This window comes from Herbaspirillum sp. GW821-FHT09A12 (assembly GCF_059418325.1).
Window position 1 is genome coordinate 741,748 of sequence record NZ_JBWKPR010000001.1, and the last position, 396,690, is coordinate 1,138,437.

A 396,690-nucleotide genomic window follows, 5' to 3' on the forward strand; every position below is an offset into this window, starting at 1 on the left:
CGCTGCGGGCCTCGTTGGACATCTGCTCGATCGAGCGTTGCTCGACCATGCGCGAGGCCGAGTAGGTGATGAGCATGAGCGCGATGATGAAGACGGCGCCGACCAGGGCCACGGTCAATGCGGTAAGTTTGGTACCGACGGATCGGTTCAATATGGAGCGGCGGTGCGCCGGAGCGGAGGTGTCGATGGGCATGGTGTTTTTGTTGTCGGATCAAGAGGAAAAAGACGCCGTGTTAAACGCCGACTGCAATGCCTTGCATCTCGCATTCGGTAACCTGCGGGCGCCTCTATCGGGCGCCGGTGCAGCGCGTTGGAAACTTGCCGGGCCGGCTTCGCGCCAGGCCGGGGGCAAGACCGGATGCGGCCAGGCTGTGGATCCTGGCGATTACGTTGACATCATCTCTGGATTTGCTGGGGAAGGCAGAAGTATATCGACAGCTTTTTGCGCTGTTCCAAATACTTTCGATGTTTGCGCTCACATTTTTCTGGCTTGTTGTTTTTCCAGCGAGGAGATTATTTTTTGATATCTCATCTGGTTATCGATGTTGAGAAATCGATCAATTTTTTCCTCAAAAGATATCGGATTGAATATCGAATCCAATCGTTTTCTTATCGCGGCCGATTACGATTTCGCGTTGCGGTAGCTGCTTTTTCCCGCCATGAAATCGCGGATCCAGTTTTCCAGGCCATCGGCCGACAAGGGCCGCGAAAAATAATAGCCCTGGGCCACATCACAGCCTTGCCGGATCAACAACTCATACTGGTCGACGTCTTCCACCCCTTCGGCCACCACGGTCAGCTTGAGGCTTTCGCCGATGCGGATGACGGCATTGGTGAGCGCGCTCACGGCGGCATCCTTGGCCATGTCGCGCACGAAGCTCTGGTCCAGCTTCAGTTCGGAGACCGGCAGCTTGCGCAGGTAGCCCAGGCTGGAGTAGCCGGTGCCGAAGTCGTCCATGGCCAGCGGCACGCCCAGCGCGTCCACGGCGGCGATGGTCTGGTTGGTGCTGGGGTTGGTGTCCATCAGCACGGTTTCGGTGATCTCGATGGTGAGGTCGGACGGCGACAGCGCATAGCGCTGCAAGAGCTCGGTCAGGAATTGCGGCAATTCCAGGTCATGGAAGTTGGTGGCGGAGAGGTTGACCGAGACCGATGGCACCTTGATGCCGCGCCGGCGCCAGTCGGAGAGCTGGAAGCAGGCTTCCTCCAGCGCCCATTTGCCCAGTTCGCCGATCAGGCCGCATTCCTCGGCAATCGGAATGAAGCGGCCCGGCGAGACGTTGCCCAACTGCGGATGCTGCCAGCGCGCCAGCGCTTCCACCCCGTGCAGGTGGTTGTCCTGCAGATGGATCTGCGGCTGGTAATGCAGCTCGAAGTCGCCGCCGCGCAAGGCGTCGCGCAAGGCGCTTTCCAGCGCCAGGCGCTCTTGCGCCAGGCTGTTCATCTCGTCGCTGAAAAAGCTGTGGCGGCCGCGATTGACGGATTTGGCCTGGTACATCGCGATGTCGGCGCGGTGCAGCAGGGTCTCGATGTCGTTGCCGTTGGCGGGGAACATCGCCACCCCGATGCTGGCCGACGGATTGAGCAGCGTGCCGTTGATGTGGCAGGGTTGGGACAATTTGTCCTGGACGCGCTTGACGACTTCGGCCAGGTGGTTGGCGTCGTATTGCGTGAGCACCACCACGAACTCGTCGCCGGACAGCCGGCCGACGATGTCGGAACGCCGCGCCTGCGACTGCAGCCGGGTGGCGACCGTGCGCAACAGCTCGTCGCCGGCCTGGTGGCCGAGCGAATCGTTGACCTGCTTGAAGCGGTCGAGGTCGATGAACATTATCGCCACCGTACTGTGGTTGCGTTCGGCGGCGGCGATCGCCTGCCCGGCCTGGACCAGCAGCAGGCTGCGGTTGGGCAGGCCGGTCAGCGAATCGTAGAAGGCCAGTTGGTGGATGCGCGCGCGCGAGGCTTCGCGCTCGATGGCCAGCGCGCACAGGTGCAGGCTGGCATCGACCAGCAATTGATGGAAGGCGCTGGGCGTATGGCGGGGTTCGCGGTAATAGAAGGCGAAGGTGCCGATGACCTTGCCGTCGGACGATTTGACCGGCGTCGACCAGCAGGCGCGCAGCCCGTTCGGCAGGGCCAGGTGCTTATAGTCGGCCCAGCGCGGGTCGGTCTCGATATCGGCGCACATGACCTGCTCGCCGAGGAACGCGGCGGTGCCGCAGGCGCCGACGCTGGGGCCGGCCTGGATGCCGTCCAGCGCGCGGTTATAAAACTCGGGCAGGCTGGGGCCGGCCAGGGTATGCAGCTTGCCCTGCTCGTCGACCCGCAGGATGGAGGCGATCACTTCCGGCGCCACCCGCTCGACTTCTTCGCACAGCAGGTTCATCTGCTCGGCCAGCGAAGAGTCGCGCGCCATGGCGTTGAGGACGCGGTACTGCAGCACTTCGTGCACCTTGGTGTTGGTGATGTCGGTCATCACGCATACCGCGTTGATCAGTTTCCCCGAGGCGTCGAGGATCGGGTTGACCACCGCCGACATCCACAGCGGCTGGTCGTGCATGTCGTGGATCAGTTCTTCGGTATGGAAGCTGTGTCCTTGCAGCAGCTCGTCGTGGCAGCGTTCGATCGAGCGCACGAAGCTGGGGTGGTCGGCGAACAGTTCGTGCGGGCGCTCCCCGATCACCTGCCGCGTCTGGAAACCGAGCATGCGGGTGAAGCCGATGTTGTGGAAGACGATGCGGTTTTTGTCGTCGGTGATGATGACCGCGTTATCGGTCTCGTTGATGCCCAGCGAGAGCAGGTGCAGGTGCTCGCGGTCGCCGACTTCGCGTGTGACCCGGTAGGTGGCGTCGGTGCCGATGCAGATGACCTTCTCGGGTTGGCCGCGGGCGTCCAGCACCGGCGTGTAGGTGGCTTCCCACCACACCGCGCGGCCATTGCGCGCACGGCGCAGGAAGCGGCCGGAGAAGAAGCGGCCGTTGCAGACGTCGCGCCAGAAGGCGGCGTATTCCGGGCTGTTGGCGTAGTCGTCGTAGCACAGGGCGCTGTGCGGCTTGCCGATCAGTTCGTCGGCCAGGTATTCCATGGTCTTGAGGTAATTGCTGTTGGCATTGAGGATGATGCCCTCGGCCGACAGTTCGACCACGCCCAGCGACCGGTTCAGGGCATTAAGCACGCTGTGGGTCTGGCGCGAGTCATCGATATGGGCGGTGATGTCGGCCGCCACCGAGATCACCTTCTGCAACTGGCCGCTGTCGTCCAGGATGGGGCTGCAGATGGCCTCCAGCCAAAGCGTGGCGCCGTCGGCGCGGATGCGCTGCAGCGTGCCGGAAATGATTTCCCCGGAACGCAGGTGTTGCCAGAATTGCTGGTAGTGCCCGGTGGTGATGTAGGTGGCGTCGCACAGTATGCTGTGGTGCCGGCCGACCAGTTCATCCCGCCGGTAGCCCAGCAGGCGCAGGAAGTTGTCGTTGACGTCGAGCAGGGTGCCGTCGGCGGCGAATTCGAGCATCGCCATCGAACGCGAAAGAGCGGCCAACAGCGCATCCCGCTCGTCCCCCGACAAATGCCTGCGGTTCAATTCCCTGATGAACGGCTCATGGTTATGCATCCTCTTTATCCCCCTTTGGTATGGCGGAAACGACACAGTCCCCGGTTGTGCGCCGTTGTGCTTGATCATATGCCGTTTTTTCTGGCCTGTCCTGCCGGGACTGCGCCGGCACGCGCAGCGGTGCTTGGGCAGGACGCTCAGGCGCCGGGCCCGATGTTCCCTTGACCCTCCGGGTTGCATGCCGTGGCGGTCGGCTCCCAAGCCTGAATGCCATGCTTGTTATCGGTCGACATATGACTGTTCTGAAGAGTCCGGGCCAATTTGTGAGTATTGCGCCACATGTGCCATATGCGTCGCCGCCGCCGGCCGGCTCCGATTCAATGTAGTCCAAAAACAGGGGAAACGATGGTGTATGATGGCCCGTCGTGATGAGGCCATTACTCGCCATCGGGCAGTGTTGTCATCAAGGAAATGCGGGCGGCCTGTGCGGGGGAGCCCCCAGGTCGTGCGGCACGGGACGCCGACTGGCGATGTAATCGGGACGATTGGGCTTATGGATTATCTGCAGTTGCTGGACGTGCTGGTCCACGTCGATAAATACCTTGGTGTTCTGATTGAGCAGTACGGCACCCTGATTTATGCGGTGCTTTTTCTGATCGTCTTCTGTGAGACCGGCCTGGTGGTGCTGCCATTCCTGCCAGGCGATTCGCTGCTGTTCATCGCCGGCACGTTCTGCGCCACCGGCGCCATGAATATCTGGGTCCTGATGGTCTTGCTGGTGGTGGCGGCCGTTTCCGGCAACACCCTCAATTACTGGATCGGTTCGCTGGTGGGCCACCGGGTCTATACCCACAATTACCGCTGGCTCAATCCCGAGGCGCTCAGAAAGACCCACTCCTTCTACGAGAAACACGGCGGCAAGACCATCGTGATCGCCCGTTTTACCCCTATCGTCCGTACTTTCGCCCCTTTCATCGCCGGCGTGTCGGCCATGACCTTCGCCAAATTCCAGCTGTTCAACATCCTGGGCGCGTTCTTGTGGGTGGTCAGCCTGGTCGTGCTGGGTTATTTGTTTGGCAATATCCCGCTGGTGCAGCAAAACCTGAATTGCCTGGTTCTCGTCGGCATCGTCGGCGCCATCATCCCCATCGTGCTGGGCGCCCTGTGGCAGGTCTGGCGCAAGCTGCGCGGCAAGCGCAAGGTCAGCAACGCCTGACGGCGTCCTTGTTTCCCGGCATACGAAAAACCCCGGTACTGCGATGCAGGCCGGGGTTTTTGATTGATGGGAGCCGGAATCAGGTCAGCTTGTTCTTGGCCAGCGGCGGGTTCTTGGCGAAATACTTGCGGATGCCGGTCAGGATGGCGTCGGCCATCTGCTCCTGGTAACGCTCGTCGGTCAGCTTGGCTTCTTCTTCCGGGTTGGAGATGAAGGCCGTCTCGATCAGGATGCTGGGGATGTCCGGCGCCTTGAGCACGGCGAAGCCGGCCTGTTCCACCGCGCCTTTATGCAGGCGGTTGATGCCGCCGATCTCCTTCAACACCGCACTGCCCACGCGCAGGCTGTCGTTGATCTGGGCCGTGGTGGACAAGTCCAGCAGCACGCTGGCCAGTTGGCGGTCATGGGTCTTGATGTTGACGCCGCCGATCAGGTCGGCCGAGTTTTCCTTGTTGGCCAGCCAGCGCGCCGCGGTGGAGCTGGCGCCTTTTTCGGACAGCGCGAACACCGAGGAGCCGCGCGCGGTGGGCTGCACGAAGGCGTCGGCGTGGATCGAGACGAACAGGTCGGCCTGCACCTTGCGCGCCTTGATCACGCGCTGGCCCAGCGGCACGAAGAAGTCGGCGTCGCGGGTGAGCATCACGCGCATGTTGGGGTATTGCTCGATCTTGCGCTTGAGGCGCTTGGCGATGGACAGCACCACGTCCTTCTCGCGGTTGCCGCGCGCGCCGGTGGCGCCGGGATCCTCGCCGCCGTGGCCGGGGTCGAGCGCGATGGTGATCATGCGCGTGAGCTGCATGCGCGGCTCGTCTGGCGCCGGCTTGGGATTCTTTTCGGGCTTTTCCTCCGGCGGCGGCTTGGCTTGCGCCAACGGCGCCGGATCGGGTGGCGCCGGTATCTGGGCCTGCGCGGGGTCGCGCGGGGCGTCCTTGAACCAGTCGCCCTTCTGGATCAACGCCGCGATCGGGTCCGGCGGGTTGGCCGGATAGAGGTCGATCACGAAGCGGTATTTGTATTCGCCCACCGGCGCCAGCGTGAACACCTGCGGCTTGATTTCATCCTTCAGGTCGAACACCAGGCGCACCACGCTCGGACGGTTCTGGCCCACGCGCACCTGCTTGATGTACGGGTCGTTGGGCTGGATCTTGGCCACCAGGTCCTTGAGGGTGCCGTTCAGGTCGATGCCTTCGATATCGACCACCAGGCGTTCCGGATCCTTCACCACGAAGTGGGTGACCTTGAGGTCGCTATCATTCTCCAGCGTCACGCGGGTGTAATCCTCGGACGGCCACACGCGCACGGCCAGGATCTGCGAAGCGCAGGCGGGCAGCGGGGTGATGACGGAGACGAAGAGGACGCCGCCTGCTTTGAGGATGGTGCGGCGGCTTTTGGACTTTACAGGTTCGGAGCGAATTTCAGTCGAGCGAGGCATTGATGACCCTTGTCAGACAACGCACGTAATTCTACATCACGCCCGTGCTGTGCGATCACCAGGCTGATGTGAATGTCCGGCGGCGGCAACACTGTTTCCCCCTTTTCGGGCCATTCGACGATACAGACGGTATTTTCGTTGAAATGTTCACGGAATCCCGCATCCAGAAATTCTTCTGGGCTGGCCATCCGGTAGAGATCGAAGTGGATGACTGTTACCATGCGCTCTGCGATCTTGACCTCATAGGGCTCGGCCAGCGTGTAGGTGGGACTCTTGACCCGCCCCTGGTGGCCCGCCGCATGCAGCAGCGCGCGCGTGAGCGCGGTCTTGCCCACGCCCAGGTCGCCATGCAGGTACAGCGTCAGGCCGGGCGCCAGCACGCGGGCCAGGTCGGCGCCCAGCCTGGCGGTGGCGGCTTCGTCGGGCAGGTGAAGGTGAAGATGCTGCATGCTCTTATTCCGATTGATTGTTTTTCTGGCTCATGACCGACTTAGCCGCACTTGCCATTGCCATCAAAGCCTGGGGCCGCGAACTCGGGTTTGCCGAGGTGCGCATCGCCGATGTCGATCTCTCGCATCGCGAGGCCGGCTTCCAGGCCTGGCTGGACAAGGGCTACCACGGCGAGATGGATTATATGGCAAGCCACGGCATGAAGCGGGTGCGTCCGGCCGAACTGGTGCCGGGCACGGTGCGGGTGGTCAGCGTGCGCATGCCTTACCTGCCGGCGCCAGGGCAAGACGAAGGCGACCGCGACGGCGAAGACTGGCGCGCCCGGGAAGAGGCCCGCGGCGCCGATCCGGCGGCGGCCCAGGTCTCCCTCTATGCCCGCGGCCGCGACTACCACAAGGTCTTGCGTGCGCGCCTGCAGCAGCTGGCGACCCGCATCGAAGGCGAGATCGGCCCCTTCGGCTATCGCGTATTCACCGATTCGGCGCCGGTCATGGAGGTGGCGCTGGCCGAAAAGGCCGGGCTTGGATGGCGCGGCAAGCATACGCTGCTGCTGCACCGGGAGGCCGGTTCCATGTTCTTCCTCGGCGAGATGCTGACCGATTTGCCGTTGCCGGTGGACGCGCCGGTCACGCCGCATTGCGGCCAGTGCAGCGCCTGCATCGACGTCTGCCCGACCCAGGCCATCGTCGCGCCGTATGAGCTGGATGCGCGGCGCTGCATCTCTTACCTCACCATCGAACTCAAGGGCAGCATCCCGCTGGAGTTGCGTCCGCTGATCGGCAACCGCATCTACGGTTGCGACGACTGCCAGCTCTACTGCCCCTGGAACAAGTTCGCCCAGCGCGCCAGCCTGCCCGATTTCGACCCGCGTCACGGCCTCGACCGGGCCACCCTGGTGGAGCTGTTCGCCTGGAGCGAGGAAGAATTCCTGAAAAACACCGAAGGCAGCGCGATCCGTCGCATCGGTCATGAGCGCTGGCTGCGCAACCTTGCCGTCGGCTTGGGCAATGCCGCCGCCTCATCCGTCGCCAAAGGAGACGCCGGCATCGTGGCCGCGTTGCAGGCACGCCAGGCGCATCCGTCGGCATTGGTGCGCGAGCATGTGGCATGGGCGCTGCAAAGGCATGGCCTGGAAAGCGTAGCGGACTGACGACTCAGGACACCAGCGTCAGCCAGAACGGGATGGTGGCCGCCGACACCAGCGTGCCGAAGGAAATCAGGAAGGCGGTAGCCGGCCCGTTGCCGCCCATGCGGGTGGCCAGGATATAGGCGCTGGAGGCGGTCGGCAGCGCACAGAACAGCACCACGATCTGCCATTGCAGCACCGGCAACTGCAACTGGCGTCCGATGAAGAACGCCGCCGCCGGCACCGCCAGCAGTTTGACGGCGAGCAACCACGCCACCATCAATTTGCTCTCCTTCAGGCCCGATAGCCTGAGTCCGGCGCCCACCATCAACAGCCCCAGCGCGATCGACGCGCCGCCCAGGCGCGACAGCACCACGCCGGCCACTTCGGGCAGATGCAGCCCGGCGGCGGAAAACAGCAGTCCGGCGGCGGTGGCGATCAGCAACGGATTCTTCGCCAGTTCGCGCAGCAGGTTGCCGCTCTTGTGCGCCAGTGCATGCACCGCCGCCGCATTGCACAGCGGCACGCCGAAACCCAGCAGCATGGCCATCAGCCCGGCGCCTTCTTCACCGGCCATGCGGGTGGCCAGGGCCAGGGCGATATAGGAATTGAAACGGTAGGCGGTCTGCATGCCGGACTCGTAGGTCATCGGCGTGGCCTTGATGAAGGGTTTGCCCAGCCAGGCCAGCGCGATGCCCAGCAGCAGCGCCAGCATGCCGGTCTGCAACAGGCCGCCGGTGGCCGACAGGTCCAGTTGCAGGCGCGCGGTGGAATAAAACAGCAGGGCGGGGAACAGCAGGAAGTAGACCAGCTTTTCCAGCCCGGCCCAGAAGCTGTCGCCCCAGTCGGTGATGCGGTAGACCAGCACCCCCAGCGCGATCAGGCTGAAGTCCGGCAGCAGGAGGTTGAGGATATCCATCGACTCGGGACGCCGGCGCGGCTACTTCAGCAGGCGCGCCAGCTCGACCGCGGTCTTGACGTTCATCTTGTCGAAAATGTGCGCGCGGTGCACTTCCACCGTGCGCATGCTGATGCCCAGTTCATCGGCGATGACCTTGTTCATCTTGCCGGCCAGGATCAGGTTCAGGACTTCGCGTTCGCGCACCGACAGGCCGGCCAGGCGGGCTTGTACCGCATCTTCCTCGCCGGCCGCGCACGAGCTTTGCAGCGCTTGCAGCACGCGGTCCATCAACTGGTTGTCGTTGAAGGGCTTTTCGAAGAAGTCGAAGGCGCCGTTCTTGAGCATGTCGACCGCCATCGGCACATCGCCGTGGCCGGTCAGGAAGATCACCGGTCGCCGCCGCGCCAGGCCTTTGGCGGCCAGTTCATTGAACAGCGCCACGCCGCTCATGTCGGGCATGCGCACGTCGAGCAGGATGCATTCGCCCGCGGGATCGAAGCCGGCGGCGCCTTCCAGCGCCGACAGCAGCGCTTGCGCGCTCTCGTAGCTGGCGGCGGCGATATTGCGCGAACGCGCCAGCCAGGTCAGCGAGTCGCGGATGATTTCTTCGTCGTCGACTATATGCAGCATCGGATTGGAACGGGCCGCGGCCATGCCAGGCGTGCGGCTTGCGTCAGTCTCTTCCCGGTTGTCTTTTAATAGGTCCCGCTTTGCGCGGGCAGCGAAAACCGGAAGATTGTACCGCCTGCCGGGTTGTTGGTGTACGTCAGCGTGCCGCCGTGGAATTCGATGGTGGTGCGGCAGATGTTAAGGCCCATGCCCATGCCTTCGGCCTTGGTCGAGAAAAACGGCGAAAACAGGCGCGCCGCCACGTCTTCCGGGATGCCGTGGCCCTGGTCGATCACCGACACCACCACCGATTCCGCGCTGGCCGGGCTGCGGTCGATTTCAGCCACGATGCGCAGGATGCGGCGTTCCGGCGGCGCTCCGGCCATGGCCTGGATGCCGTTGCGGGTCAGGTTCAGGATCACTTGTTCCAGCAGCACCTGGTCGCCCGATACCGCGGGCAGGTTGGGCGGCACATGGGTTTGCAGCACCACGAAAAATTGCTGCGCCTGCAATTCCACCAGCGGCGCGACGTTGTCGATCAACTGCCCGATCCGCAACCGCTGGCGTGCCGGCTCCCGTTTCTTGACGAACTGGTGCACGCTGCGGATCACATGGCCGGCGCGCTGCGCCTGCGCGTGGATCTTTTCCAGCGCCGGCTGCAGCGCCCCGGGGTCGGCATTGCCTTGCTGCATCATGTTGAGCGCGCCGGTGGTGAAGCTGGAAATGGCCGCCAGCGGCTGGTTCAATTCGTGCGCCAGGGTGGAGGCGATCTCGCCCATGCTGGCCAGGCGCGCGCTGGCTTGCAGCTTTTCTTCCTGGGTGCGGTTCAGGTCCTCGGCGCGCTTGCGTTCGGAGATATCGAGGATGGAGCCCATCCAGCCGGTCTGCTTGCCGTTCTGGTCCACCAGCGGCGATTCGAAGATCAGCACCGGAAAGCGTTCGCCGTCGTTGCGCTGGAAGATGGTTTCGAACTGCGGCGTGATGCGTCCGGCCAGCACGTTGGAGAAGCGCTCCTGGTATTCGTCCATCGCCTCCGGCGCCCAGTAGGGCATGGGCGGGATCTTGCCCACCAGCTCTTCGGCCGGGATGCCGACCATCTTGCAGAAGGCGGGATTGACGTAGGTGATGCGGCCCTGCAGGTCGCGCGCGCGCATGCCGGTGACCAGCGAATTTTCCATCGCGGCGCGGAAGGTCGCCTCATTGAGCAGCGCGCCCTCGGCCTTGGTGCGGCGGTTGACGTCGCGCCACAGCGCCCACAGGCTCCACAGCAATCCCAGCGAGAGCACGATCACCGAACCCACCAGCAGGTTGGGCAAGAGTTTGGGCGCGCTCTTGGTGCTGTTGGTGTGCAGCACCAGCGTCAGGCCGGGCAGCTCCAGTTCGCGCCGGTGGGTATAGACGTTCAGGCCCGGGCCGCCGGCGGTGCGGCGCGCCACCACGTTGTCGTCGGTGTCGGTGAGCGAGATTTCATTGTCCTGGGCGAACCACCACGGCACCATTTCGTTGAGGATGCGCGCCACCGCGTAACTGGCGACCAGGCTGCCGATATAGTGGTTGTCGCGGAACATCGGCACGTGGTAGTCCATCAGCGCCGGTTCGGCGATGCCGGGCGGCACCGCCGGCGGGCTGTAGAGCGGACGGCGGATCTGGCGCGCGCGTTCGCCGGTCATGCGCGAGGGATCGGAAAGGTCGTCGCGGGTAATGGGGAAGTCGTCGGTGGACGCCACCGGCTTGCCGTCCGCGCCAAACCAGGTGACGCGGTAGAACTCGCGGTTATTGCGCAGCAGGGCGTTGAGGCGGCTGCGGAAATGGTCCTGGCGCAGGTGGCTGTTGATGATCTCGCGCGCGATGATGCGCATGCTTTCATCATCTCGGCTCAACTGGAAGCGGATCGCCTGTTCCACCCACAGCGAGTCGGCGATCAGTTGTTCCAGCCGTTCGCTGGCCTCCATCTGCTGCGCCTGGCGCGGCAGCCAGATCAGCGTGGTCAGGAACAGGAACACCAGCAAGATCGGGATCAGCCAGCGCATGGTGGCCTTGCGGCTGGGCTCGAGCAGCAGCGAAGCGGGCGTGGGCTGGGTGGAGGTGGGCGGCGGTGGTTTCATGACGCCGCCAGTGTAGCCGCCGGCGCCGCCAGGCGCCAGCACTGTGCGGCGCAGCATGGAGGCGGCTTGGGCGGGGATTGTGGTTTTCCACAGTTGCCCTGTTTTGGGGAGCTATGCAAAATCCGCAGGCCACTTGGGCTACGCGCTACAAGTGCATAACAAAAATTCTTAAATTCCTAAATCAGGGGAGACGCAATGAAACTCAAGTCCTTGCTGTTCGCGTTGTCGGCAGCCGCCATTGTCAGCAGCAGCGCCTTCGCGCAGCAGCCCATCATCATCAAGTTCAGCCACGTGGTGGCCAACGATACGCCCAAGGGCAAGGGCGCCGAGCGTTTCAAGGAACTGGCCGAGAAGGCCACCAAGGGTCGCGTGAAGGTCGAGGTCTATCCGAACAGCACACTGTACAAGGACAAGGAAGAGCTGGAAGCGCTGCAACTGGGCGCGGTGCAGATGCTGGCGCCGTCGCTGGCCAAGTTCGGTCCGCTGGGCGTGAAGGAGTTCGAGGTGTTCGACTTGCCCTACATCTTCCCCAGCAAGGAAGTGCTGTACCGGGTGACCGAAGGCCCGATCGGCAAGGAGCTGTTCAAGAAGCTGGAGCCCAAGGGCATTACCGGCCTGGCTTACTGGGACAATGGCTTCAAGGTGATGTCGGCCAACCGGCCGCTGCATAACCCGTCCGATTTCCGCGGCTTGAAGATGCGTATCCAGTCTTCCAAGGTGCTGGACGCGCAGATGCGCGCGCTGGGCGCCAATCCGCAGGTGCTGGCCTTCTCCGAGGTCTATCAGGCGCTGCAGACGGGCGTGGTGGACGGCACCGAGAACCCGCCTTCGAACCTCTATACCCAGAAGATGCATGAAGTGCAGAAGCACGTCACCGTGTCGGACCACGGCTACCTGGGTTACGCGGTGATCGTCAACAAGAAGTTCTGGGATGGCTTGCCGTCCGACATCCGCACCCAGCTGGAAGGCGCGATGAAGGATGCCACCAAGTATGCCAACGCCATTGCCCAACAAGAAAACGATGCCGCCTTGGCCGCTGTCGAAAAGACCGGCAAGACCACCGTCTACCGCCTGACCGACAAGGAAAAGGCGGAATGGCGCAAGGTCTTGGTGCCGGTGCAAAAGCAAATGGAAATCCGTATCGACAAGGACCTGATCGCGGCCGTCAACAAGGAAGCGGCGGCATTGGGCCAGAAGTAATTCCCGCCACCGGCAACCGGGCGCCCGCCGTTGACGCGGGCGCTCGCTGACTGGCTTACCTACAAGAAGAAATCCAACCCACGCTCGATGGCAGGCGCCCCACGGTGCGCCGGCGACATCGAAGCAGGAGACACCATGAAGTTTCTCGACCATCTCGAGGAATGGCTGATCGCCTTCCTGATGGCGGCCGCGACCGTCATCATCTTCGTGGCTGTGGTGCATCGCTATGCATCCGGCCTCGACATTCCCTGGCTGCAGGATGAACTGATCCAGATCAACATGAGCTGGGCCCAGGAGCTGTGCATCTACATGTTCGTGTGGATGGCCAAGTTCGGCGCCGCCTATGGCGTGCGCACCGGCATCCACGTCGGCGTCGACGTGCTGATCAATCGCCTGAACGCGCCGTGGCGCCACAAGTTCGTGATCTTCGGCCTGCTGGCCGGCGCGCTGTTTACCGGCATCGTCGGCACCTTCGGCGCCGAGTTCGTCTATAACATCGCCCAGCATGACAGTACCTCTGAAGTGATGGAGGTGCCGATGTGGCTGGTCTATCTGGCGGTGCCGCTGGGCTCTTACCTGATGTGTTTCCGTTTCTTGCAGGTGGCATGGAATTTCTCCAAGACGGGCGAACTGCCCAAGCATGACCACGCCTATGTCGAAGGCCTGGATGAAGAAGTCAAAGGAGAAAAAGCATGAACGCCCTCATCATCTTCGTCCTGCTGTTCGGCCTGATGCTGACCGGCATGCCGATCTCGATTTCGCTCGGCCTGACCGTCCTGACGTTCCTGTTCGCCATGACCGACGTGCCGATCCAGTCGGTCGCGCTGAAACTGTTCACCGGTATCGAGAAGTTCGAGATCATGGCGATTCCGTTCTTCATCCTGGCCGGCAATTTCCTCACGCACGGCGGCGTGGCCCGGCGCATGATCAACTTCGCCACGTCGATGGTCGGGCACTGGCATGGCGGCCTGGCGCTGGCCGGCGTGATGGCGTGCGCGCTGTTCGCGGCGGTGTCGGGTTCGTCGCCGGCCACCGTGGTGGCGATCGGTTCCATCATTTTGCCGGCGATGGTCAAACAGGGCTTCCCGAACCGGTTCGGCGCCGGCGTGATCACGACGTCGGGCGCGCTGGGCATCCTGATCCCGCCCTCCATCGTGATGGTGATGTATTCGGTCTCGACCAATACCTCGGTGGGCAAGCTGTTCATGGCCGGCGTGGTGCCGGGTCTGTTGCTGGCCTTCCTGCTGGGTTTGACGACCTGGTTCCTGGCGCGCAAGAACAATTACCCGCGCCTGCCCAAGGCCAGCTGGAAAGAGCGCCTCGCCGCATTCCGCAAGAGCGGCTGGGGGCTGTTCCTGATCGTGATCGTGATGGGCGGCATTTATACCGGCGTGTTCACGCCGACCGAAGCGGCGGCGATGGCCGCGGTGTATGCCTTCATCATCGCCGTGTTCGTCTACAAGGACATGAGCCTCAAGCAAGTGCCCAAGGTGCTGCTGGACTCGGCCTCGATGTCGGCCATGCTGCTCTACATCATCACCAATGCGGTGCTGTTCTCTTTCCTGGTCACCAGCGAGAACATCCCGCAAGCGATGGCGGCCTGGATCACCGACTCCGGCCTGGGGCCGATCACCTTCCTGCTGGTGGTGAATATCCTGCTGCTGCTGGCCGGTAACGTGATGGAGCCTTCCTCGATCGTGCTGATCATGGCGCCGATCCTGTTCCCGGTGGCGATGAAGCTGGGCATCGATCCGGTGCACTTCGGCATCCTGATCGTGGTCAACATGGAAGTCGGCATGTGCCACCCGCCGGTGGGCCTGAACTTGTATGTGGCCTCGGGCATCACCAAGATGGGCATTACCGAGCTGACCATCGCGGTCATGCCATGGCTGTTGACCATGCTGGGATTCCTGGCGTTGGTGACGTACTGGCCGGCACTGTCGCTGTGGCTGCCCAATCTGGTATTTAACTGATGCCAGTATGACGAGAGGGGGTGCCGCTGGCAGGCGGTTCCCCCTTCATCGGATGTCTGTCAAGTTGCCAAAAAGCATGTGTGAGATTCTCTCAAAAAGTGCTTTGAAAAGCGCCTTGAGTACTGTTAAAGTGCGTGCTTTGCTGGATCGGCAGGCAGCACTTGCCGGCGCGGCAAACGAATTTTCCAGTCTTTGTTGATGTTTTTTGTTGTGATGTACAACGCCTCGCGGGGCCAGCTTTTCCGACGCATCGGAAAGCGGCGCCGGGGCTGACCGAATGTAAGCGGGTGGTGCATAACAAACGGTATAGATACCGAGGAAACTGAGGAGACGTGCATTCGATTGAGCTGTCTTAACAGCCGGGAATGCATCAGGAGTTTTTGAAGGCGCATCGTTGATGCGCCTTTTTCTTTTTGTGCCCCTGTTTGTTTGCGCTCCTGCTGGCTAGTCCAGCACGCGCATCCCGTGGGGCGTCATGATGGCGGCGGACAATGTCGCCGTCTGGGCCTCATGCAGGGCAATCCTTTGGTCGTCCAGCCCGATGGCGTGCAGCGAGGCCGCCAAGGCGCCTGCCTGCGGGTGGCGCGCTTCCAGCGTCGCCAGCCGGCAACCGCGGTCGGGCAAGGCGGCGGCCGGATGCGGCTGGCTTTGCCACTGGATCAGGGAGGGCAGCAGGCCGTCGCATTGCAGGCGGCCGTCGGCGGCGATCGTGATCAGCCAGTGCAGCGCGCCCCGGCTCATTTCTTCGACGATGCCGGGTTTGAGCGGCGAGGCTTGCAATGCCGCATGGATGTCGCCGGTGCGCGCCACCCAGTGCGCCAGGCGTGGCGCGGCATCGCCTGCCAGCGTGTCGAGGCCGAACCAGCGAGGGCGCGCCGGCGCCGGCGCCAACGGGTCGATGGCGATCACTTCGAGATAGACCCCGGGCCCCAGCGACAGCAGCGCATTATGCGTGCCCAGGCGCACATGTTCGCCGCCGATGCGCGGCGCCATGCCCAGCCCCAGCTTTTGCTCTACCCAGGCCATGCCCTGCGCCAGCGAGGCGGCAGTCACTACCAGGTGGTCGGGTTCGCTGCGCAGGGCGCTTGTCGTCATCGTGGGGCTCCGTTGGGGTGTTGTTGGATCGGCAGAAACGGCGATGGTATCAAGCGCCGCCGGAAATGGCTTGGAATGCATCCATGCCCATTGGTGAAATGAGTTCTAAAATAGCGCAGCATCGTTGCCGACCGACTTCCATCATGAAGACATCTACTCCCGCCACCCAGCTCGCCGACCTGTTCGCCGCCGTCGTCCACACGCCGTTCGGCGGCATGGGCATTCGCACCGAAGCGGGCGTGGTGCGCGAGATGGTGTATTTGCCGCGCCATTTCGCCGAGAAGGAAGCCACCGATGCGCTGGCGGCCAAGGCCGCCAAGCAGATCGCGCGTTACCTGAAGGATCCCGAATTCCGCTTCAAGCTGCCGCTGGCCGACGCCGGAAGCCCATTCCAGAAGCGCGTCTGGAACGCCATCGCGGAAATCCCCAGCGGGCAGGTGCTGACCTATGGCGATATCGCGCGCCGCATCAAGTCGGCGCCGCGCGCCGTCGGGCAGGCTTGCGGCGCCAACTGGTATCCGCTGGTCGTGCCTTGCCACCGCGTGACGGCGGCGGGCGGGCTGGGCGGCTTTTCGCATCACGACGATGTCGACGGCTTTTATCTCAACGTCAAGCGCTGGCTGCTCAGGCACGAAGGCGTCACAGGATACTGAGGACCCGAACACGATGGGACGCATGGCCCCCAAGATCGAGGCGCCGCCCGAGAGCCGCGAAGCGATCGATGAATTTTGCGACAGCCTGTGGCTGGAGGACGGCTTGTCGAAGAACACGCTGGAGGCCTACCGGCGCGATATGACCCTGTACGCGCACTGGCTGGGCCAGGAGCGCGCCAAGTCGCTGTATGCCACCCAGCCGGACGACCTCAACGCCTATTTCGCCGCGCGCCACGCCGAGACCAAGGCCAGTTCTTCCAACCGCAGGCTGGCGGTGCTCAAGCGCTTCTTCCAGCTGGCGCTGCGGCAGAACCGCATCAGCGCCGATCCCTGCCTCAAGCTGCGCTCGGCCAAGCAGCCGCAGCGCTTTCCCAAGACCCTGTCGGAAGGCCAGGTGGAGGCGCTGTTGGCCGCGCCTGACGTGTCGACGCCATTGGGGTTGCGCGACCGCACCATGATCGAATTGATGTATGCCAGCGGCCTGCGGGTTTCCGAACTGGTGCTGTTGAAGAGTATCGAAGTCGGCATGAACGAAGGGGTGCTGCGCGTGACCGGCAAGGGCAGCAAGACGCGCCTGGTGCCGTTCGGCGAGGAAGCCGGCGCCTGGATCGCGCGTTACCTGGCCGAGGGCCGGCCGCAGATCATGAGCGGCCAGGTCGACGATGCGCTGTTCGTCACCGCGCGCGGCGGCCCGATGACGCGCCAGATGTTTTGGACCCTGATCAAGAAATATTCGCTGCAGGCCGGCATTGTCGCGCGCCTGTCGCCGCACACGCTGCGCCACGCCTTCGCCACCCATTTGCTCAACCACGGCGCCGACCTGCGGGTGGTGCAGCTGCTGCTGGGCCATGCCGATATTTCCACCACCCAGATCTATACCCATGTGGCGCGCGAGCGGCTCAAGCAGTTGCATGCGCAGCATCATCCGCGCGGATGACGGCGGGGCAACGCGCCGGGGCCGGACTTTGTTGCACGCGGACGGGCCCGATCGCAAGATCGGGGGCGCGCAATAGGCCGTTCTTGCGGCATAATGTGCGCCCATGGCGGCGTTGCCGGACGATGTATGGAATCCCATGAGCTCCAGAAAAGAACATATTTCCGAAACCCCGGCCACGCAGTTCCTGCGCAAGAGCGGCGTGGCCTTCAGCGAGCATCCTTACGACTATGAAGAGCATGGCGGCACCGCAGTGTCGTCGCGCGCGCTGGGCGTGGAAGAGCACGCGGTGGTCAAGACGCTGGTGATGCAGGACGAGGCCGCCAAGCCGCTGCTGGTGCTGATGCATGGCGACTGCAAGGTGTCCACCAAGAACCTGGCGCGCCAGATCGGCTGCAAGTCGGTCGAGCCCTGCAAGCCGGAGGTGGCCAACCGCCATTCGGGCTTCCTGATCGGCGGCACCTCGCCCTTCGGCACCCGCAAGGCGATGCCGGTGTATGTCGAGTCGACCATCCTCGCACTCGGCAAGATCTACATCAACGGCGGACGGCGCGGTTTCCTGGTCGGCATCGACCCGGCCGCGATCCTCAAGGTGTTGCCCGCCAAGCCGGTGCAGTGCGCGTTGCCGGACTAGCGCATCCATACGCGACAAGCGATAACGACAAGAGCTATCTGAAAGACTTTTCATCCATGTACAACATCCTTTTTGCCATTGCCGCCTACCTGATCGGTTCGCTTTCCTTCGCGGTGGTCGTCTCCAGGCTGTTCGGCCTGGCCGACCCGCGCACTTACGGTTCCAAGAACCCCGGCGCCACCAACGTGCTGCGCAGCGGCAACAAGAAGGCGGCGGCGCTGACATTGATTGGCGATGGTTTCAAGGGCTGGCTGGCGGTATGGCTGGCGCAAAAGTTCGGCCCGCAATTCGGCGTCGACGACACCGGCCTGGCGCTGGTGACGCTGGCCGTGTTCCTGGGCCACCTGTGGCCGGTGTTTTTCCGTTTCGTCGGCGGCAAGGGGGTGGCGACCGCGCTGGGCATCCTGCTGGCCTTGAACATCTGGCTGGGTCTGGCCACGCTGGCGACCTGGCTGGTGATCGCCTATGCGTTCCGCTATTCCTCGCTGGCGGCGCTGGTGGCGGCGCTGTTCGCGCCGCTCTACTACGGCCTGCTGTTCGGCAGCGCCGACGGCATCCTGCTGGCGGTGGTGGCGATGAGCGCATTGCTGATCTATCGCCATCGCAAGAACATCAGCAACCTGCTGGCGGGCAAGGAAAGCCGGATCGGCGACAAGAAGAAAGCGTCCAAATAAGACGTTGCCGATACCAATGAAAAAAGGGCCGTTCTCACGGCCCTTTTTTCATGCTGCCTGCGGCGCGCGCAGTTCATCCAGCGGCCAGCGCGGGCGCACGCTGAAACCGTATTCGCGCTTGGCCGCATCCGGCTGCACCCGCAGGCGCATGGCGCCGGCGAAGGCGATCATGGCGCCGTTGTCGGTGCAGAACTGCAGCTCGGGATAGAACACCTCGTAGCGGCGCTTGGCGGCCGCGGCGTCGAGCGCTTCGCGCAGTTGCCGGTTGGCGCCGACGCCGCCGGCGATCACCAGGCGCTTGAGCCCGGTTTGCTTCAGCGCCGACATGCACTTGGCCACCAGCACCTCGACGATGGCATCGACGAAGGCGCGCGCGATGTTGGCTTTGTCTTGTTCGCAGATATTGGCGTCATGCCGTTTGACCACGGTCAGCACCGCCGTCTTCAGGCCGGAAAAGCTGAAGTCCAGGTTCTTGGCGTGCAGCATCGGGCGCGGCAACTGGTAGGCCGCCGGATCGCCGAATTCAGCCATGCGCGAGATCGCCGGGCCGCCGGGGTAACCCAGGCCGAGCAGCTTGGCCGATTTGTCGAAGGCTTCGCCGGCCGCATCGTCCAGCGTCTCGCCCAGCAATTCATATTGGCCTACGCCATCGACCCGCATGAGTTGGGTATGGCCGCCCGAGACCAGCAGGGCGACGAATGGAAACTGTGGCGGCTTGCTGGCCAGCAACGGCGACAGCAGGTGGCCTTCCAGGTGGTGGATGCCCAGCACCGGCTTGTCCAGCGCCAACCCCAGGCCACAGGCGACCGAGGCCCCGACCAGCAGCGCGCCGGCCAGTCCCGGTCCCTGGGTGTAGGCGATGGCGTCGATGTCGTGCGCCGAGACGGCGGCATCGGCCAGCGTTTGCCTGAGCAAGGGGATGGCGCGGCGGATGTGGTCGCGCGATGCAAGTTCCGGCACCACGCCGCCATACTCCTGGTGCATGGCGATCTGCGAGTGCAGGGCGTGCGCCAGCAGGCCGCGCTCGGTGTCGTACAGAGCGAGGCCGGTTTCGTCACAAGAGGATTCGACGCCGAGAACAATCATGGATGGAATATGGAGGTGCTGCCCGCATCCGCAAGGGCGCGGAGGAAAGGCGATATTGTAATGGAAAGCCCGTGCGCATGCGCTTTGGCGCTGCAGCGGCTGCGGCCGGGCGGGGTTTTGGTGTACCCTTCGGCCATGCAAAACGAACAGATTTCCACTGCCGCCGGCGCTGCCGGCGGGCAATCCCTGCCGCCGTTGGCCGCGGCCCGTTTCATCAAGGAAATCGGGCGCGGCAAGGATGGCGCGCGCAGCTTGTCGCGCGACGATGCGCGCCTGATGTATGAAGCCATGCTCGACGGGCGCGTCTCCGATCTGGAGTTGGGCGCGATCCTGTTGGCCATGCGCGTCAAGGGCGAGGCGGTGGACGAGATCGGCGGTTTCCTCGACGCGGCCGAAGCGTCGTTCCCGCCGCTTGCCGCGCCATCGTCCGACTATGCGCCGGTGGTGCTGCCCAGTTATAACGGCTCGCGCAAGATGGCCAACCTGACGCCGCTGTTGTGCATGCTGCTGGTGCGGCGCGGGGTGCCGGTGCTGATGCATGGCGTCACGCACGACCCGCAGCGGGTGACCAGCGCCGAGATCCTTAGCGCCCTGGGTATCGCCCATGCGGCGTCGGCGGCAGAGGCGCAGGCCTTGATGGCGGCCGGCCAGCCGGCGTTCATTCCGATCCAGGCGCTGGCGCCGAAGATTTCCCGCCTGCTGGACATGCGCCGCATCCTCGGCGTGCGCAATTCGACGCATACGCTGGTGAAGATCATGCAGCCGTTTGCGGCGCCTGTACTACGTCTGACGTCCTACACTCACCCCGAGTACCTGGACATGTTGTCCGACTACTTCGGCCATGCAGCGCCGCACGAACGCGGCGATGCCTTTCTGATGCGCGGCACCGAGGGCGAGACCGTTGCCAATGCGCGTCGCGCGCAGCGCATCGACTGGTTCAGTCGCGGCGTGAAGACAGTGCTGGTGGAAAAGCAGAGCGTGGCGGAAGAGTTACCCGATTTGCCTGAAGGGCGGGATGCCGAGACCACCGCCGCCTGGATCGCTGCGGTGCTGGATGGGCAGCGTCCGGTGCCTGAATCGATTGCGGAGCAAGTGGATCATTGCGTGCAAGTCGCAGCCGAGATCCGGCGGCGCGGATGACTTGTCGCACGATCTCTCATGCGGCAGGAATGAGGGGTGAGGAGATCGCTGTGCAAGCCGAAATCCGATGCTGGGCGGGAGAATGGGACGAATGAGGGAATGGGCGAATGGGGAGGGATATCGCCGGGAGGCGGGTTCGGTCAGCTTTGGGTGCGACGCCGGGTTGCCGCTTTCAGCGGCGCCACTCCTTTGTCCGGAGCGTTATTGGCCACCGTCTGGGCAAACGCGAAGATCACCTCCTTGACGATCTTGCGCTGCGGCGCGGGAAGGTTGATGAAGGCCTCGAAGGCTTCACGCTCGCGGTAGCCGATGGCTTCTTCCCAGCGGGCGCGGCGTTTGTCGATGCGCTTGCCTATTTCTTCGCCGAAGCGCAAATGCTGGGGCGTGACGATCAGCCATTCGGCCAGCGTCTCCAGCTTGTCCTGCTTGGGCATCGATTCGCCGAGCAGCCAGCGCCGCACGCCATGCAGCGTCATCGGTTTGCCCCAGTAACGCAGATTGAATTCCCTTTCCAGGACGGCGGGCTTGGGTTCGTATCCAGCTTGTTCCATCGAAGCGCGCAGGCGCTTGGCGAATTTTTGATTGGCGGTTTCCATGATTCGAAGTTACTTTGACGCGGCGTTTTCCGGGGTACGTTTGCGTTTCGAATGAGTTACGCAGCAAACGTGATTTGCAATCACTGCCCTGATTTGGGCGTGTTCCGGTATCGTCGTCGGCAAGCCGCGGTGCTTTCCGGGCCGTAGCGGGAGGTGTTATCAGGAGGCAGGAAGAGCGCCATGTGTTTGTCTCCGAAGAGGATCGCCGATGATGCTTGCGGCGGTCCCTTGCAAGTGGCATGCGTTGCACATGTCAGGTCATCAGTCTACTTGGCGTACTAAAGTACGTTGTCGGCAATAACGACCGAACACGGCGCGAGCCACCACCATGACAGAGAAATTTTCGATCGCAAATTGTTCATACAGTTATAGTCCAGTTTTAGAAAATTATCAGATTATTATTAATGTTTATTTAATTTTTTGTGTCGGGTGCGAGACATTCCCGATGGATTCTCACATCTCGTCCGGCAGCAGTAATTTTTGTGCAGAGCGGCTAGAATAAAGGCCGTCAGGGGGAGCGCCGCAATCGCGGCGCAGCATCATCAAGGCTTCATTCTTCCCAACGGAGGAGCTTTCCGAAGCCGGTTCATGGACGGGGTTGGCGGACTCTCCTGCTGCAAGGCCCAGGCTGGATGAAACAAATCGAATAATCAAAGTAATCGGCAGCACCTTCGCAGTATCGTTTTAGTTACGTAACTTTTTTGAATTTCCGACACTTCTCGTCCGCCGTCCCGGACGCATGCGTTTGCGCATGCGGTTCTTGCCGGATGGCATTGGGCGAGGTTCGGAATGGAACGCGGCGACCCGTTGGCATGCAGCGGAAGATCGACTGACGCCTTCCGCTTCCGGCTGCCGCGCCTGCGTGCGGCAAGACGCGTGAAGTGCGGCACGGCCGCGATATTGAGCAAGCGCCGTTTCACATGGGCTTCCAGCGATTGCCCGTGGCGAGGCTGCCAAGGAACGCGGGTCCAAACCTATGCCTGGTTCGTACAATTTCCTGCTGTTGGCGTTCGCGCTGCTGGTTGCCAGCTTGTCGGCATATGCGGCGCTGGAAGTATCGGAGCGCATTTCCACCCAGGAGGCGCAGTACCGCAGGTTGTGGCTGATCTTGGGCGCCGGCGTGTTCGGCCTTGGCCTTTGGGCCGCGCTGTTCTTGTGCGTTGCGGCGTTGCGGTTGCCGATGGCGGTCGGTTTCGAGGCGCGGCTGGCGGTATTGTCGCTGCTGCTGGCGCTGGGCAGCGCGTTTTACCTGATGCACCTGTCCGGATTGCGGCGGCCGCATGCGGCGCGCTTGCTGGTCGGCGGCGTGGCCATTGGCGCCGCGCTCAATGCCGTGTTCCATATGGCGCTCAAGGCCATGATGCTGACGCCGGAATTGAAGTACCAGAAATCCCTGCTGCTGCTGGCGGTGCTGGCCACTGAACTGACGGCGGTGTTCGCCGTCGCGTTGTTTTCCTCAACCAATACGCGCAAGGCCGGCGCCAATTCGGTGGGCTCGCTCAATTCGCAGCAGACCCGGCGCGTGCTGGCCGCGGTGCTGGTGGGCGCGGGGTTGGTGGCGAGCGCCTGCGCCGGCTTGCGCGCCGTGGCCATCATGCCCGATGCGCAAAGCCATGCGCTGCGCAGCATCACGCGCGAGCATCTGGTCAATGGCATCGTATTCGGCGCTTTCTTCGCCATGACGCTGGCGCTGGTCGTCAGCGGCGCGCAGCGCAACCGGGTGCTCAAGAAGATCGTCGGCCGCACCAACGACAAGCTGCTGCATTTTGCGACGCATGACGTGCTGACCGGGCTGCCGAACCGGGCGTTGCTTTCCGACCGCATCCAGCACGCGATCCAGGTCGCGCGCCGTAACGGCAAGCCCTTTGCGGTGCTGTTCATGGACCTGGACGGGTTCAAAGGGATCAACGATTCGCTGGGCCATGCGGTGGGCGACGGCTTGCTGGTGTCGGTGTCGCAGCGCATTCGCGGCTGCATCCGCGGCGAGGATATGGTGGCGCGCATCGGCGGCGACGAGTTCGTGGTGGTGATGAGCAATCTCTCGTCGCCGGAAGTGGTGGAACATCTGAGCGAAAACATCTTGTCGGCGCTGCGCCAGGATTTCCAGATCGAGGAAGCCACCCTGCGCGTGACCTCAAGCATCGGCATTGCCGTCTATCCGAACAGCGGCGATTCGGTCGACATATTGATGAGGAATGCCGACGCCGCGATGTACGAGGCCAAGCAGAGCGGCCGTAACACGTACCGCTTTTTCGAACCGGCCATGCACGCCAGCGCGATGCGCCACCTGACGGTGCGCCAGGCGCTGCAGCAAGCCATCGAGCAAGAGCAGTTCTCGCTGCATTTCCAGCCCAAGTACCGCGGCGGCAGCCACCAGCTGACCGGCGTCGAAGCCTTGCTGCGCTGGACCCATCCCGAACTGGGCGAGATGTCGCCGTCCGAATTCATTCCCATTGCCGAACGTTCGGGCCAGATCATCCCGATCGGCGATTGGGTGCTGCGCGCGGTGTGCCGCCAGATCAAGCAGTGGGACATGGCCGGCGTCAAACCGGTCAAGGTGGCGTTGAACCTGTCGCCGATGCAGATGCGCACGGACCTGGTCGATTGCATCACCGGCATCGTCGGCGAGGCGGGCATCGCGCCGCAGCGGCTGATGTTCGAGATTACCGAAACGGCGGCGATGAAGGATGTCGAACGCAGCACCCGCGTCATCAACGACCTGCAAGCGCTGGGTTTCGATATTGCGATCGACGATTTCGGTACCGGCTATTCCAGCCTGGCCTACCTGGCCCAATTCCATTGCCGCCAGATCAAGATCGACCGTTTCTTCACCTCGCGCCTGGATGCCGGCGACCATTCGGGGCGGGCCATCGTGTCGGCCATCATCGCGCTGGCGCATGCGTTGCAGATGGAAGTGGTGGCCGAAGGCGTGGAGACGGAAGCGCAGTTGCGCGAGCTGCAGGCGCTGCATTGCGATCAGGTGCAGGGTTTCCTGCTGGGACGGCCGGCCGAGGCCGCCAAGACCCAGGGCTTGCTGGAGGCCAGCAACGATGACTTGTTCGGCGCCATGCTCCGTAACGTCCCGGGCCCGGCCGTTTGAGGCGAGGCCTACGCGTCAGGCCCTGAACATTGAGGAACCGGCGGCGCCGGCACGGCGCTGGACCTTGCGCAGATAGGCCAGCAAACCGGCGCCCACCAGCCCCAGGCTGAGGCTGTTGGCCAGCCAGAAGCCGGGCGCGCCCTGCAGGCTGGCCGGCGTGACGCCCAGCGTGTCGAAGCCGAGCAGATAACCGCCGCCCAATCCCACGCCCCACAAGGTCACCGCATAGATCACGGTCGGCACCACCGCCACCTTGTAGGCGCGCAGCACGAAGGCCGTGGTGACCTGCAGCGAGTCGAACAACTGGTAGAAGGCGATGAACAGGAACAGCGGCAGCGCCGCGCCGATAATGGTGGGATCGGGAGTATAGGCGCGGATGATGTGCGCGCGCGTGAACCAGACCGCGATGCCGATCAGCACCGACAGCGTCATCGACAGGCGGATGCCGGCATAGCCGATCTTCTTGGCGCTCTGCCATTGGTTGGCGCCGATGGCTTGCGCCACCAGTGTGCTGGTGGCGCTGGCAATCGACAGCGGCAGCATGTACAGCACCGTGCCGACATTGGCGGTGATCTGATGCCCGGCCACCGGCACCGCGCCCAGGCGGGCGATGAACACCGCCATCAGGGTGAAGGCGGTGACTTCGATGAAATAGGACAAGCCGATCGGAATGCCCAGGCGCAGCAGCGTGCGCAGGATTTTCCACGAGGGCGCCACGAAGCCGCTGCCGAACAATTTCAGCGGACGGTAATCAGGCAGCTTCGCCACCAGCAGCCAGGCCACGATGACCATCAGCCAGGCGATCAGCGTGGTGGCGATCGCGCAGCCGGGGCCGCCAAAGGCCGGCAGGCCCAGGCCGCCGAAGATCAGCAGCGCGTTGAGCGGCAACTTCAGCAGCAGGCCGCAGACCTGGATCGCCATCACCATCTTGGGCCGGGACATGGCGGTGTTGAGCGCGGCATAGACGCGGAACGCCAGCGTGGCCGGCAGGGCCAGCGCTTCGATGCGCAGGTAGAGCGTGGCTTTGTCGACCAGCTCCGGCGAGGCCTTGGCGAAGGACAGGAAAAACGGCGAGAAGGCCAGCACCAGGCAACCGAAGATGCTCAGCAACAGCGCCAGCCACAGCCCCTGCTTGACTTCATTGCCGATGTCGCCGTGGCGGCCGGCGCCGAACAACTGGCCGATGGTCGGCTGCAAGGCTTGCAGCACGCCGGACAAGCCGACGAACACGCTCACGTAGATCGACACGCCCAGCGCCAGCGCGGCCAGGTCGAGCGCCGAGAAGCGCGCCACCATCACGGTATCGATCACGCCGTTGGCGATCAGCGCCAGCTGGCCGACCAGCAGCGGCCATGCCAGGCGCGCGATGCGCCCGACGTGGATGCGGGAGGAAACGGCTGGCGTGTCGGAATTCAATCTGCAGCAGTAGGAAAAGGCGCGGCCGGCGTCACTCGCCGGCGCGCCGGTAGAGGCGGAAGCGTTCGTCGCGGTCGGACGGGCGGCGGCCTTCCCACACCATTTGCCAGGAACCCGGATACTGGCGCAGCATCGGCGAGGCATCCTGGTTGCTGATGTCGTCTTGCAGCAGCAGGTAGTCGCAGCGCTGGTCGCGTCCGTCGGCAAAGCGCACGCTGCCGAAATAGGCGAAGGACGCGCGCTGGGCGGTCCCCACATTGCTTTGCACGCATTGCTTGACCGAGGTCAGCCGGGATTCGATCTGCTGGGCCACGCCGGCATAGCTCTTGCCGTAGTTGACCCAGGGCAGCCACAGCGTCATCAGCAGCACCCAGCACAGGATCACGCCGCCGGACGACAAGACCACCGCGCGCCACAACACCGAAGGGCGGCGCGAGATGCGCCAGTGCACCACCATGATCCAGGCGACCGACGCGGCAATCGCGATGGCCAGCGAAATCCATTCGAAACCGGGCTTGAAGCCGGGCGCCAGCTTGTAGGCATTGCGCGCGATCTGCGCCGGCCAGCCGGTTTCCTTGGCGATCCAGCCGATCCAGATGAACGCGGCCGAGGTGGTCAGCGTCATCACCGAGAACCAGTCCACCGCATTGATGGCGCCGCGCTTCATGGTCGGCAGGCCGAACGCGGCCAGGATCGCCAGCGCCGGCAGCAGCGGCAGCAGCATGCCTTCTTCGCTATGGACGTTGACCAGCACCAGCAGGGCCAGGGGAATGAAGAAGGCCAGCGGCAGGGCGATGTGCAGCGAGCCCAACTGGCGGCGCCAGGCATAGACGGCCCAACCGGCAAAAGGCCAGGCCGGCCAGGCGAACCACACGCCGTATTTGAGGAAGAAAGCCAGCGCGGCCCATGTCGGGCCGTTGAGTTGGTAGATGTTCCAGCTCATCCAGATATCGAACTGGCCGGCGGCCTCTGCCGGCAGCAGGCTGCGGATGGCGAACACCCACAGCGCGCAGATCAGTGCGGCGACCGGCAGCGACACGCCCAGCACCAGCCGGGCGGCCGGCGCATCCTTGCGCACCGCGGCCAATACCAGCAAGCCGATCAGCACGCCGGCCGGCAACAGCCAGCCATAGGTCAGGACCAGCATGCCCAGCGCGGCGCCCAGCCAGAGCGCATGGCGCCGCTGGTGCAAATCGAATACGCGGGCGGCGCCGTACATGGCGTAGGCGACCAGAGCGATCTGCAGGGTCTTGGGGCTGGTTTCGTGGCTGTGCAGCAGCAGGCCGAGGAAGCCGAGATAGATCAGGAAGGCGCCGTCGGCCAGCGTGCGGCCGAAGTCCTTGGGTTCAGGCTGGCCGCCGAAAGCCAGTTTCAGCGGCTGCGCCTCGGGGCGGCGGCCCAGCAGATAGGTGGTGTACCAGATCGACAGCGAGCCGACCAGAAAGCAGCCGATGGTCGACACGCGCGAGGCCAGCGGATCGCCCAGCAGCCAGCCGAACAGCTTGATGCAGATGGCGCCGAACCAGTAGGCCAGCGGGCTTTCGGCTGGCAAGGCGAGGCCGGCGACGTTGGGCGTGAGCCAGTCGGCCAGCGTGCCGTGCGCCATGGTCCACATGATGCCGAAGCTGGTGGCGTCTTCGTTTTTCCAGGGGTCGCGGCCGATCAGGCCGGGCAGGATGTACAAAAGGGCGAGTGCGAGCAGCACCATGCGCGGAAGCGCGTTGGTGGCTGCTGCTGGAAGACGGACTGGCTTCATCAAGATGTTATTGCTCTTGTCTTGTCGTGCTGATCGGTTAGGACCCGGCGCCGGTGTGGCGCGGGCAACATTGCGGCCGGTGCGGTGCACTTCATGTCGCACCCGGGCCATTATTTTCTGCGGCCGTGCACCGGCATTTGCATCGGCATCCCGAATGCTTGAACAACGTTGGCCGGGACAATTTTACGCAGCCGTTATTGTGCAGCAATTCCCCGTAAATAGTTGTTTCTGACTGCTACACGGCGGCTCGCCGGCCGGGCATTTTGGTTTGCTGTTGCGGTGCGCAGACAATGGCGCGCCGGGAACCGGCTCCCCGTCTCATTCGGGCGCGCAAACAAAAAAGGCAGCCGGAGCTGCCTTTTTCGGATAAAGCGCGGATTACTCCGACTTCGAGACTGCAGTCTTCGAGCCAACCGAACCGAACTTCTGGCGGAACTTCTCGACGCGGCCAGCGGTGTCGACGATCTTGTGCTTGCCGGTGTAGAACGGGTGCGATTCCGACGAAACTTCGATCTTCACCAGCGGGTATTGCTTGCCTTCGAATTCGGCGGTTTCGCGGGTGCCGATGGTCGAACGGGTGATGAACTTGAAGTCGTTCGACACGTCGTGGAACAGGACTTCGCGGTAATCGGGGTGAATGCCTTCTTTCATTTTCTGCCTCAGGATAGTTTGGTAGCCAATCGCCACTTCGTCGGTCGCACTGCTTCTTGACCCGATTGCCGATCACTTGCCGGTTTGGAAAAGTCCGAAATTATACAATCAAATCAGGGGCTTGGGTCAAGCCGCGGCTGGGATGGGAAGCCGCCGCCGTGGCTTTTTCCCGCATTGCCCTGGGATTTGTTGCATTTAATGCAGTTTTTTGCCTGTCATGGGCGAAAAAAAAACGGCATGCGTCAGGCATGCCGTCCTTTGGCGCCGTGCGGCGGGATCAGTTGCCCCGACGCATCATGTCGAAGAACTCGGCGTTGTTCTTGGTGGATTTCATCTTGTCCAGGATGAATTCCATCGCCTCGATCTCGTCCATGTCGTACATCAGCTTGCGCAGCACCCAGATCTTTTGCAACTGGTCCGGCTTGATCAGCAGCTCTTCGCGGCGGGTGCCGGACTTGGACAGGTTGATCGCCGGGTAGACGCGCTTCTCGGCCAGGCGGCGTTCCAGGTGCACTTCCATGTTGCCGGTGCCCTTGAATTCTTCGTAGATCACGTCGTCCATGCGCGAGCCGGTTTCGATCAGCGCGGTGGCGATGATGGTCAGCGAGCCGCCTTCCTCGACGTTGCGCGCGGCGCCGAAGAAGCGCTTCGGGCGTTGCAGGGCGTTGGCGTCGACACCGCCGGTCAGCACCTTGCCGGAGGCCGGGATCACGGTGTTGTAGGCGCGCGCCAGGCGGGTGATGGAGTCCAGCAGGATCACCACGTCCTTCTTCATTTCGACCAGGCGCTTGGCCTTTTCCAGCACCATTTCGGCGACCTGAACGTGGCGCGTGGCCGGCTCGTCGAAGGTCGATGCCACCACTTCGCCGCGCACCGAGCGCTGCATTTCGGTCACTTCTTCCGGACGTTCGTCGATCAGCAGGACGATCATCACGGCGTCGGGATGGTTGGTGGTGATGGCGTGCGCGATGTGCTGCAGCATCACCGACTTGCCGGACTTGGGCGAAGCCACCAGCAGGCCGCGCTGGCCGCGGCCGACCGGGGCGATCAGGTCGATGATGCGGCCGGTGATGTTTTCCTCGCCGCGCATGTCGCGCTCGAGCTGCAGCAGCTTGTTGGGGTGCAGCGGCGTGAGGTTTTCAAACAGGATGCGGTGCTTGGAGGCTTCCGGCGGTTCGCCGTTGACCTTGTCGACCTTGACCAGCGCGAAATAGCGCTCGCCATCCTTGGGGGTGCGCACTTCGCCTTCGATGGAGTCGCCGGTGTGCAGGTTGAAGCGGCGGATCTGCGAGGGCGAAATGTAAATGTCGTCGGTGGACGCCATGTAGCTGGCGTCGGGCGAGCGCAGGAAGCCGAAGCCGTCAGGCAACACTTCGAGGGCGCCATCGCCGAAAATCTGTTCTCCTGATTTCGCGCGTTTCTTCAGGATCGCGAACATCAGTTCCTGCTTGCGCAGACGCGCAGCGTTCTCGATGTCCAGGCTGATTGCCATTTCCAGCAACGCAGAGACGTGCATCGCTTTTAATTCTGATAAGTGCATATGATGTCCCGGGACGGGAAAAATAAAGGTGGGGGAGGGAGTTGCGTGGTGTGAGTCAACGAATGTGCCTGGTGCGGGAACCTGCATCAGGCGAACGGTGGCGCGGGCGCGCCACCGTCTGGAACATGATCAGATGTTGCTGTCGATGAACGAAGTCAGCTGGCCCTTGGCCAGCGCGCCGACCTTCTGGGCAGCGGCCGCGCCGTTCTTGAACAGGATCAGCGTCGGAATGCCGCGGATGCCGAACTTGGCGGGAATGGCCTGGTTGGAATCGACATCCAGCTTGGCGATCTGCAGCTTGCCGTCATATTCCTTGGCGACTTCTTCCAGGATCGGGGCGATCGCCTTGCAGGGGCCGCACCATTCGGCCCAGAAATCGACCAGGACGGGTTTGTCGGACTTCAGCACATCGGCTTCGAAAGAGGCGTCAGAGATATGTTTGATGTTTTCGCTCATGGCATGTCCTCGGTATGAGGGAGTATAAGTAGTCAAATAGCGCCGTGGATAAATACCATTTTGCCTGGCGTCAGCCATCAACGCTTCCGGAATTGCAGAGTCTACGTGGAGTCGTTGCGCGCCAATTCAAGTTGTTTTTGAAGCGCGGCAGGGGTATTCGGCGGGGTACGGAAACAATCATAACCGATTTTTTGCAAAAGTGTGGGCGGCGCCATCGGCGTTGTTGTCAGCCGCCATCAGCGGGGCGGGTCGGCCCGGCTCCCCGCCCGCAGCGCATTGGCGGGCGGATTGGCCGAAAAAGGCCTGAAACGCCGGCACCGCTGGCATACAATGCGCAGCAGATTGAGAGCGTGTCTGCGCCCTGTGATTGATAAAAACTGTCGGGCCGAGAGAAAAATACAATCGCCCGCCCCCCTTTGCCGACCACGCATGCCTTTAGCGACAATACCGATCCCGCCTTCCGCCGATTTCTGGCAACAGGCCGTGCGCCTGCTGCTCATGGCCGGCCAGCCGCTGGGCGACGCCTTGCAGTCGCAAGCCGGGGGCGCGCTCGACTTTTCCTCCTGCCAATTGCTGGTGCCGGCTTTTTCGCATGCGCAGAATTTCAAAAACGCGCTGGCGCGCGAACTGGGGCGGCCTTATCTGGCGCCGCGCATCAATACCCTGTCCGGCTGGTTGGCGATGCTGCCGCCCGACGCGCAGGCGGCGCCGCCGGAAAGCGAGCGCCTCATGCAGCTCTATGCGCAACTGCGCGAGCACGGTTGGCTGAAGAAAATGTTTTCCGCGCGGCGCAACGCCGATCTGCTGCCGCTGGCGCATACGCTGCTGTCGCTCTCGGACGAATTGACGCTGGCGCTCTTGCCCGAGATCCGTGCCCATGCCGGCGCCGCCGATGCCGCGGACAACCGTTGGCGGCAGGCGCTGGCGCAGTTGCTGGAACCGCTGGCGCCCTTGGCGCACGGCATGCTGTCCGACGAGGCGCAACTGGTGTGGCAGGTCTGGAAGGGGCAACTCGATGCCAGCGACCGCATTGCCCAACGCTTTTCGGCGATGCTGGCGCTGGCCGGACGCGCCTCCATGCCGCTGGTCTGGATCGGCCCGACCGCGCCTGAACCCCTGGATGCAGCCTTCCTGGACGCCTATGCCGAACGCGAAACGGTGCGCGTGGTGACGCTGGACTGGCGCCGGCAAGCTATCGCGCCGCGCCATCCCTTATATATGGACGCCTGGCCCGAACTGGCGGAAGACGAGCAGAGCGCCGCCCCGCCAGCCGATGCCGGCGACCTGGCGCCGCCTGCGCCGCCTCCTGTGTTGCCCGCCTTGTGCCCTGCCGGCGACCTGGAAAACGCCGCCGTGCAAAGCGCGCAGATTGTGCTGCGCTGGCTGGCGCAAGGCAAGCAGGAGATTGCCGTGGTGGCGCAAGACCGCGTGACCGCGCGTCGCCTGCGCGCCTTGCTCGAACGCGCGCAAGTGGCGGTGGCCGACGAGACCGGCTGGAAGCTGTCCACCACCCGCGCCGCCGCCGCGCTGGCGGCCTGGAACGATGTGGTTGCCGCGCGCGGCGAAACCGGCGCCTTGCTGGACTTGCTGAAATCCCCCTTCGTCTTTCCCGATGACGCGGCCAAGGCCGACCGCGTCATGCGCATCGAGGCCCGCCTGCGGCGCTACAACATCGCCGGCGAATGGCAAGCGGTGCAGGGCGCTCTGGCCAATGTCGCCGATGTCGCCGATGGCGCCGATCTGGCATGCGTGGCGACGCTGGCGCGCCAGGCGGCGCAATTCACCGGCCGCAAGACATTGGCCGCGTGGTGCCGCGCCGAGCGCGCGATGATCGATGCGCTTGGCATGGCTGCCGCGCTGCGCCAGGACGTGGCCGGCGAGCAATGCCTGCTGCTGCTCGACGAAATCGCCGCCGAACAATATGGCTTGGACGGCTCGGCGCTGCCGGACGAGTTTTCTTTCGCCGAATGGCGCGCCCTGCTCAACCTGCGGCTGGATGCGACTTCCTATATGCCGCCCATCGCCGACCGCCGTGTCGTGATGCTGCCGTTGAACGGCGCGCGCCTGCGTCGCTTCGACGCGGTGCTGGTGATCGGCGCCGATGCCGCCCACCTGCCGTCGCCGCCGCAGGAGACGCTGTTCTTTTCCAACGCGGTGCGGCGCGAGCTGGGGCTGGCCACGCGCGCTTCCCGCCAGCGCCAGCAATTGCGCGACCTGGCCGAACTGCTGTGCGTGAACGACGAGGTGGTGCTGTGCTGGCAGACGCAACAGGATGGCGAGCCGAACCCGGTCAGCCCCTGGCTGCAGCGGCTGGCATTGAAGCTGGCGCAGGCAGGCTTGCCCGCGCTGGCAGAAATCCGGTTGCCGCCGCTGCAAAAGACCTTGCCGGCGCAAGCGTCGGCCATGCCCGCGCCGGCCGCGCCGGAATTGCTGCCGCCGAAATTGTCGGCCAGCGCCTATGGCAGCTTCCTGGCCTGCCCCTACCAGTTCTTCGCTTCGCGCATGCTGCGTGTGGCGGTGATGGATGAACTGTCCGACATGCCCGAGAAACGCGACTACGGCAGCTGGCTGCACGAGATCCTGACGCGCTACCACGAGACCGTGCGCGACGAACAGACCCCGGCGCCGGCGCGCGCGCCCTTGCTGGAAGCCATCTCAGCCGAGGTCTTCAACCGCGCGCTGAACCAGCATCCGGCCGCGCTGGCGTATTACGCGCGCTGGCAGAAGGTGATGCCGGCCTACCTGCTGTGGGCCGGCGAGCGCGAAGCGCAGGGCTGGCATTTCGTCATGGGCGAGGAAGCCTTGTCGTACACGCTGGCCTGGGAGGACGGCGCCATCGAACTCTACGGACGGCTCGACCGGGTCGACGAGAACGGGCAGGGCGAACGCGCGCTGCTGGACTACAAGACGCGGCCGCTGGCCAGCCTGCGGCAAAAGGTCAGGGATGAAGACGACCACCAGTTGGCCTTCTACGGCCTGCTGGCCGACAGCCGCATCGACGCCGCACATTACGTCGCGCTGGAGCTGGGCGCGGACAAGAAGATCGGCGATGCCGCCGCCCCGGATTTTCCGCAAAGGCAGCAGATGCTCAAGCAACAAATCGGCGCCACCATGCAAGCGGTGGCGCATGGCGCCGCCTTGCCGGCCAACGGCATCGAATCCGTCTGCCAGTATTGCGACATGCGCGGCTTGTGCCGCAAGGGAGTGTGGCTGTGAGCAGGGACGAAAAACCGGCCGCCTATGAAGTCGACGGCGTCGCGGTCGACGCCGCCGCCTTCACGCGCGCGGCGTGCGACCCGCGGCACTCGGTGGTGGTCGAGGCTTGCGCCGGCAGCGGCAAGACCTGGCTGCTGGTGGCGCGTATGCTGCGCCTGTTGCTGGCCGGCGCCCAGGCGTCCGAACTGCTGGCCATCACCTTCACGCGCAAGGCTGCGCAGGAAATGCGCGAGCGCCTGATGGAGCTGTTGCACCAACTGGCGCTGGCCGATGACGATGAAGCAGCCGGCCTGCTGCGTGAGCGCGGCGTGGCCGAAGCCGACCTTGCGCGCCTGCTGCCGGCGGCGCGCGGCCTTTACGAGCGGATCCTGTCGAGCGAGCAAAGTCTGTCGATCGACACCTTCCATAGCTGGTTCGCGCGCCTGCTGCAGATCGCGCCGCTGGCGGCCGGCGTGCCGCATGGCTACACGCTGACCGAGAAGAACGGCGAGTTGCTGGACGAGGCTTATCGCCGCTTCATGCAAAGCCTGCGCTCGTCCAAGGGCGCAGCGGTCAAGGCCGCCTTGCTGGAACTGTACGAGCTGGCGGGCGACTTCAATGCCCGCAATTTGCTCGACGCTTTCCTCGACAAGCGCGCCGAATGGTGGGCTTCGACCCAGCAGGACGATGAGGAGGACGAGGGCGAACCGACGCCGCTGGCCTGGCTGGAGCAACTGTGCGGCAGCGACGCGCTTTTCGACGCGCGCCTGAGCTTGTGGGACGACAGCGGCTTGCGCGAACGCATCGGTCAACTGGCGCTCTTGCTCGGACAGGGATCGGCCGCCAACAAGACGCGTGCGACGGCGATCGAAACGGCGCTGACCGAAGGCGCATCGCTGGATAATTTCGACGCCTTGTTCAGCCAGTTCTACGACGACAAGGAAAAACCCCGCAAGAACGGCAAGGTGAAAGCCTTCCTCGCGGCGCTGGCCAGGCATTACGGCGCCGATGAAGAGGCCGCGCTGGAAGCCTTCGAAAAGGATTTCAACGCCGCCGGCGAGGCGCTGGTGGCGCTGCAGCAGCGCAGCAAGGAAAAGACCGTGCTGCAATTGAACCGGGCATTGTTCAGCGCCGGGCGCGCTTATCTCGATTTCTACCAGGAAGTGAAATCCGAGCAGCGCGTGTTCGACTTCGCCGACCTCGAATGGCAGGCCTACCGCCTGCTCAACGACGAGGCCAGCGCCGCCTACCTGCAGACGCGCCTGGATGCGCGCTACAAGCACATCCTGCTGGACGAGTTCCAGGACACCAATCCGCTGCAATGGAGCATCGTGCGCTCCTGGCTGCGCGCCTATGGCGGCGATGTAGAGCAACCCAGCGTGTTCGTGGTGGGCGACCCCAAGCAATCGATCTACCGCTTCCGCCGCGCCGAGCCGCGCGTGTTCGTGGCCGCGCGCGAGCTGCTGCGCGCGCAGGGCGCGGCCATCCTGCGCGCCAACCAGACGCGGCGCAACGCCAGCGCGGTGGTGGCGCTGCTGAACCAGTCGTTCATGCGCGGCGGCAATCCGTTGTTCGCGCAACAGACCACCTTGGGCATCGATGGCGGCGAGGTATGGCGTTTGCCGCTGGCCAAGCCGGTTGACGCGGACGCAGAGCAAGCGGAGCAAGAGGACGTTGTCGCCTGGCGCAATCCGCTGACCACGCCGCGTGAAGAGGAAGAAGATGCGCGCCGCCGCCTGGAAGGCGAAGCGCTGGCGCAGGCGCTGCTCAAGGCTTGCCGGGAAGTGCCGGTGACCGATGGCAAGTCGGAGCGGCCGATGCGCTGGGGCGACATCATGCTGCTGGTGCGCAAACGCACCCACCTCGCCGCTTATGAAAGCGCGCTGCGTGCGGCCGGCATCCCGTTCGTGTCCGACCGGCGCGGCGGCCTGCTGGAGTCGCTGGAGATCGCCGACCTGATCGCCTTGCTGACGTTCCTGATCACGCCCAACGACACGCGCGCGCTGGCGCATGTGCTCAAGAGCCCGATCATCGGCGCGGACGACCGCGACCTGATCCAGATCGCGATTCGTGGAAAATCGGGCGGCGACGCCGACGGCGGCCACTGGTGGCAGCGCATGCAAGCCATGCAGCGCGACGGCAGCGCCTCGGCCGAGATCGTGCGCGCGGTCAACCTGCTGGAACGCTGGTTGCAAGCCGCGCCCCATTTGCCGGTGCATGACTTGCTGGACAAGATCCTGCACCAGGGGCAACTGGTGGCGCGCTATGCACAGAACGCCGCGCCGCTCACGCGCAGCCAGACCTTGGGCAACATCGCGGCCTTCGTCGAATTGTCGCTGAATATGGATGCCGGGCGTTATCCCAGCCTGCCCAAATTCATCGACGCCTTGCGCGTGCTGCAACGCAGTGCCGGCGGCGATGCGCCTGACGAGGCCAGCGTCGACGCCGCCGCCGATGCCGTGCGCATCCTCACCGTGCACAGCGCCAAGGGGTTGGAGGCGCCGGTGGTGGCGCTGCTGGACGCCAACCACAGCGACTCGGTGGATGACAATGTCGGCATCCTGTGCGACTGGCCGCAAGACCAGGACGCGCCCACCCATTTTTCCGCCTTCGGCCGCCGCAGCGAGCGCGGCCGCGCGCGCGCGCACCTGTTCGCCGCCGAGGAATCTTTCCGCCTGCAGGAAGACTGGAACCTGCTGTACGTCGCCATCACGCGCGCCAAGCAATTGCTGCTGGTGTCCGGCGTGGCCGGCACCCGTGGCGCAAGCGAAGGGGGGCAGCAGGAAGGCAGCTGGTACCAGCGCTTGTTCGCCGCCGAAGCGCCGGTGCGCGATATCGCCGTTGAGGCGGTGGCCGGCGCCGAGGCGGCCGATGCGGCGCCGGATGTCGAGGTCGCGCTGTTCGATCCGCATCCGATGCCGCCTTCGCTGTTCGGCATGCCGGCCGATGAAGAAGATAGCGTGCCGCCGGCCATCGGTGAAGACGGCGCATTGGCCGGCAATGCCGCCATCGACGAAGGCGTCGCGCTGCATGCCTTGCTGGAGCGCCTGACGTATTCGACGCATTGGCCGCCGCAGGTGCCGCCGGCGCCCGTGCTGGTGCGCTGGCTGGGCATTTCGGCGGAGATGGCGCAAGTGGTGCATGCGCAGGCGCGGCATGTGTTCGCGCAGCCGGAGCTGGAACGTTTCTTCAATCCGGCGCTGCACCGCGCGGCGCGCAACGAGATGGAAATCGTCACGCCAGGCGGCGTGCTGCGCTGCGACCGCGTGGTCATGTTCGACGACGAAGTCTGGGTGCTCGATTACAAGCGGCGCTTGCTGGACAGCGAACGCGCCGATTACGCGGCGCAGCTGGCGCGCTATCGCAGCGCACTGATGTCGGTGTTTTCTGACAAACGAATCAGGTCCGCGCTGATTACCGCCGACGGACGGTTTTGGGAACAATGAGGCATCCCGAAATGATTGTTTCCGGGCTCAATATGCTGCGGATAATTCAGACGAATATCCAGACGAATAATATCAAACGCAGAAAATCAATTATTCCGTTGTAATATAAAAAAGACCATCGCGACGAGCGGCATCATCGGTCGGCCCCTATAATCGGCATCGCCATCATCGGGCAAGCGTCCATCGACATGTCGAACGGCTTGCCGACGCTCACGCGATCTGCACGATGCATGTCGTGCATCGGCGGTTTCAATAATCCGAATCATTTTAAGGAGGAGATATGGAGTGGGCTCTTCCGTCTTTCACCCTCGCACAGACGCTGCAATGGAATGCCTTGCTGGTATTCGGCGGTCTGCTGCTGTTTGGGCTGATCGCGGGCTACGTAGTTTCCAAGTCGCCCTGGGTGCCGCGCATCACCGGTTACCTGCTGGTCGGCTTCGTGCTCGGCGCCGGCGGTCTCAACCTGTTGTCGGGAGAGGTGCTCAAGGTCACCAACGTGTTCGCCGATATCGCCGTGGCGCTGGTGATCTACCAGCTTGGGCGCTATGTCGACATCGGCTGGCTGCGTCGCGAGAAATGGCTGCTGATCACCGTCGGGACCTCCGCGGTGCTGTGCTTCGTCTTCGTCAGCGTCGCGCTGACCTGGTTCGGCTCCGATCCGGTGATGGCGCTGTTGGGCGGGGTGATGGCGATCGCCACCGCGCCGGCCGTGGTGCTGGTGGTGCTGCGCGACCTCAAGGCCGAAGGCCAGGTCACGCGCCGCCTGGCGGCGATGACCGCGTTGAACAATTTCGTGGCGGTGTTGGCCGCTTACGCCTTGTTGCCGGTGATTGCGCATGAGGCCGGCACCCCGGTCTCCACGCTGATCCAGCACACGCTGTATTCGCTGTTCGGCTCGGCGCTGCTGGCCTATCTGACTTATTGGCTGATGATGCCGCTGGCGCGCCTGCTGGGCCGCGAAGGCAGTTCGCAGTTCGTGCTGGTGATCTCGGTGATCGCGCTGGCCATCGGCGTGGCGCATGCGCTGCACCTGCCGGTGATGCTGACCATGCTGATCTTCGCCATCCTGTCGAAGAACCTGGACCGCCAGTTCGACCTGATGGAACTTGAGTTCGGCGTTGCCAACGAACTGTTCGTGGTGATGCTGTTCGTCACCGTGGGCGCATCGATGCGCCTGTCGGACCTGACCGTGGTCGGCTTTTCCGTGCTGATCCTGATTGCCGCGCGTTTCCTGGCGATGGGCTGCGGCATCTTCCTGTTCGCGCGTTTCGCGCGCATGAACTGGCGCCAGGCCGGACTGCTGACGTTAGGAACCTTGCCCATGACCGAGGTCGGGGTGGGGCTGATGCAAACCGTGTCGTCGCTGTACCCGCACACGACCGCCAATGCGCTGCCGCTGCTGGCGGGCTCATTGATCGCGCTGGAGTTCCTGGGGCCGGTCGCGACGCAGTTTGCGCTGATCAAATCTGGTGAAAGTGGACGCGAATGAATACCGAGACACTGACCCGAAACGCGCCCGGCTTCGATGCCGGCGCACCAACCGAACATGCCGCCGGGCACCCGCAAGGCAGCGCCGGCATTTTGCCGTTCAGTGCGTCGACGCCATTCACGATGGGCATCGAACTGGAACTGCAACTGGTCAACCGCCGCAACTACAACCTGGCCAGCGACGCGGTCGACCTGCTGAACTGGATCGCCCCGCGCGAACTGCAAAAGCAGATCAAGCTGGAAATGACGCAAGGGATGATCGAGCTCAATTCGGACATCCATACCCGCGTCGATGAGCTGATCGAGGAGTTGAAGGGCTTGCGCGCCGCGCTCAACAATGGCGCGCGCTATCTCAACATCGACGTCTCCGGCGGCGGCGCGCACCCGTTCCAGCATTGGAACGAGCAGCGCATCACGCCCAGCGAGCGCTTCCATCACCTGCACGAGAAGTACGGCTACCTGGCCAAGACCTTCACCGTGTTCGGCCAGCATATCCACATCGGCGTGCCTGACGGCGATGACGCGCTTTACCTGACGCACGCATTCTCGCGCTATGTGCCGCACTTCATCGCGCTGTCGGCCGCCTCGCCGTTCTACCAGGGCGCCGATACCCGGTTCGATTCCTCGCGCAGCAACGTGGTGCGCGCCTTCCCGCTGTCGGGGACGGCGCCGGTGCATACCAAGTGGGCCGAGTTCGAGACGTATTACGACGAGCTCATGCAGATGGGCATCATCGCCAGCATGAAGGATTTCTACTGGGACATCCGTCCCAAGCCCGAATACGGCACCGTCGAAATCCGGGTCTGCGATACGCCGTTGACCATCGAGCACGCCGCCCACCTGGGCGCGTATGCGCAATTGCTGGCGCGCTGGGTGCTGACCGAGCGGCCGTTCACGATCACCGACGACTTCTACCTGCTGTACCAGTACAACCGTTTCGAAGCCAGCCGCTTTGGCCTGAACGGCATGCTGGCGCTGCATGGCGCCACGCCGTCGGCGTCGCGCAAGCTGCCCATCTTCGAACACCTGCTGCAGCAATTGCAGCTGCTCGAACCTTATGTGCAGAATGATGCCGAGCGGCAGACGCTGCAGCGCCTGCGCCGCATGGCGCATGACCGCCTGTCCGACGCCGGCTGGCTGCGCCAGATGTTCACACAGCGCGGTTCGCTCAACGACATGATGCGCTTGTCGTCCGAACTGTGGATGGGCGAGTCGCCGCCGCCTTACTTCCAGTAAATCGGTCTGCGGCAATGGCCGGGGCGGGTATCGAAAGATGCCCGCCCCTTGTCTTTGTATGTCCGGATCGCGGACAATCACGGTTTTGAACCAAGCTCGGGCAGCATCCGAGATGTGTGCCGGAGATGAGATGAGTTCCCAACAGTTTGATGTCGCCGTGATCGGCGCCGGCGCCGCCGGCATGATGTGCGCGGCCGTCGCGGGGCAGCGCGGGCGCAGCGTGGTGCTGATCGACCATGCGAGCCGCCTGGCGGAGAAGATCCGCATCTCCGGCGGCGGCCGCTGCAACTTCACCAACGCTGGCGCCGGCCCGCAACACTATCTTTCCCAGAATCCGCATTTCTGCCGCAGCGCCTTGTCGCGTTATACGCCGCAGGATTTCATCGAGCTGGTCAAGCGCCATCGCATCGGTTTCCACGAGAAGCACAAGGGGCAACTGTTCTGCGACGATTCGTCCGACGACATCATCGCCATGCTCAAGGCCGAATGCGATGCCGGCAACGTCGCCTGGCGCATGCCATGCAGCGTGGCGCAGGTGGGCAAGAGCGGCGAGCTGTTCCGCATCGACACCAGCGCCGGCGAGATCCTCTCCTCCAGCGTGGTGATCGCCACCGGCGGCTTGTCCATTCCCAAGATCGGCGCTACCGATTTCGCCTACCGCATCGCCCGGCAGTTCGGCCTCAAGCTGGTGGAGACGCGCCCCGGCCTGGTGCCGCTGACGTTCGATGGCCGCGGCTGGGAGCCTTTTGTCGACCTGGCCGGCATCGCCTTGCAGGTGGAAGTGGAGACCGGCGCCAAGAAAGAGCGCGGCTACTTCCTGGAGGATTTGCTGTTCACGCATCGGGGATTATCGGGCCCGGCGATCCTGCAGATTTCCAGTTTCTGGCAACTCAGCACGCCGCTGACGCTGAACCTGCTGCCTGGGATCGACGTGGCCGAGGCGCTGATCGCGGGCAAGGGAACGCTCAAGAAGAGCCTCGGCAATCTCCTGGCGCAGTGGTTGCCAGGCAGGCTGGCCGAGGGATGGCTCAAGGTCAATGGCTTCGATAGCGGCGCCCGGATCGCGGATATGCCGGACAAGGCGTTGCGCCAGCTTGGCGATTCGCTCAACCGCTGGGTGATCCTGCCCAGCGGTTCGGAAGGCTATCGCAAGGCGGAAGTGACGCTGGGCGGCATCGATACCCGCGAACTGTCGCAGCAGAGCATGATGGCGGCCAAGGTGCCGGGGCTGCATTTCATCGGTGAGGCCGTCGATGTCACCGGCTGGCTGGGCGGCTACAACTTCCAGTGGGCCTGGGCCTCGGGCGTGGCGGCGGGGTCGGCGGTCTGATGCGGGATTCTTGTTGGGCCGACAAGCGGGGTGCAGTTCATGCGCAGTCTCAGCTTGCCTGGAATAAGTAATTGATTTTTATCCGATTTTTACGTTCCGGGTGGAAAAAATGCCACGTCCGGCCTTCCAATCGGGGTTGCAGTCTGCTAGAATCGCTTTCTTTGCTAATCCAACCTAACCTTTTTGGTTTGAATTTACATGACCACTATTCGTGTTAAAGAAAACGAGCCGTTCGAAGTCGCGATGCGCCGCTTCAAGCGCACCATTGAAAAGACCGGTCTGCTGACCGAGCTGCGCGCGCGCGAGTTTTACGAAAAGCCGACTGCAGAGCGCAAGCGCAAGCTGGCCGCTGCTGTGAAGCGCCACTACAAGCGCATCCGCAGCCAGCAACTGCCGAAGAAGCTGTACTAAGAATTTCTCGCCGCGTGCTCGCGCGGCTGATGTGCAAACCCGCTCCGGTGTTGGTCCGCAGCGGGTTTTCGCATTTTTCGCCAGATTGCGTTTGCTGGCTCCCGGGGCGGCAGCGGGTTTATTTTTATCCCTGCGGCCGCATATGGGTGCCAGGCGCGATGTTTTATTCTGGCGATAAACCCATCTATGTTCTACGATCTTAAGGATCGGCAACACGGGCATGCCAGTTGCGTCGTTGCCTGCGCCGGCGGCCAGTTTGCCGCCACGGCAAGAACAACCAATCATCTACCTCATCTTCGGAGCACCTAATGGGTTTGAAAGAGCAGATCACGGAAGACATGAAGGCCGCCATGCGCGCCAAGGATACGGGCAAGCTCGGCACCATCCGCTTGCTGACGGCCGCGATGAAGCAAAAGGAAGTGGATGAGCGCGTCGAACTGACCGATGCGCATGTGCTGGCCATCATCGAAAAGATGATCAAGCAGCGCAAGGATTCGATCTCCCAATTCGAAGCCGGCGGCCGCCAGGATCTGGCCGATATCGAAAAGGCCGAACTGGTCGTGCTGGCCGCCTACATGCCGGCCGGCTTGTCCGAAGACGAGATCAAGGCCGAGGTGCAAGCCGCCGTGGCCGCCACCGGCGCCGCCGGTGCCCAGGACATGGGCAAGGTGATGGGCGTGCTCAAGCCCAAGCTGGCCGGCCGCGCCGACATGACCGCGGTGTCGGCGCTGGTCAAGGCCGCGCTGTCGTCCTGATGGCCGTTTCTGATTTCTCGTCCGCCGCCCCCATCAAGTGATTCCACAGTCGTTCATCCAGGATCTCTTGACCCGCGTCGACATCGTCGACGTGGTGGGCCGGTATGTGCAGTTGAAGAAGGGCGGCGCCAATTTCATGGGCCTGTGCCCCTTCCACAACGAGAAATCCCCCAGCTTTACCGTTAGCCCGACCAAGCAGTTCTACCATTGCTTCGGTTGCGGCGCGCATGGCACCGCGATCAGCTTCCTGATCGAGTATTCGGGCATGGGCTTCGTCGAGGCGGTCAAGGACCTGGCCCAGAACGTGGGGATGGTGCTGCCGGAAAACGAAGACCGCATTCCCCCCGCGCAACGCGCCGAAAACCAGGCCAAGAGCATGGCCTTGTCCGACGTCATGGCGCGCGCCAACGATTTTTACCGCCAGCAATTGCGGACCGCGCAGCCGGCCATCGATTATTTGAAGCGGCGCGGCCTCACCGGCGAGGTTGCGGCGCGCTTCGGGCTGGGTTATTCGCCCGACGAATGGGACAGCCTGCGCCAGGTTTTCACCGAGTACGAGAACGAAGCCCTGGTCGAGTCCGGACTGGTGATCGACAAGAGCGAAGAAGGCGGCGGCCACCGCAAGCGCTATGACCGCTTCCGCGGCCGCGTCATGTTCCCCATCCGCAATACCAAGGGCCAGGTCATCGGCTTCGGCGGGCGCGTGATGGATGGCGGCGAACCGAAGTACCTGAACTCGCCGGAAACGCCGTTGTTCCAGAAGGGCAGCGAACTGTACGGGCTGTTCGAGGCGCGCCAGGCGATCCGCGAGGCCGGTTACGCGCTGGTGACCGAAGGCTATATGGATGTGGTGGCGCTGGCGCAGTTGGGCTTCCCGCAAGCGGTGGCCACGCTGGGAACGGCTTGCACGCCGATCCATGTGCAAAAGCTGTTGCGCCAGACCGACCAGGTGATCTTCAGCTTCGACGGCGACGCCGCCGGCCGCCGCGCCGCACGCCGCGCGCTGGAAGCCTGCTTGCCGCACGCATCGGACAACAAGACCATCAAGTTCCTGTTCTTGCCGACCGAGCACGACCCGGACAGCTATGTGCGTGAAATGGGCGCCGCCGCCTTTGAGGAGCAGATCCGGGAGGCGTTGCCGTTGTCGCAGTTCCTGTTGCGCGAGATCATCGGCGACAACGACCTGCGCACGCCGGAAGGCCGCGCGCATGCCCAGTTTGCCGCCAAGCCCATGCTGCAGGCCCTGCCGGCCTCGGCCTTGCGTTTGCAGATCGTGCGCAGCGTGGCGCAGGCGACGCAGTCGACCCCGTCCGAGATCGAGGCTTTGTTCGAACTGGAAAAGCCGGTGGCGCGCGTGAGAGTGGCGCCGCCGCGGGGCAAGCGCACCGCTCCCGTCGGATTGGAGCGCCAGATCATGCGCCTGCTGGTGGCGCATCCGCAACTGGCCGCCGACCTCGATGCCGAAGCCTTGCAGGCGGTCGGCAACATCGCCCCCGACCGCGCGCAGATGCTGGAGCATCTGGTCGGCGTGGCGCAGGGCATGGGGGAGCAGGCCAGCTTCGCCAGTCTGGTGGAGCATCTGCGCGAAGCCGGGCCCGAGTTCGATTCGATGATCGCCGAGATCGCCTCCGAGTCGGAGTCCGAATTCGACGTCGTCCGCGCCGAAATGGCCGGTGCCATACGGCTGAGCAAGATTCGCGCGATCGAAGAGGAAATGCAGGTGCTGGCGACCGCCAACCTGCGTACCGAAGCCGAGCGCAATCGCTACCGCGAGCTGATGCAGTACAAGGAAGCGCTCAAGCGCCAGCCCGGCCCGGCCGTGGCGAACTGAACATGGCATCGCCTGCGCGGCCCGGGGAGACCGGGGCCGGCAGGGGAAACGGGCCGATTGTCGCCGGGCCGTGCAAGAAAGCGTCAAAAAAGGGTAAAGCGGCGCAAATTACCGTCATTTGCCCTCTCGATGGTTGGTTTTCACGGCTTGATCGGAAGGAAAAGAGCCCCATATCTGCTATACTATAGGGCTTTAGTTCCGCCGGATGGCTCTTGCTTCTTACCCTGGCGGCCCTGTACGGCACTCCCGGGAAGCAACCGGCGGTGTACTTGCAGGAGCGGTAAACGCGACTCCCGGAATGACGAAACTGCCTGTTTTCCGGAATCGCAGGGTAGAGAGGAAAAGGAACGTTGCGCGTGCAGCCGGAGTCTACCGGGTTGTCCAGGCCGGTACCGAAGTTGCATCATTAGCATGACTTGATTGGCGCAATGAGTAAATCTCAATTGGCAGTTGATTCTATGGCAAATGCAATGAAGAAACCCGCAAAAACCCCAGCAGCAGCGTCCGTAAAGAGCACGAAAGCGGCAGCGACGGTAAAATCCGCCGCTATTGCGAAGACCCCCAGGGCGATGGCTGCCAAGCCGGCAGCCAAGGCGACTGCAGCCGTGACCAAAGCAGTGAAATCGACGGCCAAGACTGCGACAGCAGCAACGCCGAAAAAAGCGGTAGCCAAGGCAGCTCCCGTCAAGCCGGTACGTGCAGCAGCGCCCAAAGCGACTGCGGCGCCAGCCAAAAAGTTACCTCAAGCCGCCGAAAAAGCGGTTTCCGTGAAATCGAAGACTTCCGTGACCACCAAGAAACCCGAAACCAAGACCGTTAAGACGACCAAGACAGCACAGGTCGAAGCCAAAGACGCAAAAGATGTCAATGCAGCAGCGAGCGCGTCGTCCAGCGTAAGCCAAACCACTGATGCCGCTGCGCTGGCAGCCATCGACACTTCCGGCTATATCTTGCCGAGCGTCAAGGTACCGGGCCGCCGTGGCCGCAAACCGAAGGAATTCCAGCCCGAGAGCGACGAAATCGCCGCGCTCAACGCCGTCGAACGCGCCGAACTGAAGGCCGTCGACAAGGCCAAGGCCAAGGACCGCAAGGCCAAGGAAAAGGCCTTGCTGAAGGACGCCTTCTCGTCCGATACCGAGGCCAGCGAAGAAGAACTCGAACGCCGCCGTCAGAAGCTCAAGACCCTGATCAAGCTGGGCAAGGAGCGCGGCTTCCTGACGTACTCCGAAATCAACGACCACCTGCCGGAAAACATCGTCGATCCGGAAGCGATCGAGGGCATCATCGGCACCTTCGCCGACATGGGCATCTCGCTCTATGAGCATGCTCCTGACGCTGAAACCCTGCTGCTGTCGGACAACGTGGCCAACGTGGCCAGCGACGACGACGCCGAAGCCGCAGCCGAAGCCGCGCTGTCGACCGTGGATTCCGACTTCGGTCGCACCACCGATCCGGTGCGCATGTACATGCGTGAAATGGGTTCGGTCGAGCTGCTGACCCGCGAAGGCGAAATCGAGATCGCCAAGCGCATCGAAGACGGCCTCAAGGACATGATCCAGGCCATTTCCGCCTGCCCGACCACGATCGCCGAGATCCTGGTCGCGGCCGACCGCATCTCCAAGGATGAGATCAAGGTCGACGAAATCGTCGACGGCCTGGTCGACCTGACCGAATCCGTGCAGCAAGTCGAGGCATCCTCTTCCGACGAAGAAGACGCGGACGAAGAAGACGAGGACGAGGACGAAGAAGAAGATGAAGGCGAGAGCAATAGCTCCGCCGCCGGCGCCGCCGGCTTCTCGGCCGAGCAACTGGAACAGCTCAAGCGCGACGCGCTGGGCAAGTTCGGCGTCATCGCCCAACAGTTCGAGAACATGCGCAAGGCCTTCGAGAAGGAAGGCTACAACTCCAAGCCCTACGTCAAGGCGCAGGAAATCATTTCCAACGAACTGCTGGGCATCCGCTTCACCGCCAAGGTCGTCGAGAAGCTGTGCGACACCCTGCGCGCGCAGGTCGAAGAAGTGCGCCAGGTCGAGCGCCAGATCCTGGATGTGGCCGTCAACAAGTGCAACATGCCGCGCACCCACTTCATCAAGGTGTTCCCGGGCAATGAAGTGAACCTGGACTGGGTCGACGGCGAAGTCGCCGCCAACCATGACTACAGCACGGTGCTGGGCCGCAATGTGCCCGCCATCAAGGAACTGCAGCAAAAGCTGATCGACCTGCAGGCGCGCGTCGTGCTGCCGCTGCCGGACCTGCGGGGCATCAACAAGAAGATGGGCGCCGGCGAGAAGAAGGCGCGCATGGCCAAGCGTGAAATGACCGAGGCCAACCTGCGCCTGGTGATCTCGATCGCCAAGAAGTACACCAACCGCGGCCTGCAATTCCTCGACCTGATCCAGGAAGGCAACATCGGCCTGATGAAAGCGGTGGACAAGTTCGAATACCGCCGCGGCTACAAGTTCTCGACGTATGCGACATGGTGGATCCGCCAGGCGATCACCCGCTCCATCGCCGACCAGGCGCGCACCATCCGTATCCCGGTGCACATGATCGAAACCATCAACAAGATGAACCGCATCTCGCGCCAGATCCTGCAGGAAACCGGCGCCGAGCCGGATCCGGCAACGCTGGCCATCAAGATGGAAATGCCGGAAGACAAGATCCGCAAGATCATGAAGATCGCCAAGGAGCCGATCTCGATGGAAACGCCGATCGGCGACGACGACGATTCGCATCTGGGCGACTTCATCGAAGACAACAACACGCTGGCCCCGGCCGACGCGGCGTTGCACGCTTCGATGCGCGGCGTGGTCAAGGACATCCTCGACTCGCTGACCCCGCGTGAAGCCAAGGTCCTGCGCATGCGCTTCGGCATCGAAATGTCGACCGACCATACGCTGGAAGAAGTCGGCAAGCAGTTCGACGTGACGCGCGAACGTATCCGCCAGATAGAAGCCAAGGCGCTGCGCAAGCTGCGCCACCCGTCGCGCTCCGACAAGCTCAAGTCCTTCCTCGAAGGGAATTGATCTGAGGGGTGTCAGGGAAAGCCGGCGAGGATGCTAAAATCGCCGGCTATCTTTTTGGCCCTCTAGCTCATGCTTGGTTAGAGCAGCGGACTCATAATCCGTTGGTGCCGTGTTCGACTCACGGGGGGGCCACCAGTATTGAAAAGGGCTGCAAGCCGATTTGGCTTGCAGCCCTTTTTCTTTATGTAATCCATATGTACCCGATGGAATCAACGTAGAGGAATGGGGATGGAATCGGAGACTGGATCGGTGCTTACGCCGGCTGCTCCAGAGCACCGCCCGAGACGTGGCGCTGGTGGTGTGAGATCACAGCAGGAGATGACTAAGTAGAAATGGCGCCGGCAGTATCACCAGCCGCAGCAGCGTGAAGTGCCTGCATGATCTCGGCCGAGGTCCCGGTTTCGGCAATGATGGGAAACACCAGCTGTACCGCTCGTCTGAGTGCGTCTGGTTGTAGGTCCGTGATGGCGTCGATGGCAATGCTTATATTGAATCCGAGATCGTAGGCATGTCGCGCGGTCGATTCGACACCCAGACTGGCTGCGGTCCCGCATATCACGAGCTGCTCGATCTTGCGCTGCACTAGAATGTCCGACAGACCGGTGCCATGAAAGGCACTCCAGCCCGATTTAGTGACGACGAGGTCAGAGGCCTGCTGTCCCAACTCTGGGACCAGGGCCATATCGGCGGTGGAAAACATATGGTTTCCACCCTGAGGCATGTAATCGCTGCATCCGGTCTGTCCACCGGCCATGCAAACTAGTGCCACCAGCTTTTCCTGTACGCGAAAAGCGCTTGCCAGGGATGCGGCGGCTCGATAGGCGTCAGGCCCCGCTGCGCCGGTGTATTTGCGCGTCCCCTCCTGGAAGTCGATCACAAGCAAGGCCGTATTGGGTCGCACAGTCCGGATAGGCATAATGTTCCTTTCAGTGATTCTATGGAAAAAGGTGGCAACGCGGCCTGTCCGGCACTACATCTCGGATCGGCGCATAGTTGGCCGCCGGTTTCAGGCATTCATGGTCGTCATGCGTGTGGCGCAGAGTCCACGGCGCCTTGCCGCCGAACCGCACCTGGTCGATGCCCGCCAGCAGCGTCCCGGTCACCAGTTCCTTGCTCATTGGCGGCGTGAAGTTGCGCGCATGACGCAACTCGTCCTTCAGCCTTCAGCCACGATTGATCGAAGGTAGCCGGGTAGGCGGCCAATTCGTCGCCCTGGTGGTTTTCATTGAGGGCGCTTTATTATGCTTTTCTCTGAGCCAGCCTTTGATAGAGGCTGGGATTAAACTGTTTTGAGTGATCCGCGATGGATGTGAAGTTAACACATTTGCAGTCTTCTTGGACTGTTTTTAAAAATATTTAAAAGCCGGATAGACGGTTTAAATTTTAAAAGACCGGCGCCATGCGTGGGCGACTTCCTGGGGAAGTGGGGGAATTTTTGATGAAAATCAACAGCAGATGCTTTAAGCAAGTCTACAAATCAGGGTAAAGAAGATTTATCGTGTCGCGCTGCTCTCAAGATGTTCAACTAGGGCAAGAGCGGCTGCAGGAAGAGTTGCCCGGTCACGATACATGACACAGATAAGAGGATGCGCCCATGCATCTGAAAGTGGGATGAATTTGAGATTGTAGGCCGCAGCGTATGTCTTGGAAAGGAAAGACGGCACAACTCCGATTCCCATGCCTAAACCGACCATGTGACATACCGCGTCGAAACCCCGGACACGAATTCTCGTCTTCTTGATCATCGAGGCTTGCTTCACCGCGTAGTCTAAAAGTTGGGATAAAGCGGTCGTTTGGGGCTGCTCGACATGATCATATAAAAGTGTCTCTTCGTATTTTAATGACTGGCGATCTGCAAGCGCATGTGTATCGGGGATCGCTACAGCAAGGTCATAGCGGCTATAAGGTGACATTTGTAGCGCTTCATTGACAAAAATATTTGGCCCCAGCCCGATGTCAGCTCTGCCCTCAATAACGTCACGCACAATGACCGGTGTTTCTTGCTCTTCAAGTTCAAGCTTGATATCCGAATGCTTCTCGAGGAAGGTCTGAATTTGCGCAGGAATTCCAGCCGCAAGAGCCGAGGCGCTGACGCGCACCCGAACGTGCCCGCGTACACCGTTGACATAGTCAGTCATCTCCGCCTGTAGGTTCTCTAGGGCCAAGACCACAATCCGTGCATGATGTGCCATTGCCTCCCCAGCGCGGGTCAATTGAATCCCCTTCTGACTGCGTTGCACAAGTGGCACTCCAACAGATGCTTCCAGTTCTTGTAATCGCTTGCTTACGGCGGATGGCACCATATTTTCTCTAATGGCCGCTTTTGCGATGCTGCCTTCCTGGGCAATCGTCAAGAAAATTTGCGCGGATCGGGTATCTAGGTGTCGCATAAGCAGGTGTCATCACTATTCGAGAGGGGGAGGCACTCGAACGATCGCTTTTTTCGATGGTTAAGAACGTTCATGATAGCTCCGAAATGTACCGCAGCATATCGGCGGGTTACCTATGGCCCTGCTTTTGCGGGGGCGAAAAGTCGGAGACAAGTCAATGCAAACTCAAGGAAGCCCCAATTCCGCTGTCAAATCAAGCAAACCATTTATTGCTGTAACGGAGGTCGGAACGCGCGATGGCCTGCAGATCGAGAGCAAGTTTATCCCGACGCAGCAAAAGATCGAGCTAATCAACGACATGTTGGCGGCGGGTGTCAAGAATATCGAAGTAACCTCGTTCGTATCGCCGAAAGCGGTTCCGCAACTTGCTGATGCTGAAGATGTGCTGGCAGGTATTGATCGCCGTTCCGATACAAGGCTGTCGGCACTCGTCCCAAATCTTCGCGCGGCCGAACGTGCCGTAAAGACCGGGCTTGATGCAGCGGTCCTCTTGTGCTCGGCATCAAATACCCATAACAGGAAGAATCTCAATCGGAGTGTCGATGAGTCGCTTGCAGGCTTGGGCGAGGTTGCCCAGGTGCTGTTGGCGACAACTGGTTCTCGGCAGCCAAAACAACTGATCGGAGCAGTGGCAACTGCGTTTGGCTGCCCGTTTGAGGGGGATATTCCAATCGCACAAGTCGAGAAAATTGTGCGTCGCTACGTAGAAGTGGGCGTGACCGAGGTAACTTTGTCCGATACGACGGGGATGGCTACACCTGAGAATATCCGTAAGCTAGTGCGTGCTGTTCGCGCTGCGGTGCCGTCAACCGTTGAATTGGCGCTGCACCTTCACAACACACGCGGAATTGGTTTGGCGAACGTCCTTGTTGGATTGGAAGAGGGGATTGCCCGATACGATTCTTCGGTTGGTGGCCTTGGTGGATGTCCGTTTGCAGCCGGAGCAACTGGCAACATTTGCACGGAAGATCTGCTCTTCCTGCTGGAGGAGTCAGGATATACGACAGGTGTCGATCTGGAAAAAGCCATTCTGGTTGCCAAGAAAATGGAATCGTTCTTGGAGCGAGGTCTCGTCGGGCAGGTAATGAAGGCAGGTCCTCGGCTGCGACTGCATGCTACCGATGCTGTCGCAACCGCTGCGGGGTAAGTCATGACACTGCCGCTTGCTGGTATTAAGGTCGTTGACCTTACTCGAATCTTGTCGGGGCCGTTTTGCACAATGTTGCTCGGCGATATGGGGGCTGATGTTGTGAAAATCGAGCCGCCAGGTACAGGGGATCCTATCCGAGGCCAGGGAACGATCGTAAACGGAATCTCTACCTATTTTGCCTCATTCAATCGGAACAAGCGTTCTATTACGCTGGACCTTCGGACAGAAAGTGGAAAGGCAACACTCCACTCGTTGATCGAACGGGCGGATGTACTTGTAGAGAATTTTCGTCCAGGAGTTCTGGATGAAATGGGTTTGACCGAGAAGCTGCTCGCTAAGCTCAATCCCGGACTGGTAACTGCATCGATCAACGGCTACGGGGCAACCGGGCCGTATGCGCAGCGGCCGGCTTTCGATTTCATCGCTCAGGCGATGAGCGGATTCATGAGTCTGAACGGGAACGCAAACGATGACCCAATTCGCAGTGGCATTCCCATCAGTGACCTTGTTGCGGGTCTCTATGCTGCGTTTGGCATTGTGAATGCAATCCGCGTACGGGATCTGACCGGTGAAGGGCAACGAGTAGAGGCCGCAATGGTCGATTCGCTGATGAGTCTGTTTGCATGGTACGCATCTGACCACTTGGCCACTGGCGAGCCAGCCCAGCGCAGCGGTAACGATCATCCGATCACGGCGCCGTATGGCATGTTCACAGCTGCCGACGGAGACATCGCCGTCGCACCGAGTACGGAAGCTGTGCTGGATCGCTTCCTTGGCCAATTGGGAATGACTGATCTACGTGCCGACCCTAGGTTTGCTACAAATGTTTTACGCATGAAAAATCGAGAGGCGCTCAATCAACTCATCAATCAGCGTATCGCGACCGATACGCAGGCTAATTGGGTTGGGAAACTCAATGCCGCGGGTGTTCCTTGCGGCGTAGTCCAAAGTCTGTCAGCCGCTCTCAACGACCCGCAGACTCGGCATCGCAAGATGGTCATGTCCGTGGAACATCCAGGACATGGACCAATTAATACATTGGGCTTTCCAGTCAAGCTCTCGAAGACTCCTTGTGTAGTGCGCCATCCGGCGCCCGAAAAAGGAGCGCATTTGGCTCAGATCATTCGTGAATGGGATGTGGCCCATGCGGATGAAAAGCAGCATGGTAATTGCACGATAGAGTGAAAAAATGCTTAATTTTTCTGCAAATCTCTCTACGTTGTTTCAAGATTTACCATTGGCTTCACGTTTTCAAGCCGCCGCTCGCTTTAATTTCAAGGCAGTGGAAGTATGGTTTCCATATGAAATCACGAGTAGAGAAGTGGCTCATCTCCTTGAAGAAAATGGGCTTCTGTGTGTGGGCATTAATTCACCCGCCGGCAACGTAGCTGAGGGAGATTGGGGTCTGGCCGTGGATCCCGAAAAATTTGAAGACTTCAAAAAGAGTGCTGAACAAGCAGTTTCCTACGCTCATGAAATCGGCTGTCCAAACGTTCACGTAATGGCGGGTTTGGTGGCGCCAGAAATGAAGATGGAAGCGGCGTGGGACAACTATCTTCGATGCCTCAACTTTGCATGTTCACTTGCTGCGCAAGCGGACATCACAGTGATGATCGAGCCTCTCAATAGTGTCGACCGGCCGCGCTACCTGCTAAATACGCAGGCTCAAGCTATTTTTGCGATCGAAACTCTCGCAAAAGATAACTTGCGGATCATGCTCGACCTATATCATCTTCAGCGCGGAGAGGGGAACCTGATCGAGCGGATGATGGGCTCGCTGCCTCATGCCGCGCACATCCAGATTGCGGATAATCCAGGGCGTCATGAACCTGGAACCGGGGAAATCAACTTCGAGGCGGTTTTTCGACGGTTGCAAGCGGAAAACTACCGTGGCTACATCGGCTGTGAATACTTTCCGTCAAACGCGATTGAGGACTCGTTCGATTGGATAAATCGAACAAGATAAATGTCCAGAGGCTAAGTATTTTGATGGAGACAGCAATGAACTACCCACTATCCCGAGATTTCCGAGTAGATTTTGATGACCTTGAAATTGTGGCCCGAGGTCTCAAGCGTCCTGAGTGTGTGTTGGCTTTATCCGGCGGGGATCTGATTGTTGCCAACGGAAACGGCGGCTACTCCGTAATTAGCGCTACTGGCGATACGCAGCATGTACTCGCGCGTAGCCAGGGATCCAGAAAATTTCTTCCCAATGGGATCGCGTTATCGTCAAACGAAGAAATATTGTTTGCCGACCTGGGGGCAGAGTTGGGCGGGATATTTTCTATTGATCCCTTTGGAAACGTCCATCCCCTGATAGAAAACCTGGGGAGGGAGCCACTTCCTCCGAGCAATTATGTGGTGAATGATCGTGAGGGGCGACTTTGGTTTACGGTGAGCACCCGTAAGAAACCCCGGACGGTTGCATGGAACCATGCAGTTGCCGATGGGTACATCGCGGTAGCTGATGAGTCAGGCGTCCGGATCGTGGCAGATGGCATCGGATATACCAATGAAATCGCTTTCTCGGCTGATGGAAAATGGCTCTATGTCAATGAAACCTACAATCAGCGAACCAGCCGTTTCCCACTACGACCGGATGCGACCGTTGGGGGGAAAGAAGTTCTCGTCACTTATGGTAACGGCGACTTTCCAGATGGGTTGACCTTCGATGTATTCGGAGGTGCCTGGATCACATGTATCGGCAGTAATACCCTTTACGTTCTCCGACCAGACGGCGAACTGCAGACCGTATTGAAGGATACGGACGAAGAATACGCGCGGGAGCTGCAATCGAAGCTTCTCGCGGAGACCCTGACGCAGAAGGACATGAGCACCGCTGGGCGTTCACGATTAGGAAATATCTCAAGCTTGGCCTTTGGCGGCCCTGCTCTGAAGACTGCATATCTGGGTTGCTTGTTGGACGATTGTGTTCGTTCCTTTGAGAGCCCTGTCCCCGGTCTACCCCCCATTCATTGGAATCGGAGCATCAAGAAGAACGTCATCGTGAGATGACGCAGTACGTCGAACAAGTAGAACCATTCAAGAACGGAAAGCTGGAGACAAAATGAAAAGTCAAAATTTGAATGCGGGACAGCCAATCGGCAGGTCTCGATGGACGCGTATCGGCGTAATTATCTTTATCAGCTATCTTGTAGCATTCGCCGACCGCTCAAACATCGGTGTCGCTGCGCCGCTAATCGCACGAGATCTTGCCCTCGATATGAAAGTGATTGGTACGCTCCTATCCGCTTTCTTTTGGGGCTATGTGCTAACGCAGATTCCAGGGGGAGCAATTGCTCAGCGCGTCGGGCCCAAGCTCGTAGTGGGTATTGCCCTTATCGTCACCGGTATTGCGGCTTGTTTGACAGGTCTGATTTCTGACTTGCGCGCTCTTTTCTTGGTGCGAGTGCTGTTAGGACTTGCCGAAGGAGTTATCTGGCCGTCGTTCGCCATCTTGTTCATCCAATGGTTTCCCGCAGAAGAGCGAGGCCGTGCGGTGAGCGTTGCCCAATACGCTATGCCAATCTCGACGGTCGTAATGGCGCCATTAGCCGGTTGGATGATCGATGTTTTTGAATGGCAGACGATGTTTGTTTTGCAGGGCTTGCCCGCTATCCTGATGGGGTTCATCTTTCTCCGCTTTGTCGGGGATGATCCTGCGACCGATAAACGAATCAGTAAGGCCGAGAGGGACTATATCCTGAGCCGGAGATACCAGGGAACAACCGATAACGCTGGATTTTCGAATGTACTCGCTCGTCCGGTTGTATGGTTGCTCGGTCTGGCATCATTCTTCTGGATTATGGTCATCTTCAGTTTTGGATTATGGATGCCCAGCCTCATTAAAGGATTTCTGCAACACGGATATTCGCTGACGGGAGTTCTTACCGCCATTCCGTTTGTGTTTGGCGCGCTTTCGATGAACCTCAATGCAAGGTTCTCGGATCGGGCCACCGTATCAAAAGGCTGGTTCGTGGCGCTTCCAATCAGCGTCGCGGGCGCGGCGCTACTGGCGCAGCATTATGGGCCGCAGAATATCGCGTGGAGCATTGTTATGTTCAGCATTGCCGGCGCAGGACTTTATTCCGGCGCGGGTACCTGGTGGGGGTGGGCGATTAGCTTGTTTCCGCGAAATCAAGCCGGTGCCGCGGTCGGCCTGATGAATATCTTTGCCAGCTGCGGCGGCATTGTTGGCCCCATGGCGGTCGGATATTTCGCTCAAGGTGCAAATGCCGCAAGCAGTTTCTATATCTTGGGATTTGCTCTGTTCATCGGCGCCGCAATCATGCTTCTCCTCATTGCTGTCACCAGCCGCCATGCGATGTCGCGCGAACCGGATATGGTGCTGCACTGATTCAGCTTAAACCGGCTAATTCAGTGCAGAAGTAGCGGTCGAGATCGGCCGCTACTGCCTGCGAAAGTCAAAGTCTCTGTCTGGAATTGAATGGAAATCCGCATGGCTGTACGTCAGATACGTTACAACGCTCAATAGCTTTAGCTTGAGAATTATCGATTGCGTAAAGCGGAATCGAGTCGTCTTCCAGCGGTCGTCATGTGAATATTTCGTCATATCCACAGCTTTTATTTGGTCAATTCATGAGGATCAGCGATGCAACCCATTTTCCGTAAGATCGTCAAAGGTTCGGCAATCGCAGCAATCAATTTTCTTCTTTTTATTAATATTCCGGCACTTGCAGAAGATATGAAATCGAAAGACGCAGGATCCAAAGCGGCGCGCGACGTCACCACTAAAGTCGAGGTGCTGCCTAGTAGTACAACGACCACGCTAAAAAATCCGGGTAAGGATTCTGTTCAATTGCTTTGGTATAAGAACTCCCCAGACGCAAAGATGACAATTACTCGCGTGACGATGCAACCTAAGGCCGTTTCTGAGCGGCATAGTCATCCCATTTCCGAGCAAGACTGGATCGTAGAGAGTGGGGAGGGAACTCTGCTACTTGGCAACGATGAGACAAGACCGGTGCGTGGCGGGGACGTCGTGAGAACACCAGCCGGAGCTATTCACGGTATTGTGAATTCTGGCACTGAGCCTCTGGTGTACATTAGTGTCACAACGCCGCCAGAAGACTTTACCAAGTTTTACTCAAGCGCCGGAAACGAAAAATAAGATTTAACAGAACCTGGAGCGCCAGTAACGCAGTCAATAGAGAAAAATCAGATCGTACTTATCCTTAAATCAGGAATTTTGGGGGAAAACCTTGGAGATACTGGATGCAAAGTAATCGTTAATGGTGAGCGGGCGTCGGCATGCGTCGACATCTGAAACGCTTTAAGTGAGTTCTAGATAAAGCCGAATAGCGTTGCTGATGTCTCGCCTGTGATGATGCGCTGCGCATCGTCGTTGCGAACCAGATTAGTGAACTGTTGCCATGAATCCGAGTAATTGGCCAGATGCTCATGTTGGGTATGTGGCCAGTCGCTGCCCCAAAGAAGACGTGACGTGCCGAAGTGCTCGCGTAAAAGAGGCCATGCATCGTTCGCAAACGATGAGGTTCTTGCATCGTCGGTGTTGCGATAGGCGGCAGACAGTTTCACCCATACTCGCTGCGACCTTCCAACGGAAAGAAGATAGCGGAATCCCGGGTCGTCGATACCCTGTCGTGGGTCGACGCGCCCGAAATGATCCACGACGATATTGAGCCCCATATCGAGCAATGGATCCAGCAATTGTTGCAGGCCACTTGCCTCTCGGTGAATTTCGACTTGCCATCCAAGCTCGGCAATACGCGCCAGTTTTGGCCGCCAAATTCCATTAAGGTCAGGCAACTCGGCACCGCCCACGAGATTGAACCGGATACCGACAACGCCGGCCTCCTTCAAGGCCAGCATTTCTTCGTCGCTGATATGTGCATCCACCATCGCTATGCCCCGCAAGCGTTCTGGATGTTTTGCAAGTGCGGCTAGCATGTAGCTATTGTCGGTCCCAAGAAAGCTGGGCTGGACGAGGACGCCGTGCGTCATGCCGGCGGCGTCCAGGACTGCGACGTATTCCTCGACGGTGACGTTATAACCGGGCGTGTAGCGGCGTCCATTTTCCATCGGCAAGTCACGCGTGAACACATGCGCATGCGTATCGATGCGGATAGGGCGGGCGACGGTTTTTAAGGCCAATGTCATTGCGAAGTTTCCATTTGGCGACCTTTCGTTTCGGGCAGCATGAGTACGGCCAACACCACTAACGAGTACGCAATTCCGGCATCAATGCCGATAGCCTTTCCCAGTGGCATGGAATCGCTCATGTGACCAACCAGCACAGGGAAACCCGCCGAGGCAACGCGGCCGAAGTTGTAGCAAAAACCCACACCGGTGCCGCGGATGCCGCTTGGGTACAGTTCATTGAACAGGGCGCCAAGGCTAGCGGGGATGCCTGCGGCGAAGAAGCCGAGCGGGAAGCCGCAAATTAGCATCTGTGTATCGGACAGGGGAAGGAAGATGTAGCAAATGACGGTGAGGACACAGCACACGGCAAAGGAGGCGACCGTGCGGCGACGGCCAATACGGTCCAGTAATTGGGCGCTGGCGATGCAGCCGAACCAGAAAGCGATGATGATCACTGCAAGGTAGCCGCCTGTGCTCAGTACGGAAAGGTGCTTTTCCGTTTTCAGGTAGGTCGGAAGCCAGGTCATCAGTGCGTAGTACCCGCCGTGAGCACCTACGCCCAGCAAGCTGCCAATGATGGTAAAACGCAGAACGTCGGGGCGGAAGATGCCCAGCAGTGGATTGTTTGGAGCCTTTCCTGCAGCCGCAGCTTTCTTGGTTGCCAGGAAGGCGTCAGTCTCCGGCACTGAGCGGCGAACATATACCACCAGCAAGGCCGGCAGTAGGCCGATGACGAACATGGCACGCCATGCAGTGTCCTGCGGCAGGACTGAGAACAATACCGAGAACAGCAGAACGGCCGCGCCCCAGCCTACAGCCCAAGCGCTTTGTACCGTACCCATGGCCTTGCCGCGGTGCTCCGCGCGAATGGTCTCCGCCATCAGGACTGCACCGGCCGCCCATTCCCCGCCGAAACCAAAGCCTTGCAAGGCCTTCAACACCAGCAATTGCGGATAGTTTTGCGCGAAAGCACTGAAGAAGGTGAATAAAGAGAACCATAGGATGGTGATTTGCAGGGTTTTGACACGGCCATATCGATCCGACATCGCACCAGCAACCCAGCCGCCGATAGCCGACGCCACCAATGTGGCGCCGCTAATAAGCCCCGCATCTGCCTTGCTCAGACTGAATGCGGCGATGAGCGCAGGGATGGCCAAGCTGAACATTTGCACGTCCAGAGCATCCAGGGCCCAGCCGCTGAAGCATGCCCAGAAGGTCTTTCGTTCTTTGGCAGTGACCTGCCGATACCATGAAAACATTGTCTCGTCCTCTAGCGAAGGCGCGTCGGGTGAAACCCTGATTGCGCTATTTTGATTGGTTATCTCGATGATTACTCATATAGACATATATATGAGTTGTTGAAAGATAACACAGGTGCCGGGTGCGAACAATCTTTGTGGTTTCTGGCCGCATTGCCAATGCGATGAGCATTCCAAGATCATTGTGCGGTGCGTGGCAGGCTGCAGTGCTGATGGCGTTGTGAGCAAGGCACGTGAAAGGTAGACTTATGACTTTCCATCAATGCAACGGTATATCCCCTCATGCACGATCAATCTGGCGTAGATTCTCGGCTGCCGCTCTACCTTCAATTGCGCGACCAGCTTGCCGCACAAATTCGTGCCCAGGTATGGCAGCCTGGCCAGCCGATTCCGTCAGAGGTGGAATTGCGGAATACCTATCAGGTTGCGATCGGCACAGTGCGTCGGGCAGTTGAAACGTTAATAGCAGAAGGCTTGGTCGAGCGTGCGCACGGGAGGGGGACCTTCGTGCGTAAGGCGCGGTTCAACAACTCGCTATTCAGATTCTTCAGATTTGAATCATCCGATGGGCAGCCGTTATCTCCAGAAAGTGTCATCGTCAGCCGTAAAACCATCATTGCGCCTCAGCAGGTCGCGGATGCGCTGGGTCTGAAGCAACAGACTAAGGTCATCGAATTACTCCGCTTGCGTACCGTGGATGGTCAGCCTGTGCTGGCTGAAAATATTTATGTTTGTGAACAGAGATTCAAGGCGCTCGCAGGCATGGATACGGCCCAATTTGGCGACCTGCTATACCCGCTTTATGAGCGGGAATGCGGCCAAATTGTGGCATCCGCGCGCGAGACTCTGACTGTGGAGACAGTGACCACAGCGCAAGCGAAACTACTTGGGCTGAAAGAAAACACGCCGGTAGTTGTCATTGAGCGGGTTGCATTTGACGCTGGCGGCCAGCCGTTGGAGTGGCGCCAGTCGCGTGGCGCCGCGAGTAAGTTCAGATATAGCGCAGAAATTCGCTAAGGTCGTGTTCACGTAACAGAAAACGCATAAACCGAATAGAAAGAACCGCTGCGATGAACTTTCGTTTGGTCGGTAGATGAAATGGTATTTTGCATACCGTTTAGGAAAACGTATGCACAACGCTCTGAAGTGACTTTGTTGATTTTCGTCGAAAACTGCCCCGCACGTTCTCACTGGCTTGCCGCATTCACCGGACTCTGCTGATACATGACCGTACGCGGCTCATATGGCCGTCCATTGATGCGCCGCAGGCCATTGACGAAATCCTGGCTGTGAAAATTCTCGCTGAGGATATCCCGCGAGGCTTCGTAGTAAATGGAGCGCACGCCGAGAAGGCCCAGCACGGTGTGCTCGAAATGGTCGGTCTGGTAAGCGCGATGTTCGAGCATGGCTTTCTCTTCCGGCTTTTTTTCGGCAAAAGACTTGGTCCACAAAAGCATTGGGATTTCGTAGCCCGTGACGTCTGAAATGGACTGGCCGGCATGGTTTCTCGTGTGGCCGACTTCCTGGCCGTGGTCTGAGCTAAAGACCAGGCTGGCGTTATCCTGGTGCGTCATCTTCATCGTCAACTGGAGCATGCTGCCGACAACATAGTCGTTGTATGCGATGGCGTTGTCGTATTCATTGCGCAGCTGGCGAATCCACACCGGGCGCTCGGCCTTGGTGAGTTGTTCTGAAATGTGGTCGAGGGCGCCATCGAACTTCGCATATTCCCTGGGGTAGCGCATGTAGTACGTTGGGTGGGCGCCCAAAAGGTGGACCACGATCAGCTTTTTCGGGGCGGGATTCTTTAATGCGGCCTCCAAGCCCGGCAGCAGGTTCCCATCGAAATTATTTTCGCCGCGCCCGGCGCCCTTGTTGATGAAGAGCTTTTCGTTGGCGCGGTTCGACACCAATCCCAGCCAACCATCGTTGGGGACCTGGTTGGAAATCCAAAACGTCTTGAAGCCGGCCTCCTGGGCCAGCATCAGCACGTCGGGTTTACGATTCCACTCGTCTGGGTCATCGATATCGGCCGGCGTGAACATCTTCATCAGCGAAGCCATGGTCGCCGGCTCTGACGACACGACATCCTTGAAAACGATCAGATCCTTGCGCATCGAATTCAGCAGCGGTGTCGTGTTGCGCGGATAACCGTACAAGGACATATTGGTGCGGTTGATGCTTTCTCCAATCACCCACACCACGGTGTTGTGCTGCGGGCCCGCGTACTGAACCTGCCAGTCGGATTTCTTGGCCATGTTGCGCTCGATGTCCCTCGACATGTTCTCGGCCCGGGCTACCTGCTCGCGATAATCCATGTAGCGAAGCGGCCAGAAAAGGAGCGGATTTTCCTTGGCCATCGTGGGATTGAAGTGCAGCGCAAGGAACACCGTGAGAAGCGCCCCAATTCCGACGAGGCTGCGCCGTTTCAGCGGCGTGGCGCTGGTATCGGGCTCGATGCCGGCAAGCTTTCGTTGGGCCAGGAATGCCAGGAAGCAGGAGGCCAGAAAGACGAGCGTGGCTTGCGCCACGTCGCGCCAGTTGTGCTGAAAGAATTCCCCTGTTTCACTCGGGTTCGAGTTGAAGATGGCCTGTAAGACCAGGATCGGATTGGGGCGCAGTCCAAAGTAATCGCGCAAAAATCCTTTCAGCGTAGCGTCGAGGAAAAAAAGCAGGAAAATCAGGAACGTGCTCGCCGACAGCCAATGGGGGCGCCGACGGAAATAGGGGATGGCGATGAAAATTCCGGTAATGCCGGGCAGGGCGCTTGCCATCAGGATGCTGCTTTTGGCCAGCTCATTCGTGCTCACCATGCCCAGCATCCAGAAAATGCCCAGGCCGACCAGACCGATGCAAAGCCGATTGCGTAATTGTTTCAATTTTGCTCTTCCTGCCGCCCTCGTCGGCAAATCCTTGCGTCATGCGCCTTGGGCGCATCCCTTCGAACCCTGGTTTCTGTTGTGCGGCCTCGTTCTGGAAAGCGATTTATTGTCGGGAAATTGTTCAGTGAACGCAGGCTGCGCGGTATGACACGCTAACCGCCAATTTGTTTCGTTGAAACCGCAAGTCTTGGGATGGGTGATAGGACGGATCACTTGCCCGACGCAACACGTTGCCCCTGCGCATCGATGACGGCTTCACCGTCTTCTTTCGTGAAGGCTCCCTGTTGCGGATGCGGCAGGATCTCCAGCACCACTTCGGATGGCCGGCACAGGCGGGTTCCCTTGGAGGTCACCACAAACGGCCGGTTGATCAGGATCGGGTGGGCCAGCATGGCATCGAGCAACTGCTCGTCGGTCAGCGCCGGGTTGTCCAGGCCCAGCTCGGCATAGGACGTTTCCTTTTGGCGTATCGCTTCCCGCACGCCCAGGCCGGCATCCTGGATCAGTTTGACCAGGGTTTCGCGCGAAGGGGGATGCTGGAGATAGTCGATGACAATCGGTTCTTCGCCGCTGTTGCGGATCATCGCCAGGGTGTTGCGGGAGGTTCCGCAGGCAGGGTTGTGGTAGATCGTGGTCATGGTGTCATCCTTGTGTGAAATCGGCTTGGCGCCCGTCGGCCGGGGAGCGTCGCGCAATGGGAAAGCGGCCGGGGCCGTCTCAACCGCCCAATCGGAGCGCCAGGGCGCATAGCGTCGCCAGCAGCACCGGCAGCGTCAGCATGGCGCCCACCCGGAAATAATAACCCCAGGAGATGTGGATATTTTTCTTGTCGAGGACGTGCAGCCAGAGCAGCGTGGCCAGGCTGCCGATCGGCGTGATCTTGGGGCCGAGGTCGCTGCCGATGACGTTGGCGTACACCATGGCTTCCTTCACGACGCCCTGGGCGCTGGCGGCATCGATCGACAGGGCGCCGACCAGCACGGTGGGCATGTTGTTCATGACCGAGGACAGGAACGCGGTCAGCAAGCCGGTGCCGATGGCGGCGCCCCAGACGCCATGCTGGGCGAAGCCATTCAATACGCCCGTGAGATAGCCTGTCAGGCCGGCATTGCGCAATCCGTACACCACCAGGTACATCCCCAGCGAGAAGAAGACGATCTGCCAGGGCGCGCCTTTGACGACTTCTCGGGTGGAGATGATGTGGCCGCGGCCGGCCACGGCCAGCAGGATCAGCGCCCCCACGGCGGCCACCGCGCTGATCGGCACGCCCAGGCCTTCCAGCCAGAAGAAGCCGGCCAGCAGCAGGGCCAGCACCCACCAGCCGGCAATGAAGGTGGCGCGGTCGCGGATGGCGGCGGCCGGCGACTGGAGTTGCGCCAGCTCATAGCTCACCGGAATGTCGCGCCGGAAGCAGACGAAAAGCGCCAGGAGCGTGGCCAGCACCGAGACGATATTGACCGGGACCATGATGGACGCGTACTCGGCGAAGCCGATCTTGAAGAAGTCGGCCGAGACGATGTTGACCAGGTTCGATACCACCAGCGGCAAGCTGGCCGTATCGGCGATGAAGCCGGCCGCCATCACGAAGGCCAGGGTGGCCCGGGGCGGGAAGCGCAATGCCAGCAGAATGGCGATGACGATGGGCGTCAGGATCAGGGCCGCGCCATCGTTGGCGAACAGCGCGGAGACGGCGGCGCCCAGCAAGATCAGCAAGCCGAACAGGACCCGGCCCCGGCCGCCGCCCCAGCGGGCCACGTGCAGGGCCGCCCATTCGAAGAAGCCGGCCTTGTCCAGCAGCAGGCTGCTGATGATGATGGCGATGAAGGTGCCGGTGGCATTCCAGACGATATGCCACACCGCCGGGATATCCGACCAATGGACCACGCCGCAGAGCAGCGCCACGGTGGCGCCGGCACATGCGCTCCAGCCGATGCCCAGCCCCCTGGGCTGCCAGATCACGCATATCAGGGTAAGCAGGAAAATGAGAAATGCCGCAAGCACGTCGGGTCCTTGATGATGAGTGGGAAGTCGGCGCGCCTGAACGCGGCCGTTGTAAGGTCAGTTCGATGAAGTCGCAGGCTGGCAGCGCACGCCCGCGGGCGCGCAGGCATTGCCGCCGCAGCAGTTGTCGGTGAGGAAGCCGAGTACCTGGTTCATGGCGGTGTAGTTGGCGGTGTAGATCACAAACCGGCCTTCCTGTCGCGCAGTCACCAATGAAGCGTGCGCCAGTTCTTTCAAATGGAACGAGAGCGATGATGGCGCAATGTCGAGATGCTCGCCGATCTTGCTGGCGGCACTGCCTTCAGGCCCGAGCTGTACCAGATGACGGAAGATGGCCAGGCGCGACTCTTGGGCCAGCGCGGCCAGGGCGGTGATGACGGCTTTGGTTTCCATGGCGGTATTAAATAATTCAATATTTCAATTATTATTGAAATATGCGGCCGGCGCAACTGTATCTCCCTGCCATCTGCCGATGCTATTTCCTGCGGCCGCTCTTCAGTTCGCTGCCGGCCTCAAGCACGCTTTTGATCAGGGGGCGGTTCTTGCGCACCGCAAGCGCGCACACGTAATAGTCGATCGTCACCGTCGCGTCTCGCAACCGGATCGCCTTGGTCCCCGGTATCGCCATATAGTCAATCTCGGATACGAAGCCTATGCCCAGGCCTTCTGCAATGGCATGCATGATGGCTTCCCGGCTATTGAGCTCCATCACGCAAGTGATCGGAATGCCTTGCTTGCTGCAGGCCTGCTCCAGCAATTCACGGGTCTTGGAGCCCGGCTCCCGCATGATGACGGCTTCATGCTGTATCTGTTTCAAGGGGATGGATGCCTTGTTCGCCCAGGCATGGTCGTCCCTGACCACCGCGACGATGGGATAGGTGCGATAAGGCGCAACATGCAGGCGTTTATCGGGAGCGGCGTCTGCCAGGATGGCGATGTCGATCGTAAAGTCATAGAGCCGGGAAAGGGTTTCCTTTTCCGAATTGATCGAGATCGCGAATTCGATGCCTGGATGTTTGCGCATCAGGTCGTACGTCAGGTTCATCACCACCGGAGGCGAAACGGCGCCGATGCGCAACAGGCCGGTTTTCTGGGAGTGCAGGCTTTGCAACAACTGAACGGCCTCGTCTTCCTGGCCGAAAATCCCTTCGGTGATTTCATACAGGCGCCGTCCGGCGTCGGTCAATTCGATATGGCGGCCGCTGCGATACAACAACTCCACGGCAAAGCGGTCTTCCAGCGCCTTGACTTGTTCGCTGATGGTCGGCTGGCCGATTTGCAGGTAGGCCGCGGCGGCGGTAAAGCTGTGCGTTTTAGCGACGGCGTGGAATGACCGTATCCACTTATGGTACTGGTACATAGATATTCCTCATGAGCGCCTGCCGGCCGATGCCGGCCAGGCCGCCGATAGCCTGCCGGCGAATGGTTTGATTCCCCGCTTTCCTGTCAGCCTCAGGGCGACGCGAATGCGCCGGATGAGGCCGGCGCGATTACCTTACTTCACCGCAGAGACCAGGGCAACAGCAATAAATGGCGTCCCGCGTCGTATCGGTTGTGCCGATAGAAACAGCATAATAATCGATTTGTCCATTATCGCCGGCGCATCGACAATCGCTCAAAAATAAAACCGATAACGATAAAAGGAGACACGCATGACGCAGCGATTCTTTAATCCCGTCGCAACGTATTTCGGTTCGGGAAGCCTGGCCGAACTGCCGCGCATCAGCGATGGCGCCAAGGTGGTGGTGGTGGCTTTTCCCGAAGCGCGCGGACTGGGTCTGATCCGGCGCCTGGAGGAGCTGTTGGGCGACCGCTTGGCTTACGTCATCGAGGATGTCAGCCCGAATCCGGATGTCGCGCAGCTGGCCGGCATGTATCGCCGCTTCTGGCAGGACGAACAGGCATGCGATACCGTCGTGGCGCTGGGCGGCGGCAGCGCGATCGACACGGCCAAGGCCTTGATCGTCGGCACCGAAAGCGGACGCTTCGAGGAACTGCTGGCCTTGCTGGCGGACGGCAAGCCGTTTGTTCCAAACCGGGTAAAGCAGCTCATCGCCATCCCGACGACCGCCGGCACCGGCAGCGAAGTCACGCCCTGGGCCACGATCTGGGATGCGGCCAGGCATAAGAAATATTCGTTGCATCTGGATTGCACCTGGCCCCAGGCGGCCATTGTCGATCCCGACCTGATGATGACGCTACCCCGCAATATCACCATTTCCACCGGCCTGGATGCCTTGTCGCATGCGCTGGAATCGATCTGGAACGTCAATGCCAACCCGGTCTCCGATGCGTTTGCCGTGTCGGCGATCAACGACATCATGACGTGCCTGCCTTTGCTGGCCGGGGATCTCGGCAACCAGGCCCTGCGATCCGCCATGGCGCTGGCCGCGATGAAGGCCGGCCTGGCATTCTCCAATACCAAAACCGCCTTGGCGCATTCCATCTCTTACGAGATGACCCTGCGTTACGGGGTGCCGCATGGCATCGCCTGCTCATTCACGCTGCCGCTGGTGTTGACGATGGCCTGGGGGGAGATGCCTGAGCGAGATGCGGTATTGCAGAAAGTCTTCAACACCGACTGCAAGGCCGCAGTCGCACGCCTGCGCAATTTCTTGCACCAACTGGAGGTGGGGACCGAGTTTTCCGACTACGGCGTTTCTTCATCGGAAGCGCTGGAAATGGTGCAGGGCGCAATGCAAGGCGCCCGCGGGAAAAACTTCATCAGCGCCAAAGCGATTGCTGCATTGCCCTGAGCAGCAAGAACGCCGGCCGCCAGCCGCCGGCGGTCGTTCCGGAGTACATCAATAAAAAATTACCTTTTCCAACAAGGCAGGAGGAGGGGGCCGAGGGTTGCAACTCGGTTATCCTCCCAACAGGAGACATGCAATGAGTTATGTACATACGTCGTCCACTACATTCGTGGCAGGCAGTACCGGCTTTCGTCGTGCGCAATGGCGCATGCTGCTTGCGGCGATGCTTTGCTATCTGTTCTTCTACACCGGAAGGCAGACTTTCGGTTTCGCGATTCCGGGTATCCAGAAGGAGTTCGGGCTCTCCAAGGAAATGCTGGGCTGGGTCTCCAGCGCCATGTTGTGGTCGTATGCCATTGGCCAGGCCATCAACGGCAATCTGGCGGATAAATACGGCGGCCGGCGGATCATGAGCCTGGGCGCAATCCTTTCCTGTTGCGCCAATTGGGTGGTCAGCTTTTCCAGCGGCTTTGCAAGCCTGGTCTTTCCATGGGCGGTGAACGGCTACTTCCAGGCCCTGGGGTGGGCGCCGGGCAGCCGCCTGCTGTCGAACTGGTGGGGGATCGGCGAACGCGGAAAAGTCTATGGTTTCTACGTCTTTGCCGCAGGCTGCGCCTCGATACTGTCTTATGTGACCTCCATTGCCGTACTCGATATCTTTCACCTCGACTGGCGCTGGATATTCCGGATCCCGGTCCTGCTGATGCTGGCCGGCGGCATATTCTTTTACCTGATCGCCCGCGAACGGCCGGAAGACATGGGCTTCAAGCCCCTCGATACCGGCGTCGCCAATGAAAATGACAAGGCGCACACCATCCATGAGGACGCCACGGAATCATCCTGGACCCGGTATAAGGCGGTGTTGAAAAACTGGCGCCTGATCGTTGCGGCCCTTTCGCTGGGCTTCCAGAATGCGGCGCGATACGGCCTGATCGTCTGGGTGCCGGTCCACTTTTTCGGATCCAACTGGGCCAAGTCGCCGGACGCATTCCTTAACCCCAAATGGATCAGTATCGCGCTTCCCGTCGGGATGGCCATCGGCGCGTTAAGCAACGGCTGGATTTCGGATAAGTTATTCGGCTCGAAGCGCTACAAGGCGATCATGCTCTATATGGTATTGGGCGCCCTGACCAGCATGTGGATGTTCACGATCCCGGGCAATTCGGTCATCGGCGTCGTGGCCCTGTTCCTCTGCGGCTTCTTCGTGTACGGCCCGGCGTCATCGTTCTGGGCCCTGTGTCCGGACCTGGTCGGCTCGCGCCGCGCCGGCACGGCGACCGGCATCATGAATTTCTCATCGTATCTGTTCGCCGGCCTCGGCGAGCCGCTCATCGGGCGGATTCTGGATACGTCGGGAGAGACGGTGCTGGTCTTTCCGATCGTGGCCATCAGCTGTGCCGTCAGCGCGCTGGTCGCCTTGTTCATCAAACGCTGACCCGGCAAGCCGGCCAAGCTATTTCCAAGAGGATCGGCCCAGCGCCCGCTGCATGCCCATGCAGCCGGGGCCGATCCTCGCCCGATTACCTCCAGAACCGAAAGGATCATGTATGTCGACCCCTCAAAGCCTGCAAGTCAACGGACGCAGCTATCCATGGATGAAGAAACCGGTCGTCGTGGTGTGCGTCGACGGCTGTGAGCAGGAATATATCAATCAGGCCATCCAGGCCGGCGTCACGCCGTTCCTGAAAAAAATGGCGGCGCAGGGAACGGTGTTGACCGGCGATTGCGTGGTGCCCAGCTTCACCAATCCGAACAACCTGTCGATCGTCACCGGCGTCCCGCCTTCGGTGCATGGCATCTGCGGCAATTATTTCCTGGATCGCGAAGCCAACCAGGAAGTCATGATGAACGACGCCAAGTATCTGCGCGCGGGCACCATCCTTGCGGCATTCTCCGACGCCGGCGCCAAAGTGGCGGTGATCACGGCCAAAGACAAGTTGCGCAGCCTGCTCGGCAACAAAATGCGCGGAATCTGCTTTTCGGCAGAAAAGGCCGATCAGGCGACGCTGGAAAATAATGGCGTCGACAATCTGCTGGCGCTGGTGGGCATGCCCCTGCCGTCGGTCTACAGCGCGGAATTGTCGGAGTTCGTGTTTGCCGCCGGCGTCAAGCTGCTGGCGACCCAGCGCCCCGACATCATGTATCTCTCCACGACCGATTACATCCAGCATAAATTCGCGCCGGGCACGCCGGGCGCCAATGCCTTTTACGCGATGATGGACCACTACCTGACGCAACTCGATGCGCTCGGCGCGGTTATCGGCCTGACCGCCGATCACGGCATGAACGCCAAGACCGACAGCGCCGGCACACCGAATGTCATCTACCTGCAGGATGTATTGGACGCCAAACTGGGGGCCGGGAAAGCGCGCGTGATCTTGCCGATTACCGATCCGTATGTCGTCCATCACGGCGCCCTGGGCTCATACGCCACCGTGTATCTGGAGGACGGCGCCGACCTGCCTGGCGTGGCGCGCAAGATCGGGGCGATCGCCGGCGTCGAGTTGGTGCTGACGCGCGCCGAAGCGGCGGCGCGCTTCGAATTGCCGGAAGACCGGATCGGTGACCTGGTGGTTGTCAGCGAACGCCTGACGGTGATCGGCACGGCCACCACCCGCCACGATTTGTCCGAGCTGCACCTGCCATTGCGCTCGCATGGCGGCATTTCCGAGCAGCGTGTGCCGCTGATGTTCAATCGCAAGCTGGGCGCGATCCCGTCGGATCACCGTTTGCGCAATTTTGACGTGTTCCATCTGGCAATGCAGGCGGCAGCCTGATAGCGGCCGGTGAACCATCAATCAGGAGACGATATGTCGATGTTATCCGAGCTGGGAAAATTAAAGGACGGCGTGCCTTTGCACCAAAAGATGCGTATAGGCGGAAAGCTGGTCGGCAACGATCGCGTGATCGAAGTGCGCAACCCCTATAACGGCAAGCTGGTCGGGACCATCCCGAAGGCGACCGTGGACGATATTCGCGGTGCTTTCCGCATGGCGCGCCAGTTCAAGTCGAGCCTGACGCGTTTCGACCGCTCCCGGATCATGTCGCGGGCGGCAGAACTGTTGCGCGCCAACGGCGATGCCATTTCCGACCTGATTACCGCCGAATCTGGACTGTGCAAAAAGGACACCCTGTATGAGGTGGGGCGCGCCTGCGATGTCTTCGTGTTTGCCGCCAACCAGGCGCTGGTGGACGATGGCCAGGTATTTTCCTGCGACCTGACGCCGCACGGGAAGCAACGCAAGGTCTATACGATGAAGGAACCGTTGCTGGGCGCGATCTCGGCCATCACGCCCTTCAACCATCCCTTGAACCAGGTCGCGCACAAAGTGGCGCCGTCCATCGCGACCAACAACCGGATGGTGCTCAAGCCGACCGAGAAGACGCCATTCTCCGCGCTGCTGCTGGCCGACATCCTGTACGAAGCCGGATTGCCGCCGGAAATGTTTTCGGTCGTGACCGGCGACCCCGCGGAAATCGCCGATGAAATGCTGACCAATATCGACGTCGATCTGATCACCTTCACCGGCGGCGTGCCGATCGGGAAATACATTGCCGGCAAGGCCGTCTACAAGCGCCAGGTGCTGGAGCTGGGAGGCAATGATCCCATCATCGTCATGGAAGACGCCGATATCGAAGAGGCCGCGACGCTGGCGGTTTCCGGTTCTTACAAGAATTCCGGCCAGCGCTGTACGGCAATCAAGCGCATGATCGTGCACCAGGCGGTCGCGGATGAATTTGTGGAAGCGCTGGTCGCCAAAACCCGGGCCATCAAATTTGGCGACCCCATGGATACGGGCAATGACATGGGCACGGTGATCGACGAACGTGCGGCAATCGAATTCGAGGCCAAGGTCAAGGACGCGGAGCGTTGCGGCGCCAGGCTGCTGTATGGCAACGTGCGCCAGGGCGCGCTGTATTCGCCGACGGTGCTGGACCATGTGCCGGCCGATTGCCGGCTGGTGGCGCAAGAGACCTTCGGGCCGGTGTCGCCGGTGATCCGTTGCACCGATATCGCCGATGCCATCCGGATTTCCAATTCCACCCCCTATGGCTTGTCGTCCTCGGTCTGCACCAACCGCATGGACTACATCACCCGTTTCGTCCGCGAGCTGGAGGTCGGCAGCGTCAATGTCAGGGAAGTGCCCGGCTATCGTCTGGAGCTCACGCCGTTCGGCGGCATCAAGGATTCGGGGCTGGGCTATAAGGAGGGCGTGCTGGAGGCAATGAAGAGTTTCAGCAATACCAAAACCTATTCATTGCCCTGGCTGTAATATTTATCCCTGTCCGTGATTTGCGGAGCAGACCTGCGGTGCATCAAGCCGGCGCAAGCCGGCTTTTTGTTGCCTGCGTCGATCCCAATTTGGCGCATCAATGGCGATACCGCACCACGAAGGACGGTCTTGCACGCGCCATGACCCGGATTTGGGGCATGGATGGCTGCCTAACCTGAATACAGATATGGCATGAAAGCTGCATACAGGTTGGGCATGACCACATCAACCGATATCAGCGCATGCATCCTGGAAGCCGTGCTTGCCAAGAAGCTGCTGCCCGGCCACAAGTTGAGCGAGCAGCAGCTGGCCAGCCTGTTCGGCTGCAGCCGCACCATTGTGCGCGAAGCATTGACCCAATTGGCGGTGCGCCGGCTGGTCACGTCCAGCGTCGGCAGCGGCTGGTATGTCGCGCAGCCCAGCCGGGAAGAAGCGTTCCAGACGTTCGAAGCGCGCCGCGTCATCGAAACCGGCTTGCTGCGCCTGCGCACGGAGGTGGATAAAGCCACGCTGCGCAAGTTGCGCCTGCATCTCAAACGGCAAAGGCTGGCGCTGCAAGGCGGCGATATTGCGCAGCGCAGTTTCCTGCTGGGGGATTTCCATGTCTGCCTGGCCGATTGCCTGGGCAATCCGGTGCTGGCGGAAACGCTGCGCGACCTCACCGCGCGCACCACGCTGATCGCGCTGCATCACCAATCCGACGAGGATGCGCTGCATTCATATACCGAGCACACGGCGATCGTCGCGGCCCTGGAAGCGGGCGACCTGGCCAGGGCGCAGGCGCTGCTGGACAGCCACCTGGATACCTGGGGCCGCAAGCTGCCCCTCGATGGCGAGCCCCATGCCGCCGGCGCCGATCCCGTAGAGCGGCTGCGCCGCATCCTGCAGCCCTTGCCGGCGGGCATCGGCTGGCAGGCTCCGCCAATTTTGCAGCACTGACCGGCACGCCTGCCGCGTTGGGCGGCGGGGTGTTTTCTATTGACGCAGCAAACAGGGAGAGTGAAATGAACGCTTGGAAAATCAAGGTATTGGCCAGCCTGCTGCTGGCCGCCACGGCTTGCGCGGCGACGGCGCAGAGCATGCTGGAGGATATTCAGAAGTCGCGCCAGATCCGGATCGCGGTGCCGACCGACTTCGCTCCCTATGGTTTCGTCGACGCCGACATGCAGCCGAAAGGCCTGGACATCGACATGGCCAACCTGGTGGCGGCCAAACTGGGCGCCAAGGCGGTCCTGGTGCCGGTCACCAGCACCAACCGCATTCCCTACCTGCAAACGCACAAGGTGGATATTGTCATCTCAACCCTGGGCAAGAACGCCGAGCGCGAGAAGGTGGTCGATTTCACCGCGGCGTACTCGCCCTTTTTCATCGGCGTGTTCGGGCCCAAGGCGATCGCGGTCAAAGGCGGCCCCGACCTGGCCGACAAGAGCATCGGCGTGACCCGCGGCTCGATGGATGACATGGAACTGAGCAAGGTCGCGCCGTCCAGCGCCACCTTGCGCCGTTTCGAAGACAACAACAGCACCATCGCCGCCTTCGCCGCGGGCCAGACCCAACTGGTGGCGACCAGCGTGCAGGTGGCCGACGTGTTGATGAAGAACAATCCCCAGCTCAACACCGAATTCAAGTTCGTGCTAAAGGTCTCGCCTAATTTCATCGGCCTTCCGAAAAACGAAGACAAGCTGCGGGCCCGCCTCAATGACATCCTGGTCGCAGCCAAGGCCAGCGGCGAACTCGACAAGCTGTCGCAAAAATGGCTGGGACGTCCGGCCGGCGAGCTGCCCGAGTAAATGGAACCTTCCGCGCAAATCGACGCCGCCGGCGATCTGTGCCGCCTGGGCGCGGCGGCGCTGGCCGACGGATACCGGCGCCGGGCGTTCACGCCGGTCGACGCCGCGCTGGCGTGCCTGGCGCGCATCGAGCAATGCCAGCCGACCATCAACGCCATGACCGCGGTGGCCGCCCATGGCGCGCTGGAGGCGGCGCATGCCAGCGCGCGCCGCTGGGCCGCCGGCGCAGCATGGGGAATGCTGGACGGGATACCGCTGACCGTGAAGGACAATCTTCACGTGCGCGGCATGCCGACCACCTGGGGAAGCCGGCTCTACGGAGCCGGCCCGGAGGCGGCCGATGAACTGCCGGTGGCGCGCCTGCGTGCGGCGGGCGCGGTCTTGCTCGGCAAGAGCAACCTTCCCGAGTTCGCCATGCAGGGCTATACCTCCAATCTGCGCTTCGGCGCCACCCGCAATCCCTGGAATGCGCGCCTGACGCCCGGCGGTTCCTCGGGCGGCGCCGCCGCGGCAGTGGCTTCCGGCTGCGGCCCGCTGGCGCTGGCAACCGACGGCGGCGGTTCGATCAGGCGACCTGCGGCACATTGCGGCCTGTTCGGTTTCAAGCCGTCGGCAGGCCTGGTGCCGCGGCAGGGCGGCCTGCCCGAGATTTTCCTGGAATACGAAAGCGTCGGCGGGCTGGGCCGGTCGATCCAGGATGTGCGGATCATGATGGAAGTCCTGGCCGCGCAGCCGTTGCGCTCGCCGCCCTCCGAGGTCGCAGCGGCGCGCCGCATTCTTTACTTGCCGCGGTTTGCCGGCGTCGAGGTCGATCCCGGCATTGCGGCCAATGCGCAGGCGGTTGCACGGTGCCTGTCCAGGCTCGGACATGTGGTGGTCGAGCAAGCCGCGTTCAATCTGGCCGATGCCGTCAACGAGTTGTGGCCATCCCTGTCGGCGGCCGGCCTGGCGTGGCTGGCGCAGGCGCAGCCCGGCGCACCGGATCGGGCCAACGCCTTTGAACAGCAGTGCGGCGCGGCGGCGCGCGCGACCTTGATGGCCGGCCGCGCATTGCCCGGCAGCGCGCTGTATGCGCTGCAGCGCGAAGTGATGCTGCTGCGGCGCGCGCTGGCGCAGCTGTGGCATGCGCATGATTTCATTCTCACGCCCGCCACGGCCGCCTTGCCCTGGGCCGCGGATGAGGCTTTCCCTGCGATCATCGGCGGCCGGCCCGCCGGGCCGCGCGACCACGCGGTCTTCACCGCGCTGGCCAACGCGGCCGGGCTGCCTGCCATCGCCATTCCCACCGGGCTGGTCGCCGGCCTGCCCACCGGGATGCAACTGATCGCGCCGCACGGCGCCGACGCCGCGCTATTGGCGTTCGCCGAACATATTGCAATGGAATTGCCCGCCCTGGGCATGCCCATGCCGCCATCTCTGGCGCCTGATTGAGGCAGAACCGATGCAAGCACACGACATCGCCCGACTATTGCGGCAGGCCCGGGAAAGCGGCATTCCCTTGGATTATCGGCAAGTGCCGGTCGACAGCAGGGAGCAGGCCTACGCGGTGCAGGATGCCTGCCTGGATTTCCTGGGGCCGGTCGGCGGCTGGAAGGTCGGGCACAAGGGGCCGGGGCATGAGCCGCACTGCGCGCCGCTGCCCGCGCTCGGCATCCTTGGCGACGGCGCCGCATTCATGTTGAGCCAGTGGCCGCTGTGCGGTGTGGAGGTCGAGCTGGCCCTGCGCCTGCGCGCCGATGTCGGGCCGGGCGAGCTGGCGGCATCGGGCATCGATATCGGTGAAATATTCGACGCCGCAATGCCGGCTTTCGAGATCGTCGAAACCAGGCTGGCGCCGTTTCCTTGTCCCAATCCCAACGCGGCATTGGCCGACCTGCAGAGCCATGGCGCCATCGTCCTCGGTCCGGAAATCCCGATCGAATCGATGGGCAGGATCGATTTTTCCGGGCTCGAGGCCAGCCTGGAGGTAGGCGGTTCATTGGTCGCCCAGGCCAAAGGCGGCAACCCCATGCGCGACCTGGAGATGGTCGTCGCCTGGCTGGCCAGGCATGCGCAGCGACGCGGCATGCCCTTGCAAAAAGGACAGGTCGTCATGACCGGCTCGTGCACTGGCATGCATTTCATGGAAAGTCCGGCCGCGGTGATCGGGAGGCTGGGACGATTGAATGCGGTGATGTGTACATTTGGCGTGTAACAACCTGGCCAAGGCATGCCGGGGACGCCGGGCATCAATGGCGTGGCGGCCCAACCTTTGGGCAGTGGAATGATGCGCGGATGCGACAGGAAAGTAGCGCAAATTGATTCGCTGAGCATTTTTTTGCGTAATGATATATGATGGTCGTCATGAAATCGAAAGCCATTGGGCAAAAAACCGCCAGCCGCAAGGAAATCACGCATGAGCGCATCGTTGAGGTCGCCGCGCGCGCGATTCGGCGCAGCGGTTATCACGGCACCGGAGTGGCCGACATCATGAAGGAGGCCGGGCTGACGCACGGCGGCTTCTACGCCCACTTCGCGTCGCGTGAAGCGTTGCTGGCGGAAGCGGCGGATCGTGCCGGTGCGGAAGCCGTCGGTCTGTCGGAACGCATCGCTGCCGCGGTTCCGCCCGGGCAGGCTTTGCCGGCAATGATCCGGGCCTACCTGTCGGCGGAGCATTTTGCCGGGATTGAAACCGGTTGTCCGATTTCCGCGCTGGGTTCGGAAATGCCGCGTCAGGCGCCAGAGGTGCGGCACGCCGCGACCCGCCGCATCAAAGAGATGATCGATGTGGTCGCGCGCGAGCTGCCCGGCTGGGGAACCCCGGCTGGACATGAAGAGGCGCTGATGATCGTCGCTTCAATTGTCGGCGCCATGATCATGGCGCGCGCCGTCGACGACCCCAGGTTGTCTGAAAGTTTTCTCGAGGCGGCGCGGAAAAAACTGGCTCCGTCCGATTCCTGACCGCAGGGGTACGGGCATGCGTGCCTGTTTTTTTGATTATAAATATGATGATCGTAATATTTTTGTGGAAAAACTGGTTTAAAGCCGCCGGAGGCTTGTTGATGAAAGTCGGGAGAACATGATGGACAGGAAAATCGCACTGGTGACCGGAGCCTCTTCGGGGATTGGCGAAGCAAGCGCGTTGCGGCTTGCACAAGCCGGGTATAAGGTTTACGGCACGAGTCGGCGCGGGGCCCAGGGCCAACAGCCGTTCGACATGCTATCGCTCGATGTGACCAGCGACGATTCGGTCGACGCTGCCGTTGATGCGGTGATGCGGCAAAGCGGCCGGATCGATCTGCTGGTGAACAATGCCGGTTTCGGCGTTGCTCCGGCTGCGGCGGAGGAGAGCTCGCTTGAGCAGGCCCGCTCGATCTTTGAAACCAACTTTTTCGGGCTGGTTCGAATGACGCGCGCCGTGGTTCCTCACATGCGCCGGCAGCGTGCCGGGCGTATCCTCAATATCGGTTCGGTGCTGGGTTTTCTGCCCATGCCCTACATGGCGCTTTACTCCGCGACCAAGCATGCCGTAGCGGGATATTCGGAATCGCTCGACCACGAATTGCGCACGATGGGCATTCGCGTCTCGGTTATCGAGCCTGGCTATATCAATACCCGGTTCGATGCGAATTCCATGGAGCCTGACAATGCGCTCGACCTGTACCGTGAAATTCGCGCGGCCCTGAACCAGCGCGTAAAAGAGGTGCTGATTGGCGCAGACGGCCCTGAGGTCGTGGCTGACACCGTGCTCAAAGCGGCAATTTCCCGTCGGCCCGTGCTTCGTTACTCCGCCGGCGGGTTGGCGAGGCGCCTGCGCTTTTTGCATAGATTCGCTCCGGCGGCCCTGGTCGATGCCGGTATCAGAAAAGACTTGCGGCTGGAATCATGAAGATACCGGTTCGCAGCCAAATCGGGCGGAGTGACGCAGAGAAGAAAAGCGGTCGATTGGAAAACGCCGCGGAACCGGAATGTCCTGCCGTCGCCGCTGCGACCCGGCATGCAGCAGCGAAAGCCATGCTCCCGGACGTCGAGGCCATGTCGATTTTCACTGGCGACGACATGCGCCTGCGCGCATATTTGGGCATCATGTGAGAGCGTTTTTATGGCGCCGGCATCGGGAAAATCCAGGCAGTCAATATTTTGCAGCGAGCAATGAGGCCACGGCCAACATGCAGGAACACCTAAACAGAATCGGGAAAGACATCATGAAGGCATTCATCATCAAACGCTATGGCCGCAATAACCGTCTGCATCCTGCCGACATGCCGGAGCCGGCTGTGCGTGACGATGATGTATTGGTCCAAGTCCACGCCGCAGGCGTCAATCTGCTTGATGCCAAAATCAGGAGCGGAGAATTCAAACTCGTCCTGCCCTATGGATTGCCTTTGATTTTAGGTAACGATGTGGCCGGCGTGGTGATCAAGACCGGGGCCAAGGTAAGCCGCTTCAAGCCGGGGGATGAGGTCTATGCCCGTCCTGACAAAGACAGGATCGGCACATTCGCTGAGTTCATCTCGATGAATGAAAAAGACGTTTCCTTGAAACCGGAATCGGTCTCGATGGAAGAAGCCGCCTCGCTGCCGCTGGTCGGTTTAACTGCGTGGCAGGCGTTGGTCGAAAAAGCGGGATTGAAGAAGGGGCAGAAGGTTTTCATCCAGGCCGGCTCCGGCGGGGTTGGGACATTTGCCATCCAGCTGGCGAAGCACCTGGGCGCAACGGTGGCGACCAGTGCCAGTGCCGCCAATGCAGATTGGGTGAGGCGCCTTGGCGCAGATATTGTGATCGACTACAAGAAGGATGACGTTGAAAAGATCTTGTCGGACTATGACGTTGTCTTGCATAGCCAGGACGGCAAGACGATGGAGAAATCCATGCGCATCCTGAAAAAGGGCGGGACATTGATCTCCATCTCCGGGCCGCCGGATTCGGATTTTGCAAAAGAGATCGGTGCTTCGTGGCTGGTCGCATCGATCATGCGGATTTTAAGCTTTGGCGCCAAAAGAAAGGCAAGGCAACTCAATGTCAATTTTTCATTTCTTTTCATGCGGGCCAATGGCGAACAATTGAAAAGAATCGCGTCGCTGGTTGACTCCGGCGTGATACGTCCGGTCCTGGATAAAGTCTTCGCGTTCGACGCGGCCAATGATGCGCTGGATTATGTCGAGGCCGGGCGTACCAAGGGAAAGGTGGTTATCAAGGTCAAATAGATGCGCCGCGGGGCGGCAGCCGCAAGAGGCCGTCAGCCCCGGATGGCGGCGCATTGTCTGCGGCCCCGGGCCCGCGCCTGCCCGTCATGGTGAGCGGCCTTGTCGGCTTGCCAAGAACGCGAGGCAGGAAATCGGCTTTCGCAGACAGGCGCATTTCCCGCCGCGCCAAATGATATCGATTAGGGCATTGAGCCCGCGATTTAATTCATTGGAAAGACATCCCCCGAATATTTAATATTCATCCCGGTCTCGCTTGGTCGAGTGGCCTCGGGGGAGGTTGCGCACGCGTCGCGCCAGGACGCATCTCGCTCCTGCTGATGAAATGGGGGCGGGTCGTCTCCACAGATTCCCCTTCTTTAACGCCGGCATCAAGCCTCCTCACGGCGTTTCCGGAGTTCCCGGCGGCGACGCGCAAGTTTGCGTGCGCGCGATCCGGCGCGCCGCCAACAATGGCCGTTCCTTCCCCCACAAAAAAAACGATACAAACCGGAATTTGAGGATGACATGAACTGGTTTTTGAATCTGAATATCGCAAGAAAACTCGCCTTTTCCTTCGGCCTGATGATCGCCTTGACGGTGATGGTCGGCTTGTTCTCCGTCAGCCGGCTCAAGGAAGTGAACAAGGCGTCGGCGGAAATCGTCAGCAAATGGATGCCCTCGATCGAGGCGGCCAGGGAGATACAACGTTCGCTGCCGCTCATGCGCATCGCCGAGCTGGAGTTGGTGACGGCGGTGCAACCCGCTGAGCGCGCTGCCGCCAACCAGACCATCCAGGCGCGCCTGGGCATGCTTGCCAGGCAGCGCGCCATTTACGAGCAGCGCATTTCGGAACCGGAAGAGAAAGCCCAATACGCGCAGTTCAGCAAGAGTTTCGCCGCTTATATCGAGATGGACAAGCAATTGTCCGAGATGGCGGCCAATCAGCAATACGACGAGACGCGGGCCTTGTTCAACGGCGAATCCGGCAAAGTGTTCCGCAGCATGGTGGCCAATCTTGAGGCGATCGTGAAAATCAACGGCGAAGGCAGCGCGCGCGCCGACCGGGCCGCGTATCGCGTCTATACCGTGGCCGAGATCTGGATCTTCGGCTTGCTGGGCGCCACCGTCTTGGTTGCATGCGTGCTGGCGCTTGTCGTGGGGCGCAATGTGTCCGGTCCGCTCAAGGCGGCGGTCGAGGTGGCGCAACGTGTGGCCAAGGGGGACCTGACGGTGCATATCCGGCCCAGGGGCCGCGACGAGACCGGCCGCTTGATGGAAGCGTTGCGCGCGATGAACGAGAGCCTGCGCAATATCGTCAGCGAAGTGCGCCAGCGCACCGACACCATCGGCACGGCCACGTCCGAGATTGCCAGCGGCAACCTCGACCTGTCCTCGCGCACCGAGCAGCAGGCCGGTTCGCTGGAAGAGACCGCCTCGGCCATGGAACAGCTGACCTCCACCGTCAGGCAAAACGCCGACAACGCGCGCCAGGCCAACCAACTGGCCGAATCGGCCTCCGACGTGGCGATCCGGGGCGGCGGCGTGGTCGGCCAGGTGGTGCAGACCATGGAAGGCATCACCGAAAGCTCGCGCAAGATCGCCGACATCATCGGCGTGATCGACGGCATCGCCTTCCAGACCAACATCCTGGCATTGAATGCGGCTGTGGAAGCGGCGCGCGCCGGCGAGCAGGGGCGCGGCTTCGCGGTGGTGGCGTCGGAGGTGCGCTCGCTGGCGCAGCGTTCGGCCGCGGCCGCCAAGGAAATCAAGGAACTGATCGACGACTCGGTGCAGAAGGTGGGCGCCGGCAGCCTGCTGGTGGAGCAGGCCGGCGCCACCATGAGCGAGGTAGTGGCCAGCGTCAGGCGCGTGACCGGCATCGTCGGCGAAATCACGGCCGCTACGCAAGAACAGAGCAGCGGGCTCAATGAGGTCAACCAGGCCATCGCCCAGATGGACCAGACCACCCAACAGAACGCGGCATTGGTCGAACAGGCCGCCGCCGCGGCCGATTCATTGAAAGGGCAAGCCGGCGAGCTGGCGTTGGTGGTCGGAACCTTCAAGCTCGGATGACGATGTTTGACCGGGCGCATGGCGGCCGTTTTTGGCAGCGCTGGATTGACCTGAATTAGGTCTAAGTTACGACTTGATAAGCCAAAGCCGACCACATAGTATTCCTGCAAGCGCCCGACATGAGGCGCCATGACCGGAGACAAATCTTGGCACGCTGGCACAACTGCGGCACGGAAGACCTCGACGTCTTGCAGACCATCTTCTGGTCGGCCGGCGCATCGCGCAACGCGCTGGCGCAGCGGCTAGCCTATTCCAAGAGCAAGGCCAACGCCATGGTGGCGGCCTTGCTGGACGAGGGTTTGCTCGACGAGGTGGGGCTGCAGGAATCTTCCGGTGGCCGCCGCGCCGAGACCTTGCGCCTGAGCCAGACGCTGGGCGTGGTGATCGGCGTCGACCTGGGCGCCACCAGCATGCAGGTGGCCATCATGCGGCCGGACATGGCCGTGCTGGCGCGCCACCGCGAACCCATCGACGTGCGCCAGGGGCCGGGCGTGATCCTGGCGCGGCTGCGCGGCCTGATGCGGGAGCTGCTCACGCGCTGCCGGCGGCCGGCGACACAGCTCATCGCCATCGGCGTGGGCGTGCCGGGGCCGGTGGATTTCGCCAGCGGCCAGCTGGTCAATCCGCCGCTGATGCCCGACTGGGACGGTTTTTCCATTCGCGATTACCTGCGCGAGGCGTTCGCCGCGCCGGTGTTCGTGGACAACGATGTCAACCTGATGGCGCTCGGCGAAATGTACCGGCTGCAGCGCAACCTGCCCAATTTCCTGGTCATCAAGGTCGGCACCGGCATCGGTTGCGGCATCGTGTGCCATGGCCAGGTCTACCGCGGCGCCAACGGCTCGGCCGGCGACGTCGGCCATATCTGCGTGGACCAGGCCGGCCCGCGTTGCCATTGCGGCAACCAGGGTTGCGTGGAAGCGATGGCGGCGGCGCCGGCGATGGCCCGCATGGCGGTGCAGGCCGCGCAGCGCGGCGAGAGCGCGCTGCTGGCCGAGCGCCTGCAGGCGACCGGCGTGCTGACGCTGGAAGACGTGGCCCAGGCCAGCCGGGCCGGCGATGTGGCGGCCAATGCCATCATCCAGCGCGCCGGCAACCTGGTGGGGCAGATGCTGGCTTCGGTGGTCAATTTCTTCAATCCTTCGCACGTATTCATCGCCGGGCGGGTCGCCGACATGGGGCCGCTGTTCCTGGCCTCGGTGCGCCAGAGCGTGTACCACCGCTCGCTGGCGCTCTCCACCCGCCACCTTGAGATTCAGTACGCGCCCCTGGCCGACGATGCCGGCGTGGTGGGCGCGGGTGTGCTGGCCATGCAGCAGAGCATGGCCAGCGCCGCAGGAGACGCATCATGAGTGTGGCCGTCGAATTCCGTAACGTGACCAAGGCGTTCGGTCCGGTGCGCGTGCTGCACGGCGTGGATTTCGCGCTGCAGCCGGGCCGCGTGTACGGTTTGCTGGGCGAGAACGGCGCCGGCAAGTCGACGCTGATGAAGATCCTGGCCGGCTACGAGAGCCCGAGCGGCGGCGCCGTGGCGATCGACGGCGCCGTGCGCGCGCCGGGCGGCGGTCCGCGCGCGGCCGAGGCGCAGGGCATCGTGCTGATCCACCAGGAATTCAATCTGGCGGACGATCTCACGATCATGCAGAACATCTTCCTCGGGCATGAGATCCGCAAGGGCCTGTTCCTCGACGACCGCGCGATGCGTGAGCAGACCCGTGCGGCGCTGGCCAAGGTCGGGCTGCCGCTGGATCCCGACACGCGCGTGCGCAAGCTGATCGTGGCCGAGAAGCAACTGGTGGAGATTGCCCGCGCGCTGGCCCGCCGCGCGCGCCTGCTCATCATGGACGAACCCACCGCCACGCTGACGCCGGGCGAAACCGAGCGCCTGTTCGCGCTGATGGCCGAACTTAAGGCCGCGGGCGTGACCATCATCTATATCTCCCACAAGCTGGACGAGGTGGAACGGACCACCGATGAGGTGATCGTGATGCGCGACGGCTTGCTGGTCGCGCGCGAACCTACGGCGTCGCTGACGCGGCGGCAGATGGCCAACCTGATGGTGGGGCGCGAGCTGGCCGACTTGTTCCCCGCCAAGCTGCCGGCGCCGGATGGCGCACCGGCGATCCGGGTGCGCGGCATGACGGTGCCGGGCTGGGCCGAGGATATCGATTTCGAGGTGCGGCGCGGCGAGATACTGGGCTTTGCCGGCCTGGTCGGCGCCGGGCGCACCGAACTGTTCGAGGGCCTGCTCGGCCTGCGCCCGCGCGCCGGCGGCGTGCTGGAGCTGGCGGGCAAGCCGGTGCAGATCAGGAACCCGCGCGATGCGGCGCGCCACGGCCTCACCTATCTCAGCGAAGACCGCAAGGGCAAGGGCTTGCATGTGCACTTGGGGCTGCGTCCCAATCTCACGTTGATGGCCCTGGAGCGCTACGCCAGGCCCTGGCTCGACCCGGCCGCCGAACAGGCCGCGCTGCGCGCCGCAGTGCAGGAGTTCGGCATTCGCACCGGCGCGCTGGAGGTGCGCGCATCTGCGCTGTCCGGCGGCAACCAGCAAAAGCTGGCGCTGGCCAAGGTGCTGCATCCGGGGCCGTCGGTGGTGGTGCTCGACGAGCCCACGCGCGGCGTGGATGTGGGCGCCAAGCGCGAGATCTACCACCTGGTGCAGCGCCTGGCGGCGCAGGGCCTGGCGGTGATCGTGATTTCGTCCGAACTGATGGAGCTGATTGGCCTGTGCCACCGCGTGGCGGTGATGCGCGCCGGCCGCCTGCAAACCACGCTGCAAGAGCCGCACCTGACCGAAGAGGAGTTGATCGTCCATGCCACAGGTACCCGCTGAAAACGCCGCCGCCGCGCGCCCCGGCGGCAGTCCCCGCACCGCGGCCATGTCCGCCTGGTGGAGCCGGCTGCACGGCTTTGGGCCGGTCATCGGCCTGGTGCTGTTGTGCATTGCCGGCACCCTGCTCAACAGCAATTTCGCCACCTACGACAACGTGATGAACGTGCTCACGCGCACCGCCTTCATCGGCATCATCGCGGTGGGCATGTGCTTCGTCATCATTTCGGGCGGCATCGACTTGTCGGTGGGCTCGATGGCGGCGTTGATCGCGGGCTCGGTGATCCTGTTCATGAACGCCATGGCGCCCGTGCTGGGTTCGCCCATCGCGGCCGTGGCCGCGGGCATGCTGCTGGCGGTGGCGCTGGGGGCGGTGTTCGGGCTGGTGCACGGCCTGCTCATTACCAAGGGGCGCATCGAGCCTTTCATCGTGACGCTGGGCACGCTGGGCATCTTCCGCGCCTACCTGACTTATTTTTCCAACGGCGGCGCCATCACGCTGGAGAACGACCTCTCCGACATCTACAGCCCGGTGTACTACGCCAATCTGCTGGGCGTGCCGGTGCCGGTGTGGGTGTTCCTGCTGGTGGCGCTGCTGGGCGGCGTGATCCTCAACCGTACCGCCTACGGCCGCTACGTGCAGGCGATCGGTTCCAATGAGCAGGTGGCGCAGTATGCCGCGGTGGATGTGCACCAGGTCAAGATCCTCACCTACATGCTGCTCGGCGTCTGCGTGGGCATCGCCACGCTGCTCTACGTGCCGCGCCTGGGATCGGCATCGCCGACCACCGGCCTGCTGTGGGAGCTGGAGGCGATCGCCGCGGTGATCGTGGGCGGCACGGTATTGAAGGGCGGCGCCGGCAGCATCGCCGGCACGGTGGTGGGCGCCATCCTGCTCTCGGTGATCAGCAACATCCTCAACCTGACCAGCATCATCAGCGTGTACCTGAACGCGGCGGTGCAGGGCTTCGTGATCATCGCGGTGGCCTTCATGCAGCGCGGCAGGAAGTGAAGCCGGGGCGTTCCATGAATGATTTCCGTGAATGGTTTCCGTGATCGGTTTCAGTTATCGGTTGCAGTTTGCAGTGTGTTCCCCAACCGGCCGGTTTGCCCGGCCTTTTCATAAGACAACAGGAGACAACGCATGAACAGCAAGCTTTCTTTGACCCGCCGCCTGGCCCTGTCAGCCATGGGCGCCGCAGCGGCGATGGCGCTGGCGGGGCCGGCCCTGGCGCAGGCCGACAAGGTGGTGGTCGGTGTCGCCATTCCGTCGGCCACGCACAGCTTCACGGCCGGTATCGTGTACTGGGCCAACCAGGCCAAGAAGGATCTGGAAAAGGCCCATCCGGGCCTGCAGGTCATCGTCAAGACCGCCGGCGGCGCGCCCGAGCAGGCCAACCAGTTGCAGGACCTGGTCACGGTCAACAAGATCACCACGCTGGTGGTCTTCCCCTTCGAATCGGCGGCGCTGACCAAGCCGGTGGCACAGGTCAAGGCCAAAGGCGTCTACGTGACGGTGGTCGACCGCGGCCTGACCGACGCCAGCGCGCAGGACGCCTATGTCGCCGGCGATAACACGGCCTTCGGCAAGATCCCGGCCGAGTACATCGCCAAGGCGCTCAACGGTCGTGGCAATGTGGTGGCCATGCGCGGCATCGCCACCACGCTCGACAACGAGCGCATGGATGCCTTCAACGCCGTGCTCAAGCAGCATCCCGACATCAAACTGCTGGATGCCAAGTATGCCAACTGGAACCGCGACGATGCCTTCAAGGTGATGCAGGACTACCTGACGCGCTTCCCGCAGATCGACGCCGTGTGGGCCGCCGACGATGACATGGCGGTGGGCGCGCTCAAGGCCATCGAGCAATCCAGGCGCAAGGACATCAAGCTGGTGTTCGGCGGCGCCGGCGCCAAGGGCATGATCAAGACGCTGATCGACGGCAGCAATCCGCTGATCCAGGCCAACGTGTCGTATAGCCCCAAGTTCATCTACGACGCCATCAAGCTCACTGCCGAGGCGCGCATCAAGGGCGACAAGCTGCCGGCCACGACCATCATTCCTTCGGTGCTGATCACCAGGGATAACGCGAAGAGCTTCTATTTCCCGGACTCGCCGTTCTGATGGCCGGACCGGTCCCGCCCCGATGCGGGGCGGGACGCTTTCCTTGCGCGGCGGCCGGGACCGGGCCGCGCGCTCAACGCATCGCGCAACACGCGCAACAGGAGTCCGGCATATGCCAAGACCCGTCACTCTTTTCACCGGCCAATGGGCCGACCTGCCCCTGGCGGAACTGGCGCCGCTGGCCCGGAAGATGGGCTACGACGGCCTGGAGCTGGCTTGCTGGGGCGACCACTTCAACGTGCAGCAGGCGCTGGCGTCCGAGCAGTACCTCAAGAACCTGCGCGCGCTGCTGGCCAGGCACGGGTTGCAATGCCTGGCCATCGGCAACCATCTCGTGGGGCAGGCGGTGTGCGACCGCATCGACGAGCGCCACCAGTCCATCCTGCCGCCCCATGTGTGGGGCGATGGCGACCCCGAAGGCGTGCGCCAGCGCGCCGCGCGCGAGCTGGCCGACACCGCGCTGGCCGCCGCCAGGTTCGGCGTGAAGACGGTCACCGGCTTTACCGGTTCCGCGATCTGGCATGCCATCTATGCGTTCCCGCCGACCACGCAAGCCTACTGGGACAAGGGCTTCGCCGATTTCGCGCAGCGCTTCGGCCCTATCCTCGAGGCATTCGAACGGCACGACATCAACTTCGCGCTGGAAGTGCACCCGACCGAAATCGCCTTCGACATCGCCTCGGCCGAACGCGCCATCGCCGCGGTGAACGGGCACCGGCGCTTCGGCTTCAATTTCGACCCCAGCCACCTGGCCTACCAGGGCGTGGACTATGTGAAGTTCATCCGCCAGTTCGCCGAGCGCATCTACAACGTCCACATGAAGGATGTCTGGTGGGGCAAGGGCGACGGCAGCGTGGGCGTGTTCGGCGGCCACACCAGCTTCGGCGACGCCCGCCGCTATTGGGATTTCCGCAGCGTGGGGCGGGGCATGGTCGATTTCGAATCGATCATCGTCGCCCTCAACGATATCGGCTACCAGGGACCGCTCTCGGTGGAGTGGGAGGACAGCCGCATGGATCGCGTGCATGGCGCCACCGAGAGCGCGGCCTTTTGCCGGCGGCTCGATTTCAAGCCCGCGGCCGGCGCGTTCGACGCCGTGTTTGCCAGGGACCGGCAGGCCTGATCCGGCCGGACCGCCACGATGACCAAAACCAATAAGGGCTCCAGGTATGTCCAATCAAAGAAAACTACGCTACGCCATGGTGGGCGGCGGCCACGGCGCCTTCATCGGCGCCGTGCATCGCAAGGCCATGGCGCTGGATGGCCAGTTCGAACTGGTGGCCGGCGCGCTCTCGTCCTCGCCTGAGCGCGCGCGCGAATCGGGCGCCGCGCTGGGCCTGGCCGACGGCCGCAACCACGGCAGCTGGCAGGCATTGCTGGCTGACGAGTTGCGCCGCAGCCCCGACGAGCGCATCGACCTGGTCAGCATCGTCACGCCCAACCATGTGCATCACCCGGTGGCGCTGGCCTTCGTGCAAGCGGGGTTCCATGTGGTGTGCGACAAGCCGCTGGTGCACACCGGGGCCCAGGCCGACGAGCTGGTGGCCGCGGTGCGCCAGGCCGGCACCGTGTTCGGCGTGACCTATAACTACACGGGCTATCCCATGGTGCGCGAAGCGCGCCACCTGGTGCGCAGCGGCGCGCTGGGCACGCTGCGCAAGATCGCCGTGGAATACAACCAGGGCTGGCTGGCCGCTGACGTGGAAGGCGGCGGCAACAAGCAGGCCGACTGGCGGCTGGACCCGCTGCGCAGCGGCAGCGCCGGCACCATGGCCGACATCGGTTCGCATGCCGAGAACCTGGCCGCCACCGTCACCGGCCTGCGGCCGGACGCGCTGTGCGCCGATCTCACCGTCTTCGGCGCCGGCCGCCGCCTGGACGACGATGCGCAATTGCTGCTGCGCTACGCCGCAGGCGCGCGCGGCATCATCGTGGCGTCGCAAGTGGCGGCGGGGCTGGAGAACGATCTGCGGCTGCAGGTCTCCGGCACGCTGGGCACGCTGGTATGGCGCCAGGAGGAGCCGAACCAGCTGGTCCATTCCCCGCTGGACGGGCCGCGCCGCATCCTGACGCGCGGCTCGCCATGGCTGAGCGAATCGGCCCGGCGCGCGGGCCGGATTCCGGCCGGCCATCCCGAGGCTTTCATCGAAGCCTTTGCGAATGTCTACCTGGGCGTGGCGGCCGACATCCGCGCGCGCGCGGATGGCCGCGTCGCCGACCCGTTGGAGGCCGACTATCCCCGCGTGGAAGACGGCAGGCAGGGCGTGCGCTTTATCGAGAAGGTGGTGGAGTCGGCGGCGAGCAGCCGGAAGTGGACGGCGCTGGAGTAGCGCTGGGGTAGCGCCGCGCGCGAGATGTTCGACGCCGTAGGCGTCGGCCGGCATCACTGATCACTAATTACTGATCACTGCGTCGCGTAGGCCGCCAGGAAGGTGTCGACGGCGCGGCCGACCATGCGCTTGATGCGCGGCCGGGAAATCGACGTTTCCAGGCCCAGCATCAGCGGCGTCAATGTCTCGCACTCCAGCAGCGCGCACAATTGCAGCGTCGCCAGCATGGGGTCGGCCTGCTTCAAGCGTCCGGCCTCCATCTGCTGCTGCATGAATGCGGCGATGCGCTGCATTCCCCTCTTGGGGCCTTCTTCATGGAAGCGCCGGCCGATGTCGCTGCGGCCGGATTCGGCCAGGATCACCCGACGCGTCTGTATGGCGCTGGTCTGGCACAGGAAAACAACGGCCTTCTCTCCCAACATACGTAAAGTTGTTTCAAGATTGTCGCCGTCCAGCGCATCCAGCGCCGGATCGAGCTGTTTCTTCGCCTCTTCGTGCATCACCGCCACGAACAGGTCTTCCTTCGAGTCGAAATAGGCGTACAGCGTGCCCTTGGAGCCGCCGATGCGCGCCGAGATCTCCGCCATCGACGCGCCTTCGAAGCCCGCTTCCCTGAACACTTCAGCCGCCGCGGCCAGGATGGCATCGCGCTTGGCGGCAGTCTTTACTCTCATTTGCATGTCCCCCGTGGTGGTCTTGGCTGTGACTCTTTTTCGTACACATGCGTTCAGTATTGCTTGACTGTCCGGGAAATGTCAAATAATAATACCGTACAGTTCGGTATAGTTATGTCCCTGCCTTCCCATTACGGAGAGTTCCATGCGCACTACCTTTATCCTCAGGCCCACCGCAGTATTGGCGATCGTCAGCGTGCTCAGCGCATGCGGCAAACCTCCGGGCGGGCCGCCGCCCGCCGCCGGCACGCCGGTGGTCGGCGTGATGACGCTGCGCGCGCAGCCGGTAGCGCTGCAGACGGAATTGCCGGGGCGCACCTCGCCTTACCTGATCGCCGATGTGCGGCCGCAAGTCAACGGCATCATCAAGGCGCGCAATTTCCGCGAGGGCAGCGACGTCAAGGCCGGGCAGGTGCTGTACCAGATCAATCCGGCCAGCTACAAGGCCGCGTACGACAGCAGCGTGGCGGCGCTGGCCAAGGCCGAGGCGAGCGTGAAGACGGCGCGCCTGAAGGCCAGCCGCTACAAGGAATTGGTCGCCATCAAGGCGGTCAGCCAGCAGGATTACGATGACGCCGTCGCCGCGCTGGGCGAGGCCGAGGCCGATGTCGGTTCGGCCCGGGCCAATGTGGAAACCAGCCGCATCAGCCTGGACTACGCCAAGGTCGATGCGCCGATCTCGGGGCGCATCGGCAAGTCCAGCGTCACGCCCGGCGCGCTGGTGACGGCCAGCCAAAGCACCGCGCTGGCGACTATCCAGCAACTCGATCCCATCTATGTCGATGTCACGCAATCGAGCACGACCCTGTTGAATCTGAAGGAGGCGCTGGCCAACGGCGACCTGCAGAAGTCCGGCAATGGCGCCAAGGTCAAGCTGATCCTGGAGAACGGCCGTACCTATGCGCAGGAAGGGACGCTGCAATTCTCGGACGTGACGGTCAACCAGGACACCGGCGCGATCACCTTGCGCGCGGTTTTCCCCAATCCCAGGGCCGACCTGCTGCCGGGCATGTATGTGCGCGCCGTGCTGCAGGAAGGCGTGCGCCAGCAAGGCCTGCTGGCGCCGCAACAAGCGGTCAGCCGCGACGGCGCGGGCAAGCCCCTGGCCTTCGTGGTCAATGCCGATGGCGTGCTGGAGCAGCGCTCGCTGGTGACCGATCGCGCCATCGGCGACCAGTGGCTGGTCAGCAGCGGCCTGAAGGAGGGCGACCAACTGGTGGTCGATGGCCAGCAGCGCGCCGCGGCCGGGGTCAAGGTCAAGACGGTGCCGTGGCAGTCCGGGCCGGCCGCGACTGCTGCTGCTACAGCTACGGCTACTGCTGCGACCACCGTCGCCGGCGTCAACTGAAAGGCGGGGACATATCATGGCTCGCTTCTTCATTGACCGCCCCATCTTCGCCTGGGTACTGGCCATCATCGTCATGCTGGCCGGGGTCGTCTCGGTGCTGACCTTGCCGATCGCGCAGTATCCCGCCATCGCCCCGCCGGCCATCGCCATCAGCGCCAACTATCCCGGCGCTTCGGCCAAGACGCTGGAAGACACCGTCACCCAGATCATCGAGCAAAAGATGAAGGGACTGGATCGCCTGAGCTACATGGCATCCACCAGCGAATCCTCGGGCACGGTGACCATCACGCTGACCTTCGAGAACGGCACCAATCCCGATACCGCCCAGGTGCAGGTGCAAAACAAGCTTTCGCTGGCCACTCCCTTGCTGCCGTCGGAAGTGCAGCAGCAGGGCATCACGGTGACCAAGTCCGCCACCAACTTCCTCAATGTGCTGGCCTTTACCTCGGAAGATGGCAGCATGAGCGGCTCGGACCTGTCCGACTACGTGGCGGCCAATATCCAGGACGCCATCAGCCGCGTGGAGGGCGTGGGCGACACGACGCTGTTCGGTTCGCAATACGCGATGCGGATCTGGCTCGATCCCGGCAAGCTCAACAGCTATAGCCTCACGCCGCTGGACGTCAAGAACGCCATCCAGGCGCAGAACGTGCAGGTGTCTTCCGGCCAACTGGGCGGCCTGCCGGCCGCCGACAACCAGCAGATCAACGCCACCATCACCGCCCAGACCCGCCTGCGCACGGCCGGGCAGTTCCAGGACATCGTGCTGCGCACGCTCACCGGCGGCGCGCAGGTCAAGCTGCGCGATGTGGCGCGCATCGAGCTGGGCAGCGAAAGCTATACCTCGGTGGGCCGCTATAACGGCAAGCCGGCAGCGGGCCTGGCCATCAAGCTGGCCACCGGCGCCAACGCACTCGATACCGTCCAGGCCATCGACAAGCGCGTGGCGCAGCTGGAGAAGTTCTTCCCGGCCGGCATGAAGGTGCAGAAACCCTATGACACCACGCCCTTCGTGCGCATCTCCATCGAGGAAGTGGTGCGCACGCTGATCGAGGCGGTGGTGCTGGTGTTCCTGGTGATGTACCTGTTCCTGCAGAACTTCCGGGCCACGCTGATCCCCACCATCGCCGTGCCGGTTGTGCTGCTGGGCACCTTCGGCGTGCTGGCCGTGTTCGGCTTCACCATCAATACCCTGACCATGTTCGCCATGGTGCTGGCCATCGGCTTGCTGGTCGATGACGCCATCGTGGTGGTGGAGAACGTCGAGCGCGTGATGTCGGAGGAGGGGTTGCCGCCCAAGGAGGCCACCCGCAAATCGATGGGCCAGATTAGCGGCGCGCTGGTGGGCGTGGCGCTGGTGCTGGCGGCGGTGTTCGTGCCGATGGCCTTCTTCAGCGGCTCGACCGGCGTGATCTATCGCCAGTTCTCCATCACCATCGTCTCGGCCATGACCTTGTCGGTGCTGGTGGCCATGGTGCTGACCCCGGCCCTGTGCGCGACCCTGCTCAAGCCTGCCGCCAAGGGCCACGCGCTGGCGAGCACCGGTTTCTTCGGCTGGTTCAACCGCCAGTTCGACCGCGGCAATCACCGCTATCAGGGCATCGTGCGCCACATGCTGGCGCGCGGCTGGCGCTACATGGCCGCCTATGCGGTGCTGCTGGCGCTGGTGGTGGCGGGCTTCATGAAGCTGCCGGTGGGCTTTCTGCCGGACGAGGACCAGGGCACCCTGTTTGCGATCATGCAATTGCCCTCGGGCGCGACCAAGCAGCGCACCGACGAGGTGATCCGCCAGGTCGAGCGGCATTTCCTGGTGGACCAGAAGGACGCGGTCTCGGGCGTGTTCGCCGTCTCCGGTTTCAGCTTTGCCGGCAGCGGCCAGAACATGGGCTTCGCCTTCATCAAGCTCAAGCCCTGGGACGAGCGCAAGGGGCCCGGCCTGAGCGTGACCGATGTGGCGGCCAAGGCCGGCGCCTATTTCGCCAACATCCGCGACGCCAGGGTGTTTGCCTTCGCGCCGCCGGCGGTCTCCGAACTGGGCAATGCCACCGGCTTCGACCTGATGCTCAAGGATGAAGCCAACCTTGGCCATGCCGCGCTGACACAGGCGCGCAACCAGTTGCTGGCCACCCTGGCGCAGGACAAGCGGCTGGTGGCGGTGCGCCCCAACGGCCTGGAAGACACGCCGGAATTCCGCCTGCAGGTCGATACCGACAAGGCCGGCGCGTTGGGGGTGGCAATGTCCGACATCAATGACACCATCGCCACCGCCTGGGGCAGCAGCTACGTCAATGACTTCATCGACAAGGGACGCGTCAAGAAAGTGATGCTGCAGGGCGAGGCCCGGTTCCGCATGCTGCCTTCCGACATCGACCTCTGGTATGTGCGCAACAGCGCCGGCACCATGGTTCCGTTCAACGCCTTCGCTAGCGCCTACTGGACATCCGGGTCGCCGCGCCTGGAGCGCTACAACGGCGTGCCGTCGATGGAAATCCTGGGCATGGCCTTGCCGGGCGCCGCCTCCAGCGGCGAGGCGATGGCCATCGTCGAGGCCGCGCTGGCCAAGATGCCGCCGGGAATAGGTTATGAATGGACCGGCCTGTCGCTGCAGGAGAAAGCCTCCAGCGGCAAGACCGGCATCCTCTATGGCATCTCCATCCTGATCGTGTTCCTGGCGCTGGCGGCCTTGTATGAAAGCTGGGCGGTGCCGTTCTCGGTGATCCTGGTGGTGCCGTTGGGCGTGCTGGGCGCGCTGATCGGGGCCATCCTGACCTGGAAGATGAACGACGTCTACTTCCAGGTGGGCCTGTTGACCACCATCGGCCTGGCCTGCAAGAACGCCATCCTGATCGTCGAATTCGCCAAGGACTTGTACCAAGAGGGCAAGAGCCTGGTGGAGGCCACCATGGAGGCGGTGCGCATGCGCCTGCGTCCCATCCTGATGACCTCGCTGGCCTTCATCCTGGGCGTGCTGCCGCTGGTGCTGGGCAGCGGCGCCGGCGCCGGCGCCCAGCATGCGCTGGGCACGGCGGTGATTGGCGGGATGTTGTCGGGCACGGTGCTGGCGATCTTCTTCGTGCCGCTGTTCTTCGTGATCATCATGAAGCTGTTTGGTCGCAAGCCGGCCGCCGCGCCCTTGGGCCAACCCGCGATTTCCACGGAGCATTGACATGAACCATTCCAAGATGACGCGCGCCATGCGCAAGCCGCGCGCCCTGTTGACGCCGCTGATGTTGGCCATGCTGCTGGGCGGCTGCACCCTGATGCCCGACTACCATCGGCCGGATGCCCCGGTAGCGGCGCGCTTTGCCGGCGACGCCGGCAAGGACGCCGCCGGCACCGCCGTGGCCGACATCGGCTGGCGCGATGTTTTCACCGATCCGGCGCTGCAAAAAGTGATCGAGATGAGCCTGGCCAACAACCGTGACCTGCGCGTCGCCGTGCTCAATATCGAGAAGGCCAGGGCGCAGTACGGCGTGGAACGCGCCGCGCTGTTCCCCACCGTCAACGCCGCCGCCAGCGAATCGGCCAGCCGCACGCCGGCCGACCTGTCCAGCACCGGCAGGGCCATGACCACGCGCAGCTACACCGCCACGCTCGGCTTCAGCGCCTACGAGCTGGACCTGTTCGGGCGCGTGCGCAGCCTCAAGGAGCAGGCGCTGCAATCCTTCCTCTCCACCGCCGAGGCGCGCCGCAGCACCCAGATCAGCCTGATCGCCGAAGTGGCCACGGCCTGGCTGACGCTGGCGTCCGACCAGGATCGCCTGCGCCTGGCCAGGGATACGCTGGCCAGCCAGAGCGACACCTACCAGTTGACCCGGCGCAGCCATGAGCTGGGCTCATCCTCGGCGCTGACCTTGCGCCAGGCGCAGACCAGCCTCGAGAGCGCGCGCGTCGATGTCGAGAGTTATACCGCCCAGGTCGACCAGGACCGCAATGCACTGGTGCTGCTGGTGGGCGCCGACCTGCCTGAGGCGTTGCTGCCGCCGGGCCTGCCCGATGCCAGCCTGGCCGCCGCCAGTCCGCTGGCCAGCGTACCGCCGGGCCTGCCGTCGGATCTGCTGCAGCGCCGGCCCGACATCCTCGAAGCCGAACGCGACCTGCGCGCGGCCAGCGCCAATATCGGCGCTGCGCGCGCGGCCTTCTACCCCAGCATCAGCCTGACCGCCGATGCCGGGACTTCCAGCGCCAGGCTGGCCGGGCTGTTCAAGGGCGGTTCCGGTTCCTGGAGCTTCGTGCCGCAAATCTCGCTGCCGATCTTCGATGGCGGGGCCAACCGCGCCAACCTGGATATCGCCACCATCAGCCGCGACATCTATGTGGCGCAGTACGAGAAGGCGATCCAGACGGCTTTCCGCGAAGTCTCCGATGCGCTGGCCCAGCGCAATACGCTGGGACGCCAGCTGGAAGCGCAGGAGGCGCTGGTCGACGCCAGCGCCGATGCGTTGCGGTTGTCGCAGGCGCGCTTCGACAGCGGCATCGATAGCTACCTGAACGTGCTGGACTCGCAGCGCACGCTGTACTCGGCGCAGAAGAACCTGATCGGCACCCGCCTGTCGCGCTGGACCAACCTGGCCACCTTCTACAAGACGCTGGGCGGCGGCTGGGTGGAGCGCACCGGCGCGCCGGTCGACAGCGACCTGGCAACCCGGGAGCCGTGATGTCGCGCGCCGAGAGGACCCGCGCCATCCTGCTCGACGCCGCGCTGGCCGCCTTCGCCCGGCGCGGCGTGCGGGCCACCACGCTGGAGCATGTGGCGGCCAGCGCCGACTTCACGCGGGGCGCGGTGTACTGGCATTTCCCCGACAAGACGACGCTGGTGCAGGCGGTCTTCGAGGACCTGGTCTGGCCCTTCGACATCGGCAGCGATATCGATGTCTATCGCCAGGCCGACGACCCGCTGGGCCTGCTGCGTGAAGTGCTGTGGTTGAAGATGCGCAATTGCCAGGCCGATATCCGGCAGCGGCGCATGATGGAGGTGGCGGTGCGCTACCGCGGCACGCCCGAGCTGCCGCAAGAGCTGGCCGGCAGGCTGGAGACCATGGTCTTGCAGGCGCTGGAGCGCCTGACCTGCGTCATCAATATCGCCTATGAACGCGGCCAATTGCGGCGTGGACTTACGCCCATCGATGTGGCGCGCTGCATCGTAGCCGCCTGCACCGGAGTCATCGCGGAAAACATGGATGACCCGCAGTCCTGTCCGGACCGTTCCTTCCGTCTGGCGCCGGATCTGGTGCTGCTGGGAGCCGGCGCGGAGGCCCCGGAAGAACCTTGAGTGATGACGCCCGTGTCTGGCCGCTGGCCACCAGCGCATATCGGATGCGCCGGTGGCCATGCGCATCAGAAGCGGTACTTGGCCGTCGCCGATGCTCCGGGCATGCATGCTTGCCCGCCGGATGAGGCGTTGTTCAGGCACTTTTTTCGAATGCCTGGCTCAGGTATTCAATGACGCGCTTGGCCTCAATATCATCCACGGTCAGAATCTTTATATGGAGGCGCAGCTTTCCTTTTCCTTCAAGGATCCGGTATTCATCCTGAAGATCGCAACCGCGGCTGAATTCAAGAGAGACATGTTCCCGATATGCGTACACACCGCAAACAGGAGCGTTTCTTGAAAACATCAGGCCGCCATATTTCACCTGTTCCGTAGCCGAGGGCGCGACGGCGATGATCACCGTTCGCATGGCCGCCACGATCTCATATATTCGATCGTTCGCCAGGCGCAGATCGTTGAGTAAGTCGGCAACTTTCATCGGAAGCATGCCTAAACAGCCACCGGCGAGCAGAGTTCGACCAGGGTTCCATCGGGGCAGCGCACGTAGGCGACAATCTGCCCCCAGGGTTTTGATGTGGGCGGCGCCAGTCCGAGGGCGCCGGCAGCTGAAGCCTGCCTGTAAGCGGCTGGCACATCTTCTGTCACGAAAGCGACTTCCATGCCCAGGGGAATTGGCGACGAATCCGCTTCCACATGTTTCAGCGAAAAGTTGATCGGGCCAAGTTCATGCGCCGCGAAAGCCAGTGTCGTTGCACCGGTCTCCAATTCGCCGTACGTCCCCGATTCATGCAGAAATCGGCGTGAAAAGCCAAACGCTGTCTCAAAGAACGCGAGAGACGCGGCGACATCGGGGACATAGATAATGGTGTAGCCGAATTTCATGGGTGGGCGATAGTTGTTGATGGGCGGGGAGCAGCGCCAAGGATGCCACAGTCCGGTTCCAATGCCAGAAAATTTGTGCCTGCAAATCGGGTTTCCCGACTGCGGCGGCGCGCCGCCGTGATGATGCGCGTCTGGCCGACGGCCACCAGCGCATATCGGATGCGCCGGTGGCCATGCGCATCAGAAGCGGTACTTGGCCGTTGCCGTCACTGCGCGTTCCGCGCCCAGATAACATTCGCCGTGGTAGCAAATGGTGTTGTAGTTCTTGTTGAGCAGGTTGATGGCGTTGAGCCTGAGCAGCCACGGTCCGGTCTCATACTTCAGCATCGCGCTGAAGATGGAATACCCGCCCTGCGCCGAGGTATTGGCCTCGTCGTTCTGGCGCGGGCCGACATAGTTGACGCCGCCGCCCAGGCCGAAGCCGCTGGCCATGGCGTAATCCAGCCAGAGCGAGGCCATCTGCTGCGGTTCGGTGGCCGGCACCTTCCCGACCTCGGTGCGGTCGGCGCTTTCCAGCACCTTCAGGTTCATTTTGGTCAGCGAGGCCGTCAGGTTCAGGCCGCGTTGCAGTTCGGCCTTGGCCTCCAGCTCGATGCCGCGCGAGCGCCGCTTGCCGATCTGGCGCGTGTCGCCGGTGAGGTCGTCGTAGGTGACGACGTTGGTCTTGCGCAGGTCGAACAGCGCCGCGCCGAAGAAGACGCGCGCATTCTCCGGCTGGAATTTCAGGCCGACTTCCTGTTGCCGGCCCCGGCTGGGCTTGAGCGGATCGTTGTTGGCGTCGATGCCGCTGTTGGGCAGGAAGGATTCGGTGTAGCCGGCATACGCGGCCCAGCCGCCGCCGAACAGATAGCTCAGGCCGACGCGGCTGCTGAAGGCGCTGTCGCTCTGGCGTGTGCGGATGCCGGTCAGGCGGTTGTCATTGACGGTGCGCACGTAGTCCTGGCGGCCGCCCAGGGTCAATACCCAGCGCTCGAACAGCTTGATCTGGTCCTGCGCGTAGAGGCCGGTCTGCTCGGTGGTCTGGAGGTAGTCGCTCTGCGGCGTGGATGGCGTGGCGATGGGCTGGTTGTAGACCGGGGCCAGCAGGTCGAGGTCGGGCGCCGGGCCGATGAAGCGTTGTTCGTCGCCCTTGATGCGGCTCCAGTCGATCCCGAACAGCAGGGTCTGGCTGATGTTGCCGTTGCGCAGCTTGCCCTGCAACTGGGTGTCGGTCACCGTGTGCTGGATAGAGTCGTGCCAGCTGCGGGCCACGCGCGAGTAGGTATGTTCATCCGCTTGCAGTTCATCCACCCAGATCGCCCGGCGGTTGAGCGAGATGTCGCTATGGCGGAGCTGTTGCCGGAAGGTCCAGTTGTCATTGAAGGCATGTTCGAAGCGGTAACCGAGCGACTTCTCCTCTTGCCTGATGCGGCTGAAGGACGGATCCCCCATCTTTACCCGCGTCAGGCTCTTGTCGGCGGCGATTGCGTAATAAGGATCTTCCCCGGACTCGTTGCGCAGGAATTCCGCCTGGATCGTCAGCGAGGTCGCCGCGTTCGGCGCCCAGCGCACCGAGGGCGCGAATGCATAGCGCTTGCGATTGATGCGCTGGCCGTTGGGGTAACGGTCCTGGTCGTCGCTGTCGAGCATCACTCCGACCAGGCGGTAGCTCAGGTCGCTGTCGGGCGCGAAGCGGTCGCCCAGGTCGATGCCGAGCTGCTTGCGGTTGAAGCTGCCGTACTGCAGTTCCACCTCGCGCACCGGGTCGCCGCCGGGCAGTTTGCTGATCCGGTTGATGACGCCGCCGGCATCGGCCCGGCCGAACATCACCGAGGACGGGCCGCGCAACACTTCGACCCGTTCCAGCAGGTAGGGATCGGACATGCGGTAGACGATGCCGAAGGGGGCCTGCGACAGGCCGTCACGGAAGTTGCCGCTGTTGCCGTTGAAGCCGCGCAGGGAGATGTATTCCCAGCCGCGGTTATCGGGTCCATAGGTGTTGACCGAAATGCCGGGCGTCTGCGCCACGATGGCCATCATGTCTTGCGCGCCGCGCGCCTCCATCTCGGTGCGGCCGATGACCGATACCGATTGCGGGATTTCCAGCAGCGGCGTGTCGGTCTTGGTGGCGGTGCCGCTGCGGCGGGCGACATAGCCGGTGACCGGGCCGTCGGCGCTTTCGCGCTCGGCCTGGATGGTGACCGCAGGCAAGCTTTGTCCCGCCGCCTGGCCGAGGGGAACGATCACGATGGCCGATCCGCTTCTTGCGGCCGCCAGGCCACTGCCGGCGAGGACGGCGTCGAGCGCCTGCTGCAGCGTCATCGCGCCCTGGATGGCCGGCGCGGACTTGCCTTCCACCAGCGCGGCGTTGACCGAGATGGTGGTGCCCGACTGGCGCGCCAGTTCGTTGATGGCCTGCCCCAGCGGCTGGGCGGGAACGGAGAATTGCCGCTCCACGGTGGCGGCGGCGGCGGCCGGCGCGCCGGCTTGCGCCAGGGCTTGCTGCGGCGCGCCCAGGGCGATACATACGGTCAGCTGGGCCGCCAGCAGCGCCGAACGCGGACCGGGCCGGATGGCGTTGCGGGGGAAGGGATGTACAGGCATGGCATTGTCCTCATGAGTGGTTTTTCCCACAGAAGACGAAGAACCCGCCCGATACCGGACAAGTATTTTCAAGCGCGCCACCGCAGCCGCCGCACGCCATCAGCGCGGCGCGACGAGGCTGCTTCCATCCGCTTGCCGCACCAGCCTGACCGGCAGGATTTTGGGCAGCGCCTGCAGGAAGGCCTCGGGCTCGCCCAGCCGGAAACTGCCGGTCAGCTTGAGCCTGGCCAGCGACTTGTCGCCGTCCATTGCCAGCGGCCGCGCCAGGTAGTCGTTCCATCGCAGCACCGCCTCCGGCAACGGCGTGCCGTCGAATACCATCCAGCCGTCCTTCCAGGCGCCGATGCCGGCAATCGCCACCTGGTACGCCTCGGCAGCGCCGGGGCCGCCGGGGCCGCCGGCGCTGATACGTACCGCGTCGCCGGGCCGCAGGTCGAAGTCGGGCGCCGCGCCGTTTCCTTCGGCGTTGCGCCAGACCGCCACGCGTCCTTCGGCCACCTCGACCGCCATTGCGTCGCCGCGCACGGCCACGGTGAATACGGTGCCCAGCACCTCGACCCTGCCCCAGCGCGTGCGCACGGTGAACGGACGTGAAATGTCGCGGCTGACCTGCAAGCGGAGCTCGCCCGACGTGAGCGTGACCTCGCGCCGGTTGCGGTAGTAAGCCACGCCGGCGCTGGTGCGCGCGGCCAGCTGCAGTTCGCTGCCGTCGCCCATGCGCTGGGCCAGCGTTTGCGCGCGGCCGGTTTCCAGCGTGGCCAGTTCGAGCGGCTGCCGCCACCACCACCTGGCCATGGCGCCGGTGAGCGCGGCCACGCCCAGCGTGCCCAGCGCCGCCACGATCTTGCGGCGCTTGACGGCGGGCGGTTGCGGCCGTGCCAGGCGCTCTTCCAGCCCGCCCGGATGCGAAGCATGCCAGGCCTCCAGCGCCAGGCGATAGATGGTCTCGTGTTCGCTGCCCTGTTCGCGCCACCGCGCCAGCTCGACCTCGGCCGCCAGGGCCGTGGCCGCGCTGCCGCCGTGGCGGCGGGCGATCAGCAACAGGGCATGTTCGAAGGATTGGCGGGGCGACATGGGCGCGGCGGGATCAGGCGGGGATCAAGAACGGGCATTGGAGAACAGCCGCGCCAGGTCGATGCAGTCGATGACGCCGCGCACGATGTGCTTCTCGATCGCGGCAACCGCGCATTCCATCTGCGCGGCGGCCTCGGCATGCGTCAAGCCATACAGGCGCACCAGCACGAAGGCCTCGCGGCGCTTGCGCGGCATCGCTTGCAAGCGCGACAACAAGCGCTCCAGCTGCTGGCGTGCGCATGCTTCGCGCTCGACCGAGGGGGCCTCGTCGGGCGCCACCAGGGCCAGTGTTTCCAGCATGCGGGTTTCGGCCAGCCTGCGGCGCGCGCCATCGGTAACGATATTCTTGCCGATGCGATAGAGCAGCGCGCGCGGATCGTTCAGGGCGGTGCGCGCCTCCATGGCCAGCAGCCGGGCATAGCATTCCTGAACGATGTCGGTCGCCGCCTGGCGGTCCGACACGGAACGCGTGAAAAAACCAACCAGTTCATTGTAGTGATGCAGGATCACGCTTGCCTCTTCCCGTGACGGCAACCGATCCGGCGGGCTCTTTCCCGGGCGTGCGCACGACTGGCTGGTTGGCGCGTGCGTAGCGGGGGAAAGGCCGGACGGGATGCTTATTATAAAATAGGAATTATTCTCATCTGATTATACGCGAACGCGGGTACAGGATCGCTCCTGGCCGGTTGCGGACATCGGTTGGCGTTTGGTACGCCGTTTCGTGCGAACAAGGACGATGGCAACTTCCCGCTGCGATTCCCCGTGGTGCCGGCGGTCACTTAAAAGCGTTCGCGCATTTCCTTGGGCGACATCCCGAACTGGCGCACAATGGCGTCGCGCATCGAATCTTCCGAGTCGAAACCCGCTTTGGCGGCAATCTGCTTCATCCGCATGTCGGTGGTATGCAGATACGTTCGCGCCAGCTCGGTGCGGATCTTTTCCAATGCCTTGGAAGGGGTCGTTCCTTGTTCTTCCTTGAATTGTCGATGAAAGGATCGCAGAGACTGCCCTGCGATCGATGCCATGTATTCAACCGTCCATGCGAATTCCGGCTTGTCGATCATCCGCTGCAGCAAGTCGGCATAGTGCGCCCCTGATGCCTCCTGCAGCGACAACGGTTCGCTGTATTGATTCTGGCCGCCCGGCCTGCGCAGATAGACCACCAGTCGCCGCGCGACCTTTGCGGCAAGACCGGCGTCATGATCCTCCTGGATCAGCGCCAGCGTCAGGTCGATTCCCGCCGTCACACCGGCCGAAGTCCAGACTTTTCCATCCTTCAAAAAAAGTGAGTCGGACTCAACTTGCACCTGGGGGAATTCACGCGACAGACGATCGCAAGAACGCCAATGCGTCACGACGCGGCGATCGGTGAGCATGCCTGTCTGCGCCAGCAAGAAGGCGCCGGTGCAGATGGAACATATCCGCCGGGAGCGTTCGCACAGTTGACGCAATGCATGCTTGAACGCAGGATTTTTCTGGACCGCATCGTGCACGCCCGGCCCACCGGGAATGATCAGGGTGTCGATATCGAGAGCGGGGTCAATCGGTTCCGCATTGATCGAAAACCCCGATGCAGTCTGAATCTTTTCTCCTGTGAATGCCCGCACGCTTACCATGTATTGAGGGGATGCCCCCTCCTCGTTGGCCGTGATCAATGCCTGCGCCGGACCGGAAAAATCAATAGGTTGAACACCGTCGAAAACAAGGATGACAACTTGTCGCGCTGGCATTTTTTGACTGCTATTTGGCATAAACCCCCCGGCTCCGTTGCGCATAATCGGTCTCAGGGTATACGACAAATTTCAGGGAGGTCAACATGGATCAAAAGCGCAGAAAACTCTTGCAGGCGAGCGGTGTGGCCAGTGTGTTGCTGGCATCGGTGACGGCCAGATCATTGGCCCAGGGTGTTTCAAAAGACAGATCCATGCACGTGAATATCATCACGGTTCCTGACATGGTCCAGCTCGACATTACCGGTCCCTACGAGGTGCTGGCGCGAACGCCGGGATGGACGGTCGACCTGGTCGCCGCCACGCCGGAGGCAGTGCGGACCGATCGCGGCTTGCGATTGCTGCCCGACGTCACGCGGGCGAGCGCCAAACCGTCGAACATTTTGGTCGTGCCTGGCGGGACCGGTATCGATGCCGCGATGCTGGATCCGGAATGGATAGCGTACGTGCGCCAGGAAAGCGCCAAATGCGACTACGTATTTGGCGTCTGTACCGGCTCCTTGCTGCTGGGCGCTGCGGGCATTTTGAAAGGAAAGCGCGCCGGCGGTCACTGGCAATCGCGCGACATGTTGACGCAGTTTGGCGCCACCGTCTCCAATGACCGGATGAGCCGGGACGGGAATATCTATACTTCCGGCGGCGTGACCTCCGGCATCGATATGGCTCTGCGTGTCGTGGCCGATATCAAGGGCCTGGAAACGGCGCAAAAAATCCAGTTGGCGATGGAATACGATCCGGCGCCGCCGTTTGCCGGCGGCAACCCTTATACGTCGCCGCCTGAGATTGTCGCGGCCGTCCTCAAGGATTCGGGCAAGCGCCGCGCACTGCGGGAATCGATGGTTGCCGAGGCTGCGCAGAGGCTCAATCGCTCAGGCGGATAACGGACGTGTTGCTGTCGCGAGCCGTACATCATTCTTGCAGCAGCGCTTGGGATTTTAAGATCCGCTCCTGGCCGAGGCTGTGCGAGGCTGTGTAAAAACGCCAGGGGCAATTTGCGCCCCTGCAATCGTCAGCCTTGCACCTCGCCCGCCAGGATGGCCCGGATTTGCTGTTCAAACACCTCCGGCGGTTGGCCTCCCGAGATCAGGTAGCGGTCGTTCACGACGACCGCCGGGACGCTGTTGATGCCGCGCTGGGCCCACAGCGCTTCTTCTTCCCGCACTTGCTGCCGGTAGCGTTCCGATGCCAGCATCGCACCCGCTTCCATGTCATCCAGGCCGGCCTGCCGGGCAATATCGGCCAGCACATCCCGGTCTGCGATGTTCTTCCCATCGGTGAAATAGGCGGTGAACAGGGCCGTTTTGAGCGCCGCCTGCGCGCCCTTTTCTTGTGCCCAGGCCAGCAGGCGATGGGCATCGAAGGTGTTGTAGACGAGGCTGGCATCGTCCCGGTTCATGGTGAAGCCGACCGCGGCCGCCCTGGCCCGGATCTGCTCGCGATTGGCGCGGGCCTGGTCGGCGCTGATGCCGTATTTTTCGGTGATGTGTTCGAGTTGGGACTGGCCTGCCGCGGGCAAGTTCGGGTTGAGTTCGAAGGGGTGGAAGGCGATCTCGGTTTGCGCCGCCGGGCCGATGCGTTCGAGCGCGGTGTTGAGACTGGCCAGGCCAATCGCGCACCAGGGGCAGACGATGTCGGAGACGAAGTCGATTTTCAGGGCGTTAGTCATATTAGTCATGGTTGATGAGCCTCATGCGGACACCTGTGGACCGGTCGGCAGGTGGTGTTGATGAATGAGGTTATTGTAAATCCGATGCGCGGATGCCATGCGGCGGCCCCGGCGGGGCATGTGCCGCTGGCGGCGGTTGCCCGCGCTGGCTCAACAGGTTGATAGCGCCGTTGTTGCGTCGTTTATGTTTTTGCGGCCGTTCATTTTCCATCTCCGTCCCGTCCCGCATGATATTGCTCATGCGAATAATTCCTGCGTGGAATTATGCCTATAATGACCGCCTCCGCCTGGCGGGTTTGGGCGGCGCTACAGCGGCATCATCGATCAATGAGCCATCAGGGAAAAGGGGCATCTCATGCGGGCATGGCCTGTTTCTGGATTCGTTTGCCATTTGTCATCCGTGGCGATGGCGGTAGCGGCGCTGGTCTGCGCCGCATCAAGCGCCCAGGCGCAGGACAACCGCTTCGCCGGCATCATGAAGGTGGTGCGCGGCGATGTGCAGGTGCAGCGGCAGGAGCAGAAGCTGCCGGCCCAGGTCGGGGACAAGTTGTATTCCGGCGACCGCATCGTCACCGCCGCCGACGCGGCTGCCGGCATCACCTTGCGCGACGACACGCTGATGTCGCTCGGCCCCAAGACCAGTTTTGTGCTGGAAGACTTCAAATTCAACGAGAGTTCCGGCGACGGCAACGTTGCCGTGCGGGTGGCCAAGGGCACCTTGCGCTATGTCTCGGGCCTGATCGGCAAGCATGCGCCGGAGCGCCAGCAGGTGGCCACGCCGACTGCCACCATCGGTATCCGCGGCACGGACTTCATCGTGGAGGTGGGCGATGAATAAGTTGCCGGCCTTGTACCTTGCCGTGCTGGCGCTGGCCGGTTGCGCCGGCCCCAAGGAGCGCTTCGTGCTGCTGCCGCAGCCGGATGGATCGGCCAGCAGCATCGTCGTCAAGACCGCGGCCGGCGAGGCGGCGCTGGCGACGCCTTATGCCGCGGTGGAGAGCGAGTCCGGCAAGATCGGCAAAGCCGCGACCCTGAGCGACGCCGAAGTGCAGGCGCGTTACGCGCCGGTGATGCAGAGCCTGCCATTGCGGCCGCGCACTTACGAGCTGCTGTTCGAATTGGGCAGCGACCGCTTGACGCCCGCCTCGCGCAAGTCGCTGGAAGAGGCCATCGAGGAGTTCCGCACCTTCCCGGCCGGCGAATTCATCCTGGTCGGACATGCCGACAATATCGGCAGCGATGCCATCAACGAGAGCCTGTCGGTACGGCGGGCGCAACTGGTGGAGCGCGAGCTGATCCGCGCCAGGATCGCGCCATTGAGCATCGAGGTGGTCGGCAAGGGCGCGCGCGAGCCGCGCATACCGCAAAAGAAGGGCGTGCCGGAGCCGCGCAACCGCTTCGTCGAGATCCGCATCCGCTAAGCGCGGCAGCGCGGCCGCGGCGCGTTGCCGCTCAGGACAGCGCCCGCGTGCTCAGCAACTGCATGGAGTCGAGATGGCTCAGGCGCGCCCACTCCTCGCCGCCGCGCGCGACGATGTTGTCGGCGTCCGGCGTGGCCAGCAGGTCGAGGATCTCGGTGTCGCTGATTCCCTTGTCATTGTTGTAGCTGAATACCTTGAGCACCGGGCGCGTCAGGTCCTTGTCGTTTTGCCGGATCACGAAGCCTGAACGCCCCGACTCCAGCTTGACGATGGAGCCCACCGGATAGATGCCCAGCGTCTTGACGAAGGCCAGGAACATGGCGCGGTCGAAATGGCCGGTCCAGGTTGCCATGGAAGAGATCGCCTCGGCCGGATCCCAGGCGTGCTTGTAGCGGCGCTCGGAGGTGAGCGCGTCGTACACGTCGCAGATCGCCGCCATGCGCGCGTAAAGCGAGATCGCGTTGCCGCGCAGGTTTTTCGGATAGCCGTTGCCGTCGATCTTTTCATGGTGGTGCAGGCAAACGTCGCGCGCGTAGTCGGGCACGTTGACATCCTGGTTCAGGTATTTGTGGCCCAGTTCCGGATGCTTGCGCACGATCGCGAATTCTTCCTCGGTCAGCTTGCCGGGCTTGTTCAGGATGTCATGCGGGATGAAGGCCTTGCCGATATCGTGCAGGAATCCGCCCAGGCCGGCTTCGCGGCAGGCAGTCTCGTCCATGCCCAGGGTGCGGCCCAGCGCCACCATCAGCGCGCACACCGCCACCGAGTGCAGGTAGGTATATTCGTCGGCCAGTTTCAGGCGCACCACGCTCACCAGCGCATTGGGGTTTTGCAGCACCGAATTGGCGATCTCCTCGACCACCGAGACGCAGCGCTCCATGTCCAGCACCTTGCCCATGCGTACCTCGGCGAACATGGCCTGGGTCGCCTTCTTGGCGGTTTCGCACAGTTTTTGCGCATCGACCAGCGCCGGGTCCAGCGCCGGCGTTGCCGGCTCCGGGGCTGCGGCCGCAGCTGCGGGTTGATCCGGCGCGTCATCGCCATCGGCCTGGAGGGGCGCTGCCACATCCTTGCCCCTGGCGGTGTCGATCCAGCAACATGCGATGCCGCTGGCGCGGGCCTGCTTCAGTTCGTTGGGATTCTTGATGAGGAACTTGTTCTTCCAGAACGGGTGGTTCATCCACGCGGCGTCGTCGAAGCCGGCGAAATACATCCCGAGGATCAGTTCCTCCACTTTGATTTTCTTCAGCATGTCTGCGCTTCTTTCCCCCGGCGCGCCGGGGGAAAAGGTATATCGGTTTTTATCGTGCCGGGAGCGGGAGCCGACGCGGACTATCCCGGGATTGCCGCCCGCCAATCATCTCATATGGCAGCCCGGAAGGGAACGGGCGGGGCCGTGTCCGACATCATGTAAAGATGGCGGGGCAGCCCCGGGCGATGGCGGCGGGCGGCGAGACTTGCCGCCATGCGCAAGCATGCGGGGAGGAGGGGGGAGTAAGGGGAGGAAGGACGGGGCCCGGGAACCGGGCCCGCAAGAATAGAGGGCGACCGAGATAGAGGGCGGCCGGCGCTGCCCGGCCGCGTGCTCTTATCGGCGCTGCTCCTTGAGGTCGGGCAGGAACACCGTCAGCAAGCCCGCCAGCGGCAGGAAGGCGCACAGGCCGTAGACCCAGGCGATGCCATACAGGTCGGCCAGGTGGCCCAGCAAGGCGGCGCCGATGCCGCCGAAACCGAACATCAGGCCGAAGAACACGCCGGCGATCATGCCCACCTTGCCCGGCACCAGTTCCTGCGCATATACCACAATGGCCGAGAAGGCCGAGGCGATCACCAGGCCGATCACCACCGACAGCACGCCGGTCCAGAACAGGTCGGCGTGCGGCAGCAGCAGGGCGAACGGAGCGGCGCCGAGGATCGAGATCCAGATCACCAGCTTGCGGCCGATCCTGTCGCCGATGGGGCCGCCGACAAAGGTGCCGACCGCCACCGCGCCGAGGAACAGGAACAGGTAGAGCTGCGAATTGGCCACCGACAGGTGGAAGCGGTCGATCAGGTAGAAGGTGAAATAGCTGGTGAAGCTGGCCATGTAGAAGTACTTGGAAAACACCAGCAGCGCCAGCACCAGCAAGGCGCGCCGCACGGTCGCGGCCGGCAGCGTCTGGACCGTGTGCGGCCTGGCGCGGCCCTTGGTGGCGGCAAGATGGCGGCGATACCAGCCCGACACGCGCGACAGCACCACGATGGCCAGCAGCGCCAGCAGCACGAACCAGGCCACGTTGCCCTGGCCGTAAGGCACCACGATGGCGGCCGCCAGCAGCGGGCCGAACGCCGAACCGGCATTGCCGCCGACCTGGAAGGTCGACTGCGCCAGGCCGAAGCGCCCGCCCGAGGCCATGCGCGCGATGCGCGAGGCTTCCGGGTGGAAGGTCGAGGAGCCGATGCCGATCAGCGCCGCCGCCAGCAGGAAGGCCGGGAAGCTGCCGACCATCGACAGCATCACGATGCCGACCAGCGTCGAGACCGCGCCGCTGGGCAGCAGCCAGGGTTGGGGATGCTTGTCGGTGTACATGCCGATCCACGGCTGCAGCAGCGAGGCGGTGACCTGGAAGGTCAGCGTGATCAGGCCGACCTGGGTGAAGCTGAGGTGGTAGTTGGCCTTGAGCATCGGGTAGATCGAGGGCAGCAGCGCCTGGATCATGTCGTTGATCAGGTGGGCGCCGCCGGCGGCCAGGATGATGCTCATCACCAGCGGCTGGGCCGCGCTGGCAGGGGGCGAGGATATCGCGCCGGTATTGGCCGGCGCCGCTGTCGTGGTATCGGTTGTCATGGCAGAAGCGTCTTCGGTTGTGGAGGAGGGATGCGCAAGCGTATCATTGGCATCTATTACTATTCATGACAACTATTGTCGATTAAATGCCATGGCGGCCAAATTACGTCCCGTCAGCCCCAGCAGCGAGGTCCATGGATTGCAATCGGTGCCTTGCCCGGTGGTGGCCTTTTCCCGCGAACTGGCGTACCGCGACTTGCTGACCGCCCACTCGCATCCGCGCGGGCAACTGCTGTATGCGGTCGATGGCGTCATGCAGGTGCGTACCCCGCACGGCGTATGGGTCGTGCCGCCGCAGCGCGCGCTGTGGGTGCCGCCGCATGTCGAGCATGAAATACGCATGCTCAGCCATGTCAGCATGCGCACGCTCTATATCGCATCCAGGCCGGCCGATGCCCTGGGCGAGCGCTGTCGGCTGCTGGAAGTGTCGGTGCTGCTGAGGGAACTGATCCTGGCGCAACTGGCCGAGCCGACCGATTACGCGGCCGGCAGCCGCGGCGGCCATGTGGCCGAACTGATCCTGTCCGAGCTGGCGCGCGCGCCGGCCATTCCCATCGAGATTCCCTGGCCGGGCGACCGGCGGCTGGTGGCGATTTGCGAGGCCATCCTGGCCGAGCCGGGCCGGCAGTTTTCATTGGCCGACTGGGCCGGCCTGGGCGGCGCCAGCGTGCGCACGGTAATCCGCCTGTTCCCGAAAGAGACCGGCTTGCAGTTCAGGCACTGGGTGCAGCAAGTGCATTTGAGCGAAGCGCTGGTGCGCCTGTCCAATGGCGAGGCGGTCGGCGTGGTGGCGCAGGCGCTCGGCTACAAGAGCCAGAGCGCCTTCGGCAACATGTTCCGCAAGGCGCTGCGGGCGTCGCCCGGCCAATACCTGCAAGGCCAGGAAAAGCGGCGCATGGCATCCGGCGCGGCGCGGGACTGAGCGCCGGATCCGAACCCGGATCCGGCAACATAATTCGAGAAGAAATTGCAACAAATGTTGCGGTGTGGGCGCCGATTCTTTGCTACCATCGACCGGGTTCCCATCCTGATACCCGGCCGACGTTCATGAGCAATACCGCTACCCCGCCGCACACCTTCCCCGAGCTGGAAGCGCTGATCCGCGAACGATTCACCGACATGCGGCCGCAGTTCCAGGCCGGGGCCGCCTACCTGCTGGACAATCCGGGCGAGGTCGCGGTCTCGACCATGCGCTCGCTGTCGCAGAAGGCGCAAGTGCAGCCCTCGACCTTCGTGCGGCTGGCGCAGTACCTGGGCTTTGCCGGCTGGGCGGAATTGCGCGCGCTGTTCGTCGAGCGCCTGGCGGGCGACCCCAAGGCCTATGCCTTCAAGGCCAAGAGCATCGTCCGCCGCAGCAACAGCGACAACCTGGTGGCCGAGCTGTTTGCCGCGCAGCGGGCCAACCTGGATGCCTCCGAACCCAAGAGCGCCGACCGCATGCTGGCCGCCGCGCGCGCCATGGCCAAGGCGCGCCATGTGCACATCGCCGGCTTCCGGGCGGCGTTCTCGATCTCCTTCCTGTTGCATTACCTGTACCGGCTGTTTCGCGCCTCGGTCTCGCTGGTGCGCGGCAGCGAAGGGTCGATCGACCTTGAACTGCGCGCCTTCGCGGCGCAGGACGCGGTGGTGGTCATCAGCTTCGCGCCCTATTCGGCCGAAGCGGTGCGCGTGGCCGAAGCCGCCAAGGAAGCCGGCGCCAAACTGATCGCGCTGACCGACAGCGCGGTGGCGCCGATCGCGCTCAAGGCCGACCACTGCATCCTGTTCTCGCACGAGAGCACCTCCTTCTTTCCCTCGATGGCAGCGGCCACCGCCGTGGCGGAAAGCCTGATCGAGCTGGTCATTTCCATCGACGACGAGCAGGCCGTCAAGCGCATCGAGCAGGCCGAAGAGGCATTGCACCGCACCGGCGCCTACGTGACCAGGTAAGCCGCCGGCCTCGGATCTTCCGTTCCTGTTCCTTTCTTCCCGTTCGTTCCGATCCGTGCTGCATGGCGAGGCCGGATGCGGCGGCAGCCGTGCGCCATTAGCGTGCCGATGCGCCTTCCATGCACCGGAAAAATGCTGCGATTGCACCAAAAAAATCAAATTAAAAATAATGTGCAACATATGTTGCGTTGATGATTTCATTCATTTATATTGCGTTTCAGATTGAATGTGCAACGAATGTTGCCGATGGCGATGCGCGACAGGTCGCACCATGGCAGCAACCAATGAATGGAAGGGCAGCAGGCATGACGCACGTTTTTCACCGTAATCCCCGCGGCAAGCTACCCGTCGCCGTCGCCGGCGAAGGCATGGTGCTGATCGACCATGAGGGCAAGCGCTACATCGACGCTTCCGGCGGCGCCGCGGTGTCTTGCCTGGGGCACGGCCACCCGCGCGTGGTCGATGCGATCCGCCGGCAGGTCGGCCAGCTGGCTTACGCCCACACCTCTTTCTTCACCACCGAGCCGGCGGAAGAGCTGGCGGCGATGCTGGCCGATGCCGCGCCCGGATCGCTCAACCACGTCTACTTCCTCTCGGGCGGCTCCGAGGCGGTGGAAGCCGCGCTCAAGCTGGCGCGCCAGTACCACGTCGAATCGGGCCAGCCGCAGCGCCGGTATTTCATCGCGCGCCGCCAGAGCTACCACGGCAACACGCTGGGCGCGCTGGCCATCGGCGGCAACGCCTGGCGCCGCGAGATGTTCATGCCGCTGCTGATCGAGGCGCATCACGTCTCGCCCTGTTACGCCTACCGCGAGCGCAAGGATGGCGAGAGCGATGCGCAATACGTGCAGCGCCTGGCCGACGAGCTGGAGCACAAGATCCTGTCGCTGGGCGCGGACCAGGTGGCCGCCTTCATCGCCGAGACCGTGGTCGGCGCCACCGCCGGCGCGGTGCCGCCGGTGGCCGATTACTTCCGCCGGATGCGCGCCGTGTGCGACAAGTACGGCGTGCTGCTGATCCTGGATGAAGTGATGTCCGGCATGGGCCGCACCGGTTACCTGTTCGCCTGCGAGGAAGACGGCGTGCAGCCCGATATCGTCGCCATCGCCAAGGGCCTGGGCGCGGGCTACCAGCCGATCGGCGCGATGATCTGCAGCGACCGCATCTATGAGGCCATCGTGCAGGGCTCCGGTTTCTTCCAGCACGGCCACACCTATATCGGCCACGCCACCGCCTGCGCCGCCGCCATCGCCGTACAACAGGCGATCCGCGAAGACCGCCTGCTGGACAACGTGCGCCAGCGCGGCGAACAACTGCGCGCCGCTCTGCGCGAGAGTTTCGCGCAACAGGCCCATGTGGGCGACATCCGCGGCCGCGGCCTGTTCGTCGGCGTCGAACTGGTGGCCGACCGCGCCAGCAAGGCGCCGCTCGATCCGTCGCTGCGCACCCATGCGCGGGTCAAGGCCGAAGCGATGCAGCGCGGCCTGCTGGTCTACCCGATGGGCGGCACCATCGACGGCCGCCATGGCGACCATATCCTGCTGGCGCCGCCGTTCATCGCCACCCGGCAAGACATCGAGGACATCGTCGGGCGTCTTGCCGAAGCGGTGGCGGCTGCAATCTGAGGGCTTAAGTGGACCGGCCATGCCGGGGTTGAATTTTCCAAGGAGGGGTAACGATGAAACGTCTCGCACCATTGGCCGCACCGGCCGTCGCCATGCTGTCTGTCCTGTTTTCCGTGCTGCCGCTGCCGGCGCATGCGGCCGATGCCGCGCTCGGCCCGACCTTGCAAAAGGTCAAGGACGCCAACCTGATTGCCATCGGCCACCGCACCGGCTCGATCCCGTTTTCCTATTACGACGAGAACCAGCAGGTGATCGGCTATTCGCAAGACCTGTGCAACAAGGTGATCGATGCGGTCAAGGCCAGGATTGGCGCCCCCAAGCTGGAGGTGCGCATGGTGCCGGTGACCTCGCAGAACCGCACGCCGCTGCTGCAGAACGGCACCATCGACCTGGAGTGCGGCGTCACCAGCAACCTGAAGAACCGCTGGCAGCAAGTGTCCTTCGCGACCAATTTCTTCGTCGCCAGCAGCCGCATCCTGACCAGGCGCGACAGCGGCATCAAGGACTTTCCGGATCTCGCCGGCAAGGCTGTCGTGACCAATGCCGGCACCACCTCCGAGCAGTTGCTGCGCAACCTCAACGAGCACCGCAAGATGAACATGCAGATCCAGAGCGCCAAGGACTACGGCGAAGCGTTCCTGATCCTGCAGTCCGGCCGCGTGGCGGCCTACGTGATGGATGACGTGCTGCTGGCCGGCGCGCGTACCACCGCGCAAAAGCCGGGCGACTGGGTGCTGACCGGCAATCCCTTCGGCGCCGAACCGTATGCCTTCATGGTGCGCCGCGACGACCCGCAGTTCAAGCAACTGGTCGACGCTACCTTGAGCGGCCTGATGAAGAGCGGCGAGATCAAAAAGATCTACGCCAAGTGGTTCACCTTCCCGATCCCGCCCAAGAACGTGAGCTTCAATTTCCCGATGTCCGAGTCCGTCTCGGCGCTGTATGCCGCGCCCAGCGACAAGCCGATGGATTGAGCGCAGACTGTTGCGCTCGACCACATCAGGAAAAGGAAATCCGCCATGACCCAGCCGCGTTTGCCCGCCATTCCGCGTTTGCCCGCGATTACCCGCGAACGGATGTCGCCCGAACAGACCGCCATGCTCGATGCCATCCTGGCCGGGCCGCGCAAGAACCTCAACGGTCCTTTCGTGGCCTGGATCCATAGCCCGCAACTGGGCGAGCTGGCGCAGCGGCTGGGCGCGTTCTGCCGCTACGATACCGGCCTGCCGCTGCGCTTGTCGGAGCTGGCGATCCTCGCCACGGCGGCCTGCTGGCAGTCGCAGGCGGAATGGCATATCCATTTGCCGATCGCCGTCGACGCGGGGCTGGCCCCGGCGTTGGCCGAGCAGATCCGGCGCGGCGAGGCGCCGCAATTCACGCTGCGCGACGAGCGCGTGGTGTGGCAATTCGCCAGCGAACTGTATCGCGACAAGCGCGTGTCCGACGCCACCTATGCCGAAGCCTGCGAACTGTTCGGCCTGCCGGTGGTGGTCAACCTGGTCGGCTTGCTGGGGTATTACGCGCTGGTGGCCATGACGTTGAACACCTTCGGCATGCGCGCCGAAGGACAGGGCGAGGGCGACCTGCCCTTCGCGGAACCGGCGCATGGAGCGCCGGGCGCCGGGCCATATTGAAAGAGCAAGGAAAACAGCGATGGCATACCAATGGCAATGGTCGGTGTTCCTGCAGCAGCCCAACGCCGGCCAGTCCTATCTCGACTGGCTGCTGTCCGGCCTGGGCGTGACGCTGGCGCTGGGGCTGTCGGCCTGGGTGCTGGCGCTGGCATTGGGCACCTTGCTGGGGATCATGCGCACCTTGCCCAGCCGCCTGCTGTCAGGCCTTGCCGCCTGTTATGTGGAGCTGTTCCGCAACGTGCCGCTGCTGGTGCAGATCTTCATCTGGTATTTCGCCATGCCGGAACTGCTGCCGTTCGGCGACACGATCAAGGCCATGCCGCCGATGGCGCAGCAATTCACCATGGCCATGCTGTGCCTGGGCATGTTCACCGCCGCCCGCGTGTGCGAACAGGTGCGCTCCGGCATCGAGTCGCTGCCGCGCGGCCAGAAGGGCGCCGGGCTGGCGCTGGGCCTGACGCTGGGGCAGACCTACCGCTTCGTGCTGTTGCCGATGTCGTTTCGCATCGTGCTGCCGCCGCTGACCTCGGAGTTCCTCAACATCTTCAAGAACTCGGCGGTGGCGTCCACCATCGGCTTGCTGGAGCTGGCCGCGCAGGGGCGCCAGCTGGTCGACTACACCGCGCAGCCGTATGAGGCGTTCATCGCCGTCACGCTGGCCTACATGCTGATCAATATCTGCGTCATGGCCTTGATGCGCCTGCTTGAACGCAAATCCAGCCTGCCCGGCATGGCCGTCGGCAAATAAGGGAGGAGACCGACCCATGGCCTACGAATTCGACTTCAGCGCCATTACGCCGGCTGCAATCAAGGTGTTGAGCGACGGCATGCTGGTATCGCTCAAGATCACGCTGGTGGCGATCGCCTTCGGCATGGTGTGGGGCACGCTGCTGGCGATGATGCGCCTGTCGCGCCACCGCGCGCTGCAATGGTTCGCGGCCGGCTACGTCAACCTGTTCCGTTCCATTCCGCTGGTGATGGTGCTGTTGTGGTTTTTCCTGATCGTGCCGCAGTTGCTGCAAAAGCTGTTCGGCCTGTCGCCGGCCAACGACTTGCGCATGACCTCGGCGCTGGTGGCTTTCTCGCTGTTCGAGGCGGCCTATTATTCCGAGATCATCCGCGCCGGCATCAACAGCGTGGCGCGCGGCCAGTTCGGCGCGGCCTACGCGCTGGGCCTGACCTATCCGCAGACGATGCGCCTGGTGGTGTTGCCGCAAGCCTTCCGCAACATGGTGCCGCTGCTGCTCACGCAAGGCATCGTGCTGTTCCAGGACACTTCCCTGGTGTACGTCAGCGCGCTGGCCGATTTCTTCGGGCGCGCCTACAGCATCGGCGAGCGCAACGGCCGCATCATCGAGCTGCTGTTCGTGGCCGGCGCGGTGTATTTCATCATCTGTTTTTCCATGTCGCTGATGGTCAGGCGCTACCGAAGGAAGACGGCCGCCTGACGCGGCGTTCCGATACGGGCGGTATCGATACGCGACGTATCGGACATGCATGGCGGCAACATCCAGCGAAAAAATTATTCCTATTTTTTCCGTCCGCTCGGTTCAACTGTAAAGATTGCTTGCCATCGTCCGTAACCAAGTCATGAGAATCCCGATCAGGGAAATGACATGGCCATCGAAACGGGTATAACCGTGGCGGCGCGCGAGGCGTTGTCGCGTTTCACATCGCAGGCCTCGCCCGGCAACGACGACGCCGACAATACGGCAAGCACCGGAAGCGCGCAGCCAGCGGCGCCGGAAGAGGGCGTGACGCTGACGCTGTCGGCGCAGGGCCGCCTGCTGGCGGCTTTCGCCAGCGTGCTGGACGCGGCGGCGGCCGCGCAGCCGGCATCGTCCGCATCGGCTACGGCATCCGCCGATCCGCTCCCCACTGATCCGCGCCCCATCACGCGCGCCACGCTGTATGCGATCGAGGCGCGCCTGGTGGCCGCGCGCCGCGGCGCCGATGCCATCGCGCAAGCCGACCGCGAACGCCCGGACTCCGCCGATCCGGTCCGCCTCAGGCAGGCCGAGCAAGCGACCGCGTCGCTGTACGGTCGCGCCGCCAATCCTTTTGCCGGGCGCAGCCGCGCCGAGCTTTCCGCCATCATCTACGACGAAAGCGGCGCCTATACCGTCAATGAGCGCTATGCCGCGGCCAACCAGCGCACCGAACTCGACCACCGCTTCTGGGCGCCGGTATTCCAGCGCGCCATGACGAGCGGCGACTGGCGCCCGGTGGTCGAAGCCGGGTTGGCGTTCTATGCCAGCCTGTCGCCGCTGGAGCGTACCGCGTATCCGCCCAACTACGTGCAATTGATGCAGCAATACTTGGCGCTGGACAGCCTCAGGCCCGGGTCGTCGTTGCCGCCGCAGCAGCAAGCCGACCTGGTGCGCATGCTGGAGTCGCTGGTGCTGCCGTCCGGCCCGCTGGCGCTGGCCGGGGGAGTGCTCCGGGGACTGGCGCTGGCGCGCATTACGCCATCGGCCATGGCGCTGATGGCCGCAGCGCCGAAGCTGGTGGATATCCTGCCGGTATCGGGCATCGCGCGCGCGGCGCAGGACGACGCTTATCAGACGTTATTGCAGCGCGTGTTCGGCGTGAGCCGGCGCGAGGATGAGCCGACGGTCGCCCGCTCCAGCGGCATGTCAATGCACAGCCGCGACTTTCTTGGCTTCGGCGACCGGCGTTATCTGGCGCAAGCCTATGCCTATGCTGCGGCCAATGGGCTGGCATTGGAAGAGGTGGATGCGCTGGCCGACGACCTGGCTGCCTATCGCTTTTCCCGCGCCAATGGCGGCGATGGGCCGGCGCAGCCGGCGGTATCCATCCGCGCCGCCGCCAGCCCGCAGTATTACCGCATGAGCGATGAAGACAAGATGCTGGCCCGGCGCATCCTGGGCAGCCGGGCGGCGCGGGATACCGGGCTGGACCATGCCTTCCTGGCCTGGCTGCTCAGTCCGCGCGGCGGCGGCTGGCGCTCGGAGGAAGGGCGCGGCCATGCGGTCGGCTTCTCCGCGCTGGAAAAGCTGCTCGCCGGCCTGGCAGGCGTAGGCATCGGGGAACAGGCCGGCGACGAAGCGTCGCTGGAACCGGACTACCGCTACACGCTGTACCGGATCGGCCTGCAGGATATGCAGGAGCCGCCGGAGCTGAAGGCCGCCATGCCATCGGCCGACAACGCCATCGGCGCGCGCGTGCTGGCATTGGCGGCGCAACTGGCCGCCCTGGCGCGCAGCGAGGCGGCCGATCTGGCGTTCATGGGCAATGCGCTGATGCTGCTGAGGATGTACCGCTTCTCGCTCAGGATGAGCAATGCCGAACAGCGCACGCTCTCCGAACTGGTCTATGCCAGGCTGCGCAAGCGCCGCATCCGCCCGCGCCGGCATAAGCTGTTTGTGGCATGGGGCGAGCGCAGCCCTTCGATGCCGCCCCTGTATCCCTGAAATTCCTGCGATCCCTGGGTTCAGGGCAAGAGCGCGCAGCATCTCATGGCAGGTTCTCGCGCAGGATCACGCTGATGCGCACCGCTTCCACGCCGGCCAGCGCGTCGCGCCGCTCGCGCAGGTTGCTGAAGATGCGCACGCAATTCATCACCATGTTTTGCGGATGCTGCGTGAGCACCGCATCCATGGTGCCGTCGATCAGCAGGCCGCGGGTGTCGGGCGTGAGGCCATGGCCGATGAACACCACCTTCTGGTCGCGCCCGCATTCCTTCAATGCGCGTCCCACGCCGTCGGAGGCGCCGCCGATGTTGTACATGCCGGCCAGGTCCGGATGCTGCTCCAGCAGGATGCGCGCCTGCTTGTAGTTGGCATCGGCGTCGTCGTGGCCTTCGCGCAGGCCCACTACCTGCACTTGCGGGCACATCTCTTCCAGTACATGCTGGAATCCCATTTCCCTTTCCTCGTGGCCGCGATAGCTGAGGCTGCCGGCGATCATGGCGATCTTGCCGGGTTTGCGCCCGCTGCCCGGATGGGCCAGGTCCCGGTTCAGGAAGCGCGCCAGCAGGTAGCCGGCGGTGCGGCCGGCGGCGCGGTTGTCCATGCCGACATAGGCGGCGCGGCGCGAGTTGGAAAGGTCGGAAATCAGCGTGACGACATGCACGCCTTCTCCCGCCAGGGTATTGACGGCTTCGCGCACCAGCGGATGTTCCAGCGCCATGAAGGCCACGCCATCGGCTTGTCGCCCGTAATGCAGCAGGCGTTGCGCCAGCACGCGCGGGTTGAAGCCTTCGATGTGGTGGCATTTGCAGCGCACGTTGAAGGGCGCCAGATGGTCTTCGGCGAAGCCGATGTAGTCGCCCAGCATCTGCATGTAGCGGTTGCTGCGCGGCGGCAGCAGGAACACCAGTTGCATGGGGCGCGGCCGCATGGCCTTGTAGAGGTCGGACTCGGGCAGGTAGTCGAGCGCGGCGGCGGCCTTCATCACCTTTTGCAGGGTCGCCGCGCGCACGCCGGGGCGCTGGTTCAGCACACGGTCGACCGTGGCGGTGGAGACGCCGGCGGCGGCCGCGATATCGGTGACGCGCGCGCGGGCCGGGCTCGATGGGGTGCTGCGGGGTTTGTCGGACATGGCTTGCCTGGGAGTTTACGGTTACATCAAAAACCATCAAAGAACCGCTTTGACCGTTTGGATTCGGCGGCGATATTCTTCGCCATGCCTTGATTCGAAAGGACTATTTCGCATCTGATGTGCAGGAAAGTCTAAATCAAATCGAATCAAAATACATCATCAAAAACAAGCGGCGCAAGGCCATGCGCCGGATACAACACCAAGGAGACGACGATGAGCAATCCCGGGCAGAATTTCCGTTCCAGCCGCCGCGATTTTCTGAAGCAGGCTTCGCTTGCCTCCGCGGCCATGGCTAGCGGCTTGTATGCGGCATCGGCGCATGCCGCCGAGTTCACGCTGAAGTACGGCAACAACCTGCCGATGACGCACCCGATGAATGTGCGCGCCAAGGAGATGGCCGAAAAGATCGCCGCCGAATCGAAGGGCCGGGTGGATTTGCAGGTCTACTCCAACGGTCAGCTCGGCACCGATACCGACATGCTGTCGCAGGTGCGCTCGGGCGCCATCGATTTCTTCACCATTTCGCCCGAGGTGCTGGGCACGCTGGTGTCGGCCGGGCAGATCAGCGGCGTCGGTTTCGCGTTCCGCGATTACAACCAGGTGTGGGCGGCGATGGACGGCGACCTGGGCGCGTATGTGCGACGCGAACTGGCGGCCAAGACCTCGCTGTTCGCCTTCGAGAAGTGCTGGGACAACGGTTACCGCCAGGTCACCACCAGCACCCGCCCGATCGCCAAACCGGAAGACTTCAAGGGCATGAAGCTGCGCGTGCCGCCCAGCCCGTTGGCCACCTCGCTGTTCTGCGGCTTCGACGCCTCGCCCACCAGCATCAACTTCGCCGAGGTGTATTCGGCACTGCAGACCAAGATCGTGGAGGGCCAGGAGAACCCGCTGGCGGTGATCTCCACCGTGAAGTTCTATGAGGTGCAGAAATTCTGCTCGATGACCAACCATGTCTGGAGCGGTTTCTGGTTCATGGGCAACAAGAAGTCGTTCGAGCGTATGCCCAAGGAGCTGAAGGAGATCGTCGCGCGCAACATCAATGAGGCCGGCCTGAAGCAGCGTATCGACGTCAAGGCGCTCAACGATTCGCTGGTGGCGGACATGAAAGCCAAGGGGCTGCAGTTCAACAACATCGACAACGACGCCTTCCGCGCCAAGCTGCGCAGCGCCGGGTTCTATGCCGAGTGGCACAAGAAATTCGGCGAAGAGGCCTGGGGCCTGCTGGAAAAGTACACCGGCAAGCTGGCCTGAGGCGTCGAACATCAACCAGAAGGAAAAGGAAGAACATGAGCCGCTTTCTCGGAGAGATCAAACAGCTTGGCTATGTGGTGGAAGACATCGACGCCGCCATGAAATACTGGACCGGGACGCTGGGCGTCGGGCCGTTCTATTACATGGAGCGCGTGCCGCTGAAGAACTACCGCTACCGGGGCCAGGCCTACGATATCCACAACTCGGTGGCGCTGGCCAACTCCGGCGGGGTGCAGGTGGAACTGATCCAGCAGCGCAGCGATACGCCCTCGATGTACCGCGATTTCATGCGCGGCGGGCGCACCGGCCTGCAACACCTGGCGTACTGGACCGAAGATTTCGACCGCGACCTGCAACGCCTGCTCGAGCGGGGATGGAAGGTCGGCATGAGCGGCGAGGTGGGCGAGCGCGGCCGTTTCGTCTACTTCGAGACCGAATACCATCCCGGCACCGTGATCGAACTGTCGGAAGTGGCCGGCCCCAAGGGCAAGGTATTCAGCATCATCCGCGAGGCGGCCGAGCATTGGGACGGCAGCGAACCGGTGCGCGCCTTCCCCGACCTGAGCAAGATGTGACGATGGGCCCCGCACACCTGGCGCTGCCGGCCGACGGCAGCCGTTTCATCGCCGACTACCTGATCGAGACGCCGCTGGATCCGGCCCAGGTGGCGGAGGTGATGGCCGGCGAGCAGTCCTGCGGCACCTTCGTCCGGGTCGAGGGCGAGACCGACCGCTTGCGCGAACGGGCGCGCGCCGTGGTGATGGGGATCGATGCGCTGGAGACGGTCGCCGAACCCAGCCTGCCCAATGCATGGCAGCAGCGCCAGAAGATGGCCGGCCCTTATCGCCGTGCGCGCGTGCGCATTTCCTTCCCGGTGGAAAACGTCGGCGCCAACCTGCCGACCCTGGCTGCCACCGTTGCCGGCAACCTGTTCGACCTGGGCGAGGTGACCGGCCTGCGCTTGCTGGAGGCGGCATTGCCCGCGGCCTATCGCCGTCAGTTCGATATGCCGCGCCACGGCATCGCCGGCACGCGCCGGCTGACTGGTGTGGACGGAGTAGATGATGCGCCGCTGCTGGGCACGATCATCAAGCCCAACGTCGGTCTCTCGGCGGAGGAAACGGCGGCATTGGTGGGGCGGCTGTGCGAGGCCGGCGTCGACTTCATCAAGGATGACGAGGTGTGCGCCAACCCTGGCCATGCGCCGCTGGAGCAGCGGGTGCGGGCGGTGATGCGGCGCGTGCGCGATTACCAGGACAAGAGCGGGCGCCGGGTGATGGTCGCCTTCAACATCACCGACGAGCTGGACGCCATGCGCCGCCACGCCGAGCTGGTCGAACGCGAGGGCGGCAGCTGCGTGATGGTGGGGTTGAACTGGTGCGGTTTCTCCGCCGTGCAAAGCCTGCGCCGCAGTACGCCGCTGGCGCTGCATGGGCATCGCAACGGTTTCGGCATGATGTCGCGCGAACCGCTCCTGGGCATGTCGTTTGCCGCCTATCAGGCGATGTGGCGCCTGGCCGGGGTCGACCACCTGCATGTGCATGGCTTGAACGGCAAGTTCTCCGAATCGAATGACGAGGTGGTGGAGTCGGCCCGCGCCTGCCTGGCGCCCATGGCCGGCGATGACGCCGTCATGCCGGTGTTCTCCAACGGGCAATGGGCCGGCACCGTGCGGCCGACCTTCGATGCCATCGGCAGCGGCGATGTGATCTTCCTGTCCGGCGGCGGCATCCTGGCGCACCCGGACGGCGCCGCCGCCGGCGTGGCCAGCCTGCGCCAGGCGTGGGAGGCGGCGCGCGCCGGCATCGCGTTGGAAGAGTACGCGCGGGAGGCGCCGGAGCTGCGGCGCGCCATCGCCTTCTACGGCGCCAAGCTGAAGTGACGTGATGTGAATACGCGCTTTCTCGACGGCCGGCCCAAGATCGCTTTCTACGGCGACGACTTCACCGGCGCCACCGACACGCTGGCCACGGCATCGCTGGCCGGCTTGCGCAGCCTGCTGTTCTTGCGCGTACCGGGAGCCGCACAGTTGCATGCGGCCGGGGAACTGGACTGCCTGGGCATCGCCGGCGCCGCGCGTTCCATGGATCCCGGCCAGATGCGCGCCGAACTGGAGCCGGTGGCCGCGTTCTTCAGCGGACTGCGGGTGCCGGTGACGCATTACAAGATCTGCTCCACCTTCGACAGCGCGCCGCACATCGGCAGCATCGGCGCCGCCCTGCGCATCTGGCGCCGGCGCATCCCCAACCGTTTCGTGCCCATCGTCGGCGGCCAGCCGAACCTGCGGCGCTTTTGCCTGTTCAGCCAGCTCTACGCCGCGGAGAAGGCCGGCGGCGAGGTGGTGCGCATCGACCGCCATCCGACCATGCGCCGCCATCCGGTCACGCCGATGCATGAGGCTGACATGCGCGCGCATCTCCGGCAGCAGGAGTTGGCGGTGGCGGGGCTGCATTATCCCTTGTACGCCGACCCGGCGCAGCTCGAGGCGCATGTCGATGCGGCGCTTGCAGGCGGCGTCGACGCCTTGCTGTTCGATGTGGCGGGCGAGAGCGACCTGGCCGTGATCGGCCGTGTGATCTGGCGCCGCGCCTTGCAACAGGAATTACTGGCCATCGGCGCCAGCAGCGTGGCGCAAAGCCTCGCCGCATGGTGGCGCAGCCAGGGATGGCTGCCGCCGGCGGCGCCGATCGATGCGGCCCGGATCGGGGCCGCGGCCGGGCCGGTCTTTGTGCTGGCCGGCAGCCTCTCGCCGGTGACCGCGCTGCAGGTCGGCGCGGCGCATTCCTACGACAAGCTGCTGCTCGATGCGCAGCGCCTGTTCGAAGGCGACACGCACTACCTGGAGACGACCGTCGCGCGTATCGCCGGCAGTTTGCGCGCAGGCCGCAACCTGCTGGCCTGCACCGCCGCGCATCAGGGCGAACGGCAACTGCTGGCCGATGCCGGCGCGTCGCAGCGCCTGGCGCAGGCTTGCGGCGAATTGCTGCGCCGCCTGTTGCAGGCGGTTTCACTGGCGCGGGTGGGCGTGGCGGGCGGGGATACGTCCAGCTATGCCTTGAAGGCGCTGGATATCTGGGGGCTGTCGTATCTCGGCAATGTGTCGGCCGGCGTGGCGCTGTGCCGCGCGCATGCCGACGCCGCCCATCTCGACGGCATCGAGCTGATGCTGAAAGGCGGGCAGATGGGGACGGCGGACCTGTTCGAATTGCTGGCCGGGGGAAACGGCTGAACGCCGCCTGCTATGGCAGTGGCCAGGCCCGCAGCAAGATGCCTTCCTGTGCCGCCACCGTCGATGCGCCCAGGGTGCCGTATACCCGGCCGCCATCGGCCTCGCTGCGGCCGGCAAGGAAAGCGTCGGCACTGGCCGCGGGCGCGTGCTGGAGCATCAGCATGCCTTGCAGCGCCAGCACCAGCTGCTGCACGAAGCGGCGCGCCAGGGCTTCGCGTTGCGCCGGCGGGGCCGAGAGCATCGCCTTCAGCGCATGCACGCGTTCTTGCAGCAGCGCATGCCCGATGGCGGCTTGTTCCAGGCTGTCCATCAGCAGCGAAAACCCCAGGGCTTCGCGCGCGACGGCGCGCAGCACGTCCAGGCACATTACGTTGCCCGAGCCTTCCCAGATCGAGTTGACCGGCGCTTCGCGGTACAGGCGCGCCATCGGGCCGGTTTCGACGTAGCCGTTGCCGCCCCAGACTTCCATGCATTCGCCGGTGAATTCGAGCGCGTGCTTGCAGATCCAGAATTTGGCGGCGGGCGTGACGATGCGTTTCCAGGCGCACGCCAGCGGATCGTCCGGCGCGTCGAAGGCGTGCGCCAGCTTGAGCATGAGCAGCGTGGCCGCTTCGCTTTCCAGCGCCAGGTCGGCCAGCACGTTGCGCATCAGCGGCTGCTCGGCCAAGTGACGGCCGAAGGCGCTGCGGTGGCGCGCGTGGTGCAGGGCTTGCACCAGCGCCTGGCGCATCAGCGCGGCGCTGCCGATGACGCAATCCAGGCGCGTATGGTTGGCCATCTCGATGATGGTGGGGATGCCGCGTCCTTCGTCGCCGACCATGATGCCCAGCGCCTCGCTGAACTCGACTTCGCCGCTGGAATTGGAGCGGTTGCCCAGCTTGTCTTTCAGGCGCTGGATCAGGACCGGGTTCTTGCCGCCGTCAGGCAGCCAGCGCGGCACGAAGAAGCAGGACAGGCCATTCTCGGTACGCGCCAGCATCATGTGGGCGTCGCACATGGGGGCCGAGAAGAACCACTTGTGGCCGGACAGCAGGTAAGACGCGCCGCGCCCTTGCGCCTGCATGTCCATCGGCATGGCGCTCGAGGCGTTGCTGCGCACGTCCGAGCCGCCCTGTTTCTCGGTCATGCCCATGCCGATCAGGATCGAGCGCTTGTGCCGGATGGGCAGGTCGCGCCCGTCATGCTCGCGCGCCAGGAGCTGCGGGCGCAATTGTTCGAACAGCACGGGTTCCTGTTGCAGCACCGGAATGGCGGCGAAGGTCATGGTGGTGGGGCAAAGCGATCCGGCCTCCACCTGCGCATGCATGAAGTAGCCGGCGGCGCGCGCCACATGGGCGCCATCGCCGGGCTGGATCCAGGGCAGGGCGTGCAGGCCGGTGCGGCGCAACAGTTCCAGCAGCGCATGCCAGGAAGGATGGAAGTTCACCACGTCGATGCGGCGGCCGATGCGGTCGTGGGTCTGCAGCTCGGGCGTATGGCGGTTGGCCAGCTCCGCCAGTTCCAGCACTTCGGCGCTGCCCAGTTCGGCGCCGTGGCTGGTGAGCGCGCAGGCGTGCCAGCCGGCGGCCTCGCGCCGGACGCCTTCGCTCAAGGCGGCGTCGCTGGTGTAGAGGTTGTAATCCGTCAGGTCGGGGACCTGGTTGACGATTTCGTGGGTGTGCATGTTGTCTCCGTGGCGCATCTCTAGTCGTTGGCCGAGGATCCCGTTTGCCGTTTTTTGTTTGCCGGGTATCCCTTTGCGCAGTGTAGGCCATGTAGGAGGCGGGCCGCGGGCTTAAATGAATTGGCTATATCTATATAAGCATCTTGTTGGGTTGGCTTGCCAGCACATGATAAAGAGTCATATTAAAATGAGCCTTTCGACCAAAGGCCGATCCGACCGGGATCGCATAAGGAAAGCCAAGCAGATGTCTTATCCGACCATCGAGTCCACCATCGGCAATACGCCGCTGATCCAGCTGCCGCGTATCGGCGGCGAGGAAGCCAGGCGCCGCAACAACATCATCCTCGGCAAGCTGGAAGGCAACAACCCGGCCGGTTCGGTCAAGGATCGCGCCGCTTATTCGATGATCACCCGCGCCGAGGCGCGCGGCCAGATCAAGCCGGGCGACACCCTGATCGAAGCTACCAGCGGCAACACCGGTATCGCGCTGGCGATGGTGGCGGCCATGCGCGGCTACAAGATGGTGCTGCTGATGCCGGAAAACCTCTCCGAGGAACGCCGCCAGAGCATGGCCGCCTACGGCGCCAAGATCGTGCTCACGCCCAAGAGCGGCGGTATGGAATACGCGCGCGACCTGGCGGAGCAGATGGAGAAAGAGGGCCAGGGCCTGATCCTCGACCAATTTGCCAACCCGGACAATCCGCTGGCGCATTATGAAACCACCGGCCCCGAAATCTGGCGTGACACCCAAGGCAAGATCACCCATTTCGTCAGCGCCATGGGCACCACAGGCACTATCATGGGGGTGTCGCAATACCTGAAGGAGCAGAATCCCGGCGTGCAAGTGGTTGGCGCGCAGCCGGCCGAAGGCTCGTCCATTCCCGGCATCCGCAAGTGGCCGGAAGCCTATCTGCCCAAGATCTTCGACAAGTCGCGCGTGGACCAGACCGAATCGGTCAGCCAGGCCGACGCCGAGAGCATGGCGCGCAGGCTGGCGGTGACTGAGGGACTGTTCTGCGGGATTTCGGCAGCCGGCGCTTGCGAAGTGGCGGTGCGCCTGTCGCACCAGGTGGAGAACGCCACCATTGTTTTCGTGGTGTGCGACCGCGGCGACCGTTATTTGTCGACCGGCGTGTTCCCGGCCTGATGACGACACAGCCGCGCGGCAGCGATGCCGGCGCGGCTGTATTGGTGTTAACGAAAAACGGAGCCTTGGGCTCCGTTTTCTTATTCAGCGCTGCCAGCAGTCGGCGCGCCTGCCGGGGCGCCTGGCTTCGGTTTGAATTGCTTGTCGCTGATGCGGAATTTCTCGCGGCGGTCGCCCATCAGTTCACGCAGTTCGCGGATCGACAGTTCGCTGACTTCGTGCATGCGGATCAGCAGCGAAGCGCCCACCGGCAGGCGGCGGTGACGGATCTTGCTGATGACCGGCGGCGCCACTTCCAGGGCGCGCGACAAGGCGGCATCGTTCTTCAGGTGCAGTTTTTCGATCAACGCATCGAGCAGATGGTTCGGGTCGTAATTGACGTTGTCGGAAACGGAATTGGTTTCAGCAGTATCGGTAGTTGTAGTCATGATCGGGACGTTCCATTATGCAGATGTTTGTGAAGGCTTGACCGCCTAAGCATTAATTGTTGGTAAAACTGCAAAACGCGACTAACTCTATCTGAGTCCAAGGCTTTGGACCTTTTTTCTGCAAGATAAAAGACTAGTCCTATCAAAGAACGACTTCAACACTGGGCATCGAGTTCTCTGACCGGTGCACTTGATTCCTGCGCGTCACATAGCTGATTCTATGTCTACGCAGAAATAATTGCACAAATTTCATGAGGTCAGAAAATACTATTCCACAATAGTTGCAGAAACTCATTTCGAATTTGTAACAGATATTAACAGGATTTTTTCGAGATTTGTTGGTGTTGTTTATCTGACACGACAAACGGTAAGGCATTCCAGCCAGATAGGCCCAGTTTCTGCAAGGTAGCCATGTTTTTCTCGAAAATCGCACTGGCATCGGGGTAGGCGGCGACGGCGCGGTCGATGCTGCTTTCTCGCAACAGATGCAGGATGGGAAAAGGCGAGCGGTTGCTGTAGTTCTCGATATCGTCCGGTTGCGCGTCGGCAAACTGGTAGGCCGGGTGGAAACTGGCGATCTGCAGTTCTCCATCCAGTTCCAGGCGCGCCAGGATGCGCTCTGCCCAATCCAGGAAGTCGTTGTATTCCAGAAAGTCGGCCAATGCGAGTGGGATGATCAGCAGCGTGGTGTCGACCTGCTCCGGATCGGCCTGGGCCAGCAAGGTCAGCTCCTGTTCCAGCTCCCGGGATAGCGCATCCCATTCGGTGGCGTGGCTGACCTGGTAGCGGATCTGTTGCTTGATATGCACGGCCTTGGCGAACGGGCACAGGTTCAGGCCGATCACGGCCTGTTCCAGCCAGGCCTGGGTGAGGGCGACGATGTCGGCGTCGCTGCGCGGGGAAGGTGGGGTGTCCATGCGACATTGTCGCATGGCCGCCGTGGCGCGAAGTGGCGTGCAGCGGCGTGAAACTCGCCGCCCATTCGCGGCGCGGATGGGCTATGCTTGCCAACCTTCGGCGGCGGCGATTGCGCCGCTGCACCATCCGTATCGTCTACCTCAAGATTTTCCCCATGGCGCTCAAATCCACCATCTTCAAAGCCGACCTGCAGATCTCCGACATGGATCGGCACTATTACGAAAACCATACGCTGACCATTGCCCGCCATCCGTCCGAAACCGATGAACGCATGATGATCCGGGTGCTGGCTTTCGCCCTCAACGCCAGCCAGGCGCTGGCCTTCGGCAAGGGTTTGTCCGATACCGACGAGCCCGACCTGTGGCAGAAGGACCTGACCGGCGCCATCGAGCTGTGGATCGAAGTCGGCCAGCCCGACGACCGCGCCATCCTCAAGGCTTGCGGCCGTTCCGGACGCGTACTGGTATACAGCTACAGCAGCGTTTCCAATATCTGGTGGAACCAGACCGGCAGCCGCGTCGAGCGCGCCAAGAACCTCAAGGTAGTGAATATCCCGGCCGAAGCCAGCCAGGCGCTGGCGGCGCTGGCGCAGCGCTCGATGCAATTGCAATGCACCATCCAGGATGGCCAGGTGTGGCTGGGCGCCAATGAAAACATGGTGCTGATCGAGCCGGAGACGATCAAGGATTTCGCCTGAGGCAACAATCCCTTGCCCTTGTTACCCCGTCGTCCTGGCGCAAGTCAGGGCTTGGCGCTTCACGCCTCCAGCGCATCGGCCCGTCGTTGCAGGTGATCCAGCAGCCGTTGCCCTTCCGGGGTATTGAACCAGGCGGCGTGACCCAGCAGATAAGTATCGTAGGCCAGCGCGGCGTTCTGCTGCGAATGCGTGACGCCGTGGAAGTAATCCAGCTCGGCCAGCGCGAACTCGGCATGCACCAGCGGCAACAGCGCCGCCAGCGCGCGCGTCTGGCGCGCCGTCAGCGGCAGCTGCGAAGCATAGCCGTCCAATAGCGCATCGAGCAGGTCGAGGTGGATCAACTGGTCGGGCCGGTGCGGGATCGCCAGCCATTCGACGATGTTGCGCTCGATCGCGGTGGCCACGTCGTGCAGTGCGCAGGTGCGGTCCGACAGGCCGAAGTCCAGCACCGTATGCGCCTGCGCCAGTGCACTGTCGTCGCTCCACAGCAGGTTCGATGCATGCCAGTCGTTGTGCGTCCACAGCGGCGTCATCTCATCCAGGTAGGGTTTCAGGCGGGCGTGGAACGGCAGCAGGTGCTGCGCCACTTCACCGCGCCAGGGGCGGTCGCGCAGGTAGTCGGCGATCGCCGGGCGCTGCTCGATGTAGGCTTGCAGCGGGCGCACCGGATCTTCCTGCGAGAAAATCGTGAAGCTGGAAATCAGCGGCCGCGCGGCGCGCGCCGGCGCATCGTAACCTTGCGAAGCCTGGTGCAGCCGCGCCAGCATGGCGCCGGCCGAATATGCATGGGTACGGCTGGAGAAGGGCGTCCATGACATGGCGTCGCGGTACAGGTCCACGCCCGGCGCCAGCCAGAACACTTCATACGTCCAATGCTCATCAGTCAGCGCGCTGGCGCCGTCCACCGTTTGCAGCGCGGTGCCGACCGGCAGGCCGTTGGCGTGCAGGTGCGCCACGAAGCGGTGCTCCTCGGCCAGCGCGGCAATGTCGCGCACGCGTACGTGATGGCGCTTGATAAAGATCTGGCCGGCATCGGTGTGCATCACGCAGGCCGCCGAGAACGGGCGCGGGCTGTGCCACTCCAGGCGCTGCGGCGTGCCGGCCTGCGGATAATGCCGCAACACGCGCGCCACCTCGGCCGAGGTCAGCGCGGGCCAGTCGGAAATCACCGTCTCGGCATTCATGCCGTGACTGATGACGCGCGTGAGGTGGTGGGAAGCCGCGTCCATGATGCTCAGAAATCGTATTGCAGCGACAGGCGCGCGGTGCGCGGCGCGCCCAGGTGCAGGTAGCTGTCGCCCAGGTATTGGCCAGCATCCTTCCAGTAGCGCTTGTCGAAGAGGTTGTCGACGTTCAGGCGCAGCGTGGTCTCATGTCCGGCCAGGCGCAGCTTGTAGCGCAGGCCGGCGTTGAACACGTGCACTGCCGGCAGGCTCACGCTGCCGTCGCGGGTGGCCGGCTTGCTGCCGCTGTAGAGCCAGCTGCCCATCACATTCAGGCCATCCGCGCCGGGCACCGCATAGTCGGCGTAGACCGCGCTGCGCAGGCGCGGCACGTTGACCACCTGCTGGCCGTCGTAGGCGGCGGTGCCGGTATCGCTGGCGCGCGCGCGGGTGACGGCCATGCTGGCGCCGACCTGCAGGCGCGGCGTGAGCTTGCCGCTGGCGCCGAGTTCGATGCCGGTGTTGGTTTGCTGGCCTTGCTGGACGTAGGTGAAGCTGGTGCCCGTGCTGTCCGGTTGCGGATATTCGTAGGCCTTGCGGATTCGGAACACGGCCGCGGTCAAGGACAAATCGGACGAGGCATCGTACTTCACTCCAGCTTCCAACTGGCGGGCCACCGATGGGGGAAGGGTGGTCGGGTAATTGGTGATGCTTGACCAGAACGGCGCCGAGGTACCCAGCGACAGCGTTTCGGCATAGCTGCCGTAGATCGACATGTCGCGCATCGGCTTGAAGATCAGCGCCAGTTGCGGCAGGAAGATGTTGCGGCCGGTATGGCGGGAGATGCTGCCGTCGCTGTTGAACGCATCTTCGTTGAGCCACACCTGGCGGCCGCCGGCGATGGCTTGCCAGCGTTCGGAGAACTGCAGGCGGTCGCTGAAGAACAAGGCCTTCTGGCGGCTGTCCAGGTTGCGGTAGGCCGGGGGCGGCGTATCGGTCGAGGCCGGCAGCGCGGGCGTGCCGGTGTAGATGTTGCCGCTGCCGACCCAACTGCTGATGCCGTCGGACTTGTCCACCACGCGGCGCGACATGGCCGCGCCCACGGTCAGTTCGTGGCGCAGGAAGCCGGTGGCGAATTTGCCGGTGACGGCGGCCTGCACTTCATCGTTGCGGCGTGTGTCGTCGGGGCTGCGATAGTCGTACACGTCGAAGTCGCCGTTGGCCGCGAAATACGGCGAGGCGCCGCTGCCGTAAGGGAACGCCAGGTAATCGTCGATCACCGCGCGGCTGCGGCCGGCCGTGATGTAGCCGCGCCAGTCGCTGTTGAATTCAGTGTCCAGGCGCAGGTTGTAGTTCAGCGAGGTATCGCGCACCGGCTGCGCCCAGGATTGCGGCGTGAGCATGGTCGAGGGCGACACGCCGGACGGGATCGCGGCGCCGCCCAGCAGCTGGTAGCCGGCCACCGAGCGCTGCGACTTCTGCTGGTATTCGGCGTTGAACTGCAGCAGCGTCTTGGCGCTGATGGTCCAGGAGGCCGCCAGCGAAGCGAAGTCGCGCCAGCCGTCGGCATGGTCGACATACGAATGGATGTCTTCATGCGCGGCGTTGATGCGCAAGCCGAACTGCTTCTGCTCGCCGAACAGGGCGCCGAGGTCGGTGGCGAGGTAGCGCGAACCGTTGGAGTCGGTGCCCAGCACCACCGAGCGTACGTCTGCCGGGCGCTTGGTGACATAGTTCACCAGCCCGCCGGCGGCGACCACGCCGGCCTGCAGGCCGGCCACGCCTTTCAGGAACTCCACGCGCTCCTTGTTCTCCAGCGCGATGGTCTGCTCGCCGGCCACGGTCAGGCCATCGATGCGATAGGCGCTGGCCGGATCGAGCGTAAAGCCGCGCACGCTGAAGTTTTCGTAATAACCCACCGGCGCATAGTTTTCGCCGATGGAGGCGTCGTTCTTGACGACGTCCGACAGCAGGCGCGACTGCTGGTCGCGCATCTGCTGGCCGGTGACCACCGATACCGAGGCCGGGGTGTCGAGCAGCGGCGCGTCGTCGAAGCCGGCGACGGCGGCCGAGCGGGCGCGCGTTTCCGATTTGCCGGCGCCGCTGGCGGTGACGTTCACTGTCGGCAGGCTGTCGCCGGATTCATCGCGGCCGTCCACGGCGCGGGCGGCGTTGGACAGGCCAAGGGAAGTGCCGGCCAGCGTCAGCATCAGCGTCGAGGCCAAAGGAGCAATACGTTTCATCTTTACTGAGGTTCGGATCAGCGGTTGCGCGCGGCGGCGACGGCGCGGCCCAGTTCGGCCACCGACATCGCGTAGAAGTAGCTGCGATTGTAATGCGTGATGGCGAAGAAGTTATTGGTCGCCAGCCAGTACTCGGTCGGGCCGGCGCCGTTTTGCAGGTCGACCAGGCCGAAGCGCATGCCGGCCGGCAGCGTGGGCGCGTTCACGCTCACGCCGGCGGCTTGCAACTGCTCCTCGCTGTATTTGGCTTCCAGGCCCTGGTTCAGCAGGCCTTCCCACTGGCGGTTGTCGGACGACACCGTGGCCGGGAACGCCACCGGCTCGCCGCGCTGCCAGCCATGCACGGAGAGGTAGTGCGCCACGCTGCCGATGGCGTCCACCGGCGAATTGCGCAGGTCGATCTTGCCGTCGCCGTCGAAATCGACCGCGTATTCGCGGATGCTGCCCGGCATGAACTGGGGCCAGCCGATGGCGCCGGCGTAGGAGCCGCGCAGCGAGAACGGGTCGATATGGGCGTCGCGCGCCAGCAGCAGGGTGTTTTCCAGCTCGCCGCGGAAGAAGGCCATGCGGGCATCGCGGTTGGGCGTGTTCGGATAGTCGAAGGCCAGCGTGGTGATCGCATCCATCACGCGGAAGTTGCCGGTGTTGCGACCGTAGACGGTTTCCACGCCGATGATGCCGACGATGATTTCCATCGGCACGCCATACTGCGCTTCGGCGCGCGCCAGGGCGACGCCATGGGTGTTCCAGAACTCGACGCCGGCGTTGATGCGCACCGGGTCGATGAAGCGCGCGCGGTAGGCCGCCCAGTTCTTGGGTTTGTTGCTGGGCGCCGGCTTGATCAGCTGGATCGCGGTGTCGAGGTAGCGCGTCTGCGCCAGCAGCTTGTTGAGTTCGGCGCGGTCGAAGCCGTTGCGCTCGACCATTTCATCGATGAAGCGCTTGACGTCCTTCCACTCATTGAAATTGACGAACTCGCCCTGTTCTTCAGGTACGGCCTTTTTTTTCACCGGGGCCTTCCTGGCCGTTTTGTGGTCGCCTTTCTTGTCGTGCTTCTTGTCCTTGGCCGGCTTGCTTTTGTTCTGGGGCTTGGCCGGTTGCGTCGCGGATTGGGCATGCAGGGCCGGCGGCAAGGCGCACAAGGCGGAGAACAGCAGGGCGGAGGTCAGGACGGGCAAGCGGCGAAGCGATGTGATCGGCATGAGGCGGCAGTCTGGAAGGAGGGGCGAAACAAGCCTGGAAGTATACCGCATCGGGCGTTGCGCCCCATGCCGGTGCATGGGCCTGCCTGCCGCAGCCGCCCGGCTGGATGTACACTAGCCGCACGAGACCCGCCGCATGAGACATGTTCAGGCCAGCCGCCATCCCGGGCCTGCCTGCCGGATACAAGAGCAACAATGACCACCGCCTTCTATACGCACGCCGATTGCCAGCGCCATGAAATGGGCGACTGGCACCCCGAGACGCCGGCCCGCCTGCAGGCCATCGAGGACCAACTGATCGCCAGCCGCATCGACCAGTTCCTCGACCGCCGCGACGCGCCATTGGCCGACCCGGCCGAACTCGAACGCATCCACAGCGCCGCCGCCGTCGACCGCATCCGCGAGCACAGCCATGCGCTGGCATTGTCGGGCGAGCCGTATTACTCCCTCGACGGCGACACGCTGCTCAACCGCCACAGCTGGCAGGCGGCATTGCGCGCGGCCGGCGCGGCGCTGGCCGCGACCGACGCGGTGCTGGCCGGCGAACTGGATAACGCCTTTTGCTCGGTGCGCCCGCCGGGCCACCATGCCACGCCCGACCAGGCCATGGGTTTTTGCCTGTTCAACAACGTGGCCATCGCCGCGCGCCATGCGCTGGACGTGCATGGACTGGAACGGGTGGCGGTGGTAGATTTCGACGTGCACCACGGCAACGGCACCGAAGACGCCTTCGCGCACGATGCCCGCGTGCTGATGGTGAGTTTCTTCCAGCATCCTTTCTACCCGTTCTCGGGAGGCGGTCCGGCCGAGCCGCATATCGTCAACGTGCCGGTGCCGGCTTATACCGACGGTAATGCAGTACGCCAGCTGGTGAGCGAAAAATGGCTGCCGGCGCTGCACGCGCATCGCCCGCAGATGATCTTCATCTCGGCCGGCTTCGATGCCCACCGCGAGGACGACATGGGCCAGATGGGGCTGGTGGAGGCGGATTACGCGTGGATGACGCGGCAGATCATGCAGGTCGCCAAGGAGCATGCGCAGGGCCGTATCGTCAGTTGCCTGGAAGGCGGCTACAACCTGTCGGCGCTGGGGCGCAGCGTGGTGGCCCACCTGAAGGTGCTGGCCGATCTGGACTGAGCCGGCTCAAGCCGCCTCGTAAGCCGCGATGATCGCATCGGCCACCGCCCGCACCCGTGCCGTGCGATTAAGGTCGCTGTGCAGCACCAGCCACATGTCATACGGCGCATTGCGCTCAGGCCAGATGCGCACCAGTCCGGGCATGGCATCGCCCAGATGCTCGGGCAATTCGCCCAATCCCATCCCGGCCGCGACACATTCGGCCAGCATCAGGCCGTTGCTCACTTCTATCGCAATGTTGGCATTGGCACTGGATTCGCCGCAGACCTGGTCGACCATGTGCGGCGCCAGCGCGCGCTGGTAGGCCACCACGTCGTGTCCCTTGAGTGCGGCGCCGGGTTCCGGCAGGCCACGCTTTTTGACATAGGCCTTGGCGGCATAGATGCCGGTGTGCAGGCGCTTCAAGTGGCGAGCGATCAGGTCGGGACTGTCGGGGCGGACGGTGCGTACCGCGATGTCGGCTTCGCGCTTGGTCAGGTTGGTGATCTGGGTCGAGGTGGAGAGCACCACGCGGATATTCGGATGCGCCTCGCGCAGCTTGTGCAGGGCCGGTATCAGGAAGTGGCGCGCGGCACTGTCGGTGGCAGCCAGGCGCACCACGCCGCACAAGCGCTCATCGATGCCTTGCATCTGGCGCAGCAACTGCTCGGCCCCTTGTTCCATGCGCTCGGCCGCGCCGGCCGCCAGTTCGCCGGCAGGCGTGGGAACATAGCCCGAGGGGGTGCGCAGGAACAGGCGCGCCGCCAGCGATTTTTCCATCGCCGCCAGGCGCCGGCCGACCGTGGCCTGGTCGATCTCCAGCTGTTCGGCTGCCGCGCGCAAGGTGCCCTTGCGGTAAAGCGCCAGGAATACCCGCGCATTGTCCCAATCCATCGCTGCCGTCATATTGCCCTTCCATTGGTTCGATCATGCAAATTTGCATCACACTGCCGATCTTATACCTATTTATTGCATCAAGACGGAAGCCTACAATCCGTTGATCGCGCGCATGTCGCGCTATCGCCGAAAGAATCCGATGTCATCCGTGCAATGTTCCAACCCGGCCGTCGCCGCCGCTCCGGTCGTTCCTGTCGTTCCCGCCGTTCCGGCACCCCGCGCCGGCATGCTGCCGCTGGTGGCGCTGGCCATCGGCTTCATCATGGCCATGCTGGATGTGACCGTGGTCAACGTCGGCCTGTCCAATATCTCGGACAGCCTGGCCGCGCCATTGTCCACGCTGGTGTGGATCGTCGACGGCTACACGCTCACCTTCGCCGCCATGCTGATGGTGGGCGGCGCGCTGGCCGACCGCTTCGGCGCCAAACGGCTCTACCTGACCGGCCTGTTCCTGTTCGTGGTGGCGTCGCTGCTGTGCGGCGCTGCGCCCAACGGCCCGTTCCTGGTGGCGGCGCGCCTGCTGCAGGGTTTGGGGGCGGCGTTTTTCATGCCCAGTTCGCTGAGCCTGTTGAGCCACGTCTACGAGGACGATCGGGTGCGCGCCCGCATGCTGGGCGTGTGGTCGGCCACCGTGGGCCTGTCGGCCGCGGTCGGCCCGCTCCTGGGCGGGGTGCTGATCCACTGGCTGGGCTGGCGCAGCGTGTTCCTGATCAATGTGCCGGTGGGCATCGTCGGCCTGCTCATGGCGCGTTCGCTGATCCCGCAGGCGCCGCGCCATGAGCGCGCGCTGAATCTCTACAGCCATGTGGTGGGCGTGGCGATGCTGGCCGGCGTGTCCTTCGTGCTGATCCAGGGGCCGGTGTACGGCTGGGGTTCGGCGCGCATCATCGCCGGCATGGCGCTCACGTTGCTGGCGGCCGTCGCGCTGGTGCGGCACGAGCGTCGCGGCATCGCGCCGCTGCTGCCCAAGGCCTTGTTCGCCACGCCGCAGTTCGCCGCCGCCAACGGCATCGGCTTCCTGATCAACTTCAGCGTCTACGGCAACCTGTTCTACCTGGCGCTGTTCCTGCAGCAGGGGCGCGGCGCCGATGCGTTGCAGACCGGTTTGCAACTGGTGCCGATGATGGCGGTGATCTTCATCGGCAACCTCAGTTCCGGCCGCATGTCGGCGCATTGGGGGCCGCGCGTGCCGCTGCTGCTGGGGCTGTCGGTGGGCGCCGTCTTTACCGCGCTGGCCATGGGGTTGACGCCGGCCACGCCGTACTGGTTGCTGGCGCTGGTTTGCGCCGCCGCCAACCTGGGCGTGAGCACCGCCATCCCCGCCATGACCGCGGTGGTGATGCAGGTGGCCGGCCGCGCGCACGCCAACAGCGCCGCCGCCGCGCTTAACGCTAACCGCCAGATCGGCGCGCTGGTCGGCGTGGCGGTGATGGGCGCGGTGCTGCATACCTTCGACGGCTGGGGTGTGCGCAATCCGCTGGCCTTCGGCATGATGGCGGCGGCTTATGCGCTGGCGCTGTGGCTGGTATGGCGCTTTGTCGGGGTTGTCAGAAAGGAATTGGCCGCACGCGGCGCCTGAACGCCGCGTTTGCCGGGAAACCCGCCCGCATCTGTTGCGCGGCGGGTTCTTTTTTTGGGGCAGGGTGCGCGCAAGCCGTAAAATAGCGGCTTATCACTCAAGTGCAAGAAAGAAGAATCCGCATGTCCATCCAATGGTTCCCTGGCCACATGAACGCCGCCCGCAAGAAGGCGGCCGAGGCAATGGAGAAGGTCGACCTGGTCATTGAAGTGGTCGACGCCCGCTTGCCCCAGGCCAGCTGCAACCCGATGATCGAGCAATTGCGCAACGCCCGCCAGCGGCCCTGCCTGAAGATCCTCAACAAGACCGACATGGCCGACCCGGCCGCGACCCAGGCCTGGATCAACCATTACAACAGCCAGAAGGGCGTCACCGCGGTGGCGCTGTCGTGCAAGAAGCCGTCCGACGTGGCGCGCGTGCCCAAGCTGGCGCTGCAGGTGGCGCCGCACCGCGGCACCGTGTTGAAGCCGCTGCGCATGATGATCATGGGCATCCCCAACGTCGGCAAGTCCACGCTGATGAATGCGCTGCTGAAAAAGCGCGTGGCTGCGGTGGGCGACGAGCCGGCCGTGACCAAGACCCAGCAGCGCCTCTACCTGGGCAATAACATGGTGCTGATCGATACCCCCGGCATGCTGTGGCCCAAGATCGAACACCCCAGCGACGGCCTGATGCTGGCCGCCAGCCATGCGGTGGGCAGCAACGCGCTGATCGAGGAAGAGGTGGCCACCTTCCTGGCCGACCTGCTGCTGCAGCGCTATGCGCAATTGCTGAAGGCGCGCTACGGCTTCCAGACCGAGGGCATGGACGGCGTGGCGGTGATCGAGGGAGTGGCGGCCAAGCGCGGTTTCCGCCTCAAGGGCGGCGACTACGATTTCGAAAAGGCCGCGCATACCTTCCTGCAGGACTACCGCAGCGGCGCGCTCGGCCGCATCTCGCTGGAAACGCCGGCCTCGCGCGCCGAACTGCTGGCCAGCTACCAGCCCACCGACAATCCCGATGCGCTGTCGGAAGACGACGAGGATGAAGAGGAAGAATACGACTGGCGCAACGCGCCGGATCCTCGCGGCAGCCGCGATTAGACTAGGCCTGACTGTCGCCCATGAAAAAAAGCCACCGAGGTGGCTTTTTTTCATGGGCGTCCGGCGGCGCCGGGCGCTTTAAGCGATTACCCGATTACCTGATGGCCGATTACCACGAGGTGATCACCGAACCCTTGTACTTTTCCAGCACGAACTTCTTCACTTCCGGGCTGTGGTAAGCCTTGACCAGCTTGGCGACCCAGGGCTTGTCCTTGTCGGCGGCGCGCACGGCCAGCACGTTGGCGTAGGGGCCGGTCGAGGCTTCCACGGCGATGGCGTCCTTGGTCGGCGACAGGCCGGCCGATTCGGCGAAGTTGCCGTTGATCACGGCGGCGTCGAAGTCATCCAGCGAACGCGGCAGCTGGGCGGCGTCCAGTTCGATGATCTTGACCTTCTTCGGGTTGTCGATGATGTCCAGCGGGGTTGCCTTCAGGCCGGCGTCGGCCTTGAGCTTGATCACGCCCTTGGCTTGCAGCACCAGCAGCGCGCGGCCGCCGTTGGTCGGGTCGTTGGGCACGCCGACGCGGGAGCCTTGCTTGAGTTCATCCAGCGACTTGATCTTCTTGGAGTACACGCCCATCGGGAAGGTGATGGTGGAGCCCACGCTCACGAACTTGTAGCCGCGGTCCTTGATCTGGGCGTCCAGGTAGGGCTGGTGCTGGTAGGAGTTAGCATCCAGGTCGCCGCCGGCCAGCGCCGCGTTGGGCTGGATGTAGTCGGTGAATTCGATGATTTGCAGCTTCAGGCCATCCTTCTCGGCCAGCTTCTTGACCTGTTCCATGATCTCGGCGTGCGGGCCGGCGGTCACGCCGATCTTGATCGGCTTGTCCTGCGCTTGCACGGGGGCGGAGATCAGGCTGGCAGCGACACCCAGGCCTGCGACGAATTGAATCAACTGACGACGGTTCATGACTTTCCTTTCAAGCTTTTTTAATGATCGCAGCGGGTAGCTGCGGTTTGTCTTCCATACTGCGCGCTGTGGTTTTCGCTGTTAGCGATGGCTCAGCTTGCGCACCAGCAGGTCTCCCAGGGATTGCACCAGCTGCACGAAAACGATCAGGATCAGCACCACCGCCAGCATCACTTCCGGCAGGAAGCGCTGGTAGCCGTAGCGGATGCCCAGGTCGCCCAGGCCGCCGCCGCCGATCGCGCCGGCCATGGCCGAATAGCCGACCAGGCTGACGAAGGTGATCGTGAGACCGGCGACGATACCAGCAAATGCCTCGGGCACCAATACCTTGTAAATGATTTGCCCGGTGGTCGCGCCCATGGCCTGGGCCGCTTCCACCAGGCCGCGGTCGACTTCGCGCAGGGCCGACTCGACCAGGCGCGCGATGAAGGGCGCGGCGGCAATCGTCAGCGGCACGATGGCGGCGGCGGTGCCGATCGAGGTGCCGACGAAAAAGCGCGTGAACGGGATCACCGCCACCAGCAAAATGATGAAGGGCGTCGAGCGCACCGCGTTGACCAGCAGGCCGGCGATGCGGTTGAAGGCCACGTTGGGCAGGATGCCGTTGCGGTCGGTCAGGTGCAGCGCGATGCCCAGCGGCACGCCCAGCACCGAACCCAGCACGCCCGAGATGCCGACCATCATCAGGGTTTCGCCGAAGGAGCTGATAAACAGATCGATCAATTCAGATGACATGGTTCAGTTCCTCCACGACGACGCCCTGCGAGCGCAGGTATTGCATTGCATTGTTGATGTTTTCCTGGGTGCCGTTGGCGAGGATCGCCAGCGAGCCGAAGGCCTGGCCCTGGATCTCGTCGATCTGGCCGTGCAGGATGTTGAAGTCCAGGCTGTAGCGGCGCACCGCTTCCGACAGGTGCGGCTGGTCCACGCCCGAGCCGGTGAAGGCGAAGCGGAACAGATGGTCGGTGCCCTTGGTGGCGTCATTTTCCGCTTCGGCCTTGGCCAGGCGCGCACGCAGGCGTTCCACCACGCCCTTGGGCAGTTCATGGGCGATCACGTCGCCGATCAGGGCGCGCGTGACTTCATGCTTGGGCTGGCGGAACACATCCAGCACCTCGCCCTGTTCGATCACCTGGCCGGCTTCCATCACCGCCACGCGGTCGCAGATGACCTTGATCACTTCCATCTGGTGGGTGATCAGCACGATGGTCAGGCCCAGTTCCTGGTTGATCTTGCGCAGCAGCTCCAGGATCGAACGGGTGGTTTCCGGGTCCAGCGCCGACGTGGCTTCGTCCGACAGCAAGACCTTGGGATCGTTGGCCAGGGCACGGGCGATGCCCACGCGCTGTTTCTGGCCGCCCGAGATCTGCGCCGGATAGCGGTTCTTCAGTGTCGACAGGCCGACCAGTTCCAGCAGCGGCTCGACCTTCTGTGCGATCTCGGCCTTGGACTTGCCGGCCAGCTCCAGCGGCAGCGCGATGTTGTCGTACACCGTGCGCGAAGAGAGCAGGTTGAAGTGCTGGAAGATCATGCCGATGCCGCGGCGCGCTTCGCGCAGTTGTTGCGCGGAGAGGGTGGTCAGGTCCTGGCCATCCAGCAGGATGCGGCCGGAAGTGGGGCGGTTGAGCAGGTTCAGGGTGCGCACCAGGGTGCTTTTGCCGGCGCCGCTGCGGCCGATGATGCCGAAGACTTCGCCCTTGCGGATCGACAGATCGACATTGCGCACCGCTTCGACACTGCCGAAGCGCTGGGTAACAGCTTGGATTTCGATCATGATGGGAATAGAAATGGCAGCGGGCCCGTGTTTCCGACCCGCCGCCATGGGCGCCTTCCCGGTTCAGAAAGACGTCGCAGGCGGGGACAAAACCACAAGTCTCCACTGCCATCGATATTTTTATAAGAAGCCGCTATTTTAAGGCGACGAGGTTATAAGGGGAAAATAAATTTTCGCTTATGCATATAACCTAAACATCTTACGGAGACGCCGAAGGCCAGGTTCCATATGGGTTTGCGCCGCATGGGGCAAAGCCGGCGAGAGGCGTTTTCCCATGTCGCGGTATTGCGTCTTGTAAAGGAAGGATGGCGGCGATTCTTCTCGCCGCACCGATCTTTCGAGACATCTTCCAGCTTCGCCCGCTGGATTTCCTCCTTTTCCTCCTTCTCCCATCTGCGGCAATTCCGGCAGTCCTCAAATACGAGCCAGGCGCGTCAATCCCTGATTGTTTCTTTTTCTGAAACTATCAATTCCAAGCAACGGCATTTTTCAATGTTTTCGTAAAGATTAAAGTTCATCTGCAGCCCGGGAGGCAGTCAAATCCTGCCGGCGCTACCGGCGCCTTATGCCGATTCATGCAAATGCAGCGAGGCGCGGAACAAGACCAAATTTGCATCAAGCCATATGTAAGAACCTATCCAACGTCTCGTCGAGAGTTGGACCGGTTCCAGGAAAGCACATCATGAATACCCGTCATCTCCTCCTCGCCCTCGCACTGGCCGCCACAAGCGGCGCCGTGCTGGCGCAAAACGTTTCGGTCCAAGACCAGAACGTGCAAGGCAAGACCCGCGCCCAGGTTATCGAAGAACTCAAGCAAGCGCGTGCCGATGGCACCCTCGCCGTGAGTGACTACGACTACCCCAAGCTGCCCGCTTTCGTGTCCACCAAGACCCGCGCGCAAGTGCTCGAAGAATTGAAGGTGGCCAATGCCCAGGGCCTGGTCACGGTCGGCGACGCCGACTACCCGAAATTGCCTGCATTCGTCTCCACCAAGAGCCGCGCGCAAGTGCAGGCCGAATTGGCCGAGTACCAGAAGAATCCCGATCCGCAGGGCCTCTACCGCGGCTATTGATGGATCGTTCCAGGCGGCGCGAGGCAGGCATTGCGCGCGCCGCTTGTCCGCTTGCCGTTCATTACAACAAGAGGAACCAATGTATTCCTTCAGCGCCAAGCAACTGGCCAGCCAGCTCCCTGAGCTCATCGAGCTGGCCGACATCGACGAAGTCGTCGTCACCCGCGACAGCGGCGAGAACCTGGTCATCGTCAAGGAGTCGGTCTGGCGGGCCATGCAGGATGCGGCCCACCTGTTCGCCACCGATATCAATTCAGACCGCCTGCTGCGCAGCCTGCAGCAGTTGCGCGCCGACTTCCTGTCCGAGCCGGAGGTTGAATGAAACTGCTGATGACCCCCTTGGCCCAGGAAGACTTCGCCTTCTGGCGCCGCCAGGACAGCGAGCTGGCGCGGCGTATCACGCGCTTGCTGCGCTGCCTGCGCGATGGCGCGAATCTGCCGGCGCAGCAGGTGTCGGTGTTGCCGTTGCGCTTGCAAGGGCTGAGCTCGGTGCGCCTGTCATCCGAGCATCGGCTGGTATTCGAACGCCTGCGCGACCGTATCGTCGTGCACCAGTGCAGGTTCCATTACTGAACCGCCGATACGGCTTCTTTGCGGCGGGCCTGGAGCGGCCGTTCGCAGTATCGACTGCGTGCACTGGCCGGGGCCGGGTGTTCATGTGAGAGAGGCCCATTCTCCAGGCTTGTCCTCCTGCGGGGCGGTTGGCGTTTTCCTTGCGCCAGCCGGGTGCCGCAGGTTTTTGCCGACCGCGTTCTGTGCGGGAACAAGAAATAATGTGTTGTTTATTTACATCATTTCTTGGTTTCATCCTGCCAAATGAATCGCGAGTCGGCATTTTTTCATTCCATTTTTACGTCTGCTTAAAGTTGTAATAAAGAGACATAAAATGTATAAAAATAAGAAAAGTAAAAAGTTAAATTGTTTGTAGAAATAAATTTTGATTAAATAAATTAAGTCTTCTTGATGTTTCTTTCTGGAAGCTTGGGTGTTTTCCCTGTCTGGACAGGTAGCGGAACCACCAATAATCAAATAGCAATTCAACAACTTTTGGAGTTCCTCATGAGAAAGTCCCTCTTGGCACTGGCAGTGCTGGGCGCCTTCGCCGGCGTCGCACATGCGCAAAGCTCGGTCACCATCTACGGCATCATCGACGCCAGCCTGTCGTACAACAGCAAGGTGGCAACCACCGGTACCGGCAACGGCAACCGCACCGGCGTCGACTCCGGTGCGATCAAGGGTTCGCGCATCGGCTTCAAGGGCAGCGAAGACCTGGGCGGCGGCTTGAAGGCGCTGTTCAACCTGGAAAACGGCTTCACGCTGGATAACGGCGCGGCGGCCCAAGGCAATACCCTGTTCGGCCGCACCGCCACCGTCGGCCTGTCGGGCAACTTCGGCGCCGTGCTGCTGGGCCGCCAGAAGGACTTCACCGACGACATCGCCGCCTTCACCTCGGTCAACGACTTCGGCGGCATGGTCAGCCAGGTCCACGCACGCGACCTCGACCGCACCAACGGCGAACGCGTCAACAACTCGATCCGCTATAACAGCCCCAACGTCAACGGCTTCTACGGCAGCCTGATCTACGGCTTCGGCGAGCAAGCCGGCGAGAACACCTCCGGCCAGTCCTTCGGCATCGGCGGCGCTTACTCCAACGGCCCGTTCAATGTCGGCGTGTCGTACTTCCAGTCCAAGAAGGCCGGCACCGTGGCTTCCAGCGACGTCAACTCCAGCAACGCCACCACATGCACCAACGGCGCCGGCTCCTCGGGCGACACTTGCCTGAAGACCTGGACCCTGGCCACTTCCTACCAGTTCGGCCCGGCCAAGGTGTACGGTTCGTGGTCGCGCGTGAAGCTGCCGCTGGCCACCGGCGGTTCGGCTTCCTCGTTCTCCGCGGCGTCGGCCGCCAGCTATTCGGCTGACGCCACCGGCCAATACCTGGTGGGCGGCGTGAACAACGAGAAGAACGACATCTTCGACGTTGGCGTCAACTACGGCCTGTCCCCTGCGCTGTCGCTGCTGGGCAGCGTGCAGTACACCCGCGCCGACTTCGTCAACGCGTCCAACGGCCGCCTGATCCAGCTGAACCTGGGCGCCAAGTACGCCCTCTCCAAGCGCACCAGCCTGTATGCGATCTACCGCAACCTGCGCGCTTCCGACACCTACAGCCCGGGCGTGACCAACGGCCAGGCTCCCGGTTCGGACAGCAGCCAGAACGCGTTCAACGCCGGCATCATCCACAACTTCTGATGATGCGCGCGTGAGCGCGATATGAGCCAGCCACGGCGCCGCATCCATCGCTGCAAGCGGATGCGGCGCCGTCGACGACTCCCCTGTAGTACTCGCAGTGCCCGCAGCGCCCCAAGCCTTTCCCGGCGGATGGCCTGCACGGCCCGCGTTCCTTTTGGGACGCGGGCTTTTTCCTTTTTGGGCCATGGCTTGCGCGGCTTCTTATAATGTCGGTCTGATCCAACTCCGGGGACTTCCCATGCATATCGACTGGGCGCATTTCACGCCGGCATTCTCGCTGGCCGGCGGCATCGTCATCGGCCTGGCAGCGGCGGCCCTGATCCTGTTCAACGGCCGCATCGCCGGCATCAGCGGCATTCTCGGCGGCTTGTTGCGGGCGGGGGCCGGCGAACGCGCCTGGCGCGCGGCCTTTATCGCCGGACTGGTGGTCGCGCCGCTGGTTGCAATGGCCTTGGGCTGGCGGCTGCCGCTGCATATCGATGCCGGCTGGCCGGCGGTGATCGTCGCCGGATTCATGGTCGGACTGGGGACGCGCTATGCCGGCGGTTGCACCAGCGGCCATGGCGTGTGCGGGATATCGCGCGGGGCGCTGCGCTCCATCGCGGCCACGGCGACCTTCATGGCGGCGGGATTCGTCACCGTGTTCGTGCTGCGGCATGTGCTGGGAGGCTGACATGCGTGCGCCTGCCATCATCGTTTCCTTCGCCAGCGGCGTGCTGTTCGGGCTCGGCCTGATGCTGTCCGGCATGGCCGATCCGGCCAAGGTGCTGGGCTTCCTCGATCTCGCCGGCCACTGGGATCCCTCGCTGGCTTTGGTCATGATCGGCGCCATCGGCGTGGGCGTGTTCGCCTTCGCCGCGGCGCGCCGGCGCAAGTCGTCCTGGCTGGGCTTGCCCATGCAACTGCCTGCCGCCGCCGGCATCACGCCGCGCCTGCTGGCGGGCAGCGCGCTGTTCGGCATCGGCTGGGGCGTGGCCGGTTTTTGTCCGGGGCCGGCATTGGTGGCGCTGGGCATGGGGGAGGGCAAGGCAATTGCCTTCGTGCTGGCGATGCTGGCCGGGATGGGCGTGTTCGAACTGATTGAGGCGCGCCGGAGCTAGTCCTTCAGCGAAACCGCTGGCACTCGAATCCGCCATCACGGCGGATTTTTTGTTTCCGCCCGAGCAAGCCATCGCTGCCGATTTGTAATGGAATATCTTGTGCGGCAGGTTTTGCAAACTTTCATTACGTATCGGGCCGCTGCCGACACATTGCCGCAGGGCCGGTCTCCTATAGTGGGCTCCTTCGAATGGGAATCATTCTGCATTGCGCAGGATTCCCCTTCCGCATCGACATGCAAGGGAGCATCGTGAAGTTCAGGCATCTGTTTTCCGGGTTGGCGCTGGCGTCGGCCTTGATATTGTGCGGCCACGCCTCGGCGCGGCTGGTGACCGACCTGGCCGGGCGCCAGGTCGAGGTGCCGGACCATCCGCAGCGCGTGCTGCTGGGGGAGGGCCGTTTCGTGTTCGCGATGGCCTTGCTGGACCGCGACGATCCGGTGCAACGCATCGTCGGCTGGCAGGGCGAGTTGAAGGCCCAGGATCCTTATGCCTGGGGCCAACTGCTCAAGCGTTTCCCGCAGGCGGGCAAGGTGCCGCTGATTGGCAAGACTTCCGAGGCCAGCGTGAGCCCGGAGAAGATCGTCTCGCTGCAGCCCGACCTCGCCATCTTCGGCCTGACCGGTCACGGCCCGACGCCGACCAATCCGATGCTGCGCGCCCTGCACGAGGCCGGCATCCCGGTCATCTTCATCGATTTTCGCGACAAGCCGCTGCTGCACACCGTGCCCAGCATGAAGTTGCTGGGCCTGGCGCTGGGACGCGAGAAAGAGGCGCAGGAGTACATCGATTTCTACCAGTCGCATCTTGAACGCGTGAAGCAGATCGTTGAGCCGGTGCCACAGGCGCAGCGCCCGCGTGTGTTCGTCGAGATGCTGGCCGGTGTGTGGCCGGCCTGCTGTCATACCACCGGCAACGGCAGCTATGGCGACATGGTGCAGGCCGCCGGCGGCGTCAACATCGTCGCCGGCCTGGTGCCGGGCGCGCTGGGCGACGTCAGCATGGAATACCTGCTATCGCACCAGCCGGACGTCTATGTCGCCACTGGCAGCCGTTCCGAGCCGGGACGCGACGGCCTTCTGATCGGCCCGGGCGCGGCGGCGCAGCAGTCCGCCTCCAGCCTGTCGGTATTGCTGGCGCGCGGCGGCATTCGCGAGTTGCAGGCGGTGAAGTCGCAACGCGCCTTCGGCATCTGGCACGCCTTCTACAATTCGCCCTACAACATCCTCGCCATCGAGGCCCTGGCCAAAATGTTTTATCCACGGCGCGCCGCCGCGCTCGATCCCGAGGCTTCGCAGGCCGAGCTGTACCGCCGCTTCCTGACGCTGGACGGACAGGGCACCTACTGGACCGCGCCGGCCCAATGACCTCCGCCTGCCTGAACGAAGAACCGGCTGGCGGTCCGCAACCGGCCACGGCCGACCCGGTGCGCGCCTATCGCCGCAGCATGCGCCGCCGCATGGCATTCACGCTGGCGCTGCTCGCGCTGATCGCAGCGTCGCTGCTGCTGGATATCGCCACCGGCCCCGCCGGCCTGTCCATACATGATCTCTTCTCCACGCTGCTGCATGCAGACACCGCAGCAGCCGGTATGCGCGTTGTGGTGTGGGAATTTCGCCTGCCCACCGCGCTGATGGCGCTGTTGGTAGGCATGTGCCTGGGCCTGGGCGGCGGCGAGATGCAGACCGTGCTCGACAATCCGCTGGCCAGCCCCTACACGCTGGGCATCTCGGCTGCCGCCGCGTTCGGCGCGGCGATGGCGATCACCTTCAACTGGCGTTTTCCCGCGCTGCCGGCCGGCATGACGGTGTCGGCTTGCGCCTGCGCCGCGGCATTGCTGTCGGTGTTGGTGCTGGAGCGGGTTGCGCGCTGGCGCGGCGGCTCGACGCTGGGCGTGATCCTGTTCGGCATCGCGCTGGTGTATTCCTTCCAGGCGCTGATCATGCTGCTGCAGTTCGTGGCCAGCGAAGAGGCCTTGCAAGGCATCGTGTTCTGGACCATGGGCAGCCTCGCGCGCGCAAACTGGAGCACGGTGGCGATCCTGTCGGCGGCCTTCATCCTGGTGGCGCCGTTCTCGCTGCGCGACGCCTGGAAGTTGACCGCAGTGCGCTTGGGCGAAGAGCGCGCGGCCAGCTTCGGCATCGACATGGCGCGCCTGCGCCTGGTGAGCCTGTTGCGCATCAGCGTGCTGGCGGCGCTGTCGGTGTCCTTCGTCGGCACCATCGGCTTCGTTGGCCTGGTGGCGCCGCACATCGCGCGCCTGCTGCTGGGCGAAGACCATCGCTACTACCTGCCCGGCAGCGCCATGGCCGGCGCGCTGATTGTCTCGCTGGCCTCGGTCGCCTCCAAGACCATCCTGCCCGGCGTGCTGATCCCGGCGGGCATCGTGACCTCGCTGGTCGGCATTCCATTGTTCCTGGGCATTGTGCTGCGCCGCTTGCGGCGCGAATGATTTCCTCCTCAAACTCTGTGCGCAATCATGAAGAAACTGCTGTTTCCACTCGCCATGCTGGCCGGCATGGCCGCCTCGCTGCCGGCGCATGCCGCGTCCGGCGACGCCTGCTCCACCACCATCGAAGGCCGTCCCGGCAAGAAGTTTTCGCTGGACCATATCGATGTTCCGGCATCCTGCGAACGCTTCACCGTCAACCTGATCCATACCGGCAAGAAGCCCAAGGAGCAGGCCGGCCACAACTGGGTGCTGGTTGCCGCCGCGCAGATCGACGGGGTGATTCGAGATGGCCTGCAAGCCGGCGCCGGCGCAGACTACCTGCCGCCACATGACAGCCGCATCGTGGCCGCCACGCCCATGCTGGGCGGCGGCGAGCATGCCAGCGTGAGCTTCCCGGTGGCGCGCCTGCGGGCCGGCGTGTCCTATACCTTCTTCTGCTCCTTCCCCAGCCATGCCATGCACATGCGCGGCACGCTGGCCTTGCGTTCCTCGCCGTGAATACCGACTCGCTGCAGGTCAGCCGACTGCAGGTAGCTTACGGCCGGCACAACGTGCTCAATGGCCTGGACTTGCCGCCGTTGAGCGCGGGCTCGGTGACCGCCTTGCTGGGCCCCAACGGCAGCGGCAAGTCGACGCTGTTGCGCACGCTGGGCGGCCTCACGCGCGCTTGCGGCGGCAGCGTGCGGCTGGGCCTGGTGGAGTTGGCGCAAGCCAATGCTGCCGCGCGGGCGCGGCATGTGGCCTACATGCCGCAAGCGCTGCCGCGGCCGGTGCATCTCTCGGTGTTCGAATCGGTGCTGGTGGCGGCCCAGGCGCAGCAGCGCGCGCGGCCGGATGTTCAGGAGCTGGAGCGCGTGCAAGGCCTGCTGCAACACCTGGGCATCGGCCATCTGGCGCAGCACCACCTCGACGAGCTGTCGGGCGGGCAGCGCCAACTGGCGGCATTGGCGCAGGCGCTGGTGCGTCGTCCGAGCGTGCTGCTGCTGGACGAACCGCTGTCGGCGCTGGATCTGAACTATCAATATTTGGTGATGGAATTGCTGCGCCGGGAAACTCGCCGCCACGGGCTGGTCACGCTGGTGGTGCTGCATGACCTGAACACCGCCTTGCGCCATGTGGATCGCGCCTTGCTGCTGCATCGCGGCCGCCTGCTGTGCGCGGGTTCGCCAAGGGAGGTGATTACGCCCGCTTCGTTAGCGCAGGCTTATGGCGTGACCGGGCGCATTGAGCCTTGCTCGCATGGCCACGGCCAGGTGCAGATCGACGGCCTGCTCAGCGTGGAATGACCACCGTCACCCGCAGGCCGCCGCCCTCGCGGTTGGTCAGCGTGATTTCGCCGCGATGCGCCTGCACCACGGTGGCCGCGATCGACAGGCCCAGGCCGAAGCCGCCGGTGGCGGCGTTGCGCGAGCGTTCCAGGCGGTAGAAGGGCTCCAGCACGCGCTCGAGCATGTCTTCGGGGATGCCGGGGCCGTCATCATCCACCGCGATCATCACGCGTTCGGCGCCGTCGTTGAACTGCACGCGCGCGCGTTGGCCGTAGCGCACCGCATTTTCCACCAGGTTCTGCAGGCAGCGCCGCAGGCTGCGCGGGTAGCCGTGCAGCGGCGCGGCGTGGCCCGTCACCGTCACTTCGCGGCCGACTTCGGCCTGGTCGCTGCGCAGGCTTTCCAGCAGGCTGTCGAGATCGATCAGCTGGCGGTGTTCCTGCACATCGATGTCTTGCACCACATTGAGCGTGGCGGAGATCATCGCATCCATCTCATCGAGATCCTTGCGGAATTTCTCCTTGCGTTCCTCGTCGGCCAGCATTTCGGTGCGCAGCTTCATGCGCGTGATCGGCGAGCGCAGGTCGTGCGACACCGAGGCCAGGAAGCGCGTGCGCTCGGCGATGTTGTCGATGATCCGGCGCTGCATCGCGTTGAAGGCCTGGGCCGCGGTGCGGACCTCGGTCGGGCCATCGGTGGCCAGCGGCATGCTGTGGATATTGCGGCCCAGCTTCTCGGCGGCGTTGGCCATCACCTGCAGCGGCTTCATCGCCAGCCGTACCGCCATCCAGGCGATCAGAACCACGGCGAAGATGCGCAGCGCATAGATGCGCAGGAAATAGTCGAAGGCGGCGCTTTGCGGCGCCATGTTCATGCCGGCCTGGCCCTCCCATATCTCCGCTTGCAGCCGCTGGCCGTCTGCGAGCGATACTTGCACCTGGTAATGGCCGTGCGGGAACTCGTCGTTGAGCAGGGTCAGCCAGGCCTCTTGGGGGCGTCCTCCGCGCTCGTCGAGGTCGATGTGCAGCATGCGCCAGTCGCGCATGCCGGCATGCTTGGCGAGTACCGCGCCGAACAGCGCCGCGATCGGGGCGACCGTGCGCGAGAGCGCTGGCTGCGGCGTGGGCATCTCATGGGCCGTCGGCGCCGGCAGCAGGGCTAGTCGGAAGTCTTCCCGGTTCAGCGCCGCGACCAGCCGCGGCTGGTCTGCCGCCGCCGCATCGTCGAGGATGGCGACTACGTCGGCCAAGCGTGCCGCAGCCAGGCGCGTGGGCATTTCCATGGTCTTGCCGTAGCGCATGTCGTACCAGATAGTGCCGGTCAGCATCTGCGCGGCCAGCATGCCGGCCACCAGGATCAGCGCCAGCCGCCCCGACAGCGATTGCGGCCACAGCCGCCAGCGCAGCAGCAGTTTCATACGTGGTAGCTGACGTCGGCCATCAGCATGTAGCCGGTATTGCGTACGGTGCGGATCAGCGCGGGCGAGCGCGGATTGTCGGCCAGCTGCTGGCGCAGGCGGCTGATGCAGACATCGATGGAACGGTCGAAGGGCATGGCTTCCTTGCCGTAGACCGTGTTGAGCAGGTAGTCGCGCGAGAGCGCGCGCCTGGGATAGTCGAGCAGGGTGCGCAGCACCTGGTAATCGGAACCGCCCAGCGTGATGGTGACGCCCTCGGGCGAGATCGCCTGGCGCGCCTGGGTGTCGAGCCGCCAGCCGGCGAAGCTGATGTGGGCCACGCGGTCGGCCTCGTTTTTCTCGGGAAAGCTGCGCGCGCGCTTGATGATCACCTTGATGCGCGCCAGCAGTTCACGCGGGTCGAAGGGCTTGGGCAGGTAATCGTCGGCGCCGACTTCAAGGCCGACGATGCGGTCGATCAGCGTGCCGCGCGCGGTCAGCATGATCAGCGGCGTGTTGCGCCGCTTGCGCAGTTCGCGGCACAGCTCCAGGCCGTCTTCGCCCGGCATCATCAGGTCGAGGATGATGATGTCGATCTGTTCGCTGCCGAGGATGCGCCACATGTCCTGCCCGCCGGCGGCGGTGAAGGGGAGGTAGTTCGCGGCCTGCAGGTATTCGGAAAGCAGTTGGCGGATTTCGGGATCGTCGTCCACGATCAGCACGTGATCTTGTTTGCCCATGAGCGTGAGTTCTTGCATGCATGCCATTTTCCCGATCCGTCTTCCTGGGCGGGCGTGGATTTGTAATGTCAGGAAATGTAAGGGCGGGTCATTACATTGCATTACATTTCGTCCGGTTTCCAACACATTGGCGATGTGTTGCCCGATATATATTCTTTTCACAAATGAGAATCATTATAACTTGAGGCGCCTGTCCGCCGCGTTGCATGGCCGCAGCGGGCGGCGCCTCGCCATATCGGGGAACCTGGAAACATGAAGCAAGGCAGCCAGAAAGGCGCACCTGCGCGCCATACCGCGCAGACTATTGAAACCCTGTTTGCCTCCTGCGGCAAATTGTCGGCCACGGTCGGTCTGGCGCTGGGCTCGCTGGGCGCGGCACATGCCCATGCCGAAGATATCGTGCCGGACCAGCCGCCGCAGGACAAGTCCGGCCTGAAGGAAGTGGTGGTTACCGCTCCGCGCGAGGCGCCTGAATACAAGCCCGAGAAAGTGGCCTCGCCCAAGTTTACCCAGCCGCTGCTGGATATCCCGCAAAGCATCACCGTCGTCCCCAAGGAAGTGCTGTCCCAGCAGAACGCGCAGAACCTGCAGGACATCCTGAGGAACGTGCCCGGCATCACTTTCACGTCCGGCGAGGGCAACCTCGGCTGGGGCGACATGTTCACCATCCGCGGTTTTTCTTCCGAGCAGAGCTTGACGGTGGATGGCGTGCGCGACGCCGGCATGTCCAGCCGCAGCGATACCTTCAACCTGGAGCAGGTGGAAGTGTTCAAGGGCACCGGCTCGATCGAGTCCGGCGTTTCGGCCGTGGGCGGTTCGGTCAATCTGGTCAGCAAGGAAGCCCTGCTCGATAACTTCTACAACACGTCGTTGGGCATCGGCAGCGCCGACTACACGCGCTTCACCGCCGACCTGAACCAGACGCTGGGCGAAAGCAGCGCGTTGCGCCTGAACCTGATGAAGCAGCAGAACCACGTCTCCGAGCGCGACGTGGTGAAGTACGACCGCCAGGGCATCGCCGCTTCGCTGGGCCTCGGCCTGGGTACCGGGACACGCATGTTCTTCGACGTCTTCCACCAGGAAGACGACAACATCCCCGATACCGGCCTGCCCATCCAGCGCGGCACCAATGGCAGCGTGATGCCCTATGTCTCGCGCAGCGCCTGGTACGGTTCGGACACCTACACCCAGCAGACCTCGACCGACGCGCTCACCGCGCGCATCGAGCACGATGTTGACAGCGACACCAAGATCCGCAACCAGACCCGCTGGGAACGCACCGACAATCTGTCGGTGCTGTCGCCGGCGCGCTTCAACGGCGCCACCGCAGGAGGGGCGACACTGGGCACCTCGCTGGGCTACGCCGGCGCTGGTGCGCTGACTTCGGCCTCGGGCGTGCTTTCGTATACCGATTTCACCAACACCGCGAACCGTTACGCGGTCCTGCGCGGCAACGACTTCGGCACCTCCAAGCGCTACACCATCCTCGACAACCAGACCGACCTCTCGCTCAAGTTCGACACCGGTCCGGTGCGCCATGAATTGTCTACCGGGCTGGACATCTACCGCGAGACTTACGGCGACCTCGAGCGCACCGTGCGCGCGCCGACCGGCACGCTGTGGTTCGATCTGGCCAATCCGTCGACTTCCTTTGCCGCGGCCGATACCGTCAAGGGCAGCGCCGGCGTCGAGTCGCGCGTGACCAATGCCGGCCTGTACGTGGCCGACACGATGAAGTTCTCGCCGCATTGGCAACTGCTGACCGCGCTGCGTTACGACCGCTGGAAGGCCGAGACCTCGACCAAGGGAGTGACTACCTCCAGCAGCAGCGCCGGCGCCCTGAGCGGGCGCATCGGCCTGACCTACAAGCCGGTCGGCAACGCCAGCGTGTATATCTCCTACGCGCGCGCCGCGCAGCCGTCGGCGCTGGGCGTGACCACCAACAACGCCATCTACGGCTCGGCTGCGACGTCGGCGTATTCGCCGGCGGTCGCCAAGACCAGGGAAGTGGGCGGCAAGTGGGATGTGTTCGACAAGCGCCTGGCGCTGACCGGCGCCATCTTCCGCACCGAGGTCAGCGACTCGTGGGAGTACGGCGACAGCGACACCTCGCCGGTGCGCGCGCTGCCGGCCAAGCGGGTCGACGGCGTCGAACTGGGCATGCAGGGCAACCTGACCGATGCGTGGTCGGTGTACGGCGGCCTGTCGCGCCTGAAGAGCAAGCAGACCAAGGGCGCCAACGAGGGCAGCGAAGCCAGGAATGTGCCGGACTGGACCCTGAACCTGTGGACTTCCTACGAGGCGCAGCCGGGACTGTTCTTCAGCTACGGCGCGCAATACGTGGGCAAGCGCCGCTACTCGGACAACAAGTACGTCGGCGGCCTTGCCAACAACAGCAGCACGGTCTCGGGCGCTTCCGGCAACCGCCCGGTCTATGTGGAAGATGACGAGAAGGCGCCGGCCTACTGGGTGCACAGCGTGGCCGCGCGCTGGCGCGTGAACCGCAAGCTGGCGCTGAACTTCAACGTCGACAACCTGTTCAACAAGTTCTACTGGTCGCGCATCGGCTCCTCGCTGGACGGTTTCCAGCTGTACGGCGTGCCGGGCGCGGGGCGCACCTACACGCTCAGCGCCGACCTGAGCTTCTGATGGCGCTTGGAATGAAGAAGGTCAGTGTGCGCGAGCTGGCCGCAGCGGATGCTGAAAGCCTCGCTGCCATCGTTGCCGATCATTCGCCCCGGGCCATCGCCTGGCTGCGGACGGCGGCGCAACAGGGCGTGCCGCGCGCTCAGGCCATCCTCGGGCAGCGCCTGCTGTTCGGCCAAGGTGTGGCGCGCGACGACGGCGAGGCGCTGCACTGGTTCACGCTGGCGGCGCAGGCCGACGACCTGGATGCCATCAACATGATGGGCCGCTGCTGCGAACACGGTTGGGGCCGTGCGCGCGATGCGCAGATGGCGGTGTACTGGTATCGCCTGGCGGCCGGTCGCGGGTTGGATTGGGGCATGTACAACCTGGCCAACCTCATGATGAGCGGGGCGGGCATCGCCTCCGATCGTGCCGGCGCGCTGGCCTTGTACCGGCGTGCCGGGGCAATGGGACACGCGAAATCGCTCAACGTGATCGGGCGCTTTTACGAAGAGGGGTGGGAGCTTGGCGCCGATGAGCAACAGGCTTTCGATCTGTATCGGCAAGCCGCATTGGGCGGCGACTTCCGCGGCCAGTTCAACTATGCGCGCCTGCTGCTGCAGCGCGGCCTGCCGGAGCAGGCGCTGGCGTGGCTGCGCCGTATTCCAGACGCCGCCACGCCGGCCTTCATGCACAACGTACGCGGCTGGCTGGCGCAGTCTGCGTATCCGGCGGTGCGTGCATTGGCCGCTGAAGAACCCTGGCCGCAGGCCGCGTCATGATGCTGCATCTCAAACGCGTGTTCGAGCCCGAAGAAGTGCGCCGCGCGCGCGATCTGCTGGAGTCGGGCGACTGGGTCGACGGCCGCATTACGTCCGGCAGCTTGCCCGGCCAGATCAAGCGCAACCGCCAACTGCCCGAGCAATCGCCGCATGCGGCGCCGTTGCAGGCGATGGTCATGGCGGCCCTGCGCCGCAACCAGATGTTTTTCTCCGCTGCCTTGCCGCGTCAGGTCGGCACGCCGATGTTCAACCGCTATGGCGCCGGTGGCGACTACCTGGGCGAGCACGTGGATGTGGCGGTGCGCTTCCAGCCGGATGGCAGCCGGGTGCGCACCGACCTGTCTTGCACCTTGTTCCTGAGCGAGCCGGATGAGTACGATGGCGGCGAGCTGGTCGTCGCCGACACCTGGGAAGACAAGCGCATCAAGCTGCCGGCCGGCGACATGCTGCTTTACCCGGCCAGCACCGTGCATCGCGTCGAGCCGGTGCGCGGCGGGGTGCGCTACGCCAGTTTCTTCTGGATCGAAAGCATGGTGCGGGAGGGCGAGCGCCGCCGCCTGCTGTTCGACATGGATTGCCAGCTGATGTCCTTGCGCGGGCGTTTGCCGGCAGACGATACGGTCGTGGTCGGGCTGGCGGCGACGTATCACAACCTGTTGCGCATGTGGGCACAGAGCTGAATTTAGAACCTGTTCACGATTGTCCGACTCCCGGCGAGATCGTGAACAGGTTCTTGGCGCGCTGAAAAGAAAGCGCCCAAGAAAAATCCCCGCAGCGTTGCCGCCGCGGGGATTTTTTCGGTCGTCGGCCGCCGCACGGGGCGACGGCCAGCGGGCCGACGGCGATTACATCATGCCGTCCATACCGCCCATGCCGCCCATGCCACCCATGCCGCCAGGCATGCCGGCCGGCTTGTCGTCAGCCACTTCTGCCACCAGTGCGTCGGTGGTCAGGATCAGGGCCGCCACGGAAGCAGCGTTTTGCAGGGCCGAACGGGTCACCTTGGCCGGATCCAGCACGCCCAGTTCAACCAGGTCGCCGTAGGTGCCGTTGGCAGCGTTGTAGCCGAAGTTGCCAGTGCCTTCCAGCACCTTGTTGATGACCACCGAAGGTTCGTCGCCGGCGTTGAACACGATCTGGCGCAGCGGTTCTTCGATAGCGCGCAGGACGATCTTGATGCCGGCTTCCTGGTCAGGGGTGTCGCCCTTCAGGTTCTTGACGTTGGCGCGAGCGCGCAGCAGGGCTACGCCGCCGCCAGGCACGACGCCTTCTTCAACGGCTGCGCGGGTTGCGTGCAGCGCATCTTCGACGCGGGCCTTCTTTTCCTTCATTTCGACTTCGGTGGCAGCGCCAACCTTGATCAGTGCAACACCGCCGGCCAGCTTGGCCACGCGCTCTTGCAGCTTTTCACGGTCGTAGTCGGAAGTGGCTTCTTCGATTTGCGCGCGAATTTGCTTGACGCGTGCTTCGATGCCGGTAGCTTCGCCGGCGCCGTCGATGATGGTGGTGTTTTCCTTGCCGATTTCAACGCGCTTGGCTTGGCCCAGTTCAGCCAGGGTAGCCTTTTCCAGGGTCAGGCCGACTTCTTCGGCGATCACTTGGCCGCCGGTCAGGATGGCGATGTCTTCCAGCATGGCCTTGCGGCGGTCGCCGAAGCCAGGCGCCTTGACAGCAGCGGTCTTCAGGATGCCGCGGATGTTGTTGACCACCAGGGTTGCCAGCGCTTCGCCTTCGACATCTTCAGCGATGATCAGCAGCGGACGGCCAGCCTTGGCGACTTGTTCCAGCACCGGCAGCAGGTCGCGGATGTTGGAGACCTTCTTGTCGAACAGCAGGATGAACGGGTTGTCCAGGGCGACAACTTGCTTTTCCTGGTTGTTGATGAAGTACGGCGACAGGTAGCCGCGGTCGAATTGCATGCCTTCGACGATTTCCAGTTCGTTTTCCAGCGACTTGCCGTCTTCAACGGTGATCACGCCTTCCTTGCCGACCTTGTCCATGGCCTTGGCGATGATGTCGCCGATGTCCTGGTCGGAGTTGGCCGAGATCGAACCGACCTGGGCGATTTCCTTGCTGGTGGTGGTGGGCTTGGCCAGGTTCTTGACTTCGCCGACGATGGCGGCGACAGCCTTGTCGATGCCGCGCTTCAGATCGGTCGGGTTGAAGCCGGCCGCAACGTACTTGAAGCCTTCGCGAACGATCGCCTGGGCCAGCACGGTGGCGGTGGTGGTGCCGTCACCGGCGTTGTCGGAGGTCTTGGAAGCGACTTCCTTGACCAGCTGGGCGCCCATGTTTTCCAGCTTGTCCTTCAGTTCGATTTCCTTGGCGACGGAAACGCCGTCCTTGGTCACGGTCGGGGCGCCGAAGCTGCGCTCCAGAACCACGTTACGGCCCTTGGGGCCCAGGGTCACCTTGACTGCGTTAGCCAGGATGTTGACGCCGTTGACGATCTTGGCGCGTGCTTCATCGCCGAAAATAACTTGCTTTGCTGCCATGTTGGATTCTCCAGAAATTCGGTTGAATTCATTTCACCGTGGTGGCCGCCGCTTGGACGGCCGGTGCATCTGCACTACCTGCGCGGCAGCCTGGCGGCTGCCCGGGCCGGGAATTACTTCTCGACGACGGCGAACAGGTCTTCTTCGCGCATGACCAGCAGTTCCTGGCCATCGATCTTCACAGCCTGGCCGGAATACTTGCCGAACAGGACGCGGTCGCCGACCTTCACGGCCAGTTGGCGGACCTTGCCGTCTTCCAGGATCTTGCCGTTGCCAACAGCCAGGATTTCACCCTGGTCAGGCTTTTCGGCCGCTGCATCAGGCAGAACGATACCGGAAGCGGTCTTGGTTTCCTGGTCGAGGCGCTTGACGATAACGCGATCGTGCAAAGGGCGAAGATTCATGAGAACTCCTTAAAATTCAATAAGTTGGTCTTGATTGCGGCAATGGCTGCAATGGTTTTTCTTCCAAATGCAGCAAACGTCACCGCATGAAAAAGGGGAATAAGCCAAGGAGGGTTGTTAGCACTCTCCCGTGACGAGTGCTAAGTATAGGGACGGAGGGGGGAATTTTCAAGGCGGGGTTGCCGACTTCGAGCCTCTTGCGTCGAAAAATGCTGAGTGCAGGGACGATGATGGAAGGTGAAGTTGCCTTAAATCAATGACTTAGCTGATTTGTGTGGAAGTGCGCCTGCTTTCAATCCGCTCCGGCCTGGCTTCGCCGCACACCCGGCGCACCACCTCACGCAACCACCGGTGCGCGGGATCGAGCTCCAGCCGTGGATGCCACATCTGCGAAATGGTGATCTGCCCGGTGGCCACCGGCAGTTCGAAGACGAAGGTGTTGACCAGGCGTTCGGCGGCCAGGTAGGAGGCCGGCACCAGCGCCACCAGGTCCGAGCCGCGCGCCACGGCCAGCGCGGCCGGAAAGCTCGGCACCATGGCCAGCACCTGGCGTTCCACGCCGGCCGCGGCCAGGGCTGCATCGACCGGCCCGTCGGCGCGGCCGTGCCGCGAGGCCGCGACATGGCCGAATTCGACGTAGCGCTGCAGGCTCATCTTGCCTTTCGCCAGCGGGTGGCCGCTGCGCACCACGCCCACGAAGCGGTCGCGATACAAGGCCTGGATGCGCACTTCCGGCCCCATGTCGCTGACCACGCCGATCTCCAGGTCGGCGGTTCCTTCCCTCAGATAGCTGGGGCTCTTGTCGACCTTGGGCGCGAAATACAGCCGCACCAGCGGCGCCTCGGCATTGACCGCGCCGATCAGGCGCGCGCCCAGGGCTTCGACGAAGCCTTCGTTGGCGCGGATGGTGAAGGTGCGCCGCAGCGTCGCCAGGTCCGGCTCCGGCGCGGCCGGGCGCAGTACCGAACGCGCTTCGTGCACCACGTTGCGCGCGCGCTCGCGCAAGGCTTCGGCGCAGGGGGTGAGCACCATGCGGCGTCCGGCCCGCACCAGCAAGGGGTCGTCCGCTTCCTCGCGTAGCCGGGCCAGCGTACGGCTCATGGCCGAGGCGCTCAGCCCCAGGCGGCGCGCGGCGCCGGCCACGCTTTCTTCGGTCAGCAAGGCATCCAGGGCGATGAGCAGGTTGAGGTCGGGTTCGGACATATGTTCCATCCTGAATACATAGTGTTTGGGGCTTGGCGGTGCGCACTACACTAACAGATATGGCGTTTGCTGCAGTTATCAGTTGCAATCCATGCGTCTTCCGCCATGCAGGCCGTCTCGCTATAGTCTGTGCATCATTCTTTGAGCGGAGCACGCGAACATGGGATTGTTTTCAGACCAGCCAGGCGATGAAGGGCTGCCGGGGGCCGAGCGCCGCCTGGCGATGATCGCCGTGATGATGGCCACCACGATGGCGGTGTTCGACGGCACCATCGTCAATGTGGCCTTGCCGCAGATTACCCGCGAGCTGGGGGCGTCGGTGGGCACCGCCATCTGGGTGACCAACGGTTACCTGCTGGCCACGGCGATGACGCTGGCCACCTTCGCCTCATTGTCCAGCCGGGTCGGCTTCCGGACCTTGTTCAGCGCCGGGCTGGCGGTGTTCACGCTGGCGTCGCTGGGCTGCGCCTTGTCGCCCACGGTGGAGGTGCTGATCGCCATGCGGGTGCTGCAGGGCTTGGGCGGCGCGGCCATGCTGAGCATCGCGCCGGCCATCCACCGCACGGTGTTTCCCAACCGCCTGCTGGGGCGCATCCTCGGTCTCAATGCCGTGCTCATCGCCACCAGTACGGCGGTGGGGCCGGCCCTGGGCGGAACCCTGCTGGCGGCCCTGAGCTGGCAATGGCTGTTCGCCATCAATGTGCCGCTGGGCCTGGCGGCGGTATGGCTGTCGCTGCGCGTGATACCGGACGCCCGGGTGCGCACCGGCGAACCCTTCGATATGGCTGGCGCAGTATTGTCTGCCATCGCCATGGGCGCCATGATCCTGGCGGCGGAGGCCTGTGCGCAACTGGCCCACGGCGCGCAGGCGGGGCAGGCCCTGCTGGGCGCCGCCGCGTTCGGCCTGGCCAGCGTGGTCGCGGCGGTAGCCTTCGTGCGGGTGCAGCGGCGCGCGCGGCAACCCTTGCTGCCGCTGGATATCTTTTCTTCGGTGCGGTTCTCGCTGGCGGCCCTGACCTCGCTGGCCTCCTTCGTGGGCCAGGGCATCGCCTTCGTCGCGCTGCCGTTCCTGTTCCAGAACGCGTATGGCTACAGCGCCTTCGAGTCGGCCTTGCTGTTTACCCCGTGGCCGATCGGCATCGTGCTGGTGGCGCCGCATGCCGGGCGTCTCGCCGACCGCCATTCGCCGGCCTTGCTGTCGACTGCCGGCCTGGCCTTGTTCACCGTCGGCCTGGCGCTGCTGGCCTTGCTGCCCGATCAGGCGCAGGCCTGGGATATCGGCTGGCGCGCGCTGGTCTGCGGAATGGGTTTCGGTTTTTTCCAGAGCCCCAACAACCGGGAAATGCTGGGCAATGTCTCGCGCGAGCGCAGCGGCAATGCCTCCGGCGTGCTGGCCATCATGCGCACCTTCGGCCAATGCATGGGCGCGGCCTTGCTGGGGATCGTGCTGTCGGTCTACACGGCCGCGGCGATGTCGCAAGGCCATGCGCAGATGAATGCGGCCGAAGACGCGGTGGCGATCCGGGTGGCCTTGTGGGTGGCCGTGGCGGCGACGGCGGTAGCGACCTTTGTCAGCGTCAGCCGGATTCGTGCCGCGCGGGGCGCGATGAGTAGCTGAACTGGTTGGCAGCCGGGCGTGGACGCGCATCCGCGCCTGAGGCCCTTCAGGTCGCCGGGCTCATTGTGGAGGGGGCAGCGCCAGCGCCGATCCGGAGGCGCCTTGCAGATGCGGCATCGATGCCGCGCCAGCCCCCAGCTTGAATACGCTGACCGCCTGCGACAGCCGGCCGGCCTGTTCCAATAAGGATTGCGCGGCGGCGGCGGCTTCTTCCACCAGGGCGGCGTTCTGCTGGGTCACGCTGTCCATCTGGGTGATGGCGCGGTTGATTTCTTCGATGCCGGAACGCTGCTCCTGGCTGGCCGCCGTGATCTCACCGACGATGTCGGTCACCCGGGCCACGCTGGTGACGACTTCTTCCATGGTGGCCCCGGCGCTGGCAACCAATTGGCTGCCTTCATCGACCTTGGCGACCGAATCGTCGATCAGGCCCTTGATTTCCTTGGCGGCGGCGGCCGAGCGTTGCGCCAGGCTGCGTACTTCCGAGGCCACCACCGCGAAGCCGCGGCCCTGCTCGCCGGCGCGCGCCGCTTCCACCGCGGCATTCAACGCCAGGATATTGGTCTGGAAAGCGATGCCGTCGATCACGCCGATGATGTCGACGATCTTCTTCGAGGAGGCATGGATGCCGTGCATCGTGCTGACCACGCGGCCGACCACTGCGCCGCCCTGGCGCGCCACGTTGGAAGCCGACACCGCCAGTTGGCGCGCCTGGCTGGCATTGTCGGCGTTGTGCTTGACGGTGGCGGTCATCTGCTCGATGGCCGACGCGGTCTCTTCCAGCGCGCCGGCCTGCTGTTCGGTGCGTGCCGAAAGATCGAGGTTGCCGGTGGCGATCTCGCCGCAGGCGGTGGTGATGGCGTCGGTGCCGCGGCGCACTTCGCCGACGATGTCCAGCAGCTTGCCGTCCATGTGCCGCAAGGCCGCCATCAACTGGCCGGTTTCGTCGCCCGAGCTGACTTCGATGGCATTGCCCAGTTCGCCGGCGGCCACATTGTTGGCCACGCGCACGGCCAACCCCAGGGGGCGCGATACCGAACGCGCCAGCGCATAGCCCAGCACCATCGCCACTGCCGCGGCCAGGGCCGAGAATGCCAGCACGACCATGATGGCCGTCTCGCCTTCCGCGAAGGCCTTGTTGCCGGCCATGCGCATCTGCTGTTCTTGCGCCTGGACGAAGCTATCGGCGTGTTCCTGGAAAGTCTTTTGCGGACCCAGCAACTGGTGCAGCACGGCGCCGGCCCCAGCGGCGGCGTCGCCGGCGCGCACCAGCGCCGCCACGTCATCGCGGGCGAGGTCGAAGTTGCGCGCGGCATCCTGCAAACCCTTGGCGCGCTGGCGTCCGACGGTGGTGAATTGGGCAGCGTCGATCTTGTCGATGGCGGCGTGGGTGTCCTTGGCCGCTTGCGCGAGCTGCGCGAAACGCGGCTGGTTTTGCTCGGGATGGGCGGTATCGATGACGATGCCGCGCAGGAGCCGGATCTGCTGGTCGAGTCCGTCGCGCACGTCGAAGGCCAGCCGCAGCTTGAGGTAGCGCTCGTTCATGATCTGGTCGACCGCGCCATTGATGCTCTTGATCTTCAACACGGCCGTGGCCGCGACCACGGCCAGCAGCACTACCACCACCCCAAAGGCCAGCCCCAGGCGCGCGGCCAGTTTCATGTTTTTGATGGATACCTGCATATGACGTCCCCCTCCAATTCCAATCCCTGATTCCAGAGGCCGGATATTCACTTAGGCGTTGTCGATGGGCAAGGGCGCCAGGATAGTTGGAAAGGCAACATGCAGCGGCGCCTGCCAGGCGCTGGGCCGGAGTGGGCGGGGCTTTCGGGGTGGCGCAGCCACCGGTGGGAATTAATCAGAATTAATGCTGCGCCCGCCATTACTTATGCCTGCCGGCGTCCAATGGCCGGTGCGGTTGCGATGGCGCAGCTGATTGTCTTCGATCCGGATGCTCCTCAAAAAAGCATTGCAATGGCCGCTTCCCGGACATATAGTTGCAATGTGCAACTAATTGGGAAGCAATGTGGCGAGCAATCCTCAAATTGTCGAAGGCATCCGGGCGGCCTCACGGGCCTTGGTGCGCGAACTGGGCTTCATGGGCGGCGACTTCGCCGGCACTTCCCTGTCGCCTTCCGCCGTGCACACCCTGATCGAACTGGATCGCACGCCCGGCATGAGCGCCGGCGAACTGGGCGCCATGCTGCGCCTGGAAAAATCCAGCGTCAGCCGGATGCTGCACAAGCTGATTGCGGCGGGCGACATTGTCGAGGCCATCGATGAGGCGGACGCCCGGGCCAAGAAACTCTACCTGACCGCAGCCGGACAAGCCCGGACGCGCGCAATCCATGCGTTCGGCCGACGCCAGGTGAATACGGCCCTGGCCCGCCTGGCGCCGGGCGAAGACCAGTTGGTGCTGGATGGCCTGCGCCTGTACGCCGGCGCCTTTGCCGACGATGCGGCGCCGCCGTCCGCGCCGCCATGCAAGATCGTGCGCGGCTACCAGCCCGGCGTCATCGCCAGGATCACGCAGATGCATGCCCTGTACTACGCGCGCACGTCCGGTTTTGGCCAGCATTTCGAGTCCGTGGTGGCCAAAGGGCTGGCCGAATTCTGCGACCGCCTGGCCAATCCCGCCAATGCCATCTGGGTTGCGATGCAAGGCGCCCGGATGGTCGGTTCCATTGCCATCGATGGCGAAGACCTGGGCGGCAATATCGCCCACTTGCGCTGGTTCATCCTGGACGACACCGCGCGCGGCGCCGGCCTCGGCCGCCAACTGCTCGCCGCGGCCCTGGCGCACGCCGACGAATGCCGGTTCGATGCAACGCATTTGTGGACGTTCTCCGGCCTGCTGGCCGCGCGCCATCTCTATGAAGCGAATGGTTTTGCATGTGTTGAAGAGACCCCCGGCAGCCAGTGGGGGCGGGAGGTCATGGAACAGCGCTTCGTCAGACAGCGTCCGCGGCGCCCATCGTGACATTCATCGTGACAGCCATCACCGGGACCTGATATGAATGCTTCCGCCAAGGCCGTGCTCGCAGCCTCGACAACCGGGGTGCTCGTCGGCGCGGCGATGGTGTCCACGCGGGCCGTATCGGGCGATGTCTCCGCCGCGACCCTGGCGTTTCTGCGCTATGCGATCGGTATCGCCGTCTTCATTGTGCCAATCGGGCTGTCGCAACGAGTCCGCTTTGCGCCAAAAGATGGGGCGGCCATAGCGCTTCTTGGCGTGTTCCAGTTCGCAGTCCTGATGTTGCTGCTCAATTACGCCCTGGCCAGCCTTTCGGCGACTACCTGCGCCCTGGTGTTTTCCACGATGCCCTTGTCCACGATGTGCCTGGCCATTGCCGCCAGGCGTGAAGCCTACAGCCTGAGCAAGCTGATCGGCGTCGTGTTGGCGGTGTCGGGCGTGGCTTACTTGCTTGGCGCGCCATCGGGGCCGGCGGGCTTCCATGCAAATGGCGCCTGGGGGCTGGCGGCCTTGCTCGGGGCGACGTTGACCGGCTCGGTGACCAGCATCCTTTATCGCCCGTATCTGCGGCGCTACCCGACATTGCCCACATGCGCCCTGGCGATGGGCGCCGCGGTGGTGTTCCTTGCGGCCGCCTGCCTGTTGACCGCACAGCCGCTGGCGCCCGCGCTCAACGCCATCCAGTGGGCCCATGTGGCGTTTATCGGCCTGTCCAGCGGGATTGGATATTTTTGCTGGCTGTGGGCCCTGTCCCGGATGGAGGCCAGCCGGGTGGCCGCATTCCAGGCGCTGGGGCCCATCACGGCCGCACTCATCGAGCTGTCCATCGCCCGGCGCTGGCCGTCTCCCGCGCTGCTCTGTGCGCTGGCCATGGTGTCGGCCGGCTTGTACCTTGCCATGCGGCAGAGGAGGGCGGCTGTCCGCAAGGCGCCCGGCCGCTGGAGAATCCTAAGCGGCGGTAACCGTTTGCCACGGTAGCTGCCTTTCACTTCCATCTTCAATCATCCGGCCAGGAGCCAAACATGGACGCCAATAGCATGCTTTCCCGCATCGGTTTCGTTGGAGCCGGCCGCGTGGCCCAGACCCTGGCCGGCGCATTCTCCGGCGCGGGTTACCAGGTGGTTGCGGTGAGCAGCCGCAGCGCGGCCAACCTGGCGGACTTTCGCGCGCGTTGCCCCGCTGCGCAAGTCGTGGAGACGCCGCAGGAAGCGGCAGACAAATCGACTATCGTGTTCCTGACGGTGAGCGACGACGCCATCGCCCCGGTTTGCGCCGGCGTGCAGTGGCGGCCCGGTTGCGCGGTAGCGCATTGCTCCGGGGCGACCGAGGTCGCCGCCCTGGCCGCCGCCGCGGATGCCGGGGCATGGGTGGGCGGCTTTCATCCGATGCAAATGTTCGCCAATCCGGACGTCGCGCTGGCGGGGCTGCCGGGATGTACCGTCGGTATCGAGGCGCAAGGTCCGCTGCTGGAGGCGCTGCGGCAGTTGGCGCAAGCCATTGGCTGCGTGCCGTTCTCCCTGCCCGCCGGAGTACGTCCGCTTTACCATGCTTCCGCTTATTACGTCGGCCCGTTCCTGATCGCGCTGCTCAAGGAAGGCGCCGAACTCTGGGCGCGCTTTGGCGCCACCGAACGACAAGCCATGGAGGCCATGCTGCCCCTGTTGCGGGGCACCGTGGCGGCGGCCATGGACGGCGGCCTGGCCCGCGGCATGGGCGGCTGCGTGGCGCGTGGCGACATCGGAACGATCCGGAAGCATCTCGATGCGCTGGAAGCCATCGACCTCCCGATGGCCAATCTGTATCGGGAGCTGGCCGCGCGCAACATCCCGCTGGCCGTGCAGCGCGGAACGCTGTCCCCGTCCCGGGCCGAGGAAATCGCGGCGTTATTGCAAGGCGCGCCCGCTTGAGTAATCAGCAGTAGTACAGTCCGACGTTGCCGGTCAGTTGAAGGTCGAGGGGCGGATGAAAGCTCACGAGAACAGCTCGGAGTGAGTCCCGCTGCGCACGAAAACGACCAAGCCGCTCTTGCCCGAGTCGTCCAGCGTGTAGATCAGCAGGAAGTCGCCGCCGATGTGGCACTCACGATGGCCTGTCCAGTCACCCGTCAGCGGGTGATCGAGCCATTCAGGCGGCAGCGGCCCGTCGTTGGCGATCAGCAGCGTCATGGCCTCTTTCAGCCGGTTCATGTCGTACCGGCCGGAGTGGGACAGGCGCTGCCAGTCCTTGAGGAAGTCCTTGGTGTAGTCCGACGCGCGAGGTAGGTTCGCCCGCTTACTTGCGGCTGGCTTCTTCGAGGTCATTCAGCAGAGCGTCAGCGGTTTTGAAGCGAGCGCGACGGCTCTTGATGATCTCGTTGGCCTCGGTGATGGCGACGCGGCTGGTGGCGTTCGGTGCCTTGAGCGCGAACGGCAGTTCCTTGTCGGCGACGACACGGGTCAGAAATACCCGGATCGCATCGGAGACGGTCAGGCCCATCGAGGCCAGCGTTTCCGCAGCCTGCGCCTTGATATTCTCGTCCACGCGAACGTGAATCATAGTGGTGGTGGCAGCCATGACGGCCTCCTGTTGCGATAAATTGAGATACATTGTATCGCAGACGCCGACTTTCGCAAGGCTGCCCCTTTAAGAGGCGCCACAGAGTCTCTAGCGGCTCTGTGGTGTATTTAGCAGTCAAAGGTGGGGCTTTTACAGCGGATACTCACCCGCCCAAGGCCGGCTCAGCGGAAATTGCCTGCGTCTCAGGTGCGCAAGGCCATCTCCGGATAGCTGCCGAAACCGTCCGGCCACGGCGTCAGGATTTCATAGCCGCTGGCAGTCACGACGACCATATGCTCCCACTGCGCCGACAGAGATCCGTCGGCGGTGATCACGGTCCAGCCGTCGTCGAGCTGGCGCGAATGGCGCTTGCCGGCATTGAGCATGGGCTCGATGGTGAAGATCATGCCTTCCTGCAGTGGCAGGCCGGCGCCGCGCTGGCCGTAATGCAGCACCTGCGGCTCGTCGTGGTAGATGGTGCCGATGCCGTGGCCGCAGTATTCGCGCACCACCGAGAAACCGTCGCCGTGCGCCACCGACTGGATCGCGTGGCCGACGTCGCCCAGCGTGGCGCCGGGGCGTACCGCCATGATGCCGGCGCACATTGCTTCATAGGTGGTTTCGACCAGCTTCTTCGCGGCGGCGCCGGGCTGGCCGACGAAATACATGCGGCTGCAGTCGCCGTACCAGCCATCCTTGATCACGGCCACGTCGATATTGATGATGTCGCCATCCTTCAGTGTCTGGCGCGAAGGGATGCCGTGGCAGATCACCTCGTTGACCGAGCTGCAGATGGTCTTGGGAAAGCCGTGGTAGCCGATGTTGGCGGGCTTGGCTTTTTGCACCTTGACGATATGGTCGTGGCAGATGCGATCCAGCTCGTCGGTGGTGACGCCGGCCTTCACATGTTCGGCCACCACTTGCAGCACTTCGGCAGCCAGTTTCCCGGCCGCGCGCGCCTGGGCGATTTCGGCCGGGCCGCGCAGTTTTACTTTTCTCATGCGTACTCTTTTCCAGTCTTGCGGCGCGCCGCGGGCGCTGCCTTGCCTTTGGTTTTGTCCTGGCCCGCCGGGGCGCGCCCGGCATCGATCAGTTCTTGTATCGAGGGCACGCCGCCATGCTCGCGCGCCAATTGGTCGCGCACCAGCAATTGCGAGACCTCGCTGTGGGCCAGCCCGGGGTGCAGTTCCGAGAGCATGCCCAACAGCAACCAGTGCTCGACCTGGGCATTGATGGAACGGTTCAGGGCGCTGCTTGCGATGCGCACGTTATCGTGCATCTGGTCCGATATCTTGACGATTCCCATGGTGTAGGCGATATATTAAATGTAAGTGTTTCGTATATTCTAGCCGCTTCGCGGGAGATTTGCACGATGCGCGCGTGCAACATAAAAAAGCCCGGCCGACAAGGTCGGAACCGGGCTTGAAGTACTACTGAGGAGAGGTTATCGGACGCAGCGTCACCATTCGGCGAAGCTGCCGTCCTTGTGGCGCCAGATCGGGTTGCGCCAGCGGTGGCCGACTTCGGCGCGCTGGCGCACGTAGTCTTCGTTGATCTCGATGCCCAGGCCCGGGCCCTGCGGGATCTTGACGTAGCCGTCTTCGTAGGCGAACACGTCTTTGTCCTTGATGTAGTCGAGCAGGTCGTTGCTTTCGTTGTAGTGGATGCCCAGGCTCTGCTCCTGGATGAAGGCGTTGTAGCTGCCGGCGTCGACCTGCAGGCAGGCGGCCAGGGCGATCGGGCCGAGCGGGCAGTGCAGGGCCAGCGCCACGTCGTAGGCTTCGGCCATGGCGGCGATCTTGCGCGTTTCGGTGATGCCGCCGGCGTGCGAGACGTCGGGCTGGATGATGTCCACGTAGCCTTCGGACAGGATGCGCTTGAAGTCCCAGCGCGAATACAGGCGCTCGCCCAGCGCGATCGGGGTCGAGGTCAGGTGGGCGATTTCCTTCAGCGCTTCGGCGTTTTCCGACAAGACCGGCTCTTCGATGAACATCAGCTTGTACGGCTCCAGTTCCTTGATCAGCACCTTGGCCATCGGCTTGTGCACGCGGCCGTGGAAGTCCACGCCGATGCCCACATGCGGGCCGACCGCCTCGCGCACCGCCTGCACATTGGCCAGCGTCAGTTCGACCTTGTCGTAGCTGTCGATGAATTGCAGCTCTTCGGTGCCGTTCATCTTGACCGCGGTGAAGCCGCGCGCCACCGCATTCCTGGCGGCGGCGGCCGTGTCGGCCGGGCGGTCGCCGCCGATCCACGAATACACGCGGATCGATTCGCGCACCGCGCCGCCCAGCAACTGGTGCACCGGCACGCCGAGCGACTTGCCCTTGATGTCCCACAAGGCCTGGTCGATGCCGGCCAGCGCGCTCATGTGGATGGCGCCGCCGCGGTAGAAGCCGCCGCGGTAGAGGATGGTCCAGTGGTCTTCGATATTGCGCGGGTCCTTGCCGACCAGGTAGTCGGAGAGTTCATCGACTGCCGCCGCCACGCTGTGGGCGCGGCCTTCGACTACCGGTTCGCCCCAGCCGACGATGCCTTCGTCGGTCTCGATCTTCAGGAAGCACCAGCGCGGCGGGACGATGAAGGTGCTGATCTTGGTGATTTTCATTGCTCTGTCCGTTCAGGGTAAATCTGCAAAGGCCGCTTCCGTGCGGCCAGGTCATTGAGGTAGGGATGAGGTGCGCAATGCCTCAGGCCAGCGCCTGCCAGGCGGCGGCGAAGGCCTGCGCGCGCTGGCGCACCTCGTCGGCCGACAGGCCCGGCGAGTACAGTGCCGAACCCAGGCCGAAGCCCGAAGCACCGGCTTCGCGGAACGCGGCCATGCCGTGCGGCACGATGCCGCCGACCGGCAGCAGCGCAATCTCGCGCGGCACCACGGCGCGCCAGGCCTTGACCACCTGCGGGCCGAGCTGTTCGGCCGGGAACATCTTGAGCACGTCGGCGCCGGCGGCCAACGCGGCGAAGGCTTCGGTCACGGTCGCCACGCCCGGCGCGCAATACAGGCCTGCGCTTTTGGCCGCGCCGATCACCGCGCCGTCGCTGTGCGGCATGACGATCAGTTCGCCGCCCGCGGCCTTGACCTGTTCCACTTGCGCCGGCTTCAGCACGGTGCCGGCGCCGACGATGCAGTCGGCCGGCAGGCTGCGGCGCAAGGCGGCGATGCTGGCCAGCGGCTCGGGCGAATTGAGCGGCACTTCGATGATGCGAAAGCCGCTTTCATACAAGGCCGCGCCGATGGCCTCGGCCTCGGTGTGGCGCAGGCCGCGCAGGATGGCGATCAGGCCGGTGCGGCGCAGGGCGTCTTCGAGTAGTTTGGGATGGCTGTTCATGTTGTCCTTGTTGATGCGGATGGGCTTCAGCCGACCAGGCCGGCATGCTGCGCCAGCGTCCACAGGCCGGCTTCGGTGGCCTGTTCGGCCACGCTGACCGGCCCCATGCCGTACAGCTCCAGCGCCAGCCGGTAGCGGCGGCACAGGGCCGGGTCGCCGATCAGGCCGATGCGTTGCGGATGATGGTTGGCCATGCCCTTGAGCGCGGCGATCTCGTGGCCGATCAGGAGGCCGGACAGGTAATCGGGCTGCGCTTGCGGTTCCAGTTCGCCGGTCAGTCCGAGCGTGCGGCAACTGAAGATGGTGGAAAGCACGCCGGCCTGGCCTTCGGCACTTTGCGCCACCCGGGCGCCGCGCATGAAGGCGGTATCCTCGGGCGCATCGGGTTTGTGCATGCTGCGGCCGAGGATGGTGTGCGCCGACAGTGCGCCATAGACTTCGCCGGTCATGAAGGTGTCGAAATGCTGGATGCGGCCATGCGTGACGCGCACCCATTTCGAATGCGTGCCGGGCAGGCCGATCAGCAGCTCGTCATCGCGCCACTGTTGCAGCGCGCCGATGACCTGGGTTTCTTCCCCGCGCATGACATTGGGCAGCGTCGATACCTGCAGCAGGCCGGGCACGATGTAAAGCGGGCGCGACAAGCCGGTGTCGATGCGCAGCAGCTTGCGGCCGATGCGGTCGGGCGCAAGCGGCACGGTCAGGTAAGGCGCTTCGCGCCAGCCCTGCTTGCTGCCCACCATGCCGGCGGCGATCAGCGGCGCATCCGGCGCGGCCGCCAGCCAGTCGCCGCAGGCCGCTTCCAGCGCGCTGCGAAAGGCCAGCGCGGGATTGGCCGCGGCGCCCTCCACCACCGGCAGGTTCATGATGCCCCAGGGATGGCCGCGGCGCTCGGCCACGCCGCCGTGCGCATCGAAGCGGTAGCAGCGCAGCGAGGACGTGCCCCAGTCCAGCGCGATCAGGGCGCAGTCGTTCTCGGTTGGCTTGCTCATCGGGGCCTCACAGGTCGCACACCGAAAAACGGGTCAGCAGCACCATGTCCTCGCCCGGCGCGAGCTCGATCAGGCCGGGACGGTGCGGCATGTGGAAGGCATCGATCGGATGCGTGATCGGTTCCAGGCAGAAGTAGCCCAGCCCCGGCGGCCGGTACAGCAGCGTATAGCCGCTGCGGTCCTGGGTGTGCATTTGCAGCCGCAAGCCGCGCGCGGGGTCTTCGATCATGGCCAGGCCATCCCAGCCTTCGTAGCAGTTGTCGATCAGCGGGCCGTCCAGCGCCGCCGGGCGGTTGTAGTCCCAGCTCGGCGGCAAGTTGCGGGTAAAGCCGGTGGGGATGGGATCGGCGCCGGACATCCATGCGCCGCGCGAGCGGAATTGCAGGCGCGTCCTGGCGTCGCAGAGAAAGTAAGGGTGCAGGCCCAGGCCGAAGGGCAAGGCCGCGGCGCCGGCATTGGTCACGCGCAGTTCGATTTCCAGCGCATTCTCGCGCAGCGTGAACAGCTGGCGGGCGCGATAGGCATATGGGTTGCCGTCGAAATATCGGGAATCGAGTTCCAGCGTCATGCGGTCTTGCGCATGCGAGGCCACGCTCCAGGCTTGCAGCCAGCTGTCGCCATGGATCGGGTAAGGCTCGCCGGCGCGGTTGGGCTTGATCGCATGCTGCTTGCCGCCGAACGCGAAGCCGCCTTCGGTGATGCGGTTGGACCAGGGCAGCAGCGGAAAGCAGGCGGTGCTGTAGAGGTCGCGCGAAGCGGCATCCCAGGGACGCAGCAGCGGCAGCCATTGGCCGTCCTTGTGCCAGTCCCAGGCCGCGACGCTGCCGCCCAGTTCAGGCATGACATGCAGGCGCTGGCGGCCGGATTGCAGGGTGTAAATTTCCGGCAGCGCCTGGGCGCTGGCACGGGTGGCGTCGGTTGCGCGGGAAGGCATGGTGTCTCGTATGTTGTTATGAAATGCCGCAAATGGAAGGCATCGTGTGCCTGCCCCGGCAGAAGCCATTTCACAAGAAGATAAAGGTGTACTCAAGAAACGCCACACTCTTATCATCATGCAATGCGCTTCAAAAAAACAGGCCGATGCTATCACCGGCCCCCAACGCGGAATAATGAAAAAAAGAACGCTAGCGATATCAAAATCGAGAGCGGCCGGTGGTTGAAAACGGTTTTCGCACGGCGCGCATCCGCTTCGCCCAACGATGCGCGAAACGATATCGGATTCCATTAAAAATTCATTGGATAGATATTTTTCGCTCTCCTAATATTGAGCGCGAATTGACGGACTAAGGTTTTTCCTCAATTTGAGACCGCACCGCCGCGCCCATATCTCGAAAAAGTCAAAAGTACTGCCGGCGCAGCGCACGCACTTCTTGCACATAACAAGGAAATCCGAGGATTTCCAGCCAACGGAGACAAGCAATGAAAACCAAGAGAAGAGCGCTTCTGGGCGCAGCCATTTGCATGGGCCTGGGCAGCGCCATCGCGGGCCTGCCCGCATTCGCGGCTGACAAGCCGCTGACCATGGGCTTCTCGCAGGTGGGCGCCGAAAGCGAATGGCGCACCGCCAACACCGTGTCGATCAAGGATGCGGCCAGGCAGGCCGGCGTCAACCTGAAGTTCGCCGATGCGCAGCAGAAGCAGGAAAACCAGGTCAAGGCGATCCGCTCCTTCATCGCCCAGAAGGTCGACGTGATCGCCTTCTCGCCGGTGGTCGAATCCGGCTGGGAAACCGTGCTGCGCGAAGCCAAGGCCGCCAAGATCCCGGTGATCCTGACCGACCGCGCCGTCAATGTCTCCGACAAGTCGCTGTACGTGACCTTCATCGGCTCGGACTTCGTGGAAGAGGGCCGCCGCGCCGCGCGCTGGCTGCTGGAGCGCGCCAAGTCGCTGCCGGCCGGCGACATCAACATCGTCGAGCTGCAGGGCACCGTCGGCTCGGCCCCGGCGATCGACCGCAAGGCCGGTTTCGAGGAAACCATCAAGTCCGATCCGCGCCTGAAGATCATCCGTTCGCAGACCGGCGACTTCACCCGCGCCAAGGGCAAGGAAGTGATGGAAGCCTTCCTCAAGGCCGACGGCAAGAAGATCAATGTGCTCTACGCGCATAACGACGACATGGCCATCGGCGCCATCCAGGCGATCGAAGAAGCCGGCCTGAAACCGGGCAAGGACATCCTGGTCATTTCCATCGACGGCGTGAAGGGCGCGTTCGAGGCCATGATGGCCGGCAAGCTCAACGTGACCGTCGAGTGCAGCCCGCTGCTGGGCCCGCAGTTGATGCAGATCGCCAAGGACGTGAAGGCCGGCAAGGAAGTGCCCAAGCGCATTACGACCGAAGAAGGCGTGTTCCCGGCCGAAGTCGCGGCCAAGGAATTCCCGAACCGCAAGTATTGAGCGTGGCGGCATGATGCGCTGATGCCGTTGCAATTCCCCTGTCATCCCGGCGCAGGCCGGGATCCAGTGGCTTTCGTCGTGTCTCGATGGCTGTTGAACGACGCTGGATCCTGACTTTCGTCAGGACGACGGGGGATTGCGGTTTGGCGGATCTGGTTTCTTATGGCAGGAGTTGTGATGACGATGGCTGTCGGGGCGCAGGCGCGCCCCATGTTGGAACTGAGCGGTATCCATAAGGCTTTCGCCGGCGTAAAAGCGCTCACTGATGTGGGCCTGCGCTTGTTTCCCGGGGAAGTGCATACCTTGATGGGGCAGAACGGCGCGGGCAAGTCGACGCTGATCAAGGTGCTGACCGGCGTCTACGAACCCGATGCCGGGCGCATCGCGCTGGACGGGCGCGAGATTGCCCCGGCGTCCACCCTGCAGGCGCAGGCGCTGGGCATCAGCACCGTCTACCAGGAAGTCAACCTCTGCCCCAATCTGTCGGTGGCGGAAAACATTTTCATCGGCCGCTATCCGCGCCGCTTCGGCCGCATCGACTGGAAGACGGTGCATGCCGAGTCGCGCCGCCTGCTGCGGCAGTTGCAGATCGAGATCGACGTCACCGCGCAGCTGTCGTCCTATCCGCTGGCGATCCAGCAGATGGTGGCGATTTCGCGCGCGTTGTCGGTGTCGGCCAAGATACTGATCCTGGACGAACCGACTTCCAGCCTCGACGAGGCCGAGGTGCAGCAACTGTTCAAGGTATTGCGCCACCTGCGCGAGCAGGGCATGGCGATCCTGTTCGTCACCCATTTCCTCGACCAGACCTACGAGATATCGGACCGTATCACCGTGCTGCGCAACGGCGTGCGCGAGGGAGAATACCCGGTGGCGGAGCTGTCGCGCCTGGAACTGGTCAACAAGATGGTCGGCGTGGTGGCGCTCGACCAGCGCAAGGTGGAAGCCGGCGCCGAGGCGCTGGCCGCCGAGCTGTCGGCCGCGTCCTCGGGCACGGGAGAGCTGTTCCTGCAGGCGCGCGGTTTCGGCCGCAAGGGGATGCTGGCGCCGCAAGACCTCGACCTCCGGCGCGGCGAAGTGTTCGGCCTGTGCGGCTTGCTCGGCTCGGGCCGCACCGAGATGGCGCGCCTGCTGTTCGGCGCCGAGCGCGCCGACAGCGGCACGTTGAGCATCGGCGGCCGCGACGTCAGGCTGGCCGTGCCGCGCGACGCCATCGCCGCCGGCATCGGCTTTTGCTCGGAAGACCGCAAGAAGGAGGGCGCGATCCTGGAACTGTCGGTGCGCGAGAACATCATCCTCGCGCTGCAGGCGCGCCAGGGCCTGTTCCGCGTGCTGTCAAGAAAGCGCCAGAACCGGATCGCCGCCGACTATGTCAAGTGGCTCGGCATCAAGACCGCCGACCTCGAAACCCCGATCGGCTTGCTCTCCGGCGGCAACCAGCAAAAGGCGCTCTTGGCGCGCTGGCTGGCCACCGACCCCGGCATGCTGATCCTGGATGAACCCACGCGCGGCATCGACGTGCGCGCCAAGCAGGAGATCATGGATTTCGTCATCGCGATGTGCCGCAAGGGCATGGCCATCCTGTTCATCTCTTCCGAAATCCCGGAAGTCATCCGCTGCAGCGACCGCATGCTGGTGCTGCGCGACCGCCGCGCCTGCGGCGAATACCAGCGCGGCGAACTCGACGAGCAGTCGGTGCTGCAGGTGATCGCGGGAGAGGCCGCATGAGCGCATCCATGGATTCCAAATTGATACCTGAAACGGCGATGGCCGATAACGACTTGCAGGCGTTGCTGGCCCGGGCCATACGCCATCCGCTGTTGCGACCGCTGGCCGCGCTGGCGGCATTGCTGCTGATCGACTTTTTCCTGGTGCCGGGCTTCTTCCGGCTGGAGATCAAGGACGGCCACCTCTACGGCGCGCTGGTCGACATCGTCAACCGCGCCGCGCCGCTGATGCTGGCGGCGCTGGGCATGACGCTGGTGATCGCCACGCGCGGCGTGGACATTTCGGTGGGGGCGGTGGTGGCGATCTCCGGCGCGGCGGCGGCGCTGCTGATCGGCGGCAAGATGGTGGTGGTCGACGGCGTCTCGCAATACGTCAGCAACGTGCCGATGGCCTGGGCGCTGGCGGCGGCGATCGGCGCGGCATTGCTGTGCGGCGCCTGGAACGGCCTGCTGGTGGCGGTGCTCGGCCTGCAACCCATCATCGCCACGCTGATCCTGATGGTGGCGGGGCGCGGGTTGGCGCAACTGCTGACCGACGGCCAGATCATTACGGTCTATTACAAGCCGTTCTTCTTCATCGGCGGCGGCTACCTGTTCGGCCTGCCGTTCTCGCTTTACATCGCGCTGGGCATGTTCGTGCTGCTGGCGGTGCTGATGAGGAAGACCGCGCTTGGCCTGTTCATCCAGTCGGTCGGCATCAACCCGGTGGCGTCGCGCCTGGCCGGCATCCGCACCGCCGCGCTGATCTTCTTCGTCTATATCTTCTGCAGTTTCTGCGCCGGGCTGGCCGGGCTGATGGTGGCCTCCAACATCAAGAGCGCCGACGCCAACAACGCCGGCCTGCTGCTGGAGCTGGACGCCATCCTGGCCGTCACCCTGGGCGGCACGTCGCTGGCCGGCGGAAAGTTCAGCCTGGTGGGCAGCGTGATCGGCGCGCTCATCATCCAGACCCTGACCTACACCATCTATTCGCTGGGCGTGCCGCCCGAGGTGAACATGGTGGTCAAGTCGCTGGTGGTGTTCCTGGTTTGCCTGTCGCAATCGCCGGAATTCCGCCGCATCTTCAAGGCAGCCAAATCATGAGCACAATCGATTCCCTGCGCCGCGCTTCCCGCGCGCCGTGGTTCACTTCGGCGGTGACGGTGGCGCTGCTGGCGCTCATGCTGCTGCTGGGCGCGGCGGGCTATGACGGCTTCCTGTCGCCGCAGGTGATGCTGAACCTGCTGATCGACAACGGCTTTTTGCTGGTGGTGGCCATCGGCATGACCTTCGTCATCCTGTCCGGCGGCATCGACCTGTCGGTGGGCTCGGTGCTGGCGCTGTCGACCATGGTCGCGGCCTGGCTGCTGCAGACGGCGCACTGGCATCCGCTGCTGGTGATCGTCACCGTGCTGGCGCTGGGGGCGGCGTTCGGCGCGGCCATGGGCGGGCTGATCCATTACTTCAAGTTGCAGGCCTTCATCGTCACGCTGGCCGGCATGTTCCTGGCGCGCGGCCTGTGCTACCTGATCAGCATCAGTTCCATCACCATCGACGATCCCTGGTTCGTCGCCATGTCCCAGACCCGCATCGAGTTCGGCGAACTGTTCATCTCGCCCAGCGTGGTGGTGGCGCTGGCGATGCTGGCGCTGGGCATCTGGCTGGCGCACTGCACGCGCTTCGGCCGCGCGGTGTACGCCATCGGCGGCAGCGAGCAGTCGGCCCTGCTGATGGGCTTGCCGGTGGGCCGCACCAAGGTATTGGTGTATGCCTTCTCCGGCTTTTGCGCGGCGCTGGGCGGCGTGCTGTTTTCGTTCTACATGCTGTCGGGCTACGGCCTGCACGCGCAAGGCGCCGAACTCGACGCGATTGCCGCGGTGGTGATCGGCGGCACGCTGTTGACCGGCGGTTACGGTTACGTCGCCGGGACGCTGACCGGGGTGCTGATCCTCGGCGTGATCCAGACCCTGATCGCTTTCGACGGCACGCTCAGTTCATGGTGGACCAAGATCTTCATCGGCGCCTTGCTGTTTGTATTCTGCGTGGCGCAAAGGGTGATCTCGCTGGGCGCCTTGCGGGGCAAACCGGTGGCCGCGGAAAAGGCGGTGGCAACGGGCTAAAAAGGAAGGTTTGTTCAGATAACTTAAAAGTTCTTTACATAGGGAGAAACATACTGAAAAGCATATCCATTACGTTGAAAAAATCATTAGAAATGTATTGGTAAAGACATTAATGTAGAGGCCGCAAAACATAAACCATGAGCTTGTGCATGCGTCGGATTATCGCGGCAGTGCCCGGCGGTGTTTTGAAAAGAACAACACGCCACTTATAAACTGGAGACATACAACATGAAGATCAAATCGGTATTGACCGGGCTGGCGCTCGGCCTGGGCGTCACCCTGATGTCCATCAGCGCGCAAGTGAGCGCGCAGAGCAAGTCGCTGGTCGGCGTGGCCATGCCCACCAAGTCCTCGGCACGCTGGATCGCCGACGGCAACAATATGGTCAAGGTCCTGAAGGAAAAGGGCTACAACACCGACCTGCAATACGCTGAAGACGACATCCCCAACCAGCTGTCGCAAATCGAGAACATGCTGACCAAGGGCGCCAAGGTGCTGGTGATCGCCGCCATCGACGGCACCACCCTGACCGACGTGCTGCAAAAAGCCGCCGACAAGGGCGTCAAGGTCATCGCCTATGACCGCCTGATCCGCGGCTCCAAGAACGTCGACTACTACGCCACCTTCGACAACTTCCAGGTCGGCGTGCTGCAGGCGCAGTCGCTGGAAAAGGGGCTGGGCCTGAAGGATGGCAAGGGTCCGTTCAACATCGAACTGTTCGGCGGTTCGGCTGACGACAACAACGCCTTCTTCTTCTACAACGGCGCCATGTCGGTGCTCAAGCCTTATATCGACAGCGGCAAGCTGGTGGTGCGCAGCAAGCAGATGGGCATGGACAAGGTTGCGACCCTGCGCTGGGATGGCGCCACCGCCCAGGCCCGCATGGACAACCTGCTGTCGGCCTATTACAGCAACGCCAAGGTGAACGCGGTGCTGTCGCCGTATGACGGCATCTCGATCGGCATCCTGTCCTCGCTGCGCGGCGTCGGCTACGGCAGCCCGCAACAGCCGTTCCCGTACGTGTCCGGCCAGGATGCGGAAGTGCCCTCGGTCAAGTCCATCATCCGCGGCGAGCAGTATTCGACCATCTTCAAGGACACCCGCGAACTGGCGAAAGTCACCGTCGGCATGGTCGATGCGTTGTTGGGCGGCAAGCAGCCGCAGATCAACGACACCAAGACCTACAACAACGGCGTGAAGGTCGTGCCTTCCTTCCTGCTCAAGCCGGTGGTGGTCGACAAGAGCAACTGGAAGGAAGTCCTGATCGGCAGCGGCTACTACACCGAAGCGCAGGTCAAGTAACAGGATCAGGCCGCGGCAGCATGCCGCGGCCGTTCGATTGCGTCATATGAAGCTCCAACCAGCATAGTCCCGCACCTGTGCGGGACTATTACGTTCAGCAGTGTGTGCAGGCGAAGTAAATCCCGACGGCTTCCGCAAGGCGGCAACCGGTGCAGAACAAGAGGTCAGCATGATGAACAATATTCTCGAAATGCGCGGCATCGAGAAAACCTTCCCCGGCGTGAAGGCGCTCAATAACGTCAACCTGGCGGTGCGCGAAGGCGAGATCCACGCCATCGTCGGCGAGAACGGCGCCGGCAAGTCGACGCTGATGAAGGTGCTCTCCGGCGTCTATCCGCACGGTTCCTATTCCGGCGACATCGTCTACAAGGGCGATGTGCGTTCCTTCAAGGACATTCGCGACAGCGAACACCTGGGCATCATCATCATCCACCAGGAGCTGGCATTGGTGCCGCTGCTGTCGGTGATGGAAAACCTCTTCCTCGGCAATGAGCAGGCGCGCGGCGGCGTGATCGATTGGGAGCATTCCTACGTGCGCGCCAAGGAGCTGCTGGCCAAGGTCGGCCTGAAGGAGTCGCCGCTGACGCTGGTGAACAACCTGGGCGTGGGCAAGCAGCAACTGATCGAGATCGCCAAGGCGCTGTCCAAGGAAGTCAAGCTGCTGATCCTGGACGAGCCGACCGCCAGCCTCAACGAAAGCGACAGCGACGCGTTGCTGGAGTTGTTGCTGGAACTGAAATCGCAGGGCATTTCCTCCATCCTGATCTCGCACAAGCTCAACGAAATTTCCAAGGTGGCCGACTCCATCACGGTGCTGCGCGACGGCGCCACGGTGGATACCTTCGACTGCCGCGCCGAGCCGATCAGCGAAGACCGCATCATCCAGAACATGGTCGGGCGCGAGATGGCCGACCGCTATCCGCAGCGCGACCCGCAGGTCGGCGAGGTCATCTTCGAAGTGCGCGACTGGCGCGTGCACCATCCGGTGCTGGCCGACCGGCTGGCGATCAAGGACGTCAACATGAGCGTGCGCGCCGGCGAGATCGTCGGCATCGCCGGCCTGATGGGTTCGGGCCGCACCGAACTGGCCAAGAGCATCTTCGGCCGCGCCTACGGCAAGAAAATCACGGGCCAGGCTTTCCTGCACGGCAAGGAAGTCGACCTGTCCAGCATCCAGAAGGCGATCCGGCACGGCATCGCCTACGTCACCGAAGACCGCAAGGGCGACGGCCTGGTGCTGGAAGAAGACATCAAGAAGAACATTTCGCTGGCCAACCTGGGCGGCGTGTCCGAGCGCACCGTGATCGACGAGGCGCGCGAGTACAAGGTCGCCAGCGATTTCAAGGGCCAGATGCGGATCCGCTGCTCCAGCGTGCTGCAAAAAGTGGTCAACCTGTCCGGCGGCAACCAGCAGAAAGTGGTGCTTTCCAAGTGGCTGTTTTCCAGCCCGGAAGTGCTGATCCTGGACGAGCCCACGCGCGGCATCGACGTCGGCGCCAAGTTCGAGATCTACAATATCATCAGCAAGTTGGCGGCCGAGGGCAAGTGCATCATCATGATCTCGTCGGAAATGCCGGAGCTGCTGGGCATGTGCGACCGCATCTACGTGATGAACGAAGGCCAGTTCGTGGGCCAGTTCGAGCGCGGCGAGGCCAGCCAGGAAAGCATCATGCGCGCCATCATGCGCAACAAGCGGATATGAACCCGTCCAGGTTCGGAGCAACAAGAGTGAAAGTTAGGAGTCGAAAATGGAGACCATGAACATGAGCAAGAAAGAGGCGCTGGCAGCCAGCGGCGCAACGGCCGAAAAGAAGGATTACGCCGGCTTCCTGAAGAACAATATGCGCGAGTACGGCATGCTGCTGTCGCTGGTGGCGATCATGGCGTTCTTCCAGATCATGACCGACGGCACGCTGATGCGCCCGCTGAACCTGACCAACCTGGTGCTGCAGAACAGCTACATCGTGATCATGGCGCTGGGCATGCTGATGGTGATCGTGGCCGGCCACATCGACCTCTCGGTGGGCTCGGTGGTGGGCCTGATCGGCGCGCTGGCGGCGGTGCTGATGGTCGATTACGGCTGGGACTTCGTCACCGCCTCGGTGGTCTGCATCATCGCCGGCGCGGTGATCGGCGCCGCCCAAGGCTACTGGATCGCCTATTTCAAGATCCCGTCCTTCATCGTCACGCTGGCCGGCATGCTGGTGTTCAAGGGCATGGCGCTGGCCTTGCTGCAGGGCCAGTCGCTGGGCCCGTTCCCGCCGGCCTTCCAGATGCTGTCTTCGGGCTTCATCCCCGAGCTGACCGGCAACATGCAGTTCCGCACCACCTCGCTGGTGGTCGGCGTGATTGCCGCCGTAGTGCTGGTCGCGACCAGGATCCACGGCCGCCGCAAGCAGACCAAACACGGCATGGAAGATGAGCCGCAACTGTTCTTCCTGATCAAGAACGGCCTGTTCGCCATCGCCATCATCGCCTTCAGCTACCTCTTGGCGACCTATCGCGGCATGCCCAATGTGCTGATCATCATGCTCGCGCTGATGGTGCTGTACACCTTCATCACCAACCGCACCACGCTGGGCCGCCGCGTCTATGCGGTGGGCGGCAACGAGAAGGCGGCCAAGCTGTCCGGCATCAAGACCGAGCGCGTTTCCTTCCTGACCTTCGTCAACATGGGCGTGCTGGCGGCGCTGGCCGGCCTGATCTTCGCGGCGCGCCTGAACACCGCCACCCCCAAGGCCGGCCTCGGCTTCGAGCTGGACGTGATCGCGGCCTGCTTCATCGGCGGCGCCTCGGCGTCGGGCGGCGTGGGCAAGGTGATGGGCGCGGTGATCGGCGCCTTCATCATGGGCGTGATGAACAACGGCATGTCCATCATGGGCATCGGCATCGACTACCAGCAGATGATCAAGGGCTTCGTGCTGCTGATGGCGGTGTGCTTCGACGTCTATAACAAGAACAAGTAATGCCGGGAAAACGCGGGAACGGGCCACGCCGCCCGCCCCGTGCATCCGGGAACCACCCTCAAGACACCAGGACACCAGGAATTCCACAATGAGCAGTGACGACAAGAAAGACAAGAGCCGCAAGCTGCGCTCGGCCGGCTGGTTCGGCACCGCCGACAAGAACGGCTTCATGTACCGCAGCTGGATGAAGAACCAGGGCATCCCCGACCACGCGTTCCAGGGCAAGCCGGTGATCGGCATCTGCAACACCTGGTCGGAGCTTACGCCCTGCAACGCCCACTTCCGCAAGATCGCCGAGCATGTGCGGCGCGGCATCATCGAGGCCGGCGGCTTCCCGGTGGAGTTCCCGGTGTTCTCCAACGGCGAATCCAACCTGCGCCCGACCGCCATGCTCACGCGCAACCTGGCCAGCATGGATGTCGAGGAGTCGATCCGCGGCAACCCGATCGACGGCGTGGTGCTGCTGACCGGCTGCGACAAGACCACCCCGGCGCTGCTGATGGGCGCGGCCAGCGTGAATGTGCCGGCCATCGTGGTGACCGGCGGCCCGATGTTGAACGGCAAGCACCAGGGCCGCGACATCGGTTCCGGCACCGTGGTGTGGCAATTGTCCGAGCAGGTCAAGGCCGGTGAAATCACCATCCACGATTTCATGGCGGCCGAGGCCGGCATGTCGCGTTCGGCCGGCACCTGCAACACCATGGGCACGGCCTCGACCATGGCTTGCATGGCCGAGTCGCTGGGCGTGTCGCTGCCGCACAATGCGGCGATCCCCGCGGTCGATGCGCGCCGCTATGTTCTCGCGCACTTGTCCGGCATGCGCATCGTCGACATGGTGTGGGAAGACCTGACGCTGTCCAAGATCCTGACCCGCAAGGCGTTTGAAAACGCCATCCGCACCAACGCCGCCATCGGCGGCTCCACCAATGCGGTGATCCACCTGAAGGCGATCGCCGGCCGTATCGGCGTCGACCTGGAACTGGAAGACTGGACCCGCATCGGCCGCGGCACGCCGACCATCGTCGACCTGCAGCCTTCGGGCCGCTACCTGATGGAAGAGTTCTACTACGCCGGCGGCCTGCCGGCGGTGATGCGCCGCCTGGGCGAAGCCAACCTGCTGCCGCACCCGGATGCCTTGACCGCCAACGGCAAGACCATGTGGGACAACGTCAAGGATGCGCCGATCTACAACGATGAAGTGGTGCGTCCGCTGGCCAAGCCGCTGATCGAGGATGGCGGCATGTGCATCCTGCGCGGCAACCTGGCGCCGCGCGGCGCCGTGCTGAAGCCGTCGGCGGCGTCGCCGGAACTGATGAAGCATCGCGGCCGCGCCGTGGTGTTCGAGGACTTCGCGCACTACAAGGAACGCATCAACGATCCCGCGCTCGATGTCGACGCCAGCTGTGTGCTGGTGATGAAGAACTGCGGCCCCAAGGGCTACCCCGGCATGGCCGAGGTCGGCAACATGGGCCTGCCGCCCAAGGTGCTGGCCACCGGCGTGAAGGACATGGTGCGCATCTCGGACGCGCGCATGAGCGGCACCGCCTATGGCACCGTGATCCTGCATGTAGCGCCGGAAGCCGCGGCCGGCGGCCCGCTGGGCATCGTGCAGGATGGCGACTTCATCGAACTCGATGCCTACGCCGGCAAGCTGCAGCTCGACATCAGCGATGAAGAGATGGCGCGCCGCCAGGCCGAGCGCGCCGCCAGGCTGGCCGCGCAGCAACCGGCGATGGTCGGCGGTTACCAGTCGCTGTACGTCGACCGCGTCTTGCAGGCGGACCAGGGATGCGACTTCGATTTCCTGGTCGGTTGCCGCGGCGCCGCCGTCCCCAAGCATTCGCACTGAGTACGCAATCGGAACAATCGAAACAATCGAACATTGCGCCGGCCTCGCCATGAGGCCGGCCACCAAGGAGAAAAGATGAGCGGCAATGCACAACTGGCCAGCTTCCCCAGCCTCAAGGGAAAGCGGGTTTTCATCACCGGCGGCGGTACCGGCATCGGCGCCGCGATCGTCAGCGCCTTTGCCGAGCAGGGCGCGCATGTGGCCTTTGTCGACATCGCCAAAGAGCCCAGCGAAGCGCTGTGCCATGAACTGGCGCAAGCCGGCTTTGCCAAGCCGCTGTTCCGCCATTGCGACCTGCGCGACATTCCCGCGTTCCAGCAAACCATCGCCGAGCTGCAGGGCGAGTTGGGCGACTTCGACGTGCTGGTCAACAACGCCGCCAACGACGAGCGCCACCAGCTGGAAGAGGTGACCCTGGATTACTGGAACGACCGCATCGCCATCAACCAGCGCCCGTCCTTCTTCGCCGTGCAGTCGGTGGTGGCAGGCATGAAGCGCCGCGGCGGCGGTTCCATCATCAACTTCAGTTCCATCAGCTGGCACCAGTCGGGCGGCGGCTTCCCGGTCTACACCACGGCCAAGGCCTCGACCCTGGGCCTGACCCGCGGCCTGGCGCGCGACCTCGGCCCGCACAAGATCCGCGTCAACACCGTCACGCCGGGCTGGGTCATGACCGAGCGCCAGATAAAGCTGTGGCTGGATGAGGAAGGCAAGCAGGCGATCGCGCGCAACCAGTGCCTGCAAGGCGAACTGCTGCCCTGGCACCTGGCGCGCATGGTGCTGTTCCTGGCGGCCGACGACAGTGCGATGTGCACGGCGCAGGAATTCATCGTCGATGCCGGATGGGTGTGATGGCGTTGGCCGGATATCGACACTGATATCTCGACACTGATTCGCGGCTGCCCCGCCAATGAAAAAGAGTCGCCCGGATGGCGACTCTTTTTTATTTCGGGCGCTGGCAATGCGGTGGGCGATGGCTGCAAGTGTGGCGCCGAAGCCGCACTCGATGCAGCATTTCAGTTTGCCTTACTCTTCCTTACATTTCTTAAAAAAACTCCGCGTCGCAGCGCCGCCGCCCGGCAGCATAATGAGTCGCGAAGAAGGCTCAAGGCGTTCAGTAGATCATTTTCGCGACTTCGCGAATCGCCTGCAGCAGCATGGTGGCGCCGGGAGAGAGCAGATTGTCCTGGCGCGTGATGATGCCGAAGCCGGCCATGCGGCAGGGCAGTTCGATGGGCAGGATATCCATCAGGCGCGCCTGGGTGTAATAGCGCGCCACTTCAGTCGGCATGGCATACAGGAAATCGGTTTGCTGCAGCAGGCTGGTGATGAACAGGATGGCGGTGGTGTCGACCACATTGGATGGCGGCGCCAGGCCTTCCTCGCGGAACATCTGGTCGCAGCGCGCGCGCAGGATGCTGCCCTTGGGCGCCAGGATCCAGGGCTCGTTGGCCAGGTCCGACAGCTTGAGGTTGGGATGCGCATGCAACGGGTGGCCTACGCGCGCCACGGCGCACACGGGCTCGTCGGCCAGTTCCTGGTAGTGCAGGCCGTGCTTGGCTTCTTCATCGAGAATGCGGCCGATGATGAAATCCAATTCGCCGTGCAGCAGCCGCGACAGCAGGATGTTGCTGCTTTCCACTTCCACGCCGATGCGCAGCATCGGCGCGTTTTCCTTCACGCGCGCGATCGCCGGAGGCAGCAGCGCCATGCCCGGCGACAGGATCACGCCCACATCCACCTGGCCCGACAGGCCCGACTTCAACGCCACGATATCTTCATGCGCCTTGGACAGGCTGGTCAGCGCCATGCGCGCGTGGCGGATCATCGCCTCGCCGTAGATGGTGGGCCGCATGCCGCGCGGCAAGCGTTCGAACAGCGAGACGCCCAGCATGTCTTCCAGATCCTTGAGCTGCTTGGAGGCGGCCGGCTGGGTCATGTTCAGTTCGCTGGAGGCGCGGTGGATGTTGCGTGTGTCGTCGAGGGCGATTAACAGCAGGAGTTGACGAGTCTTCAATCGCGCCCGGAGAAACCAGTTGGGGTCACTGTTTTTCATATGCCTCCGCGGAGCCTTTGTTTTAAATTTTTTACTTGGAATTTTTTGCTGCGAATGATGATATCAAATCGCATATCGGAATTGCGAAAGAATTCATTGGAAAGACATGATCCGAATACTTAGTATCTAGCCACATTCCAAGCACGCAAAAATAAACGAACGCAGCGTTTGGGATGGGTAGAGAAGGTCGGGCAGCACCATAAACAAAAAGTTGGGAGACTGTCAGGATCGAGTCAGGATCGAGTCAGGTTCGAACGGTCAAGAGTGCGAGCTTGCACGACCAAAGCCCACCGACGAAAAAAATTTAAACAGCAATATCCACGGAGACAATTCATGAAGCAAGTGAAGCCATCCTTTATTGGAGTCAAGACCCTGTGCGCGCTCGCGTTACTGGGAGCGTTTTCGGCACAGGCGCAGGCACAAACCAGCGTGACCATTTATGGCCGTGTTGTCGCGGGTGTCGACATTATGAGCAATGTTCCGAAAAACGATGGCTCCGGTACCAACGGTACCCGCCTGCGTGCGGCCAGCAACCAGTGGGGCACCAGCATGATCGGCTTCAAGGGTACGGAAGACCTGGGCGGCGGCAACAATGCCTTCTTCCTGCTGGAATCCGGTTTTGGTTCCACGACGGGCGCCTTCAATGGCACCGATACAAAAACCACATCACTGTTCAATCGTCGTTCTTATGTGGGCCTGGGCGGTTCCTACGGCTCGATCAAGTTCGGCAAGAACCTGTTCATCAACAATGATGTCTGGTTCCTGGACCCGACCGGCCAGCAGTGGATCGGTACCGCCAACCTGGTCAAGGGCCGCAACTGGCCTGGCGCGAGCAATGTGATCGAGTACCAGACCCCGGACTTCGGCGGCTTCTCGGCGACGCTGCAGACCAGCCTGGGCGAGGCGCCCGGTTCGCTCACCAACGGCAGCGGCACCACCACCAATTACGGCCGCCGGGATGGCATTTCCCTGGTCTACCAGAAAAACGGACTGGAATTGCGCGGTATCTATGACGTGGTGCGCGATGTCAACGGCAAGTTCACCAATGTATATGACACGTCCAAGGAGCTGATCCTGGGCGGTACCTACAAGATCGACAAGCTGAAGATGTTCCTGGGTTATGAAAACCTGCGCGCGCCGGATGCGAATGTTGCCGGCGGCGACCCGGATCGCGTCAATCATTACTGGTTGGGCGCCAACTATGACCTGACCCCGCAACTGACCCTGATCGGCTCGGTGTTCCATGTCAACGCCAACAACAACAATGGCAATGCCAACCTGTTCATGGTCGGCCTGAACTACTACTTGTCCAAGCGCACCCTGTTGTATGTGGGCGCGGGCAGCATGCGCAACAGCAGCAATGCCAACTACTCGCTTGAAGCCGATAGCTCCACGGGCGGTGGTTTGGGCAGCAAGCAGAATGGCGGATACTTCGGCATCGCCCATTCGTTCTGATGTTTTGATGTAGCAATCCTTCCTGAGGTGGTCTTGATGTAGTTTGAGGGCAGGCGCAAGCCTGCCCTTTTTTGCTTGTTACGATGACGCTGTCGGCAGCGACAATTGAATATGCGCGCGTTTGCCATGCCGGCAGGCGCGCTTGTGGATGACGCAATGTGAGGACGTGGCGATGAAAGCGCAACTGGTGGTCGATGGGCGGCATGAACTGGGCGAAGGCGTGTTGTGGTGCGAACGCACGCAATCGGTATTCTGGACCGATATCCACGCGTCGCGCCTGTGGAACCATCATCCGCAAAGCGGCGCCACGCGCAGCTGGGGCATGCCGGAGCGGCTGTGTTGCTACGCCTTCACCGCCGACGCCGAGCAATTGCTGATCGGGCTGGAGTCGCGCCTGGCTTTCTTCAATCTGGCCAACGGCAGCATGGCGCCGATCTGCCGCATCGAGGACGATTTGCCGACGACCCGGCTCAATGACGGCCGTTGCGACCGCCAGGGCCGCTTCGTGTTCGGCACGCTCAATGAAGATCCCGGCCGCGCGCCCATCGGCAGTTTCTATCGCCTCAATACCGATCTCACGCTGGAGCGGCTTTCCCTGCCGGGCATCGCGATTTCCAACAGCATTTGCTTCAGCCCGGACGGCAGCGTGATGTACCACTGCGACACATTGCAGAAAAGGATCATGTGCTGCGACTACGATGTGTCCAGCGGCGCAGTGGCCAACCAGCGCCTGTTCGCCGACCTGGCGGGCCAGCCGGGCAGCCCGGACGGTTCCACCGTGGATGCCGACGGTTATCTCTGGAATGCGCAGTGGGGCGGAGCGCGCGTGGTGCGCTTCGCGCCTGACGGCAGCATCGAGCGCATCGTCGAGATGCCGACCGAACAACCGAGTTGCGTCGCCTTTGGCGGCCCGGATCTCGAGACGCTGTATGTCACTACCGCGCATGAAGGCCTGTCGCCAGACCAGCGTGCGCGCGATACCTTGGCCGGCGCCTTGTTCTCGGTGCCGCTCAATGGCGTGCTGGGCCTGGCCGAAGTGCGGTTCGGGAGCTGATGTTCTCCGGTCTTGGGTGCGCCGGCATTCCGGCATCCAGGGGCATGAGGCCCGCTATGAACCGAAGCTGGAGTCGCCCATCAGCCGCGACAGCCGCGCCGAGATTTCCTGCACGATGCCTTGCACTTCATCCAGGCTGGGGTTGACCTTCTTGTCGATGCGTTCGATGTAAGGCACGTTCAGCGCCGCCAGCATGCGGTTGTTGGCGCCCATGACCGGATAGGACAGGTTGACCACGCCGCGGATCTGGCGGCTGTCCATGCGCGAGTGCCCGCGCTTCCTGGTGTCTTCGATCTGGCGCATCAGCTGCGCCGGCTCGATCTCCTGTTCGCCGTCCATGCGCACATGGGCGGCCAGCATGCGGGCGCGTTCGGCGTCGTCGCGAAAGGCCAGCAGCACATGGCCGGAAGCGGTGTCGGTCAGGCTCACCAGCGCCCCCACCTTGAGGCCGAAGGCCCAGCGTTCCGGGCTGTCGACCTGGGCCACCACGACCACGCGGCCGGCCTCGTAGACCGTCAGGTGGGCCGACTGCACGGCGCGGTTGGCCAGCTCGCTCATATGCGGCAGGGCGGTGCTGACCAGCGAGCGGATCGGCTGGTGATGGTGGGCCAGCTCGAACAGCTTGAGCGAGAGGCGATAGTGGTCGTTGTCGGCGATCAGGTAGCCGCGCTGTTGCAGCGTGACCACCATGCGGAAGATTTCATTGACGCTGCGGCCGAGCTGCCTGGAGAGCTGGTTCAGCGTCAGCATCTGCTCGGAGCGGCTCAGCAGTTCCAGGATGTCCAGCCCCTTGTCCAGCGCGGGCGCCGCATAGCGGTTCCTGGTGCTATCGGATGCGGCGTCATTGTCGATCTCCGATGCGGTCTGGACGGCGGCGGATTCCGGCGTCGTGATTTTTCTGGTTCTGGGCATGGCGGCCTGGCCTGTTGGATTGCCTGTCTCGGGGCGGGTTGGGCGGATGATTTTCCGTCGCGGATTTTAGGAGATTTTATAAGGCAGGAAATTTTATTTGTAAAAGTATTTTTTATATATTGTGGTTGAGTGTCATTTTGGCATCTCCATTTCGATATCGATGATGATTGAAACATCATCGGTTCAGTGCGATGGCAATGGGAAAATAACGAGTATTCTCTGTAACTCATATATGAAAACAAATTTTATTTGTGAGTTACATGGCTGCCGCCAGTAACCGAACAGACTGACGATGACCAAGATCACTGCCATGCGCGTCCTCGACGTGCGTTTCCCTACCTCGCAATCGCTGGACGGTTCGGATGCGATGAATCCGGACCCGGATTATTCCGCCGCCTACGTCATCCTCGATACCGATAACGACCAGCTCAAGGGCCACGGCCTGACCTTCACCATCGGCCGCGGCAACGAGATCTGCTGTGCCGCCATCCAGGCCATGGAACACCTGGTGGTGGGCCTGGAGCTGGAATGGATCGCCGCCGACATGGGCCGCTTCTGGCGCCACGTCACCTCCGACAGCCAGTTGCGCTGGATCGGCCCGGACAAGGGCGCGATCCACCTGGCTACCGGCGCCGTCGTCAACGCCGCCTGGGACCTGTGGGCCAAGGCCGAAGGCAAGCCGCTGTGGAAGCTGGTGGCCGACATGTCGCCGCAAGAGCTGGTGCGCGCCATCGACTTCCGTTACCTGACCGACTGCATCACGCCCGACGAGGCGCTGGCGCTGCTGCGCGAGCAGGAAGGCGGCAAGGCCGAACGCATCCGCACGCTGCAACAGGAAGGCTATCCCTGCTACACCACCTCGGCCGGCTGGCTGGGCTATGACGACGCCAAGCTGCGCCGCCTGTGCCAGGAAGCCATTGACCAGGGGTTCAACCATGTCAAGCTGAAGGTCGGGCGCGACCTGGCCGACGACAAGCGCCGCGTGACCATCGCGCGCGAAGTGCTGGGCCCGGAGCGCAAGCTGATGATCGACGCCAACCAGGTGTGGGAAGTCGACCAGGCCATCGACTGGGTCAACCAGCTGGCCTTCGCCCAGCCCTGGTTCATCGAAGAGCCGACCAGTCCGGACGATGTCGAAGGCCACCGCAAGATCCGCGCAGGCATCGGCGCGGTCAAGGTCGCCACCGGCGAGATGTGCCAGAACCGCGTGCTGTTCAAGCAGTTCATCATGCGCGGCGCCATCGACGTGGTGCAGATCGATTCCTGCCGCCTGGGCGGCGTCAACGAAATCCTGGCGGTGATGCTGATGGCCGCCAAATACAAGCTGGTGGTGTGCCCGCACGCCGGCGGCGTGGGCCTGTGCGAGTACGTGCAGCACTTGTCGATGATCGACTATGTCTGCATCTCGGGCAGCAAGGAAGGGCGCGTGACCGAATACGTCGACCACCTGCACGAGCATTTCGTCGATCCTTGCGTGGTGAAGAATGCGGCCTACATGCCGCCCAGCCTGCCGGGATTCTCGATCGAGATGAAGCCGGAGTCGCTGGAGCAATACCGCTTCCGCGGATAAGCCGCCACAGGCGGCAAGCATATCCACCGGCAAGCGAACCAATAAAAAGCAAACGGAGACAGAAGTGGATTTGAACCTGCAAGACAAAGTGGTGATCGTGACCGGCGGCGCTTCCGGCATCGGCGGCGCGATCACGCTGCAACTGGCGGCCGAGGGCGCCATTCCCGTGGTGTTCGCGCGCAGCGAACCGGATGCCGATTTCTGGCGCCGCCTGCAACAGCTGCAACCGCATGCCGCGCTGTTGCGGCTGGAGCTGCAGGACGATGCGGCCTGCAGCGACGCCGTGGCGCAAACCGTCAAGCGTTTCGGCCGGCTGGATGGCCTGGTCAACAATGCCGGCGTCAACGACAGCGTCGGCCTGGATGCCGGGCAGGACGCCTTCGTCGCCTCCCTGCAGCGCAACCTGATCCATTACTACACGATGGCGCATTACTGCGTGCCGCACCTCAAGGCCACGCGCGGCGCCATCGTCAACGTCTCGTCCAAGACCGCCGTCACCGGGCAGGGCAACACCAGCGGCTATTGCGCTTCCAAGGGCGCGCAACTGTCGCTCACGCGCGAATGGGCGGCGGCCTTGCTGAACGATGGCGTGCGCGTGAACGCGCTGATCCCGGCCGAGGTGATGACGCCGCTGTATGAAAAATGGATCGCGAGCTTCGACCAGCCGCAGGAAAAGCTCGACGCCATCACCAGCAAGATCCCGCTGGGCAAGCGTTTCACCACGTCGGAGGAAATGGCCGACATGGCGGTGTTCCTGCTCTCGGGACGGTCGTCGCATACCACCGGCCAATGGATTTTCGTCGATGGCGGGTATACCCATCTCGACCGTGCGTTGAGCTGAGGCCGGCATGCGATACCTGCTGGCACTGGACTTGAAGGATGATCCCGCGCTGATTGCGCAGTACGAGCAACAGCATCGCCGCATCTGGCCGGAAATCGCGCAGCACTTGCGGCGTCACGGCGTGAGCGGCATGCAGATCTACCGGCTGGGAACGCGCATGACGATGGTGATGGAAACCGACGATGCGGTCTACGACGCCGCGGCCATGGCCGCCGCGATGGAGAACGACCCGAAGGTGCGCGAGTGGGAAGAACTGATGTGGCGCTTCCAGGCGCCCACGCCATGGACGCCGGCAGGGCAGAAGTGGACGGCGATGGAAAAGATATTCGATCTTTCGGCACAGCCTGATGGTACAGCCTGATTGATCGCAGGGAGTGACAAGCCGACGGCTACCCAGAAGAGCCGCTATGCAACCGAGGCGAGCATGCAACAAGAGCAAGAGACACCAACCACAGACCATGCCGCGCAGGCGCCGCTGATCGCGCTGCGCAATGTCAGCAAGCGCTTTCCCGGCGTGCTGGCGCTGGACAATTGCCAGTTCGACCTGGTGCCGGGCGAAGTGCACGCGCTGATGGGCGAGAACGGCGCCGGCAAGTCGACGCTGATGAAAATCCTCTCCGGCGTCTACCAGAGGGACAGCGGCGAGATCCTGGTCGACGGCCATCCGGCCGAGATCGGCGAACCGCGCGCGGCGCAGGCGCTGGGCATCGGCATCATCCATCAGGAACTGAACCTGATGAACCACCTGTCCGCCGCGCAGAACATCTTCATCGGGCGCGAGCCGAAGAAGGGTTTCGGCTGGTTCATCGATGAGGAACAGCTCAACCGCCAGGCCGCCGCCATCTTCGAGCGCATGCGGCTCGACCTCGACCCGCGCACGCCGGTCGGCCAGCTCACCGTGGCGCGCCAGCAGATGGTGGAAATCGCCAAGGCGTTGTCCTTCGATTCGCGCGTGCTGATCATGGACGAGCCGACCGCGGCGCTCAACAACGCCGAGATCGCCGAACTGTTCCGCATCATCCGCGACCTGCAGGCGCAGGGCGTGGGCATCGTCTACATCTCGCACAAGATGGACGAACTGCGCCAGATCGCCGATCGCGTCACCGTCATGCGCGACGGAAAATACGTCGCCACCGTGCCGATGGCCGGCACCTCGATGGACAGCATCATCTCGATGATGGTCGGGCGCCAGCTCGACGGCGCCCAGCGCACGCCGCCCGACACCTCGGGCAACGAGGTGGTGCTGGAGGTGCGCGGCCTGTCGCGCGGGCGGGCGATCCGCGATGTCGGCTTCAAGCTGCGGCGCGGCGAGATCCTCGGTTTCGCCGGGCTGATGGGCGCCGGCCGCACCGAGGTGGCGCGCGCCATCTTCGGCGCCGACCCGCTGCAGGCCGGCGAGATCTTCATCCACGGCGGCCGCGCCATGATCAAGTCGCCGGCCGATGCGGTGGCGCATGGCATCGGCTACCTCTCGGAAGACCGCAAGCATTTCGGGCTGGCCACCGGCATGGATGTGCAGGCCAATATCGCCATGTCCAGCATGGGCCGCTTCACCCGGCGCGGCATGTTCCTCGACCAGCGCGCCATCCGCGACACCGCGCAGGGCTACGTGCGCCAGCTGGCGATCAAGACGCCGTCGGTGGAGCAGCAGGCGCGCCTGCTGTCGGGCGGCAACCAGCAAAAGATCGTGATCGCCAAATGGCTCTTGCGCGACTGCGACATCCTGTTCTTCGACGAGCCCACGCGCGGCATCGACATCGGCGCCAAGAGCGAGATCTACAAACTGCTTGATGCGCTGGCGGCGCAGGGCAAGGCGATCGTGATGATTTCTTCCGAGTTGCCCGAGGTGCTGCGCATGAGCCACCGCGTGCTGGTCATGTGCGAAGGGCGCATCACCGGCGAGCTGTCCGCCGCCGAGGCGACCCAGGAAAAGATCATGCAGCTGGCCACCCAGCGCGAATCGGCCGTCATCCAATAATCCACAGGCTCCCAGGCGATCATGGCTAACCACATCCACCCCGTTTCTTCCGTATCCCCCATGGCTAATTCCGACACGTCCGCCGCGCGCTCCGGTTTGCGCGAACGCTTCTTCAACCCGGCCGCGCGCCAGAAGCTGCTGGCCTTCGCCAGCCTGCTGTTGCTGATGATCTTCTTCAGCGTGGCTTCGCCCAACTTCATGGAAGTCGACAACCTGGTCAGCATCCTGCAATCGACCGCGGTCAACGGCGTGCTGGCGATCGCCTGCACCTACGTCATCATCACCTCCGGCATCGACCTGTCGGTGGGCACCATGATGACCTTCTGCGCCGTCATGACCGGCGTGGTGCTGACCAACTGGGGCATGCCGCTGCCGCTGGGCATCGCCGCCGCGCTGTTCTTCGGCGCCTTGTCGGGCTGGGTCTCGGGCATGGTGATCGCCAAGCTGAAGGTGCCGCCCTTCATCGCCACTCTGGGCATGATGATGTTGTTGAAGGGCCTGTCGCTGGTGATCTCCGGCACGCGCCCGATCTATTTCAACGACACCGAGGGCTTCTCGGCCATCGCCCAGGATTCGCTGATCGGCGACCTGATCCCGTCGCTGCCGATTCCCAACGCGGTGCTGATCCTGTTCCTGGTGGCCATCGGTTCTTCCATCATCCTCAACAAGACCGTGTTCGGCCGCTACACCTTTGCCCTGGGCAGCAACGAGGAAGCGCTGCGGCTGTCGGGCGTGAAGGTCGATTTCTGGAAGGTCGCGGTCTATACCTTCTCCGGCGCCATCTGCGGCATCGCCGGCCTGATCATCGCCTCCCGCCTGAACTCGGCGCAGCCGGCGCTGGGCCAGGGCTATGAGCTGGACGCCATCGCCGCGGTGGTGATCGGCGGCACCTCGCTGTCGGGCGGCACCGGCACCATCCTGGGCACCATCATCGGCGCCTTCATCATGAGCGTGCTGGTCAACGGCTTGCGCATCATGTCGGTGGCGCAGGAATGGCAGACGGTGGTGACCGGCGTGATCATCATCCTGGCGGTGTACCTGGATATCCTGCGCCGCCGCCGGCGCGCATGAGGACCTCCGATATTTCAACGCTTATTTCAACGCTTTTAACCCGCGCCGGGCAACCGGCACTCCATCATCGATAACAAAAGGAGACACAACGTGATCAAGAGCAAGCTACTCGGCACGGCCCTCGGGCTGGCCCTGGCCTTCGGCGCCGCCGGCGCGCAAGCGCAGGAAATCTACATCCCCCTGATTTCCAAGGGCTTCCAGCACCAGTTCTGGCAAGCGGTGAAATCCGGCGCCGAGCAGGCGGCCAAGGACTACAAGGTCAAGGTGACCTTCGAAGGCCCGGAAACCGAAGCCATGATCGACAAGCAGATCGACATGCTGTCGGCCGCGCTGGCCAAGAAGCCGCAAGCCATCGGCTTCGCCGCGCTCGACAGCAAGGCGGCGCTGCCGCTGCTGAAGAAGGCGCAGGCCGCGAAGATCCCGGTGGTGGCGTTCGACTCCGGCGTTGACAGCGACATCCCGGTCACCACCGCCACCACCGACAACAAGGCCGCCGCCGCGCTGGCCGCCGACAAGCTGGCCGACCTGATCGGCAAGGAAGGCGAAGTGGCCGTGGTCGCGCACGACCAGACCAGCCGTACCGCGATCGACCGCCGCGACGGTTTCCTCGAGCGCATCAAGTCGGCCTATCCGAAGATCAAGGTGGTCAGCGTGCAATACGGTGGCGGCGACCACCTGAAGTCGACCGAAGTCACCAAGTCGATCCTGCAGGCCTATCCCAAGCTCAAGGGCATGTTCGGCACCAACGAAGGCTCGGCCATCGGCGTGGTCAACGGCGTGCGCGAAATGAAGCGCAAGATCGTGATCGTCGGCTACGACTCCGGCAAGCAGCAGAAGGATGCGATCCGCGAAGGACTGATGGCCGGCGCCATCACCCAGAACCCGGTGGGCATCGGCTACAAGACGGTGGAAGCGGCGGTCAAGGCGATCAAGGGCGAGAAGCTGCCCAAGATCATCGACACCGGCTTCTACTGGTACGACAAGACCAATATCGACGACCCCAAGGTCGCATCCGCGCTGTACGACTGAGTACGGCCTTTGCGGGCGCGCCGGATTTCCCCGTCTGGCGTGTCCGTTTTCCTTTTTGATTTTTCTTGCCGCTGTCTGAAAGTTGACGCATGAAACCGCAACGCATCGATGCCCACCAGCATTTCTGGCGCTATCGTCCTGAGGCCTATCCGTGGATCGGCCGCGGCATGGAGTTGCTGGCGCAAGACCGCATGCCGTGCGAACTGCATCCGGCGCTCATGGCCGAAGGGCTGGATGTGTCGATCGCGGTGCAGGCGCGCGCGGGGCGGGAGGAAACCGGTTTCCTGCTGGAATTGGCGCGCAGCGATGCGCGCATCGCCGGCGTGGTCGGCTGGGAAGATATCGCCAGCGCGCAGTTAGCCGAGCATGTCGGCCAATGGGGGCGCGACAAGCTGCTGGGGTTGCGCCACCAGATCCAGGATGAGGCCGATGTCGCCGCCTTCGTCGCGCAGCCCGATTTCAACCGCGGCGTGGCCTGGCTGCAGGGGCAGCGCCTGGTCTACGATGTGCTGGTGTACCAGCGCCAGTTGCCGGCGATCCAGGCATTTTGCGCGCGCCACGACGCCCACTGGCTGGTGCTGGACCATCTGGGCAAGCCGGCCTTGACCGAGTTTGGCAAGGGCGAGGCGGCCTACGCCGAATGGCGGCGCGAACTGCGCGCGCTGGGCGCGTTGCCGCATGTGGCGTGCAAATTATCGGGGCTGGTGACCGAGGCGGACTGGATACGCGGCCTGCGGCCCAAGGATTACGAACACATTGTGCTGTGCCTGGATACGGCGCTCGACGCTTTCGGCGCGCACCGGCTGATGTTCGGCTCGGACTGGCCGGTGTGCCTGCTGGCGGCATCCTATGCGCGCGTGGCGGAGGTGGTCAGGGAATGGGCCGAGACGCGCTTGTCGGCATCCGAGCAGGCGCAGTTGTGGGGCGGCACCGCTGCGCATTGCTATGGGCTGGCGGGAGCCTGAACCCGGTAGCGCCCGGCATGGTCCTCGCCGTCAGCGGATCAGTTGGCGAATCCCCAGCAATACGATCAGGCTGCCGCAGCAGCGGTCGACCGCTGCCGCGCTCTTGCGGTAACGCGCGGCGACGCCGCCGTGCGACATCACCAGCGCCAGGAAGCCGTACCAGCTTCCCGCCACCACCAGCACCACGCCCAGCATGGCCGCGAAGGTCGGCCATGATACATGCGCCGGCGCCGCCGAGGCGAACACGGCGGCGAAGAATGCCATCGATTTCGGATTGACGATATTGGTCAGGAAACCCTGGATGAAGGACGATTTCAGGTCGTCGGTCTGCGCCATCCCGGCGGCGGCGGCGTCCAGTTGCTTCCGGCTGGCCTTGGAGATCAGGCGCGAACCGAACCACAGCAGGTAAGCCGCGCCGATCACTTTCACGATCAACGCCACCCAGGGAAAGGCGGCGAACACGATGCCCACACCCAGGATGGCGCAGCTGGCCCAGAACAGGTTGACCAGCACGATGCCGGCCACCAGCGCCAGCGCCGCCGGACGAGTGGAGGAGGCGGCCTTGTGCAGCACCGCCACGAAGTTGGGGCCGGGAATGATGACGCCGGTGATATAGACGGAAAAAACGGCGAGGACGGCGGACCAGTTGATCAGGTGCATGACGGCGATGGCAGGAGAGGATGGCAGGAGGGGGCGGTGCAAGCCGCCGATGATAACGCATCGCGGCGCTGCGCGTAGCCTGCCGGCGATGGCGCGCAACCCGCTTCAGTCGGTGGTGCTGGGACTCCAGAAGGCCTGCTTGACCGCCGGCAGCGCCTGCAGGCGGGCAACTAGGGCATCCAGCTCGTCGCCGTCGACCGAGGTGGCGGCCAGCGTGGCTTCGATTTCCACCTCGTCTTCGGTGAAGGAGCGCACCTCCAGGTCGTGCGTCGGGTAGCGACTCTGTTCCAGCATCTGGTTGACCTGGGCCAGCACATGCTTCTGGTGCGCGCTGTCGACGATCAGGTGCAGGGTGTTGGTGACTTCCACCGACGGTATGTCCAGCGGCTTGCGGTTGATGGTGTTGACCACCGGACGCAGCAGCGTGTTGGCGGCCAGCACGAAAATGGTGGCGACGATGGCTTCCAGGATCAGGTCGGCGCCGGCGGCCGCGCCCACCGCGGCCGAGCCCCATAGTGTGGCCGCGGTGTTGATGCCGCGCACATTGCCTTCTTCGCGCATGATCACGCCCGCGCCGAGAAAGCCCACTCCCGACACCACATAGGCCACCACATGCACCGCGCCTTCATGGCCGCCCATGCGGTTGGCCATGTCGACGAACACCGCCGCGCCCAGCGCCACCAGCACATTGGTGCGCAGGCCGGCGGTGCGCTGGCGGTATTGGCGTTCCAGCCCGATCGCGCCGCCCAGGATGAAGGCGGCGGTCAGGCTGATGATGGTGTCGAGCAGGGAGTCGAGATTGATGTTGTGCAGGATTTCCATGGGCGATTCAGGCGGCAGGTTGCGGAGGGGATGTACTGCGATGGCGGCTCATGCCGAGCCAATGTGCCAATCGATTGCGCGATGTTGCGCGATGATGCCCCAGGAATGCAACAAGCGCGTGACAAAAATCTGCCGCGCGCCTGTTGCCGCTACCTGAAACCCGCCTTCAGGACAGCTTGCCGCTGTACTTCTCCAGGATGTTCCAGGCCTGGTCGCCGAATTTCTTGTGCCATTCGTCGTAGAACTTCACCTGCCTCAGTTTGGCGTGGAAGGCTTCATGGTCGGCGTCGTTGAGCTGGATGCCCTTTGCCTTGAGCTCGCCGGCCAGCGATTCGTTGAGCTTGCGCACGTCTTCGCGCTGCTTCATGCCGGCGGCGTTGGCATTGACGCGGACGATTTCCTGCAAGTCCCTGGGCAGGCGCTCGAAGGATTTCTTGTTGCCCAGCATCCAGAAGCCGTCCCACATGTGGTTGGTCATCGAACAGTATTTCTGCACTTCGTAGAGCTTGCTGGTGTAGATGATCGCCAGCGGATTCTCCTGGCCCTGCACGATGCCGGTCTGCAGCGCCGAATAGACCTCGGCGAAATTGATGCTGGTGGGCGACACCCCCAGCGCCTTGAACATCGAAGTCCACAAGGGGCTGGGCGGCACCCGCAGTTTCATGCCCTTGAGGTCGTCCGGGGTGTGGATGGACTTGGTGTTGTTGGTGATCTGGCGGTAGCCGTTGTCCCAGATCTTCTCGAAGGCGAACAGGGTCGACTTGCCCTGGATCTCTTGCCGCATGTGGGCGCCGAGATCCCCGTCCAGCGCCGCCCAGACCGTGTCGTAATCCTTGAAGGCGAAACCCATGCCGGAAATCTGCGCCACCGGCACCAGCGTGCCCAGCGTCAGCGAGGACAGGGTGAACATGTCGATGGCGCCCGAACGCACCTGCGCCAGCATGTCGGTGTCGCCGCCGAGCTGGTTGTTGGGATAAATCTGCAATTCGATGCGGCCCTTGGATTGCTCCGAAATCGCCTTGGCCATTTCGGCGGCCCGGATGTTCATCGGGTGCGTCATGGCCAGGTTATTGGCGTATTTGAGGACGAATTCGGCGGCGTTGGCGCGCTGCGACCAGCCGCCGGCGGCAAGGGCGAGCGATGTTGCCGAGGCGGCCTTGAGGAAGTCGCGGCGCGAGTTGAAATGCTTCATGGGTGTCTCCGTTGGCTTTTTATATGCGGCCGCAGGCGACACGGCCGGGTGGCTACGAGATGCAGGTAGGGCGGGATGCGACGGGTCAAGCGCGTTGCGGTGCTGCCAATCAATTGCCGATTGCGCGCATCGCCATGCCGGTTTCCGCGCTTGTTTCCGACGCGGAGGCGGCGATGCGTTTGCCCGGCCGGTGCGGCCAAGGCGCGGGCGGTGGCGCCCGCCCATCCGCACGGCGCATTGCGCGCCGGCGGATGGGAAGAGGGGAATCAAAAAGGCTTACGCCGCCTTCTGGCCGATGTAGCGGGTCAGCGCGTCGTCGGCGGTGGGCTTGACCGGCGTGAAGTCCTGATGCGCGATGAATTCCGGACGGGTTGGCTTGCGGATCGCGTTGGAGACCGCATTGAGCGTCAGGTAGACGATGCGGCGCGGGTAAGGCGTGATGTTGCCGGCCGAGCCGTGCACCAGGTTGGCGTGGAACATCAGCACGCCGCCGGCGCGGCCGGTGGGGGTGGCGATGCCGTTCTTTTCCACCAGCTCGGTGACGGTGGGCTGGTCCAGCGTCCACAGCGGATACGAGGTGGTTTCCAGGTCGTGCTCGGACTTGAGCGCGCCCGATTTGTGGCTGCGCGGCACCAGCATCAGCGGGCCGTTGATCGGCATCACTTCATCCAGGAACACGGCGATGTTCATCGCCCGCGCTTCCGGCATGCCGTCGTCGGCTTGCCAGGTGGGGAAGTCCTGGTGCCATTGCCAGACCTCGCCGGTGAAGGCGGCCTTGGCGTTGATCTTGAACTGGTGCACGTAGACGTCTTCGCCGAACAGCTGCTGCAGCGGCTTCACCAGGCGCGGGTGCGAGGCCAGGATGTTGCAGGCATCGTTATAGGTGTGGGCGGCGAAGGCGGTGCGCGGCGCGCCGTTCTTTTCGCGCCAGATCTCGGGGCGCTGCTGCGCCAGCACGTTGGCGGCTTCCTGTTTCAACAGCGCGATTTCGTCGGCGTTGAAGCATTCGGGCAGGAACAGATAGCCCAGTTCATCGAAATCCTTGAGCTGCTGGGGGGTGAGTTGCATGCTTGTCTCCTCTGTTGATGATGGTTGGATTGCCGTTGGCATCTTGCCGGTCTTTTATCGTGTTCTGTATACAGAATGCGACTTAAATGTGGCTTTGTCAAACACAAAATGCGGCGGCCGCCGATGCGGCCGCTGTCGCTGCCGGGGATGGTTCGGCAGGCGAAGGTTTCGTCGCATCAGCGGTTTGATATGATGGAAAAATTGCAGCGCCGCATACCTGCATCCCCGCAGGCGCGGCGCTCCTTTCCCCATTTCGTGTTGCACGTTCCCGACCATGATCTTTCGCCAATTGTTCGACGCCGCCTCGTCCACCTATACCTACCTGCTCGGCGATGGCGGCGAGGCGCTGCTGATTGACCCGGTCTATGAACAGGTTCCGCGCGATCTGGCGCTGCTGGACGAGCTCGGCTTGCGCCTGCTGGCCACGCTCGATACCCATGTGCATGCCGACCACGTCACCGGCGCCTGGCGCCTGCATCAACGCTGCGGCAGCGCCATCGCCGTGGCCCAGGCCGCCGGCGCCGAGCTGGCGGATCGCCCGCTCCGGCATGGCGAGCGCATCGCCTTCGGTTCACGCCATCTGGACGTGCGCGCCACGCCCGGTCACACCAACGGTTGCCTGACGTATGTGCTGGACGACCGCGGCATGGCCTTCACTGGCGACAGCCTGCTGATCCGCGGTTGCGGGCGCACCGACTTCCAGCAGGGCGACCCGCGCCAGCTGTTCGCCTCGGTGCGGGAGCAGATCCTGACGCTGCCTGATACTTGTCTGCTGTACCCGGCGCACGACTATCGCGGCGTCACCGTCACCAGCGTGGCCGAAGAACGCCTGTTCAACCCCCGCCTGGGCGGCGGGGTGGATGTCGGCGATTTCGTCGGCTACATGAGCAACCTGAATCTTCCGCATCCCAAGCTGATGGCGCAGGCGGTGCCCGCCAATTTGCGTTGCGGCCGTCCCGAGGGCGATGCGCCGCCGGTGGACATGCCCGCCTGGGCGCCGCTGACCTTGCGCTTCAGCGGGGTCTGGGAGATTGCGCCGATGGCGCTGCTGGAACATGCCGCGGCGGTGCAGATCGTGGATGTGCGGGAAGAGTCGGAGTTCATCGACCGGCTGGGTCATCTCCCCGGCGCGCGGCTGCTGCCCTTGTCGCAATTGCCGGAACGGCTGGCGGAGCTGGATCGCGAACGGCCGGTGGTGGCGGTATGCCGCTCGGGCGTTCGTTCGGCGCAAGCCTGCGCGATGCTGGGCAAGGCCGGTTTCGGCAAAGTGGCCAACCTGGCCGGCGGCATGCTGCAATGGCATGCCGAGGCCTTGCCGGTGGAGTGCGTGTCTGAGAAGCAATGATGCGCGCGGGTATTTCCCGCGGCAAGGGATCAGGTCGCGGATGCCCGCAGGCATTGGGTGAAATAAGCCGAGAAGTGCGCGTAATCGGGCGTGGCGCATCCGGCGTCCTTGGCCTGGTCGTCCCAGCGCCGCAACCTGACGGCATCGGCCGCATGCGGCCGGGCGATGAAATCCCGAACCCCGTCGTCATCGAAGATGCCGCCTTGCAGTTGCAGGCTGCGCACCGAATCCTCGGACAGGGCGCAGAAGTAGGCCGGATCGACTGCACACAGATAGCGCTTGGCGTCGACGTGCAAGCGGATGGGCGCCAGCACGTCTTCGTCGAACAGCTGGCGCAGGAAGGGGAGGATGCGGTATTGGTGCAGGTCGTCGATGCCGGCCATGGTTGGCGTGGCGCCATGGTCCAGGGCCTGCCGGCACTCAATTTGCGAGTGCGAACGGTCAGCAGGCCCTAGCATATGGCCCAGGTCATGCAGCAGGCTGGCTACGATCAGGCTGGGCGATGCGCCTTCCCGTTCCGCCAGGGCGGCGGTTTGCAGCGCGTGTTGCAGCTGCGTGACGGGTTCGCCGGTGTATTGCGTGTGGCCATGTTGCTGAAACAGCAGGCCGATGTCTTCAAGAGTCAATGCCATGGATGCCAGCCTTGTTGCGACAGGAAAACCGGGCGGCGCCAGCGATGGCGCCGCCCGGTATTGTTCAAGCGTTCAAGCGTGCAAGTATGGCCAGGAAATATGACGGGTTGGTGAAGCGGCTTGTCCGGGCCTCAGGTCGGCCCGGAAGGGATCACCTGCCGATCTGGTGGCCGATCACACCGCCGACCGCGGCGCCGCCGGCCGTGCCGATGCCGCTGCCGCCGGTCAGGATGGCGCCGGCTACCGCGCCGACGCCGGCGCCGACGGCGGTATTCTTGTCTCGCCGCGACATGTTGCTGCAACCGCTCAACACGGCCAGCGCGCAGATGGTGACGGAGATGACGGTCATTTTGTGGATTGTTTTCATGATGACGTTTTTCTAAAAGTGGGAAATTCTTCCGCAGTGCCCAGTCGGTTTCGGGATCCAGACGCAGGAGGTATGCTGCGGATCTTTACATGGCGGACGCTTTCCGGTTGCAAGATTTTGTAAGCGATCCCTTACAGTTGTTACATCTCGGCCGCCGCCGGGCGGCCAGCCAAACCAAAAAATACAGGGAGACCATCCAGATGAGCAGTATCCATGAGCGGATCAGCGCCAGTTTCAATGCCCAGGGCCTGATGCAGACGCTGGGGGCCGAGTTGGTGTCGGTGGCCGACGGGGAGGTGCATATCGCCCTGCCTTTTTCCGCGCACCTGACGCAGCAGCACGGCTATTTGCATGCCGGCGCGACCGCCAGCATCGTCGACAACGCCTGCGGCTATGCCGCCTTGACCAAGGCGCCCGCCGGCTGCGAAGTGGTCACCGTCGAATTCAAGATCAACTTCATGCGCCCGGCCATCGGCGAGCGCTTCCTGGCGATCGGCCGCGTGCAGAATGCGGGCAAGTCGCTGGCGGTCTGCAGCGGCGAAGTCCATGCGTTCACCGCGGGCGGCAGCAAGGTGATCGCACTGATGCAGGCCACTTTGGCCCATGTGCCCGCCTGAACCGGGCTGCTGCGGCGCTTGATGTTGCGGTGCGATTTTGCGCTGCCTGGCGAGCGCGGTTAGGATGAGGCTTTCTGCAACGCAATACCTGTCAACAAGGATTCCAATGAACCTGTTTTCCTGCAGCCGGCGTTTTGCCGGCATATTGTTGTCCTCCGCGGCCATCGGCCTGTGCGCGGCGTCGCCGGCGGGCGCGGCCGGTCATCCGGCGCCGGTGGAGGGCGACTGGGTCGCGCCGAGTTTCGTCTTCCATAACGGCCAGTCGCTGGACAACCTGCGCCTGCATTACGTCACCATCGGCAACCCCGGCAACCCGGCGGTGCTGGTGCTGCACGGCACCTACCAGACTGCCGGCGCCATGCTGGGCAAGGATTTCGGCGGCGAGCTGTTCGGCCCCGGCCAGCCGCTGGACGCCAGCAAATACTTCATCGTGATCCCGGACGGCATCGGCGTGGGCCAGTCGACCAAGCCCTCGGACGGCCTGCGCGCCGCTTTCCCGCAATACAACTATGCCGACATGGTGCTGGCCCAATACCGCATGCTGACCGAGGGGCTGGGCATCCGCCACCTGCGCCTGATCATCGGCAACTCGATGGGCGGCATGCAGACCTGGCTGTGGGGCGGCACGTATCCCGGTTTCGCCGACGCGCTGGTGCCGATGGCGTCGCAACCCACCGAAATGTCCAGCCGCAACTGGATGCTGCGGCGCCTGCTGGTGGAATCCATCAGGCAGGATCCGGCCTGGAACAACGGCAACTACACCGTGCAGCCGCCTTCGCTGCGCCTGGCCAACAGCATGTTCGTGGTCGCCACCAACGGCGGCACGCTGGCGTACCAGCAGATCGCCGGCACCCGCGCCCAGGCCGACAAGCTGGTGGATGAGCGCCTGGCCGCGCCGGTGACGGCCGACGCCAACGACTTCATCTACCAGTGGGGTTCCTCGGCCGACTACAACGCCATGCCGGGTTTGCCGAAGATCAAGGTGCCGCTGCTGGCGATCAACTCCGCCGATGACGAACGCAATCCGCCGGAAACCGGCCTGTTGCAGGAGGTGTTGAAGGACATGCCCAATGCCCGGCTGCTGCTGATCCCGGCCAGCGCGCAGACGCGCGGCCACGGCACCACCGGCATGGCGCGCTTCTATGCGCGGCAACTGGGGGAATTCATCCAAGCCTTGCCGGCGCGCTAATCCGGTATGCCGGCGTGCATCTGTTGCGCCGGCTTTTCCACGCATCTGTCCATCGCGCGCCGCTGGCCGGTGCGGCATGATGGCGTTCCGTTCCCATTCATTCCTGGAGTTGCATGTCCGCTTTCCTCGCGCCGCAGCCGGTGCTTACCGGCACTCTCGTCGAACTCCGGCCGCTGGCGGCCGGGCATCGCCAGGCCTTGCTTGATGCCGCCGCTGATGGCCAGTTGTGGAACATGACGCTGACCGTGGTGCCGGGCGAAAAGACCATCGACAATTACCTCGCTACCGCGCTGGAAGGACGGGCGGCCGGCACTGTGATGCCATTTGTGATCGTCGAACGCGCCGGCGGGAAAGTCATCGGCACCACGCGCTTCTGGAAGATGGACGCCGCCAACCGCAAGCTGGAGATCGGCCATACCTGGCTGGCGCAATCCTTCCAGCGCAGCGGCGCCAATACCGAAGCCAAGTACCTGCTGCTGCGGCAGGCCTTCGAAGCGATGGCCTGCGTGCGCGTGCAGTTCACCACCGATGAGCTTAACGATCGCTCACGCGCCGCCATCCTGCGCATCGGTGCCAAACAGGAAGGCATCGTGCGTCACGAGCGCATCATGCCGGACGGGCGCAAGCGCAACTCGGTGCGCTTTTCCATCATCGATGACGAATGGCCGGAAGTGAAGGTGCAGCTGCTGGAAAAGATGGGGCGCGAGTAAGCTCCGGTTTCAGCCGCGGTAGTTCAGATGCCGCCCATGCACAGGTACTTGACGACCAGGTAGTCGTCGATGCCATAGTGCGAACCTTCGCGTCCCAGGCCGGACTGCTTGACGCCGCCGAAGGGCGCCACCTCGTTGGAGATCAGGCCGGTGTTGATGCCCACCATGCCGCTCTCCAGGCCCTCGGCCACGCGCCAGATGCGGCCGATGTCGCGCGAGTAGAAATAGCTGGCCAGGCCGAATTCGGTATCGTTGGCCAGCGCCAAGGCTTGTTCATCGGTCTTGAAACGGAACAGCGGCGCCATCGGCCCGAAGGTTTCCTCGCGCGCCACGCGCATGGCCGGCGTCACGTCGGCCAGCACGGTGGGCTCGAAGAAGCCGTGGCCCAGCGCGTGCCGCTTGCCGCCCAGCAGCACGCGGGCGCCCTTGGCCACGGCATCGGCCACATGTTGCTCGACCTTTTGCACCGCCTGCTCATTGATGAGCGGGCCTTGCGTGGTGTTCTTTTCCATGCCGTCGCCCACCTCCAGCTTTTGCACCGCCGCCACCAGTTTGGCGGCGAAGGCGTCGTAGACGCCGTCCTGCACGTAGATGCGGTTGGCGCACACGCAGGTCTGGCCGGCGTTGCGATACTTGGAGGCGATCGCGCCTTCGACCGCGGCATCCAGGTCGGCGTCATCGAAGACGATGAAGGGGGCGTTGCCGCCCAGTTCCAGCGACAGTTTCTTGACGCTGGCAGCGCATTGTTGCATCAGCAGCTTGCCCACGGCGGTCGAGCCGGTGAAGGACAGCTTGCGCACGATGGGGTTGGACGTCATCTCGCCGCCGATGGCCTGGGGCGAGCCGGTCACGACGCTGAAGACGCCGGCCGGGATGCCGGCGCGTTCGGCCAGTACCGCCAGCGCCAACGCCGAGAACGGCGTGGCTTCGGCCGGCTTCAACACCATCGGGCAGCCGGCGGCCAGCGCCGGGCCGGCCTTGCGCGTGATCATCGCGGCCGGAAAATTCCACGGCGTGATGGCCGCGCATACGCCGATGGCTTCCTTGACCACCACGATGCGGCTGGACGGCGACGGCGAAGGGATGGTATCGCCATAAGTGCGCTTGCCTTCCTCGGCGAACCATTCGATGAAGGAGGCGGCGTAGCCGATCTCGCCCTTGGCCTCGGCCAGCGGCTTGCCTTGTTCGGCGGTCATGATCAGCGCCAGGTCGTCGGCGTTGGCCAGCATCAGCTCGTGCCAGCGGCGCAGGATGGCGCTGCGCTCCTTGGCGGTCTTCTTTTTCCAGGCCGGCCAGGCGGCGCTGGCGGCCTCGATGGCGCGCCGCGTCTCGGCCGCGCCCATCTGCGGCACCTGCCCCAGGCGTTCGCCGTTGGCGGGGTTGAACACATCGAAGGCGGCGCCGTCGTCGGCATCGCGCCATTGGCCGTTGAGGTAGGCTTGCTGGCGCAGCAGGGAAGGGTCTTTCAGTTGCAGTTGCGGCATGGTGGTTTCCTCGGGATAAGTCAGAAGCGCGCGGCCGCCTTGTTGCGTCCGCGCAGCCACTCCAGCGCCAGCAGCAGGCCGGTCGAGAAGATGATCAGGATGGTCGCCAGCGCGGCGATGGTCGGGCTGATGTTGTCCTTGATGCCGGCGAACATCTGGCGCGGCAGCGTGGCCTGGTTGGGGCCGGCCACGAACAGCGTGAGCACCACTTCATCGAACGAGGTGGCGAAGGCGAACAGCGCGCCGGAGATCAGCCCCGGCGCGATCACCGGCAGCGTGACGCGGAAGAAGGTGCGCAAGGGGCCGGCCCCCAGGCTCAGGCTGGCGCGCACCAGGTTGTGGTTGAACCCCTGCAGCGTGGCCAGCACGGTGGTGACCACGAACGGCGCGCCCAGCGCCGCGTGCGCCAGGATCAGGCCGAGGTAGCTGTCGGACAGGCCGATGCGCGCGAAGAACATGTACACGCCCACGCCGACCACCACCACCGGCACGATCATGGGCGAGATCAGCACCGCCATCAGCACGCCCTTGCCGCGGAAGTCGGCCTTGTTCAGGCCGACCGCCGCCAGCGTGCCGAGCACGGTGGCGATCGCCGTGGCGGCGGGGGCCACGATGAAACTGTTTTGCGCCGCGCGCATCCAGTCATCGGAGGCGAACAGGTTCTGGTACCAGCGCAGCGACACCCCCTTGATCGGATACATCAGGAAGCTGCTGTCGGAAAACGACAGCGGGATCATCACCAGGATCGGCAAGACCAAAAACAGCAGCACCAGCAGGTTGAAGCTGCGCGAGACGAAGAACCACAGGCGCTCGGCCAGCGAGACGTAGGGCGGGAAGAGAGGCGGTTTGTTCATGGCGGTTCCTGTATTGGCCGGCGGCGCGTCAGGCGATGCCGGCATCGAGCTTGGCGAAGCGGCGGTACACGCCGTACAGCACCAGCGTGCCGGTCAGGAGCAGCGCGCCCAGGGCGCAGGCCATGCCCCAGTTGATGGTGGTGTTGATGAAATAGGCGATGAAGTAACTCACCATTTGCTCATTGGGGCCGCCCAGCAGCGCCGGCGTGATGTAGTAGCCGCCGGCCATGATGAACACCAGCAGCACGCCAGCGCCGATGCCGGGATAGGTCTGCGGCACGTACACGCGCCAGAACGCGGCAAAGGGATGGCTGCCCAGCGACACGGCGGCCTTGAGGTAGCTTGGCGGCACCGATTTCATCACGCTGTACAGCGGCAGGATCATGAAGGGCAGCAGGATGTGCGTCATCGAGATGTACACGCCGACGCGGTTGAACACCATCTCCAGCGGCGCGTGCGTGATGCCTGTGAGCATCAGCGCCTTGTTGACCAGGCCTTCGGATTGCAGCAGCACGATCCAGGCCGCCACGCGCACCAGGATCGAGGTCCAGAACGGGATCAGCACCAGGATCATCAGCAGGTTGGCGCGGCGTTCGCTCATGGTGGAGAGCCAATAGGCCAGCGGATAGGCCAGCAGCAGGGTGATGATGGTCACGACCGCGCTCATCCACAGCGTGCGGCCGAAGATGGTGCGGTAGATGGAAGCGTCGGGGGCGGCCTGGACGATGTCGCCGTAGGCGTTCTGGCGCAGGTCCATCGCGGCCAGCAGGTAATAGGGGGAATAGCGCGAGCCGTTCTGCGCGATCACGCGCCAGACGTCCGGCTGGCCCCATTGCGGGTTGAGGGCGATCAGGGCGTCCTTGGCGGCGGGCGGCGCCAGGGGCTTGCCCGCGGCATCGCGCAGGGGCATGGCGCGCGTGGTGCCCATGATCAGCGAGCGCGCGCCGGACAGCTCGATGTTGATGCGGCGCGCCAGCTGGCCGGCGGTGGTGTCTTCCTTGGCGCGCGCCAGGTCTTCGGCCAGTTCGGCGAAGGCCTGGTCGGGCGGCAGCGCCTGGCGATCCCATTTGGCCAGCGCGACCACGGTGCGCGGCAGCGTGGCCGCGACTTCGGGATTTTCGACGGCGCGCTGCAGCAGCGCCACGATAGGCGCGACGAAGGTCAGCAGCAGGAAGATCGCCAGCGGCGCGATCAGCGCCAGGGCGGCGATGCGCTTGCGGGTGTCGGCGGCGCGCAGTTCGCGCCTGAGTTGCTGCGGTGTCGGTTCGGCCAGTGGCATGGCTGCGGCGGGGCTGGTGGCGATGGTGGTCATGGTTCGGTATTCCTGGTGCGGCAAGGGTAAAGCGTAGCCGGCGCCTGCGCCTGCATGCGGCCGTCCGTGCGGGTCGCATGCAGGTGCCGGCGCCGGGGCAGGCGCCAGCGCCGGTTACTTCGCGACCCAGGCCGAGAAGCGCTGTTCCAGCTCCTCGCCGTGGTCGGTCCAGAACTGCAGGCTCAACTGGATGGAATCCCTGGCGTTGGCCGTGGACGTCGGCAGGTTGGCCAGGGTCTTGGCGTCCAGCAGCTTCAATGCGCCCTTGTTGACCGGGCCGTAGGCGATATTGTTGGCATAGGTCTTCTGGGTCTCGGGCTGGCTGGCGTAGCTGATGAACTTCTCGCCCAGCGCCTTGTTCGGCGAACCCTTGGGGATCACCCAGTAGTCCAGCGTATAGACGCTGCCGGCCCAGACCACCTTGAGGTTCTTGCCTTCGCGCTGGGCGGCGTCGATGCGGCCGTTGAAGGCATTGGCCATCACCACGTCGCCGGAGGCCAGGAACTGCGCCGGCAGCGCGCCCGCGTCCCACCACTGGATGTATGGCTTCAGCTGATCCAGCTTCTTGAAGGCGCGGTCCACGCCGCCTTTTTCGGACAGCACCTTGTAGACGTCCTTGGTCGGCACGCCGTCGGCCATCAGCGCGAACTCCAGGTTGAACTGCGCGCTCTTCTTCATGCCGCGCTTGCCGGGGTATTTCTTGACGTCCCAGAAATCGGCCCAGCCGGTCGGCGCGGTCTTGAGCTTGTCGGCGTTGTAGGCCAGCACGGTGGACCAGACGAAGGCGCCCATGCCGCACTCGCTGACGGTGGCTTCGGGGATGTAGTCATCCTTCTTGATGGTCTTGGCCAGGTCGAGCTTCTCGATCAGGCCGTCGTCACAGGCGCGGTTGAGGTCGCCGCCATCGATTTCCACCACGTCCCAGCTGACTTTCTTCGCCTCCACCATGGCCTTGACCTTGGCCAGTTCGCCGTTGAATTCGGCGGTCACCACCTTGGTGCCGCTGCTTTTCTGGAAGGGTTCGACGTAGGCGACCTTCTGCGCGTTGGCGTTGGCGCCGCCGAAGTTGACCACGGTCAGTTCCGCAGCCGAAGCTGTGCTGAAGGCAAACAGCATGCCCAGGGCAAGTGGGGATAACAGGGCAGGAGATAGGCGTTTCATGTGTTCCTCGTTGGTTATGTTGCGATGTCGGAGTTGTACCTGGAACTGCCGGCAATCTTGTCGTTGCCTTCAAGAGATGGGGCGGTGCTGCGTTTGGACGATGCCGCGTTTAGAGGAAGCAGCGCAGGTACTGCGGCGCGATCTCGAGCGTCGCCTCGCCGCCTTCGGCCAGGCCGGCCAGCGCCGGGTCGGACAGCGCAAGCTTGACGAAGCAGTCGTCCTGGCCGGCCACGCTGCAGCGCACGCGCACGTGGTCGCCAAAATAGATCAGGCCGGCGATGCGCGCCTTGATGCGGTTGGGCCCGGCGTTTTCAGGCGCCGTGCCCGCATGCAGGCGGATGCGTTCCGGCCGTACACAGGCGGCGACCGTCTGGCCGGCATGGGCGCGGTGCACGTTCAGGCCGGTGAGCTGCACGCCGTCCGGCAGGCGCAGGGCGCAGCGTTCGCCGCTGACCGATTCGACGCTGCCCTTGAAGCGGTTGTTGTCGCCGATGAAGTTGGCCACGAACTGGTTCTCGGGATATTCGTAGAGCTCGGTCACCGGCGCCAGCTGCTGGATCACGCCCTGGTCGAACACCGCCACGCGGTCGGACATGGTGAGCGCTTCGCTCTGGTCGTGGGTGACGTAGACGAAGGTCACGCCCAGGCGCTTGTGCAAGGCCTTCAGCTCCAGCTGCATGTGCTCGCGCAACTGCTTGTCGAGCGCGCCCAGCGGCTCGTCCATCAGCACCAGCTGCGGGTCGAACACCAGCGTGCGCGCCAGCGCCACGCGTTGCTGCTGGCCGCCGGAGAGCTGGGTCGGGTAACGGTCGCCGAACTTGCCCATCTGCACCATGTCCAGCGCCTGTTTGACCTTGGCTTCGCGCTCGGCGCGCTTCATCTTGCGCACCGACAGCGGGTAGGCCACGTTCTGGGCGATGGTCATGTGCGGGAACAGCGCGTAGTTCTGGAACACCATGCCGATGTTGCGCTTGTGCGGCGGCACGCGGTTGAGCAACTGGCCGTCCAGGCGGATCTCGCCGCCGGTGGGAAATTCGAAGCCGGCCAGCATCATCAGGCAGGTGGTCTTGCCCGAACCCGATGGGCCCAGCAGCGTCAGGAACTCGCCGCGGCGGATCTCCAGGTCCAGGTTCTTGACGATCAGGTTTTCGCCGTCATAGGTCTTCTTCACGCCGCTGAACTGCACCAGCACGTCGCCGGCCTGCGGCGCGGCCTCTTCTTGCCTCAATGCGTTTGCACTCATTGTCGTTCTCCCTCTTTAGCGAAATCAGGCGCGATGCAATGCAAGACTCAGGCCAGCCGCATCGCGGCCGACAGGATCTCCAGCGCCTCGTCCATGACGGTATCGGGAATCGTCAGCGGGAACAAGAAGCGGATGACGTTGCCGTAGCTGCCGCAGGTCAGCAGCAGCAAGCCGTTTTGCAGCGCGTGCTGCTGTACCTTCCTGGCGTACTCGGCGTCCGGCTTGTTGCTGCCGGGCTGGGTGAATTCCACCGCCACCATCGCGCCCAGGCCGCGCACTTCGCCGATCTGCGGCACGGCCGATTTCAGTTCGCCCAGGTGGTCCTTCAATTTCTGGCCCAGGCGCGCGCCACGCGCCACCAGGTTTTCTTCGGCAATCACATCCAGCACCGCCAGCGCCGACGCCACCGCCAGCGGGTTGCCGGCATAGGTGCCGCCCAGGCCGCCGGGGGCGGGCGCATCCATGATCTCGGCGCGGCCGCAGACGGCGGCCAGCGGCATGCCGCCGGCCAGGCTCTTGGCCATGGTCATCAGGTCGGGCAGCACGTCGTAGTGTTCCATCGCGAACAGCTTGCCGGTGCGGGCGAAGCCGGTCTGCACTTCATCGGCGATCAGCAGGATGCCGTATTCGTCGCACAGCGCGCGCAGGCCGCGCATGAACTCCGGCGGCGCGGCGTAAAAGCCGCCTTCGCCTTGCACCGGCTCCAGGATGATGGCCGCCACGCGCCTGGGATCGACATCGCTCTTGAACAGGTTGGCCACCGCATCCAGCGCCTCGGCGCTGCTGATGCCGTGCAGGGCGTTCGGGTAGGGCGCATGGAACACCTCGCCCGGGAACGGGCCGAAGCCCAGCTTGTACGGCGCCACCTTGCCGGTCAGCGCCATGCCCATCATGGTGCGGCCGTGGAAGCCGCCGGCGAAGGCGATGATGGCGGGACGGCCGGTGTGGGCGCGGGCGATCTTGACGGCGTTTTCCACCGCTTCGGCGCCGGTCGAGAACAGCGCGGTCTTCTTGGCGTGCTCGCCCGGGGTGACGGCGTTGATGCGCTCGGCCAGTTCCACGTAGCTTGCATACGGCACGATCTGGTAGGCGGTATGGGTGAATTTTTCCATCTGGGCGCGGATGGCGTCCATCAGCTTGGGATGGCGGTGGCCGGTGTTGAGCACGGCGATGCCGGCGGCGAAGTCGATGAAGCGGCGGCCCTCCACATCCCACAGCTCCGAATTGGAGGCGCGTTCGGCGTAGAAGTCGCACATCACGCCCACGCCGCGCGGGGTGGCGGCGTTCTTGCGCTGCTGCAGTTGCTGGTTGCTGATGGCCTTGCTGTTCATTGCTTGCTCCGGTGAAAGGGCGCCTCGGCGGCGCATGAAATTCTTGTTCCGGAACCGATACTAAAACCGAAATGGATCTGTAATATAGAGCCAATATTAAATATTTGATGGTGCCAATTGAAGCTCGTCTCGCTCTCCGATTACCTGCTGCTGCGCATCGAACGCGGCGCGCCAAAAAATGCCCAGGCCAAGGCCGGAAAGACCTCCGGTCATGGAGGCGCCGCAGCGAAAACGGCCGTGCGCGCGCCCCGCATGCCCATCAACCGCCAGATTTACCAGCTGATCCGCGAAGCCATCCTGGCGCAGACGCTGCCGGCCGGATTGCAGTTGCCGTCTTCGCGCGACCTGGCGGCCGAGCTTGGCATGTCGCGCAACACCGTGACCTACGCCTACGAGCAACTGCTGGCCGAGGGCTACCTGGAAAGCCGCACTGGCGCCGGCACCTTCGTGGCCGATACCGCGCCCGACCAGATCCCGGAGGCGGTCGCGCGCATCGAGCCGCTGACCGATCCGTCGGGCAAGTCGGAACTGTCGGCGCGCGGCGCCATGCTCACGCGCCAGGCCGGCGTCGGCGAGCGGCAATGGGGCGCTTTCATGCCCGGCGTGCCGGACGTGACCTGCGTGCCGCACAAGGTGTGGAGCCGGTTGCAGAACAAGCATTGGCGCCGCGCCAATTCGGATTTGCTGACCTATGGGCCGGGCGCCGGCTACGCGCCGCTGCGCGAGGCGGTGGCCGAGTATCTGCGGGTGGCGCGCTCGGTCAATTGCAATGCCTCGCAGGTGCTGATCACGACCGGCATCCACCAGTCGATCGACATCGTGGTCAAGCTGCTGGGCGAGCATGGCGATTCGGCCTGGGTCGAGGACCCGTGCTACTGGGGCACGCGCAGCGTGCTCAATTCGCTGGGCATACAGTCGGTGCCGATCACGGTCGACCAGGAGGGCATGCGCATGCGCCTGGCCAACCTGCGGCGGCCGCCGCGCTTCATCTGCACCACGCCTTCGCACCAGTATCCGCTGGGCATGGTGATGAGCCTGTCGCGCCGGCGCATGCTGCTGGAGTACGCCGCCGCGCACAAGGTGTGGATCATCGAGGACGACTACGACAGCGAGTTCCGTTACGGCGGCCGTCCGCTGGCGTCGCTGCAGGGCATGGACACGCACGACCGCGTGCTCTACATGGGCACCTTCAGCAAGATCATGTTCCCGGGCCTGCGCATCGGTTTCCTGGTGGTGCCGGAGTCGCTGGCGAAAGCCTTCTCGACCGGCATCGCCGAGCTCTACCGCAACGGCCAGGTGTTCCTGCAGGCCACCTTGGCCGATTTCATGGGGGAGGGGCATTTCGCCTCGCACATCCGCAAGATGCGCGTGCTGTACGCCGAGCGGCTGCAACTGCTGCAGCGCTCGATCGACCGCCACTTCGGTGAAGCGATGACCATCACCGGCGGCGAGGCGGGATTGCATCTGGTGCTGGGCTTGCCGCCGGAATGCGACGATGTCGCCATCTGCGAGGAAGCGCTGCGCGCGGGCATCATCGTGCGGCCGCTGTCGCGCTATTACATGCACGCGCGCAGCGCGCGGCGCGGGCTGCTGCTGGGCTACGCCAGCGTGCCCAACGCCGAGATCGCATCCAGCTTCGACAAGCTGGCGGCGGTGATCAAGCGCCACCTGCCGGGCTAGGATCTGGGAGATGGTCTCAGGCCCGCGCCGCCAGCTCCCGTTCCAGGTCGGCATGCAGGGCGGCGCAACGCGACGCCAGCAGCGCCTGTAACTGGCGCACCGCCGGCGAATACTGGCGCCGGTGCGGGCACACCAGGTGCAGCGGCACGGCCTGGCCGCGCTGTTGCGGCAGCAGGATATCGAGGCGCCCGGCGCGCACGTCGGCGCCCACATCCAGCCAGGACTTGTAGGCGATGCCTTCGCCGGCCATGGCCCAGCGCCGCACCACGTCGCCGTCGTCGGCGACCAGCGGCCCCTTCACTTGCACCGTCTGCTGGCCATCGGCCAGCGGGAAGAACCATTTGTCGTAGACCCGGCTGTGCAACTGGTACTGCAGGCAGTCGTGCTGCGCCAGCTCTTGCAGCGTGCGCGGCGCGCCGCGCCGGCGCAGGTAATCGGGAGCGGCCACCAGCACGCGCCGGTTGTCGGGCGCCAGCGGCAGCGCGATGAAGCTGGCGTCGTCCATGCGGCCATAGCGGATGGCGATGTCGACCGGGGCGCGGAACACGTCGGCCACCAGGTCCGACACCTGCAGGCGCAGGTCCAGCCCCGGATGGTCGCGGCGGAATTCCGCCAGCCAGGCCAGCAGCACGTTGCGGCCGAGGTCGGACGGCGCCGCCACCTGCAGCGTGCCGGACAGTTCGGTGTCGTCGCCGCGCAGGCCATCCTGGCCTTCGCGCAAGGTTTGCAGCGCTTCCAGTGCATAGGGCAGGTAGCGTTCGCCTGCTTCGGTCAGGCGCAGGCTGCGGGTGGAACGGGCGAACAGGCGGATGTCGAGGTCGCGCTCCAGGCGGCCGATGGCGGCGCTCACCTGGCCGGGCAACAGGTCGGCCTCGCGCGCGGCCTGGGAAAAACTGCCCAGGGCGGCCGAGCGGACAAACAGCTGGAGGTCTTCTAAGCGGATCATTTTCACATCTTGAGTGAAAGTCTTAATCGGGAAGGCGGATGTTCGGCGCGCCGGCGCTTGCTTAATATGGCTGCCAATGGTGGAGGGTATGCCGGCATGGCCGGGGAGGCAGTCTCCCACCGCAGATCACTTTACCTCAGGAAAAGGAAATGACATGAAAGCGATAGTCTACACGCAGCACGGTTTGCCGATTACCGATGCCAATTCACTGATGGATACCGACTTGCCGCCGCCCACGCCGGGCCCGCGCGACTTGCTGGTCGAAGTCAGGGCGGTGTCGGTCAACCCGGTCGACACCAAGATCCGTATCGGCGTGCCGGCCAAGGAGCGGCGCGTGCTGGGTTGGGATGCTGCCGGCGTGGTGCGCGCCGTGGGTTCCGGGGTGACGCTGTTCAAGGCCGGGGATGAGGTGTTCTATGCCGGCTCCATCACGCGCCCCGGCTCCAACAGCGAACTGCATCTGGTGGACGAGCGTATCGTCGGCGCCAAGCCGGGGAGCCTGGGCTATGCCGACGCCGCGGCGATCCCGCTGACGGCGATCACCGCCTGGGAGCTGCTGTTCGACCGTCTCGCGGTGCCTGAGAACGGCGGCGACGGCAAGCGCCTGCTGATCATCGGCGCGGCCGGCGGCGTCGGTTCCATGCTGGTCCAGCTGGCGCGCAAGCTGACCCGCCTGACCGTGATCGGCACCGCGTCGCGCAAACAGACGCAGCAATGGGTAGGTGAACTGGGCGCGCATCATGTGATCGACCATAGCCAGCCGTTGCCGGAGCAATTGCAGAAAATCGGCCTGGCCAATGTCGACATCGTCATCAGCCTGACCCACACCGACCAGCATTACGCCCAGATCGTCGAGGTGCTGGCGCCGCAGGGGCAGTTCGCGCTGATCGACGACCCGGCCGCGCTGGATGCCTTGCCGCTCAAGCGCAAGAGCATCTCTTTGCACTGGGAGCTGATGTTCACCCGCTCGATGTTCGAGACGCCCGATATGATCCGGCAGCACCAGTTGCTGCAGCGCGTGTCGTCGCTGATCGATGAGGGCGTGATCCGCACCACGCTGGGCGAGAATGTCGGCAAGATCAATGCCGACAACCTGCGCCGCGCCCATGCGCTGATCGAAACCGGCCGCACGCGCGGCAAGGTGGTGCTGGAAGGGTTCTGAGCAGGGACGGAGCGATGGTCGAGCAACGCCATGGGTGAAAATTATCTTTCATGCAATGTTCCGGGTTCTCACCCCGGCGCATGGTAAATTACGGAGTCCGGGTCGGCATGTTGTGACCCGGGCCCCTCGACAAGCCCTATAGGAACCCTAGTTGGAAAATATATTACTGATCGTCGCAGCCTTTGTCCTGGTTGCGTTGAACGGTTTTTTCGTTGCAGCAGAATTCAGTCTGGTCAAGTTGCGCCAAACGCGCATCCGGGCCATCGCAAAAACACAAGGCCTGCGCGGCCGCATCCTGGCGGTGGTCCACAACCAGCTGGACGCCTACCTCTCCGCCTGCCAATTGGGCATCACGCTGGCCTCGCTGGGCCTGGGCTGGATCGGCGAACCGGCTTTCGCCCGCATCCTCGAACCGCTGTTCTCGCTGGCCGGGGTGACCAACCTGGAACTGATCCACGGCGTTTCCTTCGTGTTCGCCTTCTTCGTCATCTCCTTCCTGCACATCGTGGCCGGCGAACTGGCGCCCAAGTCCCTGGCCATCCGCAGCCCGGAAAAGCTGGGCCTGTGGTGCGCCTTGCCGCTGTACGGTTTCTACTGGGGCATGTATCCGCTGATCTGGGTGCTCAACGCCAGCTCCAACTGGCTGCTGCGCGTGGCTGGCCTGGGCGGCGTGCACGGCCATGACGCGCATTACTCGTCCGATGAACTCAAGCTGATCCTGCGCGCCGGCAACAAGAGCGGCAAGAACGGCAAATTCACCCGCGACGAATGGAACGTGCTGGCGCAAAGCCTGAACTTCGCCGAACTGGATGTGGCCGACATCATGCGCCCGGCCAGCGAGATCGTGGCCCTGGGCGACGACATGACGCTGGAAGAGAACCTCGGGATCATCTACCGCAACCGCTTTTCGCGTTACCCGTATTTCGACGCCGAGCGCCAGCAGGTGCTGGGGCTGGTGCACCTGAAGGATGTGTTCCTGGCGCAGCAGGACGGGCGCGCCGTCGCCGACCTGAAGGCCTACCTGCGTCCGGTGCAGTACATCTCGCCGGCGCTGCCCGCGCTGGACCTGCTGCGGCGCTTTCGCACCGGTTCGCCGCACTTCGCCATCATCGGCAAGAAGGGCCAGCCGCCGCAGGGCTTCATCACGCTGGATAACATGCTCAGCCTGCTGGTGGGCGAGATCCGCGACGAGTTCCGCCACAACACCGGCGAATGGACGCGCCAGGACGACGGCACCTTGCTGGGCAAGGGCAGCCTGCCGATCGTCACGCTGGAGAACATGCTGGGCATCGATATCGAGTACGACGACAGCATCGACTCGGTCGGCGGCCTGGTGATGGAGAAGCTGGGCGACTTGCCCAAGGAAGGCCAGCGCATCGAGTTCCCGGCGTTCGACGTGGTGATCAAGCGCATGTCGGGGCCGAAGATCGTGCTGGTGAAGGTCAATCCCAAGCTGTAGGAAACGCGCGAATAATTGCGCAAATAAGCGACCCGTAATGAAAAATGCCGCGACTGATGAACGTCGCGGCATTTTTTTTGCGGGCAGCGCCCGCAGGTCCGTCTCAGGCTGGCGGATCAGAACCCCAAGGTGCGCCCGTCCGGATTGCGCGGATCGGAGAAGCCGTAGAAGCCGTCCGGCTTGATCTGAATGGTCTGGGTGCGGCCCATCGAGGGCTGGACGCTGACTTTCTGGCCCTTGTCCTGCAGGATCTTGATGGTGTCGGCCGACAGGCCCTTTTCCACGCGCAACTGGTCCGGCGCCCACTGGTGGTGGATGCGCGGCGTGATGGCGGCTTCGGCCACGTTCATGTCGTAGTCGATCACGTTGAGGATGGTCTGCAGCGTGGTGGTGATGATGCGGCTGCCGCCCGGGCTGCCGGTGACCAGGAAGGGCTTGCCGTCCTTGAGCACGAAGGTGGGCGACATCGACGACAGCGGGCGCTTGTACGGGCCGACCGCGTTGGCGTCGCCGCCGACCAGGCCAAACGCGTTGGGCACGCCCGGCTTGGCGGAGAAGTCATCCATCTCGTTGTTCAGGGTGATGCCGGTGCCGGCGGCCACGATGCCGCTGCCGAAGTTCAGGTTCAGCGTGTAGGTGGTGGCCACCAGGTTGCCGTCCTTGTCGGCCACCGAGAAGTGCGTGGTCTGGTCGCTTTCATACGGCTGCGGCTGGCCCGGCTTGATCTCGGACGACGGGGTGGCGCGCTCCGGGTTGATCTTCTTGGCCAGTTCATCCGCGTAGGCGCGCGAGGTCAGGCCCTTGACCGGCACCTTGGTGAAGTCGGGGTCGCCCAGGTATTCGGAGCGGTCGGCGTAGGCCAGCTTCATGGCCTCGGCCATCAGGTGGATCGACTGCGCGCTGTCGGCGCCGTACTCCTTGAGCGGATAGCGTTCCAGGATATTCATCATCTGGATGATGTGCACCCCGCCCGAGCTCGGCGGCGGCATCGACATCACCTGGTAGCCGCGGTAGTTGCCGGTAACCGGCGTCCGTTCCACCACCTTGTAGTTCTTCAGGTCGTCGGCGGAAACCAGGCCGCCGTGCTTGTCCATCTCGGCCACGATCTTCTTGGCGATGGCGCCTTCATAGAAGGCCTTCGGGCCTTCCTTGGCGATCAGCCGCATCGACTTGGCCAGGTCCTTCTGCACCAGCATTTCGCCGGCCTGCAGCGGACGGCCGTCCTTGAAGAAGATGGCGCGGCTCGACTCCCACTGGCCCAGGTGCTCGCGCTCGGCGGCCAGGATCAGCGCCAGGCTGGGGCTGACCGGGTAGCCCTTTTCGGCCAGCTCGATGGCCGGCTGGATCACCTGCGACAGCTTCATGGTGCCGTACTTGGCCAGCGCGTGGCTCAGGCCGGCGACCGTGCCGGGCACGCCGACGGCCAGGTGGGTATACAGCGAACGGCCGGGCGCCACGTTGCCCTTGTCGTCCAGGTACATGTTGCGGGTGGCGCGTTGCGGCGCCATTTCGCGGAAGTCCAGCGCCACGTTCTTGCCGGTCTTGGCGTCGTGGATCATCATGAAACCGCCGCCGCCGATGTTGCCGGCATTGGGCAGCACCACCGCCAGCGCGAAGCCGACCGCCACGCCGGCGTCGACCGCGTTGCCGCCCTTCTTCAGGATATCCACGCCGACCTTGGTGGCCAGCCCCTGCTCGGTGGCGACCATGCCGTGCTTGGCCTCGACCGGGCTGATGATGTCGTAGGTGAGGTCGTATTTGATGACCGGCGCCGAGGGCGCGGGCGTCTGTGCGCAAGCCGGCATGAACGCCAGCGAGGTACAGAGGGGCAGCAAGGCCAATGCGGCCGGCTTGCAAAGTCCGGTGAACTTTTGCATGTGGATTCTCCTGATATCTGGACTTGTCGGGATGGTTGTTGTTTTAGAACATTCTTGCGCATTGCATGCCGCTATCGATGGCGGCATCCCATCGATGGCGGCACCCGATGATTGTAGAGGCTGCCTCGGGCCTGTCTATAGGATTTCTCTGACAAGCGCCGGATTATTGATGCCGCTTTCCTCCGGGCATGGGCGCTCAGGTGCTCTCGCGCACCGCCAGTTCGAAGCCGAGGTCGAGCCGCCCTTTGGGAATGTCCTCGCCCTTGAGCTGGCGGATCAGCATTTCGGCCGACTTGTAGCCGATGTCGTAGCGCGGGGTGATGACGGTGGTGATGGAGGGGGTGGCGCAGGCCGCCCAGGAGAGGTCGTTGAAGCCGGCGATGGCCAGTTGCCCGGGCACCGCGATGCCCTGGCGCTGGCATTCGAACAGCGCGCCCAGGGCCAGGTCGTCGTTGCAGCAGAACACGGCGTCGCAGTCGGGGCGCGTTTCCAGGACCCGGCGTAAAAGCTGCGCGCCCATGTCCACCGTGGTCGGCAACGGCAGCAGCACTTCCACGGCGGGGTCGATGCCGGCTTCCTGCAAGCCTTTGCGAAAGCCTTCGCGGCGCTTCATCATGCGCGGGTCGAGCTGGGCCGCGATGAAGGCCGGGCGCCGGTAGCCGCGCTCGGCCAGGTGGCGCGCCACCGCGTAACCGGCCCTGGTCTGCGAGAAGCCGACCGAGTATTCGTCATTGCTGCGCCCCAGGTCGAACATGCGCACGGCGGGGATGGCGCGGCTGGCCGGACGGCTTTGCAGGATCTCGTGCTGCTCGCTGCTGGAGAGCAGGAAGCCGGCCGGCGCATGCGCCAGGTAGGTCGAGATCAGTTGCGCTTCCTTGTCGCGCGCATAGCCGGTTTCGCCGATCAGGAACTGGTAGCCGGCTTCGGCCAGGTAGTCGCGGATGCCGGAGAGCGTTTCGATGAACACGGCATTGGTCAGCGACGGCACCAGCACCCCGATCACCTGCGAGCGCGCCGAGGCCAGCGTGGCGGCGGCCTGGTTGGGCACATAGCCCAGCTTCTCGATGGCGGCAAAGATGCGCTCGCGCGATTGTTCCTGCACCAGCGCCGGCATTTTCAAGGCGCGCGACACCGTCATCGAACTGACGCCGGCCTCGGCCGCGACATCGGTGATGGTCACGCGGCCGGTGGCCCGGCTGCCTTTCGGAACGGGGAGGGGAACGGTTTTTCTGTCTTGTGCTGCGCGCTTGCTCATGGCGGTGGGATCGTCGATATGGCCGACATCATACCGCGCCGCGCCGTGGGCGGCGACCTGGAATTGGTTCCCCGCGGTCAATTTCCTGCCTGTGCCAACGATGCGCTTGTGCCGCAGCGCAGCACAACAAGTGTTTGACCGGTTTTAGATGTTAGCGTTATCATCGCGCCCCATGTTAACGCTAACATCTCGACCGCCGGAAACACGGCGGCGAAGTCGGCGCTGGCTACTACACTCAGGAACATTCAATAAAACACTACGAAGATAGTGCAGACGAACGCGCCGCCATCATTGGTAGGCCGCAGGAGACGCTCGCCCGCAGCCGCCATGGCGATGGGGGCCCCTCCGGCGGCCGGTCAGGCCGCGCGCCGTCGGCTATCGGCATACGGAGATCCCATGCTGGGCATGAGCCACGAAGCAACACTGCTGTTTAACGCATTCATCGCGATCCTCGCGCTGGTCCTGATGATCACGCGCCTGCGCATCCACCCCTTCATCGCGCTGACCATCACGTCCGGTTTCCTCGGCCTGATTTCCGGCATGCCGCTGCCCACGATCGTCAAGTCCTTCCAGGACGGTTTCGGCGGCGTGCTGGGCTTCGTCGGCATCGTGCTGGGCCTGGGCACCATGCTGGGCAAGCTGATGGCCGAATCCGGCGGCGCCGACCAGATCTCGCAGACGCTGGTGCGCGCCTTCGGCCGCGAGCGCGTGCACTGGGCCATGATGATGGGCGCCTTCCTGGTCGGCATCCCGCTGTTCTTTGAAATCGGCTTCGTGTTGCTGATCCCGCTGGTGTTCATCGTCGCGCGCCGTTCGGGCGTGCCGCTGTTCAAGATCGGCATGCCCATGCTGGCCAGCCTGTCGGTGATGCACGGCCTGGTGCCGCCGCATCCGGGCCCGCTGCTGGCCATCGGCATCTTCGGCGCCGATATCGGCAAGACCATCTTCTACGGCCTGATCGTCGGCTTGCCGACCGTCATCATCGCCGGCCCGATGTTCGGCTCCTTCATTTCCAAGTATGTCGACATCAAGCCGTCCGACGAGCTGATGGCGCAACTGGCGCGCGAGCCGGAAACCAAGAACCTGCCGGGCTTCGCCGTCATCCTGGTGACCGTGCTGTCGCCGGTGTTCCTGATGCTGTTGAAGACCTTCGTCGACGTCAGCCTGCCGGAAGGCCACGCCGTGCGCGACCTGATGGACTTCGTCGGCAACCCCATCGTGGCCCTGCTGGCGGCGCTGCTGCTGGCGATGTGGACCTTCGGCATCGCCCGCGGCTTCACCCGTCAGCAAGTGCTGAAATTCGTCGACCAGAGCCTGGCGCCGACCGCGGCCATCGTGCTGATCATCGGCGCCGGCGGCGGCTTCAAGCAGATGCTGGTGAACTCCGGCGTGGGCACCGCCATCGGCCAGCTGGCCGTGCATGCGCAGATCTCGCCGCTGCTGCTGGCCTGGTTCGTGGCCGGCGTGATCCGCGTGGCGACCGGTTCGGCCACGGTGGCCACCATCACCGGCGCCGGCATCGTGGCGCCGCTGGTGGCGCTGGTGCCCGGCACCAACAAGGAACTGCTGGTGCTGGCCACCGGCGCCGGCTCGCTGATCCTGTCGCACGTCAACGATGCGGGCTTCTGGCTGGTCAAGGAATACTTCAACATGAGCGTGGGCGAAACCTTCAAGACCTGGACGCTGATGGAAACCCTGATTTCGGTTGTTGCTATCATCTTCATCATGCTGCTCAACCTGGTCGTGTAATTGCCGTACCCGCCCGGCCGCGTGCCGGGCTTTTGCCTTAAAGGAAACAAACCATGTCCAACGCTCCCCGCTACATGCTCGGCGTCGATCTCGGCACCACCAGCACCAAGACCGTCGTCTTCACCCTCGACGGCAAGGTGGTTGCGCAGCACGCGGAGGAGTACCCGGTGCTGTGCACCGAGCCGGGCATGGCCGAGCAGGACCCGCAGCAAATCTATGAGGCCGCGCTGGGCTCGATCGCCGGCGCGGTGAAGGCCGCCCGGGCGACGCCGCAAGACATCGCGCTGTTGTCCTTCAGCGCCGCCATGCACAGCGTGATCGCGCTGGATGCCGACAACCGCCTGCTGTCCAACAGCATCACCTGGGGCGACATCCGCGCCTCGGTCTGGGCCGAGCGCATCAGGAAGGAGTTCGACGGCAACGCCATCTACCGCCGTACCGGCACGCCCATCCACCCGATGTCGCCGCTGTGCAAGCTGATGTGGATGCGCCACGAAAAGCCCGAGGTATTCAGCAAGGCCGCGCGCTTCGTCGGCATCAAGGAATACCTGATGTTCCGCCTGTTCGGCGAGTGGGTGGTGGACCACTCGATCGCCTCGGCCACCGGCATGTTCAACCTGCGCGAGCTGGCATGGGACCAGCAGGCGCTGGCGCTGCTGCAGGTCGACGCCGCCCAGTTGCCCAAGCCGGTGCCGACCACCTACCGCCTGCCGGCGCTCCAGCCGGAGATGGCGCAGCGCCTGGGTTTGTCGACTGCCACGCCGTTCATCATCGGCGCCAATGACGGCGTACTGTCCAACCTCGGCGTGAACGCCATCGAGACCGGCCACGTGGCGGTCACCATCGGCACCTCCGGCGCCATGCGCACCGTGATCGACCAGCCGCTGACCGACCCGCACGGCCGCCTGTTCTGCTACGCGCTGACCGAGAAGCACTGGGTGGTCGGCGGCCCGGTCAACAACGGCGGCAACATCTTCCGCTGGGTGCGCGACGAGTTGGCCACGGCCGAGGCGGCTGCCGCGCGCGACGAGGGCGTCGATCCCTACGAGGCATTGACGCGCATCGCCGAGAAGGTCACGCCCGGCGCCGAAGGCCTGCTGTTCCATCCGTTCCTGGCCGGCGAACGCGCGCCGCTGTGGAACGCCGACCTGCGCGGTTCCTTCTTCGGCCTCGGCCTGCACCACGGCAAGCACCACATGATCCGCGCCGCGCTGGAAGGCGTGATCTTCAACCTCTACAGCATCCTGCCGGCGCTGGAAGAGCTGGTCGGCCCGACCAAGCGCATGATGGCCACCGGCGGCTTCGCCCGTTCGGCACTGTGGCGCCAGATGATGGCCGATATCTTCAACCGGGAAGTGATGGTGCCCGAGAGCGTGGAATCGTCCTGTCTGGGCGCGGCCGTGCTGGGCGCGTATGCGCTGGGCCTGGTCGATTCGCTGGAGGCGATCTCGGACATGGTCGGGTCGAACCACCACCACGCGCCGCAAGCCGAAGCGGTCAAGGTCTACAGCCGCCTGCAGCCGATCTTCGCGGCCATTCCGGCCAAGCTGGAAGCCGAGTACCACGCCATCGCCGCCTTCCAGCGCGAGATGGTCAAACCGAAATAAACACCACCGACAACAGGAGATGACATGACAGTGAAGACCACGGCGCTGCCCGCAGGCCTGAAAGAATTTTCCCTGGAGGGCAAGCTGGCCCTGATCACCGGATCTTCCGGCGGCATCGGCCTGGCGCTGGCGCGCGGCCTGGCGCAGGCGGGCGCGGCCATCGTGCTCAACGGGCGCGATGCCGGCAAGCTGGCCAAGGTGGCGCAGCAATTGCGCGACGAGGGCCACACCATCCATGAATCCAGCTTCGACGCCACCTCGAACGAGGCGGTCAAGGCGGCGGTGCAACGGATCGAAAGCGAGACCGGCGCCATCGATATCCTGGTCAACAACGCCGGCATCCAGCGCCGCAACCCGCTGGAGGATTTCAAGGAATCCGACTGGCACGACATCATCAACACCAACTTGAACAGCGTGTTCTACGCCGCGCAGGCGGTGGCGCGCCACATGATCGGCCGCGGCCGCGGCAAGATCATCAACATCTGCTCGGTGCAAAGCGAACTGGGCCGTCCCGGCATCGCGCCGTACGCCGCCACCAAGGGCGCGGTGAAGATGTTCACCAAGGGCATGGCGATCGACTGGGGCAAGTACGGCATCCAGGTCAACGGCCTCGGCCCCGGCTACTTCAAGACCGAGATGAACATGGCGCTGGTCAACGACCAGAAGTTCACCGACTGGCTGGTGGGCCGCACGCCCTCGCGCCGCTGGGGCGATGTCGAAGACCTGGTCGGCGCCGCGGTGTTCCTCGGCAGCGATGCCTCGCGCTTCGTCAACGGCCATATCCTCTATGTGGATGGCGGCGTCACCGCGACACTGTAAATCAACCCTTCAAGCACACATCAGGAGAGCACCATGCAACAAGGCATCGTCATCCATGCGCCGCACGACCTGCGCATCCAGGAACTGGAAACCGGCGCGCTGCAGCCGCAGCAACTGAAGGTCAAGGTCAAGGCCGGCGGCATTTGCGGCTCCGACCTGCATTACTACCACCACGGCGGCTTCGGCGTGGTGCGCATCAAGGAGCCGATGGTGCTGGGCCATGAAGTGTCGGGCCAGATCGCCGAGGTCGGCTCGGGCATTTCCGATATCCAGCCCGGCACCCGCATCGCGATTTCCCCCAGCCGTCCCTGCGGCGCCTGCAAGTACTGCCAGGAAGGCAAGCAGAACCATTGCCTGGACATGCGCTTCTACGGCAGCGCCATGCGCATGCCGCACGTACAGGGCGCGTTCCGGCAAGAGATCGTGATCGAGCGCGCGCAAGCGCATGTGGTGGCCGACCACGTCAGCGACGGCGAAGCGGCCATGGCCGAGCCGCTGTCGGTGGCCTTGCATGCGGTGCGCCGCGCCGGCCCGCTGGTCGGCAAGCGCGTGCTGGTGACCGGCTGCGGCCCGATCGGCGCACTGGTGGTGATCGCCGCCCGCCGCGCCGGCGCGCTGGAAGTGGTCGCCACCGATGTGGCCAAGATGCCGCTGGAAACCGCCGTCAAGGTGGGCGCCGACCGCGCCGTCAACATGGCCGAAACGCCTGACGCCTTGAAGGAATACGCCGCCGACAAGGGCCACTTCGACGTGCTGTTCGAAGTCAGCGGCAACGAGCGCGCGCTGGTCGGCGCGCTGGAGGCGCTGCGCCCGCAAGCCATCATCGTGCAGGTGGGGCTGGGCGGCGATATCAACTTCCCGGCCAACCTGCTGGTGGGCAAGGAACTGGACTGGCGCGGCGCCTTCCGCTTCCATGAAGAGTTCGCGATGGCGGTGGAACTGATGAACAAGCAGCTGGTGGACGTGAAGCCGCTGATCACGGCCACCTATCCGTTCGAGAAATCGGTGGAGGCCTTCGAGATCGCCGGCGACCGCGCGAAGATGATGAAGGTGCAGATCAGCTTTGCCTGAACCGGCCGGGTCGTCCGCATGAAAAAGCAGGCCGCGCGCGGCCTGCTTTTTCTTTTTCGGTAATGGAAAATCAAGCTGCAGCTTGATTGTTGAGATATTGTCTATAGACAATATCGCTTCTCATCGCATAAGATTTATCCCTTGCGGACAAGGGGGAATCTGTCGCTTGCAGTCGCGGCTGGCCGAGGGGGCCGGATCCGCCTCGGCAGGAAAAGATCCTGTCTGCTTCCCCGTTTCCTTTTGAAAATATCGCTTTCCATATGGAAGGGCGGGGATGGGTTTTTTCCATTCATTTGACAAAAAAGAGCATGCAAAAAAATTTCAAGACTCTCTTCCTGGCGTCGCTGGTCGCCCTCAACGGTTGCGCCGGCCAGCAGGCTGCCAACCAATCCGCCGTCTCGGCCGTGGCTGCGCCTGTGGCCGCATCTTCCGGCGCCGATTCCATGCCGGAGGCGCCAGCCAGGCTGGTGAAGCTGGGCGTGCTGTACACCACGAGTTTTCCCAATGGCAGCCGGCTGAAGGAGACCCCGGAAGAAATCATGATCGTCAATCCCGAGGCTACCCAGAAGAACGTGGCCGCACAGGCTGCGCTCGGTATCCTGACTTTCGCGCTGGCCGGGGGGATCGGTTTCAGCGGTTTCGGCAAGGAAGATCTGAAGGGACGCAAGATCGATGACGTGAAAGACCGCAACAATGTCCGTAATCCGGTCGCCACCGATTTCATCGAACAATTGCGCAAGGAGGTCAACCTGGCCGTCGACGCCAAGCCGGATCTCTATCCCTCCGGTTTCAAGAATCCGATCAACGTGGCCGGCGGCAACACCCGCCTGATCTATGAAAGCCTGACCGGCGAGGAAGCGCAGCAATACAAGATGAATACCGAACTGGAGGTCTACAAGCGCAAGGAGGACGCGGGGTTGTTTACGATCAGCCCGCTGGTGCGCGTGTCATGCAGCCGCGTCTCCGAAAAGGCCCTGCCGCTGGAAGAGTGGACGAAGGACGATTACGCCATGGCGCATCAGTGGCTGGACGAAACGCTGCGCCAGTGCAGCGAAAAGGTGATCGGCGCCTTGCCGGAGATGCTGGGCAGCTGATCGGGGTTGCCCGGATTCCGGATGGCGGCGCGCCATCCGGCGCCTATGCCTTGCCGCTCCTGAAACAGAAAGGCCGCATCAAAGATGCGGCCTTTTGCTTGCCCGATGCAATAAGCGATCAGCGCAGCGCCTCGACGATCTTGTCCAGCTTGACCGCATCGGCGGCGAACAGGCGGATGCCTTCGGCCAGCTTTTCGGTGGCCATCGCATCGGCGTTGAGCGCCAGGCGGAAGGCCTTCTCGTCCAGCGTCACGCGCTCGATGTCGGCGGCCTGGGCGGCTTCCTTGCTCAGCTTGCGCTCCACCGGCGCATCCGCTTCGGACAGCTTTTGCAGCAGTTCCGGGCTGATGGTCAGCAGGTCGCAGCCGGCCAGTTCGACGATCTGCGAGGTGTTGCGAAAGCTCGCGCCCATCACTTCGGTGGCGTAGCCGAACTTGCGGTAATAGTTGTAGACGGCCTTGACCGACTGCACGCCCGGATCGTCGGCGCCGGTGTATTCCTGGCCGGTGGATTTCTTGTGCCAGTCGTAGATGCGGCCGACGAACGGCGAGATCAGTTGCACCCGGGCTTCGGCGCAGGCGATGGCCTGCGGCAGCGAGAACAGCAGGGTCAGGTTGCAGCGGATGCCTTCTTTTTCCAGGATCTCGGCGGCGCGGATGCCTTCCCAGGTGGAGGCGATCTTGATCAGCACGCGCTCGCGCCGGATGCCGGCTTGCTCATATAGGCGGATCAGTTCGCGGCCCTTGGCCACCGTGCCTTCGGTGTCGAACGACAGGCGCGCGTCGGTCTCGGTGGACACGCGGCCCGGGATGAGCTTGAGGATTTCCAGGCCGAAAGCGATCAACAGGCGGTCGATGATCTGCTCGGTGCCCTGGCCGGCGTTGGCCTTGACCACGGACGCCAGCAGCGGCTTGTACTCGTCCTTTTGCACTGCCTTCAGGATCAGCGAGGGGTTGGTGGTGGCGTCCTGCGGCGCGAAGGCCTTCATCGCCTGGAAGTCGCCGGTGTCGGCCACGATGGTGGTGTACTGCTTCAACTGGTCAAGCTGGCTCATGGGAAGTCCTGGTTGCGAAGTTGGAAGGGAAGTCGATGGCGCCATTGTACGCAATCGCGGCGGGCTGTCTGTCGGCGGATGCCTGATCCTTGATCCAGATCCACAGCGGCGCGGATCAGCGGAAGAAGGAATCGAACTGCATGTCGAACTTCTGCAGCGACTTTTGCGCGTTCTGCATCTGCTTGCGGAATTCCGGGCCGCGCCGCAACGCCAGGCCGACCGCCAGGATGTCGATCACCACCAGGTGCGCCAGGCGCGCCGAGATCGGCGTGTAGGGGTCGATGTTGAAGGACAGGTCGATCGGCACCAGCACCGTGGCCAGCTCGGCCAGCGGGGTGCCGGACGGGCCCAGCACGATGATGTCAGCGCCGCCCTTGCGCGCCAGCTGGATCGAGCGCAGCAGCGCCGCGTTGCCGCCGCGCTGCGAGATGGCCACCACGCAGTCGCCGGCCTTGAGCAGCGAGGCGGCGATGCTGTGGATGTGCGGGTCGGAGTAGGCGACCGTGGGCACGCCCGAGCGGAAGAACTTGTGCTGGGCGTCGTTGGCCACGATACCGGAAGTGCCCTGGCCGTAGAACTCGATCTTGTTGGCGCGCGCCAGCACGTCCAGCGCCAGCTGGATGGCATCCGGGTTGAGGTGGTTGCGCAGGTCGAGCAGGGTATTGATGGAGCGGCTGCAGATCTTGTTGACCAGGTCGGCCGCGAGGTCGTCCTGGGCCAGCGTCTCGTCCGCGCCCGGCAGCGCCAGCGCCAGGCTTTGCGCCAGCTTCAGCTTGAAGTCGTGCCAGCCTTCATAGCCGATGGCGCGGCAGAAGCGGATCACGGTCGGCTCCGACACTTCCGCGTTCTTGGCCAGCGCGGTCAGGTTTTCCGCCAGCGCCAGTTGCGGATTGGCGAGCACGGTCGCCGCCACCTTCTTCTCCGATTTCGAGAGGGAGTTGATGTGGGTGCGGATGGAGTCGAGCAGCATGGACATGGCGCGGCCTTTTTACGTGCTTTCTGCGTGCTGGTTGCGCATCAGACTTCGGGCAGCGCTTCTTCGCGCCACTGCAGTCCGTCGCGGCCGATCAGCGCGCTGGCGGCGGCGGGCCCCCAGGTGCCGGCGTTGTAGGGGATGGGGTCGGATTCCTGCTGCTCCCAGTGGTCGAGGATGGGTTCCACCCATTCCCAGGCGGCTTCCAGTTCGTCGCTGCGCATGAACAGCGTCAGGTGGCCGCGCAGCACATCCAGCAGCAGGCGCTCGTAGGCGTCCATGCGCGGGGTCTTGAACTTCTCGCGGAAGTCCAGTTCCAGCTCGACCGGGCGCAGGCGCATGCCGTCGCCGGGCTGCTTGGCCATCAGGTTCATGTGCAGGCCTTCATCGGGCTGCAGGCGAATGACGAGGCAGTTCGGGGTGTCGTTCTGGTGCGCGAAGATCGAGTGCGGCACGCTCTTGAAACGCACCACGATCTCGGCCAGCGAGTCGGCCATGCGCTTGCCGGTACGCAGGTAGAAGGGCACGCCGGCCCAGCGCCAGGTGTCGATCTCGGCCTTGACGGCGACGAAGGTCTCGGTGCGCGATTCGGGGTTGGCGTCGTCTTCCTTGCGGTAGCCCGGCACCGGCACGCCGTTGACGTGGCCCGAGCGGTACTGGCCGCGCACCACGTTCATGGCCAGCGTGGTCGGGGTGAAGCGCTTGAGCGAGCGCAGCACCTTCAGTTTCTCGTCGCGCACGGCATCGGCCGAGTTGGACACGGGCGGTTCCATGGCGACGATGCACAGCAGTTGCAGCAAGTGGTTCTGCAGCATGTCGCGCAGCGCACCCGAGGTGTCGTAATAATCGAAGCGGCCGCCCACGCCGAGCTCTTCGGCGATGGTGATCTGCACGTCGGAAATCCATTCGCGGCGCCACAGCGGCTCGAACAGCACGTTGCCGAAACGCAGCGCCAGCAGGTTCTGCACCGCTTCCTTGCCGAGGTAGTGGTCGATACGGAAGATCTGCGATTCCTCGAAGTACTGGCCGACTTGCTTGTTGATGTCGCGCGCGCTGGCGAGGTCGCGGCCCAGCGGCTTTTCCAGCACCACGCGCGAGCTCGGCGTGACCAGCCCGGCCTTGGACAGGTTCTCGCAGATCGAGGCGAACAGGCTGGGCGGCGTGGCCAGGTAGAACACGCGCGGCAGGCCGGCGGTGTCGCGCAGCGCTTCCTTCAGGTGCTCGAAGCTGGCGCCTTCCCTGGCGTTGACCGAGGCATAGCGCAGCCGTGCGGCGAAGCGGTCCCAGACGGCGGCGTCCAGGTTGCCGGCGGGGATGTGCGGTTTGGAATCCTTCTCCACGATCTTCAGGAACTCTTCGCGGCTCTTGTCGTCGCGGCCGATACAGACGATGCGCGCTTCAGGCGGCAGGTCGCGGGCACGGTCGCGCGCGTACAGGGCCGGCAGCAGCTTGCGCATCGAGAGGTCGCCGGTGCCGCCGAATAAAACCAGGTCGAAATCGGAAATAGCCATGATGTAGGTTGGGTCGTCTGCGTTGGTTGTCGAGGCCGGCGCGCGTTCAGCCGCGCCGGCGGTCCGTCATTGCTGCCGGGCCGGTCAAGCTTGCCGGGCCTGCTTCGCCAGGGCGATCAGGGCATTGGTCGAGGCATCGTGCAGGGCCGGGTTGGATTCGGCCTGGAGTTCGCCGTGGATGGTCTTGGCCAGCACCTTGCCCAGTTCCACGCCCCACTGGTCGAAGCTGTTGATGCCCCAGATCGCGCCTTGCACGAAGGTCTTGTGCTCATACAGCGCGATCAGCGAGCCCAGCGTGGCCGGCGTCAGCTCGGGCAGCAGGATGGTGTTGCTCGGGCGGTTGCCGTCGAAGGTTTTGTGCGGCAACAGCGCGTTCAGTTCCGCCTCGTCCAGGCCCTGCTTGCGCAGGTCGGCGCGCACCTCATCGGCATCCTTGCCGCGCATGAAGGCTTCGGACTGGGCGAAGCAGTTGGCCAGCAGCACCTGGTGGTGGCCGTCGATATCGTGCGAAGGCTTGAGCACGGCGATGAAGTCGATCGGCGTGATGTCGGTGCCCTGGTGCAGCAGCTGGAAGAAGGCGTGCTGGCCGTTGGTGCCGACATCGCCCCAGATGAACGGACAGGTGGCCACGCCCACGGCGCTGCCGTCGCGGGTGATGCGCTTGCCGTTGCTTTCCATCTCCAGTTGCTGCAGGTAGGCCTGGAAATAGCGCAGGCCATGGTGGTAAGGCGCGATCGACAGCGACTCGCTGTTGAAGAAGTTGCGGTTCCAGATGCCGATGAGCGCCTGGATCACCGGCATGTTGGCTTCCAGCGGGGCTTCGCGGAAATGGCGGTCCATCGCGTGGGCGCCGCCCAGGAACTGGGAGAAGTGCTCGAAACCGACCATCAGCGCGATCGACAGGCCGATCGCCGACCACACCGAATAGCGCCCGCCGACCCAGTCCCAGAAGGGGAACATGTTGTCGGGATCGATGCCGAAGGCCGATACTTCCTGGGCATTGGTCGATACCGCCACGAAATGGCGCGCCAGGTCGCCCTCGTTGCCGTGGCGCAGGAACCATCTGCGCGCGGACTGCGCGTTCAACATGGTTTCCTGCGTGGTGAATGTCTTGGAGGCAACGATGAACAGCGTGGTCTCGGGATCGACCCTGGACAGCACCTCATCAAGGTCGTGGCCGTCCACGTTGGAGACGAAGTGCGCCTTCAGGCGCGCATGGCTGAACTGACGCAGCGCGGTACAGACCATCTGCGGGCCGAGGTAGGAGCCGCCGATGCCGATGTTGACGATGTCGGTGATCTCGCGCCCGGTGTGGCCGCGCCACTGCCCGCTGCGCACGCGTTCGGTGAAATCGCGGATATGGCCGAGCACGGCGTGAACATCCGCCCCGACCTGCTGTCCATCCACTTGCACCGGGGCCTCGCCGGCCGGCGCGCGCAATGCGGTGTGCAAGACTGCCCGATGTTCGGTAAAGTTGATTTTCGCGCCGCTGAACATGGCGTCGCGCAGGGCTTCCACCCGGCGTTCGCGCGCCAGGCCCAGCAGCAGCGACAGGGTCTCGGACTCGATGCGGTTCTTGGAGTAGTCCAGCAGCAGGCCGGCGGCGCGCACCGACATGCGTTCGAAGCGGTCGGGCTGCTGCGCGAACAGCTCGCGCATGTGCCAGTGGACGGCTTGTCCGGCGTGGTGTTGCTGCAGGGCTTTGAATGCTGCCGTGTCGGTCAGGGCGGTGGTGTGCATGTGGTCAATGTTGTTGAACGCCGCGACACTGCGGGCATTGGCGGCCCGGGCACGGCTTGAGTTCTTCGGTGCGACGTGCAAACTATACATCAAATGCGCCCTTGAAGGTAATTTCACTACAGTTTATGACGGATGGATGACATTATCGGCGAAGAGGCGTCGAAAGCCGGATCGCTTGCTGGCAGGGCATCTTGAGGGATAATGAAATTCCATGCAGAAACCGGTGCTGCGATGCACGATGGAAAAGCTAAGTATTTGATTTTATTTGTTGAAAATTGTGTAGTAAAATTACATTGTTAACGCTAACAGGAAACGACAATGCCTCTCAACGCTACCTTAGCCAGCGTCACCCGACGCATCGCCGAACGTAGCCGTCCCTACCGGACCGCTTACCTCGAACGACTGGAAGCGGCCCGCCGCAAGGGCGTGCAGCGCGGCGCGCTGGCATGTACCAACCTGGCCCACGGCTTCGCTGCCTTCCCGGCCAACGACAAACTGAAGTTGAAGGAAGACAAGGCGCCCTCGCTGGCCATCGTCTCCGCCTACAACGACATGCTCTCGGCGCACCAGCCGTTCGAGCGTTTCCCCCAGATCCTCAAGCAGGCCGCGCGTGAAGTCGGCGCCGTGGCGCAGTTCGCCGGCGGCACCCCGGCCATGTGCGACGGCGTCACGCAGGGCCAGACCGGCATGGAAATGTCGCTGTTCTCGCGCGACGCCATCGCCATGGCAACCGCCATCGCGCTCTCGCACAACATGTTCGACGCCGCGCTGTATCTGGGCGTATGCGACAAGATCGTGCCGGGCCTGTTGATCGGCGCGCTGCACTTCGGCCACCTGCCGGCGGTGTTCGTGCCGGCCGGGCCGATGACCAGCGGCATGAGCAACAGCGACAAGGTCAAGATCCGCCAGCTCTACACCGCCGGCAAGATCGGCCGCGCCGAGCTGCTGGAAGCCGAGTCGCAGTCCTATCATGGCGCCGGCACCTGCACCTTCTACGGCACCGCCAACAGCAACCAGATGCTGATGGAAGCGATGGGCCTGCACCTGCCGGGCGCCGCCTTCATCACTCCCAACACGCCGCTGCGCGACGCCCTCACCGCCGAAGCCGCGCGCCAGGCCGCGCGCATCACCGACCAGGGCGCGCAATACACGCCGGTGGGGCGCATGATCGACGAGAAGGCCATCGTCAACGCCATCGTCGCGCTGCACGCCACCGGCGGCTCCACCAACCACACGCTGCACCTGGTGGCCATCGCCAAGGCGGCCGGCATCGTGATCGACTGGGACGACTTCTCCAAGCTCTCCGCCGTGGTGCCGCTGATTACCCGCATCTACCCCAACGGCACCGCCGACGTGAACCATTTCCATGCCGCCGGCGGCACCGGTTTCGTGCTGCGCGAGCTGATCGACGCCGGCCTGATGCACGACGACGTCACCACCATCCTCGGCCAGGGCCTGCGCCAGCATTGCAAGGAACCGATGCTGGCCGGCGAGGCGCCGCAAGGCGAGGTCGGCAAGGTGGTGTGGCAGGACGTGCCGGCAACCAGCGCCGACGAAGGCGTGCTGGGCACGGTGGCCAAGCCGTTCTCGGCCGATGGCGGCCTCAAGCTGCTGCAGGGCAACCTCGGCCGCGCGGTCATCAAGACTTCGGCGGTCAAGCACGAACACCGTGCGGTGCAGGCGCCGGCCATCGTATTCCATTCGCAGGAAGCCTTCATGGCGGCCTTCAAGGCCGGCGAGCTGGATAAGGATTTCATCGCCGTGATCACCTTCCAGGGCCCGCGCGCCAACGGCATGCCGGAACTGCATGCGCTGACCCCGGCGCTGGGCATCCTGCAGGACAAGGGACGCCATGTGGCCTTGGTCACCGATGGCCGCATGTCGGGCGCATCGGGTAAAGTACCGGCCGCGATCCACGTCACGCCCGAAGTGCTGGGCGGCGGTCCGCTGGGCCGCGTGCGCAGCGGCGACATGATCCGCCTGGACGCCGAGGCCGGCGTGCTGGAAGCGCTGGTGCCGCAGGATGAATGGGAGCGGCGCGGACAAGACGCCGGCGACCTGTTCGACAACCAGCACGGCATGGGGCGCGAGCTGTTTGCCATGTTCCGTAACACCGTCGGTACGGCGGAAGAGGGCGGCGCCACTTTCGGCCTGCCTCCGATCAAAGAGAAAGAGAAGACAACGGTATGAAGACCACACTGGAAATCATGCGCGCCTCGCCGGTCATCCCGGTGATCGCGATCGACAAGTTCGAACACGCCATTCCGTTGGCCAGGGCGCTGGTCGCCGGCGGCATCCGCGTGCTGGAAATCACGCTGCGCACCGAGCACGGGCTGCCGGCCATCCGCGCCATTGCCGAGTCGGTGCCTGAGGCCATCGTCGGCGTCGGCACCTTGACCGCGCCCGAAGAGTTCGTCGCCTCGCGCGACGCCGGCGCGGTGTTCGGCGTCTCGCCCGGCCTGACCCCGGCGCTGATCGAAGCCGCCAAGCGCAGCGGCCTGCCGCTGTTGCCGGGCGTGATGACGCCGTCCGAAGTGATGGCCGCGCGCGAGGCGGGCTTTCGCCAGTTGAAGCTGTTCCCGGCGGTGCCGGCCGGCGGCATCGGCATGTTGAACGGCATTGCCGGTCCGCTGGGCGACGTCGCGTTTTGCCCGACCGGCGGCATCACGCAAGAGACTGCGCCGCAATTCCTGGCCTGCAAGAACGTGGTCTGCGTGGGCGGCTCGTGGCTGACCCCGAAGGCGGCCATTGAGGCCGGCGACTGGGGCAAGATCACCGAACTGGCGCGTGCGGCCAGTGCGCTGAAGAAGGCCTGACGTTCGCCTCGGCGCGCCCCTGCGACAAGCTCGGGACAGGCTTCGATACGCCGCTGCGCGGCTACTCAGCCCGAACGGTTATTCGATTTCGCTATTTGATTTCCGTTCGGACTGAGTAGCGGCAACGCCGCGTATCGAAGGCGCGCCGACGATCCAATGAAAACGGGCGGTACCGATGAAGGTACCGCCCGTTTTCATTTGCGTCTTGCCAATGCTATCCGGCCTGCGCGGGCGCTTGCGCCTGCTGCTTGTTGCGGTAGGCCACCACCAGCAGCAGGATGCCCAGCGCGATCATCGGCACCGACAGCATCTGCCCGGCCGAGATGGTGAAGCCGGCGACATGCACCTCGTAGTCCGGCACGCGGAAGTACTCGGTGAAGAAGCGCGCGCAGCCGTACAGCAGCGAGAACATGCCGGCCACCGCCATGCGCGGGCGCGGCTGGCGGGCGAAGAACCACAGGATGATGAACAGCAGGATGCCGTCCACCAGCATCTGGTAGATCGGCGACGGATGGCGCGGGATGTTGTCGACGTTGGGCCAGATCATCGCCCACGGCAGCGAGGGATCGGCCGGGCGGCCCGGCAGTTCGGCGTTGATGAAGTTGCCCAGGCGGCCGGCGGCGTAGCCCAGCGGCACCAGCGGCGCGATGAAGTCCATGATGTCCATCAGGTGGCGGCCGCGCTTGCGGCCCCACAGCCACATCGCCAGCAGCACGCCGAGGAAGCCGCCGTGGAAGGACATGCCGCCTTTCCATACCGCGATCATGTCGGCCGGGTGGGCGAAGTAATACGCCGGGTTGTAGAACAGGATCTCGCCCAGGCGGCCGCCGATGACCACCCCCAGCACGCCGTAGAACAGCATGTCGTCGAGATCCTCCTTTTTCCAGCCGAGCGCGGCGATATGCGGCTGCCTGATGCGCAGGCGGCCGATGGCGAGGAATTGCGCAAAGGCCAGCAGGTACATCAGGCCATACCAGTGGACGGCAAGCGGGCCGATCTGGAGGGCGATCGGGTCGGGCATGGGATGAATCAGCATGAATTCGGTCTTTCAGTGATGGGCGGGACGGAGAGGCATTTGGAGCATGCGCTCTCCTAACTAGTTCAGGCGGCCGGTTCCAGCAATTCAAGGAAGGCGCGCAGCACCGTCGATTGGCTGTCGCGCCGCCAGGCCAGGCCGGTCTGGATGTCCGGCGTCGGGTCCGACAGCCGGCGGTAGTCGACGCCGGGCCGCTTCAGGTTGGATACGGATTGTGGCACAAGCGCCATTCCCATGCCAGCCGACACCAGGCCGACGATGGTCTGCATCTGGATCGCCTCCTGGCCGATGTGCGGCGTCACCCCGGCATCGCGAAAGCAGGAGAGGATGGTGTCGTGGAAGGCCGGCGAGATGCGCCGCGGGAAAATGATCAGCGGCAGCTCGCGCAGGCTTTTCAGCGCCACGGCGTCGCGCCCGCGCACGGCGCCGGCCGGCAGCGCGGCCACCAGCGGTTCCGACAGCACCGGGCGGTAGTCGAGCACGGCCGCCGCCTTGTCGGGCAGCGGCGGCAGCAGCAGGCCGGCGTCGATCTTGCCTTGCATCAGGTCTTCCAGCTGGATGTCGGTGGTGGCTTCGCGCAGGTCGATCTGTACCTGCGGGTAGCGTGCGCGGAAACGCTGCAGCAGCGGCGGCAGGATGCTGTAGTCGGCGGTCGAGATGAAGGACAGCGACAGCAGGCCCGAGGCGCCGCTGGCGGCACGCCGCGCCAGGTCGGGCAAGGCCGCGGCCTGTTGCAGGATGCGCTGGGCTTCCGGCAGCAAGGCTTCCCCGGCCGGGGTCAGCGCCACGCTGCGCTTGGTGCGCAAGAACAGCGGCGTGCCCAGCATTTCTTCCAGCGCGGCGATGGCTTGCGACAGCGGCGGCTGCGTCATGTGCAGCCGGATGGCGGCGCGGCCGAAATGCTTTTCTTCGGCCACGGCGGCGAAGTAACGCAATTGGCGCAGTTCCAGGCGGGTGTCGGAGGACATGGGCGGAGGTTTCCTGATATCTCTGGCGTATTAATTGTCGATGAATAATATATTTGACAGGCTGATATGGACAAGCGCAATCTGCAATTCGGGAACTCCGCCCCGGCCGCCATGACCATGTCCGATATGGCCGGGGGCCCGCCAGATACCGTGATCGCTGGCAAAACAACACAGAGAGTTCGCCCCGTTCAACCAGGAGACCCCCCATGCCATACAACCGCCGTTCCAAAAATATCACCCAGGGCGTTTCGCGCAGCCCGAACCGTTCGATGTATTACGCGCTGGGCTACGAGAAGGACGATTTCGACAAGCCGATGATCGGCGTGGCCAACGGCCACTCCACCATCACGCCTTGCAACTCCGGCCTGCAGAAGCTGGCCGATGTCGCCATCGCGGCCATCAAGCAGGCCGACGCCAATCCGCAGGTATTCGGCACGCCGACCATTTCGGACGGCATGTCGATGGGCACCGAAGGCATGAAGTATTCGCTGATCTCGCGCGAAGTCATCGCCGACTGCATCGAGACCGCCGTCAACGGGCAATGGATGGATGGCGTGGTGGTCATCGGCGGCTGCGACAAGAACATGCCGGGCGGCATGATCGCCCTGGCGCGCACCAATGTGCCGGGCATCTATGTCTACGGCGGCACCATCAAGCCGGGCAAGTGGAAGGGCCGCGACCTGACCATCGTCTCGGCCTTCGAGGCGGTGGGCGAGTTTTCCGCCGGCCGCATGTCGCAGGAAGATTTCGACGGCATCGAGCGCAACGCCTGCCCGTCGTCCGGTTCCTGCGGCGGCATGTATACCGCCAACACCATGTCGTCCTCGTTCGAGGCGCTGGGCATGGCGCTGTTCTATTCCTCGACCATGGCCAATCCCGACGATGAAAAGACCGGCTCCGCCGCCGAATCGGCGCGCGTGCTGGTGGAGGCGGTGAAGAAAGACATCAAGCCGCGCGACATCATCACCCGCAAATCGATCGAAAACGCCGTGGCCCTGATCATGGCCACCGGCGGCTCGACCAACGCCGTGCTGCACTACCTGGCCATCGCCCACGCCGCCGAGATCGAATGGAGCATCGACGACTTCGAGCGCATGCGCCAGAAGGTGCCGGTGATCTGCGACCTCAAGCCTTCGGGCAAGTACGTCGCCACCGACCTGCACCGGGCCGGCGGCATTCCGGCCGTGCTGAAGGTACTGCACCAGGCCGGCCTGCTGCATGGCGACTGCCTCACCATTACCGGCAAGACGCTGGCCGAGGAACTGGAAAGCGTGCCCGCGCTGCGCGCCGACCAGGAGGTGATCCATCCGATCGACCGGCCGCTGTACGCACAGGGCCACCTGGCGATCCTCAAGGGCAATCTGGCCACCGAAGGCTGCGTGGCCAAGATCACCGGTTTGAAGAACCCGGTGATCACCGGACCGGCGCGCGTGTTCGACGACGAATACAGCGCCATGGACGCGATCCTGGCCGACCGGATCAAGCCGGGCGACGTGCTGGTGATGCGCTACCTCGGCCCCAAGGGCGGCCCCGGCATGCCGGAGATGCTGGCGCCGACCTCGGCGCTGATCGGCAAGGGCTTGGGCGAATCGGTCGGGCTGATTACCGACGGCCGCTTTTCCGGCGGAACCTGGGGCATGGTGGTCGGCCACGTGGCGCCGGAAGCGTTTGTCGGCGGCGCCATCGCGCTGGTCCACGAAGGCGACTCGGTCACCATCGACGCCCACCGGCAACTGATCCAGCTCAACGTGCCCGAGGCGGAAATCGACAAGCGCCGCGCTGCCTGGAAGCAGCCGGCCCCGCGCTATACGCGCGGCGTGCTGGCCAAGTTCGCGGCGCTGGCCTCCACCGCCAGCAAGGGCGCGGTCACCGGCTGACTGTATCGACATGGGATTTGGTCTATGACAGATATACGCACAGGGAGATAATAGGGGAGCCGCCAAGGCAGGTAGAATAGGCCCGCCTGCGGACTTCCTCGCGCCTCTTGCGAGCGAAGGTCCGGCCGTTCAAGAATGCTGAGGAGCCCTTATGAAATACCTGTTGTTGATCGCCACCCTGGTCGCCGGATCGGCCATTTCCGCCGAAGCGCTGGCCAACCCGCAATTGGCCAAGTCCAAGAACTGCATGGCTTGCCATTCGGTCGACAACAAGATCGTCGGCCCTTCCTTCAAGGATGTGGCCAAGAAATATGCCGGTCAGAAGGATGCCGAAACCAAGCTGGCCCAGAAGATCCTGAACGGCGGCGGCGGCGTGTGGGGCGCGGTGCCGATGCCGGCCAACAAGGCTCAGGTCAGCGAAGCCGAAGCGCGCGAGCTGGTGAAATGGATCATGACGCTGAAGTAAGCGCTGGGCCGCAAGCGGTTGCGGCATGACATCGCGGGGCCTGCGGGGCCCGCAGGTCGAGGAACTTGAGGAAACGCGATGCGTTTCCTCTTTTTGTTTGTGAAGCGCTTTTATAGCCGCTCACAAAATGCCGCTGGCAAGGAGACGCAACGCGGCCAGCGGTGTTTGCGAGCGGCGCTTAGTAAACGTCGCGCCGATAGCGCCCTTGCTCGATCAGGTCTTCCAGCGCCTGCTCGCCCAGCGCCTCGGCGAGCGCGGCATCGACACCGGCGGCCATGCCTTCCAGGCTGCCGCAGACATACAGCACGGCGCCGTCGGCGATCCAGCGGCGCAACTCGTCGGCCGCGTCGCGCAGGCGGTCCTGCACGTAGATGCGCTGGTTCTGGTCGCGCGAGAAGGCCAGGTCCAGCCGCGCCAGCTTGCCGTCGGCCAGCCATTGTTCCAGCTCGTCCTGGTAGAGGAAGTCGTGGCGGCGGTTGCGCTCGCCGAACAGCAGCCAGTTGCGCGCGTGCCCGGCATGGACGCGCGCGCGCAGGTGGCCGCGCAGGCCTGCCAGGCCGGAGCCGTTGCCGATGAAGATGGCCGGCGTATCGTCCCCGGCCGGCGCGAAGTTGGCGTTGGCCGCCAGGCGCACCTCCAGCGCGGCGCCCACCTCCGCGTATTCGGTCAGCCAGCCCGACGCCAGGCCCAGACCGTCCTCATGCCGCGCCTGGCGCACCAGCAGGTGCAGCGCGCCGTCCTGCGGCACGGAGGCCACCGAATAGCTGCGCGCCGCCAGCGGCTGCAAGGTATCGGCCAATGCTTGCGCATCGCGGGCATGGGTTGCGGCATGGCCGACCGGAAGCACGCTGCGCGCCAGCAGCTCTTGCAGGGGCAGGCGCGTGCCTTTGCTGTCGACGACGATGCGGCCATCCAGCTGCAGTCGCTGCAGCAGCAGCGCGACGCGGTCGGCCGCATGGCGCGGCAGGATCTCCGCCAGTGCGCCCGGCTGCCATGCGTCGTTGGCGATATCGGCGGCATCGGCGGTATCGGTTTTGCGCAGTTCGAGGTGGAAGATCGGTTCGCCCTGGCTGCCGTGGTTCAGTTGCCGGCGTTCCGCCAGCGACCAGGCATGCCAGTCGTCCTGCGGCCGCTGCGCGGATGGGGACGAAGAGGCGGCCGCAGCGACCGCGGCCGTGGTGACGATGCCGTGAGCGGCCAGCACCTGTTCCCATTCTTGCAGCGTGCCGCCATCCATGCGATCCACTTCAAGCAGCGGGAACAAGGCCTTGGCGCCGCGGTTGCGCAGCCAGTGGTCGAGCGTGTGGCCGAAGCCGCAGAACTTGGTGTAGTTGCGGTCGCCCAGCGCCAGCAGCGCGTATTCGACGTGGGCCAGCGATTCGCCCGAGGCCGCGCGCATGCGGCGCTCGAAGGCGCGCGCGCTGTCCGGCGCCTCGCCTTCGCCAAAGGTGCTGACGATGAACAGGATGCGCGGATGGTGGCGCAGTTTTTCCGGCGTCATGCGCGCCAGCGACTGCACCGTGGCCTGGGCGCCGGACTGGCGCAGCAACGCGGCGGCATGCAGGGCCACGCGCTCGGCCTGGCCGGCTTGCGAAGCGTAGGCGACCAGGTACTGAACGGCCTGCGCGCCTTCCTTGCCGGCCGGCGTTGCGGCGACGCCGGCCTGTTCCAGCGCGGCGCGCTCGGCGCGCAGCGCCGCCTTCTTGCGGCGGCGGTCGAGGTACAGCATCCAGCCGGTGATGCCGAACAGCGGCAGCATCAGGCTGGCGATGGTCATGATGATGCGGCCGGGCAGGCCGAAGAAGGTGCCCATGTGCAGCGGGTAGATGGCGGCGATGAATTTGCCGCCGGCGCTTTTGTCCTCATACAGTTCGAACTGTTTGACCTCGCCGCTTTGCGGCAGCACCGTCATGCGGCTGCGCGCGCGTTCGTGCGAGGCTTGTTCGTCCAGAAACAGGATCTGCACCGGTTGCGCCGCTTTCTCGGGCAGGCGTAGCTGGGCGTTCTGGTAATGCGGCGCCTTGGCCAGGAAGGCGTTCCAGGCCAGCGTCAGGTCCAGCGGCGCCGGGCTTGCTGCCGGCTCCTTGGGGCTGCGTTCGCCGCCGGCACGCTGGGCCTGCGGCGCGCGTCCTTCGCCGGCCAGCGTGTTCACGCCCTGCTTGAACCAGTCCAGCGCCCAATAGGCGCCGGTGGTGGCGAAGATCACATACATCACCAGCGCCCAGGTGCCGATGATGGAGTGCAGGTTCCACAGGAAGGAGCGGCCCTGCAATTTGAAGTCCAGCCTGAACCAGGCCTGCAGCGACAGCGGCCGGCGCGGCCAGCGCAGGTAGAGGCCGGACAGCGCCAGTGCGAGCAGCGCCAGCGCCAGCGTGCCCAGGATGATCTTGCCGTCCTCTCTGGGCAGCAGCAGCCAGCGGTGGAAGCGTTCCACGATATCGAAGAATTCCATGCCCGTCACCGGGCCGAACACCTGGCCGGTATAGGGATCGACGTAGCGCGTTTCGCCGCGGCGTACGCCCGGCGGCGCGAACACCACGCGCGCGGAGGCGCCGGCTTCGCGCGAGAGCGTGATCGAGGCGACGCGGCGGCCGGGCTCGGCGGCGCCGATCTTGTCCAGCAACTGTTGCGGCGTCAGCGGCTGTTGCTCGCGCACCTGTACGTGCATGACGCCGGGGCTGAGCGCATCCATGATCTCCTCGCGGAAGGAGAGCATGGCGCCGGTGAGGCCGATGGCCATGAGGATGGTGCCGGCGGTGATGCCGATGAACCAGTGGATTTGGAACCAGATAGTCTTGAACATGCTTGTGCGGCGTTGGGCTGCGCGATGGCGGGCAGCGTATTGTTGTTCGATGGTGGTCGGGCCGGAACCCCTTGTTCTTCCACTGGAAGAATCGCCGGCAAAGCCATTGCAGGCAGGCAATGCGGGGAAAACGCCATTATAAATTACCGCAAATGATAATGATTGGCGTTTATTTGCAATGTTGGGCGTTTACTGAAAAGAATCGGCCGCCCGCCTGCTTGACGAACAGGCAATGCGATGCGGCTGAGAGAGAGGGGGGCGCTCAGCCGGCCTGGACCATGGCCAGCATGGCGCGGGTCAAGGCACTGTCGGCGTCGGCCGCCACATCGATGATGCCCAGATGGTGCGCGCCGGGCGCCTCGGCCATGGTGACCGCATGGTTGGATTGATGCAGGCTGGCCGCGTAGGCATCCCGCTGGCGCCGGAATTCGTCGGATTCGAGGCCGCCTGTACAGAGCAGCGTTTTCACGCCGGGCGGCGGCAGCCGGCGGATCGGGCTGGCCTGGACAGCGTCGGCGGGCGACAGGTGCATGGCCTCGTTGAGGTAACTCAGCCTGACCGGTTCCAGGTCGTAGATGCCGCTGATGCCGCACACGCCCTTGACCGGCGCCGGCCCCAGCGCGCCGATGAGCGTGGCCAGGTGGCCGCCGGCCGAATGGCCCATGAGCCAGATGGCATCGGCGGCGAAGCCCAGGGCGCCGGCCTTCGCATGCAACTGCTTGAGCGCGGTGGCGCAGTCGACGGCAATCGCGTCCATTCGTACCTGCGGCGCCAGCCGGTAATTGATCAGCGCGACATTGATGCCGGCCTGCAGATAGGGCAGGGCGAGGTGGCTGAACAGGTTCTTGTCCAGCGAGCGCCAGTAGCCGCCGTGAATGTACAGCACCAGCGGCCGGCCATTGGCGCCGGCCGGGAAGAAATCGAAAGTCTGCAGCGGGTCGCCGCCGTAAGGCACATCGGCCAGATGCGCATGGGCGGCCCGGGCGGCGGCCGCTTGCTGCGCGAAACGGTCGAAGTAGTCCTGGAAATCGGTGATATCCAGTCTCACGTTGTATTGCCGGTCCAGCGCGTCACGGGTGTACTCGCGGTAGATGTGCATGTGGTTTCCCTGTGCTGTGGTTCTTGTCGTTCTTGTCATTCGGCGAAGTGCTCGGAGATGAAGCCGCGCAGCCACTGGTTGCCTTCATCCTGATTGTAGCGGCGATGCCAGAAAATATTGGTCTGCAGCGACGGCAGGCGCAGCGGCGGCTTGATGTAATGCAAGCCGAACGGCGCGGCGGCGCTTTCGGCCAGCTTGCGCGGCACGGTGACCACCAGCTCGGTGGTGCTGACGATATACGGCACGGCGGTGAAGTGCGGCACGCTAAAACGCACGCTGGGCAATATGCCGGCCTTCTCCAGGTTCTGGTTGATGCGGTCGTAAGGGCTCTCCAGCGACGACACCATCAGGTGCCCGGCCGCCAGGAATTGCTTCAACGTAATGTCGCCCTTGCCGTCCAGCGCATGGCCGATGCGAAACATGCTCACATAGTTCTGGCGGAACAGCCGGCGCTGGTAGAGCGCGCCGGAAACATTGTCGAAGGCGCCGATGGCCAGGTCCACCCGGCCCGATTCCATTTCGCTTTTGAGGTCGATGGCGCCGGCGCGCACCGTGCTGATGCGCACCCCCGGCGCCAGGCGGCCGCAGGTTTCGACCAGCGCCGGCATGAAATAGACCTCGCCGACATCGGTCATGGCAATGGTGAAGTGGCGCTGGCTGGATTGCGCTGAAAAGCCTTCCTGCAGGTTGAGCGCGCGCGAGACCTGCTGCAGCGCCGCCGCCACCGGCTCGGCCAGGTGTTCGGCGAACGGCGTGGGCTGCATGCCCTGCGCGGTGCGCACGAACAGCTCGTCGCCGAAGCTGCGCCGCAGGCGCGCCAGCGCATTGCTGACGGCCGGCTGCGACAGCCCCAGGCGGCGCGCCACGGATGAGATCCGGCGTTCCTGGAACACTTCCTGGAAGACCACCAGCAGGTTGAGGTCGATATCGCTTGGTTCGATCATGGGCAGGCGTTTGGAAAACCTTTATTCATAAAATCAATGAACCACATTCCGGCATTTATATCGTAAAAGAAAGTCGATTGCACTACAGTGTCAACGCAATAAGAACAATCAGCGATGTCCTGCCGGCAATGACAGCCCATTGTTGCCGCCGCGCCAAGCGATCAAAACATCCGGTGCGCAGGCAGGCAACGAGACGAACTGAAAAATACAAAGAGACAGAGGAGCAAGAGCATGAGTTTTCAGCCGGGTGCAGCCGCGCCCACGATCAATGTCGATCAGGTGGTGGAGCAGGGGCGCTTCGGCGCCTTCCAGTTCGGCTTGCTGCTGCTGTGCGGCCTGTGCCTGATCATCGATGGCTTTGACGTCCAGGCCATGGGCTATGTGGCGCCGGCCATCATCGGCGACTGGGGCGTGAGCCGCGCCAGCCTGGGGCCGGTATTCGGCGCCGGCCTGTTCGGCATGCTGCTGGGTTCGCTGGCGCTGACGCCGGTGGGCGACCGCTACGGCCGTCGCCCGGTGCTGATCGCCTCCACCTTGTTCTTCGCCGTGTGCATGCTGGCCACGCCGCTGGTCACCAGCATCGACCAGTTGCTGGCGCTGCGTTTCATCACCGGCTTCGGCTTGGGCAGCATCATGCCCAATGCGATGGCGCTGGTAGGCGAGTTCAGCCCCTCTTCCTCGCGCGTGACGCGCATGATGCTGGTGTCTTGCGGCTTCACCGTGGGCGCCGCCGCCGGCGGGTTTGTCAGCGCCGCGCTGATCCCGGCCTACGGCTGGCACGCGGTGTTCTGGGTGGGCGGGGCGGTGCCACTGCTGCTGGGCATCGCCATGCTGTTCTGGCTGCCGGAGTCGATCCAGTTCCTGGTATTGCGCCGCCGCCCGAGGGAAAAGGCGGCACGCTGGCTGAAGAAGCTCGATCCCTCCATCACGCTCGACGGCGACACCCGCATCGTCGTGAAAGAGACCAAGGCCGACGGCATGCCGGTGGCCGAACTGTTCCGCGAGGGCCGCGCCGGCATCACGCTGCTGCTGTGGCTGATCAGCTTCATGAACCTGATCAACCTGTATTTCCTGTCCAACTGGCTGCCCACGCTGATCCACGACGCCGGCTATTCGACCGGCATGGCGGTGCTGATCGGCACTTCGCTGCAGGTGGGCGGCGTGGTCGGCACGCTGACCCTGGGCTGGTTCATCAACCGTTACGGCTTCACCAGGGTGCTGGGCAGTTGCTTCGTGGTGGCCTGCGTGGCCATCGCGCTGATCGGCAAGGTGGCGGCGGTGCCGGCCTTCCTGTTCATCGCCGTGGTGGTGGCCGGCTTTTGCGTCGTCGGCGGGCAACCGGCCGTCAACGCGCTGGCCGGCACCTATTACCCGACCACGTTGCGCTCGACCGGCATCGGCTGGGCGCTGGGCATCGGCCGCATCGGTTCGGTGGTGGGGCCGGTCATCGGCGGCCAGTTGATCGCCATGCAGTGGAGCAACGCCTCGCTGTTCGTCGCGGCCGCCGTGCCGGCGCTGGTATCGGCGCTGACGGTGGCGCGCCTGCACCGCGTGCGCTAAAAAGCTTGCAAGGAGAAATCGCATGAACAGCATCGCACAATCGCACCTGGCGCAGGCTGCCGTCGTTGCCCGGGGCTACCAGTCCGGCTTCGGCAACGAGTTCGCCAGCGAAGCCTTGCCGGGCGCCTTGCCGGCGCACCGGAACTCGCCGCAGCGGGTCGCCTACGGCCTGTATGCCGAGCAGCTTTCCGGCACCGCCTTCACCGCGCCGCGCGGCCACAACCGCCGCTCGTGGCTGTACCGCATCCGTCCGGCCGCGGTGCACGAGGCCTTCGTGCCGATCGACGGCGGCAAGCTCTTGAGCCATTTCGATGGCGTGCCGACGCCGCCCAACCAGTTGCGCTGGGACCCGCAACCGATGCCCGCGGCGCCGACCGATTTCATCGACGGCCTGGTAACCATGGCCGGCAACGGTTCGCCCGAGGCGCAGAGCGGTTGCGCCATCCACATCTACGCCGCCAACCAGCCGATGACCGAGCGCTTCTTCTACTCGGCCGACGGCGAGTTGCTGATCGTGCCGCAGGCGGGACGCCTGCAACTGCTCACGGAAATGGGCGTGCTCGACCTCGAGCCGCAGGAGATCGCCGTGATCCCGCGCGGCGTGCGCTTCCAGGTGCGCTTGCCCGATGGCCAGGCGCGTGGCTATGTGTGCGAGAACTTCGGCGCATTGCTGCGCCTGCCCGACCTCGGTCCGCTGGGTTCCAACGGCCTGGCCAACCCGCGCGACTTCCTCACGCCGCAGGCCTGGTACCAAGACCGCGAAGGCGACTTCCGGCTGGTCGCCAAGTTCGGCGGCCAGCTGTGGCAAGCGAAGCTCGGTCATTCGCCGCTGGACGTGGTGGCCTGGCACGGCAACTATGCGCCGTACAAATACGACCTGCGCCATTTCAATACCATCGGCTCGATCAGCTACGACCACCCCGATCCGTCGATTTTCCTGGTGTTGCAGTCGCAGAGCGATACGCCGGGCGTGGACACGCTCGATTTCGTGATCTTCCCGCCGCGCTGGCTGGCGGCCGAGGATACCTTCCGCCCGCCCTGGTTCCACCGCAACGTGGCCAGCGAGTTCATGGGCCTGGTGACCGGCGAATACGATGCCAAGGCCGGCGGTTTCGTCCCCGGCGGCGCCAGCCTGCATAATTGCATGAGCGGCCACGGCCCCGACGCCGCCACTTTCGAGAAGGCCAGCCGCGCCGACACCAGCAAGCCCAACAAGGTCGACAGCACCATGGCCTTCATGTTCGAGACGCGCAACATCATCCGCCCCACCCGCCATGCGCTGGAGTCGCCCACGCTGCAGCGCGATTACCAGAACTGCTGGCAGGGCATCCCGAAGAACTTCAACCCGGAGCAAGCATGAACCAGCCAAGCGTACGACTGAACGAAACCCACGATGCCGCACTGCGCAGCTGGGTGGAAAGCGCCAATGCCGACGGCTGCCCGTTCCCGATCCAGAACCTGCCGTATGGGGTGTTCCGCCGCGCCGGCAGCGATGAAGCCTTCCGCGCCGGCGTGGCCATCGGCGACCAGATCCTGGACTTGCAGGCGGCGCATGCGGCCGGCGCCTTTTCCGGCTTCGACGAGCTGGCGCGCAAGGCGGCGCATGCGGCAGTTGAAGGTTCCACGCTCAACGCCCTGATGGCGCTGGATGCGGCGGCCTGGTCCGAACTGCGGCTGGCGCTGTCGCATGTGCTGCGCGCCGGCTCGGCGCACCAGAGCGAGCTGGCCGCCTGCCTGGCGCCGCAGGCGCAGGCCGAGTACGCCTTGCCGGCCGCCATCGGCGACTACACCGATTTCTATACCTCGATCCACCATGCCACCGCGGTGGGCAAGCTGTTTCGTCCCGACAATCCGCTGCTGCCCAACTACAAATGGGTGCCGATCGGCTACCACGGCCGGGTTTCTTCCATTGCCGTTTCCGGCCAGCAGTTCCGCCGTCCGGTGGGGCAGACCAAGGCGCCGGACGCCGAGACGCCATCCTTCGGCCCCTGCAAGCGGCTGGACTACGAGCTGGAAGTGGGTATCTTCATCGGCGGCGGCAACGCGCTGGGCGAGCCGGTGACGATGGACGAGGCCGAGGGCAAGGTATTTGGCCTGTGCCTGTTGAACGACTGGTCGGCGCGCGACGTGCAAGCCTGGGAATACCAGCCGCTGGGGCCGTTCCTGTCCAAGAGTTTCGCCTCCACCATTTCGCCCTGGATCGTCACGCTGGAAGCGCTGGCGCCTTACCGCTGCGCCTGGACGCGTGCCGCAGGCGATCCGCAGCCGCTGCCTTATCTCGACTCGGCCGCCTTGCGCCAGAGCGGCGCCTTCGACCTGCAACTGGAAGTGCTGATCCAGACGCGCGCCATGCGCGAAGCGGGGCAGCCGCCGCAGCGGCTGTCGCTGTCGAACTTCCGCGACTCGTACTGGAGCGTGTCGCAACTGGTGGCGCACCATACCGTCAACGGCTGCAACCTGCGTCCCGGCGATTTCCTGGGGTCGGGCACCCAATCCGGCCCGCAGCCGGAACAGGCGGGGTCGCTGCTGGAGCTGACCGGCGGCGGCAAGCAGGCGATCACGCTGCCCGGCGGCGAACAGCGCATCTTCATCGAAGATGGCGATACCATCGTCATGCGCGCATTGGCACTACGCGACGGCCTGCCGCGCATCGGTTTCGGCGAAGTGGCCGGCACCGTGTTGCCGGCGCGCAGCCTGGCTTGAGTTCGATAAAAGATTTCCTTAAGGAAGAACGAGGATGACAACCCTTTACGGCTATTTCCGCAGTTCCGCTTCTTACCGTGTACGCATCGCCCTGAACCTGAAAGGGCAGGCCTACGACACGGTGCCGGTGCACCTGCTCAACCGCGGCGGCGAGCAGTTCCTGCCGGCCTTTGCGGAGCTGAATCCGCATTCGCTGGTGCCGGTGCTGGCGCATGACGGCCACCATATGGCGCAATCGCTGGCGGTGCTGGAATATCTGGAAGAACGCTTCCCGATGCCCTCGCTGCTGCCGGGCGATGCGGCACAGCGCGCGCATATCCGCGAACTGTCGCTGGCCATCGCCTGCGAGATCCATCCGCTGAACAACCTGCGCGTGCTGCGCTATCTCAAGCACCAGCTGGGCGTGGACGACGACCAGAAGAACGAATGGATCCAGCACTGGATCAAGCTCGGCTTCGCCGCGCTGGAAAAGCAGCTGGCCGCGGACAACACGCGCGGCCATTTTTGCGTGGGCGACATGCCCACCATGGCCGATTGCTGCCTGGTGCCCCAGATGTTCAACGCGCGCCGCTTCGAGGTCGACATGCAGCCGTATCCGACGCTGTGCGCCATCGAGGATGCCTGTAACGCCTTGCCGGCGTTCCAGCAGGCGCATCCTTCGCAGCAGCCGGACGCGGCTTGACCGCACTCCCGGCCGCTTATTGCGGCCGGCGCGGCGCCAGCAGGTTGCCGGTCATCACCAGCACCGCCTGGTCGTGCTGGTTGTAGGTGGTCACGCGGTGATAGAGGAAGCCCTGCAGCGGCTTGGACTGAGAAAGTTTGATGCCCAGCACCTCCGCTTCCAGCCGCAGCACGTCGCCCGGCCGGGTCGGGCGCGGCCAGCGGAATTCCTCGAAACCGGCGCCGATCAGGCCGCCGTGGATGGGCAGCGTATCGACCAGCATGCGCATGGTCAGCCCGGCGGTATGCCAGCCGCTGGCGGCCAGGCCGCGGAAGAAGGACTGTTGCGCGGCAGTCTCGTCCAGGTGGAACGGCTGGGGATCGAATTGCCCGGCGAATTGCTTGATGGCATCGGCCGTCACGGCCACCCCGCCCGGATGGCGGAAAACCTGCCCCACCTCGAAGTCTTCAAGGAACATCGGCTCTTTCACGGCGTCTCCCGTTTGGATTGAGATATACTTCCATTATCATTGCAAAATGATAGTAACTGATGATAGCGGAAAAGACAGCGGAAAAAACGCCGCCAAGGAGCCGATATGGAACGCAAGAGTTTTGGCAACATGCAATGCCCGGTGGCGCGCACGCTCGAGCGCGTGGGCGAATGGTGGAGCATCCTGATCCTGCGCGACGCGCTGCAGGGGCTGACCCGCTTCGACCAGTTCCAGAAGAGCCTGGACATCGCGCCCAACATGCTCACGCGCCGGCTGCATACCCTGGTCGAGGCCGGCATGCTGGAACGCCGCCAGTACAGCGACCGCCCGCCGCGCTTCGAATATGTGCTGACCGACCTCGGCCGCGATTTCCGCTCCATCATCATTGCGCTCAATGCCTGGGGCAACAAGCATTTCGCGCCGGAAGGCCCGAGCGTGATGCTGGTCGACGCCAAGACCGGCAAGCAGGTCGACCTGGCGCTGGTGGACCGCAACAGCGGCCGTGAAATCAATGCGCGCGACTACGCCATCGTGTCCGGCCCGCAGGCCGACGAGGCCACGCGCGAGCGCCTGGAATCGATCGCGCGCCGCCGCGAGGCCGCCAACGAGGCGCGCCTGCAGGAGGGGGCGGCCGACGACGGGCCGAAGGGCAAGGTCAAGAAAGCGCAGAAGGCGGCCAAGCCTGAAGACCGGGATGGCCAGCCGGCCAAGGCCAAAGCGTCGACCAAGAAACCGGGCAAGGCGGCCAAGCGCGCCTGAGGCGCCTGCCCCCCCCCGACGCCCCTGACGCCGTTCCCCTCATGGAGCAGATTTGGAACTCCGCCATCTCCGATACTTCAACGCCGTCGCCGGCACGCTGAGTTTCAGCCGTGCCGCCGAACTGCTGCACATCGCCCAACCCCCCTTGAGCCGCCAGATCCGCCAGCTCGAAGAGATGCTTGGCGCCGAACTGATCGACCGCGAGTCCCGCCCCATTGCGCTGACCATGGCCGGCAAGTTCTTCTACGAACAGACCGTGCAGTTGCTGGCGCGGCTGGAGCAGATCGAGGAGGGCACGCGGCGCATCGCCGCCGGCGCCAACCTGTGGTTCAACGTCGGCTTCGTGCCTTCGGCCATGTATGGCTTGCTGCCTGAACTGATCAAGCGTTTCCGCGCCAGCCAGCCCGAGATCGAAGTGGGCTTCTCGGAACTGGTGACGATGGAGCAGGTGGAGGCGCTGAAATCCGGCCGCATCGATGTCGGGTTCGGCCGCCTGCCGATCAGCGATCCGGATATCGCCTGCGAGACGCTGGTGGCCGAACCGCTGATGGCGGTGTTCCCGCTGGGCCATGCGCTGTTGAAGAAGAGCAGCGTGAGCCTGGCGCAACTGGCCGGCGAAAAGTTCATCCTCTATCCGGCGCGCCCGCGCCCCAGCTATGCCGACCAGGTGCTGGATATCTTCGCCGCGCGCGGCTTGCGGCCGCATATCGTCAAGGAAGCCAACGAAATGCAGACCGCCATCGGCCTGGTGGCCGCGGGCGTCGGCGTGGCGCTGGTGCCGGCGTCGGTCAAAGGCCTGCACCGTACCGACGTGGTGTATCGGCCGCTGTCGAACAAGGGCGTGGTCTCGCCGGTGATCATGAACTACCGCGCCAGCGACCGCTCGATGCTGCTCGACCAGTTGCGCGGGATGGCCGAACGCATCGTGCAGGAGCACATGCCGCCGGCAAGCTGAACCCGGAAGGTCAGCCGATGAAAGCGGCCAGTGCTTCGGTAAAGGCTTGCGGCGCTTCGATATTGGAGAGGTGCGAGGCCGGCAGTTCGGCATAGGCCGATCCGGCGATGCGCTGGCGCAGGAACTGCGCGTCGGCCACCGTGGTCACCGGATCGTCGCGGCCGGCGACGATGAGCGTGGGCAGCGCGATCGACGCCACGGCATCGCGCAGGTCGGCCGCCGCCAGCGCGCGGCAGCAAGCGGCGTAACCGTTGGCCGAGGAGGCCGCCAGTTCAGCCGTCATGGCGGCCACCAGCGCCGGCGAGCGTTCCACAAAGCCGGACGTGAACCAGCGGCCGGCGGCGCCGCCGGCCACGCCGCCCAGTCCCTCGTCAGCGACCAGTTTGGCCCGCGCGTGCCAGCCGTCCGCGCTGCCGATGCGCGCCGCGCTGTTGGCCACCGTCAGGCTCAGCAGGCGATCACCGGCATGCGCGCCCAGCCACAGGCCGGTGATGCCGCCCATGGAAATGCCGCAGAAGTGCGCGCGTTCGATATCGAGGCGATCCAGCAGCGCCAGCACATCTTGCCCCAGTTGTTCCAGCGTGAAGGCGCTGGCGGCCGTCAGCCCGGCCACGGCGCTGCTGCCGCCGTGGCCGCGCGTGTCGTAGCGCAGTACGCGGAACCTGCCGCGCAGCGCAGCGGCCTGGGCTTGCCACATCGACAGGCTGGTGCCCAGCGAATTGGACAGCACCAGCACTGGCGCGTCCCGGGGGCCTTCCAGCGTGTAGTGCAACGGGAGCGGATGCGCGGTGGTCTGCATGGCGGGCCTGGTTCCGGTTCAGACCGTGAAGTGGTCGCGTTCGACTTCGGCCTTGGGCAACTGATCCTGCTCCCGGTGCAGCACGAAGTCGAAGTCGATCGAATAGAACGGGCCATCCAGCTCGTTGCGGCGGATCGCCGCTTCATCGGTCACTTGCTTGAGCGCGGGCACCAGGCCGTCGCGCGTGGCAAAGGCGAAATCATCCCACAGGAAGGGATCGCCTTCGATGTTGATCTGCGTGGTCAGCTTGCGAAAGCCCGGCGCGCTGACGAAGAAGTGGATGTGCGCCGGGCGCGTGCCGTGGCGGCCCAGCAATTTCATCAACTGGTCGGTGGAGCCGCCCGGCGGCACGCTGTAGCCGACCGGCACGCGCGAGCGGAAGCGGTAGCGGCCTTCGGCATCGGTGCGGATGCTGCGGCGCAGGTTGAACGGCGACTGGGTCTGGTCGAAGAAGGAATAGCCGCCCAGGTGGTTGGCATGCCAGACTTCCACCAGCGAGTGGGCCAGCGGCTGGCCTTGCATGTCGCGCACCTGGCCTTGCATGAACAGCACTTCGCCCGGTTGCGGATCCTGGTCCAGGCGCGCAAAGGCCTTTTCTTCCGGCGCGCCGGCCACGTACAGCGGGCCTTCGATGGTGCGCGGGGTGCCGCCGTCAACGCCGGCGCGGGCTTCGGCCTCATCCATGCGCAGGTCGAGGAAATGCTCCAGGCCCAGGCCGGCGGCGATCAGGCCGTATTCGCCGTTGCGGCCGGCGGCGGTCAGATAATGCATGGCAGCCCAAAACTCTTCAGGCTGGACGTCAAAGTCTTCAATCGTGTGGAACAGGTCATGCACGATGCGGTTAACAATCTGTTGAACGCGGCTGGCTTCCTGGCCGGAATCGGCTCCCTGGATCTTGCGCAGTACGGCGTCGATGGCTTGCTTGTCCATGTTGGTCTCACTCTCTCTTTTATGGTCTTGATGATGGCAGGGCGTGACATGGCGTCACGGGCTCAATATTGGCGGACGCTTATCGGTCGTCTTGGTGGATGGAAGACGGGTGGCGGCACAGCGCTTCCACTTCGATCTTCATGTAGGGGAACAGCGGCAGGCCGGTCAGCAGATCGTGCAGCTCGGTAGCGCCGCTGACGTCGAAGATGCTGATGTTGGCATAGCGGCCGGCCACGCGCCACAGGTGGCGCCACTTGCCGGAACGCTGCAGGCTTTGCGCCAGTTCGCGTTCGGCCAGCTTGAGCGCGTCCGATGTTTCCTTGGGCATGGTGTGCGGCAGTTGCACATCCATTGTGACTTTGAACAGCATGGGGTCTCCTTTTTATCGATGGCGCCGGATGGCGTTGCCTGCGTCAGCGCCGGTTGTCGCGGCGCAGGTGGTTGATGCGGTCTTCGTCGAGCGTGATGCCCAGGCCGGGGCCGCTCGGCAGCGCCAGCGCGAAGTCGCGATAGGCCAGCGGCTCGGTGAGGATTTCTTCGGTCAGCAGCAGCGGCCCGAACAGTTCGGTGCCCCAGGCCAGGTTGGCGAAGCCGGCGAACAACTGGGCCGAGGCCATGGTGCCCACCGCGCCTTCGAGCATGGTGCCGCCATACAGCTCGACATTGGCGGCGCCGGCGATGGCGGCCACCTGCTGCGCGCCGGACAAGCCCGCGGACTGGTTGATCTTGACGGCGAACACGTCGGCCGCGCCGTGGTGCGCCATGTTGTAGGCATCGGCCGGGCCATGCAGCGCTTCGTCGGCCATCAGCGCCACGCGGTTTTTCCGGCGCAGGCGCGCCATGCCTTCGACATTGGCGGCGACGATGGGTTGTTCGACCAGGTCGCAGCCGGCGTCTTCCAGCAGGCGCATGCCCAGCATGGCGTCGGTCTCGCTCCAGGCCTGGTTCACATCCACCCGCACGCTGGCGCGCTCGCCCATGGCGCGCTTGATGGCGGCCACGTGGGCGGCGTCTTCGCGCACGCTGCGCGCGCCGATCTTGAGCTTGAAGATATTGTGGCGGCGTTGCGCCAGCATCTTTTCCGCCTCTTCGATGTCGCGCGCCGTATCGCCCGACGCCAGGGTCCAGGCGATCGGCAGCGCGTCGCGCACGCGGCCGCCGAACAGGCTGGAGAGCGGCACGCCGAGGCGGCGGGCCTGGGCGTCGCACAGCGCGGTCTCGATGGCGCATTTGGCGAAGCGGTTGCCTTGCACGTGCCGCTCGAGCGACTGCATGCGCGCGGCGACCTGGGTGGCGTCGCCGCCTTTGAGCAGCGGCGCCATGTAGGTATCGATGTTGACCTTGATGCTTTCCGGGCTTTCCTCGCCATAGGCCAGGCCGCCGATGGTGGTGGCTTCGCCCAGGCCGACGACGCCGTCGTTGCCGGTGATGCGCACCAGCACCAGGGTCTGGCGGTACATGGTGGCCATGGACAGCTTATGGGGACGGATGGTCGGCACATCCAGCAGGATGACCTCGACGTGTTCGATGGCGACGGGAGTAGTGGAATGGGTGGTCATGGTGTTCTCGACAGGTTTTCCCGATCATAGAAACAAGCCCGCCCGCTTGTCCAAGACCGTTTGGGATGGGCTCCATACCTTGTGGGTATAAGAACCTGCCCAAGGCGTCGATCCGATTCAGCCCGCGGCCAGCCGGGGCGCTGCCTGCGGGCGTTTTTCGTCCTCGCCGAACATCTCGATGAGCACCGAGCGCAGCCATGCGATGCCGGAGTCGGAGGCGAAGCGGGTATGCGTGTAGAGGCGCACCGGAATGCGCGGCATCTCCAGCGGGAGCGCCCGCAGTACGCTGTCATGCTCGAGGTTGAGCCGCTCGGCGATGCTGCGCGGCAGGATCAGCGCCAGGTCGGTCTTGCAGACGATCTGCGGCGCCACCGTGAAGTGCGGGATGCGCAGCGCGATGTCGCGCCGGATGCCGGCCTTGCGGAACACATCCTCGGCCAGCGCGTGGCCGGTGGTATTGGTGGCGGTGAACACGTAGCGCAGCGCCTTCAGGTCTTCCATCGTGAGTTGCCGGTCCGCCAGCGGGTGGCCGCGGCGCAGCATGCAGATGTATTCGTCGTACAGCACGGTCTGGCTGACGCAGTCGTCGGACAGGCCCGGCAGGTAGCCGAAGGCGAGGTCGACGTCGCCGTTGCGCATGGCCGCGCTCAGCGCATCGATGGGCATCTGCTGCACTTCGAAGGAAATGTGCGGGGCCGACACCGACAGCGCTTCCATCAATTGCGGCAGCACATGCGACGAGGACATGTCCGACATCACCAGGCGGAAGCTGCGGGTGGCGGTGGCCGGATCGAAATGGGCATGGTTTTGCAGCGCATCATGGATGATCGACAGCGCGTTGGCGATCGGCGCATGCAGGCGCATGGCGGCATCGGTGGGCACCATGGCGGCAGGGGTGCGCACGAACAGCGGATCGTCGAAGATCTCGCGCAGGCGGCGCAGCGCATGGCTCACCGCCGGCTGCGTCAGGTGCAGGCGCTCGGCGGCGCCGGTCAGGCTGCGCACTTCCCAGATGGCGATAAAGGTCTTGAGCAGGTTCAGGTCGACCGTCGCGATATTCATTTGTTTCATGAAGGACATTCCAGACAATCATTTGACTGCGAAATAGCGGACGGCCTATCGTTGATCCATGTCGCGGAACGGGCGATGGCGGCTGAAGCTGGTCGTCCTCGTGCAGGCACAAGCAATGTATGTGCCCAATGTCTCCCGTTTTGTATTTGATTTTTTGCTGGCGCGGATAAGCGCCGCTTATGCGGTTCGTGCAGCTTCATTTGCCATCGGGCACGGGCCCCGATGCGCTTTTTTATCTTACCCAAGTTCGCGGGTTTGTGAAGGCATTGTGTTGGCCGTTTTCATTGTTGTTCATTTTCCTTCTTGCTCCTGATCATGCAAAACGAATTCAGAAACGCCATGGCGCGCCTGTCGGCCGCCGTCAACATCGTCACCACCGACGGCCCGCATGGGCGCGCCGCGATGACCGTCAGCGCCGTCAGTTCGGTGAGCGACAATCCGCCCACCTTGCTGGTCTGCATCAATACCAAGAGCGCGGCGCAACCCATCTTTTCCGGAAACGGCCGCTTATGCGTCAATGTGCTGGCCGGACAGCATGAGGAGCTGGCGCGCCAGATCGCCGGCATGACGGGCCTGTCGCCGCAGCAGCGGATGGCGCAGGCGCACTGGCTGGCCGGCGGCTACGGGCAGCCGACCCTGGCCGATGCGCTGGCCGTGCTGGAAGGGGATATCGTGCTGGAGCAGCGCGCCGGTTCGCATTGCGTGATGTTCGTCGAACTGCGGCACATCCGCCTGGCCGATGCGCCGCAAGACGGGCTGGCTTACTTCGAACGCCAGTTCCACCGCATCGCCGCGCCGCGCCCGGCGGCGGTTGCGGCCTGAACGATTCTTAGGGCAGCAGGATCGACAATTCCTGCGCGCCGCGCAGCAGCACCGGCAAGAACTCTTCCTCCATCTGGCGACGCGGTATGCGCGCCGCCTGGGCGCCCACATTGAGCGCCGCCAGCACGCTGCCGGATGCGCCGCGCACCGGCACGGCGATGGAGCGCAGGCCGATCTCCAGTTCCTGGTCGTTCACCGCGTAACCGTCGCGGCGGATGCCCGCCAGGATCTCGCGCAGGCGCTTTTGCGAAACCACCGTGTTGTCGGTGAAGGCGCGCAGTTTCACCCGCGCGAAGTAGGCGTCCAATTCATCTTCCGGCATCCAGGCCAGCATCACCCTTCCCAGCGAGGTGCAATACGCCGGCAAGCGGCTGCCGGTGTTGAGCGCCACCGACATCACGCGCGATGTCGCCGAACGCGCCACATACAGCACCTCATCCTCATTCAATACCGCCAGCGAGGATGACTCGCCCAGCGCGCGGGTGATGCCATTGAGGCAGGGCTGGGCGGACACCGTCAGCGGCGTCGAGGACAGGTAGGAGTAACCCAGCGTGAGCGTCTTGGGCCCCAGCGAGAAATAGTTGCCGTCGGCATCGGCGTAGCCAAGCGCCTTCAAGGTATGCAGGCAGCGCCGCACCGCCGCGCGCGGGATGCCGGTGCGCTGGCTGAGCTGGGCGATGGTCATGGCGCGGCGCATGTCGCTGAAGGCGCGGATGACGGCCAGGCCGCGCGCCAGCGAGGTCATGAAATTGGGATCGGCCATGGCATCGATCTGCTCGGCCACAGTCGGTTCCTGCGCTTCTTCCTGCTGGCGGCCTGGCCCGCCGGCGGGCTGTTCCGGGGCGTTCTTCTTGCGGGGGCTGGTTGCTGGCATGGCGTTAAACGATGGTGATGGCGATGCATGACATTAACGCCATGTGCGAAATCCGGCAATACGTTCGTTGATCGAACACTTCTTGCGTCCGATGGATTGACGCTGCACGCCTGCGATCGCTACACTTTTTGTGCGAATAATAAACAGTGTGTGCGGTAATCGCACATCCTGTCATTGCAAATATCGTGAGACAGCCGCCGTCCTGCAGTGCGGAGCGGCCCTTTTTTCCAGCGAGATACAGGCGCGCGGCTCTCCCGCAGCAGCGCCGCGCGCTTGCCCCATCCACCCTTTCACGAAAGAGATGCGCCGTGATAGACAAAACCATCGCTTCACTGGAGCAGGCGGTCGCCGGCATCCATGACGGCGCCACCATCATGATCGGCGGTTTCGGCAATGCCGGCATGCCGTCGGCATTGATCGACGCCCTGATTGCACAGGGCGCACGCGAGCTGACCATCGTCAACAACAACGCCGGCAATGGCGAGACCGGCCTGGCGGCGCTGCTGAAAGCCGGGCGGGTGAAGAAGATCATCTGCTCCTTCCCGCGCCAGGCCGATTCCTACGTGTTCGACGCGCTCTACCACGCCGGCGAGATCGAGCTGGAACTGACCCCGCAGGGCAACCTGGCCGAACGCATCCGCGCCGCCGGCGCCGGCATCGGCGGCTTCTTCAGCCCGACCGGCTACGGCACCATGCTGGCCGCAGGCAAGGAAACGCGCCTGATCGACGGCAAGCACTACGTGCTGGAGTCCCCCATCCATGCCGACTTTGCGCTGATCAAGGCGTTGCGCGGCGACCGCTGGGGCAACCTGGTGTACCGCAAGACTGCCCGAAATTTCGGCCCCATCATGGCCATGGCCGCCAAATGCGCCATCGCGCAGGTGGACCAGATCGTCGAACTCGGCCAGCTCGACCCGGAACACATCGTCACCCCCGGCATCTTCGTGCAGCGGGTGGTGCGCACATCGAACCAGGAGGGCCGGCAATGAACCGTTTTACCCGCGACCAGATGGCTGCCCGCGTGGCGCAGGACATCCCCGAAGGCGCCTACGTCAATCTCGGCATCGGCTTGCCGACCAAGGTCGCCAACTACCTGCCGGCCGACAAGGAAATCTTCCTGCACAGCGAAAACGGCCTGCTCGGCATGGGCCCGGCGCCGGCCGCCGGCGAGGAAGATGAAGACCTGATCAATGCCGGCAAGCAGCCGGTGACGCTGCTGACCGGCGGCGCCTATTTTCACCATGCCGACTCCTTCGCCATGATGCGCGGCGGCCATCTCGACATTTGCGTGCTGGGCGCCTTCCAGGTCTCGGCCGGCGGCGACCTGGCCAACTGGCACACCGGCGCGCCGGATGCGATTCCGGCCGTGGGCGGCGCCATGGACCTGGCCAGCGGCGCCAAGCAGGTATTCGTGATGATGGAGCACCTGACCAAAAGCGGCGCAAGCAAGATCGTCGGGCAGTGCAATTACCCCCTGACCGGCATCGGCTGCGTGAGCCGCATCTATACCGACCTGGCCGTGATCGACGTCACGCCCGAAGGGCTGCGGGTGCGCGAGATGGTCGACGGCCTGTCCTTTGAACAATTGCAGGAAGTGACCGGCGCGCCGTTGCGCCGCGCCTGAAAGGAAGACATGAAAGACGTATTCATCTGCGACGCCATCCGTACCCCCATCGGCCGTTTCGGCGGCGCCCTCAAGGACGTGCGCGCCGACGACCTCGGCGCCGTCCCGCTGCGCGCGCTGATGCAGCGCAATCCGCAAGTCGACTGGAACGCGGTGGACGACGTCATCTTCGGTTGCGCCAACCAGGCCGGCGAAGACAACCGCAACGTGGCGCGCATGTCGTCGCTGCTGGCCGGCCTGCCGCAGGGCGTGCCGGGTTCCACCATCAACCGTTTGTGCGGCTCGGGCATGGATGCGGTGGGCACCGCCGCGCGTGCCATCAAGGCCGGCGAGGCGCAACTGATGATCGCCGGCGGCGTGGAAAGCATGACGCGCGCGCCCTTCGTCATGGGCAAGGCCGAGTCCGCCTTTTCGCGCAGCGCGGCGATCCACGACACCACCATCGGCTGGCGCTTCGTCAATCCGCTGATGAAGGCGCAATACGGCGTGGATGCCATGCCCGAGACCGCCGAGAACGTGGCCGACGACTATCGGGTCAGCCGCGAGGAGCAGGACCGCTTCGCGCTGAATAGCCAGGCCAAGGCGGCCGCGGCGCAGCAGAACGGCACGCTGGCGCAGGAGATCGTAGCGGTGGCGATCGCGCAAAAGAAGGGCGACCCGCTCACCGTCAGCCAGGATGAGCATCCGCGCGCCACCAGCATGGAGACGCTGGCCAAGCTCAAGCCGGTGGTGCGGGCAGACGGCACGGTGACCGCCGGCAACGCCTCGGGCGTCAACGACGGCGCCTGCGCCTTGCTGCTGGCCAGCGCCGAGGCGGTGGAACAATACGGGCTCAAGCCGAAGGCGCGCATCCTCGGCATGGCCACCGCCGGCGTCGCGCCGCGCGTGATGGGCATCGGTCCGGCGCCGGCCACGCAAAAACTGCTCAGGCAACTGGGATTGGGCATCGCGCAGATGGACGTGATCGAACTCAACGAAGCCTTCGCCGCGCAAGGCCTGGCGGTATTGCGCGAACTGGGCGTGGCCGCCGACGACGCCCGCGTCAACCCCAACGGCGGCGCCATCGCGCTGGGCCACCCGCTGGGCATGAGCGGCGCGCGCCTGGTGACGACCGCCACTTACCAGCTGCAGCGCAGCGGCGGGCGTTACGCGTTGTGCACCATGTGCATCGGCGTGGGGCAGGGGATTGCGATGGTGATTGAACGGGTTTGAACCCGGCGTCTTAGGCGCATTGACTTTATGGGGGAGGGCGCTGTTCGTTGCGCTACCCGATCCCTCCCGATCCGGCAGGCTGTCTCTTTTGGAGCGGCCTGTTTTTTATTTCCGCGTACGTCTTGACAGTCCGTGAACACGAAAATATCATGCGCATACATCGATGCATATGCATATATTTAGGCTGTTCGGCACTGCACTGTAGTAGAGCAATGCCGCAAACCGGCAAAGGATTGTTGATGAGCAACGACATCTGTACCTGTTCCCCGCTGCGCCGCCTGACGCGGAAGATCACGGTCATCTACGACCACCATCTGCAGCCCAACCAACTCACCATTACCCAGTATTCGCTGATCAGCCGCATCGGCCGTAGCGGGCCGATCGCCAATATCGGCCTGGCTGCCGACATGGGCATGGATCGCAGCACCCTGAGCCGGGCGCTCAAGCCATTGATCGCCGCGGGCTGGATAGAGACGGTCGACCTGCCGGAAGAGGCGCATCTGGACAAGCGTTCCTTCGCGCTGCAACTGACAGCGGCCGGCCGCAAGAAACTCGATGAGGCGCGCCCCAACTGGCGCCGCGCCCAGGATGAAATCGACCGCCAGCTCGGCCCCAGGCTGGCGGGCGAGCTGAACGAGATGATCAACGACGCCTACGGCAAGCTGCAGGACATCTAGCAGCTTGCGTTCGCCGGGCGACAAACCGATAAAAGACCAAGACAGATTCCGCCAAACCTCCTTCAGAAATACAACATGAACAAGCTCACCCAATCGCTCGCCAACGCCGTCACGCCGCGCTTCCATTACGCCTGGGTCGTGGTCGGCGTGATCTTCCTCGTGCTGCTGTGCTCGGCCGGCATTCGCGCCACGCCCTCGGTCATGATCCTGCCGCTGGAGCAGGAGTTCGGCTGGAACCGTTCCACCATCTCGGTGGTGATCTCGGTCAACATCGCGCTGTACGGCCTGATCGGCCCGTTCTCGGCGGCCGCCATGCAGCGCTTCGGCATCCGCCGCGTGGTGCTGGGCGCGCTGGTGCTGCTGGCCAGCGGCACGGCGCTGTCGACCCTGATGCATATGCCCTGGCACATGCTGCTGTCCTGGGGCTTGCTGGTGGGCGCCGGCACCGGCGTGGCCGCCAATACGCTGGGCGCCACCATCGTCAGCCGCTGGTTCGAAGCGCGGCGCGGTTTCGCCATGGGGTTGCTGACGGCCAGCGCGGCCACCGGGCAGATGGTGTTCCTGCCGCTGATGGCGTCCATGGTGGGCGCTTACGGCTGGCGTTCGGTGGCGTTCCTGGTGTCGGCCGTGGCGCTCCTGGCGATCCCGCTGGTGTGGCTGCTGCTGCCGGAAAGCCCGGCCGCCATCGGCCAGAAGATGGTCGGCCAGACCGCCGACATCGATGAAGCGGCCGCCAGCAAGAAGAACCCGCTGGCGATCGCCTTCGGCGCATTGCGCAGCTCGGTGCGCATGCCCGATTTCTGGCTGCTGTTCTTCAGCTTCTTCGTCTGCGGCCTGTCGACCAACGGTTATATCGGCACCCAGTTCATCGCCATGTGCAACGACTACGGCATCAACGAAGTCGGCGGCGCTTCCATCCTGGCCGCGATGGGGCTGCTGGACCTGGTCGGCACCACGCTCTCGGGCTGGCTGTCGGACCGCTACAATCCGCGCGTGCTGCTGTTCTGGTACTACGGCCTGCGCGGCGTGGCGCTGATTTTCCTGCCTTACGCCTTCGGCCTGCAGTACTACGGCCTGGCCATCTTCGCCATCTTCTACGGCCTGGACTGGATCGCCACCGTGCCGCCCACCGTGCGCCTGGCCAACGACGTCTTCGGCCGCCTGGCTGCCCCCGTGGTGTTCGGCTGGATCGTTGCCGGCCACCAGCTGGGAGCGGCCACCGCCACCACGCTGGCCGGCTACATGCGCGCCACGCTGGGCAACTACACGCTGTCGTCGATCCTGATGGGCACGGCGTGCCTGGTCGGCGCGGTGATGGTGTTGCGCATCAAGGGCCACAAGGCGACGCCGCTGCCGGCTGCGGCATGATGGCCGCATGATTGCCGCATGACCGGCGATCTTGTCGACGCAGAAAAAAACCGGCGCATGCCGGTTTTTTCATTGCGCTGGAGATGTTGTAGTGGGGGCCGGATTCAATCCCACTTCGGCGCGAAATCCGGATTGGCCAGGCGCTCGCCGCGGTCGAGCTTGGCGATGGCATCCATCTCGGCAGCGGACAGCCTGATCTTCACCGCTTCCAGGTTGTCTTGCAGGTTGGCGCGTTTGGTGGAAGAGGGGATCACCGCATGGCCCTGTTGCAGCGACCAGGCCAGTGCTACCTGTGCAGCCGAGACGCCGTGCTTGCCGGCGATCTCCAATAGCGTCGCATCCTGCATCACCTTGCCGTAGGCCAGCGGCATGTAGGCGGTCAGGTGGATGTCGTTGGCGCGGGCAAACTCGACCACCTTGCGGTTTTGCAGGAAGGGGTGGATCTCCACCTGGTTGGTGGCGATGGCATCGGCGCCCACTGCTGCGATGGCTTGCTGCATGTGTGCGATGGTGAAGTTGGAGATGCCGATCAGGCGCGCCAGGCCCTGCTGCTTCGCTTCGGCCAGGGCTTGCATGTATTCGGCCACCGGCAGTGCGTCGTTGGGCGCGGGCCAGTGGATCAGCGCCAGGTCGACCTGTTCCATGCGCAGTTTTTGCAGGCTTTCCTTGAGGCTGGGGATCAGCTGGTCGCGCGCGAGGTGTTCGGTCCACACCTTGGTGGTGACGAACAGGTCGGCGCGTGCGACGCGGCTGTCGGCAATCGCCTGGCCGACTTCGGTTTCGTTGCCGTAGATCTGGGCGGTGTCGATGTGGCGGTAGCCGAGCGCCAGGCCGGTGGTGACCGAATCGATGGCATCCCGGCCCTTGAGGCGGAAGGTGCCGAGGCCGAAGGCGGGGATGGTGTGCTTGCTCATGGAGATCCTTGTTGACTGAGGGCGCGGGGATGACCGTGCCGGATGGTTGGTGCGGCTCGCAGCGGCGAGGCAGGCTGGCAGTATCGCGTATCGTCGTCTTTGCAAAAACCGCGCGGTACGCAAAACATTCTTGAACTGCAATCAAGAATGGAGACAAAGATGGCGACAAAGGCGAGTGTGGCGCCCGGCATCGCCGGCTTGTCCTTTTGGTAACGCTACCAATGGCGATGCTAGAATGCGCGCATGTCACAGAATGTCCCCCCAGCCCACCCCGATCGCCGCGCCGACACGCGCAATGACGACAGTGCCGAGCCGCGCCGCCGCGCCAGCCGCAAGAGCGCCGGCGGCATCACGCTGCGGGACGTGGCGCAATTGGCCGGGGTGGCGCCGATCACGGCCTCGCGCGCGCTGAATACGCCGTCGGCGGTTTCGCCCAAGGTGCTGCAGAAGGTGAAGGACGCGGTCGAGCGCACCGGCTACGTGCCCAATCTGCTGGCCGGGGGACTCGCTTCCAACAAGAGCCGGCTGGTGGCGGTGGTGGTGCCGACGGTGATCGGCCCGGTGTTCCAGGAGATCGTCCACACGCTCACCGAATCGCTGGCCGCGGCCGGTTACCAGGTGATGCTGGGGCAGAGCGGTTATGAGAATTCGCGCGAGGATGCGCTGCTGGAAGCCATCATCGGCCGCCGTCCCGACGGCGTGGTGCTGACCGGCATCATGCGTTCGGCCGAGGCCCGCAAGCGGCTCCTGGCCAGCGGCATTCCGGTGGTCGAGACCTGGGACCTGACGCCGACGCCGATCGACATGCTGGTCGGTTTTTCGCACGATGACATCGGCCGCGAGGTCGCGCGTTACCTGCATGGCGCCGGGCGGCGCGTGGTAGCGGTGGTGGGCGGCAAGGATGAGCGCAGCCAGCGCCGCATGAATGCCTTCGCCCGGGAAGCCGCGGCGCTGGGCATGGTGGCCGGCGCTGCCCCGGTGGCGATGCATCATGTGAGCGCGCCGACCACGCTGGGCCAGGGCCGCAAGGGACTGGCCGATTTGCTGGAGCGCCAGCCTGCCATGGATGCCATCTTCTGCAGCTCCGACTTGCTGGCGCTGGGGGTGATGATCGAAGCCCAGAGCCGCGGCATCCGCATCCCCGAACAACTGGCCGTGGTCGGCTTCGGCGACCTTGAATTCTCGCGCGACCTGCAACCGCAACTGACCACGGTGCGCATCGACGGCACCGGCATCGGCCAGCGCGCGGCGCGCTTCATCATCGACCGCGCCGCCGGCCTCGAGATCGACGAGCCGATTGTCGATGTGGGTTTTTCCATCATCAGGCGGCAGAGCGCCTGAGCGCTGCCGGCGCTTGCGCGGCGCATAGCTGCGATGCAAAAAAAACACTATTGCGGGAGCGTACAGCTGCTTATGCAACAGCGCGCCAGCTACTCCTGCGCCTGATGCTGCTTCGCGGCATAATGGAGGCTTCGCCTGTGTCGCGGCCCGCTATATTCCCTCCATGGAAAAGATCATTGTTTATGTCATCCCCGTCTTCCTGCTGCTGATCGGCGTGGAATTCGCGTATGGCTACGTCCGCCGGCGCAATACCTATCGCCTGGCTGACGCCATCAGCAGCCTCAGCCAGGGCGTGATCAGCCAGCTCGTCGCGCTGGTGACGCAGTTGTTCCAGGTCGGACTGTATGCGATGGCTTACCGGGCCTTCGCGATCTTTCCGGCGGCGCGTTTCTGGCAGGGCGCGCTGGGATGGATTGCCGCCATCCTGCTGTTCGATTTCTTCGACTATTGGCTGCACCGCATGGGCCACGAGAATGCGCTGATGTGGGCGGCGCACTCGGTGCACCACCAGAGCCAGGACTTCAATCTCTCCACCGCGTTGCGCCAGGAGAGCACGGTGGTGTTCATCGGCTGGATCTTCTACCTGCCCATGGCGCTGCTGGGCGTGCCGCCCGAACAGTTCGGCATCGCCGGGCTGGTGGTGCTGGTCTACCAGTTCTGGATTCACACCGAGCACGTCGGCAAGCTGGGCTGGTTCGACCGCGTGTTTTCCTCGCCTTCCAACCATCGTGTGCACCACGCCGTCAACGACCAGTATCTGGACAAGAACTACGGCGGCATGCTGGTGATCTGGGACCGCATGTTCGGCACCTTCGCCGAAGAAAAGGAAGCGGTGGTCTACGGCACCCGCACGCCGCTGCAAAGCTGGGACCCGCTGTGGGCGGTGTGTTCCGGCTACTGGCAACTGGCGCGCAGCGCCGCCCTGATGCCGCGCTGGCGCGATAAGCTGAAAATATGGTTCAAGCCGCCCGGCTGGCGGCCGGCCGGTGTGCCCGATCCCTATCCCCCATTCGACCTGGCGGCGGCGCGCCGGCGTTACGACATCCAGTTGCCGCGTATCGCCAGCGTATTGGCCATGCTGCAGTTCGCATTCTTGCTGGCGGCGGCCGCGGCGCTGCTATGGATCGCCGATGAACAGTCCTACCTGCGCCTGCTGGTGGCCAGCGGCGCCTTGCTGGCGGGGTTCTGGGCACTGGGCGCGTTCATGCAACGTCGCCTGGGCGGGGCACTGGTGCTGGCGATCGATGTGGCGGCCGCCGCCATCGTCGCGTATGCGCTGGCGTGAGTGCCGCCAGGCTTAAGCTGTCTGCTTTTCGCCTGTTGTTCCGTATCGTTTTCCTTCGCCTCAAATTTCTGTCCTGATCTGCCGGGGCGGATTCCATGCATTTTCCTGATGCCTGAAATCAACAGTTGACACCTCAATTTGGTACCGCTACCATCATCGAAAATTAATTTGGTAGCGCTACCAAATATGCTTGAAGGGATGAAGCCGCTCCGCGCCTCAACCCGCTTCATCGGGCAGCGCGCACCAGCACCACAGAGACACGCCGCCGTCGCGGCGCCAACCAGGAGTCAGCCAGCATGAGCAGCACCCAAACCGCACCAGCCGTTCGCGGCGCCCCCAGGATCGTCGACATGCGCGTGGTTCCCGTGGCCGGGCACGACAGCATGCTGCTCAACCTTTCCGGCGCGCACGGGCCGTATTTCACCCGCAACATCGTGATCTTGACCGACAGCGCCGGCCATACCGGCGTGGGCGAGGTGCCGGGCGGCGAAGGCATCCGCCAGACCCTGGACGACGCGCGCACGCTGGTGGTGGGGCAGTCGGTCGGCAATTACCAGGCGGTTTTGAACCGTGCGCGCAGCGCTTTCGCCGACCGCGACAGCGGCGGCCGCGGCCAGCAGACCTTCGACCTGCGTATTGCCATCCATGCGGTGACCGCGCTGGAGGCGGCATTGCTCGACTTGCTCGGCCAGTTCCTGGAAGTGCCGGTGGCGGCGCTGCTGGGCCAGGGCCAGCAACGCGATGAAGTGGAAATGCTGGGTTACCTGTTCTACGTGGCCGACCGCAAGAAGACCGACCTGCCATACCTCTCGGCAGAGGGCGATGCCGACGACTGGATGCGCCTGCGCCATGAAGAGGCGACGACGCCGCAAGCCATCGTCAGGCTGGCCGAAGCCGCTTTCGCGCGCTATGGCTTCAACGATTTCAAGCTCAAGGGCGGCGTCATGCGCGGCGAGGACGAGATCGCCGCCGTGACCGCCTTGGCCGAGCGCTTTCCCGACGCGCGCATCACGCTCGATCCCAACGGCGGCTGGCTGTTGAAGGATGCGATCCGCCTGTGCCGCGACCAGCATCATGTGCTGGCCTATGCCGAAGACCCTTGCGGCGCCGAGAACGGTTATTCAGGACGCGAGGTGATGGCCGAGTTCCGCCGCGCCACCGGCCTGCAGACCGCCACCAACATGGTCGCCACCGACTGGCGCGAGATGGGCCATGCGATCTCGCTGCAGTCGGTCGACATTCCGCTGGCCGACCCGCACTTCTGGACCATGCAGGGCTCGGTACGGGTGGCGCAGATGTGCAATGAGTGGGGGCTGACCTGGGGTTCGCACTCCAACAATCACTTCGACATTTCGCTGGCGATGTTCACCCACGTGGCCGCCGCCGCGCCCGGCAAGATCACCGCCATCGACACCCACTGGATCTGGCAGGACGGCCAGCGCCTGACCCGGCAGCCGCTGCAGATCGCGGGCGGCCGCGTCAAGGTGCCGACCAGGCCGGGCCTGGGCGTGGAAATCGACATGGCGCAGATCGAGGCCGCGCACCAGCTGTACCGCAGCATGGGCCTGGGAGCGCGCAACGACGCGGCGGCCATGCAGTACCTCATCCCGGGCTGGAAGTTCGATAACAAGAAACCTTGCCTGGTGCGCTGAGCACCAGTAATCCGTCATCCCGGCGCAGGCCGGGATCCAGTGGCTTTTGCTAAAACTCAGAGACCGTTGAACGACACTGGATCCTGACTTTCGTCAGGACGACGGAGAAGCAGGCAAGGCCGAGAAATAGAACAGCAGCAAAGCGCAGCAGAAGCACAAGAAAAAGCAAGAGCGCAGGCAAACCGGTTTTTCCATCAACGCGCAATACCGAGTCCTGACAGAGGAGACAAACTCGTGAACACATCCGCAACGCCGGCCGGCGCCCCCGATCCGGCCAACCTCACGCTCACCACGGCGGTCGCCAGGATCAAGTGGCGCATCCTGCCCCTGTTCGTGGTGATGTTCATCGTCAACTACATCGACCGCGTCAATATCGGTTTCGTGCGCAGCCACCTCGCCGCCGATCTCGGCATCGGCGCGGCCGCCTTCGGCCTGGGGGCCGGGCTGTTCTTCGTCGGTTACGCGGTATTCGAGGTGCCGTCCAACATGCTGTTGCAACGCTACGGCGCCAAGGCCTGGCTGACCCGCATCATGTTCACCTGGGGCCTGGTGGCCGCTTGCATGGCGTTTGTGCAGAACGAGAGCAGCTTCTATTTCATGCGCTTCCTGCTTGGCGTGGCCGAGGCCGGTTTCTTCCCGGGCGTGGTGTATTACTTTACGCAATGGCTGCCCAACCATGAGCGCGGCCGTGCGATGGCGGTATTCCTTTCCGGTTCGGCGATCGCTTCCATCCTGTCGGGCCCGATCACCGGCGCCTTGCTGCTGATCCAGGGCGGCGGCCTGCATGGCTGGCAATGGATGTTCCTGATCGAAGGCGGCGCCTCGATGGCGCTGTGCTTCGTGGTGTGGTTCCTGCTCGATTCGACGCCGCGCGACGCCAAATGGCTCACCCCCGAACAGCGCCAGGCGCTGAGCGCCGTGATCGCCGCCGAACAGGAGCAGCGCGCGGCCAGCCGCCCGGCGCATGTCTCGTCCTTCATGCTGCTGCGCGACCCGCAGATCGTGCTGTTCTGTTTCATCTACTTCGCCATCCAGCTGACCATCTATGGCGCCACATTCTGGCTGCCGACCATCATCAAGAAAATGGGGCATTTCAACGACTTCCAGGTCGGCCTGTTCAATTCCATCCCGTGGATCGTCTCGATTGTCGCGATGTACCTGTTCGCGGTGCTGGCCGGGCGCTTCAAGAAGCAGCAATTCTGGGTGGCCCTGACGCTGCTGATCTCGGCGGTCGGGATGGCGATATCGGCCCGCAGCGGCCCGGTGGTCGGCTTCGTGGCGGTGTGCTTTGCCGGCATTGGCTTCAAGGCGGCGTCTTCGCTGTTCTGGCCGATCCCGCAGGGTTATCTCGACGGCCGCATCGCCGCCGCCGTGCTGGCGCTGATCAATTCGCTGGGCAACCTGGGCGGCTTCTTCGCGCCGGCCGCCTTCGGCTACCTGGAACAGAAGACCGGCTCCATCCAGGGCGGCTTGTACGCGCTGTCGATCGCCTCGGTGCTGGCCGCGGTGCTGGTGTTCCTGGCGCGCACCAGGCCGGCGCCGCAGGACGGCAACGGCACCATCGGCGGCAGCCGGGCCTTGCCAAGGCGCGCTTGAAGCAAACGCCATGAGCGGGCGGGCATAGACGCCGGCGGTACAGGTTTTCTCCGAGGTCTTTCCTCGTTCGCGCTCCGCGCGTTCCGCTTCCGGGCGGGCGCCGGGGCGCTTTTCTTTTGCGCCTCCGGCCCCATCTGCGTGTTGTGCCGGCCGTTGAGGCTCGGGAAAATACACGGGCAAATGCACGGGCAATGTGCGGGCCGCAAATCTATAATGGCCTCCTGCGGTTGGCCGTGGCGGACAACCTGGATGTGCTTGCCCGATTGTCATACGGCAAGAATGATGGCGACAATGCAATGGAAACCCTGTACCACCTGATCGAGCAATACGGATTGCTCATCGTCTTTTTCAATGTGCTGGTCGAGCAACTGGGCGCGCCCGTGCCGGCTTATCCCACGCTGATCATTACCGGCGCGCTGGCGCAAAACGGGCAGTATCCGGCGGCCTTGCTGCTGCTGGTGGCGGTGCTTGCGGCACTGATTGCGGATTACTTCTGGTATCTGGCCGGCAGGCGCTATGGCCGCCAGATCATGTCGCGCCTGTGCCGCATTTCGCTGTCCCCGGATTCCTGCGTGCGCCAGACCGAGTCGATCTACCTGCGCTGGGGCGCGCGTTCGCTGCTGGTGGCCAAATTCATCCCCGGCTTTGCCTCGATCGCCAGCGCCTTGTCCGGCACCATGGGCACGCGCCGCTCCAGTTTCCTGCTGTATGACGCCATCGGCAGCGCGCTGTGGGCCGGGCTGGGGATCTTCCTCGGTTCGCTGTTCAGCTCGGCGGTGGACGACCTGCTCAGCGTGCTGGCGCAGCTCGGCCATTACGGCATGCTGCTGATCGGGATTGCGCTGGCAGCCTTCATCGCCAACAAGTGGTGGCAGCGCCGCCGCTTCCGCAAGTCGCTGGAAATGGCGCGCATCTCGGTGCAGGAATTGAACAACATGCTGGAAGAGGGCATTGCGCCCACCATCATCGACGTGCGCTCGCCGCTGTCGCAACAAGATGGAAAGATCCCGGGGGCGGTGACGATCTCCAACCAGGAAATCCAGACCTTCATCTTCGACGGGCCGATCGAAGAGGAGGTGGTGGTGTATTGCGCCTGTCCCAACGAGGCCTCGGCGGCCATGGTGGCGCGCCAGCTGATGCAGCGCGGCTACAAGAAGGTGCGGCCGCTGACCGGCGGCATCGACGCCTGGCGCGCCGCCGGCTACGCGATCGACGTCTGAATCGCGGTGCCCTGGCGGATGGTCTTGGTGACCGGCGTCTTCTCGCAGATTTCCGCCAGGCGGGCCAGTTGTTCCGGCGGCAGCGGCTTGCCGAAGGCGATCTTGCGGCTGATGGTTTCAAGCCCGCTGTCATCGCGGCCGAAATGCGCATCCACCGAAATGCTCCCCAGATCCCAGCCCTTGCGCTCGGCATACATGCGCAGCGTGAGCGAAGTGCATGAGGCCAGCGCCGCCAGCAGCAGTTCGTAAGGCGCCGGGCCGGTATCCTTGCCGCCGTTGCTTTCGGGTTCGTCGGATCTCAACTGATGGGTGCGCGCCTTGATTTCCTGGGCGTAGCCGGCGGCGTTATGCAAGGTGACGTGGGCCATGTCGGTTCTCCGTGGTTGTTCGATAGGTAGGCTGCTTCAGCCGGGATTGTGGCAGATCGCGCGCCGCCGCGTCACGATCCGTGCATCTCTCATCATACGGATTTCACACCAGTGTGCGCACCGAGTTGGAGATCGAGCGTGCGCATTCAAGCACCAGCGATCCCAGCTTTTTCTCGGCATCTTCCGGCGTCCAGCGGCTGGTCGGCGCGACCACATGTACCGAAGCTACCGGCGTACGATCGCTGTTGAAAATAGGCGATGCGACAGTCATGTCGCCCAGGAACAGTTCTTCCTTGTTGATAGTGAAGCCGCGTTCGCGCGACACGTCCAGCACTTGCATGATCTCCTCGATGCCGGTGCGCGTGTGCGGCGTGCGCACGGTACGCTCGCTCGACGCCAGGATCTGCTGCGCCTCGCTGCGCTCTAGCGCCGACAGGTAGGCGCGGCCGGACGCCGTGCAATACATCGGGATGCGGCTGCCGATGGGCATGTGGATGGGAATGAACTTGCTGGCGACGAAGCGCGCCACATAGACCATCTCGCGGTCATAAGGCTCGGTCAGGTTGACGGTCTCGCCGGTGATGTTGGCCAGTTCTGAGAGGAAAGGATTGGCAACGTCCACCAGGATATCGGCCGCCAGGTAGTTGTAACCGACTTCCATCACTTTGGGCGTGAGCTGGTAGCGCCGCGTCTTTGGGTGTTTGCAGACATAACCCAGCGCCTCGAGCGTGTATACCATGCGCTGCGCAGAGCTTTTCGATATCGCGGTTGCCTCTGCGACATCGCTCAAGGTCATGGTGCGGCGCTGGGCATTGAAGGCGCGCAGCACGGCCAGGCCTTTTTCCAGCGACTGGTTGAACAGCGGGTCGGCCGCGTTGTTTTCGCCAGGCTCGTTCATGTGCCTCCTCCTGTTTATCGAAGCCTTGATTGTAGCAAAAATCGCATCAACGTATCGAATATCGATACATAAATATCTATTGACGATATGATTGGTTTGAATATACTTATTCGAACGCGAAATATTGATATTCATGCATCCGCAGTCTGCTGTCCTTTGTTGTTGCAGCTTCAGTTCCAGCAATGCCCCCGGCCTTGGCTACATCACACCGGACGAGCCGGCCGGGGGAGTTCCAGTCCGTCGCAGCATCGGCCGATCGCCCAGACCGGCCCCGGCAGTCCGCATGCCCTCACCATGGCGCGCACCGCGTCGCCCTGGTGCAGGGACTTCCAACCGTACCGATCCGCGAGGATCTCACGCAAAAAGGGGAGTTGTATGAAACCGTTCAATCGCTTTGGCCTGGTCAGGCACCTGTTGGGCGCGCTGGCCTGCGCTGCCGCCTTCGCCGCGCCGGCATCGGCGCAGACCAGCTACACCGTCGGCGCCACCTCCACCGGCGTGCCGTTCACCTTCCTCGACATCAAGACCAACAAGCTGCAAGGCATGATGGTTGACACCGTCAGCGCCGTCGGCGGCAAGGCCGGCTTTGCGGTCAGCATCCAGCAGACCCCGTTCTCCGCGCTGATTCCGTCGCTGACCAGCAGCAAGATCGACATCATCGCCGCCGCCATGTTGAAGACCGAGGCGCGCGCCCAGATCGTCGACTTCAGCGATCCGGTGTATTCCTACGGCGAAGGGCTGTTCGTCAACGCCCAAGACCAGAAGAGCTACAAGACCCTGGATGACCTGAAGGGCGAGATCGTCGGCGCTCAGGTCGGTACCGTGTTCGTTGACGCGCTCAACAAGAAGGGTGGCTTCAAGGAAGTGAAGACCTACGATTCGGTGGCCGACATGATGCGCGACGTCGGCTTGGGCCGCATCAAGGCCGGTTTCGGCGACCGTCCGATTGTCGCCTACCAGCTCTCGCAGGGCGCCAATCCGCAGGTGCGCCTGGTCAAGGAATATCAATCCATGCTGATGGGCGATGTCTGCCTGGTGGTGCGCAAGGGCGACACCAAGTTGATGGAGCGCCTTAACAAGGCCATCGCCGAACTCAAGGCCGACGGCACGCTGGCGCGCATCGTCGAGCAGTGGAAGCTCAACTGAGCTGAACCCGGCCGCGCTTGCCGGTACGGCGGCCCGGCCCGATGCACACTATCCTGAACCAATGCTGTCCCTGCGGCGCGCGAGCGCGCGCCGCAGGGCGCTTGCATCCTCCATAACCAACCAGCGCCAGAGCGCATCGCCATGTTTTCACAGACCGTGCTGGACTTCCTGCCCATCCTCCTCAAAGGGGCATTGGTCACCGTCGAAGTCACGATTTACTCTTTTCTGCTCAGTTCCGTCATCGGCCTGGTGCTGGCGCTGATGAAGGTGTCGCGCTTCAAGCCGGTGTCGCTGGCGGGTGCCACCATCGTCAATATCATCCGCGGCCTGCCGATCATCGTGCAGCTGTTCTATATCTATTTCGTGCTGCCGGAGATGGGCATCCAGCTATCGGCTTTCCAGGCCGGCGTGATCGGGCTGGGCATCGCATACTCGGCCTACCAGGCGGAAAACTTCCGCGCCGGCATTGAGGCGGTTGACGCCGGCCAGATCGAGGCCGCGCAGTCGATCGGCATGCGCGGCCCCATGATCATGCGCCGCGTGGTGTTGCCGCAGGCCTTTCGCATCGCGTTGCCGCCCTACGGCAATACCTTGGTGATGATGCTGAAGGATTCCTCGCTGGTGTCTACCATCACCGTGCTGGAGATGACGCGCGCGGGCCAGATGATCGCGTCCTCCACCTTCCAGAACATGACCGTCTATACCATGGTCGCGGTGCTCTACCTGCTGCTGTCGCTGCCGCTGGTGTTCGTCATCCGCCGTCTTGAAATTCGCGCTGGAAAGGGGCGGGCCAAATGATAGAAGTCAAACGCATTTCCAAGCGCTTCGGCCAGCATGAAGTGCTCAAGGATGTTTCGTTGTCGGTGGCCGACGGCGAAGTGGTGTGCCTGATCGGCCCGTCGGGCTCGGGCAAGTCGACTGTCCTGCGCTGCATCAACGGGCTGGAGTCGTACGAGCGCGGCGACATCCTGATCGACGGCCTGCGTGTCGACCGCGAGCGGGGCGACATCCACAAGCTGCGCACGAAAGTGGGCATGGTGTTCCAGCGCTTCAACCTGTTCCCGCACCGCACCGTACTGGAGAACGTGATCGAAGGGCCGGTGTTCGTCAATAAAGTGCCGCGCGATGAAGCTCGGACGCAAGCCATCGCGTTGCTGGAAAAAGTTGGCCTGGCGCAGCGTTGCGATGCTTATCCCAGCCAGCTTTCCGGAGGACAGCAGCAACGCGTGGCGATTGCGCGTTCGCTGGCGATGACGCCCGAGGCCATCCTGTTCGACGAGCCGACTTCCGCGCTCGACCCGGAGCTGGTCGGCGAGGTACTGGCGGTGATGCGCACGCTGGCGGCCGACGGCATGACCATGATCGTGGTCACGCATGAGATGGGTTTCGCCAAGGAGGTGGCCGACCGCGTATGCTTCCTGCATAGCGGCAGCATTGTCGAGGAAGGAGAGGCCCGGCAGGTATTGTCCGAACCGAAGCATGCGCGCACGCAGGATTTCCTGCGCCGCGTGATCGGTAGGTGAGCAGCCATGGATAAACATGCACAGGCATTGCCGCTGCCGCCATCGCTGTGGGCCGCCACCGGCGCCGCCGCGGTTGACGCGCCGCTTCTGTCCGAATCCACGCGCTGCGATGTGGCTATCGTCGGCGCCGGCTATACCGGCCTGTCCACGGCGCTGCACCTGGCCGAATCCGGCACATCGGTGTGCGTGGTGGATGCCGCCGAGCCGGGCTGGGGCGCGTCCGGGCGCAACGGCGGGCAGGTTATCCCAGGCCTGAAGTACGACCCCGACCAGTTGCGCGTGATGTTCGGTACCGTCGTGGCAGACCCGCTGATCGAAGCTATCGGCTCGGCCGCCGATACCGTGTTCGAGCTGATCGAGCGCCACGGCATCGATTGCGATGCGCTGCGTCGCGGCTGGATTCAGCCCACGCATTCATCCAAGTCGATGCGCGTGCTGGAATCGCGCGCGCGCCAGTGGCAGGCCGAGGGAGCTCGCGTCCAATTGCTGGACGGCGCCGAAGTGGCGCGCCATATCGGTACGCAAGCCTATGTCGGCGGCTGGAAGGATTGCCGCGCCGGCAGCATCCATCCGCTGAAGTATTGCCGCGGCCTGGCATACGCAGCACAGAAGCTGGGCGTGGCCATCCACGGCGGTACAAGCATCGTGAAGCTGGAGCGCCAAGACGGCGGTTGGCGTCTGCATGCCGCAAGCGGCGCGCACATCGACGCCAGTCGCGTGGTGATTGCTACCAACGGCTATACCGACAACCTCTGGCCTAACTTGCGGCAATCGGTGATCGCGGCCAACAGCTTCATCGTGGCGACCAGGCCGTTATCGGAAGAGCTGGGCGCGGGCATCCTGCCGGGCCGGGAAGTGGCGTCCGATTCGCGCCGCCTGCTGTTGTATTACCGGCGCGATGCACAGGGACGGCTGTTGATGGGGGGGCGTGGGCCTTTCGCCGATCCGGGCGGGGCGCTGGATTTTGCGCACCTGGAGCGCTCGGTGGAGTTGCTGTTCCCGCAGTTGAAAGGCGTGGAGTATGAATATCGCTGGGCCGGTCGCGTGGCGATCACGCGCGACTTTCTGCCGCATGTGCACGAGCCGGCGCCCGGCCTGACCATTGCGCTGGGCTACAACGGACGCGGCATCGCCATGTCCAGCACGATGGGACGTTGTCTGGCGCAGCGCCTGTCAGGGCAGGTCGGGACACGCTTTCCGTTCCCGATCAGTACCATCCATCCGATTCCTTTCCACGGGTTGCAGCGTTTTTATATTGCCGCCGGTGTAGCCTGGTATAGCGTGCTCGACCGGTTCTCATAAAGTTGGGCGCTTGGGATGACGAGATCATACCGGAGAGCGGCGGCGGATCTTGAGGGAGGTCCGCCGCTGCGCCAGGCGCAACATGGCGCAAGCCAATCCTTGCATCCGGCTTACTTGGCCGCCCCTTCCTGCGTATCGGTCCGTTCCGCCAGCGCCGTCTTGCGCAATCCGGACAGTGTTGCCCGCGGCGTCAGCATTTCCTGGTCGAGCACCAGTTCGATCAGGTAAGGCAATGAGGTGGAGCTGGCGATGGCCAGCGCTTTTTCCAATGCCGGCGCGAACGCTTCGGTCTGCTGGATGGAGACAGCGTCGACACCGAAGGATTTGGCGTAAGCGACGAAATCGGGGTTGTTGAGGTCGGTTGCGATCACCCGGCCGGGGTAGTGCTTTTCCTGGTGCATGCGGATGGTGGCGTACATGCCGTTGTTGAATACCAGGAACACAATGCCCAGGCGATGCCGCACGGCGGTGGCGAGCTCCTGGGAGGTCATCAGGAAGCATCCGTCCCCGCCCAGGCACACCACCTGGCGCGCCGGGAAGCACAGCTTGGCCGCGATCGCGGCCGGCACGCCATAGCCCATGGCGCCGCTGGTCGGCGCGAGCTGGCTCCTGGGTTGCGAGAACTGGTAGTAGCGGTGCGCCCATGCGGTGTAGTTGCCGGCGCCGTTGGTGAGGATGGCATCCTGGTTGAGGATGCGCTGCATGTCCTTGACGGCGATGCCGGCGTCGAACTGCGTCGTGCGCGCAGGCGGTTCGATGTAGGCCAGGTAGTTGTCGCGCGCCTGTTTGTGCCACTCGCGCCAGGCTTCGCCGCCGGCGGGGGCAAGTTGCGCGGCTGCGCGAGCGAAGGCGTTGAGCGTGGCGGCGATCTTGACGTCGGTCTGGTAGACCCGGCCCAGCTCTTCCGGCGCGGGCATCACATGCACCAGTTTCTGGCGCGGACGCGGGATGTCCAGCAGGGTGTAGCCGCTGGTGACCATTTCCCCCAGCCGCGAGCCGACCGCGATGAGCAGGTCGGATTCGCCGACCAGCCTGGCCAGCGCCGGATTGACGCCGATGCCGATCTCGCCGACATAGTTGGGATGGCGGTTGTCGAACAGGTCCTGGCGGCGGAACGAGGCCGCCACCGGCAGGTTCTGCTGCACGGCGAAACGCGCGATGTTGCGCAGGCCTTCCTGGTCCCAGCCGGCGCCGCCCAGGATCATCAGCGGCTTCTTCGCCCCGCGCAGCAGCGCTTGCATCCGCTCGAGCGCATCGGGATCGGGGAAGATCTGGGGGATGTCGGCACGGCCGATTTCCTTCGGGAAGGTGGATTCGGTCAACATGTCTTCAGGCAGCGCCAGCACCACCGGCCCCGGGCGGCCCGACATGGCGACCGAGAATGCGCGCGAGACGTATTCGCCCACGCGCGAGACATCGTCGATCTGCGCCACCCATTTGGTGAATTGGCCGAACATGCGACGGTAGTCGATTTCCTGGAAGGCTTCGCGCTCGATCATGTCGCGCCCGACCTGGCCGACGAAGAGCACCATCGGGGTCGAGTCCTGGAAGGCGGTGTGCACGCCGATGCTGGCGTTGGTGGCGCCGGGGCCGCGCGTGACGAAGCAGATGCCGGGGCGGCCGGTGAGCTTGCCGTAGGCCTCGGCCATGAACGAAGCCGCGCCTTCATGGCGGCAGGAGATCACGCGTACCGATTGCTGCTGGTCGTACAGGGCATTGAGGACATCGAGATAGCTTTCGCCCGGCACGCAAAAGGCGGTATCCACCTCTTGGGCCAGCAGGGCATCGACCAGGAGCTGGCCGCCGGTTTTGAGTTTTGACATGCTTGTCTCTTGTAGCCCGGCGCAATGCCGGATGTTGTTGGTGAACAGCCGCCAGCATAGGGCGCGCGCGCGGGGCGGCGTTAGGACTTATCTGCGGTTTTGCTGGACTTCTTGGCGAAAAGCGCAGCCGGGGCCGTGCTTCAGGCCAGTGGCGCCGAGAACTTTTTCTTGAACTCGCCCGGCGTCATCTGCACGTTCTTTTTGAAGAAGCGGCAGAAGTAGGCGAAGTCGTCGAAGTTCAGGCGATAGGAAATCTCGGCGATGGAGAGTTCCGACTGCGCCAGCAGGCGCTTGGCTTCCATCAGGATGCGCTCGTGGATGAGCTGGGTGGCGGTCTTGCCGGTGGTGGCCTTGACCGCCTCGTTGAGCTTGCGGTCGGTGACGAACAGGCGTTGCGCGTAGTCCTGCACCGAACCGAATTCGAGGTAGTGTTCTTCGATCAGCAGCTTGAAGCGTTTGGTCAGGCTGTAGCTGCGCGGCAGCGCCGATTCGGCGCCATGCGGCTGGTGCAGGCGGCGCAGGCGCGTCAACAGGATCTGCAGGAAGGAGCGCACCACGTCGTAGCGCCAGCGCTGGTCGCCGGCGACTTCCTTTTCGATCTCCTTGAGCAGGGGAAACAGCTCTTCATGCTGGCCGGCGGTGAGGTACAGCACAGGATCGGTGTTGGCGATGTGGAAGAACGGGAAGTCGGCCAACTCCTCGATGCGCGGAAAGATCTGCAGGAAAAACTCGGGACTGAAGTTGATCGCATAGCCGCAAGCGTCGATGTCCGACGTCCAGCCGTGGATCTGCCCGGGCGAGATGAAGAACACCGAATGCGGACGGATCGGGTAGTTGTCGAAGTCCAGCACATGGTTGCCGCGCGCCTCGGTCATCCACAGGATGTGGTAGTAGCTGTGGCGGTGCAGGAACGGGCGCGGGATCTCGTTGCGGCCTTCCAGCTTGACCAGGTCGAATACGAATTCGGAAGCGATGCCGCCGAAGTCGGAAACTTCGAAGTTGGGCGTGTCGTCCGGGAAATTGATCGCTTTCATCGTCTTGCGCGCCCGCGTCGCGGCGGCCGTCCTTGTCTCATCGCTGCCCCATCACTGTCTCGTCATTGTTCCGCCGCTTTGCCCGGGGGCATGTTTCCCCACGGCGGTTGGCCTGGTGCGCGTGTGTCCGCGCATATCGTTTTCATGATTTTTCAAGCATATACAGCCCGCCGTTAAAAGGAAAGCCGGGGAAGCCGCGCCGTCCTTGCGTGTTGCAGCGCATCCGCGATTTGGCGGAAAAATCCAATAGAAGCGGAATTAAGTCCTACCGTGCCGGGTTTGCCGCTGGTTAGCATTTGACCCACGCTGACCCAATAGCCAGAAAAAGCAGCGGCGCGGCCGGCGATGCCATGTGCGCATTGCACATCGGTTTCCGGCGCGCCCCGAATTCAATCCGTGCAAGTCGCTGACGAACGCATGCCCTGCGTTCGCGGGATGCGCTCGCCCTGAGAAAAGGAAATGAGAAATGTTGCTTGACGTTCGCACCTATACCGCCCGTCCGGGCACCCTGAAAAAGCATCTGGAGCTGTACGAGAAGAACGGTTTCGACATCCAGCGCCGCCACCTGGGCGAGCCGCTGGCTTACCTGGTGGCCGAGTCGGGCCGCTTGAACAGCTACACGCATATCTGGGTATACCGGGATGCGGCCGACCGCGAAGCGCGGCGCAACAGGCTGCAGGCCGATCCGGAGTGGGCGGCCTACCTGAAGCTGTCGGGCGAGGCGGGCTATCTGGTTTCGCAGGAAAACCAGCTGATGACGCCGGCCAGTTTCGCGCCGCTCAAGCACCCCTGATGCGTTCCTGATGCATCCCTGAAAACCGATCCGCATCCGAACGCCGGCCGCGCCGGTTTGCCCTTTTGACGCCGCACGGGCAAGCGCAGCCGATACAGATCGCAAAACGGCCATGAGAAGCCGGCGCCTGGACGCTTAAAAATCATATCCATTGGAGGAGACCCATGTTTCAACAAATCTACGATCCGGTGAACGGATCGCTGTTCGCGTCCGCCCTGTTCGCGATGCTGCCGCTGTTGTCGATGTTCGTGATGCTGGGCTGGCTGCGCATTTCGCCGCATGTGTCGGCGGCGATCTCGCTGCTCATTTGCGGGCTGGTCGCGGGGCTGGTGTACCGCATGCCGCTGGAGGTGGTATTCAATGTTGGCGCGTATGGCGCAGTGTTTTCCGTGCTGACGGTGCTGTGGATCATCGTCAACGCGATCTGGCTGTATAACCTCACCGTGAAATCGGGCCACTTCGCGGTGCTGCGCGACAGCTTTGCGCTGATCAGCGACGACCCGCGCATCCAGGCCATCCTGATCGCGTTCAGCTTCGGCGCGCTGATCGAGGCGCTGGCCGGCGCCGGCACGCCGGTGGCGATCGCCGGCGCGATGCTGGTGGCGATCGGCTTGCATCCGCTGAAGGCGGCCGTGATCGCACTGGTGGCCGATACCGCGCCGGTGGCCTTCGGCGCCCTGGCGGTGCCGATCACCACGCTGGCGCAGGTGACGGGCATCCCGTTTGAAGAGCTGGGCCGCCATGTGGGCCACCAGACGCCGGTGGTCGCGGCGTTCGTGCCGCTGGTGCTGGTCTGGATCATGGACGGCAAGCGCGGCTTGCGCCAGACCTGGATCGCGGCCGTTACCGCGGGCTTCGCCTTTGGCATTGCGCAGTGGGCCAGCGCGAGTTTCTTCTCGGTGGTGCTGGCCGACGTGGTGGGCGCGCTGGCCTCGGCCGCGGCGGTGGTGGTGTTGCTGAAATTCTGGCGTCCGGCAAAGCTGCCGGCCGGCGCTTTCCAGAACGACGTGACCAGGAGCGCCGGCAATCTTGCCACCGGCCATTCGCGCAAGCAGATGATGCTGGCCTATGCGCCGTATGCGCTGATCATCGCGATTTTCACCATAGTGCAGTTCGGCGTGGTGCAGAAATGGCTGAACCTGGGCACCTTCAAGTTCGCCTGGCCTGGATTGGCCATCAGCGCGCAGGATGGCAAGGCGGTGGGCACGATGTTTACGCTCAATACCTTGTCGGCGGCCGGTTCGCTGCTGCTGCTGTCCGGCGCCATCACGGCGATGATGCTCAAGGTGTCGGCGTCGCAGGCGCTGGAGACTTACGGCAAGACCCTGGTGCAGATGCGCTGGGCGGTGCCCACGGTGCTGTGCGTGATGGCGCTGGCGTTTATCATGAATTACTCGGGCCAGACCGGCACCCTGGGGCGCTGGCTGGCCGGCACCGGATCGGCTTTCGCTTTCCTGTCGCCGGTGATCGGCTGGATCGGCGTGGCGGTGACGGGGTCGGATAATTCCGCCAACGCCCTGTTCGGCGCATTGCAGGTGGCTGCGGCGCATGAGACCGGATTGTCGCCGACGCTGCTGGCCGCGGCCAATGCCTCGGGCGGCGTGCTGGGCAAGATGATTTCGCCGCAGAGCCTGGCAGTGGGGGCGGCGGCAGTCGGCATCATCGGCCAGGAAGGCTTGATCTTCCGCAAGGTGATCGGCTGGAGCCTGTCGCTGCTGCTGGTGATGGCGGTGCTGGTTTATCTGCAATCCACGCCGGTGCTGTCGTGGATGCTGTGAACGGGATCAAGGAATAATCGCAGTTGATGTTTAACCGAAGTGGCCGATGCCGGCAAACGTTGGCGCACCGGCCGCTTCATCGATGGGAGCAATTCATGCAGGACTACAAGAAACTGTTCGACCTCGGCGGCAAGTCGGCGGTGGTGATCGGCGCCGCCTCGGGGATCGGCCGCGCCTCGGCCGAAGCCATCGCCAGCCTGGGCGCGCGCGTGATCTGCGCCGATGCCGACCTGGCCGGCGCACAAAGCGCGGCGGCCGATATCGTCGCCGCCGGCGGCCGGGCCGAAGCCTGGCAGATCAACGCCGCCGACGGCGCCGAGATCGAGGCGCTGGCGCAGCACGCGCTCAAGGCCGCCGGCAAGATCGATATCGCGGTCAGCACGCCGGCGCTGAACATTCGCAAGCTCATCGTCGATTACACCGAGGAGGAGTACGACCGCGTGATGAACCTGAACATGAAGGGCGCGTTCAACTTCTTCCGCAGCTTCGGCCGCCCGATGATGAAGCAGGGTTTCGGCAGCATCGTCGCCTGCTCGTCGATGCGCGCGGTGACCATCGAGCCGGGCCTGGGCGTGTATGCCGCGTCCAAGGCCGGGATCGCCCAACTGGTGAAAGCCTTCGCCGCCGAGATGGGGCCGTATAACGTGCGCGTGAACGCCGTCATGCCGAGCATCATCGAAACTCGCCTGACCGCGCCGCTGAAGGAACGCGCGGACATCTTCAAGACGTATGCCGGCCATACCGTATTGAACCGCTGGGGCCAGCCTTCCGAAGTCGGTTCGGCGGTGGCTTTCCTGGCCTCGGATGCGGCCAGCTATATCTCGGGCAGTTCGCTGTCGGTGGATGGCGGCTGGACCGCGATCGACGGCCCGCCGACCGGGCTGACTTCGACTCGGCCGTCGGAGTAGGCGCGTTTCCGGCAGGCGTAAAAAAAGCCACGCGATGAAGCGTGGCTTTTTCGTGCCTGGAAAGGCGGCGCCGCTTACGCGAAGTTCTTGGCGACGAAATCCCAGTTGATGATGCCCCAGAACGCTTCCACGTACTTGGCGCGGGCGTTGCGGTAGTCGATGTAGTAGGCGTGTTCCCACACGTCCACGGTCAGCAGAGCTTTGCTGTCGGTGGTCAGCGGGGTGCCGGCGCCGGTGGTGTTGACGATGTCCAGCGAACCGTCGGCTTTCTTGACCAGCCAGGTCCAGCCGGAACCGAAGTTGGCCAGGCCTTGCTTGGTGAACTCGGCCTTGAAGGCGTCGAACGAACCCCACTTGGCGTTGATGGCGTCAGCCAGCGCGCCGCTCGGAGCGCCTTGGCCCTTCGGGGTCAGGCCGTTCCAGTAGAAGGTGTGGTTCCAGATCTGGGCCGCGTTGTTGAAGATGCCGCCGGAGGACTTCTTGATGATGTCTTCCAGGGACAGGTTTTCGAATTCGGTGCCCGGGATCAGGTTGTTCAGGTTGGTCACATAGGTCTGGTGGTGCTTGCCATAGTGGTATTCCAGGGTCTCTTTGGAGATCGTGGGCGCCAGCGCGTCCAGGTCGTAAGGCAGTGCCGGAAGGGTATGTGCCATGGTGAATCCTTTCAGTCTTGTTGGTGTATCGGGTATTACCGAGGGGGTCTGTTCCGAACCTGTGATTCTAAAGCGGATATGGATTCTTTGCATCCGGTCAATTGCCCGCAAATCCGCGCCGGTGCTGGATATTTTGTAAATTAGAATCGTTCTCATCTTGCCGGCGGCGACGGCAGCGGCGGCGAATCCGGAAGATGTCCCGTGCGGCCGGACGTTCCAGCCCATCCGTGAAAATAAATGGCGCCAGAAGACCGCGCCGGCATTGCGCCGGCCGGAAAAAGCTTATGAAAAAAAAGTCGAATGGCCGGGGTCTGTGGATTCAGTCCAGCCGCGGCTGCACGCCGGCGATATCGACCTCGGCGCTGCCTTGCGCCAGCCTGACCGTGATCTGGCTGCGCGCCGACAGCTCGGCGGGCGAGTGCAGCACCCGTCCCTGGCGGTCGGTGACGATGGCGTAGCCGCGTTCCAGCGTGCGCTGCGGGTTGAGCAGCTCGAGCTGGGTGTTCAGGCCGGCCAGCGCCTGGCGCTGGCGCAACTGCTGCGCGGCCAGTGCGCCATGCAGGCGGCGCGCCAGATCGGAAACGTCGCGCCGCGCGTGGGCGGTATCGGGCAACTGGTGCGCCAGGCGGGTGGACAGCTGCTGCAGGCGGTGGCGCATCTGCGTCAGCGGTACGCGGGTGGCGTGCGAGAGGCGGGTTTGCAGCGCCTGCAGCTTGACCCGCTCATGCTGGATGTAGGCGGCCGGGTTGACCAGCCGGCGCGACATCCAGTCGACCGTCTGGGCTTTTTCCGTGAGCCCTCGGCGCAGCGCGCGCGTGAGGTCCTGGGCGTGGGCGCGCAGTTCGGCCAGCCAGTCTTCCCGTGCCGTCGCGGCCAGCTCGGCGGCGGCGGTCGGGGTGGGGGCGCGCAAGTCGGCGGCGAAATCGGCGATGGTGAAGTCGGTTTCGTGGCCGACGCCCGAGATGACCGGCATCGAACAGCCGGCGATGGCGCGCGCCACCGCTTCTTCGTTGAACGACCACAGGTCTTCGATGCTGCCGCCGCCGCGGCAGACCAGCAGCAGGTCGCATTCGGCGCGGGCGGAGGCGCTGTCGATGGCGGCGGCGATGCGCCGGGCCGAGCCATCGCCTTGTACCGGGGTCGGATAAAGGATGATTTCCACATGCGGCGCGCGGCGGCGCAGCGTGGTCAGCACGTCGCGCAGCGCCGCCGCCTGCGGGCTGGTGACGATGCCGATGCGGCGCGGGAAGGCGGGCAGCGGCCGTTTGGCGGCGCGGTCGAACAGGCCTTCGCGCTCCAGTTTCTCTTTCAGTTGCAGGAAGGCCGCGTACAGGTCGCCCACGCCGGAGCGGCGGATCGCTTCCACGTTGAGCTGGTAGTCGCCGCGCGGCGCGTACAGCGTGACCAGGGTGCGCACCTCGACCTTGTCGCCCTCGCGCGGGGTGAAGCCGGCATATTGGGCGCGGCCCTTGAACATCACGGCGCGCACCTGGGCGCCGTCGTCCTTGAGGTTGAAATACCAGTGGCCGGAGGCGGCGCGGGTGAAGTTGGAGATCTCGCCCGCGACCCAGATCAGCGGGAAGGTGCGTTCCAGCACGCGCGCCACCGACTGGTTCAGGGCCGACACCGTCAGCACCGGCGGGCCGGAGTCGCCGGCGGCGGGCTGGGCGGGGCGGAAGGGGGGAGACTGGTTGGCAGGCATGGCGGGCGGCTATTTATATAGGGCGATAAAATGTCTCCCGCATTGTAAAGCCTGCGTAAAGCCTACGTAACGCCTGCGGCTGCCGGGTTGCGCTTGCCCCTAGCGCCGCAACAGGCTACATTCTGCACCCGTATCCGTTTTCTTCCCCTACAGGAGTTCGTTTTGCTCGCCATCATCCTCGCCGCCGGCTGGCCGATCTGGCCCTTGCTGATCGCATCCATCATCGGCCTGGCGCTGATCATCGAAAGACTGGTCTACCTGCGCCGCGCCCGGATCCTGCCGCCGGAGTTGCTGGGCGAAGTGGTGCGGGTGTACCAGAGCGGCCGCGTCAACGATGACGTGATCGACAAGCTGGAGCAGAATTCCCCGCTGGGCCAGGTGCTGGCGGCCGGCCTGCGCAACGTCGACGCCCCGCGCGACGTGATGAAGGAAGCCATCGAGGAGGCCGGCCAGGCCGCCGCGCACCGGCTGGAGCGCTTCCTCACCACGCTGGGCACGATCGCCTCGCTGGCGCCGCTGATGGGTTTGTTCGGCACGGTGGTCGGCATGATCGAGATTTTCGCGTCGCAGAACGCCGCCGGCACCAATCCGGCGCAACTGGCGCACGGCATTTCCATCGCGCTGTACAACACCGGCTTCGGCCTGGCCATCGCCATGCCGGCGCTGGTGTTCTACCGCCATTTCCGCGCGCTGGTCGACGGTTTCGTGGTCGACATGGAACAGCAGGCGGTCAAGTTCGTCGACATCGTGCACGACGTGCGCCGCTAAGAGGCCGCCATGAATTTCCGCAAAGGCCGCCCCCGCGAAGACCTGGAGATCAACCTGATCCCGTTCATCGACGTGCTGCTGGTGATCGTGATCTTCCTGATGGTGACCACCACCTACAGCAAGTTCACCGCGCTGCAGATCACGCTGCCTACCGCCGATGCGCAAAAAGCGCTGGAGCAGCCGTTCGAGATCAATATCGCGGTGGATGCGCAGGGTCGTTACGCCATCAACAACAACCGCATTTCGGCGCGCGACGCGCAGGGCCTGGCCGATGAAATGCAGGCCGTGCTCAAGGGCAGCGGCAAGAGCGATCCGGTGGTCATCATCAACGCCGACGCGCTGGCCACGCACCAGACCGTGATCAATGTGCTGGAAGCGGCGCGCATCGCCGGCTTCCCCAAGGTGACGTTCACCGCGCAGTCCAGCAATAAATAAGTAAGAAGCAAGAAATAAGCGTGCGACGCGGCGCCTGCCGCGATCATCAAACTCATCGAATATGGCCGACTCCAACCGCAATGCCGAAGCCATCCTGACCCGCGCCTGGCAAGGCCGCGGGCCGCTGGCTTGCCTGCTGTGGCCGCTGTCGCTGCTGTTCGGCGCGCTGGCGGCGCTGCGGCGCGCGTTGTTCGCGTTGGGGATCAAACGGGTTGAACGCCTGCCGGTGCCGGTCATCGTGGTGGGCAATGTGTTTGTCGGCGGCACCGGCAAGACGCCATTCGCCATCTGGCTGATCGAGGCCTTGCGCGCCGCCGGCTACACGCCGGGTGTGGTGTCGCGCGGCTATGGCGCGGGCGGCGCCGAGGCGGTGGCGCAAGTATTGGCAGGTTCGGCCGCGACGCAGGTGGGCGACGAGCCGCTCCTGATCGTGCAGCGCACCGGCGTGCCGCTGGTGGTCGGGCGCCGCCGGGCGGCGGCGGGGCGGGCCTTGCTGGCATCGCATCCGGAGGTGGATGTGCTGGTGTCCGACGATGGCTTGCAGCACTATGCGCTGGCGCGCGACATCGAGATCGTCCTGTCGGATGCGCGCGGCGCCGGCAATGGCTGGCTGTTGCCGGCCGGCCCGCTGCGCGAGCCGGCTTCGCGCCGCCGGGATTTTTCGGTCGCCAACCTGCCGGCCGGTAGCGCGGCTCCGGCCGGCAGTTACGCGATGCGGCTGGAAGCCGGCGCGGCCGTGCAGTTGGCAGCGCCGTCCATGCGCCGTCCGCTGGCGGCCGTCGCTGGCGGCGGGGAGCGCATCGCCGCGGTGGCCGGCATCGGCAACCCCGGCCGTTTCTTCGCTACCCTGCGCGGCGCCGGCCTGGCGTTTGCCGAGCATCCGTTGCCGGACCATTATGACTTCTCCGCCAATCCTTTCGCCGGCCTGCAGGCCGATGTGATCCTGGTGACGGAGAAGGATGCAGTAAAATGCAGGGCTATCGAGGCCATCCAAAACGACCCGCGCATCTGGGTCGTGCCCGTATCGGCGCGCATCGACGGCGCGCTGGCTGAACATATAGTGGAGAAACTCCGTGAACGCCCGACTGCTTGATATCCTGGTTTGCCCGATCTGCAAGGGCCCGTTGGACTACGACAAGAAAGCGCAGGAACTGATCTGCAAAGGCGACAAGCTGGCCTACCCGATCCGTGACGGCATTCCCATCATGTGGGCCGATGAAGCGCGCGACATCAATGCCGCTCCGACATCACCTGCCGCCTGAACCGGCCCAAGCCGTCCTTGTGCGGATTTGAAGTAGCCAACAACACGTTCCGAGCCCATGTCCTTTACCGTCATCATCCCGGCGCGCCTGGCATCGACGCGCCTGCCCAACAAGCCGCTGGCCGACCTCGGCGGCAAGCCGATGATCGTGCGCGTGGCCGAGCGCGCCGCGCTGTCGGGCGCCGCGCGCATCATCGTCGCCACCGACCATCACGATATCCATGCCGCCTGCCGGCAGCACGGTGTGGACGTGGCGATGACGCGCGCCGACCATCCCTCCGGGACCGACCGCATCGCGGAGGTGGCCGCTGCGCTGGACCTGGCCGATGATGCGGTGGTGGTCAACGTGCAGGGCGACGAGCCGCTGATCGATCCCGGCCTGATCGCCGCCACTGCCGGCCATATCAAGGCCGGCGTGCCGATGGCGACCGCCGCCCATGCCATCGAGACGGCCGCCGATGCCTTCAATCCCAACGTGGTGAAAGTGGTCTTGAACAAGGACGGCTGCGCCATGTATTTCTCGCGCGCCACGATTCCCTGGCACCGCGATGCCTTCGCCAGGTCGCGCGAGGTGCTGCCCGAGGCGCATGGCGCCGACCACGCCAACGATTACGCGCCGCTGCGCCATATCGGCCTGTACGCGTACAGCAACAAGTTCTTGCAGTTGTACCCGACGCTGTCGGCCTCGCCGCTGGAGCGCATCGAGGCGCTGGAGCAATTGCGCGTGCTGTGGCACGGGCATTCGATCGCGGTACATGTGACCTCGGTGGTGCCGGAAGCGGGCGTGGATACGCCGGAAGATTTGTTGCGTGTACGCAAACATTTCGAGGCGCCGCCGGACAGTCCCCTGGTGAAGACCATTTCTTCCCTGTAGTTTGCGTGAGGCCGAAAACGACTGCTGAGGAAAGTCTCGGCAGGCGGGCATTTTGTAAGTTTTTTGTCAAACTTGCGGGCCACAATCAGCGGCTGGAGACTGCTTAAAAATCGGGCGTTTGTCATGGTTCGGTAAGATTTTGTGGTAAGTTTCGTCCAGAGCTGATGCAAACGGCGCCTCAAAAAGAGTGACAACCGCCCAGACGGTTGGTATCGATCGCCATCCCATCGCAAAAGAATTCAAGCATTCAATCTTTCAGAAACCTCAATTTAGGAAACAATATGCGCCTCATCCTTTTAGGAGCGCCTGGTGCCGGTAAAGGTACGCAAGCCACTTTTATCAAGGAAAAATTCAACATCCCGCAAATCTCCACCGGCGACATGCTGCGCGCCGCCGTGGCTGCGGGAACTGAACTGGGCGTCGCCGCCAAGAAGGTGATGGACGCAGGCGGGTTGGTTTCGGATGACATCATCATCGGCCTGGTCAAGGATCGCCTGCAGCAGTCCGACTGCGCCAACGGTTACCTGTTCGACGGCTTCCCGCGCACCACGCGCCAGGCCGACGCCATGAAGGAAGCCGGCGTGGCGATCGACTACGTGCTGGAAATCGACGTGCCCGACAGCGCCATCGTCGAGCGCATGAGCGGCCGCCGCGTGCACCCGGGTTCGGGCCGCACCTATCATGTGAAGTTCAACCCGCCCAAGGCCGAAGGCAAGGACGACGCCACCGGCGAAGCCCTGATCCAGCGCGACGACGACAAGGAAGACACCGTCAAGAAGCGCCTGGCGGTGTACCACGACCAGACCGAAGTGCTGCTCGGCTACTATGGCGACTGGGCCAAGTCCGGCCAGCCGGGCGCGCCGAAGTATCGCAAGATCGCCGGCGTGGGACCGGTCGAAGAAATCCGGGATCGTGCATTTGCCGCCCTGGCGGAGTAAAGTAAAGCGGACTGAGGTCCGCTTTTTTTATGCCTGCGCGGCGAACCAGCCGCGATAGTGGCAAGGCAGGCAAGGTCAGTGATGGACTGAATTTTCAACCGCCGCCGTGCAGGTTCATGCGCGGCGGCGGTAGCCCCGGCAATATCATAAGAAATCCAAGAAAAAGGGCGACACAATTTGCAGGCGCAGTATCGGCGGCGGCAGTCGGCAACAGGCATGTTCCTGTGCCGGCGGCAGCGGCGGATGTTCGTGATTGTTGATGAGTCGTGATAATAAAGGAGACATGCATGGCTACAGCCCTCTGGTTTGCCATTGCCTGCGGCGTCGTCGCAGTGCTCTATGGCCTGGTATCCCGCAGTTGGATTCTCAAGCAAGACCCCGGCAACGAACGCATGCAGGACATCGCCAGTGCGATCCAGCAGGGCGCGTCCGCCTATCTGGCGCGGCAATACCGCACCATTGCCATGGTCGGGGTGGTGCTGCTGATTGTGATCGCCTTCATTCCCGGACTGGGCTGGCCGACCGCGCTCGGTTTCCTGCTGGGGGCGGTGCTGTCGGGCGCCTGCGGTTTCATCGGCATGAACGTGTCGGTGCGGGCCAACGTGCGTACCGCGCAAGCCGCCACGCGCGGCATGAACGAGGCGCTCAATGTGGCCTTTCGCGGCGGGGCGATCACCGGCATGCTGGTGGTGGGGCTGGGCCTGCTGGGCGTGACGCTGTTCTTCTGGTTCCTCTTCGAATACGGGCAGGGGCGCGCGCCCAGCCTGCATGACGCCATCAAGCCCTTGATCGGGCTGGCCTTCGGCGCTTCGCTGATCTCCATCTTCGCGCGTTTGGGCGGCGGCATCTTCACCAAGGGCGCCGATGTCGGTGCCGACCTGGTGGGCAAGGTCGAGGCCGGCATTCCCGAGGATGATCCGCGCAATCCGGCGGTGATCGCCGACAATGTGGGCGACAACGTCGGCGACTGCGCCGGCATGGCGGCCGACCTGTTCGAGACCTATGTGGTCACGCTGGTGGCGACCATGCTGCTGGGCAGCCTGATGCTGACAGGCATGGAAGTGCTGGCCATCCTTTATCCGCTGGTGCTGGGCGGCGTGTCGATCCTGGCGTCCATCGTCGGCTGCTCGATGGTCAAGGCGTCGCCGGGCAAGAAAATCATGTCGGCGCTCTATACCGGGCTATGGTGGTCGGCCGGCCTTTCGCTGGTCGGCTTCGTGATCGCCAGCTGGCTGATGCTGCCGCCCGAGCTGCGCCTGCCGCTGATCGGCTCGGCGGTGGTGGGCATCGTGCTGACCGGATTGATGGTCTACATCACCGAGTACTACACCGGCACCGACTTCAAGCCGGTGCGCCACATCGCCCAGGCATCGACCACCGGCCATGGCACCAACATCATCGCCGGCCTCGGCGTATCGATGAAGTCCACCGCGTATCCGGTGCTGGCGGTATGCGTGGCCATCATCGCCGCCTACTGGCTGGCCGGCTTGTACGGCATCGCCATCGCGGCCACCTCGATGCTGTCGATGGCCGGCATCATCGTCGCGCTGGATGCGTATGGGCCCATCACCGACAACGCCGGCGGTATCGCGGAGATGGCGGGCATGCCGGACTCGGTGCGCGCCATCACCGACCCGCTGGATGCGGTGGGCAACACCACCAAGGCCGTCACCAAAGGCTACGCGATCGGTTCGGCCGGACTGGCGGCGCTGGTGCTGTTCGCCGACTATACCCATGCGCTCGACAGCGTCGGCAAGAGCACTTCCTTCGACTTGTCCAGCCCGGCGGTGATCATCGGCCTGTTCATCGGCGGCCTGATCCCTTACCTGTTCGGCGCCATGGCGATGGAAGCGGTGGGCCGCGCGGCCGGCGCGGTGGTGGTCGAAGTGCGGCGCCAGTTCAGCGAGATCCCGGGCATCATGGATGGCACCGGCCGGCCGCAATATGACCGCGCGGTGGACATGCTGACTTCGTCGGCCATCCGCGAGATGATCCTGCCTTCGTTGCTGCCGGTGATCGTGCCGATCGTGGTCGGCATGCTGCTGGGGCCGGCGGCGCTGGGCGGGCTGCTGATGGGAACCATCGTGACCGGCCTGTTCGTGGCGATTTCGATGACCACCGGCGGCGGCGCTTGGGACAACGCCAAGAAATACATCGAGGATGGCCACCACGGCGGCAAGGGCTCGGACGCGCACAAGGCGGCCGTGACCGGCGACACCGTGGGCGACCCGTACAAGGACACCGCCGGGCCGGCCATCAATCCGCTGATCAAGATCATCAACATCGTGGCCTTGCTGCTGGTGCCAGTACTGCCGGCGTTGCCGACCTGACGCTAAGGCAGCGCTGATTCAGCGCTGCCCCGATTGTCGCCGCGCGGATAGTCGGCCGCGCGGCGTCTGCTGCATAATCTCCACACGCAACCATTTGGGAAAATAAAGCGAGGAGATGCAATGCGTATCGAAGGAAATGTTTTCATCGTGACCGGCGCCGCGTCGGGACTGGGCGCGGCGACCGCGCGCATGATCGCCGCCGCCGGCGGCAAGCCGGTGCTGGCCGACCTGAATGAAGAGGCTGGCGGCACGCTGGCGCAGGAATTGAACGGCGTGTTCGTGCGTTGCGACGTCAGCGCCGAGGAGGATGCGCAGGCGGTGGTGCGCGCCGCCCAGCAACTGGGCGCCGTACGCGGGCTCGTCAACTGTGCCGGCATCGCGCCGGCCGAGAAGCTGATCGGCAAGAGCGGGCCGCATAGCATGGCGCTGTTCATGAAGACGCTCAACATCAACCTGGTGGGCAGCTTCAACATGGCGCGCTTTGCCGCCGACGCGATGGCCCGGACGGAAGCGGCGCAAGAGGGCGAGCGCGGCGTGATCATCCATACCGCCTCGGTGGCCGCCTACGATGGCCAGATCGGTCAGACCGCCTATGCCGCATCCAAGGGCGCCATCGTCGCCATGACGCTGCCGATGGCGCGCGACCTGTCGCGCAGCGGCATACGCGTGATGACCATCGCCCCCGGCATTTTCGAAACGCCGATGATGCTGGCCATGCCGCAGGAGGTGCTCGATTCGCTGGGCCAGGCCGTGCCTTTCCCGCCGCGCCTGGGGCGGGCGACCGAGTATGCGCAACTGGCCAGGAGCATCATCGAGAACGTGATGCTCAACGGCGAAACCATCCGCCTGGACGGCGCCATCCGCATGGCGCCGAAATAGCGCGGCGGGAGGCAATGATGAGTCGCCATTTGTGCGTTGCATCTCAATATTTTTCGCCACCGGCGGGGGGCTGCTGCTAAGCTGTTGGCATGGAGTCAATAGAGCATAAAACAGGACTGATCCTGACCGGAGGGGGCGCGCGGGCGGCCTATCAAGTGGGCGTGCTCAACGCCCTGTCGTTGATTTTGCTGGAGTCCGGCTGGCCGGTGCACCGCAATCCCTTTTCCATTATCTGCGGCACGTCGGCGGGGGCCATCAATGCCACCGCGCTGGCTTGCCGCGCCGACGATTTCGGCGAAGCGGTGCGCGAGCTGATGGCGGTCTGGGCCAATTTCAAGGTCGAGCAGGTCTATCGCGCCGATTCGCTGGGGATCTTGCGTTCGGGCGCGCGCTGGCTGTCGCTGTTCTCTTTCGGCTGGCTGTTGCGCAAATGGCGCGCCCATCCGCCCAACTCGCTGCTGGACAATACGCCCCTGGTGAGCATGCTGCACCGCCTGCTCGACTTGCCGCGGCTGGATGAGGCGATGGCCGAGGGCAAGCTGCATGCGCTGGCGGTGACGGCGTCTTCCTACACCAGCGGCCAGCACATCACTTTTTACCAGTGCATGGATGAGATCGAGCCGTGGCGCCGCACGCAGCGCCTGGCGATCCGCGACCAGATCGGCATCGACCATCTGCTGGCGTCGTCGGCCATTCCGTTCATCTTCCCGGCCATTCCGGTCTATATCAACGGCCGCTGCGAATATTGCGGCGACGGTTCCATGCGCCAGATCGCGCCGATCTCGCCGGCCATCCACCTGGGCGCCACCAAAGTGCTGGTGATCGGCGCCGGGCGCATGGGCGAGGAGGGCGAAAATGCGCCCACCAGCACGCCGCAATATCCCAGCCTGGCGCAAGTGGCCGGCCATGCGATGTCGAGCATCTTCCTCGACGGTTTGTCTGCCGATATCGAGCGCACTAACCGCGTCAACCAGACGCTGTCGGTGCTCACCCCCGAGCAGTGCGCCCGCACGCCGTTGAAGCCGATCGAGACACTGGTGATTTCGCCGTCGCAGCGCATCGACAGCATCGCCAGCCGCCATGTGGACAGTTTGCCCAGGCCGATCCGCACCTTGCTGGGCGGCATCGGCGCCACCGAGGCGCGCGGCTCGGCGCTGGCCTCGTATCTCTTGTTCGAGCAAAGCTTCACGCGCGAACTGATTGCGTTGGGCGAGAGCGATACCTATGGCAAGCGCGATGAAGTGCTGGCTTTTTTTGAACCGGAAACGGCGCGGGCGCTCCAAGCCTGAGCTTCGGGCCGGACCACCCGGATGGTCCCATTTAACCTGCCGGTGAGAAGAACGCCTGAGGCCGGATTGCGAGGGCATGCCGCGCCGCGGGTTTGCCCCGGGACTGGGAAACCGTGAATGTCATGGTTGCTTAGCCGAAAGCAAAACGTTAATCTACGATGTCGTATTGCTGAAAATTAATATTATTGCAATCATTAAAATGCGAGCCCGAGTCATCTCATCCTTTTTCCTGAAGTGCTGGCTGGTCCTCCTGGCCGCGCTGGCGCTGGCTGCGCCGGTCCAGGCGCGCGGCCCGCAGCCGGGCGGCATCGCCGATGTCACGCTCGACCAGCTGCCGCGCGAAGCCCAGCAGACCATGGGGCTGATCCGCCAGGGCGGCCCCTTCCCGTACGCCAAGGATGGCGTGGTTTTCGGCAATTATGAGGGGGTTTTACCCAAGCAAAAGCGCGGGTATTATCACGAATTCACCGTAAAAACCCCGCGTGCGCGCAACCGCGGGGCGCGCCGGATCATCAGCGGCGGCGATCCGGCAACATCGGGCGAATACTATTACACGAGCGACCACTACAAGACGTTTCGCCGGATTCGCGACTGATCCGGGTTCGAGCAGCAATCAAGCAGCAATCAAGCAGCAATCAAGTAACACAAGCAGGTTGGGCAGGCAGCGCCGGCCAGGGATGCAACCACACTACCTCGTCATGGATAGGAAGGGACAATGAGTTTGTTTAAAACGGTGCCGCCAAATATAGTGCAGTCGATCCGCGCCTTCCGCGTGACCGAGTTGCAGGAAGAGGCTGCTCGTCTTGAGCAGCACTTTCTCTATGCCTATTGCGCCGAGGCAACCACCAAGCAGCAGGTGCTGACGGCCATCGCCAGCGCCTTCCACTTCCCCAGGCACTTCGGCAAGAATTTCGATGCGCTGGCCGATTGCCTGACCGACCTGGCGTACAAGGCCGGCAAGCAGCCTGGTTTTGTCGTGGTGCTGGAACAACTCCCCAATACCCAGAAGTTCGACAAGGAGGCCCGTGAAACCTTGCTCGACGTCTTCCGCGACGCGGCCGACTACTGGGCCGAAAAGAAAATCGCGTTCCGGGTTTTTTATTCCTTCCAGTAAATCCGGGTAAATCATTTCCGCCACGGCTGCCGCCCCGCCTCGCGAAAATCGGCGGTCAGGACGCCTCAACGGGTACAATGCGCACACCATGAGAAGCATTGTCATCCTGATTTCCGGACGAGGCAGCAATATGGAAGCCATCGTCCGCGCCGCCCAGGCCGAACAGTGGCCCGCCAGAATTTCCGCCGTCATCAGTAACCGCGCCAACGCCAGCGGCCTGGAGTTTGCCGCGGCGCACGGCATCCCGACCGGGGTCATTCCCAACCGCGATTACGCCACGCGCGACCAGTTCGATACCGCCTTGCGCGCCAGCATCGACGCCTATGCGCCCGATCTGGTGGTGCTGGCCGGTTTCATGCGCATCCTGACCACGCCTTTTGTGGAGCATTACAGGGGGCGCATGCTCAATATCCATCCGTCGCTGCTGCCCAGTTTCCCCGGCCTGGCGACGCATCGCCAGGCCTTGGCCGCGGGGGTGAAGCTGCATGGCGCGACCGTGCATTTCGTCACGCCCGACCTGGACCATGGCCCCATCGTGGCCCAGGCCGGCGTGCCGGTGCTGGAAGGCGACAGCGAAGAAGCGTTGGCCGAGCGCGTGCTGGAACAGGAACATGTCATCTACCCGCGCGCCGTGCGCTGGTTCGTCGAAGGGCGTCTTTTGCTGGAAGGCGCCCGCGTGCGTTTGGCCCCAGCCGCCGTCGGCGCGGCCGGCGCCGCATCCGTTATTGCAATCTGAGCCGTTGCAAGCTTACCCATTTTTGAATCTGAAGGACCGAGCATGAGATTGCCTCCCGCGATCATTCCCCATACCGAAGAACTGCTGCGCGAGGTGCTGCGCTTCACCGGCCCGGCCGATGTGACGCTGTCGCGCTATTTCCGCGACCACCCCAAGCTGGGCAGCCGCGAACGCGGCGTGATCGCCGAGGCGGTCTATGGCCTGCTGCGCAACAAGACGGTGCTGACCAACTTCGCCGAATCCGGCGTGGGGCCGATGATGCGCCGCATGGCGCTGCTGGGCCTGGCCGACGCCGTCGGCGCCGAGTCGTTGGGCGGCTTGCAGGAAGGCGAGGGCGAATGGCTGGCGCGCGTGGCGCAGATCGACCTCAGCCAGCTGGCGCCGCAGATGCGCAGCAACCTGCCGCCCTGGCTGTACGACAAGCTGGTGGCGCGCGTGGGCGAAGCCGCCACGCTGGAAATGGCCGATGCCATGAACCGTCCGGCGCCGCTGGACTTGCGCGTCAACGCGCTCAAGGCCGACCGCGATAGCGTCATCGAAGAGCTGGCCAAGGCGCCGGTGGCTTGCGAACCCACGCCGTATTCGCCGCTGGGACTGCGCGTGCTGAAAAAACCGGCGCTGCAGAACCTGCCATTGTTCAAGGATGGCGCGATCGAAGTGCAGGATGAAGGCAGCCAGTTGCTGGCCCAGATCGTCGGCGCCAAGCGCGGCGAAATGGTGGTGGACTTCTGTGCCGGCGCCGGCGGCAAGACGCTGGCGCTGGGCGCATTGATGCGCAATACCGGCCGCCTGTATGCCTTCGACGTGTCCGAGAAGCGCCTGGCCAAGCTCAAGCCGCGCCTGGCGCGCAGCGGCCTGTCCAATGTGCATCCGGTGGTGATCGCCCACGAGAACGATGCCAAGGTCAAGCGCCTGGCCGGCAAGATCGACCGCGTGCTGGTCGACGCGCCTTGCAGCGGCCTGGGCACGCTGCGCCGCAATCCCGACATGAAATGGCGCCAGAGCGTGGAAACCCTGGCCGAGATGCGCGCCAAGCAGAGCAGCATCCTGGCCAGCGCCGCGCGCCTGGTGCGTCCGGGCGGGCGCCTGGTGTACGGCACCTGCAGCTTCCTGGAAGAGGAGAATGACGAGGTGATCGCCGAGTTCCTGCAAGCGCATCCCGATTTCATGCTGCGCCCCATGAGCGAGGTGCTGGCCGAGCAGAAGGTCGTGCTGGAGATGGGCGACTATCTGAAGCTGCTGCCGCACCTGCACCAGACCGATGGCTTCTTCGCCGCCGTGCTGGAGCGCCGCGCTTGATCCTGGCATTTCATCGCCTGTGCCGGCAGGCGGCGCCGGTGTTGCTGGCCGGCCTGCTGGCGGCTTCGTCCGCCTCGGCCAGGCAGGCGGCGGCGCCGGCCATGGCCGCGCAAGGCACGCAACAGGCCGCTTTCGCGCCGTGGGACGATATCGAAGGCCTGATCGTCGGCCAACTGGCCAAGGCGCGCCGGCAGGTGCTGGTGCAGGCTTACCTGTTGACCAACCGCCCCATCACGGATGCGCTGGTGGCGGCCCGCCAGCGCGGCGTCGACGTGCGCGTGCTGATGGATGGCGGTCAGCTCGACAAGAATTCCACCGGGCGCCTGCAGCAATTGCGCAGCGCCGGCGTGCCGGTCTGGCTGGAGACGCGTTATCGCAACGCCCACAACAAGGTGATCGTGATCGATGCCGCCTTGCCGTCGGCGACGGTGATTACCGGCAGTTTCAATTTCACCTGGTCGGCGCAGCACAAGAACGCCGAGAACATCCTGGTGCTGGGCAAGAATCCGCCGCTGGCCGCGCGTTACGCCGCCAACTGGGAGCGCCACCGCCAGGATGCCAAGCCGGCGCCGTGAGTGCGGTGATGCCGATGATGACCAGATTTCATATTGTCCTTTCCTGATCGAGCCGGCCAGCCATGACCGACCACTTCCTTTCTCTTTTTACCGACTACCAGCCGCTGGACGTGTTGCGCCAATTGGCGGTCATCCTGCTGTGCGTGCTGGGCGGGATCGCGCTGTCGCGCTGGCTGCGCAAGATCCTCGGGCTGGACCGCGGCGACGAGCAGTCGCGGATGATGCAGATCGGCGTCAAGAGCTTTGCCCGCGTGCTGTCGCCGCTGTTGGCGCTGGGCTTGCTGGCGGCCGCCTATTTCTGCCTCAAGCGCATCGGCCATCCGGTATCGCTGTGGGAAATCATGTTTCCGCTGGCCATTGCCCAGGTCGCGATGCGCTTCGTGTTCTATGTGTTGCGCAGCATCTTCGTCAAGGACGCCACCGTGGGCGCCTTGCTGCACCTGTCGGAAAAAGCCATCGCGACGCTGGTGTGGATCTGCGTGCTGCTGTACATCACCGGGCTGTGGCCGGACTTTATCGAGTACCTCGACCGCACCGAATTGCCGCTGGGGCGCCACAAGGCATCACTGTTGACGATCTTGCAAGCCGGCGCTTCGGTGCTGGTGACCCTGATTATTGCCCTGTGGATCGGCGCGGTGCTGGAAAACCGGCTGATGAAGGTCAGCACCATGCATTCCTCGCTGCGCACGGTGGTGGCGCGCCTGACCAAGGCGGTGCTGATCCTGATCGCGTTCCTGCTCAGCCTGTCGCTGGTGGGCATCGACCTGACCGTGCTGTCGGTGTTCGGCGGCGCGCTGGGCGTGGGGATCGGCCTGGGCTTGCAAAAGATCGCCAGCAGCTACGTATCGGGCTTCGTGATCCTGCTGGAGCGCAGCATGGTGATCGGCGACATGGTTGCCGTGGATAAATATTTCGGCAAGGTCACCCAGATCAATACCCGGTATACGATCCTGGAAGGGCTGGACGGCATCGAATCGGTGTTGCCCAACGAAATGTTCATGGCCAATCCGGTCCAGAACTATTCCTTGACCCACCGCATTGTACGTTTGTCCACACAGCTTACAATTTTGTACCAGGACGATGTGGAAACCGTCTTGTCTATCATGGAGCAGGCCGCACTTGGGGTGCAGCGGGTATCTCAACAGACCGCGCCGCAGGCCCTGCTGATCAAGATCGGGGCGGACGGCCTGGAGCTGGAACTGGGTTTTTGGATCACCGATCCCGAAAACGGCCGGCTGAATGTGCTTTCCGATGTCAACAGGGCCATCTGGAAGGCGTTCAAGGAGTATGGAATCGAGGTTGCGCACGCCAAGCGCGACATCCGGATCATGGACGAGCGCAGTTTCCGCCAGAGCGCCGCCACTGTTGTTCCGGAATCTCCTGATAGCCCAGACGAGAAGAATTCGCGTACAATGCAGCGCAATTAAAAGAAAATAAAAACATTTTCACGGAACAAGTTCGTTATCCGATAGCAGTTTCTAATTTGGAGCAGTGATGACCTTAGATGCGATCCTCGACTTTGTTGCCAACGGCTTGCTGCACGCGAGCGGTTGGCAGATTGTCATTTACACATTGGTGATGACTCATATCACGATTGTGGGCGTGACTCTCTACCTGCATCGTTGCCAGGCGCACCGCGCACTCGAATTGCACGCGATCCCCAGCCACTTCTTCCGTTTGTGGCTGTGGATGACCACCGGCATGGTGACCAAGGAATGGGCCGCCATCCACCGCAAGCACCATGCGAAGTGCGAAACCGAAGAGGATCCGCACAGCCCGCAGACCCGCGGCATCAAGAAGGTGATGTGGGAAGGCGCCGAGCTCTACCGCAACGAGTCCAAGAATGCCGAGACCATGGAGAAATTCGGTCACGGCACGCCCGACGACTGGATCGAGCACAACATCTACAGCAAGTACGGCTGGCAAGGCGTGGGCATCATGCTGATCATCGACGTGCTGCTGTTCGGCGCCATCGGCCTGGCCGTCTGGGCGGTCCAGATGGCATGGATCCCGTTCTGGGCCGCCGGCGTGGTCAACGGCATCGGCCACTACTGGGGCTACCGCAATTACGACTGCAACGACGCCGCGACCAACCTGTTTCCGATCGGCATCATCATCGGCGGCGAAGAAATGCACAACAACCACCACACCTTCGGCACCTCGGCCAAGTTCTCGTCCAAGTGGTATGAGTTCGACGTCGGCTGGATGTATATCCGCATCCTCGAAACCTTTGGCTTGGCCAAGGTGAAGAAAGTGGCCCCGGTGCCCAAGTTCGACAGCAAGAAGGCTGCGGTCGACCTCGACACGCTGCAATCGGTCATCGCCAACCGTTACGATGTCACCGCCAAGTACGCCAGCTCGCTCAAGCATGCCTGGAAGGACGAGCTGGACCACCTGATCGAAAAGGCCAAGCTGGAATCGCGCTTCCTGAAGTCTTCCAAGAAGCTGCTGCAGCGTGAGCCGGCCAAGCTGGAAGACGGCCAGAAGCAACAGCTGTCCGAGTTGTTCACGCACAGCAAGGCGCTGAAGACGATGCATGAAATGCGCATCGAACTGGGCGCGATCTGGGAGCGTTCGCACTCGACCCGCGAGCAACTGCTGCAGCAATTGCAGGACTGGTGTGCCCGTGCCGAAGCATCCGGCATCAAGGCCCTGCGCGATTTCGCATTGCGCCTGCGCAGCTACGCGTGACCTGACGTGACGTTGAGGGGCTGGCCAGCCTGACGGTTTCTGCCTCTCGCAACAAAACCCCGCCGACGAAAGTCCGCGGGGTTTTGTTTTTTTGCTTTCCGTCCGGCCCGGGAGGGTGGCGGGGAGGGGCCGGGCCATTGTGAAAGCGGCATGCCGTCTGCACCGCATATGCATGCCGCGGGGTATGCGGTATCAACGTTGCATGAGAATTCACAGGCAATAAAAAACCCCGCCTTGGCGGGGTTCTTCATCAAGAGAGGAATCAATTACTTGATCTTGGTCTCTTTGTACTCGACGTGCTTACGTGCCTTGGGATCGAACTTCATGATCGAGATCTTTTCGGGCGTAGTACGCTTGTTCTTGGTGGTGGTGTAGAAGTGACCAGTACCTGCGGTCGACTCCAGTTTGATTTTGTCGCGGCCGGATTTCGCCATGATAGATTTCCTTTACTCTGCTAGTTAGACTTTTTCGCCGCGAGCACGCAGATCGGCCAGAACGGCATCGATGCCGATCTTGTCGATCACGCGCAGGCCGGCGTTGGACAAACGCAGGGAAACCCAGCGGTTTTCGGATTCGACGAAAATGCGGCGGTTCTGCAGGTTGGGCAGGAAGCGACGCTTAGTCTTGTTGTTTGCATGGGAAACGTTGTTGCCGACCATCGGCCCCTTCCCGGTGACTTGGCAGACACGTGCCATGTTGATGCTCCTTAAAAATTTCCGAATTTGGGAAAAACGTGAGTATAGGGAAAAAACATTGATTTTTCAATGACTTGCAGAAAACAATTGTGTCTATTGTGAATTAATTTATTTAACAATATGTTGGCCTGCAGTCGACAGGGGCATCGCCTTCAGTCGTAACCCATTGATCGGTAAGGGTTTGTGCAAGGTAAAAGCGCCTGGAAATTCATATTTGCCCATGTTCGGCAAAGGAATGGGTGCGTGTCCCCGCCACCACGAAATGGTCCAGCACCCGCACATCGACCAGCGCCAGCGCGTCTTTCAATGCCCGGGTGAGCGCCAGGTCGGCCTGGCTGGGCTCCGGATCGCCGGAAGGATGGTTGTGCGCCAGGATCACCGAAGCGGCGTTGTGCCCAAGCGCCGCTTTCACCACTTCGCGCGGGTAGACGCTGGCCTGGCTCAGCGTGCCGCGAAACAGTTCTTCCACCGCGATCAGGCGGTTGCGGATGTCGACAAACATCACCACGAAGGATTCGTGGGCCTTGTTCTTGAACAGGAGCCGCAGATACTGGCCCACCGCCTGGGTCGAGTTCAGCAGGGCGCCATCCTCCAGTTCCTCGCCCAGCGCCCGCTTGGCGAGTTCCATGACCGCCTGCAACTGGGCATACTTGGCCGGGCCCAGGCCGTTGATCCGGGAAAAGTCCTTCAGCCCGGCGCCAAACAGCGCATCCAGCGAGCCGAAACATTGGAGCATCTCGCGCGCCAGGTCGACGGCGCTTTTGCCGGCCACGCCCACGCGCAGGAATACCGCCAGCAATTCCGCGTCCGACAGGGCGGCCGCACCCTGGCGGATCAGCCGTTCTCGCGGCCGCTGGTCTTCGGGCCAATCAGTTATTGCCATCTTTGACATCAAAAAAACAGGGGACAGGGGCGGCGCCACGCGCTTTGCTCGGCGGCGCTGGAAGCAAACGTGGCTTACAATAACGGGTTCTTATGCATCTCTGATTTCCTTTCATGTCCAGCCCATCTGTCCCGGTCGTCACCGACAACGCCTACCTCACCCTGCATTACCGCCTGGCTTCGCTGGATGGCGAAGATATCGTCAGCACCTTCAATGAGAATCCGGCGACGCTGCAGTTCGGCCAGGGGCAATTGGCGCCATTCCTGGAAGCCTGCCTGCTGGGCCTGCCGGAAGGCGCGCACCGGACTTTCGAGTTGGCGCCCGAGCAAGCCTTCGGCGAGCGCAGCGATGAATTGGTCCAGCGCATCTCGCGCGCCACGCTGGATGAAAACTCGGCGATGGACGAGGATTACCGCATCGGCGACCTGGTCGATTTCGCCGCGCCCGGCGGCGGCCGTTTTGCCGGCATCCTGCGCGCGATCGACGATGATGGGGCCATCTTCGATTTCAATCATCCGCTGGCCGGCCAAACGCTGAAGTTTGAAGTGAAAATCATTGGAGTTCTGTAAGCTGAGCCAACATCGGCTACATCGCAGTAGACAAGTTTTGAATCAAGGAAGCCACCATGGATAAAGCGGAATCCGAAATCCTGCTCGCCCAGCCCCGCGGTTTTTGCGCCGGCGTCGACCGCGCGATCGAAATCGTCGAACGCGCGCTGCAGCAGTTCGGCGCGCCCATCTACGTGCGCCACGAGATCGTCCACAACGCCTATGTGGTGGCCGACCTGCGCGCCAAGGGCGCGGTATTCATCGAAGAGCTGGCCGATGTCCCGGCCGGCAGCACCGTGATCTTCTCCGCCCACGGCGTGCCCAAGGTGGTTCAGGCCGAAGCCGCCGAGCGCGGGCTGGCCGTGTTCGACGCGACTTGCCCGCTGGTCACCAAGGTCCACATGGAAGTGGCCAAGATGCGGCGCGAAGGCCGCGAGATCATCATGATCGGCCACGCCGGCCACCCCGAGGTGGAAGGCACCATGGGCCAGACAGAAGCCGGCATGCACCTGGTGGAAACCGTGGAAGACGTGGCGCGCCTGCAGGTGGCCGACCCGGAACTGCTGGCCTACGTCTCGCAGACCACGCTGTCGGTGGACGACACCGCCGACATCATCGCGGCGCTGCGCGAGCGTTTCCCGGCGATCACCGAACCCAAGAAGGGCGACATCTGCTACGCCACCACCAACCGTCAGGAGGCCGTGAAATTCATGGCGCCCCAGGTCGATGTGGTGATCGTGGTCGGCAGCCCCAACAGCTCCAACTCCAATCGCCTGCGCGAGCTGGCCGAGAAGAAGGGCGTGCCTGCCTTCATGGTCGATGACGCCGCGCTGATCCGGCCCGAGTGGGTCGAAGGCAAGTTGCGCATCGGCGTGACGGCCGGGGCCTCGGCGCCCGAGGTGCTGGTGCGGGCCGTGATCGAGCGTATCAAGGAGATTGGCGCGCGCAGCGTGCGCGTGCTGGAAGGCATCGAGGAAAACGTCACCTTCCCGCTGCCCAAGGGGCTGAACGCGCGCAAGACGCCTGCGGCGGAAAGCGCCTGAGCGGCGCGGCAATGAAAGAACCGGGAAAAGGCTTGCTGATGCAAGCCTTTTTCATTTTGGCGATATTTTCCGCATCAAAGTGATGGAGTTTACTGGTCTTACCGCAATTTCTTATGTAACAGCATCGGTTTTTGACTGGATTGTGCGCAGCTTCTGCGTATAATTCCGCACCAATATCGACGGGCCACCCAACAGGCAGGCCCGCGCAAGGCCCGCCCAACAGGCCGGGTACGACGCCAAACAATGGCGCAAACAGGAGACAAGGGAGAGACCCACCATGCATATCCATATGCCCGCCGGCATATGCCGGCACATCTGGCACATCCGGCATTCCAGGCAGAGTCAACGCTCGCGCATTCGCAGCGGCAGCGGCTGACCCTCTCGCCATATTTCCCGCACACAGAATTCAATGCCCTGCGCAGTGGCCGATGCCGGCGTTTTTATGAAGGCAGCATTGCCTTGTGCAAAGACGCATGCATTCCACCCGGCAAGCGGGAACGGATTTTGCTCATCCGCATGCTTTCGCGACGCGCCGACAATCTCGTCGGCATGTGCGTTTTTCGTCATTTCAGATTGAAGAGTTATTCATGGACATATTCATCCAGCAGATCATCAACGGTTTGGTGCTAGGGAGCATGTATGCGCTGATCGCGTTGGGTTACACGATGGTGTACGGGGTGCTGAACCTGATCAACTTCGCGCACGGGGACATCCTGATGGTGGGGGCGATGGTGGGCCTCTCCCTGCTCAAGTTGGTGCAGCTGCATGCGCCGCAGTTGCCGGGGATTGTGCAACTGGTCATTGCCATTGTCGGGGCGATCCCGGTGTGCATCGTGGTCAGCCTGGTGATCGAGCGGGTGGCGTACCGGCCGCTGCGCAATGCACCGCGCCTGGCGCCGCTGATTACCGCCATTGGCGTGTCGATCCTGCTGCAGACCATCGCCATGATGCTGTGGGGCCGCAGTCCCTTGCCGTTCCCGCAGGTGATGCCGTCGGACCCGGTGCATATCGCCGGCGCGCTGATCTCGCCCACCCAGATCATGCTGCTGGCGCTGGCGGTGCTGGCCATGCTGGGGCTGGTGCTGATCGTGGAGAAGACCAAGATGGGCCGCGCCATGCGCGCCACGGCCGAGAACCCGCGCATTGCCGGGTTGATGGGGGTCGATTCCAACAAGGTGATCGTGGTCACGTTCGCCATCGGCGCGGCCCTGGCGGCCATTGCCGGGGTGATGTGGGCGGCCAACTACTCGACGGCGCAATTCGCCATGGGCTTCGTGCCGGGTTTGAAGGCCTTCTCGGCGGCGGTGCTGGGCGGCATCGGCAACATCTACGGCGCCATGCTGGGCGGGATCCTGCTGGGCTTGATCGAAAGCCTGGGCGCCGGCTATATCGGCGACCTGACGGGCGACTTCCTGGGCAGCAACTACCAGGACATCTTCGCCTTCATCGTGCTGATCATCGTGCTGACCCTGCGCCCCTCGGGGATCATGGGTGAACGCGTCGCAGACCGCGCCTAAAAATTGGCTCATGTTCCTACTGCGCCCGCGTGATCGACTGCCGTACGGTGCTCGCCATCCTCGTGTGCGGCAGCACACTGCGGTGGCTGCGCTCCGGTCGTCAGCCGCTGACGCGGGCTCGCGACGGAACCTGAGCCAATTTGGGATGGGCTAACGACTCAAGAGAATCAACCTATTTAAACTGGAAAGAACCAAACATGGCTCTCCTATCCTTCGACATGAAGCGCAATCCGGCACAAGCCAAGACCAGCCTGCTGGTGCTGCTGGCGCTGATGATCGTGTTTCCCTTCATCGCGCAGCAGTTCGGCAACTCCTGGGTGCGCATCATGGACATGGCGCTGCTGTACATCATGCTGGCGCTGGGCCTGAACGTGGTGGTGGGCTTCGCCGGCCTGCTGGACCTGGGTTATATCGCGTTCTATGCGATCGGCGCCTATACCGCGGGTTTGCTGGCCTCGCCGCAGTTCGCGGCGGTGCTGGAGTCCTTCGTCAACACCTACCCGGCGGTGGGCAACTTCCTGGTCATGGTGTGCGGGCCGGAGATCGTGCAGAACGGCATCCACCTGTCGCTGTGGGTGATCGTGCCGCTGTCGGCCCTGATCGCGGCCATCTTCGGGGCGCTGCTGGGCGCGCCGACCCTGAAGCTGCGCGGCGACTACCTGGCCATCGTGACGCTGGGCTTTGGCGAAATCATCCGCATCTTCATGAACAACCTCAATGCCCCGGTCAACATCACCAACGGCCCGCAAGGCATCAACCTGATCGACCCGATCCGGGTGTTCGGCGTGTCGCTGGCCGGCGAACCGGGCTCGGGCTCGATGGTCAAGCTCTTCGGCATGAGCACGCCCTCGGTGAACGCCTACTACTTCCTGTTCCTGCTGCTGTGCATCGCCGTGATCTTCTTCTCGATCCGGCTGCAGGACTCGCGCCTGGGCCGGGCCTGGGTCGCCATCCGCGAGGATGAGATCGCCGCCAAGGCGATGGGCATCAACACCCGCAACGTCAAGCTGCTGGCGTTTGCCATGGGCGCCTCCTTCGGCGGCGTGGCCGGGGCCATGTTCGCCTCCTTCCAGGGCTTTGTGTCGCCGGAATCGTTCTCGCTGACCGAATCGATTGCGGTGCTGGCCATGGTGGTCTTGGGCGGCATCGGCCACATTCCCGGGGTGGTGCTGGGCGGCGTGATCCTGGCGGCGCTGCCGGAAGTGCTGCGCCATGTGGTCGAACCGCTACAGATGAGCCTGTTCGGCAAGGTCTGGATCGACGCCGAAGTGCTGCGCCAGCTGCTGTACGGCCTGGCCATGGTGGTGATCATGCTGACCCGCCCGGCCGGCCTGTGGCCGTCGCCGCGCCATGAAGACCGCCCGGAAGCGGACCACCCCCACAGCGGCGCCGCCACCGGCGAAGTCAAAGCCTAAGCAGAAAGCAGGAGAACGACCATGACACAGACACTGCTCAAGATCAGCGACGTGAGCAAGCGCTTCGGCGGCCTGCAAGCGTTAAATGGGGTGGGCATCCGCATCGAGCGCGGCCAGATCTACGGCCTGATCGGCCCCAACGGCGCCGGTAAAACCACTTTCTTCAATGTGATCACCGGGCTGTACCAGCCCGACACCGGCAGCTTCGAGCTGGACGGCAAGCCGTATAGCCCGAGCGCGCCGCATGAGGTGGCCAAGGCCGGCATTGCCCGCACCTTCCAGAACATCCGCCTGTTCGGCGACATGACGGTGCTGGAGAACGTGATGGTGGGCTGCCACGTGCGCACCAAACAGAACGTCTTCGGCGCGGTGTTCCGCCACAAGGCCGCGCGCGAGGAAGAAGCGCAGATCCGCGAGAAGTCGCAGCAACTGCTGGACTTCGTGGGCATCGGCCAATTCGCCAAGCGGACGGCGCGGCACCTGTCGTACGGCGACCAGCGACGGCTGGAGATCGCCCGTGCGCTGGCCACCGAACCGCAACTGCTGGCGCTGGACGAACCGGCGGCGGGGATGAACGCCACCGAGAAGCTGGGCCTGCGGGAACTGCTGGTCAAGATCCAGAAGGAAGGCAAGACCATCCTGCTGATCGAACACGACGTCAAACTGATGATGGGGCTGTGCGACCGCATCACGGTGCTGGACTACGGCAAGCCGATTGCCGAGGGCGTGCCGGCGGAGGTGCAGAAGAACCCGGCCGTGATCGAAGCATACTTAGGGGCCGGCCATTAAATTGCATGTCGCGTTCGCCTACTGCGCGGCCGCAGACGCGCACTGCGATGCTCGCCGTACCTCACGTACGGCTGCGCTTCTCCTGCACGCCTGCGGCCGCTCGCTACGGCGCTCACGACATGCCGCAACGTAGTCAGAACATTATTGAAGACTGAAAAGCGATGACGAATATTCTGAAAGTCGAACAACTGAGCGTGGCCTATGGCGGCATCCAGGCGGTCAAGGGCATCAGCCTGGAAGTCAACGAAGGCGAACTGGTGACGCTGATCGGGGCCAATGGCGCGGGCAAGACCACGACCCTGAAGGCGATCACGGGGACCTTGCCGGCCAGCAAGGTGGAGGGCCATATCGAATACCTGGGCACGGCCCTGAAGGGCAAGAAATCCTTCGAGCTGGTCAAGGACAAGCTGGCGATGGTGCCGGAGGGGCGCGGGGTATTTACCCGCATGAGCATCCAGGAAAACCTGTTGATGGGGGCCTACACCAGCAACGACAAGGGCCAGATCGCGGCCGACATCGACAAGTGGTTCGCGGTCTTCCCGCGCCTGAAGGAACGGGCGGGGCAGATGGCGGGGACCTTGTCGGGCGGGGAGCAGCAGATGCTGGCCATGGCGCGCGCGCTGATGAGCCACCCGACGCTGCTGCTGCTGGATGAGCCGTCGATGGGTCTGTCGCCGATCATGGTGGAGAAGATCTTTGAGGTGATCCGCAATGTATCGGCGCAGGGGATCACGATCCTGCTGGTGGAGCAGAACGCCAAGCTGGCCTTGGAGGCGGCGCACCGGGGCTATGTGATGGAGTCGGGGCTGATCACCATGGAGGGCAATGCCGGCGAGATGTTGAACGATCCGCGGGTCAAGGCGGCGTATCTGGGCGAGGGCTGAGACAGCACGCCCATCACGAACTGCAGAACCATGACGCCGCATGTGTCACGCATGCGGCGTTTTTTATGCGCGCCTGAATCGCAATGGCGGATGCAGCGGCGTTGATGCGCATCGCAGGTACTTGCTGTTAGGATGGCCGTTCACCGTTTATTCCACCCGCAAGGAGAACAGCATGAGCCAGACAGACGTCAAGATCCTCGGCATTTCCGGCAGCCTGCGCGCCAGGTCCTATAACACCGCCGCCCTGCGGGCGCTGCAGGAACTGCTGCCGCCGGGTGTGTCGCTGACCGAAGCCGATATCTCGGATATCCCGCTGTATAACGACGATGTGCGCGAGCAGGGCTGGCCGAGCGCCGTGGAGCGTTTTCGCAAGCAGATCGAGCAGGCCGATGCGCTCATCTTTTCCACCCCCGAGTACAACTACTCGGTGCCGGGCGTGCTCAAAAATGCCATCGACTGGGCATCGCGCCCGCCGCAGCAGCCCTTCGCCGGCAAGCCGGCCGCCATCATGGGCGCCAGCCCGGGCGTGATCGGCACCGCACGCGCCCAGTATCATCTGCGCCAGATCGGCGTCTTTCTCGACTTGCAATTCATCAACAAGCCGGAGGTCATGATCGGCACTGCCGCCGAGCGTTTCAACGCCGACGGCAAGCTGACCCACGAACCTACCCGCGAATTCCTCAAGACCATGGTGACGGCACTGGCCGACCGCGTGCGTTTCTTGCGCGACCGCAAGTGATGCTTGCGGCTTGACGCCGTTGATGTAAAAAGCGCAGCCCGCAGGCTGCGCTTTTTTTCGTCTATCGACTCAGGGACTCCGACCAGGGGCGGCGACGGAATCACGCCGCGTTTCGCGCCCGTACCTGGTTGCGCAGGCCGCGCACCTTGTCGTGATTGGCCAGTACACCCTGGTACTGGCGCTCCACGATCAGGCGCACATCGTTGGGCAGGTCCAGGCGCAAGGCCTGCCGATACGCATGGATGGCGGCATCCTCGCCGCGTTCGCATTCGCCGAGGATGGCCTCATCGTCACGGTCCATGACAGCCGTCTTCAGGGCCACCCATTGCCGATGCAGGGTGCCGCCGAAGGTGCTGTGGTTGGCCGGTTCCCCGCCCAGGCGATGCACCAGGTCTTGCAGTTCCAGCACGGCCTGCGCGTATTCGGCGGCGCGCGCCATGAACATTTCCTGGTAGCGCGCATCGCGTTGTTCTGCCTGCTCCACGCAGGTGCGGAATCCCTTCTCGCCATCCTTGGAGATCTGGATCAGGTCGTTCAATGCGGAAATCAGATGGTCGTTGGTCATGATGGCCTCCTTGTGTCTGCTTGCTCCGGCGATTGCCGGGGCGGCAACAGATGGTTCGCTGGGCCGACACTGGTTCCGATGCCCAGTGCCGCCATCCTAGGCGCCGTCATGCGCGCCCGCCATCGGACGGCGACGCAAGCCGGCGTAGGAATCAAGGCTTTCCCGTCCGCCGCCTGTGCCGGGCAATGGGGGCAAAGCGCTGGAACCCAATCCTGTGGCGGTTTTTCGCGTTGTCCTACAAGACAATCGGGGAGCGTCCTATAGAGCGCGGCCGTGATCGATTGTTAACATTTTCCTCACATTGCAATGCTGACCCAACCTTACTTTTGGAGGCGCATCCATGAACAAGAAGACGATCACCGGCCATTTCCAGTTCGTCCTGGGCAAAGTCCAGGAACGGCTCGCTTCGATGACGGGCAATGCCGCATGGCAGCAAGCTGCCTTGCAGCGCCAGACCGACGGCAAGATCATGCATGCGGTGGGCGAGGCGCAGGACCTGATCAAGCGTTCATTGCGTCACCAGCGCGCGCCGCTGTGAATGCGGCTGCGCCAATGGCCGGTCCGGCGCCCGCCGGGCATTGAGGTCGTTTGTCCTACAGGCCAATCGGCTTGGGGCCTATAGAAGCTGCGGTGGGCGGCGCGTATCTTGGCGGAATCGGATCGCGCGCCGCAGGCAAGCGGAGGATGGCAGAAGCCGGAAAGCATGGCCGAAGATGAAACGCGGCAGGCAATCCGGCGCGGTGAAAAGAACAACAAAGGAACACCAAAGGAGACAGTCATGGACAAGCTCGTGCTTGGATGGCTTTTGGGCGTGCCGGTGCTGATGCTGATCGTTCTGCAGTATCTGATGTGAACGAACGGCGGCGCGGCCAATGAGGAATCCGGAACGACCGGAGCGCGGCCGGCATGTTGCCGATTTTTTCTTTAGGAGAGCAATTGATGACGTTGAACAAAATATCCCTCACCAAACGTTTCGCGGGCTTCTTCCTGGCGCTGTTGATGGTGTCGCTGGTGGGTTGCGCTTCCGGCCCGGGCCAGGAAGGCAGCGGCGAATATGTCGACGATGCCGTCATCACGACCAAGGTCAAGGCGGCGATCTTCAATGAGCCCAACCTGAGTTCGTCGGAAATCAATGTCGAAACTTACAAGGGAGTGGTGCAGCTGTCCGGTTTCGTCTCCAGCGCGACCTCCGCCACCCGTGCCACCGAGCTGGCCCGTGGCGTCAAGGGCGTCGTATCGGTGCGCAATGACTTGCGGTTGAAACAGTAAGCCTTCGAGCAGTCCTGCATGGACGGCGAGCGCAGCCGGCCCTGGGCCGGTTTGCGCTTGTTTGCTTCCAGAGCGCATTGGCGGCGGCCGGCGCGCTCCGGAAGCAGACAGCCAATGGGCTGTAAGGTATAGTTAAAGGCCATTACGCCAAGGCATTTCAAGATCGGTTCGGCGGCGGCCGGATGGATATTGCGCAAGCGGGCCGGCGCCGGCGCCATGACCGCGATGTATGGCCTGGCCGGGCCGGCAGGAAGCCATCCGCAAGCAGCGCAAGCCATGCCGCGGCATCATTATCACCGCTCAAATTACCATGACAAAAATACTTGTAGTCGATGACCACGCGGTCGTGCGGGCAGGTGTACAGCACTTCATCTCCGAAATTCCGGCCATGGAGGTCGGCGGCGAGGCCAGTACCGCCGAAGAAGCGATCCGCCTGGTGCGCACCCAGGACTGGGATATCGTGCTGCTGGATATCGCCATGCCGGATAAAAGCGGGGTGGAAGTGTTGAAGCAGATCAAGCGCGAAAAGCCCGACTTGCCGGTGCTGATGCTGAGCATGCATCCCGAGAGCCGCTACGCGGTGCAGGTGCTGCGCAGCGGCGCCAGCGGCTATGTGCAGAAGGAGGCGCTGGCCACGGAGCTGGTCAATGCCATCAACACCATCCTGCGCGGCCATAAATACATCAGCTACGGCGTGGCCGAACTCCTGACCAGCGAGCCGGTGGATTCGGAAAAGCCGCTGCACGAGACGCTTTCCCAGCGCGAGTACGAGATTTTCTACAAGCTTGGGCAGGGCCAGGGCGTGACCCAGATCGCCGATGAACTGTGCCTCTCGGTCAAGACCGTCAGCACTTACCGTTCACGCGTGCTGCAGAAGATGAGCATGACCAACAACGCGGACATCATTTATTACGCGATCAAGAACAACCTGATCGATTGAGCATGCCGCCATCCGGCCATCGGCCGGTGGGCAAGGCGGCGTTTCCGGAGACGCGGGCGGCATCGAAAGAGAATAGTGCAGATCATGAACGACATCCTCAATTCCTGGGCGGAGCGCAGCGCTGGCGACGCGCCCTTGCGGATCTTCCTGGTGGAGGATTCGGAGGATGTGCGTGAGCTGATCGTGGAAAGCCTGGCCGAAATCGCCGGCGTCAGCCTGGTCGGATATGCCGAGAGCGAGGCCGATGCGCTGCTGCACCTCCAGCACAACAGCTATGACGTATTGATCCTGGATATCCAGCTGAAGCAAGGCAATGGCATGAGCCTGCTGCAATCGCTCGCGCGGTGCGACGCCCGGCGCCAGAACGAGGTCAAGGTGGTGTTCAGCAACCATGTCAGCCCGACTTACCGCCGTGCGGGCCAGCAATGCGGCGTGGGGCATTTCTTCGACAAGTCCTCCGAGTTGCCGCTGCTGTACGATTTGCTTGAGAAGCTGGCGCGTGAAAAGATGGGCGTGGCAAGTTATGCTCCTGCCAATGCGCCGCCCGGCCCGGTGCTGCCCGGCAGCCTCTGACCCATCTTCTTTTGCGGCGCCGTTGCCTGGAATCAGGCAGGTCTTTTCGGGGCAGTTCGGCGCGATCGCCATAGACTCAAAAAAAACAGCTTCAACAGAAGCAGGGGATTCCCGACGATGCAAAAGAAAAACGGCGGCCTTCACCCGTTCTCGGCCGATATGCAAAAGAACTCCTCTGCCGAGCACTTCGCCGCTTCCCAATCCAACTACAGCAGCATGGTGACATTGGCCATGGGCCTGGCCATGGCGGTGATCCTGTTTGGCATCGTGGTGCTGGCCGCGGCCTTCCTGGAAGATGAATACCGCAAGCTGCTGGCCGACCTGCTGGCGGTCAAGGAGGTGACGGCCGCCGGCTTCATCCTGGGCGGTGGTGCGCTGTACCTGCGTTGCGTCAACCTATCGGCGCATAGCGCGCGGCTGGGCCTGCTGGTCAATCTCCTGGCGCTGCTGCTGCTGGTGCTGGGCGGGGTTACGCTGGTGCATGGCAGCTTGTATGGGCTGGGCTGGCTGCCGGTGGATGCGGCGCATCCGATTTCCCCGTTGGCGATCCCGCCGCTGCTGTCGGTCGGTTTCCTGCTGATGGCGGCGATCCTGCTGCTGCACGACTGGCGCCTGCTGGGCGGCTATTACCCGTCCGAATACCTTTGCTTCGGCCTGATCGGGCTCTCCGCGATCCCGCTGGTGGGCTATATCTACGGCGTCAGCCAGTTCATTTACTTCGATTTCTACCTGCCGGTGCCATTGCTGGCGGCCATGGTGCTGGCGCTCCTGGGCGTGGCGCTGCTGATGGCCAGCCCCGGCCATCCGGTGATGGCGGTGATCATGCGCATCGCGCCGGGCGGACAGATGCTGCGCCGGCTGTTGCCGCAGACCTTGTTCCTGCTGCTGGCCTTCAGCCTGTTGCTGAACTGGGGCCTGTCCAATGGCTGGATCGTGCCGGAGCTGCTGCTGCCCACGCTGACGCTGGTCAACGGCGCGATCATCTTGTTCATCTTCTGGAGCTCGGCCAGCAAGCTCGACAGCGAATACGGCGAGCGCACGCGCAACGCGCAGAAGCTGGCCGAGACCAGCGCGCTGCTCAATGCGGTCAGCGAAAGCACCAGCGACCCCATTTTCGTCAAGAATCGCCAGGGCCTGATGATTTTCGCCAATCCGGCCACGCTGCAAAAGCTCGGCAAGACCTGGGAGGAAACCATGTACCGCTCCAGCCGCGAGCTGTTCATGGTGGAAGAGGAGGCCGACCGCATCGACCGCGACGACCGCCGCGTGATGGCCTCAGGCAACCCGGAGAAGCTGGAGCAGACGCTTCATCTGCCGGAGGGCATCATTACCTTCCAGACCGCCAAGGTGCCCTGGTTCGGCAAGGACGGCAGCGTGCAAGGGGTGATCGGGATCAGCACCGACATCACCGAGCGCAAACTGGCCGAGGATGTGCTGCGCCAGCGCGAGAGCCAGCTGGAAAAAACCGTGGTGCAGCGTACCGCGCTGCTGCGCGAACTGACCAACCACCTGGAGACGGTGCGCGAAGAAGAAAAGCGCGCCATCGCGCGCGAACTGCACGACAACATGGGCGCTTCGCTCACGGCCTTGTCGATGCACCTGGAGGGGGTCTACCAGGTGCTGCCGGCCGATGAGAAATGGGTGGATCGCAAGACCCGCATGCAGGGCCTGCTCAAATCGCTGGTGGCGACCACGCGGCGCATCCAGACCGAGCTGCGTCCCAATACATTGGACCTGTTCGGCTTGAAGGCGGCGATTTCGGAGCAGCTCGACGAGCTGCACGAGCGCACCGGCATCGCCTGCCACGCCAGCCTGCCGGACGAGGACGTGGCGGTCGGCCATGAGATGGAGATCGCCATCTACCGCATGCTGCAGGAGGCGCTCAACAACGTCACCAAACACGCCAAGGCCAGCAAGGTCGACGTCATCCTCGACATCGACGAGGACCACGTGGCGCTGACGGTGCGCGACGATGGCGTGGGCATACCGGAAGAGCGGCGCGACAACCACAAGACCTACGGCCTGCGCGGCCTGCGCGAGCGGGCCACCTATTTCGGCGGCAAGGTCGATATCCGCTCCACCCCGGGCAAGGGGGCGCTGGTCACCATCAGCCTGCCTATCCGGCCGGAGATGGCGCCCACTGAAAGCTGAGTAAGCCCGCGGCGTAGGAAGAGTCCTACGCGAGAATCGGACAGGGCTGATTTTGTGCCGCAGCATTTTCGGCGAACATATGCCTATCGTGCGGCAGAGCAAAGCAATGCCCAACAGCTCTGGCCGATTGCATGGCGATTTGCCCACGGCCACATGGGTGGCCCCCAGGGAGGGACCATGAAAAAAATATTACTTGGATTCTGCCTGCTGGCGGGAATGTCGGCGGCGGTCGCGCAGGCCGGCGCCCAAGGCCAAGGCTCCGATGCGCCGCTGGCGGACTCGGCCTCGCGCTGGTCGTCATCGGTGATGGAACGCCACGCGCCGCTGGATTCCGCGCAATTGCAGAAGCTGGGGCAGAAAAAATTCCGCTACATGGACATGGCCCAGGGCAAGCGTTCGACATCGATCCGCAACGCGGTGATTGTCCGCGGCCCGGCGGGCGCCAGGCCGGACGGCGCCACCCAGCCCCAAGCCTATCGCCGCCATTCCCAGCCAGGCCAGCCCACGCTGGTCATGCGTCCGATGACCTGATACTGCAGAGCTGCGGTAAGCGGATGCAAGCGATGTAAGCCTTTCCGGTTTCTGCCTGCGGTTGAGGAATTCGAATCGTTTTCGGGCATCTAATCTACTCCCACATATCAAGGAGGTGCCGTCATGAAAACAATTCAAAAAGCCGCTATCGCTGCCAGCGCCGTGTTTGCCTTTTCGGCGTTGAGCGGCTGCAGCAACATGTCGCAACGTGACAAGAATACCGCCATCGGCGCGGGCGTCGGCGCCATCGGCGGCGCCGTGTTGACCGGGGGCAGCGGCATCGGCACCGCCGGCGGCGCTGCCGTGGGCGGCGTGATCGGCAACCAGATCGGCCGCTAACCGGCCGTTAACCGGCCCTAAGACCAGGGGCCATGCCGGATACGCCGGCCACAGAAACCAGAAAAGCCGGCGATGCCGGCTTTTTTGCTGGAATCGCCCCCTCCGTTCAGGAGGCCGGGGCAGTCTCCCTGTAATCCTTGTAGATGCGTTTGGCGCGCTGCATGTCTTCTTTTTTCGCGGCGGCGGCTTGCTCCCGGCAGCCCTTGGCTTCCTTGCCGCGCATTCCCTTGCAGGCCTGCAAGGCCTCGCCATAGGCGGCGTTGGCTTCCTTGCCCAGGTTCCGGTAGCGTGCCTTGGGGGTATCGTCGGCGTGGTACCAGCGCGCAGGGTCGGCCTTGCTGACGTCTTCTTCGGCGGCATGGACAAAAGAGGCGCACAGCGCCGTCGCGGCAACCAGGAAAGGGACTGCGAGGATGTTTTTCTTCATAGGCTCACCTCATGAGGGAAATTGGCAAAGGCGTGGGCGGCCGATCATGCCGGCATCGGCCAGGCCGGGCGCAAAGGAACACGGTGCGGCGCCGACTGCGCGCGCTCCCGGCCGCAGGACGGATGTTATCAGGCTTGGGCTGTGGATAGGCCAGGGGACTTGGGGCGATCGGCGTGCGGCATGATCATCGGCATGATTGCCGGCATGATTATCGGCAAGAAAAGGCGCCCGGCCTTGCCGGGAAAAGCGGAAAGCGCCCAATGGTGCGCAATTTGCTATATCGTTTTGGCATGCCGCACCGGCGCCTGCGCCTGTTTTTATGGGGATGCATGTTTTTTGAGCGGCAATGGGTTACTATTCCGGCCGTCAATCGCATGCTGCTTCGCAGCGTAAGCGCTGGAAACGGACCCGCGAGTTTGACGTGTTTGCGTTCTCACCAGAGCCGATAGCCAGTTCGTCCTTTCTATGAAGTCCGGTAGCCCATCGACATCTACCGCCCCCGCGAGCGGGCGTGCGCTGCGTATCGTCATCGTCAATTCCGTGCCGCACCTGGAAGAGGACCATGACGCAGCCGCGCATGAGCAGGCGCAACAGCGGGCCGAGGCGCTGCGGGCCGGGCTGCTGGATGCAGGCTACAACATCATCGCCGCGCTGCCGGCCGACCTTTCGTTGCCGGACCGCATTGCCAGCCTGCAGCCGGACATGATCATCATCGAAGCCGAGTCCGACGCGCGCGACGTGCTGGAACACATCGTGATCGCCACCCGCGACGAGCGCCGCCCCATCGTCATGTTCACCGAAGACGACGACACCTCCAGCATGGAAGCCGCGATGGCCGCCGGGGTCACCGCCTACATCGTGGCGGGCCTGCATTCCGAACGGGTCAAGCCGGTGCTGGACGTGGCGCTGGCGCGTTTCCGTCAGGAGCAGAAGCTGCTGGCCGAGCTGTCCGATACCCGTAACAAGCTGGCCGAACGCAAACTGGTCGAGCGCGCCAAGGGCGTGCTGATGGCGCGCAAGGGCCTGTCCGAAGACCAGGCCTACCAGAAGCTGCGCGGCATGGCGATGAACCGTAACCTCAAACTCTCCGAAGTGGCCCAGCGCCTGCTGGATGCCGAGGACCTGCTGGGCTGAACGCCTCTTTCCCGGCCGCTTTCCCCTGCTTTTCTCTTCCGCCAATTTGGTGCAAGGCACAAATGAAGTGCGATTGGGCGCTCGTTTTGCTGGCGTTTCATGCCTTCCCCGAAATGTGCGCGCACGTTCCCGGGCAACTACCGCAGATCCCGTTTCCATAGGGGATTGCCGGCATGCGGCAGGCTTTTCCATGCGTCTGGCACGGTCTTTGCTGAACGTAACTCGTAGCGCAACGAGTGCGCATAGGTGCGGCCAACGGAGGTTGCATCGCCCAAGACAAAGGCGTCTTTCGACATGAAGCGATTCATGCCGGAATACGCCTTTTTTTGTTTATCGGTGAGCAATGGGGAAAATGCTATGGATTTCCAAGAAGAGCAGGCGGGCAAGGCGGTGGCCGGAGCAGTCAATGGCGCGGACGTGGATGCGACGCGCCGCAAGATCATTCATACCGCGGGCATCGCGGCGGGAGCGAGCATGATGGGTTTAGCCACCGGCGGCGCCTGGGCGGCCGGTTCCGACAAGCCGGAGAAGGAAGAAGTCAAGATCGGTTTCATTCCCCTGACCGATTGCGCTTCGGTGGTGATGGCTTCGGTGCTGGGCTTCGACAAGAAGTACGGCATCAAGATCGTGCCCAGCAAGGAGGCTTCCTGGGCCGGCGTGCGCGACAAGCTGACCAATGGCGAACTGGACGCCGCCCATGTGCTGTACGGCCTGATCTACGGCGTGCAGCTGGGCATCGGCGGCCAGAAGAAGGACATGGCGGTGCTGATGGGCCTGAACCACAACGGCCAGGCCATCACCCTCTCGAAGAAGCTGGCCGACAAGGGCGCCGTGGACGGCGCCTCGCTGGCCAAGCTGATGCAGACCGACAAGCGCGAATACACCTTCGCCCAGACCTTTCCCACCGGCACCCACGCGATGTGGCTGTACTACTGGCTGGCGGCCAACGGCATCAACCCGATGAAGGATGCCAAGGTGATCACCGTGCCGCCGCCGCAAATGGTGGCCAACATGCGCGTGGGGAACATGGACGGCTTCTGCGTGGGCGAGCCCTGGGGCCATCGCGCCATCGTCGACGGCGTGGGCATCACCGCCACCACCACCCAGGACATCTGGAAAGACCATCCGGAAAAGGTGCTGGGCACGTCGCTGGAGTTCGTCAAGAAATACCCCAACACCTGCCGCGCGATGATGGCTGCCATCCTCGACGCCGGCAAGTGGATCGACGCCTCGCTGACCAACAAGAACAAGATGGCCGAAGTCATCGCCGACAAGTCCTATGTCAACACCAGCAAGGACGTGATCGACCAGCGCATCCTGGGCCGCTACCAGAATGGCCTGGGCAAGACCTGGGACGACCCCAACTACATGAAGTTCTACGACGACGGCACGGTCAACTTCCCGTACCTGTCGGACGGCATGTGGTTCATGACCCAGCACCGCCGCTGGGGCCTGTTGAAGAGCGATCCGGACTATCTCGCCGTGGCCAAGGCGGTCAACCAGATCGACCTGTTCAAGGATGCCGCCGCGATGACCAAGACGCCGGTGCCCAAGGATGTCATGCGCAGCTCCAAGTTCATGGACGGCACCGTGTGGGACGGCAAGAATCCGGCGGCCTATGCGCAGTCGTTCAAGATCAAGGTCTGATCGCGGCCGCATGCGATTGAAGTTCCATCAGGAGGGGAGTCGAAATGAGCGCAGTCATGGAGAACATCATGGGCGATAACGCCAAGCCGGCTGGCGGGGCGCCCGCCGCGGCGCGCGGCGCCGAAGCCGCCAACGAGGCCAAGGCGGTGACGCCGGCGCCGGTGCCGGTTAGCGCACCCCGCCCGGCCAGGCGCCGTATCGTCGGCAGCGCCGGCAGCGCTTTCATGCGCATCGTGCCGCCGCTGCTGGGGGTGGCGGTGCTGGTGCTGGTCTGGCAGATCATCGCCTTGAAGAACAGCAGCTTCCCGACGCCGCTGGCGACGCTGCAGGAAGCGCTCCACATGTTCTCCGATCCCTTCTATCGCAACAGCCCCAACGACCAGGGCATCGGCTGGAACGTGCTGGCGTCGCTGCAGCGCGTGGGCGTGGGCTTCGGCCTGGCGGCGCTGGTGGGCATCCCGCTGGGGTTCGCCATCGGGCGCGTGCAGTTCCTGGCGGCCATGTTCGGGCCCATCATCAGCCTGCTCAAACCGGTGTCGCCGCTGGCCTGGCTGCCGATCGGCCTGCTGGTGTTCAAGTCGGCCAACCCGGCGGCGATCTGGTCGATCTTCATCTGCTCGATCTGGCCGATGATCATCAACACCGCGGTGGGCGTGCAGCGCGTGCCACAGGACTACATGAACGTGGCGCGCGTGCTGAACCTGTCGGAATGGAAGATCCTGACCAAGATCCTGTTTCCCTCGGTGCTGCCCTACATGCTGACCGGCGTGCGGCTGTCCATCGGCACCGCCTGGCTGGTGATCGTCGCCGCCGAGATGCTGACCGGCGGCGTGGGCATCGGCTTCTGGGTCTGGGATGAATGGAACAACCTGAACGTGCCGCACATCATCATCGCCATCGTCGTCATCGGCGTGGTCGGGCTGATCCTGGAGCAGGCGCTGGTGGCGCTGGCCAAGGCATTCACCTATGAACAGGTCAGCAACTGAAACCGAACGCGGGGGACATCATGGAAAACATCAACGGCAAATTCATCGACATCCACGGCGTGGAAATGGTGTTCAACACCAAGAAGGGCAGTTTCCATGCGCTGCGCGATATCAACCTGACGGTCGCCAAGGGCGAATTCGTTACGCTCATCGGCCACTCCGGCTGCGGCAAGTCGACGCTGCTGAACCTGATCGCCGGCCTGACCCGGCCCAGCGAAGGCGTGCTGCTGTGCGCCAACCGCGAGATCGGCGGCCCGTCGCCGGAGCGCGCGGTGGTGTTCCAGAACCATTCGCTGCTGCCCTGGCTGACCTGCTACGAGAACATCTACCTTGGGGTCGAGCGCGTGTTCGGCGCGCAGGAAGACCGCACCCAGCTGCGCGACCGCACGCGCGCCGCGCTGGCGCTGGTGGGCCTGTCGGCGGCCGAGACCAAGCGTCCCAATGAAATCTCCGGCGGCATGAAGCAGCGGGTGGGCATCGCCCGCGCGCTGGCGATGGAGCCCAAGGTCTTGCTGATGGATGAGCCGTTCGGGGCGCTCGATGCATTGACGCGCGCCCACCTGCAGGACGAGCTGCTCAAGATCGTGGCCAAGACCGAGTCGACCGTGGTCATGGTGACCCACGACGTCGACGAGGCCGTGCTGCTGTCGGACCGCATCGTGATGATGACCAACGGCCCGGCCGCCACCATCGGCGAAGTCCTGGAGGTGAAGCTGGCGCGTCCGCGCGAGCGCGTGGCGCTGGCGCAGGATGCGCAGTACTCCGCGTACCGTACCGAGGTGCTGGAATTCCTCTACCGCAAACAGGCGCATCCGGCGCGCGCAGCGGCCTGATCCTTCATCGCAGAGCGACAGGGTGACAGCGCGGAGGTGTAAGCCATGACCCGCTCGGGCCAGGCGGGCAAGGAGTTTTCGGTGGTGGCCGGGGTGCTGTCTGGCATCACCGGCGAAATCGACGATCCGGTCAAGGCGGCGCTCAGCGGCGCCGCTGCCTGAACCGGCATCCGATGGCGTGAAATCCCATTTGTGTTCTAATCCGGGCAACATAAGCGCCGACCGGCAGGCCGGGGCGATACCCGGGGAGAACACATGAGAAAGCTCAATGAACAGCGCCTGGCCTATTTCTTCGAGGCGGTGCAATGCGGCAGCGTGCGCGCCGCCGCCGACAAGCTCGATATCGCCCCGTCGGCGGTGAGCCGGCAGATTGCACTGCTGGAGCAGGAAGTCGCCATCCCCGTGATGGAGCGCCATCGGCGCGGCGTGGTACCGACCGAGGCCGGGCAGCTGCTGATCGACTACTACCGCGAGCAGGGCGCCCACCAGGCCGACCTGCTGTCCAAGCTGCAGGGCCTGCGCGGCCTGAAACGCGGCCACGTCAGCATCGTCATCGGCGAGGGGTTCGTCAGCGATTTCATGAGCCAGCCCATGGCTTACTTCGCGGCCCGGCATCCGCAGATTTCGATTTCCATCGACCTGGCCGGCACCAACGAGGTCTTGCGCCAGGTCGCCGAAGACCAGGCCGAGATCGGACTGGTCTACAACCCGCCCGGCGATCCCAAGATCGTCTCGCGCGCGGTGCAGCCGCAGCCGATGCAGGTCATCGTCGGGCCGCAATCGCCGCTGCGCAACAGCAAGTCGTGCAGCCTGAAGGAACTGACCGAATACCCGATCGGCCTGATGCACGAATCCTACGGCACGCGCCAGCTGCTGGCGCTGGCGGAGTACGCGGCCAAGATCAAGTTCAATCCGCTGCTGAGCACCAATTCCATCAACGTGCTCAAGCACTTCGTGAAGTCCGGCCAGGGCATCACGCTGCTGCCGCGCTTTTCGGTGTCGACCGAGCTGGCCGCCGGCGAGCTGCTGGCCATTCCCATCGACAGCGACGTGCTGACCACGGCCGAGGTGCACCTGATCACGCGGGTGGGCCGCAAGCTGTCGGTGGCGGCCAACCGGCTGCTGTCGTATTCCAGTTCGCTGATGCAGGCCTTCCAGGTCACCAGCTGAGATCATCCTGTGTTCTGTTAATTAGAACGAAAACCCGGTTTCCTTGTAATTGATCCGTTTCGCCTCTGCTTGCACACTGCATTCATGACCGGCGCATGACATGCCGGTCCGATCCGATGAATCTTCAGGGAGCGTGCATGGAACAGGCAGGAACGATAGCCACGGTCGGCGTGGCCGGTCTGGGCAATATGGGCAGCGGCATGGCGCGTTCGCTGCTGCGCGCGGGCTACAAGGTGGCGGGCTTCGATCCGTCGCCGGCGGCCTGTGCCGCATTGCAGGCCGATGGCGCGGCGATCGCCGCATCGGCGGCGGAACTGGCGGGGCAGGTCGAGCTGCTGATTTTGTCGCTGCCGACCTCGGATGTGGTGGAGGCGGTGGTGCTGGGCGCAGGCGGCGTGCTGCAAGGCGCGCGCCGCGGCCTGCTGGTGGTGGACACCACCACGGCCGATCCGAACAGCACCCGCAAGGTGGCCGCGGCCCTGGCCGAATGCGCTCTGCGCTTCATCGACGCTCCTGTCAGCGGCGGCCCCAAGGGCGCGGCCACCGGCGCCATGACCATGGTGCTGGGCGGGGATGCGAGCGATATCGCCGCCGCCATGCCGGTGCTGGAAGCCATCAGTGCCAAGCGCGTGCATGTGGGGCCGGTCGGCGCGGGCCATGTCACCAAGCTGCTCAACAACCTGATGTGCGGGGCCCATCTGCTGGTGGCCGGCGAGGCCGCGCGCATCGCGCGTGAAGCCGGACTCGATGCGCAGCAGATCTTCGAAGGCATCAACGCCGGTTCCGGACGCAGCGGCGTGACGCAGGTCAACTACCCGACCTGGATCTTCAACGACGCCTTCAACTCCGGCTTCACCATGAAGCTGATGCGCAAGGACATCCGCCTGGCCATGGGGCTGCTGCAGGAGCTGTGCGTGGATGCGCCGCTGTCGGCCGAAGCCGGCCGCCTGTGGGCCTGCAGCGCCGACAGCATCGCCGACGGCGAAGACTTCAACCGCATCGTGCAGCTGGGTGAAGCGGTGAACGGATAAACACCGGCGCCGCCAGATCATTTCCAGATATTTTCCACCCAAGGTTTCAGGAGCAAGCAATGCAATTGAATGAATCGGAACACCTGCTGGCCGCGTTCGCGCACTTCTTCCCGGGCGCGACCACCGTCGGTTCCTACGTCGGCGGCCAACTGGTGGCGGGCGACGGCCCAGCCGTGCAACTCCATAGCGCCGCCAGCGGCCGTCCCAGCCTGGCGTATCGCGATGCCGGCGCGGGCGTGGTGGAGCAGGCCGCACGCGCCGCCGCCGCCGCGCAAAAGCAGTGGTGGGCGCTGACCCATGCCGCGCGCGGGCGCATCGTGTTCGCCGTCGGCCAGCAGATCCGCAACCATCTCGAGCCGCTGGCGCAACTGGAAGCCATCAGCGCCGGCAAGCCGATCCGCGACTGCCGTGGCGAGGTCGCCAAGGTGGCCGAGATGTTCGAGTACTACGCCGGCTGGTGCGACAAGTTCTACGGCGATGTCATCCCGGTGCCGACCACGCACCTGAACTACACGCGCCGCGAACCTGTCGGCACGGTGCTGCAGGTGACGCCCTGGAACGCGCCCATCTTCACTTGCGGCTGGCAGGTGGCGCCGGCCATCGCCATGGGCAACGCGGTGCTGTTGAAGCCCTCTGAGCTCACGCCGTTCACCTCGCTGGCGGTGGCCGCGCTGGCCGAGCAGGCCGGCGTGCCGGTCGGCCTGATCAACGTGCTGGCCGGTTACGGCCACACCGTGGGCCAGGCTGCGATCGACAATCCGGCGGTGAAGAAGGTGGTGTTCGTAGGTTCGCCCGCCACCGGCAAGAAGATCGCCGAGGCCGCCGCGCGCCGCTTGCTGCCATGCGTGCTGGAGCTGGGCGGGAAGTCCGCCAACATCGTGTTCGAGGATGCCGACCTGAAGCGCGCCTGCCTGGGCGCGCAGGCGGCGATCTTCTCTTCGGCCGGGCAGAGCTGTGTGGCCGGTTCGCGCCTGCTGGTGCAACGCTCGGTGTATGAGCGCTTCGTCGACATGCTGGCAGGCGGCGCCGCGCGCATCCAGGTGGGCTCGCCGCTGGACGACGGCACCGAAGTCGGGCCGATCGCCAACAAGAAGCAGTACGAGCATGTGATCAGCATGATCGCCGAGGGCGTGAAGGCGGGTGCGAAGCTTGCTACGTCACCGCAGCAGGCGGGCGAGGGCTTCTTCGTGCGGCCGACGGTGCTGGCGCACGTGACCAACGAAATGGACGTGGCGCGCACGGAGATCTTCGGCCCGGTGGTGGTGGTGATTCCCTTCGACACCGAAGAAGATGCGGTGCGCATCGCCAACGACAGCGACTTCGGCCTGGCCGGCGCGGTCTGGACCAATGACATCGCCCGCGGCCACCGTGTGGCGGCGCAGGTCAATGCCGGCACTTTCTGGATCAACGGCTACAAGACCATCAACGTCGCGTCGCCTTTCGGCGGCTACAACCAGAGCGGCTACGGCCGTTCCAGCGGCGTCGAGGCGCTGCATGAATACACCCAGACCAAGAGCGTGTGGGTGGAGACGGCGGCGGCGCCGGCCGCGGCATTCGGCTACGTATAAGCCGGATGCGGTTGCGCCGGCCATGCGCAATGCGCCATGTGCAGGCGGGGAGGCCGGCGCATGGCGCGGCAGGGCAGTGGCAATACACGAGGTAAAACACGAGGTAAAACGACACGACATCACCCCCCGTCCGGCAACGCGGCGGGGCCGGATCAACGCGATGCAGTACTTCATCCACAGCGGGAGAGCAACATGCAGGCAGCAGCGACATCGATATCGGCAACACGGCAAGGGCAGCAAACCTGGAAGCTATACGCCTATGCGGCGCTCATCCTGATCATCGCCGAATGGATAGGATCGGCCACCCTCAAACTCGGCCCCGGCAAGATCGTGCTGCTGCCCATGGTGTGGGCGCTGATCATGGGCGCCGCGCTGGGCCTGTTCAGCCGCCGCCTGCCGGGCGGCGTGGCGCTGACGCCGCCGATGCAGTTCCAGGCCGCCGCCATCCTGCAGCCGGCGCTGCTGCTGTTCGTCGCCAAGCTGGGCCTGATGGTGGGCAATTCCCTGCCCAAGCTGGTCGAGTCGGGCTGGGCGCTGGTGTTCCAGGAGTTCGGGCACTTCGTCGGCACCATCGTGATCGGCCTGCCGCTGGCGCTGCTGCTGGGCATCAAGCGCGAGGCCATCGGCGCCACCTTCTCGGTGGGCCGCGAGCCCAGCCTGGCCATCATCGGCGAGCGCTACGGCATGGATTCGCCGGAGGGCCGCGGGGTGCTGGCGGAGTACATCACCGGCACGCTGTTCGGCGCCGTCTTCATCGCGGTGTTCGCCGGCTTCATCGCCAGCCTGAACATCTTCCACCCGTATTCGCTGGCCATGGGCGCGGGCGTCGGCTCGGGCAGCATGATGGCGGCCGCCGCCGGCGCCATCGCCGCGCTGCAGCCGGCCGATGTGGCCAAGGACGTGGCCACCTTTGCCGCCGCCAGCAACCTGATCACCACCACCATCGGCACCTACTTCACGCTGTTCATCTCGCTGCCGCTGGCGGTGTGGGGCTACCGCGTGCTGGAACCGCTCATCGGCCGCACCAATTCCGCCTCCACGCCGCCGGACGACGGCCTGCACAAGGAAACGCATCTCGACACCGCCGAACTCGGCCTGGCCGGCCGCATCAGCGCCTGGGTCTTCGCCGGCGTGCTGACCATGGTCGCCAACTGGATCGCCTACAAGGTGACGCCGCTGGCTTCGCTTGCTTGTATTGCGCTGATGGTGGCGGTGGTGTTCGTCGGCGACCAGCTGCGCAACCTGACCGGCAAGAAAGTGCCGGCCGTGTGCTGGGTCACGCTGGTGGCGATGTTCCTGACCTCGCCGGCCTGTCCGTGGGCGGCCGCCATTGTCGACCTGACGGCGAAGGTGAACTTCCTGGCCGTCATCACGCCGATGCTGACCTTCGCCGGCCTGTCGATCGCCAAGGACATTCCCGCCTTCCGCAAGCTGGGCTGGCGCATCGTGCTGGTGTCCTTCGCGGCCAACGCCGGGACCTTCATCGGCGCCACGCTGATCGCGGAGTTCTTCCATCGCTGATCATCCGTACGCCGGAAATGCAAAAGCCGTTCGAGAGAGTTAATGCCGTTCAGTTAAGTACTGAACGGCATTTTTGTTTGTGCAGTCCAGACTCCGTTCGCCCTGAGTAGCTGCGCAGCAGCGTATCGAAGGGCAGGCAAGAGCGCCCCAACGCCGGTGCGCTGGCTTCGATACGGCCCTGGCGGGCCTACTCAGCCCGAACGGGGGCTGTGATGAGTGTTTCAGAATTAGTCTTAACTGAACGGCATTAGCCCGAGAGAGGGCGGCGTTCCTGTCGGCAGGCAGCGGTTCAGCGCATGCCCTTGTAAGCCGACCATGCCACCAGCAGCCATGCCGCCAGGAAGGCGGCGCCGCCGATGGGCGTGATCGCGCCCAGCACGCGGGTGCCGGTCAGCGCCAGCAGGTAGAGGCTGCCGCTGAAGATGACAATGCCGGCCAGCATCAGGTTGCCGGCCCAGCTCATCAGCGCGCCGCCGAATCTGGGCAGCAGCAGGGCGACGGCGATCATGCCCAGCGCATGCATGGCCTGGTAGGTGACGGCGGTATGCCAGACCACCAGCATGTCGTCGGAAAGTATCTTCTTCAGGCCGTGCGCGCCGAAGGCGCCGCAGCCCACGGCGATGAACATGTTGATGGCGCCGGCGATGACCAGGGTGCGTTCATTCATGGATCTATCCTTGTTGGCAATGTTTTCCGTCGGGGGGACGCTCAGAACCGGATGCGTTGGCCTTTGCCGATCCGGTATTCGTGCCTGAGCACGAACTGCGAAGTCGCGATCATGCCCGACAGGCCGAGGATCAGTTGCGTGAGCGTATCCTGCGGCAGCACCCAGACGCTGCCGGCCGGCAGCGCCGCGCCGGTGGCCGCGCTGATCACCGGATTGACCCATGAGGCTTCTTCGCTCACGTCCAGCAGCACCTGGCCTTCGGCCGTGGTGTGCAGGTAGATCTCGCCGCCCAGTTCCAGCGCGAAGCAGATACCCTGGCCGGCGTTGACCGTGTTGAGCTTGTTGCGCCAGACGACCGCCTGCAATTCGCGGTTATAGGTCTCGATCCAGGTCTCGATCTCATGCACGTTCTGCAATACGATCCATGGCCGCGGCGCCGGAACGGTATCGGCGCCGCTGACGGCGTCATCGGGAAACAGGGGCTCGGGCGGCTGGTCGGACATGGTTGGCAATCGGGATATCGAAAACCTGCGGGTGAAAAGCGGAAGTATATCGGATCGCGTATCGTCGGGCGCAAGCGCAGGGTCCGTCTTCGGCAATCCGCAGGGCAAAGCCCGATGCTGTTGCGGGCCAGCCATGCGCCGGCGCATTGTGCTTGCCGGAACGCCTGGCCGGCGTTAGCGTAGCGGCTCCGGCTGCTTGCGCAGCTTCTTCCCGATGACAAGAAAAACATGCGCCGACAAATACTGTGGTTCACAGCCTGGCTCTTGGCAGCCGGCGCCGCCAACCTGCACGCCCAGCAACTGGCGATGGATATCAACGAAGCGGTGACATCGATCGATGTCACGGTCAAGGATCTCTACGGCAAGGAAGAGAGCGGCAAGGTGGTCATCACGCAATTCAAGCCGGACGGCCCCGGCCCATTTCCCATCCTGATCCTGAACCATGGCCGCAGCCCCACCAACCGGCGCGACCCGCCGCGCTTTCGTTACACCACGCAAGCGCGCTACTTCGTCGAGCGCGGTTTCGCGGTATTCGAGCCGACCCGCATCGGCTACGGCCAGTACAGCACCCAGTTCGACCCGGAAGACAGCGGCGGTTGCAGCAACAAGGACTACGCGCCCATGGCCAAGGCCGCCAGCACCGAGATCCTGGCGGTGCTGGACTATGCCAAGCAACAGCCCTACGTCGATGCGCAGCGCGTGTTGCTGGTAGGGCAATCGGTGGGCGGTTATTCGACGGTTGCCGCCGCCGCGTTGGCGCCGGCCGGCCTGGTCGGCGCCATCAACTTCGCCGGCGGTTCCGGCGGCGATCCGGTCGGGCATCCGGCCAATCCCTGCCAGCCGGGACGCATGGAAGACATGTATGCCCAATTCGGCAAGACCGCCAAGGCGCCCATGCTGTGGATCTATACCGAGAATGACCTTTATTTCGGCCCGTCCTATAGCAAGGCCTGGCACGCGGCTTTCGTGAACGCCGGCGGCATGGCCGACTACCATCTGTTGCCGCCGTTCGGGAAGAACGGGCATCTGCTGTTTTCCGGCGGGGTGGAGATCTGGTCGCCGATCGTGTCGGCGTTCCTGGAAAAACTGGGGTTCGCGGGGCAGCCGCTCAAGCGATAAATGGCGGCGGGGGCGCCCACTTCTTCCGCGTCGATTTGATGGCAGGGATTTTAGGGCGGGGTAAAAAGGGGGGCGGATCTTTATCCGGCCCCCTTTGTTTTTTTTCCGCTAATCGCTGCGGATCAATCCTCGATCACGGCGCCGATCGCCACCGAGATTTCACGCGCCGCCTTGCCGACGACAGGCACCAGATCCTGCGGCTGGTAGCCGCCGTCAACGTGCGACATGTACGGCACCGTCAGGGCCGCAACCGCCTGGTTGAAGTGATTCAGGATCGGGAAGCTGATGTCGATCACGCCATTGGAGGCTTCGCTGGAAGAGACATCGTTGCCGGCTTCTGCAATCGCCGCCAGCCGTTGCAAAATCTTGTCGGTGGTGGGCGAGCCGTCGTGCTCGGCCATGATCCTGGCCATGTCCAGCCGGCGATCCGGCTGTTGGAACGCGGCCAGGACGCGGGCCGAGGCATAGTGCGACGACAGCGCAAAGCTCGCCCCCAGTTTGACCGACCAGCCCATCGCCCGATCCTGCGGTTCGGTTTGCGAGATCACCATCATGCGGTCGCCGTTCATCGCCACCAGATGGCAGGAATGCCCGATCGCATCGGCCAGCTTTTCCATCGTATGCAGCGCCGCGCGTTGCATCCGCCGCATCGGCGGATGGCGGTTCGACAATTCGAACATGCGCAAGGTCAGCGCATACAGATTGGTGAGCGGATCGCGCCGCACGTAGCCGCGCTGTTCCAGCACGCCCAGCATGCGGAAGATTTCGCTGACCGAGCGCGATACCCGCTCGGCCAGCGCTTTTTGCGTCAATCCTTCCGGCTCGTCCGCCAGCGCTTCCAGCAGGTCCAGGCCCTTCTCCAGTGCCGGCGCGCCCGGACGCTCATTGGCCGCAGCGGTCTCTTCGTTGTTGTTTGCTTGCTTCATTGTTTTACTTGATCTCTTTAAATTTCGTATATAGAATCAACTTAACATATATGGAATTGTTGCAGTAGATTTATCAGCAGCAAGCTTCAGGTAGCGATGCAGGCATCAAGTAAATAAGTAAAAAAACGCGGCCCGACAGCCGCAAGAGACAAAGCAAAACGCAGGCTGCATCGCCTCGGCATGCAGAACATCCATATTTTATAAACCGGCCCACCGGTACATTAATCAGGTGAAGCGCAGCTTCGCCGTTACAGGAGACAAAGATGCGTCAGATTTTACTCGCGCTGGGTGCCGTCATGGCATTGGGCGCCACCGCCATCCCCGCTGCCGCGCAAGTCAAGTTGCGCCTGGCCCATGCCTTATCCACCAGCGAGCCGGTACACAAAGCGTCGGAAGCTTTTGCCAAGGCGGTCAATGAACGTTCCGGCGGCAAGCTGCGCATCAGCGTGTTCCCGTCCGAGCAGCTCGGCCCCAATAAAGAGGTGTATGAGCAGGTGCGCCACGGCGCGCCGATCATCCAGTTGGCCGACCCGGCGTTCATGGCCGATTACGTGCCCGACCTGGGCGTGATGAACGGCCCTTATCTGCTCGACAATCCGCAGCAATTCAAGATGCTGCTGGCCAGCGACTGGTACAAGGAAATGGACAAGGAAATGCAGAAGGCCGGTTTTCGCGCCTTGTCCTTCAATTACTTTTTCGGCATCCGCAACATGATCGGCAGCAAGCCGTTCCGCTCGCCGGCCGATATCAAGGGCGTGACGGTGCGCATCGCGCCCAATCCGATGTGGGTGGAAACCTTCAAGGCGCTGGGCGCGCGTGGCGTGCCGCTGCCGTGGACCGAGGTCTATAGCGCATTGGCGCAGAACGTGGTCGATGCAGTCGAAGCGCCGCTCGGTTCGCTGGTCGGTTCCAAATTGCAGGAGCAACGCAAGATCCTGTCGCTGACCGGCCATTTCACGGCCTACGTCGGCCTGGTGATGAATGAAAAAGTCTTCGAATCGCTGTCGCCCGACCTGCAAAAGATCCTGGTCGAAGAGTCGGTCAAGGCCGGCGAAGCCATGACCGCGACCACCATCGAGAACGACAAGAAGCTGATCGAAGACCTGAAGAAGCAGGGCGTGACGGTCGTGTCCGATGTCAACGTCAAGGCCTTCCGCGATGCCACCGCGCCGGTCTATGCGGCCTTCCCGAAATGGACGCCGGGCCTGTATCCGCGCATCCGCAAGATCCTGGACCAGAAATGATCCGCCGCTAACTTCCTTGCCCGGCCTGCGCAGCACCAGAGGCATCGGCAGGCCGCTTTCCTTTATCGCGCATTACCAGTTCACCTGGAGGCATCCTCATGTCTGAACTATCCGTCAAGGCCGACAGTCCGCCGGAAAAAGAAATCCGTTTTTCCGACCTGTCGCTGGAAGAAATCGTCGCCGGCATCGGCCTGGTCGTCATCGTGCTGTCGGTCACCTGGGGCGTGGTCACGCGCTACCTGCTGGCGCAGCCGGCCGCCTGGAGCGGCGAAGTCGCCGGCATCGCGTTCGCCTGGACCGTGTTCGTCGGCGCGGCCGCCGTATTCAAGCGCGGCGAACATATTTCCATCGATCTGGCGATCGAGCACCTGCCGGCGGCGCCGCGCAGATGGCTGCAATTGCTGGTGGATATTTTCGTGTTCCTGACGCTGGCGGCCGTGGCCGGGCTGGCGCTCAAGTTTTCGATCGCCACCATCGACGCGCCGACCACGATTTTGCGCATACCGCAAAGCGTCACCTATAGCGGCGCGGCCGTCGGCTTCGCGCTGATGACGATACGCCACGCCATGTTCGCCGTGCGCCGCCTGCGCCAGCCGGGAGAAGACAAATGACTTTATGGCCTGCTTTCCTGATGTTCCTGCTGCTGGCGGTCAATGTGCCGGTGGCCATTGCCATGATCGCGCCGGCGATGCTGTATTTCTTCATCGGCGGCGATTTGCCCATCGACCTGGTGTCGCAACGCATTGTCAGCACCACGGAATCCTTTCCCTTGCTGGCGCTGCCCTTCTTTGTTCTGGCCGGCAGCATCATGAACGCCGCCGGCATCACGCGCCGCTTGCTGGCGCTGGCCGAGGCCTTTGTCGGGCACTTCGTGGGCGGACTGGCGCAAATCAATATCCTCTTGGCGACGATGATGGGCGGCCTGACCGCATCCGCCAATGCCGACGCGGCGATGCTGGCCAAGATGCTCGGGCCGTCGATGGTGCGCGGCGGCTACAGCGCCGGCTTCGCCGCGGCCACGATCGCCTGCTCGTCGGTGATCGTGGCGATGATCCCGCCCAGCATCGGCATGATCGTCTATGCCTATCTGGCCAATGTATCGGTCGGCAAGCTGTTCATCGCCGGCGTGATTCCGGGGCTGCTGCTGGCGGTTGCCCTGATGGTCGCGGTCTATCTGGTGTCGAAGAAACGCGGCTATGTGCCGGCGCGCTCGAAGATGGCGACCGGCAAGGAATTGTGGCGCGCCTTTACCGACTCGGTATGGGCCTTGTCGCTGCCGGTGTTCATCATCATCGGCATCCGCGGCGGCGTGTTCACGCCGACCGAGGCCGGTGCGATCGCCGTGCTGTACGCGGCCTTCGTCGGCGTCGTGCTGCATCGCGAACTGCGCTGGAAGCATGTGCCCATCATCCTGTCGGAAACCATCGGCACCACGTCGGTGGTGATGCTGATCATCTGCAGCGCCGCCACGCTCGGTTATTACATGGTGTGGGAAGACATTCCCGCGCAACTGGCGTCGGCGCTGATTGCGCTCACCAATCATCCGGGCCTGCTGCTGTTGCTGATCAATGTATTGCTGCTGCTGGTCGGCATGGTGATCGAAGGCACCGCCGCGCTGATTCTGCTGACGCCGATCCTGGTGCCGGTGATCCTGAAGCTGGGCATCGACCCGGTTCACTTCGGCATCATCATGGTCCTTAACCTGACGCTGGGCGGCGCCCATCCGCCGGTCGGCACGCTGCTGTTCACCACCTGCAGCATCTTGAAGGTGTCGCTCGCCAATGCCACCAAGGAATCGCTCTCGCTGCTGCTGGCGATGCTGATCGTGCTGACGCTGGTTACCGCCGTGCCGCAAATCTCATTGCTGTTGCCGTCGCTGCTGATGCAGTAAATATTTATTTTTCAGGAAAGAAACATCATGTCTTCGACCAACCACAAGAGCGCAGCCGCAGCTGACACTACGCCGGTCTTGCCATTGCAGGGTTTGCTGGTGCTGGATTTCAGCCAATTCCTGGCCGGCCCCTCGGCCGGGCTGCGGCTGGCCGACCTGGGCGCCGACGTCATCAAGATCGAGCGGCCGGACGGCGGCGATCTGAGCCGCCAATTGTATGTATCGAATCTGGAGCTGGATGGCGACAGCACCTTGTTCCATACGATCAACCGCAACAAGCGCAGCTTTGCCGCCAACCTGAAAGATGCCGCCGATCGCGAGGAAATCTGGAAGCTGATCGCGCAAGCCGATGTGCTGATCCAGAATTTCCGTCCCGGCATCATGGACCGGCTCGGCTTCGATTGCGCTAGCGTGCGCAAGGCCAACCCGCGGCTGGTGTATGCCTCGATCACCGGTTACGGCAGCGAAGGGCCGTGGCGCGACAAGCCGGGCCAGGACCTGCTGGTGCAATCGCTGTCCGGCCTGACCTGGTTGAACGGCAATGCCGATCACGGCCCGACCCCGGTCGGCGTGGCGGTGGCCGATATCTTTACCGGCGCGCATCTGGTGCAGGGCATCCTGGCGGCGCTGGTGCGGCGCGGCATCACCGGGCAGGGCGGCCGGGTCGATGCCAGCCTGCTGGAGTCGACGCTGGACTTCCAGTTCGAACTGATCAGCACCTATCTGAACGGCGACGGCACGCCGCCGCAACGCAGCGAGATCGGCAGCGCCAGCGCCTATCTGAGCGCGCCTTACGGCGTGTATGCCACCGCTGACGGATACATTGCGGTGGCCATGAATCCGGTCGAACGTCTTGGCCAATTGCTGGGTTGCGATGCGCTGCTGGAATACAGCGACCGCACGCGCTGGTTCTCCGAGCGCGACGTCATCAAGAACATCTTGTGGAAGCATCTGCAACAGCAATCGACCGCCTACTGGTTGGCGATTCTGGAGCCGGCCGATATCTGGTGCGCCGACGTGCTGAACTGGCCGCGTCTGATCGAGCATGAGGGATTCAAGGCGCTGAACATGGTGCAGGAAGTGTTTACCGGCAGCGGCGCCAGGCTGGTGACGACGCGCTGCCCGATCCGCATCGACGGCCACATTCTGACTTCACGCAAAGGCGCGCCGAAAATCGGCGAAGACACCGCCGCCATCCGTGCGCAATTTCATACTCAGGAGAGCAAATAATGATTGTCGAAAAATATCTTGAAGAATACGTGATCGGCGATTTTCGCCTGTCCACCGGTCGCACCATTACCGAAGCCGATATCGTCATGCATGCCGGGCAGACCGGCGATTATTATCCGCATCACGTCGATGCCGAATGGTGCGCGACCCAGCCGTTCAAGCAGCGTATCGCGCATGGCACGCTGATCTTCAGCGTCGGCATCGGCATGACCACCGGCGTGATCAATCCGCGCGGCATTTCCTACGGTTACGACCGGCTGCGGTTTATCCGGCCGGTGTTCATCGGCGACACGATCACGGTCAAGACCACCATCAAGGAAAAGCGCGATCACAAAAAACCGGAAAATGGCCTGCTGGTCGAGCTGGTGGAAATGTTCAATCAGCGCCAGGAAGTCGTCATCGCCTGCGAGCACCTGACCGTGATGGAGCGCGATCCGAAGGTGATCGCATGAGCGAGCCGACATCGCTGAGCGTCATTTGCTGGAGCCACCGGCGTGCCGTCGATCCGCTGCTGGCGGCGCTTGCCGGCTTCCATGCCGCGCATCCCGGGATCGAGATCAAGGTCGAGCAGCGGCCCCTGAGCGACTTCGAGCATCAAGGCATCGATGGCGTCGCCCGCGCTTACGACATGGTGATTTACGACCACCCTTTCAGCGGCGATATTGCAAAAGGAGAAGTGTTTCTGCCGCTGGAAAAACATTTCCCGCAATTGTTCGGTGAACAGGCCGATCGCAATTACGTCGGCGCCTCGCTGACCAGCTACCGTTATCGCGGCAGCGTCTGGGGCGCGCCTATCGATGCCGCGACCCAGCACGCGCTGGTGCGCCAGGATCTGCTCGACGCCGCCGGCGAAGCGGTGCCGCAAACCTGGGCGCAGGCGGTGGCCTTGGGTGAGCGTTTGCAAAAGCGGGGATTGAAACTGGGCTTGAGCGTGGAAACGCCGCATGCCTTGCTTGCCGTTGCCGCCCTGATGGCGAATCAGGGGCAGCCGTGGAGCACCGCGCCGGATCAGGCATTCACGATCGATCGCACCGCCTTCAAGGACGGCCTGCAATGGGTGCGACGCCTGCTGGCGTTTTGTCCGCCGGAAGCCTTGGGCTGGAACAGCATCGATCTGCACGAAGCCATGGTGGCGCGCGACGATATCGCGTATTGCCCTTGCGTCTACGGTTATGCGACCTACGGCGAAGCCGACATGCGCAAGCCGCTGGCCTTCGCCGATTTCGCCGGTTTGCGGGCGCCGTATCATGCCGGTTCCGCCATCGGCGGCACCGCGCTGGGCGTATCGCGTTATTCGAAAGCACCGCAGGCGGCGCTGGCCTTCGTCGCCTACATGGTCGGCGCCCAGGTTCAGGACCGGACGATTCCCGAAAACCATGGCCAGCCGGCGTTGCTGTCGTCCTGGGAACGCAAGGAAAACGATGCACTCTTCAACGGCTTCTATTCCTCGGTGCGGGCATCGATGGAGAGCGTCTGGGTCAGGCCGCGCATGCCCGGTTACGCGGAGTTCCAGCGCGACGCCGGCAATGCGGTAGCAGCGGCGCTGCGCGGCGAGCTGGATGACGATCAGGCAATCGATGAAGTGCTGCGTCTGGCGGCGAGGTTAAATCCCTAGCGTTGCGAAGCAGTTTGCGCCGAGTGTGGCGATGTCTTGCGATAAAAACAAAAAAGGGTTCCAAGCAATTGGAACCCTTTTTGTTGCTGCTGAATTGTTACTGCTGAATTTCTGGTAGGCCGTGCGGGACTCGAACCTGCGACCAACGGATTAAAAGTCCGCTGCTCTACCAACTGAGCTAACGACCCGAAAGACCGCAATTATAGGCAAACTTCATTGGCGGTGTCAAATCCCTGCGTAAAACGCTATACAACAGCCGGTTTGCCGGCAGGACTCTTATTTCAGCGTGGGCAGGCGTTCCTTGGCGGTCTGCGCGGCCGGGCTGTTCGGGTATTTGGCGATCAGTTGCTCCAGCGTTTTCTTCGCGGCGGCCTTGTCCTTCAGTTCGGCTTGCGAGCTGCCGATGTTGAGCATGGCGTCGGCTACCTTGGGATTGTCCGGGTAGTTCTTCACGACGTTCTGCTGGGCCGCGATGGCGCCCTTGTAGTCGCGCTGGGCGTACAGGGAGTTGCCTTGCCAATACTGCGCCGAGGCGGCGTAGCCCGATTGCGGGTAGCGTTTGATGAAGTCGCCAAAGGCATTGGCCGCGCCCTTGTAGTCGCCGCCCTTGAACTGGGACAGCGCGGCATCGTAGGCCTGCTGTTCGGAGACGCCGACGGCAACCGTCTGGCCGTCGACATTGACCTGTTGCGGTTCGAGCTTGCGCAGGCGCGCGTCGAGGTCAACGTAAAAATCCTTTTGCCGCTGCTGGGTGTTGGTGACCTCGTTGGTCAGCACTTCGATCTGGCCGCGCAGCGCCGAGATCTGCGATTGCAGGTTGTCGTTGCGGTCGGAGAGTGTGAGTGCGCTGTTCTTGTCGGCTTTGTTGGCAATGTCGTGCTGCAGGGCGTCGATCTTGGCGCGGATCTCCAGGATCGCCTTGCGCGCCTCGTCATCGCCAAACAGGGCGGCGTGGGCGGTGAGCGGTAACCAGGCTGTGGCGGCCAGCACGGCCGCCACAGTTACCGATTTCAGTTTGAAAGCGGTACGCATGTCGATCACTGATAAGCGATGTCGGCGCGACGGTTTTCAGCGTAGGAGGCTTCGTCCTGGCCCAGGGCCTTCGGCTTTTCCTTGCCGAAGGATACGGCTTCGACTTGCGATTCCGACACGCCCAGCAGCACCAGTGCCTTGCGCACGGCTTCTGCACGCTTCTGGCCCAGGGCCAGGTTGTACTCGGCGCCGCCGCGATCATCGGTGTTGCCCTGGATGATCACCTTGCGGTCCTTGTTGGCCACCAGGTACTTGGCGTGGTTTTCAACCACGGTGCGGTATTCATCCTTGACGGTGAAGCTGTCGTAGTCGAAGTAGACGCTGCGCTTGGCCAGAACGCCTTGCGGGTCGTTCAGCGGGTCGGCGGAGCCGGCGTTGACGGTGCCGACGGCGCGCATATCGGCGCCGCTGCCGGAACCGGCGCGGTTTTCAACGGGGGCGTTCTTGTCGTCCAGTTTGGTGGAGGAGCAAGCGGCCAGCAGAACAGCGCTGGAGACGATGAGGGCGAGGGTGCTGATGGTACGCATTTTGGATTTCTCCTTGTCGTGATGAATGTGAGTGTTGGATTTCTTTATTTCATGAACGGACCCCAAGTCGGTTCCCTGATATCTCCGACTTGCGTTGTCAGACGCTGCTTGACACGGCCATCGACAGATACGATGGCAAGGGATCCGCGACGACCAGCTTCCGTCGCGTACATAATGTATTTGCCGTTGGGGGCAAAGCTGGGCGATTGGTCTCGGTCGGTGTCCGACAGGCGTTGCTCCTGGCCATTGGTCAGGTCCAGCGCGTACAGCTGGAAGCGGCCGTCGCGGCGCGAGATGAAAGCCAGCGTCTTGCCGTCGGGCGAGATGCGCGGGCTGATGTTGTAGCTGCCGTTGAAGGTGACGCGCTGGGCGCTGCCGCCGTCTACGCTGACCTTGTAGATCTGCGGGCCGCCGCTGCGGTCGCTGGTGAAGTAGATGCTGCCGCCGTCAGGCGAGAAGCGCGGTTCGGTGTCGATGCCGGAGGTGTTGGTCAGGCGGCGCAGGCCGGAGCCGTCGGCATTGATGATGTAGACCTGGGTCAGGCCGTCGCGCGACAGCGCCACCGCCAGGCGCGAGCCGTCGGGCGACCACGATGGGGCCGAGTTGCTGCCCTTGAAGTTGGCGACGATGGAGCGCTGGCGGGTCACCAGGTTCTGGATGTAGATGATGGGTTTCTTGGCTTCGAACGACACATAGGCCACCTTGGTGCCGTCGGGCGACCAGGACGGCGAAATGATGGGTTCGTTCGAGCGCAGCGCGACCTGGTTGCCTTCGCCGTCGGCGTCGGCTACTTCCAGGCGGTATTCGCTGCCCGACTTGGTGACGTAGGCGATGCGGGTCGAGAAGATGCCGGGGATGCCGGTCAGTTTCTGGTAGATGTCGTCGGCGATCTTGTGCGCGGTCAGGCGGATCAGCTGCGACTGGCTGCCGAAGGATAGGGCCGACAGCTGGCTCGACTGCACGGTGTCGAACAGGCGGTAGCGCACGTCGAAGCGGCCGTCGGCCAGGCGTTGCACGCTGCCTACGGCCAGCGCGTTGGCGCCGCGCTTTTGCCAGTCGGCGTAGTTGATGGTGGACGAGTCCGACAGCGCGTCGCTGTTGTCGATGAGCTTGAACACGCCGCTGCGGGCCAGGTCGGCCTTGACGATGGCGGTGATCTGCTGCGGCGCGGCCTCTTCGCCGGGGAAGGCGGCCACGGCGATGGGGATCTGGGTGGCGCCCACGCCGGTGATCTCGAAGCGCAACTGCGCCTGCGAGGCTGGCGCCAGGGCCAGGCCGACGGCGGCTACTGCAATGCTGGTCAGGTAACGGACATTTCTCATCGTTTACTGATCTTTCGGTTTGTGGGTAAAGGTGAAGCTGGACGGCACCTTGCCATCCTTGTCCGGCGGGAACGGCTGGGACTTCATGATGGCCTGGCGCACCGCATCGTCAAAGCCCGGCACCCCGGACGACTTGTTGTTGCGCACGCTGCGCACCGTGCCATCCGGGAAGAGTTCGACAGTGTACTCCACGGCCGGGTTTCCGCTCAGGTCGCCGGGAACGTCGAAGATCGTATTGGAACGAATCTTGGCGCGCAGTTTGTTGGCGTAATCCGGGTTGCCGCGCGGCCCCTGCGACTTCTCGGCCGTGCCGCTGCCGCCGGTGGCGCTGGTGGCCTGGCCCATCATGCGCTTCAGGTCGTCCTGGCGGCGCTGTTCGGCGGCCTTGGCGTCGGCGGCGGCCTGCTGCTGTTTCTTCTTGTCGGCAGCTTGCTTCTCGGCATCGGCCTTCTTCTTGGCGTCTTCCTCTTTCTGCTTGTCTTCCTTCAGTTTCTTCTGCTCCTCGGCTTCGAGCTTTTCTTTCTTCTCGCGTTCCTGCTTTTCCTTTTCCGCCTTCTCTTTTTCCGCTTTTTCCTGCTGTTGTTTCTGCTCCAGCTCTTGCTTGCGCTTTTTCTCTTTTTCCAGGGCGATATCGGGTTTTTCGACCTTGGGTTCGTCGATCACCTTGGGCGGCTCGGGTTTCGGCTCGGGCTGGACTTTCGGTTGCGGCTCGGGTTGCGGTTCCGGCTGGGGCGGCGGCACGGGCAGGGGCGCCGCTTCCTTGTATTGCGGATCCCAGATTTCGGCCTCGACCGTCAGCGGCGTCTCGTTTTGCCAACGGATGCCGATCCAGAAGAACAGGAACAGCGCGACGTGCATCACCAGCGCCAGCGCGATGGCGCGCCAGCGGCCGGGAGGCCTGGGGATGTTGTACGGAGAGTTGTCGCTCATGTTGACTGCTTGCTTACTTGGTGGCCAGGCCGACGCGCGCGATCCCCTGTTTCTTCACTTCGGAAATCACCTGCACCACCTCGTCGTACTTGATGTCCTTGTCGGCCGAGATCATCACCGCCAGGTCCGGATTGTCGGCGTGCAATGCCTGCAGGCGCTCGGACAGGTCGACCTTGCCGGTCACGGTTTCGGCCTTCTTGCCGCCGCTCTTGGGGCCGTTGAGGCGGATCGTGGCCTGGGTGTTGGGCTTGAGGGCGATTTCGATGTAGTCGGCCGGCGGCTGCGTGGACTTGCCGGCGGTCGGCAGGTTGATCACGCTCGGATTGGTAATGGGGGCGGCGACCATGAAGATGATCAGCAGCACCAGCATCACGTCGATGTAAGGCACGACGTTGATCTCTGACTTGAATTTGCGGGTGCGGCCCCCGCGCATCGATGAGCCGGCCATTAGCGTGCCTGACGTTGCAAGATGTTGGAGAATTCTTCGATGAAGCTTTCGAAGCGGATCGCCAGGCGGTCGATGTCGTGCGAGTAGCGGTTGTAGGCCACCACGGCCGGAATCGCCGCGAACAGGCCGATGGCGGTGGCGATCAGCGCTTCGGCAATGCCGGGGGCGACCGCCGCCAGGGTGGCCTGTTGCACGTTGGCCAGGCCGCGGAAGGCGTTCATGATGCCCCACACGGTGCCGAACAGGCCGACGTAGGGCGAGACCGAACCGACCGAGGCCAGGAAGGCCAGGTGCGATTCCAGCGCATCCATCTCGCGCTGGTAGGCCGCGCGCATGGCGCGGCGCGCGCCGTCGAGCAGGGCGCCGTTGTCGGCCGCGCCGCCGCGTGCGGCCACCGAGGCCTTGGCCTTGTTGAATTCACCCATGCCGGCCTGGAAGATGCGTTCCAGCGCGCCGCCGCTGCCGCCCGCCTTGCGGCGGTTGGAGAGGGCGTCCTGGTACAGCGCGGCGAGGTTGCCGCCGGACCAGAAGACGCGCTCGAATTCTTCGGTCTGTATGCGGGCGCTGCGGATGGCGAACATCTTGCGGAAGATGTAGGTCCAGCTGATGACCGATGCAGACAGCAGCAGCAGCATCACCAGTTGCACCAGGACGGACGCGTTGGCGATCAGCGAAATGAAGGACAGGTCTTGTGTGACGTTCATGGGGAAGTGTGGCGGCTAAAAGGGCGGCAATTAAAAGGACTGCAAATCAGACGGGGTTCATTGTAAGAGCAAAGATTTCGGTTCCGATACCGGCACTTGTCAAGAAAAGCTTGCCGGCGGCCGGCATATCCCGGGCGCTGGCGGGCTCATGGCGCGTCCTGCCGGATTGGTCCAGGGGCAGCCTTGATGCGCGAAAGCAGTTCTGCGGGAATTTGTTGCGGGCGGAAGCTTGCGGCATCGACGCAGACCACGGTGATGCGTCCCCGTGCCAGCAGTGTTGCTTCCTGGTTATTTCCGGCGGCGCCGTTCCCCGACGGCAGGCGCCAGGCTTCCTGGACAAACTCAATGGAAGCGTTTCGGAGCTTTTCGACCACGACGGTGAGCTTGAGTTCATCGTCCAGGCGGGCCGGGGAGAGATAATCGACGCTGGTGCCCTTGACCACGAAGATGGCGCCGGTGGTTTCGGCCAGGCGTTGTTGCTGGAAACCGAAGGAGCGCAGCCACTCGGTGCGGGCGCGCTCGAAGAATTTCAGGTAATTGGCGTAGAAGACGACACCGCCGGTGTCGGTATCTTCGTAATAGACTCGGATCTTCCAGTCGAACGGACTACTGGCGGCACTCATATGCTTCTTGTTATTCGGCGAATTGTAGTTGCAGCGGCACGAAAAATGTTGCTTGCATGAAACGGCCAGGGCCCGGTGGAATGTGAGAGCTGCGGCGTTGTGGCACCGCAGCAGACTCTCATTCTACCTCATCCATTACTGTTTGCGCTTGATGTTGAAGGGCGAAAAGCCTTGGCAAGTCGGCATCAGTTCCATGTAATTGATGTTCACGTGCGCCGGCATGGTGGCGACCCAGAAGGCGGCTTCGGCGATATCCTCGGCGGTCAGCGGCTGGGTGCCTTCATAGACCTTGGCCGCGGCCGAGTCGTCGCCCTTGAAGCGCACGTTGGAGAACTCGGTGCCGCCGCACAGGCCCGGCGCCAGGTTGGTGGCGCGCACGCCGGTGCCGACCAGGTCGGCGCGCAGGTTCAGCGTGAACTGGTCGACGAAGGCCTTGGTGGCGCCATAGACGTTGCCGCCCGGATAAGGGTAGGCGCCGGCTACCGAGCCCAGGTTGATGATGGTGCCGCTGCCGCGCTTGACCAGCGAGGGCAGCAGGGCGTGGGTGATGGTCACCAGGCCCTTGACGTTGGTGTCGATCATGGTTTCCCAGTCCGACAGCGCGACTTCGTGAGCCGGGCCCAGGCCCAGGGCCAGGCCGGCGTTGTTGACCAGCACGTCGATGTCTTTCCACTCGCCCTGCAGGCTGGCCAGGCCGGATTCGATCGATTGCTTGCTGGTCACGTCCAGCACCAGCGGCAGCACATTGCCGGCGCCCAGCTCGTTGACCAGTTCATCCAGGCGTTCCTTGCGGCGGCCGGCGGCGATCACCTTATGGCCGTTCTTGGCGAATTTGCGCGCCATGGCGGCGCCGAATCCTGCGGTTGCTCCTGTAATCAAAACGACCATCTGCAAATCTCCTGTTGTGGTGCGGGGCCGGCGGCAGCCTTGGCGCGGGCGCTTGGCCCGGCGGGATTGCCGTCCCGGAAAGAAAACGAAATTGTAGCCCAAAGCCGGTTTTTACGAGGACAGGCTCGCTTTCGGGGATGGCCGGGCGGTGTTGCGCGATGGCGAACCGTCTTGCTGAAATCGCCCCATTTCAATACAATGCGCTCACCATTTCGTCTCACGTGACTGGCGAAAGGCCGGAGCATCTTCGGCCAAGATGGGTATCCATCGGGAAGCGTGAGATTTCATCAGCCGTGCGCCTGGGCAGCCGAATGGAAAGTACGACTGAGGCTGCCCGCAATCCCACCTGTTTGGCCCTCATTCGATGTTGAAGTCGACCCGAGCGGCATCGTGCCGCCGTGACGGTTGGTCTTCGGCCGCACCTTATCAATTTGGAGAAACCATGTTTGACAAGAACCAGACTCTCGCAAAAGTCGATCCGGACCTGTGGTCTGCCATCCAAAAGGAAAACACCCGCCAGCAAGAGCACATCGAGCTGATCGCTTCGGAAAACTACACCTCGCCGGCGGTGATGGAAGCCCAGGGTTCGCAACTGACCAACAAGTACGCCGAAGGCTATCCGGGCAAGCGCTATTACGGCGGCTGCGAATACGTGGACATCGCCGAGCAGCTGGCGATCGACCGCCTGAAGGCATTGTTCGGCGCCGAAGCCGCCAACGTGCAGCCGAACTCCGGCTCCCAGGCCAACCAGGGCGTGTTCTTCGCCATGTTGAAGCCGGGCGACACCATCATGGGCATGTCGCTGGCCGAAGGCGGCCACCTGACCCACGGCATGGCGCTGAACATGTCCGGCAAGTGGTTCAACGTCGTCTCCTACGGCCTGAACGACAAGGAAGAGATCGACTACGAAGCCATGGAAGCCCTGGCGCGCGAGAAGAAGCCCAAGCTGATCATCGCCGGCGCGTCGGCCTACTCGCTGCGCATCGATTTCGAGCGCTTCGCCAGGATCGCCAAGGAAGTCGGCGCCTACTTCATGGTCGACATGGCCCACTATGCCGGCCTGATCGCCGCCGGCGTCTACCCGAACCCGGTGCCGCACGCCGACTTCGTCACCTCGACCACCCACAAGTCCCTGCGCGGCCCGCGCGGCGGCGTGATCCTGATGAAGGCCGAGCATGAAAAGGCCATCAACTCGGCGATCTTCCCGGGTATCCAGGGCGGCCCGCTGATGCACGTCATCGCGGCCAAGGCCGTGGCCTTCAAGGAAGCCGCCTCGCCGGAATTCAAGGCTTACCAGCAGCAAGTGGTGAAGAACGCCGACGTGCTGGCCAAGACCCTGATCAAGCGCGGCTTGCGCATCGTCTCCGGCGGCACCGAGTCGCACGTGATGCTGGTGGACCTGCGCCCGAAGAAGCTGACCGGCAAGGAAGCCGAGGCGATCCTGGGTTCGGCCCACATCACCTGCAACAAGAACGGCATCCCCAACGATCCGGAAAAGCCGTTCGTGACTTCCGGCATCCGCCTGGGCAGCCCGGCCATGACCACCCGCGGCTTCAAGGAAGCGGAAGCGGAAAAGGTCGGCAACCTGATCGCCGACGTGCTGGACAACCCGCATGACGCCGCCACCATCGAGCGCGTGAAGGCCGAAGTCAAGCAGCTGACCGACGCGTTCCCGGTCTACGGCTGATGACGACCGCATGACCGCATGGGGCCGCCAGGCCGCCATGGCTGGTTTGTAGTTCGCGCCGAGCGACGGCGCCCGGGACAGGGCGCCGTCGCTTATCCGCAGTACCATGTGGTTTGAGCGTGTTTGCCAAGCAGCAGGCCGGCAGATACGGATAACGCAACAATGTAACGATCGCCCATTGCCGCCATGAAGTGCCCATTCTGCAATCACGAAGACACACCGGTGCTGGACACGCGCGTTTCCGAAGACGGCAGCTCGATCCGCCGCCGGCGCCGCTGCGACAATTGCGACAAGCGTTTCACCACCTATGAGCGCATCGAGCTGACGATGCCGGTGATCGTCAAGAAGAACGGCAGCCGTACCGAGTTCGACCCGGCCAAGCTGCGCGGCAGCCTGGTGTTGGCGCTGCGCAAGCGTCCGGTATCGGCCGAGGCGCTCGACGCCGCCATCCAGAGCATCCAGGAAAAGCTGCTGCAAAGCGGTGCGCGCGAAGTGGTGTCGGGCCAGATCGGCGAACTGGTCATGCGCGAACTCAAGCGCCTGGACAAGATCGCCTATATCCGTTTCGCTTCGGTGTACAAGAGTTTCGAGGATGTGACCGAATTCCAGGATGCCATCGCCGAAGTCGGGCACGAGCGCAAGGGCGCCAGGAAGCGGGATATCTGAAGGAGCCGGGCGCCGTTGCGCCGGCCGATATCGGGGGCGCAAGGAATAACGGCGTGAAAAGGCATGAAGAAATAAAAAACGGCTGCGGATGCAGCCGTTTTCTATGGAATCAAGTCCCGCCTGTGCCGCTGTGCCGGCATCCTGAACCTGACGGTTCAAGTTGGCTGCAGTAGTTCAATTTCGGGTTCATCGGACTAGCGATGCTCACGCCCATCAAACGATCCCACAACCTATGCTCGTAAATGGTTCAAGGAATATATGGCAAACGCGAACACGGCAGGAGTACAAAGTCTAACGCAATCGGCCGGCGAGTCCAAGGACTTACTACAAAAATATAGCGCGAATTTGTAACGGAACAGGCTTGTGTATGCGCTTGTTTCCTGCTCTATCTTTCCGGTTGAGCCGGCTTCTTGCATTGAGAGAACAGTTTCACATCGGCTTGCCGCAATAACCTGCGCCGATGTGGCGGCGCGTTGCGCATCTGGCAATGCAATGGCGCGATGGAGGGGCATGGCAAGGGCGCATCACAATAAAAAACGGCTGTCGCGCAGACAGCCGTTTTTCTTTTTGAGCGCAGCCGGATTCAGAACAGTTTTTCCTGCGGCGCCAGCGCCTGGTCCAGCACGTCGTTGATGGCGGCGACCTGCTGTTTCCATTCGGCGATGGTCAGGCCGGCGAACGGGCCTTCGGCTTGCTGGGTGGAGAGCAGTTCGGCGGCGATGCCCAGGGCGGCCATCACGGCGATACGGTCGGTGCCCTTGACCTTGCCGGCATCGCGGATGGTGCGCATCTTCTGGTCGAGATAGCTGACCGCGTGGTGCAAGGCAGCCTGTTCGCCTTCACGGCAGGCCAGCGTATAGGGCTGGCCCATGATGGTGGCCTGGATCTGGATGACGCTCATGCGGCCTCCTCAGTGGTTTCCGCAGGCGCCTCGGGTTCGGCGGCGGGCAGTTCGGACAGCACCGCGCTGACGCGTTGGTAGGCTTCATCGATGCGCTGGTTCAATTGCGCATTGTCTTCGGTCAGCGTCTTGACGTGACGGCGCAGCTCGGCATTTTCATCGTGCAGGTTCTGTGCCAGTCGGGCGAGCTGGGCGACTTTGTCGGCCAGTTGTTGGAATTCTGAACTCATCTTGGTTGGTCGCTGGATAGGAATTGAGCGCAATCGCCAATTGTCGAGGATCGCGCAATTATATGCTCATTGGCGGGGTCGGACAGCATATCCAGGGCCTAGTTGCAGCGCAGTCGGATTTTGTTTCAATTCCGCTGGCCCGCGCGGGCGCCGGGAAAAGATGCGCGGCCGCCTCCGCGGGGTCAGTCGCCGCGCCGGCTGGCCTGGCCGCGGCTGCGCAGCTGGGTCTGCTGCAGCACGAAGCCATCGAAGGCGGTCAGCAGCGGATGGTACTTCTCGCTGTTTTTCTCCAGCTGCATCAGCGCATAACCGGCGGCTTCCAGCGTGGATAACTGTTCCGGCTTATGCGCCTTGCGGATCACGTATTGCGACAGCGGCGTGTCTTGCAGCGCCAGCCGCGGCAGCGTATGCAGCAGCGGATTCTCGTGCAGCATCTTGCGGCTCTTGCGCCAGGTGCCGTCCAGGATCACCAGCCGCAGCCGTTGCGACGGCGGCCGGCCATCGACCGACATCGTGCGCGCATCGAAACGGGAGCTGGCCGGCGTGCCGGCATCTTCGGTATAGAGCAGCACCGGCTGCATCGGCGGCTCGATGCCGGCGCCGGAGGGGAGCATCGACGGCGCGTGCAGCAAGGCATGCAACTCGGCCGGGTCGAAAATTTCTCCCACGGCCAGCTTGCTGTGCGGCAGGCTCAGATGCAGCAGGCGGGCGCTGTTCTTGGCGCTGCCGGCTTCCAGCGGATGCTGCAGGATCAGCACGTCGAAGAGATGGTCGATCGGCGAGATCCAGTGGCAGATGCATGCCGTCTGGGCGCGTTGGCAGCGGGGACAGAGCTGGCGGCGCGGCTGGAACGGATCGTGGGACGACATTAACATAGGGGTTTCCTCAATGATGGATGCGGTCGGATGCGTGTTGCCCGGCGTCTGCGGGCGGCGGTGGCCGATCTGGCGAAAATTTCTCCAGTGTCCAACAAATAGTGGGAAAAATCGTTAATCTCGCCGTACAAGTAGAGTGGCTTGTGAAAATCTCCCAGTCAATCGGTGCACATCGAACATTCGCTCCCTGTTTTTCTGGCTGGAATTGAATAATTTCAATGCCGGTTCTTTTCCTGGGCGGCACAGACAGATGCTTCGGTGGCGCCGTCCGGTTTCGTATCAACCATGTTGTTCCCATGTCGTTCATCGATGAACTCTAGAAAATCCGCCCAGCAAGATAGCGCCAGCCCGCTCGACGATCCGGCGCCGACGCCGCCCATCGAACCGGAACTGGAAGACTGTTGCGGCAGCGGTTGCGTGCCCTGCATTTTCGATATCTATGAACAGGCGCGCGAGCGTTATCTGGCGCAGTTGGAAGCCTGGAACCAACGCCAGGCCGAGCGCGCCGCCAGCGGCCGGAAGCCCCGCCGAAAAGGCGCAAAGTGATGCCGCGCCGGTGCCAGGCGAGCCATGTCGCCGGCAGCGGCCTTCATACCTTCAGGTAGTCCTCGCGCCCGCCCAGCCAGCGCGCCAGATGGCGTTCGACGATGTCCGGCGCATGTTGCAGCAGCGCCTGCGCGGTGTCGCGCGCCTTTTCCACCAGCCATTGGTCGGTCGCCAGGTCGGCGAAGCGCAGCATGGCTTCACCCGACTGGCGCGCCCCCAGGAATTCGCCGGGGCCGCGGATGTCGAGGTCGCGCCGGGCGATCTCGAAGCCGTCGGTGGTTTCGCGCATGATCGCCAGCCGTTCCTTGGCGGTGCCGCCCAGCGGTCCCTGGTACATCAGCAGGCACACGCTGGCGGCCGAGCCGCGGCCCACGCGCCCGCGCAACTGGTGCAACTGCGACAGGCCGAAGCGTTCGGCATGCTCGATCACCATCAGCGAAGCATTGGGCACGTCCACCCCGACTTCGATCACCGTGGTCGCCACCAGTACATGCACCGCGCCGCGGCTGAAGCCTTCCATCACGATCTGCTTTTCCAGCGGTTTCATGCGCCCGTGCACCAGCCCGATGGTGAGGCCGGGCAGGGCGGCCGACAAGGTGGCGTGGGTGTCGGTGGCGGTCTGCAACTGCAGCGCCTCGGACTCTTCGATCAGCGGGCAGACCCAATAGATCTGCTTGCCTTCCAGCGCCGCCGCATGCACGCGTTCGATCACCTCGTCGCGCCGGTTCTGGTCGATCACGCGGGTCACGATAGGCGAGCGGCCCGGCGGCAGTTCGTCGATCACGGACACTTCGAGATCGGCGTAATAGGTCATGGCCAGCGTGCGCGGAATCGGCGTGGCCGACATCATCAACTGGTGCGGCACGGTCTGCGCCTCGTCCGGGGCGGCGCCGTCGGCCGGATTGAAACCCTTGTTGCTCTTGTTACGCAGAGCCAGCCGCTGGCCCACGCCGAAACGGTGCTGCTCATCCACGATCACCAGCCCCAGGTTGTCGAACTGCACCGTGTCCTGGATCAGCGCATGGGTACCCACCACCAGCCGCGCCGCGCCGGATTCGATATGGGCCAGCGCCTCGGTCTTTTCCTTCTTCTTTTGGCTGCCCGAGAGCCAGGCCACGCCCACGTCCAGCGGCTCCATCCAGGCCGCGATCTTGCGGAAATGCTGCTCGGCCAGGATTTCGGTCGGCGCCATCAGCACCGCCTGGAAACCGCTGTCGATGGCCTGGGCCGCGGCCAGCGCCGCCACCACCGTCTTGCCGCTGCCCACATCGCCCTGCAGCAGGCGCTGCATCGGGAAGGAGTGGCGCAGGTCGGCGCGGATTTCTTCCAGCACGCGCTCTTGCGCGCCGGTCAGCTTGAAGGGCAGTTGCTTGACCAGGTCGGCCGTCACCCGCCCGGTGACCGGCAGCGCGCGCGCGGTCTTGGCGCGGCGCGCGGCCTGGGCGCGCTTGAGGGATAACTGCTGCGCCAGCAGTTCGTCGAACTTCATGCGGATCCAGGCCGGGTGCGAGCGCTCGATCAGCGCATGCTCGTCGACCTCCGGCGGCGGGTTGTGCAGCAGCCGCACCGACGGCTCGAAAGCGGCCAGCTTGAGCGTGTCCAGCATCGAAGGCGGCAGCGTGTCCTGCCAGTCGAGCCGGCTCATGGCATTGGCGATGGCCTTGCGCAGGTAGGCCTGCGACAGGCCTTCGCCGGCCGGATACACGGGGGTGAGCACATCGGGCAGCGGCGCCCCCTGGTTGACGACCTTGTATTGCGGATGGACCATCTCGGCGCCGAAAAAGCCGTGGCGCAGTTCGCCGCGCACCCGCACCCGCGTGCCTTCGGCCAGCTGCTTGGTCTGGCTGCCGTAGAAGTTGAGGAAGCGCATCACCAACTGGCCGCTGTCGTCGCCCACCGTCACCACCAACTGGCGGCGCGGCCGGAACTGTACGTCGCAGGCAGTGACCACGCCCTCGACCTGCACCATCTGCAGGCCGCGCAGGGAGGCATCGGCGATGCTCATCAGCGTGGTTTCATCCTCGTAGCGCAGCGGCAGGTGCAGCGCCAGGTCCATGTCGTTGTGCAGGCCCAGCTTGGCCAGCTTGTTTTCGGGTTTGGCGGCGCCGGCCGCCCCGGCTTTGGCGGCGTCCTTCTTGTTCGAGGTCTTGCTCGTGGTTTTCTTCGCGGTAGCGGGCATGCGTCGTGGCGGCGTTGGTCGTGGCGCGTGGGGTGCGGGCGTGATATGGATCGCTGATAAACGCTAGCGGGGCAGGCATATGGGAAAAATGCCCCGACAGCGTAAAATAGCGGGTTGGGCGTTATTTTACTGTGATTATTTACAGTATCAATCCCGGCGGCAATACTTCTTTGTCGTGCGGGCAGAACGCCCCCCGATTTTTCATCGTACACGCATGTATTCTCTTTCCGACTTCGATTTCGCGCTGCCGCCCGAGCTGATCGCGCAGACGCCGCTGGCCGAGCGCAGCGCCTCGCGCCTGCTGCAGGTAGACGGCGCCGCGCTCACCGACCGCCGTTTTGCCGACATCCTTGAGCTGCTCAATCCCGGCGACCTGCTGGTATTCAACGACACGCGCGTGCTGAAAGCGCGCTTTTTCGGCATCAAGGAAACCGGCGGCAAGATCGAGGCGCTGGTCGAACGCGTGCTCGATCCCCGTACCGTGCACGCCCAGCTGCGCGCCTCCAAGTCGCCGCCGCCGGGCGCCAAAATCCGCCTGGCGGACGCCTTCGACGTCACGGTGGGCGAGCGCTTCGGCGAGTTCTATACATTGCATTTCCCGTCCGACGTGTTCGAGTTGCTGGAGCAATACGGCAGCCTGCCGTTGCCGCCGTATATCGAACACGAGGCCGATGCCTTTGATGAGACGCGTTACCAGACCGTCTACGCCAGGGAGCCGGGCGCGGTCGCCGCGCCTACCGCCGGCCTGCACTTCGACCAGGCCCTGCTGGATCAACTGGCCGCGCGCGGCGTCAAGCAAGCCTTCGTCACGCTGCACGTGGGCGCCGGCACCTTCCAGCCGGTGCGGGTGGAAGACCTGTCGCAGCACAAGATGCACAGCGAGTGGTACACCATCCCGCCAGCCACGGTGGAAGCGGTGCGCGCCGCCAAGGCGGCGGGCGGGCGCGTGGTGGCGGTCGGCACCACCAGCATGCGCGCGCTGGAATCCGGCTCGCAGTCCGGGCAGTTGCAAGCCGGCAGCGCCGACACCCAACTCTTCATCACGCCCGGCTACACGTTCAAGACCGTCGATCGCATGGTGACCAATTTCCACCTGCCCAAGTCGACGCTGCTGATGCTGGTCTCGGCCTTCGCCGGCTACGACCACATCCGCGCCGCCTATGCGCACGCGATCCAAGAGAAATACCGTTTCTTCAGCTATGGCGACGCCATGCTGCTCACCTGCAACCGAGGCTGACCGATGCTCGAATTCACCCTGCTCAAGACCGACGGCAAGGCCCGCCGCGGCCGCGTCAAACTGAACCACGGCACCGTGGAAACGCCGATCTTCATGCCGGTCGGCACCTATGGCTCGGTCAAGGCGATGTCGCCGCTGGAGCTTAACGAGATCAACGCCCAGATCATCCTCGGCAATACCTTCCACCTGTGGCTGCGCCCGGGGCTGGAAGTGGTCGGCAAGTTCGGCGGCCTGCACAAGTTCATCGGCTGGGACAAGCCGATCCTGACCGACTCCGGCGGCTTCCAGGTGTTTTCGCTGGGCGAGATGCGCAAGATCACCGAAGAGGGCGTGACCTTCGCCTCGCCCATCAACGGCGACCGCCTGTTCCTCTCGCCCGAGATCTCGATGCAGATCCAGCGCGTGCTGAACTCCGACATCGTGATGCAGTTCGACGAATGCACTCCGTACGAGATCGACGGCCGTCCCGCCACCCGTGAAGAAGCCGGCAAGTCGATGCGCATGTCGCTGCGCTGGGCCAAGCGTTCCAAGGATGAATTCGACCAGGGCGAGAACCCGAATGCGCTGTTCGGCATCGTCCAGGGCGGCATGTTCGAAGGCCTGCGCGACGAATCGCTGGCCGGCCTGAGCGAGCTGGGCTTCGACGGCTTCGCCATCGGCGGCCTGTCGGTGGGCGAGCCCAAGGAAGACATGATGCGGGTGCTGGAACACGTCGGCCCGCGCCTGCCGGCCGACAAGCCGCACTACCTGATGGGCGTGGGCACGCCGGAAGACCTGGTGGCCGGCGTGGCCAGCGGCGTCGACATGTTCGACTGCGTGATGCCGACCCGCAATGCGCGCAACGGCTGGATCTTCACCCGCTACGGCGATATCAAGATCAAGAACGCCAGGTACAAGGACGACGAGAAGCCCTACGACGAAACCTGCGGTTGCTACGCCTGCGAGAATTTCTCGCGCGCCTACCTGCACCACTTGCACCGCGCCGGCGAGATTCTCGGCGCGCGCATGAACACCGTGCACAACCTGCATTACTACCTGCAACTGATGCAGGAGATGCGCGACGCCATCGACGGCGGCCGTTTCCAGGCTTTCGTCGCCAAGTTCAAGGAAGACCGGGCGCGCGGCGTTTAATGCCGTCGCCCAGGCGGCGGGTTCAGGCCTTGCGCCAGCCCGCCACCATATCCCTTAGTTGCCGCCGGATCACCTTGCCGGTGGTCGTCATCGGCAACTCCTCCACGAAGTAGACCTCGCGCGGATACTCATGCGCCGCCAGCCGCGTCTTGACGTGCTGCTGCAACTCGCGCTTGAGGGTTTCCCCGGCGTCATGTCCGTCGTTGAGCACCACGATCGCCACCACGATTTCGGTGCGCTCGGCGTCCGGCGCGCCCACCACCGCCGCCATCTTCACCGCCGGATGCTGCAGCAGGTTGTCCTCGATCTCGCCGGGGCCGATGCGGTAGCCGGCCGAGGTAATCACGTCGTCGTCGCGTCCGACGAAGCGGATATAGCCTTCCTCGTCACGCATGCCGGTGTCGCCGGTCAGCAGCCAGTCGCCGGCGAACTTGGCGGCGGTGGCCTCGGGATTGTTCCAGTACTGCAAAAACATCACCGGATCGGGCCGCAGCACGGCGATGTTACCTTGCGCGCCATCGGCCAGCGGCTGGCCCCGGTCGTCCACGATCGCTACCCGGTGGCCGGGCGCGGCGCGGCCGATGCTGCCGGGGCGGCAGGGCATGATGGCGGCGTTGGAGGAAATCGTCATGTTGCATTCGGTCTGGCCGTAGAACTCGTTGATGGTCAGGCCGAAGGTCTTGCGGCCCCAGTCCAGCAGTTCGGCGCCCAGCGCTTCGCCGCCGCTGGCCACCGAGCGCAGGTTGAGCTTCCAGCGTTGTTCGGGATCGGTCACGGTGCGCATCATCTTCAGCGCGGTCGGCGGCAGGAAGCAGTTGCGCACGCCATGATCCTGCAGCAGCTGGAACGCCGCTTCGCCGGTGAATTTCTCGAAGCGGTGCGCCACCACCGCCACGCCGTGGTGCCAGGCCGGCAGCAGCACATCCAGCAGGCCGCCGATCCAGGCCCAGTCGGCCGGGGTCCAGATGCGGTCGCCTTCGATCGGAAATAAATTGTGGGACATCTCGACTCCGGGCAGGTGGCCCGGCAGCACGCGGTGCGCATGCAGCGCGCCCTTGGGCTGGCCGGTGGTGCCGGAGGTGTAGATGATGAGTGCCGGGTCGTCGGCGCGGGTGGCGACCGGGGTGAACGATTCGCTCTCGCCGGCCAGCGCCGCGTGCAGGTCGACCGCGCCGGGCCGGGCGCCGTCGATGGTGAAGATCGTCTTCAGTGCGGGCAGGCGGTCGCGGATGCCGGCCAGCTTGGCCGCACCTTCGGCATTGGTCACTACCACCCTGGCGCCGCTGTCGTGCAGCCGGTATTCCAGCGCCTCGGCGCCGAACAGTGCGAACAGCGGGATCGCGATACAGCCGCTCTTGTAGGCCGCCACATGCGAAAACGCGGTCTCGGGCGCCTGCGGCAGCAAGATGCCGATGCGCTCGCCGCGTTGTACGCCATGCGCGCGCAGCAGGTTGGCCATGCGGTTTGACAGCGCGCGCATTTCGCCGAAGCTGTATTCACGCACGTCGCCGTCGCGGGCGATGTGCACCAGCGCCAGCCGCTGCGGTTCGCGTTCGGCCCATTTGTCGCAGACGTCGACGCCGATGTTGTAGTGCTCGGGAATGTTCCAGCCAAAGCCCGAGGCGATGTCCTCGTAGGGTTGCGGCGCGGTGGGCAGCATGCGGGGTCTCCTGTGTCGTGGCGGAACGGTGCGTTCCATCTTTTCTTGATTTTGTTTGCCACTGTACAAGTTTTGTCCAAATGCAGCGATGCCGTTTTGATAAGAAGAATGGCGGCGGCGAAGAGGCGTGGCCGTCAAAGGCGGGCAAACGGGTCGGAAAATCGCCAAATCGATCTTGATCTCCGGCAAGCTGTCCCGATTTGGGGGAATAGCGCCTGCGCAGTGCTAGAATGCAGGGCTATTTTTCAATCAACCTTTGGAGCCTTACGTGTTTATTTCCGATGCATACGCGCAAACGGCAGCAGCAGCCCCCGGTGGCATGCTGGGCAACCTGACCAGCTTCCTGCCGATCATCCTGATGTTCGTGGTGCTGTACTTCCTGATGATCCGCCCGCAGATGAAGCGTCAGAAAGAACAGAAGTCGATGATGGACGCACTGGCCAAGGGCGACGAAGTCGTCACCTCGGGCGGCATCCTGGGCAAGATCACCAAGGTCACCGATGCCTACATCACCATCGAAGTGTCCGAAGGCAACGAAATCATCGTGCAAAAGTCGGCGATCGCCACGTTGCTGCCCAAGGGCACCATCAAGGCCCTGTAATCCGGCCGCAACGATCCCAGTGGGCGCATCTACGATGCGCCCATGTTGTTGGAACCCCCGGGTTCCCGCTGCAAGCGGCAAACAACCCGCAGCCCATTCTGGAAGCTAGAAGCACAACACCATGAATCGTTACTCTCTCTGGAAATACGCATTAATCGTCGTTGCCTTGCTGTTCGGCGTGATTTATACCGTCCCGAACTTCTTCGGCGAGTCGCCGGCCGTGCAGATCAGCAGCGCCAAATCGACCATGAAGGTCGAGGCCGCCGTGGCCGGCCGCGTCGATGAGATCCTGAAGCAAGGCAGCCTGTCCGCAGAGAGCGTCGTATTCGACGGCAGCGGCGCCCAGCCTTCGGTGCGCGCGCGTTTCGCCACCACCGACATCCAGTTCAAGGCCAAGGCCCTGCTGGAGACGGCACTCAACACCGACCCGTCGGACCCGACCTATATCGTCGCGTTCAACCTGCTGCCCAATACCCCGCAATGGCTGCAAAGCCTGCATGCCTTCCCGATGTACCTGGGCCTGGACTTGCGCGGCGGCGTGCACTTCCTGATGCAGGTTGATATCAAGGCCGTGCTCAACAAGCGCCTGCAAGGATTGCAGGCCAGCGTGCGCAGCCTGCTGCGCGACAAGAACATCCGCCACAACGGCATCAGCCGCAGCGGCGACGCCATCGAAATCTCGTTCCGCGACGCCGATACCCGCACCAAGGCCCGCGCTGCGCTGGGCGAGCTGCAAGAGATGGCGCTGGTCGACGCCGGCGCCGGCGACGACCTGAAACTGGTCGCCACCCTGCGTCCGGAAGCCTTGAAGCAGACCCAGGAAGACGGCGTCAAGCAGAACATCTCCACGCTGTCCAAGCGCGTCAACGAGCTGGGCGTGGCCGAGCCGCTGATCCAGCGCCAGGGCGCCGACCGCATCGTGGTCGAACTGCCGGGCGTGCAGGACGTCTCGCGCGCCAAGGACATCATCGGCCGCACCGCCACCCTGGAAGTGCGCATGGTCGACGAGAGCGTGGTGCGCGGCACCGAAGAAAGCGCCGCCATCCCGTTCGGCTCGGAACTGTTCAAGATCGGCAAGGGCGCGCCGGTGGTGCTTGAGAAGGAACCGGTGCTGACCGGCGACTACATCTCCAACGCCTCGGCCAGCTTCGATGAAAACCACCAGCCGGCGGTCAGCATCGACTTGAACGGCGACGGCGGGCGCAAGATGCGCGAAGCCACCCGCAACAAGGTCGGCAAGAACATGGCCATCGTCCTGTTCGAAAAGGGCAAGGGCGAAGTCCTGACCGTGGCCACCATCCGTTCCGAACTCGGCTCGCGCTTCCAGATCACCGGCATGGGTTCGCCGGAAGCCGCCAGCGACCTGGCGCTGCTGCTGCGCGCAGGCTCCCTGGCCGCGCCGATGGACATCATCGAAGAGCGCACCATCGGCCCGCAACTGGGCGCCGACAACATCAAGAAGGGTTTCGACTCGGTGCTGTACGGCTTCCTGGCGATGACCATTTTCATGGTGATCTACTACCAGCTGTTCGGCTTCTTCAGCGCGCTGGCGCTGTCGGTGAACGTGCTGCTGCTGGTGGCCTTGCTGTCCACGCTGCAGGTCACGCTGACCTTGCCCGGTATCGCCGCCATCGCGCTGGCGCTGGGCATGGCGATCGACTCCAACGTGCTGATCAACGAACGCATCCGCGAAGAACTGCGCGCCGGCAATTCGCCGCAGGCGGCCATCGCGATCGGTTTCGACCGCGCCTGGGCGACCATCCTGGACTCCAACGTCACCACCCTGATCGCCGGCCTGGCGCTCTTGATCTTCGGCTCCGGCGCGATTCGCGGCTTTGCCGTGGTGCACTGCCTGGGCATCCTGACCTCGATGTTCTCGGCGGTGTTCTTCTCGCGCGGCATGGTCAACCTCTGGTACGGCCGCAAGAAGAAGCTGACCGGCCTGGCCATCGGCCAGATCTGGAAGCCGGACAGCGAGGCGCTGTCGACTTCCGGCAAGGTATCGACCAAGCGCGGCGCCAAGTAAGCGCGGCAAGACAAGTGATTTGAGCCGGACCGCGAGAGATAAACCCCGCGGCCGGCACCGAAAGGATAGCGATGGAATTTTTCCGCATCAAAAAAGACGTTCCCTTCATGCGCCATGCGTTGATCTTCAACGTGATCTCGGCGCTGACCTTCGTCGCCGCAGTGTTCTTCCTGCTGAGCAAGGGCTTGCATTTCTCGATCGAGTTCACCGGCGGCACGGTCATGGAAATGGCCTACAGCAAACCGGCCGACCTGGAGAAGATCCGCAAGTCGGTCGAAGGCCTGGGCTATCGCGACACCCTGGTGCAAAGCTTCGGCACCGCCCAGGACGTGATGATCCGCCTGCCGGCGCAACCCGGCGTGAACGCCAGCCAGCAGAGCGAGAAGGTGACGGCGGCGCTGAGGGTCGACGATCCTGAGGTGCGCCTGCAGCGCGTCGAATTCGTCGGCCCGCAGGTGGGCGAGGAGCTGGCGCACGATGGCTTGATGGCGTTGGCGATGGTGGTGCTGGGCATCGTGATCTACCTGGCGTTCCGCTTCGAATGGAAGTTCGCGGTGGCGGCGGTGATCGCCAACCTGCACGACGTGATCATCATTCTCGGTTTCTTCGCCTTCTTCCAGTGGGAATTCTCGCTGACCGTGCTGGCGGCGATCCTGGCGGTGCTGGGCTATTCGGTCAACGAATCGGTGGTGGTGTTCGACCGGGTGCGCGAAGCCTTCCGCGACCGCCGCTTCGGCAAGCTGTCCACGCCCGAGGTGCTGAACCACGCGATCACCAGCACCATGTCGCGTACCATCATCACCCACGGCAGCACCGAAATGATGGTGCTGGCGATGTTCTTCTTCGGCGGCCCGACCCTGCATTACTTCGCGCTGGCGCTGACCATCGGCATCCTGTTCGGCATCTATTCGTCGGTGTTCGTCGCCGCCGCGCTGGCCATGTGGCTGGGCGTGAAGCGCGAAGACCTGATCAAGCCGGTCAAGGTCAAGGACGAGAACGGCGGCGCGGTGGTGTAAATACCACCGGCTCCGATCCGGCAAGGCCGCAGCGTTCGCGTTGCGGCCTTTTGTCTTCAACAACGCGATTGAATTTCCCCATGAGCACTACCGCAGACGCCGCTTCCACTTTGCATGACATCGATTACGATCGCCGTTTCGGCGGGGTGGCCCGCCTGTACGGTGCGCAGGCCTTGCAGCGCTTCCGCGATGCGCATGTATGCGTGGTCGGCGTCGGCGGCGTCGGCTCGTGGGTGGTGGAGGCGCTGGCGCGCAGCGCCATCGGCCACATCACGATGATCGACCTGGACAACCTGGCGGAGTCCAATGTCAACCGCCAGATCCACGCCTTGTCCGACACCCTCGGCAAGGCCAAGGTGACGGCGCTGCATGAACGCATCATGCAGATCAACCCGACCTGCGTGGTGAGCGAGGTGGAGGATTTCCTCGACCCCGACAATGTCCCGCAGATGATCGGCGTGGGGCGCTTCGACTACGTGATCGACGCCATCGACAACGTGCGCGCCAAGGTCGCCCTGATCGCCTATTGCCGCCAGCATGGCGTGCCGCTGGTGACCATCGGCGGCGCCGGCGGCCAGATCGACCCGACCATGATCGAGATCCGCGACCTGTGCCGCACCGAGCAGGAGCCCCTGCTGGCTAAGGTGCGCAAGCGCCTGCGCGCGCAGCATGGCTTTCCGCGCGGCACCAGGAACAAGTTCCACATCGACGCGGTGTTTTCCACCGAGCCGCTGCGTTTCCCGGAGATCGCCGAAGGCGAAGCCTGCGCCATCGATCCGGCCGGCGCGGCGGGGGACGATATGGATATCGGCGGCGATGCCGCGGAGATGGCGGCGGCCGAGGATGCCACGCAAGGCGGCGTCACCGGCCTGAACTGCGCCGGATTCGGTTCCGCCATGGTGGTGACCGCATCGTTCGGCCTGGTGGCCGCGGCGCATGTGCTGAAGAAGATCGCGCAGAAAGCCTGAGTTTTACAGCGCATAAAAAACGCCTTGCGACTGCAAATCGCAAGGCGTTTTTTCGTGCGTGCCGGCAGCGCTCAATGCCCGCCACCCTCATCCACTACCCGATGCGCTGACACGCACAGCAGCACGCTGGCCGTCACCAGCAGCATGGCCGCCGTTTCCAGCAAGGTCGGCAGGCGGCGCTCCCACAAGAACCCGTAGAGCAGGGCGAACAGCGTCTCGAACAGGATCATCTGCCCGATCATGGTCAGCGGCAGCAGGCGGCTGGCCTTGTTCCAGCAGGCGTTGCCGAACAGCGAGGCGATGATCGCCACGCCGGCCGAGACCGCCAGGAAACGTCCCCATTCAGCCTGCGAATGCGGTTCCAGCAGCAGCGTGAAGGCCGGCAGCGCCACGAACACCGACAGCAGCCCGGTCACCAACCCGGTCAGCAGGCTCCAGTCGTGCGCCGAGATGGCGTGCAGCCGCGCCAGCCAGCGGCTGTTGCCGACGGCGTATACGGTCCACGACACCAGCGCGCCGAGCGCGCAAAAGAAACCGAGGATTTGCTGGGAGCCTTCGGCCGCCGGGCGAGCGGCCGTCAGCGATTGCCACGCCACGCAGGCGATGCCGGCCAGGCCCAGCGCCAGCGAGGGCGCCAGCTTGCGGATCGGCACCGCGCCGTGGCCGCGGCTGCCGATGATGGTCACCGCCACCGGCAGAAAGCCGATCACCAGCGAGGTCATGGCCATGCCGCCCAACTGCACCGCGCTGGACAGGAAAACATAGTAGACCACATTGCCCAGCAAGCTCAGCCACACCAGCGCCCACCATTCGGGCGCGCCCAGGCGGCTGGCCACACTGCGCAAACGCGGCGCGATCAGGACCGCGGCGAACGCGCCGTAAGCCAGGTAGCGCCCGGCGGACAACTGCCAGGGAGAAAATTCGCGGGTCAGCTCGGGCGCCAGGAACACCAGCCCCCAGGCCGCGCCGGCCAGCGCGCCGAACAGGATGCCGCGCAAGATCGTATTGGAACTCATCGGAAAAACACTGCCATGAAGACTGCGAATGTCGCAGTATGCCTTGGCGGGCAGGAAATGGCTTGGCGCAAACTACGGACAATTTGGGGAATCGTCGCCCTAGCGGCGATGCCGCAAGCGGTTCAACTCCAAGCGGTTCAACTTCAATAGGGGAGAACCGCTTGCCGAGGAGGCATTGAACAGGTTCTTATATCGTGGAGAACAATCCCGCGCCGATGAAAGCCAGCGACACCACGCCGATGCCCATCGACAGGTAAACCAGCATTCCCACGCCGGTGATGATGGTGGCCGAGGCCAGCACAATGGCCACTTGCAGCATGCCGGCGGCCATTTCCATCTTCTCGTATTTCTCCATGTAGATGTGGGCCTCATGTTCGGCCACCCTGGCATTGTGGGATAACTGCTTCTTGCCTTCGCCGGACTTTTCATCGTCGTCGTAATGGGCGATCGCCTCATCGAGCTTGGCGATGGCGGCCGTGACGCGCTCGTCCTTGGCATTGCCCAGCAAGGCCAATTGGGTCTTGGCCAATTGCGCGCCATTGCCACGGATCGACTTGGCCTGGAAGAACGCCCACAGGTTGGCGGCTTCCTGGTGCTTGAGGATGACTTCGGTCTGGTAAGACTTGGAGATGGTTTCGGTGACGGCCAGCACCAGCGCGAGAACCGCGATGAGCAGGGCCAGTTTCTTGTTGCCGGAGGCATGTGCGTGCTCGGCTTTTTCGAGGTCTTCTGTAGCTTCCGTCATGGTGGCGTTGTGGATTGGGTAACAGTGGCTCCCATCAAGGGCGATGGGAGCGTTCCAACAACGATCCAGAAGCATTACGGTTGACCTGATGGCGCGCATCGGCTCGTGTTTTTTGTCGCGGCAAGAAGGATCGGGTTCCGGGCGCCGGCGCACAGGTTTCGCAGCAGCCGTTTGCCGCGGCAGGCCAGGCAGGCGGCGCATCCGGCGCACGCCAGCATCGCGGCCGTGTGGATGAGGACGGCTGCGGCGGCGTGCGCCAGGGCGCCGGACGCGGCGGCGCCGCATAAGGGCATCGATAAGGACATCATCGCCCCCGCGCCATGCATGCCCGGTATCGCCAGCGGCCACAGCGCCAGCCCGGCGCAACCGATGGGGATTCGCATTTTGCGGCAGGGGCCGGGCCGCAGATGCATCACTGCCGCCAGCAACAGCAGCAAGCAGGTCGCGCCTTGCAACAGGTTGCGCCCGGGCATCGTGCCGTAGGCCAGCGATGTTGCCGGCAAGCCAAGCGCGGCGATATGCCCAAGCGCGAGGGGCAGCAGGTTGCGCAAGGCTTGCCAGCGTCGGCCCGGGCCGATGGCCGCGAAGATCCAGCCGCTGGCCGGGTTCAGCCCGTGCAGCGCACCGCTGCCGGCCACGGCAATCCAAAACCAGGCGCCGGACATGGCGCACCCCTAATCGCGGGCATGGCAGCATGAGGGCGTCCCGGCTCCGGCATGCTGGGGCTCATAGCGATCATGGTGGCGCACCCATTCCATCTTGTGCGGCACGTCGCGTTCGCCGCGGCCGTTGGGCGTCAGGTCCATCATGTGGTAGGCGCCGATCATCACTTCCACGCCGCGGCCATAGGTGGAATAAGTGTGGAAGACCTGTCCCGCGTCGCCGCGCACAAAGACGCTGATGCCGGGCGCTTCTGCCGCAGGGAAAAAGCGGCGGCCATAGTTGTAGCCGACTTCGCCTGCGGCCAGTTCTTCCTGCGTGAAGCTGACGCCGAAGTCCGCATTGAAATCGCCGCCATGGGAGGAGACCCAGCCGAAGCGCCAGCCCATGCGGCGGCGGAAGCGTTCGATCTCGGCCAAAGGCGCGCGCGAGACGGCAAGCAGCGTGATGTCGCGCTGGGCCAGGTGCACATTCATGCCATCGCTGTGGTCGGCCATGAAAGAGCAGCTCGGGCAGCCTTGTTCCCAACCCGGTCCCAGCATGAAATGCTGGACCAGCAACTGGCGGCGTCCGTCGAACAGCTCGGCCAGCCTGCGCGGGCCAGCGAGGGTGTCGAAGGCGTAATCCTTTTCCACGCGTTCCCACGGCAACGCACGGCGTTCGGCGGCCAGCTGGTCGGCCAGGCGCATGATCTCCTTTTCGCGCGCCAGCAATTTCTTGCGCGCATCCAGCCATTGTTCGGAAGAGGCGATGGGGTGACGGGCGATATCCATGATGTGCTCCCTGGCCGGTACGGCCATGCGTAATGTGTTATTCGATGGGGGATGGCAGCGGGCGCATGCCCGCGCCGATTACTTGGGCCGGCGTACCACGCGTAGCTTGCCGCTGCTGCCGCCGCCGCAGTAGAACAGCCCGGCGCCGTCCGATTCGAGCCCGCTCACCCCGGTGCCGGTGGGCATGCGCAATTCCGCCAGCATGTCGCCGTTATCGGGATCGACGCGGTGCAGGCTGCTCTCGTCGCCTTCCCAGGTGCCATGCCACAGTTGGCCGTCGACCCAGGTCACGCCGGTGACGAAGCGCGTGGATTCGATGGTGCGCTGGATGGCGCCGGTGTCGGGATCGATGCGGTGGATCTTGCGGTCGCGGTACTGGCCCACCCACAGGCTGCCTTCGGCCCAGGTAAGGCCGGAGTCGCCACCGTTGCCGGGGGCGGGGATGGAAGCCAGCACGGCGCCGCTGGCCGGGTCGATCTTGTCGATGCGCTGTTCGGCGATCTGGTACAGGTAGGTGCCGTCGAAGGCGGTGCCGGCGTCGCAAGGGCATTCCAGCGCGCGCCCCGGTTCGCCGCTGCCGGGATCGATGCTGACCAGCCTGGCGCCGGTGGCGGCCCAGACGCGACTGCCGTCCCAGGTGACGCCATGGACCGCGGCAATGCCGGGGAAGGGGCCGTATTCGCGCACGATCTCGGCAGCTTGTGCGGTGACTGGGGATGTTGCCTTGCTGTTCATCGTCGCTCCTCGTTCTCGGGTTTCTCCGGCTGCGCTGCATATTGCGTGCATATCGGCGCCGTGAAAGTACTTTATCCGATGGTCAGCGCAGCAGGGAGTAACAAGATTGTCGTGAATCCCGCCAATGGCGGCGCCAGCCAGCGCCGGGTGCGCGCGCGGCCGATGGAGCGCACGCGGTGTTGCGCTTCCAGCTCAGCCAGGGCGCGTTGCACGGTGCGTTGGCTGGTGCCAAGGGCGAGCGCCAGGGCCGACGTCGACCAGGCCGCGCCATCCGACAGCAAGGCCAGTAGCCCGGCCTGGTCGCCGTCGAAGGGCGGGGCCAGCAGCACGAGTTCGCGCGCGTTTTCAGGCTGGAGGGCAAAGCCCCGGGGCGTGGCATCGATGCGCGCCAGCCCTTTGGCGAGTGCCCGCAGCCGGCCGATTTCTACCCGCAGGCGGGCGCGGTGCGTGTCGTTCGGGGCGCGGGTATGGAAGGCGCGTTCGATCAAGGTGTCGCGCGCGGCATCGCCGGGCCACGCCGCAGCCAGCGCATGCGCCAGGGCGAACAGCACCGGGCGGCGTGCCAGCGATTGTTGGACGGGGCCGGCGCCAAGGCTGCGGCGGCAGGCGTCGACCACCAGCGCGTCCGAAGCGAGCAGGGCGGCCACCTCATCGATGCGCAAGGCCTGTTCGCCCCATGGGGCGAGGCGTCTGGCTGCCGGACGTTCCAGCGCGGTGCGCGCTTCCGCCACTTCTGCCGACAGTGCGGGAATGCCCGAGCGTGCCGCCGCATCCTGCGCTTGCGCAAATGCCGCGCGCGCAGCCTGGATGCGCCACGAGCGCAAGGCAAGTTCAGCCTGTAGCAGGGCGGCCAGCGCCGCCAGCGGCGGCGGCAATCCTTGCGGATCGAGCCGCGCCAGCATGGCGTCGGCTTGCGGCAATTGACCCAGCAGCAGCAATTTGCGGGCGGCGACCAGCCGCGCCTGCAATGCGTTGGCATGGTCGGCATGGGCTTCAAGTGCGGCCAGCGCGCTATTGAGCGCGCGCGGCGAACCGGTGAAGTCGCGCTCGGCCAGCGCCACCTCGGCCTCCGCCACGATGCAGCGGGCGCGCGCCAGTTCTTCGCGCGAACCGAAACCGCGCGCGGCCCGTCGCAGCAAGGCGCGGGCGAGCGGATGTTCGCCCAGCTGGGCCATGGCGATGCCGCGCAAGGCCAGCGCCGGCGGGTCTTCACGCAGGGCGATACGTTTTAATGCGCCCAGCGCGTCGCCGGTGGCCAGGGCGCGTGCGGCAGCGGAGATGAGCGAATCCATGGCGTGCAGAATACACTGGGGGCAGATAATGCCGTGAGGGGGATTGGGATGTTCGAATGCGTCGATAAAAAAAGACAATCAACTAACTTGTTTTAATGCTTTATATTAATCGCTCTATTGAACAACTGACCAGGACGCGACGAAATTGAAGTACCGGCAACGGAATCGGCGGCGTCATCAAGCCGTCGCATTACGCAGCCAGCATTTCGTGCGGAAGAGTGGCCGCGCGTAGTGGAACCCGAGTCCGCTACGCAACGCAGCCATCCGAAACATGCCCGTATCCTGGTCCGGGCATGGTGACTCTCATTGGGTCGATTAAGAGGAGAAGATCGCAATGTCAAACGAAGCGAAGTGCCCCGTCAACCACACCGCCGGTGGCGGCACCACCAACCGCGACTGGTGGCCGAAACAGTTGCGTCTGGATCTGCTGGCCCAGCATTCGTCGAAGTCCGACCCCATGGGATCGGACTTCAATTACGCAGCAGCATTCAAGAGCCTCGACCTGGCCGCGGTGAAGAAAGACCTGGCCGGATTGATGACCGATTCGCAGGACTGGTGGCCGGCCGACTTCGGCCACTACGGCCCGCTGTTTATCCGCATGGCCTGGCACAGCGCCGGCACCTACCGCATCGGCGACGGCCGCGGCGGCGCCGGGCGCGGCCAGCAGCGTTTCGCACCGTTGAACAGCTGGCCCGACAACGTCAGCCTGGACAAGGCGCGCCGCCTGCTGTGGCCGATCAAGCAGAAATACGGCAACAAGATCTCCTGGGCCGACCTGCTGATATTGACCGGCAACGTCGCGCTGGAAACCATGGGCTTCAAGACCTTCGGCTTCGCCGGCGGCCGCGAAGACGTCTGGGAACCGGACCTCGATGTCTACTGGGGTACCGAGACCACCTGGCTGGGCGGCGATGAGCGTTATGGCAAGGGCGCCCCCGGGCGCAACCTGGAAAACCCGCTGGCGGCGGTCCAGATGGGCCTGATCTACGTCAACCCGGAAGGCCCGGAAGGCAAGCCCGACCCGCTCGCCGCCGCGCACGACATCCGCGAAACCTTCGCCCGCATGGCGATGGACGATGAAGAGACCGTGGCCCTGATCGCCGGCGGCCACACCTTCGGCAAGACCCACGGCGCGGGCGACGCCAAGCACGTCGGCAGCGAACCGGAAAGCGCCGGCCTGGAACAGCAGGGCCTGGGCTGGAAGAGCAGCTTCGGCAGCGGTGCCGGCCAGGACGCCATCACCAGCGGCCTGGAAGTGACCTGGACCCAGACCCCGACCAAGTGGAGCAACTACTTCTTCGAGAACCTGTTCAAGTACGAATGGGAGCTGACCAAGAGCCCGGCCGGCGCGCACCAGTGGGTCGCCAAAGGGGCGCAGGCGGACGTCCCCGACCCGCAGGGCAACGGCAAGCGCCTGCCGACCATGCTGACTACCGACTTGTCGCTGCGCTTCGATCCGGCGTATGAAAAGATCTCGCGCCGTTTCTACGAGCACCCGGACCAGTTCGCCGACGCCTTCGCCCGCGCCTGGTTCAAGCTGACCCACCGCGACATGGGCCCGCGCGCCCGCTACCTTGGCCCCGAAGTGCCGGCCGAGGAACTGATCTGGCAAGATCCGCTGCCCAAGGCGGAGCATGCGACGATCAACGACCAGGACGTGGCGGCGCTCAAGGCCAAGGTGCTGGCATCGGGCCTGAGCGTGCCGGAACTGGTATCCGCCGCCTGGGCCTCGGCCTCGACCTTCCGCGGCGGCGACAAGCGCGGCGGCGCCAACGGCGCACGCATCCGCCTGGCGCCGCAGAAGGACTGGGCTGTGAACCAGCCGCAGCAACTGGCCAAGGTGCTGAAGGCGCTGGAAGCCATCCAGGCTGAGTTCAACGCCCAGGGCGGCGGCAAGAAGGTATCGCTGGCCGACCTGATCGTGCTGGCCGGCAGTGCCGCGGTGGAAAAGGCGGCCAAGGACGCGGGGCAGAACATCGTCGTACCGTTCGCCCCCGGCCGTACCGACGCGACCGAGGCGCAAACCGATGCCGCATCGTTCGAACCGCTGGAACCGATCTACGACGGCTTCCGCAACTTCCTGAAGAAGCCTTTCGCGGTGCGCGCCGAAGACCTGCTGATCGACAAGGCGCAATTGCTGACGTTGACGGCGCCGGAGATGACCGTGCTGGTGGGCGGCCTGCGTGTCCTGGGCGCCAATGCCGACGGCAGCAAGAACGGCGTCTTCACGCAGCGTCCGGGCGTGCTGAGCAACGACTTCTTCGTCAACTTGCTGGACATGGGCACCGAATGGAAGGCGACGTCGCCGGCGGCCACCGAGTTCGAAGGGCGTGACCGCAAGACCGGCGCGGTGAAGTGGAGCGGTTCGCGGGTCGACCTGGTGTTCGGTTCGCATTCGGTACTGCGTGCCTTGTCCGAGGTTTATGCCGGCGCCGATGCCAAGGCGAAGTTCGTGCAGGACTTCGTGGCGGCATGGACCAAGGTGATGAACCTGGATCGTTTCGACCTGAAGTGACGTGATATGCAGTGTGGTGTGGGCAAGCCGTAACCTGGCTTGCCGGTGAAGAAGAAAAGCGGCGCATCGCGAGATGCGCCGCTTTTTTTTTGCGGATGACGGGCGGCGAAACGGCTAGCCCTGCTGCCGCGCCTCGATCCGGAACTGGCTAGGCACCTGGCCCACCTCCTTGCGGAAGAACCGGGTGAAGTAGGCGGCGTCGGCAAAGCCCAGCGAGAAGGCGATTTGCTCCACCGACATGTCGCCGAAGATCAGGTTGCGCTTGGCCTCGGTGATCAGGCGCGCGTGGATGATCTTGGTCGGGCTCTGGCCGGCCGCCGAGGCGCACGCCGCGCGCAACTGCACCAGCGAGACGGCCAGCGCCGAGGCATAGTCCTGCAGCGACATGTTCTCGGCGTAATGCTGTTCGATCAGCTCGCGGAAGCGTTCCACCAGGCGGGTATCGTGGCGCGTCGTGCCTTCGCTGCCGACCTGGTACAAGCGCGTGCCGCGCACCAGCATGAGCAGCAGGGTCGTGAGCAAGGCTTCGGTGCCGACCACATGGCCGACCGGATTGGTCTTGACCTCATGCTCCAGTTTGCGGAACAGGCCGAGGACTTCCGCTTCCGCGTCGGCGCCGCCGGTCAGCGGGATCATGCGCGGCAAGGTCCACAGCTGGGCGAACTCGCGCAATTTGCTGTTGACCTGGGTCAGGTAGGACACCTCGATGGTCATGAGCCAGCGGTCGACGTCGATCTCGTAGTCCAGCCCGTGGACGCATTCGGTCGGCAGCAGCAGGATGCAGGGGCCGGCGAAGGGCACGCTGCGCCCCTCCAGGTTCATCACGCCCTGGCCGCTGCGGACGAAAATTACCTGGCCGTGGTTGGGGTGGGCATGGGGCTCGGCCTTCCACGCCCCGCGGAAAGCCACGTGCCGCACGCTCATGAGCCAGTTGTCCGGCTCCTCGGGGCGCTCGACATAGATGCGGATCTTGGGCACCGTGGTCGAGGCCGCCTTGCCATGCGCATGCCGTCCTTGGGTTGTCATGTCGGGTTGTCCTTTGGAAATCTGTTGCCGCGAATCTATTGCCGTGAATCTATTGCCGCGCGCTTGCCCTGAACTGGCTTGGCGCCTGCCCGACTTCCTTGCGGAAGAACCGGGTGAAGTAGGCGGCATCGGCAAAGCCGAGCGAGAAGGCGATCTGTTCCACCGACATGTCGCCGAAGATCAGGTTGCGCTTGGCTTCGGTGATGATGCGCGCGTGGATCATTTTGGTCGGGCTCTGGCCGGTGGCGGCGGCGCAGGCCGAGCGCAGTTGCACCAGCGAAACCGCCATCATCGACGCATAGTCCTGCAATTGCAGGTTTTCCCGGTAATGCAGGTCGATCAGTTCGCGGAAGCGGTCGGCCAGGCGGATGTCCTGGCGCGTGCTGTGGTCGCTGCCGTTCTGCTCCAGTTGCGTGCCGCGCACCAGCAGCAGCAGCAACGTGGTCAGCAGCGCTTCGGTGCCCACGATGTGGCCGACCGCGCCGGATCTGGTTTCCTGTTCCAGGCTGCGGATGAGGCGGTGGAACTCGTTTTCCAGCTCGGCCGGATAGGACAGCGGGATCATGCGCGGCAGCGCCCACAACTGGATGAATTCCTGCAGCTTGGCATTGACCTGGGTCAGGTAGGACACCTCGACCGTCACCACCCAGCGGTCCACATCCATCTCATAGTCCAGGCCGTGGATGCATTCGGTGGGCAGCAGCAGGGCGCAAGGGCCTGCGAACGGGACGCTGCTGCCTTCGAGATTCATCACGCCGCGCCCGCTGCGCACGAAGATCACCTGCCCATATTGCGGGTGCGCGTGCGGCTCGGTCTTCCAGCGGCCGCGGTCGGTGACGTGGCCGACATTGACGAACCAGTCCTGATGTTCTTCGGTGCGCTCGACGTAAAGGCGGACCTTGGGAACCGTCGCCAGCGCGGTCCTGCCGTTGGGGGCGCGTTGCTGCTGTTTGGTCATTGCACCATGTGCCATGAAAGTCTCCTTGGCAGCGGGATCGGGTTGGCCAGGCCGGCCGTTGGAATCCGTTTGGGCGCAGGTGGATATGGCGCTGGTCCCGCTGGACCATGTTGGCCGGACGGGCGACTGCGGCTTGCGGGAAGCGCGTCGCCGGAGGATTGTTCTGTCCGGGTGATCGTTGATCGGCCTATTCTAGACCTGGATCGGGTTTGGCTCAATGACTGTCGGGTTTGTCTGTGGAGAACCTGTTGAAGGTCTCAAAAAAAATGCCAGTGAATCTACTTTTTGTGTAGGGACGCCCGTTCGGCCTTCTCCTATTCTTACTCCCCAGAATCTGTTCAAAGGAGAAGACGTTGTCCAAGAAAGTCCCGCTCAAGATCGCCATCGCCGAGCACCCCCATACCTCCGCCATCCGCAACGGTTCCATTCCCATCGAGGGCGTGGATGCCGAATTCATCACCGTCCAGCCACAGATCGGCGCCTTCCGCCGCATGGTGCGCGATGTGGAATTCGACGTATGCGAACTGGCGCCGACTACCTACATCATCGCCCGCGCCTATGGCGCGCCCTTCGTCGGCCTGCCCATCTTCGTGGTGCGCCGCTTCCACCACGGCGGCCTGCTGGTGCGCCCGGATGCCGGCATCAAGACCCCCAAGGACCTGGAAGGCAAGCAGGTCGGCGTGCGTGCCTATTCGGTGACCACCGGCGTGTGGACGCGCCAGGTGCTGATCGATGAGTTCGGCCTGGACTCCTCCAAGGTGACCTGGGTGGTCGACGATGAGGAGCACGTCACCCAGCTGAAGCTGCCGGGCAACGTGATCCACGCCCCCGCCGGCAGTTCGCTGGCCGACATGATGGCCAAGGGCGAGCTGGCCGCGGGCTTCGCCGCCGCCGCCGGCATCGGCCGTACCGGCGCGCCCACCGGCGGCTGGAAGGAAGTCGAAGCCGATTACCCCGACTTGCTGCCCAACGCCGCCGAGCTGGAAGCCGACTACTACGCCCGTACCGGCGTCTATCCGATGCACGGCACCATCGTGGTCAAGGATTCGGTGCTGGCCGAACACCCGTGGATCGCCAAATCGATCTACCAGGCCTTCGACCAGGCCAAGCAGGAATGGCTGGCGCGGCTGGATGCCGGCGCCGCCACCAGCGCCGGCGACAAGAAATACCTTGAGCTGCGCAAGATCGTCGGCTACGACCCGCTGCCCTACGGCCTGAAGGAAAACCTCAAGACCATCGAAACCCTGGAAGCCACCGCCTTCAAGCAAGGCCTGACGCCGCGCCGCATGTCCATCGGCGAGCTGTTCGTGGACCCGCAAGCCTAAGCCGTACGGAGAAAAAATGATCATCGATTGCCACGGCCATTTCACGACCGTCCCCGCTTCTTTCCGCAACTGGCGCGCCAAGCAGGTCGAGTTCGCCAACGACCCGGCCAACGCGCCTTCGCGCGCCGAGGCGCATGTCTCCGACGACCAGATCCGCGACGCCATCGGCAATGGCCAGTTGAAGCTGCAGCGCGAGCGCGGCAGCGACATGACGCTGTTTTCGCCCATCGCCGGCCTGATGAGCCACCACCTGGGCAACGAGCGCACCAGCCTGGAATGGGCCGAGATCTCCAACGACCTGGTGTACCGCGTCACCGAGATGTATCCGGACAACTTCGCCCCCGTCTGCCAGTTGCCGCAGTCGCCCGGCGCCGCGCCGGCCAACAGCATTCCCGAGCTGCGCCGCTGCGTGGAACAGCTGGGCTTCGTCGGCTGTAACCTGAACCCGGACCCGAGCGGCGGCTACTGGACCGGCAAGCCCGTGACCGACCGCGAGTGGTATCCGCTGTACGAAGCGCTGGTCGAGCTCGACGTGCCGGCCATGATCCACGTGGCGGCATCGTGCAACCCATGTTTCCACGGCACCGGCGCGCACTACCTGAACGCCGACACTTCGGTGTTCATGCAGATCCTGCAATCCGACCTGTTCAAGGATTTCCCGACCCTGCGCCTGGTCATTCCGCACGGCGGCGGCGCGGTGCCTTACCACTGGGGACGCTACCGCGGCATGTCGCTGGAAATGCGCGAGCGTCCGCTGGAAGGCCTGCTCGACAACATCTTCTTCGACTCCTGCGTCTATCACCAGCCCGGCGTGGAGCTGCTGACCAAGGTGATCCCCGCCGACAACGTGCTGTTCGGCTCGGAAATGATCGGCGCCGTGCGCGGCAAGGATCCGGCCACCGGCCAGTACTTCGACGACACCAAGCGCTATCTCGACGCCTGCGCCGCGCTCAGCGGCGAAGAGCGCTACAAGATCTTCGAAGGCAACGCGCGCCGCGTCTATCCGCGCCTGGACAAGCGCCTCAAGGCGCGCGGCCGCTGATCAACAAGAAAGACGGTAAACATCATGACTTCCATCGTAGACATCCACCCGCACATCATCTCCGACGATGAGGGGAAATACCCGCCGGCGCCGTTGTTCGGCAAGCGTTCCGACTGGTCCCAGGAGCGTCCTTCCACCGTCGAGGCGCTGATCGCCGCCATGGACGCGGCCGGCGTCGCCAAGGCGGCAGTGGTCCATTCTTCCACCACCTACGGCTTCGACAACAGCTATGTGGTCGACGGCTGCAACAAGTATGCCGGCCGCCTGGTCGCAGTCGGTTCGGTCGACGTGTTGCAGCCTGACGCGGTCCAGCGCATCGGCGAATGGAAAGCGCGCGGCCTGGCCGGGCTGCGCCTGTTCACCGGCGGCAGCACCAAGGAGTTCGACCCCAGCGAGCTGGATGATCCGCGCTCCTTCCCGGCCTGGGAACTGTGTGCAGAACTGGGCTTGACCATGTGCATCCAGACCGGCCCCATCGGTCTGCCGCAAGTGAGCGCGCTGGCCAGGCGCTTCCCCACGGTGAAGATCATCCTCGACCACCTGGCGCGCCCGGACGTCACCGACGGCGCTCCCTACGCCAAGGCCGCCAGCCTGTTCGAGTTGGCGCCGCTGGACAACATCTATTTCAAGCTGACGCCGCGCATCTTCGGTGACGTCAAGAAGGAAAAGGCCAGCGCCGACACCTTCTTCCCGAAGGTGGTGCAAGCCTTCGGCGCGCAGCGCCTGGCATGGGGTTCGAACTTCCCGACTTCGCCCGGTACGCTGGCCGAGATCCTGGCCACGGCCCAGGCCGGGGTGGCTTGCCTGTCGGCGCAGGAGCGCGAATGGATCTTCAGCAAGACCGCCAAGACCTTGTACCCGGGCCTGGCTTAAAGCAGGCGGGGCGGCATCGTGCCGCTCTTCCTGCAAGCGACACCACACCAAAAGAAAGAAGCAAATGGAGACAAGCAAGACTGGAAGGCATGGAGCGGCCGGAGGCTGGACCATCCTCGCGCTTCTGGCGATGGGCGTATTGATTTCCTATATCGACCGCACCAGCATCTCGTCGGCGCTGGCCGACCCCGAGTTCGTGCGTGAATTCGCGCTCAGCAGCGTCGACCGCGGCTGGGTCAATGCCGCGTTCTTCTGGTCTTACGCGGCGTTCCAGATTCCAATGGGCTATGTGGCCGACCGCTACGGCGTGAAATGGCCGTATGCCATTTGCTTCGGGCTGTGGTGCATCGCCACCGCGCTGATGGGCGCGGTCACTACCCTGGTGGCGCTGGTGGCCATGCGCCTGATCATCGGTGCGGCCGAAGCCATCGTCATCCCGGCCAGCTACCGCTGGATCCGCAACAACTTCGACGAAAGCCGCAACGGCCTGGCGGTGGGCATCCTGGCCATGGGCAACAAGTTCGGTCCGGCCATCGGCGCGCCGGTGGCCGCCTGGATGATCGTGCATTACTCGTGGCAGTTCATGTTCATCGTCACCGGCGTGGCCGGATTGCTGTGGCTGGTGCCCTGGCTGCTGATGGTGCGCAACGATTTCCCGGACAAGAACGGGCGCAAGCTGGCCGGCCGCCGCGCCAGCGCGGTGCCGCTGAGCAGCATCCTGGCCAGCCCGGTGGTATGGGGCGGTCTGATCACCAACTTCTGCTACGGCTATTTCACCTTCTATTGCATGACCTGGATGCCGGCCTATCTGGTTGAGCAGCGCGGCCTGTCGCTGGCGCAGTCGGGCCTGTACACCTTCTTCAGCTTCGCCGGCATCGCCATCGTCGCCGCCATTGCCGGCGCCGCCGCGGATTACCTGATTTCGCGCGGCAACAACCCGGTGCTGGTACGCAAGGTGTTCATCATCGCCGGCTTCGTCGGCGGCTGTACGGTGCTCCTGGGCGCCCACGTGGAATCGCTGGAGGCGGCGCTGTTCTGGAATGTGTTCTCGCTGTCCTGGCTGGGGCTGACCACGGCCAACAACCTGGTGCTGTCGCGCCTGACGCTGATCCCGCGCCAGGCCATCGGGCTGGTGACCGGCGTGCAGCAGGTCGCCACCAGCCTGGCCGGCGGCGTGGCGGCAAGCCTCTCCGGCTGGCTGTTGCATGCCAGCGGCAACTATGACTTGCCGATGCTGGTGATCCTGGTGTTCCTGCTCATCGGCGCGGCGGCCACGGTGCTGCTGTACCGGCCGCAATGGGCGCCCAAGGCCAGCGAAGACGCATCGGTGGAAGGCAACGCCGAGGAGGACAAGCCCAAGGCCCGCGAGCGTTCGCACGAATCGTCGCCGCGCAGGGTGTAAGCCGCCGCCCCAATTCAATACAAAACATTCATTAGGAAAAAGTACATGGCAAAAATCGTATTCGGCATGGCGGTGCCGCACAGCGGCATGCTGGGACAAGCGCCGGAAGACTGGCTGAAGAACGGCGAGCGCGACCGCAACAATCCGGAACTCTGGTTCCGCAACCGCACCTGGACCTACCCCGAGCTGGAGGCGCACCGCGGCGCCGCCTTCGAACCTTTCCTGACGCTGGAAGAACGTACCGCACGCGCCGCACGCTGCCGCGCCGCGCTGGACAAGATGGCCGCTGCCTACCGCGAGGCCAGGATCGACGTGGCGATCATCCTGGGCAAGGACCAGAAGGAAATCTTTACAGACTTCTCGCCTTCCATCGCCATCTACACCGGCGAGGAAGTGCACAACGGCCCGCCGCAGCGTTCGGTGTACGCGCCCGACCACCATGTCACGCACAAGTGCCATCCGCAGCTGGCGAACTACCTGATCGACCATTTCCAGCGCGCCAATTTCGACCTCACCGACCTGTTTGCCTGGCCCGACAACGTCTGGATGAAGCCGCTGCCGGCATACCCGGTCGTGCCGCACGCCTACAGCTTCGTGTACCACCAGATCATGGGCGACAACCCGCCGCCGCACGTGCCGGTGATCATGAACTGCTTCTATCCGCCGACCCAGCCGTCGATGGCGCGTTGCATCGAGTTCGGTCGCGTGCTGCGCGACGCCATCAAGGCCTGGCCGGAAGATGTGCGGGTAGGCATCTTCGCCTCCGGCGGCCTGTCGCACTTCGTCAACGACGAGGAGTTCGACCGCAAGATCATGAAGATGCTGGGCGAATACGACTACGACGGCCTGGCCGCGGTCGAGGATGGCTATTACCAGTCCGGCACCTCCGAGATCAAGCTCTATGTGAGCGTGATGAAGGCGGTGCAGGAAGCCGGCGCCGAGATGACCCTGGTCGACTACGTGCCGTGCTGGCGTACCCCGGCCGGCACCGGCGAAGGCATGGGCTTCATGTACTGGAACGCGGATTGAGCCGCCGCCGATTGAACATCCATTGATCCACCGAGAGAGAAACATCATGTCGCAAACACGCCTCAACAGCATCATCGCCGCCTTCGAGGCCGGCAAGCCCGCCTTCGCGGCGTTTTCCAAACTGGACCGGCAGAGCGCCATCGAGATGAGCGACGCGCCCTATGACGGCATCGTCTTCGAGATGGAGCACAACCCCTACGATGTCAGCGCCCTGGGCGATGCATTGCAGTACATGCTCAACCGCAAGAAGATCGCCGAAACCGGTTCGGTGGCGCCGGGCGTCACGCCGCTGGCGCGCATCCCTGCCAACGGCGCCGAGATGAACCAGTCCTTCGCCAAGCAGGTGCTGGACCGCGGCGTCTACGGCGTGATCTGGCCGCACGTTGCCACCGTCGAGCAGGCCTACAACGCGGTGGCGTCATGCCGCTACGCCCGTCCGAAGAACGCGCCGCTGTATGAACCCAAGGGCGTGCGCGGCGATGGCCCGGCCAATGCCTCGCGCTACTGGGGCCTGTCGATGGACGAGTACTACAAGAAGGCCGACGTCTGGCCGCTGGCGCCGGAGGGCGAGCTGCTGGTGGGCCTGATGTGCGAAAGCACCCAGGCCATCGAGAACCTGGACGATATCCTCAAGAACGTGCCCGGCATCGGCTTCATCCTGATCGGCGAGGGCGACCTGTCGCAGGAGCTGGGCTTCCCGCGCCAGTACGAGCATCCGGAAGTGGTGGATGCGATGCGCCGCATCGTCGATACCTGCCACAAGCACAAGGTGGTGGTCGGCAATCCGCACGTCACCGGCAAGAACCACCGCCGCCTGCAGGAAGAGGGCTACCGTTTCCTGATGTCGGCGCCGCAGCGCAGCTACGGCGTGGTCGGCCTGGGCCGCGAGATGGCGGGTTACTGAGATGAACGGCGCCGAAAGCCTGGTCGCGACCCTGGTGGAGCAGGGAGTGGATATCTGCTTCGCCAATCCCGGCACCTCGGAGATGCATTTCCTGGCGGCCCTGGAGAACCCGAAGATGCGCAGCGTGCTGTGCCTGTTCGAAGGCGTGGCCACCGGCGCGGCCGACGGCTGGTACCGCATGAAGGACACGCCGGCCTCCACGCTGCTGCACCTGGGGCCGGGGCTGGCCAACGGCCTGGCCAACATCCATAACGCCAAGCGCGCCGCGTCGGGGATGGTCAACATCATCGGCGAGCATTCGACCTCGCACCTCAAGTACGATCCGCCGCTGACGTCCGACATTGAAGGCCTGGCGCGTCCGCTGTCGCACTGGGTGCGGCGCGCGGACTCGGCCGGCGCGATCGCCTGGGACACTGCCAAGGCGGTGGCCAAGGCGTCCGAACATCCGGGCCGGATCGCCACGCTGATTTTGCCCGGCGACACTTCCTGGCAAGAGGCGGGCGCGCCTGTCGTGGCGCCGCGTGCTGCCGCCGTGCGCAAGAAGCCTGACGCCGCGCGCATCGAGCATGTGGCGCGCGTGTTGCGTTCGGGCGAGCCGGCGCTGATCATCCTGGCCAACAAGGCCACGCGCGGCGCGGCGCTGGAGAAGGCCGGCCGTGTCGCCGCCGCGACCGGCGCGCGGCTGGGTTCGCAATTTTTCACCGCGCGCATCGAGCGCGGCGCGGGACGCGTGCCGATCGAACGCATCCCTTATGCGGTGCCGCAGGCACAGGCTTTCCTGCGTGGCTTCAAGCACATCATCACGGTGGAGACGCGTGAGCCGGTTGCCTTCTTCAGTTATCCGGACAAGCCCAGCCTGCTCAAAAGCGAAGGTAGCGTGGTGCATCCGCTGGTGGAAGATGACGAGGACAGTGCGTTGGCGTTCGACATGCTGCTCGACGCGCTGGGCGCCGCCAACATCTCGCCCATCCTGCAGCCGCGCATCGAGACGCCGGTGCCGACCGGCGCCCTGAATCCGGTCAGCGTGGCGCATGCGCTGGCGGCCGCCTTGCCGGAAAACTGCATCCTGGTGGATGAGTCGCTGACCACCGGCCGCGAGTCGATGGGCCACACCATGGGGGCCTTGCCGCACGACCTGATCAACAACATGGGCGGTTCGATCGGCTACGCCACGCCGGTGGCGACCGGCGCCGCGCTGGCCTGCCCGGACCGCCGCGTGTTCTGCATGGTCGGCGACGGCAGCGCGATGTACACCATCCAGTCGCTGTGGACCCAGGCGCGCGAGAACCTGAACATCACCACCATCATCTTCGCCAACAACAGCTACGCCATCCTCAAGGCCGAGTACGCCAACATGGGCGCCGGCACGCCGGGTAAGCGCGCGCTGTCGATGATCGACATCGACCGTCCGCGCATCGACTGGCTGGCCATGGCCAAAAGCATGGGCGTGCCGGCCGTAGCGGTCGACACCGCCGAAGGCTTCCACAAGGCCATGGTCGATTCGACCCGCGAGCCTGGCCCGTCGCTCATTGAGGTGCGGCTGTAATTTCTTCCAAACAAGGAGTGGACAACATGACTACCACCACAAGCGGAGCGCCGACGTTGCGCACCAACCTGGCCGAATACGCGGTCACCAAGGCGATGCGCGACGGCCGCGTCAGCTCGGACCTGGTCAAGCTGGACTTCTGCGGGCCGACCCCGGCGCACAACGGCTTCAAGGCCATGGTGCGCGAGAACCAGTTCGACGCCGGCGAACTGGCCATCGTCACCTTCCTGCAGGCCAAGGCCTACGGCAAGCCCTACGTGCTGCTGCCGACCCCGATCTCGGGCCGTTTCCAGCACCACTGCGCCGGTTACAACATCGACTTCGGCCAGCTCGATCCGAAAGACATCGAAGGCAAGAAGGTCGGCGTGCGCACCTACACCCAGACCACCGCGCTGTGGATCCGCGGCATCCTGCGCCACGAATACGGGGTCGACCTCGACCAGGTCACCTGGATGACGCTGGGCGACGGCCACCTGGCCGAATACAGCGACCCGGCCAATTGCCAGCGTCTGCCCAAGGGGGCATCGATCCCGCAGATGATGCTCGACGGCGAACTGGCTGCGGCTTTGCTGGGCGAAGACATGCCCAAGGACCCGCGCGTGCGCACGCTGGTGCCCAATGCGCAGGACGCGGCCAAGGACTGGTTCGCGCGCGAAGGCGTGGTGCCGATCAACCATATGTTCGCGGTGCATCAGGACATCTCGAAGCAGCATCCGGAGATCGTGCGCGAGCTGTATCGCATGATCGTCGAGAGCCGTGCGCAGGCTGAAGGCGTGCCGGCGATCTTCCCGCCGATCGGGCTGGAAGCCAACCGCAAGGGCATCCAACTGGCCATCGATTGGGCGCTGGACCAGAAGATCATCCCGCGCCGCCTGTCGGTGGATGAACTGTTCGACGACGTCACGGCCGCACTGGGCTGAACGTATCGAGGGAAGGGGGACGAGGGGGACGAGGAGAAATAACAATAAAAAGCAGAACGGCTGCGTCGCCCACAGCGGCGACGCAGCATCAATTCAATTAAATCCAATAATAAAAAATAACGGAGACCACCATGAAAAGGAAGTTTGCCATCGCCATGTGCGGTGCGGCGACGTTCGCCGTATCGGCCTCGGCACAAGAGACCCAAGGGACCCAAGGAAGCATGAGCCAAAGCTCGGTGAGCATTTTTGGCGTGCTTGATACCGGCGTCGAATATGTTCGCGGCGTCAGTCTTGGAAACGGCACCACCGGCAACCAGTTCCGCGTCGGCTACGGCGCCACGCCATCGCGCCTCGGCTTCAGGGGGATCGAAGACCTGGGCGGAGGAATGCGCGCGCTCTTCACGCTGGAGGCCGGCATCCAGGTCGACACCGGCGCTTCGGCCCAGTCGCGCCTGTTCGGCCGCCAAGCCTTTGTCGGGCTGGCGGGCGACTACGGCACCATCTCCCTGGGGCGCCAGTACACCATGCGTTACTACGGCATGCTGGATGCGGATATTTTTGCGGCCGCTTCGCAAGGCCTGGGGTCGCTGGACAGCGGCATTCCCAATGCCCGCGCCGACAATTCCATCTCCTGGCGCAGCAACCCCGGCACGTTCAGCGGCGGCGTGAACTACAGTTTCGGCCGCGACACCGCATCGGCCAACAATCCTACCGCCACCAATTGCCCGGGCGAATCGACCGACAAGAAGCAATGCCGCGAATGGTCCGTGATGGGCAAGTACGACGCCGGCGGCTGGGGCCTGGTCAGCGCCTATGAACGCCAATACGGCGGCACCGCCGCCACCTATGGCGGACTGACCTCATCGGCACTGACCGACAGCCGCCTGACGGTGAACGGCTACGCCAAGTTCGGGCAGATCCAGCTTGGACTGGGGTGGCTCAAGCGCAACAACGAGGGCAGCACCACACCCAAGAGCAACCTGTACTGGATCGTCGCCGCCCAGCCGGTAGGGGCGACGGTGGTGCTCGACGGCATGCTGGCGATGAACAAGTTCGAGGACTCGCCCAACAAGGCGGTGCTGCTCACCTTGCGCGGCACCTACCTGTTCTCCAAGCGCACTTCGGTGTACCTCTCGGTTTCCAGCATGAACAACAGCGGCACGCTGGCCAGCCCGGTCAGCACCAATGCGCCTGGAGTCGGGCCGTTGCCGGGGGGATCGCAGCAGTCGCTGATGGCGGGTATCCGGCACACCTTCTGATTGTTATTGCCGGTCGGGATGGAATTGAGGCGTCGTGTTCAGGCACGGCGCTTTTTTTATGCACGATGCTTGCTCGAGAGCGCCGCCATGTCGCACCGCTGGTCGCCATGCAGCAGCATGCTCGATCCGGGCGGGCGGTGTTTCGTGAGTATAAGTTTTTCAAAATAGAGATTGAATTTATTTTAGATGTTTTTTTTGGGGAGGAAAGGAATGCGGCTTGCCGCAAGGATGGACAAGAAATTATTGGGACAATCGAGAGAAATTTTCGATGTTCCCTTCCGTTTGATAGGCGCTACCGATCAATTAAATTAAAACGCGCCGTCATCGATTTATCGTTTATTCGGATATCTGTTGTCCTGCATTGACGCCCCGTTTGGCGGATTGCTAACCTGATCGCGCTTCTTCTTCATTGACTTTGGCGATATGGTCGGCAAGCGGCCGGCATCGCAGCAGGAAAAATCATGCACGCCGATATGGCCCTGAAAATGATGGCCGACATGTTATGGACAGGCCTGTTAATTTGCGCCCCGGTATTGGGTATCGGTCTGGTGGTCGGCCTGTTGATCAGTATTTTGCAGGTGGTGACGCAGATTCAGGAAATGTCCCTGACCTTCATCCCCAAGTTATTTGCGGCCGGTGTCACCCTTATCGTCTTTGGCCCATGGATGTTGCATCAGTTGACGCAGTTCTCCCGCCGTTTATGGAGTGGGATTCCAGGGCTATTCTGAGTTGAATCGCCGCTGATTTTTTTAGATTCATAAAAGATGGACGTCCAATCCTGGCTGCTGACGGTCTTTATGATTTCGCTGCGACTGACCGCGGCGCTGATGATCACGCCGGTCATGACCGCATTGAATATGCCAGCCGTTGCGCGTGTCCTGTTTGTGGTGGCGATGGCGTCCGGATTGGCGCTGTCCTTCCCTGAGGTGGGCTGGACGGGGCGCTTGACGGCCGGTGATTTATTCCAGGGGGCATTGCAGGAAATGGCGTTGGGCGCATTGCTGGGCTTGAGTGTGATGATGGCATTTGCCGCCGCGTCGATGGCGGGCGCGATCCTCGACGTGCAGATCGGCTACGGCATCGCCCCGGTGTTCGATCCGTTGACGCGACGCCATTCGCCTATCCTGACGTCGGCTTTCGGGTTGGCAGCGGTCATGGTGTTTTTCCTGGTCAACGGGCATCACGCACTGATGCGCGCATTGGCATATGGCCTCGAACGATTTCCTCCCGGCCGCCCCTGGGATCTGGAGCAGTCGGCAGGGCACTTGTTCAAGCAGGCCGGCGGCATGTTCGGCCTGGGTTTTTCCCTGGCGGCGCCGGTGGTCTTTTGCATCCTGCTGGTGGAGATCTGCCTGAGCGTAATTGCGCGGAACCTGCCGCAGATGAATATGTTCGCGATAGGTATCCCAATCAAGGTCGGCGCCGGCATCGCAGCCCTTGCGTTATGGGTTCCCGCTGCGGGAGAGGCCATGGGACGTATTTATCAAGTCATCTTCACCACCTGGGAAGGCATGCTCGGAGGAGCTTCCTGATGGCAGGCGAAGAAAGCGATCGCAGCCAGGAGGCAACGCCGCACAAGCTTAGCGAAGCGCGCAAGCGCGGCCAGGTGGCCAAGAGCGCGGATATGAACGCCGCGCTGGTGATGGCCGTCTTGCTGGTTTACGTTTCCTGGCGGGGATGGCGCGACGTACAGGAGCAATTGCGCTTCGACCAGGCGTTGCTGAATCTGGTTGGGAGGATGGATGCCAGTCCTGCCGTGCTGTGGCAGCTGCTTTCGGCCAGCATCATGCATGGCCTGACGCTGCTGGCCCCCTTGGCGATGGCAATCATGATCACCGGCATCGTCGCCAACCTGATGCAGACAGGCCCGATCCTGTCGACGCATCCGCTCGGTCCGGAATGGAGCAAGCTCAATCCGGCAACGGGATTGAAACGGCTGCTTTCTGTGCGCACGTTGTTCGACGCGGCGCGGGCCTGCCTCAAGATGGTGTTGCTGGGTTGGGCGGCATATTGGGTCTTGAAGCCGCTGGCCTCGCAATTTCACGGGCTGGGCCGCTACAGCGCGACCGAGTACATGCGCCTTCTGATTGAGGATATTGCCTCGTTGGGATGGGGCATGGTCTTGGCAATGGGCGCCATCGCGGTGTTGGATCGTTTGTATGTGCGACGCGAATTCGCAAAAAAGCTTCGCATGAGCCATCGTGAGATTCGTGATGAACACAAGAACCGTGAAGGCGACCCGAGAATCCGTGCCCGGCTGCGCGAATTGCGGGCTGAGACGCTCAAGCGCAGCAAGGCGGCGAGCAAGACGCGGCAGGCCGATGTGCTGGTGACCAACCCCACCCATTTGGCAATTGCCCTGCGCTACGAACATGGAAAGATGGAGTCGCCGCAAATGCTGGCCAAGGGAGCCGGCGCGGTGGCAGATGCGATGCGCCGGGTCGCGGCGCGGCACAATATCCCGGTGGTGAGGAACCGTACGCTGGCCCGCAAGCTGTTTCGGGAGCTGGATTCCGATGATTTCGTTCCGCCGGCCTTGTATGCCGAAGTGGCCAAGATCATCGTATGGGTGTTTGCCATGCGCCGGGCCAATGAGGCAAGTGCGGAAGGTCGGTCATGACAGCCAATTTGAGGGCACTGCTCAGCCGCAACGCCGATGTCGCCATGGTGATAGCGGTGATGGGGGTGATGGCGGTGTTGTTCATCCCCATCCCAGGCGTTCTGCTCGATTTTCTGATCCTGGCGAATTTCAGTTTTGCCTTTCTGATCTTGCTGCTGACGTTCTATGTGGCGCGGCCGGTGGAGTTTTCCACTTTCCCGTCGATGCTGCTGATTGCAACCTTGTTCCGCCTCGCGCTGAACGTGGCGGCGACGCGGCTGATTTTGGCCGATGGCGAAGCCGGCAAGGTGATTGACGCAATCGGTTCCTACGTGGTCGGTGGCAATTACGTGATTGGACTGATCGTCTTTTTCATTCTGATCGTCGTGCAGTACGTCGTTATCACCAATGGCGCCCAGCGGGTTTCCGAGGTGGCTGCGCGCTTCACGCTGGACAGCATGCCCGGCCAGCAGATGAGTATCGACGCCGATCTCAATATGGGTTTCATCGACCAGACAGAGGCGCAGCGGCGGCGCAAGAATCTGGAGAAGGAATCCGGCTTCTACGGCGCGATGGATGGCGCCAGCAAGTTCGTCAAGGGCGACGCCATCGCCGGGATCATCATCTTGCTGATCGATATCGTCGGCGGCCTGATGATCGGCATCATGCAAAAAGGCATGCCATGGGGGCAGGCGCTGCAGACGTACACCTTGCTGACCATCGGCGACGGCATCGTCACCCAGGTGCCGGCGCTGGTGATCGCCTTGGGCACCGGCATCATCGTTACGCGTTCGTCGGCAGACGCCAACTTGAGCCGTGAGGTGGCGCGCCAGCTGACGTCTTTTCCCAAGATCCTGCTGATGGTGGCCGGGGCGTTGGCCATCCTGTCGGCGCTGCCCGGGCTTCCGGCCTGGCCGATATTGATATTGCTGTCCGGCGTCTTGGGTTTGTGGTGGTTGGCGCGCCACCTCGCAAGTGCCGATCTGCCGGATGCGCCGGTGAACGAGGCCAGCGGGGATGGCGTTGGGGACGATCCTTATGCGGCGCTGAAGGTCGATCCGGTCGAGGTTCACGTCGGCAGCCGGTGGGCTGCCGCGATCAGGCAACCGGAGAGCATCTTCTCCGAACGTATCTCTTTGTTTCGCAAGCAGCATGCGCTGGAATTCGGACTGGTATTGCCCGAAGTGCACTTGCGCGAGGTCAGCCGTGTGGCGGGCGACAGGTATGAAATTCATCTGGACGGGGCGTTGGCCGCCCGCGGCGAAATCCGCCTCGATCGTCTGCTGGCGATTCATCCCACGGGCGATCTGCGGTCCGTCGCTGGCGAGCCGACCAAGGAACCGACCTACGGTCTGCCGGCGTTATGGATTGAGGAGGCGCAGCGGGCCGCTGCGGTGGCGGCGAAATTTACCATTGTCGATCCGCAGACGGTGTTGATGACGCATCTTACCGAGGTGTTGCGCCGCGAATCCTCCAGCTTGTTGACGCGCGCCGAGACCGAAAAACTGTTGGAGCGGGTGCGGGATGGCCAGCCCGGCCTGGTGGAGGAAGTGATACCGACCGTATTGTCGGTCAGCGAGGTCCAGAAGGTGTTGCAAAATCTTCTGAAAGAGAAGGTGAGCATCCGCCACATGGAGGCGATCCTGGAGGCGCTGGCCGAGGCGGGCCGGCATGGAAAGGATACCCATTACCTGACTGAAGCGGTGCGCCATCGCCTGGGCAAGGTCATTTGCCAGCAATTGCTGGGAGAGGCGCAGGCACTGCATGTCATGACCCTGGATCCGGCGCTCGAGAGCCGCTTGATGCAAAGCCTGAGCCCGTCCGATGGCGCGCAGCCGGCCATGCTGGAGCCGGCATTGAGCGAGCAGTTGCTGGCGGCAATGGTGCAGCAGTCGGAGCGGATGATGAAGAGCAACTTGTTGCCGGTGCTGCTCTGCGCTCCGGAATTGCGCCGCCACATGCGCAACTTGTCGGATCGGGTGATGCCGCATTTGCGCATCCTTGCAATGACCGAGATTGCACCGTCGGTCGAATTGAAATCCTATTCGGTAGTGACACTGTAAGCGATCGCCGGCAAGCCTGGCGGCAGCGTGATTTGATACGTGAGAGGGAGGTGGTATGGCAGACGTATTGGCGACGGCATTGCTCAGCATGCGCCATGACATTGCGCGCATGGAACAGGTCGCCATGAACATGAGCAATGTGGCAACGCCAGGCTACAAGCGCGGCTTGAACGTAGCGAATGCGCCTGCGGCATCGCCAGGCTCGTTTGGCGAACTCTGGAATGCGGGCATGCAGGACCGGTTGCCGGGGGCGGCCGATGAACGGAGCTGGGCGGACATGCGTCCGGGAACATTGAAATCGACTGGACAACGCCTGGATCTTGCGTTGTCCGGCGCCGGTTTCTTTGAAATACAAACCGCCCACGGGCCTGCCTATACCCGCCAGGGAAACTTCAGGACGGATGAGCGGGGGCGGATGGTCACCATGCAGGGATACCCGGTGATGGCAAGGAACGGGGATATCTTTCTTTCCACTGCGCAGCCGTTTATCGATGCCGACGGCAATGTCATCGAAGGCAACCGCCAGGTGGGGCAGTTGAAGATAGTCCAGTTCGACCGCCCGGAAAGCTTGCGCCGGCTTGGCGATGGGCTCTACGCGCCAGGCGAGGGCATGCATCAGTTGGTCGATGGCGAGATTCGGGTGCGCCAGGGATATCTGGAGAATTCGAATGTCAGTTCAGCCCATGAGATGGTGCAGATGATGCAGACCATGCGCCACTTCGAGTCGATGCAAAAGATGACGCAGGCGTATGACGACATGATCGGCAATGCCATCCGCAAGCTTGGAGAAATGTGATGCCGGCCATTTTGCCGGAAGCCATAAGGAACAATCATGATTGATGCACTTTATATCGGCGCCACGGGAATGCAGGCGCAACAGTTGAACGTCGACACCATTGCCAACAACATGGTGAATCTGAACACGACAAGCTTCAAGCGGGGGCGGGTCGGGTTTTCCGACATGGTCGTCGCGGGCGCCAACGCGCCTCAGGACGCCGTTCAAGTCGAGCATGGCGCCGGCATATTCGCGCAGTCTTCCCATCGCCGCGGAGCCGGCGTCGGCGTCGGGGGCTTGACCAAACTGTTCGATCTTGGCGACATCAAGAAGACCGACATGCCGCTCGATGTTGCGATCCAAGGCACGGGATTCTTGGCGATTGCCATGCCGGATGGCTCCCATGCATATACGCGTGGCGGTTCCTTGAAGGTCAATACCGAAGGCCTGCTGGCCACGCAAGCCGGATATCCCTTGAGTCCGGGCATTGCTATCCCTGAAAACGTCCGTTCCATCACCATCACCGGCGATGGGAAGGTCATGTTGTCGGTGGCCGGCCAGTCGTTGCCGGTGGAAGCGGGCGCCATCGAAATGGTGCGGTTCGCCAACGCCGGCGCACTGAGCGCGCAAGGCGACAACGTGTATGTCGCCAGCCACGCCTCCGGCGAAGCAATATCGGCAAAACCCGGGGAGGATGGCCTGGGTCTGCTGCAACAAGGCTATCTGGAAGGTTCGAACGTGAAGATGGTCGACGAGATGGTCAGCCTCATGGTGGCCCAGCGCGCCTACGAGGCCAGCGTCAAGGTGGTCCAGGCCTCCGATGAAATGCTGGGGATGATCAACAATCTGCGTCGCTGATCCGGTGGTGGCCCGATTGCACGCAACGCGCCTCCCATTGTTCATGGGACTGCTTGCCGCAAGCCTGATCAATGTGCAGGCTGCAGCGGCTGGCATCGGTATCGAATTAAAGCGTCAGGTGCGCTTGCCGCATGCGCAGATCGTGTTGGGCGACGTGGCCGAGCTGAAATCCACGGACGAAGACACGTTGCAGCGGCTGAAGAAAATCCGTTTGGGGCAACTGCCGCCATCGGGACGGGCCAGGCTGGTGCGTGCGCAGATCGAGCAATGGATAGCCATGCAGATGGCGGGGCGTCGCCTGCAGTTGCAATGGACTGGCGCCCGGCAGGTGGACATCGAATTGTTGGCCGGAACCGTTTCGGGGGAAAGGCTGGCCGCGGCCGCCCGGCAGGCGCTGCAAGCCTGGCTGGCGGAACGGGTCGGACGCAGCGATGTGGTGCAGGCGGCGCCGGTGCCGGCGTTGACGATCCCGAGCGCAGGCGCCATACGTCTGCAACCGCGCCTGCCGGATTTCGGCAAGCAGGTGCCGGCGCGTAGCCGGGTATGGGTCGATGTTTGGATGGACGATGCGTTGCTTCGGACCGTTCCGGTCCAGTTCGATATCCGCGCCTATCGCGCGGCCTATGTGGCGACAGGGGAAATGGGCGCTGGCCGCATGGTGCGCAGCGAACAGTTCGAAATACGTCCGGTCAATATCGCCGGGCTGGAGGCGCCGGTGGCGGTGCGTGCCGCGCCGGCAGCGTGGCGCCTGAAGCGCACGCTGGCACTGGGAAGCGTCTTGCTGGAAAGCCAGATCGAAGAGGCGCCGGCCGTCGTACGCGGCGAAGCGGCAATCCTGCAGTCGCGCTTTGGCGGGATCGTTCTGGAAAGTACGGTGCAGGTCTTGCAGGATGGATTGCCCGGCCAGATGGTGAAAGTCAGGCCGGCGTCAGCCAATGAGGCGGTCATGGCAAGAGTAATCAAAGCGGGATTGCTGGAGATGAATGAGAAATGAAGAATGCATGCGGAACATTGTTGATGGCGGCCATTCTTTTGCCGGCGGCCATGAACGTCCACGCGGAGAGCCTGTATCGGGAGGATGAATTCCATTCGCTGACAGCAGACAACAAGGCATTCCGGGTGGGGGATATGGTGACGGTCCAGGTGTTGGAGCAATCCAGCGCCAGCGCCAATGCGGATACCACTACGCGCAGGAAGAACGGCATCAACGCCGATTTCAGCCTGACGCGCCATCCGAACACTGCGGCAGGCATGCACATGGCCGGCGACTTCGACGGTGGAGGACGCACGCAGAGAGCCGCCAAGCTGCTGGCTCAGCTGACGGTGTCCGTGGTTTCCATCTTGCCTAACGGCGATTTGCAATTGGCGGGAGAGCAGGTGCTGTTCGTCAATGGCGAGGAACAACGGGTGAAACTGGAAGGGCGAGCCCGGCGTCTGGACATATCAGAAGGCAACCTGATCCTCTCGACCAGGCTGGCCGATGCCAGGATCACCTACGTGGGCGAAGGCGAACTGTCGGAGCGCCAGCGCCGCGGCTGGTGGCGACAATTCCTGGATTGGTTGGGGTTCTGATGGCCTGGATCAAAAAGATGTCGATGGCGTTGGTAGGGGCCCTGACAATATCGTTGGCGTTTGCCGGCCAGGCCGAAGCCGCAGCGGCGGATGCCGTGCGGGTCAAGGACCTTGGGCGCATGCAAGGATGGCGGGATAACGCCATCGTCGGGTATGGCATCGTCACCGGCCTTGCCGGAACCGGGGATTCCGCAACCAACAAGACGACGCGCCAGGCCCTGGCCAATGTGTTTTCCCAATTCAACCTGACCATCGCGCCCGAGCAGGTGCAAAGCCGTAACGTGGCGATCGTGCTGGTGACCGCGGCCTTGCCGACCTTCGCGCACGAGGGCGATACGCTCGACGTCACCGTCACTTCGGCGGGCGACGCGCGCAGCCTGTTGGGCGGGACGTTGCTGATGACGCCTCTGAAAGCGGCCAACGGCCGTATCTACGCCCTGGCGCAAGGGCCTCTTTCGGTGGGCGGCTACCGCTACGATGCCAATGGCAACGTGGTGCAGAAAAACCACCCCACGGTCGGAGCGGTGCCGGGGGGCGCCATCGTGGAGGTCGGGCTTGATGCGCAGATCATGAATGCCCGCCAGGAAATCGTCTTTTTGCTCGCCGAACCGGACTATACGACCGCTTCGCGCATTGCGGCCGCAATCAACCTGAAATTCGGGGAAGGCCGGGCACGGGCCAGGGATGCCGCGGGCGTCGCCATCCAGGTGCCGGAACACAGTCGGGAGCAGTTGACCAACTACATCACCGGAATCGAAGGCGTGATGGTCGAGCCGGATCGCCGCGCCAAGGTGGTGATCAATGAACGTACCGGCACGGTGGTATCGGGCGGGGACGTGCGCATTTCCAGGGTGGCGATTTCCCATGGCGACCTGAAGATATCGATCAGTACCCAAAACTACGCATCGCAGCCGTTCTTTGTGGGTACGGGAGGGCCGGGAGTGCGCACCGAGATCGTCAGCAATACCAAGGTCGAGGTGGATGAAAGCAATGGGGCCGGATTCATCTCGGCCAGCAACAACACGGTGGCCGACCTGGTGCAGTCGCTGGTGCGAGTCAAGACCAATACGCGCGACATCATCTCCATTTTGCGTGCGGTCAAGGCCGCGGGTGCGCTGCATGCGGAGCTGGTGGTGCAATGAGTTTTACATATCCGAACAACGACAGGAGCCAATCATGCTGAGCGGAACCGAATCCATTACCACCGCCGCGCTGGGACTGGCCCTGGATGCGGCCAGCCAGCGCCATCAGGTCATCGCCGGCAACATCGCCAATGCCGACGCGGTCGGTTATGTGCCGATGCGTCTGCGGTTTTCTGAGGAAATCGAACTGCTGCAGCAAGGATTGCAACGGGGCGAGCGCCTCGATGCATCCGCATTGTCCGCCTTCCAGACGCGGATCGAATCCGTTTCGCAAGAGAGCGGTGTATCGACAAAGGTGCGGCTTGACCAGGAAATGGCGGAAATGTCGGCCAACGCCTTGCAGTATCAAGCGCTGATTCGCGCCTTGAACAGGCATCTTTCGATTTTGGGCAGCGCCGCCGCGGACGGCAAACGCTAGGGCCTGATCGCATTGGATCTGCGGCCGTGGATGCCGCAGATTGCATGGGAGCAGGATTGGATAACCTGAAGGAACACAACTGATGGACTACACGCAAATATTTGCCATTAGCGCCGCCGGCATGGCGGCCGAACGAAGCCGGGTGGACATCGCGGCGTTGAATCTGGCCAACGCCAATACCGCGCAAGCCGAAAACGGCATTGCATTCAAGCCGCTGCGGGCGGTGATCCACCATTCCGGCTGGCTTGCGCCCGGATTTTCCGGCGTGGTCGACGAGCGCATGCTTGCATCCTTATCGCCCGCCGTCAGGATTGAACCCTCCTTTGCCGCGCCGCGGCTGATGCATGAACCTGCCCATCCGTTGGCCAATGCCAAGGGGTTCGTCGCCTATCCCGGCGTCGATACCGCGCTGGAGATGATGACGGTAATGAGCGCCACGCGCGCCTATGAAGCAAACGTGGCGGCCTTGAATGCCTCCAGGACGATGGCGCTCAAGGCCCTGGATATCGGAGGTGCGGGATGACAATCGAGGCAATTGCAGGCGTGAACGCACACCTGCCGCTACAGGTGACGCCGGCGCTGCCGGCGGCAGCGGCCGGACCGTCGGGCGAATTCATGCAAATGGTCAGCCGCGGGTTGGGCGAGGTCAATACCCAGTTGCTGGCGGGGCAGGCCGATATGCAACAGCTGGCAACCGGCAATGTACAGAGCCTGCATCAGGTGATGATTCGCATGGAGGAGGCCAAGCTGTCCTTTCAATTGTTCATGCAGGTACGCAATCGCGTTCTTGAAAGTTATCAGGACCTGATGCGGATGTCGGTATAGGACCGGAGCGCGTCGTCGTGATGACGCGCTCTTCATATGATGGCAGGAGTTCGGTGTGAAAGAACTATGGGAAAGATTGGGGCAGCGCGCCCGTATGGGCCTGTTGGCGGGCGTGCTGCTGATCGGTGCGGCGATGGCTGCGGCTGTTTGGTGGATCAGGGCCGATTATCAGGTGCTGTTCTCGGACCTTAATGCGCAAGATGCGGGAGCGATGGTCGCCGAACTGGACAAGATGAAGGTCCCTTACAAGTTGGCCGATGGCGGGACTTCGATTTCGGTGGACAAGGAGATTGTTCACCAGACGCGATTGAAGCTCATGAGCCGTGAACTTCCGCTGCACGGCACACTGGGCTTCGAGTTGTTCAACAACAGCGATTTCGGCATGACCGAATTCGCGCAGAAGGTCAACTACCAGCGTGCGTTGCAGGGGGAAATCACGCGCACCATCCTGTCCCTGTCGGAAATCAGGTCGGCCAGGGTGCATCTGGCCTTGCCGGAGGAGGGCTTGTTCAAGCGCGCATCCAGCGCACCCAAGGCATCGATCACGCTGGGGGTAAAGCAGGGGCGGGTCTTGCGTCCGGAACAAGTCAGCGGGATTCAGCGTTTGGTCGCAGCGGCGGTGCCGGGAGTGGTCATGGCCGATGTGACGGTGATCGACGAGCACGGCGTGGCCTTGACGCGCCAGGAAAACCAGGGGGCCGAGAGCAGCGGCAGCCTGGAGCTGAAGAAGGAGACCGAGCGCTATCTCACCCGCAAGGTGGCGGAGGTGCTGGACAAGACCTTCGGGCCCGGGCAGGCGATTGCCAGCGTCGATGTCAGTCTCGACATGGATCAGATCCGACGCACTGTGGAAGATGTGCTGGCGCCGCCGGCCCAGGAAGGCGCGCTGCAGACAGGAACCGTGGTGCGCGAACGGGAAACGATCAGGGAAGGCGGTGCGCCACTGGACGTCAAGGCTGGCGCCGCCGGATCGAGTTCGCAGCGCGAAATCGATTACAGCGTCGGCAGGAAGATCGAAAGCGTGGTCAGGAATCCGGGAACCATTCGCCGGATCGCTGTCGTGGCGGTCGTGAAAAAACCGCTCGACACTCTCCAGCTGGAGCAACTCAGGACGCTGGTGGCAGCATCGGTGGGAGCGTCTTTCGAGCGAGGCGACGCCGTGGTGGTCCAGATGCTTGGCGCCTTGGCCACGGTTGAGCAACAGGCCCAGGCATTGCCGCCAGCCGTGGGCGGCACGGGCGAGAAGACGCCAGCGGCGCCAGCGGAAAAGGCGGCGCAGGCAATGGATCTGGGCGACATGTCGATCCACCAGGCGATCTACGCCGCATTGGCATTGCTGGCGGCGCTATCGCTGCTTGCCGCCATCCGCTTCGTTGGGCGGCGACATGCCCAGGCCGCGCAAGCTGCGCCGATCTTGTCGGATGAAAAACGCGCCATGCTGGCCGAGCAGTTGAGCGCCTGGCTGGAAGGGCGCGAACCGATCGGCAAGGCGGGAGGGGGGCCTGCGTGAGTATTGCTTTCGCCGTCCGGCGCAGCGCGTTGGTGCTGCATACCTTGCCATCTCCTGATCGGGATGCCGTGCTGCAGCACCTGAGCCCTGAGCAACGAGACATGCTGATGCCGTTGTTGCAAGAACTGCGCGAGCTTGGCATGCCCGCCGACCAGGGGCTGCTGGAGCAGGCCCTGGCCGCAATGTCCGGGGATGGGAACAAGGATTGTGCGAACACGGAGCCTGCTTCCGATGCCCGGCCACCGCCTTGCGTCCATGAGGTGCTGCTGTCCAGCCTTGCTCCCGAACAGATCGCCATGCTGTTGCATGCCCAGCCTGTGGAATTGGCGGGGCGCCTGCTGGTCTCCCGGTCGTGGGACTGGACTGAGGCCGTGCTCGATTTGCTGGAGCCTTCGATGCGTCGCCAGATTGAAGCACTGACCCATGCCGAGCATGTATTCGCGCCACGCTTGAGCCAGGCCGTGATCCGGTACATGGCCGGACAGGCGGCCGACTTGCGCGTGGCCCCCATTGCCGTGGCGGACACAATGCGTGAAGGGGCCGGTCGTCGCTTGATTCAGCGGCTGTCCCGTTTGCTTGCGGGGCGCCGGGAGCGGAATGCGCCATGAAGATGCCAATCGCGGATTCTCCGGTCTTGAAGCAGGTTGCCGTTCGAGGGGCGCCCCGGGTGCTCATGCAGACGCCGCGTCCGACTCCTGCTGGTTCCGATCCGGCGGCGTCGGCCGCCATACCCGAAAGTCGTTATGAAGACCGGCCGCATCAAACATCGGCGATTGCTGCGCAGCCACAGCAGCAGAGCGGCTTTGACGAAGGTTTCGCCAGCGGTCGCGAGCAGGGGCATGAAAGCGGCTACGAGGCGGGACGGCAGGAAGGGGAAAAGCGGGGGTATGAGGAAGGATTGCGTCGCGGCAGGCAAGATGCCCAGCGTCCGTTGGATGCCCAGCGCGAGGAACTGCTCAGCCAGCAGAAGCGGCTGGAACAATTGAGTGAGGCGATTTCCGCCGAATTCTCGCGGTGGTGCCGCGATAGCGAAACCGAATTGGTGGCCATAGCGCATGCGGCAGTGTTCAAGATCTTGGGCGACGCCATGGGGACGGACCACGGCGTGGCCGGCGTAGTGCGGCACGCACTGGCGCAAGCGCGGGAGGCCGTCCAGCTTCGTGTGCATCCGGATGACCTGGCCGTGTTGCAGCAACAGTTCCAGTCTTGCCAGGCAGGTCGTCCCATCGACCTGGTGGCGGACGACGAAATCTTGTTGGGCGGTTGCCTGATCCGGACATCCGCCGGCACGCTGGATGCCCGGCTGGAGTCGCAGTTGCGGGCCTTTACGGACTTGTTGCTGGACGTGCATGCTCAACGGCAGGAGGAGCAGCCATGAGGGCGGCTTACCGGGAGGCGCTAAAGGGCGCCGACTTCGTCCGCAGGATCGGCTATGTCCGCGAGCTTTCCGGTTTGGCGGTCGAGGCTGCCGGGCCGGATGTGGCCGTTGGGGAATTGTGCCGGATTTATCCACGCGCCGCTTGCGCCGCCCCAGCGGGCGAGGGCGTGTTGGCGGAGGTGGTGGGGCTGCGTTCTGGCGCCGTGATCCTGATGCCTTATGGTTCCTTGCAGGGACTGTCGGCCGGTTGCGAGGTCGTGGCGCTGGGAAGGCAAGCGTCCATTGGCGTGGGCGATGCCTTGCTGGGACGGGTGATCGATGGTTTTGGCGCGCCCCTTGACGCAGGCGCGGAGCCGGTAACGCATGTGCGGCGGGCGCTCAAGGGAACGGCGCCCAATCCGATGCAGCGCCCACCCGTATCGCATGTCCTGGAGACGGGAGTGCGTGCCATCGATGGGCTGCTGACCTTGGGGCTGGGGCAGCGAGTGGGCATCTTCGCCGGCAGCGGGGTCGGTAAAAGCACCTTGTTGGGCATGATTGCGCGTCATGTGAAGGCTGACATCAACGTCATTGCGCTCATTGGCGAGCGCGGGCGCGAGGTCAGGGAATTCATCGAGAAGCAATTGGGGCCGCAAGGCATGGCCAGGTCGGTGGTGGTCGTGGCCACTGCCGACCAACCGGCTCTGGCCAGGGTCCGGGCGACCTATGCCGCCATCGCGATTGCGGAGCATTTCCGGGATGCGGGCAAGCAGGTGCTGCTGACGATGGACTCGGTCACGCGATTGGCGATGGCGCGTCGCGAGATCGGCTTGTCCGCCGGCGAGCCGCCGACAGCGCGCGGTTATACGCCGTCGGTGTTTGCCGAGTTGCCTGAGCTTTGCGAGCGCTGCGGTACGGCGCCCTCCGGCGGCTCCATCACCGCATTGCTGACGGTGCTGGTGGAAGGCGACGATCTGAACGAGCCGGTTTCAGACAGTTTGCGTGCCATCCTGGACGGCCATTTTGTCCTGAGCCGCCAGCTTGCCCATGAGGGGCACTATCCCGCCTTGGACATACTCAAGAGCGCCAGCCGGCTGATGTCAGATCTGAGCACGCCGCCGCAGCGCGCCGCGGCGACCGCTGCGGTTCGCCATCTGGCGCTGCTCGAACGCAACCGGCACATGCTGGACATGGGGGCCTATGAAGCGGGCGGCAATCCGGAGCTGGATCGGGCCCTTGAGAAAAAATCCGCCCTGCATATGTTCTTGCGGCAGCAGGAGGGCGGCGTGCCGCTGGCAGAGACGATGCACGCGTTGCAGAACATCGATGGCGGTGGCGCATGAGTGCCAACGTCGATTTGCGCATCTTTTCCTATCCGCTGTCGGCTCTGCTGGAGAAGCGGCGTTGGGAACTGGAGCGTCGCCAGGAAGAGCTCGCTCAGGCAGATGCACAAGCGGCACGGACGCGTGGAGCGCTGACCGAGTTGCACGCTCACATCCGATCCCAGCGCGAACACCTGCTGAACGGCCAACGGCAAAGCCTGCGGCCGGAGTGGCATCGACAGTCGCTGCTGTATCTGGCCGGGCAGCAGGCCCAATCCGAGGCGTTGGTCAATACGATGGAGCAGCAGCGGCGCCATGCCTGGGGATTGCGCCGGCAATGCTTGCGCATGCACGCCGGTATCAAAGCGCTGGAGGAACATCGGCAAGCCTTGCTGGATGAGCATATCCAGGAAGAACGGCGGCGCATGGCGGCGGAGATGGATAAAGCCTGGATAACGCGCACCGCGTGGCTGTCGGGCCTGGCCAAAGGCAAGATAAGGAGAGTGGAATGACGATTTCCTCATTGATGGCGCATCGGCAGGCGCGGGGCGATACCGTGGCCATGCCGCAACCTGCTGGCGTGGATGCGGCAGGAACCGATCGTGTCGTTTGGCAGCGCGAAATGGAGCGAGCCCAGATCGAGGGTTGGCTCGGGCGCTCGGTGGCGTTGCCGGACCGGGCGGCTGGGCCGCAAAAGCCCCAGGCGTCGTCGCCAGACGACCCTCCCTCTCCGCGGGCTCCGGCATCCGGCCTGGCGACGCAAGGCAATGCACATCGGGCTCCTGTAGCGGAAATTCCTTCAGGGCGTGCCGCGCGCTACGCCCCTGCCGGTTCGACCGCCGCATTCATGCAAGCCAGGTCGCGCCTGTCCTGGGCTGCGCCGCCAGTGGCGCTCGCGCACTTGCCGCAATCGTTGACCGCAGTCGGCGCCGGGGAGCGCGCCTACATCGCCGTCGGCCATGGCCGGTATGCATATGGCGAAGTGTTGTCGGGACCATCGCAGCCTGAAGCCGGTGCGCACGCACCGGTGCGGCTGACCATGGAACGTATGGAAAACGGCGTTCGCCTGTGGTTGGGCGTCGACCGCGGCGCATTGCCGCAGAGCGTGCTGGAACTGCTTGTCGGACGGTTGCGGGGCACGCTGGACAAGGCCGGCATGCCGCTGCTGGCCGTCATGTGCAACGGCAGCGCGTATCGCTCACCGCTGGCGACGAAGTCGGTGTCTCCAGCCGAGGCGCCCATGGACCTGGCCGAGGTGTTGCCGGAGGCCGGCGACAGACCCTTTTTGGACATTGTTGAGACGAGGAAGCGTAATGGCGATTGAATCGATTAGCGGCAACCCGGCGGCGGCATCCAGCCGCCTGAACATGCAGGATTTTCTGAAGGTCTTGCTGACCCAGCTGAATTATCAGGATCCACTCAAACCGGTGGACAACCAGCAATTCATGGCGCAGATGGCGCAGTTCACGTCACTGGAACAGACCCAGCAGCTCAACAACAAGCTGGACCAGTTGATTTCCACGCAGTCTGCCCTGCAGTCGGTCGGACTGATCGGGCGAACCGTGGATGTGATGTCGGAGTCGGGGGCGGGGACGGCGAGCGGCATCGTCCGCTCGTTGTCGCTCAATGGCGCCACGCCGCAATTGACCGTGCAAAGCACCACCGGAGAAATCATGAGCGGCATCACGTTGGCCCAGATATCGGCGGTTCGCTGACGCATCGGGGCAGAGAGAAAAACCACTGGAACAGCGCAAAGGACAAACCATGCTCGACTCGATTTTTACCGGGATGACCGGATTGCAGGGATTTTCCAAGGGGCTCAAAACCATTGCGAACAATACTGCCAACATGAACACGCCTGGTTTCAAGGGGCGGTCGCTGCAATTCGCCGATTTGTTCTACACCAACGGCAATTTGTCTGGCGGGCGGGCATGGGGGCAGACGGGGTTCGGATTGGATACCCGCGGCACCACCCTCGATTTTTCACAAGGGGAATTGCGCAATACCGGCAACGATCTCGACCTCGCGATTGATGGTCTTGGCTTCTTTACCTTCAGGGACGCGTCCGGAAAACTGTTTTACAGCCGGGCCGGACAGTTCCAGTTCGATGCCGACGGGGTTCTTGTCAACAGGACAGACCGCAGCCGCGTGATGGGCATGGGGGCCGGAGGCGGCCTGCAGGCGATTACCACGACAGGCCTGCGCGTGAGTCCGCCGGTGGCGACCGGGACGGTGCGTTTCAGCGGGAATTTGTCCAGCACTTCGGCGGCACAGACCGTCAGCCAGGTGACGGTGATCGATTCGAATGGAGGATCGCATAGCCTCTTGCTGCAATTGACCAACAACAATGCGGCCATCTCCGGAGCCAACAGTAGCTGGAGCGTCAACATTCTCGATGGCATTACCTCGGTAGGTATCGGTACGATAGGTTTCATCAACGGCCACATCGACCCTTCCCGGGCCCGGATATCGGTTCCCTATGCGCCGGCAGGCGCCGCGTTGCAGACCTTGAACCTGGATTTCAGCGGCGACGTCACATCGCTTGCCTCGGGCAATCTGTCGACATTGGGGATGTCTTCCCAGGACGGCCGTAGCGCAGGCGCGCTGGTCAGTTCTTCCTTCGATGCGGCCGGGTTCCTGACGTTGTCCTATTCGAACGGGCAGACGGCCAAAGGGCCAAGGCTGGCAATGAGCGGTTTCGATACGCCCGATGCGGTGGTGTCGTCGGGAGGCAATCGGCTGGACGCGGCCAATGCGCGCGGCTGGCATGTGGGCGTAGCCGGTGAAGGCCAGTTTGGCGCGATCCGGGGCGGCGCGTTGGAGGCCTCCAACGTCGACCTGTCGCAGGAGTTCAGCGAACTGGTGATCATGCAGCGTGGCTACCAGTCGTCATCTCAAGTGATTTCCACTGCCAATGAAATGTTGCAGGCATTGTTTTCCTTGAAGGGGAAATAAGCCATGGATGCTTTTTTCGAGGCGGCTGCCGTGCACCCAAGGCCTTTGCGCTGGTGGTCGCATGCGCAACTGGAGCGGATGGCGTCCCGGTTGGCCAACGTACGCGATGCCTGGTTGCGCGAATGGATGGACAACGCGTGCGGCATGAGCTTGGCGCCGCCGCGTTGCCGCAATGCTTGCGAAGCGCCGCCGCATCCGCATCGAGGTGCATCGTTGCCGCATCTGTGGCTGGCGCGTGCCTGGACGGATGGCGCATTGGGCGCGGCGCTGCTCTCCATGCGTTCGGCCTGCGCAGGTTCCGCCGCCGCGCTCGACATCGAAGAGGCCGCCTGGGCGGATCTGCTGATCGGGCTAGGCGCGATGGAAGGGGCGGCGCCGGCATCGGCCGCTGCCGCTGTTACTGCCACGCCGGAGGCCATTCTTGCGGCCCATCTGCATCCCTGGTCCGGCGCGGTGGATGCCGAGCTTGTTCTGGTCAACGGCATTGCGCTGCGTTTGCATATCAGCCCCGCTCTGGCGGCCGGCATGTTGTCGATCGCTATGGATGAACCCGCCGTGCGGCCCTCTGCATCATCATCGGCGGTGGCGCCTTTGAACGAGGCGCTGGCCGGCCAGAAGCTGCGGCTGCGGGCAAGCCTGGCGCCGGTAGAGATCGCGCTGGGCACGATGGCCGGCTTGGCCGAGGGAGACGTCGTGCTGTTGCCGCATCTGCTCGCATCGCCCTTGCAACTGGCCACCGTGGATGGCCAGTCCGTCTGCCAGGCTTATCTGGGGCGCTGCGGCAGCCGGCGGGCCCTTCGAATTATGCATGCCGGAGACGATGGAAGCACGGCCTGAGAGCGCCCCTGTTCGCCTGCCGGCCGGGCAATTGAACGGCGTCGGATGGCGGCATATGGGCATGGACAAGTTCGCAATACATATTGAAAGTCAGGAAATGGAAAAACTGAACGATCACCAATTGGCGCATGCGTTATCCGATGAAGCGGGTTCGCCTTCGGCGCAGATGCTGGCGCTGGCTGAATTTGAACAGCAGCAAACCGCCGATGCCAAGGCTATCCTGGCGCAGATAAACCCGTTGCACCATGTCAAGACCCGGCTGATGGCCGTCGTCGGCCATGTCGAGATGACGGTGGGCGAACTGATGGCGGCCAAGGAAAATCAGGTCGTGTGCTTGGACAGCGGCATTGAACAGGCGATCGATCTGTTGCTGGACGGGCGCGTCGTCGCACGGGGGCAATTGGTCGCAGTCGACGAGCATTTCGCGGTCAAGATTACCGAATTGCCCGTTCCTCTGAAGGTGTAAGGCAATGGTCAAGGCATTGACATCCGGCCATTTGCGCCGCTTTGGCGCGACGTTGTCATGCATCGTGCTGGCATGGCCATGCGGCCATGCGCTGGCGGGTGTCCTTCCTTCCGGCGATCGGGAAGAGCAATGGACGCCTCCGCTCGAGCTGTTGGCGGCAGCCTTGCTATTCGCCTTGCTGCTGTGCTGCGTACTGGCCTGGTTGCGCCGCAAGCGCGCGGGTTTGCACAAGCCATCCTGGCTGGCATGGTTGCCGCAGATGCCGGCAGAGGGGGCGTTAAAGATCAAAGATACCAAGAGGCTGACGTCGCGAGCTTCGCTGCACGTGGTCGAATGGGAGGGCGGGCGCCTGCTGGTTGCGGTGGGCGATCACTTCTGTGTGCGTCTGGACGCGCAGGCCGCGCCGCCGGTCGAGGCGCATCGGCATGGGGAGCAGGCCTGATGTCCGCACTGTTGATCCGGCGCGCCTGGCAGCGGCTTTTGCTCGCTGTCTGCGGCCTGTTGCTCATCGTGCCATTGGCCGGGCATGCCGCTGCGCCCGATATCGGGAGCGCAGCCCTCGCCGCAGCGGACAATGGAAAAACCGTCATGGGCGGTTACGCCGATTTGTTTGGGGCGCTGGCCAACTCATCTGCAACCAGCGATGGCAAGGATAGCGAAACCGCATTGCCGATCCGTATCGCGGTCGGGCTCACGCTGCTTGCCATCATCCCGGCGCTGCTGATGTCATTGACGGCTTTTTTGCGGGTGATCATCGTCCTGTCCATGCTGCGCCACGCGATCGGCATGCAAGAGGCGCCGCCCAATTCCGTACTGGTGGGACTGGCGCTGTTCCTGACATTGATCGTCATGTCGCCGGTGCTTGGCAAAGTCAACCAGGAAGCCCTGCAACCCTACATGGCGGGAAAGATATCGACCGAAGCGGCGCTGGAACGGAGCATGGGGCCATTGCGCGAATTCATGGGTCGCCAGACGCGGGAGCAAGACCTGGCCCTGATGATCGAACTGGCCAAGGCGCCCCAGCCGCAGAGCATGGAAGAGGTCAGCAATGTGCACCTGATCCCTGCCTTCATGCTGTCGGAGCTGCGCGCGGCATTCCAGATCGGTTTCGTGATCTTCATTCCCTTCCTGCTGATCGACCTGATTGTCTCCAGCATCCTGATGGCGCTGGGCATGATGATGATGCCGCCCACGACCATCGCCTTGCCGTTGAAGATCCTGATGTTCGTGATCGTCGATGGCTGGAGCCTGATCCTCAAGGCCCTGGTCGGGTCTTTCCATTGACGCCGGCCACCCGGATGGCGATCCCGTGCGCAGCCATATCGAATCGGCCTATTTGCGATGAGCGAGCCAGCAGAATCCTTTTCCCCGCTGTCGTCGCCATCGCCTGATCCTGGTCAGGACGAGGGAAAAGAAGCCGGCTTGCGCGAAGAGCAGTCGCTCTGGGAACAATGGCATGTGCATGACGACGGCGCCTGCCGGCAGCGGCTGATCGACTTTTATTTGCCTCATGCCAGGATTGTGGCGGCCTGTTCATACCGGCATCGTACCCATGACGAAATCGAATTCGATGAGTATTTGCAGTGGAGCTGCATCGGCTTGATCGAATCGATAGACCGTTTCAATGCAAGCTTGGGCGTCGGTTTCAAGACTTTTTCCGAGCCGCGCATGCGTGGAGCGATCCTGACCGGTCTGGGGCGCAGCTCGGAAAAGCAGCAGCAGATCGTCTGGCGCAAGCGCCTGCAGGCAGAGCGGCACGCATCACTGAAAGCGGACGGGCTGCAAGATGGCGCCGGCGATGAGGGTCAGGTGTTGAGTTATCTCGCCGACATTGGCATTGGCCTGGCCCTGGCCTACTTGTTGGAGGGAACCGGCATGGTGGAGCAGGCCGTCTCTGAAGCAACTGCCCCTTGCCATTACCGGCGTGTCGAAATGGCGCAGATGCGGCAGCGTCTTGGGGAACTGGTAGAGCAATTGCCCAGGCAAGAGTATCTGGTAGTCAGCAGCCACTATCTGCAAGAGCTCTCCTTTGCCGATATCGCCATCATGATGAAACTGACGAAAGGGAGGGTCGCGCAACTGCATCGCCAAGCCCTGTGCCGGCTGCGCGAGCTGTTGGCGCAACGGCATGTACTGGATGCAGCGTTGTGAGACGCCGCGCCGGAGGCGATATTTCGTGAGCCGCCCCGAAATGGCCGTGCACTATTTTTTATTCTTCTTTCCGGGGCTCGGTCGAGGTTTTCTCCGCCAGCTTGAACAACAAGTCGGCAGCGGCCCGAATCGGTTGCTCCAGATCGGGGTCGGACTCCATCTGTTCCTGGATGGCGTCAACCATCGTGTAGAAACCGGGGTCGTTCATCAGTGTGGGCGACAATTCGGCCAGCAGCGTCGATTCCAGAAAAATTCGAAATGCTTTGCGCCGTCGTTGCGGATCGTCGTTTGCAATGCCGGCGATGCGGCGGACGATGGCATGGCCCGATGGCAGCGACGCTTGCGGTTGGTGCGAAGCCGTTCCGGAACCTTTTAAAGAAGGCTCTTTTTCCCGTAAAGCCGCCGCCCGATTGCGGATCAGGGCGACGAGACGGGCGTTGGGCGAAATGGAGACCATGATGATGAAGCCGACTGGATCCGGTTGATTAACCGGGGCCGGTACAAGTGGCTCCGACTGGCGGCATGCGTGCGGAAGACATGAGGATCAGCGTGCGATTCTTTCCAGGAGACGTTGCGAGAATTCCAGGATGGAGCGCTCGTCGCCGATGGCGCCCGCCAGCAGTGCTTGCGCATATTGTGCCGATACGCCTTGCGGATCCAGGCCTTGAGCGCGGCGCAAGCTGTCCTGCGCCTCTTCCCGACGGCCTTCCATGAAGGCGACGACCGCCAGGCCGCCGTGCGTTTCCCCGAAATTGCGATCCACCGCCAAAGCTTGCGCAAACGCCTGGCGTGCCGCCGCATAGTCTTTTTGCAGGAGGGCGACCCAGGCCAGGCCGTGCCAGGTGCCGATGTGGGAAGGCATGTGCGTGACGGCTTGTTCCAGGCTCTGGCGCGACGATGGAAGATCCAGCGCCAGCATCTGGGCAAAACCCAGGCTGGACCAGGCCCTGCCATCAGTGGGCGCGTACTGTAGCGCGGTTTGCGCCAATGTCGCGGCTTGCTGGCTGTCTTGTTCCCGCAGTGCCAGCGCGGATCCGGCCAGCAGGTTTTCCAGCGAGATATGTCCGGAAGACAGCGATTGCGCACTCCAGGCCTGTGCCTGCGGCAACTGGTTGGCATCGAGTGCGATCAGGCTGGCCACCGAGACGGCCTCTGGCGCAAGAGTTTGCGCTTGTGCGCGCATTTGCGTCCATTCCACCGCTTCCGTCAGTTTGCCCAGATGATGCAGGCAGCGTAGCCACAGGCTTTGCATGCCGGGGTCGAGCCAGTCGGAAGGCGGCGCCTCGCACCAGTGTTGCAAGTGTTCCAGGCAGCGCCCGGGCTGGTTTTCCTGCATGGCGATGAATCCGCGGTTCTGGGCAATGGCCGGATGCGGGCCTGTTTCCTGTTCCAGTTGCGTCAGCAGTGCATCGGCCAGATCGTAGCGCCGTTGGGCGATGCGCAGGTTGGCTTCCTGCAGGAGCCATTGGTGCAATGGGCCGCCTGCGGCGCGGGCGTTTTCCAGTTGCCGTTCGGCCAGTTCCATATCGCCATGCTGCAAGGCGAGTGCGAAGATTTCTCCGCGCAGGGCATCGTTGCCTTCATCGTGGGAGAGAAAGCGCAACAGGCGTTCGACGCGTTGGGAATATTCAGTAGCGGCCGGCATGGTTATGGCAGTGATGGCTGGAGCATGGGGATCAATGGACGGAATTGTTGCCGTAGGTATTCAGGAGGAAATGCGGAATATCGTCCGTGGCCCGGTTCTCAGGCGCGGGCTGGTCTGGCGTGGCCTGTTCTTGCTGCGCGGCGTGTATCGCCTGGACCAGCAGGTTGATATTGGCATTGAGGGGGGGATTGAGCGTATTGGCCGCCATCCCCGCCTGGAAATGCGCCAGCGCTTGGGGGAAATCATCCTGGACCAGCGCGGCATAGCCCAGCACGAAGAGGCGCAGAGGGTCGCCATCGGGCAACTCCAGCAGCGCTTGCCACGTAACCAGGCCAACGGTCGGGCGTCCCGACGTGAATTGCAATACGCCCAGTTCGAAACGGGCGATGGCCAATTGCGGATCCAGGGCGACTGCGGCGGCATAGGCGGCTTCGGCTTCCTGATAGCGCCGTCCCTGGGCCAGCTCCGCGCCCATCAGGAAGGGCGGCCATGGCGACGTCGGGTTTTCTTGCGCGGCTTGCTGCAATAAAAGCAGTACGTCTTCAGGGCTGGCCTGCCGGATGGCATCGAGCAATGCCTGTTCGAAAGAAGCGGGGGGAGGGACGAAGGTCATGGTCGAGCCGACGATATTGGGAAACGACCAATGATATATCGCGCTTGCCGGCATGGCGCGCGGCACAGGTAATTTGCCGTTTTACCGGAGATATTCCGTGACGGCAGCCAAATCATCGCCAGATGCATGGCAAGAAAACTTTAAGCGATTCCCGATGCTTCTTATTTTTACATCGGTGTACGGCGACGGCATGCGGCATGTCGGCGCAAGGTCGATCGTTGAGATTCTATGTGAATTTGCATGAATGACGAATTTTCGCTCCCCAACATCATTTTCGCTAAACGAATCTGTAAATCGCTGGATACGTTGCCAAGCCCCGTTGCGCAGGCACGGGAAGACCGAACAATTTGGCGGAGCGTACATGGTAGCGATCGTGAGTGGCAATCACCTGGGTCTGTCCCTGGGTTCGTTGGGGGTATTGGGTCGCAGCGAAGGCGGGCAGGCACGGCAGGGCAGCAGCGGCGAACGGGTGTACGTGAACGTGGCCACGGGCAACCTGGTGGTGCAGGATCTGGACGAGCAGCTGGCCGGGCGCGGCGGGGCGTACCAGTCGCTGCGTACCTACAACAGCCAGGGGCGGCTGGCGGATGGGGCGCTGCACTGGTCGATCAACGGCGGGCGGCGCGCGCTGACGCTGACGGGAGCCTGGGGCCAGGCCGGCAGCAGCATCCTGCGGCTGGAACGCGACGGCGCCCAGGCGCGCCATGCGTGGGATGCGAACCGGCAAGCCTATGTGAGCACCGACGGCGGCGGCGCCTACCGGGAGATCGTGCGCGAAGGCAACACCTATATCTGGCGCGACGGCGCGGGCCGGCAAGAGCATTACGACGCCGGCGACGGCAGCCTGCGCAGCAGCCGCGATACGCAAGGGCACACCACGCGCTACGACTACGACAGCCGGGGTCGGCTGGGCACGGTCACGCTGCCCTCGGGCGAGAAGACGCATTACGTCTACGACGGCCAGAACCTGGTGCAAGTGCGGGTGGAGACGGCCGAAGGCCGGCACGGCACGCGCCTGTACTACCGCTACGATGCGCAGAACCGGCTCACCGAAGCCATCGTCGACCTGAGCCCCGAAGATAACGACATCGCCGACGGCCGGGTCTATGTGACGCGCTACCGCTACGACGGCCACAGCGAGCGGCTGTCGGGCATCACGCAGGCCGACGGCAGCAGCCTGTCCTTCACCTACGTACAGGAGGGCGACGCCTACCGGATCGCCTCGGTCACCAACGCCTTGGGCCACACGACGCACTATGCCTACCAGGCCGGGCGCACCATCGTCACCGATGCCGTGGGCCAGCAGACGCGCTACGGCTACGACGCCGCCGGGCAACTGACCGACGTGGCGCAAGGCGACAGCACGGTGCGCTACGCCTATAACGCACGGGGCGACGTGGTCTCCATCACCGACGGCGCCGGGCGAACCACGGTCATGCGCTACGACGACAACGGCAACCAGGTGGCGCAAGAAGATGCGCTGGGCAACCTGGTGGAGCGGCGCTACGACCAGCGCAACCGGCTGCTGTCGGAAACCCTGAGCCAGCGCAATGCGGCGGGCCAGACGGCATCGCACACCACCCGCCATGTCTATGGCGAGGGCGATCAAGTGCGTTTCACCATCAGCGCCCAGGGGCGCGTAACCGAATACCGCTACAACGCCGAGGGCGACCAAAGCGCCATCCTGCGCTATGCCCAGGAGGGTGCAGCCGGCCTGTTCGATCTCGCGCGGCACCCTGCCCCGGACGAAGCCGCGCTGGCGGCCTGGGCCGCGGCCCAGCCGGCGCACCAGGGCACCCGCACCGACCTGGAATACGATGCGCGCGGCCAGCTGATGCGCCAGACCAGCTATGCCGCGCTGGACCAGGCCGGTCAAGGCGTGGCCGCCAGCGCCAGCGTGCTGCGCTATGTCTACGACCAGGCTGGCCGGCTGCTGCAGACGATCGACGGCAACGGCGGCACCACCGTCTACGGCTATGACGGCCTGGGCCGGGAGATGGTGCGCGACGAGCAGGGACAAGTGACCCTGACGCGCTACGACGCCGCCGGCCGCACCAGCAGCACGGTGCACGCCAACGGCCTGACCACGCAACGCACCTATGATGCGGCAGGCCGCCTGCTGACGGTCTCGCACAGCGGCGCCGGCCAGGATCTGGGCACGACCCGCTATACCTACGACGCCCTGGGGCGGCTGGTGATGAGCCAAGACCCCGGCGGGGCGCGCAGTTGGATCTTCTACGACGCCCAAGGCAACAAGGCCGCCGATCTCGATGCGGCCGGTTTGCTCAGCGAATACCGCTACAACGGCGCCGGGCAGTTGACGTTCAGCCTGTCCTACGCCACCCGCATCGATGCGGCGCTGCTGCCGCACAGCGGGGGGCCGGCGCTGGAGACGCTGCGCCCGGCCCGCAGCCCCCAGGACCGCCTGGCCTGGCGCACCTACGATGCGGCCGGCCGCCCGTCCAAGGAGATCAACGCCCATGGCGCGGTGACCTCGCTGCACTACGACACGGCCAGCCAGCTGGTGCGCAGCACGCGCCACGCCACCCTGATCGACATCACCGGCCTGGGCGAGCAGCCCGACGACAGCGCCATCGT

The 396,690-nt window shown here is 63.7% G+C and carries 375 protein-coding genes, 2 tRNA genes, 1 other RNA gene, 2 pseudogenes and 1 riboswitch (1 of these 381 only partly in view); of the genes and pseudogenes, 241 read left to right on the forward strand and 139 right to left on the reverse strand.

What is annotated here, in order from left to right; genetic code table 11:
- Window positions 1–193: the start of a methyl-accepting chemotaxis protein gene (locus AC07N6_RS03345; protein ID WP_494780897.1), read on the reverse strand. It extends 1,787 nt beyond the left edge of the window; the window shows 193 of its 1,980 coding nt (coding positions 1–193); the start codon lies at window positions 191–193; its stop codon lies off the left edge, out of view.
- Here AC07N6_RS03345 and AC07N6_RS03350 point away from each other — a divergent pair.
- Complete coding sequence (locus AC07N6_RS03350) at window positions 75–524, forward strand: hypothetical protein (protein ID WP_494786246.1); 450 nt, start codon at window positions 75–77, stop codon at window positions 522–524. The two genes, AC07N6_RS03345 and AC07N6_RS03350, sit on opposite strands and share 119 nt — an antisense overlap.
- 98 nt (window positions 525–622) lie before the next feature.
- Here AC07N6_RS03350 and AC07N6_RS03355 read toward each other — a convergent pair whose 3' ends face one another.
- Complete coding sequence (locus AC07N6_RS03355; protein ID WP_494780899.1) at window positions 623–3,610, reverse strand: sensor domain-containing protein; 2,988 nt, start codon at window positions 3,608–3,610, stop codon at window positions 623–625.
- A 493-nt stretch (window positions 3,611–4,103) separates the two neighbouring features.
- Between AC07N6_RS03355 and AC07N6_RS03360 the strand changes: the two genes are divergently transcribed.
- Entirely contained in the window at window positions 4,104–4,766 is a 663-nt protein-coding gene (locus tag AC07N6_RS03360; RefSeq protein WP_494780900.1) for a VTT domain-containing protein, read from the forward strand.
- 79 nt (window positions 4,767–4,845) lie between these two features.
- On the opposite strand, the gene AC07N6_RS03365 is transcribed toward AC07N6_RS03360, so the two are convergent.
- Complete coding sequence (locus AC07N6_RS03365; RefSeq protein ID WP_494780901.1) at window positions 4,846–6,198, reverse strand: N-acetylmuramoyl-L-alanine amidase; 1,353 nt, start codon at window positions 6,196–6,198, stop codon at window positions 4,846–4,848.
- Entirely contained in the window at window positions 6,162–6,647 is a 486-nt protein-coding gene (gene tsaE, locus AC07N6_RS03370; protein WP_494780902.1) for a tRNA (adenosine(37)-N6)-threonylcarbamoyltransferase complex ATPase subunit type 1 TsaE, read from the reverse strand. Before tsaE ends, AC07N6_RS03365 begins: the two co-directional genes overlap by 37 nt.
- Before the next feature lie 32 nt (window positions 6,648–6,679).
- Between tsaE and queG the strand changes: the two genes are divergently transcribed.
- Complete coding sequence (gene queG, locus AC07N6_RS03375; protein ID WP_494780903.1) at window positions 6,680–7,798, forward strand: tRNA epoxyqueuosine(34) reductase QueG; 1,119 nt, start codon at window positions 6,680–6,682, stop codon at window positions 7,796–7,798.
- Between the two features lie 4 nt (window positions 7,799–7,802).
- On the opposite strand, the gene AC07N6_RS03380 is transcribed toward queG, so the two are convergent.
- The 3 genes from AC07N6_RS03380 to AC07N6_RS03390 form a co-directional block, all read right to left on the reverse strand.
- Window positions 7,803–8,693 (reverse strand): AEC family transporter, encoded by an 891-nt coding sequence (locus AC07N6_RS03380; RefSeq protein ID WP_494780904.1) that lies wholly within the window; start codon window positions 8,691–8,693, stop codon window positions 7,803–7,805.
- A gap of 21 nt (window positions 8,694–8,714) precedes the next feature.
- A complete protein-coding gene (locus AC07N6_RS03385) occupies window positions 8,715–9,305 on the reverse strand; it encodes a response regulator transcription factor (RefSeq protein ID WP_494781273.1) in 591 nt (196 codons plus the stop codon).
- Between the two features lie 65 nt (window positions 9,306–9,370).
- Window positions 9,371–11,389, reverse strand: coding sequence for a PAS domain S-box protein (locus AC07N6_RS03390; protein ID WP_494781274.1), 2,019 nt, complete (start codon window positions 11,387–11,389; stop codon window positions 9,371–9,373).
- 195 nt (window positions 11,390–11,584) lie between these two features.
- On the opposite strand from AC07N6_RS03390, the gene AC07N6_RS03395 reads away from it, so the two are divergent.
- The 3 genes from AC07N6_RS03395 to AC07N6_RS03405 all read left to right on the forward strand — a co-directional run bounded on the left by AC07N6_RS03395 (window position 11,585) and on the right by AC07N6_RS03405 (window position 14,562).
- Window positions 11,585–12,589 carry a TRAP transporter substrate-binding protein gene (locus AC07N6_RS03395; protein ID WP_494780905.1) on the forward strand — a complete coding sequence of 335 codons (1,005 nt, stop codon included), beginning with the start codon at window positions 11,585–11,587 and terminating at the stop codon, window positions 12,587–12,589.
- Window positions 12,590–12,724: 135 nt separating this feature from the next.
- Window positions 12,725–13,285 carry a TRAP transporter small permease gene (locus AC07N6_RS03400; protein ID WP_494780906.1) on the forward strand — a complete coding sequence of 187 codons (561 nt, stop codon included), beginning with the start codon at window positions 12,725–12,727 and terminating at the stop codon, window positions 13,283–13,285.
- Window positions 13,282–14,562, forward strand: a complete 1,281-nt coding sequence (locus AC07N6_RS03405; protein WP_494780907.1) for a TRAP transporter large permease — start codon at window positions 13,282–13,284, stop codon at window positions 14,560–14,562. Before AC07N6_RS03400 ends, AC07N6_RS03405 begins: the two co-directional genes overlap by 4 nt.
- 444 nt (window positions 14,563–15,006) lie before the next feature.
- Here the strand turns inward: AC07N6_RS03405 and AC07N6_RS03410 are convergent, their stop codons facing one another.
- Window positions 15,007–15,657 carry a VOC family protein gene (locus tag AC07N6_RS03410; protein ID WP_494780908.1) on the reverse strand — a complete coding sequence of 217 codons (651 nt, stop codon included), beginning with the start codon at window positions 15,655–15,657 and terminating at the stop codon, window positions 15,007–15,009.
- Window positions 15,658–15,800: 143 nt separating this feature from the next.
- Here AC07N6_RS03410 and AC07N6_RS03415 point away from each other — a divergent pair, with 143 nt between their 5' ends.
- From AC07N6_RS03415 to plsY, 4 genes are all read left to right on the forward strand, one after another.
- Window positions 15,801–16,310: a methylated-DNA--[protein]-cysteine S-methyltransferase gene (locus AC07N6_RS03415; protein WP_494780909.1), complete on the forward strand. Its 510-nt coding sequence runs from the start codon at window positions 15,801–15,803 to the stop codon at window positions 16,308–16,310.
- Window positions 16,311–16,323: 13 nt separating this feature from the next.
- Complete coding sequence (gene xerD, locus AC07N6_RS03420; protein ID WP_494780910.1) at window positions 16,324–17,247, forward strand: site-specific tyrosine recombinase XerD; 924 nt, start codon at window positions 16,324–16,326, stop codon at window positions 17,245–17,247.
- A gap of 136 nt (window positions 17,248–17,383) precedes the next feature.
- Window positions 17,384–17,878, forward strand: coding sequence for an aminoacyl-tRNA deacylase (locus AC07N6_RS03425; protein WP_494780911.1), 495 nt, complete (start codon window positions 17,384–17,386; stop codon window positions 17,876–17,878).
- A 56-nt stretch (window positions 17,879–17,934) separates the two neighbouring features.
- Complete coding sequence (plsY, locus tag AC07N6_RS03430) at window positions 17,935–18,552, forward strand: glycerol-3-phosphate 1-O-acyltransferase PlsY (protein WP_494780912.1); 618 nt, start codon at window positions 17,935–17,937, stop codon at window positions 18,550–18,552.
- A gap of 48 nt (window positions 18,553–18,600) precedes the next feature.
- Here plsY and tsaD read toward each other — a convergent pair whose 3' ends face one another.
- Window positions 18,601–19,638: a tRNA (adenosine(37)-N6)-threonylcarbamoyltransferase complex transferase subunit TsaD gene (gene tsaD / locus AC07N6_RS03435; RefSeq protein ID WP_494780913.1), complete on the reverse strand. Its 1,038-nt coding sequence runs from the start codon at window positions 19,636–19,638 to the stop codon at window positions 18,601–18,603.
- 135 nt (window positions 19,639–19,773) lie between these two features.
- Between tsaD and ybiB the strand changes: the two genes are divergently transcribed.
- Window positions 19,774–20,778: a DNA-binding protein YbiB gene (gene ybiB, locus AC07N6_RS03440; RefSeq protein ID WP_494780914.1), complete on the forward strand. Its 1,005-nt coding sequence runs from the start codon at window positions 19,774–19,776 to the stop codon at window positions 20,776–20,778.
- Between the two features lie 140 nt (window positions 20,779–20,918).
- Here ybiB and AC07N6_RS03445 read toward each other — a convergent pair whose 3' ends face one another.
- Window positions 20,919–21,374 carry an XRE family transcriptional regulator gene (locus tag AC07N6_RS03445; protein WP_494780915.1) on the reverse strand — a complete coding sequence of 152 codons (456 nt, stop codon included), beginning with the start codon at window positions 21,372–21,374 and terminating at the stop codon, window positions 20,919–20,921.
- A 453-nt stretch (window positions 21,375–21,827) separates the two neighbouring features.
- Window positions 21,828–22,043 (reverse strand): hypothetical protein, encoded by a 216-nt coding sequence (locus tag AC07N6_RS03450; protein WP_494780916.1) that lies wholly within the window; start codon window positions 22,041–22,043, stop codon window positions 21,828–21,830.
- A gap of 307 nt (window positions 22,044–22,350) precedes the next feature.
- Between AC07N6_RS03450 and AC07N6_RS03455 the strand changes: the two genes are divergently transcribed.
- Window positions 22,351–24,474, forward strand: coding sequence for a putative bifunctional diguanylate cyclase/phosphodiesterase (locus tag AC07N6_RS03455; RefSeq protein ID WP_494780917.1), 2,124 nt, complete (start codon window positions 22,351–22,353; stop codon window positions 24,472–24,474).
- 15 nt (window positions 24,475–24,489) lie between these two features.
- On the opposite strand, the gene AC07N6_RS03460 is transcribed toward AC07N6_RS03455, so the two are convergent.
- The 5 genes from AC07N6_RS03460 to trxA all read right to left on the reverse strand — a co-directional run bounded on the left by AC07N6_RS03460 (window position 24,490) and on the right by trxA (window position 30,293).
- Window positions 24,490–25,890: an MATE family efflux transporter gene (locus AC07N6_RS03460; RefSeq protein WP_494780918.1), complete on the reverse strand. Its 1,401-nt coding sequence runs from the start codon at window positions 25,888–25,890 to the stop codon at window positions 24,490–24,492.
- A 31-nt stretch (window positions 25,891–25,921) separates the two neighbouring features.
- Complete coding sequence (locus AC07N6_RS03465) at window positions 25,922–27,646, reverse strand: ArnT family glycosyltransferase (RefSeq protein ID WP_494781275.1); 1,725 nt, start codon at window positions 27,644–27,646, stop codon at window positions 25,922–25,924.
- Between the two features lie 378 nt (window positions 27,647–28,024).
- Window positions 28,025–28,297: a type B 50S ribosomal protein L31 gene (locus AC07N6_RS03470; RefSeq protein ID WP_494780919.1), complete on the reverse strand. Its 273-nt coding sequence runs from the start codon at window positions 28,295–28,297 to the stop codon at window positions 28,025–28,027.
- Between the two features lie 277 nt (window positions 28,298–28,574).
- On the reverse strand, window positions 28,575–29,837 hold the full coding sequence (gene rho / locus AC07N6_RS03475) for a transcription termination factor Rho (protein ID WP_494780920.1): 1,263 nt from the start codon (window positions 29,835–29,837) through the stop codon (window positions 28,575–28,577).
- Window positions 29,838–29,966: 129 nt separating this feature from the next.
- Window positions 29,967–30,293, reverse strand: coding sequence for a thioredoxin TrxA (trxA, locus tag AC07N6_RS03480; RefSeq protein ID WP_050469112.1), 327 nt, complete (start codon window positions 30,291–30,293; stop codon window positions 29,967–29,969).
- A 429-nt stretch (window positions 30,294–30,722) separates the two neighbouring features.
- Between trxA and AC07N6_RS03485 the strand changes: the two genes are divergently transcribed.
- The 8 genes from AC07N6_RS03485 (at window position 30,723) to dnaG (ending at window position 43,985) form a co-directional block, all read left to right on the forward strand.
- The gene (locus AC07N6_RS03485; RefSeq protein WP_494780921.1) at window positions 30,723–33,509 is read left to right on the forward strand and encodes a PD-(D/E)XK nuclease family protein; all 2,787 of its coding nucleotides are present in this window, start codon (window positions 30,723–30,725) and stop codon (window positions 33,507–33,509) included.
- Entirely contained in the window at window positions 33,506–36,934 is a 3,429-nt protein-coding gene (locus AC07N6_RS03490; protein WP_494780922.1) for a UvrD-helicase domain-containing protein, read from the forward strand. Before AC07N6_RS03485 ends, AC07N6_RS03490 begins: the two co-directional genes overlap by 4 nt.
- A 280-nt stretch (window positions 36,935–37,214) precedes the next feature.
- Window positions 37,215–38,423, forward strand: coding sequence for a cation:proton antiporter (locus AC07N6_RS03495; RefSeq protein ID WP_494780923.1), 1,209 nt, complete (start codon window positions 37,215–37,217; stop codon window positions 38,421–38,423).
- Window positions 38,420–39,658 carry a YbdK family carboxylate-amine ligase gene (locus AC07N6_RS03500; RefSeq protein WP_494780924.1) on the forward strand — a complete coding sequence of 413 codons (1,239 nt, stop codon included), beginning with the start codon at window positions 38,420–38,422 and terminating at the stop codon, window positions 39,656–39,658. The genes AC07N6_RS03495 and AC07N6_RS03500 overlap by 4 nt, the downstream gene beginning before the upstream one ends.
- Before the next feature lie 130 nt (window positions 39,659–39,788).
- A complete protein-coding gene (locus tag AC07N6_RS03505; protein ID WP_494780925.1) occupies window positions 39,789–40,988 on the forward strand; it encodes a BaiN/RdsA family NAD(P)/FAD-dependent oxidoreductase in 1,200 nt (399 codons plus the stop codon).
- Between the two features lie 198 nt (window positions 40,989–41,186).
- Entirely contained in the window at window positions 41,187–41,399 is a 213-nt protein-coding gene (gene rpsU / locus AC07N6_RS03510; protein WP_006462949.1) for a 30S ribosomal protein S21, read from the forward strand.
- Window positions 41,400–41,707: 308 nt separating this feature from the next.
- Window positions 41,708–42,154, forward strand: coding sequence for a GatB/YqeY domain-containing protein (locus AC07N6_RS03515; protein ID WP_494780926.1), 447 nt, complete (start codon window positions 41,708–41,710; stop codon window positions 42,152–42,154).
- A 37-nt stretch (window positions 42,155–42,191) separates the two neighbouring features.
- Entirely contained in the window at window positions 42,192–43,985 is a 1,794-nt protein-coding gene (gene dnaG, locus AC07N6_RS03520; protein WP_494780927.1) for a DNA primase, read from the forward strand.
- 439 nt (window positions 43,986–44,424) lie between these two features.
- On the opposite strand, the gene AC07N6_RS03525 is transcribed toward dnaG, so the two are convergent.
- Entirely contained in the window at window positions 44,425–44,658 is a 234-nt protein-coding gene (locus tag AC07N6_RS03525) for a hypothetical protein (RefSeq protein WP_494780928.1), read from the reverse strand.
- 112 nt (window positions 44,659–44,770) lie between these two features.
- On the opposite strand from AC07N6_RS03525, the gene rpoD reads away from it, so the two are divergent.
- Both rpoD and AC07N6_RS03535 read left to right on the forward strand, forming a co-directional pair.
- A complete protein-coding gene (gene rpoD, locus AC07N6_RS03530) occupies window positions 44,771–47,011 on the forward strand; it encodes an RNA polymerase sigma factor RpoD (protein WP_494780929.1) in 2,241 nt (746 codons plus the stop codon).
- A 56-nt stretch (window positions 47,012–47,067) separates the two neighbouring features.
- A tRNA-Ile gene (locus AC07N6_RS03535) sits at window positions 47,068–47,146 on the forward strand.
- Window positions 47,147–47,333: 187 nt separating this feature from the next.
- Here AC07N6_RS03535 and AC07N6_RS03540 read toward each other — a convergent pair.
- The 3 genes and pseudogenes from AC07N6_RS03540 to AC07N6_RS03550 form a co-directional block, all read right to left on the reverse strand.
- Window positions 47,334–47,888, reverse strand: a complete 555-nt coding sequence (locus tag AC07N6_RS03540; protein ID WP_494780930.1) for a cysteine hydrolase family protein — start codon at window positions 47,886–47,888, stop codon at window positions 47,334–47,336.
- Window positions 47,889–47,973: 85 nt separating this feature from the next.
- Window positions 47,974–48,244: pseudogene (locus AC07N6_RS03545) on the reverse strand (electron transfer flavoprotein-ubiquinone oxidoreductase); the annotation flags it as partial.
- Window positions 48,245–48,504: 260 nt separating this feature from the next.
- Window positions 48,505–49,401, reverse strand: coding sequence for a LysR family transcriptional regulator (locus AC07N6_RS03550; protein WP_494780931.1), 897 nt, complete (start codon window positions 49,399–49,401; stop codon window positions 48,505–48,507).
- Between the two features lie 157 nt (window positions 49,402–49,558).
- Here AC07N6_RS03550 and AC07N6_RS03555 point away from each other — a divergent pair, with 157 nt between their 5' ends.
- The 6 genes from AC07N6_RS03555 (at window position 49,559) to AC07N6_RS03580 (ending at window position 55,682) form a co-directional block, all read left to right on the forward strand.
- Window positions 49,559–50,548, forward strand: a complete 990-nt coding sequence (locus tag AC07N6_RS03555) for a hydroxymethylglutaryl-CoA lyase (protein WP_494780932.1) — start codon at window positions 49,559–49,561, stop codon at window positions 50,546–50,548.
- A gap of 3 nt (window positions 50,549–50,551) precedes the next feature.
- A complete protein-coding gene (locus AC07N6_RS03560; RefSeq protein ID WP_494780933.1) occupies window positions 50,552–51,736 on the forward strand; it encodes a CaiB/BaiF CoA transferase family protein in 1,185 nt (394 codons plus the stop codon).
- Between the two features lie 4 nt (window positions 51,737–51,740).
- Window positions 51,741–52,517 (forward strand): hydroxypyruvate isomerase family protein, encoded by a 777-nt coding sequence (locus AC07N6_RS03565; RefSeq protein ID WP_494780934.1) that lies wholly within the window; start codon window positions 51,741–51,743, stop codon window positions 52,515–52,517.
- Window positions 52,518–52,552: 35 nt separating this feature from the next.
- Window positions 52,553–53,566, forward strand: coding sequence for an SMP-30/gluconolactonase/LRE family protein (locus AC07N6_RS03570; protein WP_494780935.1), 1,014 nt, complete (start codon window positions 52,553–52,555; stop codon window positions 53,564–53,566).
- Between the two features lie 52 nt (window positions 53,567–53,618).
- On the forward strand, window positions 53,619–54,908 hold the full coding sequence (locus AC07N6_RS03575) for an MFS transporter (RefSeq protein ID WP_494780936.1): 1,290 nt from the start codon (window positions 53,619–53,621) through the stop codon (window positions 54,906–54,908).
- 255 nt (window positions 54,909–55,163) lie between these two features.
- The gene (locus tag AC07N6_RS03580; RefSeq protein ID WP_494780937.1) at window positions 55,164–55,682 is read left to right on the forward strand and encodes a cupin domain-containing protein; all 519 of its coding nucleotides are present in this window, start codon (window positions 55,164–55,166) and stop codon (window positions 55,680–55,682) included.
- Between the two features lie 173 nt (window positions 55,683–55,855).
- Here the strand turns inward: AC07N6_RS03580 and AC07N6_RS03585 are convergent, their stop codons facing one another.
- A complete protein-coding gene (locus AC07N6_RS03585) occupies window positions 55,856–56,692 on the reverse strand; it encodes an amidohydrolase family protein (RefSeq protein WP_494780938.1) in 837 nt (278 codons plus the stop codon).
- Entirely contained in the window at window positions 56,689–57,933 is a 1,245-nt protein-coding gene (locus AC07N6_RS03590; protein WP_494780939.1) for an MFS transporter, read from the reverse strand. Before AC07N6_RS03590 ends, AC07N6_RS03585 begins: the two co-directional genes overlap by 4 nt.
- 282 nt (window positions 57,934–58,215) lie before the next feature.
- Between AC07N6_RS03590 and AC07N6_RS03595 the strand changes: the two genes are divergently transcribed.
- A complete protein-coding gene (locus AC07N6_RS03595) occupies window positions 58,216–58,950 on the forward strand; it encodes a GntR family transcriptional regulator (RefSeq protein WP_494780940.1) in 735 nt (244 codons plus the stop codon).
- Window positions 58,951–59,120: 170 nt separating this feature from the next.
- Here AC07N6_RS03595 and AC07N6_RS03600 read toward each other — a convergent pair whose 3' ends face one another.
- The 5 genes from AC07N6_RS03600 to AC07N6_RS03620 form a co-directional block, all read right to left on the reverse strand.
- Window positions 59,121–60,812, reverse strand: a complete 1,692-nt coding sequence (locus tag AC07N6_RS03600; protein ID WP_494780941.1) for a phosphoethanolamine transferase — start codon at window positions 60,810–60,812, stop codon at window positions 59,121–59,123.
- A 212-nt stretch (window positions 60,813–61,024) separates the two neighbouring features.
- Entirely contained in the window at window positions 61,025–61,453 is a 429-nt protein-coding gene (arsC, locus tag AC07N6_RS03605; RefSeq protein ID WP_494780942.1) for an arsenate reductase (glutaredoxin), read from the reverse strand.
- Window positions 61,454–61,532: 79 nt separating this feature from the next.
- Window positions 61,533–62,816, reverse strand: coding sequence for an arsenic transporter (locus tag AC07N6_RS03610; RefSeq protein ID WP_494780943.1), 1,284 nt, complete (start codon window positions 62,814–62,816; stop codon window positions 61,533–61,535).
- Window positions 62,817–62,873: 57 nt separating this feature from the next.
- Window positions 62,874–63,209: an ArsR/SmtB family transcription factor gene (locus AC07N6_RS03615; protein ID WP_494780944.1), complete on the reverse strand. Its 336-nt coding sequence runs from the start codon at window positions 63,207–63,209 to the stop codon at window positions 62,874–62,876.
- A gap of 82 nt (window positions 63,210–63,291) precedes the next feature.
- Complete coding sequence (locus AC07N6_RS03620) at window positions 63,292–64,176, reverse strand: LysR substrate-binding domain-containing protein (RefSeq protein WP_494780945.1); 885 nt, start codon at window positions 64,174–64,176, stop codon at window positions 63,292–63,294.
- 292 nt (window positions 64,177–64,468) lie between these two features.
- On the opposite strand from AC07N6_RS03620, the gene psrA reads away from it, so the two are divergent.
- From psrA to AC07N6_RS03715, 19 genes are all read left to right on the forward strand, one after another.
- Complete coding sequence (gene psrA / locus AC07N6_RS03625) at window positions 64,469–65,572, forward strand: iron-containing alcohol dehydrogenase PsrA (protein ID WP_494780946.1); 1,104 nt, start codon at window positions 64,469–64,471, stop codon at window positions 65,570–65,572.
- Window positions 65,573–65,705: 133 nt separating this feature from the next.
- Window positions 65,706–67,004 (forward strand): MFS transporter, encoded by a 1,299-nt coding sequence (locus tag AC07N6_RS03630; RefSeq protein WP_494780947.1) that lies wholly within the window; start codon window positions 65,706–65,708, stop codon window positions 67,002–67,004.
- 112 nt (window positions 67,005–67,116) lie between these two features.
- Window positions 67,117–68,346 (forward strand): phosphonoacetate hydrolase, encoded by a 1,230-nt coding sequence (gene phnA, locus AC07N6_RS03635; RefSeq protein ID WP_494780948.1) that lies wholly within the window; start codon window positions 67,117–67,119, stop codon window positions 68,344–68,346.
- A gap of 39 nt (window positions 68,347–68,385) precedes the next feature.
- The gene (phnY, locus tag AC07N6_RS03640) at window positions 68,386–69,843 is read left to right on the forward strand and encodes a phosphonoacetaldehyde dehydrogenase (protein WP_494781276.1); all 1,458 of its coding nucleotides are present in this window, start codon (window positions 68,386–68,388) and stop codon (window positions 69,841–69,843) included.
- Between the two features lie 216 nt (window positions 69,844–70,059).
- The gene (locus tag AC07N6_RS03645; RefSeq protein ID WP_494780949.1) at window positions 70,060–70,782 is read left to right on the forward strand and encodes a GntR family transcriptional regulator; all 723 of its coding nucleotides are present in this window, start codon (window positions 70,060–70,062) and stop codon (window positions 70,780–70,782) included.
- Window positions 70,783–70,847: 65 nt separating this feature from the next.
- Complete coding sequence (locus tag AC07N6_RS03650; RefSeq protein ID WP_494780950.1) at window positions 70,848–71,633, forward strand: transporter substrate-binding domain-containing protein; 786 nt, start codon at window positions 70,848–70,850, stop codon at window positions 71,631–71,633.
- Complete coding sequence (locus tag AC07N6_RS03655) at window positions 71,634–73,064, forward strand: amidase (protein ID WP_494780951.1); 1,431 nt, start codon at window positions 71,634–71,636, stop codon at window positions 73,062–73,064.
- Between the two features lie 10 nt (window positions 73,065–73,074).
- On the forward strand, window positions 73,075–73,827 hold the full coding sequence (locus tag AC07N6_RS03660; protein ID WP_494780952.1) for a 2-keto-4-pentenoate hydratase: 753 nt from the start codon (window positions 73,075–73,077) through the stop codon (window positions 73,825–73,827).
- Between the two features lie 137 nt (window positions 73,828–73,964).
- Complete coding sequence (locus AC07N6_RS03665; protein WP_494780953.1) at window positions 73,965–74,573, forward strand: TetR/AcrR family transcriptional regulator; 609 nt, start codon at window positions 73,965–73,967, stop codon at window positions 74,571–74,573.
- Between the two features lie 121 nt (window positions 74,574–74,694).
- Window positions 74,695–75,501, forward strand: a complete 807-nt coding sequence (locus AC07N6_RS03670; RefSeq protein ID WP_494780954.1) for an oxidoreductase — start codon at window positions 74,695–74,697, stop codon at window positions 75,499–75,501.
- Entirely contained in the window at window positions 75,498–75,704 is a 207-nt protein-coding gene (locus tag AC07N6_RS03675; RefSeq protein WP_494780955.1) for a hypothetical protein, read from the forward strand. The genes AC07N6_RS03670 and AC07N6_RS03675 overlap by 4 nt, the downstream gene beginning before the upstream one ends.
- 113 nt (window positions 75,705–75,817) lie before the next feature.
- Entirely contained in the window at window positions 75,818–76,819 is a 1,002-nt protein-coding gene (locus AC07N6_RS03680) for an NADP-dependent oxidoreductase (RefSeq protein WP_494780956.1), read from the forward strand.
- 504 nt (window positions 76,820–77,323) lie between these two features.
- On the forward strand, window positions 77,324–78,871 hold the full coding sequence (locus tag AC07N6_RS03685) for a methyl-accepting chemotaxis protein (RefSeq protein WP_494780957.1): 1,548 nt from the start codon (window positions 77,324–77,326) through the stop codon (window positions 78,869–78,871).
- 146 nt (window positions 78,872–79,017) lie between these two features.
- Entirely contained in the window at window positions 79,018–80,223 is a 1,206-nt protein-coding gene (locus AC07N6_RS03690) for an ROK family transcriptional regulator (RefSeq protein ID WP_494780958.1), read from the forward strand.
- On the forward strand, window positions 80,220–81,707 hold the full coding sequence (locus AC07N6_RS03695; protein WP_494780959.1) for a sugar ABC transporter ATP-binding protein: 1,488 nt from the start codon (window positions 80,220–80,222) through the stop codon (window positions 81,705–81,707). The genes AC07N6_RS03690 and AC07N6_RS03695 overlap by 4 nt, the downstream gene beginning before the upstream one ends.
- Window positions 81,688–82,716: an ABC transporter permease gene (locus tag AC07N6_RS03700; protein WP_494780960.1), complete on the forward strand. Its 1,029-nt coding sequence runs from the start codon at window positions 81,688–81,690 to the stop codon at window positions 82,714–82,716. The genes AC07N6_RS03695 and AC07N6_RS03700 overlap by 20 nt, the downstream gene beginning before the upstream one ends.
- Before the next feature lie 177 nt (window positions 82,717–82,893).
- On the forward strand, window positions 82,894–83,829 hold the full coding sequence (locus AC07N6_RS03705) for a substrate-binding domain-containing protein (RefSeq protein WP_494781277.1): 936 nt from the start codon (window positions 82,894–82,896) through the stop codon (window positions 83,827–83,829).
- A gap of 112 nt (window positions 83,830–83,941) precedes the next feature.
- The gene (locus AC07N6_RS03710) at window positions 83,942–84,952 is read left to right on the forward strand and encodes a sugar phosphate isomerase/epimerase family protein (RefSeq protein ID WP_494780961.1); all 1,011 of its coding nucleotides are present in this window, start codon (window positions 83,942–83,944) and stop codon (window positions 84,950–84,952) included.
- A 46-nt stretch (window positions 84,953–84,998) separates the two neighbouring features.
- Entirely contained in the window at window positions 84,999–86,159 is a 1,161-nt protein-coding gene (locus tag AC07N6_RS03715; RefSeq protein WP_494780962.1) for a Gfo/Idh/MocA family protein, read from the forward strand.
- 74 nt (window positions 86,160–86,233) lie between these two features.
- On the opposite strand, the gene AC07N6_RS03720 is transcribed toward AC07N6_RS03715, so the two are convergent.
- On the reverse strand, window positions 86,234–86,833 hold the full coding sequence (locus AC07N6_RS03720; RefSeq protein WP_494780963.1) for a TetR/AcrR family transcriptional regulator C-terminal domain-containing protein: 600 nt from the start codon (window positions 86,831–86,833) through the stop codon (window positions 86,234–86,236).
- 145 nt (window positions 86,834–86,978) lie between these two features.
- Between AC07N6_RS03720 and AC07N6_RS03725 the strand changes: the two genes are divergently transcribed.
- The 4 genes from AC07N6_RS03725 to AC07N6_RS03740 are packed head-to-tail and all read left to right on the forward strand — an operon-like array spanning window position 86,979 to window position 93,453.
- Window positions 86,979–88,181 carry an efflux RND transporter periplasmic adaptor subunit gene (locus tag AC07N6_RS03725; RefSeq protein WP_494780964.1) on the forward strand — a complete coding sequence of 401 codons (1,203 nt, stop codon included), beginning with the start codon at window positions 86,979–86,981 and terminating at the stop codon, window positions 88,179–88,181.
- Window positions 88,182–88,197: 16 nt separating this feature from the next.
- Window positions 88,198–91,347: an efflux RND transporter permease subunit gene (locus tag AC07N6_RS03730; RefSeq protein ID WP_494780965.1), complete on the forward strand. Its 3,150-nt coding sequence runs from the start codon at window positions 88,198–88,200 to the stop codon at window positions 91,345–91,347.
- A gap of 1 nt (window position 91,348) precedes the next feature.
- On the forward strand, window positions 91,349–92,839 hold the full coding sequence (gene adeC / locus AC07N6_RS03735; RefSeq protein ID WP_494780966.1) for an AdeC/AdeK/OprM family multidrug efflux complex outer membrane factor: 1,491 nt from the start codon (window positions 91,349–91,351) through the stop codon (window positions 92,837–92,839).
- A complete protein-coding gene (locus tag AC07N6_RS03740; RefSeq protein WP_494780967.1) occupies window positions 92,839–93,453 on the forward strand; it encodes a TetR family transcriptional regulator in 615 nt (204 codons plus the stop codon). The genes adeC and AC07N6_RS03740 overlap by 1 nt, the downstream gene beginning before the upstream one ends.
- A 133-nt stretch (window positions 93,454–93,586) precedes the next feature.
- Here the strand turns inward: AC07N6_RS03740 and AC07N6_RS03745 are convergent, their stop codons facing one another.
- The 6 genes from AC07N6_RS03745 to AC07N6_RS03770 all read right to left on the reverse strand — a co-directional run bounded on the left by AC07N6_RS03745 (window position 93,587) and on the right by AC07N6_RS03770 (window position 99,722).
- Complete coding sequence (locus AC07N6_RS03745; protein WP_494780968.1) at window positions 93,587–93,931, reverse strand: DUF1801 domain-containing protein; 345 nt, start codon at window positions 93,929–93,931, stop codon at window positions 93,587–93,589.
- An 11-nt stretch (window positions 93,932–93,942) separates the two neighbouring features.
- The gene (locus AC07N6_RS03750) at window positions 93,943–94,335 is read right to left on the reverse strand and encodes a VOC family protein (protein ID WP_494780969.1); all 393 of its coding nucleotides are present in this window, start codon (window positions 94,333–94,335) and stop codon (window positions 93,943–93,945) included.
- A gap of 180 nt (window positions 94,336–94,515) precedes the next feature.
- Window positions 94,516–96,918, reverse strand: a complete 2,403-nt coding sequence (locus AC07N6_RS03755; RefSeq protein WP_494780971.1) for a TonB-dependent siderophore receptor — start codon at window positions 96,916–96,918, stop codon at window positions 94,516–94,518.
- 99 nt (window positions 96,919–97,017) lie between these two features.
- On the reverse strand, window positions 97,018–97,992 hold the full coding sequence (locus AC07N6_RS03760; RefSeq protein WP_494780972.1) for a FecR family protein: 975 nt from the start codon (window positions 97,990–97,992) through the stop codon (window positions 97,018–97,020).
- A gap of 24 nt (window positions 97,993–98,016) precedes the next feature.
- Window positions 98,017–98,502 (reverse strand): sigma-70 family RNA polymerase sigma factor, encoded by a 486-nt coding sequence (locus AC07N6_RS03765; protein ID WP_494780973.1) that lies wholly within the window; start codon window positions 98,500–98,502, stop codon window positions 98,017–98,019.
- 269 nt (window positions 98,503–98,771) lie between these two features.
- On the reverse strand, window positions 98,772–99,722 hold the full coding sequence (locus tag AC07N6_RS03770; RefSeq protein WP_494780974.1) for a GlxA family transcriptional regulator: 951 nt from the start codon (window positions 99,720–99,722) through the stop codon (window positions 98,772–98,774).
- A gap of 86 nt (window positions 99,723–99,808) precedes the next feature.
- Here AC07N6_RS03770 and AC07N6_RS03775 point away from each other — a divergent pair, with 86 nt between their 5' ends.
- Window positions 99,809–100,603, forward strand: a complete 795-nt coding sequence (locus AC07N6_RS03775) for a DJ-1/PfpI family protein (RefSeq protein ID WP_494780975.1) — start codon at window positions 99,809–99,811, stop codon at window positions 100,601–100,603.
- Window positions 100,604–100,731: 128 nt separating this feature from the next.
- Here the strand turns inward: AC07N6_RS03775 and AC07N6_RS03780 are convergent, their stop codons facing one another.
- The gene (locus AC07N6_RS03780) at window positions 100,732–101,388 is read right to left on the reverse strand and encodes a DsbA family oxidoreductase (RefSeq protein ID WP_494781278.1); all 657 of its coding nucleotides are present in this window, start codon (window positions 101,386–101,388) and stop codon (window positions 100,732–100,734) included.
- A gap of 70 nt (window positions 101,389–101,458) precedes the next feature.
- Window positions 101,459–101,629, reverse strand: a complete 171-nt coding sequence (locus tag AC07N6_RS03785) for a hypothetical protein (protein ID WP_494780976.1) — start codon at window positions 101,627–101,629, stop codon at window positions 101,459–101,461.
- 159 nt (window positions 101,630–101,788) lie between these two features.
- Here AC07N6_RS03785 and AC07N6_RS03790 point away from each other — a divergent pair, with 159 nt between their 5' ends.
- A complete protein-coding gene (locus AC07N6_RS03790) occupies window positions 101,789–102,226 on the forward strand; it encodes a FecR family protein (RefSeq protein ID WP_494781279.1) in 438 nt (145 codons plus the stop codon).
- Window positions 102,219–102,809, forward strand: coding sequence for an OmpA family protein (locus AC07N6_RS03795; protein WP_494780977.1), 591 nt, complete (start codon window positions 102,219–102,221; stop codon window positions 102,807–102,809). The genes AC07N6_RS03790 and AC07N6_RS03795 overlap by 8 nt, the downstream gene beginning before the upstream one ends.
- A gap of 31 nt (window positions 102,810–102,840) precedes the next feature.
- Here the strand turns inward: AC07N6_RS03795 and AC07N6_RS03800 are convergent, their stop codons facing one another.
- Window positions 102,841–104,061 (reverse strand): cyclic di-GMP phosphodiesterase, encoded by a 1,221-nt coding sequence (locus AC07N6_RS03800; RefSeq protein WP_494780978.1) that lies wholly within the window; start codon window positions 104,059–104,061, stop codon window positions 102,841–102,843.
- Between the two features lie 336 nt (window positions 104,062–104,397).
- Window positions 104,398–105,636, reverse strand: a complete 1,239-nt coding sequence (locus AC07N6_RS03805) for an MFS transporter (protein WP_494780979.1) — start codon at window positions 105,634–105,636, stop codon at window positions 104,398–104,400.
- Window positions 105,637–105,889: 253 nt separating this feature from the next.
- Here AC07N6_RS03805 and AC07N6_RS03810 point away from each other — a divergent pair, with 253 nt between their 5' ends.
- From AC07N6_RS03810 to AC07N6_RS03845, 8 genes are all read left to right on the forward strand, one after another.
- Window positions 105,890–106,558 carry an AraC family transcriptional regulator gene (locus tag AC07N6_RS03810; protein ID WP_494780980.1) on the forward strand — a complete coding sequence of 223 codons (669 nt, stop codon included), beginning with the start codon at window positions 105,890–105,892 and terminating at the stop codon, window positions 106,556–106,558.
- A gap of 125 nt (window positions 106,559–106,683) precedes the next feature.
- A complete protein-coding gene (locus AC07N6_RS03815) occupies window positions 106,684–107,565 on the forward strand; it encodes a MurR/RpiR family transcriptional regulator (RefSeq protein ID WP_494780981.1) in 882 nt (293 codons plus the stop codon).
- A gap of 305 nt (window positions 107,566–107,870) precedes the next feature.
- Complete coding sequence (locus tag AC07N6_RS03820) at window positions 107,871–109,190, forward strand: aspartate aminotransferase family protein (protein WP_494780982.1); 1,320 nt, start codon at window positions 107,871–107,873, stop codon at window positions 109,188–109,190.
- A gap of 53 nt (window positions 109,191–109,243) precedes the next feature.
- Window positions 109,244–110,164 carry a transporter substrate-binding domain-containing protein gene (locus tag AC07N6_RS03825; protein WP_494780983.1) on the forward strand — a complete coding sequence of 307 codons (921 nt, stop codon included), beginning with the start codon at window positions 109,244–109,246 and terminating at the stop codon, window positions 110,162–110,164.
- Window positions 110,165–110,209: 45 nt separating this feature from the next.
- Window positions 110,210–110,824 carry a carboxymuconolactone decarboxylase family protein gene (locus tag AC07N6_RS03830; RefSeq protein ID WP_494780984.1) on the forward strand — a complete coding sequence of 205 codons (615 nt, stop codon included), beginning with the start codon at window positions 110,210–110,212 and terminating at the stop codon, window positions 110,822–110,824.
- A gap of 19 nt (window positions 110,825–110,843) precedes the next feature.
- On the forward strand, window positions 110,844–111,572 hold the full coding sequence (locus AC07N6_RS03835; protein WP_494780985.1) for an amino acid ABC transporter permease: 729 nt from the start codon (window positions 110,844–110,846) through the stop codon (window positions 111,570–111,572).
- Window positions 111,573–111,588: 16 nt separating this feature from the next.
- Complete coding sequence (gene gltK / locus AC07N6_RS03840) at window positions 111,589–112,272, forward strand: glutamate/aspartate ABC transporter permease GltK (RefSeq protein ID WP_494780986.1); 684 nt, start codon at window positions 111,589–111,591, stop codon at window positions 112,270–112,272.
- Between the two features lie 168 nt (window positions 112,273–112,440).
- Window positions 112,441–114,258 carry a hypothetical protein gene (locus AC07N6_RS03845; RefSeq protein WP_494780987.1) on the forward strand — a complete coding sequence of 606 codons (1,818 nt, stop codon included), beginning with the start codon at window positions 112,441–112,443 and terminating at the stop codon, window positions 114,256–114,258.
- Between the two features lie 43 nt (window positions 114,259–114,301).
- Here the strand turns inward: AC07N6_RS03845 and AC07N6_RS03850 are convergent, their stop codons facing one another.
- On the reverse strand, window positions 114,302–115,387 hold the full coding sequence (locus AC07N6_RS03850) for a LacI family DNA-binding transcriptional regulator (RefSeq protein WP_494780988.1): 1,086 nt from the start codon (window positions 115,385–115,387) through the stop codon (window positions 114,302–114,304).
- 213 nt (window positions 115,388–115,600) lie between these two features.
- Here AC07N6_RS03850 and AC07N6_RS03855 point away from each other — a divergent pair, with 213 nt between their 5' ends.
- From AC07N6_RS03855 to AC07N6_RS03870, 4 genes are read left to right on the forward strand one after another with little or no spacing between them, the layout of a single operon-like run.
- Window positions 115,601–116,641, forward strand: a complete 1,041-nt coding sequence (locus AC07N6_RS03855) for a TRAP transporter substrate-binding protein (RefSeq protein WP_494780989.1) — start codon at window positions 115,601–115,603, stop codon at window positions 116,639–116,641.
- 35 nt (window positions 116,642–116,676) lie between these two features.
- The gene (locus AC07N6_RS03860; protein WP_494780990.1) at window positions 116,677–117,216 is read left to right on the forward strand and encodes a VOC family protein; all 540 of its coding nucleotides are present in this window, start codon (window positions 116,677–116,679) and stop codon (window positions 117,214–117,216) included.
- 2 nt (window positions 117,217–117,218) lie between these two features.
- Window positions 117,219–118,523: a ribulose-bisphosphate carboxylase large subunit family protein gene (locus AC07N6_RS03865; RefSeq protein ID WP_494780992.1), complete on the forward strand. Its 1,305-nt coding sequence runs from the start codon at window positions 117,219–117,221 to the stop codon at window positions 118,521–118,523.
- A gap of 6 nt (window positions 118,524–118,529) precedes the next feature.
- Window positions 118,530–119,870 (forward strand): four-carbon acid sugar kinase family protein, encoded by a 1,341-nt coding sequence (locus tag AC07N6_RS03870; RefSeq protein ID WP_494780993.1) that lies wholly within the window; start codon window positions 118,530–118,532, stop codon window positions 119,868–119,870.
- A 10-nt stretch (window positions 119,871–119,880) separates the two neighbouring features.
- On the opposite strand, the gene AC07N6_RS03875 is transcribed toward AC07N6_RS03870, so the two are convergent.
- Window positions 119,881–121,533, reverse strand: a complete 1,653-nt coding sequence (locus tag AC07N6_RS03875; RefSeq protein WP_494780994.1) for an isovaleryl-CoA dehydrogenase — start codon at window positions 121,531–121,533, stop codon at window positions 119,881–119,883.
- A gap of 244 nt (window positions 121,534–121,777) precedes the next feature.
- Here AC07N6_RS03875 and cysM point away from each other — a divergent pair, with 244 nt between their 5' ends.
- Window positions 121,778–122,680: a cysteine synthase CysM gene (cysM, locus tag AC07N6_RS03880; RefSeq protein ID WP_494780995.1), complete on the forward strand. Its 903-nt coding sequence runs from the start codon at window positions 121,778–121,780 to the stop codon at window positions 122,678–122,680.
- 80 nt (window positions 122,681–122,760) lie between these two features.
- Here the strand turns inward: cysM and AC07N6_RS03885 are convergent, their stop codons facing one another.
- Together AC07N6_RS03885 and AC07N6_RS03890 are read right to left on the reverse strand one after the other, a co-directional pair.
- The gene (locus AC07N6_RS03885) at window positions 122,761–123,108 is read right to left on the reverse strand and encodes a hypothetical protein (RefSeq protein ID WP_402698235.1); all 348 of its coding nucleotides are present in this window, start codon (window positions 123,106–123,108) and stop codon (window positions 122,761–122,763) included.
- A gap of 314 nt (window positions 123,109–123,422) precedes the next feature.
- Window positions 123,423–124,025 (reverse strand): DUF1415 domain-containing protein, encoded by a 603-nt coding sequence (locus AC07N6_RS03890; protein WP_494780997.1) that lies wholly within the window; start codon window positions 124,023–124,025, stop codon window positions 123,423–123,425.
- A gap of 155 nt (window positions 124,026–124,180) precedes the next feature.
- Between AC07N6_RS03890 and AC07N6_RS03895 the strand changes: the two genes are divergently transcribed.
- Complete coding sequence (locus tag AC07N6_RS03895) at window positions 124,181–124,723, forward strand: YaeQ family protein (protein WP_494781280.1); 543 nt, start codon at window positions 124,181–124,183, stop codon at window positions 124,721–124,723.
- 59 nt (window positions 124,724–124,782) lie between these two features.
- Here the strand turns inward: AC07N6_RS03895 and AC07N6_RS03900 are convergent, their stop codons facing one another.
- From AC07N6_RS03900 to mltB, 3 genes are read right to left on the reverse strand one after another with little or no spacing between them, the layout of a single operon-like run.
- Complete coding sequence (locus AC07N6_RS03900) at window positions 124,783–125,952, reverse strand: phosphotransferase enzyme family protein (protein ID WP_494780998.1); 1,170 nt, start codon at window positions 125,950–125,952, stop codon at window positions 124,783–124,785.
- A gap of 5 nt (window positions 125,953–125,957) precedes the next feature.
- Window positions 125,958–128,129: a TonB-dependent siderophore receptor gene (locus AC07N6_RS03905; RefSeq protein WP_494780999.1), complete on the reverse strand. Its 2,172-nt coding sequence runs from the start codon at window positions 128,127–128,129 to the stop codon at window positions 125,958–125,960.
- A 17-nt stretch (window positions 128,130–128,146) separates the two neighbouring features.
- On the reverse strand, window positions 128,147–129,331 hold the full coding sequence (mltB, locus tag AC07N6_RS03910; RefSeq protein ID WP_494781000.1) for a lytic murein transglycosylase B: 1,185 nt from the start codon (window positions 129,329–129,331) through the stop codon (window positions 128,147–128,149).
- A 195-nt stretch (window positions 129,332–129,526) separates the two neighbouring features.
- On the opposite strand from mltB, the gene AC07N6_RS03915 reads away from it, so the two are divergent.
- Window positions 129,527–130,468, forward strand: a complete 942-nt coding sequence (locus AC07N6_RS03915) for a histone deacetylase family protein (protein WP_494781001.1) — start codon at window positions 129,527–129,529, stop codon at window positions 130,466–130,468.
- 6 nt (window positions 130,469–130,474) lie between these two features.
- On the opposite strand, the gene AC07N6_RS03920 is transcribed toward AC07N6_RS03915, so the two are convergent.
- Window positions 130,475–131,341 carry a LysR family transcriptional regulator gene (locus AC07N6_RS03920; protein ID WP_494781281.1) on the reverse strand — a complete coding sequence of 289 codons (867 nt, stop codon included), beginning with the start codon at window positions 131,339–131,341 and terminating at the stop codon, window positions 130,475–130,477.
- A gap of 142 nt (window positions 131,342–131,483) precedes the next feature.
- On the opposite strand from AC07N6_RS03920, the gene AC07N6_RS03925 reads away from it, so the two are divergent.
- Together AC07N6_RS03925 and ylqF are read left to right on the forward strand one after the other, a co-directional pair.
- Complete coding sequence (locus AC07N6_RS03925; protein WP_494781002.1) at window positions 131,484–132,923, forward strand: MFS transporter; 1,440 nt, start codon at window positions 131,484–131,486, stop codon at window positions 132,921–132,923.
- A gap of 122 nt (window positions 132,924–133,045) precedes the next feature.
- Window positions 133,046–134,005 carry a ribosome biogenesis GTPase YlqF gene (gene ylqF / locus AC07N6_RS03930; RefSeq protein ID WP_141913480.1) on the forward strand — a complete coding sequence of 320 codons (960 nt, stop codon included), beginning with the start codon at window positions 133,046–133,048 and terminating at the stop codon, window positions 134,003–134,005.
- A gap of 109 nt (window positions 134,006–134,114) precedes the next feature.
- On the opposite strand, the gene AC07N6_RS03935 is transcribed toward ylqF, so the two are convergent.
- The 3 genes from AC07N6_RS03935 to AC07N6_RS03945 form a co-directional block, all read right to left on the reverse strand.
- The gene (locus AC07N6_RS03935; RefSeq protein ID WP_494781003.1) at window positions 134,115–134,915 is read right to left on the reverse strand and encodes a MetQ/NlpA family ABC transporter substrate-binding protein; all 801 of its coding nucleotides are present in this window, start codon (window positions 134,913–134,915) and stop codon (window positions 134,115–134,117) included.
- Window positions 134,916–134,996: 81 nt separating this feature from the next.
- A complete protein-coding gene (locus AC07N6_RS03940; RefSeq protein WP_494781004.1) occupies window positions 134,997–135,650 on the reverse strand; it encodes a methionine ABC transporter permease in 654 nt (217 codons plus the stop codon).
- Window positions 135,640–136,689 carry a methionine ABC transporter ATP-binding protein gene (locus tag AC07N6_RS03945; RefSeq protein WP_494781005.1) on the reverse strand — a complete coding sequence of 350 codons (1,050 nt, stop codon included), beginning with the start codon at window positions 136,687–136,689 and terminating at the stop codon, window positions 135,640–135,642. Before AC07N6_RS03945 ends, AC07N6_RS03940 begins: the two co-directional genes overlap by 11 nt.
- A 682-nt stretch (window positions 136,690–137,371) precedes the next feature.
- Between AC07N6_RS03945 and AC07N6_RS03950 the strand changes: the two genes are divergently transcribed.
- From AC07N6_RS03950 to AC07N6_RS03995, 10 genes are all read left to right on the forward strand, one after another.
- Window positions 137,372–137,761, forward strand: a complete 390-nt coding sequence (locus AC07N6_RS03950) for a DUF4148 domain-containing protein (protein WP_494781006.1) — start codon at window positions 137,372–137,374, stop codon at window positions 137,759–137,761.
- A gap of 79 nt (window positions 137,762–137,840) precedes the next feature.
- On the forward strand, window positions 137,841–138,083 hold the full coding sequence (locus AC07N6_RS03955; RefSeq protein WP_494781007.1) for a type II toxin-antitoxin system Phd/YefM family antitoxin: 243 nt from the start codon (window positions 137,841–137,843) through the stop codon (window positions 138,081–138,083).
- Window positions 138,080–138,334, forward strand: a complete 255-nt coding sequence (locus tag AC07N6_RS03960; protein WP_494781009.1) for a type II toxin-antitoxin system YoeB family toxin — start codon at window positions 138,080–138,082, stop codon at window positions 138,332–138,334. The genes AC07N6_RS03955 and AC07N6_RS03960 overlap by 4 nt, the downstream gene beginning before the upstream one ends.
- A gap of 486 nt (window positions 138,335–138,820) precedes the next feature.
- On the forward strand, window positions 138,821–140,011 hold the full coding sequence (locus AC07N6_RS03965; protein WP_494781010.1) for a porin: 1,191 nt from the start codon (window positions 138,821–138,823) through the stop codon (window positions 140,009–140,011).
- Window positions 140,012–140,249: 238 nt separating this feature from the next.
- Window positions 140,250–140,684 carry a YeeE/YedE family protein gene (locus AC07N6_RS03970; protein WP_494781011.1) on the forward strand — a complete coding sequence of 145 codons (435 nt, stop codon included), beginning with the start codon at window positions 140,250–140,252 and terminating at the stop codon, window positions 140,682–140,684.
- A gap of 1 nt (window position 140,685) precedes the next feature.
- Entirely contained in the window at window positions 140,686–141,111 is a 426-nt protein-coding gene (locus AC07N6_RS03975; RefSeq protein ID WP_494781013.1) for a DUF6691 family protein, read from the forward strand.
- Between the two features lie 188 nt (window positions 141,112–141,299).
- Window positions 141,300–142,475: an ABC transporter substrate-binding protein gene (locus AC07N6_RS03980; RefSeq protein WP_494781014.1), complete on the forward strand. Its 1,176-nt coding sequence runs from the start codon at window positions 141,300–141,302 to the stop codon at window positions 142,473–142,475.
- The gene (locus tag AC07N6_RS03985; RefSeq protein WP_494781015.1) at window positions 142,472–143,560 is read left to right on the forward strand and encodes a FecCD family ABC transporter permease; all 1,089 of its coding nucleotides are present in this window, start codon (window positions 142,472–142,474) and stop codon (window positions 143,558–143,560) included. Before AC07N6_RS03980 ends, AC07N6_RS03985 begins: the two co-directional genes overlap by 4 nt.
- A 27-nt stretch (window positions 143,561–143,587) precedes the next feature.
- Window positions 143,588–144,058, forward strand: coding sequence for an azurin (gene azu, locus AC07N6_RS03990; RefSeq protein ID WP_494781017.1), 471 nt, complete (start codon window positions 143,588–143,590; stop codon window positions 144,056–144,058).
- Window positions 144,055–144,846: an ABC transporter ATP-binding protein gene (locus AC07N6_RS03995; protein ID WP_494781018.1), complete on the forward strand. Its 792-nt coding sequence runs from the start codon at window positions 144,055–144,057 to the stop codon at window positions 144,844–144,846. Before azu ends, AC07N6_RS03995 begins: the two co-directional genes overlap by 4 nt.
- Here AC07N6_RS03995 and AC07N6_RS04000 read toward each other — a convergent pair.
- Window positions 144,833–146,245, reverse strand: a complete 1,413-nt coding sequence (locus tag AC07N6_RS04000; RefSeq protein ID WP_494781019.1) for an ATP-binding protein — start codon at window positions 146,243–146,245, stop codon at window positions 144,833–144,835. The two genes, AC07N6_RS03995 and AC07N6_RS04000, sit on opposite strands and share 14 nt — an antisense overlap.
- Window positions 146,242–146,964: a response regulator gene (locus tag AC07N6_RS04005; RefSeq protein WP_494781021.1), complete on the reverse strand. Its 723-nt coding sequence runs from the start codon at window positions 146,962–146,964 to the stop codon at window positions 146,242–146,244. The genes AC07N6_RS04000 and AC07N6_RS04005 overlap by 4 nt, the downstream gene beginning before the upstream one ends.
- A gap of 252 nt (window positions 146,965–147,216) precedes the next feature.
- Between AC07N6_RS04005 and AC07N6_RS04010 the strand changes: the two genes are divergently transcribed.
- Genes AC07N6_RS04010 through AC07N6_RS04020 form a run of 3 tightly spaced genes read left to right on the forward strand, consistent with a single transcriptional unit; the run spans window position 147,217 to window position 151,054 of the window.
- A complete protein-coding gene (locus AC07N6_RS04010) occupies window positions 147,217–149,613 on the forward strand; it encodes a TonB-dependent receptor (RefSeq protein WP_494781022.1) in 2,397 nt (798 codons plus the stop codon).
- 11 nt (window positions 149,614–149,624) lie between these two features.
- Window positions 149,625–150,374 carry a tetratricopeptide repeat protein gene (locus tag AC07N6_RS04015; RefSeq protein WP_494781023.1) on the forward strand — a complete coding sequence of 250 codons (750 nt, stop codon included), beginning with the start codon at window positions 149,625–149,627 and terminating at the stop codon, window positions 150,372–150,374.
- Window positions 150,371–151,054, forward strand: coding sequence for a Fe2+-dependent dioxygenase (locus AC07N6_RS04020; RefSeq protein WP_494781024.1), 684 nt, complete (start codon window positions 150,371–150,373; stop codon window positions 151,052–151,054). The genes AC07N6_RS04015 and AC07N6_RS04020 overlap by 4 nt, the downstream gene beginning before the upstream one ends.
- 165 nt (window positions 151,055–151,219) lie before the next feature.
- On the opposite strand, the gene groL is transcribed toward AC07N6_RS04020, so the two are convergent.
- The 3 genes from groL to AC07N6_RS04035 form a co-directional block, all read right to left on the reverse strand.
- A complete protein-coding gene (groL, locus tag AC07N6_RS04025) occupies window positions 151,220–152,869 on the reverse strand; it encodes a chaperonin GroEL (protein WP_494781025.1) in 1,650 nt (549 codons plus the stop codon).
- Window positions 152,870–152,982: 113 nt separating this feature from the next.
- Window positions 152,983–153,273, reverse strand: a complete 291-nt coding sequence (gene groES, locus AC07N6_RS04030; RefSeq protein WP_494781026.1) for a co-chaperone GroES — start codon at window positions 153,271–153,273, stop codon at window positions 152,983–152,985.
- A 261-nt stretch (window positions 153,274–153,534) separates the two neighbouring features.
- Window positions 153,535–154,476: a LysR family transcriptional regulator gene (locus AC07N6_RS04035; protein ID WP_494781027.1), complete on the reverse strand. Its 942-nt coding sequence runs from the start codon at window positions 154,474–154,476 to the stop codon at window positions 153,535–153,537.
- A gap of 160 nt (window positions 154,477–154,636) precedes the next feature.
- Between AC07N6_RS04035 and AC07N6_RS04040 the strand changes: the two genes are divergently transcribed.
- A complete protein-coding gene (locus AC07N6_RS04040; protein WP_494781028.1) occupies window positions 154,637–156,094 on the forward strand; it encodes an MFS transporter in 1,458 nt (485 codons plus the stop codon).
- A 60-nt stretch (window positions 156,095–156,154) separates the two neighbouring features.
- On the opposite strand, the gene AC07N6_RS04045 is transcribed toward AC07N6_RS04040, so the two are convergent.
- Window positions 156,155–157,777: a methyl-accepting chemotaxis protein gene (locus AC07N6_RS04045; RefSeq protein WP_494781029.1), complete on the reverse strand. Its 1,623-nt coding sequence runs from the start codon at window positions 157,775–157,777 to the stop codon at window positions 156,155–156,157.
- Between the two features lie 343 nt (window positions 157,778–158,120).
- Here AC07N6_RS04045 and AC07N6_RS04050 point away from each other — a divergent pair, with 343 nt between their 5' ends.
- Genes AC07N6_RS04050 through AC07N6_RS04060 form a run of 3 tightly spaced genes read left to right on the forward strand, consistent with a single transcriptional unit; the run spans window position 158,121 to window position 160,975 of the window.
- Complete coding sequence (locus AC07N6_RS04050; protein WP_494781030.1) at window positions 158,121–159,074, forward strand: GNAT family N-acetyltransferase; 954 nt, start codon at window positions 158,121–158,123, stop codon at window positions 159,072–159,074.
- 33 nt (window positions 159,075–159,107) lie between these two features.
- Window positions 159,108–160,046, forward strand: a complete 939-nt coding sequence (locus tag AC07N6_RS04055; RefSeq protein ID WP_494781031.1) for a DMT family transporter — start codon at window positions 159,108–159,110, stop codon at window positions 160,044–160,046.
- 44 nt (window positions 160,047–160,090) lie between these two features.
- Window positions 160,091–160,975, forward strand: a complete 885-nt coding sequence (locus tag AC07N6_RS04060) for a Rossmann-like and DUF2520 domain-containing protein (protein WP_494781032.1) — start codon at window positions 160,091–160,093, stop codon at window positions 160,973–160,975.
- A gap of 63 nt (window positions 160,976–161,038) precedes the next feature.
- Here the strand turns inward: AC07N6_RS04060 and AC07N6_RS04065 are convergent, their stop codons facing one another.
- The 8 genes from AC07N6_RS04065 to AC07N6_RS04100 all read right to left on the reverse strand — a co-directional run bounded on the left by AC07N6_RS04065 (window position 161,039) and on the right by AC07N6_RS04100 (window position 166,858).
- Window positions 161,039–161,368, reverse strand: coding sequence for a type II toxin-antitoxin system YafQ family toxin (locus tag AC07N6_RS04065; protein ID WP_494781033.1), 330 nt, complete (start codon window positions 161,366–161,368; stop codon window positions 161,039–161,041).
- The gene (locus tag AC07N6_RS04070) at window positions 161,340–161,621 is read right to left on the reverse strand and encodes a type II toxin-antitoxin system RelB/DinJ family antitoxin (RefSeq protein ID WP_494781034.1); all 282 of its coding nucleotides are present in this window, start codon (window positions 161,619–161,621) and stop codon (window positions 161,340–161,342) included. The genes AC07N6_RS04065 and AC07N6_RS04070 overlap by 29 nt, the downstream gene beginning before the upstream one ends.
- A gap of 185 nt (window positions 161,622–161,806) precedes the next feature.
- Window positions 161,807–162,604, reverse strand: a complete 798-nt coding sequence (gene map, locus AC07N6_RS04075; protein WP_494781035.1) for a type I methionyl aminopeptidase — start codon at window positions 162,602–162,604, stop codon at window positions 161,807–161,809.
- Window positions 162,601–162,909: a ParD-like family protein gene (locus AC07N6_RS04080; protein ID WP_494781036.1), complete on the reverse strand. Its 309-nt coding sequence runs from the start codon at window positions 162,907–162,909 to the stop codon at window positions 162,601–162,603. The genes map and AC07N6_RS04080 overlap by 4 nt, the downstream gene beginning before the upstream one ends.
- Before the next feature lie 153 nt (window positions 162,910–163,062).
- On the reverse strand, window positions 163,063–164,211 hold the full coding sequence (gene dgoD, locus AC07N6_RS04085) for a galactonate dehydratase (protein ID WP_494781037.1): 1,149 nt from the start codon (window positions 164,209–164,211) through the stop codon (window positions 163,063–163,065).
- 82 nt (window positions 164,212–164,293) lie between these two features.
- Window positions 164,294–164,932, reverse strand: a complete 639-nt coding sequence (locus AC07N6_RS04090; protein ID WP_494781038.1) for a 2-dehydro-3-deoxy-6-phosphogalactonate aldolase — start codon at window positions 164,930–164,932, stop codon at window positions 164,294–164,296.
- A gap of 26 nt (window positions 164,933–164,958) precedes the next feature.
- Window positions 164,959–165,924 carry a 2-dehydro-3-deoxygalactonokinase gene (locus tag AC07N6_RS04095; RefSeq protein WP_494781040.1) on the reverse strand — a complete coding sequence of 322 codons (966 nt, stop codon included), beginning with the start codon at window positions 165,922–165,924 and terminating at the stop codon, window positions 164,959–164,961.
- A 7-nt stretch (window positions 165,925–165,931) separates the two neighbouring features.
- Entirely contained in the window at window positions 165,932–166,858 is a 927-nt protein-coding gene (locus tag AC07N6_RS04100) for an aldose 1-epimerase (protein ID WP_494781041.1), read from the reverse strand.
- A gap of 485 nt (window positions 166,859–167,343) precedes the next feature.
- Between AC07N6_RS04100 and AC07N6_RS04105 the strand changes: the two genes are divergently transcribed.
- The 9 genes from AC07N6_RS04105 to AC07N6_RS04145 all read left to right on the forward strand — a co-directional run bounded on the left by AC07N6_RS04105 (window position 167,344) and on the right by AC07N6_RS04145 (window position 179,113).
- Window positions 167,344–168,318 (forward strand): ABC transporter substrate-binding protein, encoded by a 975-nt coding sequence (locus AC07N6_RS04105; protein ID WP_494781042.1) that lies wholly within the window; start codon window positions 167,344–167,346, stop codon window positions 168,316–168,318.
- 177 nt (window positions 168,319–168,495) lie between these two features.
- Complete coding sequence (locus AC07N6_RS04110; protein ID WP_494781044.1) at window positions 168,496–170,046, forward strand: sugar ABC transporter ATP-binding protein; 1,551 nt, start codon at window positions 168,496–168,498, stop codon at window positions 170,044–170,046.
- On the forward strand, window positions 170,043–171,128 hold the full coding sequence (locus AC07N6_RS04115; protein ID WP_494781045.1) for an ABC transporter permease: 1,086 nt from the start codon (window positions 170,043–170,045) through the stop codon (window positions 171,126–171,128). Before AC07N6_RS04110 ends, AC07N6_RS04115 begins: the two co-directional genes overlap by 4 nt.
- Entirely contained in the window at window positions 171,125–172,144 is a 1,020-nt protein-coding gene (gene yjfF / locus AC07N6_RS04120) for a galactofuranose ABC transporter, permease protein YjfF (RefSeq protein WP_494781046.1), read from the forward strand. Before AC07N6_RS04115 ends, yjfF begins: the two co-directional genes overlap by 4 nt.
- Before the next feature lie 228 nt (window positions 172,145–172,372).
- Window positions 172,373–173,446, forward strand: coding sequence for a multiple monosaccharide ABC transporter substrate-binding protein (gene chvE, locus AC07N6_RS04125; protein WP_494781047.1), 1,074 nt, complete (start codon window positions 172,373–172,375; stop codon window positions 173,444–173,446).
- A gap of 172 nt (window positions 173,447–173,618) precedes the next feature.
- A complete protein-coding gene (gene mmsA / locus AC07N6_RS04130; protein ID WP_494781282.1) occupies window positions 173,619–175,148 on the forward strand; it encodes a multiple monosaccharide ABC transporter ATP-binding protein in 1,530 nt (509 codons plus the stop codon).
- Window positions 175,149–175,194: 46 nt separating this feature from the next.
- Complete coding sequence (mmsB, locus tag AC07N6_RS04135; RefSeq protein ID WP_494781048.1) at window positions 175,195–176,412, forward strand: multiple monosaccharide ABC transporter permease; 1,218 nt, start codon at window positions 175,195–175,197, stop codon at window positions 176,410–176,412.
- An 88-nt stretch (window positions 176,413–176,500) separates the two neighbouring features.
- Entirely contained in the window at window positions 176,501–178,261 is a 1,761-nt protein-coding gene (locus AC07N6_RS04140; protein WP_494781049.1) for an IlvD/Edd family dehydratase, read from the forward strand.
- 75 nt (window positions 178,262–178,336) lie between these two features.
- Window positions 178,337–179,113, forward strand: a complete 777-nt coding sequence (locus AC07N6_RS04145) for an SDR family NAD(P)-dependent oxidoreductase (RefSeq protein WP_494781050.1) — start codon at window positions 178,337–178,339, stop codon at window positions 179,111–179,113.
- 262 nt (window positions 179,114–179,375) lie between these two features.
- Here AC07N6_RS04145 and AC07N6_RS04150 read toward each other — a convergent pair whose 3' ends face one another.
- Window positions 179,376–180,317 carry a LysR family transcriptional regulator gene (locus tag AC07N6_RS04150; protein ID WP_494781051.1) on the reverse strand — a complete coding sequence of 314 codons (942 nt, stop codon included), beginning with the start codon at window positions 180,315–180,317 and terminating at the stop codon, window positions 179,376–179,378.
- A 333-nt stretch (window positions 180,318–180,650) separates the two neighbouring features.
- Here AC07N6_RS04150 and AC07N6_RS04155 point away from each other — a divergent pair, with 333 nt between their 5' ends.
- Window positions 180,651–181,772 carry a porin gene (locus AC07N6_RS04155; RefSeq protein ID WP_494781052.1) on the forward strand — a complete coding sequence of 374 codons (1,122 nt, stop codon included), beginning with the start codon at window positions 180,651–180,653 and terminating at the stop codon, window positions 181,770–181,772.
- A 172-nt stretch (window positions 181,773–181,944) separates the two neighbouring features.
- Complete coding sequence (locus tag AC07N6_RS04160; protein WP_494781053.1) at window positions 181,945–182,826, forward strand: SMP-30/gluconolactonase/LRE family protein; 882 nt, start codon at window positions 181,945–181,947, stop codon at window positions 182,824–182,826.
- 54 nt (window positions 182,827–182,880) lie between these two features.
- Here AC07N6_RS04160 and AC07N6_RS04165 read toward each other — a convergent pair whose 3' ends face one another.
- Window positions 182,881–183,738 (reverse strand): IclR family transcriptional regulator, encoded by an 858-nt coding sequence (locus AC07N6_RS04165; RefSeq protein WP_494781054.1) that lies wholly within the window; start codon window positions 183,736–183,738, stop codon window positions 182,881–182,883.
- A gap of 292 nt (window positions 183,739–184,030) precedes the next feature.
- Between AC07N6_RS04165 and AC07N6_RS04170 the strand changes: the two genes are divergently transcribed.
- From AC07N6_RS04170 to AC07N6_RS04200, 7 genes are all read left to right on the forward strand, one after another.
- Window positions 184,031–185,308, forward strand: a complete 1,278-nt coding sequence (locus AC07N6_RS04170) for an L-fuconate dehydratase (protein ID WP_494781055.1) — start codon at window positions 184,031–184,033, stop codon at window positions 185,306–185,308.
- Window positions 185,309–185,372: 64 nt separating this feature from the next.
- On the forward strand, window positions 185,373–186,149 hold the full coding sequence (locus AC07N6_RS04175; protein ID WP_494781056.1) for an SDR family oxidoreductase: 777 nt from the start codon (window positions 185,373–185,375) through the stop codon (window positions 186,147–186,149).
- A 7-nt stretch (window positions 186,150–186,156) separates the two neighbouring features.
- Window positions 186,157–186,510, forward strand: coding sequence for an L-rhamnose mutarotase (locus tag AC07N6_RS04180; RefSeq protein WP_494781057.1), 354 nt, complete (start codon window positions 186,157–186,159; stop codon window positions 186,508–186,510).
- 63 nt (window positions 186,511–186,573) lie between these two features.
- The gene (locus tag AC07N6_RS04185) at window positions 186,574–188,127 is read left to right on the forward strand and encodes a sugar ABC transporter ATP-binding protein (protein ID WP_494781058.1); all 1,554 of its coding nucleotides are present in this window, start codon (window positions 186,574–186,576) and stop codon (window positions 188,125–188,127) included.
- Between the two features lie 21 nt (window positions 188,128–188,148).
- Window positions 188,149–189,198: an ABC transporter permease gene (locus AC07N6_RS04190; RefSeq protein WP_494781059.1), complete on the forward strand. Its 1,050-nt coding sequence runs from the start codon at window positions 188,149–188,151 to the stop codon at window positions 189,196–189,198.
- A gap of 90 nt (window positions 189,199–189,288) precedes the next feature.
- Window positions 189,289–190,227 (forward strand): ABC transporter substrate-binding protein, encoded by a 939-nt coding sequence (locus AC07N6_RS04195; RefSeq protein WP_494781060.1) that lies wholly within the window; start codon window positions 189,289–189,291, stop codon window positions 190,225–190,227.
- 89 nt (window positions 190,228–190,316) lie between these two features.
- Window positions 190,317–191,192: an L-fucono-1,5-lactonase gene (locus AC07N6_RS04200; protein ID WP_494781061.1), complete on the forward strand. Its 876-nt coding sequence runs from the start codon at window positions 190,317–190,319 to the stop codon at window positions 191,190–191,192.
- A gap of 30 nt (window positions 191,193–191,222) precedes the next feature.
- Here the strand turns inward: AC07N6_RS04200 and AC07N6_RS04205 are convergent, their stop codons facing one another.
- The 4 genes from AC07N6_RS04205 to AC07N6_RS04220 all read right to left on the reverse strand — a co-directional run bounded on the left by AC07N6_RS04205 (window position 191,223) and on the right by AC07N6_RS04220 (window position 194,934).
- On the reverse strand, window positions 191,223–191,846 hold the full coding sequence (locus tag AC07N6_RS04205) for a LysE family translocator (protein WP_494781283.1): 624 nt from the start codon (window positions 191,844–191,846) through the stop codon (window positions 191,223–191,225).
- Window positions 191,847–191,957: 111 nt separating this feature from the next.
- Entirely contained in the window at window positions 191,958–192,674 is a 717-nt protein-coding gene (locus AC07N6_RS04210; RefSeq protein WP_494781062.1) for an MgtC/SapB family protein, read from the reverse strand.
- Between the two features lie 166 nt (window positions 192,675–192,840).
- Window positions 192,841–193,866, reverse strand: coding sequence for a TRAP transporter substrate-binding protein (locus AC07N6_RS04215; RefSeq protein WP_494781063.1), 1,026 nt, complete (start codon window positions 193,864–193,866; stop codon window positions 192,841–192,843).
- Window positions 193,867–194,142: 276 nt separating this feature from the next.
- A complete protein-coding gene (locus AC07N6_RS04220; RefSeq protein WP_494781064.1) occupies window positions 194,143–194,934 on the reverse strand; it encodes a phytanoyl-CoA dioxygenase family protein in 792 nt (263 codons plus the stop codon).
- A 274-nt stretch (window positions 194,935–195,208) separates the two neighbouring features.
- Between AC07N6_RS04220 and AC07N6_RS04225 the strand changes: the two genes are divergently transcribed.
- Complete coding sequence (locus AC07N6_RS04225) at window positions 195,209–196,279, forward strand: rhodanese-like domain-containing protein (protein ID WP_494781065.1); 1,071 nt, start codon at window positions 195,209–195,211, stop codon at window positions 196,277–196,279.
- Window positions 196,280–196,308: 29 nt separating this feature from the next.
- Here the strand turns inward: AC07N6_RS04225 and AC07N6_RS04230 are convergent, their stop codons facing one another.
- Together AC07N6_RS04230 and AC07N6_RS04235 are read right to left on the reverse strand one after the other, a co-directional pair.
- Window positions 196,309–196,911, reverse strand: coding sequence for a phosphonate degradation HD-domain oxygenase (locus AC07N6_RS04230; RefSeq protein ID WP_494781066.1), 603 nt, complete (start codon window positions 196,909–196,911; stop codon window positions 196,309–196,311).
- A gap of 151 nt (window positions 196,912–197,062) precedes the next feature.
- On the reverse strand, window positions 197,063–197,278 hold the full coding sequence (locus AC07N6_RS04235) for a YMGG-like glycine zipper-containing protein (RefSeq protein WP_141913436.1): 216 nt from the start codon (window positions 197,276–197,278) through the stop codon (window positions 197,063–197,065).
- Window positions 197,279–197,478: 200 nt separating this feature from the next.
- On the opposite strand from AC07N6_RS04235, the gene AC07N6_RS04240 reads away from it, so the two are divergent.
- From AC07N6_RS04240 to AC07N6_RS04250, 3 genes are all read left to right on the forward strand, one after another.
- On the forward strand, window positions 197,479–197,895 hold the full coding sequence (locus AC07N6_RS04240; RefSeq protein WP_494781067.1) for a PaaI family thioesterase: 417 nt from the start codon (window positions 197,479–197,481) through the stop codon (window positions 197,893–197,895).
- Between the two features lie 106 nt (window positions 197,896–198,001).
- The gene (locus AC07N6_RS04245; RefSeq protein WP_494781068.1) at window positions 198,002–199,084 is read left to right on the forward strand and encodes an alpha/beta fold hydrolase; all 1,083 of its coding nucleotides are present in this window, start codon (window positions 198,002–198,004) and stop codon (window positions 199,082–199,084) included.
- A gap of 113 nt (window positions 199,085–199,197) precedes the next feature.
- Complete coding sequence (locus AC07N6_RS04250; protein ID WP_494781069.1) at window positions 199,198–199,794, forward strand: GNAT family N-acetyltransferase; 597 nt, start codon at window positions 199,198–199,200, stop codon at window positions 199,792–199,794.
- Window positions 199,795–199,817: 23 nt separating this feature from the next.
- On the opposite strand, the gene gabD is transcribed toward AC07N6_RS04250, so the two are convergent.
- The 6 genes from gabD to gabT form a co-directional block, all read right to left on the reverse strand.
- Window positions 199,818–201,278: an NADP-dependent succinate-semialdehyde dehydrogenase gene (gene gabD / locus AC07N6_RS04255; protein WP_494781070.1), complete on the reverse strand. Its 1,461-nt coding sequence runs from the start codon at window positions 201,276–201,278 to the stop codon at window positions 199,818–199,820.
- 20 nt (window positions 201,279–201,298) lie between these two features.
- The gene (locus AC07N6_RS04260) at window positions 201,299–202,132 is read right to left on the reverse strand and encodes an ABC transporter permease (RefSeq protein ID WP_494781071.1); all 834 of its coding nucleotides are present in this window, start codon (window positions 202,130–202,132) and stop codon (window positions 201,299–201,301) included.
- A gap of 28 nt (window positions 202,133–202,160) precedes the next feature.
- Window positions 202,161–203,444, reverse strand: coding sequence for an ABC transporter permease (locus tag AC07N6_RS04265; protein WP_494781072.1), 1,284 nt, complete (start codon window positions 203,442–203,444; stop codon window positions 202,161–202,163).
- Between the two features lie 114 nt (window positions 203,445–203,558).
- The gene (locus AC07N6_RS04270; RefSeq protein WP_494781073.1) at window positions 203,559–204,605 is read right to left on the reverse strand and encodes an ABC transporter substrate-binding protein; all 1,047 of its coding nucleotides are present in this window, start codon (window positions 204,603–204,605) and stop codon (window positions 203,559–203,561) included.
- 109 nt (window positions 204,606–204,714) lie between these two features.
- Window positions 204,715–205,848: an ABC transporter ATP-binding protein gene (locus AC07N6_RS04275; protein ID WP_494781074.1), complete on the reverse strand. Its 1,134-nt coding sequence runs from the start codon at window positions 205,846–205,848 to the stop codon at window positions 204,715–204,717.
- 47 nt (window positions 205,849–205,895) lie between these two features.
- A complete protein-coding gene (gene gabT / locus AC07N6_RS04280) occupies window positions 205,896–207,179 on the reverse strand; it encodes a 4-aminobutyrate--2-oxoglutarate transaminase (protein ID WP_494781075.1) in 1,284 nt (427 codons plus the stop codon).
- Window positions 207,180–207,296: 117 nt separating this feature from the next.
- Here gabT and pdxR point away from each other — a divergent pair, with 117 nt between their 5' ends.
- A complete protein-coding gene (gene pdxR, locus AC07N6_RS04285; protein ID WP_494781076.1) occupies window positions 207,297–208,859 on the forward strand; it encodes a MocR-like pyridoxine biosynthesis transcription factor PdxR in 1,563 nt (520 codons plus the stop codon).
- Window positions 208,860–208,875: 16 nt separating this feature from the next.
- Here the strand turns inward: pdxR and AC07N6_RS04290 are convergent, their stop codons facing one another.
- Window positions 208,876–209,805: a LysR family transcriptional regulator gene (locus AC07N6_RS04290; protein WP_494781077.1), complete on the reverse strand. Its 930-nt coding sequence runs from the start codon at window positions 209,803–209,805 to the stop codon at window positions 208,876–208,878.
- A gap of 154 nt (window positions 209,806–209,959) precedes the next feature.
- On the opposite strand from AC07N6_RS04290, the gene AC07N6_RS04295 reads away from it, so the two are divergent.
- Both AC07N6_RS04295 and AC07N6_RS04300 read left to right on the forward strand, forming a co-directional pair.
- Entirely contained in the window at window positions 209,960–210,967 is a 1,008-nt protein-coding gene (locus AC07N6_RS04295; RefSeq protein ID WP_494781078.1) for a zinc-binding alcohol dehydrogenase family protein, read from the forward strand.
- A 151-nt stretch (window positions 210,968–211,118) separates the two neighbouring features.
- Window positions 211,119–212,426 carry a hemolysin family protein gene (locus tag AC07N6_RS04300; RefSeq protein WP_494781079.1) on the forward strand — a complete coding sequence of 436 codons (1,308 nt, stop codon included), beginning with the start codon at window positions 211,119–211,121 and terminating at the stop codon, window positions 212,424–212,426.
- 116 nt (window positions 212,427–212,542) lie between these two features.
- On the opposite strand, the gene ggt is transcribed toward AC07N6_RS04300, so the two are convergent.
- Together ggt and gntR are read right to left on the reverse strand one after the other, a co-directional pair.
- Window positions 212,543–214,303 carry a gamma-glutamyltransferase gene (ggt, locus tag AC07N6_RS04305; protein ID WP_494781080.1) on the reverse strand — a complete coding sequence of 587 codons (1,761 nt, stop codon included), beginning with the start codon at window positions 214,301–214,303 and terminating at the stop codon, window positions 212,543–212,545.
- A 196-nt stretch (window positions 214,304–214,499) separates the two neighbouring features.
- Window positions 214,500–215,558: an HTH-type transcriptional regulator GntR gene (gntR, locus tag AC07N6_RS04310; protein ID WP_494781284.1), complete on the reverse strand. Its 1,059-nt coding sequence runs from the start codon at window positions 215,556–215,558 to the stop codon at window positions 214,500–214,502.
- Window positions 215,559–215,954: 396 nt separating this feature from the next.
- On the opposite strand from gntR, the gene AC07N6_RS04315 reads away from it, so the two are divergent.
- From AC07N6_RS04315 to AC07N6_RS04335, 5 genes are all read left to right on the forward strand, one after another.
- Entirely contained in the window at window positions 215,955–217,307 is a 1,353-nt protein-coding gene (locus AC07N6_RS04315; RefSeq protein WP_494781081.1) for a GntP family permease, read from the forward strand.
- Between the two features lie 53 nt (window positions 217,308–217,360).
- Complete coding sequence (gntK, locus tag AC07N6_RS04320) at window positions 217,361–218,914, forward strand: gluconokinase (protein WP_494781082.1); 1,554 nt, start codon at window positions 217,361–217,363, stop codon at window positions 218,912–218,914.
- Between the two features lie 24 nt (window positions 218,915–218,938).
- Window positions 218,939–219,733: an SDR family NAD(P)-dependent oxidoreductase gene (locus AC07N6_RS04325; protein WP_494781083.1), complete on the forward strand. Its 795-nt coding sequence runs from the start codon at window positions 218,939–218,941 to the stop codon at window positions 219,731–219,733.
- Between the two features lie 33 nt (window positions 219,734–219,766).
- The gene (locus AC07N6_RS04330) at window positions 219,767–220,804 is read left to right on the forward strand and encodes an L-idonate 5-dehydrogenase (protein WP_494781084.1); all 1,038 of its coding nucleotides are present in this window, start codon (window positions 219,767–219,769) and stop codon (window positions 220,802–220,804) included.
- A 308-nt stretch (window positions 220,805–221,112) separates the two neighbouring features.
- A complete protein-coding gene (locus AC07N6_RS04335) occupies window positions 221,113–221,898 on the forward strand; it encodes a hypothetical protein (RefSeq protein ID WP_494781085.1) in 786 nt (261 codons plus the stop codon).
- Between the two features lie 118 nt (window positions 221,899–222,016).
- Here the strand turns inward: AC07N6_RS04335 and tal are convergent, their stop codons facing one another.
- From tal to pgi, 4 genes are all read right to left on the reverse strand, one after another.
- Window positions 222,017–222,952: a transaldolase gene (gene tal / locus AC07N6_RS04340; RefSeq protein WP_494781086.1), complete on the reverse strand. Its 936-nt coding sequence runs from the start codon at window positions 222,950–222,952 to the stop codon at window positions 222,017–222,019.
- A 115-nt stretch (window positions 222,953–223,067) separates the two neighbouring features.
- Complete coding sequence (locus AC07N6_RS04345) at window positions 223,068–223,922, reverse strand: SIS domain-containing protein (protein WP_050468741.1); 855 nt, start codon at window positions 223,920–223,922, stop codon at window positions 223,068–223,070.
- Between the two features lie 47 nt (window positions 223,923–223,969).
- A complete protein-coding gene (zwf, locus tag AC07N6_RS04350; protein WP_494781087.1) occupies window positions 223,970–225,436 on the reverse strand; it encodes a glucose-6-phosphate dehydrogenase in 1,467 nt (488 codons plus the stop codon).
- 84 nt (window positions 225,437–225,520) lie between these two features.
- Window positions 225,521–227,176, reverse strand: coding sequence for a glucose-6-phosphate isomerase (gene pgi / locus AC07N6_RS04355; protein WP_494781088.1), 1,656 nt, complete (start codon window positions 227,174–227,176; stop codon window positions 225,521–225,523).
- A 318-nt stretch (window positions 227,177–227,494) separates the two neighbouring features.
- Between pgi and edd the strand changes: the two genes are divergently transcribed.
- Both edd and AC07N6_RS04365 read left to right on the forward strand, forming a co-directional pair.
- On the forward strand, window positions 227,495–229,366 hold the full coding sequence (gene edd / locus AC07N6_RS04360) for a phosphogluconate dehydratase (RefSeq protein ID WP_494781089.1): 1,872 nt from the start codon (window positions 227,495–227,497) through the stop codon (window positions 229,364–229,366).
- Entirely contained in the window at window positions 229,363–229,992 is a 630-nt protein-coding gene (locus tag AC07N6_RS04365; RefSeq protein ID WP_494781090.1) for a bifunctional 4-hydroxy-2-oxoglutarate aldolase/2-dehydro-3-deoxy-phosphogluconate aldolase, read from the forward strand. Before edd ends, AC07N6_RS04365 begins: the two co-directional genes overlap by 4 nt.
- A gap of 214 nt (window positions 229,993–230,206) precedes the next feature.
- On the opposite strand, the gene lgt is transcribed toward AC07N6_RS04365, so the two are convergent.
- Together lgt and AC07N6_RS04375 are read right to left on the reverse strand one after the other, a co-directional pair.
- Complete coding sequence (gene lgt, locus AC07N6_RS04370; RefSeq protein ID WP_494781091.1) at window positions 230,207–231,028, reverse strand: prolipoprotein diacylglyceryl transferase; 822 nt, start codon at window positions 231,026–231,028, stop codon at window positions 230,207–230,209.
- 65 nt (window positions 231,029–231,093) lie between these two features.
- Window positions 231,094–231,996: a LysR family transcriptional regulator gene (locus tag AC07N6_RS04375; RefSeq protein ID WP_494781092.1), complete on the reverse strand. Its 903-nt coding sequence runs from the start codon at window positions 231,994–231,996 to the stop codon at window positions 231,094–231,096.
- 206 nt (window positions 231,997–232,202) lie between these two features.
- Between AC07N6_RS04375 and ilvD the strand changes: the two genes are divergently transcribed.
- Together ilvD and AC07N6_RS04385 are read left to right on the forward strand one after the other, a co-directional pair.
- Window positions 232,203–233,873, forward strand: coding sequence for a dihydroxy-acid dehydratase (gene ilvD, locus AC07N6_RS04380; RefSeq protein WP_494781093.1), 1,671 nt, complete (start codon window positions 232,203–232,205; stop codon window positions 233,871–233,873).
- A 151-nt stretch (window positions 233,874–234,024) separates the two neighbouring features.
- Entirely contained in the window at window positions 234,025–234,339 is a 315-nt protein-coding gene (locus AC07N6_RS04385; RefSeq protein WP_494781094.1) for a c-type cytochrome, read from the forward strand.
- Between the two features lie 178 nt (window positions 234,340–234,517).
- On the opposite strand, the gene AC07N6_RS04390 is transcribed toward AC07N6_RS04385, so the two are convergent.
- From AC07N6_RS04390 to AC07N6_RS04400, 3 genes are all read right to left on the reverse strand, one after another.
- Complete coding sequence (locus AC07N6_RS04390) at window positions 234,518–237,142, reverse strand: PepSY domain-containing protein (RefSeq protein ID WP_494781095.1); 2,625 nt, start codon at window positions 237,140–237,142, stop codon at window positions 234,518–234,520.
- Window positions 237,143–237,404: 262 nt separating this feature from the next.
- Window positions 237,405–238,241, reverse strand: a complete 837-nt coding sequence (locus tag AC07N6_RS04395) for an alpha/beta hydrolase (RefSeq protein ID WP_494781096.1) — start codon at window positions 238,239–238,241, stop codon at window positions 237,405–237,407.
- A 35-nt stretch (window positions 238,242–238,276) separates the two neighbouring features.
- Window positions 238,277–239,185 (reverse strand): LysR family transcriptional regulator, encoded by a 909-nt coding sequence (locus tag AC07N6_RS04400; RefSeq protein WP_494781097.1) that lies wholly within the window; start codon window positions 239,183–239,185, stop codon window positions 238,277–238,279.
- Window positions 239,186–239,416: 231 nt separating this feature from the next.
- Between AC07N6_RS04400 and AC07N6_RS04405 the strand changes: the two genes are divergently transcribed.
- From AC07N6_RS04405 to maiA, 4 genes are read left to right on the forward strand one after another with little or no spacing between them, the layout of a single operon-like run.
- The gene (locus tag AC07N6_RS04405; protein WP_494781098.1) at window positions 239,417–240,745 is read left to right on the forward strand and encodes an MFS transporter; all 1,329 of its coding nucleotides are present in this window, start codon (window positions 239,417–239,419) and stop codon (window positions 240,743–240,745) included.
- 22 nt (window positions 240,746–240,767) lie between these two features.
- On the forward strand, window positions 240,768–242,105 hold the full coding sequence (gene hmgA / locus AC07N6_RS04410) for a homogentisate 1,2-dioxygenase (protein WP_494781099.1): 1,338 nt from the start codon (window positions 240,768–240,770) through the stop codon (window positions 242,103–242,105).
- Window positions 242,102–243,448, forward strand: coding sequence for a fumarylacetoacetase (fahA, locus tag AC07N6_RS04415; protein WP_494781100.1), 1,347 nt, complete (start codon window positions 242,102–242,104; stop codon window positions 243,446–243,448). Before hmgA ends, fahA begins: the two co-directional genes overlap by 4 nt.
- 34 nt (window positions 243,449–243,482) lie before the next feature.
- Window positions 243,483–244,130, forward strand: a complete 648-nt coding sequence (gene maiA, locus AC07N6_RS04420) for a maleylacetoacetate isomerase (RefSeq protein WP_494781101.1) — start codon at window positions 243,483–243,485, stop codon at window positions 244,128–244,130.
- 16 nt (window positions 244,131–244,146) lie between these two features.
- Here the strand turns inward: maiA and AC07N6_RS04425 are convergent, their stop codons facing one another.
- Window positions 244,147–244,587, reverse strand: a complete 441-nt coding sequence (locus AC07N6_RS04425; RefSeq protein WP_494781285.1) for a MaoC family dehydratase — start codon at window positions 244,585–244,587, stop codon at window positions 244,147–244,149.
- A gap of 117 nt (window positions 244,588–244,704) precedes the next feature.
- Between AC07N6_RS04425 and AC07N6_RS04430 the strand changes: the two genes are divergently transcribed.
- On the forward strand, window positions 244,705–245,358 hold the full coding sequence (locus AC07N6_RS04430) for a winged helix-turn-helix transcriptional regulator (RefSeq protein ID WP_494781102.1): 654 nt from the start codon (window positions 244,705–244,707) through the stop codon (window positions 245,356–245,358).
- Window positions 245,359–245,410: 52 nt separating this feature from the next.
- Window positions 245,411–246,313 (forward strand): LysR family transcriptional regulator, encoded by a 903-nt coding sequence (locus AC07N6_RS04435; protein WP_494781103.1) that lies wholly within the window; start codon window positions 245,411–245,413, stop codon window positions 246,311–246,313.
- 10 nt (window positions 246,314–246,323) lie between these two features.
- Here AC07N6_RS04435 and pcaD read toward each other — a convergent pair whose 3' ends face one another.
- The 5 genes from pcaD to AC07N6_RS04460 form a co-directional block, all read right to left on the reverse strand.
- Window positions 246,324–247,112, reverse strand: coding sequence for a 3-oxoadipate enol-lactonase (gene pcaD / locus AC07N6_RS04440; protein ID WP_494781104.1), 789 nt, complete (start codon window positions 247,110–247,112; stop codon window positions 246,324–246,326).
- 18 nt (window positions 247,113–247,130) lie between these two features.
- Complete coding sequence (gene catA, locus AC07N6_RS04445) at window positions 247,131–248,042, reverse strand: catechol 1,2-dioxygenase (protein WP_494781105.1); 912 nt, start codon at window positions 248,040–248,042, stop codon at window positions 247,131–247,133.
- Window positions 248,043–248,121: 79 nt separating this feature from the next.
- Complete coding sequence (gene catC / locus AC07N6_RS04450; RefSeq protein ID WP_494781106.1) at window positions 248,122–248,412, reverse strand: muconolactone Delta-isomerase; 291 nt, start codon at window positions 248,410–248,412, stop codon at window positions 248,122–248,124.
- Window positions 248,413–248,455: 43 nt separating this feature from the next.
- Entirely contained in the window at window positions 248,456–249,601 is a 1,146-nt protein-coding gene (locus AC07N6_RS04455) for a muconate/chloromuconate family cycloisomerase (protein ID WP_494781107.1), read from the reverse strand.
- Between the two features lie 117 nt (window positions 249,602–249,718).
- Complete coding sequence (locus tag AC07N6_RS04460; protein WP_494781108.1) at window positions 249,719–250,672, reverse strand: LysR family transcriptional regulator; 954 nt, start codon at window positions 250,670–250,672, stop codon at window positions 249,719–249,721.
- Between the two features lie 315 nt (window positions 250,673–250,987).
- Between AC07N6_RS04460 and AC07N6_RS04465 the strand changes: the two genes are divergently transcribed.
- Window positions 250,988–251,494 (forward strand): flavin reductase, encoded by a 507-nt coding sequence (locus tag AC07N6_RS04465; protein ID WP_494781109.1) that lies wholly within the window; start codon window positions 250,988–250,990, stop codon window positions 251,492–251,494.
- A gap of 7 nt (window positions 251,495–251,501) precedes the next feature.
- On the opposite strand, the gene AC07N6_RS04470 is transcribed toward AC07N6_RS04465, so the two are convergent.
- Complete coding sequence (locus tag AC07N6_RS04470) at window positions 251,502–252,368, reverse strand: IclR family transcriptional regulator domain-containing protein (RefSeq protein ID WP_494781110.1); 867 nt, start codon at window positions 252,366–252,368, stop codon at window positions 251,502–251,504.
- 308 nt (window positions 252,369–252,676) lie between these two features.
- Between AC07N6_RS04470 and AC07N6_RS04475 the strand changes: the two genes are divergently transcribed.
- The 5 genes from AC07N6_RS04475 (at window position 252,677) to AC07N6_RS04495 (ending at window position 257,249) form a co-directional block, all read left to right on the forward strand.
- Complete coding sequence (locus AC07N6_RS04475) at window positions 252,677–253,357, forward strand: 3-oxoacid CoA-transferase subunit A (protein WP_494781111.1); 681 nt, start codon at window positions 252,677–252,679, stop codon at window positions 253,355–253,357.
- On the forward strand, window positions 253,354–253,992 hold the full coding sequence (locus AC07N6_RS04480) for a CoA transferase subunit B (protein WP_494781112.1): 639 nt from the start codon (window positions 253,354–253,356) through the stop codon (window positions 253,990–253,992). Before AC07N6_RS04475 ends, AC07N6_RS04480 begins: the two co-directional genes overlap by 4 nt.
- A gap of 9 nt (window positions 253,993–254,001) precedes the next feature.
- Window positions 254,002–255,204: a 3-oxoadipyl-CoA thiolase gene (gene pcaF / locus AC07N6_RS04485; RefSeq protein ID WP_494781113.1), complete on the forward strand. Its 1,203-nt coding sequence runs from the start codon at window positions 254,002–254,004 to the stop codon at window positions 255,202–255,204.
- Window positions 255,205–255,443: 239 nt separating this feature from the next.
- Window positions 255,444–255,881: a MarR family winged helix-turn-helix transcriptional regulator gene (locus tag AC07N6_RS04490; protein ID WP_494781114.1), complete on the forward strand. Its 438-nt coding sequence runs from the start codon at window positions 255,444–255,446 to the stop codon at window positions 255,879–255,881.
- A gap of 75 nt (window positions 255,882–255,956) precedes the next feature.
- A complete protein-coding gene (locus AC07N6_RS04495) occupies window positions 255,957–257,249 on the forward strand; it encodes an MFS transporter (protein WP_494781115.1) in 1,293 nt (430 codons plus the stop codon).
- A 104-nt stretch (window positions 257,250–257,353) separates the two neighbouring features.
- Here the strand turns inward: AC07N6_RS04495 and dkgB are convergent, their stop codons facing one another.
- Entirely contained in the window at window positions 257,354–258,163 is an 810-nt protein-coding gene (gene dkgB / locus AC07N6_RS04500) for a 2,5-didehydrogluconate reductase DkgB (RefSeq protein WP_494781116.1), read from the reverse strand.
- Between the two features lie 243 nt (window positions 258,164–258,406).
- Between dkgB and AC07N6_RS04505 the strand changes: the two genes are divergently transcribed.
- From AC07N6_RS04505 to AC07N6_RS04525, 5 genes are all read left to right on the forward strand, one after another.
- Window positions 258,407–259,504, forward strand: coding sequence for a LacI family DNA-binding transcriptional regulator (locus AC07N6_RS04505; RefSeq protein WP_494781117.1), 1,098 nt, complete (start codon window positions 258,407–258,409; stop codon window positions 259,502–259,504).
- Between the two features lie 163 nt (window positions 259,505–259,667).
- Entirely contained in the window at window positions 259,668–260,789 is a 1,122-nt protein-coding gene (locus AC07N6_RS04510; RefSeq protein WP_494781118.1) for a sterol desaturase family protein, read from the forward strand.
- Window positions 260,790–261,085: 296 nt separating this feature from the next.
- Window positions 261,086–262,441 carry a glucarate dehydratase gene (gene gudD / locus AC07N6_RS04515; RefSeq protein WP_494781119.1) on the forward strand — a complete coding sequence of 452 codons (1,356 nt, stop codon included), beginning with the start codon at window positions 261,086–261,088 and terminating at the stop codon, window positions 262,439–262,441.
- A gap of 234 nt (window positions 262,442–262,675) precedes the next feature.
- Window positions 262,676–264,037 (forward strand): MFS transporter, encoded by a 1,362-nt coding sequence (locus tag AC07N6_RS04520; RefSeq protein ID WP_494781120.1) that lies wholly within the window; start codon window positions 262,676–262,678, stop codon window positions 264,035–264,037.
- Window positions 264,038–264,333: 296 nt separating this feature from the next.
- Window positions 264,334–265,257: a rhodanese-like domain-containing protein gene (locus AC07N6_RS04525; protein WP_494781121.1), complete on the forward strand. Its 924-nt coding sequence runs from the start codon at window positions 264,334–264,336 to the stop codon at window positions 265,255–265,257.
- Here the strand turns inward: AC07N6_RS04525 and AC07N6_RS04530 are convergent.
- Window positions 265,239–265,625: an OsmC family protein gene (locus tag AC07N6_RS04530; RefSeq protein ID WP_494781122.1), complete on the reverse strand. Its 387-nt coding sequence runs from the start codon at window positions 265,623–265,625 to the stop codon at window positions 265,239–265,241. The genes AC07N6_RS04525 and AC07N6_RS04530 overlap by 19 nt on opposite strands.
- A gap of 103 nt (window positions 265,626–265,728) precedes the next feature.
- Entirely contained in the window at window positions 265,729–266,523 is a 795-nt protein-coding gene (locus AC07N6_RS04535; RefSeq protein WP_494781123.1) for an IclR family transcriptional regulator, read from the reverse strand.
- Between the two features lie 375 nt (window positions 266,524–266,898).
- Here AC07N6_RS04535 and AC07N6_RS04540 point away from each other — a divergent pair, with 375 nt between their 5' ends.
- From AC07N6_RS04540 to AC07N6_RS04555, 4 genes are all read left to right on the forward strand, one after another.
- Window positions 266,899–267,669, forward strand: coding sequence for an ABC transporter substrate-binding protein (locus AC07N6_RS04540; protein ID WP_494781124.1), 771 nt, complete (start codon window positions 266,899–266,901; stop codon window positions 267,667–267,669).
- A 141-nt stretch (window positions 267,670–267,810) separates the two neighbouring features.
- Window positions 267,811–268,467, forward strand: coding sequence for an amino acid ABC transporter permease (locus tag AC07N6_RS04545; RefSeq protein ID WP_494781125.1), 657 nt, complete (start codon window positions 267,811–267,813; stop codon window positions 268,465–268,467).
- The gene (locus AC07N6_RS04550; RefSeq protein ID WP_494781126.1) at window positions 268,464–269,192 is read left to right on the forward strand and encodes an amino acid ABC transporter ATP-binding protein; all 729 of its coding nucleotides are present in this window, start codon (window positions 268,464–268,466) and stop codon (window positions 269,190–269,192) included. Before AC07N6_RS04545 ends, AC07N6_RS04550 begins: the two co-directional genes overlap by 4 nt.
- 6 nt (window positions 269,193–269,198) lie before the next feature.
- The gene (locus tag AC07N6_RS04555; RefSeq protein ID WP_494781127.1) at window positions 269,199–270,494 is read left to right on the forward strand and encodes an NAD(P)/FAD-dependent oxidoreductase; all 1,296 of its coding nucleotides are present in this window, start codon (window positions 269,199–269,201) and stop codon (window positions 270,492–270,494) included.
- A gap of 110 nt (window positions 270,495–270,604) precedes the next feature.
- On the opposite strand, the gene AC07N6_RS04560 is transcribed toward AC07N6_RS04555, so the two are convergent.
- Window positions 270,605–272,317 (reverse strand): thiamine pyrophosphate-binding protein, encoded by a 1,713-nt coding sequence (locus AC07N6_RS04560; protein WP_494781128.1) that lies wholly within the window; start codon window positions 272,315–272,317, stop codon window positions 270,605–270,607.
- Between the two features lie 140 nt (window positions 272,318–272,457).
- A complete protein-coding gene (locus AC07N6_RS04565; RefSeq protein WP_494781129.1) occupies window positions 272,458–273,351 on the reverse strand; it encodes a helix-turn-helix domain-containing protein in 894 nt (297 codons plus the stop codon).
- Window positions 273,352–273,817: 466 nt separating this feature from the next.
- Between AC07N6_RS04565 and AC07N6_RS04570 the strand changes: the two genes are divergently transcribed.
- The 3 genes from AC07N6_RS04570 to AC07N6_RS04580 all read left to right on the forward strand — a co-directional run bounded on the left by AC07N6_RS04570 (window position 273,818) and on the right by AC07N6_RS04580 (window position 276,830).
- A complete protein-coding gene (locus AC07N6_RS04570) occupies window positions 273,818–274,144 on the forward strand; it encodes an NIPSNAP family protein (RefSeq protein WP_494781130.1) in 327 nt (108 codons plus the stop codon).
- Between the two features lie 164 nt (window positions 274,145–274,308).
- Window positions 274,309–275,922: an L-lactate permease gene (locus tag AC07N6_RS04575; RefSeq protein WP_494781131.1), complete on the forward strand. Its 1,614-nt coding sequence runs from the start codon at window positions 274,309–274,311 to the stop codon at window positions 275,920–275,922.
- Window positions 275,923–276,017: 95 nt separating this feature from the next.
- Window positions 276,018–276,830 carry an SDR family NAD(P)-dependent oxidoreductase gene (locus AC07N6_RS04580; protein WP_494781132.1) on the forward strand — a complete coding sequence of 271 codons (813 nt, stop codon included), beginning with the start codon at window positions 276,018–276,020 and terminating at the stop codon, window positions 276,828–276,830.
- A 74-nt stretch (window positions 276,831–276,904) separates the two neighbouring features.
- Here the strand turns inward: AC07N6_RS04580 and sodB are convergent, their stop codons facing one another.
- Both sodB and xseA read right to left on the reverse strand, forming a co-directional pair.
- A complete protein-coding gene (gene sodB, locus AC07N6_RS04585; RefSeq protein WP_494781133.1) occupies window positions 276,905–277,483 on the reverse strand; it encodes a superoxide dismutase [Fe] in 579 nt (192 codons plus the stop codon).
- A 319-nt stretch (window positions 277,484–277,802) separates the two neighbouring features.
- Complete coding sequence (xseA, locus tag AC07N6_RS04590; RefSeq protein ID WP_494781134.1) at window positions 277,803–279,185, reverse strand: exodeoxyribonuclease VII large subunit; 1,383 nt, start codon at window positions 279,183–279,185, stop codon at window positions 277,803–277,805.
- 162 nt (window positions 279,186–279,347) lie between these two features.
- On the opposite strand from xseA, the gene AC07N6_RS04595 reads away from it, so the two are divergent.
- The 16 genes from AC07N6_RS04595 to AC07N6_RS04670 all read left to right on the forward strand — a co-directional run bounded on the left by AC07N6_RS04595 (window position 279,348) and on the right by AC07N6_RS04670 (window position 294,374).
- Complete coding sequence (locus tag AC07N6_RS04595; protein ID WP_494781135.1) at window positions 279,348–279,953, forward strand: MotA/TolQ/ExbB proton channel family protein; 606 nt, start codon at window positions 279,348–279,350, stop codon at window positions 279,951–279,953.
- Window positions 279,954–279,962: 9 nt separating this feature from the next.
- On the forward strand, window positions 279,963–280,388 hold the full coding sequence (locus AC07N6_RS04600; RefSeq protein ID WP_494781136.1) for an ExbD/TolR family protein: 426 nt from the start codon (window positions 279,963–279,965) through the stop codon (window positions 280,386–280,388).
- Window positions 280,389–280,449: 61 nt separating this feature from the next.
- The gene (gene lpxK / locus AC07N6_RS04605; protein WP_494781137.1) at window positions 280,450–281,481 is read left to right on the forward strand and encodes a tetraacyldisaccharide 4'-kinase; all 1,032 of its coding nucleotides are present in this window, start codon (window positions 280,450–280,452) and stop codon (window positions 281,479–281,481) included.
- A complete protein-coding gene (locus AC07N6_RS04610; RefSeq protein ID WP_494781138.1) occupies window positions 281,462–281,650 on the forward strand; it encodes a Trm112 family protein in 189 nt (62 codons plus the stop codon). The genes lpxK and AC07N6_RS04610 overlap by 20 nt, the downstream gene beginning before the upstream one ends.
- Window positions 281,651–281,707: 57 nt before the next feature.
- Window positions 281,708–282,523 (forward strand): 3-deoxy-manno-octulosonate cytidylyltransferase, encoded by an 816-nt coding sequence (gene kdsB, locus AC07N6_RS04615; RefSeq protein WP_494781139.1) that lies wholly within the window; start codon window positions 281,708–281,710, stop codon window positions 282,521–282,523.
- Window positions 282,524–282,804: 281 nt separating this feature from the next.
- A complete protein-coding gene (adk, locus tag AC07N6_RS04620; RefSeq protein ID WP_494781140.1) occupies window positions 282,805–283,461 on the forward strand; it encodes an adenylate kinase in 657 nt (218 codons plus the stop codon).
- Window positions 283,462–283,748: 287 nt separating this feature from the next.
- Window positions 283,749–285,791, forward strand: coding sequence for a sodium-translocating pyrophosphatase (locus AC07N6_RS04625; protein WP_494781141.1), 2,043 nt, complete (start codon window positions 283,749–283,751; stop codon window positions 285,789–285,791).
- A gap of 120 nt (window positions 285,792–285,911) precedes the next feature.
- Complete coding sequence (locus tag AC07N6_RS04630; RefSeq protein WP_494781142.1) at window positions 285,912–286,670, forward strand: SDR family NAD(P)-dependent oxidoreductase; 759 nt, start codon at window positions 285,912–285,914, stop codon at window positions 286,668–286,670.
- An 89-nt stretch (window positions 286,671–286,759) separates the two neighbouring features.
- Window positions 286,760–287,959 (forward strand): patatin-like phospholipase family protein, encoded by a 1,200-nt coding sequence (locus AC07N6_RS04635; RefSeq protein ID WP_494781143.1) that lies wholly within the window; start codon window positions 286,760–286,762, stop codon window positions 287,957–287,959.
- A gap of 199 nt (window positions 287,960–288,158) precedes the next feature.
- Complete coding sequence (locus AC07N6_RS04640) at window positions 288,159–288,554, forward strand: guanyl-specific ribonuclease (RefSeq protein WP_494781286.1); 396 nt, start codon at window positions 288,159–288,161, stop codon at window positions 288,552–288,554.
- 120 nt (window positions 288,555–288,674) lie between these two features.
- Window positions 288,675–289,073 (forward strand): barstar family protein, encoded by a 399-nt coding sequence (locus AC07N6_RS04645; RefSeq protein ID WP_494781144.1) that lies wholly within the window; start codon window positions 288,675–288,677, stop codon window positions 289,071–289,073.
- Between the two features lie 88 nt (window positions 289,074–289,161).
- On the forward strand, window positions 289,162–289,809 hold the full coding sequence (purN, locus tag AC07N6_RS04650; protein WP_494781145.1) for a phosphoribosylglycinamide formyltransferase: 648 nt from the start codon (window positions 289,162–289,164) through the stop codon (window positions 289,807–289,809).
- Between the two features lie 42 nt (window positions 289,810–289,851).
- Window positions 289,852–291,108 (forward strand): RsmB/NOP family class I SAM-dependent RNA methyltransferase, encoded by a 1,257-nt coding sequence (locus tag AC07N6_RS04655; protein ID WP_494781146.1) that lies wholly within the window; start codon window positions 289,852–289,854, stop codon window positions 291,106–291,108.
- Entirely contained in the window at window positions 291,105–291,683 is a 579-nt protein-coding gene (locus AC07N6_RS04660; protein WP_494781147.1) for a phospholipase D family nuclease, read from the forward strand. Before AC07N6_RS04655 ends, AC07N6_RS04660 begins: the two co-directional genes overlap by 4 nt.
- A gap of 62 nt (window positions 291,684–291,745) precedes the next feature.
- A complete protein-coding gene (locus tag AC07N6_RS04665; protein WP_494781148.1) occupies window positions 291,746–293,110 on the forward strand; it encodes a mechanosensitive ion channel family protein in 1,365 nt (454 codons plus the stop codon).
- Window positions 293,111–293,177: 67 nt separating this feature from the next.
- Window positions 293,178–294,374 (forward strand): DesA family fatty acid desaturase, encoded by a 1,197-nt coding sequence (locus tag AC07N6_RS04670; protein WP_494781149.1) that lies wholly within the window; start codon window positions 293,178–293,180, stop codon window positions 294,372–294,374.
- A gap of 266 nt (window positions 294,375–294,640) precedes the next feature.
- On the opposite strand, the gene rpmG is transcribed toward AC07N6_RS04670, so the two are convergent.
- From rpmG to radC, 3 genes are all read right to left on the reverse strand, one after another.
- The gene (gene rpmG, locus AC07N6_RS04675) at window positions 294,641–294,808 is read right to left on the reverse strand and encodes a 50S ribosomal protein L33 (protein WP_006463731.1); all 168 of its coding nucleotides are present in this window, start codon (window positions 294,806–294,808) and stop codon (window positions 294,641–294,643) included.
- A gap of 24 nt (window positions 294,809–294,832) precedes the next feature.
- Entirely contained in the window at window positions 294,833–295,069 is a 237-nt protein-coding gene (gene rpmB, locus AC07N6_RS04680) for a 50S ribosomal protein L28 (RefSeq protein WP_006463730.1), read from the reverse strand.
- 208 nt (window positions 295,070–295,277) lie between these two features.
- Window positions 295,278–295,952 carry a RadC family protein gene (gene radC / locus AC07N6_RS04685; RefSeq protein ID WP_494781150.1) on the reverse strand — a complete coding sequence of 225 codons (675 nt, stop codon included), beginning with the start codon at window positions 295,950–295,952 and terminating at the stop codon, window positions 295,278–295,280.
- Between the two features lie 113 nt (window positions 295,953–296,065).
- On the opposite strand from radC, the gene AC07N6_RS04690 reads away from it, so the two are divergent.
- Together AC07N6_RS04690 and ispH are read left to right on the forward strand one after the other, a co-directional pair.
- Window positions 296,066–296,521: an FKBP-type peptidyl-prolyl cis-trans isomerase gene (locus AC07N6_RS04690; protein WP_494781151.1), complete on the forward strand. Its 456-nt coding sequence runs from the start codon at window positions 296,066–296,068 to the stop codon at window positions 296,519–296,521.
- A gap of 56 nt (window positions 296,522–296,577) precedes the next feature.
- Window positions 296,578–297,543: a 4-hydroxy-3-methylbut-2-enyl diphosphate reductase gene (gene ispH, locus AC07N6_RS04695; RefSeq protein WP_494781152.1), complete on the forward strand. Its 966-nt coding sequence runs from the start codon at window positions 296,578–296,580 to the stop codon at window positions 297,541–297,543.
- Window positions 297,544–297,885: 342 nt separating this feature from the next.
- On the opposite strand, the gene AC07N6_RS04700 is transcribed toward ispH, so the two are convergent.
- Window positions 297,886–298,110, reverse strand: coding sequence for a hypothetical protein (locus AC07N6_RS04700; RefSeq protein WP_494781153.1), 225 nt, complete (start codon window positions 298,108–298,110; stop codon window positions 297,886–297,888).
- A gap of 20 nt (window positions 298,111–298,130) precedes the next feature.
- Here AC07N6_RS04700 and AC07N6_RS04705 point away from each other — a divergent pair, with 20 nt between their 5' ends.
- From AC07N6_RS04705 to AC07N6_RS04725, 5 genes are all read left to right on the forward strand, one after another.
- The gene (locus AC07N6_RS04705) at window positions 298,131–299,060 is read left to right on the forward strand and encodes a branched-chain amino acid ABC transporter permease (RefSeq protein WP_141911306.1); all 930 of its coding nucleotides are present in this window, start codon (window positions 298,131–298,133) and stop codon (window positions 299,058–299,060) included.
- Window positions 299,061–299,257: 197 nt separating this feature from the next.
- On the forward strand, window positions 299,258–300,475 hold the full coding sequence (locus tag AC07N6_RS04710) for an ABC transporter permease subunit (protein WP_494781154.1): 1,218 nt from the start codon (window positions 299,258–299,260) through the stop codon (window positions 300,473–300,475).
- Between the two features lie 21 nt (window positions 300,476–300,496).
- Window positions 300,497–301,264 (forward strand): ABC transporter ATP-binding protein, encoded by a 768-nt coding sequence (locus tag AC07N6_RS04715; protein ID WP_494781155.1) that lies wholly within the window; start codon window positions 300,497–300,499, stop codon window positions 301,262–301,264.
- Window positions 301,265–301,425: 161 nt separating this feature from the next.
- A complete protein-coding gene (locus AC07N6_RS04720) occupies window positions 301,426–302,148 on the forward strand; it encodes an ABC transporter ATP-binding protein (protein ID WP_494781156.1) in 723 nt (240 codons plus the stop codon).
- A 172-nt stretch (window positions 302,149–302,320) separates the two neighbouring features.
- Window positions 302,321–302,887, forward strand: coding sequence for an NADPH-dependent FMN reductase (locus AC07N6_RS04725; RefSeq protein ID WP_494781157.1), 567 nt, complete (start codon window positions 302,321–302,323; stop codon window positions 302,885–302,887).
- 100 nt (window positions 302,888–302,987) lie between these two features.
- On the opposite strand, the gene AC07N6_RS04730 is transcribed toward AC07N6_RS04725, so the two are convergent.
- The gene (locus tag AC07N6_RS04730; RefSeq protein WP_494781158.1) at window positions 302,988–303,452 is read right to left on the reverse strand and encodes a PA2169 family four-helix-bundle protein; all 465 of its coding nucleotides are present in this window, start codon (window positions 303,450–303,452) and stop codon (window positions 302,988–302,990) included.
- 340 nt (window positions 303,453–303,792) lie between these two features.
- Between AC07N6_RS04730 and AC07N6_RS04735 the strand changes: the two genes are divergently transcribed.
- From AC07N6_RS04735 to AC07N6_RS04770, 8 genes are all read left to right on the forward strand, one after another.
- Complete coding sequence (locus AC07N6_RS04735) at window positions 303,793–303,990, forward strand: CsbD family protein (RefSeq protein WP_494781159.1); 198 nt, start codon at window positions 303,793–303,795, stop codon at window positions 303,988–303,990.
- Between the two features lie 108 nt (window positions 303,991–304,098).
- Window positions 304,099–304,305, forward strand: a complete 207-nt coding sequence (locus tag AC07N6_RS04740; protein ID WP_494781160.1) for a hypothetical protein — start codon at window positions 304,099–304,101, stop codon at window positions 304,303–304,305.
- Between the two features lie 86 nt (window positions 304,306–304,391).
- Window positions 304,392–304,721: a BON domain-containing protein gene (locus AC07N6_RS04745; RefSeq protein WP_494781161.1), complete on the forward strand. Its 330-nt coding sequence runs from the start codon at window positions 304,392–304,394 to the stop codon at window positions 304,719–304,721.
- Between the two features lie 310 nt (window positions 304,722–305,031).
- Window positions 305,032–305,661 carry a response regulator gene (locus AC07N6_RS04750; RefSeq protein WP_494781162.1) on the forward strand — a complete coding sequence of 210 codons (630 nt, stop codon included), beginning with the start codon at window positions 305,032–305,034 and terminating at the stop codon, window positions 305,659–305,661.
- A gap of 84 nt (window positions 305,662–305,745) precedes the next feature.
- A complete protein-coding gene (locus tag AC07N6_RS04755) occupies window positions 305,746–306,234 on the forward strand; it encodes a response regulator (protein WP_494781163.1) in 489 nt (162 codons plus the stop codon).
- A gap of 117 nt (window positions 306,235–306,351) precedes the next feature.
- Window positions 306,352–308,385, forward strand: a complete 2,034-nt coding sequence (locus AC07N6_RS04760; protein ID WP_494781164.1) for a PAS domain-containing sensor histidine kinase — start codon at window positions 306,352–306,354, stop codon at window positions 308,383–308,385.
- Window positions 308,386–308,562: 177 nt separating this feature from the next.
- Window positions 308,563–308,916, forward strand: a complete 354-nt coding sequence (locus AC07N6_RS04765) for a hypothetical protein (protein ID WP_494781165.1) — start codon at window positions 308,563–308,565, stop codon at window positions 308,914–308,916.
- Window positions 308,917–309,039: 123 nt separating this feature from the next.
- Window positions 309,040–309,255, forward strand: coding sequence for a YMGG-like glycine zipper-containing protein (locus AC07N6_RS04770; protein ID WP_494781166.1), 216 nt, complete (start codon window positions 309,040–309,042; stop codon window positions 309,253–309,255).
- Window positions 309,256–309,361: 106 nt separating this feature from the next.
- Here AC07N6_RS04770 and AC07N6_RS04775 read toward each other — a convergent pair whose 3' ends face one another.
- Complete coding sequence (locus tag AC07N6_RS04775) at window positions 309,362–309,682, reverse strand: hypothetical protein (protein WP_494781167.1); 321 nt, start codon at window positions 309,680–309,682, stop codon at window positions 309,362–309,364.
- Window positions 309,683–309,862: 180 nt separating this feature from the next.
- Between AC07N6_RS04775 and AC07N6_RS04780 the strand changes: the two genes are divergently transcribed.
- Window positions 309,863–310,075: a hypothetical protein gene (locus tag AC07N6_RS04780; RefSeq protein ID WP_494781168.1), complete on the forward strand. Its 213-nt coding sequence runs from the start codon at window positions 309,863–309,865 to the stop codon at window positions 310,073–310,075.
- A 72-nt stretch (window positions 310,076–310,147) separates the two neighbouring features.
- Complete coding sequence (locus AC07N6_RS04785) at window positions 310,148–310,816, forward strand: ANTAR domain-containing response regulator (RefSeq protein ID WP_494781169.1); 669 nt, start codon at window positions 310,148–310,150, stop codon at window positions 310,814–310,816.
- Between the two features lie 137 nt (window positions 310,817–310,953).
- On the opposite strand, the gene AC07N6_RS04790 is transcribed toward AC07N6_RS04785, so the two are convergent.
- A complete protein-coding gene (locus tag AC07N6_RS04790; RefSeq protein WP_494781170.1) occupies window positions 310,954–311,160 on the reverse strand; it encodes a hypothetical protein in 207 nt (68 codons plus the stop codon).
- A 13-nt stretch (window positions 311,161–311,173) separates the two neighbouring features.
- Between AC07N6_RS04790 and AC07N6_RS04795 the strand changes: the two genes are divergently transcribed.
- The 8 genes and pseudogenes from AC07N6_RS04795 (at window position 311,174) to AC07N6_RS04830 (ending at window position 319,572) form a co-directional block, all read left to right on the forward strand.
- Entirely contained in the window at window positions 311,174–312,463 is a 1,290-nt protein-coding gene (locus tag AC07N6_RS04795; RefSeq protein ID WP_494781171.1) for a CmpA/NrtA family ABC transporter substrate-binding protein, read from the forward strand.
- A gap of 44 nt (window positions 312,464–312,507) precedes the next feature.
- Window positions 312,508–313,449 carry a nitrate ABC transporter permease gene (ntrB, locus tag AC07N6_RS04800; RefSeq protein ID WP_494781172.1) on the forward strand — a complete coding sequence of 314 codons (942 nt, stop codon included), beginning with the start codon at window positions 312,508–312,510 and terminating at the stop codon, window positions 313,447–313,449.
- Between the two features lie 20 nt (window positions 313,450–313,469).
- The gene (locus AC07N6_RS04805) at window positions 313,470–314,282 is read left to right on the forward strand and encodes an ABC transporter ATP-binding protein (RefSeq protein ID WP_494781173.1); all 813 of its coding nucleotides are present in this window, start codon (window positions 313,470–313,472) and stop codon (window positions 314,280–314,282) included.
- Window positions 314,283–314,333: 51 nt separating this feature from the next.
- Window positions 314,334–314,444, forward strand: a pseudogene (locus AC07N6_RS04810) (methyl-accepting chemotaxis protein); the annotation flags it as partial.
- A gap of 93 nt (window positions 314,445–314,537) precedes the next feature.
- On the forward strand, window positions 314,538–315,452 hold the full coding sequence (locus AC07N6_RS04815) for a LysR family transcriptional regulator (RefSeq protein ID WP_494781174.1): 915 nt from the start codon (window positions 314,538–314,540) through the stop codon (window positions 315,450–315,452).
- Between the two features lie 155 nt (window positions 315,453–315,607).
- Window positions 315,608–316,483 carry an NAD(P)-dependent oxidoreductase gene (locus AC07N6_RS04820; RefSeq protein WP_494781287.1) on the forward strand — a complete coding sequence of 292 codons (876 nt, stop codon included), beginning with the start codon at window positions 315,608–315,610 and terminating at the stop codon, window positions 316,481–316,483.
- A gap of 59 nt (window positions 316,484–316,542) precedes the next feature.
- A complete protein-coding gene (locus tag AC07N6_RS04825; RefSeq protein WP_494781175.1) occupies window positions 316,543–318,051 on the forward strand; it encodes an aldehyde dehydrogenase family protein in 1,509 nt (502 codons plus the stop codon).
- A 192-nt stretch (window positions 318,052–318,243) separates the two neighbouring features.
- Complete coding sequence (locus tag AC07N6_RS04830) at window positions 318,244–319,572, forward strand: DUF3100 domain-containing protein (RefSeq protein ID WP_494781176.1); 1,329 nt, start codon at window positions 318,244–318,246, stop codon at window positions 319,570–319,572.
- Window positions 319,573–319,861: 289 nt separating this feature from the next.
- Here the strand turns inward: AC07N6_RS04830 and AC07N6_RS04835 are convergent, their stop codons facing one another.
- Window positions 319,862–320,239, reverse strand: coding sequence for a DUF423 domain-containing protein (locus AC07N6_RS04835; RefSeq protein WP_494781177.1), 378 nt, complete (start codon window positions 320,237–320,239; stop codon window positions 319,862–319,864).
- A gap of 41 nt (window positions 320,240–320,280) precedes the next feature.
- Window positions 320,281–320,742: a hypothetical protein gene (locus tag AC07N6_RS04840; protein ID WP_494781178.1), complete on the reverse strand. Its 462-nt coding sequence runs from the start codon at window positions 320,740–320,742 to the stop codon at window positions 320,281–320,283.
- Window positions 320,743–320,970: 228 nt separating this feature from the next.
- Between AC07N6_RS04840 and AC07N6_RS04845 the strand changes: the two genes are divergently transcribed.
- Window positions 320,971–321,861, forward strand: coding sequence for an alpha/beta hydrolase family protein (locus tag AC07N6_RS04845; RefSeq protein WP_494781179.1), 891 nt, complete (start codon window positions 320,971–320,973; stop codon window positions 321,859–321,861).
- A 122-nt stretch (window positions 321,862–321,983) separates the two neighbouring features.
- On the opposite strand, the gene AC07N6_RS04850 is transcribed toward AC07N6_RS04845, so the two are convergent.
- On the reverse strand, window positions 321,984–322,787 hold the full coding sequence (locus tag AC07N6_RS04850; RefSeq protein WP_494781180.1) for an IclR family transcriptional regulator: 804 nt from the start codon (window positions 322,785–322,787) through the stop codon (window positions 321,984–321,986).
- Window positions 322,788–323,050: 263 nt separating this feature from the next.
- On the opposite strand from AC07N6_RS04850, the gene AC07N6_RS04855 reads away from it, so the two are divergent.
- The 6 genes from AC07N6_RS04855 (at window position 323,051) to AC07N6_RS04880 (ending at window position 328,767) form a co-directional block, all read left to right on the forward strand.
- A complete protein-coding gene (locus AC07N6_RS04855) occupies window positions 323,051–324,031 on the forward strand; it encodes a C4-dicarboxylate TRAP transporter substrate-binding protein (RefSeq protein ID WP_494781181.1) in 981 nt (326 codons plus the stop codon).
- 98 nt (window positions 324,032–324,129) lie between these two features.
- Window positions 324,130–324,642 (forward strand): TRAP transporter small permease, encoded by a 513-nt coding sequence (locus tag AC07N6_RS04860; RefSeq protein ID WP_494781182.1) that lies wholly within the window; start codon window positions 324,130–324,132, stop codon window positions 324,640–324,642.
- Complete coding sequence (locus AC07N6_RS04865; protein WP_494781183.1) at window positions 324,639–325,922, forward strand: TRAP transporter large permease; 1,284 nt, start codon at window positions 324,639–324,641, stop codon at window positions 325,920–325,922. Before AC07N6_RS04860 ends, AC07N6_RS04865 begins: the two co-directional genes overlap by 4 nt.
- A 27-nt stretch (window positions 325,923–325,949) precedes the next feature.
- Window positions 325,950–327,152, forward strand: coding sequence for a CaiB/BaiF CoA transferase family protein (locus AC07N6_RS04870; protein ID WP_494781184.1), 1,203 nt, complete (start codon window positions 325,950–325,952; stop codon window positions 327,150–327,152).
- On the forward strand, window positions 327,152–327,604 hold the full coding sequence (locus AC07N6_RS04875; RefSeq protein WP_494781185.1) for a MaoC family dehydratase: 453 nt from the start codon (window positions 327,152–327,154) through the stop codon (window positions 327,602–327,604). The genes AC07N6_RS04870 and AC07N6_RS04875 overlap by 1 nt, the downstream gene beginning before the upstream one ends.
- Window positions 327,601–328,767: an ABC transporter substrate-binding protein gene (locus AC07N6_RS04880; RefSeq protein ID WP_494781186.1), complete on the forward strand. Its 1,167-nt coding sequence runs from the start codon at window positions 327,601–327,603 to the stop codon at window positions 328,765–328,767. The genes AC07N6_RS04875 and AC07N6_RS04880 overlap by 4 nt, the downstream gene beginning before the upstream one ends.
- Before the next feature lie 112 nt (window positions 328,768–328,879).
- Here the strand turns inward: AC07N6_RS04880 and AC07N6_RS04885 are convergent.
- The 9 genes from AC07N6_RS04885 to AC07N6_RS04925 form a co-directional block, all read right to left on the reverse strand.
- Window positions 328,880–328,955 (reverse strand) — tRNA-Lys (locus AC07N6_RS04885).
- A gap of 88 nt (window positions 328,956–329,043) precedes the next feature.
- The gene (gene ybgF / locus AC07N6_RS04890; protein ID WP_494781187.1) at window positions 329,044–329,799 is read right to left on the reverse strand and encodes a tol-pal system protein YbgF; all 756 of its coding nucleotides are present in this window, start codon (window positions 329,797–329,799) and stop codon (window positions 329,044–329,046) included.
- A 5-nt stretch (window positions 329,800–329,804) separates the two neighbouring features.
- The gene (pal, locus tag AC07N6_RS04895) at window positions 329,805–330,326 is read right to left on the reverse strand and encodes a peptidoglycan-associated lipoprotein Pal (protein WP_494781188.1); all 522 of its coding nucleotides are present in this window, start codon (window positions 330,324–330,326) and stop codon (window positions 329,805–329,807) included.
- A 44-nt stretch (window positions 330,327–330,370) separates the two neighbouring features.
- Window positions 330,371–331,648: a Tol-Pal system beta propeller repeat protein TolB gene (gene tolB, locus AC07N6_RS04900; RefSeq protein WP_494781189.1), complete on the reverse strand. Its 1,278-nt coding sequence runs from the start codon at window positions 331,646–331,648 to the stop codon at window positions 330,371–330,373.
- Window positions 331,649–331,651: 3 nt separating this feature from the next.
- A complete protein-coding gene (gene tolA / locus AC07N6_RS04905) occupies window positions 331,652–332,578 on the reverse strand; it encodes a cell envelope integrity protein TolA (protein WP_494781190.1) in 927 nt (308 codons plus the stop codon).
- Window positions 332,579–332,591: 13 nt separating this feature from the next.
- Window positions 332,592–333,026 (reverse strand): ExbD/TolR family protein, encoded by a 435-nt coding sequence (locus tag AC07N6_RS04910; RefSeq protein ID WP_141917389.1) that lies wholly within the window; start codon window positions 333,024–333,026, stop codon window positions 332,592–332,594.
- Window positions 333,026–333,730, reverse strand: a complete 705-nt coding sequence (gene tolQ / locus AC07N6_RS04915; protein WP_141917386.1) for a protein TolQ — start codon at window positions 333,728–333,730, stop codon at window positions 333,026–333,028. The genes AC07N6_RS04910 and tolQ overlap by 1 nt, the downstream gene beginning before the upstream one ends.
- A 146-nt stretch (window positions 333,731–333,876) precedes the next feature.
- The gene (ybgC, locus tag AC07N6_RS04920; protein WP_494781191.1) at window positions 333,877–334,353 is read right to left on the reverse strand and encodes a tol-pal system-associated acyl-CoA thioesterase; all 477 of its coding nucleotides are present in this window, start codon (window positions 334,351–334,353) and stop codon (window positions 333,877–333,879) included.
- A gap of 135 nt (window positions 334,354–334,488) precedes the next feature.
- A complete protein-coding gene (locus tag AC07N6_RS04925; protein ID WP_494781192.1) occupies window positions 334,489–335,241 on the reverse strand; it encodes an SDR family oxidoreductase in 753 nt (250 codons plus the stop codon).
- 211 nt (window positions 335,242–335,452) lie between these two features.
- Window positions 335,453–335,553: riboswitch (ZMP/ZTP riboswitch) on the forward strand.
- 130 nt (window positions 335,554–335,683) lie between these two features.
- Between AC07N6_RS04925 and glyA the strand changes: the two genes are divergently transcribed.
- Together glyA and nrdR are read left to right on the forward strand one after the other, a co-directional pair.
- The gene (glyA, locus tag AC07N6_RS04930; protein ID WP_494781193.1) at window positions 335,684–336,928 is read left to right on the forward strand and encodes a serine hydroxymethyltransferase; all 1,245 of its coding nucleotides are present in this window, start codon (window positions 335,684–335,686) and stop codon (window positions 336,926–336,928) included.
- 186 nt (window positions 336,929–337,114) lie between these two features.
- On the forward strand, window positions 337,115–337,594 hold the full coding sequence (gene nrdR / locus AC07N6_RS04935) for a transcriptional regulator NrdR (protein WP_494781194.1): 480 nt from the start codon (window positions 337,115–337,117) through the stop codon (window positions 337,592–337,594).
- Window positions 337,595–337,703: 109 nt separating this feature from the next.
- On the opposite strand, the gene ssrS is transcribed toward nrdR, so the two are convergent.
- The 4 genes from ssrS to AC07N6_RS04955 form a co-directional block, all read right to left on the reverse strand.
- A non-coding RNA gene (gene ssrS / locus AC07N6_RS04940) (6S RNA) lies at window positions 337,704–337,880 on the reverse strand.
- Window positions 337,881–338,177: 297 nt separating this feature from the next.
- The gene (locus AC07N6_RS04945) at window positions 338,178–338,495 is read right to left on the reverse strand and encodes a cell division protein ZapA (RefSeq protein WP_494781195.1); all 318 of its coding nucleotides are present in this window, start codon (window positions 338,493–338,495) and stop codon (window positions 338,178–338,180) included.
- Entirely contained in the window at window positions 338,492–338,725 is a 234-nt protein-coding gene (locus AC07N6_RS04950) for a DUF904 domain-containing protein (RefSeq protein WP_494781196.1), read from the reverse strand. The genes AC07N6_RS04945 and AC07N6_RS04950 overlap by 4 nt, the downstream gene beginning before the upstream one ends.
- Window positions 338,726–338,907: 182 nt before the next feature.
- The gene (locus tag AC07N6_RS04955) at window positions 338,908–339,600 is read right to left on the reverse strand and encodes a tRNA-uridine aminocarboxypropyltransferase (RefSeq protein WP_494781197.1); all 693 of its coding nucleotides are present in this window, start codon (window positions 339,598–339,600) and stop codon (window positions 338,908–338,910) included.
- Window positions 339,601–339,909: 309 nt separating this feature from the next.
- Here AC07N6_RS04955 and AC07N6_RS04960 point away from each other — a divergent pair, with 309 nt between their 5' ends.
- A complete protein-coding gene (locus AC07N6_RS04960) occupies window positions 339,910–340,146 on the forward strand; it encodes an oxidoreductase-like domain-containing protein (protein WP_494781198.1) in 237 nt (78 codons plus the stop codon).
- A gap of 43 nt (window positions 340,147–340,189) precedes the next feature.
- Here the strand turns inward: AC07N6_RS04960 and recG are convergent, their stop codons facing one another.
- Window positions 340,190–342,325: an ATP-dependent DNA helicase RecG gene (gene recG / locus AC07N6_RS04965; RefSeq protein WP_494781199.1), complete on the reverse strand. Its 2,136-nt coding sequence runs from the start codon at window positions 342,323–342,325 to the stop codon at window positions 340,190–340,192.
- 214 nt (window positions 342,326–342,539) lie between these two features.
- On the opposite strand from recG, the gene queA reads away from it, so the two are divergent.
- A complete protein-coding gene (gene queA / locus AC07N6_RS04970) occupies window positions 342,540–343,562 on the forward strand; it encodes a tRNA preQ1(34) S-adenosylmethionine ribosyltransferase-isomerase QueA (protein WP_494781200.1) in 1,023 nt (340 codons plus the stop codon).
- Window positions 343,563–343,565: 3 nt separating this feature from the next.
- On the forward strand, window positions 343,566–344,693 hold the full coding sequence (gene tgt, locus AC07N6_RS04975) for a tRNA guanosine(34) transglycosylase Tgt (protein ID WP_494781201.1): 1,128 nt from the start codon (window positions 343,566–343,568) through the stop codon (window positions 344,691–344,693).
- Window positions 344,694–344,715: 22 nt separating this feature from the next.
- On the opposite strand, the gene AC07N6_RS04980 is transcribed toward tgt, so the two are convergent.
- The gene (locus AC07N6_RS04980) at window positions 344,716–346,353 is read right to left on the reverse strand and encodes an acyl-CoA synthetase (RefSeq protein ID WP_494781202.1); all 1,638 of its coding nucleotides are present in this window, start codon (window positions 346,351–346,353) and stop codon (window positions 344,716–344,718) included.
- 319 nt (window positions 346,354–346,672) lie between these two features.
- On the opposite strand from AC07N6_RS04980, the gene yajC reads away from it, so the two are divergent.
- From yajC to AC07N6_RS05000, 4 genes are all read left to right on the forward strand, one after another.
- Window positions 346,673–346,954, forward strand: coding sequence for a preprotein translocase subunit YajC (gene yajC, locus AC07N6_RS04985; protein ID WP_439950938.1), 282 nt, complete (start codon window positions 346,673–346,675; stop codon window positions 346,952–346,954).
- Between the two features lie 121 nt (window positions 346,955–347,075).
- Window positions 347,076–348,980, forward strand: a complete 1,905-nt coding sequence (gene secD, locus AC07N6_RS04990) for a protein translocase subunit SecD (protein ID WP_494781203.1) — start codon at window positions 347,076–347,078, stop codon at window positions 348,978–348,980.
- A gap of 71 nt (window positions 348,981–349,051) precedes the next feature.
- On the forward strand, window positions 349,052–349,996 hold the full coding sequence (gene secF / locus AC07N6_RS04995; RefSeq protein WP_494781204.1) for a protein translocase subunit SecF: 945 nt from the start codon (window positions 349,052–349,054) through the stop codon (window positions 349,994–349,996).
- Window positions 349,997–350,076: 80 nt separating this feature from the next.
- Window positions 350,077–350,964 carry a tRNA threonylcarbamoyladenosine dehydratase gene (locus AC07N6_RS05000; protein ID WP_494781205.1) on the forward strand — a complete coding sequence of 296 codons (888 nt, stop codon included), beginning with the start codon at window positions 350,077–350,079 and terminating at the stop codon, window positions 350,962–350,964.
- 71 nt (window positions 350,965–351,035) lie between these two features.
- Here the strand turns inward: AC07N6_RS05000 and AC07N6_RS05005 are convergent, their stop codons facing one another.
- The 6 genes from AC07N6_RS05005 to AC07N6_RS05030 form a co-directional block, all read right to left on the reverse strand.
- Window positions 351,036–351,980, reverse strand: a complete 945-nt coding sequence (locus AC07N6_RS05005; protein WP_494781206.1) for a DMT family transporter — start codon at window positions 351,978–351,980, stop codon at window positions 351,036–351,038.
- A gap of 187 nt (window positions 351,981–352,167) precedes the next feature.
- Entirely contained in the window at window positions 352,168–352,725 is a 558-nt protein-coding gene (locus AC07N6_RS05010) for a DUF4337 domain-containing protein (protein WP_494781207.1), read from the reverse strand.
- Window positions 352,726–352,799: 74 nt separating this feature from the next.
- Entirely contained in the window at window positions 352,800–353,276 is a 477-nt protein-coding gene (locus tag AC07N6_RS05015; RefSeq protein WP_494781208.1) for a hypothetical protein, read from the reverse strand.
- 123 nt (window positions 353,277–353,399) lie between these two features.
- Complete coding sequence (locus AC07N6_RS05020; protein ID WP_494781209.1) at window positions 353,400–354,158, reverse strand: DUF899 domain-containing protein; 759 nt, start codon at window positions 354,156–354,158, stop codon at window positions 353,400–353,402.
- 78 nt (window positions 354,159–354,236) lie between these two features.
- Window positions 354,237–354,893: a Vgb family protein gene (locus AC07N6_RS05025; protein WP_494781210.1), complete on the reverse strand. Its 657-nt coding sequence runs from the start codon at window positions 354,891–354,893 to the stop codon at window positions 354,237–354,239.
- A gap of 71 nt (window positions 354,894–354,964) precedes the next feature.
- Window positions 354,965–356,185, reverse strand: a complete 1,221-nt coding sequence (locus AC07N6_RS05030; RefSeq protein ID WP_494781211.1) for a helix-turn-helix domain-containing protein — start codon at window positions 356,183–356,185, stop codon at window positions 354,965–354,967.
- Window positions 356,186–356,519: 334 nt separating this feature from the next.
- On the opposite strand from AC07N6_RS05030, the gene katG reads away from it, so the two are divergent.
- Window positions 356,520–358,700: a catalase/peroxidase HPI gene (gene katG / locus AC07N6_RS05035; protein ID WP_494781212.1), complete on the forward strand. Its 2,181-nt coding sequence runs from the start codon at window positions 356,520–356,522 to the stop codon at window positions 358,698–358,700.
- 114 nt (window positions 358,701–358,814) lie between these two features.
- Here the strand turns inward: katG and AC07N6_RS05040 are convergent, their stop codons facing one another.
- Together AC07N6_RS05040 and AC07N6_RS05045 are read right to left on the reverse strand one after the other, a co-directional pair.
- Window positions 358,815–359,726 carry a helix-turn-helix domain-containing protein gene (locus tag AC07N6_RS05040; RefSeq protein WP_494781213.1) on the reverse strand — a complete coding sequence of 304 codons (912 nt, stop codon included), beginning with the start codon at window positions 359,724–359,726 and terminating at the stop codon, window positions 358,815–358,817.
- Between the two features lie 49 nt (window positions 359,727–359,775).
- On the reverse strand, window positions 359,776–360,699 hold the full coding sequence (locus tag AC07N6_RS05045; protein ID WP_494781214.1) for a helix-turn-helix domain-containing protein: 924 nt from the start codon (window positions 360,697–360,699) through the stop codon (window positions 359,776–359,778).
- Between the two features lie 338 nt (window positions 360,700–361,037).
- On the opposite strand from AC07N6_RS05045, the gene AC07N6_RS05050 reads away from it, so the two are divergent.
- From AC07N6_RS05050 to AC07N6_RS05220, 35 genes are all read left to right on the forward strand, one after another.
- Complete coding sequence (locus AC07N6_RS05050) at window positions 361,038–362,009, forward strand: ABC transporter substrate-binding protein (protein WP_494781215.1); 972 nt, start codon at window positions 361,038–361,040, stop codon at window positions 362,007–362,009.
- 16 nt (window positions 362,010–362,025) lie between these two features.
- Window positions 362,026–363,051 (forward strand): amidohydrolase family protein, encoded by a 1,026-nt coding sequence (locus tag AC07N6_RS05055; protein WP_494781216.1) that lies wholly within the window; start codon window positions 362,026–362,028, stop codon window positions 363,049–363,051.
- A gap of 24 nt (window positions 363,052–363,075) precedes the next feature.
- Window positions 363,076–363,924: an amidohydrolase family protein gene (locus AC07N6_RS05060; RefSeq protein ID WP_494781217.1), complete on the forward strand. Its 849-nt coding sequence runs from the start codon at window positions 363,076–363,078 to the stop codon at window positions 363,922–363,924.
- Between the two features lie 64 nt (window positions 363,925–363,988).
- Entirely contained in the window at window positions 363,989–365,326 is a 1,338-nt protein-coding gene (locus AC07N6_RS05065; RefSeq protein ID WP_494781218.1) for an MFS transporter, read from the forward strand.
- Window positions 365,327–365,371: 45 nt separating this feature from the next.
- Window positions 365,372–366,355 carry a DODA-type extradiol aromatic ring-opening family dioxygenase gene (locus AC07N6_RS05070; protein WP_494781219.1) on the forward strand — a complete coding sequence of 328 codons (984 nt, stop codon included), beginning with the start codon at window positions 365,372–365,374 and terminating at the stop codon, window positions 366,353–366,355.
- Window positions 366,356–366,401: 46 nt separating this feature from the next.
- Window positions 366,402–367,259: an HpcH/HpaI aldolase family protein gene (locus tag AC07N6_RS05075; RefSeq protein ID WP_494781220.1), complete on the forward strand. Its 858-nt coding sequence runs from the start codon at window positions 366,402–366,404 to the stop codon at window positions 367,257–367,259.
- A gap of 1 nt (window position 367,260) precedes the next feature.
- A complete protein-coding gene (locus AC07N6_RS05080) occupies window positions 367,261–368,805 on the forward strand; it encodes an acetolactate synthase large subunit (protein WP_494781221.1) in 1,545 nt (514 codons plus the stop codon).
- Between the two features lie 26 nt (window positions 368,806–368,831).
- A complete protein-coding gene (locus tag AC07N6_RS05085; protein ID WP_494781222.1) occupies window positions 368,832–369,725 on the forward strand; it encodes a substrate-binding domain-containing protein in 894 nt (297 codons plus the stop codon).
- A gap of 131 nt (window positions 369,726–369,856) precedes the next feature.
- Complete coding sequence (locus tag AC07N6_RS05090; protein WP_494781223.1) at window positions 369,857–370,984, forward strand: porin; 1,128 nt, start codon at window positions 369,857–369,859, stop codon at window positions 370,982–370,984.
- 65 nt (window positions 370,985–371,049) lie between these two features.
- Window positions 371,050–371,349, forward strand: a complete 300-nt coding sequence (locus AC07N6_RS05095) for a hypothetical protein (protein WP_494781224.1) — start codon at window positions 371,050–371,052, stop codon at window positions 371,347–371,349.
- Between the two features lie 96 nt (window positions 371,350–371,445).
- Window positions 371,446–371,712 carry a flagellar biosynthesis protein FliQ gene (fliQ, locus tag AC07N6_RS05100; protein WP_494781225.1) on the forward strand — a complete coding sequence of 89 codons (267 nt, stop codon included), beginning with the start codon at window positions 371,446–371,448 and terminating at the stop codon, window positions 371,710–371,712.
- Window positions 371,713–371,748: 36 nt separating this feature from the next.
- Entirely contained in the window at window positions 371,749–372,516 is a 768-nt protein-coding gene (locus AC07N6_RS05105; RefSeq protein WP_494781226.1) for a flagellar biosynthetic protein FliR, read from the forward strand.
- Window positions 372,516–373,604 (forward strand): EscU/YscU/HrcU family type III secretion system export apparatus switch protein, encoded by a 1,089-nt coding sequence (locus AC07N6_RS05110; RefSeq protein ID WP_494781227.1) that lies wholly within the window; start codon window positions 372,516–372,518, stop codon window positions 373,602–373,604. The genes AC07N6_RS05105 and AC07N6_RS05110 overlap by 1 nt, the downstream gene beginning before the upstream one ends.
- Window positions 373,601–375,646, forward strand: a complete 2,046-nt coding sequence (locus tag AC07N6_RS05115; RefSeq protein ID WP_494781228.1) for a flagellar biosynthesis protein FlhA — start codon at window positions 373,601–373,603, stop codon at window positions 375,644–375,646. The genes AC07N6_RS05110 and AC07N6_RS05115 overlap by 4 nt, the downstream gene beginning before the upstream one ends.
- Before the next feature lie 67 nt (window positions 375,647–375,713).
- Window positions 375,714–376,442 carry a flagellar hook-basal body protein gene (locus AC07N6_RS05120; RefSeq protein ID WP_494786243.1) on the forward strand — a complete coding sequence of 243 codons (729 nt, stop codon included), beginning with the start codon at window positions 375,714–375,716 and terminating at the stop codon, window positions 376,440–376,442.
- Between the two features lie 36 nt (window positions 376,443–376,478).
- Window positions 376,479–377,279: a flagellar basal-body rod protein FlgG gene (gene flgG / locus AC07N6_RS05125; RefSeq protein ID WP_494781230.1), complete on the forward strand. Its 801-nt coding sequence runs from the start codon at window positions 376,479–376,481 to the stop codon at window positions 377,277–377,279.
- A 154-nt stretch (window positions 377,280–377,433) separates the two neighbouring features.
- Window positions 377,434–378,273: a flagellar basal body P-ring formation chaperone FlgA gene (gene flgA / locus AC07N6_RS05130; RefSeq protein ID WP_494781288.1), complete on the forward strand. Its 840-nt coding sequence runs from the start codon at window positions 377,434–377,436 to the stop codon at window positions 378,271–378,273.
- Entirely contained in the window at window positions 378,270–378,851 is a 582-nt protein-coding gene (locus AC07N6_RS05135) for a flagellar basal body L-ring protein FlgH (RefSeq protein WP_494781231.1), read from the forward strand. Before flgA ends, AC07N6_RS05135 begins: the two co-directional genes overlap by 4 nt.
- Complete coding sequence (locus AC07N6_RS05140) at window positions 378,851–379,993, forward strand: flagellar basal body P-ring protein FlgI (protein WP_494781232.1); 1,143 nt, start codon at window positions 378,851–378,853, stop codon at window positions 379,991–379,993. Before AC07N6_RS05135 ends, AC07N6_RS05140 begins: the two co-directional genes overlap by 1 nt.
- Before the next feature lie 34 nt (window positions 379,994–380,027).
- Window positions 380,028–380,411 (forward strand): flagellar basal body rod protein FlgB, encoded by a 384-nt coding sequence (locus tag AC07N6_RS05145; protein WP_494781233.1) that lies wholly within the window; start codon window positions 380,028–380,030, stop codon window positions 380,409–380,411.
- Window positions 380,412–380,493: 82 nt separating this feature from the next.
- The gene (gene flgC, locus AC07N6_RS05150; RefSeq protein ID WP_494781234.1) at window positions 380,494–380,934 is read left to right on the forward strand and encodes a flagellar basal body rod protein FlgC; all 441 of its coding nucleotides are present in this window, start codon (window positions 380,494–380,496) and stop codon (window positions 380,932–380,934) included.
- Entirely contained in the window at window positions 380,931–381,236 is a 306-nt protein-coding gene (gene fliE / locus AC07N6_RS05155) for a flagellar hook-basal body complex protein FliE (RefSeq protein ID WP_494781235.1), read from the forward strand. The genes flgC and fliE overlap by 4 nt, the downstream gene beginning before the upstream one ends.
- Window positions 381,237–381,291: 55 nt before the next feature.
- Entirely contained in the window at window positions 381,292–382,746 is a 1,455-nt protein-coding gene (gene fliF / locus AC07N6_RS05160; RefSeq protein WP_494781236.1) for a flagellar basal-body MS-ring/collar protein FliF, read from the forward strand.
- Window positions 382,743–383,354, forward strand: a complete 612-nt coding sequence (locus AC07N6_RS05165) for a hypothetical protein (RefSeq protein ID WP_494781237.1) — start codon at window positions 382,743–382,745, stop codon at window positions 383,352–383,354. The genes fliF and AC07N6_RS05165 overlap by 4 nt, the downstream gene beginning before the upstream one ends.
- Window positions 383,351–384,124, forward strand: a complete 774-nt coding sequence (locus tag AC07N6_RS05170) for a FliH/SctL family protein (protein ID WP_494781238.1) — start codon at window positions 383,351–383,353, stop codon at window positions 384,122–384,124. Before AC07N6_RS05165 ends, AC07N6_RS05170 begins: the two co-directional genes overlap by 4 nt.
- The gene (locus AC07N6_RS05175) at window positions 384,121–385,446 is read left to right on the forward strand and encodes a FliI/YscN family ATPase (protein WP_494781239.1); all 1,326 of its coding nucleotides are present in this window, start codon (window positions 384,121–384,123) and stop codon (window positions 385,444–385,446) included. The genes AC07N6_RS05170 and AC07N6_RS05175 overlap by 4 nt, the downstream gene beginning before the upstream one ends.
- Window positions 385,443–385,937 (forward strand): hypothetical protein, encoded by a 495-nt coding sequence (locus AC07N6_RS05180; protein WP_494781240.1) that lies wholly within the window; start codon window positions 385,443–385,445, stop codon window positions 385,935–385,937. Before AC07N6_RS05175 ends, AC07N6_RS05180 begins: the two co-directional genes overlap by 4 nt.
- Window positions 385,934–386,749, forward strand: coding sequence for a hypothetical protein (locus tag AC07N6_RS05185; protein ID WP_494781241.1), 816 nt, complete (start codon window positions 385,934–385,936; stop codon window positions 386,747–386,749). The genes AC07N6_RS05180 and AC07N6_RS05185 overlap by 4 nt, the downstream gene beginning before the upstream one ends.
- Window positions 386,739–387,140 carry a flagellar hook assembly protein FlgD gene (locus tag AC07N6_RS05190; RefSeq protein ID WP_494781242.1) on the forward strand — a complete coding sequence of 134 codons (402 nt, stop codon included), beginning with the start codon at window positions 386,739–386,741 and terminating at the stop codon, window positions 387,138–387,140. The genes AC07N6_RS05185 and AC07N6_RS05190 overlap by 11 nt, the downstream gene beginning before the upstream one ends.
- Window positions 387,141–387,189: 49 nt before the next feature.
- Window positions 387,190–388,380, forward strand: coding sequence for a flagellar hook protein FlgE (locus AC07N6_RS05195; RefSeq protein ID WP_494781243.1), 1,191 nt, complete (start codon window positions 387,190–387,192; stop codon window positions 388,378–388,380).
- 90 nt (window positions 388,381–388,470) lie between these two features.
- On the forward strand, window positions 388,471–389,217 hold the full coding sequence (locus AC07N6_RS05200; RefSeq protein WP_494781244.1) for a FliM/FliN family flagellar motor C-terminal domain-containing protein: 747 nt from the start codon (window positions 388,471–388,473) through the stop codon (window positions 389,215–389,217).
- A 61-nt stretch (window positions 389,218–389,278) separates the two neighbouring features.
- The gene (locus AC07N6_RS05205) at window positions 389,279–389,683 is read left to right on the forward strand and encodes a FliM/FliN family flagellar motor switch protein (RefSeq protein ID WP_494781245.1); all 405 of its coding nucleotides are present in this window, start codon (window positions 389,279–389,281) and stop codon (window positions 389,681–389,683) included.
- A 4-nt stretch (window positions 389,684–389,687) separates the two neighbouring features.
- Window positions 389,688–390,125, forward strand: a complete 438-nt coding sequence (locus AC07N6_RS05210) for a hypothetical protein (protein WP_494781246.1) — start codon at window positions 389,688–389,690, stop codon at window positions 390,123–390,125.
- Complete coding sequence (fliP, locus tag AC07N6_RS05215; RefSeq protein WP_494781247.1) at window positions 390,125–390,967, forward strand: flagellar type III secretion system pore protein FliP; 843 nt, start codon at window positions 390,125–390,127, stop codon at window positions 390,965–390,967. Before AC07N6_RS05210 ends, fliP begins: the two co-directional genes overlap by 1 nt.
- Window positions 390,968–391,024: 57 nt before the next feature.
- On the forward strand, window positions 391,025–391,834 hold the full coding sequence (locus AC07N6_RS05220) for a sigma-70 family RNA polymerase sigma factor (RefSeq protein WP_494781248.1): 810 nt from the start codon (window positions 391,025–391,027) through the stop codon (window positions 391,832–391,834).
- A 58-nt stretch (window positions 391,835–391,892) separates the two neighbouring features.
- On the opposite strand, the gene AC07N6_RS05225 is transcribed toward AC07N6_RS05220, so the two are convergent.
- The 3 genes from AC07N6_RS05225 to AC07N6_RS05235 form a co-directional block, all read right to left on the reverse strand.
- On the reverse strand, window positions 391,893–392,291 hold the full coding sequence (locus AC07N6_RS05225; RefSeq protein ID WP_494781249.1) for a hypothetical protein: 399 nt from the start codon (window positions 392,289–392,291) through the stop codon (window positions 391,893–391,895).
- 87 nt (window positions 392,292–392,378) lie between these two features.
- Window positions 392,379–393,479 (reverse strand): tetratricopeptide repeat protein, encoded by a 1,101-nt coding sequence (locus AC07N6_RS05230; RefSeq protein WP_494781250.1) that lies wholly within the window; start codon window positions 393,477–393,479, stop codon window positions 392,379–392,381.
- A gap of 31 nt (window positions 393,480–393,510) precedes the next feature.
- Window positions 393,511–394,092, reverse strand: a complete 582-nt coding sequence (locus AC07N6_RS05235) for a hypothetical protein (protein ID WP_494781251.1) — start codon at window positions 394,090–394,092, stop codon at window positions 393,511–393,513.
- 361 nt (window positions 394,093–394,453) lie between these two features.
- Here AC07N6_RS05235 and AC07N6_RS05240 point away from each other — a divergent pair.
- The coding region (locus tag AC07N6_RS05240; RefSeq protein ID WP_494786244.1) for a hypothetical protein at window positions 394,454–396,690 on the forward strand (2,237 nt) is incomplete at its 3' end.

Bases quoted from the DNA above. Each gene is read 5' to 3' on its own strand.
- AC07N6_RS03350 (WP_494786246.1), top strand. From the start codon at position 75: ATGAGCGCGATGATGAAGACGGCGCCGACCAGGGCCACGGTCAATGCG.
- AC07N6_RS03355 (WP_494780899.1), bottom strand. From the start codon at position 3,610: ATGCATAACCATGAGCCGTTCATCAGGGAATTGAACCGCAGGCATTTG.
- AC07N6_RS03360 (WP_494780900.1), top strand. From the start codon at position 4,104: ATGGATTATCTGCAGTTGCTGGACGTGCTGGTCCACGTCGATAAATAC.
- AC07N6_RS03365 (WP_494780901.1), bottom strand. From the start codon at position 6,198: ATGCCTCGCTCGACTGAAATTCGCTCCGAACCTGTAAAGTCCAAAAGC.
- tsaE (WP_494780902.1), bottom strand. From the start codon at position 6,647: ATGCAGCATCTTCACCTTCACCTGCCCGACGAAGCCGCCACCGCCAGG.
- queG (WP_494780903.1), top strand. From the start codon at position 6,680: ATGACCGACTTAGCCGCACTTGCCATTGCCATCAAAGCCTGGGGCCGC.
- AC07N6_RS03380 (WP_494780904.1), bottom strand. From the start codon at position 8,693: ATGGATATCCTCAACCTCCTGCTGCCGGACTTCAGCCTGATCGCGCTG.
- AC07N6_RS03385 (WP_494781273.1), bottom strand. From the start codon at position 9,305: ATGCTGCATATAGTCGACGACGAAGAAATCATCCGCGACTCGCTGACC.
- AC07N6_RS03390 (WP_494781274.1), bottom strand. From the start codon at position 11,389: ATGAAACCACCGCCGCCCACCTCCACCCAGCCCACGCCCGCTTCGCTG.
- AC07N6_RS03395 (WP_494780905.1), top strand. From the start codon at position 11,585: ATGAAACTCAAGTCCTTGCTGTTCGCGTTGTCGGCAGCCGCCATTGTC.
- AC07N6_RS03400 (WP_494780906.1), top strand. From the start codon at position 12,725: ATGAAGTTTCTCGACCATCTCGAGGAATGGCTGATCGCCTTCCTGATG.
- AC07N6_RS03405 (WP_494780907.1), top strand. From the start codon at position 13,282: ATGAACGCCCTCATCATCTTCGTCCTGCTGTTCGGCCTGATGCTGACC.
- AC07N6_RS03410 (WP_494780908.1), bottom strand. From the start codon at position 15,657: ATGACGACAAGCGCCCTGCGCAGCGAACCCGACCACCTGGTAGTGACT.
- AC07N6_RS03415 (WP_494780909.1), top strand. From the start codon at position 15,801: ATGAAGACATCTACTCCCGCCACCCAGCTCGCCGACCTGTTCGCCGCC.
- xerD (WP_494780910.1), top strand. From the start codon at position 16,324: ATGGGACGCATGGCCCCCAAGATCGAGGCGCCGCCCGAGAGCCGCGAA.
- AC07N6_RS03425 (WP_494780911.1), top strand. From the start codon at position 17,384: ATGAGCTCCAGAAAAGAACATATTTCCGAAACCCCGGCCACGCAGTTC.
- plsY (WP_494780912.1), top strand. From the start codon at position 17,935: ATGTACAACATCCTTTTTGCCATTGCCGCCTACCTGATCGGTTCGCTT.
- tsaD (WP_494780913.1), bottom strand. From the start codon at position 19,638: ATGATTGTTCTCGGCGTCGAATCCTCTTGTGACGAAACCGGCCTCGCT.
- ybiB (WP_494780914.1), top strand. From the start codon at position 19,774: ATGCAAAACGAACAGATTTCCACTGCCGCCGGCGCTGCCGGCGGGCAA.
- AC07N6_RS03445 (WP_494780915.1), bottom strand. From the start codon at position 21,374: ATGGAAACCGCCAATCAAAAATTCGCCAAGCGCCTGCGCGCTTCGATG.
- AC07N6_RS03455 (WP_494780917.1), top strand. From the start codon at position 22,351: ATGCCTGGTTCGTACAATTTCCTGCTGTTGGCGTTCGCGCTGCTGGTT.
- AC07N6_RS03465 (WP_494781275.1), bottom strand. From the start codon at position 27,646: ATGAAGCCAGTCCGTCTTCCAGCAGCAGCCACCAACGCGCTTCCGCGC.
- AC07N6_RS03470 (WP_494780919.1), bottom strand. From the start codon at position 28,297: ATGAAAGAAGGCATTCACCCCGATTACCGCGAAGTCCTGTTCCACGAC.
- rho (WP_494780920.1), bottom strand. From the start codon at position 29,837: ATGCACTTATCAGAATTAAAAGCGATGCACGTCTCTGCGTTGCTGGAA.
- trxA (WP_050469112.1), bottom strand. From the start codon at position 30,293: ATGAGCGAAAACATCAAACATATCTCTGACGCCTCTTTCGAAGCCGAT.
- AC07N6_RS03485 (WP_494780921.1), top strand. From the start codon at position 30,723: ATGCCTTTAGCGACAATACCGATCCCGCCTTCCGCCGATTTCTGGCAA.
- AC07N6_RS03495 (WP_494780923.1), top strand. From the start codon at position 37,215: ATGGAGTGGGCTCTTCCGTCTTTCACCCTCGCACAGACGCTGCAATGG.
- AC07N6_RS03500 (WP_494780924.1), top strand. From the start codon at position 38,420: ATGAATACCGAGACACTGACCCGAAACGCGCCCGGCTTCGATGCCGGC.
- AC07N6_RS03505 (WP_494780925.1), top strand. From the start codon at position 39,789: ATGAGTTCCCAACAGTTTGATGTCGCCGTGATCGGCGCCGGCGCCGCC.
- rpsU (WP_006462949.1), top strand. From the start codon at position 41,187: ATGACCACTATTCGTGTTAAAGAAAACGAGCCGTTCGAAGTCGCGATG.
- AC07N6_RS03515 (WP_494780926.1), top strand. From the start codon at position 41,708: ATGGGTTTGAAAGAGCAGATCACGGAAGACATGAAGGCCGCCATGCGC.
- AC07N6_RS03550 (WP_494780931.1), bottom strand. From the start codon at position 49,401: ATGCGACACCTAGATACCCGATCCGCGCAAATTTTCTTGACGATTGCC.
- AC07N6_RS03555 (WP_494780932.1), top strand. From the start codon at position 49,559: ATGCAAACTCAAGGAAGCCCCAATTCCGCTGTCAAATCAAGCAAACCA.
- AC07N6_RS03560 (WP_494780933.1), top strand. From the start codon at position 50,552: ATGACACTGCCGCTTGCTGGTATTAAGGTCGTTGACCTTACTCGAATC.
- AC07N6_RS03565 (WP_494780934.1), top strand. From the start codon at position 51,741: ATGCTTAATTTTTCTGCAAATCTCTCTACGTTGTTTCAAGATTTACCA.
- AC07N6_RS03570 (WP_494780935.1), top strand. From the start codon at position 52,553: ATGAACTACCCACTATCCCGAGATTTCCGAGTAGATTTTGATGACCTT.
- AC07N6_RS03575 (WP_494780936.1), top strand. From the start codon at position 53,619: ATGAAAAGTCAAAATTTGAATGCGGGACAGCCAATCGGCAGGTCTCGA.
- AC07N6_RS03580 (WP_494780937.1), top strand. From the start codon at position 55,164: ATGCAACCCATTTTCCGTAAGATCGTCAAAGGTTCGGCAATCGCAGCA.
- AC07N6_RS03585 (WP_494780938.1), bottom strand. From the start codon at position 56,692: ATGACATTGGCCTTAAAAACCGTCGCCCGCCCTATCCGCATCGATACG.
- AC07N6_RS03590 (WP_494780939.1), bottom strand. From the start codon at position 57,933: ATGTTTTCATGGTATCGGCAGGTCACTGCCAAAGAACGAAAGACCTTC.
- AC07N6_RS03595 (WP_494780940.1), top strand. From the start codon at position 58,216: ATGCACGATCAATCTGGCGTAGATTCTCGGCTGCCGCTCTACCTTCAA.
- arsC (WP_494780942.1), bottom strand. From the start codon at position 61,453: ATGACCACGATCTACCACAACCCTGCCTGCGGAACCTCCCGCAACACC.
- AC07N6_RS03615 (WP_494780944.1), bottom strand. From the start codon at position 63,209: ATGGAAACCAAAGCCGTCATCACCGCCCTGGCCGCGCTGGCCCAAGAG.
- AC07N6_RS03620 (WP_494780945.1), bottom strand. From the start codon at position 64,176: ATGTACCAGTACCATAAGTGGATACGGTCATTCCACGCCGTCGCTAAA.
- psrA (WP_494780946.1), top strand. From the start codon at position 64,469: ATGACGCAGCGATTCTTTAATCCCGTCGCAACGTATTTCGGTTCGGGA.
- AC07N6_RS03630 (WP_494780947.1), top strand. From the start codon at position 65,706: ATGAGTTATGTACATACGTCGTCCACTACATTCGTGGCAGGCAGTACC.
- phnA (WP_494780948.1), top strand. From the start codon at position 67,117: ATGTCGACCCCTCAAAGCCTGCAAGTCAACGGACGCAGCTATCCATGG.
- phnY (WP_494781276.1), top strand. From the start codon at position 68,386: ATGTTATCCGAGCTGGGAAAATTAAAGGACGGCGTGCCTTTGCACCAA.
- AC07N6_RS03645 (WP_494780949.1), top strand. From the start codon at position 70,060: ATGACCACATCAACCGATATCAGCGCATGCATCCTGGAAGCCGTGCTT.
- AC07N6_RS03650 (WP_494780950.1), top strand. From the start codon at position 70,848: ATGAACGCTTGGAAAATCAAGGTATTGGCCAGCCTGCTGCTGGCCGCC.
- AC07N6_RS03655 (WP_494780951.1), top strand. From the start codon at position 71,634: ATGGAACCTTCCGCGCAAATCGACGCCGCCGGCGATCTGTGCCGCCTG.
- AC07N6_RS03660 (WP_494780952.1), top strand. From the start codon at position 73,075: ATGCAAGCACACGACATCGCCCGACTATTGCGGCAGGCCCGGGAAAGC.
- AC07N6_RS03665 (WP_494780953.1), top strand. From the start codon at position 73,965: ATGATGGTCGTCATGAAATCGAAAGCCATTGGGCAAAAAACCGCCAGC.
- AC07N6_RS03670 (WP_494780954.1), top strand. From the start codon at position 74,695: ATGGACAGGAAAATCGCACTGGTGACCGGAGCCTCTTCGGGGATTGGC.
- AC07N6_RS03675 (WP_494780955.1), top strand. From the start codon at position 75,498: ATGAAGATACCGGTTCGCAGCCAAATCGGGCGGAGTGACGCAGAGAAG.
- AC07N6_RS03680 (WP_494780956.1), top strand. From the start codon at position 75,818: ATGAAGGCATTCATCATCAAACGCTATGGCCGCAATAACCGTCTGCAT.
- AC07N6_RS03685 (WP_494780957.1), top strand. From the start codon at position 77,324: ATGAACTGGTTTTTGAATCTGAATATCGCAAGAAAACTCGCCTTTTCC.
- AC07N6_RS03695 (WP_494780959.1), top strand. From the start codon at position 80,220: ATGAGTGTGGCCGTCGAATTCCGTAACGTGACCAAGGCGTTCGGTCCG.
- AC07N6_RS03700 (WP_494780960.1), top strand. From the start codon at position 81,688: ATGCCACAGGTACCCGCTGAAAACGCCGCCGCCGCGCGCCCCGGCGGC.
- AC07N6_RS03705 (WP_494781277.1), top strand. From the start codon at position 82,894: ATGGGCGCCGCAGCGGCGATGGCGCTGGCGGGGCCGGCCCTGGCGCAG.
- AC07N6_RS03710 (WP_494780961.1), top strand. From the start codon at position 83,942: ATGCCAAGACCCGTCACTCTTTTCACCGGCCAATGGGCCGACCTGCCC.
- AC07N6_RS03715 (WP_494780962.1), top strand. From the start codon at position 84,999: ATGTCCAATCAAAGAAAACTACGCTACGCCATGGTGGGCGGCGGCCAC.
- AC07N6_RS03720 (WP_494780963.1), bottom strand. From the start codon at position 86,833: ATGAGAGTAAAGACTGCCGCCAAGCGCGATGCCATCCTGGCCGCGGCG.
- AC07N6_RS03725 (WP_494780964.1), top strand. From the start codon at position 86,979: ATGCGCACTACCTTTATCCTCAGGCCCACCGCAGTATTGGCGATCGTC.
- AC07N6_RS03730 (WP_494780965.1), top strand. From the start codon at position 88,198: ATGGCTCGCTTCTTCATTGACCGCCCCATCTTCGCCTGGGTACTGGCC.
- adeC (WP_494780966.1), top strand. From the start codon at position 91,349: ATGAACCATTCCAAGATGACGCGCGCCATGCGCAAGCCGCGCGCCCTG.
- AC07N6_RS03740 (WP_494780967.1), top strand. From the start codon at position 92,839: ATGTCGCGCGCCGAGAGGACCCGCGCCATCCTGCTCGACGCCGCGCTG.
- AC07N6_RS03745 (WP_494780968.1), bottom strand. From the start codon at position 93,931: ATGAAAGTTGCCGACTTACTCAACGATCTGCGCCTGGCGAACGATCGA.
- AC07N6_RS03750 (WP_494780969.1), bottom strand. From the start codon at position 94,335: ATGAAATTCGGCTACACCATTATCTATGTCCCCGATGTCGCCGCGTCT.
- AC07N6_RS03755 (WP_494780971.1), bottom strand. From the start codon at position 96,918: ATGCCTGTACATCCCTTCCCCCGCAACGCCATCCGGCCCGGTCCGCGT.
- AC07N6_RS03760 (WP_494780972.1), bottom strand. From the start codon at position 97,992: ATGTCGCCCCGCCAATCCTTCGAACATGCCCTGTTGCTGATCGCCCGC.
- AC07N6_RS03770 (WP_494780974.1), bottom strand. From the start codon at position 99,722: ATGCCAGCGCGACAAGTTGTCATCCTTGTTTTCGACGGTGTTCAACCT.
- AC07N6_RS03775 (WP_494780975.1), top strand. From the start codon at position 99,809: ATGGATCAAAAGCGCAGAAAACTCTTGCAGGCGAGCGGTGTGGCCAGT.
- AC07N6_RS03780 (WP_494781278.1), bottom strand. From the start codon at position 101,388: ATGACTAACGCCCTGAAAATCGACTTCGTCTCCGACATCGTCTGCCCC.
- AC07N6_RS03785 (WP_494780976.1), bottom strand. From the start codon at position 101,629: ATGAGCAATATCATGCGGGACGGGACGGAGATGGAAAATGAACGGCCG.
- AC07N6_RS03795 (WP_494780977.1), top strand. From the start codon at position 102,219: ATGAATAAGTTGCCGGCCTTGTACCTTGCCGTGCTGGCGCTGGCCGGT.
- AC07N6_RS03800 (WP_494780978.1), bottom strand. From the start codon at position 104,061: ATGCTGAAGAAAATCAAAGTGGAGGAACTGATCCTCGGGATGTATTTC.
- AC07N6_RS03805 (WP_494780979.1), bottom strand. From the start codon at position 105,636: ATGACAACCGATACCACGACAGCGGCGCCGGCCAATACCGGCGCGATA.
- AC07N6_RS03810 (WP_494780980.1), top strand. From the start codon at position 105,890: ATGCAGGTGCGTACCCCGCACGGCGTATGGGTCGTGCCGCCGCAGCGC.
- AC07N6_RS03815 (WP_494780981.1), top strand. From the start codon at position 106,684: ATGAGCAATACCGCTACCCCGCCGCACACCTTCCCCGAGCTGGAAGCG.
- AC07N6_RS03820 (WP_494780982.1), top strand. From the start codon at position 107,871: ATGACGCACGTTTTTCACCGTAATCCCCGCGGCAAGCTACCCGTCGCC.
- AC07N6_RS03825 (WP_494780983.1), top strand. From the start codon at position 109,244: ATGAAACGTCTCGCACCATTGGCCGCACCGGCCGTCGCCATGCTGTCT.
- AC07N6_RS03830 (WP_494780984.1), top strand. From the start codon at position 110,210: ATGACCCAGCCGCGTTTGCCCGCCATTCCGCGTTTGCCCGCGATTACC.
- AC07N6_RS03835 (WP_494780985.1), top strand. From the start codon at position 110,844: ATGGCATACCAATGGCAATGGTCGGTGTTCCTGCAGCAGCCCAACGCC.
- gltK (WP_494780986.1), top strand. From the start codon at position 111,589: ATGGCCTACGAATTCGACTTCAGCGCCATTACGCCGGCTGCAATCAAG.
- AC07N6_RS03845 (WP_494780987.1), top strand. From the start codon at position 112,441: ATGGCCATCGAAACGGGTATAACCGTGGCGGCGCGCGAGGCGTTGTCG.
- AC07N6_RS03850 (WP_494780988.1), bottom strand. From the start codon at position 115,387: ATGTCCGACAAACCCCGCAGCACCCCATCGAGCCCGGCCCGCGCGCGC.
- AC07N6_RS03855 (WP_494780989.1), top strand. From the start codon at position 115,601: ATGAGCAATCCCGGGCAGAATTTCCGTTCCAGCCGCCGCGATTTTCTG.
- AC07N6_RS03860 (WP_494780990.1), top strand. From the start codon at position 116,677: ATGAGCCGCTTTCTCGGAGAGATCAAACAGCTTGGCTATGTGGTGGAA.
- AC07N6_RS03865 (WP_494780992.1), top strand. From the start codon at position 117,219: ATGGGCCCCGCACACCTGGCGCTGCCGGCCGACGGCAGCCGTTTCATC.
- AC07N6_RS03875 (WP_494780994.1), bottom strand. From the start codon at position 121,533: ATGCACACCCACGAAATCGTCAACCAGGTCCCCGACCTGACGGATTAC.
- cysM (WP_494780995.1), top strand. From the start codon at position 121,778: ATGTCTTATCCGACCATCGAGTCCACCATCGGCAATACGCCGCTGATC.
- AC07N6_RS03885 (WP_402698235.1), bottom strand. From the start codon at position 123,108: ATGACTACAACTACCGATACTGCTGAAACCAATTCCGTTTCCGACAAC.
- AC07N6_RS03890 (WP_494780997.1), bottom strand. From the start codon at position 124,025: ATGGACACCCCACCTTCCCCGCGCAGCGACGCCGACATCGTCGCCCTC.
- AC07N6_RS03895 (WP_494781280.1), top strand. From the start codon at position 124,181: ATGGCGCTCAAATCCACCATCTTCAAAGCCGACCTGCAGATCTCCGAC.
- AC07N6_RS03900 (WP_494780998.1), bottom strand. From the start codon at position 125,952: ATGGACGCGGCTTCCCACCACCTCACGCGCGTCATCAGTCACGGCATG.
- AC07N6_RS03905 (WP_494780999.1), bottom strand. From the start codon at position 128,129: ATGAAACGTATTGCTCCTTTGGCCTCGACGCTGATGCTGACGCTGGCC.
- mltB (WP_494781000.1), bottom strand. From the start codon at position 129,331: ATGCCGATCACATCGCTTCGCCGCTTGCCCGTCCTGACCTCCGCCCTG.
- AC07N6_RS03915 (WP_494781001.1), top strand. From the start codon at position 129,527: ATGACCACCGCCTTCTATACGCACGCCGATTGCCAGCGCCATGAAATG.
- AC07N6_RS03920 (WP_494781281.1), bottom strand. From the start codon at position 131,341: ATGGATTGGGACAATGCGCGGGTATTCCTGGCGCTTTACCGCAAGGGC.
- AC07N6_RS03925 (WP_494781002.1), top strand. From the start codon at position 131,484: ATGTCATCCGTGCAATGTTCCAACCCGGCCGTCGCCGCCGCTCCGGTC.
- ylqF (WP_141913480.1), top strand. From the start codon at position 133,046: ATGTCCATCCAATGGTTCCCTGGCCACATGAACGCCGCCCGCAAGAAG.
- AC07N6_RS03935 (WP_494781003.1), bottom strand. From the start codon at position 134,915: ATGAACCGTCGTCAGTTGATTCAATTCGTCGCAGGCCTGGGTGTCGCT.
- AC07N6_RS03940 (WP_494781004.1), bottom strand. From the start codon at position 135,650: ATGTCATCTGAATTGATCGATCTGTTTATCAGCTCCTTCGGCGAAACC.
- AC07N6_RS03945 (WP_494781005.1), bottom strand. From the start codon at position 136,689: ATGATCGAAATCCAAGCTGTTACCCAGCGCTTCGGCAGTGTCGAAGCG.
- AC07N6_RS03950 (WP_494781006.1), top strand. From the start codon at position 137,372: ATGAATACCCGTCATCTCCTCCTCGCCCTCGCACTGGCCGCCACAAGC.
- AC07N6_RS03955 (WP_494781007.1), top strand. From the start codon at position 137,841: ATGTATTCCTTCAGCGCCAAGCAACTGGCCAGCCAGCTCCCTGAGCTC.
- AC07N6_RS03960 (WP_494781009.1), top strand. From the start codon at position 138,080: ATGAAACTGCTGATGACCCCCTTGGCCCAGGAAGACTTCGCCTTCTGG.
- AC07N6_RS03965 (WP_494781010.1), top strand. From the start codon at position 138,821: ATGAGAAAGTCCCTCTTGGCACTGGCAGTGCTGGGCGCCTTCGCCGGC.
- AC07N6_RS03970 (WP_494781011.1), top strand. From the start codon at position 140,250: ATGCATATCGACTGGGCGCATTTCACGCCGGCATTCTCGCTGGCCGGC.
- AC07N6_RS03975 (WP_494781013.1), top strand. From the start codon at position 140,686: ATGCGTGCGCCTGCCATCATCGTTTCCTTCGCCAGCGGCGTGCTGTTC.
- AC07N6_RS03980 (WP_494781014.1), top strand. From the start codon at position 141,300: ATGGGAATCATTCTGCATTGCGCAGGATTCCCCTTCCGCATCGACATG.
- AC07N6_RS03985 (WP_494781015.1), top strand. From the start codon at position 142,472: ATGACCTCCGCCTGCCTGAACGAAGAACCGGCTGGCGGTCCGCAACCG.
- azu (WP_494781017.1), top strand. From the start codon at position 143,588: ATGAAGAAACTGCTGTTTCCACTCGCCATGCTGGCCGGCATGGCCGCC.
- AC07N6_RS04000 (WP_494781019.1), bottom strand. From the start codon at position 146,245: ATGAAACTGCTGCTGCGCTGGCGGCTGTGGCCGCAATCGCTGTCGGGG.
- AC07N6_RS04005 (WP_494781021.1), bottom strand. From the start codon at position 146,964: ATGGGCAAACAAGATCACGTGCTGATCGTGGACGACGATCCCGAAATC.
- AC07N6_RS04010 (WP_494781022.1), top strand. From the start codon at position 147,217: ATGAAGCAAGGCAGCCAGAAAGGCGCACCTGCGCGCCATACCGCGCAG.
- AC07N6_RS04015 (WP_494781023.1), top strand. From the start codon at position 149,625: ATGAAGAAGGTCAGTGTGCGCGAGCTGGCCGCAGCGGATGCTGAAAGC.
- AC07N6_RS04020 (WP_494781024.1), top strand. From the start codon at position 150,371: ATGATGCTGCATCTCAAACGCGTGTTCGAGCCCGAAGAAGTGCGCCGC.
- groL (WP_494781025.1), bottom strand. From the start codon at position 152,869: ATGGCAGCAAAGCAAGTTATTTTCGGCGATGAAGCACGCGCCAAGATC.
- groES (WP_494781026.1), bottom strand. From the start codon at position 153,273: ATGAATCTTCGCCCTTTGCACGATCGCGTTATCGTCAAGCGCCTCGAC.
- AC07N6_RS04035 (WP_494781027.1), bottom strand. From the start codon at position 154,476: ATGTCCGAACCCGACCTCAACCTGCTCATCGCCCTGGATGCCTTGCTG.
- AC07N6_RS04040 (WP_494781028.1), top strand. From the start codon at position 154,637: ATGGGATTGTTTTCAGACCAGCCAGGCGATGAAGGGCTGCCGGGGGCC.
- AC07N6_RS04045 (WP_494781029.1), bottom strand. From the start codon at position 157,777: ATGCAGGTATCCATCAAAAACATGAAACTGGCCGCGCGCCTGGGGCTG.
- AC07N6_RS04055 (WP_494781031.1), top strand. From the start codon at position 159,108: ATGAATGCTTCCGCCAAGGCCGTGCTCGCAGCCTCGACAACCGGGGTG.
- AC07N6_RS04060 (WP_494781032.1), top strand. From the start codon at position 160,091: ATGGACGCCAATAGCATGCTTTCCCGCATCGGTTTCGTTGGAGCCGGC.
- AC07N6_RS04065 (WP_494781033.1), bottom strand. From the start codon at position 161,368: ATGACCTCGAAGAAGCCAGCCGCAAGTAAGCGGGCGAACCTACCTCGC.
- AC07N6_RS04070 (WP_494781034.1), bottom strand. From the start codon at position 161,621: ATGGCTGCCACCACCACTATGATTCACGTTCGCGTGGACGAGAATATC.
- map (WP_494781035.1), bottom strand. From the start codon at position 162,604: ATGAGAAAAGTAAAACTGCGCGGCCCGGCCGAAATCGCCCAGGCGCGC.
- AC07N6_RS04080 (WP_494781036.1), bottom strand. From the start codon at position 162,909: ATGGGAATCGTCAAGATATCGGACCAGATGCACGATAACGTGCGCATC.
- dgoD (WP_494781037.1), bottom strand. From the start codon at position 164,211: ATGAAAATCACCAAGATCAGCACCTTCATCGTCCCGCCGCGCTGGTGC.
- AC07N6_RS04090 (WP_494781038.1), bottom strand. From the start codon at position 164,932: ATGAACAGCCATCCCAAACTACTCGAAGACGCCCTGCGCCGCACCGGC.
- AC07N6_RS04095 (WP_494781040.1), bottom strand. From the start codon at position 165,924: ATGAGCAAGCCAACCGAGAACGACTGCGCCCTGATCGCGCTGGACTGG.
- AC07N6_RS04100 (WP_494781041.1), bottom strand. From the start codon at position 166,858: ATGCCTTCCCGCGCAACCGACGCCACCCGTGCCAGCGCCCAGGCGCTG.
- AC07N6_RS04105 (WP_494781042.1), top strand. From the start codon at position 167,344: ATGAAAACCAAGAGAAGAGCGCTTCTGGGCGCAGCCATTTGCATGGGC.
- AC07N6_RS04110 (WP_494781044.1), top strand. From the start codon at position 168,496: ATGACGATGGCTGTCGGGGCGCAGGCGCGCCCCATGTTGGAACTGAGC.
- AC07N6_RS04115 (WP_494781045.1), top strand. From the start codon at position 170,043: ATGAGCGCATCCATGGATTCCAAATTGATACCTGAAACGGCGATGGCC.
- yjfF (WP_494781046.1), top strand. From the start codon at position 171,125: ATGAGCACAATCGATTCCCTGCGCCGCGCTTCCCGCGCGCCGTGGTTC.
- chvE (WP_494781047.1), top strand. From the start codon at position 172,373: ATGAAGATCAAATCGGTATTGACCGGGCTGGCGCTCGGCCTGGGCGTC.
- mmsA (WP_494781282.1), top strand. From the start codon at position 173,619: ATGAACAATATTCTCGAAATGCGCGGCATCGAGAAAACCTTCCCCGGC.
- mmsB (WP_494781048.1), top strand. From the start codon at position 175,195: ATGGAGACCATGAACATGAGCAAGAAAGAGGCGCTGGCAGCCAGCGGC.
- AC07N6_RS04140 (WP_494781049.1), top strand. From the start codon at position 176,501: ATGAGCAGTGACGACAAGAAAGACAAGAGCCGCAAGCTGCGCTCGGCC.
- AC07N6_RS04145 (WP_494781050.1), top strand. From the start codon at position 178,337: ATGAGCGGCAATGCACAACTGGCCAGCTTCCCCAGCCTCAAGGGAAAG.
- AC07N6_RS04150 (WP_494781051.1), bottom strand. From the start codon at position 180,317: ATGAAAAACAGTGACCCCAACTGGTTTCTCCGGGCGCGATTGAAGACT.
- AC07N6_RS04155 (WP_494781052.1), top strand. From the start codon at position 180,651: ATGAAGCAAGTGAAGCCATCCTTTATTGGAGTCAAGACCCTGTGCGCG.
- AC07N6_RS04160 (WP_494781053.1), top strand. From the start codon at position 181,945: ATGAAAGCGCAACTGGTGGTCGATGGGCGGCATGAACTGGGCGAAGGC.
- AC07N6_RS04165 (WP_494781054.1), bottom strand. From the start codon at position 183,738: ATGCCCAGAACCAGAAAAATCACGACGCCGGAATCCGCCGCCGTCCAG.
- AC07N6_RS04170 (WP_494781055.1), top strand. From the start codon at position 184,031: ATGACCAAGATCACTGCCATGCGCGTCCTCGACGTGCGTTTCCCTACC.
- AC07N6_RS04180 (WP_494781057.1), top strand. From the start codon at position 186,157: ATGCGATACCTGCTGGCACTGGACTTGAAGGATGATCCCGCGCTGATT.
- AC07N6_RS04185 (WP_494781058.1), top strand. From the start codon at position 186,574: ATGCAACAAGAGCAAGAGACACCAACCACAGACCATGCCGCGCAGGCG.
- AC07N6_RS04190 (WP_494781059.1), top strand. From the start codon at position 188,149: ATGGCTAACCACATCCACCCCGTTTCTTCCGTATCCCCCATGGCTAAT.
- AC07N6_RS04200 (WP_494781061.1), top strand. From the start codon at position 190,317: ATGAAACCGCAACGCATCGATGCCCACCAGCATTTCTGGCGCTATCGT.
- AC07N6_RS04210 (WP_494781062.1), bottom strand. From the start codon at position 192,674: ATGGAAATCCTGCACAACATCAATCTCGACTCCCTGCTCGACACCATC.
- AC07N6_RS04215 (WP_494781063.1), bottom strand. From the start codon at position 193,866: ATGAAGCATTTCAACTCGCGCCGCGACTTCCTCAAGGCCGCCTCGGCA.
- AC07N6_RS04220 (WP_494781064.1), bottom strand. From the start codon at position 194,934: ATGCAACTCACCCCCCAGCAGCTCAAGGATTTCGATGAACTGGGCTAT.
- AC07N6_RS04225 (WP_494781065.1), top strand. From the start codon at position 195,209: ATGATCTTTCGCCAATTGTTCGACGCCGCCTCGTCCACCTATACCTAC.
- AC07N6_RS04230 (WP_494781066.1), bottom strand. From the start codon at position 196,911: ATGGCATTGACTCTTGAAGACATCGGCCTGCTGTTTCAGCAACATGGC.
- AC07N6_RS04235 (WP_141913436.1), bottom strand. From the start codon at position 197,278: ATGAAAACAATCCACAAAATGACCGTCATCTCCGTCACCATCTGCGCG.
- AC07N6_RS04240 (WP_494781067.1), top strand. From the start codon at position 197,479: ATGAGCAGTATCCATGAGCGGATCAGCGCCAGTTTCAATGCCCAGGGC.
- AC07N6_RS04245 (WP_494781068.1), top strand. From the start codon at position 198,002: ATGAACCTGTTTTCCTGCAGCCGGCGTTTTGCCGGCATATTGTTGTCC.
- AC07N6_RS04250 (WP_494781069.1), top strand. From the start codon at position 199,198: ATGTCCGCTTTCCTCGCGCCGCAGCCGGTGCTTACCGGCACTCTCGTC.
- gabD (WP_494781070.1), bottom strand. From the start codon at position 201,278: ATGCCGCAACTGCAACTGAAAGACCCTTCCCTGCTGCGCCAGCAAGCC.
- AC07N6_RS04260 (WP_494781071.1), bottom strand. From the start codon at position 202,132: ATGAACAAACCGCCTCTCTTCCCGCCCTACGTCTCGCTGGCCGAGCGC.
- AC07N6_RS04265 (WP_494781072.1), bottom strand. From the start codon at position 203,444: ATGACCACCATCGCCACCAGCCCCGCCGCAGCCATGCCACTGGCCGAA.
- AC07N6_RS04270 (WP_494781073.1), bottom strand. From the start codon at position 204,605: ATGAAACGCCTATCTCCTGCCCTGTTATCCCCACTTGCCCTGGGCATG.
- AC07N6_RS04275 (WP_494781074.1), bottom strand. From the start codon at position 205,848: ATGAGTGCAAACGCATTGAGGCAAGAAGAGGCCGCGCCGCAGGCCGGC.
- gabT (WP_494781075.1), bottom strand. From the start codon at position 207,179: ATGAACAGCAAGGCCATCAGCAACCAGCAACTGCAGCAGCGCAAGAAC.
- AC07N6_RS04290 (WP_494781077.1), bottom strand. From the start codon at position 209,805: ATGATCCGCTTAGAAGACCTCCAGCTGTTTGTCCGCTCGGCCGCCCTG.
- AC07N6_RS04295 (WP_494781078.1), top strand. From the start codon at position 209,960: ATGAAAGCGATAGTCTACACGCAGCACGGTTTGCCGATTACCGATGCC.
- ggt (WP_494781080.1), bottom strand. From the start codon at position 214,303: ATGCAAAAGTTCACCGGACTTTGCAAGCCGGCCGCATTGGCCTTGCTG.
- gntR (WP_494781284.1), bottom strand. From the start codon at position 215,558: ATGAGCAAGCGCGCAGCACAAGACAGAAAAACCGTTCCCCTCCCCGTT.
- AC07N6_RS04315 (WP_494781081.1), top strand. From the start codon at position 215,955: ATGCTGGGCATGAGCCACGAAGCAACACTGCTGTTTAACGCATTCATC.
- gntK (WP_494781082.1), top strand. From the start codon at position 217,361: ATGTCCAACGCTCCCCGCTACATGCTCGGCGTCGATCTCGGCACCACC.
- AC07N6_RS04325 (WP_494781083.1), top strand. From the start codon at position 218,939: ATGACAGTGAAGACCACGGCGCTGCCCGCAGGCCTGAAAGAATTTTCC.
- AC07N6_RS04330 (WP_494781084.1), top strand. From the start codon at position 219,767: ATGCAACAAGGCATCGTCATCCATGCGCCGCACGACCTGCGCATCCAG.
- AC07N6_RS04335 (WP_494781085.1), top strand. From the start codon at position 221,113: ATGCAAAAAAATTTCAAGACTCTCTTCCTGGCGTCGCTGGTCGCCCTC.
- tal (WP_494781086.1), bottom strand. From the start codon at position 222,952: ATGAGCCAGCTTGACCAGTTGAAGCAGTACACCACCATCGTGGCCGAC.
- AC07N6_RS04345 (WP_050468741.1), bottom strand. From the start codon at position 223,922: ATGCTGCTCGACTCCATCCGCACCCACATCAACTCCCTCTCGAAATCG.
- zwf (WP_494781087.1), bottom strand. From the start codon at position 225,436: ATGGCTATTTCCGATTTCGACCTGGTTTTATTCGGCGGCACCGGCGAC.
- pgi (WP_494781088.1), bottom strand. From the start codon at position 227,176: ATGCACACCACCGCCCTGACCGACACGGCAGCATTCAAAGCCCTGCAG.
- edd (WP_494781089.1), top strand. From the start codon at position 227,495: ATGCCTCTCAACGCTACCTTAGCCAGCGTCACCCGACGCATCGCCGAA.
- AC07N6_RS04365 (WP_494781090.1), top strand. From the start codon at position 229,363: ATGAAGACCACACTGGAAATCATGCGCGCCTCGCCGGTCATCCCGGTG.
- lgt (WP_494781091.1), bottom strand. From the start codon at position 231,028: ATGCTGATTCATCCCATGCCCGACCCGATCGCCCTCCAGATCGGCCCG.
- AC07N6_RS04375 (WP_494781092.1), bottom strand. From the start codon at position 231,996: ATGTCCTCCGACACCCGCCTGGAACTGCGCCAATTGCGTTACTTCGCC.
- ilvD (WP_494781093.1), top strand. From the start codon at position 232,203: ATGCCATACAACCGCCGTTCCAAAAATATCACCCAGGGCGTTTCGCGC.
- AC07N6_RS04385 (WP_494781094.1), top strand. From the start codon at position 234,025: ATGAAATACCTGTTGTTGATCGCCACCCTGGTCGCCGGATCGGCCATT.
- AC07N6_RS04390 (WP_494781095.1), bottom strand. From the start codon at position 237,142: ATGTTCAAGACTATCTGGTTCCAAATCCACTGGTTCATCGGCATCACC.
- AC07N6_RS04395 (WP_494781096.1), bottom strand. From the start codon at position 238,241: ATGCACATCTACCGCGAGTACACCCGTGACGCGCTGGACCGGCAATAC.
- AC07N6_RS04400 (WP_494781097.1), bottom strand. From the start codon at position 239,185: ATGATCGAACCAAGCGATATCGACCTCAACCTGCTGGTGGTCTTCCAG.
- AC07N6_RS04405 (WP_494781098.1), top strand. From the start codon at position 239,417: ATGAGTTTTCAGCCGGGTGCAGCCGCGCCCACGATCAATGTCGATCAG.
- hmgA (WP_494781099.1), top strand. From the start codon at position 240,768: ATGAACAGCATCGCACAATCGCACCTGGCGCAGGCTGCCGTCGTTGCC.
- fahA (WP_494781100.1), top strand. From the start codon at position 242,102: ATGAACCAGCCAAGCGTACGACTGAACGAAACCCACGATGCCGCACTG.
- maiA (WP_494781101.1), top strand. From the start codon at position 243,483: ATGACAACCCTTTACGGCTATTTCCGCAGTTCCGCTTCTTACCGTGTA.
- AC07N6_RS04425 (WP_494781285.1), bottom strand. From the start codon at position 244,587: ATGTTCCTTGAAGACTTCGAGGTGGGGCAGGTTTTCCGCCATCCGGGC.
- AC07N6_RS04430 (WP_494781102.1), top strand. From the start codon at position 244,705: ATGGAACGCAAGAGTTTTGGCAACATGCAATGCCCGGTGGCGCGCACG.
- pcaD (WP_494781104.1), bottom strand. From the start codon at position 247,112: ATGCAGACCACCGCGCATCCGCTCCCGTTGCACTACACGCTGGAAGGC.
- catA (WP_494781105.1), bottom strand. From the start codon at position 248,042: ATGGACAAGCAAGCCATCGACGCCGTACTGCGCAAGATCCAGGGAGCC.
- catC (WP_494781106.1), bottom strand. From the start codon at position 248,412: ATGCTGTTCAAAGTCACAATGGATGTGCAACTGCCGCACACCATGCCC.
- AC07N6_RS04455 (WP_494781107.1), bottom strand. From the start codon at position 249,601: ATGACCACCCATTCCACTACTCCCGTCGCCATCGAACACGTCGAGGTC.
- AC07N6_RS04460 (WP_494781108.1), bottom strand. From the start codon at position 250,672: ATGAAACAAATGAATATCGCGACGGTCGACCTGAACCTGCTCAAGACC.
- AC07N6_RS04465 (WP_494781109.1), top strand. From the start codon at position 250,988: ATGCAAAACGAATTCAGAAACGCCATGGCGCGCCTGTCGGCCGCCGTC.
- AC07N6_RS04470 (WP_494781110.1), bottom strand. From the start codon at position 252,368: ATGCCAGCAACCAGCCCCCGCAAGAAGAACGCCCCGGAACAGCCCGCC.
- AC07N6_RS04480 (WP_494781112.1), top strand. From the start codon at position 253,354: ATGAACCGTTTTACCCGCGACCAGATGGCTGCCCGCGTGGCGCAGGAC.
- pcaF (WP_494781113.1), top strand. From the start codon at position 254,002: ATGAAAGACGTATTCATCTGCGACGCCATCCGTACCCCCATCGGCCGT.
- AC07N6_RS04490 (WP_494781114.1), top strand. From the start codon at position 255,444: ATGAGCAACGACATCTGTACCTGTTCCCCGCTGCGCCGCCTGACGCGG.
- AC07N6_RS04495 (WP_494781115.1), top strand. From the start codon at position 255,957: ATGAACAAGCTCACCCAATCGCTCGCCAACGCCGTCACGCCGCGCTTC.
- dkgB (WP_494781116.1), bottom strand. From the start codon at position 258,163: ATGAGCAAGCACACCATCCCCGCCTTCGGCCTCGGCACCTTCCGCCTC.
- AC07N6_RS04505 (WP_494781117.1), top strand. From the start codon at position 258,407: ATGTCACAGAATGTCCCCCCAGCCCACCCCGATCGCCGCGCCGACACG.
- AC07N6_RS04510 (WP_494781118.1), top strand. From the start codon at position 259,668: ATGGAAAAGATCATTGTTTATGTCATCCCCGTCTTCCTGCTGCTGATC.
- gudD (WP_494781119.1), top strand. From the start codon at position 261,086: ATGAGCAGCACCCAAACCGCACCAGCCGTTCGCGGCGCCCCCAGGATC.
- AC07N6_RS04525 (WP_494781121.1), top strand. From the start codon at position 264,334: ATGGAAACCCTGTACCACCTGATCGAGCAATACGGATTGCTCATCGTC.
- AC07N6_RS04530 (WP_494781122.1), bottom strand. From the start codon at position 265,625: ATGGCCCACGTCACCTTGCATAACGCCGCCGGCTACGCCCAGGAAATC.
- AC07N6_RS04535 (WP_494781123.1), bottom strand. From the start codon at position 266,523: ATGAACGAGCCTGGCGAAAACAACGCGGCCGACCCGCTGTTCAACCAG.
- AC07N6_RS04540 (WP_494781124.1), top strand. From the start codon at position 266,899: ATGAAACCGTTCAATCGCTTTGGCCTGGTCAGGCACCTGTTGGGCGCG.
- AC07N6_RS04545 (WP_494781125.1), top strand. From the start codon at position 267,811: ATGTTTTCACAGACCGTGCTGGACTTCCTGCCCATCCTCCTCAAAGGG.
- AC07N6_RS04550 (WP_494781126.1), top strand. From the start codon at position 268,464: ATGATAGAAGTCAAACGCATTTCCAAGCGCTTCGGCCAGCATGAAGTG.
- AC07N6_RS04555 (WP_494781127.1), top strand. From the start codon at position 269,199: ATGGATAAACATGCACAGGCATTGCCGCTGCCGCCATCGCTGTGGGCC.
- AC07N6_RS04560 (WP_494781128.1), bottom strand. From the start codon at position 272,317: ATGTCAAAACTCAAAACCGGCGGCCAGCTCCTGGTCGATGCCCTGCTG.
- AC07N6_RS04565 (WP_494781129.1), bottom strand. From the start codon at position 273,351: ATGAAAGCGATCAATTTCCCGGACGACACGCCCAACTTCGAAGTTTCC.
- AC07N6_RS04570 (WP_494781130.1), top strand. From the start codon at position 273,818: ATGTTGCTTGACGTTCGCACCTATACCGCCCGTCCGGGCACCCTGAAA.
- AC07N6_RS04575 (WP_494781131.1), top strand. From the start codon at position 274,309: ATGTTTCAACAAATCTACGATCCGGTGAACGGATCGCTGTTCGCGTCC.
- AC07N6_RS04580 (WP_494781132.1), top strand. From the start codon at position 276,018: ATGCAGGACTACAAGAAACTGTTCGACCTCGGCGGCAAGTCGGCGGTG.
- sodB (WP_494781133.1), bottom strand. From the start codon at position 277,483: ATGGCACATACCCTTCCGGCACTGCCTTACGACCTGGACGCGCTGGCG.
- xseA (WP_494781134.1), bottom strand. From the start codon at position 279,185: ATGCCTGCCAACCAGTCTCCCCCCTTCCGCCCCGCCCAGCCCGCCGCC.
- AC07N6_RS04600 (WP_494781136.1), top strand. From the start codon at position 279,963: ATGAATTTCCGCAAAGGCCGCCCCCGCGAAGACCTGGAGATCAACCTG.
- lpxK (WP_494781137.1), top strand. From the start codon at position 280,450: ATGGCCGACTCCAACCGCAATGCCGAAGCCATCCTGACCCGCGCCTGG.
- kdsB (WP_494781139.1), top strand. From the start codon at position 281,708: ATGTCCTTTACCGTCATCATCCCGGCGCGCCTGGCATCGACGCGCCTG.
- adk (WP_494781140.1), top strand. From the start codon at position 282,805: ATGCGCCTCATCCTTTTAGGAGCGCCTGGTGCCGGTAAAGGTACGCAA.
- AC07N6_RS04625 (WP_494781141.1), top strand. From the start codon at position 283,749: ATGGCTACAGCCCTCTGGTTTGCCATTGCCTGCGGCGTCGTCGCAGTG.
- AC07N6_RS04630 (WP_494781142.1), top strand. From the start codon at position 285,912: ATGCGTATCGAAGGAAATGTTTTCATCGTGACCGGCGCCGCGTCGGGA.
- AC07N6_RS04635 (WP_494781143.1), top strand. From the start codon at position 286,760: ATGGAGTCAATAGAGCATAAAACAGGACTGATCCTGACCGGAGGGGGC.
- AC07N6_RS04640 (WP_494781286.1), top strand. From the start codon at position 288,159: ATGCGAGCCCGAGTCATCTCATCCTTTTTCCTGAAGTGCTGGCTGGTC.
- AC07N6_RS04645 (WP_494781144.1), top strand. From the start codon at position 288,675: ATGAGTTTGTTTAAAACGGTGCCGCCAAATATAGTGCAGTCGATCCGC.
- purN (WP_494781145.1), top strand. From the start codon at position 289,162: ATGAGAAGCATTGTCATCCTGATTTCCGGACGAGGCAGCAATATGGAA.
- AC07N6_RS04655 (WP_494781146.1), top strand. From the start codon at position 289,852: ATGAGATTGCCTCCCGCGATCATTCCCCATACCGAAGAACTGCTGCGC.
- AC07N6_RS04665 (WP_494781148.1), top strand. From the start codon at position 291,746: ATGACCGACCACTTCCTTTCTCTTTTTACCGACTACCAGCCGCTGGAC.
- AC07N6_RS04670 (WP_494781149.1), top strand. From the start codon at position 293,178: ATGACCTTAGATGCGATCCTCGACTTTGTTGCCAACGGCTTGCTGCAC.
- rpmG (WP_006463731.1), bottom strand. From the start codon at position 294,808: ATGGCGAAATCCGGCCGCGACAAAATCAAACTGGAGTCGACCGCAGGT.
- rpmB (WP_006463730.1), bottom strand. From the start codon at position 295,069: ATGGCACGTGTCTGCCAAGTCACCGGGAAGGGGCCGATGGTCGGCAAC.
- radC (WP_494781150.1), bottom strand. From the start codon at position 295,952: ATGGCAATAACTGATTGGCCCGAAGACCAGCGGCCGCGAGAACGGCTG.
- AC07N6_RS04690 (WP_494781151.1), top strand. From the start codon at position 296,066: ATGTCCAGCCCATCTGTCCCGGTCGTCACCGACAACGCCTACCTCACC.
- ispH (WP_494781152.1), top strand. From the start codon at position 296,578: ATGGATAAAGCGGAATCCGAAATCCTGCTCGCCCAGCCCCGCGGTTTT.
- AC07N6_RS04700 (WP_494781153.1), bottom strand. From the start codon at position 298,110: ATGACGAAAAACGCACATGCCGACGAGATTGTCGGCGCGTCGCGAAAG.
- AC07N6_RS04705 (WP_141911306.1), top strand. From the start codon at position 298,131: ATGGACATATTCATCCAGCAGATCATCAACGGTTTGGTGCTAGGGAGC.
- AC07N6_RS04710 (WP_494781154.1), top strand. From the start codon at position 299,258: ATGGCTCTCCTATCCTTCGACATGAAGCGCAATCCGGCACAAGCCAAG.
- AC07N6_RS04715 (WP_494781155.1), top strand. From the start codon at position 300,497: ATGACACAGACACTGCTCAAGATCAGCGACGTGAGCAAGCGCTTCGGC.
- AC07N6_RS04720 (WP_494781156.1), top strand. From the start codon at position 301,426: ATGACGAATATTCTGAAAGTCGAACAACTGAGCGTGGCCTATGGCGGC.
- AC07N6_RS04725 (WP_494781157.1), top strand. From the start codon at position 302,321: ATGAGCCAGACAGACGTCAAGATCCTCGGCATTTCCGGCAGCCTGCGC.
- AC07N6_RS04730 (WP_494781158.1), bottom strand. From the start codon at position 303,452: ATGACCAACGACCATCTGATTTCCGCATTGAACGACCTGATCCAGATC.
- AC07N6_RS04735 (WP_494781159.1), top strand. From the start codon at position 303,793: ATGAACAAGAAGACGATCACCGGCCATTTCCAGTTCGTCCTGGGCAAA.
- AC07N6_RS04745 (WP_494781161.1), top strand. From the start codon at position 304,392: ATGACGTTGAACAAAATATCCCTCACCAAACGTTTCGCGGGCTTCTTC.
- AC07N6_RS04750 (WP_494781162.1), top strand. From the start codon at position 305,032: ATGACAAAAATACTTGTAGTCGATGACCACGCGGTCGTGCGGGCAGGT.
- AC07N6_RS04755 (WP_494781163.1), top strand. From the start codon at position 305,746: ATGAACGACATCCTCAATTCCTGGGCGGAGCGCAGCGCTGGCGACGCG.
- AC07N6_RS04760 (WP_494781164.1), top strand. From the start codon at position 306,352: ATGCAAAAGAAAAACGGCGGCCTTCACCCGTTCTCGGCCGATATGCAA.
- AC07N6_RS04765 (WP_494781165.1), top strand. From the start codon at position 308,563: ATGAAAAAAATATTACTTGGATTCTGCCTGCTGGCGGGAATGTCGGCG.
- AC07N6_RS04770 (WP_494781166.1), top strand. From the start codon at position 309,040: ATGAAAACAATTCAAAAAGCCGCTATCGCTGCCAGCGCCGTGTTTGCC.
- AC07N6_RS04775 (WP_494781167.1), bottom strand. From the start codon at position 309,682: ATGAAGAAAAACATCCTCGCAGTCCCTTTCCTGGTTGCCGCGACGGCG.
- AC07N6_RS04780 (WP_494781168.1), top strand. From the start codon at position 309,863: ATGATCATCGGCATGATTGCCGGCATGATTATCGGCAAGAAAAGGCGC.
- AC07N6_RS04785 (WP_494781169.1), top strand. From the start codon at position 310,148: ATGAAGTCCGGTAGCCCATCGACATCTACCGCCCCCGCGAGCGGGCGT.
- AC07N6_RS04795 (WP_494781171.1), top strand. From the start codon at position 311,174: ATGGATTTCCAAGAAGAGCAGGCGGGCAAGGCGGTGGCCGGAGCAGTC.
- ntrB (WP_494781172.1), top strand. From the start codon at position 312,508: ATGAGCGCAGTCATGGAGAACATCATGGGCGATAACGCCAAGCCGGCT.
- AC07N6_RS04805 (WP_494781173.1), top strand. From the start codon at position 313,470: ATGGAAAACATCAACGGCAAATTCATCGACATCCACGGCGTGGAAATG.
- AC07N6_RS04815 (WP_494781174.1), top strand. From the start codon at position 314,538: ATGAGAAAGCTCAATGAACAGCGCCTGGCCTATTTCTTCGAGGCGGTG.
- AC07N6_RS04825 (WP_494781175.1), top strand. From the start codon at position 316,543: ATGCAATTGAATGAATCGGAACACCTGCTGGCCGCGTTCGCGCACTTC.
- AC07N6_RS04830 (WP_494781176.1), top strand. From the start codon at position 318,244: ATGCAGGCAGCAGCGACATCGATATCGGCAACACGGCAAGGGCAGCAA.
- AC07N6_RS04835 (WP_494781177.1), bottom strand. From the start codon at position 320,239: ATGAATGAACGCACCCTGGTCATCGCCGGCGCCATCAACATGTTCATC.
- AC07N6_RS04840 (WP_494781178.1), bottom strand. From the start codon at position 320,742: ATGTCCGACCAGCCGCCCGAGCCCCTGTTTCCCGATGACGCCGTCAGC.
- AC07N6_RS04845 (WP_494781179.1), top strand. From the start codon at position 320,971: ATGCGCCGACAAATACTGTGGTTCACAGCCTGGCTCTTGGCAGCCGGC.
- AC07N6_RS04850 (WP_494781180.1), bottom strand. From the start codon at position 322,787: ATGAAGCAAGCAAACAACAACGAAGAGACCGCTGCGGCCAATGAGCGT.
- AC07N6_RS04855 (WP_494781181.1), top strand. From the start codon at position 323,051: ATGCGTCAGATTTTACTCGCGCTGGGTGCCGTCATGGCATTGGGCGCC.
- AC07N6_RS04860 (WP_494781182.1), top strand. From the start codon at position 324,130: ATGTCTGAACTATCCGTCAAGGCCGACAGTCCGCCGGAAAAAGAAATC.
- AC07N6_RS04865 (WP_494781183.1), top strand. From the start codon at position 324,639: ATGACTTTATGGCCTGCTTTCCTGATGTTCCTGCTGCTGGCGGTCAAT.
- AC07N6_RS04870 (WP_494781184.1), top strand. From the start codon at position 325,950: ATGTCTTCGACCAACCACAAGAGCGCAGCCGCAGCTGACACTACGCCG.
- AC07N6_RS04875 (WP_494781185.1), top strand. From the start codon at position 327,152: ATGATTGTCGAAAAATATCTTGAAGAATACGTGATCGGCGATTTTCGC.
- AC07N6_RS04880 (WP_494781186.1), top strand. From the start codon at position 327,601: ATGAGCGAGCCGACATCGCTGAGCGTCATTTGCTGGAGCCACCGGCGT.
- ybgF (WP_494781187.1), bottom strand. From the start codon at position 329,799: ATGCGTACCGCTTTCAAACTGAAATCGGTAACTGTGGCGGCCGTGCTG.
- pal (WP_494781188.1), bottom strand. From the start codon at position 330,326: ATGCGTACCATCAGCACCCTCGCCCTCATCGTCTCCAGCGCTGTTCTG.
- tolB (WP_494781189.1), bottom strand. From the start codon at position 331,648: ATGAGAAATGTCCGTTACCTGACCAGCATTGCAGTAGCCGCCGTCGGC.
- tolA (WP_494781190.1), bottom strand. From the start codon at position 332,578: ATGAGCGACAACTCTCCGTACAACATCCCCAGGCCTCCCGGCCGCTGG.
- AC07N6_RS04910 (WP_141917389.1), bottom strand. From the start codon at position 333,026: ATGGCCGGCTCATCGATGCGCGGGGGCCGCACCCGCAAATTCAAGTCA.
- tolQ (WP_141917386.1), bottom strand. From the start codon at position 333,730: ATGAACGTCACACAAGACCTGTCCTTCATTTCGCTGATCGCCAACGCG.
- ybgC (WP_494781191.1), bottom strand. From the start codon at position 334,353: ATGAGTGCCGCCAGTAGTCCGTTCGACTGGAAGATCCGAGTCTATTAC.
- AC07N6_RS04925 (WP_494781192.1), bottom strand. From the start codon at position 335,241: ATGGTCGTTTTGATTACAGGAGCAACCGCAGGATTCGGCGCCGCCATG.
- glyA (WP_494781193.1), top strand. From the start codon at position 335,684: ATGTTTGACAAGAACCAGACTCTCGCAAAAGTCGATCCGGACCTGTGG.
- nrdR (WP_494781194.1), top strand. From the start codon at position 337,115: ATGAAGTGCCCATTCTGCAATCACGAAGACACACCGGTGCTGGACACG.
- AC07N6_RS04945 (WP_494781195.1), bottom strand. From the start codon at position 338,495: ATGAGCGTCATCCAGATCCAGGCCACCATCATGGGCCAGCCCTATACG.
- AC07N6_RS04950 (WP_494781196.1), bottom strand. From the start codon at position 338,725: ATGAGTTCAGAATTCCAACAACTGGCCGACAAAGTCGCCCAGCTCGCC.
- AC07N6_RS04955 (WP_494781197.1), bottom strand. From the start codon at position 339,600: ATGTTAATGTCGTCCCACGATCCGTTCCAGCCGCGCCGCCAGCTCTGT.
- AC07N6_RS04960 (WP_494781198.1), top strand. From the start codon at position 339,910: ATGAACTCTAGAAAATCCGCCCAGCAAGATAGCGCCAGCCCGCTCGAC.
- recG (WP_494781199.1), bottom strand. From the start codon at position 342,325: ATGCCCGCTACCGCGAAGAAAACCACGAGCAAGACCTCGAACAAGAAG.
- queA (WP_494781200.1), top strand. From the start codon at position 342,540: ATGTATTCTCTTTCCGACTTCGATTTCGCGCTGCCGCCCGAGCTGATC.
- tgt (WP_494781201.1), top strand. From the start codon at position 343,566: ATGCTCGAATTCACCCTGCTCAAGACCGACGGCAAGGCCCGCCGCGGC.
- AC07N6_RS04980 (WP_494781202.1), bottom strand. From the start codon at position 346,353: ATGCTGCCCACCGCGCCGCAACCCTACGAGGACATCGCCTCGGGCTTT.
- yajC (WP_439950938.1), top strand. From the start codon at position 346,673: ATGCTGGGCAACCTGACCAGCTTCCTGCCGATCATCCTGATGTTCGTG.
- secD (WP_494781203.1), top strand. From the start codon at position 347,076: ATGAATCGTTACTCTCTCTGGAAATACGCATTAATCGTCGTTGCCTTG.
- secF (WP_494781204.1), top strand. From the start codon at position 349,052: ATGGAATTTTTCCGCATCAAAAAAGACGTTCCCTTCATGCGCCATGCG.
- AC07N6_RS05000 (WP_494781205.1), top strand. From the start codon at position 350,077: ATGAGCACTACCGCAGACGCCGCTTCCACTTTGCATGACATCGATTAC.
- AC07N6_RS05005 (WP_494781206.1), bottom strand. From the start codon at position 351,980: ATGAGTTCCAATACGATCTTGCGCGGCATCCTGTTCGGCGCGCTGGCC.
- AC07N6_RS05010 (WP_494781207.1), bottom strand. From the start codon at position 352,725: ATGACGGAAGCTACAGAAGACCTCGAAAAAGCCGAGCACGCACATGCC.
- AC07N6_RS05020 (WP_494781209.1), bottom strand. From the start codon at position 354,158: ATGGATATCGCCCGTCACCCCATCGCCTCTTCCGAACAATGGCTGGAT.
- AC07N6_RS05025 (WP_494781210.1), bottom strand. From the start codon at position 354,893: ATGAACAGCAAGGCAACATCCCCAGTCACCGCACAAGCTGCCGAGATC.
- AC07N6_RS05030 (WP_494781211.1), bottom strand. From the start codon at position 356,185: ATGGATTCGCTCATCTCCGCTGCCGCACGCGCCCTGGCCACCGGCGAC.
- katG (WP_494781212.1), top strand. From the start codon at position 356,520: ATGTCAAACGAAGCGAAGTGCCCCGTCAACCACACCGCCGGTGGCGGC.
- AC07N6_RS05040 (WP_494781213.1), bottom strand. From the start codon at position 359,726: ATGACAACCCAAGGACGGCATGCGCATGGCAAGGCGGCCTCGACCACG.
- AC07N6_RS05045 (WP_494781214.1), bottom strand. From the start codon at position 360,699: ATGGCACATGGTGCAATGACCAAACAGCAGCAACGCGCCCCCAACGGC.
- AC07N6_RS05055 (WP_494781216.1), top strand. From the start codon at position 362,026: ATGATCATCGATTGCCACGGCCATTTCACGACCGTCCCCGCTTCTTTC.
- AC07N6_RS05060 (WP_494781217.1), top strand. From the start codon at position 363,076: ATGACTTCCATCGTAGACATCCACCCGCACATCATCTCCGACGATGAG.
- AC07N6_RS05065 (WP_494781218.1), top strand. From the start codon at position 363,989: ATGGAGACAAGCAAGACTGGAAGGCATGGAGCGGCCGGAGGCTGGACC.
- AC07N6_RS05070 (WP_494781219.1), top strand. From the start codon at position 365,372: ATGGCAAAAATCGTATTCGGCATGGCGGTGCCGCACAGCGGCATGCTG.
- AC07N6_RS05075 (WP_494781220.1), top strand. From the start codon at position 366,402: ATGTCGCAAACACGCCTCAACAGCATCATCGCCGCCTTCGAGGCCGGC.
- AC07N6_RS05080 (WP_494781221.1), top strand. From the start codon at position 367,261: ATGAACGGCGCCGAAAGCCTGGTCGCGACCCTGGTGGAGCAGGGAGTG.
- AC07N6_RS05085 (WP_494781222.1), top strand. From the start codon at position 368,832: ATGACTACCACCACAAGCGGAGCGCCGACGTTGCGCACCAACCTGGCC.
- AC07N6_RS05090 (WP_494781223.1), top strand. From the start codon at position 369,857: ATGAAAAGGAAGTTTGCCATCGCCATGTGCGGTGCGGCGACGTTCGCC.
- AC07N6_RS05095 (WP_494781224.1), top strand. From the start codon at position 371,050: ATGCTTGCTCGAGAGCGCCGCCATGTCGCACCGCTGGTCGCCATGCAG.
- fliQ (WP_494781225.1), top strand. From the start codon at position 371,446: ATGCACGCCGATATGGCCCTGAAAATGATGGCCGACATGTTATGGACA.
- AC07N6_RS05105 (WP_494781226.1), top strand. From the start codon at position 371,749: ATGGACGTCCAATCCTGGCTGCTGACGGTCTTTATGATTTCGCTGCGA.
- AC07N6_RS05110 (WP_494781227.1), top strand. From the start codon at position 372,516: ATGGCAGGCGAAGAAAGCGATCGCAGCCAGGAGGCAACGCCGCACAAG.
- AC07N6_RS05115 (WP_494781228.1), top strand. From the start codon at position 373,601: ATGACAGCCAATTTGAGGGCACTGCTCAGCCGCAACGCCGATGTCGCC.
- flgG (WP_494781230.1), top strand. From the start codon at position 376,479: ATGATTGATGCACTTTATATCGGCGCCACGGGAATGCAGGCGCAACAG.
- AC07N6_RS05135 (WP_494781231.1), top strand. From the start codon at position 378,270: ATGAAGAATGCATGCGGAACATTGTTGATGGCGGCCATTCTTTTGCCG.
- AC07N6_RS05140 (WP_494781232.1), top strand. From the start codon at position 378,851: ATGGCCTGGATCAAAAAGATGTCGATGGCGTTGGTAGGGGCCCTGACA.
- AC07N6_RS05145 (WP_494781233.1), top strand. From the start codon at position 380,028: ATGCTGAGCGGAACCGAATCCATTACCACCGCCGCGCTGGGACTGGCC.
- flgC (WP_494781234.1), top strand. From the start codon at position 380,494: ATGGACTACACGCAAATATTTGCCATTAGCGCCGCCGGCATGGCGGCC.
- fliE (WP_494781235.1), top strand. From the start codon at position 380,931: ATGACAATCGAGGCAATTGCAGGCGTGAACGCACACCTGCCGCTACAG.
- AC07N6_RS05170 (WP_494781238.1), top strand. From the start codon at position 383,351: ATGAAGATGCCAATCGCGGATTCTCCGGTCTTGAAGCAGGTTGCCGTT.
- AC07N6_RS05175 (WP_494781239.1), top strand. From the start codon at position 384,121: ATGAGGGCGGCTTACCGGGAGGCGCTAAAGGGCGCCGACTTCGTCCGC.
- AC07N6_RS05180 (WP_494781240.1), top strand. From the start codon at position 385,443: ATGAGTGCCAACGTCGATTTGCGCATCTTTTCCTATCCGCTGTCGGCT.
- AC07N6_RS05185 (WP_494781241.1), top strand. From the start codon at position 385,934: ATGACGATTTCCTCATTGATGGCGCATCGGCAGGCGCGGGGCGATACC.
- AC07N6_RS05190 (WP_494781242.1), top strand. From the start codon at position 386,739: ATGGCGATTGAATCGATTAGCGGCAACCCGGCGGCGGCATCCAGCCGC.
- AC07N6_RS05195 (WP_494781243.1), top strand. From the start codon at position 387,190: ATGCTCGACTCGATTTTTACCGGGATGACCGGATTGCAGGGATTTTCC.
- AC07N6_RS05205 (WP_494781245.1), top strand. From the start codon at position 389,279: ATGGACAAGTTCGCAATACATATTGAAAGTCAGGAAATGGAAAAACTG.
- AC07N6_RS05210 (WP_494781246.1), top strand. From the start codon at position 389,688: ATGGTCAAGGCATTGACATCCGGCCATTTGCGCCGCTTTGGCGCGACG.
- fliP (WP_494781247.1), top strand. From the start codon at position 390,125: ATGTCCGCACTGTTGATCCGGCGCGCCTGGCAGCGGCTTTTGCTCGCT.
- AC07N6_RS05220 (WP_494781248.1), top strand. From the start codon at position 391,025: ATGAGCGAGCCAGCAGAATCCTTTTCCCCGCTGTCGTCGCCATCGCCT.
- AC07N6_RS05225 (WP_494781249.1), bottom strand. From the start codon at position 392,291: ATGGTCTCCATTTCGCCCAACGCCCGTCTCGTCGCCCTGATCCGCAAT.
- AC07N6_RS05230 (WP_494781250.1), bottom strand. From the start codon at position 393,479: ATGCCGGCCGCTACTGAATATTCCCAACGCGTCGAACGCCTGTTGCGC.
- AC07N6_RS05235 (WP_494781251.1), bottom strand. From the start codon at position 394,092: ATGACCTTCGTCCCTCCCCCCGCTTCTTTCGAACAGGCATTGCTCGAT.